This is a genomic window from Mucilaginibacter sp. Mucisp73 (assembly GCF_059491465.1).
The window spans coordinates 2,133,844-2,595,216 of sequence record NZ_CP168507.1 but is presented as its reverse complement, the minus strand read 5'-3'; the positions used below and the strand labels follow the sequence as shown (position 1 = coordinate 2,595,216).

The following is a 461,373-nucleotide window of genomic DNA, read 5'->3' as shown; positions in this document are numbered from 1 at the left end:
TGCGGAGTGTTTATGGTTAACATTGGGAACCGGAAAAAAGTAAGCGGGCAACCCTATATTTAATTTATCACAGGCTCGTTGATCGCTGCGATTCTATACGTTTTCCCGGCATCGTAAAGAATTGCAGGTTCATACTGAATTTTAAAGCATTCCTTCGCTCAACTGCGGTTTTGCCAAACAAAAAGAGAGCCTATCCCCGACAGCCTCTTTTTTTATCATTCCTCATCGTTCCGGGGCCTGCTGTTGCGGCAATTTTACATCATAAAACAAACAGATGAATAAGCATGCAATCATAGTAGTTGGAGCAACAGGCTCACAAGGCAAGGGTATTGTAAATGCCTTGTAAATGAGGGCACACTTAATGTGAAAGCAATAACCGTGACCCGGAAGGATATACAGGCAAGGCAATTGAAGCAGTTTATGCAGACCTAAGAGATCTGCAATCTTTAAAAGATGATTTTACAAATGCTTATCGGCGATAGACGGGCGTTGTTGTCGTAAGTAAAATAAGTTGAATCATCTATAATCCCTGTCCAATATCTTCCCAGGCGAGCCAGTAATCATTCAGTGGAACGGCACCATTTTTCTTATAAAAATTTAAAGCAACCAGGTTGTCCGAACTGCAATTGACACAAATGCGTTTTGCACCTTGTTCTATAAACCAGTTTTTCAAAAGCTGAAATAAACTTGTGGCAATGCCCATTCCCCGGTAGTCAGATATAGTGTCAATCCATTGCAGTTCTCCATCGCAGTCATAACGGCGGGTTAAATGCCCGGCTACAAATCCAATAACCCTGAAATCGTCAGTAGCAATGATAATAACACGCGGGGTTAACGCCTGTTGTGGACTGTGTGTACCGTGGTAATAACCGGAAATCCGGTTAAACCAATGGCTTTCAGAATGATCATCCGTCCCGCGAATAGCAGCCAGCGCCTTTAAATCGTTTGGTTCAGCGAAACGAAATTCCATGCCCCAAGATACGGAATTACAGCAAAATGAGCGCATACAGCACGTATAGGCATCATAGTAAATTAATGGTTTGTTATTAATATTATGATCTCGATGCCCGCGTGGCAACACGCTCTCCTGGCCGCGAACGGCGATTTAAAGGATGAATCTTCCGCTTCGAATATGATATCGAAAAAAAGCTTAACCATTATTAAAATTAATATGATACGATGACCATTTTTTTACTTAAATACCCCCGGCGGGTCATAAGTTTCGCCCAGTATAACTGCCGATCCTCGGCTGCATCAGCGCTGAACAGACCTTCGTGTTACAGATAGTGAACGGCGAATGCCGGCACCGACGTGCCGTTGGGGACGGTTACTAAAAAGCTGTCGCAACGCGCTGGGACAGTTCAGTTATTTACGCCTGACGGGCACAGACGCCCAGCACGATGAATTTGAAGATTTCTGGGGAAATTATATAAAGACAGCGACGGACTAATACGCAGCAATGAAAAAGAGACGGTTGTTGCACGTTCCGTTTCGCTGAAGCAATTCATCAACGACAGCTTAGCCGGAAAGACATTAATCTACTACACAGGACTTTGCGAATCGAACAACATACCGGAGCTTGTACCTGCTGCCGTTAAATTGAAGAATGCCTTTTTAACCCCAAAAAGTACTACCGATCCCTGAGAACCTTTTTACAATAAAATTGTCATAGCCAGATGCAATGAAAGAATATAAGCTAAATCAGTAAACCATCTGCCGAAATACCGGAATACTGATCCGAAGGAGGGTCTCCGCGCAGTACCCCGAACGACACAAACTATAGAGACCAACCTCGATCAAGCCTGATCCGGGTTGCAACAAATCAATCAGGTAAAAAGAGACATTACTCCGAAAGCATTTGCCTGATAATATCCATGCATGCGTCGTTGTTCGTTCTAACGAATCTGATATCCCGGCACTGGTTGAACAGGACAAAAGCTTTCAATGCCCCCACAAATTTCCCGATGATCTCGTCGTTCAGACTCACGTCTTCAAAATGCAGGTTATGAACGATCAGTATTTTTTGTTTCCGGTCGGCTTTGGCATCCATCCGGGCAATAAAAGTGTCACCGGCCAGTACCGGTAAGGAGAAATAACCATATTTGCGTTTAGGTGCAGGAACGAAACATTCAATCTGGTAATCAAAATCAAAAAAGTCCTTTAAACGATGACGAAAGACATTCAGAATATCGAAGGGAGAAAGAATGAAAACATCGCCTGCTATTTCTATGTCAGTAGGCTGGTCGCTCAACATATAGAGGGGAGCGGTCTTCAATCCATCTACGATGACGTTTCTTAACTCGCCGTTCACCACCATTTCCTCCAATACCTTTTTAACCACGTTGCCCTTTACGCGACGCGCCCGCCAGGCGATCTCTTTCGCGTAAGCCACTCCAAGTCCTCCCAGTGTACGGCGGATGATATACCGGGCAAATTCTTCAGCAGAGGGTACCGTCTGATCCGTTTCTGCGGGAACCAGGTTTAGCGGCAGGTCATACGTTTTTTTAAAGTTCTTGCCGCGCACAACCATAAGCTTACCTTCAAAATAAAGTCTTTCGAGCGCTACCTTAGCCGGGCGCCAGTCCCACCAGCCGGTACTCGCTTCAACACGGTCGTCATCAAAATCGCCCACGGTCAGCGAACCCTCTCTTTCCACCCGGTCCAGTACGCTCCTCATCAAACGGGACTCCGCCGGGGTTAGGGGCTTTCCGTTATTTGCAAAACTTTCCTTGACCGGCAAAGAATATCTAAAATCATGCATGGGGAGATAGCCTGCATCGGAGGTGAAATACTCGAAGACCAGTCCTTCTTCAACGAGTTCTGCCAGCCATTGCGTTTCATAATCAGGAATACGCGCGAACATGACCTGGTGATGAGCCCGCTCCACGACGAAATTCGTATCCAGTTGAACAAAACCCAAATGATCGATCACGCTATAAACAGCGTCGATCCCCGTACCAAACTGCGCTTTTCGCGCAACCCCCGCAGCATGTAGTACGATCTTTCGTACCTGTGCTTTAGTCAATATTATTACTTTGTTATTCATCAGAGATCCAAAAGACCAATATCGAATTTATTAAAAATTTGGAGGAGTTAAAAGCCGACATCTATATGGCTACTTTAACTATTGACTGTTTGCAGTTCTTTTAAAATCAATACGCTGTAGTGCGTAATGATAAGCTTACATAGGCTACACCCCTGATCTCTTGAACTGCCTGCATTTGCACTTTAGTGCGAAAGGAGCCTATTGGACAAAAGTACATCCACCGAAACGCCTCATTAACGCGCTTTATGATGTCGCTTATGTGCAAACCCCATGAGCTTTTTAAGTTTAGCCGTTGCCAAAGGTTTATCGATTAATTTCGTTTCTACAAGTTGATCGAATAGCCATATGATACCAAAAGCTTTAAGATCCCGGGATTCGCAATATTTCCGAGTTTATTATCCCCGGACAAAACAATCGCCTCAAGTTTGCTGGCATAGTAAAAAACAGTGTGGTCGGCCGGTTCCGGTCCCCTTGGCATATCAAGCGCCTGTAATTCGATGATTTCTTCGAAAGTGAAATTATACATTACCGGTTGCCCGTTCTTTTCAAAGCCAGCCATCTGCAATTTTTACTATATGCTTAACTGGTCAAATACCTCTCTGTGATATGTATCTATAACTTGAGTTTGAAACGTTGAGTGATCAGGTCGAAAATGATCAGGTCGAACTTAAAACCTGCTGACTAATATTTCATCCGCTGATATTTCAGCCTCACCCGGTAAAATGAAATTCCTTTATAAATATTAAATTAGCTTTACGTGATGGATCAAACCGAAAAACGTATTTGCTGGTACAGCGCTACCCTGATCGTCCTGCTAACGAATTCGCCGAAGCTGCTTGCTTTACGGGGAAACGGTATCCTTGCCCAGTACTGGCACTTTGATCTTGCCGAGTGGGCTTTCCAGGTATTGTATAACCTCCTATTCTGCCTTACTTTGTTTTATCTCAACCTGAAAAACCGGACTTTTTTTTCTGTAGCCCGGGAGCAAAAACAATATGGTATTTATTTATTATATAATCTTATAACTATATTAACCGGTATTGTATCAGGTACGTTTATTCAGCGTCTGTCCTTTGGTGTAAAGCTTTTGCCGGGAGGTATCCTGGGTGGTTACCTGGCGCGGTTTACACTCAGCACCATCCTTTCCGGCATCATGATCAAAATCATACTGCTGTTGCGTGCAGCCAAAACCAAAGAGACCGAGCATCAACAATTAAAAAATGCCTATACCTCGGCTGAACTGGAGCTGCTTAAGGAACAGATGAACCCGCATTTCCTGTTTAATGCGCTCAGCAGTCTTTCGGGTGTGATCGGAGAAAACCCGGCCCTGGCGCAGCGCTATGTCAAAGAGCTATCCAACGTTTTTCGCTACTCGCTCGTTAAAGCCAAAACAAACCTGGTGAGCCTGCAAGAGGAATTGGACATGATCCGCTCGTTCGCGCAACTGATCACCATGCGACTGGAGGATGCCTTTAAGCTGGAGATCGACATTGACCAGGCTTTACTTGTGCGTCAGCTCCCGCATTTGTCATTGCAACCCCTGCTTGAAAACGCTGTCAAACATAATGCCGCTACTATTCGTAGCCCGCTAACAGTTCGCATTTATGCGGAAAGTGCTCTGCTGGTTGTCAGTAATAATTTGCAGGAGGTCTCTTCGGCCGATAACTGTACCGGCATTGGGCTGGCTAATCTGAATGAACGTTTCAGGATCATGGCGGGGCAGGAAATTGAAATCATTAAAACCGCAAACCAGTTTATTATTAAATTACCGTTAAAAGCATGACTTCGCCACGTGTAGTAATTATTGAAGATGAGGCCGCAACGGCCCGTAACCTTGCCCGTTTACTGAGTGCGATTGACGCTGACATCGATATAGTTGTAATATTACCATCTGTCAGCGAAAGTGTAAGGTGGTTTAGCGAAAACCACGACTGCTATGATCTTGTATTTATGGATATCCGCCTGGCCGATGGCGTATCATTTGATATCTTCAAGCAGGCCCTCATCACTAAACCGGTGATTTTTGCAACTGCCTATAATGATTACGCCCTTCCTGCCTTTAAAAACAACGGTATTGATTATATCCTGAAACCCTTTGATGAACAGGAAATAACCCGTGCGCTGCAAAAGTACCACAGTTTCTTTTCATCGAAAACAGCAAATATCCCATCGTTAGCTATAGCAACCTTGCTTGAACAGATTGGCCGCCTTACACGTCCCTATAAAAAATCGTTCCTTATCCATTTTCGCGAAAAACTTATCCCGGTTGAAACGACCAAAATAGCCTGGTTTTATACCGCTGACGAGATCGTTTACACCCAAACCACCGATGCCCGCCAGTACATCATTGAATTTACGCTGGAACAACTGGAACAACAGCTTGACCCGCAACAGTTTTTTCGCGCTAACCGCCAGTTCATCATTAACCGCGATGCTATAGCCGAGGTCAATTTTTACTTTAACGGCCGCCTTTCTATCAAAATTACCCCCGAACCTACCGAACGGGTGCTTATCAGTAAAGCGCGTGTTCCCGAATTTAAAAGCTGGATGAACAGTTAAACACTTCGCCCGCTGCTTTGACAGCTTCACCGGAATTTCCCGGGCCTCTCCGCATTTTCTTAGCCAATTTTATAGTGTCATTAAAACACAGGTGAGCATTACCTGAAGCACACTATAAAAACTAACAAAATGAGACATCCGATTGGCCCTTACCGAATTTACATACTGCTGTTCCTGCTGGTACTGATTACTGTCGAAATTATTTGGAGCTGGAAAAAAGACAAAGGCGTTTACCATGTTAAGGAGACGGTTTCCAACCTGGCAGTTTTTGCAGGCTTCCAGTTTTCCAAATACCTGTTTGCCGGTTACCAATTAACCGTGCTTGGCTTTTTTGCCAGCCTTTCTCCATTCAGGTTGCCCCTCACAGGATGGGTGTTCCTGCTCACCTTTATCACGGCTGATTTTATTTATTACTGGTTCCACCGGGCATCGCACCTTTGGAAACCTTTATGGGCTTTTCATATGGTCCATCACTCTGCCATGCAGATGAACCTGACAGCTGCTTACCGGCTTAACTGGTTCTCTGCGATCATCAGTCCCCTGTTTTTTATCCCTGCTGCCCTGCTGGGCATGCCGCCTGATTTTATCGTGATCTCCTATACGCTTAACCTGGCCTACCAATTCCTGCTCCATACCGAAGCTATCGGCCGGCTTGGCCCCATTGAAAAAGTAATGGATACGCCCTCGTCACACCGCGTACACCATGGTAGTAACCCCATTTATATTGACAAGAATTTCGGGGGAGTGTTCATTATCTGGGACAGGCTGTTCGGCAGCTACCAGCCGGAAACCGAAAAAGTAATCTATGGCCTGACTACAGGTTTTCTGAGCTACGATCCATTCAGGCTCGTCTTGCAGGGTTTTATCGATTTGTTCAGGCAGGTAATTCCGGCAAAGCCCGCGGACAGTTCAACCCCGGATTGAGACAATTCACCGGAAAAGTAGCAACCAGACGCTAAAAGCAGGGTCTTAGTTATAAATATCATAAAAACAAAACAGTATGAAAAAAACCTTTTTAATCATTTTGCTCGCTGCCATTGGTATTGGCAATGCACACGCTCAAACCCGCGTAATCGTGAGAAGACCTATCCGTCACGTAATAGCACCTGCGGCCCGAGCCGTTATTGTAAGCCGTCCGGTAAGAAGGATACGGCCTGCCGTTATTGTGCGTCCCGTAGTCACCGTGGTACGTCCGGCAGCACGCAGAGGCGTCGTGGTCGTCCGGCGTTAACCATACAAACGATCATCCCGAACCTGTCAGTGACAATAATATTCAGTATCTAAACATCCCAAAAAAACAAATTCAACAAATATGAAAAGTAATAACACTCCAAAGGGCATAGCCGTGGCATTGACCCTGTTATTTATGCTGCTGGGCCAGCTGGCTATGGCACAGAGTGCTTCGGCAATGCAGGATAAAACCCCGCAGGAAAGGGCAAAATTCCAGACGGAAATGATGAAAAGTAAGCTGGGGCTTGATTCCATGCAGGCTAGCCAGGTTGAAGCCCTTAACCTGAAATATGCACTAAAGAATGAGCCGATACTGAAAAGCGATAACAGCAAACTGTCGAAGTTCAAACAGCTCAGGTCGTTACAAAAAGAAAAGGAATCGGAGCTTAAAAAAGTTTTCACCTCTGAGCAGTACAAGCAATATCAGGATTTTAAGGAGGAGATGAAGGCACAACTAAAAGAAAAGAGGAAAAACCGGTAATTCTGAACAACTCCCTATTAAATCATCTATAAAAGAAGAAAAAAAAATGAAAACGATGTTATTTAAGTTGAGCCTGACGGCCATTGTGCTTTCAGCCTGTTCAAAGAGCGAAGGCACCTCACCGGCAGGCCCTGCCGGTGATGACCTGGCAGGGCCGATTTCACGTCCTGCTTCCGGTTACGGGGCTGATGGCACGTATCCCGTATCGGAGATCGATTTCCCCAATACCGAATATGCAGGCACCATGGTGACCATATTCTATCCATCGGGTATCACCTCACCCAGGCCGACCATCTTCTATTCGCACCCCTATGGCGGGGAGAGCAAGGAATACAACAGGGGCCTGTTCGAGTTTATCGCCAAAAAAGGTTATGTGGTCGTATTCGTACCTTATGCGACCAATGACACCAGTATAGACCACCGTTACCTGACCTTATGGACCGGTTTTACCAAAGCGGCGGCTGACTATCCGGGCATCATTGATACCAGGAAAGTAGGTTTCATGGGACATTCCTTTGGAGGCGGGGCCTCGATCGGCCTGGCCTATAAAGCCTTTAAGGAAAATAACTGGGGGCAGGATGGCCGTTTCCTGTTCACCATGGCGCCCTGGTACAGCTACCAGATCACTGACTGTATATTATGGAGATAGTGACCACCCTATTTCGGGCCAAATTGACCCAGGGGTTAGCTGACTTTTGGGTTGCAGCAAATGCTATAAAAGCACGTACAAAAATAGTTATTTAAAAGGTAATTTCATTAGTGGCTGTTTTCCGGTTCTACGTTACGTTTTCTTCTCATAGATTCTCCCTTTAGCTCGATACGGTGTGCATCATGAACGATCCGGTCCAGGATAGCATCAGCAATCGTTTTTTCACCGATCACCTCAAACCATTTACTGACCGGCAGCTGCGAAGTAATGATCAGCGAGGTCTTTCCGTGCCTGTCTTCAATGATCTCCATTAGTGCCGCCCTATTTTGTGCATCAAATGGCTGGATACCAAAGTCGTCGAGTATGAGCAGTTGCTGGCGTTCGATCTTAGCCAGCTCTTTCATATAGGAGCCGTCGGCCTTGGCCATCTTGAGCTTGGCAAATAGTTTGGGCGTACTGGTGTACAATACCCGGTAGCCCAATACACAGGCCTGGTAGCCCACAGCAGAAGCAATATAGCTTTTACCGATACCTGTACTCCCGGTGATCAGCAGGTTCTCGAAGCGGTCAACAAACGTACAATCCGCCAGGCGCATGATCTGGTTGCGGTCAATACTTCGGTCAGCATGATAGTGAACATCTTCAATTGAAGCTTTATAGCGGAACCGGGCATATAGGATGGTGCGTTCAATACGCCTGTTCTGCCGGTCGTCCCATTCTGCATCTACCAGGTGGGCCAGCAGTTCATCTGCCGTGTAATCGTTTGTTTTACCGGTTTCCATGCTGCTTTTAAAGGCATGGAACATGCCGAAGAACTTCATCTTCCGCAGTTTGTCTAAGGTGCTTGTGTTCATGTTATTGTTGTTTTAAATGGTTATTTGTAATAGTCTTTTCCCCGGATATTACCATGATCAGGCATGGGCAGCTCATCGGCAAATATGCTTTCCTCATAGTTGTCCATCTTGTTTTCCAATATGGTTTGTATCGTTTTATAGCTATAAAGGCCATAACTGAGCCCTCGCTGACAGGCCATTATTAACCGGTCGTTCCCTGCTTTTTTTGCAAAGCCAAGTACTCCCAGGCAGGACTTGTAAGCCTGTTCGGGGTGTTGTTTACGCTCCAGTATCTGAAGGATATATAACCTGACATCCTCGTGGATGGAGGCCGCCCAATTGAGGAACATATCTGGCGTCCAGTCGCTTTTGAAGCGGTGGGCACTGGCCATGTGTTCTTTGTCGGTCGTATAACCATAGGGGTTCTTTTCGCGCGGGTGCAAAGCGATACGCTCATAATTGGAGTAGATCTCTACAATGGTACGGGAATATAACAGCTTAACCCGCTTGCCAATAAAGCGGTAAGGCACACTGTAATAGTGCTTATCAGGGCCGAGATTGACATGGCCGTTTTTGATCACCCTGGCATAGAAGTGCTTTTTGAACTGGTAACGCAATACCGGCAGCGGTGCCAGGGTCTGGCGCTCGATCTCTTCAAACTGTAGTTTCCTGCTGTAATTGCGCCCCTTGAGCAACTGGCTGTTATGAACTTCCAGAGCTTGCCGGATCGCCGTATTGAGTTCTGATAAAGAATGATAGATATGCTTGTTTAAAGGGGCGTATACCTTGGTATAAATGATCTTAACGGCGCCTTCTACTAATGCCTTGTCACGCGGGCGGTACGCCCGCGCTGGTAATATGGTAGTCCCATAATGGTCGGCGAAGTCCTCAAACGTTTCGTTAAGGGTTGGTTCATAGCGGCTGCTTTTGGTTACAGCCGCTTTCAGGTTATCCGGTACAATGGCGGCAGGAACGCCGCCGATAAAGTGCAAAGTATTCTCGCAGGCCGCGATAAAGTCTTCCTTTTGCTGGCTCATAACAGCCTCTACGTAGGTGAGCTGGCTGGCACCAAGGATTGCTACAAAGACTTCTACTTCAATGACTTCACCGGTTTCCTTGTCCGTATAGTTCATCTTTTCACCCGCAAAATCGACGTATAGCTTGTCCCCGGCCTTGTGATCCATGTGCATGGTCGGGTTGACCCTGGTCTTCCATTGGTTGTAATACGTGCAAAACTGGGTATACTTATAGCCGTCGGGAAACTCTTTGATATAAGCTTCCCACAGGAGCTGCCGGTTCATGCCAGTCTTTTTGAGCTCTTTATCGACGTGTGGAAAGCAGCGCAGCATGGATTGCATACGGCTGCTTGGCTGGTTGTTTTCCCTGGTCTTGCCGAAAAGGTCTTCCAGTTCCTTATCATTCAGGTTATTAACTTCTTCAAAGGTAAAGCCGCTCTTCTTAAGGACCGCCAGGTACTTTCTTACGGTATTCCGGGATGATTCAATCTGGGCAGCTATAAATCGCGTGCTGCGACCCTGGCTGTTCATCCTTAAAATCTTTCTAATCTTACTCATGCTGATTGTCAAATTGGCCATCTTAGAACGGGTCTTTTGCCCTCAAAAGATGGTTGCTTCTACAGCATTTGCTATGCGTTTTGGTGGGTCAGTTTGCCCCGAAATACCATGGTCAGTTTGCCCCGAAACAGTGGGTCAGCTTGCGCCGAAATGGTGTGGTCTCATTCATCATAATCTCCAGTTAAACAACACACCAATTATTTTACCTTTCGGATTGAGTATTGAGTACATTTTTTTTGCATACTCCTCTCGTCTGGTTGGTGGAATGGCACTAAAAAATGTTTGTTCAATGATCAGATCATAATTTCCTACATGCTCAAAAAAGTCTTCGCATAAAATTTTTACCTGAGGTATGTCGGAAAACTTTTCTTTTAAGGTTTCAACGGCTTTTGGTGCGATATCTATTAATGTGATATTTGTAAAACCAGTTGCAACTAAGAATTCGGCTTCATGGGCATTTCCGCAACCAGGAATAAGAATGGCCTTGTTTTTATTCGTATACTGGCCCATGTATTGAGTAATGGCGGGTGAAGCTTGGCCGATATCCCAACCTGTTTCATTTTTTTGCCACAATTGTTCCCAAAAGTTCTGGCCAACAGAATCTTCGATTTTATTTGTTGTCATTTTAAAAAATCTTCTTCTACCAGGGCGTTATTTAAAAATACTCCTGTATTACTCCCTGTCGATACAGCATATGGTACAGAACGAAGAGGATTGGTACTGTCTCCACAAGCGAATATGTTATCCACCGTTGTTTTCTGAAATGTATCTACTTTGATAAGGCCCTGTTCTGTCAACTCACAGCCCAATAATTCGGGAATTTTACAATGTTGTTCAAAAGGAGGTCTTGAATAAATGACATCTAATTTAAAAGTTGAACTGTCTGAAAAAATTATTTCTTCAACTACTCCGCCTGTATGTTTCAACGAGGCAATCTCCTTCTCAACTATGGAGATATTGTGTCTTTTGATTTCATCGGTTTGCTCTTGTGTCAGTTCCGATTTCCCATTGGTAAATATCGTTAAATCCTTTGTCCAGTTATTAATAAGTCGGGACAAGTGAAATGCACCATATCCATTTGCGAAAATTCCTGTTTTTTCATTCTTTACTTCATATCCATGACAATAGGGACAATGGAGTACCGTAATTCCCCAACATTCAGAAAATCCCTTAATGCTTAGCATTTTATCTTTTAATCCTGTTGCAAAAACAAGTTTTCTAGCCGAAAATATTTTTCCTGATTGCGTTGAAACCTCAAAGCCATTATCGGTTTTTGTTGCATTAACGGCAAGGTCAGTTATGAATTTTATAGTGTCGTATTCCAACACCTGTGCTTTAGCTTTTTCCCCAATAACGCCTGGTTTTTCTCCGTCTTGTGTAAGAAAGTTATGTGAATGGGGTGTTTGCCGGTTGCAGGGCAAACCGCTGTCGATAATTAAAACATTTCTTAATGATCGTCCCAGGGCCATTGCTGCCGAAAGTCCTGCATAGCTTCCCCCAACTATGATTACGTCAAAATTTTTGTTATCTTTCATATCGTTAAAATTTAAAAATGATGTTAATGGAATAGGTAAAGTTAAAACTGATAAAACAAGTCCCCCTTGTTTTATCAGTTCCCGTCTTGATATTTTTTTCATTTCAGATTGTACTTTTATTGTTCCCCGTCGCTTTCCAAATGTGGCGGAATCAATTTATACATCACCGGCGTTACGATCCTAGACAGTATGGTAGAACTGATCAGTCCTCCAATTAATACAATAGCCAATGGTGCTATCAAAGGATTAGGATTCAACGCAATCGGAAGTAAGCCGAAAATGGCGGTGATCGAAGTCAACACCACCGGAAGAAAACGGGTTTCGCCGGCCAAATTGATGGCCTCATCAATGCTGTGTCCTTCTAGACGTAGTTGATTGGTAAAATCAACCAGCAAAAGTGAGTTTTTGACCTGTATGCCTGAAAGACCTATAAAACCGATGATGGATACCATTGACATTGGGTTGCCTGTCATCAGTAACATTACCACACCACCAAGTATGCCTAATGGTATGATCGACAGTACGATAATGATCCCTTTAAATGTTTTGAATTGTAACAGCAGCACGCCGATGAAAAGAAATGTGCTCAGGATGATCACAGACAGAAAGTTGCCGCCCAAAGCATCGCCTTCAGATTCTGCTTCGCCGGATAGTTTGTAATAATAGCCTGGCGGCATTTTCAATTTATTCAGTTCGGGAACAACCTCTTTCAGGATGTCATTGGCCAAAACATGCTCTTTGGTCAGGGAAGTCACCTTTGCAAATCGCGATTTGTTAAAATGATTGATGGCCGTAGGGGATGTTTCAAACGAAATGGTAGCGATCTGGTCAACCAGTACCGGGGTGCCCTGTATGTTGTTTACATACAAGTTTTTCAAAGCATCCAGGTTTGAGAACTTGTTTCTTGGAAGTGTGATGACAACGTTGCGCGAATCGCCCCGGTCATCAATATAGTCGCCAACGGTTAATCCGGCCACGGCCATCCTTACCACTTTATCCACATCGCTGGTAAGCACACCTAAGGTGCGGGCCTTCTCTTTGTCAATTTTTATTTTAACGTCTGTTTTATAAGTGTTCAACTCGTTATTGACATAAAACGTGCCCGGATTTTTTCTCAGGACCTCCTCCACTTTAAAGGAAAGCGCCCGTAAAGTGTCCTGATTCTCGCCAAATACTCTGACTACAATATTAGCTTCAATGGGTGTTCCCTGATCAAGATCTTTTACTTCGATCCGCGCATAAGGAAAGTCTATAAATTTCTGTCTGAGTTGTTTGATCAGATCTGTTTTCGATTTTGGACTTGCCTCATCGTCCAGTTGTACGAATACCTGGGCAAAATCAGGCTTTACGTCCTGCTGGTGTACATTGTAATAGATCTGTGGATTGCCTTTGCCCACGTTAGAGGTATAGTAAACGATCTCCTTGTGTTTCTTCAGTTCACCTTCTACCAGCCTGGTCACCCGGTCGCTTTCGGGAATATCGGCCTGCAGGGGCAGTTTGATATTGATCAGGAACATTGGCTTTTCAGAGGTCGGAAAAAGCTTGAACCCGGTTAGTGTGAACAGGAAAAAAGCAAATCCGCTTAAGGCCAATGAGATCCCGATGGTGGCTTTAGGCCATTTTAAGGCAAGCGGCATCACACGGGCATAAGACCTGGTCAGGAAACGTTGCAGGTGCTTTAAAAAGAAGTTTCCCCCGCCATGTGTGTGGGTTTTGAGCATCCTGCTCCCCAGAAAAGGAACAAGTGTTAAGGCAACAATCATAGATGCCAATACACTGGTCATCACGGCCATCGGCAGGCTGCGCATAAACTCACCGGGCATATCCGGCAAAAAGGCAAGCGGCAGGAAGGCAATAACCAATGTAGCCGTACAGCCTACAACCGCTATCCCGATCTGTTGCGTACCTTTCAGGATAGCATCCATACGGGAATGCCCCTCGCGGAGCCACCGCTCAATGTTCTCTACCACAACGATACTGTCATCCACCAGCAGGCCCAGGGCCACAACAAGCCCTACGATACTGAGCTGATTTAAGGAAAACCCGAATAAATTCAGGGCGATGAGACCCAGCGCCAAAGAAAGCGGTATAGAGATCATCACGATAAGAGATGCTCTGAAGCCTAATGGCAATAGCGTAATCACCACTAACAGTATCGCCAATCCAAAGTCGAATCCCAGATGCCCCAAACGCTCAGATACCATATTGGCCTGATCGAAGTTTTTAACAAGCCTGATATTCTCGGGCAGTGTTTTGCCGAATTCATCCAGTACCGGTAAAAACTCCTGCTGCACGCTGGCGATATTCACGTTGTCTTTCATCCCGGCCGTAACCAATACACAACGGTGCCCGTTCAGGCGGGTAATGTGATCAACAATACCGTCCTTGTAGCTCACATCGGCTACATCTTTCAGGTATATGATCTTTCCGTTAGCATTATAAATAACAGTATTGGCAACATCATCTACATTTTTGAACTTGCCGCTGGTTTTTACGTTGAATATCTTGCTGTCCAGGTTGATGCCGCCCCCGGGGATATCTGCTGCCTCGCTTTGCAAACTGCCTGTCACTACATTGAGCGGTATTTTTAACTGGGCCAGTTTATCCAGCTGCATGTCGATACGGATCTCCTGCTCCGGCATGCCGAAATATTTGACATCCTTCAGGTTGGTGATCTTTTCCAAACGTGTTTTAAGCATGTCAGCTTTGTCTCGTAGTAATTTACCGGAAGCATTGTCTGATACCAGGGCAACCTGCAATATCTTTACATCCGAAGAAGAAACTTTTTCCGTTTTGATCAGGTAAATATCTTTAGGAAGCTCGCTGTTTTTCAAAGCATTGATCTCCGTGGAGATTTCCTGGTACTTATTATCTACATCTACGCCATATTTAAATTTCGGCTGTATAACCGCCACACCGTCTTCAACTGTCGTCAATATCTTTTCAATATTTTCCAGTCCATAGATCTTATTTTCGATGGGTTTTACCACCTGCTCTTCCATATCCTTCGGACTGGTACCGGGATAAATGACCGTAATGACGTATTGGGGCGGATGCGTGGTCGGATCTTCCGACCGCGGCATGGTAAACAGCGTTAAGACGCCGACTACAGCGATAAGCAAAAATATGATCAGCGTGAACTGGTAGTTCTTTACTGCGAAATTTGTGATTTTCATAACTGTAGCTTACTTGATGATTTTAATAATGGACTGTTCGTTGAGGTAGGCGCTGTTGGAAACCACGATCTGGTCTATGCCATCCAGTTTATCCTTCAGGTACACATTGTCGTTATCGAACTTCAGGATGGTAACCGGCACTCTTTTTACACGGGTCGCGCTAACGGTAGTGAACACAAAACCTTTATTACCGTCGGCTTCCACCAGTGAGCCGTAAGGGATCACCATCACACTTTCATCCTGATGGGTGGCTATTTCTGCTTTGCCAAACATGCCAACTGCAGGTTTTATGCCATTTAAATTCAGCTTCAGCTCTACCTGGAATGAGCCAAGCTCACGATCCGCGGCCTGCGATTTGCGAAATACCACAGCATCAAACTGTTGCCCAACGTATCCATCGAGCGTCACTTTGGCTGTCTGTCCCGGCTTAATGATGGCCCACTCGCGGTCCGTAACCCCAACCTTTAGTGAATAACTGTTGTGTTGCTCGGTAGAGTTGATGAGCAGCACCGGCATCCCTTCGGCAATCACTTCGCCTTCATTCGCGATCTTCTTGCTCACAAAGCCATCGGACGCAGCATATATTTTGGAATAGCGATCATTAAAGGCCACCGCTTCCCGGGCTTTTTGCGCAACGTCAAGTGCAGTTTTGGTGTTTTGTAATTGCTCCAGGGTATATACACTGTCTTTGTAAAGATTAACGGCACGGCTATAATCGCGCTGTGCCTTCTCCACACCAAGGCTTGACTGTGCCAGCCCTGCTGAAATCTCGGTTGAATTGAGCGTAGCCAGCAACTGGCCTTTTTTGAAGAACTGGCCTTCCTGCACGAAGATGCGGTTGATCACACCGCCTATCTTGAAGGCATATTTGGCTTCGTCTTCAGTGCTCACCAGCCCGGTTGCACTGATGTGGTCGGGGACTCCTAATACGGAAACCGAAGCTGTTTTAACCGGGATAATGTCCGGCTCACCCAATGCATTTCCTTCCTGGTGTTTTGGTTTGCAGGAAGTTAGCAGGAATATGGTTGCTATTACGATGCTGAGTAATTGTATGTTTTTCATTGTTGTACGTTTTTTTAAGGTATTGGGGAACCCTTCGTGATTTTTCATGATGTTTTAGTTTATTGAATAGTGAAACTGGCGTTAGCCCGTTCGATGGCCGTATAGGCTATCCAGGTGTCGTAAAGGGCGATGTTCGCATTAAGTTGTGCATCTATCCACTGGTTTTGGGCATCCAGCAGTTCGATATAGATAGCCATTCCCTGCTTGTATAGCTTCACCATATCATTATAGTAGGTTTGGCTGGTCTTCAACTGGGATTGCGCGGCCTCATATTGCGCGATAGCGCTTTGCATGGCGGCCTGGCGAACTTTGAGCTCGGTAAGCAGTTGCTGCTGTACATAATCGGTTTGTGATGCTAAAGCCTCGCGGTCTGCAATCGTTTGTTTTACCCGGTAACTATTTTTCCCGGAGGAAAACAGGTTCCATTCCAGGGAAACGCCTAACAAGTAATAGCGACTTTGGCTATTGAACTTCCAGTCGAACGCCTGCGATCCCAGGTCGATAAAGGTGCCCAGCTTGGGGATGATATAAGATTTGGCCAGCCCGTTCAGGTTGCCGTTAATGTCTTTAGCGATCCTGAGCTTGGATAATTCTTCCCTGCCGCTAACGCTATTCCCCAACAATTGTTCCCTTGCGGGCAGCGTGGTAATATCATCCAAAAGGATGCTATCCGTTAGCGGGCGATTGATCAGGAAGTTAAAATAGTAGCGGGCCGATTCCGCGGTTTTCTTCGCCCCGGTGAGGGCTGCATTGATCCTGGACACTTCGTTCTGGCTTCTCAGCACAACAGTCCGGTTTACCTTGCTGTTGTCATACAGCTTGGTATTGATCCTTTGCCCCTCTTCCACTAGCCGGAGCGAGGATTCATAGATCCCGGTAGCATAAACGGCTTTCGAGTAATTATAATAAGCCGTTTTGATCTCTTTAACCAGTTCGCGTTTATAAAGCAATACTTCTGTTTTCTGCAGGTCTACCTGTTGTGCTTTGATCCGCTTATTATAAATCAGCTCTGCGTTTAGAATAGGGAGGCTGGTGCGAAACTTTGCATCATAAAAATTATCCGGGTTGAGGAGAATGTGTTGGTTTTGCAGTTGCGGAAAGGCGTTGCTGCCGGTCAGTTTGTTCAGCGTGGAATAAACTCCGTTAAACAAGTCGCCGGTCGGAAAGTCTATCGTACGCCCGCCATCGGCTTTTGTGTAGGTGGTTGAAAAGGTTACGTCCGGGCCGAACATGCTTTTGGCTTCTTTAAGCGCATAGACATTTTTCTCGAGCACAAAGTTTTGTTGTTTGATGCTCTGGTTGGATGCAAGTCCGTCCCGAATATAGTCATCCAGCTTGCTTTGGGCTTTTACTGATGGGGAGGCCAACAAAGCCGCTGCCAACAGGAAAAAACCATATTTTTTTTTACTTCTAATTTTCATTATTAATCATCGTTTTAAATTTAAACATTGTTCAATCCATGGTCAAAAAAAAGGGTTATCCTTTTTCAAGCAGTGCAACGAAACACTCGTAACCGCTCTCCATTAATTCTTCATTCGTTTTGCCTACAAAACTTGCTGTGCGGTCTTTGCAAAAAAGAGCGCAAATACCATGCATGGCAGAAAGGATCATAAAGGTGAGATCTTCTGTATCCAGATCCTTGAATCTTCCCTTTTGCTGGCAGTCTTTGATCACAGCCGCCAGACGGTCAATCGCCTCCTGCGCTATCTGAAAGGCACTCTCATCTTCCGACATTTTTGCCGGTTCGTCCACCAGGAACATCAGGTTATAATAATCCTTGTTTTCCTGTGCAAATTGGATGACGATGCGGCCCATCGCTTTCAGGCGCTCAAAAGGGTCACCCACCTTGTCTAAAACTTTGAACTGGCTGAGCAGTAATTGAAATCCTTCCTTATGCAGTTCCTGAAAAATCTCACTCTTATCTTTAAAGTAAAAATAAAGCGAGCCGGGGCTGTAGTTGATCTCATTGGCAATATTGCGCATGCTGGTTTGTTCATAGCCTTTTTCAAGGAATATCTTACGCGCACCATTTAAGATGCGTTTATGCATTTCCTGCTTCTCTTCTAGTTTTCGTTCTGCTATGCTCATTTTTATTAATAATAAGATACAAATATAATAGTGTCGGCCGGGTGGCGAAATCGCACCAGGGTCCAACGTTTAGTTTTTCATCCCGGGACTGATCTGTCCCATGATATTTACAGATGCTTTCCGGTTCAATAACTTGAATCCAAACAACATGAACCTGTTTTTCCAACCCTGTACAACTCTTGGCTTCCGCCTCTTTTCCAAAGCTTTAACCAGTTCTTCGGCGACATCCTCAACAGAAGACATCACAAATTTGGGAAAATCGCTGACATGTCCACCGGCGTTTGAATGAAAGTCGGAGTTTGCGGCACCTGGGTTAAAACCCATTACGAAAATCCCTTTTTTCTTAAACTCGTACCACAAGGACTCCGAAAAATTGGCCACAAAACTTTTGGTAGCTGCATAAACCGAGCCGCCCGGCAGGGAAGAATGTGCAAGCATGGAACCAACATTTACCAAAGCATCCCCTGGTCTGGCATTTTGTAAAAACGCATAAGACAGGGCTACTATGGCATTCATATTAAGCTGCATAATTGCCAGCTGCTCATCCAATGGAATCTCAATAAATTTCCCGTAAATACCGGCACCCGCATTGTTGATCAGCACATCGTATTTCTCAGTTGCCAAATGGCTTACCAGTTTTTGCAGGTCTTCACTATTAGTCAGGTCGGCAACCAAAACGGAGTGACCTGCGCCAGCTAAACTTTTTACTGCCTTATTTAATTTTTCATCGCTCCGGGCAACCAGTGTTACCTGATAGTTTTGGGAAGCCAGTCGCCTGGCTGTTTCCAGCCCTATGCCGCCGCTTGCACCTGTGATCAATGCTTTTTTCATGATTGTCTGATTAATATTCTGAACGCATCAAAATTATTGAACAGTGTTTATAATTGCCAGGTTAATTTTTTAATCTGACATCAGCATGATAATAGAGAGGCCTGGCATTTAGCTTCAAGGCGGGAACGGGCGTTCTTTCACGACGAGACAAGTATTTGAGCATTCATGGAAATGTACTATTGCTTTTGCAACATAATACTTCATGCTACCTGATAAGGACACAAACCGGCTACTAAAGACAAAATAATAACCTAGGCTTCTTTGCATAAAATGAAAGGTCAAGCATTCAATAATACTTTCCACGCATTTCGAAACCGAAATTAGTGAGCATCGATTCAATATAAAGGATATCTGCTACAGGCACTTTTTCATAACGTTGGTTATGCTTGATATAGATCAAATCAGATTGATGATCAATAGCTTTTCAACACCGCTCACCTTAGCCAGCGCTTTTTCTGCAGCTTTCACAAAACGATCAAAGGGAACAGGCTTCATTAAATAATCGGTTACCTCGAGTTCAAAGCCTTCAAGTTTTGCCACGGAATAGGGTGTAACATATCTCCGAAACACCCACTATTATTCTTTTCTAAAAATCAAATAATTAACAATCAATATGTTATAAGTAATTCTATTTAAGCCACTAAGAATGAACCGGTGTTCGACAATCGAACTTTTTATATCGCAAATTTGCAAAGCAAAAATTATTAAAACCGAATTTATTTGTCAATTATAGCCTTGAAACGATTTACAATGCTTTAATAACCAATTCAACTATTTGATTTTCAATTCGCTAATTAATAGCAGCAATGGTATAAGGGGTTCGATTGACATCCCCTCGCCTCCACTATCGAACACCATAATTTACTGATAATCAACCACTTAAATCAGTAAATTTTGGTGTTTTTACAACTGCGGAAAAATAGCAAACTTCTGAATATCAACAGATTACATATCTTATCCCTCCAACTATCCCTATTCTTGCAAAAACAAACACAAACCACTGACAATCAATGCAATACACCATACAACACTAATGGTGTTCGACAGGCTAATTCGGCACAAACAAACCCACAACAAACTAACTATCAATTAATTAAACGATATTTTAAGACCATTTCCACATCACACCAAATATAAAACCGCCCAATTTAGACTGGTTTATTCCTTCTCTTCCCCATACAATTCTCTCAAGGTTGCATTGACAATAATTTGAGCAATCAGCTCTAATAATTCAGCTTCTTTTATTCTATCCTGCTCAGTTATAGCTTTAGCAATTCTGTTATCTACAGCCTCGGGCGGTAACTTTCTACGCTTGGCCTTCCTCTTTTTCACGTCAATCAATTCACTATCAATATATTACATACCACCCCCCCTCTAATATCGGAAAGGTTATTGTAGTACACATTGTGAATCTCACCTTTCAATAACCCATCTAAAAGATGAAAAGCATCATTATAAAACCATCATTGTACAAGATCCTACGCCTCCGTTAAAGAGCAGATGCCGGGATTATAAATCAGGATTGATTAACTGAATGATCTAAATCATTGTAATGACTAAAAAAAGCGCTGTCGCAAATACAGGTCAAATTCTTGAGCGATCTTTCGATATATTGCATAAAGAAGGCTGGGAGGGATTTAGCATGCGTAAACTGGCGGGAACCATGAACTGCTCTGCCGCCATTATTTATATCTATTTTCCAAGTAAGGAAAAGTTGCTGGCCTCAGTCGTTAGAATCGGAGTTTTTAAGCTTGTTGCCTGCCTGAAAGCGGTGAAAGGACGACATGCACACGCGAACGGGATAATTGAAACGATGTGGCTGGCTTATTATGATTTTGCTGTGAGCTACCAGACTTTTTATCAGCTGATGTTGGCATAAATATACCTTTTAAGCTTCCCCTGGAAGAACTTGAGGTGCTGGTAAGTCTCTTGATGGAGGCAAACAACATTGCGAACGGTAACCCAGATCAATTGACATCACGAATAAAGTTTTATACCTGTTGGTCTCTGGTACATGGATATCTATCACTTGCGTTCATCAACAAACAGGTGTTATCGGCCTCTAATAGACAGCAAATTCTAAATAGTATTCGCCTTATTTATTTTCCTTTGGACGTAACAACCTGATAATTTTGCAGGATCGAAGACACACCACGGCTTTATCCTGAGTAACGTTTATCGTTCAGAGAATCAGATCGCTATATCGAGAAGATCAAAGTTTAAGCATTTTTTAATTGAACCAGAAAGTAAAGAAGCAGTGATCAAAAAGCCACTAACGATAACTTGGAAAACCATATTTGGAAGATGGATTGATAACGTCTACAACGAATATCAAGTGTCACGCTCGTTTGTGTAATTTTTCAGGTAATATTGGAAAAATTGCCATTATAAGGAATCTTAGATTGCCGAGTATCATTTTGAAATAAACAACTGAACAATCGCACGAATAGGCTATTGTTCAGTTGTTTATTCCGCAATTCGTCACCGTATTGATGGCTGCTTATAAATACCAAAAGTATGAATTGCTAAGCAAGCTTTACCGGAGATAATTTTCAATCTGACTTTTGAAGCTGTTACCGGCTTAAATTTAACAAGCCATTTATAACCTATGGTTTGTTTTCCGGTTGCTTCCGGAATAGGCGTCCAGTTCTTTCCATCAGATGAGTAATCTACAGACCAACCTGTTGTACGGTGTCCCAATTCGATAACCTCCTGTAACATTAGTACGTCAAAAGTCTTTTTTTTGCCAAGGCTAAAAGTTATGGTATCTGAAGTAGCATTATCACTTGTAGCATAATAAGTGCTTTCATTATTATCAACCATATTAACCGGTTTATATTTGCCTCCGCGCGGATGAAGCGATTTGATAGTTGCACCTGCCGCCAAATTGTTTTTAAATGTACCGTCAATTAAACGGCGTAAGCTATCGGCCCTTAATGAATCAATGGCAGGAATCAATCCCCTCTTATCAGGCGGAAAATTTAATAACAGCACGCTATTGTGACCAACGGAATTAAAATAAAGGTCCCATAAAGCGGCAACGCTTTTAACATGTGCATCTTCTTCTTCATGATAAAACCAGCTTGGGCGAATGGAAACATCTACCTCGGCCGGTACATAGGCCGTGCCATCGAGTTCTCCATGGTTTAATTGCGTAATATGCGCTGCTTCTTCCAGAATAGAAACCGGGTTGATGGTTGACCAACATGGGTCTCCTGATAATCCCGATTCATTGCCCATCCAGCGGCAGTCGGCATAGCGATATGAATTTTTGGTTCCAAAAACAACACAGTTGGGTTGTAGTTTTCGCACCGTATCGGCCCAACGATCATAAAAAGCTGACTTAATTTGATCGGCACCTGCCCCATCCCACCATATTTCCCAAATGGGGCCATAGTTTCGTAGTAATTCCGATAGTTGATTTGCATAATAGTCGCTGTAATCAGGTGTCCCATATCTTGAATCGTGCCTGTCATGCGGCCCCAAATAGATTGCTGCTTTTATTCCGGCTGCTTTACATGCATCGGTAAATTCCCTTACAACATCGCCCTTACCATCTTTCCAGGGGCTGTTTTTTACCGAATAATTAGTATGGGCCGTTGGCCAGTTACAAAAACCATCGGCATGCTTGGCAACAAAAATAGCTGTTTTAATTCCGGCGCCCTTAAGTACACCTGTCCACTGGTTACAGTTTAATGCTGTAGGGTTAAATAATTGAGGGCTTGCGCTGCCGTCGCCTTCGTTAACGTTCGCAAACGTATTCATCCCGAAATGAAAGAAAGCAATTATTTCGCGGTGATACCATTCAATTTGTCTTGAATTGGGCACAGGGCCAACCGGAATCGGCGCAGTTTGCGCATGAGCTACAGCAGGCATTAAAATGCAGGCTATTGCAATCAATCCAATTTGCTTTTTTATTTGAGTAATTACTTGTTTTAAATTCATATGATTGGTAGTTAAGAAATTGAAATAATGTATTGTTATAATTTTATCATGCCTCTGGCATATTCATCAGCATTTCCTTCAATTGGTGTATAAGGTCTGATACTAAAAGAAATGCCTGCAGGTACGGTCGGAATATAATATTCAGGTAGCGGTATGGGACCACAACTGGCATTGCCTATACCCAATTGCTTATAATCCAGGCTTAGCACAGTTTCTCTGCGTGGTTTTAATTTATATAAATGATCTGCCGTTTGCAGGTCCTGGTCGGTATAGTGAAGTACAGTGAAATTTAGTTTCCCATCAGCAACTATCATTATACCTGCATTTTCCTCATCTGTAACTTTTAGCCAGTGCACATCTTCACGGTTCCCCATTCCCTGAGGCCGTTCATAGGGTTCAAGCATTTCGGCTACTGTTTTTTGATACTGTCCCAAACCTGCCGATTCTTTGCGGTCCGAATAGTTTTCATGCGGACCGCGGCCATACCATTCCACATGTTCCAAACCTTGATTTAAGAACAACCTCAAGCCAAGCCGGGGTATATCCAGATCATTTTTTCCAGGATTAAACTTTGCATCTACATTGATAAATCCATTACCAAAAACAGTATAAGTTATGGTTGTGGACACCTTAAACCCCGACCGCGTTATGGCATCTGTAACCGTAGTTATTTGCACATGCTTATTATCAATTTTGTTAACCGCAAAACTTTTAAGGGAGTATTGCAAGCTGTCATAACCTGCTTTCATCCATTCAATATAAGGGCCTCGTTCCCGTGTACGGTCGTTATCCATCCGTGCGCGGTAAAGGTTAAACATAGGGCCGTTTTGCGCATTGCTAATAATAGTTTTATCTGTATAAACCAGGGATGATATAGTACCTGCTTGTTTATCAAATTCCAAGGCAAATGCCTTACCTTTAATACTAAGGCTGTGACCGCTCTCCGTTATTGCTAAGTCCGGCAACGAAGGTGTACTGATTACAGTACCTTCTTCCGTTTTTTCATAAGGCACAGCCATTTGCTGCCATGCCACAACATGCCCTTTTTTAGCCCATAAATTATCCTCATGAAGCTTAAAAGATACAGTTAGCCAATATTGCGCACCTGCAAGCAACGTTGGCTTTTGGTAAGGGATATCAATGACTGCTGTTTGCCCTCCGGGGAGATTCAAAGCGGGTAATATACCCGATTGGATCACTTTGCCATCTGCGGCTAAAGTCCAGGTAAGGTCAAATCGGTTTAAGTTAATAAAAGCATTTTTATTTATAATGCTCACACTGCCCTTTAACAGATCCCCGGCCTTGATACTTATATATTGATAGATCTTTTTTACTTCTTCTATTTCGGGCTTTATTTGCCTGTCGGATGTAACCAGGCCTTTGATGCTAAAAGTGCTGTCATTGGGTTTATCACCAAAATCGCCGCCATAGGCAAAAAAGGTTTTTCCAGAAGTATCGCCCGGGATGGTTTTATTCACGCCCTGGTCAACCCATTCCCAGATACAGCCGCCTATTAAGCGCTTGTGCGATTCTATGGTTTCCCAGTACTCTTTAAGGTCGCCTATAGCGTTACCCATGGCATGGGCATATTCGCACATAAAAAATGGTTTGGGTGATTCTTTTTCCCCTTCCTTAGTTAAATCACCGATGGAAGGATACATACTTGACTCGATATCGGCCACATCGTTTTGTCCCTCATAATGAATAGGACGCGATTGGTCAAGTGCCAGTATGGCTGCCCGACCGTCCACAAAATTCTCTCCTCTCCACGATTCATTCCCCATTGACCAGATGATTACCGAGGGATGATTTTTGTCCCGTTCTACCAGTCGCGTTTCACGATCAACATAGGCTGGTTTCCAGCTGGGATTTTTAGTAAGCTCATCTCCCATACCATGTGTTTCGAGATTGGCTTCGTCAATAACGTACAAACCATATTCATCACAGAGTTTATACCAGGCCGGATCGTTCGGATAGTGACAAGTGCGTACCGTATTGATGTTATACTGCTTCATCAATTCAATATCGCGGATCATAGTAGCCATGGGTATTGTTTTACCGTATTTGGGATGTACTTCGTGGCGGTTTACACCTTTAAGTAATATCGGGTTACCATTCACAAACAGACGGCTGTCCTTTATTTCCACTTTACGAAAACCAAATTCGGATGCCATGACCTCAAGTATTTCCCCCTTTTTATTTTTAAGTGTAAATACTACTTTATACAGGTTCGGTTCTTCTGCCGACCAAAGCAGGGGCTTATCTACCAATCCCTGCAATTGATACCTTTTTTCGCCCCCGGTAGTAAGGGCGGTAATATCCTGCTTAATAAAAGTTGAGGAATTTAATAATGTGCCGTCAGGCTGATAGATAGCAACCTCCAGGTTGCCTGCTGCCGTTTTTGTTCCATAATTATGTAAAGCCGCTTTTACTGAAAATTTTGCGGAAGTAAAATCTGCTGACAGGTCCGACTGTATAAAGTAATCGCGCAGGTGCAGTTTCGCTGCAGCATAAACGAATACACTCCTGAAGATCCCACTGAAACGGAACATGTCCTGATCTTCGAGGTAGCTTCCATCGCTGTATTTATACACCTCAACAGCCACCAGATTTTTGCCCGGCTTTACGTACTTGGTAATGTTAAATTCGGCAGGGCTCATACTGTTTTCGCTGTAGCCCACTTTTTGTCCGTTTACCCAAATATAAAAGGCGCTTTGTACTCCGTTAAAATGTATAAAGACCTCCCTTCCATCCCAATTGGCTGGCATATCAAAATTGCGCCGGTATGATCCTATAGGATTAGGCTCCTTGCTTACCGTCCAATCAGCCGGCGCGGGGTTCATTACTTTTGGCGGATTTGTTTTAAACGGGTAGGTAATATTGGTATAAATAGGAGTTCCGTACCCCTGCATTTCCATATTACCAGGTACTGTGATGGATTTCCAGGTAGCATCATCAAAGCCTGATTGATAAAAATTGACCGGCCTTTCTGATGGCTGCTTAACCCAGTTAAATTTCCACTGCCCGTCAAGACTAAAATACCAGGGGGATGTATTGGCAACGTCCCTCAAGGCCTGTCCGGTACTGGCATACGGAACGTAAGTTACATGTGTAGCCTCTTTATTAATACCAAAAACCTGCTCATTCTCCCAATCGGGCGTCTGACCGTAGGTTATTTTAAAACTGGCTAAAACGACACATAACGTCAGTAACTTTTTAAAGTTCATTTTGAATAATGATATAATAATTGAATGGGCACCCTGCTTATATGTATCAGGGCACCGATGTAGCAAATAATAAAGGCCCTTGGTCCTAAATATTGATTTTGACGCTGCCGAGGGCATAGCAACACACCGAGGTTAATGAAACACCCTGCTTAGAATTTCAATTAGCTTGTTTCATACCCACAACCTTACCCGTTTTGGGTATAGGTTGTGGGTAAACAGGCTTTATTTTGCCGGTAACCGGAATGCCGGCATTACCATCCCGGATTTTGTTTCAAATTAGGATTCAAGGTTAACTCCTGTATTGGTAATGGGTTCAGATATAATTTATCGTTCCATGTACGGGTAACACTTGGGTAAACTTTGATGTAATAATTTCCATCAACAACAATGTTGCTAACCTGGTCTGCCGGGTACTGCGTCCTGAGGGCAGGTGTGAGTTTCATACCCAGCACCGTTTCTGGATTATTGATCACTGTACCTGCGTGCCAGCGGTGAAGGTCATCAAAACGGAAGCCTTCCGCCCCCAGTTCAATCCTTCTTTCCCGTCTGATCTCGTCTATCAGCACCGGCAGGGCCGGAAAATCTGATTTAGGATCTTTAACCAGACTGGTAATGATCATGTGCGGCATCCCTACTCTGTCGCGCAACTTGTTGATCGTATTATCCAATACGGTTTGTGTACACAGGCCTAATTCAGCCTTGGCTTCAGCTTCTATCAACAGGGTTTCGGCGTACCTGAAAATAAATACATCAAATGTTGATTGCCCTGCATTCCATGCAGCCAAACTTGACGAACGGCCTTTTATAGGCTGATACCCCGTTGAGGTAACTGAAGTGCCTATTCGGGGCAGGGTAATAAGATCTCCGTTTAAGAAATCAAAGCCCCTGGTGGCAATCTGTTGTTTATACCGGGGATCCCGGTTTGTTGCTTCATTATCAGGCGTATCATCACCTTTATAAAGCGAACTAAGCGAAGTGGGTTTACCATCGGTACATAAAAATGAGCGAACAAAATCCTTGGTATAACCGTCGCCAGCCTCACCTAACTGTCTGTCGAAATTATTGGTCAATACCGTTGTGATGTAACGCATTGGCATAATTGCTTCCGGATTGCCCTGCAATTCGTCCTGTATAAAAAGGTTATAATAATCACTTTGAGGATTTCCCGCACTGTAAATATTAAACTTCTTCGAATTCATGAGTTGCTCTGCAGCATCGGTTGCCTGCTGCAGGTAAACCGTTTCGTCGCCTACGCCGAAATACTTACGGTATGTTCCTTCCCATAAACACACTCTCGCCTTTAACGCCAGCGCCATATATTTATTTAAGCGACCATCCGATGCTTCTTCAGGAAGATGAGCAACTGCAAAATTCAGGTCTTTTAAAACAGAATCCATTACCTGTTTGTGAGGCATACGAGTTCCATATAAAACACTTTTGGAGGTGTCAACGATATATTTATTGATATAAGGCACATCGCCAAATGTTTTTACTTTACCCCAAAAATCATTCGCCCTGAAAAACAGTGTTTCACCTACGTAAATATTCTTGACATCATCACCAATGGCCGCTTTTGAATAATTAGCCAGGAAAAAATTACAGGTACGGATAAAACTAAAATCCCAGCCTCCGCCGGTTGTAGGTACCGTTGATGTCCCGGCAAGAAACGTGTTGATTGAAGCGTTTGCTTTATCATCAGAATTATCGTCGGCATTCACAAAGTTTTGAACAGGCAATGTAGCATAATACTGATTGCAATAAATCTGTAAATCTGTTTCATTTTTGAAGAAGTTTTCCGGGCTGATGTCGCTTAACGGATAACGGTTCAGGAAACTATCCTTTTTGCATGATGCCAATGCAATCACCGCAAAAAATACCATGAATATAATATGCTTATTTTTCATCTTATTTAATGATTGAGGGTTTATAAAGTGGCCTGCAAGCCAAACGATACCGATTTATTAATAGGATAGGTGCCAAAATTGCCGCCATTGCTCACAATCTCGGGGTCATATCCTTTAAACATAGATGTTATGGTAAACAGGTTAGCCCCGGTAACATATACACGCACCTTATGTAAGCTTATTTTGCTGATAAGCGGCAACGGAAGAGAATAACCCAGTGTTAGCTGCTTTATACGGCAATATGCAGCATTTTGCAGGTACATGGTTTGTGTTTGCTGGTTTCCCGAACCATTAAACCTCGGGCGCGCGAAATAAGCATTGGGGTTTTGAGGTGTCCAGTAATCAGTAGCATATGCATATGGAATGTTCCATTCGTTGCCTTTAAATCCATAAAAAACATAGTCATTAGGAACAAAATCTGCTTTTAAAACACCTTGGAAAAAAGCGGCAAAATCAAAGTTTTTGAAAGCAAGGTTTAAATTAAGCCCAAACCTGTAACGTGGCGTGGTATTGCCTATGATTTTTTGATCGCCCGGATTAGTTACGGTATTATTGCCATAACTAATTTTCCCGTCATGATTTAGGTCTGCATATTTTATATCGCCGGCAAGCCAGGTATAGCCCGCAAGTGCACTATTATCAACCTTTGCCGCATCAGCATCGGTTTTATAAAAACCATCACTTACAAAGCCCCATATGTTTCCAAGTTTTTGGCCGGGGTAATAGTCTCCTATGCTTAATGTTGGGTTAAGGTCATACCTGGTTATGGTGCTCCTGGAATCGGAAAGGCCCAGGGTCGCGCTGTAAAACAACTGATTATTGAACACCCTGTCTTTCCAGCTTATACTCAATTCCCATCCTTTTGTCCTTAGGTCGGCGGCGTTTCTTAATGGCGCTCCCGTACCTAAAACCCCTGGTAATTGCTGCCCGGCAACCAGCATATTTTTGGTGTCGGTAATAAAGTAATCAAAGCTTCCGCTCAGTCTGCTGTTTAACAAAGCGTAATCTAACCCAATGTTTTTTGTTTGCACTTTTTCCCAGGTAAGATTAGTGCTTATCAATCCTGGTGCGTTTACAGTTACACCAGGTTGGTTATTGAATAAGTAACCTACTGTACCGGTATTTTGCGTAGCTATGTAAGGATACTGTGCTGACGAAGATACCCCGCTTGATCCCTGTTGGTTGGGCAGCTGACCATAAGAGGCCCTTAATTTTAATTCATTGATAGTAGTTTTAAGCCCATCCATAAAACCCTCTTCGGCTACGTTCCAGCCTGCTGAAACCGATGGAGAGAAAGCATAACGATGGTCCGCCGGAAAACGGGATGTACCGTCATATCTGCCGTTTACCTCCAGCAGGTATTTTTTATCATAGATATAGTTTAACCTAAAAAACGAACCTATCAAAGCTGATTGTGTTTCCGCGCCGCCTACAGTTGGTTTAGGGTCGTTATTTGTGCCTATGGCCGGTAGTGTTGGATCTATCAGGTTCCTGGCCGTCGCGTTACTTAACACATAGTGAAAATACTCCTGATTATATCCGGCAAGTGCTTTGAAGTAATTTTTTGTGCCGAAAGTATTTTCATAAGTAGCGTAAGCGTTAAAGGCATTGTAATTATCGTTATGCCTGTATTCTGATACCCTTGAAGGATTGGTATGTGGGAAGATATTTAAAAATGCACCGTTAACACCATATTCGTTAAAAGGTATTACCTGTTCCCTATCAAAAGCCGTATAGCTATTCCAGGTATAATCTGATGTTACAGTGAGGTGCTTTACCGGTGTTAGTATAATTCGACCGGTAGTCCAAAAATCATTTTCGGAGTTAATATCCCTGCCATTTTGTTTTATTACTGCTACGGGATTGGTGTAATTTCCCTGACCCGAATAATTTCCGTCGGGATTGTAAACAGGCATCAAAGGCCTTAAGTCATTGGGAATCCAGGCACCGCCCTGGTTGCTTTGATTGGTATACGCGCTTTGGTTATTATCCGTATGCGTCATTGACATATTAAAGTTAAACGTTAACCATTTTGCAACCTCAGATACGATTTTTAAGCTTGGGGTATAACGTTTATATACCTGGTTGGCCACTTTTTCCAGGCCATCCTGGGTAAAGTAACCCATATTAGCCGAATATGTGGTTTTTCCTTCGCCGCCTGATACTGATAAATAATGCTGCTGCTGAGGTGCCCAGCCCGGATACAAAACCTTGATCCAATTGGTGTTGCCCACGTAACGGTAGCGCTGAGGATTGCCCGGGTCAACATATGCCGAAGGATTATGTGCCGGATCATTAAAATACGCCATGATCATGGTAGAGTCCTGCGCTGTAAAAGGATCATTTGATGTATAACCGCCACTTTGCGCACCCGACCGCTGGGCGGCGTTAAACATATTCAGATAATCTTTCGAATTAATGTAATCGGGAATTTTTGTTGGCCTTGATGTTGTGTACGAGCCGGAATAAGAGATTTGCATAGCCCCCTTTTTGGCATTTTTTGTAGTTATCAAAACCACACCAAAAGCGGCCCTGCCTCCATAAATTGCTGCCGAAGCCGCATCCTTCAATACAGTTACACTTGCTACGTCATTGGGGTCAATCAGGTTTGGATCGCGCTGTACTCCATCAACTAATATTAACGGATTAGGGCTCCCGCTAATTGATGTATATCCCCGTACGTTGTAACTGGCACCAGTGCCTGGCTGCCCGTTGTTCAGATTGACGTTTAAATTGGGGATCAATCCGTTTAGACCATCACCAAGATTTGTAATCGGCCTGCTTTCCAGCTTATCGGCACCAACACTGGCTACAGCTCCGGTTAAATTCACCTTTTTTTGAGTACCATAACCTACTACAACTACTTCTGACAAATCCTTTGATAAGGGCTCCAACGAAATATCTATCACCGACTCATTGTTGATAATTCGTTTTACCGTTTTATACCCAACAAAAGAAAACACCAGGGTTTGCTTACTATCGGCCTTAATAGTGTATTTACCGTTGCTATCTGTTGATACGGCGTTAGAAGATCCCTCTGCAACTACAGTAACACCCGGCAAAGGTTCGCCTTTTTCATCTTTAACAGTACCTGTAACGGTTATCGGAATGAAGGATAAGATATTATCCGAAACAGCGCTCTCTTTTTCTTTGATTACTATGGTGTTATTACTTATCGTATATGACAGTGGCTGATCATGAAACACCTTATCAAGGATATCAACAATGGCGGCGTTACTAACATGTATATCAACCGATTTGGCACCTTTCATCATACTTTCGGTATAAATGAAATTGTAGCCGCTTTGCTTCCTGATTTCTTTAAACAGCTTTTTTAATGACACATTAGTTTCAGAAAGATTTATCCTTTGCGCATAGGACGAAGCGCTGACTTGCATTATAGCAACTAAAAGAACAAGTGTAGTTATTTTCACAACCAATAATAACTTTTTGGGTATGCACAGTTGAGGCATACCTATGTTAAAAGCAGATATTTTCATACTTTTGAATAGTTTGGGTTAAAACAAGATTTATTGACCAATAATTTTTTCTATGCGCCAGACAGGCGGACAGATTAATGGGTTAACTCAAATTTTTGACGTGAAAGTGGTGGTACACTTTCACGTTTTTTTTGGAACCCATTTTTGCGGCTACGTTCGTAATCTTCTCTTCATATTTCTTCTCGGTTTTTAGGTAATTATTCTGGTTATTAATAGCTTATTTAAGTTTATTCTGATACGGTTATTTTTTTATCTTCTATTTTGAACCTAACTTTCCGGGTTAGTTGAAGCGTATTTAATACTTGAGAAACATTACTGAACCTGGATACAGATCCGGTAAATTTATCAGTGGGCAGATTTCCTTTATATATTACATCCACATCATACCATCTCGAAACCATGCGCATGATTTGCTGTATATCATTACTTTCAAATATAAAAATCCCGTTTTTCCAGGCTGTTGCTTCCTCCACATCAACATCATTTACATTAAAAGAAAGAGGATTGAGCGCAGCCTGCTGACCCGGTTTTAAAATTCTGACCTGGTTTTTAACCACGGATGTTACTTTTACTTTCCCTTCAAGCAGGGTCGTTCTAACATCAGGTTCATCATCATAAGTATTGATATTAAAGTGCGTACCCAGCACCTCAACTACCTGCGATTTGCTGTAAACCTTAAAAGGTTTGGCGGCGTTATGTGCCACCTCAAAATAAGCCTCACCAATAAGCTCAACCTTACGTTCATTACCGCTAAAAGTTGTTGGATAGGTTAACGAAGAAGCGGCATTTAATAAGACTTTACTGCCATCGGGCAAAACAACCCAATATTGCCCGCCACGTGGAGTAATCATTGTGTTATAAGCAAGTTTTGCGGTGCCCTCAGAGGCAGTTTGCTTTGATGAATTGTAAACAATCCTTCCGTCTGCTGTTTTATTAACTGCTACACCTCCCTGTACAGCGAGGGTACCGTTCCGGGCACCGGTTAGCGTAATTTGCTTTCCGTTAGCAAGCATAAGAATGGCTTTGTTGCCACCCGGTAAAATATCATTTTTGATATAAGACTGTTGAGCCAGTTGCTTAACAGGTTGATGCAGCCTTATAAAAAACCAGGTACCAAACGAAACAAAAATAACAGCGGCTGCCGCAGCTGCAGTTGAGTACCATTTTTTAAAACGTATGATTTTGGGTGCTTCAGGAATTTCTTTAGTAATCCTGTCCCAGATCAGTTTCTCATCCTTTAACGGGTTGGCTGGTTCATCTGCTACCTGTTGTTTAGCTGCTTCGCTTAAATACCAATGATCAAGAAGTTGCTGTTCTTCTGGTGTGCACTTGCCGAGTTGATGCTTGTTTAATAATTCCTGTGCTTGTTCCCTGGTCATGGTTTATTTGGGCTGTTATTAATGAAACGGCCAGCATAGGATGAAGTAGTAGAAAGAATGAAAAAAAATTAAGTTTTTTTTTACAAGCCAGATAAGATCAAAACAATTGATGAAAGATGGTGGAGTTTGGGCCGGATTATCTTAATCGCATTACTGATCTGTTTTTTGACAGTTTTGTCTGATAGGTTTAGCTCATTAGCTATTTCTTTGTAAGTGCAGTGCCGATGAATACGCATTTCAAATATCTGCCTCATTTTAGGGGGCAATAAGGCTATTTCTCTATTAAGTGCCTCCATTATTTCCTTTTCCTCAATGCGTTCCAACGTTTGATTCTTGTTGGTATTGACAAACTCGGCCAGCGAATCGATATAATCAGACTTCACCCGTTTTCGGGCTATTAGATCAAGTACTTTATTTTTTGTTGAAATAAAAAGAAAACCAGCCAGATTAGCATCCGGAGTTATCGATTGTCGCTTAATCCATAATGAAGTGAACACTTCCTGAATAATATCCCTCGCGTCATCTTCATCCCTCACCATCTTTAACGCATGCATGTACATCACGGTCCAATAACGTTTATAAATTGCGGCAAAAGCGCCCCGGTCATCGTTTTTAAGCAACGTGATCAACTCCTGGTCAATAAGGATCTGATTAGGGGACATAACTGGTTTAAATAACGAATGTACTGTAATTTCAGTAAAAATTTCAAAATATATTAACTCGCTTTCACTTGATCACCAATAAAGATAAGCTATTCACAATTTCCGTATCAGAAATACTCGTCAATTATTGAGCTCTTCATATGCTTACTATTAGATACATGATATATTCACTCCGGCTGCGTTCGAATCAACAAAATAATTACAAACAGATTTTGAATACTATGAACAAAAGGCTCGAAAAGTCATGCACGAACTAACTTAAATCACCCCCCTTACTCGGCGTAATTCGGATCAACTTTTAGTTCAAATGTACGTTTTGAACGAGTTAGAGCGCTTTCAATATTCCCTAACGGGCTCGAATCAATAGCCGATTTGAGCTGCTATTCAATAAGAGACTAGCTTCTACCTTTATTTACCATAGATTTATCCTTGGCTACTCAATCCGCAAATTCTTAAGTTTTAAGAATGAAAGTTCCCACAGTTAGCAGAACCACAAAAACCATAAACAATTGATTTACAAATCACTTAAAGTGTTCGATTATCGAACACTTCAGCCAAATAAAAAGCCTTAATAAATTGATATTTTAGGTAATTTGGAACAAATAACAACAGCTTTTGACGTTTCCTTTCAGTACAGCATGAATATATAATTACCTAATTTTCAACTCACTAAAAAGCAAAAGCAGCGAAATTAACTGTTCGACGGGGCTCCCTCCGGCTCCACTACCACACCCCTTATTTTTCTGAATATCAATCACCTACATCAGAAGAATAGGGGGATTTTCAAATCACCATTAACTTTCATCTATTTCATAATCAGCAAATTAAGGATTCGAATCCCTTTGCCTTTCTTCTCGCCGACCTTCATTAATCAATATAAAACACTGATAATCAAAAAATATAAACATATATTCTATTTAATTATCGCCATAATATTCCGTTAACGTTGCCTGGACGACAATCCTTATAATCAGATCGGGAAAAGCTTGCTCTTTCGTTTTCTGATGTTCGTCTGAAATTTTTGATACTTCAAGTTGAGTCTTTTTCGCTTTTCTCTTTCATATTTCTTTAACATGAAGCAAGCAGTCATAGTTCAATTTACACTGTTTAAAAAGCCACTAACACACTTAAAATTAACTATATAACACTCATTCGCATTAATAATAGCTTCGTTATTTCTTCAACCATCTTTTACAAATCAATGTATTTAATCGTCCAATCGTAACGCTCTATTTCGTCAATCCAACCCGTTTATTGTCGAAATAAGGTCTATAACTTTACTATGAACACACGCTTAGTCTGAAAATCAATATTTTAAAAACTGGCATCGGTCTTGTCTCGCTCTCCCTATAATGATAGCTTAAACAGATCTGGTTTAACTACAATTCCAACAAACAAAATAATTAACCCTTAAAAAATTAAAAAGATGAACAGTGAACAATTAATTGAATTAACCCGGGAACTGATTTATCACGCAACGCATTTTGACGTGGAATACGTTAATAAAGCTTATGCTGATAAATTACTTATTGTAAAAGTTGACGAAGATGGTGTCGTTGACACTATGAATAAAGAACAACTCATGGCTTTCATAAAGCAAAACAAAGATTTAAACACCGAACCATTATCTACTAAAACCGAATATCACTACGCTGTATGTGATGGGGATATGGGTATGGTTGTAATTACGCGTGAATTGGTTTTTGATGGAAAATTGAACAGAAAATATTTTACAGTGATTTGGGAATATCTATCAGGCAGATGGCAGGTTGTTAAAGAATCGGCAATGGTTCGTAATTAATAAATCACAACCACATTCTACCTCATATTATCTTCCGTTTTCCGACCCAATGGCCTGTACAGGTCTCCATTATCAAACAACCAACAGCGTACTGTCTTGCTGTTGGTTGTTTGAGTTTTAAAACATATTTCCGAAGCCTATCACTTTCCTGGCCGTGAAAAGCCCACCGTTTTAATTCGTATCATGGGTGCAAATAGCTTTCGATTCCGGCTTGCTTCTCTCATGGCCCTATCCTCTCCTTCAATACGCTGTATTTGGTGTAACATCAACATGTTCGGCGAAATAAGGTGCAATTAAAACTCAGTAAAATCAACAAATAACTAAAAACCAATTAATTACCATATGGCACAAGGCTTGCAAAAAGTAAAAAGCCGTCTCGCTAATGATTCAGAACATCAATACAGACTGAGCAAGGCGATAAATAAGACTGGCAACAACTTAAACATAAAAAAACATCAACATGGGAAACTGGCTATTCGGATCGCACAGCGATCCTCACAAAAAGAACGATCAATCAGAAGAAATGGCATCGGAAGGTTACGATCCAAATGAAGAAAGCCTTGAGGAAGGAGGCGAATATATGGACGACTCATTAAGGATGGTTGAACAGCCGCTTCAGGATGAATAAAGCGAGCTGAATATATATCCACATAAAATCTAATTAAAACATTGAAGGAATGAACGAAGATCATAGGGGAACCATTTTTATTGTAGATATCAGCTGCTATTCAAAATTTGTTACCGAGACGGAGAATGAAGCAGGAAGCCTGATTGTTTGCAGTCTGCTTGAGTCAATTATTGATGCCAACCGGCTTTCATTCAACATTTCAGAAATTGAAGGTGATGCTATACTTTTTTACAGGCATGGCCCGGCTTTCCCTGTTAAAGAAATCCTTTCACAATTTGAACTTATGCTCGAGGTATTTAAAAACAGGCTCAAAACCTTTAAAGAAAGTTTTCCGCAAACCAGCTTTCTTTCAATTAAACTGGAGGTGCATTACGGGGTGATCGGGAGATTTGCTGTTGGGAGTTATTCCAAACTATTCGGTCAGGCTGTTGTAAAAGCGCATAGGCTTTTAAAAAACGGCATTGATACGCATACCTACGCGCTGATCACTAAAGAATATTTCAACGAACAGCGACAAAATGATTTTATGCCATCAGACGAAGCCACCGAGGTTTGTGAACTATATGATGTTGGCCGGCTTTGCTACACCTATTTCCCTTTCAATACAGGTCAGCTCCCATTATACCCGCAGGATTTTAACCTCGGGCAAACAGGCACCTAAAACCATAAAACTTTATTCAAAACAATCATCTATCAATATGCACGCCGGAAAATCATATAAACTACCAGAATTCCTGGTTTGGACCAGACGAAAAATATACAAGCTTTTTGCGCTTGGCCTTATACCTGTCATCCTTTATGAGGTGCTGGGGTTTAAATGGCTTGATATTCCCTGGGCTATTATAGGATTGGTGGGTACAAGCGCCGCGTTTATAGTTGGTTTTACTAACACGCAAACTTACCGGCGTACCGACGAAGGGCAACAAATGTGGACCAGCATATTCAGTCAAAGCCGGGCATGGGGACTTATCAGTCGCGATTTTTTTAATAATCCAGAGAAAAGCAAACTACTTATTTATCGCCACATTGCCTGGCTCACGGTTCTGCGTTATCAGCTAAGGGAAGAGCGCATTTGGGAAAGCGTTGGTAAAAAGCACAATGCCGAGTACCAACAATACTATACCGTACCCGAATGGAAAACGCCACTTGAGAGTGAACTCATAAATTATCTTCAGGACGATGATTTGAGGCACATCATCAATACCAATAATAAAGCCACCCAGATTATGGCCTTACAAAGCGGAACCATTAAACAATTGTATGAACAAGGCGAAATTGCCGTGCTACAGTTTGTAGAAATGGAACGCTCCATCCGCGATTTTTATACGCAGCAGGCTAAGGTTGAGCAGATAAAAAACTCACCGTATCCCCGTCAATATGCCATTATCAATACCTTTTTTGTATGGCTGTTTTGCATCATCCTCCCTTTTGGCATGCTTAAGGATTTTGATCAGCTCAATAACGAAGTGCAAGGTATAATGAAAGGATACATGGTTTGGTTAGTGGCACCGTTCAGCACGCTGATATCATGGATCTATACATCCCTTGAACAGGTTGGCGAAAGCACCGAAAACCCGTTTGAAGGCAGTGCTAATGACGTACCCATTTCGCAAATGAGCCGGAGCATTGAAATTGAATTAAGAGAGTTTTTGGGCGAAGAAGACCTTCCAATCGAATTAACGGCTCAAAATAACATTGTGATGTAAGCAATACCTGATTTAAAACTCTGAAACATAATTAATGAACCTAAAATAAATTGAAGATGGAAACATTAAACATGGAAATTAAAAACACGGCACCTGTTTTAACCAATCTTTTACAGATTGTAGAAAGCGGTTTGCTTTCAGAAAACATTTACCTAACACTTACAGACGAAGGTTCAGAACAATCTTTATCCGGGTTAAGGATAAACAAACTGGGTGTTACCGAGGCACCACTCCCAGAAATCCTAAAGCTTTTAGGTATCCGCAGTATCACCTTAAATGCAAGTCATGATTTTACCGGGCTTTCAAAACTAACGGTAACACTACCACCTGCGGAGGTTGAACAATACTTATGGACATTTTTCAAGGATGAAACTGTTATTGCCGAACTACGCTCACTGTTTAGTAATTGCCGCACCATTGCTTTTGATGATTGGGCAGCCATTACAGATGCCTCTAACCTTTGGAACGGTTTATTGGCCGAGGTTATAAGGCCACTGGGTAAGAAAGATCTTGAATTTGTCTTTTACCTGGGCGACCCCGGAAATAAACTTTCCTTCCAGGTAGATGAGGCAATCGATCTTATCAGCGAGTTTTCGCACCATGGCCAGGTAACCTTTGCCCTTGAGGCAAGCGAGGCGATGAAGCTATGGATGGTGTTGAACGGTGTAAACCCCGATACTCCATTAGAAGGGCAAACCCCGTCCGATCTTAACAAAAAATACTTCTCCATTTATAGAACGATGGACGTTAGCCGCCTGTTGATATACTCAGCCGACAATGCAATATTATTCTCAAGCGATCAGCAATTTGTACTTAGTCGAAAAAAAGTTGAGCATCATATTGAAATAAGCGCAAACGCAAGGCAAGATTTTATTGCCGGCTTCAGCATTGGCTTGTTAAAGCACCTTGACATTGCTCATTGTATAGCACTCGGTCTTATTGTATTTGGCTGCTACGGCGAATTTAACTCAAAACCCGGTCAGCAAGATCTGTCGCTATATATCCAAAACTGGATCAAAGATCTCGAAAAACCCGATAGCATACACCTTTACGAATAAATAACAATCTTAATTTAATTATCAATGGAACAAAGAATCGATCTATTTGCCAAAGGGGCAAACACACTTAAATCGCTCTTTCAGGCTGGAGCTTACCTAAAACATTCTAAAATAGAAGCACCGCTTCAGGAACTGATTTTTTTCAGGGTATCCCAAATGAATGGCTGTGCTTATTGCCTGGATATGCACTCAAAAGATGCCCGCGCGCACGGTGAAACCGAGCAGCGTTTGTATGGCGTAAGCGCATGGCGCGAAACACCATATTTCACAGATCGTGAGCGTGCAGCTTTAGGCTGGGCTGAGGCCGTAACTAAATGCGACGTGTCCGACAGTGTTTACGAACGTGTAAAACCTCATTTCACCGATGAAGAGCTTATCGATCTTACACTTGCCGTTACAACCATTAACACATGGAACAGATTTAACCTTTCCTTTCCACAGGTTGCAGGAACTTACCAGGTAGGTCAGTTTGGTTGATCAACCTTTTGCATGGGCCGGGCTTTACCAGCCCATGCAAATTTTAGCAAACAGCCAACACAACCATGACACCCCCCCAGAATCTTGATATGGATAAGCACCCCGCTTTTAACGATGAAAAACAACCAGGGCAATTAACGTTAGATGAACTGCTGGCAAACGCTCCCTTAGCAACGTTACCGCTGGATTTTAAACCTATGAAACCGACTCTGGTTGATACTCCTTTTGACGATCCCGACTGGCTATTTGAAAACAAATGGGATGGTTACCGGGCAATTGCCGTTATTAATAAACATAACACCAAACTGCTTTCACGTAACGAAGTTTCATTTGCCAAATACTATCCCATTATTGATGTACTAAATACATGGCCATGCAATGCAGTTATTGATGGCGAGATAGTAGTAATGGGTAACGACGGAAAAACCGATTTTGGAGCTTTGCAAAATTGGGAAAGTGAAAAAGGGAGTACACTGGTATACCAGGTTTTTGACATCCTATGGTATGAAGGCCGCAATCTGATAGGGTTACCGTTGAAACGACGGCAGGCAATTTTAAAGTATATTATACCACCGGGCAACCATATTATCCGCCGAAGCATACCTGTACCTGCTAATGGAACAGATTTGTTTGCAAATGCCGAAAAGCATGGCTACGAAGGTATAGTTGCCAAACGTGCCGATAGCGTTTACACACCAGATAAACGCTCAAAAGCCTGGTTAAAAATAAAAGTACAGCGCAGGCAGGAAGTAGTTATAGGTGGATTTACCAAAAACAAAAGCGCCATCAAACCATTCAGCGCTTTACTATTGGGCGTTTACGAAAACAACAAATTGCGGTTTGTTGGAAAAGTTGGAACGGGCTTTTCGATAGACCTGCAAACCAAAATGCTGCAAAACTTTAAACCATATATTATCGATACCAATCCTTTTGATACTGAAGGCACAAGCCAGGTATCACCGTTAAATAAAAGGGTGCCGGGCGAAACATTTACCTGGCTTAAACCCAAGCTGATATGTGAAGTTAATTTTGCCGAGATCACTAAAGACGGGCTTTTAAGGCAGGCATCATTTAAAGGGATGCGCATTGATAAACAGGCTATTGATGTAATTTTAGAAACACCTAAAGATACCATTGAAACCATAGCCGGTGAAGAAAGTAAAGGGAGTACTTCTCTATCATCTGATCAGCCCCCAGCAACCACTTTTATTCCGCGGGGCAATGATTCGGCAACAATTAATTTTAACGGATCGGAATTGCAGTTTACTCATCTTAATAAGATTTACTGGCAACAGGAAATGGTGACTAAACGGGATATGCTTAACTATTATATAGCTGTTGCCGAGCATATGCTCCCCCATCTCTACGGCAGGCCGATGTCATTAAATCGCTTTCCTGATGGTGTTAGCGGCCCGCATTTTTATCAGAAAGATGTTACAGGCAAGGCCCCAGCCTGGGCTACCACTTATGTACACGATACAGCCAAAGGTGAACATCATAATTATATAATAGGTAGCGATATTTCGAGCCTGTTGTGGATGGCCGGACAGGGCTGTATTGAGATAAACCCATGGCTAAGCCGTGTTGACTCACCTGAAAACCCTGATCATTGTGTGATTGATCTTGATCCTGACGAACATAATATTTTCGATCAGGTAATTGAGGCGGCGCTTATGGTAAAAAGAATAGCTGATATGCTTGGCATTCCTTCATTCCCAAAAACATCCGGATCAACCGGCATCCATATCTACATTCCACTGGGCGGGGGATATACTTATGAACAATCGCAGGTGCTTGCTAAACTTATCGTATCTGCCGTTAACAAGGAGTTACCTCATTTCACTACGCTTGAAAGAATGACAACTTCCAGGCACGGCAAAATGTACCTTGATTTTCTACAAAACCGGCCTGAGGCTACTATCGCCGGTGTGTATTCGCTCAGGCCTAAACCAGGTGCAACCGTTTCGATGCCGCTACATTGGGATGAAGTTAAACATGCACTAAAAATGAGTGATTTCACCATTTTCATTGCTATAGACCGGCTTAAAGAAACCGGTGACCTTTTTAAAGGGGTGTTAAACAACGGCATTGACTTGCTCAATACAATTCAAAAAGCAGAGAGCCTGTTTGGTAACCATTGATTTATAACGACGTGCTAAATAAAATATATTAAAGGACAGCTTGCCACCCGCCGTAACGAAGATGACGGGTGCCAGCTTATCGAGGATGTTGTAATGGGCATGCACTTTCCACCCGTTCGTGCATGAAATAAACCTACGCCGGCATAGCATAGCTATGCAAACCGGTCAGCAACGCGATAAGTCGGCGGGCGGTAACACCTTTAACTATTTTTGATTTATCAATCACTAATCCTTTTCATCAGCTCTGCAAATACCGCCACCGGCTGGGCACCGGTTATTGAATACTTTTCATTGAACAAAAAAAAGGGAATTTTGCCAATGCCTATACGTTGGGCCCGGTGTTCATCGGCCCTTACTTCGGCCGAATAGTTATCACTTTCCAAAAGTGGTTTCGCATCAATACCAATTTCAGAGGCCAGCGTGATCAATTGTTTTTTACTGCCGATATGTTTTCCCTCCTCAAAATACGCCCTAAAAATCCTATTATTCATTTCCACTTGTTTACCCTCATCTACAGCAAAATGAATTAGCCGGTGTGCATCAAAAGTATTTGTGCGGATCACTTTATCAAAATCGATGATTAATCCTACTGAGTGGCCAGCGGCTGCTATAGTATCTATTGTTTGCTTTGCTCTTAGTGGAGATAATTTATATTGACGCGTTAAGGTGATATACTGTGTATCATTATTATCAACAGCTATTTCCGGATCAAGCTCAAAGCTACGGAGCACAACATTTGGCTGCTCACCGGAATGTAGCTTGATAGAGTTTTCTAAATGCTTTAAACCGATATAGCAATAAGGACATGCCACATCAAACCAAATTTCAATTTTCAATACTTTATGTTTAATCTAACTAACAACCAATATGACCGGATTGGACAAGATTTATAATATTTATTTCAATACTTATAAATCCCATCTCCAATAATTGTCCATATTTAACTGTACTGTCCTCATTTAAAACACCATATTTCGTGACTTCTACTGCCCGTCGTCGAAATGAAGTATAAAACCAATCCACAAAACGAGATAAAACACTAACTAACAAGGTATTAATACATGGCACCTACATTGCCAAGTTCATGCTCAAATACAGCATTCTAAAGTATCGTAAAATGTTGTTTTATAAAAAGAACCGATTACACCATGGAAAAAGATTTAAAAGGCAATATCTTTATTATTGATATCAGCTATTATATAAACTATATTGAAGATATCGATAACGAGATACGCCCATGCATTATTGATAAACTATTAAGATCTATAATCAGGGCTAATCATTTATCCCTTCTGATATCAGAGATAGAAGACGATACCATACTCTTTTTTCGCTATGGGCCAGCCTTTCCGGTTCGGATAATTTTGGGACAACTGGAGGCAATTCTTGCCTCGTTTAGCTGCGAATTGGATTTGCTGAAATATTATGTGCCTGCAGCCCATCAGCCATCTGTTAATATCGTTATACACTATGGTAACCCTGGTAACTTTTCAAAAAAAGAGCGCTCGGAGTTGCGGGGAACTATTATAGCCGGTACTTATAGTTTGTTAAAAAATAAAACGGTACTGCATACGCATGCTTTAATTACAAATCAATACCTCGAAGCGCAAGTACAGGAAGCAATACCTACCGAAGGCCGGGTTTGTGAATTATACCATGCAAGTACTCCTCGCAATTTGTCGCTGCAAATTGGCAGCTTTTCAAAAACAGCATAAGCCAACCGCAATTATTAATGCTAAATATTAAAATGATGCAAGCGTTTGAGATGGAAATTGTGAATTCGGCCCCGGTATTATCAGCACTTGTTGAAACGATAAAACAGGCGGGCAAATCAAAAAACACATACCTGCTGTGTGAAAAGCAAAGAAAAATGACGGACTCTAAACTTCACAAAACATCACCAAATTCATTAGGAATAAAGGAATTAACTTTACCAGTTTTTTTTAAAAAATTAGGTATCAAAAGCTTGATGATGTGCAATGGCTATGACCTGTCATCATTAACCAAATATGAGTTTATTGTTTTAAACGAAAATAAATGCGAAAACTCCTGGCATGACATAAGAAATGACCAGCTAATTGCCGACCTGCATCTCCTGTTCAAAAAATGCAGGGCAATAACTTTTAACGATTGGACAGATCTGGTAGGCGCGTCGGGCTTGTTGACAGGGCTATTTGACGATGTGATAAAACCGCTTAATAAATCAAACCTCGACTTTATTTTTTATTTAGACGATCCAGGCAAAACGCTTTTTTATCAGATTGATAACATCCTTCAAATAGTCAGCAAATTTGGTATTAAAGGCAAAGTTACTTTTGTACTTGATGAGTTTGAGGCGGTTAATCTTTGGATGGTACTCAACGGTGAAATGCCCAATACAACATTCAATATCAATACGCCTTATGATTTAAAAAAGAAGTGCTTTTCCATATTACGCACTATGAACATCAACCGCCTGCTCATCTATTCGGTAAATAGCGTGATCCTGTTTTCAGAAGACCAGCAATTTATATTTGCACGAAGAGATTTTGATCAGATAGCCGAAATTGCCGCTGATGCAAGGGATAAATTTATTACCGGCTTTAGTTTCGGATTACTCAGCAAGCTTGATATTCAGCATTCTATAGCCCTTGGCCTTATTATGCTTGGAGTGCAAACCGAAATGAATATCTCCGCCGACACTGCGCAACTTCTTTTGTACATAGAAAAATGGCTTGCCGATCAGGATCAAAATAATGATAAATATTTGTACCAGTAAATACCGACTTTTGTTTAACGATCAAATCATAGATAAAAGATTATGAAAGAATTTCTATTTCTGTTTAGAAGAGATTACAAAACAGCCGAAAACCAACCCACTCCCGAAGAATTAAAAACGCATTTAGAACATTGGCAAACCTGGTTTGACGAGCTTGCAAAAAAAAATATACTTGCCAGGCCAACTCAGCGCTGGGATGGCGTAGGAAAAGTTATTGAGCGGGGTAAAAGTACTACCAATGGCCCATTTGCCGAAATTAAAGAATCAATAGGCGGAATGATCATCATCAGGGCGCTTGATTATGATGAAGCTGAAAAAATTGCACAAGGCTGTCCTATTTTTGAACTTAACGGTTCGGTAGAGATCAGGATGGGACTATAAACTAATGAGGCTGACGAAGATGATTGTATACAGGGCGATGATTTTATGAATAAACCGGATTTAATTCCAAACCTTTTCCGCACCGAATATCAAAAAATAGTATCGGTGCTCATTTATCTATTTGGCATCGAATATATTGAAATAGCTGAGGATATTGTAAGCGACACCTTTCTTTCAGCAACCGAACTTTGGGCTACAAAAGGGATCCCCGAAAATCCAACAGGTTGGCTCTATACCGTAGCAAAAAACAAAACCCGCAATTATATTAAACGCCACAAGGTTTTTGAAGAGAAACTGGTTGCGGCGTTGAAAACAGAAGAAACAGTAGGTAAAGAAATCGAGGTCGATCTATCTGTTAAAAATATAACCGATAGTCAGTTGGCCATGATCTTTACTGTTTGCAATCCGGTTATATCAAGCGATTCGCAGGTGGCGCTCGCTTTAAACCTGCTTTGCGGCTTTGGCATTCAGGAAATTTCGGATGCTTTTTTTACCAACAAAGAAGTAGTATACAAACGGATAAACCGCGCCAAAGAAAAGCTTAAAGAAGCCAAAATAGCGATTGAACAGCCATCGCTTAGCCAGATCACCGCCCGGCTTGATAGCGTTTTAAAAACCCTTTATCTTTTATATTCTGAAGGATACTACTCTACCTCACAAAATATTCCGTTGCGCAAAGATCTTTGTGAAGAAGCCATGCGCCTCACTTTATTGCTTGCCGGCAACAACACAACAAACACGCCTGAAGTTAACGCGCTACTTGCCCTGATGAGTTTCCACTCTTCCCGCTTTGATGCCCGGTTAAGCGATGCCGGCGACGCTATCCTATACCAGGATCAGGACGAAAATTTATGGAACCAGGAATTGATTGAAACGGGCTTATATTTTTTAGACCGCTCATCGCGCGGCGACCATTTAAGTAAATATCACTGCGAAGCCGGAATTGCCTATTGGCACACCCGCAAAGCCGATTCGCCCGAAAAGTGGGAGAATATCCTACGGCTGTATGACCAGCTATTGCTCATAGGATACTCCCCTACCGCTGCGCTTAACCGCGTTTTCGCACTATCAAAAGTAAAAGGAAAACAAAAGGCCATTGCAGAGGCAGAAAAACTAAACCTTACAGATAACGTTTTTTACTATTCGTTACTGGGAAACCTGTATACCAACGTTAATGATAGTAAAGCATTGAGCAATTACAAAACTGCTTTGAACCTTTCAGCCTCAAATACCGATAAAGCTACGATTCAAAAAAATATCGAACTTTTAAAAATAAAGATGGCTAATTAAGTCTACCGCCATTTTCGAAATATCTTTTAGTTATTAAAGAAATTGGCAAACCAACCAGTACCATGTGCCAGATAACGCTGATGACAACAGCACTTAACTCGACCGGAGCCGGTTGAATTTTGCTAAACGGGATAATTACCAGGTTCATGAACAGCCAAATGGCAATCCCCAGTAAAAGCCCCGAAATAACAGGCCATTTTTTTAACGGGCTTATTACAGGGTACAGGTAAAAATAAACTGCGGCGATAACGAATGCTATCATAAAATGCAATAATGTACCGATAATAACCGTGGTGATGCCTCCCGAAAAAGCTCCAGCGCCATAAATCGCGCTCGCGATGTATTGCATAACCTGTGCCGGGCTCAGGCCCAGCTTAAAATAAAACACTACCGATGCTGCCATGCTATCCAGGATGCCGGCAATGATTCCCGCTGTTAATATTGTGCGGGCAGCACCTGTTTTTTGTTCGGTGTCTGCCAGGATGTTTTGTCTCATATCTGTTTTAGTTGAATTGAAAACCCAACAACAACCGACATTTTATTTTTGGACAAAAGCATTGCTTTTTTTACGACGAATTTCTGCCCGGGCTACTTATTTCAGATACAGCGGAAGGAATATAGCTAAAAGGAGTTAGGCGTTATTTGGTGGCAGAAGTCACAGCCGGGCGGTATTTCGTTCGTGTGCTATACCCCTTATCCCATCAATACACTTACCATTAAGCGTTTATCATAACTGGCATAGTTTTATATAAATCCAAAATGGCTTTTAACCTTTCGGTAAAGCCATTTTAAATTATATGAAAGATACAAGTACCGAATATTTCACAGACGACATGATCACAGTAGCAGAAGACATGGAGGCTGCTGAACCTGTAACCGAACAAGAATGGGAAACCACACTCCTCCTTGATTTTGGTAACGCGATAGCTGCCGTAAGGAGTAAGGAAGATCTTTTTGATACCGTAAAGCTGTTTTTGCGAAGATTAAATATACTTCGGGGATATGCCATCAGAATGATTAACGATGATGGCAAAACCATGAGTACCTATGTACATGACCGTACCGTTACCACTCCCGATGATCCCCTGATAGTTGAGGTGGCCAAAGCGCGCTATCCTATTAGAGATGGCATACAGGATAGGGTGTTAAATAGCGATACCCCCGTTTTTTTAATAGTTGATGAAGAGATTGCGCGAGGCCACGATGCAGGGTATCTGCATTTTTGGAAAAGTGTGGGCTTTGTAAAAGTAGCCGGAATGCCTTTGCAAACAGCCTCCCGAAAACGGGGTATTTTATGGCTGGCCATGGAAGAAATCAACATTCAGCTTGTTGAAAGTCTTTGTTCGCTGATATCAATTGCCATATCAAACATCAAAACCAACGAGCAAATCCTCATTCTTAAAGAAAAACTGGAACAAGAAAACCAATACCTTAACGAGCAGCTTAGCAATAGCTATAGTGCCGAAATTGTGGGGCAACATCCTGCAATGCACAATGTATACAAACTCATATCGCGGGTTGCGGGTGCAACCTCTTCGGTATTGATACTGGGCGAAACCGGCACAGGAAAAGAACTTATTGCAAGGGCCATACATCAGGCATCTCCCCGAAACAACAAATTAATGATCAAGATCAATTGTGCGGCAATGCCGGCAAACCTCATAGAGAGCGAACTCTTCGGTCACGAAAAAGGATCGTTCACCGGCGCGTTTGAACGCCGTATAGGCAAATTTGAGCAGGCACACAACAGTACGCTGTTTTTAGATGAAATAGGTGAGCTCCCGTTAGAGTTACAGGTAAAACTATTAAGGGTTATCCAGGAACGCGAGTTTGAACGGATAGGCGGAAAAAATACCATTAAAATTGATGTACGGATAATAGCAGCCACCAATAGGAATCTTGAAGAAGAGGTAGAGGCTGGCAGGTTCCGTGCCGATCTTTATTACCGTTTAAATGTTTTCCCTATTCAGCTACCGGCGTTAAGGGAACGCAAAGAAGATCTTATTCCCTTAGCCAACTTTTTTATCAGCCGCTACAGCAGGCAAACCGGCATAACGGTAAAAGGCATGACTGCCGAAGTAGCCCACACGTTGCAAGACTATGACTGGCCGGGTAATGTACGCGAACTTGAACACTTGATTGAACGCAGCATCCTGCTCACAAACGATAACAAGCTAAGAGACGTTCATCTTCCAGAAATTAAAAACGACCAATCTGTTCAGGACGACGCTCCGCCATTAACCATGGAAAGCAGAGAGCGCTATCACATAATTGGCACGTTAAAACGCTGCAGCGGAAAAATAGGCGGCGAAGGCGGAGCTGCCGAGATATTAGATATTCCGTCAACCACCCTCCATTCAAAAATGAGAAGGCTCAAAATCACAAAAAAAGAATACAAGTAATATTCCCTTTTGACGACGAACAGGGTAAAAAGGGATCTTACATAAATAAAAAACAAGAAAAAGGAGGCTAAATGCTATTGGAAAGTGAAGACGAACGGGACGAGATAATGCTTTTGTTAAAACGCGAACTGGCAAAAGTTAAAACGCAGGCGCAATTAATGGTAGCGATTGACAAAACCTTAAAAAAACTGGTAAACTTTAGCCAGGCCACATTACTATCATGCCAGGAAGATGAAAGTACTTACCGGATCTTTTTTATGGATAAGGCCTCTGGTGCCTCTACCGGATATTCAAGCTATAATGAGATCATATCCCGTTCGTATTCGTTTTGCGACGATTTATCCGGGTTGATTTCAAAAGCTGATAAAGCACAAATTTTAGATATCCGCACATTTAACTTAGCCGTAGCACCTCAATGGCTTAAGTTAAACTACGCGTCGGGAGCCCGTGAACTCATTGTAAAAAACCTGCCCGGTGCCGGGGATACTAAACATACTCTTATCCTCTTTGCAGATAAGTTAAACTCGCTTACAGATACACATATACAGTATGTAGAAACAATAGCAGGGCAAATCGGCAAAGCCCTTAACAGCATCGCTGCCCACGAAGCTGTATTATACAAAGAACACAACAAAGCATGCCTGCTTAAATTTGCTACTGACCTTGCTGCTGTCAAAAAAAAGGGGGATCTGGAAGCCGCTATTTTTAATATTCTGGATCAACTTATGGGCATAAAGCTATCTATGATCAGGCTAATAGAAGATGATGGAATTACTTTAGTTCCTTATCTATATGATAAAAACGCCGTTTTTAAAGATGACGAGCTGTTTAAACAACTATTGGCAAAAAATATAACTATCGACGAGCCTATTTCGGCCAGAGTACTGGATAGTGATGAGCCCGTTATATTTAATATCGAAGCCGAGCAAAAGAGTGGCAACAGCAGCCCGTATATAACCCTTTGGAAAAAGGCGGGTAAAAAACACATGTACGGCGCCCGTCTACGTATTGGGAATGAAAATATAGGAACACTTTGGCTGTTGATAAACGAACTGAATACCCATCTGTTAAAAGGCCTTTGCTCACAAATATCGGTAGCCATATTCAACATCAAAGCCAACGAACGGTTATTTGCCTATCAAAAGCAACTGGAAACGGAAAATGATCATTTGAAAGAACAGATCAAAACCATCCACAATTTTTCGGAGATAATTGGTAGCAGCCTGCGAATGCAAAAGGTTTACCAGTTGATGTCGCGGGTGGCCGATTCAAATTCTACAGTGCTTATTTTAGGAGAGACCGGTACCGGGAAGGAACTGATTGCTCGTGGGATTCATGACGCCTCGCCCCGGAAAAACAAATTGATGATAAAAGTAAACTGCGCTGCTCTTCCGCCCAATCTCATCGAGAGCGAGCTTTTTGGTCATGAAAAAGGATCGTTTACCGGTGCTTTTGAACAGCGGATAGGCAAGTTTGAGCTGGCCAATAACAGCACTTTATTTTTGGATGAAATTGGTGAGCTACCGCTGGAGCTACAGGTTAAATTACTCCGTGTTATCCAGGAGCGGGAGTTTGAACGCGTAGGCGGAAAAAGCACAATAAAAGTTAATGTGAGAATAATAGCAGCAACTAACCGCAACCTGGAAAAAGAGGTAGTAGCAGGTAAATTCCGATCTGATCTGTATTACAGGCTTAATGTATTTCCAATCAATTTACCATCATTACGTGAACGGGCCGAAGATATACCCGCATTGGCAAACTTCTTCCTCAATAAATATAGCAGGCTTACAGGATGCAAAGTTGGCTCAATAGCACCCAAAGTTTTGCAGCAATTGAAATCGTATTTATGGCCGGGAAACGTACGGGAGCTGGAGCACATTATTGAAAGAAGCGTTTTAATGACAACCGGCAACGTATTGCGGGAGGTACATTTGCCAAACACAAAACAAAGCGATAACCAGGCCATCCTCCATTTTAATCAAACTATCGAGGAGATGGAACGAAACCATATTATTAATATCCTGAAACAATGCGAGGGCAAAATTTCAGGAGCGGGCGGTGCGGCCGGGGTATTGGCTATTCAACCAACCACCCTGCATTCTAAAATGCGAAAATTAAATATCGCTAAAAGGGAATACATGAACCATGCACAGTAAGCTAATAGAAAAAAGGGATTCACTATTTGAATAAATGAATCCCTTTAGCGCGTGCATATTGAAGGTTCAAAGGTAAAAGCCCAGCCCGCCTCCCTAAATCAACGCTAATATTTTGGTACCGGTCAATTATAGCCTTTTAATTATCGTAAAACTGTTCCGTTAAATTTCGCCACCATTTATTAGTCGGTACATTTAGCTAACGGATATGCCACCATCAACAGGTAACACCACCCCGGTAACCCAATTGGATCCTGAATCGATCAATAGCGCTGTATTAGATACAATATCTTCAACATCTCCTCTTTTTTGTAAGGGGATAGTTTTTGCTTCACTTTGCTGGATAGCGAGTATAATATCTGCCGAAAGGCCGGCATTTTCTAAAACGGGAGTATCTGTAGGGCCGGGTGCAACGCAATTTACACGAATGCCGAGCGGTGCCAGTTCCAAAGCCCATATCTTTGTAAGCATGTTAAGGCCGCTTTTTGCCGAGCCGTAAGCGCTAAGCTGTGCGTAAGCTTTTATACCATGGCTACTGCTTACGTTAATGATTTGCCCTTTAGTAGCAGATAAAAATGGCACACAACCCGCAGCGAGTAAGCTTGGAGCTATCAGGTGAACCTGGTACATCTCCTCTAACTGGTCCCTGCTTATTTCGGGCAAGGGTGTAAGGGCCACATGGCCTGCATTGTTTACCAGCACATCAAGTTTGCCGTTCCATTCATCTTTTATGAAATCGATGATCTTGTTTTCCTGTCCGTTTTTCAGACTATCATATACGATGGTATAAATGCCGGGTAACTCTGCCGCCAGTTTTGATAACTTAGCGTTGTTTCGGCCGGTTATCAATACCTGCCAGCCTTTGTTATAAAAATGTTTGGCAAGCCCCTCTCCTATACCCGAAGATCCGCCTGTTATTACAATGTTCTTTTGCATTTTTTGTGTATCTAAAATTGTGTTCTAATTATTTATTTGAGTTCCTTACAATCATGCAACCGCGTTAAAAGAACCCTGGAAATGAAGCCTGAATGTTTGCGGAGCAGTTTTAACCTGTTTACTAAAAAAACGGATAAAATAAGAGGGATCATCATAACCAAGTTTGTAGCCAATTTCCTTTACCGAGAGATGCGTGTAAACCAAAAGCCGTTTAGCTTCCAGTATTATCCGTCTCTTGATTATTTCATTGGGTGTGTAGCAGCTGTGTTTACAAATCCGTTTATTCAATGCTTTTGCACTGATATTTAAAATATTAGCATACGATGCCACATCGTGGTGTTTAAAAAAATTACGCTCAACTAACTGGATAAAGAACCTGCAAAAAACCGAATCCTGCTGAGCAGATAGAATATCCGACCCCTGAATATGCTGGCAAATACGTGCAGCCTTAATGATGATCTGTTTTAATAAAACCCGGACCATTTCTTCCACGTTAATATCATTTTGGGTTATCTCCTGCCTTACCTCGTCAAAAATAGATAAGATGATCTCTGCATCTACAGTGCTAAGTGCTATACCCGATACCTTTTGAACTTTATCAAAAAGCAGTTCATCGCAGGCTATTTCCCGGCTATGCAGGCTTACTCCATAAAGATCCTGATCATAGTATATGATGCTGCCCCTGAAGTCTTCAGAGAGCTTGAGCATTTGCGCTGCAGTTACAAAAACTATCCCGTCCTGTTGTACCCAAACATCTGTAAAATCAATACTCAACCTGCTTCCATGCCTTACATACACTATCTTAATAAAATCCCTGAGCTGATCGATGAACTGGTCGGACTGGTTTCGCCCCTGAAAATCCAGGATCCCAAATCTGTTAAAGGCTTTTTGTTTAAAGTGTTCCATCTTAATAATCCATACCGGCAGCAATGCCGCTCTGCCTGATGGATTACAATCAACATGCCATTAATTAAATAATTGACTATCAGAACAATAAATAAAACCCACCTTCCACAGCACACCTAATACAGCGGATAAAAAGTACTTTAACGATATTGCGAGCAATCGCTGTCAGGAGGCTTGCGACAAATAATCTGTTTTGGAGATCTTCAGCTTTTTCATTTTAGCATGTAAGGTGGTTGAAGGCGTACCCAACACATCCGCTGCCCCGCCTGATCCGGCTATTTTCCCCCCGCATATTTTGAGTGTTTGGATGATGTGGGCACGCTCAATTTCTTCGAGCGTTTGATTAACTGACAGGTCTTTTCCAAAACGGGTTTTAGGCAGGTAGATCTCCCTCAACGTGCTGCCGTTGGTTAACAAAACGCTTCGCTCCAGCAGGTGCTCAAGCTCCCTGACATTACCTGGCCATTGGTAACTTTTCAGCTCCTGCATTACTTTGGCTGATATAGATGTCACTTTTATGCCGGTATTTTTACAGTGGCGGGCAAGGAAGTAATTGGCCAGCGGAGCTATATCCTCAATCCGTTTGCGCAAAGGCGGCAGACTGATGGGGAAAACATTAAGCCGGTAATAAAGGTCGGCCCGGAACCGGCCTGCATTTACTTCTTCTTCCAGGTTGCGGTTGGTGGCCGCTATGATCCTTACATCAACCTTAATGGTAGTTTTACCGCCTATCCGCTCAAATTCGCGCTCCTGAATAACCCGTAGTAGTTTTACCTGCAATTCTAAAGGCAACTCGCCTATCTCATCTAAAAACAAAGTGCTGTTATGCGCCTGTTCAAATTTACCGATCCGCCTTTCAAGCGCGCCGGTAAACGCGCCTCTTTCATGGCCGAAAAGTTCGCTTTCAATCAGGTTGGCAGGAAGAGCGGCACAGTTAACTTTTACCATTAACTTATCCTTTCGCGGCGAGCTTTTGTGAACTCCCCGTGCTACTAATTCCTTGCCTGTCCCGGTTTCGCCCATCAGCAATACCGTTGAATTTGTTTTGGCTACAATCGACATCAACTGATAAACCTGTTGCATTTCAGGGCCGCTACCAACAATTTCGGCAGAATTATAAATGGTGTTTATCTGTTCTTTCAGGTGATCGTTTTCAACCTCCAGCATACTTTTATAGGTAATAAGCTGCTCGTTAACCAATACATTCGAAATAGCGGTAGAGATCTGCGCGCAAATTCCTTTCAATATGGCAAGGTTAACAACATCCGTTTCCATAAAAAGAATGCCGAGGTCTTTACTTCCTGTTCGTAATGCTACACCAATCATTTTCCGCAGCCCCATATCGCTCCAGGTACGAACGTATTGTGGAACTACCGGGCGCCTCATTTCCTGATCGGTAATAAAAAGAACTGGTTCGGCGCTGCACAATACCTTGTCCTGAATCCCATCCTTAATATCAAACCGGGTCGCGATCATTTGCTTAAACCCCGCGTCATTTTTAAAAGTGATGGTGCTGTCATAAACATATGAACTGGTTGTAACCCCATCGTTATCTATAAGCCTGATGATATAACCCTTTACAGAGCTTAGCTTTTTCACCGCCTTCTCTACAGCTACCGAAAAATCGTGTTTGCTGCGCACGGCGGCGATATCATGACTAAAATCAAGCAGGAAGGATTTTTCCCTTTCCTTGTTCATGATCTCCTCGTTGGCTGCAATGTTACTTGCCGCCGTAAATAACTGGCTGGAAATACGTTCAACTATATTCAATGCGGCGGCGTCAAATGTTCCCTTTTTATCGGCAAATAATATGAGGCTTAATTCGCGCTCTGCTTTACCGGGCAGCAGGTTGATCACCATTTCGCGTGCGCCGGCAGCATAATTTAGTTTAAACCAGAGCGGGGCTTTATTCAGGTCAAATGCGGTCATATCAAGCACCACCGGTCCGTTATTGCCCGATGCCGCGCTATAAATACCATCGTTAACCGGGTTTGACCGTTTAAGTGCTTCCGGGTATTTCGGAAATTTTTGCGCGGGCGAATCCGGATCAGTTACGTACACACTGTAGTTTTCTCCCGCCTCGTCCAGGATGGTGATCACATTATTTGTAAACTTTACAAGCTTTTTAAGGCCGGTGTTAACAACGGTAAGCAAATCTTTTCTGTGCCGTACTGTTGCCAGGTTATTGCTGATGTCCAGCAAAACCTCATTTACCCATTCTTTAAATTCAATTTCCTCATTTATTTTGATATTAGATACCGCGCTGGAAAGCTGGGAGCTGATCATCGATATAAAAGCCTTAAAATCATCAGAAAAAGCGCCAACACGGTCTGAATACATTAAAACATGCCCGATAGTTTCCATTTTGATTTTTAGCGGAACTATCATGGCTTCCTTTATCCCGCATTCGTAATTCACTTTTAAAAAGCCCGGGATGCCGGGTTTTTGTATAATATCATCCAACAAAAAAGATACCGGCATGTCAGAACCATGCGCCTGGCTGATAAACGGATCGTCAAGAAAAAAGCGTGAGGCGAGCAATGACGGCAACTCGTCACGATGCTTGATCTGTAGCGCCTCCCTGTCAATTAAAAAAGGATAATAGGTTTGCTGTTGCTTATCAATCAGTGATACAACCGCGTGTGTAAAGTAAAACAGGCTTTTAAGCCTTGATGAAAAAACCGTAATTAAATCTATCTTGGTTCGTACCTGGGTGATATCATTACTTAACTCCAGCAATACCTCCTTCTCATTTTCATAACACCGCACGTGCTTTTTAAGTACTTTGAGAAAATTCTTTTTGTCTGTCAACTGATTTTCGAAATCATCAATCACTGTTAAAAATCCTGGCTTTTCCATTTTGCAACAATTGGGGTAAAAAGGCACCAACGCAGATCTTACCGCGCCCATGGTACAGGCCGGCAAAACCAACAATCATAAAAAATGCAGTGGCGGGTTCAATTTTAAGCGATTTGCGCTACAACAATACCTTCCCGTCTCTTAACCGGCGTTAGCTTGACCTCTAACGTTACGATATTCCCTAAAACTTGCCGTTATCCTATTGCATAGTATTGCTATCAAATCCCTCCGTACCGAACACTCCCACCACTCGCATTTACAGGTGATTGACAATCGACCTTCCGGGATTGGACATAACCGATAACATTTTCCGAAACAGGCTAAAAAAGTAACGCCTCCGGTTATTCCGGAGGCGCTACTTTTGATAAGATTATAGTTGACTATTTAAGTGCCTTTTTAATTTCAGATGCTACCTGCAACATCGCAGCCCGTGTGCCGGGAACATTGGCAATTGGGTTAAGCAAACCAAAATCGTGGATCATACCATTGTAACGTACCGATGTTACTGTCACACCCGCTTCATCAAGTTTGCGGGCATAAGCCTCGCCCTCATCACGCAATACATCGTTTTCAGCTACTAAAATGAATGCCGGCGGCAGGCCTTTTAACTGGCTAGTAGTAGCTTGCAACGGCGACGCGTAGATCTGTTTGCGTTCATTAGGGTCGGTTGTGTAATTATCCCAAAACCATTGCATCATCTTTTTGGTGAGAAAACGTTGGGTGGCAAATTGGTTGTATGAACCGGTTTCGAAATTGGCATCGGTAACCGGCCACATCATTACCTGTAACTTGATCTCGGGGCCTTTTTTATCTTTAGCCATCAGCGCGACAGCCGCGGTCATATTACCGCCAACGCTGTTACCTACCACGGCCAGGCGCTTTCCATCTACACCTATTTCCAGTCCGTTAGCGGCAACCCACTGCAGGGCAGTGTATTCCTGGTTAATGGCCGTAGGATAGTGTGCCTCTGGCGATGGTGTGTAGTTAACAAAAACAGCAGCGGCTCCTGAGTTAACTACCAGGTCGCGCACCAAACGCTTGTGTGTAGGGAAATCGCCCAACACCCAGCCGCCTCCGTGAATGAATAGAAATACAGGTAATATCCCTTTGGCGTTAACCGGCTTAACTATATTTAAAACAAGCAATCCTCCTTCGGCAGTAATGGTTTTCTGGCTTACTTTGATATCCGAATAATCGAATTTTACCGATTCCTGGGCGCCTGTGAGCACGGCCCTTGCTTCAACCGGGGTAAGTTCTTCAATTGGTTTGCCTGTACCCGAGTTTAGTACATTTAAAAAAGCTTTGATATTACTTTCAATGTGTGGATCCTGCGCAGGATCAATAGTTTGAGCGGCAACCTTACCGCAAATAACAACCGCGAAAAGAGCGGCTAAAATTGTGACTTTTGTTTTCATTTTTTGAGTTGGCATGTGAGTTTAACATCACAAAATTACCTTGCCTCCTTATGCCACTCAATGCACATACGGCTAAAAGCAATGGACTTTTTTCCCTATGGAAGGCGAATCAACTCAACAAAAAAGCCCCGTCGCTTTACGCTACGGGGCAATAACAAATGTCTATTAAATTAAAACAACTATTTTTTCTCCGAGGCGGCGATGATCACCTTGGCTACAGCATCCGGGTGCGATATAAAAATTACATGGCTTCCTTTGATCTCGGTGACGCGTGTATTTGAACGTTTGTACATTTTACGTTCAATTTCAGGGTTGATGCTTTTATCTTCGGTTGCTACGATGCCATAAGTTGGTTTAGTTTTCCAGGCAGCATCCGCCACGGCGGTTTCAAAGCTTCCGCCAAAAATAGGTTCCTGCGAGGCAAACATAAAATCGGTTTCGGCCTGGCTTAAATCGCCTGCAAAACCGCCATGAAATTTGGCTTTATCATAGTAAACAAAACCTTTTTCATCCGGAGGTAAAATACCGTATTCAGGCAAAGTTGGGGCGGTTGCAGCCCATTGTAAAGTATTTTCACCTTTATCAGGCTGATATGCTGCAACGTAAACAAGACCGGCAACTTTTGGATGCATACCTGCTTCGGTAATCACTACACCGCCCCATGAGTGGCCCACTAAAATAACCGGACCATCCTGCTTATCGAGAATGCGGGTGGTAGCATCCACATCATCTTTGAGCGAAGTAAGTGGAATTTGCACCGCCGTAACATGGTAACCTTTTTTAGTAAGAATCCCGAAAACACCTTTCCAACCCGAGCCGTCGGCAAAAGCGCCGTGTACAAGTACTACGTTTTTGATCTTGTCCTGCGCATTTGATAAAACTGGCGACAGTAGCAAAAAGCTTAACACAAATGCCGTAATAAACCTCCGGCCCATACTTAATTTTGATTTGTTTGATTGTTCCATTTTCATAGTTAATTTTTTTAACAAAGGTATTTTGGCTTCAAAAGCTCATCAATGGACAAAGAGGCGCTACTAATGGACATTTTTCCCTTTCGATTCTACTACTCCGAAAAAATTGATTTGATCAGATGATTTCAGAAAACAACAGGCAAAAAAATAGCGGGATGTTCTCCCGTTATAAAACAATAAATCGTTGTAAATCTACTTTGTTAGATGAGCCCTTAGCATCCAGGCCATTTCTTCATGTGTTTCTAAAAGCGCGGTAAGGTAATCGCTCGAGCCCATGTCCTGGTATTTTTCGGCAAAGGGGGTAATGTTACCGCGCAGAAACATGATGATGCTTTCATGATCGGCTAACAGCTCCTTGATATATCCCTGACTGTTGTTGCTATTTTCGAGCTTTTCGGTTAAATGGGTAAGCTGTAAAAACTGGGTTAATGTGGCCGGGGCATAGTGACCAATTTTACGCATCCGCTCGGCAACACCATCAACCACCTCTTCAAGCTGCTGATATTGCGATTCAAAAAATACGTGAACCGTGTGAAAGTCGGCACCCTCAATGTTCCAGTGTGCGTTTCTGGTTTTGGTATACAGGATAAATTCGTCGGCCAATAGTTTTGCCAGTTCGTCAGACACAGCCTTTCTGCCTGCATCATTAATTCCAATGTTTGTTTTCATGTTGATATAATTGTTATTTTTTGTTGGTTGGTTCATAGTTATCCCGCCAGGCAATGGCTTTATTTATTGCTATTGATCTTTAGTTTTTATCATCAGTAAAATTGTTATACCAGTGCGTGCCATCACAAAACGGTTTGTTTTTTGAGCCTCCGCAGCGGCACAGGGTATAATGTTCTTTCGATGCTCCTTCCAAAAAATCGGCATCCAGTTTTATGCTTCCCTTTACACGGTACGGCCCATTTTTTGAAACCGTAATAGTAGGTTCGTTAATTACCGGTAAGTTCAGCTTAGGGTTGGCAAAACTGAAACTTAATGCTCCCGATGGGCACCTTTTAGTTTGCTGACTGATCCTTTCACCACTGGCCGCCGTTTGATCAACAAAAGGTTCTTTTCCCAGCCTGAATACTTCGGGCAATTCATCAGTACAAAAACCCGAGTGCTGGCAGATACCACGGTTATCGCATACGGTAAAATCGGTTGCAGGATATTTATCCAACCGGTCAGGCGTTCGGCCGGGTAATTTGCTGCTATCAAAACCTATGCGGGCATGGGTGCCATCACAAAACGGTTTATTCGCCGAACCGCCGCAACGGCATAATGCCATTTGAGGCTCTGCAGGTAGCCGTTCGCCTTTTGAATTAAGCAGATTACTTACACCTTTTACCAGGTACGGCCCGTTGGTAGATGGATTAATCTCAGGCTCAAGTTTTGCAGGATCAACGAACTCAACCTTCGGGATAATTTTTTGCGCCTGCGCGGTTTTTTTTATAAAAAGCTCAGAGAGTGCCTGTAGGGCCGCAGATGCTTCTTTCACCTCCGGTGGGGATGTTTTTTGCTCGGCTAAAGCGGTGGCTTCTTTGGCAAGGTTAAAAAGCCGCTCACAGAAAAACACCCATGCTGATTCTTTATGCGGCAGCAACGTAATATCCCTATTGTAACCAAACCCAGGGCCGGCCATTAACGCGGCATTTTCCGGATCGCCGAGGGGCATTTTGGCAAGCGCCTCGCCCATTGGGCGAATTACGGTAGTCATTATCCGCAGTGTAGCACGTGATAGCATTTCCAACTCTTCCTCAGTTTCATCGCTGTGGGCAAAAAAGCGGAGTAACATCTGCAACATCGTGTCATAACTCATGTTAAAGATATCGGCCGCGCAATGCGTATCCTCATCAAGGATTAACGTGCCTCCGGTAGCATCGTCATAAAACCGGGTCATGGGGTTTGAGGCCATTTTCCTCACGGGATCGAATACTGTATTCGTATTCGCTGCTTTTTCCATTTCGCTGATGTATTGCTTCCTGATGGTATCAAAGATCTCAAAATGGCAATCGGGGTGCTGTTGTGTTGGTGCTTCTCCCTGCTCCACAATCATTTCAATAGCCTGCAAGGCAGATTCCCTGTTTACTACAGAGATCAGCTTTCCGCTCAAGTCGACATAACGGGCATTGGCCTGCGCTTCCTTCGGGCCGATAAACAATACATCTTCAGGGATACATTTAAAGCCCGATGCTACCTTGTGATAAAACTCTCCTACCGTTGTAAAATCAATTTCATAAGGCTCCTGGAATTTAAAGGCTTCGGAGCCGAAGCGGGCTATCAATTCAGGTTCGGCTTTAAAATGCCGGGGTTTTAATTCGGCATATTCCAATTCCTGTTCTCTTACAACTTTATTACGCAGTTCACCATATTGAGCATGTACAACGGGTTCAAGTACGCCTTCTTCCGGTAGTTCAAATATCACCAGCCGCTCAATTGTAGCAAGCGAAAATGGCTCAAGAGTTAACTTAATGCCGAATGGAAAAGCGGATACAGGTAAAGGAAAATTGGCCCTTTTAAAATTAGGTGCACCACCTATTGCAGTGAGCATGTTGTTAACCTGGGCAAGGTGCAGCATTTCTTCTACCGCTACCATGGCTAATTTTCGCTTCCAGGTTTTTACCATGGTAAGTTGCTCTTCAGTCATTCCCCCTTCATCAAGGTTCGATTTTAGCGAATATGCTGCATAGAGATATACACAGGCCAGGCCATGTTCCAGTTCGGATGCCCGCGAGAGCAAATAAATAAGTTCCTCTCTGCTTTCTACGTCTTTAACTACCGATTCACGGTGAGTTGGATTATTCATATTTTAGATGTTTTAATGAGCAAAATTATTGAGGGCTGACCTGCCTGAAGGGGACCAGATGGGCACCCTCCTGGTAATCCAGGCTTTGTACTATTAGCAACGATGGGTCTTCATTCATCGTCATAATTCAAGAACAGGAAGTTAACTTCACCAGGATATCCAAGGCTTTTGAAATCTCCTCTTCAGAGAGTGATGCAAACCCAAACCGAATCCCATTATCATTCGGGTTGCCGGCAAGCCGGAACGACATGCCAATCATACAAAGCCCGGCATGGGCGGCATCATTAATTATTTTATTTACCGGATATTGCCGCTTAAACCTAAGCCATATAGCCATGCCGCCAAGCGGCCGGGTAAACTCAACTGCGTGCGATAGTTTTTTGGTAAGCAGATCACAAATAAAGTCACAGCGCCGGGCATATAATTTGTTCGACCGGTTGATGTGCCGTACCAGGTCGCCATTGATGATCATCTGCGCCAGCATAAATTCAATAAAGGTATCCCCCCTTAAATCAATCATACGCTTCAGATCTGTTACTTTTTTTACAATATCGGGCGCAGCAATCATATAGCCCACCCTTATTGAAGGGGCAAGCAGTTTTGTAAATGAACCTATGTAAATTATTTTACCGCCATGACGGCCGCTGGCTAACGGGAGGATAGGATTATTGGCGTAGTGAAAATCGTAACCATAATCATCTTCAATTACATAAAACCCGTACTGTTCAATTAATTGAAGCAATTGCTGCCGCCTCCTGGCCGACATTGTTATGGTAGTAGGATGATGCAGATGAGGAGCAATGTAAAGCATTTTTACCGGCGACTTTTTCAGGATCTGTTCCAGTTGATCCAAAGCCGGCCCTTCTGCATCTATTCCTATTTTTGAAATGTGAGCGCCGGTGTTTTCAATGATCTCGTCGGCATAGCGGTAATTGGGTTCCGTGACCACTACATGATCACCTTTGGCTAATAATACCGTAGCTGCTATATAAATGGCCATCTGCGCTCCGCGGGTAATCACCAGATCATCCTTCCTGATATTTAAGCCCCTGGTTTCGTTTAAAAACAAAGCAGTTGCCTCTTTAAGCAACGGCAGGCCACCCTGATCCCTCAAACACATTAATTGCTTAATTCTGGCACTGGTGGCCTTATCCCGGTATACTTTACTGATCTCGTTAAAAGGCGCAAGTTCCGGATCTGGATAGCCATCATTAACTACAATATCCCAACTTTTGGTTGTCCGGTGCTCTGGCTGTGATCCCCCTTGTAAGGCCAGATTTCTTGCAGTCATGTTATCGCAGGAAGAAAAAGAATTTGGTGGCTGAAACGACCGTGGTTTGATTATTGGAAGCTCGGGCGTTACCCTGTAGCCCTTCCTATCTACTGACTCTATCCAATCTTCCGTCATCAGCTCTTCGTAGGCATTTATAATCGTTTTACGGTTAACGGTGATAAATTCGGCCATTTGCCGGGTGCCCGGGAAGAATGTACCAGGCGGAATTAAGCCTTCCCTTATCAGGCTTATCAGGCGATTGGTAATTTGCCTGTAAACAGGGAGCTGGTTTTGCTTATCGATAACAATCAGGTTGTGGTAAGGAAGCATCTTATTTTGTAATTAAATTTGTTTGCTGCCCTACTGAAAAACCAGATTCAAAAGCTTGCCAAGGCAGGGCATTGCACTTTCACAACCCACATACCAGATATCAATTATTTAAAAATCAACAACTTATCAAAATAAACAACTCAAACCACTCCATATTTGGTGCCAAGGCACTCTCTTACACTATATAAAGCGGATATTTGTCAAAACAAAAACGCCCGCCACTTTGATGATGACGAGCGCTCAAACCATAAAACAAAAAAGATAAACTATGCCTTTTTAGGCTGGTTCATGTACCAATTTTCGAAGTTGATATTAAAGATCTTAGCATCTTTACCCGGCACCAGCATACCGTCATTTAATTCTACGCCATAATAACTTGCATGTACATCAGCAACAACTTTACGAGGATCGCCATTTTTAGTCAAATACATCTGAACAAGATCTGATAGGTTGAACTTATCCGGCCCGGCTATTTCAACAATTTTATTAAGAGGCTCCATCAATGCTACTTTAGCAACCGCGGTGGCTACATCGGCAGATGCAATTGGCTGAATATTTGCCGGCGACAGGCGGACAGTATCTCCTTCGGTTGCAGCATTGGCAATCCCGCTTAAAAATTCAAAAAACTGAGTTGAGTGGATAATTGAATATGGAACACCTGAGGCTTTAATCAAATCCTCCTGTGCCTGTTTAGCACGGAAATATCCGCTATCCTGTAAGTGATCTGTCCCAACAACTGATAACGCCAGGTGATGCTTAACGCCCGCGGCAATTTCGGCTGTAAGCAGGTTTTTGCCTGATGTTTTGAAAAACTCCATAACCGCAGCATCTTCAAACGAGGGCGAGTTTGCCACATCAATTACAACATCTGTTCCGTTTAAAACTTCGGCAACACCTTCGCCGGTTATGGTATTTACGCCGGTTGCCGGTGAAGCCGCTATAACTTCATGACCTTGTTCTGTAAGTTTATTTACAACCTGCGAACCTATCAGTCCGCTGCCGCCTATTACTACTATTTTCATAATTTGTATTTTTAATGGCCGGTAAAGGCCGTTTTATAATTCTGTTATTTATTAATTGTGCAGAAAATGATCCTGGTAAATATCTTCATCAAAGCCAAACAAAAGAAAATCTCCATCTTCAATAACCGGGCGTTTGATAATACGCGGCTCTTCGACCAGTAATGCGAGCGCGTTTTCAGCCGTTTTTATTGAAGCTCTAACTTCAACTGGCAATTTTTTCCAGGTGAGGCTTTTGGTATTGACAAATGTGGAATAACCAGCTTTTGCATCCCAGACTTTGAGTTTATCCGACGAAATGCCTTGTGTTTTAAAATTCTGAAATTCAAAACCTACATTGTGTGCTTTTAGCCAGGCTAAAGCCTGGAGAGTGCGTATGCAGGTGGTTAAACCGTAAACTTTCATGAAGTTTGCTTGTTATTGATGAGGTTAATTGCTTAATTATTTTGCAGCGGTTATGAACGGCAATTCTTTTGGGCCGATGAAATAAACCAATAGCTTGGCCTCTTCGGTTTTGCTCATATTTTTGCTTTCGGCATGTAAACCGTTAGGGTCTTCCCAAAATGCTTCGCCCTGTTTGTAAATATGGGTTTTGCCATTAAAAGTTGAAGATATATTTCCTTGTAATACATAGGCGATAGTAGGGATCGGGTGTCTGTGAGCTCCGGATACTTCGCCGGGTGCAAACTTCACAATCACCATTTTAACCTCCTGGCTTTTAATTTGAGGTGTAGTAATGATCCTTTTAAAAATAACTTCAGGTTCGTACTGTGTAACATTTACATTTGCACATTTGGGGTCCTTTTTTGCCTGGGCATTAACGCCTAAAGCTGCACAGAATGCCAGTAAGGTTAAACTTATTTTTTTCATAATAGAATAATTATACCCAAACCCGTTATTGAGTTTGTAAGGCAAAATTATACCGTATGTAAAGGCTTAAACTGGTCCAGAGATCAGCCTTGAGAGGGACCAGGCAGCATTGCCCGGAAGTGGAGATAAGGAAATTAACTAAATATGTAAAAGAAACGGTAATTGAAACGAAACGCCATTTTACAATAGCGAAACCTCGCTGCCGGGTAATACAGCAGATGACTTTTCAACTTTGAACTGTATGGTCACAACAACTCCCCGGTTGCTTTTAATATCAAAACTGCCACCCAACTGCTTACCGAGGGCCTTCATCATTTCCATACCCAATGAGGAGGTTTCGGCGAGTTCAAAATCAGGAGGCAGCCCCTTTCCGTTGTCTGTAACGCTAAGCGTAATTGTATCTGGTGGTGATAACAGCGCTTTAATAAAAATCTCTCCCCCATCTTGATCAAATGCATATTTAATACTATTGGTAATGGCCTCGTTTAATATCAGGCCCATAGGTACAGCCTGTGATATATCCAGGCTTACAGCATCCAGTTCTTCTCTGAATTTAATTCTTCGCCTGTTGCAATCGTAGCTGGTGTTCAGATATCGGGCCAAATCGTTAATATAATCGGCCATTACAATAGTAGCCACATTACTTTTATTATATAGCTTTTGATGGATAATAGAAATAGCCTGTACCCGGTTCCGGCTATCCTGTATCGCCTCGATGGCATCAGTATTTTGCAGATATGCCGATTGCGTGTACAATAAGCTCATCACTATCTGCAAATTGTTCTTAACCCGATGATGTACCTCCCGAAGCAACCATTCTTTTTCCGTAAGCAGGTCTTCCTGCTGTTTCAATAAATCATCCTTATCCTGAAGCAGTTTTTCTTTTTCTGAAAGTAGGGCTGACAGTATATGGTTTTGCCTGTCAATCTCTTGCTGTTTAATTTGCAGGCGTACATTGCTCCGTTGTTTGCCGCGATAGGCAATATATATCACAACCGCAAACACTACCGAAATAAGTACCCCGGCAAACGTGATATTTCTTTGCCGGTTAACTTTTTCCAGCTTGCCTTTTTGTATCTGCGCATTATTATTAAGGCTCTGAATGGTTTTATCTTTTTTAATAGAATTATAGTTGGCTTCTAATTCGTTAATTTGTTTAACCGTGGCGGCATTAGTGAGCGAATCTTTCATGCGCCTCATATATTGAAACCCCCTCAACGCGACATCAAAATTCCCCTCGGCCGAATCAATTTTATATTTATACCCGGAGATAATTATCCGTGAAGGGGTCGATAATCTTTTTAAGGGCAGGGTTTGAAGATATTTCAACTCATCCGATAGTTTTGTCCACTGTTTTGTTTGAATGAAATGCTGAGGAAGTGCGTCGTAATTTTCAACAAATCTGTCTACTGCATAAAACAGCGGATCATCATTAAGCGTACCATATAGCTTACCAAATACTTTTCTAAATGCTGGCACCTGTTTTTCTGCTTCCTCATTCCGGTTAAGAAAATTGTACAGTTGCATTTTTCTTGCAACATACTTACTTTGTTCTCCGAGGGTTTGGCTTGGAAATTTTTTTGGTGTTTCGCTTAAATAAGTAAGGGCAGTACGATATTTTTTTATCGTTATACAACAACCAATAGCCCCGTCAATAGCACTGTAATAATAATTTTGGTTTCTTATTTTAAGCGCTAATTCGGCCCCTTTTATAAAATATGGTAATGCTACACTGTCCTTATTGTTCTTCCTGTATGACAATGCTACAGCAATATTAAAAAAAGAGGCATCATAGTCGCTCCTACGCACGTCGGCATCGCAACTGTTTATACATTCAATACGGGTAAGCAATTCTTTTTGAAGCTGATCTTTACGTGAGTACACTTCGGCCAAAAGGTAGTAACCATAATAGATCCTTGGAAATTTCATGGCCTTATACTCCTGTATTACAATAAGCATCTCTTTTTCAGCTTTATCAAACCTGCCTTCATTAAGATCGGCATCTGCAATTTTGCCGAGGGCGTCGGCTATTTTAAGGCGGTCTGTTCCCTTTTTATAAAGCTCATACGCCTTATTATAACATTTTGCGCGTGTAGCAAGCAGGCGTTTATCATTAAAAGATAAATTGTTTCCATACAAGGTCCAGTATTCAGCTTCTTTTGAATAGTTGCTTGTTTTATGGTAATAACTGGTTATTTGGTTAAATAATGAGTCGGCTGCTTTAAAATTTTCCTGGTCAATAAAAGTAAGTGCTTTTTCAAACACCGCAAGGTGCACGAGATCGGTCGCACCAATTGCATGACTTAATGTTACTGCCAAATTAAAATAGGTACGGGCAGTATCAAGGTTTTTGGGGGCCCCAACAGGTTTCTCTTTAAAATATCTCCCCAACTTTATAAGCATCACGACCCTGTTGGTATCCTGTTTGGTTTTGTTGAGCTCCGTTGTTAAAGTTTTAAAATCCTGCGCATAGGCTGATAACGACAAGCTGCAAAGTAAAAACAGAATAAAATAATGTCGTATTAGTGAACGCTTCATGAAAATCTACTGTAATAACCGAGATGTAGTAAGACCTAAACAGATGTTTAGCACTAAAAGTAGCTATTTTTCATGATCCGAAGCAGGCGATACCTAAACTTATGTTTATGCTTTTTGCGGAAAATAATCCTGCTTAACAATATTGAGCTTTTTCATTTTTGCATGCAGCGTAGTTGACGGTATATCCAGCCATTCGGCTGCGCCACCTTCGCCGGCAATTTTACCGCTGCATTTTTTCAATACCGCAATAATATGGCACCTCTCAACATCAATAAGTGTTTTGTTTTTGAAAATGTCCTGATCACTAATATTTTTATTTGTGTCATTCGGCAAGCAAACCTCTCGTAATACATTATCGTCAGATAGCAGGATACTTCTTTCAATCAGGTGTTCCAGTTGCCTCACATTTCCGGGCCATGAATAGCTTTTGAGTTGCTGCAGTACTTTATTAGATATGAAACTGATTTTTTTACCGGTTAATTTGCAATAACGGAGCCGGAAAAAGTTTGCCAGTTCGGCAATGTCATCCTGTCTCTCTCTTAAAGGCGGCAAGCATATCGGAAAAACATTAAGGCGATAGTACAGATCGGCCCTGAAACGATGGGAGTCAACCTCCATCTCCAGATCGCGATTGGTGGCAGCAATGATCCGTACATCAACCTTTATGGTTGTTTTTCCTCCAACCCGTTCAAACTCTCGCTCCTGAATGGCACGCAGTAACTTTACTTGTAACTCAAGCGGAAGCTCGCCAATCTCGTCGAGGAAAATAGTACCCTGGTGTGCCAGCTCAAACTTACCAATTCTACGGTCCATGGCTCCTGTAAAAGATCCTCTCTCGTGCCCAAAAAGTTCACTCTCTACCAGATTTGCCGGTAGCGCCGCGCAGTTTACGGTTACCATTGGCTTATTTTTTCGGGATGACGCTTGGTGAATACCCCTTGCAATAACTTCCTTTCCCGTACCGGTTTCGCCGAGCAGCAAAACTGTTGAATTGCTTGGCGAAACCATATTCATCAGCCGATACACTTTTTGCATCTCGGTACAGTCACCAATAATGCCGGGATATTGACTGCTAAAAACGGAGCTCCGCGCCAGGCGATTTGTACCCGTATTTGCGGCCGAACCAATCAGTATTCCTTGAGGCAAGTCAAAATGTAAATTCAGGTTCTGCATTTCGACTTCCGGGTTGGATGTTATTCTTTCAGTGATCATTTCAATTTTGTTTAAGGAAATTTCATTACAACCGCTTCGAATTTTATGCCACTGCTGTAACAATAAAAAAAAGAACATTTTAGCCACTTAGCCGACGATATTTCGACGCTTTTGTTTTTTAAGAATTTTATTTCGTCGGTTTATATCGTGAGTATTGGGAGCTTACTAATAGCAACTGCTTATAAAATTCGCCATAGATTCTGAATTACCTTAGTTTTCAGAATACATTTGGCAGATTATTAAAATAGGTGGAAATTGTGTAAGGTTATTTTGCGTGCGGCACACATATTGGATCGGATATTTCATTACCAAAACACTATTTAACTAAATTTTCCTGGTTGAACGAGTTTCGTTAAGGAGAATGGCGTTCTGAAATAGCTTTATTTTTGCATAATATATTGATGAAGAAAATACTGATAGTAGAAGACGAATCTCTTGTAGGACATCATTTAAAACTGATCTTGACATCGGCCGGATATAAAGTTACAGGCATATCAGAGTCAGTTAATGAGGCATTATCTTCTATCGACGAACAAAAGCCCGATCTGGTATTGCTTGACATTCACCTTAAAGGTGCATTGAATGGCATTGATCTCGCCAGGAAACTTACTGAACGGAATATGGCTTTTGTATACCTCACAGCAAACTTTCAAGGCACCTTATTGGAAGAAGCCAAATCAACAATGCCATTCGGTTTTATAGTTAAGCCATTCCGCGAGGACGATTTGCTCACTACGCTTGATGTTGCTTTTTACCGGCATCAAAACAGTATTGAATCAAGCAGGCAGCAAGAGATGGAACTGAACCAAAAGCTGAAAGATATCCGTAACTATGACGGCGATAAGGTGCAAAAACTATTGCGGCTTGCCGATAAGCTGCAGGCATATGTGCCGTTTGATTACCTTAATTTCATACTCAAAAACGTAAATACCCCAAGCATCACCAGCGTTGGTTTTTTAAGGATAGGCTTTGATGAATACCAGATGCTTGGAGAACAAGAGTTGGTGAATGTAACCGGCACAGATCATGCCACGCTGAATAACATCTATACCTCGTTACCTGCGGTAAACAGGGCAAAATACTTTAACGATGAGGAAGTTGATCACCTTTGCAATCAAAATCCCTTGAGCAAACTAATCGCCGATACCTATGACTTCGAATCAGCGTTGTTTTTTCCAATTTTGCAAGACAACTCAACCTTAATAAGATACGAGTTTTACTGCCGAAGAAGCAATACCTATGGCCAACAGCATATTGCATTATTAAGCCGTTTGATTAACGTTTTGGGTAGCGTGCTTGAAAATGACAGGCAAAAGATCACTGCAGATCAACAGCCTTCAGTTCCCTCCGCCGAACCAGTATCGTTTAAAGAGCGTACCCGCGATTTTGACGGCATTGTAGGGCAAAGCCGCCCTATGCTAACTGTACTTGATCATATCAATACTATTTCGCCACTTGATACGTCAGTACTTATTCTTGGTGAAAGCGGCACCGGTAAGGAAAGAGTAGCTAAAAGCATCCATTCGCTATCGGGCAGATCGGGTAAGCCACTGGTAGTTGTTAATTGCGCCTCCCTTCCGGCTAACCTTATCGAAAGCGAGCTTTTTGGGCATGAAAAGGGTGCCTTTACCGGTGCTCTTGAAAAACGGACCGGTAAATTTGAAATGGCCAACGGCGGCACAATTTTCCTGGATGAGATAGGCGAACTACCGATAGACCTACAAGTAAAGCTGCTTCGTGTATTGCAGGAACAGGAAATTGAACGTCTTGGCGGCAAGGGGCCTATAAAAATTGATGTCAGGATCATAGCTGCTACTAACCGCGATCTGGAAAAAGAAATGGAAGAAGGACGCTTTAGGCTCGACCTATATTATCGCCTCTTTGTATTCCCTATCATTATCCCTTCTTTAAGGGAAAGAGTTGACGATATACCTGCGCTCACTGATCATTTCATCTCGCACTTTTCAAAAAAATATAAAAGACAAATTAACGGGATCTCTCCCGAAGTGATGGCCCAAATGCTTGATTACGCATGGCCTGGGAATGTGAGGGAACTGGAGCATTTTATTGAAAGAACTATACTATTGTCAAAAACCTCAATTATAGAACAGGTTTTATTGCCCAAGCAGCCAAGTAATAAAACAAGCCTTGAACCCCAGGCAAACACAAGAATGAAAACTATCGATGAAAATGAAAGGGACTATATCATAACCGTGCTAAAAAATTGCAACGGCCGAATAAGGGGTGCTGGCGGTGCCGCAGCTGTAATGGGGCTACCTCCTACTACTCTTCATTCAAAAATGAAACGACTGGGTATTAAGTAGCCCAACTCCTTTTTCATTATATCACCGGAGTTATTACAATCTACAATAATCCGGATATCTATACCGACTACATATCGGACGGTGCTCTAAGTCCCGTCCGATATATCGCCTGCTTTGCATCCCAAACAAAATACAAACAATTGATTTTCAAAACCTTAGACAGATGGCACAATCTTTCGTTTCCTGTATTTCATCTTAAGAGATGAGATGCCAGAAACTGAAACTATAATTAACTGATCCGCACCGGTATTAACACCCTTTTGAATAGCTATAACTCAAAAAAACTTTAGTTAAACCACATATCACGACGATGAAAAGGCTTGCCATTTGCATTTTTTTGATAAGCTACGCCTTCGTCGCCGGTGCCCAAAATGTAGTAAAACTGCTCGAAAAGCTTAATAAAACGAGGAAGGACACCAACCGTATCAACATGCAGCTTCAATTAGCCCGGCATTATTTGTACAAACCAGGCAGACCGCATACAGACATGGACAGCGCCGTATATTATATAACCCAGGCCGAAATGCTTAGTAAAACTATCCATGCCACAGCGCACCTGGATAGCGTGGTTTTTATTAAAGGAGAACTCGCTATAGAACAGAACAATTTGAGCCTGGCAAATCAAATTTTTACAGAAGCTGCTAACCATTATCAAGCACATCGTCAACCATTAAAAGAAGCTAATGTATGGCGTTATTATGCAAACCACATGCCTGCGTCAGATAAGGCTAAAACTGATAATAAACTAAAAATCCATAATAAGGCTTACGAAATCTATTTGAAGAACGGTTTCAAGCTTCAAGCTGCTAATGAACAGTTTGATATTGCGTTGACTTATCAAAACGCTAATCAATTTGATAAGGCCGAGCAAAACTATATTTTGGTAATTCGGCAATTTGAACTACTTAAAAGTAGCCGAATTGCCGAAGCATATTACAACCTTGCCGATACCTATTACAGAAAAGGCGAAATGCCGAAGGAATTGCTTGCCCGCATAAACTGCGTAAACGCCTATGATGCCAACCCTAAACACGATACCTACTGGGGCCAATATTATTATTTTACATTAGGAGTGGCCTACTATAATAAACGTCAGTTTGAACAGGCCCTCGTTTATCATCAAAAATGTGTAGACATCGCCGGTAAATTAAATGATTATGAGATGTATAATCTTGGTGTTCATGAAATACTTACCTGTTATATCAATTTAAAAAAATACCCAACGGCCATTGCCTATCTCAAAAAAACATATCAAAAATTCCCAAAAAAAACAGTGATTGAAGAAAGCATGTTTCTTTCGGCCGAGATGAAGCTGTACAATCACATGAAGAATAACGCAAGGGCCGAAAAAATGATCCCACGATTTAAAAAAACCTTTTTATTGGTTCGTGACGGGATACCCGATGAGAGCAAGAAAAACTATAATGCCATGGATAATTTTATTGCTACTTATGATCCGCTACCAAAACATTACCTGTTAACCAAACAATGGACAAAGCTTGCAGATGAACTGAAGATACTGGAAGCGCTGCCTACCGATAAAATGTCGGTACTTTCAAAAATGACGATTTATCAGCACCGGTTCAAGGTCGATTCGGCTAAAGGCGAATTTCTTGCAGCGCTAAAGGGCTTTCAGCGGATCAAAATTATAAAAGACTCCCTTACCAATATTGCAACGAGCAAGCAAATCAGTGAGCTTGAAACGAAATATTTATCAGTACAAAAGGATAAAAAGATCCAGGAACTCAACAACCAGTCAGCAATTCAAAAAAACAACCTTGAAAAAATTCACCAACAGCGAAATATCACTTTAGCGGGTGTATTGGTAGGCTTTTTATTGGCCGGAATATTATACTTCGCTTACCGAAGCAAGCAGCGAAGCAACTTTAAGCTAAAAAACAAACAAGAAGAGATCAATATCCAAAACACTTCGCTCTCTTTCCTTCTGAACGAAAAAGAAAAACTGCTTCAGGATAAAGACAATTTATTAGAGCGTCAACAGGATTTGCTTACTGAAAAAGAATGGTTGCTCCGCGAGGTTCATCATCGGGTTAAAAACAACCTTCAAATAGTAATGAGTTTGTTATACACCCAATCTGCATATCTGCAGAATACCGATGCCCGGGATGCCATAAGGGATAGCCAAAACCGGGTGCAGGCTATTTCTATCATCCATCAAAAGCTTTATAGTAAAAGTAATGTGGCAACTATTGTAATGGCCGATTATATTACCGATTTGGTAAGATATCTCTACACCTGCTATGATTGTGGAAATCGCAAAATCAGGTTTCAGGAAAACCTTGATCAGGTGAACCTTGATATATCGCAGGCCGTACCTATGGGCCTGATATTGAACGAAGCTATCACCAACTGCATTAAATATGCATTTGATAAAACCGGAGGCGAAATACTTATTAATGCGAAACTGTCAGCACCGGAAACCATTACCTTGCTTATTAGCGACAACGGTAAAGGGCTTCCTACAAATTTTGACTTGACAGAAACATCGTCCTTGGGAATGGAGATGATGAAAGCACTTAGCAAACAACTGGGCGGAACCTTTGAGATTAAAAATGGGCCAGGGGTAAACGTGCTTGTAATTTTTAAAGTTGAAAGACAAATAAGGAGACTGTCTTCCTAATTAGTCGATCAAATTTCTAAAGCAAATTCATTTCATCTAAAAGCGTTAATAGTGGGATAAGGGGTTCGATTGAGATCCCTCCGGCTCCACTTGAAGAAACCGAACCTAAAGTTCGGTTTTTTTATGCAATTATAAATATTTAAAATGTTGATAATTAAGGATTTACAATTAAAGTGCGGGACTCGAGGGTTCGAATCCATCTTTTCTAAAAGTTGTACTTATCTTCATCTGTAGAAGGGATAAACCTTTGATAATACGCGGTTTTTAATAGTTTGGGGTTACAGACATTCATAAATCTTTCAAAAGCGCTCAAATTATTTACCACTTTAATAACTTATTAATCGGTCATGGATTTAAAGGTTATTTTTTCAATATTATCAGGTTTACCTTTTAGGGCGGGAGAGATAGAACCAATTAATTTCCCATTCTTTTTAATGGCAGTAATCTTGCGGAATGAATAGTTGCCTTTTTCGTAATCAAATGTTTCACCGTCATCATCATATAATGAATAAACACCGGGCTTGTTGCCATAATACCTGATCTCGAAATCTACCTTCTGTCCTGCTTTTGGCGCATGCAGCATTGCAGGCATCATAGGTATAATTCCACCATCCTTAACATACACGGGAATTTTATCCAGGCCCGGCTCAACGCTAATCACTTCACCTCCGCCCGCATATTTCCCGGTATAAAAGTCATACCATTTGCCTTTGGGTAGTATTACCTTTCGGCTGGTTTCACCCGCAAATACGGGCGCTACCAATAAATATTCGCCGGCCATATACTGATCTTTAACTTCTTTGGTTATGGCTTCTTCATATGGGTTCTCTTCCAGGTTTAACTGTTCCTTTTCAGTTTTGACCTCTGAAACTCCAAAGCCGTCTGCCATATACATAGCTCTGAAAGGCGGGATCCCTTCAAAATGATATTTAGCAAATTCGCTGTACCAGTATGGCATCATTTGCATCCGCAGGTTAGCCATTGTTTTTACCTGTTCGGCAACTTCAGGAAACGACCACGGTTTAGTACCACTTGCCCATGCATTGATCATGGCCATCGGCGAAAACACGTTTGATTGGAACCTGCGCAGCCACTCCTCTCCTGTTTTGGATGATCGTACTTCTGGCGTCCATAATACACCGGCAAAACCGCTGTTTACCAGCGCTGTGATAAAATCGCGGTGATCATAGTAATCATTATAGATTACGTAAGGAAATGACGCTCCTCCACCGTTTGATGCACGCACCAGGCCAAAAGTACGCTGGTTGCGCTGATGATAGATTTCGTTGGTATAACGCTGCATCATTAGTCCATAGGTCTGGCGCATTTGCTCGGCAGCATGACCGGATGGAAAAACAGCTACATCAGGCCATAAGTAATTGTCGCCCCCATCAACCTCGTCCATTTTGTACCCGCTGATACCAATATCTATCTTTCCTTTTTCCAACTCGCCGAAAAAGATTTTACGCGCTTCGGGCATACTGATGTCTGGTACAATGCCATTCCAAACGGTATGTGAACCACTATAGGGTAAAATACTTTTGTAAAGGGGTGCCTGCGGAGATACGTAAGGATTAGTCCATAAATTTAGCTTGATATTCTTTTTCAGCATATTTTGCACCAAAGCTTTTGGATCAGGAAACCGGCTTTGATCCCATTCAAAAGTGCAGGGGTACGATTTACTTTGCCAGCCGGGTTCAAGACCGATAAAATCAAGCGGATAGCCTTTTTCTTCAAACGCCTTTGCTTCATCCTCAACACCCTGTGCATCGGTTAAGCGTTGCATACGCTGGGTAAAACCAAGCCCCCAGCGAGGCGGCAAGCAGCCACCGCCATTTAATAAATTATATCGCCTTACAGCATCCAGCATGGTAGGCCCTGCAAATACATAAATTTCGGTACCGGCGGCTGGCACTAACATTTCTACCGCATCCGAATATGGATGCGAGTTCCATGTTTTATCAAGATTTCGATCTTTTACATCTGGCGGAACTTTACTGTCCCGGCTTACCGCCGTACCGGCATATACGTTGATATATCTTGCCGAATTAATAAACACGCCATATCCCTTTGATGATACATAAAATGGTGTCGGCGCATGCGTGCGGCCATTATCTTTACCAGCGTAATTATCAACATGAAGGTTAAGCACCTTTCCCCTCTGAAATACGGTTTGAAAATTTAAGCCGAACCCAAACAACTGTTCCTTTTTTTCGAGAGGAAAGCGGAGATAGGTTTTACCATCCTGTACCTTGCCGGTAATTTCCTCCTGTGCCAGGGGAAAACCGGCAGCAGGCATTTTCTGCAAACCGGCATGATAAGCTTGTGCACCTGAGGCCTTCAACAGGTCAAACTCCTCGGGCTTGCCGATGACACCTTTCCAGATGCCTGGTTCTATCTCCGTCCAGCTTATTGATTGCGCATGGAGTGATGCAGCAAAACTTAAAAACAAAACAAACAGCAAATGGTATTTTAAATTTTTCATGGTATTACCGGGGAATAACAGTGTAGGTTTTGCCTTTTTCAGTGGCAAAATCAATTAAGTAGCCTTTATTAAATGTAATGTCAGGAAGTTGAGTATCATCCACTTTTTGATAAACCGGCATCGTTGGCGGAGTATTTAGTATATTACTATTTATACCAACAGCAGTCTTACTGCCTGTCTCCACAATTTTCACGGGAATAGGTGTACGCAGCCTGCAAATGCCTCCCATGTTTGATTTAATGGTTGCTTTGCTCAGTTTCCCCTTTTTCCAGTCGATAGTCACCTCAAAATTTCCGCGAGCTTTGATGCCTTTGACGCTGCCATCGGCCCAGGCATCGGGCAGGGCTGGTAACAATTCAATTTCACCATCCTGGCTTTGCAGAAGCATTTCGGTCATGCCGGCTGTTCCTCCAAAATTTCCATCAATCTGGAAAGGCGGATGCGCATCAAACAAATTCGGATAGGTGCCGCCCCCGCTCATTTGCTCTTTTTTCTGCAATGGGTCCATATAATTAAATGCGGCAGTTAATATTTTATAGGCATGGTTGCCATCATGCATCCGGGCCCACCAGTTCATCTTCCAGGCCATTGACCAGCCGGTACTTACATCGCCCCGGTAAATCATGGATTGCTTTGCCGCCGCCGCTAACTCTGGTGTATTAAATACAGAGATCTGTCGTCCCGGAAACAAGCTGAACAAGTGTGAAATATGCCGGTGGGTATCAGCTGTATCATCCCAGTCTTTAAACCATTCCTGCAATTGCCCATGCCGACCAACGTGAAACGGATAAAGTTTACTGGACGCCCCCTTTACCTCGGAGGCAAACGCTTTGTCAATACCCAGAATGTCTGCACTGCTGATACAATCCTGAAACAATTCGCGGATGATTGACATATCCATGGTAGAGGCCATGCTTACCAGATATTCTTTACCATTGATCTTAACTGTGTTTTCGGGTGATGTTGAAGGGTTTGTTACCAGATAGCCAGTGTTGGTATCAGTAATTAGCCAGTGCAGCATAAATTGTGCAGCACCTTTCATAACAGGGTAAGCAGTTTTGCTTAAAAAAGCCTTATCACCGGTAAAAAGGTAATGATCATACAAATGAAGGCTCATCCAGGCACCGCCCATTGGCCAGGCCGACCACCTTACAGAACTTTTAGGATCCTGATCATAATTACCAACAGTTGAGGTTTTAGCCCAAATATCGGTATTATGATGCTCAACCCAGCCCTCATTGATATTATAATTTACTTTAGCAGTGACTTTACCATTTACCGCAAGCTCTTTCAAAAAATCGAACAATGGCTGATGGCACTCAGAGAGATTGGTATTCTCGGCCAGCCAGTAATTCATTTCGGTATTAATATTGGTGGTATAATTACTGCCCCAGGGTGGTATTACCTGGTCATTCCAGATTCCCTGTAAATTGGCGGGAGCACTTCCCGGTCGTGAACTGGCAATAAGCAGGTAACGCCCAAACTGATAATACAGGGTTTGCAGCTGTTTATCGGGCTTCGCCACATTAAAGTTTTTAAGCCGTTCATCTGTAGGCTGTTTTATCATTTCGGCATCAGCGCCCAAATTAAAATCTACGCGTTTAAACAAATGCTGATAGTCGGCAATATGCCTTTGCTTAAGCAAGTCATATGTTTTTTGCTCTGCAGCCAGGAGGTTTCTGTCGGCCTCAATAGCAGGGTTTGCACCCTGTAACCCAGGCGACTTGTTAAAACCATTAAAACTGGTAGCTTCGGTCAGGTATAGGATAACCTCATTTGCGCCGCTAACCTGCAGCGCATTATTAACAGCGCTTACTTTACCACCGTAGTTCTTTATCTTCAGGTTGATGCGAAAATTCATGCCTTCGCCTTTGGGCTCGTCATAAATTACCTGCCGGGGTTCATAATCGCGGTTTGCAACATAAGTTGGCGCTTTCCCATTCAAAATCAATTTATTAGTACCAGAAGCCGTAACAGTAAAGTGTAATTTACTTTGCAGATTGGCGGTGAAATTTACAGCGCCTTTTTTATCGGCAATAATGCGCACCACTATCACCTTGTCGGGGTAACTTATGAAGGTTTCTCGCGAAAAATTAACTCCATTAACCTTATACCTCACCGTAGATACGGCATTATTTAAATCCAGCTCACGGCGATAATTAGTACAGATGCTGTCAGTCAGGTTAAAATCAAGCAGCAAATCGCCTAAAGGAAGATAGCGGGCAGTGTAAGGTCCCTGCAGATATTTTTTCCATATTGCTGCTGCTTTGTCAAAATCCCCGTCAAAAACAGCGGCGCGCACTTCGGGCAGGTGGGCAGGTCCCTGCGGATTGTTTCCCGGTTCAGGATAACCGGACCAAAGATTATGATCATTCAACTGAAAACGTTCATGATTAACACCGCCAAACACCATAGCTCCGGTAGTAGCATTACCCAGGGGCAGCGCCTCTTCCCAGGCAACCGCGGGTTTTGTATACCAAAGCTTTAAAGCCGCATTATTACTTTTGGTTTGCGCAACAGCAAGTTTGGCACTTATCAAACCCACAAAAACTAAATACTTTTTAAGCTGATGCATATTAAAGATTTATAAATACAGTTTGTAATCCCGGCGATTGCACGCCTACTACACTTTTACCGTTTTGGGTTTGTACTTTTATAGTAGCGCGACCATTATAAGCCTGCACTTTTCTCGATCCGCCTGAGGTGCCTAAATCATCCAGCAGGATGCCATCTCCGCTGAGCGAAAAGCTGATCCAGTTTATAGCATCCAGGCATTGAATGCCATTTTTATCTAAAACCTTAACCTGTACTGTGGCAAAACCATTTTCATCGGCTATTTTCTCAACTATCAATTTGGCCGGTTTGTCCCATTTATCGGTTTGATAAACCTGGTTAATCTCATCGGTTACGGTAGTTTTGCCTTTATGAGCCACTACGCGGATATTGTTACTGCCTTTGTTAAATGTCACCACCCAGCGCAGACCGGCCGCCGGAAAATCCTGGCTGTTTCGTTTTTTCACACCGTAACTTTTGCCATTCAGAAAAAGCTCTGCGGTTTCACAGTTGGAATAAACTTTAATTATCTTCTGCTCTCCGTCAGTTCCCCATCGCACAGGCCAGGTATGCCCGTAGATATGCGCCATAGGTTTGGTTGTCCAATACGATTGAAAAACGTAGTATGATTCCTTTTTGGTCATGTCTCGTTCCAGAACGCCCTTTTGGTTCATATAGGGGATTGGATTGTCCGGTCGTAAGGGTGTCGAAAAATCTTTAAATACCCAAAAGGCCGATCCCGTTAGCCAGGGCATAGTTTCCTGCTCTTTTAAATGCCAGTCGAAAAGATTGCAGATATAGCTTTCGCTCCAGTCGCCATCCTTTGAAACCCTTGCATCTCCGCCGGAGAGCGACGCGTCACCCGCACGTTCATCAGCACCGCCGCCCGTTTTAATATTCACAAAGGCTTTATCAGGATCTTCGGAATGACGCAAGGCATGGCTATCCCCACCCCACTCTGCATGAAAAAAATGTTTTACTTTATTAAACTCATCAAGAGTGGTTTGCTTGTACTCGTTATAAGTGCCACGGTACCAGCCTGCCCATATAGATGGCGAATACACATCGACAATATCTTTGCAAAAATCACAGCGGCGAATGGTGGTTTTGCGGAATGGATCGAGCCGGTGGGCAAGGTCATTTTGCTCGCTCATAAAAGCCCTGATCTTCGCCTTATCAAATTCCGGGAAGTCTCCTTCCCAATCGTTCTCGTTCCCAAGTCCCCATAAAATTATCGCCGGGTGATTGTAATGCTGCTCAATCATATTGGTAAGCATTTGCCTGGCCTGATTTTTATAAATCTCGCCACCCAAACCGCCTCGGCACCAGGGCTCCTCTTCCCAGGCCAAAATACCCAGGCTATCGCACAGATTGAGTGCAATCCGCGATTGCTGGTAATGGCCCAGGCGAATAAAGTTTATGCCCATATCTTTCATGAGCTGCATTTCCTGCCTGATCATACCTTCGGTCATGGCAGCTGCAACACCTGCCTCGTCTTCATGACGATGGGTACCCCTTAACAATAGGCGTTTACCGTTAAGCATGAAAGGCCCATGATCCACAAATTCAAAATTCCGGAACCCTATCTTTTCCCTTTGGGTAAAAGTACTGCCATTGGCACGTACGCTAACCTCAACAGTATATAACACCGGATGATCTGGCGACCATAATTGCGGCTTTTTAACCGTAAATGAACCAACCGGTATTTCTCCCGCAGTAGAAGATAAATTATATTTTGATTGCTGGATAATTTTACCCTGCGGATCAATGATCTTAATATCACCCTCAACTGCATTTATTTTTTCAGGATCATAGACACGAAGACCAATATTTAACTTCCCTTGCTTACCATCTTTATCAACCTCTGCCTTGGCAAAAACCTTATCCAACGAAACAACAGGTACGTATACTAAAATGAGATACCGGTAAAGTCCGCCATACACTGTAAAGTCCGATAAACGTGACGGAATACTTTCAAGGTCGCGCGAGTTATCACACCTTATTTCGACAGGGATATTTCCTCTAAATTGAGTTTGACAGATCTCTGTTTTCTTAAAGTCATCAACAGCCTTTGTGATATCTACCGTCCACTCATCGTAACCGCCCAGATGCGAACCTACTTTGGTATTGTATACATAAACATCGGTTTTTTGTCCGGCACCTTCAAAATGCAATAATACACGGCCTCTTTTATACGGGTTATTAATGCTTAACTGCGTTCGATACCACCCCGGCCCCTGGTAGTAGTTCATATCAGGATCCACAGCGTCACGGGCATTAAAGCAATGTGGAAGCGTTACCTGCTGCCAGTGCGGAACATCATGCGGGATGCTTTTATCTTCCGGACGAATGGCTTCCCAAATCCCACCTAAATCTTGTCTTATAAACTGCCAGCCCGTATCTAAACGGGTACTTTGCTGCGCGAATAAAGACTTAGTACTCAAAACAAATATCAATATTAAATACAGTCCCAGATTTTTCAACTGCATATTAATGAGTAGTTAATTTATAAGCTACTACCTTTTTTCCAAAAAACGTTGGCACATACAAAATGTGATTAATGGTGTCGTAACCTAAATCGGCCGTATTCATCTTTTGTGCCTCCGAATCAAGCAGGGTTTCTATTTTACCATCGGCTGTTACGTAAAATATGTGCCCCGACCAGCAGGTAATCAAAAAGTCTCCACTACCTACCGGCTCTAAACCATCACCTCCACAGCTTAGCGTGGTAATTTGTGTTAAATTACCCTTGATATCCGCCTTCATAAACTTCGGCCCGCCAAGGATATAAAGATCATTACCAATTGCTTTAAGCCCGTTTACACCATTTACGTTGGTTAAAAAAGTTGTTACCTGGCCCTTTTCAATCCGGTGGATCTTTTTGGTTTTACTGTCTGAAACGTAAACTATCCCTTTGCTATCTACGGTAATGTCATTTAGCATTTTTGCGCTGTCAACCGGGATCTTATTGATCACTTTGCCTGTTTTAATATCAATGACTACCACTTCCGACAAATCGGCTGCATACAATTGATCCTCAACCCGCCCCAGGCCTTTAGGTGAATTTAATCCGGTTGTAAAGTTCAGGTCGATAATCTTTCCATCCAGTCCGATCTTTGCAACCCCACCTTTACCATCAACTGCGCTGGGATTTCCTTCAATTTCTGATACATATAAGATTTTCTTTTTAAAATCCGGTAAAACCGATTCGGGGATCCGTACTACTGTATCAGTTTCCCAAAGCTTTTCCAATTGGTGTGTTTGTGCAAAAGCGCCCTGTACTATAAATGCCATTAAAGCAGGCAATGTTGATTTTAATATCTTTTTCATAGCGGTTTGTTTTATATATCAAGATACAGTTTATAACACAACAGCCTGTGTACCACCGTCAGTTATTCTGTATTTAATTACTTTACTACCCTCAGTAATGGAGATAAGCAGTTTCCCTTTGTTTAGCCGTGAAACCTGAAGGTTAAAAACATGGCCGAATGCATGAATATTATTCAGGGCCATCTCATTCCATCCGTTTGGTAAACGGGGAGTACAATCAAAATTGCTGAAACCTGTTGGCCTGATGTCGAATAAGCCTTCGGTAAAAATCCGGCAGTAAAGCCCGCTTTCGGCCGACAAATGTCTTTGGTTACCTTCGGGATAAGCTTCCACCGGATAAGGCACGTGCTCCCCTAACAGCCTCCTTCGCGAATAATAGCGCAGATAATCCATTGCTTTTTCAGTTTTACCCGCCTGCAATACGCCGCGAAGCGCATACAGGGTTGAACGGTCCCAAAATGTTTCTTTGCCCGCCTGTGTTGCTAATCCATCAGCAGTCCATAAGCTTGGCGAAAACAGGGCATTGATTGTTCCTTCGCTCCTGTCTAAAATACCCATGGTAAGCGGCAGGCAAATCCAGGCACGCAATACATCATTAGTTTCATAGTATTTATAGGTTTCAAAACCCTCAAGAGTTGCCCCAAAGTATTTTTCGATATTGATTTTAAGCGCCGCGGCCTGCTTTAAATATTCGTCTGTTTGTGTTTTGGGCTGATGCAATTGTTTGCCAAGATATGCGGCGGAGATCAGGGCATCATAATAAAGACTGTTGGTTGAAAGGTTGGCTTTGCCTGATGGAAAGCGCCCCTCCAGTTCATCATGATCTGAGGTAACTACCCCCTGATCATTCAGTTTCCGGTGACTATATTCAAGACACCAGGTAATGAGCGGCCACAGTTTTTTGGCCGAATCGGGTTTACCATACGCTAATGCATACCTCGACGCACCATAGGCAATCATAGCCTGGTCTCCCCTGTCGCCGGCCCCTTTCCACACTGCATCACCCTCGGCCACTATCGAACTTGGAATTGGTTTGTATTCCGGGTTCATATACTTTGCAAACAACCGGTAACAGTTCATGGCCGACAGGTTACCGATGCTATCCCCCGAAAAAGCGAAAAATGGGCTGATATATTCGGCCTGATCGTTAGCCCAGATAGCAGCATAATATGCAAGTCCGCCGGGGCCGTGTAGGTAGCCAACTTTGGTTTTATAAATACTCTCGGTCCCCCTAATTTTTGCAAAGGCAAACGCGGTATTCAATAAGGTATCGGGCGTTTTTAATTGCAGGGGCGATAAAATTGCATTTATACGGTTTTCACGAGCCTTTTCTTCAACGTCGGCATCAATTTTAATGGGCTGGGCTGGAAAATCTGTAGCCAGATAATAAACCGAAAAGGTGGTTTTTGCTCCGGGTTGAACTACCCTGCTCCCGGGATCGACAGTACCCATGATCACCGAATGGGGCCTTACCTTACTTTTGGCACTATCTGTCCTAACCTCACGTCGCAGGTATTCCATAGCCACAGTAACCGGTTTATCGGTAATATTGGTAAACACAAACTTTTCAATTACCAGTGGCTTATCTACCGATGGAAAAATAGTCCGGTCGATTTTTACCAGCGCCGGATTACCTGCCGTAGCAGCTATTCTCATGATCCCTTTATGGCTGATACTGGTGATATTGTAGGAAAGATCGCCTGACTTTTTACCGTTGGCCAGGTCTGTCTTTAGCTTATGGTTGTTGACAAAAAAACGCGGCAATTCGCCGTCAACAAATGAATAATCGATGTGGGTCCGCGTGCCATCGGGCAACATCCTGAAAGTAGGAAAAACAACGGTTCTTGAAATAGACGAGTTACCAGCGCTATCTAAGCCATACTGTACCCATACAGATACTTTCTCGCCCGACATTTCGATATGATCGGTGTGGGGCAACCGGCCATTAATAGTCCATTTAATGCTTCCGTCAGGCTGAATCGCCCATCTATCTGTTTGCACGGGCGACACAACCTGCTGGGCATAAACCATATGCGAAAAAATAAAAGTAAGGACAACTAAAAATATTTTCTGTGGATGGATCTTCATATGCTGTATTTGATGGCTCATTAATGCTAATTTAAAATGGCAATGCCTGCTTTCAGACCGGCAGATAGTTCAACCTTTTTTGAGATTCCGGGAATGTTGTTTTTCAGGAACTTGATATTACCGCTTGCGTCACCTTCAACACGTACAAATGCATCCGCAGAACCAGCAACCGTGGTATTCTTTATCAAAGCTCCGGCAACGTTTTCCAACCTGATCACTGCGTGGGATCTCATGGTTTCAGGAATCATGCAGGAATTAAGTTCAATGTTTTTGCCATCCTCGCAAATGAAAGCCGGCCTGAGATCATTATTACCCAATGTAAATTTCACACTGTCGAGTTTTAACCCATCCACATGCCGGGCCCATATACCATAGGCTGGTACAAGCGGACCGAATGTTTTTACTTCGGGATATTTATCAATGGCCTCCGGAACAACCTGCCGGGCATTTTCTTCGCTTCCACCACCGGCCAGGTTTATCTCAATGTTTTTTAAGGTGAGCCCTTTAATATTATGTCCTGGAATCCCTGTTATCAGAATACCCGACGGCGGCATCAGCTGCGCGTTATCAGCAGCTTTTGCCTTCACGTTTTTAATGGTTACATTTTCAAGCGTTCCTACAGGTTGCTGAATATCCTGATCTTTACGGAATACGCTTAGGCGGGCACCTAAACGGATCAGGATAGGCGTTTTTACTTCAACCATAGTAATATCATCAATTTCGATATTCCTGATATTCGCTCCATCTACAGAAAGCAGCTTGATACCTCCGTTAGTCGTGTCATAAATATAACACTCTGAAATCCTGATATTTTCAAATGGCGCCATCGATTCTGTACCGATCTTTATGGCTCCCTGCCCGCTTTTTAGGCGCAGGCCCGAAATCACAATATTTTTGCAGGCCATTTTACTTGATGTTGTTTTGAAACACAGGGCATCATCGCCGCTTACCACATCGCAATTTTTGATAGTAACATCCTGGCAGCCGTCTATATCTATACCGTCATTATGAGCAACGCCCCTGCTCTCAATTTTTACATTTTGAATATTTACCTGCTTACATTGAAAATAATGCGAGGTCCAGGCTGCTGAGTAGTTTAACGTAACACCGCTTACAGAAACATCTTGGCAACGTACAACCCGCAATAAAAAAGGACGCCTGCCCCAGCGCTGTGATTCGGCACGGGTATCGGTTAAGATCTGCTGTGCTTTTAGTTTTGATCCCTGACCGTCAATAATTCCTTCGCCTTCAATGCTGATGTTCTTTTTGTCAACGGCTACAACCAATGCCCAACCTACGCTAATCCCAAGTCCTTCAACAAAGGGATCAAGGTTCTTGTAATCATTAACATCGGTACTACCTAATAAAACGGCTCCTTTATTCAGATGCAGCGTAATATTGTCATTCAATGCAATTGTACCAGTTAAAAACACACCTGATGGAACAACTACCTTACCGCCGCCTATTTTATAGCACGCGTCAATGGCATTTTGAATTGCCATTGTATTTAATGTTGTACCATTGCCGGTAGCGCCATAAGCGGTGATATCCACATCGGCAGCGAATAACCTACAATCAGATGCCAGCACCATAAATGCGATACAAAATAACAACCTTATCAGCCTGTGCATACTTATTTTTTCTTTTCGGCTTTAATCATTTCAGCTCCGGCCAGTAATAATGCGCCTAAACCATGTGTATCGTTCAGTTCGGTTGGGCGGGTATAATAAAATTTGATGTCGGTGTCCATATTAGTGCCGATACAAACATCCTGCAGTTGACCGTCGGCAGTTACTTTTGAGGCTAAGCCTTTCCATCCTTCACGGGCAATGGCTATATATTTTTCATTTATCCAGCTCTGGTTTACCGCCCTGGCCACCGCATAAGTATACATAGTTGTAACCGATGTTTCGAGATATGAATCTGGTTTATCCAATAGCTGATGCCATAACCCGGTTTGATCCTGGTAACGGGCGTAACCTACTATTTGCCTCAACAGCAATTTGATCAGTTCAGCACGTTTTGGATGGTTTGCAGGCAAATTGTTTAACAACTCAACCTGAGCCATGGCTATCCAGCCGTTGCTGCGGCCCCAGTGGCCTACACCATTGGTTTGGTCATCGCTATAATAATTATGAAAGAACAGACCTGTAGCCGGATCATAAAGGTATTTGTTGAAATTCTCGACCTGCTTAATAGCATCATCAAAGTATTTATTATCGCCGGTAAGCTTACCCATACGTGCTAAAAACGGAATGCTCATAAACATATCATCGGCCCAAAGCGTACCAAAACGGGGCTGCGGGCGGGCAAGTGTACCATCAGGCAAACGCATTTGTTTAGTTAAGATATAGGCCGCAGATCTTTCTAAATAAGCCTTATAATCCTTCCTTTGGGCAAGGGCATCCACATCAAATAATCCGGCCGACATTGCCCCGCAGGCATCGAGATTGGTTATATTGAATACAGAACCATATTCAACCTTACCTGCTTTTGCTTTGTAAAGTGTTTCGAAATAACTGAGGTTATCAAAAATAAACGCGAAATTATGCTGGGAATAGTCTGAATATTTTTTGTCACCAAGCACATCGGCGGTTTGCATCATGCCTATAGTTAAAACACCATTTACATATGCCCACTTATTGTATTTACTGTCTGCCTTAAGATCTATGGATGGAGCCAAACCCTTTGTAGAATTATATTTTTCGTTTGTTTTAGCATTGACAAACTGGAATGATGTTGTTTTAAGAACATTATCGGCTACGCGACGCACAACATCTTCGGTATTAACATCCTGCCCAAATGCTGCCGAAGCATAGGCTATTAGCATCAAGTATAAAAATGATTTCATTTTAGCTGTTTTTAATTTGATTGTTATATGTTTTTTGCCGGCGCTTTCTTTTTGTTTTTCTCACGGACTGCTTTCACCTGTGCTGCCGTAATTGCACCGCCTTTATTACCAAAACTTTTCCTTACGTAAGTCAACACATCGGCAATTTCCCGGTCCTTCAAAAAATCATGGGCAGGCATTACGTTTGAATATGATTCACCATCAATATCAACGTTTTCCGAAAAACCGTTGAGCACCACTTTAATTAGCTGAGCGTGATCGCCCGTTACGTAAGAGGTTTTAATCAATGGCGGATTCATGTTTGGAACACCTCCGCCATCAGCCTGGTGGCAGGTTAAACAATGATTTACATAGATAGCTTTGCCATTTGCCAGGGATGCCGCAAGGCCGGCAGTCTGCTTCACTTTTGTATTAGCCCTGGTTTTAACCTGCGCCATAAGCTGAAAGCAGCTAAAAGCAAAAAAAAGCGTAAATAAATATTTAGTCATTTGTCTATTACTTTTTGAGGTAGATAATGCGGTATATGGTACCTTTCGAATCATCTGTAACATATAATGAACCATCCGCACCCTGAGCAAGACCACAGGGACGATGGTCTGCGCGCCCGGCCGCAGTTTTCTCTGGTGAGCCTGAAAAACCGTCAGCAAATACTTCCCAAGCGCCATCAGGTTTACCATTTTTAAATGGCTGAAAAACCACGAAGTACCCAGCCTGCGGTTCAGGTGCCCTGTTCCACGAACCATGAAAAGCGATAAAAGCACCGTTTTTATATTTCTCAGGGAATTGGTTTCCGGTATAAAACAACAAGCCATTGGGTGCCATATGGCCGGGATAGGCGACGGTAGGATCAAGAAACTTAGCATCAGCCTCTTTTTTTCCGTCGCCGCCGTACTCAGGAGCCTGGATCTTTTTATGCTGGATCTGATCGTAATACATATATGGCCAGCCTGCATTATCGCCTTTTTTAAGGGCATACATGCACTCGGCAGGTAACTCGGCTGATTGTTTGGTAGTGTACAACTCGGGCCATGAACTGTTCAGGTTATCCCTGCCATGTTGCATTACAAAAAGCTGGTTGTCCTGCTGGTTCCAGTCCATACCTACCATATTTCTTAAGCCGGTTGCGTACCGTACACCATTGCCATAGGTTTGATTTAATTTATCAGTTTTAAACTGCCATACCCCACCCATCGAATCCAGTATCGGGCATCCCGGTATCCCCGGCGAATGCAGGCCACGGTCTTTTTCCTGGCACGAGTTAAACCACGCACCTATATTTACATAGATATTGCCATCGTTATCCAAAGCAAATGATTTGGTTTCGTGCTGGCGACCGGCCTTTAGCCCGGTAATGATTTTTTCGGGCTGATCAGGATTGATCACTTCGTTATTATCATTCACTTTATACCTGAACACTTCGGTATTTGACGAGGCGTACAGATACCCGTTCTTCAAATAAACTTCAGTGCCGCCATAAGTGCCAAAGCCCGATTTAAGTTCAGCCTTGCCATTGGGCGCCTCATGCAACACCAAAATACCCTTCCCTTCTTTATTAGGTTTGGCCAGCTTTACATAAATATCGCCCTGCGGCGTAACTACTAAATGCCGGGCCTTTGCTCCGGTTTCGGCAACTTTTAGGGCACCGAAACCGGCAGGTAATTTTAAACCTGCGTTATCGGCATCAGGCACCACTTCTGACACCGGTTTAAGGGCATAAAGCATTAGGCTTACCGGCAGGATCGTAAGAATTGTTGCCCACTTAAATAGTATATTTTTCATGCTGTTTATTTGATTACAATTCTTTTTTAGTTGTATTAGCCAGTTTGGTATCATTCACCGGACGGCTGTTATAAATATTAAAATCCTTTACCTCGTTTAAAACAAACGTTGGCGAACCAGCTGCTTTCTGTGCTTTAACATGTTGAAAATCTGCACCGGTTACATGGTCAAGAATAAATGGCGGACGAAAATCATCCGAGATATAACTAACCTCTACGTCGTTCACTTTTAAATCTTTAACATTGCGGATAAAAAAGCCGTATGAAGGCATAGTACCGAAGCGATAGGGTTCAGGATATTCCTTTTCTAAACCAGGTACTTCACGTTCCGATTGCTCTTTTGTGCCCCCACCTTTATAGTAGATTCTGATATTACTCAACCTCAGGTCTTCTATATCATGGCCCGGGATCCCGCTTATAATTGCCCCATGCTTATTATCTGCATTATAACATACCACATTACTGATAATCACACGCCTGAGCGCTCCTACAGGTGCACTTTCAGGCCCGCGCATGCGTGCACCAAGCCTCACAAAAATTGGGGCGTTCACAATATCACGCATGGTTATATTGGTGATGGTAACATCCTCTAAAAGGGCACCGTCGACAGTTTCAAGTGCCAGGCCACGGCAGTAATCAAACACGCAGTTGGAGATGGTAACATTCTTAAAACCACCGTTTGATTCGGTACCCATTTTTATGCGGCCCGTAGGGTTGCCGTCAGAATATTTTTTTTCGTTGCGGGTAAAAGTGCCGGCCAAAAATGAGCCTTCGTCATAGCCACTCACCTGGCAATTGGTAATGGTAACATTTTCGGTAGCCCTGGCAAAGCCAAGTCCGTAGGTGCTTTTTAGGCAAATACCATCGTCGTAAGGCGAATTAACGCTGCAATTTGAGATGCGTACGTTACGGCAGCAGTCAATATCCATACCGTCGCGGTTGGTATCCATTTTTACATTATCAACAGTGAAATTGTCTATCCCGGTGGCCAGGATTCCAAACCAACCACCGTGTAAAATGGAAATGTCCCTGATAATTACATTACGGCATAAATAAAGACTGATCGTTTTGTTGGGGCGCTTATCATCTTCACCCTTATTGCTCCGCACCAGGTCTTTACCCCAAATTGTACCCGGACCTAATATGGATATATCATGCAGGTTTTCGCCCCAAATCAGGCTGTTATGCCAGTGCCTGTGTCCGAAGTCCTGATAGTTATTGTCTATTTTTGCTTCAGGTTCATCATAACCTGAAGCGGTTTCAATAGGTGCCGCAATTATAGTTGCACCCTGATCGATATACAGACTTATCCCACTTTTTAGATGAATAGAGCCGCTTAAATAATTCCCTGCCGGAAAATAAACAGTTCCGCCGCCGGCCGCTGCTGCAGCCTCAATTGCTTTATTGATATTTTGGGTATCAATTGATTTACCATCGCCTTTTGCCCCATATAACTTTACGTTATATGGGGATGTTTCGGGCGAAGTACTATCATTTGCCTGAGCTTGAATGAAGCAGAATGGCAAAAGAAAAATCAAAAGAATACGAAATATGGTATTGTTGTTTTTCATAGTATTTTTTATCGCTTTACGTTATGTACGTCTTACCTACTTCCGGCTTACCAACCCGGGTTTTGCGGATATGGAGTACCTGTAATTGTTGCATCTATTTGTGTTTGCGGGATTGGGCGAAGCACATGAAACGGTTTAATATTAGCTTTGCCATCTGTATTATGCAGTTTTACCCTTTCCAACAGTTTACCTGTCCTTGCAAGGTCAAGCCAACGTACAAGTTCACCGCACAATTCTCTCGAACGCTCATCCAGGATGAAATCCAGCGAAAGCTTATCAACAGTGATATCCATTGCTGCTGCATTGCCTGAAGGATAAGCAGCCCTTTCACGAATGGCATTAATATATGGCACTGCGTCACCGGCACGGCCATCCATAAATAATGCTTCGGCAGCAATTAAATACGTTTCGGCCAGGCGATATATGATTATAGGCCTGCTTGAGGGTGAGTTTTGATCAGGGCGCTTAGTATCAAAATACTTGATCATAGCAGGCGACAAAGCAATGCTGTATTTAGACGGAGGAATAACCTGGTAACGGTAACCTGCAATCTGTGCCGAAGTCATAGCTTTACCAGGCATCCAGATAGCGGTGTCACCTACTGTAAATTTAGGTGCGCCGGGCTGAGCACCAACAGGCGCACCGGCTGGCAACGGATTAGACCACGTAGGTATTGAAGCTGCATTGTTGCATAACCAGGCTGTTTGAAATGTTTTATTATAACGCTGGTCATTAACCCTTTCACTAAATACAGTATCGGTAAGCCAATGCGTAGGTACTACACGGATATACGGACGCCCGTAAAGGGTACTGCGCTGCATGCCGGGCTGCACTTCATACTTAGGTACAAATAAGTGGCACAGCAAGTTATCAGGGCCACTGTTGTTTTGGGTAGCGGAACCGTTGTAGGCCAGTGTAGTAGTGTGTTGTACAGTCCAAAGTATTTCACTGTTAGTTTCATTGCCTTCAGCAAATACTTTCCCGAAATCCTGCTGCAATTTAATACCTCCGGCGGGTGCAACGTTTGTTATAAGATCGATTGCTGTTGCATAGGCATTTTTATAGTCATCTGCCTGTTTAGCCGATGAACCCGCCCTTGTTAAATATACTTTTGCAAGCATGTGCATTGCGGCAGCTTTTGTAGCCCTGCCAGGTTGTACACCATTGGTTAAAGGACTTGCAGGAAGAACTGCTATAGCATCTTTCAAATCCTGTACGATGAAATTATACACATCGGCCATTTTGTCCCTGTTAGCCGAAGTAGTAGGTACCGACTGAAATGTTTTATTTAAAGTAACGTCGCCCCAAAACTGAACTAATATAAAGTAATAATTTGCCCGTAAAAACTTGGCCTCACCAACCATACTCGCTGCCGTTGTAGCGTCAATACCGGCAGGAACATTACCAATTAAGCCATTACATGTGTTAATATAGGTGTAGCAGTTTTTCCAGATGGTAGCAACCGTACCATCCGCAGTATTAAAGTTGCTGTTATATTTTACCAGGCCGTTGTTTCCATCGTTACCGGCAATAAATTCGTCGGTGCCGGGTACGGTTAATTCAAAATAGGTATCCGGCCCCCAAATGGTTCTGAAACCTGCATAGGCTGCAGTGAGGCCTGCCTGAAAGCCTTGGCTTGTTGTAAAAAAAGCAGGGGTAAGTGTTGATTTCGGGTCTTCTATCAGTGTTTTTTTACATGCTGTAGTTAGCAGACCTAAAAACAAACAGGTGTATAAATATATAGATATCCTTTTCATCTTATTTAAATTTAAAGTGTCATGTTAATACCGAATGTAAATGACTTTGTAGGAGGCGTATCAACGTTTAAGCTTCCGGCTGTTTCCGGGTCCAAACCATGATAAGTATTACGATACGGAGAAAAAAGAATAAATGGATTTTGCGCCGTAGCATATATTCTTAGTGACCGTGCACTGATACGTCTGGTTATCGATTCGGGCATATTATAGCCTAAGGTCAGGCTCCTGATTTTTAAAAAGGTACCGTCAAAATAACTTAAAGTGGATGAATAAGGCGTATTGGTTGAAGCAGAATTGGGTTTAGGATAGTAATTCTGATGATTGGTTGGTGTCCAGTAATCCTCATTCAGGTTATTATAATTACCCTGGAAGGTGTTAATAAAACTTCCGCTCTGGAACATTTTGGAGGTGATTAATCCCCCCACCCTGTAAGCGGCTACTACCGTAAAATCAAATCCTTTATAACCAATGCGGTTGGTAAAACCGCCGGTATAAGTTGGCTGATCTGACCCAAGTACAATCCTGTCGGCAGCGCTGATCTTTCCATCTTTATTTACATCCTCTACCCTGATAGTGCCAATCACAGAACCGGTACCGGTGGTTGTAAGACCTAAGCTTTTAGCCTGGGCAGTATCGGCAGCTGTATTTTGCCAGATGCCAATCTTTTTATAATCAAATATGGCATTGATAGGCTGCCCCACAAACAAACCGTTTGTGATATCCTGGGTAACTCCGCTTGCTAATTTGGTTACTTTGCCCCTGTTAAAGGCAATATTGAAATTGGTAGTCCAGCTAACGCTGTTCCTGCCGTTACCGGGTAAATTGATGGTGCTTATGCTTACTTCAATCCCTTTATTTTGCGTTTGGCCCACATTAGTTAAAATACTGTTTGGTATGCCCGAGGTTGGCGGCAATGATAATGGTAACAGTAACGACCTGGTATACTGATGGTAAGCTTCAACCGTACCCGTAACCCGTCCCTGGAAAAGCCCGAAATCAACGCCCGCATTTAATGTAGAAGTATACTCCCATGTTAGATTTGGATTAGGAACATTGGTTGGATAAGCACCTGTAAGGTTGGTAGAACCAAAGTTATAGTTAACAGATGATAAAGCGCCCAAAGTTTGGTAAGGGTTGATAGCTGTATTACCAACTGTACCATAGCTCGCTCTTAATTTAAGGTTTGACAGTACGTTTGAGTTCATCAAAAACGGCTCCTTGGTAACATTCCATGCAAGTGCTGCCGATGGGAATACATGATATTTATTACCCGGCGCCAGGCGCGACGACCCGTCTGAACGCATGGTTAAGGTAAGCAGGTATTTATTGGCATAGCCATAGTTTACCCTCGCCATGTACGAAATGATGTCCCACTTAGAATATGATCCGGAGCCGCTTAAATTTGCGCCGTACTGTGGGTTAAAATACTGGATACCATCCGACAGGATATTGTTGTAGCTAAATGAATTTGACTGCGACTGGCTCTCCTGTAAACTGTAAAGGCCTGTAAAATTAACATGGTGCTTTTGCGCAAATACTTTATCGTAAGTCAATATATTTTCAAGCGTATAATTATAGCTGTAAGTACTTTGGTTATTTGCTGTTGATGCGCCACCCAGGTTATTGGTAGTAGCGCTGGCGTAGTAGTTGCCATAAATATCAGGCCTTATTTCGGCACCGCCGTTAAACCTGTATTTTAATCCGGGTGCAAGGTTGGCTTCAAGGTAAGCTGTTGTAAAAGTTCCGAACCTTTTTCGTGTTTCAACAGCAGCGCCCGGAACAAAATTTGCGAGCGGGTTCCATACCTGGTTAGCGCTTCCGGCTGTAAAGCCTACTAATTTGCCGGTGGCATCATCATATGGAGTTGAAAGCGGGCTGGCCCTTAAAGCCTGACCAAGCGGGTTAGCATTTTCACCATTGGTGTAGCTTAGGGTATTCAGGCTGCTTAAACCAACTCTTACATATTTACCCAATTGCTGATCAACACTCAGTTTAACAGAATAACGCACAAATGACTGACCAAAATAGATCCCTGTTTCGTTGTAATATCCACCTGATATGGCATACTGGGTAAGCTCATTACCGCCTGCAACACCCAACTGATGGTCTGTTACAAAACCATTTTTATAGATCAGTTTTTGCCAGTCAGTACTGCGGCCACTTTTTATCGAAGCCACCTCTTGCGGGGCAAAAGAGCCATCGGTTAAAAATGCAGGATCATCAATCCCGGTATATTTACCAGGATTACCATTGTATAGTCCCCATTTTTTGAGGTCTTCAAACTGAGGCCCGTTCATGATATTATACTGGCCCATCGGTTTATTGAAACCGGCATAAGCACTATAACTAACAGCAGCCGGGCCCCCCTTTTTCCCCCTGCGTGTAGAAACCAGCAAAACACCGTTTGCACCTCTTGAGCCATAAATAGCAGTAGATGAAGCATCTTTTAATACCTCTAATGAGGTTATGTCATCAGGATTGATGTCATTCAAACTTCCGTTAAAGGGGATCCCGTCAACTACAATAAGCGGTGAGTTTGAGGCATTTATAGATCTGTTTCCACGGATTAAAATAGAGGGGGACGCACCAGGGTGGCTATTACCACCGCTTTTCTGGATATCCACACCAGCGGCCTGCCCTTGTAAAGCCTGGCCAAGGTTAGCGGCCGGAACATCACGCAATGATTGCTCACTAACTGAAACGATTGAACCTGTTACGTCGGACTTTTTCTGAACACCATAACCAACCACAATAACATCACTTAACGACTTCAGATCGCCCGTCATGGTTACGTTGATGCTTGTTTGATTGTTTACAGCAACCCTCTGTGTTTTGTATCCAACGGAAGAAAATATAAGTGTAGCATTAGCAGGCACCTTAATGGTATATTCACCTTTGGGGTCGGTGATCACCCCTCTTCCCCCTCCTTCTATACTTACAGAAACACCCGGCAGGGCGCCATTTGAATCGGTTACTTTACCTGTTACTGTAATATCGGCAGCTTCAATATTTTGCTCATTGGTTTTGTTGGTTAGTACACTTGGTTTGGCGGAAGCTGATTTATCGTAAATTACAATTCCGGTATTTATCTCTTTAAATGACAAAGGGGTTTTAGCGAATAAATAATTAAGGATTTTGCCCAACGGTTCATCTTTGAATTTACGCGGGTTTACTTTATAGCCGTTTAATTCAACCGGGTTGTAAGAAAATCTAATGTTAGTTTGTTTCTCAAGTTTATCAATTGAGCTTTGCAACGTTTCATTACCAAATACGATTTTCACAGGAGAATCTGAGATCTGGCTCGTTGCATGTTTGGCAAGCAACACCTGGCAAAATACCAGAGAGCTAACCATAACAATCGATGATACCTTCATGAAAAAATTAAAAAATTTAGTTGATTTTTTTTCCATCTTTACGAGGTTTTTATTCTAAAAAACTATATGAATTATTGGATTAGCTTGGAACCTGCCAATAATTTATATCTGCACTCTCTGCCAACGCCCCTGCAGCCCGGCTTCGGGGGTACTGGCTTTTTGGATTTAACTGTTTTCGTTTTTTGCCAGATAAACCTCCTTTCCTTTCAAAACATAATCTAAATGGTGGATGGTTTTAATGATGTCAAGAACATAGGATAGTGTATTATTATTTGAAAAATGAATAGTTGTTATCAAATGATCATTCTCTTTATGACTATAGTTAATGTGAACACCATAAGTGTTTTCCAGCCGCATTACCAGTTCATTAAATGAAACACCGTACAAATTGACCTCGCTTGATTTCCAGGCTGCTACCTTTTCGGCATCAATTGTCCTGATTTGGTGGGTGGCCTTTTCCTGGTCGTAAACCATTTCTTTATCTGGTGTAAGCAAGCCAAAGGTTTCAGTTTTGTTACCGACAGCAACACGCCCCCTGGTAACTGTTAGCCTTACGTCACTGATGTTTTTGTAAAACTTTACATTGAATGCGGTGCCTAATACCTGTGCGTGTAAGCGGCCATAATGAACAATAAAAGGTGAAGTGCTATCGTGCTTTACATCAAAGTAAGCTTCGCCGTTAATAAGCTGTACCTCTCTCGTTTTTCCAAAGCGTTCGGGAAATTTTATGGTTGAACCCGAGTTTAACCATACGGTTGATCCATCGGGAAGGGTTATTGTTTTGAGATTGCCTTTTTTTGCGGTTACAGCCATCATAGCTGCTTTATCTTTAACCGATAATTTGAAGTAAAAAAGCACAGAACTACACATCAAAACCAATGAGGCGGCAATGGCATATTTAGCAGCCGATGTTCTTATAAAATGCCATTTTCCATAAATTTCTTTATGGATGTTATAAAGCATTTCCTTCTCTATAGCCCGCATAGCTTTTTCGTCCTGAAGATGATCATCTCCGGGCCCAAAACCTGGACCGGGCTTGCGCCATTTTATCATTATGAATGTTTTTTAAGTTTATCTCAACCGCTTATAGCAGTCTTTTTGGCTTTGTACTATATATACAAGGTCAGCTGGTTTTGGTACCAGATGTATTTTGCATTTTTTATTAAATGCTGCTATTCATGATCAATAGAAAACAACCATGTTATTAAAGGACATTTCAAAAGATCCCCAGCTTTGTCCGTAATATTTTTAATGCGTTGGAGAGTTGATTCTTGACCGTACGAGGGGTAATATTAAGGGTTTCCGAAATTTCATTGACGGATAAGTTTTGCTGCCGCGATAAAATAAAAACCTCCTGCATTTTTTTGGGCAATTCCCTGATCCCTCCTTCAATCGTGGCCGAAAGTTCTTTTGCTATTAAGCTATCCTCGTGGTTATATTGATCTGTATCTTCCAGGTACAGCAAGCTATCCATGCCTCTTTTTCTGACCGAATCCTTTTTATGAAAATTAATGATGCTGTTTCTTAAACTTCTGAAAAGATAAGAGGCATTATACTTTTCTGGCTGCAGGCTATACCTGCAATTCCATAAACTAATAAAAACAGTTTGCACAAGGTCTTTTGCATCGTCCGATGAACCCGTTGAACGATAAGCACTATGATACAAAGCCCTCCAATTACGTTTATAAAACTCATCAAAGGCATTTATATCTCCGGCCTTAATTAACATGATTAATTCAATTTCTGAAAGCATTACTTAAAACTCAAAGTGACTTAAATTATTGATGTGTATAATCGGTTTAGGATTATAAAACCGGAATTCAATCCGGATAAACTGGTTTCTTTTATTTCTTTGCCGGTATTTGATTTATCAGCCATTTGCTCAGATCATCGGCCGCTTTATCGTTATCAAAATCCATGGCTGCGGGTAGCCGTCCGTTGGTATATTCGTTATACAGCCAGGGATCGCCGACAGCAATTACTGTACCTGCCCCGTATTTGGCCATACCTATAATTACACGGGAGCTATCAGTTAATAATGGCGCCGCCGGGGGCGATAATTTTAGTGTGGAAATATCTTTGAGATAAATTTTTTTTGCCGTTTTAAATGAGGGATCATTTGCCGGAATTGTGATAGCGCCCATTTCAAACTGAGTACCAATAACGTGCTTGTACAAATCATCATTAAAGTGAATTCCAAATTTTTCGGCCAGCTTGTTGAAGTGTGGCAATTCGGCGTTTGCACTGTCATTTGCCATTAATACCAGTATCCCACCACGTTTAACCCAGTCGGTAATAGCTTTAATATGCCTGGCTTCAATATAATTAGGGTTAGCCGTTTCCTTTTTGGTATCAGGGTCAACTATTATATAAATATCTGTCCCAGTCAAATTTTGGGCGTCCGGTTCACTTTCAAGGCTCTTAAGAAGGGCCCCATTCTTTTTAAAAACATCTCCCCAAATAGAGTAACCGCTGCTCCTCTGATCCTCCCAGGTATAATGATACCGTTCTAAAGTACCTGCGGAATTCTTACGGTATTCATTATTAAAAAAATAGTCTAAAGTAACGGTCTTAGTCTGCGCCATTATAGTAGGCCTTCCCAGTAAATTAAATACCAGTAGTATAATGTATCCTTTAATCCTTCTCATATAATTTTGTATCGGCTTTTATTGAATGCTATTATTTGTTAAACCTCGCCACATATCCGCCGCCCACACCTAAACTTAATGACAGTACATCGGTTGGCTTTGCAACGGAGCGCTCTATTTTCAATGTTGCAGAACTCTCCGGATTATCATGAATATCGGTGCATGTAGCAGGCGAGCTGAGGAAACTGAGCGGTATTTTTATGTTTCTGGGCTGAGTTCCGTTCATGACGGCCAAAAACCAGGTATTGCCTTTTCGCCGGGCAAAAACTGCCAGCTCACCAATGGCCGATGACGGCAACACAATCGTTTCGTCCCATGTTGAAGGAATACTTTTGATAATGTCGGCGCCGGGATTTGCCAGCAGATTTTTAGGATTGGCAGCATAGGTTAATAGAGGTGCACTTAAAATAACCGCGCTGGCTATCTGATTAGTCCAGGTAGTGTTTTTACGGCGGTCGCCAAAATGTACCGGTGTATATTCTGCCGGGCCTGCTAAAAAACGGGTAAATGGCAGCGTTGTGCTGTGTGTTGCCCTGTCTTCCAGCTTGCTTGATTCCATACCTTTAACAGCTTCCCGGGTAAGCTCATTGGGCCAGGTACGCGATTGCCCGGTAGGCTTATTTGATCCGTGAAAGTCGACCAGTAAATGCAGCTGTGCAGTCTCTGTTAAAATTGCCTGATATAAATCAACTGTCTCTTTTGCTTCATTGTCAAAAAAGTCAATCTTTAAACCTGCTATTCCCAGATCATGACAACGCTTAAAACGCGCGTGCCTGACGCTTGAATCGCGCAAATCCTTAGAGTGCATCCAAACCCAAATACTCACCCCCTTTTGCTGCGAATAACTAACGAGGTCCCTGATCTCGTCGTCACTCCATTTTTCCCAAAACCCTTCCAGTATATTGTGCTCAAAACCTAACCCGGCTGCCAGACTCGAATACTCTTTCATACCGGCCACCGATTTGTCAGCAGCGCCATCCAAATATTGCCATACTGCCCGTCCCGGCTTTACCCACGAAGTATTGACTCCTTCAGGAAAATATTTTTTATCGGGCGGAGGGCATAAATCGTGTACGGCATCACAATTAACCATTGCATTTAGATCAGCACCGATCATGACCACACGCCAGGGTGTGGTGATGGTTCCGCTAATTGCCGCAGGCTTTAAAACCCTATCAATATCTTCTTTACTATATCTTAGCTCATAAGGATGAGATATGGGATGATGATGAGCTAATTGCAATATCAATTGACTTTGCCCATTAGCCAGCAAGGCCATCCCGGAGTAGTTTTTAAGGTCGGCCTCAGTAATAGAAGCATATCCTGCGTTATCGGGTAACTTAATTGTGGCAGGCGGAGCTATCCATTGACCATTTTTTACAGAGTCAATTAGTTTATGGGTATGCACGCCCTCATAATGCCCGTTAAGGTCATGATACCAAATGGTGCTGCCGGCGGGAATATTAAACGCGGTGGCTTCATCTGGTACGTGGATAACACCTTTATCTCCTGGTATTGTAAAGCTAAAAGCAGCCGCGTCGTTAAATACCCTTACATCAAGTACAAAAGCGGTTTCGCCATGTAATAGTTTAATTTTTGCACCGTTAAAATGATTAACAGCTTTTGAATGTACGCCATACCATGGATAGGTTTCATTTATGCTGTAAGTTGTGCTTCCTGTAATAGTGGCCCGGTTGGTTAATACCGTTTGATCAATACTGACCGACATGGCTGATGTATTGACAACCGGCTGGCTCTTATAAGTGACTGTATAAAATATGGTTCCCTGTTTGTTGAATACTTCCATTCGGACCAGCTTATCCGGGCTGTAAATAACTACATTAACGGCAGCAAACAAGCCTGATGAACAAGCCATCAAATAGAGCGCTATACTTATAGCCACTCTCTTTTTTTTAATAATTTTCATCGTTTACAGCTTGATTAATAGCCCGGTGTTTGTTTAAATGCGGTGTTGCCCACTGCTTTGGCAATATCAATTTCTGTTTGCGGAACCGGCCAGATAGTATCTCTCAGCGGAAACGTTCGCTGTGTTGCGTTCGGGTCTTTAATGGTTGGTATAATTACCCTATCCAAAGCCCATCTTTTTAAATCAAAATATCGTTGTCCTTCAAGTGCAAGCTCAATCCGCCTTTCATGGCGGATCCTTGTACGCATATCATCCTGCAAAAGTCCGGTGGGTATTGGCGGCATATTTACTCCGGGGCGGGTACGAACTGCGTTAATTGCAGCATACACACTGGCATCGGGGCCGGAAACCTCGTTCTGTGCCTCGGCATACATCAGCAAAACATCTGCATAGCGTAAATAAACCCAGTCCTGATCGCTTTGTGTGCCTATAACTGTTGCACGGGTGGAATCAACTCCCTTTTTGTTAAGGAAACCGGCAGAAGCGCCAATAGCCGCCGGAACAAAAGGGATCCCTCCTTTATACAACACGCCGGGCGTTAATATTGTAGCCAATAACCTTGGATCGCGGTTAGCATATGGTGTTGCGGAATTATATAAAGGCGATGTACTGATGGGTTGCCCGTCGGTACATTCATAATCATTAACCAGGTAACTTAAAGGCTGGAAACTTGAGCTGTAGGTATATAAATAATCTGCCGGGCTAAAAGCCGTGGGAACCTGGTAACGCCCCGAGAACATGATCTCGGGGTTGCCGTTTTGTCCCGGTTTTAAAAACAAGTTCCTGTACCCGCCGGTATAAATACGAAACTTGCCGTCGGTTATAATGGTATTAGCGGTAGCAGCAGCCTGCTGGTACTGATGCCTGGCCAGGTATACTTTTACCATATAGCCCATAGCAGTGCCCTTAACGGCATGGCCGGAATAAGCAGTATTGGGTAAATTATTTGCGGCAAAGGTAAGGTCGTTTAAAATGGTATCAATCACCACAGATTTTGGTGTCCTTCCCATCTGGGTATTCGCCGGATCTATGGTGATCTGATGAAGCGATAAAACAACATCGCCATACAATTGGGTAAGCGTAAAATACCAGTATGCCCTTACAAATCTTACCTCGGCCAAATATTGGTTTAAAGTTGCAGATGGCAGGTTGATTTTACGCACGTTATCTAAAAAAGTATTACATGCCTGGATAGCCCTGTAGGCAGTTGAATATGCGTCTGTTTGCAGGCCGCCAACGGTCGGCGTTATGGCTCCCTGCGCTATATTTGAATAGGCACTGCTGTACGCGTTATCACTAAGGCTATCCCAATATGGCGTACCAGCGCCAAAGCCCTGCCCGGTATTTCCGGACGCGGTATAGTTAAAACCCTGGATAAAAAAGCTATAGATCCCCGCTAAAGCAAGGTCGGCATCATTTTGTGTTTTCCAGTAAACAGAGCTGGCAATATCTGCCGGAGGGTTCTGATTTAAAAGATCCTTTTTACAGCTACTCACCATTAAAACGGCTGTCAAAAAAAGCATCAAATATTTTATCGTTGTTTTCATGATCGTTTCAAATAATAAATGTTAAAATGTAGCCCTTACCCCAAAGGAGTAAACTTGGTTTTGGGGGTGTGTAACATACCTTGTGTTGGAAACTATCCTTTCGGGATCAAGACCGGGAAACTTGGTGAACGTAACCAGGTTATCTCCGGCAAAATAGATCCGCAGGCCCGACATAAATAGATGCTTAACCCAATCTTTAGGTAAATTATAGCCAAGCTGCACGTTTTTCAACCTTAAAAAAGAAGCATCTCTTAAATAATATGTGGAAGCTGTGTTGGCATTACTGCTGATGTTTCCCTGGCCCAAAACATAAACCATAGGCATGGTCGTGCTTGGGTTAGATGCTGTCCAGGCGTTTAACCACTCTTTGGGCGGAGGAGATCCCTGGTTAAATGGTTGTATCCCCCAACCGTTAACATATAATTTTTGCCCGTACGAGCCGTAAAAGAACACCGTAAGATCAAAATTATTCCAGTTAACACTTGTGTTAAAAGCGTAATTAAATTTAGGATAGGCACCTGGCACTATTACCCTGTCACTATCATCCACCTTTCCGTCGCCATTGGTATCCGCATACTTCATATAACCCGGCTGCGGATTATATTGCTGCGTTGGCGAGGCTGCTATTTCTGCTGCCGATTGAAAAATCCCCATATACTTAAGCATATAAAAGCTGCCATAAGGTTGTCCCTCCTGGTTAATGGTATTTGTTCCGGTACTTATGGCAGGGGCCCCATAGGAAACTAAAGTGTTTTTATTGGCCTGAATGTTTCCGCCGAATGAAAATCCAACATTACCAAAGCGGTCGTTATATTCAAAAGACGCTTCAATACCGGTATTTTTCATTTTACCATAGTTTATAACGGGTGCATTGAGGCCAAAGTAAAGCGGCGTAAGCGTAGTGGCTGTTTCAAGGATGCCCGATGTTAATTTATCATACCAATCGAACGAGAAGCTGAGTTTGTTGTTCAACACCGTAATATCAGTACCGATATCAAATACCCTTGTAGTTTCCCATTTGATATTAGGGTTGGTTAATGAATTATTAATAACGCCGCTTGTTACCGTAGTGCCTGCAAATGGGTAAGCATAGCTTGTTTTAGTATTGTAGTAGCTTTTGAAATTGTAGGTTTCCTGGTACGGGTAATTACCGATATTTTGATTTCCCAAATTACCCAGAGATGCCCTTAACTTTAAATTATTTAACCAGTTTACATTTTGCAGGAATTTTTCTTTCGTGGCCGCCCAACCTAACGATACCGATGGGAAAAATGCCCACCTGTTGTTTGCCGGAAAACGGGAAGATGCATCATACCGGGCATTGGCTTCCAACAGGTATTTCTCCTGGTAATCATAATTTAAACGCCCGTAATATGAATGCAGCGAGTAAATATTGCTTGTGCCATTGGTTAATTGCGAAGCCACCGGCCCGGCATCAATTTCCTGTAAAGTGTTGGATGCAAATGGTAAGTTACGGAGCCCTTCCAGGTTTTGCGACTTGTTATATTCAACCTGCGTGCCGGCCAGTAATTTAAAGTTATGATCGTTATTAATTGATCGTGAATAGGTAAACTGTGTATAAGCAACCGGGTAAAATGAATTATTATCGGTTACATCAATGCCTTGTCCATTTACATCCAGGGTACGTTCAGGTGCATCGCCGGGCTTTGCAAACCAGTTGTATTGATTAATTACCGGCTTAAAATCGATAGTTTTATTGTAATCGAAGTTAAAGCCGCCGTTAGTTCGCCATTCCAGGCCTTTTAACAAATGAATGTTTAAATAAAAACTGCTTTGTAAATAATAATCGTTTTGTTTGTTGATGGCGTTTTTGGCAATTGCAATTGGGTTTTTGTTGGGTGTTTGAACACTGGGGAATACTGAATTAGTATACCTGCCGCTGCCATCGGGTAATATGGGGCCATACATAGGCTGTTGTGACAGAGCAGATAAAAACTGATCCTGGCTCCCCCTTGATGTATAGCCTCTTTCGCTACTGTTTAAAGTTATTGCCGAACCAAATGTTGCCCACTTGTTCAATTTTGAAGTGAGGTTGAGTTGAATATTGTATTTTTTATAGTAATACCCCAGCATAACATCAGGCTGATCAACATAGCCTAAACCAACATTATAAGTAGTTCCGTTGCTGCCTCCGGTTATACCGAGGTGATGTGTTTGCACCTTAACTGTATTAAAAATGGCATCTAACCAATTGTAGTCGGGGTATAATTTATGATCGGTAGCATTGGTATATAGGGCGATTTGAGCATCGCTATATTTATTGGGATAGTTTGAATTGGTTGCAGCCTGGTTCCAGAGTGTCATGTACTGGGCCGAATTATAGATGAGATTTTTGGGCAATGATGTTGCCCTGGTAATGCCAAGGTTATAATCATAAGAGAGCTGCATTTTACCCTCCTTACCCTGTTTTGTAGTGATTAATATAACACCGTTTGCAGCGCGGGTACCATATATAGAAGCCGAAGCAGCGTCCTTTAAAACCGTTACTGATTCAATATTTTGCGGATCGAGGGCTGTAATACTCCCCGGCAAACCATCAACAATGATGAACGGCGAATTGCCTGCGCTGCTGAAAGTACCCGTACCCCTTATGCGTAAAGAAGTTCCTTCGTTACCGGCTTCGCCCGAACCTTGTACAACGGATAAGCCGGGTAGTTTTCCCTGTAGTAATTGAGTGGGATCTGTAGCCACTCGTTTATTTAGTTCCGATCCCGTTACAGTAACAACGGCACCTGTCAAATCAACTTTCTTTTGGGTTCCATAACCTACAACTATCACTTCACTAAGCCTGTTCGAAGCTTCTTTCATCGTGATATTGATCGCCTTTTTATCGCCTACTACTACTTCCTGGGTTTCGAAACTCACATAGGAGAATATTAATACAGTTTGCTCATCAGGCACCTTTATCGTATACTCACCCTGAGATCCTGTAATACTTCCTATAGTAGCCCCTTTTACCTTTACATTAACACCAGGCAGCGGCTGTCCTTTTTCGTCAATTACCCTACCATGAATGTCAATGCTTTCCTTTACTTCCGCTGCTAACTCTTCCTCCTTTTTTTTTATAATAATAGTTCCCTGAATAATGGTGTAAGTAATAGGTTTATTGCGAAAACACTCATTTAGTGCCTCTTCAACCGTTGCATGTTCAAGATTGATATTTATTGTCCCGGCAAGGGTTGTTTCGGGGTTCACATTTATCAGTATTACATGATAGCCGCTTTGCTTTTCAATATATTTGAGGATTTTTTTGACAGATACATTTTTTTCATGAAGCGTAACTGTTTGACTAAAGCTTTTGGCACTTACGCTGCTAAAAACAGTAATCATTATAATGGCAATCAGTTTCATAACCAATAAAACTTTAGTTATAGCAGGCCACATGCCCGCTACAGACTTAGAAATGAATTTCATACTTTTGTATGGTTTGGGTTAGACGTTAAATTTCAATTATGCTTTCCAGGGATAATTGGTTTACCCAGATACTACCGGGCAGTGTTACGAGCACTTCCCGGTTACTATCTTCGTTTTTCGTAAAATCGTATTTATAAACATCTGTGGCTATAAATACGGGCGGAGTGAATTCCCTTTAGGGAGAGATAAGTATTTGTTTTCTCATCATTTTTAATTTAGGTGAACAATTGGTTGTTGTGGTTATATATTAAGCGCTAATCTTCTCACACATTAGCCCTGTCGTTACTTTGCTACAATTACCGTTTTACCCTTAATAGTGAAGTTTAACCCGGCGTATTTTAATATATTGGTAAAGCCTGAAAAATCAACCTTGCGCGATAGCTGACCGGAGAACTGCAGGTCTGGCACCTTCCCTTCGTACACCACTTCAATATCATACCATCGGGATACCTGTTGCATAACGTCTTTGATATCGGCCTTAGTAAACATGAATAGTCCGTTTTTCCAGGCTACCTCTTCTTCAACATTAATGTCGCTCGTGATTTTTTGCTGGCCATGACCATTAATTATTGCCTGCTGCCCCGGTTTAATCTCATTTATCATAGCAGATGACTGTACGCTAACTGCTCCTTCTAAAAGCGTGGTTTTGTAAAGCTCTTCATCGTTATAAGCTTTTACATTAAAGTGAGTTCCAAGTACCTTTACTTCTGCTTTGTCAGTTTTCACTATGAAAGGCATTCTGGCATTTTTAGCTACTTCAAAATACGCCTCCCCACTTAAATAAACTTTACGTTCGCTGCCCGAAAATGAAGTTGGGTAACGTAATGAAGAAGAAGAGTTCATCCAGATCTTTGAACCATCGGCTAATACTAGTTGGTACTCACCTCCGCGTGGAACGACAATGGTGTTATATATTACCAGCTGTCCGGCATTTGCTTTTCCTGCATGTTTGTAAGCTAATATTTCGTTTTTGTTAGATACTGCAGTTCCATCATCCTCGTTGATAGATACCTGTGTATGATTTTTAAGCGCTACCTTTTGGCCATTGCCTAAAATTAAGATAGCGTTGTTACTGCCGGGTTTGATCATGGTGGCTTGAGCAATCTGTGATTTATCATTCCCTTTTACCCTGTTTTCATTCCGGAGATATAATAAAATTGAGATACTTAAGGTCAAGATGACTATGGCTGCATACTTCAAAAACGATGTATAATTAAAACGGCGAACTGACTCTGATTCCGGTTCAGGTAATTTCCGCAGCAGCTCATTCCATGCTTTATCGTTATCAATGTTATCCCAGAAAGCCAGCTTTTTTTCAAGGAAGCCGGCATCTGTCAGCTTTTCAAATTGCACTTTGTTTTCGGCACTTTCATTAACCCATTCTTTTAACCATAGGTGTTCTTCCTGCGAAATATCACCGTTTAAAAGTTTGCCGATTAGTTCAGCTACGTAAAAGTCCCGCTCGTTTTTTTCCATTTAATAACATACAAACAACTAAAGGAAACAAACGGGTGACAATGGTATGATCTTTTTTATTTTTTTATGGGGGCAGAAAATGCCCGGGAATGGAGTTATAGAGAAGAAGGGACTTAAACTTTATGTATAAGTAATAACAAAGCGGTTGGAGAATGCTTTAAAATTTCGCGGAGAATACGCAGGCTCCTTACTTTTTGTGTTTTTACCGTATTGATAGAAATATTTAAATAATCGGCAGTCTCCTGGTTACTTAAGCCTTCAAAATAGCTAAGGTATATTACTTTACGATAGCTTTGTGGTAATTGCTGCACAGCCTGCTGAACTTCCTCTAATACTTCGGCTTCAATAAGGCGGTAAATTATGTTTGGTTCGTCAAGGCTTTCAGTTTGATGACTTTCAAATTTTCCAACAACCTTTTGGTGCTTATAACTGTTGATGCAGCTGTTTTTGGTAGTTAAGTATAAAAAGGCCTTTATTGAATTTAAACTATCAAAACTTAAACGACGTTCCCATAGTTTTACAAAGGCATCCTGCACAAGATCTTCAGCAGCATCTTCATTAACAATTCCTGCAGCAAAAAAACACACCCGCTTATAAAACATATTAAAAATATGATTGAAAGCTTCCTTATCCCCATTTTGAAATGCCACCATTGAAATTGCTTCAGGCATAAACATCAAACTTTAAGTTTACTAAAATTAAACACAGTAAATAACACTGCAACTACCTTTGTGTATCGAATACACTTTATAACAGACCGATTTATTGTTTTTAGACGTCTAACCTATCGAAAAAAAAACGAAGCCCAAACGTTATTTATCTTATTAATACCCTTATCAATGTCAAACTGTAACAACCATATTGTAAAAGTCACGATTATGCACTGTCGGGCTATAATTGGTAAAACTAAAGTAGAGATAAAATTTAATAGTAAAATGATAATTTACTACAAAGTACGCAAACGTTTGCGTACTGTTATTACGGGTGTTGCATTAACTTGTACGTACCCTGTTTAACCAACAGGCAACAGCTTAGTGTTACGAAATGTTTCTAATTTGAGGCGTTTATTTCGATTATCATACTGCTTAAGGGTATTAATTTCCCGGGAGTTAAACTAAGCCCTACCTTCATCAGGTAGTCCCCGCTAAATGTACCGCCGTTTTCGGCAAGGTTTGATTTGACGCCAGGCATCAGGTTTATCTCTTCTACCCGGTATAATTTGTGGCTGTCCAACCCTTGCAAACGCACCCGGTTAAACACTTCTTTATAACGTGTGTTAAGGTTATAATTAAACACTACAGATTTTGACTTTTCATCATTTACATACATTGCCACCATACGGTTCTCCTCGTACGGCGAAATAAGGCGGTACAGATCGCCAAACCAAATGATATTGCTCAAGCGATTATAGTTTTTAACTGCCTGTTTGCTAAACTCCAGTTCGTCATCTGTCATTTTACTAACCTTAATGTCATAGCCCAACTTATCCATCATGGCAACATCTGTTTTAAATTTTATGGATTGTTTGCCCCATGAAGTAACATGGCTTGATATGGTTAAAGAAGGGAAAAAGTTACTATATCCCCATTGTATATAAACTCGTTCTAATGGGTCCGTATCGTCGCTGGGCCAAAACTCCGTGAAGTATTTTAAAGCCCCATAATCTGTGCGACCGCCGCCGCCGGCACACAACATAATTGGAAAATGCGGGTATTTTTGGCGCAAGCGGTCAAGGATTTTATACAAGCTTAAAGTATAATCAACATATAACGCAGATTGCTTGTCTTTTAAATATGGAGACCATGCATTGGTCATGTTGCGGTTGCAATCCCATTTAATATAAGCCAGACCTGGATTTTTGGTTAGCATATCATCCACAACATGGTAAACATAATCTGCCACTTTAGGATTGGTAAGATCGAGCACTAATTGATTCCGCTGATAATTTTCTTCGCGGTTTGGTAATTTCAAGATCCAGTCGGGATGCTGCTCATATAATTCGCTTTTGGGATTCACCATTTCGGGTTCAAGCCAGATCCCGAACTTTAGGCCTTTGGCTTCGGCTTGTTTTACAAGATAAGCTATGCCGTTGGGTAATTTTGATCTATTTTCCTGCCAGTCGCCCAGGCCGGCTTTATCATTATTGCGTGGATATTTATTTCCGAACCACCCGTCATCTAATAAAAATAGATCGGTGCCCAGTTTTTTGGCATCATCAAATAAACTAACCAATTCCTTTTCATCAAAGTTAACATGTGTAGCCTCCCAATTATTGAGCAAAGTAAGGCGTGGTTTATTACCGTCGAGCACACCATAATTGCGGGCCCATTTATGTAGATTACGGCTGGCCTGCCCCTTTCCGTTAGCCGAATAAGTAAAAATAAAGGCCGGGGTGGTAAAAGTTTCACCGTTCTTTAGCGCATATGCCGATGCATAAGAGTTAATACCTGGTATAATCCTTAAGGCGTTGCGCTCATCAATTTCAAAATGAAACTTAAAATTGCCTGTCCATGCCAGTGTTCCGGCTATCAATTCGCCTGTTGTTTCATCTGCCGGTTTATTCATCGCAAGAAAAAACACGGGAGTTTGATACATATCGGCCCTTGTACCTAATTTACTGTCAATCTCCTTTACGCCACTGGTCAGTTTGCTTTCCTGCATTCTCATTTCAGATGCCCAATCGCCATGGAATTGAGTAAGCCAATAATCCTTAGCTTCCAGATGAAGCATACACGAGGCATAATCTTCAAGGGTTATTGTTCCTTTTTCATTGTTTTTGATTTCTGTCCATGCTTTTATAATATCTTCCCTGTTAAAGGCCTGGTAATGCAAAACTACATGTACAGGATATTTAGGGTCCTTTAACTGAATAGATGTTTCGCTGACGTTGTTGTCAATGCTTTTTGTAGTATGGCTAACGTACCTCAACTCAAGCGAAGGATTACGATCATTATGGATTAAACGGATGGCAGGCTGCAGCAAATCTTCCATTCCCCCTGTAATATAGGCTTCATGTTTCCCGGCAGGAATCAGGGCGGTTTCTTCGTTATTTAAAAGCCGTTTACCAAGGTATGACTGATAGATCCTGTTATTTGCGCCTATTGTAAGCACCATGCTTACATTATTTGTACTTATCAATATTGCCTTACCAGTTTGCGCGTTTACAATTGCCGAACGGCAAAAAAGAACTAAAAAAAAAATCCGTATAAAATTATTCATATTATAAGTTTGACTTTAATCCTGGTATCAACTCTTTGATAATTTAAAAAGCCATACATGCATAAGCTAAAAGTGTTCTAAAAACTATGTGTTAAAAAACTGTCAGTTTTGTTCCCCGATAGAAATATCGGCAAACATTACATCTTCGTCCCTAATGTAAGCAGGGCTTTTCAAACTCCGGTATACGCCCCATTTCGGCCTGCAAAATGAAGTATCTTTTCGCCACAGGTCAATATTGGCATTGACATAGCTAAGCAGTACCTTATTATCTGCAATCCGTTTGATCTCAACATTGTATGTTCCAATGCTATCATAATGAATCGTCTCTGTCACTTCAACCCAGTTGCCTTTAAAATCGACCAGGTTAACGCTGGCTAAAACCCCTTGCGAAGTTCTTTTTGCCGAACCTGTATGAATGATTTCAAACTTATCAGGCTCACCAAACCGGGGTGTAAAAGTTATAATGGGAGCTCCGGCATCTCCATCACCCGCTTTTATCTGGTGGATATGGGTAAACGTTGGCTGTGCTTTAAAGCCACTGTCTATTTTAAACTTCCATTTGTAAATAACCCTTTCACCCCGCTCTCCCTTTAATTTAGCTGCGGATGGGCCATATGTTTTGATTTCTACCCGCATCCTGTCGTAATTCCGGCAGCGATCATTATCTTCTTTAGCATGGCTGTGAAAAACAAAAACATATTCACCTAACTGCTTATCAAACGCTTCTGTAATATGTTTAACATGATGGGCACAATCAGGAACTTCACAGGCATCGCCACCCAATACACGAGATATTTGCTGATATGCATCGTCACTTCCGTCTGCTTTTAAAACAACCTGTGCTTTAAGCAGGCTGCTCATAAATAGCAATCCGATAATCAAAGATTTTTTTAAAAACATAGTTGATCCTTGTTTCAATTGTTAATCAAGCGCACCTGTTTTCATTGTACCGGTTGGGTTAGTACCCTGTCTGCTTATCTCCCCTTTTACCTCTACCTTTATTACGGTAGCAATGCTATCCATGGCTTTATCAGGGACATTTATAATCAGGCCTTCACTTGATAGCGCAGCTTTTAATGCTGTATTTCCGGCAAGCATTTTAGCGCTTAAAACTTCATTTTTGAGACCGGGAATAACCAACTTTCCGTCCGAAGGCCAGTTAAACACAGAGAAATACAAGGTGGTATTTTTGGCGTTTGGTTTAAGGGTACATCTGCCCCAGCTTAAGGGCTGAAGTGGACTTGCCTGGGTAGCGTATATTGCTTCGCTGTTTACCTTCATCCATTCACCCATCTTTCTCAAAGTGGTTATACTTTCCTGCGGAAATTCGCCTTCGGCATTGGGGCCAATATTTAACAGGTAATTACCCCCTTTTGATGCAATATCAATGAGGTTGTGAATTAACGTTTCAGGAGTTTTCCATTTATGATCATAGCTTTTATACCCCCAGGTACCATTCATAGTCATGCAGGTTTCCCAATCTTTTCCATCAAGCTCGCTCAGGTTGGGTATTTTTTGCTCTGGTGTTTTGTAGTCGCCCGCGAAGTTTGGACGCTTAAGCCGGTCGTTAGTGATAATGTTGGGCTGTAATTTTAACAGGTCATGCAATTTTTGAGCAAACTCATCAGTCATGTTTGTAGGTGTATCCCACCAAAATACGGCGATATCACCATAATTGGTTAACAGCTCTTTTACCTGCGGAACAGCAACCCGATCAATATAATCAGCCATTGTTGCCGAAGTTTGAGCAGGATCCCAATGGCCATTATGTTCAAGGGTATAAGCATCAATCTTGGCTGAGTCGGGGTTCGGCCAACCTTCGCTGCTTACTTTGCGCGCTGCCGCACCACCCGGGTTGTTCCAGTCCTGGGCCTGCGAGTAATAAAATCCGAGCTTGATACCGTATTTTTTGCATGCTGCGGCCAACGGCTTCAAAGCATCTTTACCATAAGGTGTGGCATCCGCAATGTTCCACTTACTTGCATTTGATTTGAACATGGCAAAGCCGTCATGATGTTTGGCGGTTATCACAATATATTTCATACCAGCCTCTTTAGCCAGTTTTACCCAAGCATCAGGATCATACTTTACAGGGTTAAATTTTTTGGCAAACTCCTGGTATTCGGCTACCGGAATCTTGCCCCTGTTCATGATCCATTCACCACCGTGCCCTATCTCGTATCCTTTATACATACCGGCCAGCCCGGCATAATCGCCCCAATGTATAAACATGCCGAAACGAGCTTCCCGCCACCATTTCATACGTTCATTGCGGGACAGCTCTTTTTGTGCAAAAACATTATGCGCAACAAAAATGAACAGCCAACAAGCTATAAAAAGTTTTTTCATAAGGATTTAATTTAGCGGTTATAATCGCAATGGTTTATAATAATGTTCGTATTAAAGCAATATGTATGCATAAGTAACTATATTGCTTTACAATTTAATACAAGTATCATGAGGTTTGGTACCAGAACGCTACGTAATAAATTCAGGTTGATCTTATAATAGCATTTGTATCATGACCACTCACCGTTCAAAGCCGCCGCTTACAATTATATTGAACCGTAAGCCGGATTGGCCTAGCTTACGGTTTTTCAGTTTTTCTACAGAATTTATTAGTTAATTTACGCTCATGCTCAAAAGAATCGCAGCTTTTTGGATGATCGGGTATTTGCTCTTTGGCAGCATTGTTTTGCCATTGGGTGATTTCTCGTTGCTTAACGAATTGCCGCGTATGTACCAGGCTTATGAAAAGGTGGTCACACCGGACGAAAAAGGTGTGCTGGATTTCATCGGAGATTATCTGCTAAACGGTAAAGATCTGTTAAACCATAACCAGCATGATCAGCCATCAAAACCCGGTGCGCTGCAATTCCAGGGCACGCCATCCTTTGCGGCCATTATTCAACCGGTTAGCCCGTTTTTGGCTGAACCTGTATCATTAGGCTCCGTTACCACAGCTTCGTTACATCATAGCTCCGGTGCTTTGAGCTATTACCACCCTTCTTTATTTCGTCCGCCTTTAGCGTAAAGGGCCCTCATTTTCTTAATCATCAATTCTTACGTTTTAAGCTATTTCATGCGCTATTTACTTTTATGCGCCGTGCTGCTGACTTCAGTGACCACACGTGCACAGCATACTTTATCTATTCTGGTCAAAGATGACCAAACCAAACAGTCCATAGCCGGTGTTACGGCTTATATCAACGAATTAAAAAGAGGCGCTGCTGCGGACAGCAGCGGGCACATTCAGTTCAACCTGCCCACCGGAAAATACGAGATCAAATTCAGTATGGTGGGTTATCTGCCGCAGGAAAAAACCTTCGTGTTGCCACTCAAAAATATTGAGCCCGTTATTGAGGTTTACCTGGAGCCGATGGCAGGTGAATTAGCGGAGGTGGTGGTGCAAACCAACCGCACCAATCAGAACCGCAGTGATGTGCCCACCCGTATCGAAGCATTGCCTGCTGAGGAACTGGACGAAAAAAGCACCATGCGCCCCGGCGATATCAAAATGCTGTTGGGGGAGATCACGGGTGTACACGTACAAGCGACTTCGGCGGTAAGCGGCACAGCGAGTTTCCGCATCCAGGGGCTGGATAGCCGTTATACGCAGCTATTGCAGGATGGATTGCCAATGTACGATAGCTTTTCGGGTGGGTTAAGCCTGGTGCAGGTTTCGCCGCTTAACCTGAAGCAGGCCGAGATTATTAAAGGTTCGGCATCGACACTTTATGGTGGTGGGGCTATTGCCGGTTTAGTTAACCTGATCACCAAAACGCCTGGGGCTAACCCCGAATTGACCTTTCTGCTTAACCAGAATTCAGCCAAAGGCACCGATGCCAGTGGTTTTTACAGCCAGCAATGGACACACGCAGGAACAACAATTTTTAGTTCTTATAACTATAATGGTGCTTACGATCCGGCTAATACCGGGCTTTCCGCGGTGCCTAAAACCAATCGCTTCACGCTTGCGCCAAAAGTATTCTTAAAGCCAGGCAACCGCGATCAACTTTGGTTTGGTGTTAACCTCATGCACGAAGATCGTTTAGGTGGCGATATGCAGGTCATCAACGGCCATGCCGATAATCAGCACCAATATTTCGAGCGTAACCTAAGCGACCGTCTTTCCACGCAGTTTTCCTACACGCATAAGCTTGACTCGAACAACCAACTGAACTTTAAAAATACGATTGGCTACTTTTATAGGACAATCGGTGAGCCGCAGTTTCTATTTAAGGGCGATCAATTATCATCTTATACCGAAGCTAACTATGTCCGTAATGGCAAAATTGCAAGCTGGGTAGCCGGTGCGGATGTTTGGACAGATCATTTGTCGCAACCAAACGGAAGTGTAGATTTAAGCTATAGCCGCAACACTTACGGAATTTTTGCTCAAAATACCTTCAAACCCACAAAATGGTTAGCTGTAGAAAGTGGCATTCGGCTTGACGAAAACTCGCCGTCATCTGCAAGCTCAAACGGGTTATTTCTGTTGCCACGCGTTAACACGCTATTTACGCTCGATGAACATTGGAGTAGCCGCGTAGGCGGCGGCCTGGGCTATAAGATGCCGGATATTTTTAATGACGATGCCGAAGAACAGGGCTACCGGTATTTGCAGCCATTAAATATCGGCGCAACCAAAGCCGAACGTTCGGCCGGTGCCAACGCAGATGTAAATTATAAAGGCGCAGTAGGCGATGCTTTTTTGCAGGTTAATCACCTATTCTTCCTCACCAAAGTGAATGACCCATTGATATTACAAAACAATGCCTTTATAAACGCTCCGGGTTACCTGATCAGCAAAGGGGCCGAAACCAATATTAAGCTGCTGATGGATGAGTTAGGGATTTACCTTGGTTATACCTATACAGATGTACAACGCCATTTTAACGGGTTAAGCAGTGCTCAGACATTAACACCCAAACACCAGTTAAACGCAGACCTGACCTACGAAGTGGAAAACAGTTTCAGGGCAGGCGTTGAGGGATTTTATACAGGTTCACAAATATTGGACAGTGGTACATCAGGTCGTGATTATTGGACTTTTGGACTGCTTGTGCAAAAGATGTGGAAGCATTTTGTTATTTTCATTAACGCCGAGAATCTTACTGATCAACGACAAAGTAAATGGGGAACGATTTATACTGGATCCGTTTCTAATCCCGTGTTCAAAAATATTTACGCGCCGTTGGACGGCAGAGTTATTAATGCCGGAGTTATAATAAAGCTGCTTAACAATAAATAAAAACCGCCTTACTTTCTAATGCGACTTTATACCCCGTAATAGGGCTGCCCCCTTTGGTAAGGCTACCCTAATAAACTTAACTAACCGCATGAAAATTTGCAGTGAGAATAGGAATACCTTTGTATTTTTCCATTAGACGGGCTGCCCGTTAAAGTTCGGACATATTTCGGGTAACTAAAACGACACGTAACCGCAATTACTTAACCGAAACGATGTGGAATTCAGATCCCCTTCCACTCATAGCTTTTACTTTCCAGCCCTATTAAATCAATAACCCGGTTTACTACTGTCATAGCCAGCTCTTCTATAGTTTGGGGCTTGCTGTAATATGATGGAATCGCCGGACATATGATCCCACCAGCTTCCGTAACAGTCGTCATGTTACGGATATGGATCAGGTTGAGTGGCGTGTCACGGGCTACCAATACCAGTTTACGGCGTTCTTTAAGGATCACGTCGGCCGCGCGGGTGATCAGGTCGTCAGAGATCCCTCCTGCTATCCTTCCAAGCGTCCCCATAGAGCATGGCACAATGACCATGGTATCAAACTTTGCCGAACCCGAAGCAAAGGGTGCCATGAAATCATTTTTAGTGTAAAATTTAAAAGGGAACCGGTTGTATTCTTCGTTGTCGAGTTCAAACTTCCAAACATCTTTGGCATTATCTGACATAACAACGCCCACTTCGGCAATTTGATCCTGTAATTGGGTTAGTTTTTTTAGTAGCAGACTGGCATATATTGAACCACTGGCGCCCGTAATAGCAACAACTATCTTTTTCTTCATAATTACTCCTTCAACAACCCACACACACAAAAAGTTAGGGGCACAAAAAAGGGTCGAATAACTTGTACCCGACCCTACATCTACCTATGAAAAACATGCCCTTGAGAGGGCACTACAAATATAATAACACTTTTTAAATTATTAAACAATTTGTTAAAATAATTTTAACCTGTTTATTGAATATTTTTTTCTATTAAAGTTTGGATAATTCCATCAACCATACCTACCCTGGGTACATATATGTTTTTGATGTTGGCATTTTTCATTACCGTAAGGTAAATTTCACAGGCAGGAATAATTACATCGGCCCTATCCTGGTTTAGGCCAAGTACGTTGATCCTGTCTTTTAATGAAAAAGAGCTCAGGTAGGTATATAGTGATCTTAGTTTAGCAAAAGTTAGCGGCATATCTTCTTTTTCTTCGGATAGCCTGAACAGTTTATTAATGTTGCCGCCGGTACCTATGCCCGATAATTGCTTAAAATTACGGGTATTGTCGCGCACAAAATCCTTCATTTCGTTCCAGGTTTCTTCAGTGTCCTGGTTATCCAGAATGCGGATGGTGCCAATGTTAAACGAACGCGAAACGATCAGCTCCCCTGCCGAAAACAGCGAAAGCTCTGTACTGCCGCCGCCTACATCAATATAAAGGTAGTTTTTGCTTTTATCAATATTTTGCTCGGCATGACTGGCATAAATGATACTGGCTTCTTTAGATCCATGTACAATTTCAATATCGATATTAGCCTCATCCTTAATCAGCTTCACAACATCTTCCCCGTTTTTAGCTTCGCGCATGGCCGATGTTGCACAGGCTAAATAATCGGTAACCTTATAAACATCCATCAGGTTACGAAAAGCAACCATTGATTTAACCAGCTCTGTGGTTTTTTTCTCAGATATATGCTGCTGTATAAAAGCATCGTCTCCCAAACGCAACGGAACACGGATCAGGGTATTTTTTTTGAACGACACCGATCCGGTGTTTTGAATTATGTCGGCAATTAACAGTCTCACGGCGTTTGAACCTATATCAATGGCGGCGTATCTCAATGTTATTTTGTTTTACTTTTTAAATAATTATATATCTCTATCTGCGCCCTATGACTTTCGGGCGAGTTTGTTTTGTGGTATTTGTTGGTGTTCTGGCTATTGATTTCACGTGCTTTGGTATTATCTTCAAGCTGGATATCAATAATATCCCTTATCTCCTGCTGTAGTTTTTCATCATATATCGGGAAGCCAACCTCAACGCGATTGTCGATATTTCGGGTCATGAAATCGGCCGATGTAAGGTAGATGAGCTCCTTGCCGCCATTGCAATAAATGTGCACCCGGGCGTGCTCAAGATATTTATCTACAATACTAATCACCTCTATATTTTCGCTATAGCCTTTCACCCCGGCAATTAAGCAGCACATCCCCCTGATGATCATCTTAATTTTCACGCCTGCATTACTGGCCTGGTAAAGCTTGCTGATCATTTCCTCATCGGCCAGGCTGTTCATCTTCAGGATCATATATGCCTGTTTGCCGCCTTTGGCGTTTTTGATCTCGTTATCTATCAGCCTGTAAATTGCAGGCCTTGAGTCAATTGGCGACACGATGAGGCTTTTGAGCCCCTTAGGCAATAATCCCTTATTAATTGCTTTAAAAACATTCACCAGGTCATCGGTTATTCTTTTATTAGCTGTAAAAAGGGTATGATCGGCATAGATCTGCGCTGTTTTTTCATTAAAATTACCGGTTGAAAGGCAGGCATAACAAGCCAGCTTACCTTTTTCGGTACGGCTAACCAAACATATTTTTGAGTGCACCTTGTAACCGGGGACACCGTACAATACAGTTACCCCCTCCTCTTCAAGCCTGTTACTCCAGTGAATATTGTTTTGCTCATCAAAGCGGGCCCTTAACTCTACAAGGCAGTTTACCTTTTTGCCGTTTTTAGCGGCATTGATCAAAGCATGGATCACTCTTGAGTTTTCGGCCAAACGATATACTGCAATGCTGATCTCTTTTACCTTAGGGTCGATAGCGGCCTCGCGCAAAAAATGGATCACGTAATCATACGATTGATAAGGTGTGCTTACCAGGTAATCCTTTTTGGCGATGAGCCCTATAAGGCTTTTACCGAATGAAAGGTCGGCCACAGGCAGTGCTATATATTTGCTATACTCAAGCTCCGGGCCGCCAACGTTGGGGAACGCAATAAAATTTTTGAAATTGTGGTACCTGTTACCCGGGATAAGACTTTCGCCGTGCAGGCCCATTTTGCCTACCAGGTATTTCAGCATATCCATAGGCATCTCTGAGTCATACAGCAAACGCATCGGTTTACCTTTTTTGCGCTTTTGAAGGCTCTTGGCCAGTGAATCGACAAATTTTTCACTCACCTCTTTATCCAGGTCAAGCTCCGCGTCGCGGGTAAGCTGGATGGAGTAAGCCTCTATGCTATCATGTTCAAAAATGAAAAAGATATCCTCCAAACTGTACCTGATAATATCATCGAGTAAAATAATGAACTTCAGATTATTGGTATCGGGCAGTTTAACAAAACGCGAAAGATTATCCGGGAACTCAATAAGGGCAAACCTCGTTTTTTTATTGGTGGTAAGCTTTACAAAAAAGTAAACGGCCCTATCCCTAAGCTCAGGCAGCGGTAAGGTATCATTGAGCATGATAGGCACCAATGTAGCCAGCAGCTTTTCCCTGAAATAATTTTTAACGAAGGTACCACGGGTTACGTTAAGCTGTTTATCATTCAGGATAAAGATCTTTTCTTCGGCCAGTTGTTTAACAATGATGTTTTCGTACAGGTTATTGAATTTACGTTCCTGCCTTACTACAATATTCTTGATCTGGTTAAGGATCTTTTTAGGGTTATAACCAAGTATCTCTTTCGATTTTTCATTAAGTGCAGCTAAACGGCTTAGTGTGGCAACCCTCACCCTGTAAAACTCGTCGAGGTTAGATGAAAATATAGCTAAGAACCTAATCCGGTCTATCAGGGGAACGGTTGGGTCGGCCGCTTCCTGCAAAACCCTATCGTTAAAATATAGCCAGCTTATTTCTCTGTTAATTAAGGGAACCTGTTTATCCATAAAATTTCTCGCTTTACAGCCAGATGTTACAAATCTGCTTATTTATTTGTTAACTTAATATTAACTCATGAGGAATTAACCTGTTTTCATTCATCATTATTTATTGCAGAAATTAAACAATTTGTTGCAATATTGCGCTGTATGTTAACAATACATTAGTTTTGCAAAACATTTATAACCAACACACTACTTATGCCAACATTTGATATAGTTAGTAAAATAGACGGGCAAACGCTTGATAACGCGATAAATACCGCCAAAAAAGAGATCCTGAACCGTTACGACTTTAACGATTCAAAAAGTACTATTGACCTTGATAAAAAAACAAACCAGGTTACCATAGTTACTGAAAACGATATGCGCCTTAAAGCTATACAAGACAGCATTATAAGCCGGATGGTTAAACAACATCTTGACCCCAAAGCACTGGATTTTGGCAAAGAGCAATATGCATCGGGCAACATGATCCGCAAGGAAATCAAGATCAGGGAAGGTATAGATAAGGAAGCTGCTAAAAAGATAATAAAGAAAATTAAAGATAGCGGCCTTAAAGTGCAAGCCTCCATCATGGACGACCAGGTGCGGGTGCAAGGAAAGAAGATTGACGACCTGCAATCTGTTATCAGCCTTTGCCGTGCCGAGGATTTTGGCCAGCCATTGCAATACATTAATATGAGAGACTAATAGAAATCTCTGATATTAATGTAAAAGATCCTATTAAAACAAAAGGAGCCGTGCATTTTGCTATGGCTCCTTTTGTTTTATCTGAAAGCGCTATTATTAACCTGCAACTTCAACTTCTTCTTTATTAACTTCACTAGGGCGGCCATTTTTGAAAGCTTTACGCGGCGATAATCCAAGCAATTCAAACATAGCCATATCAGTATCAAATGATGGGTTTGGCGTGGTAAGCAGCTTTTCGCCGGCAAAAATTGAATTAGCTCCTGCCATAAAACAGAAAGCCTGTTCAACCGTACTCATCTCCGTACGACCGGCGGATAAACGCACTACGGTTTTAGGCATAATGATCCTTGTTGTGGCCACCATCCTAACCATGTCCCAAACAGAAACACGGGGCTGATCGGCTAACGGAGTTCCTGCTACCGGAACTAAAGCATTAATAGGCACTGATTCCGGGTGTTTCGGCAGGTTCGACAATGTTTTGAGCATGGACACCCTGTCCTCCACCGTTTCACCCAAGCCAATAATGCCGCCGCTGCATACGGTGATCTTAGCTTTGCGCACATGTTCAAGCGTTTTAAGACGCTCATCATAGGTACGGGTGGTGATGATCCGTTTGTAATCTTCTTCGGATGTATCAAGGTTATGATTGTAGGCATATAAACCGGCATCGGCCAAACGTTGCGCCTGGCTTTCGGTAAGCATGCCAAGGGTACAACACACTTCCATATCAAGGCTGTTCACCGCTTTAACCATATCAATTACCTTATCAAAATCGCGGTTATCACGAACCTCGCGCCAGGCCGCCCCCATACACAAACGTGATGCACCACCGGCTTTTGCCTTTTCGGCAGCAGCGATTACTTCATCTTTCGGCATTATGGCATGTACATTTACACCAGTATTATAACGGGCAGCTTGCGGGCAGTAAGCACAATCTTCAGAACATCCGCCTGTTTTTATCGAGATCAAAGAACTGATTTGCACTTCTGCATAATCTTTATTCTCGCGGTGGATTGTAGCGGCCTTGTATACAAGATCAAGCAATGGTGTATGGTATATTTCGGCTATTTCTTCTTTAGTCCAGTTATGTCTAACTTCTGTCATCAGTTTCAGATTAAATTCGTCCCAACAATGTTATTAAGTTATTGTAAACACGCAAATATTCAAAGATTATTTATAAATATAACATTTTGACAGCCCTCAAAAAGAAACTGGCTATAAAACAAGGTTTTAAATATTTGGCAGCTTAGTACTTCCGGCGGTTCGTAACTACGCTATCTCCTTATGAGTTGCTGTGGGGACAGGCGTAACCGGCGGGATATATTACTTCAACAAAAGCTTGGTAGCTAACCAAAGCGGTAGTAAAAACCCTATACAATCGGTAAAAGTGGTGATGATGATGGATGATGCTACTGCGGGGTCAATCCCTACCCTTTTCAATATCAACGGGATGGAAGCGCCTGTTAAGCCTGCTATGATCAGGTTACCTGTCATGGCTAAGAACAATACCAGGCCAAGCAGCGGATTGGCATCGTAAAAGAACGCTACTATAAACACGATGAGCCCATTGGCAGCGCCGTTGATCAGGCCTACTAAAAACTCTTTTAATACGGTGTTATAAGCTTGTTTGTCGGAAAGGTCGCTTAATGAAATACGCCTAACAGTTACCGCCAACGCCTGCGTGGCAGCATTACCGCCCATACCTGCTATAATGGTCATATAAGCCGAGATAATGGAAAGCTTGGCAACTGTCGAATCAAATGTCCGGATAATGGATGCAGCAAGGAATGCTGTGCCCAGGTTGATCACCAGCCATGGCAAACGGCTTTTTACAGCCTCCAGCCAGTTACCGCTCAGTTCTTCATCTTCAGATACACCGGAGATCTTCAGGATGTCCTCGGTGTTTTCCTCTTCCATTACGTCGATAATATCATCTACTGTAACGCGCCCGAGCAGTTTCATGTGATCATCAACAACCGGGATACTGGTAAGGTTATATTGCTTGATGAGGCGGGCAACCTCTTCCTGGTCAAGCTCGGCTTTTACGTAAACAAAATCGGTAGTTACCAAATCGCTGATGCGGGCATCGGCGCGGGCCTTGATAACTGTTTTAATGGAGAGGATCCCTTTCAGTATGTCGTCATTATCAACTACGCAGATGGTATAAAACTCTTCCATCTCTTCCGATTGTCGGATGATCTCATCAAGCGCATCCTTTTTATCCAAGTTGATGTTTACCTTGATAATCTCGGAGTTCATCAAACCACCGGCAGTATCCTCGGCATAGTTCATCAATGCCCGGATGCTGCTGGCATCTTCATGATCGAGGTCTTCTAAGATCTCTTCCTGATGTTCTTCGTCAAGCTGGGAAATGATGTCGGTAGCATCATCATAGTCAAGCTCTTCAACTATCTCGGTACGTTTTTCGGGATCGAGGTTTACAAGCAGTTCGGCAGGGCCATGCTCTTCGTCCATTTCCGATAAAACTTCCGAAGCAACGTCAGCCGGGAGGATATTGATGATCCTTTCTTTTTCTTCCTGCTGAAGTTTTTCAAATAGTATAGCAATCTCCGAGGCGTGATATTCCTTCAGAACATTCTCTAACTCAGCATCATCGGCTTCGAGCGCTGTTTTAATGCGGAGCAGGTCGGTTTTATCTAATTCAAAAGATTGCATACCCGACTAAATTAAAACAATTAGACCACAATTAAGGAATTAAATGGACACAAAAAGAGTGCCTAAAGTGGCTATCGTAATGGAATCGTTAGATGCTGTGGTTGTATTTAACCTGCGAGCCGCTCACCTTGCTTAATTTAAAAAGCGCCGGCTCAACCTGCGTTTTTCGGATAGAAAGCTGGATACTGCAATCATTGTCAAATTGTTGATTAAGTACGCCAAGCCCCTCTTCCTTGATGATCCGCATCACATCATTCATTTGCAAATAATCAAATGAGATAGTGTATACGTCATTTACTGTTTTTGAAATGATAACCGATTGGTTTAAGGCATCTTCGGTAGCCGCTTTATAAGCATTAATCAAACCCGGAACCCCTAATAAGGTGCCGCCGAAATATCGAACTACTACAACCAGGAGATTGGTGAGGTCTTTTGACAGCAGTGTATTTAAGATTGGCCTGCCGGCGGTACCCGAAGGTTCCCCATCATCATTAACCCTGAACACCGAGCGGTCGATGGTTAAACGCATAGCCCAGCAATGGTGATTGGCTTTGGGATGTTCTGATTTTAGTCGGGCAACTATTGCCTTGATGTCATTTTCAGAACTGATGGGATAAGCATAGGCCAGGAACTTGCTGCCGCGGTCGCGAAAAACACCTTCGGCAGGGTTTTCTATGGTTTTATAAGTATCGTCAAAAAGCATTCAAAAATATTACAGGTGCAGGAAGCCCAATGTTTGCGGAAAATAAATAATGATAATAGCCAGCACCGCTATAGCTATGCCGATTTTATTAAGCAGGCTCAGCTTCTCTTTAAATACAAAGATGCCAACCAGCGTACCAACCACAATAACGCCAATATTTACCGACGAAAACACTGCCGAAGGGCTGTTCGCCAGGGCCTGGTGCGCCTTTAAGTAAAACAGGATATTGCCAAAGTTGGCTATCCCTAATACCCAGCCTATGAGGATATGCGGCAATGAAAATCTCATTTTTTTTGTGGATACCTGGTAAATCAAACCAGCAAGGGTTAATATAAACGCAATAATAAAGATGACAAAAATGGCTGTGGTAAAAGGCACATTATTTACCTTGGTAAGCTGTTTTAGCAATACATCAATTACGCCAAAACCGAGGAAAACAATTAACAGGTAAATCCATGATCCCTTTTCAACTTTATTACCGGCAGATTTTTGCCAGGGTATAGAGCAAATGATAGCAATGAAGGCCAGTATAATGCCAATTGCTTTAATTGTGCCGGTGGCTTCGCCAAATAAAACAAATGCTGCCAGTATGGGGATAAACAGGGATAAGCGTTGCGCTACGTCTGTACGAACAATACCGGCCTTGCGCACCGACGTTGCCATGATTACAAATATAGCGGGAAACAGGATGCCCAGGGCCACGTAATTATAAACAGGCCCGTTTTGGATAATGCTCAGCTGTGGTTTAAAAAAGAACCAGGTGAGCAGAATAGCCATAGAGTAATTCCAGGTAATGGCCTGGTAAACGTCCACATGGTAGCGTTTTGCCAGTTTCAGCAAAATGGAAACGATAACACTACAGCAAATACTTAAAAAAACGAACAGCATTTATATAATCGGCTTATTGTATAACAATTGAAGGCGATCGGCGCCTACAGGATATTCATCGGCAAGTATACCTGTTATTTGCGGTGCTTTTATGCCCTTGTTCAAAATTTTATCACCGGTAAATATCCGTGCCTCATCCCAAAGGCCAGCCTCAATAAAAGCATCAAGTGTACGCGCGCCGCCTTCAATAATAACCGATTGGATATCCTGCAGGTATAACTGGTATAAAATATATTGAGGCACAAAGCGCTCAAAATCTTCCAGTGCTATATACCTGTTTTTGCCGTCAACATCAAACTTAAGCTCGTTAAATATTAACGTTTCGGCCGACTGATCAAATACATTCAACCCTTTATTTAGTTCCAGCCTTCGATCTATCACCACACGTTTGGGTGATGGGCCATCCCAGTAACGGGTATTTAATTGCGGGTTATCACTTAGTACCGTGTTTTTGCCTGCCAGTATAGCATCTTCTTCACTACGCCACTTGTGCACCAGCTTGCGTGATTCGGGGCCGGTGATCCAGAACTGGCTGCCATCTGCCGGAGCAAAAAAGCCATCCTGTGTTTGTGCCCACTTTAATATAATATATGGCCTGTGCTTTTGTACCTTGGTAAAAAAGCGACGATTAAGCCATTGACATTCCTGTTCTAATACGCCGGTTATTACTTGAATGCCGGCAGCCTGCAATTTTTCAATACCTTTTCCGTCGACCTGGGCAAATGGGTCGCGGCAACCAACAATCACTTCAGGGATTTGATGTTTGATGATCAGATCGGCGCAGGGCGGCGTTTTACCATAATGCGCACAAGGCTCTAATGAAACATATATAATCGAGTTTTTCAGCAGTTGGGCATAGTTATCAAACCTTTGCGTAACCTGTTCAATAGCGTTAACTTCGGCATGGGCCTGGCCGTATTTCTGATGATAGCCCTCTCCTATTATTTTGCCATCGTGAACTACTACCGCGCCAACCATAGGGTTCGGGCTAACGTATCCTGCACCCAATTGAGCAAGCTCCAAACAACGGCGCATGTATTTTTCATGTTCAAGCATGCTGCAAAAGTAGCTTTTATGTTACTTTGTTGCATGATTACGATTAAGGATGTTTTTGAAGATTACAGGCAGCAGATAAATGGCATTTATGATGCTGTTGAAACCGAAGCTATTACGCTGTTTGTTATTGCCGAAGTTACCGGTTTATCAAGGGCATCTGTTAAGGCATTCCCCGAAAGAGCGTTAACTGCTGAACAGTCGGAACGGGCGAAAAATATCCTTGCCGAACTAAAAACAGGCAGACCCATTCAATACATTTTTGGTATCACCGAGTTTTTTGGCTTGCCATTTAAAGTAAACCCATATGTGCTGATCCCGCGCCCGGAAACTGAGGAACTGGTGGAATGGATTTTAGAAGGCGAAAGGTTAAAGGCAAAAGGTGAAAGGTTTTCTGTGCTGGACATAGGTACCGGTAGTGGGTGTATCGCCATCAGCCTGAAAAAGAATTTGGCAAATGCGGATGTTTATGCGATAGATATATCCGAAGGAGCTTTGGAAACCGCTAAGGAAAATGCTTTATTAAATGAAGTTGAGGTTAATTTTATTCTGGCTGATATTTTGAATATTGAGCATGATAAAGAAGAGGCTCAATATAATATCATTGTAAGCAACCCTCCTTACGTTACGCTTGATGATAAAAAGCAGATGCATAGTAATGTTACAGATTTTGAGCCACATACTGCTTTGTTTGTACCCCAACATGATCCGCTGATATTTTACCGGGCCATAGCCGATTTTTCACTTAGTAATTTGATTGCCGGCGGCTTGCTTTTCTTCGAGATCAATGAAAATTTAGGCAATGAAACTGTTGAGCTATTAACTGGTAAAGGATTTAAAAACATTGAGTTAAGAAAAGATATGAGCGGCAGGAACAGGATGGTGAAAGCGCAGCTTTAAAAGGTTACAACTTATCGCTTACCACGCCCTCAAACTTGTAATAATTACTGTAAAACAGCCAGTAAGCAATACCAAAGTTTAAAGGAACCAACACCCAAAGCAGCTTGAACATAATGATCCAGAACAATACAATAAATAACCCCAGGATCCATTGCAGGTACTTATCCATATTAAGGCCAAACCAGTAAAGCAAGCAATGAAACAGCATTGCAGTACTTAATGCTACAAACAACAACTCTGCAGCCATTAAAGGGTTAAACCTGCTGAAGAGCCAGATACCTTCTGGAATTAGCAAAAAGAAATACACACTAATAAAGTTCAGGAAGAGTTTCGGCCTGCTGTATGGCAAATTGCGGGAGAACCCAAGATCGTTCTCTTCAAACTTCCTCTCTTCAAATATTAAAACAATATGTGTGGTGATCACCGCGAGGATGGCGATACCTGCAACCCGAAAATCAGTTTTAACATCAGCAAATATGTAAAATACCGCGGTGATGATAAGCCAGGAAAGTGCCTTGGTAATCAGGTAAGAAACCTTACGCTTATCAAACAGGTGGTAAATGTAAAGGCTGAAATAAGGTTTGCGCCATTTGCTGCTTAACCTCAATAATATGGATCGGCTACTGTCATCAATACGTCTATTAACTTGTCTTGTATAAATAACGGCGCTTAAATAAATTAAGGCAATTAGATACAGTAAAATGCAAACAGGCAATAAATAATAATGATAGGCAAAGCCCACACCAACGGCAATAAACGCGTATAAAATTATCGGTAATAGCATAGCGGCCTGTGCCCAAAACCAGCTTTTTAATTGTTTCCCTTTGCTCAGGGCATTGCTGCTATAAAATAAAAAATGCTGTCCTGAAGCGAAGATTTGTCCGGATACATAATGCCAGCTTTTAACGGCATAAATAAACCAGCCTGTAAACACCAGGATCGTCACAACCCAACTACTGTCCATGGCTAACATCAGCGATTTGTGATAACCTATTAAGTATTGAGGTGGTACAATGCCAACCATCGCTAAAAACACAAACAACAGGACTCCCGCATGTACCCGGAAAAAACCGCCGGCAAATATTTTTAACAATACGTTAGTTAGCGGCTTCATCAGCTGATAAACTTTAAGGTTTGATCTTCTACTAAAAGCTCGCCCGATACAGGTAGTGAGCCATTCTCCAATATTTGGTGCGACGATAATAAAAAACTGGTTCCCTGTTGCTCCTGCCGCTCCCTTATCCAGGTATTTAATATTGCCAACGAGGCCGTATCAATAGTGATCAAAGGTTCGTCGAGCAGGATCAATTTGGGATTACCTAAAAAAGCGAGCAACAGCGAAAGCTTTTTCATCATGCCACTGCTGTAAGTACCAACCGGGCGGTCAACAAAACTTTGCATGCCCATGCTTTTAATATAACCTTCCTCCTGTCCGGCCGGTGCGTCTTTAGCATCAGCAAACAGCCTTATCATTTCAAACCCTGTTAAAAAATCCGGAAACACAGGCTCGGCTTCGGCAAAATTTACGAGCTTGCGGTAAGCTACCGGTTGTTTTTTTATACTGATGTTTTCATCAAGCAAGATGTCACCATCAAATGCCAATATACCGGCAATGGATCTTAGCAAGGTACTTTTACCCGACCCGTTTACTCCTTTTATCCAGTAAATTCCGCTTTCAAGCTTGAGGCTGTCAATTTTTAAAGCGGGGTAACTACCGTATAATTTTTTGAAGTTTTGAAATTGCAGCATCGTTAATTTGATAACAAAATGAATCTGTTGTTACATAAAAAGAGACGCCTGTAAAGCGTCTCTAAAAGTAATTATCTAAATAAATCCGAAACTGAAAATCCCAATTCCGAAATCCTATAAAGAAGCTCCTTCAATCAGCGCACTGTAAAACTCGCCAACGTCCATACCGGCTGCCCTTACCTGCTGCGGAATCAAACTGGCGGCCGATTGACCCGGTGTAGTGTTGATCTCTATAAAATAAAAATCGTTACTGCCTTCCAATAAAATAAAGTCGATCCTTGCCATGCCGCGGCAGTTAAGGCGGGTATAAACTTCGGTAACTATCCCGGCAATTTCCTGAACCTTTTCGGCAGGCAGGTCTGCCGGGGTTATTTCCTGCGTTATACCTGAGGTATATTTGGCCTCATAATCAAAAAAATCTTTCGAGGTAATGATCTCGGTTGCCGGCAGTACTTTTATTTTGCCGTGCAGGCGGGCTATGCCAATGCTAAACTCCCGGCCTTTGATAAACTCTTCAACCAGCACTTGTGCATCTTCCTGAAAGGCTCTGTTTAAAGCATCAGGTAAACCAGCAATATTTTGCACTTTGCTCATGCCTACACTGCTGCCGCCATTATTGGGTTTAACAAATAGCGGGAATTTTAAATTGGCCGCTATAGTAGCCACATCATGCACATCGCGCTCAAATAAACGCATAGAATGTGCGGTATGCAAACCATGAATGCCGTTTACAATAGCTTTAGTGTAAGCCTTGTTCATGGTAATGGCCGATGTTGTGGCGTCGCAGGTATTATAAGGGATACCCAGCATATCAAAATAGCCCTGTAACTTGCCATCCTCGCCGGGAGTACCGTGAATGGTGATAAAAGCAAAATCAAACTTTATTTTTTCCTGGTTTAGGGTGATGGTGAAATCATTTTTATCTACATCAACCGTGGCGTCATCGGCTTCAAAAAACCACCTGTCGCGGGTAATCAATATGGTATAAACCTTATAATTGCTGTTTGATGCAAGGTTGGCAGCAATGTTTTTTGCGCTGTTCAGGGATACTTCATATTCGCCGGTAAAACCTCCGGCCAAAAGGGCAATGTTTTTAAGACTCATTTTATTTCGGATGTTCGATTTCGAATTTATTTCCAGGAGCAACGAAAGCGACCTGATTTCGAAGTCGAAATTAGAATAAATATCATTGCAAATAATACTAAAGTTTAAATTTTGAGTTTAAAACTCCCAAAATTCTGCAATAATTAATTCCGAAATCGAACATCCGAAATCCGACATCCTAACACCCATATCCAAAATAATTCCTATGTTTGATACTTAATTAAAAGGTTTACCCTTACGTATACTGATGAGCAAATTTGGGGCTTACTTAAAATCAAAATCATTCCGGAATAACTTATTAATGGCTATTGTGACCGTGATAGCCGTTGTTTTAATAGCTTTTTTTAGCCTTGGTTATTATACCCGTCATGGTTCGGGCATACCCGTACCAAAGCTTAAAGGCCTTTCCATTGATAAAGCTATGGATATTTTAAAAGAGCAGGGATTCGGCTATAAAATAGATTCTGTGTATGTACAGGACGTGGCCCCCGGTACTATCGTTGAACAAGACCCAGATCCCGGGACCAACGTTAAAGAAAGCCGGGTAATTTACCTTACCATGGTAACCCTGCAGGCGCCAAACGTAGCCTTGCCCGATCTCGAACAAAGCAATTATCGCGAAGCTATAGCTACCATATCAAATTATGGCTTAAAACTAGGCGATACAACGTACCGTTCGGATATTGCCCGCGACCGGATCCTGGAGGTACGTTTTGGCGGACAAGTGATAAAACCGGGTACCAAGATCCCCAAAGGCTCAAGGATAGATTTGGTTTTGGGCGATGGTGAGGGTGCAAGCGAAGTGGAAATACCCGAACTCGTAAATCTTGACCTTGATGCCGCCCGATTTGCTATAAAAGGCGCCGGCTTAACCGTTGGGATCATTACTTACCAGGGGACTATTACCGATTCGACTAATGTGGTTGTTGTTTCGCAATACCCGATGAAGACCGATTCGTTAAGCAAAACAAGTATTGGCACGCGTATAAACCTTACTGTTTCACAAGGTACCAAAACCGATGCAGCTCCACCGGCAAATTAAAGCTTCCGAACTGATTGAGCGTTTAAGCAAAGGTGAAAGCCTCAACCTGCTCGACGTGCGCGAGGTTATTGAATTCCATACTTATAATATAGGCGGTGATAATATCCCCCTTTCAAATTTGGAGAATACGCTTAACAGTTTACCCTACAACAAAACAGATGAGATAATCGTTATGTGCAAAGTTGGTTTAAGAAGCGAAACTGCACAAAACATATTGGAGCGGCATGGCTATAACAACGTGCGTAATTTAAGTGGCGGATTAGTTGCCATTCAAAAATTAAAATAAATACAACAAACACCATCTATTCAATATCATGACCGCGGAAAAACAAGGATCAGGCATGCTGAAAAAAATTATTATAGCGCTGGTAATCATTATCGTTGTGCTTTTAGGCTTTACAGGTTTCAATTATTACCTCAAATACTTTGGCCCCAACGTTACGGATAAACAGGAGTACTTATACATTCACACCGGCGCAACTTTTGGCGATGTTTTTAAAGCCATACAAGATGAGGGCATAGTGAAAGATACTGCTTCATTTGGCTGGGCTGCCCGTAATATGAATTATATTACCCGTGTAAAACCAGGTAAATATCGCCTGCATGAAGGCATGGGGAACCGCAAGCTCATTAATATGCTGGCCTCAGGCACACAAGAACCTGTTAAAGTTGAATTTCACGGATTGAGACTTAAAGAACAGTTTGCGGGATTTATCTCGAAGAAGATTGAACCGGATTCAATGGTGATTATCCGTCTGCTTGATTCGGCGAATTTTGTAGGTAAATATGGTTTTACTACTGATAATGTATATACCGTGATCATGCCCGACTCATACCAAATGTACTGGAATACTACCCCGGAAAAGTTCTTTAAACGAATGTATGACCACTATCAGGCTTTTTGGACACCTGAACGTAAAAAACTGGCTGCCGCGATAAACTTAACCCCACAGGAGGTGTCTGTCCTGGCATCAATAGTTGATGCTGAAGCGCTGCATGATGATGAAATGCCCGCCGTAGCAGGTTTATACCTTAATCGTCTTAAAAAAGGAATGAAACTGGAGGCCGACCCTACCGTGATCTTTGCACTTAACGACTTTACTATAAAACGCGTGCTTACCCGCTACCTTTCATATAACTCGCCATATAATACTTACCTGCATACAGGTTTGCCCCCGGGGCCTATCATGATGCCATCGGTTAATGCGGTGAAAGCAGTGTTAAATTATCAAAAGAGCGATTACATTTACATGTGTGCTAAAGCCGATTTTTCAGGCTATCATGCATTTGCAACTAACGTGGCCGACCACCTGGTGAACGCGCATAAATTTCAGCGAGCCCTTAACGAGCGTAACATCCGAAGGTAATGTTTGAGCACACTACTAAAATACGGGTGCGCTATGGCGAAACCGACCAGATGGGCTATATGTATTACGGTAACTATGCCGAATTTTATGAAGTAGGCCGTGTGGAGATGCTTCGCAGTCTTGGCCTTACTTATAAAGGCATGGAAGAATCGGGCATTATGATGCCTGTGCTCGAGCTTCATTGCAAATACCTGAAGCCTGCTTTATATGACGAGGAGATCAGCATCAGGGTGATCATGGATAAACTGCCAGGTATCCGCATCCATTTCAGGTACGAACTTACAAATCCAAAAGGCGAACTTATTAATACCGGCGAAACGCTGCTCGTATTCATTAACATGAAAACCAATCGCCCATGCCTGCCACCACAGGATTTTAGCGACAGATTAATGCCCTTTTTTAAGTAGCTTTGGTGTAAATGAAATGGCTGCACCGCTTTTTACTTCGGTTTAGGTTCTACAGGTACATCATCGAGTGGACGAAGTCTGTCATCATTCCGGGTTTCAGGCCGTTGCCGCTATACACCGTTATTGATTTTTTTGTAAAGGAAATCACCAATAACTCGCTTATTAACCGGGCCTATGCTTTAGCCTATAGCTTTATGCTCGCCGTTTTTCCGGCTACTATTTTTTTGTTCACGCTTATCCCCTACGTGCCCATAAAACATTTTAAAGGCAACCTGATGATGGTGCTGGCCTCTGTAATGCCTACAAATGCCTATATGGCGTTCAGAGAAACCCTTTTCGATATCGTAAGTAATCAAAACGGCAAGCTCCTTTCCTTCGGTTTCCTGACAACCTTGTATTTTGCTACGAATGGCGTTATCAATCTCATGAAAGCCTTTAATAAATCCTCATTAATTGAGGATAAACGGAGCTGGCTTAAAAGGCGCCTGGTAGCCACAGGAATTACCGTAGCTATAAGTTTCGCGTTATTACTGGCCATTTCCATACTCATCCTGGGTCAATCCATTATCAGGTTCATTCAATCGCATGTGGCGTCTGAAAATCATTTTTGGGTTTACCCTGTGATGCTGTTCAGATGGGTGATTATTGTGGTGATCATTTTTGTAACCATAGGCTGTTTATACCGTTACGCTCCTGCACATAAAAAGAAATGGAATTTTATTAACCCTGGCTCCATACTGGCTACGGCACTGGCAGTTTTAACCTCACTGGGTTTTTCCTATTATATCAACAATTTCTCGTCGTACAATAAAGTTTACGGCTCGATAGGTACGCTCATCGTTGTGATGATCTGGATGTATATAAACTCATTAATTTTGATCATCGGGTTCGAATTAAACGCGTCCGTAGAGCTTTCCAAGCGTACAATCCGTATTGTAAAACCTAGATTTAACACTTTTCGGGCAAAAAAACCCGACCAGGCAAAAAATTAACTTATTATTAATCAATAGTTTATATAGATTATTTAATTAAATAAAAAAAAGTGAAATTCAAATTTGGCAATTCGCCCCGGATTTGTACTTTTGTCCCCGGAGAGTTGGCAGAGTGGTCGATTGCGGCAGTCTTGAAAACTGTTGAACTGTGAAAGGTTCCTGGGGTTCGAATCCCTAACTCTCCGCTGATTTTGATATCAAATTATTTAAAAGCCTGCAAATCAAATGATTGCAGGCTTTTGTTTTTATGTCAAATGCTCAAAATCGCCATCGATTCGCGTCAAAAAGGAGAGCGATAAGGTGAGTAATTTTGAGATTTTAACGACTCACCGAATTGAACATATTGTTTTGATTATCAACATGTTCAACGCTTAAACATCTTGATTTCTATTAGCTGCAAGCTTAGTTTTGTTTCACCTTTTTAATGTTATTTAACATGAAAACTAATTTCAGCTTGCTCTTCTATTTAAAGAAGCCAAAGAACTACAATGAAGGCCCCGTACCGGTGTATTTACGGATCACAGTAAACGGAAAACGGGCGGAAACTACCACATCAAGAACCTGTGAACCCGCGCAATGGAACAGTAAAGCAGGCCGCTTAAAAGGCACAAAGGAATTTGTCCGGGCATTCAACGCATACCTCGACACATTGCAGGCGATGGTTTATGCGGGTCACGAAAGCCTGACAGCCCAAAAAGTAGCGATCACTGCTGACCGCTTAAAAAACCTATTAAATGGTAAGCCGGAAAAGCTCTATACCATTATTGACGTTTTTAAAGAGCATAACAATCAAGTCGCTGCACTCGTGGGGTCTGATTTCGCTAAAGGAACTTTAGATCGTTATAAAACATCCCTAAAACACACTCAGGATTTCATCAAATGGAAATACGATGTAAATGACATTGATGTTAAGGAAATTGATCATGACTTCATAGTGAGCTATGATTTCTACCTGCGATCAGTAAGGAAATGCGCTAATAACTCGGCCGTAAAATATTTAAAGAATTTCAAGAAGATCGTTCGCATTTGTATCGCAAGTGGCTGGATGGTTAATGATCCGTTCGTAAACTACAAAGCGAAAGTTAAAGTTGTTGACAGGTTATTCCTTAATAATGAGGAATTACAGCGAATGGCTGTGAAAGATTTTGGTACAGAACGCCTGGGACAGATCAGGGATATTTTTCTATTCAGCTGTTTTACTGGAGATTCTGATGAACGTGACCACTCCAATCCGGCGCAAGCTGACCACCCATTCCGGGCGAAACTGACCACCTGATTCCGGGGCAAATTGACCACCGCAAACACGTAGCAAATGCTGTAAAAGAGACCATCTTTTGAGGGCAAAGACACCTTCCTAAGCATGGCCAACTTAACAATCAGCATGAGTAAGATCAGAAAGATACTAAGGATGTACAGCCAGCAGCGGCCATTAATGACCATCGCTGCCCAGGCCGATGCATCGAGAAACACGGTAAAAAAGTATGTAGCAGCCTTTAAAGCAACCGGCTTTACCTTTGATGAGGTTAACGCGTTGAATGACCAGGAACTGGAAGATTTGTTCGGAAAGTCCAAAGAACACCCGCCTAACGCGCGTATGCAGTCCATGCTACGCTGCTTTCCTCACGTGGATAAAGAGCTGAAAAAGACCGGCATGAACCGGCAAATACTATGGGAGGCTTATTACAAAGAGTTTCCTGATGGCTATCTGTACAGCCAGTTTTGCTTTTATTATAACCAGTGGAAGGCCAGGGTTAACCCGACTATGCACATGGATCATAAGGCTGGGGATAAGCTATACGTCGATTTTGCGGGTGAAAAGATGAGTATCACCGATAAGGATACCGGGGAGATCACACCTGTAGAGGTTTTTGTAGCTATTTTGGGCGCAAGCCAGTTAACCTATGTTGAGGCTGTAATGAGCCAGCAGAAGGAAGACTTTATTGCGGCCTGCGAGAACACCCTGCACTTTATCGGCGGCGTCCCTGCCGCCATTGTACCAGATAACCTGAAGGCCGCCGTAACCAAAAGCAGCCGCTACGAACCCACCCTGAACGAAACATTTGAGGACTTTGCAGATCATTACGGAACGACTGTATTACCAGCTCGGGCATACCGCCCTCGTGATAAAGCATTGGTAGAAGGTGCGGTAAAGATTATTTATACCAAGATATACGCACCATTAAACAAACAGGTGTATCATTCTTTAACGGAGCTTAATGCAGCAATCTGGCAGACCCTTGAAGTTCATAACACCCAGATGCTCAAAGGCCGTAACTACAGCCGCAGGTTACAGTTTGAGGAGATCGAACGCAGTGCGCTTGCTCCATTACCCGCCCTGCGTTACCAGTTCAAGAAGCAATTGCAGTAGGGTGATCAAGAACGGCCATGTTAACCTCGGCCCTGACAAGCATTATTACAGTGTGCCTTACCGCTTTATTGGCAAGCGGGTCAAGTTATTATACTCCCGCACGACGGTAGAAGTGTACTATAACTATGAGCGCATCGCCCTGCATAAGCGCAATAAAAACCCCTATGGCTATACTACGGATAAGGAGCACATGGCCAGTACTCACCGCTTTAAAAGCGACTGGACGCCGGATATGTTCCTGGATTGGGCAGCCTCCATCCACGAGGATGTAAGGCTGTATATCCTTCAAATACTGGAGCGCAAGCAGCACCCGGAACAGGCTTATAAGTCTTGCTTATGGGGTGCTTGGCTTTGCAAAAAGCCGGGAACGAAAGGCTGACCATTGCCTGCCAGCGAGCATTGAGCTACGGTGTGTATAACTATAAAACGATACAAACCATACTGGAAAACAAGATGGACAACTACGAGGAAAGCTTATTTGCCGATGAGCTGCCGATGCCAGATCATGGCAATATCCGGGGAGAAGACTATTACAAATAACTATTTAAAACAACAATAACATGAACACAAGCACCTTAGACAAACTGCGGAAGATGAAGTTCTTCGGCATGTTCCATGCCTTTAAAAGCAGCATGGAAACCGGTAAAACAAATGATTACACAGCAGACGAACTGCTGGCACACCTGGTAGAAGCCGAGTGGGACGACCGTCAGAACAGGCGTATTGATCGTACCATCCAGTATGCCAAGTTCCGCTATAAAGCTGCTATAGAGGATGTTCATTACCATGCAGATCGGACAATCGACCGTAATCAGATCATGCGTTTGGCAGACTGTACGTTTATTGATCGCTTTGAGAACCTACTGATAACCGGCAGTACCGGTATCGGTAAAAGCTATGTGGCTTCTGCTATCGGCCACCAGGCCTGCATATTGGGCTACCGGGTACTATATACCAGCACGCCCAAGCTATTCGCTAAACTGAAGATGGCAAAGGCGGACGGTTCCTATATCAAGGAGCTGGCTAAGCTGGAAAGAACACAAGTGCTTATACTGGATGACTTTGGGATACAGCCTTTTGATGCACAGAGCAGAGCCGCATTAATGGAGATCATAGAGGACCGGCATGGCAAGACTTCTCTGATCATTACCTCACAGTTGCCGGTCAGTAAATGGTTCGAGGTGATCGGTGAAAAAACGATTGCTGATGCTATACTTGACCGGATCGTTCATGATGCACACCGCATCGAGTTAAAAGGGGAATCTATGAGAAAAAAACGCAGTATCGAACCGGTAAACAGCCTCTAATGAAATTGCCTTTTAAATAACTATTTTTGTACACGCTTTTACAGCGTTTGCTGCAACTCAAAAGTCAGCTAACCCAGTGGTCAATTTGGCCCGGAACAGGGTGGTCAACATCTCCATAACTTACATTCAACCCATCTTTATTTTATGAAAAAAGCGATGCCAACAGCAAATAAAAACACTAAAAAAAAATATAAACCAACATTCAGTTGGGCTTGGGTATATGTGATCATTTTGCTGTATTTGATTCTTTCCCCATTCTTGTCTGGAGATAATGTCAAAGAGATCACGTGGCAGCAATTTTCAAAAGATATGCTAAGCCGAAAAGCTGTTGAAAAGTTAGAGGTGATCAATAAAGAGCATGTTAACGTATACATCAAAAGTTCATTTGCAGGCGATACCGCTTTCAAAGCCGCATTTAAACCAGTTGTTGGCAAGGGCCTGAACTACGGGCCACATTACACTTTTACAATAGGATCAGTTGAATCTTTTGAACTTAATCTCGATAAAGCGGAGCAAGGTTTTCCCTTAAGTGAAAGGGTTTCGGTAAAGTACATTAACAAAAGCAACTGGTTCGTTAATATCCTCGGTTGGACTGTACCTTTCATTCTGATGTTTCTTATTTGGAATTTCATCATGAGGCGTATGGCGGGTACCGGGGCGCCCGGGGGATCTTCGATTTTTAGCTTCGGAAAATCAAGGGCTACATTGATTGAAAAACAAAACAGCACTGTCACCTTCGCCGACGTTGCCGGGCTGGAAGAAGCCAAGGTAGAAGTCAGTGAAATTGTCGACTTTCTAAAAACGCCTGACGTATTCACCAAACTCGGGGCAAAGATACCTAAAGGTGTAATTTTAGTAGGCCCACCTGGAACAGGTAAAACAATGCTTGCAAAAGCCGTGGCCGGCGAAGCGCAGGTGCCGTTCTTTTCAATCTCCGGAGCTGCCTTTGTTGAAATGTTTGTTGGTGTTGGTGCTTCCCGGGTGCGCGATATGTTTCAACAAGCCAAAGAAAAGGCACCCTGTATCATTTTTATTGATGAAATTGACGCAATCGGGCGTTCAAGAGGCAAAGGTGCTTATTTAGGCGGTGTCAATGACGAACGTGAAAGTACATTAAACCAGCTATTGACCGAGATGGATGGTTTTGCTACCAATGCTGGGGTTATCGTGTTGGCGGCAACCAACCGGGCTGATATGCTGGACCCTGCCTTAATTAGGGCAGGAAGATTTGATCGGCATATTTACCTTGAATTACCCAATTTAACGGAACGAGTAGCTATCTTTAAAGTGCACACCAAGCGGTTAACCATGGCCGATACCATTGACATTCCTGTGCTGGCGGCCCAAACGCCGGGCTTTTCAGGCGCAGATATTGCAAATATCTGTAATGAGGCAGCGTTAATTGCTGCTCGGAGAAAAGCCGACAGTATACAAAATGCCGATTTTTCAGAAGCCATTTACCGTATAATTGCAGGGCTTGAAAAGAAAAGCAAAATCATTACGCCGGCCGAAAAGAAAGTAATCGCTTATCATGAGGCCGGCCATGCAGTTGCGAGTTGGTTGTTGGAAAATGTGGAACCATTGGTTAAGGTATCGATCATTCCCCGCGGGAAATCTTTAGGCGCGGCATTATACTTGCCAGAAGAGAGGCAACTGCGTAACAAAACTGCTTTCGTGGAACATCTATGTGCTACCCTGGCAGGCAGGGCGGCAGAAGAACTTACTTTTGGCGAAATATCGTCCGGGGCGTTGGATGATTTGGAAAAAGCGACCAAAGAAGCAAGATCAATGGTCATGTATTACGGTTTTGCCGAAAAGCTTGGAAACGTCAGTTATTACGATTCAACCGGTCAAACCGATCTGGCAATACAAAAACCCTTCAGCGAATCTACCAGCAAAATTATTGACGATGAAATAATAGGATTGCTGGCACAGGCCTATCAGAACGCGAAAGGAATTCTTGCCAAAAAGAAGCCTTTATTGGACCAGTTAGCAACCCTATTGTTAACTAAGGAAGAAATAGATAAAGGTGACCTCGAAAAGATTTTAGGCACACGGTCCGATTTTTTTCATTTACCCATACTTTAATAAGTGATTATAAGGAGCTTGGGATTGATTGTCGGTAAATCAATTATTTTCACCAGAATTATATTGGGGATTATAGGTATTTAAAACTCAATTTACTTCGGGTATCTCAAATTCTTGTTCATAATAATAATTCATGCCATCATGCTCCCACTCAAGCATTGCCTTCCATTTACCGCTGCAGAGACCTGTTACCGAAATTTCAATTAAGCCACCGTGCTGGTCATCAATTGGTACTACGCGTATTTCTGCCGGATAAAGTTTATTCAAAAGCCTGAGGAGGCCTTTTACAGGATGACAAAAATTAAATGTGAGCTTTTCCATAATCCGCACTTAATAAGTTCGCGTAACATTGCAATTTAACAACCCTGCTTTAAATGGCTTAGAAAGTAACCAGTATTCAAATATTGATAAATACTGGCTAAAGAAAAATGACGCTTATCATTAAATTAACCAATACAGTCAATTTACAGCACCAGGCACCGATTAACAGTATTGTTGCATTCAAAGTCAAGATATTACGCAGTACCACGGATCACATTACAACTGTTGATTTAAAGTGAATAAAAGTTCCTTATGGTAAGGCTTCATAATCTTTACTGTTAGTTTCAACTCATCCTGGATCTTAACCCGAAGAGTGTCTTGTGCGCATGGTTCGCCATGTACCAGGTAAACCTCGGATACCGAATTGTGAAACTGCTTTAACCAGGTAATCAATTCGGACTGATCGGCGTGAGCGGACAAACCTTCTATCTCCTGTACCTTCGCCACCACCGGGTAATATTGACCATGAATTTTCAATTCGTGGATATGGTTAAGCAACGCCCTTCCCCGTGTGCCCTCGGCCTGGAAACCAATCAGGAGTATAGTGTTACGCTCATCGCCCAAATAACGCTTCAAATATTCCAGCACACGACCTCCGGTTAGCATTCCACTTGCCGCAAGAACGATCTTAGGCCCTGCCCTTTTAATGATCTTTTCGGTATTCTTATAATCCTTGTTGATAGTTACGCTGTTAAACATGTCGGCACATTCTTTTTCATCAATAGTAAACCATTCGGGAAAGTGTACCAGGGTCTTTCCGGCAACTGCGGCCATCGGGCTATCAAGGTATACCGGAATGGATGACGGAATCAGATTATGTTGTTTTAAGCGATAGATCAGGTGCATCACTTCCTGGGCCCTGCCAACTGCAAAACATGGGATCAGTACATTCCCCTTATTAAAAATAGTATCATTAATAGCACCCGCTAAATCCTGTGAAGTGTCATTTTTAGAGTGTAGGCGATCGCCGTAAGTAGACTCCATGACTACAAAATCGGCTTGCCCTAATAGCTCGGGGCCAGGTAATAGCTCTGACTGGTCACGCCCGATATCCCCGGAAAATACAATTGTCTTCTCAAAGCAACTTATTTTGACCGAACAAGCACCCGCGATGTGCCCACATGGGTACAAACTAAAACTTAGTTGTTTAGCCAGGCTGATTGTTTTATGTATTTCACAAACTTCAAAATGGGGCAACGCAGCCTCAACATCTTTCACGGTGTACAGGGCCTTTGCCGGATGATGCCTGGAGTAACCGTATTTATTAGCCTTTTGGGCATCTTCTTCCTGTAGTTTGGCGCAGTCACGCAAAATAAGCTCTACAAGGTCCCTGGTCGGCTGGCTCATGTAAATCTTGTTACGATACCCGTTCCGTACCAGTAAAGGGATATAGCCGCAGTGATCGAGGTGTGCGTGGGTCAGTATCAGTGCACTAATATCAGCCAGGTTAACAGGCAGGCTTTCCCAGTTTTTTTCCCGCAAAGCCTTTATCCCTTGAAACAGGCCGCAATCGATCATAACGTTCCCCTCGGGGGTAAGCAGCAGATGCTTGGATCCGGTTACAGTACCTGCTGCACCTAATGATTGCAGGTAAACATTTTGTATTGCAGGCCCGGTTTCTATTGCCGACTCAATGCCATTAAAAGATTCATTCATAGCTTATTACTTGTTACCATAAAGGTATTGCGATATAGAAACCACCAAACTGACATGAATCACACCAAAGCGTGACAGTGGTCATTATACTTAGTGTCTCCCATGGCGAAATTTGGATAACCAATCATTCAACAAACAAATTTATGACAGCCTTAATAAAATCACATCGCGTTCCATCATGGAAATCAATGATGGAGAATTTTTGGAGTCCAGACCGTTTTTTTGATAAAACTTCCAGCGGCGGAGAATTTCTCCCGGCTGTAAATATCCGTGAAACCAAAAATCATTATAAGCTTGACGTCGCTGTTCCGGGCTTTAAAAAAAACGATTTCAAAATCATTACCGAAGACGGCTTACTGATCATCAGTGCGGAAACCAATAAAGAAGAAAAGGAAGCGATTGATAGCTATACACGTAAAGAATTTTCCTTTGCTTCCTTCCGTCGCACATTTAAGCTGCCAGACAATGTTGAGGAAGACGGGGTGAATGCCAATTATCACAATGGCCTTTTGGAAATCGAACTTAAAAAAAGCGGCAGAAACCAGGCGGCAAAGAAAGAAATTAAAGTAGACTAAAAATTTTCTGCCGGCAACACCGGCGATTTTGACAACCGGACGCTCTTCGGCCGGCTTAATAACAGTAACATGGAACATTTTATCAGAAAGTTTAGTGAAATCACAATAGGTGATATTGGCGATGTTGGTGGAAAAACAGCTTCATTGGGGGAAATTTACAATCAACTAACCAACAATGGAATAAATACGCCAAACGGCTTCGCTGTAACTGTAGCAGCTTTTCGTTATTTCATCGGGTTCAACCGGCTCGAAAAAAAGCTTATTGATTTGATGACCGGTTTAGACCGGCAGAACTTCTCTAACTTAACGATAAGCGGCGCCAGAGCCCGAAAACTGATCATGGACGCCGTTATGCCGAATGACCTGCAAATGGCAATCATAGACGCCTACGATTATATTTTTGAAAATGCAGAACCGACTGTGGCCGTGCGGAGCAGTGCCACAGCAGAAGATTTGCCAGGGGCGAGTTTTGCAGGACAGCACGAATCCTTCCTGAATATTAAAGGCCATAGTGCTTTATTAACTGCAATAAAGCAATGCTTTGCATCACTTTATACAGACCGGGCTATTAAATATCGGGAAGATAAAAATTTTGATCATGGGAAAGTTTATCTTTCAGTTGCAGTCCAGAAAATGGTGCGATCTGATATGGGGTGTTCCGGTATCGGATTTACTTTGGAACCAGAAAGTGGGTTCAAGGATATTATACATATTTCGGGTGTGTGGGGATTAGGGGAAAATATCGTACAAGGTACTGTTACGCCTGATGAATTCCTGGTGTTTAAACCAACTCTTAAAAAAAATTTAAGGTCCATTATTCAAAAAAACCTTGGCAGCAAAAACAAAACCATGGTTTGCGCAACTACCGACGATGCAACCAATCCAACAATAAATCAGGATACGCCCTGGGAACTCCGGCAAAAATTTGTGCTCAGCGATCAGGAAGTTGAAAAGCTTGCCAACTGGGCGTTGATCATCGAAGACCATTACCGTCAGCCTATGGATTTTGAATGGGCTAAGGACGGGTTCGATCACCAACTCTATATTATCCAGGCTCGTCCCGAAACTGTACATAATCAAGAAAAAAAGATACAGGTAAAAAGTTTCAAAATTGCCGAAAAAGGAGAAGTTATAACCATGGGGGCTGCCATAGGCAATGGCATTACAGCCGGCAGGGCACGCGTGCTCAAAACTCCTGACCAGGCTAATCTGCTTAAAGAAGGCGAAATTCTGGTTACCGAAACAACCAGCCCGGATTGGGACCCCGTATTGAAAAAGGTAGCGGGAATTGTTACTAATAATGGCGGCCGCACCAGCCATGCCGCTATTATAGCCCGGGAACTCGGCGCGGTGGCTGTAGTTGGAACGACAAACGGAACCTATAACATTGAGGATGATGAGATGATAACCATTTGCTGCGCCGAGGGGAAGACAGGGATGGTTTACAGGGGCAAACTGGAATGGACTGAAACGGTCAGTGACGTAAGCAAAACCCAACTGCCGGCACACCCGAAAGCCCAACTAATCATAGCCGATCCGGGGCAGGCCTTTAAATTATCGATGTTTCCCAACCAAGGTGTTGGATTGATGCGAATTGAATTTATTATCGCGAACCAAATTGGGATACATCCGATGGCACTCGCACACTTTAACCGGGTGTTGGACGAGCAGGAACGGGTAAAAATCGCACACCTAACAGCTGGCTATGCAGATAAGAAAGCTTATTTTGTAGATAAACTTGCACAGGGGGTTGCCACGATAGCAGCGGCATTTTACCCGAAAGATGTGATCGTGAGGATGAGCGATTTTAAAACCAATGAATATGCCGGCCTCATTGGCGGAAGGTACTTTGAGCCAAAGGAAGAGAACCCGATGATTGGCTTCAGGGGAGCCTCCAGGTATTATGATGATCATTACCGGGACGGCTTCCTGCTTGAATGCGAGGCCATGAAAGTGGTTCGTGATGAAATGGGCTTCAATAATATTAAATTGATGATCCCTTTTTGCCGGACAGTTAAAGAGGGGCAAAAAGTCATCGATCTGATGTCGTCCTGCGGGCTTAAACGGGGCCTGAATGACCTTGAGATCTTCGTTATGGCAGAAATTCCCAGCAATGTATTACTTGCCGAGGAATTCGCGGAAGTATTTGACGGTTTCTCAATTGGTTCAAATGACCTTACACAATTAACATTAGGCATTGACCGGGATTCAGCACTCATAGCAGGCTTATTTGACGAACAGGACGCCGCGAGCAAACAACTGATCGTCATGATGATACAAAAGGCAAATAAACTGAAAAAAAAAGTAGGCCTATGCGGCCAGGCGGCAAGTGATTCAGAAACGTTCACCAGGCTACTGGTTGAAACCGGCATCGACAGCATAGCTTTTAACGCGGACGCATTGATTAAAGGTATCGAAAATATTAATGATGCCTTGAAATCCTGCAAGAGCAAGTCTCAACCAAGTGCGGTATAAGAAAGGGAACCATGAGCTATCTCTTGGATAAACACAAACCGGTTTCTGCCTATGACACACCTGTTAAAACCATCTTTTATATCCTGGTTAACCAGTTGTTCCGTCGGGCTTAAAAATGATTTGCGTCACTTATCAGTGGTATAGATATCAAAAAAAATGCTGTCTGATATCACAAATTTTTCTTCGGGCCTATATTAATTTTACCGTAGATCATTTTTTCAAATCAAGTTAAACAGATATAACGATGGCTTTCACTAAAAATATCAAAGCCTTTTTGAATGACACTGGGGATATCGCAGGATTTGCCGGCCAGTTTTTCTCTACCGGAATTAAACCGCGCTTTGAGGTCCGCGAATTATTAAACCAATGCTATATAATTGGATATAAATCGTTGCCGCTTATCGGCCTCACAGGTTTTATTATGGGCCTTGTTCTTACCATGCAGCTGCGGCCATCCCTAGTTGCCTATGGTGTTGAATCTCAACTTCCGGTGATGGTAGGCATTGCCATAGTTAGGGAGATAGGTCCGGTTATAACAGCGCTGATATTTGCAGGTAAAATAGCCAGCAGTATAGGAGCCGAACTTGGTTCCATGAAGGTCACAGAGCAAATTGACGCGATGGAGGTAAGCGGAACCAATCCATTCAAGTACCTTGTCGCTACGCGTACCGTGGCAACTACATTAATGCTACCCGTGCTCACTGTTCTGGGCGACGCTATCGCCTTGTTCGGAGCATACATAGGCGTTAATATCAGGTCGGCCACCAGCTTTTATCTTTTTTTTATTCAGGTGTTTAGAACTCTCAGTTTCGGCGACGTACTTCCTGCATTTTTTAAAACATTTTTCTTTGGTTTTGCTGTTGGAATCGTTGGTTGTTATAAAGGTTACACATCAAGCAAAGGTACCAGGGGTGTTGGAAGTTCGGCTAACTCAGCGGTTGTATTATCATCTGTAGTAATCTTTTTCATCGACTTGCTGGCTGTGCAACTCACGGATCTGCTTGGATTAAATTAAAGCATGAAAACACAAACAGCCACCGAAAACAACGTGATTGTGATAGAGAAACTTTGTAAGCATTTCGGCGATCATACCGTGCTGCAAGACTTTGCATTATCAGTCAAAAAAGAAGAGAATGTGGTAGTGCTTGGCAAATCCGGATCCGGCAAGTCAGTACTGATCAAATGCATTATCGGTTTGTTGAAACCTGATAGCGGAAACATCAAAGTTTTTGGTCAAAATGTCCCTGATATGTCTCATGAAGTACTCGATCAGGTCCGCGCCCGCATTGGCTTTCTTTTCCAGGGCAACGCATTGTACGATTCCATGACCGTTCGTGAGAACCTGGAATTTCCTTTACGCCGTCACTGGATTGCTGCTTCGCAGAACGAGGTGGAAGCCCTGGTTATGGAGGCTTTGGAAAACGTAGGGCTGGCGCATACTGTTGATCTGATGCCGGAAGAATTATCCGGAGGCATGCTAAAACGTGTTGCTCTCGCCAGGACCATGATCCTTAAACCGGAAGTGATATTATATGATGAACCAACAACAGGGCTCGATCCGGTTACAGCCCGGGAAATCGATAAATTAATTTTGAAACTGCAGGATAAATACCATACATCATCCATTATCATAACACACGACATGAACTGTGTAAAAAACACCGCCGACCGGGTGGCTCTGCTGCTGGACGGTCGTTGTTATGCACAAGGTGCATACACCGATTTCGAACATTCGACAGATCCAAATATTCATCAATTTTTCGAATAAATTATGGCAAACCAAACAGCAGGCAATATAAAACTTGGCGCATTCGTACTATCAGGCCTATTTGTGTTAATACTTGCCTTCTATCTTATCGGCAAAAATCATAACCTGTTTGGTAGCGATTTCAACATACGGGTGAGGTTTTCTAACCTCAATGGCCTCACCGTTGGCAATAACGTACAGTTCTCCGGAATTCAATCTGGTACGGTAAAAAAGATCAACATGATCAATGATACTACAATTGAGGTAACATTATCAATCGACAACAAGTTCACATCCTATATTCATAAAAATGCGGTTGCTTCAATTGGCACAGAAGGGCTGATGGGCAATAAAATAGTAAACATAGCTCCTTCAAACTTACCAAGCCCACAAATTACTGAAGATGATCTTCTTATAGCGCAAAAAAAAATCAGTACCGATGAAATGTTGCAGACCTTGTCCAAAACCAATAATAACGTTGCAGTTATCTCAGAAGCGTTAAAGGGTACTGTCCTGAAGGTTAACGGCAGCACATTCATGGCCCTGCTGAACGATAAAAATGTCTCCGGCAACTTACTTGCCTCTTTGCAAAATTTAAACAAAGCGAGCGCAAATGCCATCAAAATTACCAATGGCATAGATGATCTGATTGTAGGGATAAAAAATGGAAAAGGAGCGGCGGGGGTCTTGCTCAGGGACACCATAGCTGCCGGCAACCTACAGGCGGCTATTTCGAGTATCAGGAAAGCAAGCGATAACGCCGATTCGTTAACCTGGCAGCTGAATAACCTGGCGCGTACCGTAAACGGCCATTTGAACAACGGGAATGGCTCGCTGCCAATGATTTTAAAAGATTCAGCATTTGCCAAAGACTTGAGGGCAACTATATATAACCTGCGCCAGGGCACAGATGGATTCAATAAAAACATGGAAGCGCTCAAACACAATTTCCTTTTTAGGGGCTATTTCAAAAGCCAGGAAAAAGCGCAAAGAAAACAACAGGCTGTACAATCTCAATAAGCATTTGGGCAATATATTTAATATGCAAATTCATAAATAGCACATAGTGGCAAATGACTATTAACATGTTTAAATTTTGTCTTTCGCCTCTAATCACATTTTTTAATGACCGGAATCATTCTCTACATGTTGTTTACGAGTGATTTTTGTATATGTAAGTTAAACCAATTATGAAACAACTATCACAAAAAGTGGCCCTTGTAACCGGGGCCGGATCAGGGATTGGAAAAGCCATTGCAAAGCTTTTCGCCGAACAGGGCGCAAAAGTTATGCTTACCGATATCCATCAATCAAATATTGAAGCCGTCGCGGCTGAAATTCGCGCAAATGGCGGTATGGTAGCCTGTATCGCTGCAGATATCTCCGTAAAAGGCGATGTGCAATTGGTGATGAAGTATGTTCACAACACTTTCGGCACACTTGATATTTTGGTAAATAATGCCGGCGTTATGGACAATTTTACCCCGGTGACCGATGTAACAGACGAATTATGGGAGAAAGTAATAGGAACAAACCTGAACGGTTGTTTTTTTGCCTGCCGTGAAGCTATACCTCTTTTCCTGGAAAGTGGCTCTGGTACAGTTATTAATATTGCATCCATCAGCGGCTTCCAGGGAGGCCGGGCCGGTACCGCTTATACAGCATCTAAGCATGCAATAATCGGTTTAACTAAAAACATAGGATATCAATATGCGGATAAAAATATCCGCTGCAATGCTATAGCACCGGGGGGAGTGAATACCAATATCGTTTTTGGCATGGAACCCAATCCATTTGGTTTTGAAAGGATGAACGCCGGAACAGGCAATGCACCAGGTGCTGCAGCTCCCGAAGCAATTGCTGAAGTTGCCCTTTTTCTGGCTTCGGTAAAATCAAGCTTTATTAATGGCTCTGTGCTAACTGCGGATGGAGGCTGGACAGCATATTAAGCTTCGTTCAAGAAGCAATTCGGACTTGTTTTTCTGGTTTAATTGCTGCCACCGGTTTACAGTGGCAGCAACAGGAAACATACCCCAGGAGTCACTATCCCTTAAATAAATCACAAACACTCCGCGGAAAACCGGTTAAACTCGTGGCGCAAATCGTTGAATATTTTTTCTTCGTTAAGATAGCGCTCATGAACTCTTGAATGTTCGGCAGCTATACTTTCAGAAACCATAGTACCGGAAAGCAAAAGATCTGCTTTTATGTCAAGGTCATTACGGTGAACGTCTTGTTTTAGCTCCGTGAGGCATTTTTCATGAATTATGAACTGATTCTGAAAATGTTCTATTTGTTCCTGTACTTCGCGGGCCGTATTGTCGCCGGCAACCTCCTGTAACCTTTCCTGTAAAATAGCCAACTCCTGTGTGTAGAACGCGATGCCCCTTAACACATCGTTGTTAAGGTTCTTAATGTGTTTGATGTTGATTTGATTTTTCATAACACAAGGTTACAATGCGCGTTATTCCGGATGAATGACATCCGGCAACCAGGATAATGATATTGGTCATGTTATTACTGATTGTCGCTGATTTTAAGGCAAGTGACTAATATCATTTTCAAAGGCTGATAATATCATCTTTTTTTACTTGCCGAAAATCTATTTTTATAGTCGTTGGCGCGCCGGCAATGTAACACATAGCTATGCCTCGCCGGAGGAAATGTTTTTCTCTAACCACCTACTGGCAACAGAGCCGGAGATCTGCGATATATCGGTTACTCTCAAATGGTATGTTAATGAACAGGTAACTTTCTGAAACAGGATAGTAAGATTATTGTAAAGTAATAAAAGATTAATATGAAACACACTGGTAACATGCAGGCAATGGTGCTTGAAAAAGCCGGCGGGCCACTGGTATATCGCCAGGTTCCCATTCCTCAGCCTTCTGACTATCAGGTGCTGATCAAAATAATTGCCTGTGGTATCTGTCGTACCGACCTGCATATATTAGATGGCGAACTGGATAAACCAAAGCTTCCGCTGATACCCGGCCACGAAATTATAGGAACCATCGTTAAAACGGGCAGTACAGTAACTGAACTTTCTTCTGGTCAGTTAGTGGGTGTTCCATGGCTCGGTCATACCTGTGGGCGTTGTACATTTTGCCTGTTGGGCATGGAGAATCTTTGTGATGCCCCTTTATTTACGGGATACACCATTGATGGCGGTTATTCCGAATATACGGTGGCCGACGCACGTTTTTGTTTTATATTAGACAAACGATATAATCAGCCGGCTTCAGCGCCCCTGCTCTGTGCAGGTTTGATCGGGTTTCGTTCCTATAGCATGATCGCTCCATCGGCCAAAAAAGTTGGTTTCTATGGATTTGGCGCTGCTGCTCATATCTTGATCCAGGTAGCTATAGCGCAGGGTAAACAAGTATTCGCGTTCACCAGAGATGGGGACGAGCGTGCGCAACGATTTGCAAAGACCATGGGTGCACACTGGGTTGGCGGAAGTTCCGACGTACCACCCGAAGTGTTGGATGCGGCTATAATTTTCGCTGCCGCAGGGGAACTTATTCCCAAAGCTTTAAAAAATGTAGACAAAGGAGGCCAGGTAATCTGTGGTGGTATCCATATGAGCAATGTACCCGAATTTCCATATAGCTTGCTCTGGGGCGAACGGTCCGTTAAGTCGGTGGCTAATTTAACCCGTCAGGATGGTTTGAATTTCTTTTCTATTCTAAAAAACATCGAAGTATTAACACAAACGAAAGTATTCCGCTTATTTGAAGCCAATGAGGCGATAAATCAATTCAGATCAGGCCAAATTAGCGGAGCGGCTGTATTGGTTATGAACGATATGTAATTAGCATTTCGCTAACTGGGCATACGTGTACGTATTGGGATAAGCAGCTACTTTTATCGATAAATACCTCCTTTTACAAACATTGCTTTACGCATACAAACCTATAAAAGTCAGTCATCAGCCATACGGTGAATATTTTCGATGAGAGGTTTGAGGTTGCTCCGCTCAAGATGATCAAACCCATTACGCATCACCGATTTCTTTTCAGGATCTTTTTCAATCCAGGCGCCCAATTTTAGCATAAGCCGGTCTTTCCACGACAGTCCGGAAACGACACACCTGCCGGGCAGGAAAAATATTTCGGCAACATCTTTGATCTTGGTACCAAGATTATTTTTTATTATCTCCAGTTGTTGCGTCATGTCATTAACTGCGAAGCTGCAAACAATGAAAATGAAAAGCTTTTTGTCTTTTAGCCTGATGTCATTTTCCTTTAGCCAATCGCGTAGTACCAGCCGGCCGATATAAACTGAACTGCCTATAACAATGGTATCATAAAGGGCTAAAACTGCAGGTGTTACATTCTCCACTTTTGATACCGGCATCTGCAATGTTTCTCCAAGCCAATGCGCATACTGCCTGGTTGCACCATATTTGCCCTGATAAATAATAATTCCATTCATACCGGTAATTTGATTTGGTTATACAAGTTACTGAACCGGAGCTTATGCAAAAATGACAATGGTCATCCCTAAACCATCAATTACACCAAAGCCGATTATAGCGTCAGTCGATTCTTAACCCGAAACGAGATACAACAAGCTTTTATGAGTACCACTCCCCTCTTATACATGACGAGAATCAATGATCTTGCTGACAGAAATCACAGCATGCACCGCTGATATATAGTTTATTTACATATTAATTACTCATTAACAGGGAGCATGAGAACAGATCAAGAAAGTCACTTAGAAAAAGCATTCAATTATTTGAAGCTACCTGTGCAAGGTCTGGTGCCGGTTCCATCTTATCAATTACATACACTAACTCATTAGCTATGGTTACGAATCACAAAAACACGGCAATAACCTTTTGGATTGCTATCAGTTTGATAGCAATAATAGTACTGATGATGATTTTGTCTGGTATTAAAGTGTATGGTTATCCGTGGTAATTTTTAATTGGTAAAAACAGATAAATTCAGCGCGGCAATTATGTGCATAACGCCCCTATTGAGTGCCTGTCTTTTTCGGAAAATTCAGTTTTTCATTTTAACCAATCGCTGCAGATCAAGCACTGTTATCACACTTCCATTCTTTTCAATCAAGCCCTCGTTACGAAAATCCGACAGGGTACGGCTCACTGTTTCAGTGGCCATACCTGCAAGTGCAGCCAGGTCTTCACGCGAGATCCGGACGCCTTCATTTGGGGAATCGCTTTGGCGATAAAGTTTCAGAATCGCGTCCGCCATCTTTTTTCTGACAGAATAATACGCAAGTTGCAGTAACCGCTCTTCGCTTTCCCTTATCTGGCCTGCCATCAATTTAATAAAACTATCCGTTACTTCCGGGTATAGGTTCAACATTTCCTGTAACTGCTCTTTTGGTATGAGGCACAATTGGCTATCCTCAAGGGCACTTGCGGTTTCTGAATATGCCTCGCCGGCAAGCAATGCCTGAATACCAAGGTACTGATCCGCTATATGTAAACCAGTAATCAATTCGCGCCCATCGTCTGCCAGTTTACTGGTCTTTATCTTTCCACTAAGAACAACGTATAGTCCATTTCCTCTGTCGCCTTCATAATAAATCACCTGGTTCTTTTTAAAAAAACGAATCTTGCGCTCCCGGATTACACGCTTTAGTTCGTTCAACCCATCAGTCCTCGCAACTATATTACTGAGTTCGTCCAACCCCTTACTGTAAAATTCCTTTTGTTGCTTTTTCTTTTTCAACCTGCTTTCAATTGCATTAAGTAATTCTACGTCATCAAAAGGTTTGGTCAGGTAATCGTCGGCACCCATTTCCATGGCTTTACGTAAATCGATCCGTTCGGCTTTGGCTGTAAGAAAAATGAAAGGGATATTAGCCGTGTCGGCCGATTTTCCGAGCATAAACAGCACACCATACCCATCCATTTCCGGCATCATGACATCGCAAAGTATTAAATCAGGTAACTGGACTTTAGCCAATTCCAATCCCATTTTACCATTACTTGCTGAAAATACGGTATAGCCGGCCAGCCCCAGTATTTCCACTACACCCTCGCGAATATCCGCGGAATCTTCAATGATCAGGATTTTAAAACTCATATCGGTGACCAGTTTATTGTGTAATTTAAATCATTAAATTGAAGTGTCCAAATCCCATGCTAATACAATGTATAACACAAAGCTATTGCAGCTGCCCCCATGGCAGCAAAACTGCTCCAAAGCATCAATTTGGAAATAAACTTGCTATTGTACTCTCCCATGATTTTGGGGTTAGAGGACATCCTGGCAATCAGGAACAATAGTGGTACCGCTGCTATCCCATTCAATACAGCCGCATAAACTAATGCCTTAACAGGATCGATGCCAATATAATTGATTAGTAATCCAATTAAAGTGGCAACGCATATGACGGCATAAAAAGAGCGCGCCTTTTTCAATTTTAAATTAAGCCCGGCCTTCCAGTTAAAGGCCTCACAAGCGGCATATCCTACCGAGCCGGAAAGTACCGGGATAGCCAATAAACCAAGGCCTATAATGCCGGTAGAAAAAATTAATTTGGCTAAAAATCCGGCGTTAGGAAAGGTATGCACCAGCGGCTCTATTGCCCTTGCCGCATCAGACGCACTTTTTATGTCAGTTACACCGCTATTGTGCAAAACTGTTGCAGCTACCACGATAATACTCCAGGTAGTGAATTCTGAGAATATCATGCCAACGGTATTGTCAATCCGCATTCTTTTTATTTGCATCCAACCGGGCCTGGGTTTATGCCGCGAAAGCCTTTCCTTTTCTTTCTGTTCTTCTACTTCCTGTGAGGCTTCCCCAAAAAACATATATGGAGAAATTGTGGTTCCCAAAACCCCCGTTATGATAAATAGAAAACTAAAATTTAACTCAAAATGAGGTATAACAGTTGCTTTCAGAACGGTAAGCCACGGCTGGTATATAATAATCACCTGATTTATTGAACTTTTACACTATTAAATACAATAATTAGAGTTATTAAGGCTATTAGGTGAGCGTCTAGTAATAAACCATTACCAAAGCGGATATCGTTAATAAATTGAGCAGGTGAATGCCGATAGAAAGGCCTATTACATAAGCTATAAAAACCAGCCACTTGTCGGCCCGTGGTTTATCGGAATCCTCAGCGTTCATTTAATCCTGTTAATTTGATATTCAGAATTGATTTTTGTAAATTTAAGCACAGCATTTGCAACTAATTTAAAGAAAATAAAAGTGGTGAGTAAATCGGTGAGTTCGAAAATGAAAACCCTTAAAATATCAATTTAAAGCGGGAAATAGGTACATATACCAATCCCTAACTCTCCGCCAAGTATCTAAGCCCTGAAATAGCTGATTTCGGGGCTTTTTCTTATACTGGAATAGCCACTCTTACCTGAACAAAATGGTTGATGTGACCCAAGGTAAGTGCATCCGTTTGGGTTTGAAAAGACAGCCAATGCATTTGGAAAGCTTCCTGTTTACCGCACCGCTATAATAACACGTTGATAGCTGGTAAGAGACGGTGTGCCGTTATCCGTTGCCTGAAAAACAATGTGAATTGTTTGGCCGGAAACAGCGTCTTTAGGTACCCTGATTTGTGTTTGCCTAGCTTCGGGGTTTAATATCGACACTTTTCCCGGGATAAGTTCCTTGTTGAAATTGCACCAGCTAACAGAAACCAGATTTCCGTCAGGATCAGAAACGGCTCCGTACAGCCTGATCGTTTCGCCGGCTGTTGCCCTGACATTTAATGGACCTTCTATTTTGGCAACTGGCTCGTGATTTGCCAGTGCATATATTGGCGTTACCGACCATTTAATCTGGGCAGCAAAATCCCGCTGAGCGGCAGGAAAAAAGTCAGGGTACGTATTATTTCGATCTTTCGGCACAGCGAGTGAAGCTGCCATAGCCTGGGATGACGTATCACTATTCTGGAAGAAGGCGTTTTTACCTTTAGGATCAATAAATCCGGTGCCGCCCCAGCCTCCATAAGTACCTTTTTCTTATGCACGTAATCCATTGTCAAGCATGTTCATAAACGTTGGGTCGTCGCCCTCCCCTAACCATGAACCTTTTTCCTGAACAGGCATCCATACAATATAACCCATTTTCTTCAACTCGTCGTTAGTATGTCCGCTGAGACCAAAATAGTCCATGATGTCGCCTTTTACCATTTGTTTTCCATCGCCCCATACTCTGTACAGGTCTCCCAATGGCCCCCTGTCTGATATATTTTCCTTCATCCAGGATGCTGTCATATAAACGGAATACTGTGAAGCCGCATTTAGCTGAGCGCCATATCCATAGTTCGGTCCGCCTTTAAACTCACGGTATTCAAAAACCCCTCGCTGTAACAACGCCATTTTGAACGGTGATCTTGGTTTCGGAGCCATAACCAAAAACTGAACCGTTATTAGCGGTATAAGTATATGAATTTTTACTTTCAGTCTTAAAGTTTTGCTATGCTTTATAGCTTTTGTCATAAGCGGTATCATTGGCATCTTTTTTACAGGCAGATAGCCCAATAATAACAAACAGGAAGATAAGGCACGTTTTCATGCGGTTTGGTTTTTAAACCTATTCGGCAAAAAATATAAAAACGCTACAGCTAATAACAAATATTCTTGTTTATTTTGGGCGATATCATAATACAATACCATGAAAACTGAAACTATAGCGATACATGCCGGCAACCATGTTGATGAAGCAACAAGGGCCGTTATACAACCCATTATTATGTCAACCACCTTTGAGCGCGGTGAGGACGGTGGTTTTCCGGCAGGTTATATTTACAGTCGCTCATCAAACCCCAATCGTCACGCACTGGAGCATGTGCTGGCAAAGTTAGAGGGAGGTGTTGAAGCAGCTTCCTTTTCATCAGGTAATGCGGCCGGGATGTCGGTATTTCAATCATTGGAGCCGGGCACGCACATTATCGCTCCCGATGATATGTATCACGGCTTACGTAATCAGCTTAAAACCCTTTTTGCCGGCATCCTTACCTTCGATTTTATTGATGTAAACGATACCGGGGTTTTGCAACAGCATATTAAGCCCGAAACAGGTTTGATCTGGATTGAAACACCTTCAAACCCCCTGCTTAAAATAACCGATATTAAAAAGGTGGTTGCTATTGCCAAAGCAAAGGGCATTAAAGTTTTGTGCGATAATACATTTGCCACCCCTATGTGCCAGCGACCACTTGAGCTGGGCGCGGATATGGTTATGCACTCAGCCACCAAATATTTTGGCGGACATAGCGACCTGATGGGCGGAGTGTTGATCACGACCGAAAAGAATGATTGGTGGACAAAAATCCGCCAGGTGCAGGAAATGGGTGGCGCAATCCCCTCACCTATGGATTGTTATTATTTAGTGCGTAGTATCAAAACCCTGCCTTACCGGGTGAAAGGTCACGTACAAAACGCACAGTTATTAGCCGAATACCTTGAACAGCATCCCAATGTTGAACAGGTAATGTACCCCGGTTTGCCCTCGCACCCGCAGCATGAGATAGCTAAAGATCAGATGCTGGCTTTTGGTGGCATGTTATCTTTTACTATTAAGGGCGATGAGAACGACACGCATAACATCATCAATAAGCTGAAACTATTTATCAAAGCTACCAGCCTTGGTGGTGTTGAAAGCCTAATAGAACACCGCGCTACTGTTGAAGGCCCTGATACTAAAACGCCACGTAACCTGCTAAGGGTTTCGGTTGGGTTGGAACATATTGATGATTTAATTGCCGATATGAAGCAGGCTTTGGCTTAGGCCTTTTAAGGTAAATAAGGTAAAAGGATAAAGGTTAAAGGCGAAAGGTAGCTGCATTTGTCTAAGCTTAAAATTGTTCTCGAATGAACCTTTGGCCTTTTACCTCTAACCTTAAAAAGAAATAAAATTTGGTATATTACCTCACAATCCCTTATATTCGCAACATTATTTGGTAGTGATACCAACGTCGATCAATCCTCCGCACATAGTTCGGGTTTTGATTTATAAAGAAGCGGCGAGAGATCAGGCTCAATGACCCGCTGGCAACCCTTCAATGTTGAAGAAGGTGCCAATTCCTGTCCCGGCAAATAACACCGGGGAATATAAATTTATAACCATGAAAAGTTTAATTAAATTTACGCAACGCAACACTTTTTACACCTTAAACGGTAACGTACAACATATTGGCTCCCCTATTGGCTGTATTTGTATGTGTTGCTGCTGTTGATGCTTAGCACGCTCTTTTTCATCTCTCTGAAAAACGCGTGTGTTGTTAAACCGGTTATTTCAAACCGGCTTGCCAAAATCCATCTTAATATTAAAAATCTAAATTAAACACATTTAAAAATTACAACTATGTCTGCCTTAAAATTCGAAACCTTACAATTACATGCCGGTCAGGAAGTTGATCCAACAACAGGTTCACGCGCTGTGCCCATTTATCAAACTACTTCATACGTATTCAACAGTGCCGAACATGGTGCAAACCTGTTTGCGCTGAAAGAGTTTGGTAATATCTATACCCGCATCATGAACCCTACTACCGATGTGTTTGAAAAACGCATCGCAGCGTTAGAGGGCGGTGTGGCGGCACTGGCGACAGCGTCGGGCCAGGCATCACAATTTATAGCATTAAATAACCTCCTGCAGGCTGGTGATAACTTCGTTACTTCACCTTTCCTATACGGCGGCACTTATAACCAGTTTAAAGTAGCATTTAAACGCCTGGGCATTGATGTGCGTTTTGCCAAAGATGATACTGCGGCCAATATTGAGGCGCTTATTGATGATAAAACAAAGGCCATTTTCCTGGAAACCATTGGTAACCCGGGCTTTACCATTGCCGATTTTGAAAAGGTGAGCGAGGTTGCCAAAAGACATGACCTGCCATTAATTGTTGATAATACTTTTGGTGCCGGTGGTTACCTCTTCCGTCCTATTGAACATGGCGCTAATGTGGTTGTGGAGTCAACAACCAAATGGATTGGCGGGCATGGTACCAGTATTGGCGGTGTTATTATCGATGCAGGCAATTACAACTGGGGTAACGGCAAATTCCCGCAATTTACTGAACCATCTGAAGGTTACCACGGACTGATATTTAACGATGTATTCGGCATTGGGGGCCCGTTTGGCAATATCCAGTTTATTATTCGTGCCCGTGTGGAAGGCTTGAGAGATTTCGGCCCGTCGCAGGCTCCATTTAATTCATGGCTGAACATTCAGGGACTGGAAACACTTTCGTTACGTGTGCAACGTCATGTTGATAATGCCCTGCAACTGGCCAAATGGTTGGAGCAGCACCCACAGGTGGCAAGCGTAAATTACCCGGGACTGGAATCATCGCCATATCATGACTTAGCGAAAAAGTATTTAAAAAACGGTTTTGGGGGCGTACTATCGTTCGAAATTAAGGGGAGCAAAGAACAGGCCAGCCGCTTGATCAATAACCTTAAACTGGTAAGCCATTTAGCCAATGTAGGTGATGCAAAAACACTCATCATACAGCCATCGGCAACAACGCATCAGCAGTTATCTGATGAAGAGCAATTGTCGGCCGGTGTAACACCTGCTTCATTGCGCGTAGCTGTTGGTATTGAGCATATTGATGATATTAAAGCCGATTTTGAACAGGCTTTTGCAAAAATTAAGCACGGTAGGGTGAGTTAGTATAACAATGTATAGTTTTTTTTAAGTGATATAGTAAACGTCACTTGTAGTTAAGTCTTAAGTTCTAAGTATTTAGTCTTAAGCCGGAAAATTGAAGCTTCGACTTAAGACTTGGTACTAAAGACTTTCGACTTAACACAATGTGACAAATAACAGAATGAACGCAGAAATATTTAAATACACTGATACTTTTGAATTTGAGTCGGGTCGCACGCTCGAGGGCTTAGAGATAGGCTTTCATACGTATGGCCGTTTAAATAAAGAAAAAAATAACGTGGTCTGGGTATGCCATGCGCTTACCGCTAATAGCGACGTATTTGACTGGTGGAAAGGACTTATTGGCGAGGGTTACTTTTTTAACCCCGAAGAGCATTTTATAGTTTGTGCCAATATTTTGGGTTCTCCTTATGGTACTACAAGTCCGTTGAGCATTAACCCGGTTACCGGCCAGCCATATTATCTTTCCTATCCGCAGTTTACCACAAGGGATATGGTTAAAGCACACCAGTTGCTTGCCCAACATTTAAACATCAATAATATCAGCGTATTAATTGGTGGTTCATTAGGCGGCCAGCAGGCTATGGAATGGGCTATCATTGAGCCGGAGTGGATTAAAAATCTTATCCTGATAGCAACCAATGCTAAACACTCTCCATGGGGTATCGCTTTTAACGAGTCACAACGTTTGGCTATTACAGCAGATCGTACTTTTTACGCTAACACACCTGACGGCGGCCAAAAGGGTTTAAAAGCAGCCCGCAGTATTGCCTTGCTGAGTTATCGTACTTATAAAACCTACGGTATTACCCAACAGGAAGAAGCCGACGATGTGCAGGACAATTTCCGTTCTTCATCGTACCAAAACTACCAGGGGCAAAAGCTGGTGAACCGCTTTAACGCTTATAGTTATTGGTACCTGACCAAAGTGATGGACTCACACAATGTGGGCCGGGGCCGTCACGGTGTAGATAAAGCGTTGAGCCTCATCAAGGCAAAAACATTAGTTATCGGCATCTCATCGGATGTTTTGTTCCCTATTGAAGAGCAGCAATACCTATTCAGGCATATCCCTAAAGCAGCCTTTGCCGAACTGGATTCGTTTTATGGGCACGACGGATTTTTAATTGAAACAGAAGCATTAACAAACATATTTACATCGTTTTTTAAAACCGATGTGAAAGGAAAAATTATAGAACTGCAACGTACAGCGTAATGAGTAAAAAGTTAAATATCGGCCTCTTCGGATTTGGAGTTGTTGGCCAGGGATTATATGATATCATCAAAACAAAGCATTTAAATATCGAGATAGTAAAATTTGCTATTAAGGATCCTAATAAAAAACGTTCTTTACCGGCACATTTATTTACTACCGATAAAGAAGAGCTGCTTAACAATCCCGAGATCAATACCATTGTTGAATTGATCAATGATACTGAAGCTGCTTTTGAAATTGTTTCAAGAGCATTAAAATCTGGCAAAAACGTAGTATCTGCCAGTAAAAAAATGATCGCCCTGCATTTGGACGAACTGATCGAGATCCAGCACCAGTATGGAACTTCATTATTATATGAAGGTGCGGTTTGCGGTAGTATCCCTATTATCCGCAATTTGGAAGAGTATTATGATAACGAATTACTGCATTCGATAAGCGGTATTTTCAATGGTTCATCAAACTATATCCTTTCAAAAGGATTTATTGAAGGGCTCGATTATGATAGCGCATTGAAACAAGCCCAGGACCTGGGTTTTGCCGAAACCGACCCAACAAGTGATGTTGGTGGTTTTGATGCAAAATACAAACTGGTTATTGCTGCTGCACACGCATATGGCGTAGTTGTACAGCCCGATGAAGTATTTAACCTCGGCATTCAGAACCTTGCAGCCGCAGATTTGCAATATGCCCGCGAAAAGAACCTCAAAATTAAACTGGTACCTGTAGCTAAAGAGCTTGACGACCGTAACGTTGCCCTGTTTGTACTGCCTAAATTTGTAAACGACAAAGAGTTTTTATACAACGTTGAGTACGAATATAATGGCGTAACCGTACAGGCCGCCTTTGCCGATCAGCAATTCTTTTTTGGCAAAGGTGCAGGTGGGCATTCTACCGGCTCGGCTGTACTTTCGGATATAGCGGCATTACGTTATAACTACCAATACGAATACAAAAAAGCTAAAGAGAAAACAGACCTTAATTTTACCAATAACATTGAATTAACCATTTACCTGCGTTATGACGATGAGGAACTGGTTGAAGCGCTGAATTTTGAGCACATCAATGAGCGTTACTATTCAGGCAACTATAAATTTGTGATAGGAAAAATCAATTTGCAAAATCTGATCGCTAATCAACATCGTATATCTGAGAGTAAGGCTTTCGTAGCCTTTGCCGATCAGCTTACGGGGGTCAGCTTAGCATCGGTAACTAAACAAGCGGCCGAAGTGTTTTAATAGACCCGCCGGTTGTTATTAATAGAAAAAGGCTTCTCAATTGGGAAGCCTTTTTCTATTATACCAATACTTAGCTTTAAGCCTTATGCGTTTTGCTTTTAGCTTTCATAAGTCTTACAGCTCATTTAGCCGGTTCCGTAGCTTCTTTGGCTGAGTTCAGGAACACGAACTGGTTATCAAACATATCTATTTTAATAACGCTGTCTTTATCAACTGTACCCGCCAGGATCTGTTTACTCAACTCGTTCAGGATCTTTTTCTGGATAACGCGTTTTAACGGGCGTGCACCAAATTGAGGATCATAACCTAACTGGGCCAACCAATCTAAGGCTTCATCGGATGCTTCGATAGTTACACCCATTTCGGCAAGGGTTTGCTGTACCTGTTTAAACTGCAGCTTAACGATATCATGAATTTCATCGCGGTTAAGCGGGGTAAACATGATGATTTCATCTATCCTGTTCAAAAACTCCGGACGGATAGTTGCCCTTAACAAATTGAACAGCTCGTTTTTGGTTTTTGCCACCAGTTCATCGCGGTTTTCGTCCTCCAGGTTTTGGAAGTTTTCCTGGATGATGTTTGAACCAATGTTGGAGGTCATGATGATGATAGTATTCTTAAAATTCACCACACGGCCTTTATTATCAGTTAAGCGGCCATCATCCAGCACCTGCAGCAGGATGTTAAATACATCAGGATGGGCTTTTTCAATTTCATCCAGCAGTACCACGCTGTAAGGCTTGCGACGAACAGCCTCGGTTAACTGTCCGCCTTCATCATACCCAACATAGCCCGGAGGCGCTCCTATCAGCCTTGAAACAGCATGGCGTTCCTGGTATTCACTCATATCTATCCTCACAAGTGCGCCTTCATCATTAAACAGGTATTCGGCCAGGGCCTTAGCCAGCTCGGTTTTACCAACACCGGTTGTACCTAAAAATATGAACGACCCTATTGGCCTGCGTTTATCCTGCAAACCTGCGCGGCTGCGGCGGATGGCGTCACTTATTGCTTCAATAGCTTCTTCTTGTCCTGCCACACGTTTGTGCAATTCATCTTCAAGGTTGAGCAATTTCTCGCGCTCGCTCTGAATCATCTTGCTTACCGGGATGCCTGTCCAGCGGCTTACTACACCGGCAATATCATCGGCGGTAACCTCTTCCTTCAGCATGCGGCTGTCGCTTTGGTTTTCAAGGAGGGCGGCTTTCAACTTTTCAACTTCGGCCTGGGCTTCAACTATAGTTCCGTAGCGAAGTTCCGCTACCTTGCCATAATCACCTGCACGTTCGGCCTGTTCAGCTTCCAGTTTATAATTTTCAATCAGCTCAACCTTAGTATTGATGCCATCAACAAGGTCTTTTTCGCCTTTCCATTTGGCACGTAATGAATCACGCTGTTGCGACAGATTGGCTATTTCCTCACTGAGTTCGGCAACCTTACGGTCGTCTTTTTCACGTTTGATAGCTTCGCGCTCAATTTCAAGCTGCATGATGCGGCGTTCCAGTTCGTCAACCACCTCCGGTACCGAATCCATCTCCAATCGAAGTTTTGATGCAGCTTCATCCATCAAGTCGATAGCTTTATCCGGTAAAAACCTGTCGGAAATATAGCGTTGTGACATTTCGACAGAGGCGATGATCGCTTCGTCTTTGATCCTCACTTTGTGGTGGGTTTCATAACGTTCTTTCAGTCCACGTAAAATAGATATGGCGTCGGCAGCATCAGGTTCTTCAACCATTACTTTCTGGAAACGGCGTTCCAAAGCTTTATCTTTTTCAAGGTACTTCTGGTATTCATTAAGGGTAGTAGCACCAATTGAACGAAGCTCACCACGAGCCAGGGCCGGTTTCAGGATATTGGCCGCATCCATAGCGCCTTCTCCCCCGCCTGCACCTACCAGCGTATGGATCTCATCTATAAAAAGGATGATCTCCCCGTCGCTTTGGGTAACCTCTTTTACAACTGCTTTCAGCCGTTCTTCAAACTCTCCCTTATATTTGGCGCCTGCAATGAGTGCGCCCATATCCAACGAGTATACCACTTTGGTTTTAAGGCTCTCAGGTACATCACCCTTGATGATCCTGAAAGCTATTCCTTCGGCAATGGCAGTTTTACCAACTCCGGGCTCGCCAACCAAAATCGGGTTGTTTTTGGTACGGCGTGACAGAATCTGGATAACCCGGCGAATTTCATCGTCGCGGCCGATAACCGGATCCAGCTTGCCCGAACCGGCATATTCGTTCAGGTTACGGGCGTATTTGTTGAGGGCATTATAAGTGGCTTCGGCGTTTTGATCGGTTACTTTGCTATCGCCGCGGAGTTCAACAATGGCTTTTTTTAGGTCTTTTTCATTAACACCCGAATCTTTCAGGATGCTGCTTACCGCACCACCGGCGGCTAAAATGCCTAACAGCACATGCTCAACAGATACAAATTCGTCTTTAAATTCTTTTAAATATCCCGACGCTTTTTGCAAAGCAGAATTTGCTTCGGACGAAAGGTATACGTTGCTGCCGCTTACCTTGGGGAACGATGCAATTTGCGCATCTAACGTATCATTTAACCTGTTCAGGTTAACATTTAATTTCTTTAATAAGTAGGTAATTACATTTTCATCAACCAGCAATAAGCCTTTAAGCAGATGCGCGGTCTCAATTGCTTGCTGTTGGTTACCAACAGCAATTTCAGATGCCTTTTGTACGGCTTCCTGAGCTTTTATGGTAAAGTTGTTAAAATTCATAGTACTCATTGTTGATCAATTTATCGGCCATAGTATCCATAGTGAAAAATTGTCATTTAAAATTAAACCACAATGACACTTTGCCATAATTATTAGCAATTTAGACATTACTATTAACAATAGCACGAGGCAATTTGTCGTTTAATACGTTAAACAATGATAAAAGTATGCGTCAAGTGGAGATGTTTAAGGACGCTAAATAGATCAGATGAACTTAACAACACCGCACTAACAGACAGGCGTGAGCTTGCCTGTTAGTAAAATACTGTGTAACGGATAAAACAATTGCGAGTGTGCAATTCTTGTTGTCTATAAATGGAGGGCTATAATGTGATGAGGTTTAGTCAGCCAGCCGCGGGTTTAATTATCCAATTTATCAACTTTAACTAAATTGCAGGTCCAGGCAAGCCCTTTTCCGCCATTTCTTCCGTCAACTACGCCACTTGTCTTCATCGTTTTTCTATCGCTGCTTAACGTATAATAATTGGCATACTGCCTTCCTTTGAGATCATATGTAGCGTTGGGCCTCGCATCTGTAATCGTCAATACATAAATACTGTCGGATAAGACTTTAAAAGTACCACTGTGCGTAACGATCTGCACATTATTTTCTTTTGCAATGTTATAAAAGCTGCCGTCTGACCTGAATACGACTTGAGATCCCGGATTGGTTGTATCCTTCCAGAAGCCTACAAACGGTTTAATTTCTTTCTGATTAGCTCTTTCTACAGTTCTGCAGGAAAAAGTTGTTAATACAGTAATGAGAATTGCGATAAATTTAAGAGATTTCATTAACATGTGATTTTGGTTTTATGATGTGTAAATTATACTTATCCCTTTTTTAGAAACAATCAAGGTTCATCAAAATAGGCTTATACCTTCATTGACCGAATATTTAGTAAAAGGGTTAATCACACAATGTCACATTTCTGTTACATTATTTGAAAATATTTTTATAATTTTGTTTAACCCATAAAATTTAATTGAACACCCATTTCTTTTTTAACAGTCTCCCGGTAAAATACCGGTCGCAATACCGTTTGCATTATACTTACCAAAACCTGGTGGCCATAAGGGGTGCCAGTATAGTATTTTTATTGCTTAATGTAATTATCCGGATCCTTTATCTTGTATTCCCCATTAGCTTAACCAAAGCTCAAAACTTTCCCGAGTTTAATTTCAGCAACTGGGTTTTCATTATTATAACTCCTGTTTTCCTGATAGCCAGTAACCTTTTTATCGTTAGTTTCAAAAGCCATAAAAAAGCTACAACAGGCATGTCATTGCTTGTGTTTTTGTTTGCGCTTTATATTATTGTTTGCGGCATGTATTCCAGCTTTATAGCCACCTCCAATCCGAGTAATGCCCTAACCTTATATCTTGTCGCTTTAAGCTTAATCAGCGTGATAATTGTTTTTGAATACTATGAAACCGTATTGCTGCTTATTGCTATTGAGCTTTTTTTTACTTCCCTGCTATTTTACAGTGAAACGCCGGCTACGGATATGTTGTATAACCAGTTGATCTCAGCTATCTTACTTTCCGGCTTTTATTTTATCTCAAGGTACTTTTTTTCCTACAAGGCCAACTATTATTTTCAGGTGATCGAGATCCGCGAAAAAAATTCGGAAATTGAAAAAGCAAGCGAGTTTAAAAACCAGGTGTTGGGTATGGTTGCCCATGACTTGCGTAACCCGATAGCTGCTGTGGAATCAATTGCCATGATGATGGAACTTGATGAGGTAGATGAGGAGACACAAGACAACATCAATATGATGAAGGCATCCTGCGTAAAAGCGCGGAGTATTATTGATGACTTACTGGAGGCAGCCCGAAACGAGAACATAGCGGTTATTGAAACTCAAGATATCGAGCTTAACCAATGGCTTAACAACATAGTGGGCGAATGGAAATTACAGCTGGGCAATAAAGTTAATGTGCTGTTCAGCAGTTCGGTAAGTGTTGCCCATGCGCTCATAAATAACGAAAAATTTCACCGGGTTATTGATAACCTGATTAGCAATGCGGTGAAATTTTCTAAAAACCGGGATAATGTGGATGTGCGCCTGCTTAAACTAAACGATACGGTAGTTATTGAAGTTCAGGATTACGGCATGGGCATCCCTGCCAATATGCTGCCGGAGATCTTTAACCAATTTTCAAAAGCCGGCCGAGCCGGTTTACGCGGCGAAAAGTCGACCGGGCTTGGGTTGAGCATTGTACGCCAGATCATTGAAAAGCATAAAGGCACTATCAGCGTTACCAGCACCGAGGGACAGGGTTCAACGTTCAGGATCACCTTGCCGGCAGTTAATTCGTTTTAGGATATTAAACAAGTCTTTGTTTATCCAGGTAATCTTCTCACATGACCGCTTAAAATGGGTGCCATACTGAGCCCGTCGAAGTATGGCGGACAGGGCCTCTGCTCACGAGTCTTCGACGGGCTCTGACTGACAGTCCCTCTTTGTCATCTAACCTTCATAGTCCATGGATTTTAATCACTCAGCATGACGGCGTAGACGCGTCATTTCACCTTCAAGCATTTATAATTTGCTACATTAAACAACCTCAATGGTCACGGTACCTCCTGCCTTAAGGGCCTCAAAAATCTTTGTATTGAGTTTAGCTGTAGCCATTGTACTATGCAGAACAGCATCAACGCCTTTATCTTCACCAGGGAGAAGGCAGCCGTCGGTGTCCTTGGCAAAATTGCCAACATGGATCTCAATTCCGGCGAAACCGGGTACATTCTCTAATAATGGCAGGTTTTCGTTGTGTTTGGGGCTGAAAAATTTGACTACATTATAAGTTCCTGTAGGTATGGCTGTTTGCGTTTTAATTTTTATTGATGCAATTTGAGCAAGGCTCATACCGCTATTTAGCCCTCTGTCTACGTCTTCCAGTATAAAACATTCGAAGGCGCCATTTATTGATAATTCGCCAATGGTTGATTGTTTGGTTTTAATTTTTCTTTCGAGTTTTAAGTTTAGGTTCATGATACTGGTTTTTAATTGCTAATATTAGTAATTAAAAATCTAATTATCAATAGATTATATCGATAAAAGTAAATTTATCTTTGAAGATTATTCTTCCTTTGATTTATAGAACCTGTTATCGAAATTAACCAAAAACAGTTCGGTAGTGGCTCGGGTAAGAGCTGTATAAAACCACCGCAGAAAATCCATATTGATCATTTCATCGGTTACATACCCCTGATCAACAAAAACTGCATCCCATTGGCCGCCCTGTGCTTTATGGCAGGTAATGGCATAGGCAAATTTTATTTGCAAGGCATTGTAATATGGATTGAGCTTCAGTTCATTGTGCATCGCCCTTTTGTTGGGCAAATGTTCATAGTCCTTCATTACTTCCTGGTAAAACCGTTTCTGATCATTCTGGCTTAACGCGGGCGAATCGGCATAAAGCGTATCAAGCAAAACCTTACAATCGAGGGTTGGATCTTCGGCATAGTCAATAAATTCGAGCTGCACATCGGCAAAACGAAAACCATACATCTCTTCGGTGCGGCGTACTTTTACTATACGGGCAATATCGCCGTTGGCAATAAACGCGGTACTATTTTCATCTTTATCCTGCAGCCAAAAGTAATTATTCTTTACTATCATGATCTGATCGCCGCCGGTAAGCTCCTCCTCCCGGTATAAAATGCGGTTTCGAATTTGCCCGTTGTACAAATTGGCATTTTTGTTTGAGCGGCAAATGATAAGTGTACGATCATAGCCGTATTTACGGTAAGCGTACTCCAGGCCTTCGGGCAATCGCTCGCCGGTCATCCTGAAAACATCTTTAAACCCCTTGGTTACAATTTTAGGTATCTCGATGATCTCTTCGCGTATCAGATCGCGGATATTGGTTGCGTTATATAAAATGCCCGAATTCTTTTGCTGGCGCAAAACCTCGGTAAGTTCATAACTGAATATCGACAGGCCAAATTTATCGCCCATAAGCTGCACGTCGAGCGCGGGGCTGTCGTCGGCCCCTACAGGCGGTAACTGTGCGGTATCCCCTACCAGTATCAGCTTGCAGTTTTTATCATTATAAACATATCTTAGTAAATCAAATAATAACGACACGTGATTGCTGCCCATGGCCTCATCCGAGATCATGGAGGCCTCATCAACAATAAAAAGCGTATCGCTGGCCAGGTTATCGGCAAGGGCAAAACCATCATCGATCGTCAAGGCCGATTTTTTACGGTAAATGCGCTTATGAATTGTAAAAGCTTTTCGCCCGGAGTAATTGGTAATGACCTTGGCGGCACGTCCGGTTGGGGCAAGCAGCACGGCTTTATAGTTATAATGCTTCAGTGCCTTTACCAGCGCGCCCACGATAGTTGTTTTCCCGGTGCCGGCATAGCCTTTCAGAATAAAGCATTCGTCGCCTTCGGTACTTTTTAAAAAGGCATGCAGCTTGCTAAAAAGTTCCGTTTGCTGGCCTGTTGGCTCATGCGGAAATGACTGACGGATATGATCGGGACTTAACACCCTGCAAAAATGATGATAAGTAATTTAATTCAGTAAGATTAGTTTTACATTTGAGCCATGGAATTTGACGAAAACAAAGAGGAAGAAAAATACAGCGAAGACGATTATGTAGATATTTACTCCAAAAGGGCGATATTTTGGTTTTCGTTTTTTAACCTGATATTTGGCGGGGTGCTGCTGGTTATCAATTTATACAATGCAGGTTACAGAAAGGCAGTTCCGGCGGTGCTGGCTTTTGTATTATTTTTTTCCTATCTCTCCTACTTTGTTATCATGCATTCGGGCGTTAACCTGCAACAGGTTGTTGATGCTATGAATGTAACGGCTAAAGGCGGCCAGCCAACACCGGCGCAGGTTACAGCAATGCTTTCGGTAGCAGGCCTTAACATAGGTTTTGGGCTGATTGGTGCTTTAATTCTAAGCCAGTTTTTTTTCAGGAGATATTTTCCGGATAATGATTATTATCCTAAGCCTGTAGGGTTGCCGATTTTGATATTTATCATCCTGATGATATTAACCCGTATTTTATAACAGCATACCAATTTGTACCTCGGTAATTACTGTATCTGCCAAAAAATATTACTTTTGTTAAAACCGGTATGAACGAACACAATTATACTTACCACGATGATAACTTTAGTTTAGATAAAACTGAGGACTATACTTTATTAATACAGGTTGAAGACAAATCGTTTTCGTACGCCATAAGTAATAACGGCAAGCTAATAGCCTGGGCCGAAAATTACCCATTTGATGAGCTAAGCGATCCGCAGGAATTGCTTGACCTGCTGTCGGCCAAATACGGGCAAATGATTATCGGTTTACCTGCTCATAGCTTTACACTGGTGCCTGCAGAATTGTTTAGCAGCGAGCGCCTGCCAAACCTGGCCCGTTTCCTGGATGTGAAAGCCGACAGCAAAGTTATAGCCCAGGTATTAGATAAGGAAAACATCATTGTATACAATACCAGCGAAGCCATTGTGAGTACCGCGGAAGAATTTGGCATCCGTAATACCGTTTTTACATCAAAAGGGTGGTTAACCGCCATTGCCCAAAACAATCCCGGCAACGACTGCCTTTACCTCAATATTGAAAAAGAAAAGGTGGAGATAGCTCATTTTGCATCCGGCAAACTGCGTTTCTATAACTCTTTTGATTTTAATGGCGATGATGAACTGGTTTACTTTACTGTGCTGGTTGCTAATGAACTTAACCTCGAAGCTAAATATACCAGCTTATATGTAAGCGGTAACATTGATGCCGACAGTAAAGGACTAAGTCGCCTGGCCGAATTTTTTAAAGCGGCCGAAGTCAATAATTTACAGGTATTACAATTACCCGCGGAGGTTGTAGCTCACAGGGTGTTATCAATAGCGGCTCTTTCATTATGCGCATTATCGGAGGCAGTTTAAAAGGCTTAAGGCTTAATCCGCCAAAAAATCTTCCTGTTCGTCCTACAACCGATTTGGCAAAAGAAGCTTTATTTAATATCCTGCTTAACCAAATAGAATTTGAAGGCATTAAAGTGCTTGACCTGTTTAGCGGCACTGGCAACATCTCGCTTGAATTTGCTTCACGCGGAGCTTCAGAAGTTATATCTGTCGACAGGAGTATTCATTGCGTTAATTATCTTAAAGATACCTCGCGGCAGCATAAGCTTACGCAAATAAAAACTTACCGTGAAGATGTATTCAAATACCTGAATATTGAAACGGAACAGTACGACCTGATATTTGCCGACCCGCCCTATGACCTGAACAGGATCCCCGATTTGCCAAAAGTTATTTTTGAAAAGAACCTGCTTAAACCTGATGGCCTGTTGATTGTTGAACACCAGTCTCTGCAAAATTTGAGTAATCATCCCGCTTTTGTTGAACAAAGAAAATACGGGCATTCGTCATTTTCGTTTTTCAGACCGGTTTAGATATCTGCCTTTAAAATAACTATCCCGCTTTCTTTAAAGCCCTTTAACCGCTCAGGATCTGCATCGGTAATGATCGCGTTGATGATATCTAATCCTGCAAAATTAAGATAGGTTTCCTTGCTTATTTTGCTGGCATCACACAGAATGTAGGTAAATGCGCTGTTTGCCGCGAAAGCTGTTGTAATGGATGCTTCATGTTCACTATTGGCAAACAATCCAGCTTCCGAAATACCGTCAACACCCAAAAAAGCTTTGGTTGCCCTGTACTTTTGAATATGCTCAATAGCTGTAGTTCCATGTACAGCCTGTCGCTCTTTATCCAACTCCCCTCCTATTATATTAACACTTACAGTGCAATCCTGCAGCTCATATACTACAGGTAATGAATTTGTTATCACCTTTATCTTCTTATTTTTAATGAACTGGCATAACCTAAAAACAGTACTCCCGCAATCCATAAAAATAATATCCCCGTCGGTGATTTGTGATGCGGCCCTGCGGCAAATGGCATCTTTAACAGCTGCGTTTTGAGCGCTTTTATTTGCAAAGCTATGTGGCTTTTCGTGGGGATTAACTTTTGTTGCTCCTCCATGAGTACGGTAAAGCAATCCATCGGCTGCTAACTGGTTCAGGTCGCGGCGTGCTGTAATTTCTGAAATATTCAGTACGACAGCCAATTGCTTTATATCAACCTCTCCGCTTTGACTGAGCTGCTCAATTATTTTTTGTTTTCTTTTTGGAAAGTTCATGTTATCAATCCTATTTTCGTTCAAAAATAATCATTATTAATCATAATCGATCAAGTAAAAATGAATCAAATCAAAATTCTTAATACCGATATTTTATCAGATAACTGGTACATCCTTAAAAAAGTAACTTACGAGGTTACGGAAAAAGACGGTAATACCGCTGTGCAAAGCCGTGAAGCTTACGACCGCGGCAACGGCGCAACCATTTTGCTTTATAATAAAGCACAGTCATCTGTAATATTAACCAGGCAATTCAGGCTGCCAACCTATATCAACGGCAACCCAGACGGCATGCTGATTGAATGTTGTGCCGGTTTGCTTGATAAGGATAATCCGGAAGATTGCATCCGTAAGGAAACTGAGGAAGAAACCGGTTATAAAATAACGGATGTTAAAAAGGTTTTCGAAGCTTATATGTCGCCGGGCTCTGTTACCGAAATCCTTTACTTTTTTGTTGCCGAATATGCCAAAGAAATGAAAGTTAGCGACGGCGGCGGGCTTGCCCACGAAAATGAAAATATTGAAGTTTTAGAGCTGCCATTCAGCGAAGCCCTGCAAATGGTAAAAACCGGGGAAATAAAAGATGGCAAAACAATTATGCTTTTACAGTATGCTCAATTAGCTTCGCTGGTTTAGGTTGTTTTAGTGATCAAATGAATGGTTCAACTTGTCAGATACAAAGCCGCTCATTAAATAATGCCGATAAAAGGCAAAAAACAACCGTTCATTTAAACAACCCAATCAACTATTCATTAATTTTACTCCATGAAGATAGCCCTTTTTCCAGGTTCATTTGATCCGCTTACTAAAGCTCATGTTGATATTGTGAAACGATCTGTTGAGCTTTTTGATAAGCTTTACATAGGTATCGGCGTAAACAGCAGCAAAAAGGGGTTGCTGAGTGTTGAACAGCGCGAACAAATGATCAGGGCCGTTTTCGCGCACGATGAACGGATCCACGTGATAGCCTATGAAGGCCTTACTGTCGATTTTTGCAAGAGCATAGGCGCCGCTTACATGATCAGGGGAATCCGTACAGTATCAGACTTTGAGTATGAAAAAGCGATTGCCCAGATGAACCATTCGCTGGCACCCGACATCGAAAGCATATTTATTGTAAGCAAGCCCGGTTATTCATCCATCAGTTCAACCATTGTACGCGAAATCATCCGCTATAATGGCGATGTAAGCCAGTTTATTCCGAAAGAGGCATTACCTTATTTGTAACCAGCTTTTCTTTGTGCAACACATCCATTATGGATGGAAATGTATTTTCAATTATCGGTTCAATATGATGGTGTTCAAACCAGCGCACATCGGTAATACCCTCTTCTTTTTGAGGTTTTAGCTTTTCTTTACCCTTACTTGTCATGGCAAACCAATGCGTTTTCTTAAGCACTACCTCGCCGCGGTTAACATATACATGGTATGTTTTACAAATTTTTTCTCCCAGTTCGCTTACTTTTATGCCGCACTCCTCCTCTACTTCGCGCACCGCCGCTTCTTTTACCTTTTCGTCTTTTTCTATTTTGCCTTTGGGCAGGTCCCATTTATCATTACGATAAATGAATAAATATTGCCCCTTAGTGTTCATAACCAGGCCCCCTGCCGCTTCAATAAGTGTAATATTCTTTTTAACTGCTTTAAGATACACCTTAGCGTTGGCTGTTTTTATGTAGAACAGTTTGTTAGGATTAGCGAGGATCCAGGTATATATAATTTTAAGGTCAAAGGTCTCTGCATCAAGCCTTTCAAAATTATCTGCATGCTTTGGTTCAGATTCTGTGAGCAGGATAACCTTTTCGTTAATATAAATTCTGTATTTTTGAGCCATGTTTACTAATAATGAGATCGAACAACAAGTAGCCGAATTCCTGCTGCAAATTAAAGCAATTAAATTACAACCCAATAATCCTTTTACATGGGCATCGGGCTGGAAATCTCCAATTTACTGCGATAACCGCGTTACACTTTCTCATCCAACTATCCGCACTTACATCAGGCAGCAATTAGTGGCAGCCATACAGGATAAATTCGGGTCGGTTGGCTGCATTGCAGGTGTGGCAACCGCAGGTATACCGCAAGGTGCATTAGTAGCCCAGGAATTAGGCCTTCCATTTATCTATGTACGTTCAAAACCTAAAGAGCATGGCACAGGCAGCATGATTGAGGGCGATGCCGCTACTACTTCAGGCAAGCGGGTTGTAGTTATTGAAGATCTGCTTTCAACCGGTAAAAGCAGCTTGCAGGCCGTTGAAGCGTTGCGTGCCGCAGGTTATGACGTTGCGGGCCTGGCGGCGATATTTACTTATGGCTTTGACATTGCCGACGAAAACTTTAAACAGGCCAACTGCCCATACGTAACCCTGTCAAACTATAATGCACTTATTAAATACGCGGAAGAACATCAGTTCATTAACGAAAAGGATGTAAATCTGCTCAAGCAGTGGCGCGAAAATCCATCAACCTGGGGCGAAATGGCTGCAAGTTAAGACCGTTGATTTTTTTGATTTCGATGATTGCGCTGATTTTTGATTGTTCGTCAGCGGAATTTATTTCAAATCTCAAATCTAATATCAAATCTATCCATGAATACATTCACCAGTACGATAAGTATTAACAAGCCTTTAATGGAGGTTTACGATTTTCTGGCCGATTTCAATAATCACCGTCAACTGATGCCTGATAATATCCAGGAATGGACATCCACCCGGGATGAAGCCCGTTTCAGTATCCAGAATATGGCCAAGCTTGCTTTGAAAATTGAGGAGCGTGTGCCCGGTCAACTGATAAGGATCATACCTGCCGAGAAACCTCCATTTAACCTGGAACTAAAATGGTCGTTATCTTTCAATAACGACCATACTGATATTTTATTCACCATTGCCGCAGAGCTTAGCATGATGATGAAAATGCTGGCATCAGGTCCGCTTCAAAAATTGGCCGACCATGAAACACAAAGCTTATTTAATATTTTAAACTAAGCATAGGGCGTTGCCCTAAAGCTTATAATTAATATATTTTTAATATACTTTGCGCTTTTGTGTATTGTTAATGGCTATTACCACATTGATGACAATTAAACCTATAATTAATGCTCCCATGACCATTGTTAAATAATTTAAATAAATTTTTATACTGTATGTTAGTCAAAGGCTGTACCATTATATTATAACCGGTTAGATATAGCGATTAAACGTATTAAATATACTTTTAGTTTACACTCCATTATCATTTCTGTGTAATTGTGTACCCATGGATTTAATTTTATGGGGAAAAATTGCTGCTCAAAAAATCCCCATCCATAATATCAGCACCATATATCGTTAAAATGAAGATTTTACCGTACTTTTGCGCCAAATTAGAGGTGCAGCATGATCACGGTATCCAATCTTTCTTTACGTTATGGTAAGCGTACTTTGTTTGAAGACGTAAACCTGAAATTTACACAGGGCAACTGTTATGGTATTATTGGCGCCAATGGCGCGGGTAAGTCAACATTCCTGAAAATTCTTTCGGGCGATATTGACCCAACCAGCGGCTCGGTGAGCTTTACTCCCGGCGAACGCATGGCTGTTTTGAGCCAAAACCATTACGCTTTTGACGAATTCACAGTTATCGAAACGGTGATGATGGGCCATAAGGAAATGTACGCCATAATGAAGGAGAAAGACGCTATTTATCTTAAAGAAGATTTTAGCGATGCCGATGGCGAACGCGCGGGTGAACTGGAAAACCTTTTTGCCGAAATGGACGGCTGGAATGCCGAAAGCAACGCCGCTACCCTGCTCAGCAACCTTGGCATTAAAGAAGAATTTCACTATCAACTGGTTAAAGACCTTGATAACACTCAAAAAGTACGTGTTTTATTAGCCCAGGCACTTTTTGGCAAACCGGATATCCTGCTGCTGGATGAGCCTACCAACGATTTGGACATCCACACCATTAGCTGGCTGGAAGATTTCCTTGCATCATATGAAGCTATTGTACTGGTAGTATCGCACGACAGGCACTTCCTGGATACTGTGTGTACCCACGTAGTAGATATCGATTTTGGTAAAATGACCATTTATACCGGCAACTATACCTTCTGGTACGAATCGAGCCAATTGGCCCTTAAACAACGTGCCGAACAAAATAAGAAAGCCGAAGATAAAGTTAAAGAGCTCCAGGAGTTTATCCGCAGGTTTAGTGCCAACGCGTCCAAATCAAAACAGGCAACCAGCCGTAAAAAAGCATTGGATAAGATCAACCTGGATGAAATTCAGCCATCAAACCGTAAATACCCAGGTATTATTTTCAACAACCTGGGCCGTGAAGCCGGCGATCAGATCCTGACCGTTGAAAACCTGGGCAAAACCCTTAATGGCGAGGTGCTGTTCAATAATATCACCTTCACTGTAAACAAAGGCGATAAAATTTCTATCCTGTCGCAAAACAGTTTGGCAACTACTGCTTTCTATAATATTTTAACAGGCCGCGATAAAGATTTTACAGGCACCTTTAAATGGGGTGTAACCATTAACGCGGCTGATATCCCTAACGACAGCAGCGAATACTTCGACGGCAAAAACGACAACCTAATTGACTGGCTGCGCGAATATTCACCCGGCGAAAAAGACGATCAGTTTATCCGCGGATTTTTAGGCCGGATGCTGTTTTCGGGCGAAGAAGTTATGAAAAAATGCAGTGTGCTATCTGGTGGCGAAAAAATGCGCTGTATGTTTAGCCGTATGATGCTGCAGCAAGCCAACCTGCTGATGTTTGATGAACCAACCAACCACCTCGACCTGGAATCGATCACAGCGCTTAACAATGGTATGAAAGACTTCCGCGGCACTATCCTGTTCACCTCACGGGATCATGAACTGGTTGAAACGGTAGCCAATCGGATTATTGAGTTAACACCAGGTGGTTATATTGATAAACTCATGACCTATGATGAATACATTAACAGCCCCGTAGTGCAAAAACAACAGGAGGATTTATACGCCGCTGTATAATAACCGGTAAGGAATATATGAGGCCTGGTAGTATAATACTACCGGGCCTTTATATTTTATAACCTATAATAAGTTAAACCCGGAGGCCTGCGTTTCGAGCTGATTAATAGTAGATTCGTCGCTAAACAGGTAAAAATGATCTTTAGTGTACGAATATTGAACATTTAAGCCGTTTTGGGCAATAAAATCTTTAACAACACTTTCATACAGCAGTTTGTTAATTTTGAGTAATTTTCTTTTTTTCATGAGAGATAGATATTAAGTTTTACAATTTAAGCACCTTTTGTTAAAATTCCAACAAAAAAATTAACATTTTGTTATGAAGTTGCTATAATTAACTTTTTTTGGCCGAGCCGGGAATAAAATGAACACCAGGAAGATGAAAGCGTGTTATTACTCCAACCTTTAATTTTACAATAAGCAGATTAAAATAATTAATAACTATGAGTAATTCCGCCTGCTGAAAAAGAAAATAATTTGCATATTTGCAACCCGGCAAAAGCTGGCACACTTGACTCCGTAGCTCAGCTGGTAGAGCAAATGACTCTTAATCATTGGGTCGAGAGTTCGAATCTCTCCGGGGTCACTTTTTTAGGCAAGTTGTCAATTTTATTGGCAACTTTTTTTTATGACTTCACAACCGATAAACAGGCCGTGTTTGGCATCGACAAATGTTTCTAATTAAAATGAGCCCTGGCTTTAATCAACAACCCGTTGAATTTGTATCAATATTTTCTTAGGTTTGAGAAAACTACAAACTACCTAAACTCAATTGATGCCTTTTATATTCCATTTTACATTTTATGACATTGCGTTTTTAGGTGCCGTATTTATCAGCTTAACGCTATCATTATTTTTATGGATAGCTCCAAAGGAGAACCAGTTTGCAAACCGCTGGCTGGCAATATTAATGGTCGTTGTTGCTTTATGGATCATCCGGGTTTTGGTAGCGGATATTGACCTGGCAAAGAATAATCCATTACTGAACCTAATGCCATTGCAGTTTTCAATGGCATTAGGCCCTTTAATTTATTTTTACATACGGCAAATAACCCGGCCCGAGTATATCTTCCGTCGCAAAGACTTTCTGCACTTCGTCCCTTTGCTGTATGAATTAAGTATTCAGGAATTTGCTGCAATACAGAACATGAAGGCTGGCCAAACTATCTACCATACATTTAGTTTCGTAGTGCCGTTATTCGCATTCCTGTCATTTATGATTTATTTGTACCTGTGCCGGCTGCAGATTAATCACTATTACCGGAAAAAAGAGTTTAACGGGGGCGACCGATACCGGAATGAGTTACTTTGGTTAGATCGCTCTGTTAACAAACTGGCTGTGTTATGGTTATTATGGATACCATTTACAGCTGTTGACTATTTTCATTATCATTATGAATTAAGCGTACAGCATTACTATCCCCTGTATCTTCTTTTGATATCCATGATCATATGGATCGCAGCCAGAATCCATTTAAAAACAGAAACTGTTATGACGGTTAATGTTGCCGTAAAACAATTATTACCGGCAGGTTTGAAGCAGAAAGCTTCCTGGTTAAAAATGGAAGTTAAAGAGAAAGGTTATTACCGGGACGCAGAATTAACTCTGAACTCGCTTGCCGAAAAGCTCGGCTTGCATACTCATGAATTATCCCGGATTATTAATACAGTTTTCAAAAAAAGCTTCAACGATTTTATTAATGAATACCGTGTACGTGAGGTTGCACTCAAAATGCAGAATCCGTCGCATGATCATATCACCTTGCTCGGTCTTGCCTATGAGTCAGGCTTTAATTCACAAAGTAGCTTTCACCGTATTTTTAAGCAATTTACCGGTAAAACCCCTCTTGAATATAAAAATCACCTTCAAAAAGTTCTCCCAACTTATAACTTGAGAGGTTTTGCCCAACCTATGCCGCTAATATTGAACCATGTAAACCCTTCGGGGTGGACACGTGAAACATTAACCGGCAGTCATATGATAAAAAACTATTTTAAAATTGCGTTCCGCGGATTTTGGAGGCATAAGCTATTTACACTGATAAATGTTATTGGTTTATCCATCGGCATAAGCGCTTTCCTGGCCATTTACTTTATTGTACACTACGATTTTACGTTTGATAAATTTCACAAAGACAGCGACCGGATTTACCGCGTTGTGATGAATATGTCGTTTCAGGGGCATAAAAATTATTCAAGTGGCCTATTTGGCCCGCTGGCTGGGGCAATTAAAAACGAGGCCACAGGAATAGAAGAAATTACGCCGGTGTATTCACTATGGCCTCGTTTTGTTTATATCGACAAAGATAAAAATGCACAAAAGCGCTTTAAAGATCTGGACAGGATAACACTTGCCGACCAGCAATATTTTAAAATTTTTAATTATGTATGGCTTGCCGGCTCATCGCAACACGCGCTTGATGCGCCCGGCCAGGTGGTATTAACATCCCAACAAGCCAGGCTTTACTTCCCCTCGTTATCCTATCATGACATGATTGGTAAAGTAATCACCTACGATACCCTTAAAACAACCGTTAGCGGGATAGTTGAAACGTTTACTAAAAATAGCGACTTCACCTTTCATGACTTTATTTCCTTTAGTACCGCAACAACTAATAAACAATTAGCTGATGACCTGCACATAAACAATTGGAACAGAATCTCTGGGGCGGCGGAGATTTTTATAAAGCTGGCACCTGGCGTTTCTGCTACCGGGGTTGTAAAACAGATCAATACCATTTTCAAAAAAAATAATCTGCCGCCTACCAATCCAAAAATGCCTGCGCCAACTATAAACATGGCCTTGCAACCATTAGATGATATTCACTTCAATCCCGACTACAATATTTTTTATTTCTCATCGCCGGCCAGCAAAACCACACTTTACGGATTATTGGTATCCGCTATCTTTTTGCTGTTGCTGGCATGTATTAATTATGTGAATTTAACTACCGCTCAGGCCACCCAAAGAGCAAAAGAAATTGGGATCCGCAAAACTTTGGGTAGCAGCCGGATACAATTAATAGTTCAGTTTTTAGGCGAAACATTTTTTATAACATTCTTTGCGGTTTGTATATCGGTGTTGCTTGCGCCAATTATTTTAAAAATGTTTGCCGACGTTATATCCCTGGATATTCATGCTAATATTCTGCAGCCGGATGTAATACTCTTCCTGCTTATTTTAACTATTGTCATAAGTATTTTGTCAGGCTTTTATCCTGCAATTGTGTTATCGGGCTACAAGCCGGTATCGGTATTAAAAAACCAGGTGCAGGGCAATAGCAATAACACACGAAACGCGTGGTTCCGTAAATCGCTTACGGTTTCGCAGTTTGTTGTAGCCCAGTTTTTTATGATGGCTACCATTTTGGTAAGCAGGCAAATTTATTACGCCTTACATAAAAACCTCGGGTTTAAAAAGGATGCTATTCTGCTTATTACCACACCCTGGGAAACAAGTAAGGCCAGCACCAACCAGGTACTGCTAAATGAATTCAGGTTGATGCCGCAGGTTGCCCTTGTAGGTTTGGGCAATGACGCACCTTCGGCTGATGCATTTAACAGAACACGGATGACTTACAACGATGGAAAAAAACAAATTACAACAGAAGAAATAATAGTTAAGTCTGGAGATGAGGATTACATCAAAATATACCAGATAAAGTTGCTTGCCGGGAGAAACATAACCGAAGCCGACACCGGGAAAGCTATCCTCATTAACAATACTTACGCTAAATTATTAGGGTTTACTGACCCCAATAAAGCTATCGGGAAGCAGTTGAATTGGTTTAGTGGCCGAATTATTAATATTATTGGCGTAGTTGCCGATTTTAATCAGCGGTCGCTCCATTCCGCGATTTATCCATCAATCATAACATCGGGCAGTCCAATACCCGAGCCAATGAGAACCTTACACGTTAGCTTGAAACCTGAAACCGCAGGCGGTAAGGAATGGAAAACCGCGATTACAAATATGGGTAGGGCCTTGAAGAAAGCTTATCCCGACGATGATTTTGATTGCCATTTTTACGACGAAACGATAGCACGTTTTTACGACGCAGAGCAACATACCTCAACCCTGCTTAGCTGGGCAACAGGTTTCTCCATATTGATCAGTTGCCTCGGGCTGTTAGGCCTTGCCGTATATACCACCAACCAACGCACAAAGGAAATTGGTATCCGCAAAGTATTTGGCGCCAGTGTTGCGCAAATAGTGATCCTGCTATCAACCGAACTGATATCGCTTATTTTACTGGCTTTTGTTATAGTAACACCAATTGCATGGTACGCCGTAAATAAATGGATGGAAAGTTTTGCCGACCATGTGGCTATTAGCTGGTGGGTATTTGTTATCAGCGGTGCTGGAATGCTGCTAATAGGATTATTTACCTTAAGTTTCCGAACCATTAGGGCTGGCATGGCGCCCCCGGTGAAGAGTTTGCGAAATGAATAACAGCATATCACTGCTTTCATTTAACAAGTTGCAAAAAAACCATACATACTATCTGGCGAAGGTGCCCGAATATTATAAGTTCATATAGCTACTTTTGGCATAGGTTATAAGTCTAAATCCGCAAATAAAGCAAATCAAATAGGAAATAGTTCGAGAGCTACACAACATAGCCACTTAATAGTCAAGTAGTTAGCCTCACTAAATTTAGTGAGGCTTTTTTATCTCACACATTTGTCACTCAATTTGATGATTATAGCATAATGTGGAAAAGTTTTTGGCATTACGATAGTAGTGATATATCTTCAAATAGATCACTTATGCTGTTTTTAAGATTCGTTGTTCCATTACTACAAACTCTTGATATTTTTCCGTTTCAGTCAATTACTTTTTAGATGTGTGTCGCTTTCCAAATGTGGCGGGATCAATTTATACATTACAGGGGTAACTATACGCGACAGTATAGTTGAACTGATCAGCCCGCCGATCAGTACAATAGCTAACGGTGCGATCAATGGATTGGGGTTCAAGGCAATTGGAAGCAAACCGCAGATTGCCGTAATGGAAGTAAGCACAACGGGTAGAAATCGGGTTTCGCCTGCCATCGCTATTGCTTCATCAATGCTATGGCCTTCCTCACGCAGGTGGTTGGTAAAATCAACCAGTAGCAGCGAGTTTTTAACCTGTATGCCTGACAGACCTATAAAACCGATGATAGAAACCAGTGACATCGGGTTACCCGTGAAAAGCAGGAATACCACACCGCCCAATATACCCAGGGGTATGATCGATAGTACGATAATGATCCCTTTAAATGTCTTGAACTGCAACAGCAGCACACCAACGAAAAGAAACGTGCTCAGGATGATCACCGACAGAAAGTTACCGCCTAATGCATCGCCTTCCGATTCCGCTTCTCCGGATAACTTGTAATAATAGCCCGGCGGCATTTTTAATTTATTCAGTTCAGGAACAACCTCTTTCAGGATATCATTGGCCAAGACGTGCTCTTTGGTTAAGGAAGTAACTTTTACAAAGCGCGATTTATTGAAATGGTTGATCGCCGTTGGCGACGTTTCAAACGAGATAGTAGCAATCTGGTTAACCAGTACCGGGGTGCCCTGTATATTATTTACGTACAGGTTTTTCAGGGCATCCAGGTTAGAGAACTTATTCCTGGGCAGGGTGATCACCACATTTCGCGAATCGCCCCTGTCATCAATATAATCACCAACGGTTAAACCCGCCACGGCCATCCTTACCACTTTATCCACATCGCTGGTTAACACGCCTAAGGTACGGGCCTTCTCTTTGTCAATTTTTATTTTAACGTCTGACTTATAGGTATTCAATTCGTTGTTGATATAAAAAGTACCCGGATTTTTTTTCAGGACCTCCTCCACTTTAAAGGAAAGCTTCCGTAAGGTGTCCTGATCCTCACCAAAAACCCTCACCACGATATTGGCTTCAATCGGAGTACCCTGCTCAAAATCTTTAACTTCTATCCTTGCATAAGGAAAATCGTTGAATTTTTTTCGCAGTTGTTTGATGAGATCTGTTTTCGATTTTGGACTTGCCTCTTCGTCCAGTTGAACGAATACCTGGGCAAAATCAGGCTTTACATCCTGCTGGTGTACATTGTAATAGATCTGTGGATTGCCTTTGCCCATGTTAGCCGTATAATAAACGATCTCCTTGTGTTTCTTCAGTTCACCTTCTACCAGCCTGGTCACCCGGTCGCTTTCGGGAATATCGGCCTGCAGGGGCAGTTTGATATTGATCAGGAACATCGGCTTTTCAGAGGTTGGAAAAAGCTTAAACCCGGTTTGTGTAAATAAGAAAAAAGCAAGTCCGCTTAATGCCAATGAGATCCCGATGGTGGTTTTAGGCCATTTTAAGGCAATCGGCATCACGCGGGCATAAGACCTGGTCAGGAAACGTTGCAGGTGCTTTAAAAAGAAGTTACCCTCGCCATGTGTATGTGTCTTTAACAACCTGCTACCCAGAAAAGGAACAAGCGTTAAGGCCACGATCATAGAAGCCAATACACTGGTCATCACGGCCATCGGCAGGCTGCGCATAAATTCACCGGGCATATCCGGCAAAAAGGCAAGCGGCAGGAAGGCAATAACCAATGTAGCCGTACAGCCTACAACCGCTATCCCGATCTGTTGCGTACCTTTCAGGATAGCATCCATACGGGAATGCCCCTCGCGGAGCCACCGCTCAATGTTCTCCACAACAACAATACTGTCATCCACCAGCAGACCCAGGGCCACCACAAGCCCTACGATACTGAGCTGATTTAAGGAAAACCCGAATAAATTCATGGCGATGAGACCCAGCGCCAAAGAAAGCGGTATAGAGATCATCACGATTAGCGATGCTCTGAAGCCTAATGGCAATAGCGTAATCACCACTAACAGTATCGCCAATCCAAAGTCGAATCCCAGATGGCCCAAGCGCTCGGAAACCATGTTAGCCTGGTCAAAGTTTTTAACAAGCCGGACATTCCCGGGCAGGCTTTTGCCGAATTCATCCAGTACCGGTAAAAACTCTTGCTGTACGCTGGCGATATTCACATTGTCTTTCATCCCCGCTGTAACCAGCACACAACGGTGCCCGTTCAGCCGGGTGATATGATCGGCAATGCCATCCTTGTAGCTCACATCGGCCACATCTTTCAGATATATGATCTTGCCATTGGCATTATAAATAACGGTATTGGCCACATCATCAACGGTCTTGAACTTACCGCTGGTTTTCACATTGAATATCTTGCTGTCCAGGTTGATGCTGCCGCCAGGGATATCTGCTGCCTCGCGTTGCAAACTTCCTAGCACCACATTGAGCGGTATTTTTAATTGAGCCAGTTTATCCAGTTGCATGTCAATACGGATCTCCTGCTCGGGCATTCCAAAATATTTGACATCCTTCAGGTTGGTGATCTTCTCCAGGCGCGTTTTCAGAATATCCGCTTTATCCCTCAATAATTTCCCGGAAGCATTGTCAGAAACCAATGCCACTTGCAGTACCTTTACATCAGAGGATGAGATCTTTTCTGTTTTGATCATGTAAATATCCTTTGGAAGTTCACTGTTTTTCAAGGCATTGATCTCCGTAGATATTTCCTGGTACTTATTATCTACATCTACGCCATATTTAAATTTCGGCTGGATAACCGCAACACCGTCTTCCACAGTGGTAAGGATCTTTTCGATGTTCTCCAGTCCGTAAATTTTGTTCTCAATGGGTTTTACTACCTGCTCTTCCATATCTTTCGGACTGGTGCCCGGATAGATCACCGTGATCAGGTATTGCGGCGGATGGGTGGTTGGATCTTCCGACCGCGGCATGGTAAACAACGTTAACACGCCTACTACTGCGACAAGCAAAAATATGATCAGTGTGAACTGGTAGTTCTTTACTGCGAAATTTGTGATTTTCATAACCGTAGCTTACTTGATGATTTTAATGATGGACTGCTCGTTAAGGTAGGCGCTGTTGGAAACTACGATCTGGTCTATACCTTCCAGTTTATCCTTGAGATAGACATTTTCGTTATCGAACTTCAGGATGGTAACCGGCACTCTTTTTACACGGGTCGCGCTAACAGTGGTAAACACAAAACCTTTATTGCCGTCAGCCTCCACCAGCGATCCATAGGGAATCACCATCACACTTTCATCCTGGTGAGTGGCTATCTCCGCCTTGCCAAACATGCCAACCGCAGGTTTGAGGCCATTTAAGTTCAGCTTAAGCTCTACCTGGAACGATCCAAGAGCCTGATCTGCAGCCTGCGACTTGCGAAATACCACCGCCTCAAATTGCCTGCCTACGTATCCATCGAGCGCGACTTTGGCTGTCTGCCCCGGCTTAATGATGGCCCACTCGCGGTCGGTTACCCCAACTTTTAGCGAGTAACTGTTGTGCTGTTCAGTGGAATTGATGAGCAGCACCGGCATGCCTTCGGCGATAACCTCACCTTCATTAGCTATTTTCTTGCTTACGAAGCCATCGGATGCAGCGTATATTTTGGAATAGCGATCATTAAAGGCTACAGCTTCCCGGGCTTTTTGCGCAACGTCCAGTGCGGTTTTGGTGTTTTGCAATTGCTCCAGGGTATATACGCTGTCTTTGTAAAGATTGACGGCACGACTATAATCGCGCTGTGCCTTTTCCACACCCAGGCTGGATTGAGTCAGACCGGCTGAAATCTCAGTTGAATTGAGCGTAGCCAGTAATTGGCCTTTTTTAAAGAACTGGCCTTCCTGCACCAGGATGCGGTTGATTACGCCGCCTATCTTGAAGGCATATTTAGCTTCATCTTCAGTGCTCACCAGGCCGGTTGCACTAATGTGGTCGGGAACTCCTAATATGGAAACTGATGCTGTTTTAACGGGGATGATATCCGGTTCACCCATTGCGTTTTGTTCCTGATGTTTTTGTTTGCAGGAAGTCAGCAGGAATATGGCTGCCATTATTATGCTGAGTAATTGAAGTTTTTTCATTGTTGTATGTTTTTATTGTTGAATTGTAAAACTGGCATTAGCTCGTTCGATGGCCGTATGGGCTATCCAGGTGTCGTAAAGGGCAATGTTGGCATTGAGCTGCGCATCTATCCACTGATTTTGGGCATCCAGCAGTTCGATGTAAATGGCCATTCCTTGCTTATATAGCTTGACCATATCGTTGTAGTAGGTCTGGCTGGTCTTCAACTGGGATTGTGCCGCCTCGTATTGTGCAATGGCGCTTTGCATGGCGGCCTGGCGTACTTTAAGCTCGGTAAGGAATTGCTGCTGTACATAGTCAGTCTGTGATGCCAGGGCCTCGCGGTCTGCAATTGTTTGTTTTACCCGGTAACTATTTTTCCCGGAGGAAAACAGGTTCCATTCCAGGGAAACGCCTAACAAGTAATAGCGACTTTGGCTATTGAACTTCCAGTCGAACGCCTGCGATCCCAGGTCGATAAAGGTGCCCAGCTTGGGGATGATATAAGATTTGGCCAGCCCATTCAGGTTGCCGTTAATGTCTTTTGCTATCCGGAGTTTGGCTAATTCCTCCCGGCCATTGATGTTGTTAGCCAAACTTTGGTCAAGGGCCGGAAGCGTGGTAATATCATCTAAAAGGATACTATCCGTTAGCGGGCGATTGATCAGGAAATTAAAATAATAACGGGCCGATTCCGCGGTTTTCTTTGCCCCGGTGAGTGAAGCGTTGATCCGGGAAACTTCATTTTGGCTTCTGAGTACAACCGTCTGGTTTACTTTGCTGTTATCATATAGCCTTGTATTGATCCTTTGGCCTTCTTGCACCAGCCTGAGCGAGGACTCATAGATCCCGGTAGCATAAACGGCTTTGAGATAATTATAGTAAGCCGTTTTGATCTCTTTAACCAGTTCGCGTTTGTAAAGAAGTACTTCGGCTTTTTGCAGATCAACCTGCTGCGCTTTGATCCGTTTATTATAAATCAACTCTGCATTCAGGATGGGAAGTGTAGTGCGGAACTTGGCATCGTAAAAATTATCCGGGTTGAGTAATATATGCTGGTTTTGTAACTGCGGAAAGGCGTTGCTGTTTGTCAGTTTGTTCAGCGTGGAATAAACCCCATTAAACAGGTCGCCGGTTGGGAAATCTATCGTACGCCCGCCGTCGGCTTTAGTATAAGTGGTTGAAAAGGTAACCTCGGGCCCGAACATGCTTTTTGCTTCCTTCAATGCATATACATTTTTTTCGAGTACGAAGTCCTGTTGCTTAATGCTCTGATTAGAGCTGAGCCCCTCGCGGATGTATTCATCCAGCCGGCTTTGAGCTTTTGCCGGGGTAGCGGCTATCAAGGCTGCCGCTACTAGGACAAAAGCATATCGGATAGGTGTTTCAGATTTCATTTTTAATCACTGTTATAATTTTAAACATTGTTCAATAAAATATTAAAAAAAAGCGTTAGCTTTTTTCAAGGAGCGCGACAAAACACTCATAGCCGCTCTGCATCAGTTCCTCGTTCGTTCTGCCTATGAAACTTGTAGTACGGTCTTTGCAGAAGAGGGCACAAATGCCGTGCATTGCGGAAAGGATCATAAAGGTTAGATCTTCTGTATCCAAATCTTTGAATCTTCCTGTTTTTTGGCAATCTTTGATTACAGAAGCCAGGCTATCTATCGCCTCCTGCGCAATCTTAAAGCCGCCTTCATCTTCACCTATTTTCGCCGGTTCATCTACCAGGAACATCAGGTTATAATAATCCTTGTTTTCCTGTGCAAACTGGATAACAATGCGGCCCATCGCCTTTAAACGCTCAAAGGGTTCGGCCACTTTCTCCAGTACTTTGAATTGAGTAAGCAACAAACGGAAACCTTCCTCATGTAGTTCGCGGAAAATTTCGCTTTTATCTTTAAAATAAAAATAGAGCGAACCCGGGCTATAGTTAATTTCGTTCGCAATGTTGCGCATGCTGGTTTGTTCATAGCCTTTTTCAAGGAATACTTTACGTGCTCCGTTTAAAATGCGTTTATGCATTTCCTGTTTCTCTTCCAATTTTCGTTCTGCTATGCCCATTTTTATTAATAATAAGATACAAATATAATAGTGCCGGCCGGGTGGCGAAATTTCGCACCACGATTCGGCGTTTAGTTTTTCATGCCGGGGCTAATTTGTCCCATAATATTTACAGCGGATTTTCGGCTCAATAATTTGAATCCGAATAGCATGAACCTATTCTTCCAACCTTGTACCACTCTCGGCTTCCGCCTGTTTTCCAGGGCCCTTACCAGTTCTTCGGCGACATCCTCAACAGATGACATTACAAATTTTGGAAAATCACTGGTATGTCCACCTGCATGTGAATGAAAGTCTGAGGCTGCAGCACCGGGATTAAAACCCATCACAAAAATTCCTTTTTTCTTGAACTCATACCACAGTGATTCCGAGAAATTGGCGACAAAACCTTTGGTAGCTGCATAAACTGAACCGCCCGGAAGGGAAGAATGCGCAAGCAGGGAACCAATATTTACCAAAGCATCACCCTGCCTGGCATTTTGCAAAAACGCATAAGATAAGGTTACCAGGGCATTCATATTGAGCTGCATGGTTGCCAGTTGCTCATCCAATGGGATCTCAATAAACTTTCCGTAAATACCAGCACCTGCATTGTTGATCAGAACATCGTATTCCCCGGCTTTCAAATGATCCGCTACTTTTTGCAAGTCGTCTTTATCCGTCAGGTCTGCAACCAAAATGGTATGGCCGGTGCCATCCAGATCTTTTATTGCCTTGTTTAATTTTTCCTCATTACGGGCTACCAGCGTCAAGTGGTAACCTTTAGCGGCAAGTTGTCTGGCTGTTTCCATCCCTATGCCGCCGCTTGCGCCTGTGATTAATATTTTTTTCATGATTGTTTTGATTACTATTTTAAACACATCAAAATTATTGAACAGTGTTCAAAATATAAATATTAATTTTATCATTTTACACGAAAATGATAAACACATTTAAAACGTTCAAGGCCTTAAATACGGCTGGCCTTGTAATTATCTGACAGGCGCGTCGGCAACCACTAACAGAAAACCAGTTATTTTCCGGCGATGCAATCTCCTTTTCACATTTTACGCAAGTAGTCAATTCTATTGACAACTTTTTTATGAAATTTTCATACGTCATATTGTCGTGATCAAGGCCTATTATATGGAACGATGTGCATACAGAATGATTGGATTAGATACGCACTTTTACTTACCGGAAAGAGCTGATCAGGAAAAGAATGGATGCCGGTGATTATAGTCTGAAGCAGATCGCAGCTAAATTTGACCTGACCGGATGAAAGCCACGTCAGTAAAATCCTAAGATGATTTTTTATAGACGTTAGAAAAGAAATAACTATTTTTCGATCAATAACAGTTTTTTTAGATCAAAAGATTGATCTAAAAAATTTTATTTCAACCTAACCGCTTCGTGATGCGGCTTATCTAAGCAAAATTTGAGAGTACTTTTTGAAACCTCTCTCCCCTACCTCCTTCCAAAACCGTACGCCCATCCGTCCGCTTCCATTACACATCAAACACAAAACCAAATCATAACGATCTTAATAAAAGCAAGTTGTAAATTTGGCTCGCCAATTGAGCCAAGTTAACTAATTGAAAACCTACATATTCCATATCAACCTTTACCACCTAACATTCCTGGGAACGGTTTTCCTTGGCCTGGCCGCGGCTTTGCTTTTATGGTTCGGCAAAAAACTAAATCAAACGGCAAACCGGTTTTTGGCAGTGGCGTTGATGGTTATTGTTTTATACATAGCGCGCTTGCTTGCTGTAGATGTAGGGTTGGCGAGCTACATCCCCAATTGGGGCCGCTTGCCACTGCGGTTTTCGCTGGCCTTTGGACCGTTGGTTTATTTCTATGTACTTCAGACAACCCGGGCGGAATATAAATTCCGACTGAAGCATACGCTGCATTTTGTTCCTGTATTGTTTGAGCTTAGTATTCAGTTGTTAGAAACCAGCCAGAGTATTCAAACAGGAGTGGCAGCTTATCAAACTTCGGCTTTTCAACAATTTAACCTTGTATTGGAATTGCTGGCGTTCATCTCAGCCCTGAGCTACCTATATGCATCCCACCAACAAATAGAAAACTATTACCGTCTCCTTGAATTCAACAACGGCGACAGGTTCTGCTACCAAATGCGCTGGTTGCACAGCTTGCTGGCCGGTTTCTTCATTTTGTGTTGCTGCTGGTTGACGGTTGCGGGTATTGATTATACTTATTTCCACCAGGGTTTAGGCAACCAGGCTTATTATCCCTTGTATTTGGCTTTGGCTATCCTGACCATCCGGTTCGCAGTTGTCGCTTTTTTACGGCCCGAAGCTGCTTTGGCCCCCGCGAGGATGCCTGTATTTAAACCCGCGCTGCCGGCCGAATCGAAACAAAAAGGCACCTGGCTAAAGCAGGTGCTGAAAGCCAACCGCTATTACCAGGACCCGGAACTGAATTTACGCTCGCTGGCTGAAAAGCTCGACCTGCATCCTAATGATTTATCGCGCATCGTCAATACTGTACTCAAAAAAAGCTTTAACGATTTTATTAATGAGTACCGTGTTACCGAGGTTACCCGCAAAATGCAGGACCCAGCCTTTGATCACCTCACCCTGCTGGGCATCGCCTTCGAATCGGGCTTTAATTCAAAAACCACCTTCAACCGCACTTTTAAACAACTAACCGGCAAAAGTCCGGTCGAATATAAACTTGAATTGAAAAAAGAGCGACCAAATTATAATATGGAGCGCCAGCCCCGCTATGGCACGGTAATTTTAAACCAGCAAACGGCCAAAAACTGGTCGGTAAAAAAAACAAGTCCCTACGCTATGTTTAAAAATTACTTCAAAATAGCCTGGCGCAACCTGATGCGCAATAAAAGCTATGCCACTATCAATGTTACCGGGCTGGCCATAGGCATCGCGGCCTGCCTGCTCATTTTTTTGGTTGTGCAGTACCAAACCGGTTTCGATAATTATCATACCAATAAAGACCGCATTTACCGCATCCTGAATGTAAGTAGCGGCCCCGACGGTGTGCATGCCGGTTCGGGCACGCCCCTGCCGATGGTTGAAGGCCTCAAGCTCGACTTTCCGCAAATAAAGCAGGCGGCCAACATCATGAAAAACGACGGCTCGCACTATACCATCGGCGATGTGCACAATACCGGTACCTTCAAAAAATTTAAGGAAGACCTGGCCTATTACGCCGACCCCGAATTTTTTAGGATCTTCGATTTTAAATGGCTTGCCGGCGATAAAAACACCGCGCTTGCCGAGCCTAAAACCGTGATCCTATCACGCGAAGAGGCCAACAAATTTTTCGGCGACTGGCACAATGCCATGGGCAAAACAATCCGCTATGAAAACCGCCGCGACCTGAAAGTGACCGCCATTATTGAAGATACCCCGGTAAATACCGATTTTCCGATGAAGCTGGCCATCTCCTGGATCACCCTCATTGAGAAAGGCGGCGACCTGAACGGCAATGTCCAGGATTGGGTAAGCACCTTCGGCGACCGGAATAGTTTTATCATTTTGCCCTCCGATATAAGCAAAAAACAGTTTAATACACAGCTTGCGGCTTTCGCAAAAAAGCATATTCCGCCACCTTACAATAAAAACCAGAGCTATCAATTACAGGCCCTCAAGGATATGCATTTCAATACCGAGGTAGGTGTGTACAGCGGTCACCCGTTTAGTAAGCAGCTCATCAGCGTGATTAGTTTGATTGGTTTGTTCCTGCTCATCATTGCCTGCGTTAACTTTATTAACCTGGCTACCGCGCAGGCCGTGAACCGATCAAAAGAAGTGGGCATCCGCAAAGTATTGGGCAGCAATCGATACCAGCTGGTACTGCAATTTATCAGCGAAACACTCATCATCACTTTATTTGCCGTTGTACTGGCCGCGGTAATTGCATTGATAACGCTTCCCATGCTCAATCGTCTGCTCGAGATCCAGTTGAGTGGTGGTTTTCTTGCTAATGGAATTGTGATCCTATTTTTAGTGGGCATGGTGATCGGGGTTACTCTCCTGGCCGGCTTCTATCCGGCGCTGGTATTATCGGGTTATAAGCCGATAGAGGCTTTGAGAAATAAGATCAACGCGGGCCGCGCCAGCGGCATCTCACTACGCCGGATATTGGTGGTAGCGCAGTTTTGCATAGCGCAGTTTTTAGTGATAGGAACGCTGGTATTGATTTACCAGATGAACTACTTCCGGAACAAAGAACTCGGGTTTAATAAGGATGCCGTGATTACGGTTCCATTCCCGGGCGATAGCATAAGCAAATCGAGAGTGGGAGCTTTGAAAGATGAGCTTTTGGGACAGCCGGGGATTAAGGATGTGAGCCTGAGTTTGTATGGGCCCTCGGATAACAGCGGCTGGTTCAGTGATTTTAAATTCAATAACGCAGCCAAACAAGTGGATTTTGCCGCCTGCCTCAAATGGGCCGATGCTGATTATTTCAGGCTTTATGATATCCGGTTTGTTGCCGGAGGTCCGTATAAAAAAACGGATACGATAGCGGGCTACGTGGTTAACGAAACCCTGATCCATAAACTCGGCATTACCGATCCGAAACAAGCCATAGGCAAATTCATTATGCTTTGGAATGATAAGAAACTGAACGCCCGCATTACCGGCGTGGTGAAGGATTATAATACAGGCTCGCTCCGCAGCGCTATCCCGCCGGTACTGATGGGAGCCTGGAAATCGCAATATGGCAAGCTCAATATCAAGATTCAGCCGCAAAATGTTAAACAAACCCTCGCCGGTATCGATAACCTTTGGAATAAAACCTTCCCGGAGGGCGTGTACGAATACCAGTTTCTCGATAAAACGATCGAAAACTTTTACCGTAATGAGGACGAGTTATCCACCCTTTATAAGTTATTCGCAGGCATAGCCATCTTTATTTCTTGTTTGGGATTGTATGGAATGGTATCCTTCATGGCCTTGCAACGCACCAAAGAGGTTGGTATCCGCAAAACTTTAGGGGCATCGGTAGGTAATATCGTTTACCTGTTTTCGAGGGAGTTTACGGTGCTTATTGTTATCGCCTTTGCCATATCGGCCCCCGTAGGTTATTACTTTATGCACAAATGGCTGCAGGACTATACTTACCGAATTACTATCGGCGCGGATATATTTATTTTGGCAATCCTGACTTCGGTGGCTATCGCCTGGATAAGCGTGGGGTATAAGGCCATAGTGGCCGCGCTGGCCAACCCGGTGAAGAGTTTGAGGAGTGAGTAGAAAGACCTAAGGCGCTTTTATTGGTACGACAACAAACACATATGATTGACTCAATCGGTCCTTTAACAACACTTAGGAACTATTGCTCCATTAAAGCCTATCGGGCAAACAAGCGTTATCCTACTTAACCCTAAACTGGAAAATACTACACATATTAAGCAACCAAAAAATGAATGCTTACTTAAAGCAGATTGCAGATATGTGTAATGTAAATAAAGATCTAACTTTTCATATTGACAGGCATACTTTCGCAACCACAGTTACCTTATCGAATGGTGTACCAATTTAACACCATGCCTCGTTGAAGATATCGCATACGATCGCTTCATCAGCCGGATCAGACATCACTTCAAGCCGGTAATCTTTGTCCACTATAAACTCGTCCGGATGCACCTTCAATGCATTCTGATGACATTCAAGGCAGTTTGCTATTAAATTAAATCTATGGTATAACCTTCCGACTGAAGTTTTTGGATGACTTCAAAAGCCGTGGCCATGATATTGTTGTTTTTTTATAAATCTCGGTATAGTTAATGCTTAGTCCCAGTTACCTGACAGCGTAACATCCATGTCTTTATTTTTGACATCCATCTCTAACGGAAAGATGATTTTATAACTATCCATATTCATTTTTTGCGAACTAATCAAACCTGTAGAGTCGGCCCACAACTGCACTATACATGTTTGTTTATATAGCGCTTGTTTGAGGCTCGAAGTTATACCCAGCGTAACGGGCAATGGCAGGTTTGACGGATACGAATCAGATTTACCGATAACTCGCTGCTGATCCGCGGCGTCAACAATCCTGACGTAAACATGCTGTAATTCGGAGCTTTTGTTTGTGTAGGCATTTATGGTAACCGTTTTTAATTTAAAGTTTTGGTTATCTTTTTGGCATGCAGTTATACTGACGATGATAATAGCCAACAGGGTTATATATTTCATTTGTTGTTTAATATTAAGTAATTAGATTATGCAGGTACAAGCCGGCGCGAACGCAGATAAACCGCTGTACGATTTAGATAAGGGAATAAAGCAATAAGCAGCAAGGTTGCGACCAACATCATTGACATCATCTCGTAATAATCCATAGCGAACCTGATTTGGATTTGCTGATTAACGGCGCCTACCAATTGCTTGTTTGCGCCTTTACCGGCTTGCTTTAACGAGAGACCCTTTGACAACAGTTCGGTTCCACGCGTGGCCAGCGCGTGCAATGCAAACCGGTCAACTTTTGTTAGATGGTCCTGAAATGCATTGTAATGCCGGCTTTTTTCGTAGAGCTCGCAAAAATTGATGATTGCAGAACTAACACAGAAGCCAACATACCCCATAGTAGAACATATCGAAGTTGCTGACGGGCCAATTGCAACAGGCACTGCAGAGATGGCATACACAATGGTGGGTACCATGATCATCCCCACGCCTATCCCCTGCATAAAAAGCGGAGCGTAAAAGTTGTTTTCATTTGCCTCTGTAGCAAACAAAAAGAACATAATGACGTGAAAAGCCAGCAATAATATAAAGCCAGGAAACCAGATAAACCTGATATTTTTTTTCTGCAGGATCATAGCACCGGAAATTATAATACCAACTATGAGGCCGCCCAGGTTGCAACTGTTTATATAGCCTACGTGAATAGGATCAAGCTTAAGCACACCTGTAAAAAATGAATTGGTGATATTAACCGCAAACCGACAAATATAAAGTATGAAGATGAGAAAGGCCGCGAACTTAAAATTGCGAAAGCGAAATATACCCAGATGCAGATATGGTCTTTTTAAACCTCTTTGGCGTACAATGTAAATCAATGTGCTAACTATCATAGCGGCAACGCTATAGTAAATGCGGGCATCATCCAACCAATAATATTCCTGCCCATAAATACTAATATACCCCAGCAAAGTGAGCATGATGCTCCAAAACACAAAACTCTGCCAGTCGAGTTTGTATAAGTGAAACCGGGCGTTTAACCTTACGTTATTCATACACAGCATGATAAGGCACAGGCATGGCAGGTAAGAGAACAATGCGCCCTTGTAAACCAGGTTAAAATTATAAGAGTCTATCAAATCGGCGGTAACCAAATTGGTAAAGGGCAGAATACATATCAGCATTCCGAAAAAAACCGAGAAGCTTATTTCGCGAGCCCTTTCGCTGTGCAGGCGGGTAAACATGAGGGATAAAGACAGATTTACTGTACTGGAGAGCAACATCCCCTGGAAAAAACGGATCGGGAATAATATATAAAGATCATTGGTTAAATAACATACCAGTGTTGTCAGCAACTCCAACATGGTAAAAATGATAAAATATTCTTTTGCTGCCAGGAAGTTAAAGAATCGCCGTTCAAGGCTGTAAAAGGCTATATACCCGGCATAAAACAAAGCTACCGCAAATTGTATATCTGCCGGTTCGCTGCCATAATAGCCTGCTGCCGCATTGATGTTTGCAAATGGCAGAAAAAAAAGCACCAGCGTGGGCAGGATAAGTGAAAACAGGATGATTTTAATAGCCCAGCCCGGAACCCAGCTTTTAAAAATTGGAATCCCCTTATCCATGGCGCTGCTGTTTTTTTGGAACGTAAACATTAACATTCATCCCCACTCTAAGCATGGCCAGCTGCTTTTTTTCAGCATCGACCCTGATACGTACCGGCACACGCTGAACAATTTTCACATAGTTACCGGTAGAGTTATCCGGAGGCAGCAACGAGAAGCTGGAACCGGTCGCGGGCGACAATGAAATGATAGTGCCCTTAAACTCCTGGTCCGGAAATGCGTCGGCAACAAATTTTACGGTATCACCTATATGCATGCCGGCAATCTGGGTTTCTTTATAATTGGCTATTACCCATTTGTCAGTTTCGTTATCAACTATATAGGCCAGCACTTCGCCAGCATTAATCATTTGACCAACCTCCACCGTACGACGGCCCATTCTTCCATCATATGAAGCCCTGATAACGGTATATTCAACGTCAAGCATGTTGCGGTCAAGCAAAGCTTCTAAACGTGCAATTTCTGCCCTTAATACCGTCTTTTCTGCTATAATATCTTCTATTTTTGATTCTGCGGCTCCGTAGTTTTCCTCTGCCGACTGGAAATCGCTATTGTTTACATCCAGGGCAGCCTGAACATTTTCAAGCTGTTGTTTAGTTGCAGACTCCTCTTTATAAAGCCGCAAATAACGTTCAAAGTCAAGCCGCTGTTTCCAAACTTTTGCAGCGCTTGCTTTAATTTGAGCTTTAGCAGAACCTGCAGTTTTTTGCGTGGTGTGTATGTTACTTTTTAATACCTCTAACTGTGCCTCGGCTTTTTGTATAGCTGCCCGGGTCTGCGCAACTTGTAAAGTGTATTCCCGGTTGTCTATAATTAATAAGGTATCTCCCTTTTTTACCGGCTGGTTCTCTTCAAACTTTACAGCCACAATAAAACCTCCCGCACGCGATATAACAGGGTTTACGTACTCCTGTACCTGTGCGTCATTAGTTTGCTCATACTCATGATACTCCCAAAGTGTAAATACGGCCCAAATTGCCAGGGCTATAATGGTAAGGCCGGCTATCCAACCGGTTATCCTGGTAATAATTCGATCTGTTACTATATGCTTTTTTTTCATGTTAAAGTACGCCGGTGATGTTTTGAAGTAGATAATATTTATTTTGGGCCACAATACGTGCGGTTGCCAGCTCAAAGCGTGTTTGCAGCACCTGCACATCGGCATCAAGCAAGTCGGTAATTAATGAAGTTTGATTGAAATAGGTATTTTTAATAATGCGGGCATTTTCCTGTGCATGGGCCACATCAACCTCGGCCACACCAATTTGCACCAGCGATTCCTTATATCGTAAGTAAGCCTCTTTAACCTGTTGCCGTACTTTGTCCTCAATGTCTTTATGAGTGGTTTCTTCCTTATCAAGCTCCAGTTTAGCCGAGTTCACTTTATGCCTGTTTTGATAAAGTTGCGATAGCGGCATAGTAACCCTGATACCGGCAACACCAAGCGAGTACCAGGCAGGATTGTAAGGGAATAGGAATATTTGCGGGTTAGCGTATGAAAAATCACTGTAAAGCCCAACCTTTGGCTGATAGTTGGCTTTTACCTGGCTAAGATGCAGTTTACTAACCTGCGTTTGCTTTTCAGAAATATGGTACGCAAAGGAATGTTCCATTGCGTCGGCGAAGTATTTTTCATAAGGCGATTCTGGCACGTCAACTGAATCGAACTCTGTGGGGATGATCACACTTTCATCCGGTTCGCCCATAATGATGTTTAGTTTCTGCGTAGCGATAAGGATATCGTTCTCTATGGTTACCAAAGCCATCTTACGCCTGGAGAGATCCAGTTCAACACGCAGCACATCGCTTTTTAAGACCACCCCATTTTTTTGAAGGGCTTTTATCTCCAACAATTGTTTTTCCTGATCGGCAATATCCTTAATGATCAGTTTCCTGAAGACCAAGGCCTTTTGAAGATCAAGATACAGCGCGGCCGTTTTGTACCTGATGACAGAGATCGTTTCGTTATTATGGATAACCGCAATCTGGTACAATAGCTTATTCTCTTCAATTTTAAGGTTAAGCTTATTGCCATTATAAAGGTTCAGATAAAAATCGGCCCCCGCTTTGTATAAAGTGTGTATAATTTCGTGTTCCTGCGTGTGCGAAGAAAAAAGGCCATTTTCATAAATGGGCATATTGGTTGCCTTTTCAATACTGCCAAGCAAACTTACTTCGGGCAACCGTTCCATTATTGCGTCCTTAATCTCCTCGTCAGCAATCAAATTGGCTTTTCTGGTAATCTCAACCTGCCTGCTGTTTTGTTCGGCTTTGCGCCAGGCGTCCGGCAATGTAAGAATGGCAGTGTTTTTAGACTGGCTATATGCGCTATTGGCGGTTAACAAACCAGCAAATGCGATCAATATTTTACTGTAGTACATATTTGTGGCAAAAATATGCCTCTCACAACCGTTCGCTTTCGCCTAAGTTGCCAATATTTTCATCATTCCGGCCAATTTTTATTAACTTTGAATTGCGATGATATTCTAATGACGAAGATTGGATTAATAGCTTCCCTCCCCGAAATTGATAATAAGCCGGATTCGGTTTTTGTGATGCATGAAAGATCAGAGAAATTAATCCCTTTTCATACCCATACCAAGGGCCAGTTAAGCTACGTTGAGGGCGGCTTGGCTTACATCACTACACAAAACAAAACCTATGTAGTGCCTGCAAGGCACTATTTCTGGATTCCGCAGGGCCTGATACATGAACTTCGGGTGGGTGTTTTCGCAACAGCTTTACGATCACTTTATTTTTATTCCACCAACGACGACGCGAACGAATTTTATGGCAAACTGGGTATTTATCCGGCTAGCGAGTTGCTGATCCAAATGATCAATTATACCGAGCGTTGGGACGAACTCCATATCGGCATTGGCGATCGTAATTTCGATTTCCTGGTAGCGCTGAAGAATATGCTGCCCGACTTAAACAAAAGGTCGTTGCCTATTATGTTGCCCAAAACTGAACATGAGCTAATGCAAAAGATCATGAATTATTTAGAAAGCCATATAAGCGAAAAATTAGTTATAGCCGATGTAAGCGGACATTTTGCCATGAGCGAGCGGTCGTTATCGCGCCTGTTTCAGTCGCAATTACGTATTTCTTTTTTACAATATGTTAAGAGTCTGCGTATGATAACGGCGATAGAGATGATTGTTAAAACACAAAAACCTATCGCGGATATTGCTTTTGAGGTGGGGTATGCCAGTGTTGCGTCATTTAGTGATACATTTTATGCTTTCACCTCATCACGTCCGTCTGATTTGCGGAGACGTTGATCTGAAAAGTCAGCCGAAGGCTCAAGTTCCCACTACCGCTTACCCACACACGTACGCTTGCACCTCTATAGTAGAATATCCAATCTCTGCCCTGTCTGTGGCTCTTGCCAGCTTTTAAGTCCGCCTGTGAAAAAATAGATGTCATTAAACCCTTGTCTTCATTTATTCCCATATAAAGGTCTTGGGCGCTGACCCCATCCGCTAACAGAAAGTAAGTTTAATCAATTCAATGAAGATTTGAATTGAGCAGGCGACAGCTGCGTTTTGGTTTTAAAAAGGCGGCTAAACGATTGCGGATGGCCGAATCCCAATCGATAAGCGACTTGGCTAATGCTCAATGTGGATGTGGCAAGTAATTCTTTAGATCTCTCGATCAGTTGCTCCTGTATGTGCTGTTGTGCGCTAAGCCCGGTGAGCGAGCGCAACATATCACTCAGGTAATTTGGTGTATAGTTTAATCGATCCGCCAGGTGCTGAACGGTGGGCAGCCCTTTTTTTGTTGGCATTTCTTTTTGGAAATAACTGTTTAATGCCGCTTCGAACTGCTGAAGCAGGTCGCTGGTGGCGGCCTGTCTCGTCAGGAACTGACGTTTGTAAAAGCGTTTGGCGTACGTCAAAAGCAATTCTATCTGCGCAATGACCACTTCCTGGCTGAAATCGTCGATGCGGCTGTTCAACTCTTCTTCAATGATCTTAAAAATGGATGAAAATGGTCTTTCTTTCCTGTTCAGAAAGGTGAAGCGCTTCGTTTGATGAATATGAAAAAAAACCATACTGCCTGATCTTGGCAGCTAAGGGAAAACCTTGCAAAAAATCCTGATGAAAGATCAACGAATAACCTTCATTTCCTTTATATACGGATGTGCTGCCAACCACCTGGTTAGGTGCGGTGAATACCATACTGCCTTCGTCAAAATCATAATAGCCCTGCCCGTATCTAAACTTGCCGCCCAGCTTTTCAATAAAGGATATCTTGTACAACGAGGTCACGTAACTGACCGGTAAACGGCTTAAATTGATCCGTTCGTCGCGTGTATCAAACAAGGTGATCAACGGATGCTTAGGCCCTGGGAGATCCAGCATACGGTGAACCTCTTTAATCGATTCTACTTTAGCGATTTTAGGCTTTTCTGTTTTCATAGCTAAAATTACTTAATATGACCGGCAACTGCCTCAGCCGCCGGTCATTTAAGTGCCAGGTAATTGCGATTAATCGAATTACCAGGGCAGTTTTCCTTCCGGGCCGGTAAATCCACCTGTCGGGCCATCTGTTTCGAGTGCGACGCGTACAGGCTCACGCGAACCCACCTCCAGGCTATCTGTTCCCTGGAAATTATTGAGCGCAGTAGCTGTATAACCCGGGCTGGTCGCGTTTACCTTGATCCCTTCTTTCTCCAGCTCTAAGGCAAAAGCCAGGGTTACCGCATTTAAAGCAGTTTTAGATGCAGCATAGACGATGCCGAAATGCTCACGTGCCCAGCATTCCGGATCGGAAATCCATGTAAGGGAGCCAAGGCCGCTGGATACGTTAACGATGCGCGCTGCTGCCGATTTTCGCAGTAAGGGTAACGCCTTCTGGGTTACAGCGATCACACCGAAAACGTTGGTTTCCCAAACGGTGCGTACTTCATCCAGCGATACGTTAACGGCGCGACCGGTGGCCATTAACTCTTCCGGGGTTTTGGGAGCCGTTCCTGCGTGAGAGACACCCGCGTTATTCACCAGTAGGTCCAGGCGTCCATATTCACCGGTTATTTTAGCTACCGCCGCGTTGATACTTTCCTGCTGTGTGACATCCAGCTGTACTGCTTTTGCATTATCGCCAATCTCGGCAGCTGCCTTTTTTCCGTTCTCCAGGTTACGGGAACCCAAATAAACAATATAGCCGTTAGCGGCAAGCGCTTTAGCAATTTCATTCCCTACACCCTGATTAGCACCGGTTACCAGCGCGATCGGTTGATTATGATCTTGACTTTCCATTTGCTTAATTTTTTTAGTAGAACAAAGGTCTGTATCACAAGTTGCACCGTTTTAACCAAATCAAGGATATTCCTAACCAAATTATTCTATTATTAAAAAGGGCTACCCAGCCTACGATATTGCCTGGCCGCAATTAGTTGGCAGCCGGGCTCGTCAGTACAGTAGCATTCAAATATTTGGTCGATTCGGCAGGACGATGTTCTGCCAGCTTTGAGCGACGGTGATTTGTTTGAGAAGCGGTAAACAAAACAAGGTCGTGATTTTTTTTCATGGCCTATTATAGTTAGACGTTTGTGAGGCTCTAAATATTATTAGAAATTTTTAGAGCTGATCTATAAGGCCATGTTTGCTCACGGTAGGCCAGTTGTCATTAACATTCAGAATTAACGTTAATACTGTCCATCCCATGTGGATCAATCATTGCGAACTAAACAGAGCCCCGGTTAAAACAAACAGATTAAGTGATTATCCCACGAGGCAGGGTCGGCTATCCGCAATTAATAAAAGCAAAAAAAAAGTTGTCAATGAATTGACAACTTGCCTAAAATAGTACTCAAACCCGTCTGCTATACAAACGTTTTTTTCAGATGACCTAACACGGTTTGCCGCTTTATTTTAATAAATAAGACAAATTTGAAATATCTAAACCGTCATTAATCGAACCGCAGCTATATGTCAATATTCGTTAACTATTGAACCTACGGGAGTAATTTTATGAGATCCTTCCTCTCCTGCTCACCAACCTGCTTAAGCAACCTAATTTCTTCTGGGATAAGTTTATAATAGCGCTCAAAATTCTCTAAATAGTTTGCGAAATTCATTGGATGATAACTCAGTAAGCGATTAGTTTCCTCCGCAAAACCAAGATTTTTCGGAATATAAATACCATCATTACCATTGTCGCCATTTTTTAATACAGATGTTATCATCGACAAGCGTTTGAACTTCTCTACAAGCCCTGCAGTTGTCAAGGTTCCTGGTGCCTCGTTATAGGTTATGCGTAATTGCCTTGCAACCTTGCAGCTTTGGTCAGGAAGCAAAATATTTAAACATAGATTGTCGCCATCATAATTCCAGCAGCCATCCCGGCTATCAGGATTAAATTGCAGAGGTTTGCCGTTCACCGATACCTTTAACGGCGGCTGGGTACCAAATACCTTTATTTTAATTTTTTTCCGTTCGGCCATGTCTTGATAATTGCCCACAGTGGGCGCTATATTCACAATCAGTTCTTTGTCGTCGAGCTGTGATGCTATGTTAGTTTTGGCAAATTGGTTTTTATAATTTTTATTGTTTCCGTTATCCTCGTAAACCTGGAAATTACCGCTACCTCCCGGAAATATTCCCAGCGTTAGGTTATTCGGATTTTTGTCCAGATTTTGAATTTGATTATTGTACATGGGGATTACCGAGCCGGCTTTTACATATACCGGGTATTCGTTAATCGAAAATGAACGTTCAAGTATTTGCCCTCCCTTTAGCAAAGTTCCTGTAGACCACTCATACCAATCATTTCCTTTCGGCAACCAAACTTTAACTGTGGCGAAGCCATCCTTAGATGGTGTTGTAATTGGCCTGATAAGCATATTATCGCCAAACATGTACTCTTCTTTATAGCTGTAAGCTTCCGGCTGTTTCGCATAATCATAATACATTGGCCGGCAAAGCCCGATGCCGGTTTCAAACGTTTTCCTTGACATTGTATAGATGTAGGGCACAAGCGCGTAACGCAGCCTGATGGCATCATGTTGTGCTGTAGCATACTCCGGAGCAAAATTCCATATCTCTTTTTTGATAGCTGCGTTTTTAGTAGAATGTGTTCGCATAATGGGGCTAAAGCAACCATATTGCAACCAACGTGTATAAAGTTCAGGCTCTACCCCTTTTTCGTTTCCCTTGAGGATGTGCCCGCCAATATCATGGCTCCAATAGCAATATAAAACGTTCGATGCAGTGCTTGTAAAATAGGGTTCATAAGCCAGTGATTCCCACGACATGAAAGTATCTCCCGAAAATCCAATCTGGTAACGGTGGTTGCCCAATCCTCCCCATCGATGGTACAACAGCGACCTGTTTTGGCTATGCATTGCCTTATCGGTAAAGAATGTATAATTAAGCCACCATGTATTACTTAGTTGGGGGATCTTATTATCGTTTGGCCATTGTTGCCAGTCCAGCCACCAGAAATTAACGCCGGCTTTTTCTATTGGTCTTAATACGATATCAAATAAGCCACGCATAAACACTTTATTTGATGCTTCAAACGGGATAGCTTTCTTTTGGGCGGAATCGGTCTTTATATAGGCAGCAAAATCATTATAACGTTGTTCTGTTGGCTGGATGCCATCTGCCGGATGGAGATTCAATGTGGTTTTTAAATGGTTGTCCTTTGCCCATTTCAAAAAGTTGCCTGGATCGGGGAAAAGGTTTTTGTTCCAGGTGTAACCTGTCCAGCCCCTGGTATGCCAATCCATATCTATCACCAAAACATCAGTAGGTACATCAAATCGTTTCAGGTTTTGCACCAGTTCCCGAAGCTCGTTATCCGAGTAACTCCAATACCTCGACCACCAGTAACCAAATACATAGCGTGGTAACATAGGCACGTGACCTGCAATTTTGCTAAAATCCAACAACGCGGATTTATAGTCATCACCATAGCCCAGAAAGTACCAATCCAATTTTGAGGCACCAGGAGCGGTTATCCAGGGCCAGTCAGAGTCATCTAATCTTAAGGATTGAGAATCGTCAAGAAAAAACCAGCCATCCCGCGAAAGGATACCATCTTCCAATTGGAGTTTTTGATTACTGTACAAGTTCATTTCACCGTCTTGTCCATCTAAGGTGCGGGAAGTTCCTTTTAAATTGAATTTTTGTTTTTGCCCCGGCTTCCACGATACCGTATCAGCATTCAAAAAACGGATCTTTAGGTTGGTGCTGTCAAATACTCCTGAATTGATTTTGTAAGCAAGTTCAATCTTCTTGGTTTTTAGGTAAAACCATTCGTTTTCCGTCCGCGTGCTGAATGCAGGAACAGGCAGTTTGCGGTTAACCACAACCAGTGAGGCCCTGTTATCATAACTTGCGGGCTGTCCCCATTGTAATCTTATCAGTTGATCTGTAAGAACGGTAAACCGCACGTTCCCGGATTGCACAACAGCTTTTGGGTCGGGCGTTAATTGATTATCATTTTGACCATATGAGTTATTTGCAAAAAAGATTAGGTAGCAAGCTAATAGTTTAAAAAATGTTATTGTTTTATGTTTGTAGGACATGAGCATATAAGTGAACTTTAAAACTGTGATCAGGAATAATCATAAGAGCTGAACCGGGGCGTATCCGGCCAGATAATGTATTTATTTAGCTGACGAGCAGTTGTGAACGGGCATACAATAGCTTTCCGGTTTAAAGAATCCGGTTTTGTTTGATATTAAAAAACAAGGGGTGACTTAAAATTGATAACAGGTATCCTGCCGTTTACTTTTCGCTTATCAACGGCCAGGCTAAAGCGATTGTCTTATTCAAAACAACCGCTTTAGTTAGCCGTCCTGGCTTTATCTTTACACAGCGTTATTTGAAAACCGAAGGTAAGAGCAAGTCAGCCGATATAAGGGTTTAGGTTACCATCCATAATTTTGCACCAGTGCCGGGTCGATGTTAATCTCGGTCTGAGGTATTGGCATCAGGTAATGCCTGTCGGCAAAAACACGGGTTTGATCTACCACCGTTTTATAAAACACCGCAACACCTGCAGCTTCACTATTAGGATCTAAGCCGGTAGAGTTCAGCTCGCCAGGTGTAGGTCTCGCGTTCATGCCGTGCATATTGCCATTGTCTACAGTTTTGGCTATCAACCAGCGGCGAACATCCCAAAAACGCTGATTTTCAAAGGCAAACTCCACACGTCTTTCATTTTGGATCCTTTTCCGCATACCTTCTTTTGTATTATCAGAAGCGATGATGGGTAAGCCGGGCATAGATACCCGGCTGCGTACGGCGTTTACAGCGTTATATACATCGCTATTTGGCGCACCTAAATATTCATTCATAGCCTCAGCATAAATCAAATATATCTCGGCCAAACGGATAATCGGAAAGTTACGGTTTGCATCGCCGCCACCTTTTAAATTAACATTAGGATCGGCCCACTTACGCCAGTTGTAACCTGTTTCGCAGTTGGTACCAGGTTTAGGCCAGCCGTCGCAACCACCGCCGTTATTGCCAAACCAGGCAAATTTTAAAGGCCTCGCATTGTTGGTGTAATTCCAAACGTCGTACTGAAAAAATATAGTAGCGTAAAAACGGGGATCCCTGTTTTTATACATATTTGATATATTGGATACAGGCGTATTCCTTACACCGTCCCATAACTGGCCATTCCAAAAGCCCGTAGCTTGATAACCCGATTGAGGGTCTGTTATTGGCCTGCCATTATTCATTTCGTACGAATCAACTAATTCCTGGAATACACTCATTTTTCCGTTTCCGTTAACGGCATTAGCATCGCGGCCGTTAGGTAAATAATTACCTTCGAAATTTCTGTTGTTCCCCATAATATATGGCAATATGATCTCATCATAATTTCTGGTAAAAAATAACTGCGCATAGTTATCAACAGGGTTTGTTGGGTTGGGATTGGATAGTGAATAAGTATTCAGGTTTAGCACGGCTTTGGCTGCGTTGGCAGCCAGCAGCCATTTATTGTTGTCATAGGTCTGAGGAAATAACTGCGTTCCATCGGCATTTTTAATACCGGCGTACATAGTGTTTCCGTTAAATAACGGGCTGGCTGCATACAGTAAAGTACGGGCCTTTAATGCTAACGCGGCGCCCTTGGTTATCCGCCCATAATCTGCTGAGCCACTGGCATAATTTACCGGTAAAATTTCCGCAATGGCATCACATTCTGAGGTGATAAATTTAACCACATCATCAACGGTGTTTCTTGTTGTGGTGGTGGCAGCCGGATCTGTTGTGGCTAAAACGGTATTTATTAAAGGGACGGCGCCGTACCTTCTGAATAATTCAAAATATTGATTAGCACGCAGAAACCTCGCTTCCGCCTTGTAAAGCGGAATGCGCGGCGTGTAGTAATCACTCCTCGAAGCAGGAACGGGCGTTTTATCAATATTTGCCAGGAAAATATTTGCAGAACGGATATACTGATAAGCCCTGCCCCAGATATCGAGCGAATTATTGGTAGCGTTCCATGCGCCTGAATTAAACGGCAATTCGGGCACATTTTCCCAATGGTTTTTACATTCATCAGTACAGGCCCCTAAAGCTGTTCCCCCTCCGTAAATGAACTGTATATCATTATTGTTTAGCGATGCGTATAAATGGTTCCAGGCACCTTCGGCATTTTGGATATTATTAAAAACAGCATCCTGCGTAACCAGCTCTGTTGGTACGACATTAAGATATTTTTTGCAGGAAACCACAGAAATGCAGGCAATTAAAAACAGGTATATGAGTTTGTTGCTTTTCATGTTTAATATTTTAAAATGTAAATCTTAAACCCGCGTTGATCACTTTTTGCTGCGGATAAGTTCCAGTACCATTGTTACCAATTTCCGGATCGAAATTGAAATCCTTTAGCTTGCTCCATGTTAACAGGTTAATGCCGTTAACAAAAACGCGGGCGTTCTCTATTCCTATCCTTTTCATCCATGTTGTGGGTAAGGTATAGCCCAGTTCAACGGTTTTTAAGCGCAGGTAGTTTGATGAATAGATCCAAAAGGTGGAAGCTTGCTGATTGTTCACGTTATCGGCCGATGAAATACGCGGAAACATATAATTGGCATCGGGATTTGAGGCCACCCAGTGATTATCAACCACCTGTACCAGCGAACTGGCAAAGCGCGAAAAGGCATAAACCCCTGATCCCGACAGTAAAGTAGAGCCGCCTAAACCACCTTGAAACAGGACACTTATATCAAAATTGGCATAATGATAGCCCAGCGCGACACCAAACTGCGATTTGGGATTGGCTACCTTTCCGGGAAGAAAACCGGCATCTAAACTGTTGATCACATTGTCGCCATTTAGGTCTTTATACTTAATATCACCCGGTTTGGTAACACCAAGGCTGGCCTGCGAAGGGCTGTTATCAATATCCTGCTGGCTCTTAAACAATCCGAGGGCGGTGTAACCGTAAATTTGGTTGATACTCGTACCTTTTAAAGCCTGCCATTCGCGACCGGGATAATCGGGTTGGGCATAAAACAGGATCTTGTTGGTGGCATAGGCATAATTAACTGTAATACTATATCCCTGTTTTTTGCCAAACTCGTGCCTGTGGCTTAGCGAAATCTCGTACCCCCGGTTATCTGTTATGCCCGCATTAACCGCCGGTATTTGCGGCAGGCCTATAAAAGAAGGGATCAACTGCGAGGTAGCCAGGATATTATTGCGCCGTTCTTTAAAAACATCTGCCGAAAGTGAGAACATCCCTTTCCATAAACTCAGGTCAAGGCCCAGGTTTATTTTCTTTGACCGTTCCCAGGTTAATAAGGTATTGCCGGCCTGACCTTCCAGGTAGCCGGTGTAGCTATTTCCATTGCTGTTAAACCCAAATCTATATGAGTCGCCGGTTACCCATGAACTTAAGTAGAGGAACCGGCTTGACCCTATTTTATCGTTACCAACAATACCGTATGATCCGCGCAATTTAATTTGATCGATAAAGCTAAGCGAGGGGTTATCTTTAATAAAATACTCGTTTGACGCTATCCAACCTGCAGAAACAGCAGGAAAAAAACCAAACCTGTGCCCTTCGGCAAAGTTTTCAGATCCGTTATAGCCAAAATTAAATTCAAGCAGGTAACGGTCATCATAAGCGTAGGCGGCGCGGCCTAAAACACCCTGGTATTTGTAGGGTAACCCTGCCCTCGCGTTTCCTACACCACCACCCACAGCATCAAAAAAGCTCGACTGGTTGTAAATAGCCATCGCTTTTACCGAATGCTTGCCAAAGTCGCGGTCGTAGTTCATATAAGCTTCCAATACAGTGCGTCGTGATCCGTTGGCGTTCACCTGGTAATCAAGCGTACCGGTACCATTATTTACAATCACATAATGGCCATTAGCTGCCAGGTCGGTCTCAGTATCGGCAACTCCCTGGTTCAATAAATATTGGTAAGTGATATTGGATAACGGTCTGTTTACATTTCGGAAGTTATCGTTATCAAATGATAACCGGACACGTGTACTCAAACCTTTTGTCAGCCAGCCTAAATCCCATTTAAAACCAGCGGTAGATTGCAGGGCGGTTTCAAAGTTTCGTTGATAACCTGACTGTGTCAGATCAACATACGGTGATTGATTAGTATTGGGCGCGGCACCCGGCGAACCATCCGGATTGGTTATTGGATAATACCATGCGGGTGTTTGTTTGATATCATTAAATATCTGTGAGGCATTTGCCCCGGGATAATTTCTATCATAAACAATAGCACCAAGGTTCAGTTCCATCGACAGGTTTTTGGTAAGGTTCAGGTCAATATTCGACCGGAAGTTGTATTTATGGGTTATGGCCTGGATATCGTACTGGCTTACCGCGTCTTCGTAGTTATACAAACCGTTTTGCTGCAAATACGATAACGAGATAAAATATCTTGTTTTTTCGGTACCACCCGTAACGTTCAAATTGCCTTGCGAGAGGTATGAAAACGGCTTTAGCATTGTTTTTGTCCAGTTAACATTAGGGTACAGATATTGGTAGGCCGGATAGGTACGATCACGATACTTATTCAGTAAAGCATCGGTGTAAGCGTTGGTATCGGCAAACAGGCCATCGTTTATCAGACCTTCTTTATAAAGCTTGCGGCCGGTGTATGAATCAACATACTGAGGTAAGGAAGTTGGTGACTGCCAGCCGTTTTGAGCGGTCGCCGAAATACGGGATATTCCTATTTTTCCACGTTTAGTAGTAACGAGCACCACCCCGTTGGCACCTTGGATACCATAAATAGCGGTTGAAGCCGCATCTTTGAGGATGCTTACATTTTCTACCTCATTGGCATCTATGCCACTAAAGTCCCTTTGGATACCATCAACCAAAACCAGTGGGGCAGAATTGTTAGTCGTACCGAAGCCCCTGATGTTCAGAGCCGAGCCATCGGCACCCGGCTCACCGCTGTTCTGAACGGTTAACAAGCCAGGTAAACGACCGGCAAGCGCGTTGCTTAAATTGGCGACAGGGCTTTGTTGCAACTCCTTAGTACCGACAGATACGATCGAACCGGTAACGCGTTCCTTACGCTGAGTTCCGTAACCTACCACAACAATTTCCTGCAGGCCTGTACCAGGAACAAGCGCAATAATCCCCAGGTCTTTCGCTGCTTTAACTTCTTTTGTGGTGTAACCGATGAAAGAGATGACCAGCGTACTGTTGTCAGGAATATTTTTAAAGGTAAATTCGCCTTTCTCATTGGTGGTCATCCCCTGCCCTGTCCCCTTAATTTTTACCGAAGCACCGGGTAAAGGTCTGCCGGCCTCATCTACCACGGTTCCTTTAACCTCAATATTAGCTATGACCGCTTTATTTTCATTGAGATCTGGTTCAATGGTTTCACCATTGCCCTTAATGACAATGGTTTTTTCGGCAAAACTGTATGAAAGCGCCTGACCTTTTAATAAAATATCAAGTACCTCTTTAATATCGGCATCTTTAACATTGATAGATACTGATGGAGAATTTTGCAGCAACTTATTTTTATAAAAGAAAGTATAGCCGCTTTGCTTATTGATATCTTTTAATACTTTTTCGAGCGATACCCCGTTTTCGGACAGGGTGATTTTTTGGGCGAACACATCCGCTTTAACCTGTAAAGCAAAAGCGATAGTTAACAAAATAATTAGCTTCATCACTAAAAATGTTCTTCGACTTAAAAACAGAAATTCGCAGTTTTTCAAACTACGTAGATTAATTTTCATAGTTTCGTTAGGTTTTTGGTTTGATTAAAATTGAACTGTGCTGGTTTTCTATTAATCTCTGATCCAGAAACTACCGCGCAAGCGGAACCTGCCGGCAGTGTTGGAAGCACTTCCGGCTTTTTTTTGGATGAGAATTTTTAAAGGGAGCTTTTAAGTATCTGTTTTCTTCATCTTAAATTGGGTTTTGAGGTTAATAATTGGTATTGGTTTTTATAGGATGATGCAGGGGTTATTGAGAAACGATAAGCTTTCGCCCGTTTTGTTTTACATTAATATCATCAAGTTTCAGGATTTTCAGCACCTCAGAAAAAGCCGCGTTCCGGGGGATCTCACCGTTGTAGGTATCGTTACCCAACTGGCCCTGATATTCCACCTCAACATTATACCACCTGGAAATTTTGCGCATTACATCATGAATGTCTGCATTTTTAAATAAGATCACACCCTTTTTCCAGGCCACAAACTCTTCTGCATCAACAGTTATTTTTGAAAACCAGTCATTTTTGAAAACAGCTTGTTCATTGGGTTTTATAATGATTTCAGGAACGCCCGGAGTTTGATTTTTTCCATAAACTTTAACGCTCCCTTGCAGCAGGGTGGTTTTAACTGCATTTTCGTCCTGGTAAGCGTTGATATTAAAATGAGTACCCAACACCTGCACCACCTGGCCGGCACCCGACACCTTAAATGGCCTGTTTCTATCATGGGCCACCTCAAAATACGCTTCGCCAGATAACTCAACCACTCTTTCCCTGCTCGTGAAATTTATCGGAAACTTAATGGTACTACCGGCATTTAGCCAGACCTTCGTACCATCGGCCAGTGTAAGCTGGTATTTTCCACCTAAGGGCGTTGATAATATATTGTACGACTGTGACGAACGGGAGATTCGGGCAGTGGTTTTCTGATAGGTCAGGCTGCTATCGATATCGTTATTAACGGCAACATCATTAAGTGTAAACAAGTATCCTTTGCGCAAACCATCAAGGATAATTTGCTTTCCGTCTGCAAGCGTTAATATGGCCTTATTACTGCCCGGTTTAACAATATTTCCATCGGATGCAATTTCGTGAGGTTTAGTAGTTCTGTCGAAATGCTTATTGACAACAAATAATCCACCAAGAGCAAAAACAACAGCCGCTGCTGCCCACCATCGGATCCTGATAAGAGGTTTTATCTGGTTTTTAGATAGCCTGTTTTGCAGATCTGTTTTCAGGCGTTTCTCAATTTCAGCTCTGTCACCAAAATCCGGGATCCAGGGCATATCCGATAAATCGAAACGATCGCGATATTCTTCAAATAATTTTTGCTCTTCGGGCGTACAGTTACCTGACGTGCAACGCTCGTATAATTCTTTAAATTCCTGGTACAACATGGCTATAACGGTTATTAGTACAGACAACTCCCGCGGCAATAACTCACACACCTTTTTTATTTTTTTTAGATTTTTTGCAAACCATCCAAAATGACACCCAGCTATCCCTCAACAATAAAACTTTGTTATTACCTTGCATAGTTCAAGCTTAGCCCGGATTCTTTTAAATGAACTACGCTCAACAATCAGATGAAGATTTATTTGCCGCGGTGAAACGTAATGATAAAAAGGCGTTTACCCTGCTTTATGATCGTTACTGGGAGTTGGTTTATAAAAAAGCTTTTTCTTATTTGCATGATACCGACACCTGCATGGGCATTGTAAACGACATATTTGTTAATATTTGGGAAAAGCGGGGTGCGCTCAAAATCATTACATTTAAAAACTATCTGACCTCATCCGCACGATACCGTGTATACAACGCTATAAAAGCAAGCAATACCTCGCCGGTAAAATATGTCGCAGATTACGAAAAGCTGGATGACTTAAGTGTTGTATACAATCGCGCCGAAACCAGTTTTGAAGTTAACGAACTAAGCACCGACCTGGATAAATTGCTCGATAAACTACCTCCGCGATGTAAAGAAATATTCCTTTTAAGCAGGGTAAATCAATTAAGTAACACCGAGATTGCCGAACGACTATCTATTTCAAAAAGAGCGGTTGAAAATCAGATCTCGCTGGCTGTTAAACACCTTAAGCCTCATTTTAAACACTATCCAACGGTTATACTTGTTGCAAAATTGATTCTTTTACATAACCAACTTGGGTTATAGGTAATACTTACAAATCTTGCGGGAAACATTTGGCAGAATTAATACCTAACTAACAACTTGAGTTAATTAATAAAAAGTCAGTTAAAATATCTTACAGCTACAGCTTGGTTATTTTGCAAAAAAAAACCGCCCCATAACAGGGCGGCCTTCAAACCAAACTAACTACTTTATGAAAACAGTCTTTAATTATTTTACAGCTATTTCTCTTGTTTGAAATTTAGCTTCTTCTCTTTTTGCTACAGTAAGTTTCAAAATACCATCGGTATAATCTGCTTCAATTTTTGATTGATCAGCACTTTCAGGTAATGTGAATGACCTTACAAATGAATTGTAGCTGTATTCACGTTTGCTAAATTTTTTACCTTCTTCAACATTTTCGGCTTTCTTTTCTGCAGCTACACTTAATACATTTTTGTCGAGATTGATTTTAAAATCTTCTTTCTTTAAGCCAGGTACAGCCAGTTCAACATGAAACTCATTTTCGGTTTCTGCGATGTTAACTGCAGGCACACGGGCAATCAGTTTATCACTTAAAAATGAATCATTGATCAGTGAATCAAATACATCGCTAAAAAATGGGTTAGCTGAAGTATTTTTAAGGCCGTTGTTAAATTTTACTAATGTCATTTTTATATCCTCCTAAAGTTTTGTTTTTTGTTAACTTCGTAACCTATTGATCAACTGCTGTACCAACAGCAAAACCGCCCATATCGAACGACAAAAAGTCACTATTAAATATTTTATGCGGACAAAATGACCGAAAATGGCTGAAAAACTTACAGATTATAAATATAAAACCCTTATCCCTATCCGCTTTTCGGATATCGATTCATTTGGACACGTAAACAACGCTGTATATCTTACTTATTTTGAAATAGCCCGGATTGGTTATTGGAAGGAAATTATCAACTGGGACTGGAGCAATACCGGCATTATCCTGGGCCGGTCGGAGATCAACTATCTTAAGCCTATTACTGTTCAGGATAATATTGCCTGCTATGTACGTACCATCCGCATAGGCAACAGCAGTTTTGATATGATGCATGTATTGGTAAAAATAACCCCCAATGGCGAAGAAATTGTAACAACAGGCAAAACGGTTTGTATCAGCTACGATTATTCGGCCAATAAATCTGTTTCTATCCCATCACCTGAAAGGCACAGGATGATCAATTATGACGAACCAAGGTTAATTCTGAATACGAATTGATGTATTGATGTGCAAATTTCAAACGTGCAGATGAAACGTGTATTGTACAAGATTTCAAATGTGCAAATATGCATATGTAGCTTATCTACGCTTACATATCTAATTCAAGCATTTGCACATTTGAAATCTGCATATTTGCACATCCATAATCTGCACACCTGAAATCTAAAATATCTTCCCCGGGTTCAAAATTCCTTTAGGATCAAACACGTGCTTTATTCCTTTCCACAACGCAAAATGCATTTCCGAATATTTTATCGGCATAAACTCTTTTTGCACCAGGCCAATTCCGTGCTCACCCGACAAGGTGCCGCCAAGCGATACGGTTAATTCAAATATTTCCTGGATACCGGATTTGAGCTTATTATTCCAGTCTTCATCGCTCATGTTGGCTTTAATGATATTTACATGCAGGTTCCCATCGCCTGCATGGCCATAACAAACTGATTCAAAGCCGTATTTAGCACCCGTTTCTTTTATTCCTTTAATTAATTGTGGCAGTGCGGCACGCGGTACAACGGTATCTTCCTCTTTGTAAACCGAGTTTGATTTTACCGATACCGCCATAGTACGCCTTAAACGCCAAAGCTCCTCTTTCTGGGCGGTCGAATCGGCAAACAACACATCGCGGCAGTCAAACTCTTCAAGCACTGCATTTATTTTTTCGCAATCGGTAAAAATCACGTCCTGGTTGGTACCATCTACTTCAATCAATAAAAACGCTTCAATACCATCCTGCAAATCAAAAGCAATATCATCATGCTCCTTAACCCACTCCACTCCTCTTCGCTCCATAAATTCCAGTGCAGACGGGATGATCCCTGCCCTGAATATGGCCGAAACAGCTGCGCAAGCCAATTCATTGGTTGGGAATGATGCCAGCATCAAAGCATCTAAAGTTGGAGCAGGAATAAGCTTTACCACAATTTTGGTAACAATGCCAAGAGTGCCCTCCGAACCAATCATCAATTGGGTTAAATTATAACCCGATGCATATTTAAGGGTATTTGCACCCGTCCATATGATCTCGCCCGATGTTAAAACAACCTGTAAGTTCAGTACATACTCCCTGATGGTACCGTATTTAACAACCCGCGGCCCGCCTGAACCATGGGATACGTTGCCTCCAATAAAGCAACTGCCTTTGCTGGCCGGGTCAACAGGGTATAACAAGCCTTTTGCAGCCACTGCGTTCATGAACTCCTCGGTTATAACGCCGGGCTCGACAGTGGCCTGCAGGTTTTGTTCATCAATTTCAAGGATTTTATTAAAACGTTCCATGACTATCAGCAAACCGCCATTAACCGGCAGGGCGCCACCGCTTAAACCAGTACCTGCTCCACGCGGTGTTACCGGAACCCGGTTTTCGTTACAGATTTTCAACAATGCAGCAACATCTTCGGGGCTTTGCGGGCGGGCTACTGCTTCCGGATAATAAACCAGATCCTCGGTTTCGTCATGACTGTACTTTTCGAGGCTTTCATGGCCGGTTAAAACGTTACCGGTGCCGACTATTGCAGTTATAGCCTCTAATAGTTGAGCCGATATTTTATTGAATTCCATGATCAGGATTTCTTGTAATTTATAATAACAGCCGAATGCGCTACCTTACCGCTTAAGGGCGGAGTAAGTTTTTTAATGGTAACCTCAATACTTTCAACAAACGGGTATTTCTTTTTTATACGATCGATAATTGCCTGGCCAACGGTTTCAATCAATTTACGTGGCTGTTTCATCTCTTCGCATGTTATAATATACACACGTTCATAATCAACAGTTTTACTTAGATTATCTTCCAGCAAATCGCCGGGAGGCACAAAACCAACATTCACATCAACTAAAAAACGGCAACCTATTTTTTGTTCTTCGGGATAAAATCCATGGTACGCGAAAAACTCCGCGCCCTGCAAGGCTATATTGATCATGGCCAAAAATAAAAAAAAGCCCTCTCTAAATCTCATTCTCTATAGAAAGACTTTTCAAAATATTTTTATTTCAGCTGATTTCCAGCACCTCAAAAAATATTTTGCAATCAAAAACATGCTTTAAACCGTTTAAACCTGCTTTTTACCATAAAGTGGCTTCACACATCAAAAAACGGCCTTTTTGACTTGCTTTTACCGGCGATAAATGCTTTATATTTGCCCACCAACTATAATATTATGGCCAAAACAGATCTGTACGAAGCCCCCGATTATTATTTATTAGATGAGTTACTAACCGATGAGCATAAGCTGATCCGCTCATCAGTTCGTGATTGGGTGAAGAAGGAATTGAGCCCCATTATTGAAGAGTACGCTCAAAAAGCTGAATTCCCTTCCCAACTGTTAAAAGGGCTTGCCGAAATAGGCGCTTTTGGGCCTACCATACCGGTAGAATATGGCGGAGCGGGCTTAGATTATACTGCTTACGGCATTATCATGCAGGAATTAGAGCGGGGCGATTCGGGCATCCGTTCAACAGCATCGGTTCAGGGTTCGCTGGTGATGTATCCTATTTATGCCTACGGCAGTGAAGAACAGCGCAAAAAATATCTGCCTAAGCTGGCAAGCGGCGAATTAATGGGTTGCTTTGGCCTTACAGAACCCGATCATGGCTCAAACCCTGGCGGTATGACCACCAACATTAAAGATGCCGGCGACCATTATATCCTTAACGGCGCTAAAATGTGGATCTCCAATTCGCCTTTTGCTGATATTGCAGTTGTTTGGGCTAAGGATGAAGCTGGTAAAATTCGCGGGCTGATAGTTGAGCGCGGCATGGAAGGTTTCACCACACCTACAACTCATAATAAATGGTCGTTAAGGGCATCGGCAACAGGTGAGCTTGTTTTTGATCATGTTAAAGTCCCAAAAGAGAACCTGCTGCCCAACGTAGCTGGTATAAAAGGCCCCTTGGGTTGTTTAAACCAGGCACGTTATGGCATTGCCTGGGGTGCGTTAGGCGCCGCGATGGATTGTTACGACACAGCCCTCCGTTACACCAAAGAACGTGAGCAGTTTGGCCGGCCGATAGCCGGGTTTCAGCTTCAGCAAAAAAAACTGGCCGAAATGATAACTGAAATTACCAAAGGGCAGCTATTAGTTTGGCGCCTTGGGGTACTTAAAAACGAAAACAGGGCTACTCCTGCCCAAATATCAATGGCTAAGCGAAACAGCGTTGAAACGGCCATTACTATAGCCCGTGAAGCCCGGCAAATGCTCGGCGGTATGGGCATTACCGGCGAGTATCCTATTATGCGGCACATGATGAACCTTGAATCGGTAATAACTTATGAAGGTACGCATGATATCCACCTCCTTATTACCGGTATGGATGTTACCGGACTCGATGCTTTTAAGTAATGGATAATCAATATACCTTGACTTTTAGCAGCGCCGGTGTTATTCATGCGCATAAATATTGCTCATTATAATTATGAGCGTTATATTTGTTGTGTAACCACTTAATGTTGTCAACCCTTGATAGCCCAGTTAGTTTAAACAAACTGCTGGTCAACCATTTAATTTGGCTGGCCCTGGCTTTTTTATTGGTATTTAATTCCTGCCAAAATAGCATCAATGATACGGGTGGTTACTCCAGGCAGTTTAAAACACTATTTGATACGGTAAACCTGTATAATGGCGAAAGGTCTCAACCACACAAGGGCATTCAATACCTTGACTCAGCTTACCGTACCATAAAAAACCCGTTTGTAAGCGACAGGTTCCGTTTTTATGCTTTCCATTTTCTTTACAATTTAAAAGGGCTGCATGACCCTAAAAAAGCCATGCTTTATGCTGACACGATGCGGGCTGTGGCTACCGAAAGTGTTACCCCGGATCAGCATATTAAATTAACTGCCGAAGCTGATTTCGCTACCGGGGACACCTATTCAGCCCTGGTAAGGTATGATCAGGCTTACAGGTATTTTTACAAGGGTTACTCTATCGGCAAAAACGCCATTGACGATGCCATCCTGGCCGAATACACCTACCGGATGGGGATGATCATGTTTAAACAAGGGCATTTTAGAGAAGCGGCCAATTATTTCAAGATCAGCCACAGGCAAAGCTATGCCTATACCGATGATTTTCGCGCCTTTTACCAGCGACAAGAACTTTTGGATAATATTGGCGAGAGCTATAAAAACAGTGGCGATATTGACAGCTCAAGCTTTTATTTAAATAAAGCGCTTGTTTATATCAATGAAAATAGTTCCAGGTTTGCCGAAAGAGCAAACCTGCTTGAAGTTGCAAGAGGTGTGGTATACGGCAACCAGGGCGATCTGGCTTTATTAACCCATAATTATAACCAGGCACACGAATTACTGAAAAAAAGTATCGCCATTAATTTAAAACAAGGTTATGACAACCGCGATGCCGAATTAACCGAAATAAAACTTGCCCGGCTATATTTAATAACCAATAAACCAAACGACCTTTTTGAACTGCTGAAAAGGCTCCGCGCCCAGCTCGATACTATCAAAAATGATGACGCTGAAACCAACTGGAATGGATTAATGAGTACTTATTACCTGCAAAAAAAAGATTACCAGAATAGCTTGTTGTATTTAAAAAACTATTCATTATTAAAAGATTCGGCAACAAAAAGGACCTCATCGTTAAAACGGACGGATATTAATCAACAACAGGCCAATTTTGATAAAGAAAATCAGATAGAAGACCTTAAAAGCCACAATAAACTGCAATTGATATACATTTACCTTGCTGTGCTTTTTTCAGTGATGGCAGTGATCATTATCTTCCTTGTTTTTCGTAACCTTAAAAGGTCAAAAAGAGATATCGTAGCTATAAAAACACTAAATGACCAAATTAAGCTGCAAAAAACGGAATTAGAAAACACACTTGAAGAAGTAAACCGGGGTAGCCGGGAAAAAGACCGAATTCTACGGGCTGTAGCACATGACCTCCGCAATCCGCTCGGAGGAATAGCATCGTTATCGGCCTCAATGGTTGATGATGCACGTGATGAAGAACAAACAGACCTGATCAACCTCATAAAAGAAACTTCCTATAATTCCCTCGAACTCATTAATGAAATTTTAGAGGCGGCAAATACTGCCAATATGACTTTTAATAAAGAATGGGTTGAAATTAACAGCCTCATTAATAAAAGTGTTGATCTGCTGCGGTTTAAGGCGGCCGAAAAAGACCAGGATATCATGCTTAGCTTATTGGATACACCTACTGAAATATTGATAAACAGGGAAAAAATATGGCGGGTTATCAGCAACCTTATCAGTAATGCCATAAAGTTTAGTTCCAAAGGTGCCGTTATTTATGTAATTGTAAACCAAAAACATCAAGGCGTTGAAATATGTGTTAAAGATTACGGTATAGGTATTCCTGATAAATTACAGCAACAGGTGTTTAATATGTTTACCGAAGCTAAACGGCCTGGCACCGACGGCGAAAAATCATTTGGCCTCGGGCTTTCCATCTGCCGTCAAATAGTTGAAAAACATAGCGGCAGGATCTGGCTAAAAAGTGAATCAAATAATGGTTCAAGTTTTTATGTCTATCTTCCGGCCCAGGCATCTTAATATATCAGTTATTCCAAACCAAACTTTGAACGGATGATAAATAGATAAAAAAATTGGTAAAACAGCCTGGTCATTTTTATTTTTTTTATAGATTACCCTTGTTTTACAATCAACTCTAAACCTCGCATAATTTAATATTGATGTTTATATACAAAAGCTTCAGGCAAATATGGCTAACCGGTAATATACAGGGTTGTTTGCTTTTTGTTTGCTTTTTGCTGATAACCACTTCATGCGGGCAACAGTCAAAGGGCTTTCTTTCGTCTTCAGCATATAATAAAGCCGTTGACACTGCAACTATAATGTATGATAATGGGCATCATAAAGCAGCAGTAAATTATCTTGATTCAGCTTTCCGTCATTCAAGCAACCTTAGCTTCAAACAAGTTTATAATTACTATTATTTTATCTACAATTATGCTTCGCATATAAAGGCCGATCGAAAAATGGCTTTGCTGTACGCCGACAGCATGCTCAATGTTTTCGACACGCCGGAGAAGAAGCTAAAATTTACCAGTGAATATGGACAGGCTCATCTTGCCAAAGGAGACGTGTTATTTGACGAACATCGTTACAACGAAGCTTACAGTTATTTTTACGAAGGGAAAGTAATTGCCAATAATAACCTTGATGAATGTACCATGGGTGATTATAGCTATCGTATGGGCATGATCCTGTATAAGCAGGAACATTACAGCCGGGCCGCAGAATATTTTAAGGAAAGCTTTGATGAAACCAGGTCATGCGAAGGGAACTTCAATTATTTTTATCGCAGGCAGGAATTATTGAATAATATAGGTTTAAGCTACAGTAAAATGTTGATGAATGATAGTGCCATGTATTTTTACAACAAGGCCCTTGATTACATTAATGATAACACAGCAAGGTTTAAAGACAGGCCCCAAATGGGGGAAGTATCCAAGGGCGTTGTATATGGCAATATGGCTGATATAAGTATCAGGCAAAAAGATTATAACAAGGCTAAAAGCCTGCTTAGAAAAAGTATAGCTATCAATCTGCGCAAAGGAAACGATAATAATGACGCTCAACACTCCGAATTAAAACTTGCATCTATATACGATCGGCAAAACTTAAATGACTCTTTATTAAACCTCCTCAATATTATCAGCCTCCAGTTTGATAGTGTTCAAAGTCGGGAAACCAAACAAAACTGGCACTTATTGATGTCAAAATATTTCGAGAAGCAGAATGATCATCAGCAGGCTATGACGCACTATAAGCAATACGATGAGCTTAAGGACATCATAGTAAATGAAAACAAAAAACTAAAAGAAGCCGACGTTGCAGAACAGGTTAAAAGCCTTGAAAAAGATAACGAGTTTAATAACCTTAAAAAAAACAATGAATTGCAGCATATTTATCTGAGGGTAACTGTTGTTTTTGCCCTGATGCTCATTATTATCATTTCCCTGGTATTTTTAAACTGGCAAAAATCAAAAAAGAACATTAAAACACTTGGAAGCCTTAACAGCCAGATAAACCATCAAAACCACCACCTTGAAAGCGCCCTCCGTGATTTAAAACTCAATAACCAGGAAAAGGACCGGATTTTACGTACTGTTGCACATGATCTGCGCAACCCTATAGGCGGAATAGCCTCGCTTACCAGTGTAATGACAGAGGAAAATTACAGCGACGAACAAAAAGAGCTGCTAAATATTATCCGGGAAACTTCATTTAACTCCATTGAACTAATCAATGAAATTCTGGAAGCCACTGAATCCGCTTCGGCTATATTACATAAAGAAGCGGTTGAAGTTAATTCCTTATTGAGCAATAGTGTTGAGTTGATGCGTTTTAAGGCCGCTGAAAAGCAGCAGATTATCAATACTTTCCTGTTAAATTCACCACTCGAAATTTACATTAGCCGTGAAAAAATATGGCGGGTGATCAGCAATCTGATCAGTAATGCTATTAAATTCAGTCCGGAAGGATCGGCTATTTTAGTTATGGCCATTGATTTGGAAAACGAAATCCAGATTTCAGTAAAAGATCACGGTATAGGGATTCCCGAAAAGCTAAAAAACCAGGTGTTTAACATGTTTACAGATGCCAAACGCCCCGGAACTGCGGGCGAAAAATCATTTGGCCTTGGTCTTTCCATCTGTAAGCAAATTATTGAAGATCATAACGGCCGGATCTGGTTTGAGAGCGATACTGAAAATGGCACTTCCTTTAATTTCACACTCCCTAAAAACTAACAGCTTATTTCAGAAATTCAGCATACCACCTGCCAGATGCTTTAACCGTGCGCTGCTGGGTTGCATGATCAACATGGATCAGCCCAAAACGCGGATGATAACCTTCGGCCCATTCAAAATTGTCGGTGAGAGTCCACACAAAATAGCCATTAACCTTACAGCCTTCATTTTTTGACTTTAACACCTGTGCTATGTAATCCTTTAAATATTTTAATCTTTTGGGGTCATTTACTTCACCATCAGTAACCTCGTCGGGAAAAGCTGATCCATTTTCCGTAACGATAATCTTTTTAACATTAGGATATGCATCATATTTTTTGATCATATGGTAAATAGAAGGCGGGTAAACCTCCCAGCGCATAGCTGTAAGATCAACGCCCCTCTTTTCGGCTTTGACCATACTTGCTTTGATATAGGGCGTAAAAAACGAATATTTTACAATTTCGCGGGTGTAATTCTGTATGCCGATAAAATCAAAATCAAATCTCAGCTTATCCTCGTCGCCGGGGTAAAAATACTTTTTCAGGTCTTTAAGCGCAGGCAGGTCTTTTATTGGGTAACCCATGCCCAACAAAGGTTCAATATATAGACGATTGATCAGCGCGTCGGCACGAACGGCGGCAGCTATATCCCTGGGCTTATCGGTATAAGGCTCTATTTGCGAACACGAAAATGTGGTACCTATTTGCGTTGTTGAAGGCAGCAATTTTCGCAGGATCCTGCCACCTTCAGCAATACTCATGGTAACGTGATGTATGGCGGGTACAAAGTTTTTCATACCACTGCGTCCCGGCGCATGGATGCCGAAAAAATAGCCGGCTCCCGTAAAAACTACGGGCTCGTTCATTACCATCCAATGTTTTACCCTATCGCCAAAGTTTTGAGCACAAATAGTGATAAACTCACTAAACCAGGTTATTGCTTCACGATTTGTCCAGCCGCCTTTAACTTCAAGCACATGCGGAAGGTCCCAGTGATAAACAGTTAACCAGGGTTCAACGCCTTGCTTAAGGCAGTAGTTAATTACCCGGTTATAATAATCAATGCCGGCCTGGTTAATTTTCCCGGTGCCTTCGGGCAAAATACGGGTCCAGGATATAGAAAAACGAAAATTGGGGATATTAAGTTCTTTTATGAGGTCGATATCACGCTCATACAAATTATAAAAATCGCAAGCGGTTTGTGCATGGTCGCCATTCAGGATCTTTCCTTTTTTTGTGGTAAAAACATCCCACACAGATAGTCCTTTTCCATCGGCATCATGAGATCCTTCTACCTGAAAAGCAGCAGTTGAAACGCCCCATTCAAAGTCGGCACCAAAAAGATCTTTGCTTAAATGTATTTCCCGGTCAGTAAGTTCCATTAATTTGAGCTACAAGCCCAAAAGTGCAATTATATTTATAAATGAAGAATTATAAGTGATAACTTAATGTATGAACGACGAACGCATACTTTTAAGCATCATCCACTGACGGAAATTGATCAGCAGTTTCGAAATATCGATAATGAATTTCATGCCCTTATGTTATTTAACTATAATAATAAAGGTAACAAGCAGATGTTTGCTGAATGTGACAACTATGTTATTTAATTGTTAACCAGCATTTTCATAAATATACAAAATTGCTTTAATACATTAGCCATTAATTTACAAACACTATGAAAACACACTTTATAAAAATGTTTGGTTATAACCTGTTTGCCAATCAGCAGTTGATACAGACAATGGAAGCAAACGGTTCGCCGGAGGTAACGCTTAAACTGATGGGACATCTGCTGGCCGCCGAACAGGTATGGCTCGAAAGATGCAAACTTATCCATTCTTCTCTGCCTAACACATGGCCCGAAAATGTTACAATTGAGCAATGCAAAAAACAGGTACCGGAGCGTTATGAAGCATGGGTCACATTTTTAAACGAAATCAATGAGGAAGATCTGAATAAGATAATTCCGTATCATAGCTTTACCGGCGACTATTTTGAAAACCAAATTAGCGATATTATTACGCAGGTACTTAACCATGGTACACATACCAGGGCTCAAATTGGGCAGCAGCTAAAGTTTGCAGGTACAAAAACTTTACCTGTTACAGACTATAGTTATTATTTAAGGGTGTTAAACAGCTAAACATTTAGCATATTTGCCAAGTTTTATCACGCATCAAAAACCATGAAAAAACATCTATTCGCAGCCGCGGGCGTTGCCCTGCTATTGGGTTGTACCGACACTAAAAAACAGGAAAAAGATCTTTTGAACCAGGTAATTGCCGTACATGATAAAGTAATGGCCAATGACGAGCAATTGATGAAAAATAAGATGCTGCTGGATAGCCTTGTAAAAAACAATGCCCCAAATATCAATAAAGACACGGCAAAAGTGTATTTAAAACTGGTGGATGATGCCGATAATGCGATGAGCGACTGGATGCATAAATTTGATGCGGAAAATAAAGGCAAATCACACCAGGAAATTATGGACTATCTTGAAGCTCAAAAGAAGCTCATCAGCAAAATAGATACGCAAATAAATGTAGCTGTTACCGGCTCAACTAAATATATAACCCAAATACCGGCAAAAAAATGAGGAAATTGTGGATAGGCATTATGATATTAATGCTTTTCAATGCCTGCAAATCAAATACTAAAACCGCCCTTCCCATATTGGGTTATAAAACTCCGGTAACTAAAACGGTTAATGGCAAAACAGTAACAGATACTGAGTACGCCACTATCCCACCCTTCAAGTTTGTAAACCAGTATGCTGATACCATCACTCAGAAAAACCTGGATGGAAAAATTTATGTAGCCGACTTTTTTTTCACCACCTGCCCTTCTATTTGCCCGGTGATGCACCGAAATATGCTTAATGTATACAAGGAGTTTAAGAATGATAATAACTTCAGGATCATTTCGCATACCATCGATCCCAAATATGATACCGTGCCTGTATTAAAACGCTATGCGGATAAATTAGGGATTGTGGGCAATACCTGGTGGTTACTGCATGGTGAAAAAGGCGATACTTATAAAATTGCCAAAAGCTACCTGCAAAGTGTATCCGAAAAAAATCCCAAAGGCGAATACATTCATGATGGCTTCTTTATTTTAATAGATAAACAGAAACGCCTTCGCGGTACTTACGAAGGAACAGACCCGGCAGAAGTAACCAAACTGATTGCCGATATCAAAACCCTGAAAGCCGAACCCGACCAAATTGCTGCCAAATGAAGATAAAGGCAATAGGCGCTATAGCTATTTTGTTGATCATAATTGGCGCATCATGCCAAAGCGATGATCAAATTGAATTTAAACGCTATTACTCGGGCGGGAGCCTTGTTTACCAGCAGCATTGTCAAAATTGCCATGGCGATAAAGGACAAGGTTTATCGGCACTTATTCCTCCATTAACAGATTCAATTTATTTAAAAAATAATAAGAGAAAACTTGCCTGCTTTATCAAAAATGGCCTTAAGGGAAAAATAACCGTAGCAGGCCGCTCTTTTGACGACCAAATGCAGCCTGATGATATAGCCCCTCTTGAAATTGCTAAAGTGCTTACTTACGTTACCAATTCCTTTGGTAATAAAATGGGAACTGTTACATTGCAACAGGTTCAGGATGATTTGAAAAATTGTCAATAGCTTTTGTTCATAGATGATGATCATGGTTCATAGTTTATGATAAATACCCTAAGCTATGAACCATGAACTACAAGCTTTTGCTATGATCTATGAACCATCAACCATGAACTAAACTAATTTCCCTATCTTTACAACCGCAAAACGTTCTATCGCTGCCAGCTTGTTTGGCGGAGGAAAGTCCGGGCAACACAGAGCATCCTGCTTCCTAACGGGAAGGCGCCGGCAGCCGGCGACAGCAAAGTGCCACAGAGAAAATACCGCCCGCTTAGGTGGGTAAGGGTGAAAACGTGAGGTAAGAGCTCACGGCGTAACCGGGCGACCGGATATGACGGTAAACCTCAGGAGTTGAAAAACCAAATAGGTCCTGAAAGCGGAGTTGCTCGCTCCCGTATTAGCCCAACGGCTAATCGTTAGGATGGGTAGGTTGTTTAAACCTGTTAGTGATAACAGGGCCAGATAAATGATAGAAGTTGCCCTTTAACAAGGCAAAACAGAACCCGGCTTATAGGTTTGCTGCTGTATAACCCCTTGCTGTAAAGCGAGGGGTTTCTTTATTTACACCAATTTATTTTTAATAAATTTTTACAACCCTGCAAACATTTATCCGCCTTAAACCTTTATAGCACATTAAAAGTGTTTGTTTTTCTATACAAACCCATATATTAGCAAACAACAATTACATATCGGTACATAATTACAAAACATGGCTAAAATTTTAATAATTGATGATGAACGGTCTATTCGTAACACGCTTCGCGAGATTTTAGAGTATGAAGATTACGAGGTTGAAGATGTAGATAACGGCGTTGACGGCCTTCAGTTAATTGAAAAAAAAGACTATGACCTGGTACTGTGCGACATTAAAATGAACCGCATGGATGGTATGGAGGTACTTACCGAAGGCCTCGCCATTAAGCCCGATCTACCTTTTATTATGATATCAGGCCACGGAACGGTTGAAACCGCTGTTGAGGCCAGCAAAAAAGGCGCGTTTGACTTTATTTCAAAACCACCTGACCTTAACCGCCTGCTTATTACCGTTCGTAACGCGCTTGATAGGGGAAGCCTTGTTGTTGAAGCTAAGGTACTTAAACGTAAAGTATCAAAAGTACGCCCCATTTTAGGCGAATCGCAGGCTATCCTCAAAATAAAAGAAACTATTGACCGGGTGGCCCCAACCGATGCCCGTGTATTGGTTACAGGCGCCAATGGAAGTGGCAAGGAATTGGTTGCACGCTGGCTCCACGAAAAATCAAATCGCTCGGCTGCACCCATTATCGAGGTAAACTGTGCTGCAATCCCTTCAGAATTAATTGAGAGTGAGTTGTTTGGCCACGAGAAAGGCTCATTTACATCCGCCATCAAACAACGTATTGGCAAGTTTGAATCGGCAAATGGAGGAACGCTATTTTTAGATGAGATAGGTGACATGAGCCAGTCGGCCCAGGCTAAAGTTTTGCGTGCCTTACAGGAAAATAAGATTACGCGCGTAGGCGGCGAAAAGGAAATTGACGTTGATGTACGTGTAGTAGCGGCAACCAACAAGGACCTGCTAAAAGAAATTGAAGCCGGTAATTTCCGTATGGACTTGTATCACCGCCTAAGTGTAATACTAATCCACGTACCGCCGCTTATTGAACGCAAAGACGACATCCCGCTGTTAACTCAAAGCTTTTTGGATGAGATTTGCAATGAATATGGCATGCCGGTTAAAAAGATCTCTGATGCTGCACTTGAGGCCCTTAAAGCCCTGCCATGGACCGGTAATATCCGTGAACTCCGCAACATGGTTGAGCGCTTAATCATCCTGAGTGATAAAGTTATTACAGATAACGATGTTAGAGCGTTTGCAAACCCATCTGCACCGGCAGCAGTTGGCACTGGCAGCACAGCTGCCCCTGCCCCGCAAACAGATTTTGATCAGTTCAATAACTTCCAGGAATATAAGGACTTTGCCGAGCGTGAATACATCAAATTCAAGCTGGAGAAAAACAACTGGAATGTGTCAAAAACTGCTGATGATATCGATATTCAACGCAGTCACTTGTACAGTAAAATTGAAAAATTTGGCCTTAAACGCGGCGAATAACATAAACTTTTGAAATTATTTTAAAAAGCATCGGCAAATATGATAGCCGGTGCTTTTTTTATGTTATTATTGTATCTCAATAACCTTTATTAACACCATGAAAACCTATTACTTAGCATCTTTTTTACTGTTCGCCCTATGCTCATGCGGTAACCAGCCAAAGGCAACTACAGAAACAACCGAACCGGCCGGTAAGCTTGACGGGACCTGGCACCTGATATCGAGCAAAAGTATTATGAAGGGCGATACTACAGTAACCACCCCTCCTAAAGATCAGGAAATGTTTAAGATGTTTAACGCTACTAACTTCGCCTTCTTTACGCATGACCTGGTACACGGCAAAACAGCCAAACCGGTTTATTCATCGGGCGCGGGCACTTATACCCTATCCGGCGATGATTATACCGAGCACCTGGCTTATTGCGATGCCCGCGATTGGGAAAACAGGGATTTCAAATTTAAGCTCACTATGAAAAATGACACCCTAACTCAAAAAGGAATTGAGAAGATAGACAGCCTTAAGGTTGATCATGAGATCATTGAAACTTATGTAAGAGTGAAATAAACCTTAAAACTTATATTTTAAAGCCCGGCGTGTTCCGGGCTTTTTATTTGCACTGTTTATTTGAACGAGCCGGACAACCTTTCCCCTTTACAATAACAATAAATCGTAACCTGCGCGGTAACCCATTCGTTAAAAACTAAATTATCCCAGTTTATAATAAGTTAAATTTTATTGGAAAGCCTTCACAAAAAGTTAGCCGATTGTTGTTTGTAAACGATGGAATTTATTGAAGAAGTCTTTTTATCGGCCCGGATTAATTGTACTTTACCCGCTAAAGACCACTCAAAGAATGAAGCTGTTAATTAACCATAAGATACTGTTAATGTTATCGTTATTTACTTCTTCATTTAATCGCTGCCGGCTGCAAAAAAGCTCAGAAAGCATTACAACTACCAGATCTATTCACACAATTTCAGCTACGAGTTCAAATATTCCGCTTAAAAACATGTTTGGCATAAACGCGTATGAATGGAATTTTTTGCAGGATCCCGCCAATCCGGAGCAAAAAGGAGCCATTTACGAAACCAACATGAACCTTATCAAGTCATTCAGTGCAGTAAGGCATTATTTAGGCTGGGCCCGGATGGAAAGCACTAAAGGCAGCTATACCTTCAACCCCACTCATAAAGACAACTGGAACTATGATCTCATTTATAGCCGTTGCAAGCAGGAAGGTATATTGGTTTTAGCAGATATAAAAAATTGTCCGCCCTGGTTGGTTAATACTTATCCTAACAATATGCGGGATCTTGAAAATGCGCCGCTTATTTATGGCTTAAGTAAGGCTGATCCGGCAAGCTATATTGACCAGGCGCACATGGCCTTTCAATTTGCCGCCAGGTATGGTTATAATACTAATATTAACAGGGCATTGATAAAAGTTGACACCAGCATGCGATGGGCAGATGACTCGCCTAACCAGGTAAAAGTGGGCATGGGCCTTATAACTTACGTAGAGTGTGATAATGAGCGCGATAAATGGTGGAAAGGATCAGCAACACAACAAACCGCTGAAGAGTATGCAGCTAACATGTCGGCCTTTTATGATGGCAACAAGGGGAAGTTAGGAAAAAATGCCGGTGTAAAAAATGCTGATCCTAATATGAAAGTGGTAATGGGTGGATTAGCTACAGCCGACATAAATTTTGTAAAGAAAATGGTAGAGTGGTGCCGCATCAACCGTGGTTACAGAGCCAACGGCAGTATCAATCTGTGTTTTGATATTATTAACTACCACTATTACAACAATAACGGTAATATTTTAACACATCAGCCTGCCACGTTTGGCCTGCCGCCGGAATTGTCGATGGCGGGGCAAATTGCTGATTCGTTTGTTCAGTATGCAAATTCTTTTGTTAAACCAATCCCTGTTTGGGTAACCGAGTCTGGCTACGATATAAACAAGGGAAGCTATCAGAGAGCTTTAGATGTAGGGCAAAAGACATCGAAAAACACCCAGGCAGATTGGATTTTAAGAACTTCGCTTCTTTACATCAGGCATGGTATACAACGTGTATTTTATTACCAGCTTTTTGACGATGCTCCTAATGTTGCTGTTCAATATGCTACATCTGGTTTAGCCGAAAATGGCAAACGCAGACCTGCTGCCGATTTTATATTGCAAACATCAAAATTAATGGGTAACTACACCTACACAAGTACCATTAATGCCGATCCACTGGTTGATAAATATCTATCGGGATCACAAAGCATGTACATATTAACCATCCCTGATTATCAGGCACGTACAGGTACATATACACTTAATCTTGGTACAGCTAAAGCAAATGTTTATACACTAAAAACAGGTGCCGGTAATGTTGTTAAAACAACCCTAAAAACAGTTAATGGGAAACTTATTGTTAAAGTAACCGAAACACCAGTCTTTGTACAGGGCACAAACTAAATAAATGTCGAAAGATTATCCCTTACCTCGTTGGCGTACATACCGCCAAACAGGTTTACGTGAACCAACAGCGGATAAAGGTTCCAAAGTTTAAGACGCTGTTGCCAGCCAGGCAGTAACGGAAATTCCTGGTTATAAGCCTCATAAAAAGCGCGGTCAAAACCACCGAAAAGCGTGGTCATCGCAATATCAAACTCACGATTGCCATAACTAACCGCCGGATCGATCAGGTAAGATTTGCCACTGGTATCAATCAAGTAATTACCTCCCCAAAGGTCTCCGTGCAGCAATGCGGGTGGTTCTTCTGTAAATAAACCTGGGAGCTTTTTATAAAGCTGATCAAACTGGTGAATATCGGTCCGGGAGAGTTCCTTTTTGTCTACCGCCATTTCAACCATCGGCTGCAACCGCTGTTCAATAAAAAAATCGCTCCACGTAGCATACCAATTATTAGTTTGAATTAGCGAACCCATATAATTGTCAACATAAAAACCAAATCTGGTATTGGTTTTTTTATGCATTTGAGCAAGCTGCATTCCCAACTTAGAAGAAGCAGGCGCATTAGCAGAACCAACATTTATCCACTCTAAAACAAGGTAACTATCATTGCCTAACTCTCCCTGCAAAACAAACTCAGGAACTGCAATTGCATTAGTTTGGCGAATTGCCTTCAACCCCTGCTGCTCTTTTACAAACATATTGGGGAATTTATACCTGTCATTTACTTTCAATAAATAACTGTGATCGTCGCATTGCAAATGGTAGACATCGTTTATATCACCACCGCTCACTGCATTAACATTAATGATTTTGATATTGAGTTTACTTTGAATATAACTTAATAAAATATCGGGGATGAAGTTTTTAAACATAGGCGATAATAAAATCATCAAATCTTACCAGGCTAAATTATTTGTTTTAGCAGACAATTAAATTGCAATAATTATATTCGTGTAATATTTTTAAGTCCTTATCACAAAATTAAATGGAGAATCAAATTCCTGCAGCTGTTCAATTAACAGAAAACTGCGCACACTGCAACACGCAAGCAAAGCCCGAAGACACCTTTTGCACCCAATGTGGCTATCCGCTAAAGGGGACTGAAGCCGAACAAAACATATTTATTTCAGAACGGCAGGTTGAAGAAATAGACATGTTTACCTATAATAAAACGCTTAAACAGGCGGGTACAACATTATATTACCTGGCAGGAGTTTTTATTTTGAGCGGCCTGGTTTATTTTTTCATGCATAAAGATGAAGAAGATGTAGTAGCTGTAGTCATAACCGATTTAATAATGGCGGCTATGTTCTTGGTTTTGGGCGCTTACAGCAAAAAGAAACCCTTAGCCTGTCTCATATCAGGCTTGTCGCTGTATGTGATTGTCCAGTTGTTAAACGCCATAGTTGATCCTATATCTATTGCCAGGGGTATCATCATAAAAATAGTGATTATTGGCTATATGATCAAAGGCATTAAATCGGCAATGGAAATAGAAAAAATCAGGAAAGAAAAACATATAGCTTAGTCTTTTGCTGTCCGAACAACACCAAGCAACAGAAGCAGTACATTGCATACAATGTGGTGCATCAAACGCCGTCAACGTAAAGTTTTGCAGCAACTGCGGCTACCGGCAAGAGGATACGGCAACCGATGAGACCGCCCATAACTGGCAATTGCTTAAGCAAGCTGCTTTGTTTTATGGGATTTACATCGTGGTATGTGCATTGTCGTCGTTTGTTGACTACTTTAAAACAGTTGGCTGGTTCCTGGTAGTTGAAATTATCGGTGCCGGAACCGCGGTATTGTTTTTTACCTATAACTGGAATGATTATAAAAAACAGCTCCGCTGGCCTTCATTTTCATGGCAAAAGTTAGCTGCTTATGGATCGATTGCAATGGCCAGCAACCTGCTGATCCATTACATTTCAAGTTGGATCAATATTATCATCTTCTCGCGAGACTATTACTATTACTCCATTTTTGCCGGCATGCCTGGCGCTGCCTATTTGATTATATTTTTCACTGCGATAACTCCGGCTTTGTTTGAAGAACTTGGCTTTCGGGGATATCTGCTGCAATCGTTGTTAAATATTGCCGATACCGGGCAGGCTGTTTTCATTTCAGCTTTCTTGTTTGGTATTATTCACCTCAACTTCGTTTCCTTGTTCTGGTTAATCCCATTCGCTTTATTTCTCGGCTATGTTAAGGTAAAGGAAAACACTATCTGGTATGGCGTATTCTTTCATTTTTGCTTTAATTTAACCGCTTGTTTATTTGAGTTACTATAGTGTTAAAGAAATAAAAAGCCAATTAAAAACTCAATACCAAATTATCATCCTAAAAAGCTATTTTTGCGGTTCAATGGAGCACATTCGTAATTTTTGTATCATAGCACACATCGACCACGGCAAAAGCACACTTGCTGATAGGTTATTAGAGTATACTAACACCATAACGCAGCGCGAATCCCAGGCACAATTGCTTGACGATATGGATCTGGAACGCGAGCGCGGCATCACCATAAAAAGCCATGCCATACAAATGGATTATGTGCTTGACGGACAAAAATACGTGCTCAACCTGATTGACACACCCGGACACGTGGATTTTTCTTATGAAGTATCCCGTTCCATAGCAGCGTGTGAAGGCGCTTTATTAATAGTTGACGCTGCACAGGGTATCCAGGCGCAAACCATTTCAAACCTGTACCTCGCTTTAGAGAACGACCTGGAAATTATCCCCATCTTGAATAAAATGGACCTTCCCGGCGCTATGCCCGAGGAGGTAAAAGACCAGATAGTTGACCTGATTGGTTGCAAACGTGAGGAGATTCTCGCCGCATCGGGCAAAACAGGTATGGGCGTACATGATATTCTTCGCGCTATTGTTGAACGTGTGCCTGCCCCGGTAGGTGATCCTAAAGCTCCGCTGCAAGCCCTGATCTTTGATTCGGTTTTTAACTCGTTCCGCGGTATTATAGCTTATTTTAAAGTTGTAAACGGCGAGATCCGCAAAGGCGATAAAGTAAAATTCGTAGCTACCGAGAAGCAATATCTTGCCGATGAGGTTGGTACACTTAAATTACGCCCGTTAGCTAAAGACGTAATCAAAACCGGCGACGTAGGTTATATCATTTCTGGTATAAAAGAAGCAAAAGAGGTTAAGGTTGGTGACACCATTACCCATGTTGACCGCCCTTGCGAAGAAGGTATACAAGGTTTTGAAGAGGTAAAACCAATGGTATTCGCAGGTATTTATCCTGTTGATACCGAAGATTATGAAGAACTTCGTGAGTCAATGGCTAAATTACAGCTCAATGATGCATCGTTGGTTTTTGAACCGGAATCATCAGCGGCTTTAGGCTTTGGTTTCCGTTGCGGTTTCCTAGGCATGCTGCATATGGAAATCATCCAGGAGCGCTTGGAGCGTGAGTTTAACATGACAGTGATCACTACCGTGCCCAACGTGTCATACCTGGCCCATACTACAAAAGGCGACTCGTTCACTGTAAATAACCCTTCAGATCTGCCGGATCCATCAAAAATTGATTTTGTGGAAGAGCCTTACATCAAGGCTACTATCATCACCAAATCGGAATTTGTTGGCCCGGTAATGTCGCTTTGTATTCAGAAACGCGGCACCATCACTAATCAATCATATCTTACATCGGAGCGTGTTGAGCTGATCTTCGAGATGCCAATGGGCGAAATTGTATTTGACTTTTACGACAAGTTAAAAACCATTTCAAAAGGATATGCTTCATTTGATTATCACCAGATAGGTTATCGCCAGTCAGATTTAGTTAAACTCGACATTCGCCTAAACAGCGAGCCGGTTGACGCCCTTTCATCGTTGATTTTCCGTGGCAACTCATACGACTTCGGCAAAAAGATCTGCGAGAAATTAAAAGAGCTTTTACCACGTCAACAGTTCGAGATCATTATCCAGGCGTCTATCGGCGCCAAGATCATTGCCCGCGAAACGGTGAAAGCCTTACGTAAAGACGTAACCGCCAAATGTTATGGTGGTGATATCTCTCGTAAACGTAAACTGTTGGAGAAACAGAAGCAAGGTAAAAAACGCATGCGCCAGGTTGGTAACGTAGAGATACCGCAGTCGGCGTTCATGGCAGTTTTGAAGTTGGATTAATCTCTTAATTCCTTTGAAGGGGAGCGAGAGTGAATAAATTAATATATTCTGTACAGGTTAGTTACATATCTTACAGCAACCGGATTTGTTAAACATATTCATTTAGGAGACTTTGTTTATGGCAAATGGATTGTGTACGATGCCGGCGTACCGAAATATTACATTGATGCTTTCAATAAAGACGCAGATTCAAATAAAATTATATTTGAAATGCTCCTGAACAATAAAACAGAAACTATTGAAAGTATCATTAACAAGATAAATCAAAATCACACATTAAAACTATCCCTGGATAACAGGCCTTTTATAAAAGTACGAGTAAAATCAGAGCCGGTAAATTTAAGTTTGTCTCCGTTGCCTGATCACTTGGTTAAACACATTTAATAATGCAGCTTTTAGACGGAAAATACGTTTCAGAAAAACTTAAGGTTGAAATAGCTGAAGAAGCAGCTAAAATATTAGCAAAAACCGGCAGGAAGCCTCACCTGGTGGCAGTATTGGTTGGTCACGATGGTGGCAGTGAAACTTATGTAGCCAGCAAAATGAAGAACTGCGAAAAAGTTGGCTTCAAATCATCGCTGGTGCGTTATGAAGACAATGTTACTGAAGAAGAGTTGCTAAAAAAAGTTGAAGAGCTTAATGCTGATTCTGATATCGACGGCATTATCGTACAACTTCCGCTACCAAAACATATCGATCCTGAAAAAGTAACCGAGCGTATAGATCATCGTAAAGATGTTGATGGCTTTCACCCGGTTAATCTGGGCCGTATGCAGCGTAATTTATCATCGTTTATACCGGCAACTCCTTATGGCATTACCTTAATGCTTAAAGAATACGGCATTGAAACTGCCGGTAAACATTGCGTGGTTGTTGGCCGCAGTAATATCGTGGGTTCGCCAATGAGCATCCTGATGGCACGTAACACCACGCCGGGTAACTGCACAGTTACTATTTGCCACAGTCGCACACCCGATATCAAAAAATTCACCCTTGATGCAGATATATTGATCGTAGCTATCGGTAAAAAGAATTTCATTACGGCCGATATGGTTAAAGATGGTGTAGTAGTTGTTGATGTGGGCATGAACCGCGAAACTTCAACCACAACAAAATCGGGCTTTAAACTTTACGGCGATGTTGATTTTGAAAACGTAGCACCAAAATCATCATGGATTACCCCTGTACCGGGCGGCGTAGGCTTGATGACCATCGTCGGTTTGCTTAAAAACACATTAGCTTCGGCTAATAAAGAGGTTTATAAATAGTAAGTAGTTTATTGGGTTGATTAGGTGAATAGTTTTAGTTTATAGAATTAATTATTCACTTAATCAACCATTTACTTAAACCCAGACTTCAGCTTGTCCCAAAGCGTGTTTATACCTACGTACACACCATCGTCCCTTACTTCCACAGGATAAGTTTCAATAAAATCATTTTGCCCTTCGCCACCTTTTCCTGTTTCAAGATTATAAGTATGGCGATGATATGGACAAACTATCAGCTTCCTCACGCACAGGCCTTCGCTTAAATCAGCTCCGGCATGAGGACATTTAGCCGATACTGCATAAAGCTTACTTTCAAAATTTACGAGGCAAATATTCTTGCTGCCTGCCTTAGCCTTTTTTATAAATGGGTTGCTGATATCCGAACTTAGTTCAATTTTATGCCACTTCATTTGACCAGCTTATGAAATATATTCGAGCGAAGCTTGGAGATACTCGCTTCCTTGTAATAAACCAAAAACCTCATATGCGATACGCGATAATAATATTTTCACTGCCGTAGCATCCTTAAAATCATTCATATCAAAAAAATAAACGATCCACTCTGACTCGCCCACTTTTTCAAATCCCATCTTTTTTAAGATAAAAAGCTCCCGTTCGTTGTCTTCGTCATCATAATTCTCTTTATCATATCCATACATTTCCATTATCTCTTGCGAACTCATGAAAATATTTAGCATGTTTCCAGCACTCAATTCAAAATACATATATAGATCGCTTGGCTTATTTAGACAGAGCTTGAATTTCTTAAACTTCCCTTCGTATAAATTAAATAAAGCATCGTCAAGTACTTGAGTATCATTAAAATAATACCTTTTCGACTCACTTATTTTTATCTCACCTTCCTTTTCAGTTATTCTACGTCCGAAGCTGAACCTTACACGGTCATCCTCAGGAAATTTGTTAAACATGTCCCTCAATCTTTCAAGTTCTTGCTTTTTAAAATATAATGGATCCTTTAAATAATGCAAATGAGATAATTGCCTGTCAATTCGCCACAACTCCTCCTGTTGATAGTGAGCATACAGATAATCTTTTTCTAAAAGATAATTATTTATTGAAGATGTAAGAGCAAGTTTTTCACCTTCAAAATATTCGATAACTTGGTCAAGGTCAGATTTCATGAGTACAAGTTATGCACTGCAAATTTCAAAATCTAACATTACGCTAACATTTCTGAATCTTATTGAGCCAACCGATTTTAAAAATCAATTTTCAGATTCATCACATTTGGATTTTTAATTACCTCGTCCATGCTGGTAACAAGCGTAACTTCCCTCCTGTCGGCCGAGAGCATTGCCTTTGAATTATTGATCTTCTTTACCGGGTGAGCAAATCTCAGGATCACCTTATAGGGCATGTCGATCAGCATCGCCTTTGCCATCATAAAAGTAGCCTGAGTTTTCTTTAAAAAAGCGTTAAACTTAGCTTTATCAATGATGCGGTAAAATTTATGAGGAGTTATATCATACGAGTAGTAGTCCTGCCCTCCTACCATTTGCCGCGCATCGAATGGCTTATTCGTTTTATCGGTGGTGGTGATAGCGCTTATCTGGGTATTAAGTGCAATTTTTGATACATTTTGCAAATAATATTGCAGGTCTGCTGCATTTTTGGCGGTATGATTAAGTGTTACTTTCATAACACTCTTTTTAAGGTTCATATTCACCGTTAGCTCACTGCTTTTGGCCATTTCAACTTCTTCAGTTTTTAGTTTCTGCTGCGCACTGTCGGGTATAGCACTATAAAAGTTAAGCGTAGTGTCCTTAACCAAACTAAATTGAGGCGTTTCCTTAACCGAATCAGACATCAAATTAACCAATACCGATACTGCCCTACTCATATCAAAGGCGTAGGCAACTTTACAGGTTCCGTCGCTTTTAAAATCGTAATGCTCTTCAATATCTACACATGAACTAAAACAAAGCACTGCCATTAAAAATAAAGGAAGGTAAAGCTTTTTCATCTCCGGATATAAATTAAGCGTTAACGATACAGTTATTGCATTTTACGAAAAGGGATTTAATTGGTTATCTTAAAATTAAAGTAATTATAACAATTATAAATGAAAATAAAAAAAGGCAAAAGGATAAAGGTGAAAGGCAAAAGGTATTTTAGCGTGTACTTTTATTTTTTTTATAATGTACTTTGATGATAAAGCCAAGACCTTTCACCTTTGGCCTTTTACCTTTCGCCTTATTAAGGTACTTCCATATTAGTGTAACCTTTTGGCTTTCACCTTTTAGCTTTCGCCTATATTTCAGTACCTTTGCACCCTCAAATAACTATGGCACACCAAATACCAGACGACGGCACGCTGCTTCCTTTAATGGAAGAGTTTTATACGATACAGGGGGAAGGGTACAATACGGGCAAAGCCGCATATTTTATTCGCCTTGGCGGCTGTGATGTAGGTTGCCATTGGTGTGATGTTAAAGAAAGTTGGGATGCCGAGTTGCATCCCCTTACCGCGGCTGATACAATTGTGAGCAACGCCGCCCTTCATCCTGCAAAAGCTGTTGTGGTTACCGGCGGCGAGCCGCTTATTTACAACCTTGATTATTTGACCCACAACCTGCACGAAAAGGGAATAAAAACATTTATTGAAACTTCAGGTGCGTATCCGCTTTCAGGCGATTGGGACTGGATTTGCCTTTCACCCAAAAAATTCAAAGCGCCTACGCCAAACGTGGCCGAATGTGCCCACGAGTTAAAAGTGATCGTTTTCAATAAATCCGATTTTGAATGGGCCGAATATCACGCCAAAATGGTATCGCCCGACTGTAAGCTTTACCTGCAGCCCGAATGGTCAAAATCCAAAGAAATGACCCCGCTGATTGTGGATTATGTAAAAGAAAACCCGCAGTGGGAAATTTCACTACAAACACATAAGTATCTGAATATTCCATAATCTTTGTAACTTACGGTATTAATTATCCTAAGTTACAAATGAAAATTGCAGTATTATTGGTGCTTGCATTGTGTTTACCTGCTTTGCTTGGCGCCCAGCAGCAAACCCGGTATTCGTCATCCAATAAAGAAGCTGTAAAATATTTTGCTACCGCTTATCAAAAGCTTGATGAACATCTTTATGATGAGGCGATTCAAAACTCGCTTAAAGCTATTAGCGAAGATTCAAAGTTTATAGAAGCGCGGTTATTACTCGCCGACCTGTACCGAATGAAGCGCATGTACAAGCCAGCTGTTGAGCAATACGCTAAAGTAATTTCACTTAGTCCGGAATTTAACCGGGGGGTGTACCTCAAAGCCGCTGAAATGGAAATCCACGATGCAAGCTACGCACAGGCTCAGCAACATCTCGAAAAATACCTTACTTACCCTGATATCAGCCCTCAAAACAATACCTACGCAAAAAAACTGCTTGCCGATGCCAAATTCAGCATCCAGGCGATGACACATCCTGTGCCATTTAAACCTATAAATATCGGCCCTGAAATAAACACTGCCAATGACGAGTACCTCCCGGTTGCTACAGCCGACGAAGGCACGTTGATATTTACCCGAAAGATCAATAACAACGAAGATTTTTATAAAAGCGAAATGATAAATGGCAAGTGGAATACTGCCACTTATTTAAGCAACCAAATTAATACTGAAAAATATAACGAAGGTGCGCAATCCATATCGCAGGATGGTAAATACCTGTTTTTCACGGGATGCAATCGCCCCGACGGTTTGGGCCGTTGTGATATTTATATCGCTCAAAAACGGGGAAATGACTGGGGGAAACCTGTTGACCTGAACCCACCGGTAAATACGTCGGGCTGGGAATCTCAACCCTCGATAAATGCCGATGGCCGCACGCTTTATTTTGTAAGCAACCGTAAAGGCGGTTATGGCGGATATGACATTTGGAAAAGTAGGCTGGGTGAAAAAGGCTGGGGCGAACCTGAAAACCTGGGCCCCAATATTAATACCCCCTACAATGAATTATCACCGTTTATTCACCCTGATGACAGTACACTTTATTTTAGCAGCGATGGCTGGCCGGGTTTAGGCAGCAAGGACCTGTTTGTTAGCCGCATGGATAAAGACGGTAAATGGCAAAAACCCGAAAACCTTGGATATCCTATCAATACCAGTGGTGATGAGGGCGGCTTATCATTAACTGCCGCCGGAGATTATGCTTTCTTTTCATCGGATAATTTAAAGGGTTTGGGCGGTTATGATATTTATAAGTTCGAGCTGCCTGTAAAGTTGCGGCCCCATTTAGTAACTTATGTTAAAGGTTTTGTTAAAGACGTAAAGACGAAAGCCCCCCTTGAAGCTGCTATTGAGATTATTGACCTGGAAAGTAATTTGCCGGTTTACCAGGATTACAGTGACGATGAACAGGGGGACTTTTTAGCCACACTAACGTCGGGCAAAAACTATGCGCTTAATATTTCAAAAAGCGGATATCTGTTTTATTCCGAAAACTTTTCGCTTAAAAATTATAAGATTAAAAGCCCGTTTAACATTGTGGCACTGTTATCACCCATTGAAATTGGCAATAAGGTAATCCTTAAAAATATTTTCTTCGATACTAATAAGTTTGACCTTGAAAAGGAATCAAAAGCCGAACTTGCCAAGCTCATTGAATTTTTAGGGGTAAACTCAACTACCCGTATTGAGATCTCAGGCCATACAGATAATACAGGTAATCACCAGGGTAACCAAACCTTATCTGAAAACAGGGCAAAGTCTGTTTATCAATATCTCGTGTCGAAAGGAATTGCCCCTACCCGCCTTGTTTACAAAGGATACGGTGAAACGCAACCGATAGCATCCAATACAACAGAGGAAGACAGGGCAAAGAACAGGCGTACGGAATTTATGATCATAACTAAATAAAATTAAAGCCAACAGCAGTAATCAGGGGAAAAGCAAAAAGCCTTTAGAATTGAATCTAAAGGCTTTCTTTATCAGAACCTTTCAGCAACTAATTCCCCAACTCCGACATGAATTTGATACGCATTAACTGCACCTCTTCACGGGTGTAATCATCACTGCCCAGTTCGGCTAAGGCTTCATCAATGGAGTCGGCTTCTGCAGTGCGGAAATAATCAAATACTTCTTCCTGCTTATCTTCGTCAATCACCTCATCAATATAGTAATTCAGATTGAGCTTGGTTCCTGAATTAACGATAGTTTCAACTTCTTTCAGGATCTCCTCATAAGTAAGACCTTTTGAAGCAGCAATATCATCAAGGTTTAAATGCCTGTCGATATTTTGGATAATGAACACTTTAAGCGCCGATTTATTGGCAGCACTCTTGATCACCATATCAATTGGCCGGTCAATATCGTTATCCTCTACATATTTCTGGATCAAATCCGTAAAAGGTTTACCAAATTTCAGCGCCTTGCCTGCACCAACACCCGAAATTTGTTTAAGCTCTTCGGTGTTGATCGGATAATGGGTGCACATCTCTTCTAACGAAGGATCCTGGAATATTACAAACGGTGGCAATCCTTTTTGTTTGGCCAGCTTTTTACGCAGCTCTTTAAGCATTTGCAGCAACTGGGTATCAAGTGCACCACCACTTTGTTTTGGTCCGTCGTCATCGTTGTCATCGTCAGCAGCCTCCATTACCTTATTCAAAACAAAACGGATACTGTGCGGATTCTCAATAAAGCCAATGCCACTTTTGGTGAGCCTTAAAAGCCCGTATTGATCAATGTCTTTTGAAATGTAATTGTTGAGTAACGCCTGCCTTAAAAGCGAGTTCCAAAGATTTTTACCTTGTTCTTTGCCCGAGCCGTAATAGTCAAGCTGATCATGCTCATAATTTTTGATCTGAGCATTTTCCTCACCCATTAATATGCTGAGGATATGGTGGTCGTCAAACTTTTCGCCAATATGCTTAATCAAACTTAATGCCCTGTGCAGGTGCTCCTCCCCATCAAAATGTTCTTTATGGGTACAGCAATTATCGCACATGTTATTACAGCCTGCTTCATTAAAGTTTTCGCCAAAATAATGCAATAATTGTTTACGGCGACAAACCGACGACTCGCAATAATCGATAACTTCCTTAAGTATCTGAGTACCTATTTCACGTTCTGAAACAGGCTTGTCTTTCATAAATTTCTGAAGTTTATCAATGTCCTTCTCCGAATAAAAAGCCACGCAAACACCTTCTCCTCCGTCACGCCCGGCCCTTCCTGTTTCCTGGTAGTAACCTTCCATACTTTTAGGCACATCATGGTGTATAACGTAGCGAACATCGGGTTTATCAATACCCATACCGAATGCAATCGTAGCAACAATAACATCAACATCTTCCATCAGGAATTTGTCCTGCGTTTCTGCACGCACTTTAGGATCAAGCCCTGCATGATAGGGCAATGCCCTTACCCCGTTAAGGTTCAACGCCTCGGCTACTTCCTCAACCTTTTTGCGGCTAAGGCAATACACAATTCCCGATTTGCCCTGATTTTGTTTTACAAATTTTACAATCTCTTTGATAACATTACGCTTGGCCCTAACTTCATAAAACAGGTTACCCCGGTTAAATGACGATTTAAATACGGTTGCGTTATTCATTTGCAGGTTTTTTTGAATATCCTGCTGAACTTTTGGGGTAGCTGTAGCTGTTAGAGCAATTATGGGGATATTTTCGCCTATGTTACTGATCACCTGGCGTATTTTACGGTATTCGGGCCTGAAATCATGCCCCCACTCCGAAATGCAATGCGCTTCATCTACCGCCACGAATGAAACGTGGTTAAGGCGTAAGAAATCAATATTTTCCTGCTTGGTTAACGATTCGGGGGCTACATATAATAACTTGGTTTTCCCCGCAAGTACATCTTCCTTAACCTTGCCTATCTCTGATTTTGTAAGTGATGAATTTAAAAAATGGGCTATACTATCTGATCCTCCAAACGCCCTGAGCTGATCTACCTGATTTTTCATCAGGGCTATCAATGGTGAAATTACGATTGCCGTGCCATCGCTCATCAAAGCTGGTAACTGATAACACATCGATTTGCCGCCACCGGTAGGCATAATAACGAATGTATCATTACCGGCCAGGATGTTGGTTATTATCGCTTCCTGTTCTCCCTTAAAATTATCAAACCCGAAAAAATTCTGGAGATTGTCAAATAGCGATTTCTTTGTTTCTATCATTATTTTAACAAATTCTTAAATTGTATTTAAAAGTTTAAAGTAACAAAATTTTCTAAATAAACGATGGATTTACTTTTAAATTTTGTGCAAAAATGATGATTAGATGAAAAACAATTTCATTGCTTGTTCATTTAAAGAACCAGACAAATTTGTGGTTATGCCCACCGTTAAATTATTTAGCTACACTTAATGGATAATTAACAAATTATTACACATTTTTACGGTTGATATACCAAATTAAAATTCTTTACTTGCTCATGAATAAAAACTATTATGCGATAATTATGGCTGGAGGGATTGGAAGCCGCTTTTGGCCGATAAGCCGTACATCGCACCCCAAACAGTTTATAGATATACTCGGTACCGGTAAAACCTTAATACAAAATACCTACGAACGTTTCCTGAAAGTTTGCCCCAAAGAAAATATTTACGTTGTTACTAACGACAACTACACCAAACTGGTAAAACAACAATTGCCAGATATGGAGGATCAGCAGATCCTTACCGAACCGGTAATGCGAAACACCGCACCTTGTGTTGCCTATGGCTGTTTTAAAATTGAAAGTCTTAACCCCGATGCCGCCATTGTTGTAGCCCCTTCCGATCAACAGATCCTGGATGAGGATGCTTTTGTTGCCGCTATCGAAAAATCATTGCAAACCTCCGCTTCAAATGACTACCTGATAACCCTGGGCATTAAACCATCAAGGCCAGATACCGGTTACGGATATATCCAATACACTGATAACGTTATCAATGATGAGTTTCATAAAGTAAAAACCTTTACCGAAAAACCAACCCTTGAAATAGCTAAAACCTTTATTCAAAGCGGCGACTTTTTATGGAACGCCGGCATCTTTGTTTGGTCGGCCAAAACTATTGTTAAGGCCTTTAATCAGTATCTGCCCGAAATGCATGAGATCTTTGCTGATGCGAAGCCGGTTTATAACTCAGACGATGAAAAGTCTTATATACACAAGGCTTACCAGCAATGCGTTAATATCTCGATAGATTATGGCATTATGGAAAAAGCAGATAATGTATATGTATTACCTTCGGATTTTGGGTGGAGCGATCTGGGTACCTGGGCATCAATATATGACCTTGCCGAAAAGGATTATGTAGGCAATGCCGTTATCCCTGCCGAAAAAGTGATCATGTATGACTCTTCAAACTGCATGGTAAACGTGCCGGGCGAAAAACTGGTAATATTGCAGGGGCTGCATGATTATATCGTGGTAGAATCGAACAATTCCCTGCTCATTTGCCCCCGCGACCAGGAACAAAACATCAAGCAGGTTGTGGCTGATGTAAAAAGTAAATTTGGAGCGAAGTATATTTAGCCCCCCCCGCCCCCTAAAGGGGGTATCTACTTACAATCACTCTTTAGCTGTAATGCTAAACAAGAAAAGCTTTGCTGTGGCAAAGCTTTTCTTGTTTAAATACTTTTAAGTTTAATACGACAGATAAAAACCAGCCGTAAGTAAGCACCCCCTTTAGGGGGCGGGGGGGGTTCTCTGCCTCACTGCCTCATACAAAATCACCCCGGTTGATACCGATACATTCAACGATTCAATTTCGCCGAACATAGGGATCTTGGCCAGGTGGTCGGAGATCCGGATGATCTCGTTACGGATTCCGTCTTCTTCCGATCCCATAACGATGGCCGTAGGTACGGTATAATCCGGAGTGTAAATATTGTCCTGTGTTTTTTCGGTGCAACAAACCAGTTGCAAGCCCGATTCCTGGAGGAAGCGTACAGTTTGCATAAAATTATCATGCCGGCAAACAGGGATTTTGTATAATGCGCCGGCCGATGTTTTAATGGCATCAGGATTTATCTGCGCCGAGCCTTTGGCTGGGATCACGATGGCATGCACACCGGCACATTCGGCAGTACGGGCAATGGCACCCATGTTCCTTACATCAGTAATGCTGTCTAAAACTAAAATTAATGGAGTTTCCCCCCTCTCAAATATTTCCGGAATGATGTTCTCTATCTTTTGATAAACAATAGGCGAAATCACAGCTATAACTCCCTGGTGATTTTTCTGGGTAATGCGGTTTAGTTTTTCAACCGGGACCTGCTGTGCAGTTATCTGATATTCGTTCATCAGTTCTTTAAGCTCCTGTATCAGACCGCCGCTTATGCCTCGCTGTATAAATAACGCCTCAATCTCTTTACCCGAACGGATTGCTTCTACTACCGCCCTGATACCAAAAACCATTTGATTGCTTTCGCGTTGAGGCCTTGAATTAAATGCCATTTTATAATTTAAATTTTGGCAAAAGTAGCTATATTAATTGATTAAGCCGTTATTGAACTGATAACCCTTTTGGGTTTACCGAGGTTTGAGTGCAGATGCTATCAACACTTCAAAACTTTATTAACATTGGCTCAATTAGCTGAAAATCAACCAGCCCAAATTTCGTTAAAAAGTTATCAACATTGAGGTGTTTATTAAAAACCTTAAAATTATCACCCTGTGTATGATTATTTTAAAATGCCGATACACTATGTTAGGTGTTTCCTTTGCCTGTCGAAGCATTTTTTGTATATTTTTGTACCCTTATGAGTTTTGAGAATAACAACCAGTATAACAAGCCGAATACTTTTGAACGCCGCAGCCGGATCCCAAATCCTACGCCATTCATTGCAGGCGGAAAATTGCAGCCGCAGGCTACTGATTTGGAGGAAGCCGTTTTAGGTGCCCTTATGCTGGAGAAAGACGCCCTTTCATCTGTTATAGATGTTTTAAAACCCGAAGTTTTTTATCAAACCAATCATCAAAAGATTTTTTCTGCAATAAAAATCTTGTTTGAAAAAACACAGCCTGTAGATATCCTTACCGTGACTGCCGAATTGCGCAGGCTGGGCGAGCTTGAAATGGTTGGCGGTGCTTACTATATCACTGAACTTACAAGCCGCGTTGCATCGGCCGCCAATATCGAATTCCATTCGCGCATCATCATTCAAAAATTTATCCAGCGCGAACTGATCCGCATTTCTACAGAGGTGATCAACAATGCATATGAGGATACCGCCGATGTATTCGACCTGCTGGATATGGCCGAAAAAAATCTGTTTGAAATAGCTCAGAGCAATTTACGCCGAGATGCCCGTAATATGGACGATCTTGTTCATGAGGCCCTACGCGATATTGAAGCCCTGAAGGATAAAAAGGATGGCTTAACAGGTGTTGCCTCTGGCTTTACCAACCTTGACCGGATGACGTCAGGTTGGCAAAAATCAGATCTGGTGATCATTGCGGCACGTCCGGCGATGGGTAAAACAGCTTTTGTATTAAGCTGTGCCCGTAATGCAGCCGTTGATTTTGACAAGCCAGTTGTGGTATTTTCGCTGGAGATGTCGTCTGTACAGTTAGTTAACCGTTTGATAGCCGGCGAAGCAGAAATTGAGCAGGAAAAAATCCGTAAAGGCACGCTTGAAGAATGGGAATGGCAGCAGGTACACTCTAAAATTGGCAGGCTTGAAAAAGCAACGTTCATCATTGATGATACACCTGCCTTAAACATCTTTGAGTTCAGGGCAAAATGTCGTCGTTTAAAATCGCAATATGATATCCAGCTTATCATTATCGACTACCTCCAGCTGATGCATGGCAAAGCTGAAGGCAAAGGTGGCGGGGGTAACCGTGAGCAAGAGATCAGCAGTATTTCACGTGCTTTAAAGTCGGTTGCCAAGGAGCTCAACGTACCGGTTATCGCACTTTCGCAGTTAAGCCGTGCGGTTGAAAGCCGGCCGGGCAACTCAAAAAGGCCAATGCTTTCAGACTTACGTGAATCGGGCGCTATTGAGCAGGACGCCGACATGGTATTGTTCCTTTATCGTCCCGAATATTACGGCCTGACCGAAGATGAGGACGGTAACCCTACCCAGGGCGTAGGCGAGGTAATCATAGCCAAGCACCGTAATGGTGAAACAGGTACTGTTCGACTTAAATTTGTGGGCAAATATGTTAAGTTCGCAAATCTTGAAGAAGGTATGGATGGCTTCCCTCCTCCGGCAGGTAACGCTTTCGCAGGCCTTGCCCCTTCACAGGATTTTGAAAAGCAGAGTAACTTCATTATACGTCCTTCAAGAATGGACGACATAGATGATGAGCCTCCGTTTTAGCCCCTGGCTCCCCTAAAAGGGGAGTGTCAAAAGATATACAAACAAAAAAAGCTTTGCAATTGCAAAGCTTTCTTGTTTGTAATAGTGAAAACAAACCCGCATATATATCATTTCAAAAGTTAGAGGTCGAGTTTATCCACTTAGGTTATAAAGTCACAAAACTGGCACAAGCTCCATCAAAGTTTGGAGGAGTAATCTACCCGGTATTCGCTGTCAAGTAACTACCATTCTGTTGGCACCTGTTCATCTTTCAATTACTCTTTTTGCGTTGTTAGCTGATTGTTATAAACCCTGGTGTCCTGACAGTCTTTTAAACTTATCAAACTTATCAACTGATCAATATTTTTAATACTGCCAGTTGTGGTTATTTTATTCCCTGTAACTTTAATTCCGGATGTACTTGAAGCCTCAAAAAACTGAGCGTCCTTTAAAGTTATTTTATTACAGATTACCTGGATTCCGGAGTGAACCCGAGCTGTTGATTTCACCCTGTTTTCCGGTGACAGGGCTATAACCGGCCCTCCACATTTATAAAACGTATTGTTTTTAATAGTAACATCTTTTACCGCTCCTGATTCATACCAGCTTGACGCATCGTCATTGATCATGATTGCGCTATTGTGGGTCCGGTTAATGATATTGTTTTCAATTATTACTTTCCTGGGAGTGGTAACCAGGATACCCCTTGTCGGGATCTTTTCAATGGTATTGTGATGGATCCATACCCGTGGCGTGGCGGTAATGTTCTCCACCACATCTCCTGTTTGCATATCATCGGGCATCGGGTTGCTAAAATTTAGCAAAAATTCCCTGTTATTCAGCTTCTCAACTTTCGATACCTTATTATTTTGATAAGTAAGCAGGGTCGCCGGGTGAACAAGACCAATACTGTCATTAGCAGCAAAAGCATCAAATCCGTAAGTTTGATCATGCATGAACCTTACTTTGACCTGAGTTAAGGAAAGTTTTTCTGTTATTTTAAGAAAAGTGCCATGCACATTAATTGCATCGTCATTTCCTGCCGACAGGTATGAGCCTGCAATTTCAATTTTGCCACTACAACCCGAAAAATGCAGAATATCTGCCCAGGCGGCACACGTGCGACCATCTTTAGCCTTTACTACAACATGATTGAAACTTAGATTCTTGCTAAACTGGCTTACTATTCCCATGCCATGCATAAAGTAAATACGGATGTTGTTTAAATTGATATTGCTGCTTTTTTGTATGAAAAAACCGGCACAATCACGGGTGACATCACGATTTTGATAGGTTAAGCCTTTTTTAAAGCCCGGATTGTTCTTGAAAAATATTCTCAGGCTATGCTCTCCTGTGGCTTCATAGCGGAGCCTCTCCTGAGGGATTTCCATTCTCGATAATTCATTGGTGGCATGGTCATACACCTGCCAGTATGACCCGGGCTGATAACTCCAGCCTTCTCCAAGCCATGTTAATGTACTGTCTTTAATACTGAATTTGTATTCGGTATTAACCGCAGCATCGGCATATTTTGATGTCGTTGTTACCACGCTGAACTCGGAAACAGTTGGACGCTGGTAATCAAAACTCAAATCGTTCAATTTAATATGATGACTGTTATTGATATACGTTTCGATCATTTTTCCGCGAAGGCTTACTGTTGCGCCGGCACCGTCAATATCCACAAACCTGCTACTATCAAGCATTAATGCAATTGCTTTTAATCCGTAAGGAACATCGTTGGTATTGGAAATCTGCAATTGGGCTTTGTAAGCGCCATCCGGAAAAAAGTCATACCACCCGGGGGCAAACCAGATCTTTACCGGCCTGTCTTTCGTTCCGTGGGCCATAATTGACAACGTTTCGGAAAACCCTCCCGGCGATAGTATTTCCACAACATCACCCGGCGATAAAATAAGCCGGTTGATACCTTTAAATGTTTTCCATGGCTTTAAACTGGTTAACCCGGTGTTGCCATCATTGCCCTTAACAGGATCGATATAATAGGTTCGATTGCCCGGAGAAACACTCCTTCCGGATGGAGCTAAATATTCAACAAGTTTATTTTGAGCTTTTAATACGTTGCATATCAGAAACAAACTTAAAAGTAACAGGCATTTTATTGTAAAATATCTCATGGTAAATATCAGGTTACTAATATATGGCGTATATGGTATAACATTTACGCTTAACATCTATAATTTTGGCTATCCACAACCAGCATTTAAAAATTACCTTGTCTTTACTTCATAACTTATGGTTAAAACAGCGGTCCCCCTTTTATATAATATCCTATACATTTAACATAAGCGAAAATCATTCATTAAAATATAGGTTAAATATTTACCCCTGCACCAAAAGGCACTGACAGTCAAACGTGATGTCCATCGGTGATTATATTATTTTTATCATTATCATTGTTCTTCAAAACCATTAGCAACGACGGTATCAATTTCAGATTGACACCAGCCGGAACACTGATGAAAATAACTATATGAACGTTTTATCAAGAAAGATACTGCTTGCTTTTTTAGCCTTTACCATAATTTTAGTTATCGCTGCCCTTTTTGTAAGAGACAAGATCACAGAAAGATTAGCCCATACGGCACAGATCTCGCACCTTATGGATCTTAATAATTCCAGGCCCCAGCAGGCGCTGCTTTTACTTCACCAGGCCGAGGATTTATTTCAATCCTCACTCGTAGATGCCGACGCTGCTAAGGCTCAAGCTTATCAGGCCAAACTTTCACTAGCTTTTGCTGAAATTGATACCCTGTTAAACATGCAGCATGACACTACCAAACTAAATGCAGAACAGCGTTCTCAACTTCATACATGGCACAACCAAAAGGTAAAACTATCTGCCGATCTTCTTTCTGCCCGGCACGACTTTGATTCCCTGCTCACAACCTATTCAGATTACAGCACGGCGACCGTTCAAAATAAACTTGCCGTTAAAAGTAGCCGTACGGTACAAAACAGCAGCGACACCTTAACCCAACCCGGCCAGGTAAAACGAAAAGGTTTTTTTGCAAGAATTAAAGAAGCCATAAAGAACAAAAACGCCTATGCAACCAATTCGGGAGGTGTTGTTATCAACCACCGGACCCGAATTTATGTCGACTCGGTTACGCAAAAACTCCGCGATAAAGATCAATCCAACTATCTCAATAAAATCAGGCAATTACAACAAAGCAACCACAAATTACAGGAAGCGCAAAGACAGCTCATCGCCCTTAATATGCGCATTACCCATAAAATGGAGCAGTTAATTAGTACCATTAAGGATATAAATTACAGCATGACCGATGCCTTTAAGGGTTTAGCCTTTAACAGTTACCTGGAAACAACACGTTTGCTAAACAGGCTTTACCTTGTTGCACTTTTGTTGCTTCTGGCTTTTGCAGTGTTGTTGATTGTGTTTGTTATTAAGCTGGGGCGATCTGAAGAGCTTTTGCTGAAAGAGAACGAACGAGCCGTAATGATAGCGCGTCAAAAAATGGACCTGCTGCTGCACATGAGCCATGAAATCCGTAATCCGCTCACATCTATAAATGGTTTTTTATACATTTTCAGCAGAACGGCGCTCACTCCAAAACAATCAGAAATGTTGGGAACAGTGCGGGCATCATCCGATTTGCTACTGCAAACGCTCAACGATACCCTTGATGCCGCAAAAATGGAAAGCAGCGAACTCAAGATCCATCATGATCCTTTTTGCCCGGATAAAACGTTAAAAGAAGTAATTGAAAGCATGGCATTTAGTGCTGATAAAAAACAATTGGAATTAAATTATCATTTTGAAGGCGATCCGGAAGCTGAAGTTTTGGGTGATAGTTTCAGGTTAAAGCAGATTATCGTAAACCTTGTTAGCAATGCTATCAAATATACCGATACAGGAAATGTAAAGATCAAAGCAGCGCTAAAATTATCCGACAGCAAAGGCGGACTAACAGTTGATATTAGCGATACAGGAGCCGGTATAAGCCAGGAACAACAGATTAACCTGTTTTCAAAATATTACCAAACCAATTCGGCAAAAGGAAATACCGGTACAGGTCTTGGTTTATACATTTGCAAACAATTGATTGAATTGCAAAAAGGTAATATCACCGTAAAAAGCGATGCGGGCAAAGGAAGTACTTTTAGTTTTGAAATCCCTTACGAAAAGTATAAAATAGATTAATTGCCGGCGTTTTATTTAAAATTTGATGTATATACCCAGAATCTTAAAAAACTCTTTATTCTCCAGCTAATTATAAGTTACACCAGTACGTCCATTTTAACGTTAACTGTCTGTTTTTTACTGTATACGGTGATGGCGTGGTATTATCGCCGTAAACAATAAACAGGTCGGACGCAGGCTTATAGCGCCATTGCAGGCGGGTATTAATGTTGATATTATCCACCTGCTCATTATATTGTATATAGGTGGTAAAATACAAGCTATTGGTGAAGGTAACATCAATTTTTGGCCCTACCAGCCAGAACGTATTATGGCCAAATGGCTGCGGCAACCTTAAATCATTGAAGGAGGTATTGATAGCAATATTTACATAAGGTTGAAAACGATAGCCTATTAAACTTGTAACGCTATTGCGTACGCCCTTATCATAATACCCACCGTGCGATGCTTCCAGCAAATAGGTAAACACATTTTGCGGCTTCGATACAAACTGCACATCAATAGTGTTCCAGTTATGCTCAGAGCCGGTAGGTAATAAACCTTTACCGATATTAGTTGGATCATAAGGCCTCAGAAGGCGCACATAATCATTTATACCGGACACCGACAGTGTTGCCCGGTTACGGAATGTGATCAAATATGACAGGATACTTTCATTATCAGTACGGTGAAACGACTCATCGAAGAAATAATTAGAGGTAAGCTGGATGCCATGGCTTAGAATATTACCCTGCTTAGGAAAAAAATTACGGAGTAACAGCGGGCTTAACTTCACATAACCAACACGGGGAACATAACCCACTTCGGCATTGTAATTTTTACCTACGTACTCCTCCTGCATATAAAGCGTCCAGTATTTGCTCAGGTATTGGAAATGATCGGATAACACGTAATCATGCCCGCTTACACCTGGTGTAAATGATTTAAGGGCGAGTACTTTGCCTGTCCAGATATTGCTGCGCGAGGCAAGATTAAACTCGGCACCTATATTGCGGTTATAAGCAGTTGATCCGGCATTGGTGCCGGGAATATTGGCAGTAGCGTCCTTATTTACAAATAGGAAAGCGATATTTGAGCGATCAAGGATCCGTCTTTGCAGGGTAATGATGCCATAGTTTTCAGGAGCCTGCTGGGCGCTGCCCGAGCCGCCTGTTTGAATATCCATAGCGCCAATACGCCAGTCCTTATCTAATTTACCGGTCAATCTTGCTCCAAAATCAATCGGTACGTTGAGGCCTATCCGCCTTGAAAAAAAAGGGCGAATATCAGAATAACCAAAGTTGGCAAACAGGTCACCATTTTCTAAAAAAAACTGTCGTTTTTCAGGGAAGAAAAGTTCGTATCTGTTGAGGTTGATGACCTGTTGATCAACATCAACCTGCGAAAAATCGGGATTGACTGTTAAATCCAGGTTAAGGGCTGGTGTAACGGAGATCTTGGCGTCCCCTCCTATTTCATGTTTATATTCGGTTTTGGTATTATGCTGATAATCTTTAGATAAACCCGTAAGCGCGTACGGGATTATAGATACGTTGCTGCTGGCTGTTGGGGGCGCTTCGTCCCAAACAAGTGTGCCGGTATAAGCCAATGAAGCTGTAGGGAATTGCCGTGGGATGGGTGTCCAGCTTGATTTTTCGGCAGTCTTTAGATCGTTACGGCTAAAGTTGATCCCCCATTCCTTTATACCTTTTTTATAACGGATACTTTTAAATGGGATAGATGCTTCCCAAACCCATTTATCAGGATAATTTTTTACTGCCGAATACCAGCGGTTATCCCAGCTCAGGTCAACCTTGCCGCCTTCATACATGCTGCCGTCCCACTGCCCTCCCGCCGCGTTGGCACCAAAACTAAAGCCATCGGTGCGGGCATCAAATGGATCCATGAAAATCAGGAAGTTATCATTTTTTACAAAACTGAAATCACGTTTTAACGATTCAACCATGTAAGGCCCCGGGACCGAATTATAATTGATAGCTATGATGTACAGGTTTTTATCATCGTAGGTCATCCGCACCTCGGTTTTAACAGTGGCCTTGCTGGTATCCATCGGCAGCACCATGAAAAAATCTCCCGCCGAATCAGCCTGCATCCAGGCTTGCTCATTCATCACTCCGTCTATATTAATAGCCGAAGCAGCCCTGCGGATATGGTACTTATACCCCGCATTCTTTTTTTGAGCCGATGCATAAAAGGAGGTTATACAGCATAAGATGATGAGCAAAAATGTTTTTGCCGAAAGCCAGCAATAGCGTTTTAAGGGCATTAAGACAAGGGTATATAAACTTATTGGTTCACGAATTTTAAAACTACATTTTTTTAGTAAAAATCAACGCCTTGTATCATATAATTTACGGCCCGGGCTCTAAACAAACAATTCTATATCTAACAATCAGCGCATTACATATAACCCCCTGTAAAGCAGGTTTAATCTTATAACCAAACAGCCCGCTTAACCAATCGGTTAAGCGGGCTGTTGGTTACCCGTTATCATATGTTTGAAATCCTGTGGGCTTTGAAAGGCAATAACAAATCCGGAGAATCCAGACTTACGAAGTTTGAAAAGTTCTCAAGTCTGGATTCTACAACATGTCATGAGTAACTTTTTATTTTTAAAATGTTAATTAATACTCTCCAGCATCTTAATATACAACTCAATGCCTTCCCTGATCTCATCTACATAAACAAACTCATCGGCAGTATGTGAACGTGCGGAATCGCCGGGGCCAACTTTTATGGAAGGGATATCCAGCAATGATTGATCGGATGTTGTTGGTGAGCCATAGGTGGTACGGCCAAGCGCTATGCCAGCCTGAACTATGGGATGTTCTTTAGGGATAGATGATGGTTTTAACCTGATAGAACGCGGTTTTACATCGCTGGCAACATGCTCACGGATAATCTCCAGCACTTCCTCATTACGGTAAGCATCAGTTACACGCACATCAACGGTATACACGCAGCTGGCAGGCACAACGTTGTGTTGTGAGCCAGCATTAATAATAGTCACCGACATTTTTATCGGCCCAAAAACTTCTGATTCTTTCGGAAACTTAAAAGTACGGAACCATTCAATATCTGTTAATGCTTTGTAGATAGCGTTCTCTCCTTCTTCGCGGGCGGCATGTCCGGCACGGCCATGAGCAGTACAATCTAACACCATTAAACCCCGTTCGGCAATTGCCAACTGCATCAGGGTTGGCTCACCTACTATGCCAAAAGATAGTTGCCCTAAATCGGGAATGATCAGTTCCAGACCGTTTACGCCTGAAATTTCTTCCTCAGCGGTAGTCGCCAGGCAGAAATTATATTTCAGGTTTTCCTTATCATGAAAATAAAGAAATACCGCTATAAGTGAAACCAGGCAGCCCCCGGCATCATTACTACCAAGGCCATATAATTTACCATCTTCAATTTTGGCATCGTAAGGATCGCGTGTATAGCCCGAATTGGGCTTTACGGTATCATGATGTGAGTTAAGGAGGATAGTTTCTTTAGCCGGGTCGAAATATTTATTCCAGGCCCAGATATTGTTGAGCTTACGATGAGTGGTTACCCCATGCGACTGCAGAAATTCGTTGATCAGATCGGCAGTGCGGTCTTCTTCTTTACTAAACGACGGGATGGATATTAGTTGTTGCAGTAATGTTACCGCCAGTTGAAATAAATTGCTTGTGTCAGTCATAAATTTAAGGGTTATCCCTTGTGATGAACGGGCAAAATTAATACTTTTTATTGATCAGAATTTTCAGAATTCAAGAATTCGCAGAATTGACATCAGAAATATTAACCTCATTGATCTATATTTAACTATTAAATAACAATTAATTAACGCACCCATTCAATTAATTCTGAAATTCTGATTCAAATCTGCTCATCTTCCATTTTTGAGTGTTTGCGGGTATCATTCATGGTGATATATAAAACCAATGATAGCACGATACAAACAGTTACATACCAATAAAACCATTGCGCATGATGTTCATTTTTGAACCACAGGGCAATATATTCGGCAGTGCCGCCAAACAGGGATACGGCTATTGCATAAGGGAAACCTACGCCCAGGGCGCGCACATTGGCCGGAAAAAGTTCGGCCTTAACAACAGCATTGATCGATGTATAGCCGCTTACAATGACCAGCGCGCAAAGGATCAGCGCGAATGCAACCCATACATCTTTAGTATGGCTTAACAATGTCATGATAGGAATTGTACAAAGCGTACCCAATATGCCAAAACCAATTAATAATGGTTTCCGGCCAACTTTATCCGACAGTAAGCCAAATAAAGGTTGTATCACCATAAATACAGCTAATGTTAAGGTTGAGATGAGCGTAGCGGCACTCTTACTAAAGCCGGATGTATTAACCAAAAACTTTTGCATATAAGTAGTAAAGGTGTAAAACGCCAGCGTACCGCCAATGGTTAATCCTATTACCGTAAAAACAGCTTTGGGATGTTGTGTTAAAGCTTCTATCGTGCCATTCAGACTATCGGCTTTTTTACTTTCTTTATCAAACGATGCCGATTCCTGTAAGCTTCGCCTTAAATACATAGTGGTGACAGCCAGTATTGCCCCGATTCCAAACGGAATGCGCCAACCCCAGTCATGCAATTGTTTTTCAGATAAAAACGCTCTTTGCAGCAAAACCAAAACACCCAATGCCAGTAATTGCCCCATAATGAGCGTTACATATTGAAAGCTTGAGTAAAAACCACGGTGCTTTTTTGTAGCCATTTCACTCAGGTAAGTGGCGCTGGTTCCATACTCCCCTCCTACACTCAGGCCCTGGATAATGCGGGCCAACACCAGCAGTATAGGCGCAGCAACACCGATGGTTTTGTAGCCAGGTGTTATAGCAATAATCAATGAACCAACGCTCATGAGCAGTACCGAAAATGTAAGCGCTGTTTTACGGCCGCGTTTATCCGCAAAGGTCCCCATTACCCAACCGCCTATAGGGCGCATTAAAAAGCCGATGGCAAAAATACCTGCTGTGTTTAAAAGCTGTACGGTTTGGTTGTCTGAAGGAAAAAAAGCATCTGAAAAATAAAGGGAAAAGGCAGTGTAAGCATACCAGTCATACCATTCAACCAAATTTCCCAGCGATCCGCCTATGATGGACTTGATGCGTCCGCCCGTGGTTTGGGGTATTGGTGATTTTATTTCATTCATAGGTTTGGCAGATATTGTTGGTTTCCGTAATATTAGGAATTTTAAAATAGAGGCGCAATACCAATATAATAACCGGCATATTTGCTTTAATAAAAACTTATCCAACCTAATCTAATACGCTCAACCATTCCCCCAAACCACAACCATGCTTTTCACCGAAGATTTTTTGCATTACATCTGGAAATTCAGGCTTTTTGAGCGCGAAAACCTTCAAACTGTAGATGGTGAGAAACTGGAAATCTTTTCGGCAGGGCTGCACAATTCAGATTCAGGTCCCGATTTTCATAATGCGAGGATCCGTATTGGCGAGACTGTTTGGGCAGGTAATGTAGAAGTGCATCTTTCCGCGTCCGACTGGCAAAAGCATGGCCATACTAATGATGGCGCTTATGATAATGTGATATTACATGTGGTTTATCGTAACGATATACAGTTGTTTTTACCAAACGGGCGCAAAGTTCCAACCCTTGAACTGCAAAACCGTATTAGTGAAGAGCTTTATAACAAATATCATAAGCTGGTTTTCGGTAACCAGAGTTTTATACCCTGCGAAAACGGCATCGCTACAGTGGATGCCCTCACCATGCAAAACTGGCTTACCCGCGTGCTGGTTGAGCGGATGGAAAAACGATCGGCAAATGTGGCAGCGGCTCTGGCACTTAATAAAGGCGATTGGGAAGAAACTTTTTACCAGTTTTTAGCGGCAAACTTTGGTTTTAAAGTAAACGCCCTACCGTTTGAGCTGATGGCTAAATCGCTGCCTCAGCTTATCCTCGCCAAGAACAAAAATAACCCAATGCAGATAGAGGCTTTGATATTTGGACAAGCCGGCTTTTTGGAAGGTGAGTTTAAAGATGAATACCCATTGAAACTCCAAAAAGAATACGAATATCTCCGCAAAAAATACAACCTAAAACCAATAGAGAACCATTTGTGGAAGTTTATGCGGTTAAGGCCTCAAAACTTTCCAACCATCAGGTTGGCACAGTTTGCGGCACTTATCGTACAGTCAAACCACCTGTTATCTAAAATATTAGAAATTAAAGAGGTGAAAACACTGCGTAGTTTATTTACAGAGATCAAAGTAAACGATTACTGGGAGGGCCATTACCGGTTTGATGTACAATCCAAGCCATCATCCAAAAATATAGGCGATGGTTCTGTTGATATCTTGCTGCTCAATACAGTGGCTTTGTTCCTGTTTAGTTACGGCAAGCAGCATCAGCAGCAATATTACATTAGCCGCAGTCTTAAATTATTAGAAAATTTACCGGCCGAAAAAAACAATATTATCGCTGATTTTGTTAACTTAGGAGTGAAAATTGAAACTGCGTTTGAATCACAGGCATTGCTTGAATTAAAAAATAATTACTGCAATTATAAGAAATGCCTGCAATGCGGCGTTGGTAATAAGATACTAAAACTGGCCTGACACCATGCTACAGCGGATACTTACTTTTTTTGAACGGTACTCTTTTGGTGTATGCACCTACCTTGGCGAACGCTTTAATATCTCGATCTCCAAGATCAGGCTTTTCTTTATCTACTCCTCATTCCTGGCGGTAGGCTTCCCGCTTATATTTTATTTTTTTGCAGGTATTGTGTTGGATATCCGCAACTTTATTAAACGCAAGCATACCGGGGTTACTGATCTTTAACCGCTGATCATTTTTGATTGCGTTGATTTCGCTGATTTTTATCGGGAGATTTCACCGATTTTGATTAGTGAAAGCACATCTTCTCATTAAACCAATTTGCCAGTTTTTACGGCATCTTGTAAGTTGCGCACCTTAAATTTGGGAGTGTAGCAGTATTGAGCCAGCTGTTTAACCCATGTGGTGTTGTAGCCAAACATCAGTTTAATAACTTTTACCCGGGTTGAGCCTTTGGGATAGCCATATTTATACCAACTGAACTTAGATGGATCTATATTGAACTGTTCGGTAAAATCGGCAAGAAAAAGGTCTATCTCAATGTCAAAAATATCCAGATCAAGATCGATACTGGTATCGAGGTTCAGGCTACGCGGATCAACCTTATGGATCTTATACCTGTTGCAATAATCAACTATAAATTCTTTTAAGGGTGGCAGTATCTCTTCCATTTAAACGAATGTTAATTTGACCATTTAAGTTATGAGACGTAGCTTTTTAAATAAGGTTGCATACAAATTTACTTTATTTTTAAATCGTTTAAATTGAACCTGATAGTTAATAAATGTTAAATATTTATTGCTGTACAATGGAGCTTTATGCTACTAAAATCAACCTGATGTATTATTATTGCACCAGGTAAACCAGATACTTCAAATGAACCTAAAAGTAATTGCCTTTGATGCCGACGACACCCTTTGGGTAAATGAACCTTACTTTCAAGCCACCGAAGAAAGGTTTTGCAGTCTGCTCGAAAATTTTTCGCCACAGCACACCATTTCCAAAGAGCTTTTTAAAGTTGAGGTTGATAACCTCCCACTTTATGGCTACGGGATAAAAGGCTATATCCTCAGCATGATAGAGGCAGCATTGAGCATTTCTGAAAAAAATATTAGCGTTGATGTAGTGGAAACCATATTACAATATGGTAAGGATATGCTTAATCAACCGATAGAGTTACTGAACGAGGTAGAACATGTTTTATCCTCATTAAAAGATCATTACAGGCTGGTGGTAGCCACCAAAGGCGATCTGCTTGACCAGGAGCGGAAGCTCAAAAAATCAGGGCTGGCACATTACTTTCACCATATCGAAATTATGAGTGATAAAAAGGAGGATGATTATATCAAGCTGATCAAACACCTTGACATCAATCCCGATGAGTTTATGATGATCGGCAATTCCTTAAAATCAGATGTAATGCCCGTGATCAACATTGGCGGGCATGCTGTTCACGTACCCTATCATACAACCTGGGCGCACGAACATGTAGAAACCGTTTTAACACACGAAAACTTCAAACATGTGCATAAGATCAGTGAAGTATTGGAATTTGTGTTGGAGTCCGGAAGGCCGAAAGTCAGCAAGTCCGGAAGTTAGCGTCAGAGAGATAATCATTAAAGTATTTTCCATCTTCGGACTTGCCGACTTCATGACATTCCGACTCTAAATATCTTTCTCCATTACAATTAGCTCAATATGCTGTTTGGCGTCACCAAAACGGCCATGCGCATGAAAAGGCTGGATTTCGCCGGTTGGTTTGTAGCCGCGGCGCTCATACCAGCTTATCAGTTCGGAGCGGATGCTGATTACTGTCATAGTTAAAATATTGCAGTTATGCTTACGCGCGTAAACTTCTGCTTCTTCTATCAGTGCGCGGCCCACACCTTTATTCTGCAATAGTGGCGATACACTAAACATGCCAACATACAACTTTGGAGTTCTGACTTCAAGATAAACAGTACCTGTAATATTGCCATCCTCATCAGTATGCTTTAAAATGATGATATTTTCATCATTCATATACCCCGTCAGAGTTTGTTCATCAATGCGGGCACCACCAATTAAGTCGGCCTCAGTTGTCCAACCCCGTTTGGAGCTTTCACCACGGTAAGCGCTGTTTACTAAAACATTAAGTTCGGGTACGTCGGTAAGTGTAGCTTGGGTTATTACAGGCATATGATTAATTTAAGGATGCCAAAGGTAATGGTTGTACGTTCTAAATAAAAGGCCTCAAATTACCATTTTGAAGTTTGTACCTTAATTAATTCTGCTTAATTCATAAATCAGCAACCTTTCGGCGCTTCACAAAGCCTATCCCGATAATCGTTAAAGGCAATAACAATAATACATCGGACACATGGGCTAACAATAAGATCCTTAAAATCCGGCTTACCGGGAAAGCTGCAGCTGCAAGGCCTACCAGCAAACCAAGCCAAACAGGTACTGCCTTTTTACGGACAAGGTTTATAGCTAACACCAATAGGCTTAACGGGAACAACGGGCCTGCCCAAAAAAGCAACAAACCCGAACTGACGGGATATTGCTGTAAAACACGGAGATAATTATGATGAGAAATTTTAAATATAGTTGATAAATATCCCAACATGCCAAACCCAATCCCCCCCATACAGCATCCATAAATAGCTATCAACAAACCTATTGCTGAATAAAACGGCATGTTGTGCTTTAACAAGCCAAATAACCCATACAAAGCCGGGATCCAAAATACTGTTGACAGGCAGATCAGCGTTACAGCAGTTACCCCGTATTGTCCATCTACCCAAAAAAATGTTGATATGCAAAACAGCAATGGTGCTGTAATAAGGCACAAGCCAGGCAATATTTGTTGTTGGAAATCGATTTCGGCTTTCATAATTTAAAAGATTTACCAGCTATGACCGTAACATGCTATCGTAGGTTACACTTATATCAAATGACATTAAAAAAGCCATAAGTTTTAAAACCAAGCTGTATATTTAGTAGTTAATAACACATCTGTTTATATTAAACCCAGCCATGGCTTTTATAGATTATTACAAAGTATTAGAGCTCGACAAAAATGCATCCGAAAAGGATATTAAAAATGCTTACCGTAAACTGGCCCGCAAATATCACCCCGATCTTAATCCTAATGACGAAGATGCTCACAAAAAATTCCAGCAGCTAAACGAAGCAAATGAAGTATTAAGTGACCCGGAAAAGCGAAAGAAGTACGACAAATATGGCGAGAACTGGCAGCATGGCGAAGCATATGAACAACAAGCGCGCCAACAAGCCGGTGCACAAGGAGGTTTTGGTGGCTATGGGGGCTTTAACGGAGCCGAAGGATTTGGTAGCGCCGAAGGGTTTGGAAGTGACGATTTTTCAGATTTCTTTCAATCGATGTTTGGCGGTGCAGGAGGCGCGCGTAGCGGCAGGCAGGCAAAATACCGCGGGCAGGACTATAACGCCTCGTTAAGTTTAAACCTTCGAGACGTTCTTGAAACACATAAGCAAACGTTGACTGTCAATGGCAAAAACATCCGGATAACTATACCCGCAGGTATTGAAAACGGGCAAACTATCAAAATAGCCGGGCATGGCGCCCCGGGTGTAAACGGCGGCCCCGCCGGAGATCTGTATATTCAGTTTAATGTTGCACCTGATGCAAATTTTAAGCGTGATGGTAATAATTTGTACGCCACGTTGAAACTTGACCTGTACACTGCAGTTTTAGGTGGAGAAATAACTGCCGATACATTAAACGGCAAAGTTAAAGTGAAAGTAAAACCTGAAACTCAAAACGGCACTAAAGTAAAACTCAAAGGCAAAGGTATGCCCGTTTATAAAAAAGAGAATGAATTTGGCGATCTGTACCTGACCTATGATATCCAAACCCCTACCAACCTTACCGAAAAGCAGAAACAATTATTTGAAGAACTGGCAAAATCCTCAGCCTAAATTAAAAACATTATGAAAACAGCAGAATTAATAGCGGCAAACGATTTTTGTGTATATCATAATGTTGAATACACGTTCATCACATCTTTACATGAAGCGGGCCTGGTTGAGGTAACCATCATTAATGAAATCGTCTTCATCCCGCAAACTGAACTTCAAAAGCTGGAAAAACTGGTGAGCCTGTACGAATTGGATATTAACGTAGCCGGCATTGAAGCTATCTCCCACCTGCTTAACCGGGTTGAAAAATTACAGGAAGATATGCGGTATTTAAAAAACAGGTTGAGCTTGTATGAATAAGAAAGCTTTCTTGTCAGGAATGCTTAAACCAAATATCTATTCATCATCCGCTCGCTTACAATATTGGCTTCATCGATAACACGTTCTGGATATCCCATGGATTTGAGTATGGCGATTCCGTTAGTGTTTTTAAGCAGGCCCTGCTTCAGGATATAGTCAAATACCAGCATGCGCCCGTCTTTTGATTCTGAAAAGGAATATACAACAAAATCCTCGTCGAGCAGTTCGGCCAGCTCAAGGTCGTGGGTTGATACAAAAACAAAATTTTGGTTAGCGGTAATGTACGAAAGCACGGACTTAGCCGCCGCTATACGTTCGATGGTATTGGTACCCCTGAAAATCTCATCGATGATCACAAGGCTTTTTATATCCTCTTTCTGAGAACTGTTATCAATGATATCTAAAATAGCTAAGGCCTGTGCCTGAAAATAACTCTTGTGTTCATCAATGTTATCGCTGGTTTTGATGCTGGTTTGTATTTTGAGAAAAGGAGCCTTATAGGCCTTTGCACAACTTGTAAATATAGTTTGCGATAGCAGCGTATTTAATGCCAGCGCTTTAATAAATGTAGTTTTGCCAGACATGTTTGACCCTGTGATCAATGCCCCCCTGTCTGCATCAGTTGTATAAAGGGAGTTGGTTACACAGTTAGCTACTAACGGGTGAAATAGTTCGGTAATCTCTATTTTGCCATCAACACCCGTAAACGCGGGTTTTGAATAAAAAGGCATTCCGTCACGTATTGATTGTATGGCTATCAGTGTATCGGCCCGGCCAATAAATTTATACACTTCTTTAATATCCTCGCGGTATTTACTGACTTGTTTTAATGATGATGTATAAATATTGGGCTCAATCACAAAAAGCAGTTTAAATAAATGGAAGGCTGCGTAAGCAATATCACTTTTACCATTCACGAAGCCACTTTCTATATTTACAAACTTAAGCGCTCCTTTTAAACCTCTTAGGCTGGTAAGGGAACGCTTTACCTCGGGTACCTGACCAAATTTCCCGCTTTTAACTAACGCCACTGCAACTTTATACATAACCAGCAATTGCGGTAACGATTTGGTATACCCTGAAATAGCCTTGCGGTTGCCGAAGTAAATAACAATGTTGTACGCAAACAACAATAGCAAAAAGATAAAGCTGAAAATGTTAGGAATAACAATCAGCGAAAATAACGCAGCCAGGATCAGAAAAGGTGAAACCTTTATATAAAAATTAATTACCGATGCAAATACCGGTTCATGTGTCCTGAGAAAAAGATCGGCTATAAAATAAGCATCGGGGTGGTTAAGTTTTGACAATTCCACTTCAAGCAATTCGCGGCCGGGTATATCCATGTTAAGATCCTCAATATCATTGTCGAGGTCATGCAAAACATCAAGCTCGGTTGTAGGGCAATGTAATAAATTAAACAAGTATTGTTTACCAGGCTTACTGTTTGTTCTGTCGATATAATTGAAAACACTTATCAGGTCAAGGTCGTCGGCTGTTTGAGCCGAAAGCTTGTTTTTACTATCTTCCGAATCCAGGTAAATCTTTATTAAGTCAAAGTTTCGGCGGGCGTTAACCGGTTTGCCCCACTTCTCCTGAATTTTTATCAGCTGCTTTTTTGCCCAGTGTAATTTATCATAATACGACTTAATATAAAGCACTCCAATTACGATAAAGACAACTATCGCAGAAAAAACAAAGTAATACATATCTAAAAATATAAAAATTTAATTAAACCAACTTATCTATCGCCAGTCATAATTATGTATTACAATTCAGGTATTAACTAAAATTTACGACCATGAAATTTATCCGATTTTCAATAATAGCTTTTGTGATGATGTTTTCATTTCAATTTGCAAAAGCTCAAAGCATAAGTATCAGCGCGCATTTTGGCCGTCCTTATCATAGGGTAGTTTACACAAGTGGATATTACGAAGCACCTGTTTACTATGGCAGGGACGTTTATTATGACCGTCCTGTTTATTATGGTCGTCCGCGCTATTACGCAGCAAGATATTATGATGCGCCGGTATACTATCAAAGACACTATCGTGTTCATCGTTATTGCAGGCACTGGTAAAAAGATAAAGCCTCCGGGTTGCCGGAGGCTTTCTTATAATAAGTAACTATGCCAGTATAAAACGATCATGTACATTAACCAATGCCATTTAGATGTACACAAAATTAGCCCCCGTTAAAAATGAGAGGTTTTAAGGGTTGTGTTAAAATACAGGCAGTTATTACTCAATATTACTTGGATCTATCCTTAAAAAAAGAATGTAATGCCCGTTGCGTAAATTCTGATAAAACCAGCTCACCACTTATAGCCGCACGTTGTTTAAGCAATTCATCCCAATCAGCAGTGCCTTCCCAAAGTACCTGTTTTAAGCCGGTAAGTGCTGCCGGGTTATATGAAGCTATTTTTTGAGTAAGCTCATATACAGCCGCATCAAGACTTGGAGTATCTGCATAAACCTCATTATACAAGCCGTTTTGCTTTGCCCATTGGGCAGTTTGAAAATCTGACGCCCTGATAGTGAGCTGTGAAAATGCTGATAACCCTATTTTACGGATCACAGCGGGGGCTATCACAAAGGGGCCAATACCTATAGTAAGCTCACTTAACTTTATTGATGCCGCCTCGCTGGCCAGGCAATAATCGGCAGCGGCGGCAAGGCCAACCCCACCTCCAACTGTTTTACCCTGTACCCTCGCAATTATCATTTTAGGGCATTTGCGGCAGGCATTAATCACGTTGGAAAACCCTTCAAAAAATAACGCGCCGGTTTCCCTATCCTTAATTTGCAACAGCTCGTCAAAGCTTGCACCCGCGCAAAAAGTACGATCTCCCGCGCTCTTTAAAACAATGACTTTTGTTTCCGGGTTATTACCTGCACCGAATATCGCATCGGCAAGTTGTTTTAATAGCGCCGAGGGCAGGGAGTTTTGTGCCGGATGATAAAAACAAATGGTAGTTACACCATCAGGCTCATTTACAATGGATACATTTCCGTTTTCGCCAGGCATATTTTATTTTTTATATCAGATGGTTTTCCAACCAATATCAGAAGTATTTATGTCAACTGCAATTTTGAGCCTAAATAAACAATGCTTACTTTTCAAGCAGAGGCAACTCAAAATAAAAAGTAGCGCCTGCACCAAGCTCACTTTCAACCCCTATATCGCCGTTATGATTATTAATGATCTCAGCCGAGATATAAAGCCCCATACCAAGGCCGCTCGTCATAAATTTTTTATCTTCGACACGATAAAACCGCTCAAAAATATGCTCGATTTGCGCGGCAGACAATCCGATGCCAAAGTCCGTTACTGATACACGCACCTTACCGTTTGTATTCCGGGTTTCAATAATGATATTTTTATTCCCGGTTGAATATTTTACAGAGTTGTTAATGAAATTTACCAGTACCTGCTCTAACCGGCCAGCATTTCCATCTATAAAAAAATCTTTTTCCGATTTATTGATAAAATTAAATTCAGGATAAAGGTGGATAGCATTTTCTAAAGTTGACGCTACCAGTTCACGAAGGTTTACTTTCGCCATGGCATATTCAAGGCCTCCCGCATGAATTTTGCTTACATCAAGCAAATCGTTAACCAAACGCTGAAGCTTATTTAAAGCAGTGCCGGCCTTTTCAATATATTGTTTTACTATTGATGGTACTTCCTCCTTTTTATAGGCCAAAATAAGCTGTAAATAGCCTTTCAGGCTGGTTAAAGGGGTTTTAAGTTCATGGCTGGCCACACCAATAAACTCGTCCTTCAAATCAAGCTGCTTTTTCTGTTCCTCAATGTCGGTCGCGGTACCTACCCAAAAAAGAATTTCGCCGTTATCATCTCTTAACGGCACTGCGCGGTTGAGGTGCCAACGATAAGTATTATCCCAGCGGAGGTACCTGTTTTCCAGTTCAAAAACACTCCCGGTTTGCAAAGATTCGAGGTAAGCACTCATTGTTTTTTGCAGATCATCTGGGTGTACTACCTGTTGCCAGCCCCAGCCTGCTGTTTCACCATATCGCCTGCCTGTATAATCAAACCAGCGCCGATTATAAAAATCAACCTCGCCACCGGGCAAATTTGTCCAGGTCATTTGAGTAATGTTATTAGCCAGCAACTTAAAGTGCTCCCGGCTTACAAGCAAATCATTGGTACGCTCCCTTACAGTATCTTCCAGATCATTATTCAGCTTCTCGGCAATATTCTGGGCTTCTTCCAGCTGATCATTCTTAATTTTAAGTTCCCATTCGGTTTCTTTTTGAGCAGTCAAATCGGTCAGGATCAAACTCAACGCCGTTCCTTCATCAAGGTCAAGCGTGGTACATGATAATAAACAGGGCGTTAGCTTACCATCGCGATTTGATAACAAAACCTCGCCCTTGCAATCAGTATTCCAGCCATCCCTGATTATTTGCTTATACTTCTCAACGGAAACTTCGGCAACAAAAATTTCAAAATTTAGACCGATCACTTTTTCCAAGGGTTCATTAACCATAGCCGCAAAGCTCGAATTGCTATACAATATTGTACCATCGCTATTCAACGTAACAGCTCCCTCGTTCATTTTTTCAATGAAAACGCGGTAGGTTTGATCGGCCGTTTTCAACGTATAAAGCTGGTGGCCTTCATCATCTTTAACTATAAAAGCATCAACCTGACCATTACGAATAGCAGAAATGACGTCGGTAGCTTCTTCTAATTGATATCGAAGCTTATTGTTTTCCGCAAGCAACTGCTCATATGTAAGTTTGTCCGGCTCCATAATTAGCTTTCTGTAAGTATTCCCAGCCCTTTTAAAACTTTGTCGGTGTTTGACATATCTCCGATAAGCTTACGTTCGACGCCGGGAGATTTTTTAATAAGTAAAGGCAATGCTATGATCTGTTCTTCCTTGGCAATGAGCGGTTGCTGATAGACATCAATTATCTCGAGCTCGTAATTAGGCTTAAGGTACTGCTCACAAATAATTTTCAAGTTGGCTATTGCCCTGACAGAATTGGGCGATGCTCCAATTACAAATAAACGCAATCGGAAAAATTGACTTTCTCCCTGATCTAAAGGCAACTGGTTTTGCTCGGTCATCTAACTATTTACTTACTGGTATTATATTCAATCCCACCAAAACTTTTTCCTCGTTGCTCAAGTCGCCTATTATTTTGCGAATCGGTTCAGGTACTTTTCTTACCAGCGTGGGGATTGCAAATATTTGATCCCCTTCGGCCAGTTGAGGCTGCTGCAGCAAGTCAATTACTTCAATAACATACTGACCTTTCAAATGTTCTTCACAATATTTTTTAAGGTTGGTGAGCGCGGTAACTGATTTAGCAGTTTTGCCCGCTATATACAGCCTTAACTCATATTTTATACCTTCATCCAGTTCCATTATTTTTTACTTTTTGATTTACTTTTAAGCGTATCCACATTTCCGCGGCGGATATCGGTTATCTCCTGGCGGTTTCTTTCTATAATATTCTGTTTTAATTCTTCTTCCAGGTATATTTTGTTCAATTCCTCCTCTGTCGATTCAAATTCGGCCTGCAAGCTTGCAATTTTTGATTCAAGCATCATACGCCGGCGCAATATTTCTTTATCTTTACGGGATATTGCGAATTCCCTCAATGCGACGCCTGTTTTTTCTCTTAATTTTTGTGCTTCCCTAGCCGATCCTGTAAGCACTCCATCAGGGCCAAGATAAACATCAACCAGGCTTAACCCCTCGTCGGTAATGGTAAATTCGCGTACCTGGTTTGAGTGGCTCATCCCACGCGATTTCATGATATATAACCCCCTATTGCGTTCACCGTTCGATTCAATATCCCTTACGAGCAGCCAGGTATCAACTAATGATGAGACGCCTTCGTCGGTTTGTTCACTTACCACCGTATTTAAACTGAGGGCAGTAAACATAACCGTGATCTGTTCGTCCTGTAAAAAATCTATCAGCCTAATCAGCATCGATTTTACTTCACTTACCGAACCCACCGTAATGAGGTTTGTAATCGGGTCGAGGATCACCGCTGCGGGTTTAAATCTTTTAATAATCTTATAAATAGCAACGAGGTGCATTTCAAGACCGTAAAGCGTAGGACGCGAGGCATGAAATTCAAGCAAGCCATTGTCAATGTGTTTTTGCAGGTCGAGATTGATTGATTTCATATTGCGAAGGATCTGCTTAGGCGATTCCTCGAACGCAAAATAAAGGCACTTCTTTTTGTTATTGCAAACCTCATTGGCAAAGCAGGCCGCAATACTTGTTTTGCCGGTGCCGGCCGTGCCCGAAACCAGGATACTGCTGCCCTGAAAAAAGCCCTTGCCTCCAAACATGCTGTCAAGAGAAGGTATCCCCGATGAAATTCTTTTTGATGATACTTCTTTTTCGAGACCTAAAGATGTTACCGGAAGCACGGAAATGCCATCTTCATCAATTAAAAATGGATATTCGTTGGTACCATGCTGTGTACCACGATATTTTACCACGCGCAAACGACGGGTCGAGATCTGATTTACAACCCTGTGATCAAGCAGGATCACACAATCTGAAACATATTCTTCAAGCCCCTGCCGTGTCAATGACGAGCCGTCACCTTTTTCGCCGGTTATAATAGCAGTTACACCTTTTTCCTTTAAAAAAGTAAAAAGCCTTCTAAGCTCAGCCCTCAATATAATTTGGTTTGATAAACCCGAAAAAAGATTTTCAAGAGTATCCAGTACTACTCTTTTTGCCCCGATGCTGTCAATAGCAAAGCCTAAGCGGATAAACAAACCTTCCAGATCATATTCGCCTGTCTCCTCAATCTCGCTTCGGTCTATATGCACATGATCAAGTCTTAATTTTTTATCATCCTGGAGTTTATTTAAATCAAACCCAAGCGATGCTACATTCGAAGCCAGTTCATCTGCCTTTTCTTCAAAAGCCATAAATACACCGGGCTCATTAAACTCGGTAGCTCCCCTCACGATAAACTCAAGCGACATAAGTGTTTTACCACAACCCGCTTCACCACATATCAGCGTTGGTCTTCCATTAGGTAAACCACCGCCCGTTATTTCATCTAAACCGGTAATACCGGTAGGAGTTTTGGGCAATTGCTCAAACGTTATAAGCTGCTGTTTTTTATGCAATTTGGTCATAATAAATCCAATCTGTTTAAACTACCCGCATACCACAACCATCAAGTATACAGGATTTTGTTTTATTGGTATGGTAATAGTAATATTTATAAAATTGTTTTGGTATAATTGATTTTGTGAAGGAAAAAAAATCAAAAAACGTGGTGAACTTACCGTGCTGATATACAAATAAATCTCCCGATTATACAAACGTTTGAAACCTCATATTATCAAATTCTCTAAAAACAGATTTAAACATTTATACAGGTATACTGTTTAAAAAATAAGGTATACGCTTCTATAACCCGTTTTTATCAGTAACTGCTATATAACGGCATACTCATTAATTGAAAATTATGATGTATGAATTGAGATTTTGATCTTAATTATTATAGCCTATATTTATAATATTATTTATATAATGAATAACGACGCCGGCCTTCATCAACAATTAAGCGAAGATATTTTCCGTATGCTGATCAGGGAGTCTCCTACCCCGGTAGCATTATATATTGGCGAAACAATGGAGATCAGGATTGCCAATAAAGCCATGATAGATATATGGGGGAAGGGCGATGATGTTATTGGGCATAAATACTTTGACCTACTGCCCGAATTCGAAGAGCCGGGCTTTCATGCAATATTATCAAATGTAGACGATAACGGTACGGCTTATGAATGGAAAGAGCAAAAAGTTGATCTTATGGTTGACGATAAACTTGAAGAATTTTACTTCAACTTTATTTTTAAACCATTACGGAACGATGATGGTGAAGTTTGGGGTGTGCTGAATACAGCTACAGATGTTACCGAACTGGTTAACACCCGCAAAAAGTTGGCTGAAACTGAACAGCGTGCTCAATTTGCCCTGCAAGCTGCTGAACTGGGTACCTGGGATTTAAACCCCAGATTACAAACCGCAACATGGGATGACCGCTGTAAAGAGCTTTGCGGTTTTCGAAAAGATGATGAGATAAAGTATGATGATCTGTTGAAATTTGTCCACCCGGAGGATGAGCAACGCTTGCGGACAGCAGTAATGCAGGCTTATGATCCTGTAGGCAATGGGAATTATGATATGATCGTGCGCACGGTTGATGACACAGGACACTTGAAATATTGGATCCATCTGAAAGGTAAAGCGTATTTTAACGATAATCATGAGCCCATCCGCTTTGCAGGTACCGTACAGGATATAACCCGCGAAATATTAGATAAACAGGAACAACAAAAACTGATTGCACTGATTGATAAAACAGCCGACGTGGTTGCAGTAGGCAGTATGGACGGTTCTGTAACTTATATCAATAAAACGGCATACACTATATTGGGCATCGGTAGCACAAAGGAGGCTTTGAAACCCGGTGTTGAATATTTTGCAGATCACGAAGCAGACAAAGTAAATAATGAGATAAACCCCGCTGTACAGCAGTACGGTAAGTGGGAAGGTGAAATGCACTACCGGCATTTTAAAACAGGAGAAAATATTCCGGTTTACGTTAACTGTTTCCGAATCGATGATCCGTTAAATGGCTTGCCTATTGGTATGGCATCTGTTGCGCGCGATCTGCGCGCCGAGAAAGCGGCGAGAAGTGAGCAGTATAAATTATTATCGCTTATTAACCACAGCTCAGATTTTGTGAGCTTATCCAACCTTGATGGTAATGTAACCTATGTAAATACTGCCGGGCGAAAAATGTTGGGCATCAAAGGCACCAATGAGCATAGGAGGCATAACAGCGAATATTTAATGCCTGATGAGCTTGATAAGCTGAGGGAAAAAGTAAACCCAATTTTAATGAAGCATGGTAAATGGAGCGGTGAAGTGCTTTACCGTCATTTCCAAACCGGCGAAGCAATACCTGTGTATGGCACCACTATGCTGGTTTATGACGCTGTAACCGGCTTGCCGCAGGGCCGGGCTTCAATTGCCAGGGATATGCGAAGGGAAATTGCCGATAAAAAAGCCCTTACTGATAGTGAACAATTGCTTAAAAGCATCACTAATGCATCGCCAACAGTACTTTGGATGGCCGATGCTGAAGGTAATATCACTTACGTAAATCAAACCTGGGTTGATTGGACCGGCATTAAATATGAGGATAATATGGGCGCAGGGTGGATCAATGCGCTTTTAGAAGAAGACAGAACCAGGGCCGCTGAAAAGTTCTTAGCCGATTTAAATGCCCGTCGGTTCTATGAAGTTGATTTTAGGATCACACGCCGGGATGGTGAAATAAGATGGTGTATAGCCACCGGCAATCCGCAATACAATGAGCAGGGGGAATTTACCGGGTACATAGGTGCCTGTACCGATGTTACCGATAAAACACTTGCCGAAAGCGAAGTGAAATTACGTAACAGGGAACTGAATAACCAGATCAGGCAATTTGAATTTGTTACTGATTTTATGCCGGTTCAACTTTGGACGGCCCGCACGGATGGTCAGGTCGACTATGTTAACCAACGTGCTGTAGATTATTTTGGCGCCCTGGCAAATGAAATAGCAGCATCCTGGCTCAATGCTATTCATCCCGATGATAGGGATGCTTGTATTGAGGCATGGAACTATGCGGTGAACACCGGCAATGTTTATCAATGCGAATTTAGGCTAAAGGATAAAGACCAAAATTACAAATGGCACCTGGCACGGGCCTTGCCCTTTATCATTGACGGTAAGATCATTAAATGGTTTGGCACTAATACAGATATTGATGAGCAGAAACAACTACAACGGCAAAAAGATGATTTTTTAGGTATTGCAAGTCATGAACTGAAAACCCCGGTTACCAGCATAAAAGCATATGCCCAGGTATTGGGTGCTATGCTTACCAAAGAAGGCGAGCAAAAAAAAGCCGAAATGGTACTTAGAATGGATGCCCAGATTAACCGTCTTACCAACCTCATAGGCGACCTCCTTGATGTTACCAAGATTAACTCGGGCAGGCTACAGTTCAATAAAACATGGTTCGATTTTAATGAAACACTACAGGAAACTGTTGAAGACCTGCAGCACACTACCCAAAAACATAAACTTATCCAAAACTTTACCCCAACAGGCCGTATCTATTCAGACAAAGATCGTGTAAGCCAGGTTATTACCAACCTTATTACAAATGCTATCAAATATTCGCCGCATACCGATACCATCATCATCAGCACCCGCCGCGAAAACAATGAGGTGATTGTTTGTGTGCAGGATTTTGGCATCGGCATACCCGAAGACAAAAAGGACCGGGTGTTTGAGCAATTTTACCGGGTAAGCGGGAATAAGCAGCATACTTTCCCCGGTTTGGGGTTGGGATTATACATCTCATCAGAAATTATTAAGCGCGAAGGCGGCAGAATGTGGGTAAACAGCATTGAAGGCAAAGGGTCTACTTTTTGCTTTGCATTACCTGTAGATGATATCAACAGTTAATGATCTGTTGGATAGTTCACAATCAGGTAAATTTATCACAGCTAATTTCAGAGGGTTTAACCAAGCCCTTACGCCTAAAATGGATACAAAGAACAAGAAAATCATGATTGCGGATGATGACCCCGGCATTGTAGATGCTGTGGAAATGCTGCTTGAATTTGAAGGCTATGAGGTAACTTCAACCGTAGATGGTACAACAGTACTTGATATGAAAGACGAACTCCCCGACTTGCTACTGTTAGATATCTGGATGAGCGGCGAAGACGGTCGCGATATCTGCAGGAAGCTAAAACAAGACGAGCTAACCAAAGATATACCTGTTATCATGATATCAGCAAGCCGCGATATACGTGATTCTGCAATGATGGCCGGTGCCGACGACTTTTTAGCCAAGCCTTTTGACATGGATGATTTACTAAAAAAAGTGGCCTATTTTGTTCAAAAAACTTAATAATAGACAACAAGCATCAATCAACTAAATAAACATTACCCCTCTTCGGAAAGAACCTTATGGCGGCCGTCTCGCCCGGCCGCCGGTTCTTCCCGTTGCTTAAGTATCCCTTTAAAATTAATATAAAACTGACATGCTAAAATGCTATTACGCCCCCCCGGGATAAGTTCTCGCGATGGCCGTTTTATCCGATCGCCGATTCATCCAGTTGTATTTTATGGCATGTAGTTAAACTGGTCATTTTACTGACCAACACCTAACTAAAACATAAAAACATTAACCCATATGATATGTTATTTATTAAAACAAAACAATAACGCCATGGGAGTTTTACAGCACGTACAACATCAGATCTCGGCACTGAACGATCTGATCAAGATAAATAACGACCGGATAGCCGGATATCACAAGGCTACCGAAGCAACAGATGAAACCGGATTGAATTTACTTTTTAATGAATATATTGATCAAAGCAAAAATTACGTTAGTGAAATACGCGATTACATTCATGTATTAGGAGGAGATCCTGCAGACGGTACTACCTTCGCGGGGAAATTTTATCACGCCTGGATGGATGTAAAATCGGTTTTTGTCAGTAAAGACAGCCGCTCGATACTTTCGGATTGCGAATATGGCGAAGATATAGCAAAAAAAGCTTATCGCGCCGCGCTTGACGATAAAGAGTTGATATGGGAAGATGAGCAGGTTGTAACCCTGCTTAATAACCATTTAGAAGGTTTAAAAAAAACGCATGATACCATTAAATCTCTTAGGGATACGGTTAATGCCTGATCAAATTTTAATAAACAGATGAGCAATTCAAATCAAACATTTTTTTCAGCATGTCATGTGCCAAATCAATATAATAAGGTTACATGCACGCAGGATAAGGTAATTTACACGCTGTCTCAATTAAAACATGCAACAGTAGCTGATATTGCATTCAAGCTAAAAGAATATGAACCTGCGGTAAATACTTTTACACACGAGAAAAACACGATTGAAGTGCTTGACTATTTGTTTGCCCGCGGTTTGGTAAAGATCAGCAAACAAAACGGCCAGTTAAACTACAACCTGGTTAATGCTTAACCGGCTTGTAGTTTAATATTTTTCATTTACATGCCAGGTGCAAGCGGTTTTGCAGAAACTACGCTATCAACCACAAAAACGCTTACTCCCCGCCATGGCAGCGCATGCAGGTATTCTTTATAATGAAGTTCTAAAAATGAACCAGCGTTACTGCTCAGTTGCTTTGCCACTTTTTCATCGGTTACGGAAAATATAAATTCATTTGAGCCAATTGTGCCCCCTGTTACCTGCGTACGGATTCCGCTTTGAATTAACCTGCCTTCATAAGTTTTAAATACGTAACCTTTCTTTACAAAATAGTTCATAGTACCGGCTTTGGTTCCCTCGCCAAAAACAAAATAATATCGATAGTAAAAAAAGCCTACTATAATCAGCAGTAATATGAGGGTGATAATAACCTTGGTTTTTGTTTTCATCGGAGATTTTATTTGCTAACTAAGCTACAAAAACTTAGCAGGTAAGCAAACATTTATATCATGACCATGGCCTGTTTAGTTTGCCGGCTTCTGTCCTTCTTTGATTTTCGTGAGGGTTACTTTTTTAAAAGACTCCACTAAGAAGGTAACCAAACCGCTTAGGCTAAAAGGTGGATCATTGGTAGTTAGCGTAAGTTTGTCCTTATTGTTTTCAAAATCGATATCCAGGTAATAATTAGGCGCATCTGTAACCTGGCTTCCCTGTTTCCAATCGTACATCTTTTTTAGTTCGCTGTGCTTCAGCCAATAGTTGAGGCTATCAAGTTGCTGGTTAGTGAGCTTCCCCGCATAATCTCCTTTATAAGGATCTGCAAACTCGCCCCCTTTTAAACGATACGTACCATCAGCCCATATATTGATCAACAATTGCGGACAATTGCCATAACAGGTTGAAGATAAAAAACGGAGCTTTGAAAATTTGATCCCGTTATCGAAACTGGATTTATAGTTTTTAAACTGCAAGGGAGGGCGACCGGCTAATTTTATAGCATTATCATTAACAGCTTTAATGGTTAATTTCTTGCCATCGAAATAATTGATGATAAACTTAGAAACGTCAATATGCTGTTGTTTAAAATTATCTGCACTGGTAGTATAGGTATCAATTATTTTAAGCGTATCATGCTCTATTTTGTATTTGTTTTCGTGTTTCTTATATCCATCCAAATTAAAATAAACCTTGCCGCTATTAAAATAAAGGTAACCGAGATCTTCGGTTATCCACTGTTCTGATTCAACAGTTGCATGCTGGCCCGATACTGTGCCACATAGGATAGTTAGCAATAAAACAAGCAGGGATACGCTTTTCATTTAAATTTAACTTACAAACTCAAATAATATTGGGTAAGGGATTCAAAATCGTCAAACTTATGATCATAGTCATCCGTATTACCAAAGCCGTAACTAACAAACACAAATGGGATACCGGCAAGGCGCGTTTGTTCAGCATCGCCATTAGTATCGCCTATGTAAACCGAGTTCTGCAAATTGTGTTTATTCATGAGCAGATGCATATTGTGGTTTTTAGGCATCTGGTTGGTGCCATAAGCCATGCTATCTGTAATAACTTCATTAATGCCAGCCCATGTTAAAAACAACGGAATAATACCAACAGCACAGTTACTTAATACAAATAATTTGTATTTGCCTGCCAATTGTTTTAAACCCTCTGTAACCCCACCGTACATAATACCACCGCTGGTTGGTAATATTTCGCGCCTTACCTGGTTCACAGCATTGTAGATCTCCATCCCCTTTTCCTCATCAAATTCGGGCAACATTACCCGTGTAAGCTTTTTACCATCCATACCTATCACGTGCAGCAGTTCATCTCGTTTAATAGTCCTTTGAATGTCAAGCTTTTGAAATATCAGGTTCCATGATTCGGCGTAGGTGTCAACGGCATCCCAAAGGGTTCCATCCATATCAAAAATGAGGCTATCGGGTTTCTGCATTAGCTAAAAGTATGTTTTTCGCTAAGATGAAAAATTAACAGCAATTAATGTTCATGTTTTCTTCATTATTAATCCTCACCTTAGCATTGTGATAAGGTTAACGCGGGTCGGCTTAGCAGGAGGCTGAGCCCGCAAAGAACCCCCGCCTCTCGGCGGGGGTTTCTTTTTATACAGGTGGCTTTAAAAGTCGTAAGTCCTAAGTTCAAAGTCTTAAGTCGTCACGATAATGGTTTATAATCCTCCAAGTTAAGACTTGGGCCTCAAGACTTCTGACTAAATACTTATCCCGTCCCCTACTTTATAAATTTCATGAAACTTGATTCCTTGCTTGTCAAAATGTTTTTTGTACGCGGCGTAACGCTGAAGTATGAAAAAATCTTTAGCAAACCCGTCGTGCACAGGCAAAATTTGCTTAGGATGCAGCTCATCGGCAAAGGCCGAAATTGTTGGTTCATTGGCAAATGGAGCCATCGAAACCATGATCAGCAACTCGATACCTTTAAAATTCAAAAGCTTCTCTTCCATCGAATCAACGGGGTGCAATATTTTGTTATTGATTAGGAAGCCCGTCATTTGCGGTAGCGGATTATCCATGATAAGTTCGTGCCTCACCGGGAAAGCCTGGAGTTTAAATGGCCCGGCTTTATGAGTTCCCTCTTCAAGCAATGTATATTTAAAATTGATTTTCTCCAGCTCCTTTCCTACCTGCGAATTAGTGACAACCGCTGCGCCGCTTAACTCTACAATACTTTTTAATATATCTATATCGAAATGATCGGGGTGGATATGGGTGATCACAATAGTTTTTACATCAACAAACAATTGTGGTGTAACCAAACCTTCGGCAAATGAAAACTTTCCGGGGTCAAACAAGAGCTGATAGCTGTCTAATTCAAAAAGCAGGCATGAATGAAGGTATTTTGATATTTTCATAAGCAGATAGGAGTTTATCTCCTAAAGATACACAGGAAAGGCTTATGAAGTTTTAAAAAGTTGATTGCCAGAAGTATTAATGCTGTAAGACTTACGAAGTTTTAAAAACTTCGTAAGTCTGGGTTCAAAGTTGATGTTTACAACAACTCGGTAGCTAAATTGGCCAGTTCGCTCCTCTCCCCTTTTTGCAGGGTGATGTGTGCATAAAGCGGATGTCCTTTAGCTTTGTCTATCAGATATGACAGTCCATTGCTTTCTGCATCGAGATATGGGGTATCTATCTGATAAATATCACCCGTAAATACAAATTTGCTGTTTTCACCGGCCCTGGATATGATAGTTTTCACTTCGTGCGGGGTCAGATTCTGCGCTTCGTCAACAATAAAGAAAATTTTACTAAGTGTACGCCCGCGGATAAATGCCAGTGGTGCAATCGAGATTTTATCATTATTGACCAACTCATCAATTTTGGCCTGCATTTTTTCGTCGTCACCGAACTGGTCCTTTATAAATTTCAGGTTATCCCATATGGGGGCCATATAGGGATCAATCTTCGATTTTATATCGCCGGGTAAAAAGCCTATATCTTTATTGCTTAAAGGAACTATAGGACGGGTAACAAAGATTTGACGATAATATTTGCGTTGCTCAAGTGCGCTGGCCAAAGCTAATAGCGTTTTACCCGTACCGGCGTTTCCTTGTATAGTTACCAATTTAATATCCGGGTGCAATAACGCATGAATAGCAAAAGACTGCTCGATATTACGAGGGTGAATATTTAAAACAGGCTGCTCGGTAACTTTTTCAAGCTGCTTAGTTTGTGAATTGTAAAAACCTACAGTATCGCCTTTTTTCCCTTTTAAAACATAAAAGTGATTATTGGTGTACGAACCTATCTTTAAATTTTCGGCCGGTAAATTTTCATTTTTATTCAGGGTGGCGATCAGTTTTTCCGTCACCTTATCCACATCGGTTTTACCTGTATAAAGTTCCTCCAGGTTTTTGATCTTGCCCGTTTCATAATCTTCGGCATGCAGGTTAAGGGCTTTGGCTTTGAGGCGAAGGCAAATATCTTTTGATACCAACACCACCTTTTTGCCAGGATTTTCTTCCTGTAAGCCAAGGGCCGCGTTGAGGATACGGTGATCCGTTTTATCTGAACCAAAAATCTGCTCGGCATCCTGGCCGGTAGTTTTAGTATCCATGGCAACTTTAAAGCTGCCTTTAGTTTTACCGTTAAGCGGGATCCATTCGTTGATTAGTCCATTGTGCGACAGGTCATCCATCAACCGGATAAAGCTTCGGGCCTCAAAGTTGCGGGTATCATTACCGTTCTTTTTATTATCGAGCTCTTCCAATACCTGGATGGGTATTGCAACATCGTGCTCCTGAAAGTTTTGAAATGCGTTGTGATCATACAGGATCACAGAAGTATCTAAAACAAATATTTTCTTCTGGTTACGCTGACCGTCCTTCATATCCGCCTAAAATAACGATTTTAAGGTTTGAAGAAAAATTTCTCCTCAAACAAAAAAACCTGTAAAAGCGAAAACGGGAGTCATCTCTTGCGATTTGAACTCCCGTTTCCAAACTGTTGTTTAACCGTGGTTGCCCAACAGCATCAAGTTTTGTGTATCTCTTACCGACATGATCTTCGTCCGTTGCTCTCACGAGCGGTCGACTATTTTCAATGTCACCGGTTTCTGTTGTTTCCCTCCGTAGAGTTCTTCTTCTTAATTCCGGTACCTCCTTTAATTGCTTTCTTTTTTCAAAAGACTTTCGCCTTCTTCATTTTTTCTTGCAACTCAGGGACTTCCCTTGATCTTTAGTTCCCCCGAAGGTTCACCCGATTCAATTTCTGTTTTCCTGAAAGGCTGTCAAAGTACGTCGTTCTTGATGATTTTAATATCGGGACATTACCGTGAATTGGCAAATATTTTTTACTGTTTTTATTAACAGGTTATTAACAATAACCCAACACTTATCAACATTGAATTTCAATCCTTCTCAAGTATAAATCAAGGTAATTAACTGAAATACAGGCTACATTATTAACATTACCCTTTATTAACAAAATGCATGAAAAACCATTTGTATCGAAACAGAAAAAACGCGTAAAATCATAAAAACGTTAAATTTTCTCTGTTAAATGCCGCCAATATCGCCTGGGAATATGACGCACATGAAGCCTGGTATTTTTGCGTGAAGCGATGTTTATACTATTAAAATAATTCTTCCAAAGGTTTTGATAGACACCTTCGTCCTCGCTATAAGCCGCAATTACATTAACCGGTTTACTTAACTCATCAAAATTCATTTCGATGAATTGCGTGTCATGAAGATCGTAGTACAGCCCATAATTTCTTTTAATATCATAGATCATCCATTTTTGATCGGTATAGCGGCTTTTGAAATGCTTAATCAACAATGGCAATACATTAAAATCAGGTTCGATGGCAGCATAAAAAGTACCATCATTTAGTTTTTGAAACCTAACAAAAGCTTCCATCCTGTGTTTTTCGCGCCGCACCATCTTTAAAATCTCCGACAGTCGCATCACATATCTATTCCCGTAATCTTCTTCAATATTTTGGTCGCTGTCAAAAACATGGCGGATAAAACCCAGCACGTTGCAGTCTTCGCCGGCAATTTCGGCCATGTGACTAATGTAAAGGCGCTGCACCCCGGCAGCTGAAAGTTTTTTCCGCAATCCCTTTAATACCCGGCCGGCGCGCGCCTCGTCAGTAACAATAGGAATTACCTCTTCAAACAACGCACCGCTGCGCCACTCCCCTTTCAATAACTTTACAGGATAGAGTTTACGTTCGTAAATCTCGAACACGGCTGTAAGCAAGCCTTCAAACGATCCGTCATAAACCAGCGTGTTCATATTAAAACAGGTTAAGTTGGGTTTGTGTATTTTTAATGTACTTGCTTTGCGATTGGGCCATAATAAACTGTTTGATATTTTGGCCTGTTAAATCGCGCCGTTCAAATTCATTGCTTTTGCAGGTAATAAAGTACCGCGCGCGGTTAATGGCCACTCCTATTTTTTTTAGCTGTTCCCAGCCCAGCCCGGCAAATTTACGTGCAGCCACAATTTTTTGTGCCGATAACAAACCGATACCTGGCACCCGGAGGATCAGCTGCAAATCGGCCTTATTGATATCAATAGGAAAAGCCTGCATATTGCGGATTGCCCAGCTGAGTTTGGGATCAATATCCAGATCAAGTAACGGGTTTTGATTATTGACGATCTCGTTTACATGGAAACCATAAAAACGCATGAGCCAGTCGGCCTGATAAAGACGATTTTCGCGCACCAGTGGCACCCCAGTATTCAAAGCAGGCAGGCGTTGGTCGGCCAATACAGGTACATAACCCGAATAATACACCCGTTTTAAGTTAAAATTTTTATAGAAATAATTAGCCGATTGCAGCACCTGCTGATCGCTCTCAGGCGTGGCGCCAACAATTACCTGGGTACTTTGCCCTGCAGGTGCAAACATGGGGGCGTTTTTGAAAAGCTTTTTCTCTTCTGTGTTCCGGATTATCTCCTGCTTCAAAAAATGCATCGGGTCAATCATGTCCTGCCGGTTTTTATCAGGTGCAAGCAGTTTTAATCCAGCTTCTGTAGGCATTTCTAAATTCACACTGAGCCTGTCGGCATATAACCCGGCCTCCTGCATCAGCTCCGCACTTGCACCGGGAATGGATTTTAAATGGATGTATCCGTTAAAGTTATGCTCAGTTCGGAGTTTTTTAGCTACGTGCACTAATCGCTCCATGGTATAATCAGCATTTTTAAAAATACCAGAGCTTAAAAACAAGCCTTCAATGTAATTGCGGCGATAAAAGTTAATGGTAAGGTCAACTACTTCCTGTACCGTGAACGCGGCCCGTTTGATATCATTATTCTTCCGCGACACGCAATAAGCGCAATCAAAAATACAATGATTAGTAAGCAGGATCTTCAATAACGAAACACAACGCCCATCTTCCGTATAACTATGGCAAATTCCGCTACTGGCATTTCCCAAACCCTTGTCCTTATTTTTCCTGTTACTACCGCTCGACGCACATGATACATCATATTTAGCCGCGTCGGCCAAAATATTAAGCTTTTCCGTTATCCTGCCTACATTCATATCAACCAAAAATACTAATATTTTTAGCAATAAATTAAAATGCGGGATAAATAAATGGGAAAGCTATTCTTTTTTTACTGTATGTCTCAACAACTTTTTCCTTCACGGCATTGATACCGCTTTTAGCACTATTGTTCATATTTACTTCCAACACCGCGTGAGCATCTATAGCGAAAACTGGAACAGCCTGTTCGTTGTTGCGCAATTCAATATTTTTTTAAAAAAAACGCCGTAGCGACACAGATAAGCCAGATCAAGCGTTTTGGAGGCAATCAACGCAACAAACTTCAATGTATTTGCAACAAGCGCGAAGCACTTTCAATGAACTCACAGTGTGCGATGTTCGAACCAATTAGTACATTGACCGAATTCACTAAAAATTATTTTCAATTCAAATCAACAAAATAAACACTATAGAAATTCATGACCGATCTTTATACAGAGAGAGTCAATAAGACCTATCTTTAATACAAAAAAAGCGCTCCGTATCTCACCCCGGAGCGCTATTCAATGTTCCTACAAACACTGTTCAACTAAACTCAGATCTCTACAATCTAAGATTCGTGCGACTCAATAACGCAGGCTATAGGAGCAAGCGCATTGAAAAATCGGGGCAATAGTTGCCCATATATCATAATATTTAATATTCAATTGAAAAATAAATTTGAAATTTAAACAAAAACAGACTCTGTCTTATTTTTTCTTACAAATGCGATCGCTTTTTCATATAAATTACGACAATATCAATCAACGCAATGATATTTAATATAACATCATAAGCATAGTTTCGATATAAACTCATCGAGGAACAAGCAATTGCAGGCAACTAAAAAAACAGGAGAGGTTATTAGCAATTAGCCTTGGGCGGCTGTTTGGGTGTTTTTATGGAGCGAGTGGTTTCAAACTCAAAACTGTGCATATTGGGCGATGTAAGCTTTGTTTCAAAAACCCTGAAATCAATGGATTGAAATGACTGGGCAATCAATACATCTGCAAAGGAGATGCCCACATAAGGTACATGTTCTTTTTGAGGTACGGGTATACCTTTTACCGGCGCTGCATGCAATACATTGTCCGCATTAAAACGCGTTTCCGCATAAGTAGGGATACATTTTAAGTACAATTTCTTACTTGTAACCCGCATCTGTATGTAATTATATGCCTGCTCTCCAAACTGGATCTGCCCCCTTATATTCTCATAATGCTTCCAGTCATGAATGCCCGGAAGGTTTACAGGGATAGCTATTTCTTTCAGATCGTGAATATCATACAAGCCTTTTGATGCCTGCTCATTATAAAAATTCTCCACCCGCCATGACAGATATTGATGCATAATCAGCGATCCGCCCGAACCATAGGTGTGCACGATCAACAATAATATGGCAACAAGTTTCTTCAAAGGTAGTATAATCTTATATCGGTAAATATAGAAAACCCGCAACATTTATGCAACAATTCACGAAACTATTTTATTCAATTATTGCACTTATTTAAACAAAATACACACTTTTGTCTATTATTAAAATTTATATCTTCAGCTTTCCCGTATTGGTTAGCAAAATAAATGGCGCAACCGGATTCCATCCCGGCTTAACCCCCTGCTGATTAATAAAACCCGTAGAATAATTACCGAGCAGGATATCCGGTTTGCCATCTTTATTAAAATCGCCCACATCCATGCAGATCCATCGCCCTTCATGCTCAATTGGTAAATTATGCGGCATAAAATGCAGCGGACTGTCTTGCTCAAAATACGTAAAGCCTTCTGCAGGGTTATTTTTCAAATCTGAAAAAAAGGCGATCACCGCAATATCCTGCAAGCCATCTCCATTGAAATCAGTCGCTACTACTTTTGTAGCACCATTAACTGGGAAGAAATAAGCCTTTTTGTATTTAAAATCACCCAGATTCAGGAAAATGTAAACACCATGAAACGGTTTCAACACACGGGAATAATCGCTGTTATCACCACTTGTATACAGGATATCCAGCTTTCCGTCTCTATCGAAATCAACCAGCTGAAAACTGCTCGACCCGTAAAATGGCGGGAACCGCAACAAATTGCGTGTTGTAAAACCACCTTTGTGATCATTCAGAAACAACCAGATCCCTTCGTCGGCCTGGGCAAACAAGCAGGCTACATCCGGCCATCCGTCATGATCAAAATCGCCTGTTACTGCCTGCTCAGCTCCTGGTATTGAGCTAACAACATGCTTTTCAAATTTTTTATCGGGCAGCTGCGTGTATAAATACAAGCCTCCTGTGTTATGGCCAAACCCGCATACTACAAAATCATTCAATCCATCTTTGTCAAAATCGGCGGTTAATGATTGAACAGGTCGAGGCAAACCGTTCGCTATTTCTTCATCCTGCCAGGTCCCATTGTCATTGAATGTAATATCAGTCAAAAAGCCGTTGAACACATCAACTGCATCCATCGATCCGATAAAAGTAAACAAGCCATGTTCTTTGCCCGTTGCATCTTTTGCAAAACGGGCATCAACAGCAGGCGAGCTATACCGGTGCGCCGAAAGCTGAACCAGTTTATCAGACCATTGATAGATACTGCTGCTGTTACGGTCGCTGGTATAAACCTTGCGCCCAATAGTATCAAAGGCAATCATTGTGGTTGTGGCATCGAGGGGTTTGTAGCCGCTGGGCTTTTCCAAACTAAAAACACCCCAATCTTTAACCGGCTTAACAGGTTGCTGTGCCGGCTTAAGTGCCTTCGATGCCGATTTGCTATAATAATCTACTATTTTCAGCCACTCATCATATGACAAAGCCGATTTTGCTGATGGGTTGTTCACATACTGATCATCATCATAAACCTGTATCCCAAGCCGGGGCGCCATTGCAGGCAATACATGTTTAACCCATGTTTCTTTATCAAGAAATTGCGCTTCCGGGTATTCATGACAACTTTTGCAGTATTTTAATGATAGCGACTTACCATCGTTTTTTGCCAGGTCGCCCTCGGCTGCCGGCTCTCCGCAGTTAAACTGCATAAAGCATACTACAGCACCAATCAAAAATACACAAAACGATAACCGGCGTTTCCTCAGATCCATTTAAGCTTGCTTATACCTTACCATAATATTAAAATACAAGAAAGAGGCAGCAACAAGCACCACCTCTTTCTCACTAAAAACAGAATGATTGAAATTAATATTTAGGATTTTGCTTTAAAATAGAAGTTCCACCTATTTTTTCAAGATCTATCTGAGCTTGCGGTATCGGATAAACCTCGTTTTTTCCAGTTGTAAAATGAGCACCTGTAACATCGGTAATCACTTTACCATCAAAAGCAAAGTATACTCCCAAAGCTGCTTGTGCTATCCCCCAGCGCGAAAGGTCAAAGAAACGATGTCCTTCCATGGCCAGTTCCAGCTTACGCTCAAAATAGATTGCTTTTAAAGCGACATCCTTACCTGTAAAAAAGCCCGCAGGATATTGACTTACTACATAGTTAGCCGCCGGAGTGGTTGTATAACCGCCCATAGGATTCGCCGCATCTTTATAAGTGTATACAAAACTGGCTGGGTTAGCCGCACGTGCACGCACCTTGTTTACATAACTTAAACCCAAATCACCTGTTCCTAATTGCGCTTTTGCTTCGGCAGCCATCAGCAGCACATCTGCAAAACGGATTACGTTTACCTGGTTTGCATTACCCGGTGCCCATGAATGGTTATCGGCATATGTGCCCTTGGTAGCCTGGTAATAAACGTTCTTTTTAGGCGAATACGGACCTGCCGAACTTTGTTCACGGATCCAGTTCATACCCGGATGGTTACCCCAATCAAGATAAGGGATACCACGACGACCAACAGTCCAATCCAAACGCGGATCAAGGTTACCGGCATCCAGTGTAAATGATTTATCTGATGCAATGTTCATATCATTTGCAACCGGATGTGAATTATAATCGTCAAGATATGGCAAACCGGCGGCGTTAGTCCTGAACGAGTTAGCAAGATCTAAAGTAGGCTGAAAAAATCCGCAGCAACCGAACGGGCTGTTGTACGGATAATTCAACATATCACCATTGTTGGCCTCACCAATGGTATTGGTACCATCATTTGCCGCTTGCTGGATAGCAAACACCGTTTCCTTGTTGTTTTTGGTAGCAGCGTTGAAGTTATCAAAATAATTATCAGTTAATCCGTACGCTACGCCCTGCGAGTTAGTCCCCCCGTTGATCACCTCGGTAAATATCTTATCGGCATTGGTATAATCCTTTTGATACAGATACGTTTTCGCCAGGTACGCACCTGCTGCCCATTTATTTACACGTCCCTTTTGTGCTTGCGTGCCGGGTAAATTAGCATAAGCATATTTAAAATCATCAACTATTTTAGGCCAGATATCTTTGTCGTTAGGTTGTACATAGTTGGTTGTCGTTTCGTCAATATAGGGCACATTGGCAAACATCTTTTTCAAATCAAAATAGTAATGCGCGCGCAAAAAACGAGCCTGGGCTATAATATTGGTTTTATCGGCATCAGCAATCCCGCTTGCTCCCGCAGCTGCCTTTAACACGTTGTTGGCGCGGCTTATACCCTCGTAATCAGCCTTCCATTTACTGTTTAAAAATCCATTACTGGCATCAACAGTGAAAGTAGCAATGGAGTTAATAGCCGGCTGATCGATACCAGAACTGCCTTTATGCGCATCGCCTCCGGCAACGCTGCCGTAAATCCAGTTATCCGGCGATACCTCCCAGGCACTACCACCACCTAAACCGGCATTATTTCCGTTACCTCCCTGCCCGTCAAGTGCAGAATAAGCTCCTATCAGCAACCCGTCAACGCCGGCTTTTGTAGTAATTTGCGCTGAGCTAAGCGCACCTATAGCCGGCTGATCGAGATATGCCTTTTTACATGAACCCTGTAAAATACCAGCAGCAATTAATGCTAATACTGATACACGTTGTATATTTTTCATAATGATTTCTCTATTTAAAATTTAGCCTGAACACCTAATAAATATGTACGATTTGGAGAATAGTTACCACGGTCAACACCAAAGTTTGTGCTGCTGTTGGTGTTGCTGGTGGTACCTCCGCCAACAATCTCCGGATCAACTCCCGAGTATTTAGTTATGGTAATTAGATTTGCGCCTGATAAGTATACACGCAAGCTGCTCAAACCAATTGATTTGATGATTTTAGGAGCAAACTTGTAGCCTATTTGCATGTTTTTCAGTCGCAGGTATGAGCCGTTCTCAACATAAAAAGAGTTAGGAACCGTGTTGGTACTAAATGAGCCATCAATTTCCTGGATAGGAGCCTTGGCATTGGTGTTTGACGGTGTCCAAGAATCATATAAAGCATTTTTGCTTTTTGCGCCGGCAAAGTTGGCATAAAAATCTGTCCACCACCTCACGTCATTCCAGATCTTGTTGCCGTATGATCCGTACCAGAACATATTAAGGTCAAAGTTTTTATAGCTAAAATCAAGGTTTAAGCCACCTGTGAATTTAGGGTTAGGATTACCGAGCAAGGTACGATCGTCGGCAGTAATTTTTCCGTCACCGTTTATATCTGCGTATTTGAAACGACCAACTGCGGCATCGTTCTGATAAGTTCCGCCAGCAGCCGTATTTGCGGCGTCAATTTCAGCTTTCGAATCCCAGAAACCGTCAGTTTTATAACCAAAGAAACCGCCAACCGGGCCACCTACGCTGTTTCTAATAATTGAGCTGCCATTAAATCGGCCAGAGTTTTGCTCAAAGTAGGTTTGTCCGAGAGTTACTTGCTTAATAACGTTGTGATAAGTTGTAAACGTTAAGGCGGCATTCATTTTCAGATCGTGGGTTATATTGGTGTGGGTACCAATTGTAATATCCAAACCGGTATTATTCATTGCACCTACGTTGCTGTACGGTGCAGTTGCCGAACCGGCAGTACCAGGAAGTGCAGGATTAAATAACAGATCGGTGATGATCTTTTTATAATAATCGGCAGAGATGTCCAACTTTTGACCAAAGAATGAACCATCAAAACCAACGTTGAAGTTTTTATCTTTTTCCCATTTAGCATCAGGGTTACCTATACGGTTTTGAGCGAAACCGGCAACCGTACTTGTAGAGGTGCCGTTAATATCGTAGTAGGAGTTTGTTTTGTTACTACCAAATGTAGTAAAAGCGTTTGCAGGGTCAACGTTGATCTGGTTACCCATAATACCATAACCACCCCTTATCTTCAAATCGTTAATCCACGATACACCTTTCAGAAAATCCTCCTGCGATATACGCCAGCCCGCGCTAACGGCCGGGAACCATCCGTATTGGAAAGACTTGAACCTTGAAGAACCGTCACGACGGATGGTAGCATTCAACAGATATTTGTCGGCAAAAGTGTAATCCAAACGGGCAAGCAGTGAAAATATCTTATCGCGTGTTAATGTGCTGTAAGCAGTTGGTGTACCGGTACCTGTAGATATGGTGGTATAATCCTTATCAAATGTAAAGTAACCGGTATTGGTTGCGCCTAAGGTTTCGTACCTGTTTTTATAAGCTTCGGTACCTGCCAATACTTTGATATCATGTTTCCCAATTGTTTGGTGATAAGTCAAAGTATTTGTCCAGGTATAGTTATATCCGTTAAATGAGTTTTCCGAATATGAATTGGTCGAGTTGTTTTCAGAGTTCTCATATTCCGGGAAAGTAAAGCTATGATTATAGTCTGAATAATACTCACCACCAAACTGCGTGCGTAAAGTGAAGTACCTCAGGAAATCCACCTCGGCAAATGCATTACCAAACAACCTGTTAAATGCACCGTAGTTATTTTTAGTACGATCCATAATGGCTACCGGGTTACGTGCATTACCTAAGTTGGCAGTATTTGAACCCGCGTAGTTGCCTTTGATGTCATAAACCGGAATAATAGGCTGCTCGCGGAATGACATGCCGATAGCCGACCCCTCATCATTTTCGTTGATCAGCGGGTTTTCGGTTAATGAATATGACAAGTTCTCACCTATCCTGATATGTTTGGTTACATTGTAGCTTGTATTAGCCCTTACGGTGTAACGCTTATCGTAAGTATTTTTCAAGGTCCCCCTTTGGTTAAAGTAATTCAATGAAAACAAATAGGTAGCGGCCTCGGTACCTCCGCTCATGGCCAGGTTATGGCTTTGAATCGGTGCCGATTTAAATATCTGGTGGTACCAATCTGTACCTGCTTTGTTTGCTCTTGTTATACGATAAAAACCCGACGCATCGCCTGATGTATAAAATGGGTTTACATTGTATTTAGCTGGATCAACAGCCGGGTCACCATCATGAACTCCAGCCGGGCCTACGCCACCTGCACTGATATAATCAGGCAAAACATCACCATTAGCGCCGTAAAGGTTGCTGCTCAGGTCAACAGGAATATTTTTAAGTGCCGCGGTATTTTTTATAGCGAGGGCCCTTAATTGCATCATCTCAGTTGGATTGAGCAAATGGAACACATTACCGCCTTTCGGCACCTGTGTACCATAGTAGGCATCGTACGAAACGTTGGTTTTTCCGTTACCTTTTTTGGTGGTGATTACGATTACACCGTTTGACGCCCTTGCACCGTAAATAGATGCCGAGCTTGCATCCTTAAGTACCTGCATGCTTGCCACGTCATTGGGGTTAATATCGCTTACGTTAGTTGTTGGCACACCGTCAACCACGTAAAGCGGCTGGTTATTGCCAAACGTGTTAGCACCACGGATTTTTACAGAGGGATTTTCACCCGGTTGCCCTGAAGCGATAACGGTAACACCGGCCGCCTGACCTTGCAGCTGGCTTTCAACCGATGAAACCGGCTGACGGGTCAGTGCAGCAACGTCAACAACGGCTACAGCACCCACCAGGTCTTTTTTACGTTGTGAGCCATAACCTGTAACCACCACTTCATTAAGTGCATTGCTGCCCGCTGTGAGCGTTATCCTTAAATTAGGATCGGTCCCTACGGTAACTTCTGTTGTTTGATATCCAATATAAGATATCACTAATACATTGCCTGGTTTTAAGCTGAGTGTAAACTCGCCGTTAACATCGGTCACCGCACCTGTCGTTGATCCTTTGAGCCTGATAGAAGCACCAACAACCGGCTGCTTGTCATCGCTGCCGATAACCTTTCCTTTGTACTTTGTTTGGGCCATAACTACCACCGAGGATATCAGACAGCACAACAGTACAGCCAGAAACCTCCCTCTGAGAAGTAAATTTTTAAGCATGATTTTAATTTAATTTAGTTAATATATTTGATTAAGAACATAGCCCAAAAAGCTGAAATACAGCAACTTGGTGTCGGCAGTGGTAGAGGCAGCGCCTGGGATTTTTTTAGTTTTTGGCTTAAAGCAATGGTAGAGACATTGCTGCGAAATAAATACTTACTCCGGCAAATACAACGTTACAGGCTATCGTGTAGGACAAAGCCATATAACAACCAAAAAACAAATGCGATACTGATTATTGTGTAGGCAATAACAGTTTTAAATTTTAATCAAATGGAAATCATTGCTCCGCGACTGAATGTGAGATAAGCCTTGCGGCAGTAGCCACGAAAAATGAAATTCATTCATCTAACACGTAAGGAAAAAATGCCTTCTATCATGTTGGTTGCCTCCGGATTGAATGTGAGATAAGCCTTGCGGCCGTAATCCAAAAACTAACAATGATCAAAACATTTACTATCCTTTCAAAGTACTAAAAACTTAATTTTTACTGGTGATAAAATAGTATTAAATAAGGTTATTTATAGTGTTGGTTTATTTCTGTTTGTTTGAATCTAAAATAGGCATAGTGTACAATTTGCACAAATCACTTTTTAGTTTTACGAATTAAATATTAAACAAGGCATAAAATTATCAATAATTAAAGCAAAATATTGTTTTAAAAAAACATTTTGGCAAAACTGCCACTTTTATTAAAAATCGATTTTTACCTGTATTTTTTACATTAATCATATATGGGGATAATATGCGATAAAAAAAAGAGTTTTTTTATAAACCCAGCTGCTTGTTAAAAATGAAAACATAACATCAGCTGAATTTAATGTTAAAATAGCATTACATAGACCTGCAGATAAATTTCAAATTTTTCTGTTAGATATAAGATATGGCACTTTGCGCCCGGTCAGGGATAAAAAAATAAAATGATATAAAAGAGTCTCCTATTTTGCTAAAAGATGACATGGCATTGTTTGTATTATTTACTTAAATCGGTAAAAACGTAGGAGGACACGATCCCTTCAATGGACGATGCCACTTTCAAACCGGGCCATGACCGCTCAAACTGGCCATTTGGTTTCCTCGTGGAAGAATGATATTAAATTTGATATAACAACTGCACAGTTTATTTGACAGGCCCTACAATTTCAAAATTCTGTCTTTTATCGTCTAAATCAATTTAATTACCCTCTTTGCTGTCGTAAATGGCAGTTACTATAAATTGATTTACTGCTACGGCCGGTATCGTAATTGTGCTTGTTCTGCTCAATCTTGCTATATTAATGCCCAAAAACTTTCCGGTGATATCAAATACGGCCCCTCCGCACTCCCACGGTTTTATTCTTGCATCATGAACAAATACGTTCCCAAACCCATCTTTTCGAATGCTTTTCCCCCCTATGAAGTGGTCGGCCGGATGATTGGTAATTTTTTGGGGTGGATATTTTAGGGCGACTTTTTTTATTAACTTTTCTCCCTTATGATTGATTGTCATTAAAGTAGTATCGCCGGCGCGGAATTTTTGAAGTGCTTTAAACATATCCAGTTCGTCATTTACAGTTTTGTCATCAATTGCTAAAAGCTCATCGCCGGTTGTTAGTCCGGCAGCCTCAGCCGCGCTGTTGGGCTGAATAAAAGTAAATAATAACGCCTGTCCCTTTTGCCGGGCAACAGCTCCCAAATAGCCGTAGCTGGTCTTTTTTGGCAAGCTTACGCCAACGCTTCCCAAAACACTACTACAATACGTAGAATCAGCGCGAAGAGAAATCAAAAAACTACCCAAATCGTTATTACTAAGTGTATCTGCCAGCAACATTCGAAGTTTGATACCTTCCTTCCCTAACTTTGAAACGGGCAATAATATCGCAAGGTCATTAATTCTGTCTCGTCTGATAATATTTGCCTTAACAGTCTTGCCGCCCGATAGTGTGATAAAAGGATCCTTGCCAATCATTGAACTTTTAGTCAAAACGATATCTGAATTTTTGAAGGCAGCTTTTACATTGATATTATCTAAAGAAAAAATAGTCCCTGCTATAGTCTGTTCCTTACCATCAATAACACTCTTAATATTTACACAAGTTGTTTTAAAACGCTTGTTCACACTTTTAAAATACTTATCTGGACTTTCAGCTACCGGAAAATTATTGGCCGGCCGATTTTTTGAAATCACGTTTGTATCCAAAGGAAGGGAAGTATAATTCTCTAAACGGGTTAGTGCTGTATAATATTTACGATAGGTATCTACGGGGATTTCATAATTAATATCCTCCGACTGTTCGATGCCGCTATGGATTCCGATCAAACGGCCAGACAGATCAAACAGGGGGCCGCCTGAATCTCCCGGCTCCATCACGCAAGTTGATTCCATAAAACCATACCTGTTATTTAAATTGGTGATATGTCCAAACCTTACATCAGGTTTGCGTTGTTCCATGCTTTCCGGGTAAGCTATGCTAATACATGGCTGGTTGATTTTGACATCTGAATACCAGCCCATTTCGGCAAGCGGCCAATCCCCTTTTTGGATTATTTTGAGCATAGCAGCATCCGGCAGCATAAATGTTGGTGCAATGGTAATACGGCCCAAACCACGGGCCAGGCACATTTTCCCATCGGGAAATATTACCTGATAGGTTTTGCCGGGCATTACCACATGTGCTGCGCTTAAGATCTCTCCTCCTTTCGAGACTACAACACCACTAAACTGCGCACTCATCCGGCTATACTGTAAAGTATCATATTCCCACATCAATACACTGGCAGCATAACCTTTTTTTATCGCAGTTTTTATATTATCCTGTAGTTGCGTAGCTCCGGGCTTTTGTATCCGCTTATTAACATTTTGCGCGTTAGTAACCTGCAGGTTCCATAAGCACTGCAGGAAAAAAAATAATAAAAACCGTTTTGTCATTATACATTATAATTGAACCGTAGCGTTGTCCAAACGCTGCTGTTTAGGGTACCTGCCGATGTAAAAAGAGCCGGTATTAAAACCGGCTCTCCGGAAATTAAACTAAAACTGATGGAAAACGTCCTACCGGGACTGTCTTTACGATAGCCAGTGCTATCATTTTATAATTTCTTAACTGTTAAAGATCTTTTTGAGCTGTATATCGAAATCAGAGGAAGTGGGATTTATTAAAATCACATTCCCCTCAGCATCAAGCACAATTGCAAAGGGTACCGACTGGATACCCAAAACATTCATCATCACTGATGCATCTTTGCCATCCTCATATTTATCTATTCCCTGTTGCCAGGGCATTGCTTCTTTAAGCATGGCGTTTTTCCAGGCTTTATTGTTTTGATCAATTGAAATACTAACTATCTCGAATCCTTTAGCGTGGTATTGTTTATATAACTCCTTAAGGTGCGGAATAGCCGCCCTGCACGGCATACACCACGAGGCCCAAAAATCAAGCAGCACCACTTTACCCTTAACCGACGGTGATTTGATGAAGTTGCCATCGGCAGTTTGTAACTCAAAAGCCGGCAATCGTTTTCCAACTATTAAATTTTGATTTGCTGTAACAGTATCCTGTTTTTTTAATGATGAAGCTTTTCCCTCCGCCTTCCATCCGGTGCTTAGGGCAAGTGCTACGGGTGTCACCAATAGCAACCTTTTAAAGTTTATTTTCATTGGGCTGGATTATAAAACCTGTATTTCAATTATTTTTCTTTTTGGTGGGAAACACTTGTTATTATCACAAACCTGGTAATAAAGCCCGCATTTGATTACCATGCCGCGTTTTAATGAAGCCGCGCTTATTTCCGTTTTAAATGTTGCTTTGTCCTCCCAAACAAACATGCCTTCGCCACCGACAAATGGAACACCGGCCGATGCTTGCCACTCGCCGCTTGTTACACCTTCGGGCAACTCAATAATGGGTTGTGTAGTAATAAAAGGGCTGTCTTTAGGTACATAAGCGTAAATATGCCAGCCTTGCAAGATTTCCGCTTTAACAACTACCTGTTTTTTACCATTTGCTTCATCAACCAACGTGGCGCTCACTACCACCGGATCGGCACGGGTCGGTGTTGTTACCCCGTTTGCAGTTTTAATGTCGCCAGTTGATACGGGTGCTATTGCCGCCGTTTCTGTTTTGTAAGTATTCACCATAAACTTAAAACCTCCGGCTTCGGTATAATAAAGGTTGGGCTTGTTTTTGGTTAACCAAATGCGCCATTCTTTGGCAGATGTGAATTTTTCGGTGGTATATCTTTCCAATACCCTTTGGGCCAGGGCAGGCTCCTCTCCTTTCTCAAGCATATTGATACATTTTTCAAGCAGCTCAATTTTGCGGTTGGAGATCCCCAGCTTTTTTGCATCCTCATCAACCTGTAAAGAGTAAGCATCAACCGGATAAAAATACTCGAGGTTATCCCGATAGTATTTATGATAGGCCTCTACGTTAGTACCAAAAGCATCATACATGCCGTTGCCAGTCCAGCTTTTAAGATATTCATCAAAACTTTGTACATCATCGGATACCGGCATCTTTAAAAACGCCTCGTTACCTTTACCAATATCCTCGCCTTTGGCTTTACGATCTTTAAGTTCCTGCTGCATTTTTAGCAGGCGGGCGTTACCTTTTTTCCGGGCTATCAGCGTTTTTTGATATAACGCTTTATCGCTACGGTAAATCATTTCATTTACCCACTCACGGTTTTCAATTTGTACTTTTTTCATAATGGGCGCCTGGTGATCAAACTTTTTGATGTAGCAAACTGTGTTCACAAATACATCTTTAGCTTCATCCGTCATATGATTTGGCGAAGCAGAAAAGCCCCACATAAAATAATTACCCTGACGGCCTAACGCTACTGCTTCAGCATTTTTTAAGCAAACACCGCCACTTATAGCTTCGGCATCCGGCGAATCGTTAAATCCCTCGCCATGTGCCACCATGCCGATAATGTATTTATCCTTAGCTGCAGGATCTTCTTTGATCACCTTCCACATAGGCAGTTCTTTCGGGGTAGTTGCTCCCTGAAAGCCGTTAAAAAAAGAACCCGGCGTAGGCCTGTTAACTAAAGTTAACTTCACTTTTACAGGTGTATTAAATATGGCATGACTGGTTTTGATGTTCAGCGCATCGTCTTCCAAACACTGACAATACCAATCAAACTTAAGTCCTATCGGCATGCCCACATCGGGAGCCAGCTGATGCATCAAAATAATAGGCCTGTCAAAATTGGCAGGTAATTTTATCGGACCCGCATCGGCAATTGTTACGTCGACATTGGCAGACATCGAAGCATCGTAATCCCTCACATCCACAACTTCAACTTTGTCAAAGCGCGTTTCTAAAAAAGCCTTAAAATCGGCCATACGGGTTTTCCAGGCCTCATCTACCGCGCCCGCGGCTGTGCTATAGTAAGTAATATGTTCGGGCTTAGGTTTTGCCGGATCATATCCTACATATAAAACATGAAGTGCTATTTTGCCCGCTCCGTGTTTTATGACGTTACCCAAAGAGGCCACGCTAAACAAAACACAAAGTAGAAAAACCGAAATGATCTTTTTCATACCTGCTTAATTAAAAAGTTCGGCAAGTTTATGATTGAGGTCTTCCCCGCGCAGATTTGTGCTAATAAGTTTGCCGTCGCGGTCTACCAGGAATGTAGCAGGTATAGCCGAAACGCCATAAAGACGGGCAACGCTGTTATTGTTGCCATTCAAGTCGCTAACCTGCGGCCATGTCATACCCTCCTGTTGCAGTGCTTTCAGCCATTTGTCGCGGCTGTTGTCAAGCGATACCGAAAGGATTTCGAACCCTTTATCCTTGTACATTTTATACTGACTTAACAGATTTGGGATTTCCTGACGACAAGGTGAACACCAACTTGCCCAAAAATCGACCAAAACGATTTTACCTTTATAATCGGCTAACGATAAGCGTTTGCCGGCAGGGTTGACCTGAGTAAAAACCGGCGCCGGGCCACCTATTTTTAAACGGTAATGTGCATCAATAAATTCTTTGATAGTTTTACCATTATCAGTTGCCTGGATTGCCGGACTGAAAGTTTTGAACACCTGTTCGGCTGCTGTAACCGTTTTTTCATTAGATGCAGTGCCGAACAGCGCTACCGGTGCAAAGAACGAATCGGGGTGCGTTTTGGCAAAATCGAGATTTTTGCGCTGAAAATCGGCAATCATTTTATAGTGATGGCGGGCAACCGAATTGGTAAATGCGGTATCATTCACCAACTCGGGCGCTGCCGCAATTTCAGCATTAGAAATATGATCGATGTCCCATGGCATCGGTCCTACAGCTTTCACATAAGCCGAATATTCATCATATGTTTTGGATCCGCTCATCTGGGCGTTTGCCAGGGAATCTTTAGAAACTATATTAAGCGTTTCATTAGAAAAATTAAAGTAGAGAATATCTCCACCATGGGTGGCAATTTCCCGGCCGGCGCCTTTATGATCAAGTGCAAGGCGTACAGAACTGTATGGGTTCATCTTACCTGTGAAATGAAAAGCGCCGTTAACTAATGTGGTCGAATCTTCATGCCCCTTGCCGTCTGTCATAAAGCTTAAATAAACTTTCTGACCGTTGAGATTGCCAATCTGCCCATTAATAGCGAACTGGTTAGTTTGACCGGCGGCGTTCAACGCAGCCATGCTCAAAATTAAGTTTAGTAGTTTTTTCATTTCTTTATATGTTATACATCGAGTCGACAGGTTACGTTATACTTTTCAAGGATGAAACGCTCTTGTTAATGTCATGACTGCGGCCAACAACACAAAAATCATCCATGCTGTTGGTTAATCTTTTATATGGTTTTGATTACTTAGTTTTTTATCTGCTCACAATGTCAACCGGTTCGCCCGGTATACCGGTTATTGTTTTGGTGATATTACCGGTTTTAGAAACACTTACGTCAAGTGTATAAACTGCCCCATCTGCGCCAACAGTAAGGGTGTTGTCATCCAAACTGATCTTCATCATGGATACCTTTTTACCGCCAAAGTCTGCGTCGAGCTGTCTTATATCTTCATTAATTGGGTTATAGCGGTAAATTTTCCCTTTTGATGAAAAATAAAACACATTTAAGCTATTCACCACCCATTTGGTATTATCATCAATTAAGGCGCTGCCTTTGAATGTGCGTTTGCCCAGCCCTTTAAATGTCCGGTCATCCCCCATAGGGTAGCTAAAACTTAGTTCGGTTATGGTACCTGTCGCTGTTTTAAAGAAAGCATATGAAGGGCCACCTTCTGTAGGTTTCATGAACAACAAATTATCGTATCCTACATTTTTAGGGTCAAAGCCAGTGCTTGCGGTATCAATCTGGTAATTGGTGCCAGAGTAAGTACCATCGGCCCCGAAGGTGATAAAGGCTTTTCCTTTAAGATTGTAACCGATAAAAAACGAGCTTCCATGTGTAAAATATTTAGACATGGTGTAATCACCGCCCTGTTCGTTGGCAAATTTGCCGTAATCGTCAGCAAATGGCGCTGTTGAGGATACACCTACATATAGCTTACCATTGATAACCCCCGTTGGCACTGTTCCCATTTGTACGGGGCCTAAAAATGGCTCCAGATAACCTGTATTGATAACAGCCGGCGGCGAGAAGAACTGCGCTGCAAAATCCGTCCGTTTTAATAGGGTACTGGCATCAAGCACCACCCCGCTTTTATTAGGATCGTTGCTTAGCACCCAATATTCCTCTTTGGTATTGGGTTGATAAGGCAGTGGTTTTGAATAGTACAACTGAACCGGATTGATAGGCAAATCGCCTTTATTAAGTGATTTATAAATATCGCCCAACACTGTTTTATCCGGTTTTACGAATGATAATTTGGTAACCCCATTATCGTTACTCAACACCAAAATACCTGCCGAAAACTGCGTCGTACCTGCAATTTTGAAAGGAAACGTATAAAATAACCCATTCCGTTTGTCGGTAATGGTGAGTTTACACGCGCGGTCGCCGGGGCCCAAGTTATAGACCATTTTCAAAGGGTAGCCTTTGAAAACTGCGTCCCGCAGTTCTTCTTGTACGGTGATGTGCCATTCAAAATCAAGATCCTTTAAGGGATCCGCACCGGCCAAAGTAACCTTGGGGTTTATGGTGAGCGTATCGCCCAGCAGGGCTGCAAATGTAGCGTTATTAATGCCGGTAACTACCGGCTCTGAAGGTGGCGAGTATACATAATTGCCGAGGTCTTTTTTACATGAAGTATAAAATACCGTTATGAGCGCCAATAGAGCTATCGATTTAAATTTCATGACCTAAATGTTTAATTGATAATAACCTGCTGACCATTTTCATCAACAAAAAAGTACTTGCCTGCCTGCGCATAATACTTGAGGTAAAACTTCTTACCGGGCGAAGAAGAACTATAAAAATCATAATCGTTGCTTCCATCGGCCCTTTTGGTAAGTATGTAGCCTTTTTCCGGATATCGCGCTACCCAGGCAAAAGGGTCATTAATAAAGGTCCTCACGTTATCTATATAATATAGCGTACGTGGGATCTGGAGATAAGCATTAGGTTTGGACATATCAACCAGATCGGTAGTGCCCGAAGAGATCAGGAACAATTGGTGTTTTATCCTGCTGTAAGGACCCAGATTACCCATCCAGTAAATCCACCAGGCCGGTTGCTCCAGACGCGATGAATAAAGGATAGATCGCATCCTCAATGCCACAGGCAATGACGAATTAAAATCCTGACCACCCGAAACAAGAATGGTAAGCACAACCGATTTATTTGCAAGTTCTGGGTCGGTATTTTTGATGATGACAGGTACCTTTACTGTGCCCGAATCAGCAGGCATAGTGTACGAGGGCTTAAGCGCTTCATAGTGCAAACCGGCTTTGGCTGTGGTAGCGGTGTCAACTACGGATATCGCAAACCTTCTTTCGGTTTTTGACCTTTGCCCCGAAATGATCACCGGTACCCAAATGGTATCCTGCGCCAGGGTAGGATTATAGGCAAAGGAATAGGTTAATACCGACGTATCCTGGTTGCCGTCTTTATCCTTATAATTCAAATAAATATTATCCCTGGAGCCGTATATAAGTAATTGGTCTTTTTTGCAACCGAAAAGAGCTGCAAAGACCACTAAAACAAAAAATATATTTCTTTTCATTGTTATAAATGGTATGAGATCAATTATTGTAAGCTGTTTCGTCGTCGGGGATCGGGAACACGTATATGCTGTTTGATGCCGGATAGATCTGGCCGCTGGCCGCCACTATATCAAGGTTTAAGCGTTTATACATGTAAAATATCTGGCTCTCGCCGTAAAACTCTTTACGGGCTTCTTTAACCAGCTCATTCATAAAAGCTGATTTGCCCAAAGTATTCGGCAATAAATCGATAATGCCCCTATGGGTACGTACTGTATTTAAATACTCAATGGCTTTTGTTGGGTTACTATCATAGCTTGCTTCAGCTGCTATATAGTAGGCCTCAGCCAAGCGAAAAGACGGTGCCATTAACGGGTGCAGGTTTACCTGCGGCGAACTGTTAACCAAATATTTAACCAGGTAACTACGGTTTGGCGTTACATCTGTAGCTGTAAAAAACCATTCTCTGTAGCGCCAGTCCTCGGCACCAACAGTGCTTTTTTCATAGATATTATCTAACTGCAACGGTGTTGGCTGATATTGAGCAGTATTTGTGGCACTGAATAACGTAACAAGCGCGTTGTTATCATTGGCATGTGGTGCATACCAGCCAAATACCAGCTCGTTGTAAAAAATCCTGTCTTTTTGTTCAACGTTGTTGTTAAAGGCATCATCTTTTTGAGTCCAGGGGAATTTATTAGCAGTTATTACATCATTGGCGTTGGAGAGTGCATTCTGGTAGTCATTTTTATACAGGTAAATCCTTGCAAGTTCGCCGCATACGGCATAATAATTAAGCCTATGCCTGCGGTTTTGCAAAAACAGGGTATTACTTGTGGTTTCTGTTTGCTTGCGACCTGTATAACCGCCGGGATAGGTTTTGTTAGGATATCCAACTATGTAGCCTGGCGAAAGAATAGGATCAGTTGTACTTAGCAGCGCACGTGCATTACGCAGATCAGCTATGGCGTTATTAATTACCTCACCTATTGATGAAAAGGGTGTACTTTTAATACTAACATTAGTTACATATGGGATGCCTTTGGCGTTCGGGTTGGATTTATACGAAGCCGCGAACATGCGCAAAAGATCAAAATGCAGGTATGCGCGAAGGGCGAGCGCTTCGCCTTTAATGATAGCATAGTTGTTACCCGAAAACACAGCCTTTTGTTTATCTATCACCTGTAATATTTCATTACAATTACCGATGGCGTTATAAACCGCCGACCAGATCTGGCTGTTTTTATCCTTTAAAATGCTTTGGCTGTACTGAAAAGAAGCGATCTTTTGAAAATCAGTATTCGAAAACGAATAGTTCTGCGCCATGATATCCAGGTTGCTAAACGTGAGGTTGCCACCGTACATATCTGCTTTGGTACACCTGGTGTAAACACCATTTAACGCCTCCTCAAAACCATCTTCAGTGGTAAACAGTTGCTCTTTGGTTACATCAGATTCCGGCTGTACATCCAAAAACTTTTTGCATGAGGTAAATACCAGCAACGGGATTATAAAAATTAAATATCTCTTCATGGTTATGTGTTAAAATGAACCCAATAATGAAAATGTTAAGCTGCGGGCAAAGGGATAATAGATCCCACGCTCTGCCTGGATAGTTGAAGTCCTGAAAACATCGTTTGCTGTGGCTGCCAGCCTCAAATTTTGAAGCCCCAAACGACGAATAGCGTTTGGCTTAAAATCATATGACAAGTAAAGCGACTGCAGCTCTATCAGGTTATCTTTTTGTACAAATCGCGATGACACATAAGTATCGGTTAGGTCAGTAATATTTTTGAAAAACGTGTGATCGCCGGGTTGTTTCCACCTCTGCTCCAGCACGCGGCTATCAACATTAAAACGGGGATCAGCATTTTCAACCCTGTCGATAAGCGTTTGGTTAAAGGCTTGCCCGCCAAAACGGTAATGGAAGCTAAAGCTCAGCATAAACCTTTTGTATGATACCGTACTACCAAAAAAACCCTCGGCCTTTGGCGTTGTATTGCCCACGTCCTGTACATCCTTAACATCCCACACATAGGTTAGGGTACCATCTTTTTTCACCAGGATCTCTTTGCCGTTTTCAGGATCAATACCCAATGACTTCACAGCGTAAATGGTATTCAGTGATTTACCTTCAACATACCGCGTTAGCGGGGTTGAAAAAGCGTTGTTATCCTTATTGGTCTGGAAGTTATCTATGTTATTATTGAAGGCTTTAAGCGCATCAGATATGCTCACTATTTTGTTAACGTTATGAGCAAGGTTACCGGTCAGGTTAATGTTCCAGTTGGATGTATGGAAAACCTGGGCTACGAGGTAAAGCTCATAGCCTTTGTTTGACATGTCACCAAGGTTATCTTTATAAGTTGTAAAACCTGTTGACGGCGCAAGATTGATATCAGTAATTAACCCTTTGGTAAGTTTGTAATAGTATCTTGGCGATATAACTATCCTATCTTTAAACAACCCAATGTCCATACCCACATCAGAGGTACGGGTTTTTTGCCATTCCAGGTTGCTATTGCCGTAGCCCAGGATGGTAGCGCCGATACCGGTTGAATACCAGTTTTGCGTATCATATGAATAAATTGAGCGCGACTGGTATGCCGGGAAGCTGATAGAACCAAGCGTTGCGATACTGCCTTTAAGGCGCAGCTGGCTTATTACTTTTGAGCCCTGAAAAAAGCTTTCCTTATGAATATTCCAGCCAATTCCAAGGGATCCGAAAGGAGCATAACGCCTGTCGGCCCCGAAAGCCGATGAACCATCAACCCTTACCGATGCATCTAACAGATATTTGTTTTGGAACGCATAGTTGCCCGAAAAGAAAGCACCCGCCGTTCTTGACTTGGTAACATCTCCGTAAGGGCCTGAATTTTCTTTGTAAATACGTGCAAAGCCAATATTGGTAAACCTGTCGTTTGAAAAACCCTGGGCCGAAAATGATTTAACATCGGCTTTTGAAGCCAAAATATTAGCACCTAACACAAGATTGAAATAATGATCGCCCAACTGCTTGTTATAACTGATAGTTACGTTTCCGTCAAGGTTAAGACTGGCATTTGTTCCGTAATCATAAGTCCCCCTGTTGTTCAGCCGATCAGACGCGTAGTTGTAAAAAACACTACTTAAAGGCGATACATAATTATCAGATGTTGAATTGGTTTTGTTTACGCTCATTAACGCCCTTAACCTCAGGCTTTTTGTCATCTTATAATCAGCAGAGAACGACTCCAGTATTTCTGTATATGCCGCTTTATTAAAACTGCTCAGGCTGGCTTCATATAAAGGGTTAAACACATTTTCGGTAACATATTGATCAGTTCCTGAACGGCCGGTGTTTACACGCCAGTTGGCCAGTTCCTGTACCAATCTGCCTGTACTGTCCCTTATCGGGAAATATGGGTTGGCGTTTACATAAGTCGAGAAATCGCCGTAAGGAGAATTGGCCTGGTTAACCTGTGTAATGGTCAGATCATTCCTGATGATAAGCTTTGAGCTTGGATTATAGGTAAAATCAACCCCGCCGCTATAACGCGTATTGTCAGAACCCTTCATAACCCCCGGTTGTGTCTGGTATCGCAAGTCGATACCATACCTGAACGATTGATCGCCTCCCTGCGCGTAAACCGAATGCTTCTGCTGATAGGCGTTTCTTAAAGGCTGCGACAACCAATAAGTATTAACACCGCTCGCCACATTTTTTAAGCGCGTGAACAACTGGGCGTCAAGCTCGTCCTGTTTAGTATCACCGCTGGTAGATGTCTGTGTGTCATATAAACCCACAAGCTGCTCATAGGCCACTTTTTGTTTAGCATTAAGCACGTGATAGTCGGACAGATCCGGGCCGTTGAAGGTAAGCTCGTAATTGTATGATAACTGCAGTTTCCCGGCAACAGGCGCTTTGGTAGTGATCACCATTACACCGTTGGCTGCCCTTGAACCGTAAACCGCAGTAGCCGCACCATCTTTCAATAAGGTAACCGATTCTATCCGGTTAATATCCAGATCGACTACTTTTTGAAGCGATACTTCAAAGCCATCAAGGATAAAGGCCGGCAGGTTATAATTACTTGAAAGGTTGTTGCGGTCCAGTATATTGTCGCTGATGGAAGGGATAGCTGTGGCGCCCCTTACGTTTATCTTTGGCAGCTTGTTTGGATCCGAACCGATAAAGTTATTATCAAGTACTTTAAACGACGGATCAAACGAAGCTATACTTTTGATCACGTTTTGCGGGTTATTACGCTTCAAATCTGCACCGCTTACCGTGATAGCATTACCGGTATAATTATCCTTTTTGATAACCTGGTAACCGGTTACCACTATGTCTTTAATGTTATTAATATCAGGCAAAAGCCTCACTACAATCGATTGCCCTGCTACCACCTTAACTTCTGCGGATTTGTAGCCCATAAACGAGAATATTAATGTTTGCCCTGCATCCGCCTGTACATTAAACTCCCCTTTATCATTGGTTTGGCCTATTACTCCCCTGCCGCCTTTAATGGCAATGTTTACACCGGGCAAAGTGGTTTTACTCACCGAATCTAACACACGGCCACTCACCGGAATTTTGCTCATCGGCGCAGCCGGTTCCGGCCGCGGTTCGGGTATTTTATTTTGGATTACGATGGTTTTAGACACAATGGTAAAACTCAGATCAAAATCTTTAAGACACGTGTTAAGCACATCAACAAGCGGCGCGTCATGAAAATTGGCATCAACTGTTTTGCCTTTTATATTTACTTTTTCGCTGTAAAAAAACAAATAGCCTGTTTGTTGTTTTATATCCTTAAAAACCGATTCGAGGCTCTTGTTTTTACCGGATATGGTTACCGTTTGAGAATAACTTGCAGCCGATAAGTGCAACACGCCAACAAGCAACAGTATAGTGGTGAGTTTCAATACTAATAAGAATTTGTACTTTACCCCCCGTATTGCGCATACGGCGTTGTAAAGAAAAGTTAATTTCATATTTTTGAATAAGATTGGGTTAATAAAATGCAGCCCAGGGCTTCGACATCTTGTGCTGCCTGACCTATTTTAAACCGGAAGCGGTGAGAGGCTTCCGGTTAATTTTTGGTCTGTTAATATGAGATTGGTCTGAGATTTATCGTACTTGTTTATCCATTAAGTTTTGTTTTAGTGATTAGCATTTAGTTTTGTTAGTTGTTAGTATAAAGTTTAAGTTAAATATCATTTACCGTAGGACACCTTCACTGTTTTGCCCTCCACCGAAAATTTCATGTTGTTAAGCTCCAGGATCCTGAAAACGTCGATCAGTTTACTGCTCCTTGAAATTTCACCAAAAAATTTCTCCGTTGGCATATCGCCTTCATAAACCACATCAATATCATACCAGCGGCTTACCTGGCGCATAACCTCGCGGATATCCTCATCTGCAAATGAGAATACGCCGTTTTTCCAGGCTACTTCTTTGTCAAGGTTCACTTGTTGTTTACTGATGGTACCGTTACCTGTACGGCTTATTACCGCCTGCTCACCGGGAACAATAAGTATTGAGTTTGTTGCCGATGTTACCTTTACCGAACCTTCCAACAGGGTGGTTTTAAGCAAAGCTTCATCGCCGTAAGCATTGACATTAAAATGCGTACCGAGCACCTCAATAGTTTGCAATGCCGATTTAACCCTGAATGGCATTGCTTTATTTTTTGTTACTTCAAAGTAGCCTTCGCCATTGAGCGTTACCTCACGTTCCGCTCCCTTAAACACGGTTGGATAAGTTATTGACGATGCCGCGTTAAGCCACACGTTAGTGCCGTCGGGCAGGATGACCTTGTACTGCCCGCCGTTAGGTGTGGTAACCGTGTTTTGAACAGCTTGATTCTGCCCGGTCGCTTCGGCCTGGTAAACGATCTGCCCATCGGCTGTTTTAGTGATTTTTACCCCGGCCTGTTTAGCTATTTGTCCGTTGGCAGCATCATCAAGCGATATGGTTGTGCCGTTGGCCAAAGTAAGCGTAGCCTTGTTGGTACCAGGTACTATGCCTTTGTAAGAGTTTGCGGCCAAATTATCGGCCTTATACCGGTTACGAACAAAAAAGTAAGCACCAACCGAAATAAACAACAGAATTGAGGCGGCCACGGCATATCTGGTCCAACCCGATCTTAAAGGCATGGTAACCGGCTTTTTTTCGTATTGCGCTATCCTTTCATCAACCTTTGCTTTAATGGCATCTTTCAGATACAGGTAGTCGGCCTCGTTTTCGTCAGTGATAAGGTCATCGTTTAACTCAAATAAGTTATAGTACGATTCCAGGAATTTAATTTCTTCCTGAGTAGCCTCACTACGCCTGTATTTTGTTAGTATCTGTATAAAATATTGCTTGTTCGCCTCGTCCATTTACATCCTTTATATATACATGAGTCGGCAAAATGAAAATAGCCCATGTTAATTGAAAATATTTTTAATGTTTTATTTAAAAATAATGCAGGTTTAAATCAAAATGATAAAATATCATCAACCAATCATCATAATTGATAAAAATAAGGCATCTTCATTAAAGAAAAAACGTTTTATCAACCTTGTTGATAAAAATAAAGCAATACATGAAGTAAGAAAAGTGATTTACGAAGCGTTGCAAGGGTCTTCCCCATTTGGTTACGAACGGTTTTGGGGGAGATTTCCAGTTGATCGGCAATTTGCTGGCTTGAGAGGCCTTCGTAAAAGCGCAAATTGAATATGATACGCTGTTGAGTTGGCAAGGTATCAATAAGCTCATTAAAAGCTTTCAAAAATTCATCATGAAGCACATTAGCATCGGCGCGGCCAAGATGGCTTTCAATTTCATGGACTGTATCGGGTAAGGCCGCATAGCGCGATTCCTTTTCCATATATTTAAAAACGCCATTGCGAGCGGCAACCAATAAATAAGCCGGCAGGTTTTCAATCGGCGACTTTGACGCACGCACCCATAACTGCACAAATACGTCCTGAGCAATATCCTGAGCGCGTTCTATATCGTTAACCCGTTTGTATGCTGCGTTATAAACCTGTTTCCAATATTTGGTATATAATACATCGAAGGCAGGTTTGCTACCTTCACTAATGAGTTTCAGAAGTTTGGCATCGTCGGCTGACAAGTCAAGAGGGGCCATGCGTTATTTTAATTTCCTATATTGATCAGGTTAATTACACAAACATCATGGTGTTTTAATGCTCATTGTATATGTGTCAAATCCAAATATAGAAATTATCTGGCAAAATAAAATCTTATAAACGGGTTTAACCCCGATGGCAGAGAATTATCAGCTTAGCATGGCAAGAAAACTCCGATTTCCCTTAGTATGATGGCCTCTTCCCTATTATTGTAATTTTCCATGAGCCAAACCATTACAATCAGGAAAGGGCAAACCAGCATCCTACTGCCCCTGCTATTGTTTTCCTCATTTTTTACAGTTGCAAAACGGCAAAATGGACGGTATTGCTTACACCATTATACATTTGTGCATGACTGCCCCTACAGAACAAGTTTAAGGCTTAATGGCGTAACAGAACCCCGGTACAATAAATCCTATAACATTTACTACATTTATACTTAAGACATCAAAATCTATGGATCTTATTATCAAAGTACTCATCGGCCTGGTAGCCTTTATCCATTGTTATATATTATGGTTGGAAATGTTTGCCTGGACAACCCGCGGCCCCAAGGCATTCAACAAATCATTGCAGGAACTGGAAAACAGCAAAGTTTTAGCGGCTAACCAGGGCTTATACAACGGATTTTTAGCAGCAGGTCTGATCTGGACATTCTTTATCAGCGACGCACAATGGCATAACTACGTGGCCCTGTTTTTCCTGAGTTGTGTTGCCGTAGCTGGTATTTACGGGGCACTTACAGTAACCAAAAAGATCTTCTATATACAGGCCGTACCTGCAATACTGGTCATTGTATTGATCCTGATGAGGTAGGCGCATTTATCAACCCACACGATCTTTTATGTGGGTCGAAATGGAAAAAACTATCAAGGGATTGGTCATGCTATAGCCGGTTACGACAAACAATTCACGGTTTCGATTGCTGCCTGGATAAACACCAACAACGTGTCGACCTGACGACCAAACGTTGCATGACCCCGGAGGTTTGTGATCCTATTGCTCAAAAGGTTGTGGGAAGCAGCGAATGGGCCCACATTAACAAATATTAGTACCGTTAGTATAAAGCTGTTTATAATACTCTTTTGCCATCCGGTTACTGTCAAAGTGAGGGAATATATCCTGCATGCTGTGCCTAATTATTTCAATCCATTTATCCGGATGATCGTAATACAGGGGGATGACTGTTTTTTGCAGCAAATTGTACAAGTTATGCGCATCGGTTTCATCCTGTTGAAATTTATGTTCACTAATTTCAGTATTGGGTATAACAAAACCGTTCACGCCATCCACAGCAAATTCCGGAAACCAGCCATCAGGAATCGAAACATTAATACATCCGTTCATTGCAGCCGACATCCCGCTCGTACCTGAAGCTTCGTGGGTCAGCCGCGGCGTGTTGAGCCAGACATCTGCCCCTTGTTTAAGCAGTCGTGATAAACGCAATTCATACCCGACTAAAATCGCGCAGTTAGGGTAATACTTACATAAGTTTACGATCTTATCAAAACTGGCTATCGCATCATAATCCATTGGATAAGGCTTTCCTGCCCATATCATTTGGATCGGCATTTTATTATTAGTTAGAAGTTGGTGAAAAAAGTCCATATCATGCAATAGCAATTCCGGCCTTTTGTACCCGGCAAACCTTTTCGCAAAAACAATGGTGAGCACTTCAGGATCAAGTAGAACGCCGCATTGGTCCGCCACCTCATCAAAAAGTGCACGCTTACCTGCCTTTTTCTTTTCCACCAGCTTTTGCATCTGATTAGTTTCCAATGCCGCATACATTTCCTTGTCTGCCCAATAAGAATAGCTCTGGGCATTTGTTATAGAAGTAAGTTCACAAATGCCGTTATTTCCATTCCATATTCCCTGTAGTGTGTTTAAATGCATTTTTGACACAGCATTGGCTTTGCCGGAGAACTTAAACGCAGTTAAGGTATGATCCATAACGTCGCCCTGACAACCCGCTATTTCCTTTATCTCATCTATTGGAATATTCCCCCAAAAACCCATTTTATTAAGCAGAAACAAATCAGACCGTTGGTTGCCGCCAGGTTCGGGTGTATGGTTAGTGAAAACCAGTCTTCTTTTTACTTCCTCAACGGACTTATATTTTTTATATAAATAAAATGCGATGGGTAAGGCATGTGATTCGTTCAGGTGATAAATATCTGGTTGGAAATTGATTGCTTCTAATAAGTGTGCCCCGCCTTCGCCCAGCAATATCGCAGCAGCAGTCCCCGTTTCAGGATTACTGTCATAAAGCTTATGTGAAATGGTTTTAGCCAAATAGTCATTCTCCGGCAGATCTGTTGTCAGGAAAAACAGAGGAGCCGTTTTAAAAATTTCAGGCTTCAGGTAAAACGCGGTAACCCAAACATCATGGCCGGATACCTTAATAGTAAATTTAATGCCGGTATCAATGAGGAAGTGATATATTTTTTCCTGGAAGAGTACCTCCATGGTTTCATCACCCTTTCTTCCCTGGTTATAATAACCATATTTCCACAAGATTCCGATACCTATAACGTTCTGCCTGAGTTCATAGGCGCTCCTCATAAAAGAGCCTGCAAGATAGCCGAGGCCACCTGAGTAGGTTTTAAGGGGCTGATGGACGGCATATTCCATGCAAAGATAAGCGACCGGCATTTTGTATTCCGGGTTTATTGGGTAAGGATGCTGAAAGGAGAAGCTCATATGATTTAAAAAAAAGACCCGTAGCTATTTTAAAGCTAAGGAGCATATTAGTATTATAAACTATTATTTAATTTCTGTTTTTCAGAAGTTCTGATGAATGTTTTTTCAAATGTTGGTGTTTATCTGCTAACCGGGAATGACACGGATCAGGGTATTATATGACAGTACGCACAAAACACTCAAATTCAAACGATGGATTAATAGCCAATTTAAAACCGGCCCGCAATTGACGTTAATAAGTGACCTCACTCCTACATCCTTTAAAACAGAAAACCGCTTTTAATATTTCCGTTTACAAAATTCTTTCACAATGATACCCTTTCCGTGTAAGTACTTTCGTCATTCCCGTGTTTTCCAGTCTGAATATGAAAAAAGGACGAAATGCGGCTGCGAAGACCTTCGGAACCTCATTTTGAGCCTATCACGCATATTAATAAATGATTAAAACTTAATAATCATATGATCTGCGTCAAAAACGATTGTTTATTAATTGTTACTTTTGTATAGTTTTGAAAAAGTTCACGGCCATATTGCTTTTAACAACCTTCCTGTTTTCAACAACTGAACTCCACCAGTTGCTGAAATTGCCTGTGGTTTTTGAACACTTTGCCCAACACCGGAAGGAAAACAAGAGCATTTCATTCCTGCAATTTCTGGACATGCATTACATGCATGGCAGCCCGAGGGATAAAGACTACAGGGAGGATATGAAGCTGCCCTTCAAAACAGCAGATAATTGCACAGCGACGATATCACCCGTGCTGGTTCCTCAATTATTCCAGCCACTCGTCCCTCCCCTGGTATTCTCAACGAAAACGAAGTTACATGCCTTCGATCAGTCGTTTAACCACTCAACTTATTTATCCAGCATTTGGCAGCCGCCAAAATCCTAATTAGCAGTCATTTCTATGTTGTTTACAGCGCTTAGCCTGGCTATTCCTGCTATGCGCTGCTTTTTGAATTGCTAATTTTCAAGATCTTATTTTATGTTAAATCATATTATCGCTTTTTCCGTACGGAATAAGCTGATCATAGGGCTTTTTATTATCGCCCTTATTGGCTATGGCAGCTATCAGTTTACCAGGCTGCCCATTGATGCCGTACCCGATATTACCAACAACCAGGTACAGGTTATTACCATCGCCCCATCATTCGGAGCTACAGATATCGAACGCTTGGTCACCTACCCTATAGAGCAGGCGAACAGCAATATCTCGGGCTTAAAAGAGATCCGAAGTTTTTCCAGGTTTGGCCTGTCGCTGGTTACCATTGTTTTTGACGACGCTACAGATGTTTACTGGGCGAGGCAGCAGGTTGCCGAACGTTTGCAAAAAGTGCAAAGCCAGATACCGGCCGGCATCGGCACACCCGAGCTTGGCCCGGTAAGCACCGGGCTGGGCGAAATTTACCAATACGTAGTGCGCCCCAAAAAGGGCTATGCCGGTAGGTATAACGAAACCGAACTCCGTACTATACAGGACTGGATAGTTCGCCGCCAGTTACTCGGTGTCAAAGGCGTAGCCGAAGTGAGCAGCTTTGGCGGGAAGCTTAAACAGTATTCTATTGAAGTTGATCCTAATAAACTGCTTTCCCATAATATTACCATAACCGATGTTTTTAAGGCCCTGGAAAGTAACAACCAGAACACCGGCGGCGCTTATATTGAAAAAGGCCCAACGGTGGTGTATATCCGTAGCCAGGGACTGATTGGCAATATGGAAGATATCAATAATACGGTAATTAAAAATACTGCCGATGGTTCGCCGCTTTTTATTAAAGACGTGGCTGACGTTAAAATAGGCTACGCTACCCGTTATGGTGCGATGTGCTATAACGACGAAGGTGAAGTTGCGGGAGCGGTTGTCATGATGCTGAAAGGTGCAAACAGCAGCGAGGTGATTAAAAACGTAAAGGAACGTATTGCACAAATCCAGAAAACTATGCCAGAAGGCGTTGAGATTGAACCTTTCCTGGACCGTACCAAAATGGTGAACAACGCTATCGGTACTGTGGAGCGCAACTTGCTGGAGGGGGCACTCATTGTGGTATTTGTACTGGTATTATTTCTTGGCAATTTCAGGGCAGGTTTACTCGTTGCCTCTGTGATTCCGTTGTCGATGCTGTTTGCCATTATTATGATGAACCTTTTTGGTGTAAGCGGTAACCTGATGAGCCTTGGTGCGCTTGATTTCGGTTTGATCGTAGATGGGGCCGTAATTATTGTAGAAGCCGTAATGCATACCCTTAGCCATAGCAAACATTTTACATTAACTGACAAGATTGGGCAGAAAGAAATGGATCAGGAAGTGAACAGTTCTGCCAGCAAAATGATGAACAGCGCTGTTTTTGGCCAGATAATTATATTGGTGGTATATCTGCCGATCTTCACTTTGCAGGGAATCGAGGGTAAAATGTTTAAGCCTATGGCGCAAACCGTAGCGTTTGCGCTGTTGGGCGCTTTTATTTTATCACTCACTTACATCCCTATGATGAGCGCCGTCTTCCTGAGTAAGAAGATCAAGCACAAGCCCAATTTTTCGGATAGGTTAATGGCGAAGGTTGAAAGAACCTATCAAAAAACATTAAGCGGGGTAATTGCATTTCCCAAAGCTGCATTATTAACTATTATCGGTTTGTTTATATTTTCAGCCTATATTTTAACCACACTGGGCGGTGAGTTTATACCTGCACTGGAAGAAGGTGATTTTGCGGTTGATACGCGGGTGCTAACCGGCAGTAGCCTGAATACTACTATTACCAATACTCAAAAGGCCGCCCACATCTTAAAAAGCCAATTCCCCGAAGTTGAAAAGGTGGTGACCAAAATAGGCAGCGGCGAAGTGCCGACCGATCCTATGCCGATGGATGCAAGCGATATGATGGTGATCCTAAAACCCAAGAACGAGTGGACATCTGCTAAAACCTTTAATGAATTAGCTGAAAAAATGGGTAAGGCCTTACAAGCGGTTCCAGGTGTTACCGCAGGCTTTCAGTACCCGGTTCAGATGCGTTTTAACGAACTGATGACCGGCGCGCGTCAGGACGTGGTTTGTAAAATATTCGGCGAAGACCTGGATACCCTCGCAGCTTATGCGAATAAACTGGGTAAGATCATCAATACGGTTGACGGCGCTAAAAACCTGTTTGTGGAAGCAGTTGCCGGCATGCCGCAAATCATCATTAATTATAACCGCAATGCCATAGCACAATACAACCTCAATATCGCCGATATTAACAAGGTGGTTAACACAGCACTCGCCGGACAAAGCACCGGAACCCTGTTTGAAGGTGAAAAGCGCTTTGAAATAGTGGTCAGGATAAGCAGCGAGCAAAAAAAAGACTTGAAGGATATTCAAAACTTGCTCATCCCGACACCGAGGGGTACACAGATCCCTTTATATCAATTGGCCGATGTACAAATCAAGGACGGCCCCAACCAAATACAGCGCGAGGATGCCAAACGCCGTATCGTAGTTGGCTTTAATGTGCGCGGCCGGGACGTGCAAACAATCGTAAACGAGCTGCAGGCCAAGGTAGATAAACAACTTAAATTCCCGGCGGGGTATTATGTAACCTATGGTGGTGCCTTTGAAAACCTGAATGCTGCCAAACAGCGCCTGATGATAGCCGTGCCGGTTTCGTTGCTGCTTATTTTCTTACTACTCTATTTTGCTTTCAACTCCATTAAGCAGGGATTATTGATTTACTCCGCCATTCCGTTGTCAGCTATCGGGGGCATCCTGTTCCTTGCTTTGCGCGGCATGCCTTTCAGCATCAGCGCCGGGGTGGGTTTTATCGCTCTGTTTGGCGTGGCCGTGCTCAATGGCATTGTATTGATATCGGAATTTAACCAGTTAAAAAAAGAAGGTATGACCAATTTGAAACATATTGTGTTATCAGGCACCAAGGTAAGGTTAAGACCGGTACTCATGACCGCATTTGTGGCTTCCCTGGGTTTCTTTCCCATGGCCATCAGTAACGGTGCCGGTGCCGAAGTACAAAGGCCGTTAGCTACGGTAGTAATAGGTGGCTTGCTGATCGCCACTTTCCTCACCTTATTTGTATTGCCCGTTTTATATATCATGTTTGAAAAAGGCTTTAAAACAGTGCTATCGAAGAAAACGGCCACTGTGCTTTCCATCATTTTGCTGACTGTAATAAGCCAAACCTCGGGGGCGCAAACGCCCATCACCCTTAAAGCCGCTATAGATACTGCTTTAAAAAACAACTTACAAGTTAAACATGAACAGTTAAAGTCGAAGTATCAGCAGATATTGATCGGCACATCAGCCAATATTTCGCAGGCTACGCTGTTTGGGGAGGTTGGGCAAATCAACAGCAGCTACAACGATACCAAATTCGGTATTTCCCAGTCTTTCAACTTTCCAACTGTCTATAGCAGGCAGAAAGAACTTTTGCAAGAAGACTGGAAAAACAGCATACTGAATATCGCGGTAAATGAGGTGCTGTTAAAAAAGCAGGTTAGCCAGGTTTTTAACACCCTGGTATATTTGGAAAACAAGCGAATGTTACTACAGCATGCCGATAACTTGTATTTGAGCTTTTATAAAAAAGCCGAGTTGCGGCTGGCCAAAGGCGAAGCCAATATACTGGAGAAAACGAGTGCTGAAACATTATTGGGACAGGTGCAGATGCAGCTAAGCCAGTTAAAGGAAGATGTGGCCATCATACAACTGCAATTCCAGTTGTTGCTTAATTCTACAGAGTCCTTAACACCAGATAAATCCGACTATAAATTAGCCGTTATATTGGCCTCAGACACCTTGACCTTGAAAAACCACCCGGTAATAAAACTAATAGCTCAGCAGCAGCAAATTGCAGACGCTGCTATCCGCATGGAAAAGAGCAAGCTTTTGCCTGATCTGGCCATAGGATATAACAATACCAGCATCAAGGGTATTGGTGCCGATAATAAGCTTTATAATGGCTCAAATCGGTTTAACTCAGTGCAATTGGGTATCGGCATACCTATTTTTGCCGGGGCGCAAAAGGCGCGGATCAACAGCGCGAGAGTAAACAAACAGATAGCCGAAAGTAGTTATGCTATGGAACTTCAAAGCATGACAACGGCTTATCAATCCGCCGTTTTTCAATACCACAAGTACCTGCAAACGGTTCAGTATTTTGAAAACAAGCCGTTAAAAAATGCCGCTTTAATAACCGTTACCGCCAACCAGCAAATTACCGCCGGAAACATCAACTACCTGGAATGGACACAACTGATTAACCAGGCCACTACCATTAAAAATGATTACCTGGATGCTGTTCGCAACCTTAACGAGGCCATCATTCAACTCAACTATTTTTCAAACAACTAAAAATATGATCATGAAATTCATTATATATTTATCAGTCATCATTATCCTGCTATCTGCCTGCGGCGAAAAAAAAACGGCAACAGATAATACAGATAAAGCAGAGAATACTAACATCGTAACCCTGACGGATGCGCAGCTAAAAAATGCATCGATACTTACAGGCAAGATTGAGCAAAGGGAAATATCATCTGTATTAAAGCTCAATGGAAAAATCGATGTTCCGCCGCAAAATATGGTTTCCATTAGTGTCCCTCTTGGTGGGTATTTAAAATCAACCAAGCTGTTGCCGGGTATGCATGTGAATAAAGGTGAAGCCATAGCGATGATAGAGGACCAGCAATATATCCAGTTACAACAGGATTATCTTACAGCGAAGGCCCGGATAGGGTACCTGGAAAATGAATATAACCGCCAAAAAGACCTTAACCAGAGCAAAGCGAGCAGTGACAAGGTTTTTCAGCAGGCCGAGGCCGAATACCGCAGCCAGCAAGTGTTAATTAGCTCATTAGCTGAGAAATTACAACTTATTGGTATCAACGTACGAACTATCAGCGCCTCAAAAATATCCAGGAGCGTCAATATATACTCTCCTATAACCGGCTTTGTATCTAAAGTAAATGTCAATATCGGCAAATATGTGTCCCCGACGGAGGTGCTGTTCGAGTTGGTCAACCCAACAGATATCCACCTGGCGCTGAAAGTATATGAGAAGGATCTGGATAAATTATATATCGGTCAAAAACTGGTGGCCTATACCAACAACCAACCCGCAAAAAAACACGAAGCCGAGATATTACTGATTGGCCGGGATCTTTCTGCCGACAGGAACGCAGATGTGCATTGCCATTTTGAAACCTACGATAAAACACTGGTTCCGGGTACTTATATGAATGCAGAAGTACAAGTAAAAAATACTAAGGCATATGCCATAGCTAACGAAGCCATTGTTCAGTTTGAAGGTAAACAGTATATCTATAAAGTTATCGGGAACCGACAGTTTGAGATGACCGAGGTTAATATAGGCGAAAGTGAAAACGGCTTTACAGAAATACCGTTGCCAACAAAGGCTATGACCGCGAACGCTGTTTTTGTAACCAAAGGCGCGTATTCATTATTAATGATGATGAAGAATAAGGCGAAATAAAATTAAATAGAGTTTAAACTAAGGCCTGTCAAATACGAAAACTAATATCACGATGAAATTAGTCATCTCAGTAGTTACCATCACTATATTATCATCATGCGAAAAAGCTATTGTATATAATGGGAATGTTAATGTTATGGTACAATACAACCAACAACCTGTGCCAGATATTCCTGTTTATTACTATGCCGGGGTACCTATAAAAGACAACTCAGGCAACATTACATATCAAGGAATGCAGCTTTCCGCTATTGATGGCAGTGCAACTTTTAGCCAATTACCCCCCGGGCAATATCACTTTACCGCATCTGTTTTTTTGAAGCTTGCCCATAAAACGGTAGCAGCAGATACCGATGTTACAGTAAGAAAGCGTTACCGGGACGAAAGTAATTATCAGATACTACTCCCCCTTCGTTAAATTAAAGTCCGGAAACAGAAAATGCCTGTTGGCATTTTCTGTTTCACCCGGCCCCGTTGTCGTAATAGGATAAATTGCTAAGTACTGCAGGTCGGTTTTTGCAGTGTGGCTTTTTGGGTACAGGGAATTATATTATGTCCCGATCTGCATATTTATTGAATCAGGATCCGCAATAATTACCTGATTATCATAATGATTAGATTAAGCATATGTGCAACTTCTGGCTTTCGAAAATTTCACCTGTCAAGCTTTCCACCGCCAATTTCTGATTTCGGGCATATCCTCACCATTAACATTGATGTATTGTTTGTGCTCAACCAATTTGTCCATTAGGCTTTGTTTGAGATATAAGCCTTTACTGCCCAAATGCGGCAATCGATCGATTACGTCCATTACGAGATGAAACCTATCCATTTCGTTAAGTACGGTCATGTCAAAGGATGTCGTTATTGTGCCTTCTTCTTTGTAACCTCTTACATGAATATTGTTATTATTGGTCCGATTATAAGTAAGCCTGTGAATAAGCCATGGATAGCCATGAAAAGCGAAGATCACGGGTTTATCGACAGTAAAAAGCGCATCAAAATCATGGTCGTTCAAGCCATGTGGATGGCTGGATTGCCTTTCCAGCTTTAACAGGTCCACAACGTTTACAACCCTTATCTTTAAATCAGGAAAATGTTCACGCAATATGGATACAGCAGCCAGCGTTTCTAATGTAGGCACATCACCGCAGCAGGCCATCACAATATCCGGCTCACAGTCCTGATCATTACTTGCCCAGTCCCATACCCCAATGCCTCTTGAACAATGAACCACAGCCTCATCCATACTTAACCATTGAGGAGAAGGGTGCTTCCCTGCTACCATAACATTTACATAATGTTTACTACCCAGGCAATGAGCCATAACCGACAAAAGGCAGTTAGAATCTGGTGGCAAGTAAACCCTCACAATTTCTGATTTTTTATTAATGACGTGATCAATGAATCCCGGGTCCTGATGGGTAAAACCGTTATGGTCCTGGCGCCAAACGGTTGAAGTAAGCAGGATATTCAGGGATGCTATCTTTCTCCGCCATGGTATCTCCCGCGTCATTTTCAACCATTTGGCGTGTTGGTTAAACATCGAATCGACGATATGTATAAATGCCTCATAACAATTGAATAGCCCGTGCCTGCCGGTTAGCAAATACCCTTCGAGCCAACCTTCGCACTGATGTTCGCTGAGCATCTCCATTACCCTCCCCTTTGGGGCAAGGTATTCATCGTTCACATTAATATCAGCGTTCCACTGACGGCTGGTAGTTTCAAAAATTGCTTCTAACTTATTTGAGACAGTCTCATCGGGACCGAAAACTCTGAAATTTTGAGGATTAAGAGATATTACATCCCGTAAGAAACGACCGGTGACGTGCACATCACCTTCGCCTGTGATACCCGGATGATCAACATTAACTGCATATTTCTGAAAATCAGGAAGCACCAACTCTCTAAGCAAAAGCCCCCCATTTGTGTGCGCATTTGCTCCCATCCTTCGATTGCCTTTTGGTGCTATTTCCGCAATTTCCTTCTTTAAGCAACCGTTAGTATCGAATAACTCTCCGGGCCGGTAACTCTTCATCCAGCTTTCGAGCATTTGCAAATGACTCTCCGGGCTTGACCCGGAAACGGTAAGCGGTATTTGATGAGAGTGAAATGTGCCCTCTATCTGCTTTCCATCAACAACCTTTGGCCCGGTCCATCCTTTTGGTGAATTTAATATGATCATTGGCCATTTTGGTCGCTCCTGCCCTGGATGCTCTATGGCATTGTATTTTATTTGCTTTAGAAAGTGTACCGCTTGCTCTAAGGCCGCAGCCATAGCCTGGTGCATAATTGCGGGGTCCGAACCTTCGACAAATAAAGGAAAGTAGCCATAACCATGAAATAATTGTTCGAGCTCGATGTGGGGAATGCGGGCCAAAACCGTTGGATTTGAAATCTTATAGCCGTTCAAATGCAAAATTGGTAATACAGCGCCATCGGTAATCGGGTTCAGGAACTTATTAGAATGCCAGGCAGTTGCCAGCGGTCCGGTTTCGGCTTCTCCATCGCCTACAACACAAGCAGCAATGAGGTCCGGATTATCCAGCACAGCGCCAAATGCATGGCTTAACGAATATCCAAGTTCGCCCCCTTCATGCATTGACCCCGGTGTTTGGGGCGAGGCATGACTGGATACACCACCTGGAAATGAGAACCGTTTAAACAAATTTTTCATCCCCGCGCGGTCCTGGCTAACTTCCGGATAAACTTCACTGTAGGTCCCTTCCAGGTATGTACCTGCTGCTACGGCAGGTCCGCCGTGCCCGGGTCCTGAAATATAAAGCATATTTAAATCATATCTGTTAATGATCCGGTTAAGGTGAGTATAAATAAAATTCTGCCCGGGGGTGGTACCCCAGTGGCCTAACTGCATTTTCTTGAGATGTTCTATTTTTAAAGGCTCTTCCAAAAGCGGATTATCGCAAAGATAAAGCTGGCCAACAGACAAATAATTAGCTGCGCGCCAATAAGCATCTAATTTTTCCAAACACTCACCGGTTAACGGCGCGTTATCGATTGATGTGATATCAGTTATCATTGTCATTTTAATTGCTTTAAATAGTTTCAAATGTGGATTATTTCATTCACGATCTGCGCCATCATCAGTTCCTCATCAGTTGGTATTATATAGACGTTAACCCCTGAATCATTTGCAGATATATTCTTATTTTGATCAGAATTCATTATTCACTGATTTAACATTATCAACAAATATCGAATGGCTGGGATCCTCAAAACATGACCGCCATCACTAATTCCGATGAGTAACAGCATTTAGTTAACTTTGGGATTTACCCGAAGAAAGACTGATGATATGCCTAACCTTAAAAGAAATAACCACTCTGAAAATACCTGCTCCCAAAAACGCCATTCCTGTCCATACGATCAGGTTAGCGATACCAAAAGCAGGATAAGCAAGAATGCCAGCTGAAAAGAAAATGATAACCAAGCTATTAAACATGATCCAGCCCCAACTCGTGATACCATAAGCACGCATATCAAGCGCGCTTCCTATACCCATTATGCCTCTTACAAGCAGCCAAAATCCAACAATAATCGGAAGCAGCATCATAGTTATTGTTGGGTAGGTAAACAAATAACTACCTATAGCTAAATCAATCAGTCCACTTGCCAGCAGCCATCCCCAGCGTTCAATATGCCGGATACTTATCATTGCAAAAACAGTTTCAAAAAGGCCGGTCATCATCATTCCTGCGGCAAACGTAATACTAAGTGAAAGATACGACTGCAGCGGCGATAGAATCACCCAAAACCCAAGAACACAAAGCAGGATACCAGATAACAGCATTAATATCCAATATCTGGACGGGACAATTACCCTGTTATAAACTACAGCTTCCATAGTTTGATATTTTTTTCGGCGTTTGATCAAAGAAGAAGTTGCACCTGTACAATCAAAGTACAGGCGCAACGCGGTTGATCAGTCAATGTTAATTTTCTTTTTCTCTGCAACAGCAGGGGTTGTTTTACGAATATCAATAGTCAGCAACCCGTTCTTGTAATTTGCTTTAATGTGGTCATCATCCACATCTTCGGGTAAGTTGAAGCTTCGGGTAAAGGAACTGCTTGAAAATTCTTTGCGGGTGTAATTCTCTTTTTCCTCATTATGTTCCTCGCTGGTTTCGGCGCTGATAGTCAGCAAACCATTTTCAATACCGATATTGAAATCATCTTTCTTGAAACCCGGGGCGGCAACTTCAAGTTCATAATTCTCTTTCTTATCACGGATGTTTACCGCCGGCAATAGCTCCCGATTGAAGAAAGGATGATTAAAGAAATTGTCGTTGTTCCAAAAATCCTCCATCATTGAACGCAATGAGGGGATGTTGTTTGATTTTACTAATGTTGACATAGCGTTGTATATTTAAGTTTATGGTTCAAAATTCGGAATGGATTATTCAAACTCACATGACCGTGCTCACAATGAGTTATGATTGTGAGCATTAAATGCAAGCTATATTTAACCATTCATGTTTAAAGTCAAGTTCAGTCATGACCATGGTCATTTATAATGAGGACTGAGATGTGAATATTTGTGTAATCAAATCAGTTACTTAAAAATTCAATCCATTATCATGAAAACTATCCTCGCACTCACCGATTTTTCCGATAATTCATCAAACGCTGCAAATTCTGCTGTACTACTGGCAGGTAAATTGCATGCCAACGTACTTTTGTATCATAACTATGAAACCATACCGGTAGCGTCCACTTTTTCAGGAGGTCCCTACGTAGAAGAAGAGTTTTTTTTAGCCACTACCGAAATAAAGAAAAAACTTGATCATCAATTAAATACACTGCAATACATTGCAGATGGGATTGATAAAACCGAACGAAAGCCAACACTTAAAGGCTTAAGCGGTGACGGTAACCTGAAAGATAATCTCAAACAAATACTTGATGAAAACCAAATTGTGTTTATAACGATGGGGGCCCCGTCAGGTACCTCTATCGAACATTTGTTTTTCGGCAGCGAAACCAATAAAATAATTCAACATACACAACGCCCGGTGTTGGTTGTACCAGCCAGTACCAGTATTACCGATATTAAAAAGGTAGTGTTCGCGACAACCTTCGATGAAGCGGATATTGCGCCACTCCATTTCTTAATTGGCCTGGGAAAGATCTTTAAGTTCAGTATTGAAGTAGTACATGTAAACCAGCCGGTAAAAGATAAGAAACAGCAAATTGAAAAGGAAGAAGCTTTCCAAAAACATATTGCCAAATTCGGGTACGACCGTATTTCGTTTAAGGACCTCGGAGGCCGCGAGGTTGCGGACCGGCTACACCGTCATTGCGCTGAAGAAAAACCTGATCTCCTCGCGGTAGTTCATCACCAGCATTCTTTTTTCAGGCGCTATTTTGAACATAGCACTACCAAAGAAGCTCTTAGCGACCTAAAATTGCCGCTGTTCATTTTCCCGACTATTATTTAAACCCGGTTCAATTTATTGAAAGCGGTCCATTCAAAAATGGGCTCAACCCATACTTTGAATGGACCATTAGTATCAGTTACATGAATGAAGCGCCTTATTGAACCGGAAATTTCATTTCGAACACGGTGCCATTTCTCAGGCTTGTATTAAAGTTTATTCTTCCGTTCATCAGCTCAACATATCGCTTCACAATGTTAAGCCCCAGACCAGTCCCTTCTATGTCAGTTGTATTACCGGCCCTGAAAAATGGCTGAAATATACTATCACAATCTTCGGTTGGAATTCCCATACCATTATCCCGTATACTAATGGTGCAGGCGCCTTCTACAAGCTGGGCATTTATATTGATTATACCGTCTTCCCCGGAATATTTAATAGCATTGGAAATGAGATTAATAAGACAATGCCTGATCAATTGATTGTCAAGTTTTACATTGATGGCGTCGATATCGTCATTAACAATAATTTGCTGATTGGCCTTTTTCAGCAATGACATCTCTGCAGCTATTTCTCTTATCAGAGCTCCTAGGTTAAAGATTACACGATGAATATTTACACTGCCGGATTCAATGCGTTCGATCGACAAGAAATCATTCAAGATACCGGTAAGATCTGTCACAGCTCCTTTAATTTTAGCAAGATGCTCGAATATTTTGCCCTTGTCCAGCCTTTCAAAATACCTTTCTATCAGCGATGCAGATAACTGAATGCGGCTAAGAGGAGTCCTGAATTCATGTGAAGCTATCGATACAAAACGGGTTTTCATCTTATTAACCTCTTTCTCTTTATTCAAAGAGGCGTTTACTTCTTCTTTTGCCTGCTCAAGCGTCTGGACGATATTCTTCAGGAAGGTTGTACGCTTTTCGACAATTGTCTCGAGCTCTGAAGTATATTGCCTTTGCTGTTCTTCAATTTCTTTTTCGAGGCTAAGGTCATGAATTACACCGGCGTAAACCGCTTGCTGCTTAAATAAAACCTCACTTACTGAAAGTCTTGCAGGGAAGGAACTTCCGTCTTTTCGTAATGCAACAATCTCCCGGCCCTTATTAATTATCTTCGCATAACCTGTTTCTTTATAAACATCTATACTGCGGTTGTGTGATATGCGTGCCTGTACGGGCATTAAATAGTCAACATTCAAACTGCACAGTTCACCCGACTGATATCCAAACAATTCGTCAGCAGCAGGATTGGCATAAATGATCTGTCCGGTTTTATCAATTATAATAATACCATCTATCACATGCTGTATAACGGCTTTTAAGAAATTCAGATCATTCATATTGATAGCGATATTGATAATAAAACTATTAAATGTGTTCCAAAAGCCACTTTATAGGAGTGATTGGCTTTGCCGGCTTCAGCCCAAACGTTTTGATGCACTTTTCGGAAATTAAACTAACGGCTTCTGCTATGTCATCAGTTATCAAATACAACTTCATATCACCAGGCCCTATTGTTCCATTAGCCTTCATGAGATCGATATGTTCAACAAGTTTGCAATAATATTCTTTACCGAAAATAATCACCGGGAAATCTTTTATCTTGTGTGTCTGGATCAGGGTAAGCGCTTCAAAATATTCGTCCAGTGTACCGTATCCTCCAGGCATAACAACAAAGGCAAAAGAGTATTTGACCAATAACACCTTCCTTACAAAAAAATGTTTCATGTATACCCATTTATCGAGGTATTGGTTAGGCTTCTGCTCTACAGGAAGCTGGATATTACAGGCAACAGACCGGCCACCAACATCCTTAGCTCCCCTATTAGCCGCTTCCATAAGTCCGGGCCCTCCTCCTGTCATAATTGTAAAACCGAGTTTCGCAAATTCGGCAGCAGCTTTCCGGGTCAGTTCATAATAAGGATGGTCCTCCTTAAATCTGGCCGAACCAAATACAGTAATGCAGGGGCCAATAAAATGTAATGCACGGAATCCTTTTATAAATTCCCACATTGTTTCGACCGTAAAACGTAGCTCTTTAAATCGCGAATGGGGCCCCTCCAGGAATGCGATCTCAGATTTATTGCTCTCTTTAGACATCACTAATTATAATTAAAACAAAGCTTTATCTTTATTCCATTTAACCCGCCGCAACATTGAATATATGCCAACGCCCTCTCTCTAATAGCAATTGGCCTTAAACTTTTCAATTTCACCATTAGTGACGTTACATGGCAAATTAATTAGGTCATCAGGTTTATTAACGATTCCATAGGTTTCGGTAGGCCTACAACTTGACAGAACAAACAGTGGGCTTACCATACATTACCGGCCATTATCAATATGACTTCATATTGCTTTTTTGAAGCTGCAAAGCACCTGTTAAGATGTGCTTGAGATTTTATAATATAACCCTGCTGCGTAAAAGTTTTCGATCCTAATTAACGGTCTGAAAACGCTAAAAATGTACGGCAGATAATCCCTCAGGCAGCACCAGCAACGGAATCTCTATATGATGTGAAAGTTTTTGGGTATAACTGATGCCAAAAAGCTTTTCAAGCGAATTTACTTTACGGTGCACCATAACAAGCATATCAACTGTGCCATGTTCGCTTAGCCAGTCGAGGCCATGCATTACATCTACACTTTTTATATGTCTGTAATAAACTTTACCGTAATTGGCTTTGCAGGTCACCTCCTTCAAAAAATCATCTACTTTACGCTTATCATCCCCCTCTTCAAATTTATCATCGGTAATATGTGCTATTAATAATTCGGCATTAAAATAATAGGCAAGGCTTGCCACCGAATGAATTAGTTCAATGTCGTTATCGTTCAAATCTGTAGCGAAAGCGATTTTAAATATGGGATGAAAATGAGCATTTGCCGGGATCAGCAAAACCGGGAAGGAAGCTTTATTGATCACGTCCTGTGTATTGCTACCCAAGAAAAACCTGCTTATGGCCCCGGCTCCCGACATGCCCATAACCACCATAACGCATTTTTGCTCTTCTACCACATTTCTGATTACATCCACCACATCACCTGTAGCACTACGCGTGTTTATAAACTCCCGATCGCCGACCGCTTCATCTGAGTGGATGTCATGCAATAATGCAGCCGACAAGCTTTGCAGTTCCTGCGTTGTCTCTTCTTTGAGGGAATTATAATCTTCGAGCGGCCAGGCCACCTGATTTGCCATCGGTGATTCGTCAGGTACTTTTATAGCATGGCATAATATTACGCCTGCTCTGATCATTTGCGCAATATTTACAGCATAACTTGCCGCATTTTTTGCCTGCGCCGAAAAATCTGTTGGAACTAAAATCGTTTTCATAATTTTTCAAAATCATAATTAAAACCGCTCACTTTGTTTTATTGACGGGTTTAAGGCCATAAAGCTGATTTTCGACCTTGCTGTCAAGGTTATATATATCTTCATATTTTACAATCTGGCCATCCACAATAGCAGTAGTGATATAAGTGATCCTGATTGGGACAGGCTTTTTAAGTTGAAAAACTTTAATTTCCCGATCCATCAGGGCCCGGTGCATGGATTTTATGTCTGTTTTATTTCCGGCTGCAGTTAATAACAATTTGGCAAGTTCTTCTCCCCGCTCAATTCTTATCGCCCCGTTACTCGTCGCTCTTTTTTGCTTCCTGAATAAATTCTTATCAGATAAACCCAACAACTCTATACCTGCCTTATTGCCGGGCATGAAATAGATGTAAGTACCATTTTTTTGATTGCCTGTTTTTTGTTTAAAAAACAGATTATACGGAATCATTTTGTCTCTCTGATTAGTTTTGGGATTTACAGCGCCTGTTCCGGTAGCAAAATCTGTAAGCGTACTTACCATTAAGGGTGTTGGTGTAGCAGGAGCCCCTACAACTATTTTGAAATCAAACGTTGTATCCGGCAGGACTAATTTTAATGTATAAGTTGGAATATTAATCTGGATATAAGTACTATCGTTTATTTCGGCCCACCGTAACCGCTCCATATTCACAGCAATTTTTCTCACATCGGCTTCCGGCGTTTCATAGCAGTCTCCCTCATAAAGCCCTTTAATCAAATGTAACTGATGTTGAAATATTGCGTACTCTTTGTTTAAAGGTTGCACTTTTACTACTGCATCCATAAAGGCTGGTAGTTTGAGCGCATTAGTTAATATTTCTTCGCTGTTAAAGCCGTTAATGGTTGCCCTATCAATTTTTGCTGACGGATAATATGGGTTCAGTTTGCCGAAATGCAGGTTATTCATAAAAGCGAGCATAGCGTCGGTGAGTAATATCTCAAACCGGGCCTTTTGCTTGTTGCTTACTTTACCGGGTTGTTCGAGTATGGTGTGCAACGTGGTATACTGCAGTTCTTTAGGATGATAATCTTCGTGCCTTAAACCAAATTGCAACACACAATCAATCAGGAGCATGGCAGCCCATGTTTTATTTTGATCTTTTTGTTCCACTGTCCATACCGGAGCAAAAGCCCGTTTTTCGTAAAACCGCTTAGCTGAAACAGGAAAATACAAGCCATTATTCAATGCCTTATCATTTAATTGCCCCGCGATCTGTGCTGAGATCGAAGTATCAGTTGTATTACGAATAATGGTTTTTCCTTGTGCATAGCTTTTTGACATGGCTCCTGCCGGCATAAAAAAAATGCACAAAACAAACAGCCAAATAAGGGTTTGTTTACTGGCGGCAAAGCTTATTTCAACTATTTTCATAATATCGTTTTTATGACGTAAAATTGCAATGCCTGGTAGGTTAAATTAGTGACGACGGTCATTTATCCAATTGATCCTGAACACTCAAAACAGTTTCAACTTTGTAAACTCAATATGGAAAGACAAGCACCGGGATGCCCACTTGCAAAGGAACGGAAATATCGCTCCCCTCGGTTCTCAACTGCTCACAATGAAATCGGTGATGTACAACCGCCAGCAGATCGGCATGCATATTATGTATCATAACATCAACAGCCCGTGACATATCACGTTCTTTTGTATTACTAAAAAACAGTCTCTCATAGCCGATTTTTTTACTTATCTCATCGCTAAAGAGTGTTAGCGCGTAGTTTTGTTCTATATGGGGCAAACCTTTTGCCGAAATATGAGCGAGTAACAGATCTGCCTGAAAGGCCTGGGCCAAAGAAGCAAGATGTTTCAAAACATTTAACCGGCAATATCGTAAATCAGCCGTGTAAACCAAGCGCTCAAAACCACCATCAAACTTCACGGGAACAAGCATCACCGGGCAAGATATCCGGTTTAAAACCGCCTGCACCTTAACGTCCCGATTAAATGGCGCCGATTCCGGTAACCCTTTTATAACCATCCAAACGCTATTCTTATTAATGTAAGCAATCAATTGCGCTTCCGTATCACTTGACACTTCAAACTCCTCAATCAGCGGTATATGTTCACCTTCTTTTAAGGACAAATTGACCGGTTGGCCCCGTGACGGACCGGGTATGTAGCCATCAGCGGCAACGTGCCCCGCCAATTGCAGTGCTTTAGAAAACGATGGTTGTTTTACCGGATATATCCGGGCCAAAACTAAATTAGCTCCAATGTGCTTTGCTATGTTGAAGGCAAGATGCGTGGCATTTGTAGCAGACGCAGAACCATCGTCAATTACCAGGATCGTTTTCATAGGCTGTGTTTTCAGGTTAATAATTGAAGTACAATAGCAAAATTAGGCATAGGCACATTTTATCCACTTGATGTAAATCAACGATTTACATGATTTTCCTCATACATTTTGCAGGCTTTATCCCCCACATTTATATTAAAAATGGTTATGAAAACAATAATTTCCCTTACTGATTTCTCTCCCAACGCAACACATGCAGCGCATTATGCCTTAAAACTGTCACTTGGTTTAAAAGCTGATTTGGTATTATGTAATGCTTGCCTGTTGCCAATTGATATACCGAGCCCTTATACCATCACATGGCCGATTGAAGAATATGACATGTTAAGCAAGGAAAGTACCGATATGCTGGAATTGCTAAAAAGCCAGCTTGCAACCTGGTCAGAAACTTTGAACGTCGATAATAGGTTCAATCCACGCATATCCATTAAGAGTTCTTTTGGAGACTTAAGTAACATGATAGAGGCTATATCCTCTACAAATGATATTGTCATGGTGGTTGCCGGCACTCATGACAAAGACGGCTTAAATACGCTTTTACAAGGGAACACGGTAAAAAACATGATGAACAGCTTTGATTTCCCGTTATTACTTGTTCCACCAACTGCAGGATTTAATGACATAAAACGGATCGCGTTTGCCACCGATTTAACTTGTACCAAGGATGATATATTTGCTCTTCAATCTTTAAACAAATTGATAGAACCACTCACTACGGAACTAATCCTAACATCAGTAAACAATCACCCGGACTATACTGACTTAAACGAACACTTTATAGAGCAACTACTTGATGCTATTGCCAATCAGGAGAAATGCTCTTTTTTGAGTAAAAGAATTATAAGAGCCGACAAAGTCGAGACTGGGCTTTCAATGCTTTGCGCAGACGAACGTATAGATATACTGGCAATGGTGCATCACCACTTTAACTTTATAAAACGACTTTTTCACGGTAGCCATACCCTTGAAATGGCTCAAAACATTAATATTCCGTTACTGATATTAAATGCGAAATAGAATTTAACTGCACATTACCGCATACGGGTATAATATCATCTTAAGCTATGATAGCGGTTTGCAGACAGCTATTACTATGTACGTCGGACAAAGAGGTTATTTAATTTTTTTATAAAACCATCTCTTGGCAAGTTCAGCCGATAGAATATATGCAGTAACAGTTGCAAGCATCAACATATAGTATTTCCAGGACAGTGGTACGAAACCAAATATTGACGCCAATGGCGAATATGGAATCATTAACACCAATAGCAATATTGCGATGGTAGTTATCGATAGATATCTGCCGGGAAGGCTTTTAAAGAATGACAGTCGGGTACGTACAACTAAAACAATTAAAACTGCAGAAACCACCGACTCGGTGAACCACCCTGTTTGAAAAACTCTTTGATTAGCATGCAAAATAAAAATGAGCACGGCAAATGTCAAATAATCAAAAACGGAACTCAATAAGCCGAAAACGATCATAAATCGTTTAATAAAACCGAGGTTCCACCGTTGCGGCGTTTTAAGATTAATATCATCAACCCTGTCTGAAGATATGGTCATTTCAGGAAAATCGGTCAACAGATTGGTAAGCAATATTTGCTTTGGCAACAAAGGCAAAAAGGGCAAAAATAACGATGCACCGGCCATACTAAACATATTACCAAAATTTGCACTGGTAGCCATAAAAATATACTTCATAGTATTTGTAAATGTTTTACGGCCTTCTACAATCCCGTCACATAATACATTTAGGTCCTGATCTAATAAAACGATATCAGCTGCCTCTTTTGCAACATCAACCGCCGAATTTACTGATATACCCACGTCGGCCGTGTGCAGTGCCGGCGCGTCATTAATACCATCTCCCATAAAGCCAACAACGTTCCCTGCTTTTTTCAATATGCTTATAATACGCTCTTTCTGGCTGGGTTCAACCTCCGCAAAAATATGGGTCAGGGGCGCCTTATGGCGCAATGCCGCACTACTCATATTACGTATTTCCTGACCGGTAAGGACCTGTGCGGATGAAAGCCCAAGCTGTTTAGCCAGGTTTCTGGCTACCGGTGCGTTATCCCCTGTAATAATCTTAAGTCTGACACCGAGATGCTGCAGCTTTTGAATAGTATCAAACATACCGGCACGCGGAGGGTCAAATAATGTTATAAACCCAAGGAAAACCATATCATGCTCATTTTCCCTGGTGAAAATTTGATCCGGACCAACTTCCTTATATGACACTCCAAGCGTGCGCATTCCCGAATCACTTAGAAGCTGATACTGAGCTAAAATCGCTTCTTTATGGTCGCCTATATCCGCAAGAATACCTGCCGATGTTTCAACCCGATTACAAATATCAAGAACCTGACGCACAGCACCTTTCGTGATGGCTATATTGGTTGCCGGGATTTTCACCTGTACTGTAAGCCGTTTACGCACAAAATCATATGGCACTTCTGTAATCGCCGAAAAATCCTTCGCTTCATTTCCCTCATAATGGGCAGAACAGATGGCTTTATCGATCGGGTTGACAAATCCTTGCTGGCAGCTGGCATTAAGCCAGGCATATTTAAAAACTTTATCGCTGGGTGCGCCTTTAAAATCAAGTGTCTCTTTTAAAGTTACTTTACCTTCTGTAATTGTCCCTGTCTTATCAGAACACAAGATATTCATGCTGCCAAAGTTTTCAATAGCGCTCAGCCGTTTTACAATCACCTTTTGGCTGGCCATCCTGCGGGCACCAACCGAAAGATTAACGCTAATGATGGCGGGCAACAATTGAGGTGTAAGCCCTACGGCCAACGCGAGTGAAAACAAAAACGAATCAAGCGCCGGCTTATGCAGCAACACATTAACGGCAAAGATCACCAACACTAACGAAAGCGTGATCTCCATTAACATATATCCAAATTTTCTTATCCCTTTTTCGAAATCAGTTTCAGGAATTCTTAATGACAGCTTATCTGATATTTTCCCAAATTCGGTTTGCTGGCCTGTTGTCACGATGAGTGCCTTTCCAATACCGCTTACCACGCTCGAACCCATAAAAAGGCAATTGTTGCGCCTGGCTAAGGGGGCGTCAACACTTTCAACTCCTGGATTTTTTTCTACCGGGTAAGATTCGCCGGTAAATGCCGCTTCATCAACAAACAAGGCCTCAGATTCTAAAACAAGGCCATCGGCAGGGATAATATCTCCCGCAGAAAGGCAAATCACATCTCCGGGTACAACAGCAGTTACCTCAAGCTCTGTCTTCCTGTTATCCCGTAACACGGTGCAGTGTAGCTGAACCATCTTTAACAGTTCACTTACCGCACTTGCTGCACCTTTTTCCTGCCAGAAACCAAGAAGGCTGCTGATCAGGACAATGATCATAATGATTAATGTGTCGGCGGTATCTCCCAGGGCTGCGGAAAGCAAAGCAGCAGCTATAAGCAACAATGTTACCGGGCTTTTAAACTGAGAAAATAATATGATCAGGTTATTAAATTTATTAGCTTTTTTTAATGTATTGGCGCCATATTGCTTAAGCCTTTTATTAGCTTCGGCAGTGCCAATACCTGTTGCCTGAGTTTCAAGGAGTTTAAATGCATCATTAATAGAAAGTTGCCAAAAATTACTCAGTTGATCATTAGTTTTGCTTTCCATCAGTTTGGGCTAAAAGAGGTTTAGAAAATTCTAAACAAATTGAGCCATTGCAAATTAAAAACCGAATGCTTCTGATCAGTCCGAAAAATGATTCAGGTCACTATTAATTATCAGAACATTTTAATAAACCTAAAATCTTCTGCCAATAATTATTTTAACAATGGCACGGTCCGAATTCGATGTAAATCCATAGCCAATTCCTCCGTTAAACTCCCATTTAGGGTCTACGTTGAGGTCCGTGGCTACAAACAACTGGTGATCTTGTTGTTTAATTGGGTCGTAGTGAAAAAATGGCCCGGTACTACCATAATATTCCAGGCCAAGGGCAACGGCTTTTGTTACATCGTAACTCCCTTTAACATTTGGTGAAAAAGTAAATCCACGGTTTTGATCGGGCCCCTTGAAACTCTTCTCGAGGGTAGGATTTAAGGATATATATAACTTGTTCCATTTTTTATCTACGATTGGCCTGATTTCCAGCGTGGAGGTATTTGCCGAGAACGCAGCCTTCTGAAAGCCAAACTCTGTAGATATGCTTACCCCCACGGGCCAGTTCCAGCTTGAAGGAGCGGCAACCCTGGGCCTGATGTGAGAGCCGACGTAAGCCGTCCGGCCCGCATCCCCAATAGAGTTAAAGATATAAAAACCTGTTTCAAACCAGGTTGTCCAACCATGAGTGATCTCTATCGTTTCATGTACAACATGGTTGGTAGGAAGTTCTCCGCTGGTTACAGTTTTACTGCCGTTTAAAGTATAATTGCTATGCAATTCAAACATTGTTTTACCCTTTTCAACGGTTTCAGAACCGTAAACCTGAATCTCATAATTATCTTGCGCCTTAAGTTCCAGGGCGTAAAACACTAAGATCAGTAAACATAAATATTTCATCAATAGTCGGTTTTAACTTGTATACAAATAGTATAGCGCTAAAACTATCGGGACAATCTGAAGTAAAATTGGAGTTAAAGCTTATGTATAAGAAACGTGACAAACGAAATTAAAAGGTTATGACAAACGTATGCTTTCCCGCGTCATACTGGTATTGGATGCCATACCCGTAGTGCTGGCAAATATTTTTAACCAGTGTTAATCCCAGTCCGGCACCTTGTGAATCTTTGCTTTTGTGAAAACGTTCAAAAATTTGTTGGCCGTTTAACGCGTTTGCAACACCGGTATTTTTTATCGAAAGTTTGTCTGGGTCAAGACCAATAAAAATTTCACCACCCGGCACATTATGGCGGATTGCATTACCAAACAAATTATTTAGTAAAATATCAATCAGGTATTTACTGGCCGATATCTGCTTCGGGTGCAGCTTATACCGGATAGTAAGGTTCTTATTTTGCATAAGTTCCTGAAATTGGAGCATTTTCCTTTCAAGTATTACATCGAGTTCAATCGATTCCTCTTCAACGATCAGCTTATTTTCCAGTTTAGCCAGCAGTAATAATGAGTGATTAAGTCGACTGGACTTGTTTACTGAGCTGTAAATATCTGCGATCTGCGCCAATTGCACTGCAGTCAATGTTTCGTCCTGTATTAGTGTATCCAATTTGGTGGTTACAACAGCCAGGGGTGTCATCATTTCATGTGATGCATTCTCTGTAAATTGTTTCAGGCTAAGATAATCCTGAGTTACCCTTAAAGACATTTCCCGTATGGCTTCATTAAGTTCTATAAACTCGTCCACCTTACTTGGCTTACCTTTAAACTGATCAACGTCGGCGATATTGAACTGTTTGATCTCTTTTAGGGTGAGCTGAAAAGGCTTCCAAAGGCCATTTAGCAAATATTTATTGGTTATAAAGAGTACCGTCAATAAACCGGCAAGTAATGCAAGCGTGATAATAGAAATGAGTTCGATCAGGTTTTTTTGCCCAACCCTCGAAATAGTAATTGTAACCTTATAGTTGCTGTTCTTTAACTTTACGAGGTCTTCTACGGCCCTACCTGCTTCCCGTCGCTGCTCTGCCGGGTTTAAATAAATAGTGTCAAAAAAACGCTTCTGTAACAGTTGCCTGTAAGTTTTAACAAATACAGCGTGATCGCGGTCAAGGTCATATTGCTGCGGATTGCCATTGTTGCTCCTGATATACTCTTCAGCCTCTGTTAACTGTTGTTGAAGCGCCCGATCAAGTTGCTGTGTGCCAATGTAATTTATAGCGAAGTAGTAAATCACGGCTCCTATCACTAATACAGCCAGGGTAATATAAAAACTCGTCCTGGTATAATGCTCTGACAGCCTCATCAATCAGTGAATTTATAGCCGAGTCCGTATATAGATGTCAAATAATCTCTTCCTCCCGCATCCAGAATTTTCCGCCGGAGGTTTTTAATATGGGTATAAATAAAATCGAAGCTGTCATACATGTCCATCTCGTCGCCCCAAAGATGTTCTGCAATTGCATTTTTTGAAATTACTTTACCTTTATTGGCAATAAAGTACAGTAACATTTCATATTCTTTTCTGGTTAATATTATCGTATTTTTATTAACCTCGACAGTGCGCCCCTGTATATCAATTGAAATTTCATTAAAAACCAGCTTGCTGCTGGTATTTAGCGCTTTCCTGCGATAAACAGCCATCAGCCTGGCTTTAAGCTCGGCTAAATGGAAAGGCTTGGTCAGATAATCGTCTGCGCCTATGTTGAGCCCCTTCAATTTATCATCGAGCGAGTTGCGGGCAGAAATGATCAGAACAGCTTCGCTTTTTTGTTGTGTGCTTAAGTATTCAAGTACGCCAAACCCTTCGCCATCGGGTAAGCCAATGTCAAGCAAAACACAGTCATAATCATAATCAGATAGCTTTTGCAGTGCGGGAGTCAATGCATTGCAACTTTCACAAATGTTACCGTCTACATTCAAATAACTCGTGATGTTTTCGCGTAAACCTTGCTCGTCTTCTATTACCAGTATTTTCAAAGCTTTTTAATCAAATTTAAAAATTGAAACTGAAGAGAACCTGAAGTATTACCCACACTACAGACTTACTTCAAAATCATCAGGTAATTTACAAACATTTTAAATGAGGATACAAATAACCCGATTCCAGTTAAAACAACCATGGCAATAATCCAACCTGATCATCAGCCCCTCACCCGCCGGGTATACTCAGCTCCCTTGCGTTTTTGGCATTGGGCAAACACAATAGTTATCAGTGGTTCATTAATTACTGTTTTGATCAATTCTACTATTACCGACAGAAGAACTATAACAAACATAATTAAAACGCAACTGCAAACCCAGGGCACTACCATAACCGATGATCAATCGGGCTCCGTTGCTCATGCGCTGGGGGATAGTGTTTGGAGCATACATACCTGGTTTGGTTATGTATTAGCAGGGCTATTGCTGTTCAGGCTCATCCTTGAACTTTTTCAAGTAACCGATCAAAAATTCATCCGCCGGATAAAGGACCTCTATAGTCAGTTTCATTCCACAAGAAAAGAGCGTGAACTTGCCAAACATGAGCTCATTGTGAAAGCCGTTTATGCAGCATTCTATATCTTACTTATTATAATGGCAGTAACGGGTTTATTCCTGGCATTTGAAGATCTGTTAGCGCCATTTAAGGCTATCAGGCATAGTGTTAAAGAAGTTCACGGCTTTTGTATGTACCTGATTATCGCGTTTATACTTGTTCATTTGACCGGCGTATTTTTGGCTGAGCGGAAAGATGACAAAGGCATTGTCTCAGACATGATAAACGGTGGTAATAATAACTAAATATCATTTTCCGGTAATCAGCTTTGCCATAATAAACGCTGCCCCCGCAGCAAGAGCTCCAATAATTACTACTTTTAACGCGCCGCTTAACGCAGGCTGGCCGGTCATCTTGCTTTTGAAATAGCCAAAAATGAACAAGCAAATTATTGTTACCCCGCATGAGTAATAAAGTGCCTCTTGCGCCTCATGAATAATAATATAGGGTGAAAGCGGGATGATGCCACCTACGATATAGGAAATACCAATAGTGATAGCACTTTGGGTAGCGCGGTTTGCATTAGGTTCCTCCAGGCCAAGTTCATAACGCATCATAAATTCAACCCATTGTCTCTTATCTTTTGCCAGCTCATCCGCTATCTCGTCCTGTAGATGATTTGAAAGTCCGAAATCTGCAAATACCTTCTTTACTTCTGCCTTCTCCTGTTCAGGTACACGTTCAACCTCATCATATTCCCGCTTCAACTCAGATTGATAATGGTCAACTTCCGTTCGGCCGGCAAGATATCCGCCCAACCCCATGGCAATAGATCCGGCTACTATTTCGGCGATACCCGCGGTAACCACCAGGGTCGACGAACTTACCGCCCCACTTAGCCCTGCTGCAAGCGCAAAAGGCACGGTTAAACCATCAGACATACCGATAACGATATCCCTGATGGTTTCTGAACTTGTTACATGATGTTCACGATGCATATGACTTTATTTAAACTTCATTGCTAAAGTTACAATATTTGAATTTAAACCCGTCGAGCGCATGTAATGTCCCGCCCTGATCTCCAGCGAATTGAAATGCTGCCATCCAAATACGCCGGTTGGCGGAGATAACCTGATGTTGGCACCAACAAAACTACTATGGAGTGTTGACAGGTCGTAATCGCTGGTATAATACACAGCGGTTGGGTCATGTTGCCCATAAGGTGCAAAGTATCTTGTACCCTCCTGATTATTATACCGGTAATAGGGACTTACCGATACAAAAGAGGTAAGCTTTATGGGTACCTCCAATTCGGCTGTGTGCGCCCGGATCCCCCAATTGTCCATGTAGTACCTGTAAAACGTTCTGATCACAAAATGATCATCCAGAAAATAATTGAACCTTACCGCAATTGGCAATTTATAACGGCTACCTGGCAGGTTTTCAACCCTTTCAGATCCATCGGTAAAATAATCACGTTGATATTTTGTTGCCAGTAACCCATGCTGATAGGACGGTTCGATAATGAACAAAGCCTGTAAACGCGTGGTAAGCACCTGCGAAATTGAAAACGACGTACTAAATGAATTGCGGGGGCTATGGTCTACCTTACCCCGCCCGTCCCTCTCTGATCCAGACCCATATCCTGGTGGCCTTAATTCAACCGGCAATATAACCTTCCATGTATCAAGAAACACCTGTCCCTTAAAATCAAACTGCGTGTTTTTATCTTTTGATACCCGGGTCAAGTTGATACCCCCACCGAAAGACTGGTAATCAAACTCATGTGAATAAGACCCGGTTAAGCCAAATGCATTTCCCGTTTTATCATTAGATACTGTCCAATTTAGCGAGGGGTATACACGGGTGTCCTGCCTGGATGCGGAAGAAATACTATAAGGATCGATCTTATCTGAAGAAGCGGACGTATAATGGTCAACACCTAATTCAAAAGTAAAAGTGTGTTTATTTCCTCCTATTCCATATTTGGATAATTGCAGATCGAAGGTATTAGCAAAATCAGTTAGTTTTTCTGTGCCGATGCCACCTGTAACTGCCGAGTTGTTACCATTCTGGTGGTAATAGGCAGATATGATGTTAATTTCATCAATTTTAAGCTTACGTGCCTGGTAATTGCTGCTATCTTTAACGGGCAAGGCTTTAGTTTGCGCATGCGAAGCAACTATTCCTAAATACAGAGCGGCAACGCATAAATATATTTTCCTCATTTCCGGCCGCCGTTTTAATTACATCCGCAGCCACCGCCGCTCTTTCCGCCATTTGCTCCTGAACCACCTTCACGGTACAATTGGAAACTTTGCTCAAACTTTTGCGATTTACGGGCTGATAGCTCCATCTCTGCATCATTAAGGCGATTTTTCTGATATGCTTTTACCGACATGCAAGATGTAAGGCCGAGCGCCGGTAAGCTACTTACCAGCATTAATTTAATCAGGGGTATTTTGTTCATGTACTAATTTTAATATTAATATTATTGGAGGTATAAAGGCGGTTATTGTCGTCGATGATCACACAGGCAAGTTGCTGTAGCTGGTTTACCAGGTCCAACCCCACGCTGATCCCCATTACTGTTACGGGTGTGGCCATAGCGTCGGCAAACTCCGCGCTCGGACAAATAATGCTTACGCTTTTAATTCCGCTTACCGGCAAACCCGTTTTAGGGTCGATGGTATGAGAATATTTTTTACCATTTATCACAGCGTACTTTTCATAGTTACCGGATGTGGCAATAGCCATATCGCTTATATTGAGCGTTGAAAACGGCGTCATCTGCTTATTCGGATCTGCTATTGCTATAGTCCATGGCTTACCATTAGGTTGCGTTCCCCAGGTAATCAGGTCGCCGGCTGCATTTACTATCCCGCTGTTTACTCCATTTTGCTGTAAAATGGCTTTCGCCCGATCAGCTGCATACCCCTTCCCTATTCCTCCAAAACCTATACGCATACCTTTTTCTTTAAGCATCACAGTCATGTGATCAGAATCCATGATCACATTTTTATAATTGATCAGTCGTACAGCATTTCGCGCGGTTTCGGCATTAGGCAGACTTTTCATATTTACATCAAAATTCCACAGGCTTTTATCAATTGATCCGTAAGTAATATCAAATGCTCCCTGCGTAAGCTCTGATATTCTTAGCGAACGCTGAATAAGTTGAAAAACCTCATGATCTATTTTTACCGGCTTTATTCCGGCGGCGGCATTGATCTGGTTGGTTTGGCTATCGTCACTAAACGTAGTTAGTAATTTTTCTATGCGGCTTATCTCCGCTACAGCCAGATCAATACACTTTGCGGCCCACTGCCCGTCATTACCTACAACGCTTATCTCAAAACGGTTACCCATCAGTTTCAGCACACGTTGATGTACGGTTGCCCCGCTGTCAATGGCTGTCATTGGACAAACGCTTTGATCTGGTCAATAAACTGTTCAGCGGATTCATTTGGATAACCGTCCCACTCTTTTAGTACCTTACCATGTTCGTCAACAAGCAGCGTAAATGGGAACTTACCGTCAGGATTGTATTTATCTGCAAGCGCTTCATTTAACTGTACCTGCTCCTTGCTGAGTTGATTTTTCTTTTGGCGGGGAAAATCAGCCCTTACCAAAACAAGTTTATCTGCAGCGAAATCATTAAATTTTTCGGATTCCAAAATATCTTTCCGCAGCCGGATGCAAGGGCCGCACCAATCAGAGCCGGAAAAATTTATTACTATGAGCTTATGCGACGTTGCCGCTTCCGTCTGCGCTTTCTTAAAATCACCAAGCCATGTAACCGGCTTGCCTGTAAACAACAATAATGAGATGATCAGTAATTTCATTTTATCAACGGGTTAAGAGAATATCCGCAACGAGGTGCCGGTTAAAGTTGTTTGATATACGGTAAGGTTGCGGTTTGCAGGCGAATTTTTAACAACTCCGGCTTCGGAGAAAGCGGAACCATGATTATTGCAAAAAAACTGCCGTTCGCTGCTCTGATAAATAAGAGGATAGCTTTCATGGGTGCAGGATTGCTGAACAGCAATATAGCTGCCGGTTGTTGTTTTAGCCACTATTACACCTTTTGAGGCAAGATAGCCACCGTTCACGAGTAAAGCCGAGTTTGCCGAAAGGCTAAGATCAAGTGTAAAATCTACGCCGGTTGGCCCGGTGATACCTGCCGACGCATTGTCGGATTTTTTACTGCAGCCCATACAGTTAATCAGCGCGAATGACGCCGCCGTAATTCCGGCAATTGATAGAAATTCTTTTCTGTCCATAAATTTAAGATCGGGGTATATCAATAAATCTCAACCAACTTAAACAAGCCTCCTGAAGGTAAATCTCTGCGTAAAGCAATTCAGCTTCAGGTGCGTTTATTTAATTATTGCAATAGTATCTTTACATTCTGTAGTTTACATGAAATCACGGGTATTTAACAGATTTTAACAGATCGCGAATTTTAAAACAAACCTCCCACATATCAGGACCTCCTTAAATATCCGCCATTTTCAAATAGTGATATATATCATTTATTTACCTGACGACCAGCATCATAAAAAAATAAAACAACAGCAATTTTGTGCTTAACATAAGTAGGTTAAAGCAGAAAATATGAAAGCATTAGTTTATCACGGCCCGGGTCAGAAAGCCTGGGAAGAAAAGCCCAAACCGGTACTGCTGTCAACAAGCGATGCCATTGTAAAAATCCTGAAAACAACGATTTGCGGCACAGATCTGCACATTATGAAAGGAGATGTTCCTGAAGTTGCCGATGGCAGGATCATCGGGCACGAAGGCGTGGGTGTGATCGAAGAAGTGGGAACCACTGTCAGTAATTTTAAGCCGGGCGACCACGTGATTATATCCTGTATCACATCTTGCGGTAAATGTACCTACTGTAAAAAGGGCATGTATTCTCACTGTACAGATGGCGGTTGGCTATTAGGGCACCTGATTGATGGCACTCAGGCAGAATATGTTCGTATCCCCCACGCCGATAACAGCCTTTTTCTGGTACCCAGCGGCTCTGACGAAGAAGCATTGGTGATGTTAAGTGATATACTGCCTACGGGCTTTGAATGCGGCGTATTAAACGGCAAAGTACAACCTGGAGATACTATAGCCATAATAGGTGCCGGCCCGATCGGGATTGCCACTTTACTTACCGCACAATTTTATACACCTGCGGAAATTATCATGATCGATCAGGATGATAACCGGCTGAATGTGGCCAGGAAATTCGGTGCAACACAGATTATTAATAGCCGCAATGAAAATACAATTGAAGCGGTAATGAAACTCACCAACCAAACCGGCGTTGATGTGGCGATAGAAGCTGTCGGCATTCCCGAGACATTCGAGCTGTGTGAGGCGATTATAGCCCCCGGCGGCCGTATCGCCAACATTGGCGTTCATGGAAAAAGTGTCCGCTTACACCTGGAAGACCTGTGGTCGAAAAACATTACTATCACGACCAGGCTCGTGGACACAGTGACTTCACCAATGTTGTTAAAAACAATACAATCAAAAAAAATAGCGCCCGCCAAACTAATCACACATCGTTTCAGATTAGATCAGGTGGCAGAAGCATACGATACATTTGGCAATGCAGCCGAAGCGAAAGCGCTGAAAGTTATTTTAAGCTCTTAAACAACATGCATATACGTGCCGAATAAAACAACATCACAACCGTTAAACCTCGAATAATTATGGAAAAGATATTAGTTACAACAGATCAATCCGCTAATTCCAAAGCAGCTATCCGTTTTGCGATTAAACTGGCCAGCCGGCGTAAGGCGGAATTAATCATCCTTCACGTATACCATCTTTTAAAGCCCTTCAAATGGACAGACCACGCTTTTGCGGCGTATACCAATGAATTCAGGAAAAAAACGACAGAAGAATTGTCATCATTTATTGCAGGCATCTATCGTGATATCGATGAACACGAAATTAACTACCAATTAGTTTTGGTATCCAATATTGATGTAGTTGATGGCATCACGGACTATGCCAGCAGGAACCGTTGTTCTTATATCTGCATCAGTACCCGTGGGGCGGGCACTATTGCAAAAATATTCGGCACGCATACCGCAAAATTGATCAGCTGTTCGACTGTGCCTGTTATATGCATACCAAGCGCATACCATTTAAAAGAATTGAAACACATCCTGTATGCTTCGGATATGACCGACTATGAAAACGAATTAAAAGAAGTTGTCGACTTTGCCAGGCCAATTGGTGCCAGTGTCGAGATGGTACATATCGCCTATCCTAATGAATTTGCTTTTGACAAAGAGTTGGCTGAAGCCACTTTACAGAAAAAAAATAGTTATAAAATTAGCCTTTTAAACCTGCAAAGAGATGTCAACAATAATTTACTGGAAGATATAGATCACGCTGTTAAGATCAGCAAACCGTCCCTTTTGGTCTTATTCACTCATCAGTCCAGATCTATGCTTGAAAAACTATTTTTCCCTTCTAATGCCACAGAATATTCCTTTTATGGAAGGGTTCCTTTACTCACCTTTAAAAAAAAGGAGGGCAAATAATTTTGCCAAGGTCCGCTCCTGAGTAGCGGTAAATAAAACCATTTTCAGCATGTCCATGAAATACCCGATAAATCAGCCGTTTTCGTTAACAGTTGAAGAAGTTGCTAAATTGGTTCAAGCCAACACCGTTGAGGGGATTACTTATTATGAAGCAAAAAAGCGCACCCGTGTTTATGGCTTAAATAGCTATAAAACTCAAAAACAAAAAAGCCTCTGGTTAATTCTGCTATATCAATTCAAAAACCCCATCGTCTATCTTCTTATAGCCGGATCTCTCGCTTCACTTTACTTTAAAGATATTTTGGAAACGGCAGCCATCCTGGCGGTTATCTTAATTAACGCGCTGATCGGCTTTTTTATGGAGTTTCAGGCACGCAACTCTATGAATGCGCTAAAAAAAATGGATATAGTAACGGCAAAGGTTATCCGTGGTGGTAAATCCAGATCGATCCCCTCCGAACAATTAGTACCAGGCGACCTGATTCCACTCGAAGCTGGAGATATTATCCCCGCCGACGGCCGTTTAGTTGCTGTAAACCGTTTACAATGCGACGAATCATCGCTCACCGGCGAGTCCCTCCCTGCTGATAAAACTATTGAAACATTAAAAAAAGACACCGTTGTTGGCGACCAGCATAACATGGTTTTTAAGGGTACCTCAGTTACTAACGGTAACGGTAAAATGGTAGTAACTGGTATAGCGGCAAATACACAGTTGGGCACAATAACTTCGCTTGTAGAAACTTCGGTAGATATAATCACCCCGCTGGATAAAAAGCTGAATAGGTTAAGTCGGAAATTGATCTGGGTTACACTGGTCATGACCACAATATTTTCGATAACCGGATTTATCCAACGCAAAGCCATATTAACCATTATAGAAACATCAATTGCGCTGGCAGTGGCAGCTATACCGGAAGGCTTACCTATCGTTGCTACCGTCGCGTTATCCTATGGCATGCTATTGATGGCCAGGCGTAACGCAATTGTCAAGAAACTATCTGCCGTAGAGACGCTGGGAAGCACCGGGGTTATTCTGACTGATAAAACCGGGACCCTAACCGAAAACAAGATATTCATAGATACTTTGGCGTTTCCGGAAGAAACCGTAAAAGCACAAGTAGAAAACAACCTGTTGAAATTTCCTAACGGAGTAGTTAAAAGCGCCGAAAATCTGGACAAACTATTTTTAACCGGTATTTTATGCAATAATGCTGCTATTGAAGAAAAATATCCTGAGCCGGATCAACTTTCCGGCGACCCTGTAGAAGTTGCGTTAATAAAAACGGCCATTGCAGCGGGTTTAGACAACCATTTGTTAAACAAACAATTTGTACGTATTGCAGAAGTACCCTTTAGTTCGGAGATCATGATGATGGCAACTTTGCATAAAACATCGTCAGGATACTTCACTGCTGCCAAAGGCTCGGTTGAAAGATTACTGGATAAATGCAATTATTTACAGTCGGGTGCACACATCAAAATACTTGATAGCGCATCCCGTAAATCCATCCTGCTACAATCGGAGAAGATGGCGGCTGAAGGACTGCGGGTGCTGGCATTTGCCTACAGGTCGGGTAACAACTTTGATACGCACAATTATTTAAATGACCTTGTTTACGTTGGAATGACCGGCTTTCTTGACCCACCGAGGGTAGATATTAAAGGTGCTATGCTTAGTTGCAGAAAAGCAGGCATCAGGGTAGTGATGATCACTGGCGACCACCCGAAAACTGCTTTAAACATTGCCCGGAAGGTAAGCTTAATTGATGAGGACGACAAAGAGGTAATTACCGGCACTGAGTTACCACGGGCCGAGCTATTGACAAATGATTGGCGGCAGCGTATTTTGGCTACTGCTGTTTTTGCAAGGGTTTCACCCAAACAGAAACTGGAAATCGCTCATGTATTTCAACAAGCCGGATCAATAGTTGCAATGACAGGAGATGGTGTAAACGATGCCCCGGCATTAAAGAATGCAGATGTGGGTATTGCAATGGGTATCAGAGGCACCCAGGTAGCGAAAGAGACGGCGAGCATTGTTTTGAAAGATGACTCTTTTACTTCAATCGTTCAGGCAGTGGCGCACGGGAGGGAGATTTTTCAAAATATTCAAAAGTTTGTGGTCTACCTGGTATCTTGCAACTTAAGCGAGATATTCATTGTCACAGTTTTAGGCGTAATCATACCTGGCGCCACGCTATTGCCATTACAAATTCTGTTCCTGAATATGGTGACAGACATATTTCCTGCATTGGCGCTGGGCTTAGGTACTGGGGATAAGACTGTGATGTCCAGACCGCCAAGAGCACCAGGAAAGGATATCATCACCAACAAAAAGTGGCTTGCAATTGCATTGTATTCGGCTTCAATCACCTCAACTGTGGTCATTGCGGTTGTTTTTTGCAAAGTAGTGCTGCATAGTGATGATCAAACCTGCAATAATATCGCGTTTATCACTCTTACCCTTGCTCAACTATTTCACGTATTCAACATGTCTTCGGAGGGCTCAGGATTTATAAATAATGAAATTACCCGGAACAAATGGATATGGATTGCCATTTTGATTTGCAGCGGTCTTCTTTTACTGGTTTTTGCACTGCCCGGCCTGCGTTTAGTATTAGGGTTATCGCAGCTATCATTTAAGTTGTGGCTGTCCGCTACAACAGCCAGCCTGTTACCATTAGTTGTTTTTCAGGGCTACAAGGCTTTCCAGAAAATATATAGCCGAAAGAGTTAAACGTGCATCTGGCTCTTTACAGGCCGCTCATCGCCTAATAATACACCCCATTGCCTATAATTTTCGCTGCGGTCAAACACGATCTTTAAAATGGATAGTACCGGCATCGCCAGGAACATGCCCGAAAGCCCCGCCATGCTTCCGCCAATAATAATACCAACGATGGAAACAAGCGGATTAATTTTTACCTGCGACCCTACGATACGCGGCATTAAAATATTGTTATCCAGAAATTGTACTACTGTAATAGCTCCCAATACAATCAGCACATCTGCAATACTATCTGACGAAGCAAGCGTTAACAGCACACCCAGAATATTGCCGATCAGGGCGCCCAGGTACGGGATCAGGTTCAGAAAAGCGAAGATAATACCAATGAGCAGTGCATTTTGAATATCGAAAAACCATAATAGGCCACCTAAAAGAACAATGATATAGGTAATCTGTATCAGCAGCCCCACAAGATAACTTTTAACCATTTTTTCAGTTTGCCTTACAGCTTCCTCCACATTCAGATAATCCTCTTTTTTAAACCACATCAGCAGAAATTTCAAAAAAAGGTTCCTGTATAGAATGATCAGGTAGATATAGATCGGCAATAATCCAATAAATATAACCATGCCAGACAAAGATCCAGCCGCGCCGCTTAAAACTCCGCCTAAAGAACTGAATAACTTTTTGCTTTGCACATTAATGAATTTCACTTGCTCTGCCGGGGAATATCCAAATGACTTGCTAATCCAGATACTTAGGTCATCCAGGTGTTTGGCCACGGTACGTTGAATCTGCGGAAAATCATCTACCAAAGCACCTATCTGACTGGAGAACAGCCAGATGATCAGCGCCACGATGACCGTTAATAACAATATTGGCAAAAAAACCGCAATAACCTCCGGCACTTTTAGCTTCCTGAAAAAACGAAAGACGGGTAAAAGCACCAGGCTGAAGAAGAACGCCATCAACAAAGGCATAATGATCGTATTTCCAGCGATGATGATGGTTCCTAAAACAAACAGGCCAATTAGTTCTATGGCCCGTTTCACGGTTATCGGCATTTCTTTTACCATGGGAGCAGTTTTACACTTTTAGGAGCGCGCTTTTTTTTATTACCCAATATAAGCCTTTTATATCGGTTTCCCATTTCGGAATAATAAGTACGTGCGATTCCTCTAACAAATCAAGGATGGTTAAGCTGACAATAATAATGTCAAAAGTAAGGGAGCCGTCGATAACCTATAAAAGGTAATGGCATTTACTATATAATAACTCCGTTATGCGTGAGGTTGACGAGTATAACGCTATTCAATCATTATCATTTCTCTGTTTTAATGGAGATATCGTATCAGTTCTGATTTCCGAATGCCTGATTTGTCCGCCTAAATAGCCAGTCCTTGCAATCAGTCCAAAGCTTATCAAGGATACAGCGAGCACTATTAACGCTATACGTCTAACCTGTGATGTATTTTTTAATGTCGCAAAAAGCCCGATCAGCGAAACCCCACCTGTAAGTATTAAAGCGATCAAAGATACCAGGGCGGCCTCCTCATGATCTTCAATGAGATATTTAGATATCCCTTTTAAATGTTCAATGGTTTCTTCAGCACCCTCGCCGGTTGCATAGGCTATACCGGCCCCAATTGCTGAGACAATCAAAACATTATAGGCAGCGATTAGTGTACCTTTGTTCCTTTTCCATATCCCATGGATCAGGACAAATGCCCCCAAAGCCGTACCAACGATAGGCAGGTGGGTGATCAGCAGGTGGATGTGTGTTTGGTTCATGACTTTTTTGTCAAAAGTGATCAACTATTAGCACTGTTTAAATAATAGTAATCAAGCCAATAAATGATTAAGATCATTTATTGGCGGGTGTTGAAGGGATAGCTTTACAATCTAAAGAATTACACCATGAAGACGATTCTAATGCTCACTGACTTTTCGATAAATGCAGACCACGCCGCAAAAACCGCCGCAAAAGCTTTGAGGAATTTAAATGCAGATATACTGCTTTACAACACTTATTATGACCACCCTATACTTCCTACATATGCCGGTGGCCCCTGGGTGGTAGAAGAATTCGTTTTTCGTAAAGACGAAAGCGCGGCACGACTGGGCCAATTGGCTATTCAACTAAGGCATATTATTGCAGATCTGAGTACAGAAGGCGTTGAACCTAAAATTGATTATCAATTTGGTGAAGGTTCACTTGGCAGAAATACAGCGGCGGTTATTCAGGAGAACAATGTTGACCTTGTTGTAATCGGCAGTAGTACAGACAGCTCTTTAGACCACTTGATCTTCGGCAGAGATACGATGCAGGTGATAGATCATTCGTCCTGTCCCGTATTGATCATCCCGCCAACAGCAGATTTAGCCCGGCTAAAAAAAGTAACGTTAGCCACGGCTTTCGAACTGGCCGATATCAATGCAATCAATTACTTAACCGGCTTACAAAAACAGTTACACTTTCAACTGGAAATTGTCCATGTATCCGCCATAGAAGAGGAGGGCGATCCTGTAAAAGAAAAGGCTTTACTTAACCATATTGATGCAATCAATATGGATAATATAACCTTTCAGGAAATAAGGGGAAAAGACGTGATTAAACGATTAAATAGGTTATGCAAAGATAACGGATCGGATATACTTGCACTTGTTCATTATCAAAACTCTTTTTTGTCGGGGCTGTTTGACAAGTCTACAACGGTGGCCGCTTTGGACAACCAGCATTTACCTCTGATGGTAATTCCGGCTGAAATGGTCTGATCGACTCGTGACTAACTATTAGCTGATCAAATAAATGGCAATAAATAATTTCGATATACAGGGCCTGAGCGAACAGGAAGTACTTGCGGCGAGATCTAAATACGGAGCTAACAGCCTTTCGTTTAAGCAAGAAAACGGGTTTGTTAATGCGTTGATAGGATTGACAAAAGAACCGATGGTAATCTTATTGTTGGTTACCTCATGTATTTATTTTATTAGCGGAAAGGCCGGAGACGGTATTTTTTTAGCTTCAGCAATTGTACTCGTATCAGGCATATCTTTATATCAGGACTCCAGAAGCCGGAACGCGCTCGAAAAATTGAAGGATTTTTCGCAACCTAAATGCAAAGTGATCAGGCACGGAGAAGTTTTAGAGGTAAAAAAAGAAGAACTTGTTATTGGCGACAGCCTGATGGTAGAGGAAGGCACTTTTATTACTGCTGATGGTGTTATTGAACATTCCAATGATTTCTCAATCAACGAAAGCATTCTCACAGGCGAATCCCTGGCTGTTTTTAAAGACAAATCCTCTGCAGACAATCTGATTTTCAGTGGCACAACAGTAGCAAGCGGACTGGCCATTGCAACCGTAACGGCAATAGGTAATCAAACACGATTAGGTAAAATTGGCGGGAGCCTGGAATCTATAGCGGAAGAAAAAACACCCCTGGAAATACAGATCAGCAATTTTGTAAAGAAAATGGTGATCGTGGGGGTTATTGTGTTTCTGACGGTGTGGGGAATAAACTATTTTCATTCGGCAAATATCTTAGACAGTCTCCTTAAGGCGCTTACACTGGCTATGAGTATCCTGCCCGAAGAAATTCCCGTTGCGTTTACCACCTTTATGGCGCTGGGGGCCTGGCGGCTTATGAAAATTGGCGTCGTTGTTAAGCAAATGAAAACGGTGGAGACTTTGGGCAGCGCATCGGTGATATGCACTGATAAAACCGGTACGCTAACCGAGAATAAGATGAGCCTGGCGAAAGCGTATGTCCTGAAGGAAGATTGCATTTATAATCTTAATGAAAAGCTATCTACCGGCGCAGTAACAGAGCTAATCGCGCTTGCCATGTGGGCCAGCGAACCGATCCCTTTTGATCCTATGGAAGTTGCCCTGCACAATGCTTACACTCAGACCGATCTGGCAGATGAGCGTCCGGATTATAAAATGGTCCACGAATATCCGCTGGGCGGCAAGCCGCCGATGATGACCCACCTTTTTGAAAATGGAAAAGGGAATCGCATTATCGCAGCCAAAGGTGCACCTGAAGCATTGATCGGCGTCAGCAACTTAAATCAACCCCAGAAAGAACATGTGACTGCTGCAATAGCGGCTTTGGCTATCGAAGGTTACCGGGTATTGGCCGTAGGGGAAGCAAGTTTTGTGGGAAGTGATTTCCCTGCTACACAGCAGGAGTTTCATTTTGTATTCAAAGGGCTGGTTGCATTTTATGATCCGCCCAAGAAAAACATCACTACTGTACTACAGGGCTTTTACAAAGCTGGTATCAAGGTTAAAATCATCACAGGCGATAATGCAGAAACTACCGGTGCTATCGCGAAGCAAATTGACTTCCGTGGAGCAGACCAATGTATCAGCGGAGACATGCTGATGCAATTGTCAGAACAGGAACTTAGGGAGAATGTGAAGAAAGCCAACATTTTTACCCGTATGTTCCCGGATGCCAAGCTAAAGATCATTAATGCTTTAAAAGCCCAAAATGAGATAGTAGCTATGACCGGAGACGGAGTTAACGACGGCCCCGCGCTGAAAGCGGCGCATATAGGCATTGCGATGGGAAAAAAGGGCACAGAGATAGCGAAGCAGGCTGCCTCATTAATTTTATTGGAGGATGACCTTTCAAAAATGGTTGATGCTGTAGCCATGGGCCGGCGTATCTACACCAACCTAAAAAAAGCCATACAGTATATTATTTCCATTCACATCCCTATCGTATTAACGGTATTTATACCACTGGCCTTAGGTTGGATTTATCCGAATATTTTTTCACCGGTGCATATTATTTTCCTGGAACTGATTATGGGGCCGACTTGTTCGATCATTTATGAAAACGAGCCCATAGAAAAGAATGCCATGTTGCAAAAGCCACGTCCGTTCAGCACTACTTTTTTTAATTGGAAAGAGTTGGCGACCAGCATAGTACAGGGGGCAGCCATCACAATCGGAACACTCACGGTCTACCAATATGCCGTAAGCAAAGCAGCAGATGAACAACTGACCCGTACCATGGTATTTACCAGCCTGATATCGGCTAATGTTTTGCTCACCTTAGTCAATCGTTCGTTTTACTACTCGCTGTTAACAACTATCAAATATAAAAACAACCTCGTACTCCTGGTTATCGGGCTTACAATCTTTATATCATCTTCACTGATATACATCCGCCCTTTGGCAGTTTTCTTTGGTTTCAACTCGCTAAATATGAGTGACCTGGTGATCAGTATTATTATAGGGTTTACCTCCGTCATTTGGTTCGAGCTTTATAAAGCATGGTTACGTAAGGGCTCAGATGTAAAAACCTCGTGATAGAAAGTACGCCGATCGTACATTAAGATTTTGAAACAGGCACTTTAGATGGAGAATTAATCCTGATGCCCCTTATCAATTGATTAAGATATGATCTTCTTCTGTTTCATCTTACCTGTTATAGTAGCATCGTGTTAAATATTTTTCGGAGGTTCTACAGCTTTATTGTGCCGCTTGTCACCTCCTCTGTTTTTCCTTGCTTAATAATCTGTCTATTCCCTGTAATACTTGCTCCTAAGGAATTTGGCATACTTCATAAAGAAACATTTGTTAATTCATTTTTTTGTCTAAATTTGAATTAATAAAACTTAGACAAAATGAATTATTCCATTTCTGATCTTGAGCAATTGTCAGGTGTTTCCGTCCATAATATCCGCATTTGGGAAAGGAGGTACCAGGCATTTACGCCTTCAAGAACGGCAGGGAATACGCGCTTTTATGATGATGACCAACTAAAGAAATTATTGAGCATAGCTGGACTTTACCACGCTGGCTACAAAATTTCTAAAGCCTGCGCGTTAAGCCGGGAGGAAATGAACAAACTACTCAAGAATGAAATAGATAAAACGCGGCCCGCGCAACATCAGCATGAGTATTTCATTTCTCAGATCATCAGCAATACATTAATTTTTCATGAATATGCGGTAAATGAACTTATAACCAAATCATTCGAGCAGAATGGAGTTTTAGGAACATATAAATTCGTGATATACCCCATGTTAGTACGTGCCGGTTTAATGTGGCTAAACAATTCGCTTTGTCCATCACAGGAGCATTTTCTTTCGTCCATTATCAGGCAAAAGCTATTTTCAGCAATCAATGATTGTTTAGAGCAACAGCAAAATAGCAAACCGTTATGGCTGCTATTTTTACCGGAAGACGAAGATCATGATATTGGCCTCCTCCTTGCAAGCTATATGTTGCGGACTGCCGGCCATCGGGTGATTTATTTAGGGCCGCAGGTGCCCATGTCGGCTTTAAACCATGCGCTTGAAAGTACGCAACCTCACAACCTTCTTTTTTTTATGACGCGTGTAAGGCCAATTGCTAATGCACAGGCATATATTGACCAGCTCGCGTCTACTTTCAAATCTGTTAAAATATACTTATCTGGCAACAAGCAAGTTATAAATAGCGTTCACTTCCCAAAAAATGTGTATTGGTTGGAAACGCTTCCGGATTTTGAACAAATAATCGCGCCGGTTATATGAGCAAAAAGGAACGAAAAAGGTACGCGATACCAGGCACTGACATTGCGGGATTAAGCGCCGCGGCGTACCTCTTTTTTGCAGGTGTTCCGCCAGCCAACGTTTCCGGTAATGTTTCAATACATCAATTATTAAACTCTGTGAAAAACCTAATCGATGAAAGAAAAATTTGACCGCCTTTCTGCGGAATGTAGTAAACTGGCAACGCGCAGGTACAGTACCAGCTTTTTTCTGGGCATCAATTTTCTTGATAAAGAATTGCATCAGCCTATTTATGCTATCTATGGCTTTGTCAGGCTTACTGACGAAATCGTAGACAGCTTTCATAATTATGACAAGCGTGAATTACTAAATAAACTTAGAAAGGATTGCTTTGAAGCGATAGAACTGGGTATCAGCCTGAATCCCATCCTTAACGCTTTCCAGGAAACAGTCAATAAATACCATATAGATCACCAATTGATTAACCAATTTCTGCATAGTATGGAAATGGACCTGGACGATCAGCATTATGACCAACAAAAATTTGAAGAATATATCCTTGGATCTGCAGAAGTGGTTGGCCTGATGTGCTTGTATGTGTTCACAAACGGCAATAAGGAACGTTACGAAGCTCTTAAGCCGGGAGCCATGCGCTTAGGTGCGGCCTTTCAAAAGGTTAATTTCCTGAGAGATATAGGTGCGGACTACCTTCAGCTCAACAGAAGCTACTTTCCGGGGATTGACCTTAAGCATTTTTCCGAAACCGATAAAAAAAAGATAGAACAAGAAATTGAAAAAGACTTCAATGAAGCGTTGAAAGACATCCGAAGACTGCCAAAATCTTCCCGCCGGGGCGTCTATCTGGCTTACCAATATTATCGCGAGTTGTTTAAAAAAATTAAGCTTGCGAGCGCCTGCGTGGTTTTTTCGAAAAGATTCAGAATTTCTAATGGCAGCAAACTTATATTGATATTCGATACTTTGCTTAAACACCAACTCAATTACCTTTAAAAACCGTTTTTCAGATATCCAATTTTTCAAAAATGTGCCTTATAACGTTATCAAGATTGCCTGCCGGAGCAATCAATAGCTCACCGAACTCTCAAATTCCGTTTGACGGTCATCAGCGTCCTTTATTAGTCCGATAATGCCCATGATATTGGAAAGATGACGGCGAACTTCATGCGAATGAATGAACGCGAGTTCTTCGCTTCTTGCTTTAAACACCAGTTGATCATAATAACGCTTCTTTCTTATCGCGCCATCAATAGTCATCAGCCATACGGTGAATATTTTCGATGAGCGGTTTGAGGTTGCTCCGCTCAAGATGATCAAACCCATTACGCATCACTGATTTCTTTTCAGGATCTTTTTCAATCCAGGCGCCCAATTTTAGCATAAGCCTGTCTTTCCACGACAGTCCGGAAACGACACACCTGCCGGGCAGGAAAAATATTTCGGCAACATCTTTGATCTTAGTACCAAGATTATTTTTTATTATCTCCAGCTGTTGCGTCATGTCATTAACTGCGAAGCTGCAAACAATAAAAATGAAAAGCTTTTTGTCCTTTAGCCTGATGTCATTTTCCTTTAACCAATCGCGTAGTACCAGCCGGCCGATATAAACTGAACTGCCTATAATAATGGTATCATAAAGGGCTAAAACTGCAGGTGTTACATTCTCTACTTTTGATACCGGCATCTGCAATGTTTCTCCAAGCCAATGCGCATACTGCCTGGTTGCACCATATTTGCCCTGATAAATAATAATTCCGTTCATAGCGGTAATTTGATTTGGTTATACAAGTTACCGAACCGGAGCTAATGCAAAAATGACAATGGTCACCCCTGAACCGTCAATTACATCAAAGCCGACAATAGCGTCAGTCGATTCTTAACCCGAAACGAGATACAACAAGCTTTTATGAGTACCGCTCCCCTCTTATACATGACGAGAATCAATGATCTTGCTGACAGAAATCACAGCATAGTATATTGCGTAATTTAAATCATTAAATTGAAGTGTCCAAATCCCGTGCTAATACAATGTATAACACAAAGCTATTGCAGCTGCCCCCATGGCAGCAAAACTGCTCCAAAGCATCAATTTGGAAATAAACTTGCTATTATACTCCCCCATGATTTTGGGGTTAGAGGAGATCCTGGCAATCAGGAACAATAGTGGTACCGCTGCTATCCCATTTAATACCGCCGCATAAACTAATGCCTTAACTGGATCGATGCCAATATAATTGATTAGTAATCCAATTAAAGTGGCAACGCATATGACGGCATAAAAAGAGCGCGCCTTTTTCAATTTTAAATTAAGCCCTGCCTTCCAGTTAAAGGCCTCACAAGCGGCATATCCTACCGAGCCTGAAAGTACCGGGATAGCCAATAAACCAAGGCCTATAATGCCGGTAGAAAAAATTAATTTGGCTAAAAATCCGGCGTTAGGAAAGGTATGCACCAGCGGCTCTATCGCCCTTGCCGCATCAGACGCACTTTTTATGTCAGTTACACCGCTATTGTGCAAAACGGTTGCAGCAACTATAATAATACTCCAGGCAGTGAATTCTGAAAATATCATGCCGATAGTATTATCAATACGCATTTTTTTTATTTGCATCCAACCGGGCCTGGGTTTATGCCGCGAAGTCCTCTCCTTTTCTTTCTGCTCCTCCACTTCCTGTGAGGCCTCCCAAAAAAACATATATGGAGAAATTGTGGTTCCCAAAACCCCCGTTATGATAAATAGAAAACTAAAATTTAACTCAAAATGAGGTATAACAGTTGCTTTCAGAACGGTAAGCCACGGCTGGTGTACAATAAACAAAGTTATTGGATATGCCAATAAAGTTACTGCAAGCCATTTTAGTATCCTGGCGTAAGAATGATAAGAAGTAAAAACCTCCAGAACAAGGGTCAACAATGTAAAAAACAAGGTTAATGCAACAAACGGGGCTGGGATAAGTAATTGGGCCGCAGCTGCCATAGCTCCTATATCGGCCCCGATATTGATTGTATTGGCCACTAATACGAGCCCGACAACTGCATATAAAACAGTTTTGCTGTAATGTTCCTTAATTACAGCTGATAGGCCTTTACCTGCTACCATGCCGATACGTGCGCAAGCTTCCTGAACGGCAATCATAAAAGGTAACATATATAACGCTGTCCACAGCTGATTGTAGCCAAACTGTGTGCCTGTTTGCGAATAAGTAGCTATACCAGAGGGGTCATCATCAGCGGCACCTGTGGTAAGGCCCGGGCCTAAAATTGAAAAAAATCTCAAAAAGCGGTTCTTTTGTTTCTTAACCTGTTGATTACCTTTCATGGTTTTGAATATCAGAAAATTATATTATTCCCGTACACTAAATGATGAATTTTCTGATCACCTACTATGTGTTGACGCAGGTAGTAGTGGCCGCTTATAAGTTAAAGGTTCAAAATTTGATTTAACAATTTTTGCGCAAAACGAAGCTTATCTTATGCTCGTATTGCGTTGAAGCTTGCCGTAAATAGCCAATTCAAGGCTTGTGTCCATATTATAGATATCCTCAAACCTGATTAATTCACCTTTTTTTATGTCACATGTCAGGTAAGTGATTTTTATAGGAACAGGTTTATTGAGCACGAAATTGTGTGTCTTTGATTTTTTAAGAATTTTAAACAATTTGTCGCTTTGCTCTGAAGCGTCATATTTGAGCAATAACGCGGCGAGCCCGGCAGCATTATCTAACCAGATACAACCATTGCTTAAATCACGTTTATCTTTTTCAAACAGCTTTTGATCAGCAATTTGATTTAAGTATATGTTGTACACATTTTGAAAATGAAAAACCAGCGATCCCAGGGTGTTATCGCAGCCGGGCGCCTGTTTAGCATAATAGCCCTGTGGCGAAGTCAATATGCTCTTAAGTTGGGCGTTAGTGATATCTTTTAATTGACCAGCCTTATTATAAATACTGATCTGAAGCCGGTCAAGGAATAAACTATCAGCTATTGCTTTCGGGAGGATGTCGCGGATAAATATCCGGTCAGGAACAAGCCAGTCTGGAAAAGAAGTAAAATAGGTGATTTGGCTCTGCAAAGTCGGACTGGGGGTTTGTGGCGTTCCGACAATAGCTTTAAATACCACCAGCGTATCCGGCAAATGAAATGTCAGCTCGTAGGTAGGGATATTAATTTGTATATATTTTTCCCGATCATCAACGTTTGCCCACCTGATTCTTTCCATGTTGACGGCGATTTTCATTACATCATCTCCTGGGGTTCCATAGCAATCGTCCGGAGCTTGTCCCCTGATTATGTGCAGCATTTCCTGAAAAGCAGTATAGAGTTTTGCATTAGGTTGTACTCCCAAAACAGCTTTCGTAAACTCCTGCGAATGTATAATGTCCCGCAGTTTAGCTTCTGCATGAAATGGTACATCCATGCCATGGTCTACCCTGTCGGATCCGTAGTCAGGATTGAGCTTTCCATAATGCAAATAGTTCAGCATGGTAATGACAGCATCTGTAAGCAAAACATCAAACTGTGCCTTTAAGGAGTCACTAACCGAACCTGGATTTTCCAAAATATCGCGGAGCATATCAAACTGAAGCTCTTTAGGATGAAAATCATCATGCGATAATCCGTATTGTAACACACAATCTAAAAGCACCATTGCATTCCCGGTGTTTTGACGCGATTGCGGGTTAGTCCATACCGGAAGGTAATTGTTTTGGCGATAAAACCGGGTAACGCTTTGTGGGTAATGTAATTGTTGCGACGTAGCAGCGCTTTTGAGCTGTTCGTTAATTGCGTTATTGGTAATCCCCTTCTTTTCCTGGGCAAATACATTAACCAGAAAAAACGAACTGAAAGTGAATAACAAAAGAACCAACTTTTTCATTGCAATATTTTGTGAGTATCCAAATCTTCTTCAGTGCGGCCCATGGCTACATTGATATTGTGTAAAGTTTTGAATAACACCCAGCAAAAAGAATGACACACATCAAATAACTTGTTGATGCAGATCATAAAATTGCCTGCCACCAAATTGGCGTGAGCACCGTCACTATTCATCCTGATATTTATCAAACTTAAAGTACTTAAGACTGATGACATTAGCAATATGAAAATTGTTAGGAGCTTTAGTATTACTGATAATATAACAAACCATCAGATAAATATTGTAAAAGCGATAATTACTGCATCCACGTTTCTGTTCAGCTTTTCCTGTCAATTAAAAAGCGATAAAATAAGGCCGGTAGTTGCTTCCATATCAGAGTCTGTATATGCCTCCGGCATAATTAAAAGCAGGGATCAATATCAAGCTTTTGCTTCAGTTAGCGGCATCATTCAAGAACAATTTGTAACTGAAGGCCAATATGTTACTGCTGGCACTCCTTTAATATCTATTAAAAAAGAAAATCAAAAGCTAAATGTTGAAAACGCGATGATATCGGCTTCATTTGCCGACTTCAAACTAAATAAAGATAAACTGGCCGCAGCGGCAATCGCGGTTGATCAGGCCCGGTACAGGATGCTGAACGACTCGGTAATGTTGGTCAGGCAAAAAGAACTGTGGGGTCAGCAGATCGGTACGAAAGTACAGCTTGAGGAAAGGGAATTAGCTGTAGTCAATTCAAAAACAGCCTTACAAACAGCCATAATTAATTTCACAGAATTGAAAAGGCAATTGCATTATAACGCCGCGCAAAGCATAAATAACCTCAGTATTAACAAACAACAGGAAAGTGACTTTACCGTTAAAAGCAACATAGACGGAGTAGTATATAACCTTTACAAAAATCCGGGCGAAACTGTTAGTCCGCAAACACCGCTGGCCCTCATCGGCAAAGCCAACCGTTTCTTGCTTGAATTACAAGTGGACGAATATGATATCGTTAAGGTAAATCCGGGGCTTACCGTTTTTGTTACGATGGATAGTTACAGAGGCAAGGTATTTGAAGCCAGAGTGACCAAAATATATCCGGAAATGAACGAACACACCAAAACATTTCGCGTTGAAGCTATTTTTACTACCCCGCCGCTAAAATTATATCCTAACACTACTTTGGAAGCAAATATAATTATCCAAACCCGGAAAAAGGCTTTGCTTATCCCCAGAAGCTACTTGCTCAACGATTCCGTTGTGATAAGAAGCGACGGCGAAAAACTTAAAATAAAAACAGGTCTTAGTGATTACCTGCAAGTTGAAGTAATTTCTGGTCTCCAGTTAAATGATGAACTAATAAAACCGATACCATGAATTTTAAGCTGACCTGGAACATTGCGGTAGCTTTATTATTAGCTCACTTAAGACAGACGATTGTTGCCGCAACCGGTGTAACTTTTAGCATAACAATGTTTATTGCCCTATTGAGTTTTATGGGTGGCTTAAACAAGCTTTTAGATGGGCTGGTAATAAACCGCACTCCTCATATCAGATTGTATAATGAGATTGCAGCTGCACGGCATCAACCAGTGGACCTTACCAACGCATATCGTCACAGTTACAACTTTGTAAGCTCCGTCAAGCCGCAGAACAAGCGCCTGGGCATTTACAATAGCAAGGCTATAATGAAGGCTATCGCAGTCGATCCACGCGTGCAGGGACTATCACCGCTAATTACCGCGCAAATATTCTACAATACGGGACAGGTTAATATCACCGGCCTTATTAACGGCATTGATCCGAATATGGAAAATGAACTTTTTTTATTTGGGGACTATATTATAGCGGGCAAATTCATTGACCTGAAAAATACACCCAACAGTATTATTTTAGGAAAAGGCATTGCAAAAAAAATGATAGTCCATCTCGGGGATATCATTCACGTAACCCCGGCTAATGGAAACCAGGTGCCTTTAAAAGTAGTAGGAATTTATCAATCCGGTCTTGAAGAGATTGACAACAAGCAAAGTTATACCTCTATCGCAACAACTCAAAAATTACTTGACGAATCAAACAATTATATCACAGACATCCAGGTCAAATTAAAAAACATCAGCGAAGCACCGAAAATTGCAGCTTATTACAGGCAGGTATTTAATATAGATGCGATGGATATTCAAACGGCCAATTCACAATTTGATACCGGTAGCTTTATCCGCTCGCTGATATCTTACACAGTTGGGGTAACTTTACTGATTGTAGCAGGTTTTGGGATATATAACATTCTGAATATGATGATTTATGAAAAGCTCGATTCAATCGCAATATTAAAAGCCACAGGATTTTCAGGCAAAGATGTCAGTCGCATATTTAGTACAATTGCATTAGGCATAGGTATTTTTGGCGGCCTGGCAGGGCTGATTCTGGGTTTCATCTTATCTGTTATCATAAACCACATCCCATTTAATACAACCGCGCTTCCAACAATTAAAACCTATCCCATTGATTTCAATATAGGTTTTTATTTTATCGCTGGTCTGTTCTCTTTTCTAACCACCTATTTTGCGGGATATTTTCCCTCTAAAAAAGCAAGTAAAATAGATCCTGTGATCATTATAAGAGGGAAATAACATGGACTCAATAATATTAGAAGCTTTAAACATCTCAAAAACCTTTTATGAACCCAAAGCGGTAAAAGTATTGAGGGATGTTAATTTTTCGCTTCATAAAGGCGAATTCGCCTCAATTATGGGAAAATCAGGCTGCGGCAAATCAACACTATTATATATCCTTTCAACCATGGACACTGATTATGAAGGAGACCTGAGGATTGATCATATCAGTATGAAACAAAAGAACGAACCGGAGCTGGCCTCGGTAAGAAACGAGAAAATAGGCTTCGTATTTCAGTTCCATTACCTGTTAAATGAATTCTCTGTACTCCGAAATGTGATGCTCCCAGGCCTGAGGCTTGGGAAATACAGCGCAGAGGAAACTGAACACCGGGCTTTTGAAAAATTAAAAGTATTAGGCATTGAAACGGAAGCAAAAAAAAAGCCGAATCAATTATCTGGCGGGCAAAAGCAAAGGGTAGCCATTGCACGGGCATTGATCAATGATCCGCTAATCATCATGGCTGATGAGCCAACCGGTAATTTGGATAAAAAAAATACTGAAATCGTTTTTAACATTTTTAACGAATTGATTACCAATTATCAACAGACGATACTTGTAGTTACACATGATAGTGAATTCGCGCGTAAGACCCAAAGAATTATTGAAATGGAAGACGGAACCATCATAAACTAATTGAAAAAACAGCAACCGCATCGGCATGTAAGAATGCTTCTCAGCGGAGTCTCATCATCCAAGGTTTTCTTGCTTTTATCCGGGCTTTTCCTGGTTTTGTCGAACGATCTGCCAGGTCATTTTGTCAATCAACGAATTGGGCCACCCTGAAATTATTTCACAGTTACAGCTATTATAATCATAGTGATCTATTGGCAAAAACAGGTTTACATTAAGAGGCCGTATCAAAATAAATTGATACGGCCTCGCTGTTTAACAATTATTATTTAATAACCGGGATTTTGCACCAGTTCGGGCGAATTCCTGTCAATTTCGGGTTGCGGAATCGGCCAAAAGTCATAGTTATCGGCATACTTGGTTTTCACAGTGGGGAATAAAGGATTTTGCACAAAGCCGTTCAGCTTCTGCGTAGCAATTCCCCATCTCCTCAAATCAAAATAACGGATCCCCTCCAGGGCAAATTCAACCCTTCTTTCATGACGCACTTTCTCTCTAAACTGGGCCTGTGATAGGCCGGCAGCCAGGTCGGGCATATTAACCCTTTTCCTAACCAGGTTAATTGCGTTGTAAGCGCTTGCATCCGGGCCTACTGCCTCGTTTTGTGCTTCAGCATACATCAGTAATACATCTGCATAACGCAATAAAACAAAGTCATTATCACCCTTTACTCCATAGTCAGGGTCTACAAGTGTTGGATCAAGCCATTTTTTTACAGCATAGTAACCTACTATCCATGAATCCTTTCCGGGCTGGGCCACGGCATATGATCCTGTAAATGGCCACCCCTGCGCTTTGGTATCACCTGGAAAAAACAGGGTCATCCGCATGCGTGGATCGCGATTATCAAACGGTTTTCCTTTTACATAAACGGCAGATGAGCTTGTGTCCTTACCGTCGGCAGCTTCATATTCGTTAACCAAATCCTGGGTCGCTAATTCTCCTTTCCAGCGCTGTAAGGGCACACTTATACCATTATCCTGGTGCGAGAGATTTGGCAGTTGGTATTTAACCGAAAACATGATTTCAGGGCTGCTGTTTTGCGCAGGTTTATAAAAATTTGAAGGATAAGAGGGGTTTAAAGAAAATTTTCCACCTGTAATAATGGTGTTGGCCAAAGCGGCGGCCTCAGCGTATTTTTTCTCAAATAACAATGCCCTTACCTTGTAACCCTGGGCTGTAGCTTTAACAGCATGTCCGTTACCATAGGCAACATCCGGTAAGCCGGCTATCGCCAGGTCAAGGTCAGCCTCTACTTGTTTCAAAACATCGGCCCTGGTAGATTTGGCCATGTGTTTTTTATAATCCAGCGTAAAAGGATCGGCCGTGGTAATGATCACATTTCCGTATAATATAGCAAGCCAGTAATAATTAAAGGCACGCAAAAAATAGGCTTCTGCTTTATATTGTTTAAGCTTATCGCCGGTAAGTACTTTATCTACGTTTGCCAAAAAATAGTTAATGGAGGCTATAGCAGTATAATTATTAACGTAATAGGAAGACTGATAAAGATTATAAGTATCAAAAACGCCGGGAGATAAACCAGATGACAGTGCACTGGTACCGCCACCATAGTTATATTGCCCGTAAGAATTGTCACTAAAATTATCCCATGCAACCACCTCATATTGCGATGTGGAATAGCTCCCTCCCTGTGCATATAAGAAATTGTAACAACCTGTTAATGCCAGGTCGGCATCACTTTCTGACTTCCAAAAATTTTGAGTAGAAAGTTTATCCGGTGGATTGAGGTCAAGGGAACTTTTCTTACAGGATACCAGTATGACTACCACCGTCATCAGTATGTATATATACTTATTATAAAGTTTCATAATCGTTTTCTTTAATAATTTTAAAGTTTAATGGAAGCTCCAAAGGTTATCGTTCTGTTTTGCGGATAAGTAACGTAGGTTCCGTCCCCTACCCGTTCAGGATCAAGGCCCGGATACTTACTTATAGTAAATACGTTGTCAGCCGCTACAAAAACCCTCAGCGATTTTATCGACACCTTTTTTAGCACAGGTAAGGCGAAATTATAGCCCAGCTGTAAGCTTTTAAGACGAACGAACGAGGCATCCTTTAAGAAATAAGTAGAAGGATAATTTTGAACGGCAGCATAACCATCTGCCACATAAATCTTGGGCATTGTATTGGTATGGTTGGTTGGAGTCCAACGATTTAGCCAATCTGTTGTTGGCACAGAACCTTGCCTGAAAGGCTCAATTCCCCAGCCATTAACATAAGCCTTTTGGCCCTGGGAGCCATATAGCTGAGCGCTGAAATCAAACCCCTTATAAGCAGCGCCTATATTGGCCGAATATTGATATGAAGGGAATCTGCCGCTCACATAAGTTCTGTCATTGGCATCTATTTTACCGTCGCCGTTAACATCTTTTATCTTGAGGTCGCCGGGAGTAGGTGTAACCGGCTGTTTAGGCGAATTGTCAATCTCCTGCTGACTTTGGAATATCCCGTCCCACACATACATGTAGTAAGCATCCAGTTCATGTCCCTCTTGCCTGATGGTGTGGTCGCTGATATCTTTCGATCCATACCTTTCAAGCTTGTTTTTGTAGGTTTGAAGATTTACCCCTATCGAATAGGAAAAATCCCTGCCAATCCTGTCGTTGTATTGAAGAGCAAATTCGAAACCTTTATTACGAAGCGCCCCGTCATTGATTGTAGGCGCGTTCAAACCAATATAGAATGGCACCTGCGAGCTTCTCAAAATATCAAAAGTATATTTATTGAAATAATCGGCCGACAAAACAAGTTTGTTATTTAAAATGGTCATATCAAGGCCGATATCTCCAACCCGCGTGGTTTCCCAGGTCAGGCTCGGATCAACCAGCGTATTGGCGACGAAACCTGAAGAAACAGAGCCTCCAAAGCCATAATTGGCACCCGACAGAGTTGATTGATAAGGATAAGTTCCGATATTCTGATTACCCAACTGCCCCCATGAACCCCGGATTTTAAGATCGTTTAACCACAAAACATCCTTCAGGAAATTCTCTTTGGAAATTCGCCAGCCACCGGAGAATGAATAGAAAGTACCATACCTTGAGTTTGAAGGCAAACGGGAGGTTCCATCGTATCTGATGTTAGCGCCCAGTAAATATTTATCTGCATAATCATAATTGGCACTGCCATAAAATGAGCTGATCGCCCATGCGGATGATGTGCCGTTATTGGTTTGCCCGTCAGAAGGCCCGGCATTCAGTTCCCGCAGGTAGTTTGTTACATACTGGGTGCGGGACGCGTTGATGTTACTGGCATTATTTTTTTCCCGCTGATAACCGGCAAATGCCGAAAAATTGTGAAGCCCAAGGCTCTTTTTATACGTCAGCTGGCTATAATATACCGTATAAATATTGTCTGAATTGCCCACATTTAAACCCGGCGACCCATCATCAAGGTTGCCCGCAGGAGACATATCACTATAATAATATGTAGGAATTACCGGCCTGAAATCATTGAATTTATAATAGCCATAATTAAACCCTCCTTTGTTTTCCCAACGCAAACCTTTAAAAAGATCGATATCCAGGGATAGGTTGCCCTGTAAATAATAATCATTACCCCGTGTTCTGATATCCTCGCCTACAATAGCTGCGGGATTTTTATTACCCTGCTCGTTGGAGTATGCTTTTTTTATCCATCTGCCATCTGAACTTTGGGCAGGATATAATGGTGATTGGGCCAATGCCGAAAGAAACTGATCACTTGCACCATTTTCAGGGGTCAGTTTTCTGCCGTACCGCATCTGGATATCCGAACCAAAAGTGATCCGTTTATTTAGCTTTGAGTTTAAACCCAGCGAAAACGTATATTTCGAATAGTCAAATCCCCGCATCACGCCAGGCTGGTTTGTAATACCGACGCCAACACTATACGTTGTACTATCTTTACCCCCGCTCATGTTCAGATAATGGTTTTGGGTATAAGCTGTTCGAAAAATAACATTCAACCAGTTATGATTTGGGTATTTTACCCTATCGGTAGCGTTTTGGTACAGATCTATCTGGGCCTGCGTATACAGGGGTGCGAGCGAGGAGTTTGTTCGTGCCTCATTTGACAATTGCATGTACGTTGCCGAATTGGTGATTATATCAGGGAGTTTGGTAGCCTTGGAGATCCCCAGATTATACGTATACTGGATAGCCAGGCTACCGGCCTTGCCTCTTTTGGTTTTTACCACAATAACACCGTTAGCACCGCGGGAACCATAAATGGCGGCCGAAGAAGCATCTTTTAATACAGATATTGATTCAATGTCGTTAGCATTCAACACATCAAGACTTCCCGGAAGCCCATCAACAATAATTAATGGATTGGATCCTGCGCCGCTGAAGGTACCAACGCCTCTTATGGTTAATTGAACATTTTCATTTCCTGGCTCTCCGGAACCCTGAACAACCTGTAACCCGGGCAGCTTACCCTGCAGTAAGGTTGTGGGTGACGTAGCGACCCTTTTATTAAGCTCATCTCCAGAAACGGTAACTACTGCACTGGTCAATTTATGCCTGCTCTGCGTACTGTAACCAACAACAACAACCTCGTTAAGGGCCTTGTTATCTTCCTGCAATTGAATATTGACAACTTTTTGGCCATTTATCGCTACTTCACGGGTTACGTAGCCTAAATAACTGACAATTAACGTCGCGTTATAATCGGGTGCATTTATCGTATAATTACCCTGGCTATCGGTTGCTACTGCCGCAGTTGTTCCCTTTACCTTAATGGTAACCCCAGGTAACCCTGCCCCCAGGGCATCAGTAACCTTTCCGGTAATCTTCACGTCCGCTACATCCGGTTCGTCGGTTTTATTTTCACTATTTTCGGAACCGGTGTCGGCAGAGGTTCGCAGTTTTTTGAGGATAATTTGATTATTAACTATTTCAAATCCAATACCATTAGCAAGAAAAACCTGCTCCAATATCGTTTTTAAATCTTTCTGCCCTCCGGCAGTGGTCACTTTTCTTTGATTATTTAAGGTTTCTTTGAAGTATACAAACTTAACGCCCGCTTTTTTTGAAAGCATATTAAGAAAAGACTTCATATCCATATCAACAGCGGCGATATCAACTTTGCGGTCCAGGACTCCCTGTGCGCGCGTGGTGCCGGCTACCGATACACCTGCAAATATGATGGCCAACAAAATCTGGCAACAGGATAACTTCATAATTTTATACCAGTTGATCGATATTAGTAAATTAATATTCATACATTAGTGTGTTTTATTTGGTAAAAAAATGAGACAAAAACGCCCCCGCACCTCTACGAAAGGTGTGTAATGCTACACGGCAGGGGCCCGAAGAAAGCGTGGTCACGACACGCTTTCTTCATTTACATAAGTGGTGTTTGCTGAGGTTAATCTTTCTTCATAATTTAACTTTAGGGTTAATAATAATTGGTTAATTGGTTGTTATGGCTCTCTGTAACACAAACTTCTTCCCATCGGTTACATAGCTAACGTTGAGGAGTTTTTCAAGTACTTCCATTATTTCGGGCAGGCTTTGATTGCTAAAGTCAGCCTGTAATTTGGCTTCTGCAAGATCGTGATCCCCGTCGGGCAACATAATTATCACATCAAATTGCTGTTGAAGTACACGAACTGCTTCTCTAAGGGACACATCATTAAATGAAAGGCTGGTTTTTCCCCAAATTTTCAATACCGAGTGCTTCTCTACAAGGCTAACTTCAAGTTTATCAGTCTTTTTTGCTGTTACCTGCCAAACTGCCTTTTGCTGAGGATGGAGCATAACATCTGCAACGTCTTTCTTTCGATTAGCTATCGCGACAGATACTTTTCCGGTAACTACTGCTACTTCGGCGCGAAGCGCATGTTCATTATCCTTTACACTAAAACTGGTTCCCCAAACTTTAGTTGACATGTGTGCTGTGCGAACAATAAACGGATGTGCGTGATCTTTTTTCACGTCAAAAAACGACTCGCCGGTAAGCGAAACAGTCCGGAACTGACGATTAAATGAGTGATCGTACGTAACTACTGTCCCCGGGTTGAGCCAGGCCGTACTACCATCGGGCAACGTTACTTTTTTTATCTTTTGTCCTGTATTTACAATCCTGATATTATCATTATTAACCGTTGATTTATTTGCCACCGGTTGTTTGTACCATAAAAGGCCAATTGTAATAAAAATCAAAATGCTGGCTGCTATTGCACCGGCCCAATAATAATTAAACTTCTTTACGGGAGGTTCGGACAAGCGTATTTTCTCGCGTATTCCCAATATCAACCGGTCCTGTAAGGCCTGTTTAGCCTCCGGCGAAAGCTGATCATATGCATCCGGTTCATTTTCCGGCGCATTAAACCACGTGAGTACTGTGGCCTCTTCGTCAGTATTACATTTCCCTGCAAGGTATTTCTCAATAAGTTCCGGTGTAATAGGTTGCATGGTTTTAAAATTGTCCTTTTAATAACCAAGACAGTTAAAACCTATGTAGCACCCAAAAGAATTTTATTTTTATTTAAAAAAAGTTTTAAGATAGAGCAAGGAGTATATAATAGCAATTGTAAACAACTGGTGGAGGGATAATCGCAAAAATCTGAGTGCCCGGTTCATATGATTTTCTACCGTTTTTTCGGTAATACCCAGCTCGGCGGCAATCTGCTTATTAGATTTGTATTGTTTCCGGCTGAGTTCGTAAACAGTTCTGCATTTTTCGGGGAGTAAATGAAGATTCCGGTCAACCTCCTGCCCAATTTCTTTAACTATCAGAATTTCCTCAGGGGCGGTTTGCGGAACAGGCGCCGCTAAACGCAAAATTTCAGTGGCCCTATCACGAAGCATTTGCTTTTGAATATGATTCAACACTAAATTTCGTAACGCAACATACAGGTATCCACTCAGGGTTGCCGTTATATACAATTGCCCGCGTTTAATCCATAAATTCACAAACAGGTCCTGCACCAGTTCTTCTGCTATTTCTGCTTCGCGGCACCGTTTTAGTGCAAATGAATATAAAGCCCCGTGATAACGGTGAAAAATTTCTGTAAATGCTGCATGGTCAGAAAAATTTAACCGCTCAACCAACTCCTCATCGGTTAATGTTTTCCAATTGTTCATGCTTAAACTAAATTTAAAATTGGTTCTCGGTGCTAAGAACGCACTGGCAGTCAAATCTAAAATAGTATTTTAATTTTTCATTAACATAATCCGACTTTCTTATGTACGAATCAGGCATTTTATTAAGCCCTTTATGCAATTTTACTTTTATTAAATTGTTGATTGACTTGTAAAAAAGATTTTGGTTGCCCCTCTTCACCAATTTTGTTTGCATTCCTACTATTCGACTATGATAGCAAAATGCAGCCTGTATACCGGCAGATCTTTTATTGATCTGCCAGTAATAATACAACTCGCTGGTGTTGTGGCCTGATACGGTATAAACTGCCATTGGCGCCTTTTTCCAGGGTGCCCTGCTGCATAGCAAGCCGGTAGGTATGGCCATCAAATTCATACAGGGCGCTATTGCCTGTCAATTGTTTAAACGGGGTTTTAGCGCCTTCCGCGATGCACAAGTCCAGGAACCAGTCGCCGGCAGGACGGTTCTTCGCAGTGATGGTTAGGGATTTCTCGCTCATATTGATTTCGAAAGAACCTTTACCAACAGGCCATGAAGCATGGGCCGTCGTCTTATTCAGATTTGTGAACACAGGATCTCCTCCCTGAACCGGCACTTCCCCGCCCCCATCATTCATCATCAGGCGAAAACCCTCGGGTTTGCCGCGCTTTCCCCATTGAAAACCATCTGCCACCGGGAGCGTGTAAAAGAAACTTTGATTAACGGTAGTAACGTTATTCAGGTATTTATCCGGCACGGTTTCGTTAAACAGGTGGATATCGGTTATCCGCAACGTTCCATTTTCCCAAAGCAGGTTGGTCCTGTAGAACCTGCTGTTATACCAAACGGTTTTTTTATCGCTGTTTGCCAGGTCCCTGCTTACCGTAAAGGTTGTCGCCGGGGTTACCTTGTAGGTACGTTTAAACCATTCGCCCGACTGTGCCATGGTTTCTACGCGAACCTTGCCCTGTTTGCGGAGACGGGCAATAACCGGCATCTGCCATTCCAGCCCTTTTTTCATGGCATCCCAGGTGAATGAGTTTTCCTGCCCAGCCTGCGTATAATTGTAACCGAGCGAGGAATCATTGGCAAAAGTTTGCAAAAACCAGTTGATCCACTGTTCATTTCCGCCCGCATGAGGGTAAACAGGCTCAAGTGTGGTTACCGAGCTGCCATCGGCATATTGCCGTATAGGGTCGCTGCCCAGCATCCTGAATACGGGCACGGGTAACTGCTTATCCGCATGCTGGGCAGGCATATAAGCGTTTAAACGGCTGGGGTAATATGCCTGGTTCCAGTAACCGCCCCAAAGGGTGAAACCATCGGTACCTACCTGGTCTTTACAGTTGGCAGAGGCAACAATCTTATATTTATCATACATGTAATTCAGCGAATGCGCATCGATGACCCATGAAGCGATGGATTTAGGATAATACCCGAATATGCTTTTAAAATCAGCAAAATAAACGTCGATGATCTTTTCGCGTTCGGCAGGCGTGTAACCCACAGAAAAACCGATATCTGAATGCCAGTCCCAGGCATATTTTCCCCGCCATTTGATCCCGGCTTTTTCAATCAGCGGTTGCGGCAGTTCCCACCATCCTCCAATCTCAAACTCGCCTTTCGGAAGTGTTTTCAGCAATTCCTGGTAACGCTTATCGATCAGGGCATCGTACTGTAACAAAAAAGTTCCGCCCAGGTGATATTGCTTCATCAGCGCAATCTGGTTCACCACGGTCTGGTACAGGACATCTTTGGTGATGTTCGCATCACGTGGTTCGATATCACGGATAAAATTGACAATATTAACGATTTTAGGCGCATTGCCTGGCTTTGTTTTTTGAGCGAATAAAGGCGTGGCAACGACCGCTGCCATTACCGCTAAAGTGAAGATCAAAAGAGTTTTAAATCTCATAGACGATAGTGCTTCTATTTTATTTTCCGGGAACAGGTATCGATAGCTTTGCGCGCGGATGATCAAGTATTCCGTTTGGCTGGTTTATGACGATTGTAACCGCTAAGTTATCATAATTCGATTTTTTCAAACAGCCTGCTAAGATATATAATGCGTATCCGTAACCGTCCCCAACTGTCTGCCGAAGCAAACCCCAGAAGTGTTCGGAAGATTTTTAATTCCCTCCACTGGGAGGGGGGCGGCTGGATTTCGTGGTGGCAGGGAGGGGTATATACGTCATTTCAGGCGAATAAGTCTGTGAATGAAACCCCTCCCTACACCCTCCCAGGGGAGGGAATCGCACAATCCTCGCTTTTTTTATTTCTTCCGAACACTTTTGGAGCAAACCCGGTCGATCAACCGCTGTCTTGCCTCGCGTATCTCACGAAATAAAACGACAACTATCAAAAACTCCGCAGATTTTGCCCCTCACTTGAACCGCGCAAAATAATACACTGTCCGGGTCAATTGCTTTCGGTTTGTAGTATAGATATAAGGCAAGGTAATTATCGATTCAGGCTTAAGCTTGATTTGATCGCTGTCAGTTCCCCTAAAAGGCGCGTTTCTTTTACCATATCTTCCAGGCCCAGCTCTTTGGCTATCCGTGCGATCTCCAGGTTGAGGGTGGCAATTTCCGTAGGGCGGTGTTCATTGATGTCCTGCAGGGTAGATATCAATTGTCCATCGGATGAGCGGCTGATGGCAAGCAAGGTCTCGGTTACCTCTTCCTCCGGAAGGGAGACGCCACAAACGTTAGCTACCTGGATACACTCTTTAATTATTCGTCTTCCGATTGCCAGCGCTTCATTATTACGGTGAAAAATACTGTTATCAATGTTCAGCAAAGGGCACACAGAGTTGAACACGCAGTTGACGATCACTTTTTTCCAGATCACTGCCTGGATGTTTAATTCTGGTTTAAAGGAAAATGCAGGGCTGTTTATTTCTGATACGACTGCTGCAAGACTTTCCTCATTGCTATTGATCGCCCCTACCGGGCAGGTTGCTACCGGTTTGAACCGTACCACGTTTTCGGAGGTAAACTGGCCCGTCACAAACAACACGCAACGATATAACTGCGTAAAACCAAGCATGATAAATGACTGCTCCACATTCAAACCATTCTGCAAAAGGACGACAGGATAATGGCCTCCCTTCAAAGCTAACTTCGCTGCTAACTCGCTATTGGCAAATGATTTGGCGGTGATGACAACGATACCATCAATCGTTTTTATTTGACTGAAAGTTTTTACATCAATGTTTTCACTTACTTCTGATCCGTCGGGCAAGTTAATCCTGATCCTTTCGGACGAGCCCGGCAAGCCATCAACAGTTCCACGGATCAACAGCACATTCTTACCGGCATGCTTTAATATAACCGCGAGTGTGCGGCCAATGACGCCCGCTCCGGCAATATATATCGTTTTCATATCTGTTGTGTTTCCAGGTTATCGCTTGCAATAAACCACGAGGGAGGCTTTAGCCAGGGCCGCTTTGTTAAGCAGATATCCTGATAACGCAGCCGGCGTGCCAGTTGCAATAACCAGTTTATCTGTATTCAACGCGTAAACCGTGATGATGTAGCGATGCGGTGCTTCTCCTTCACCAGGGCAGGGCCCCTGGTATCCGGCGGCGCCCGTGTCGTTAATGCTTTGCAAACTACCGGCCGGCGCCGCGCTGGCTTTTGGGTCACCTGCTCCACGTTTCAGTTCTGTAACAATCGGGGGGATATTGACAATCACCCAATGCCAAAACCCGCTCCCGGTGGGTGCATCAGCGTCATACATGGTAATCGCGAAGCTTTTTGTACCTGCAGGTGCATTTGACCAGCCGAGCTGCGGCGAATGATTTTGTCCGTTGCAGCCAAAATTGCCGGCTACAAATTCATTGGTAAACTGACCGCCAAGGTCTGCGCTTTTAAGGGTGAACGTCTGTGCAGATGAGCAGTAGTAACTGATTGCAAAGGCGCAAAAGAGGATGAATTTTTTCATGCCTCAAATATGCCTGCGTATTGCATAAGGTAATTGTTGCGGAAAGTTCAGAATATATTGAGATAAGCTCAAATTATGGCGTTTTGCGGTAATTCGCCGGAGTTACGCCATATTTCCTTTTGAAAGCCGTGTTGAAATTAGACACGTGCTGATAACCGTAGTCTAAGTAGAGCTCGCTGGCCGACTTGCCTTTTAGCAGTTCGGTACAGGCCATTTCCAGTTTCCGCTCCCGGATGTATTTTTGAGGAGCTACCCCGTAATCTCTTTCGAAGTCACGCTTAAATGACGAGACACTCCGGTTACTCAGAAAGGCAAGTTCATCGAGTGTAAGACTGCCCAACAGGTTATTTTCAACAACAGTTTTAAGGGATATATCTGCAGGGGTGCCGAACATGCCGCTCAAAAGTTCCGGCGCCAACTCGTGCAAAGCGGTTAGCAATTCAGTAAGTTTGAGTAAGGCCATTTCGTAAGAAAGGCTTTGCCTGCCGGCGATCAGGGATTTGATGTTGCGCACATACTCATTGATATAAGTGTTGGTCTTGAAATAAATATACGGCGCATCACCGGCGCTGGCTCCCCCCTTGCCGGGGCGGCTTACCGTGAATTCCTGCCCGATGCTGCGAGGAAAAAAGACAATTACACTACCATAGGGCTCGGCGTTATTGCTGTGCTCGGCAATAATTGAATTGCCCTCAGGTATCAACATGCCGTAACCCGGAGTAAGAACAGTGTTTTCAGCGGCACGATAGATCTGCTTTTGACCATTTTGTACAAAGCTGACCGCGCACCGGCTAAAAAAAACGCGGGTACGGAAAGCGCTGCCCTTATCATGATAATCCACGAAAGTGATCTCACCAGCCGAAATGTGGGAATGGTGACGTGTAACTTCCGGTACCTGTATGATTTCCATGCTGTTTTTTGGAACAAATAAACCGCAAAATACGCTCAATCCAAAATGGGCGCGGATAAAAACCCGCGGTTCATAGACTAAAACCTTGACTTTTCGCTGATACCGAACCAGCGATTCATTCCTTAGATTTGTTGTTAATATGAAGAAAATTGGCTTTTTATCATTCGGACACTGGTCCGACCACCCTGCATATAAGACGCGTACCGCGGCTGATACCTTGCTGCAATCTATTGACCTGGCGGTTGCTGCCGAAGAAATCGGCCTTGACGGCGCTTATTTCCGTGTCCATCATTTCGCATCTCAACTGGCATCTCCCTTTCCTTTGCTATCGGCTATCGGTGCAAAAACAAGTCGGATTGAGATCGGTACAGGTGTTATAGATATGCGGTATGAGAACCCGCTTTATATGGTTGAAGACGCCGGTGCCGCCGATTTGATCTCGGGCGGGCGGTTACAACTGGGCATCAGCCGCGGTTCTCCGGAACAGGTGATCGCGGGCTGGCGTTATTTTGGATATGAGCCTGCTGAGGGCGAAAACGATGCGGATATGGGGCGTAAAAAAGCGCTGGTATTTTTGGATAAGTTAAAAGGTATTGGTTTCGCCGAGCCAAACCCATACCCTATGTTTCCAAATCCGCCGGGATTGTTGCGTTTAGAGCCCCACTCAGAAGGACTGCGGCAACGCATTTGGTGGGGCGCTGCTTCTAACGCCACGGCCGTTTGGGCAGCCGAACAGGGGATGCATCTGCAAAGTTCCACATTAAAGTTCGATGAAAGCGGCAAGCCTTTCCATGTACAGCAGGCCGAGCAAATCAGGGCGTATAAAGAGGCGTGGAAGAAGGCCGGTCATGATCGTGAACCAAGGGTGTCAGTAAGCCGTTCTATTTTTGCATTGGTAAACGACCAGGACAGGCTTTATTTTGGCCAGCAAGGGAAAGGAGCAGACAGCTTCGGTTATATCGAGGCGGACAAGCGGGCGGTCTTCGGCAGAAGTTACGCCGCCGAACCGGACCGGCTGATCGCCGAACTATCTAAAGATGAAGCCATCCAGGAAGCGGATACGGTGCTTTTGACGATCCCCAACACCTTAGGTGTTGATTACAATGTGCATGTGCTGTCTTCGATCCTGGAGCATGTAGCTCCCGGGCTGGGCTGGCGTTAAAACAACTGGTAAGCGCATGCGGAATGCAGTCATGCTGACGGCAGGCCCTATGGTTCGCGCTTCGAATTGTATGGCCCCGTTGCCGATGGCAGACTATATAGTTTAACTGAACAAGATGCCTTCGCCCACAATGTCGCTAAGGCGCTTGTTTCCGGTCGGATCATTCCTGTCTTACCATATAACCTGCTGGCTCTATAAGCATTGCAGGAAAAAATAGTAAAAACCGTTTCGTCATGATAGATTATAATTGAATCATAAGATTATCCAATCCCTGTTATCTAAAAACTGATAAATATCATCTTTACCATTGATTTCTTGCAGGTAAAGCGGCCTGTAATGGCGGATATATTTGCATGTGCCAACACAATATCCATTTTCAGCATTTCCCGACCGGTCCGAAGAACAGCAGCGCGCGACGACACTTTTTAAAAAAAAAAATCCCAATGATTGTTTTTTTCGCAATGATGCGGAATTTGACTGGCTCTACCCGGAGCATTTGCAGTCGTTATCACAAAAACAATGGACGCCTATTGCCATCGCCAAAAAGGCCGCCGAATATTTAGCAGTAAAAGGCGCCAAAGTACTGGATGTTGGTAGTGGCATAGGAAAATTCTGCTTAACCGCCGCGCATTTTTATCCTGATTCTTTTTATTTCGGGGTTGAACAGCGGCATGAACTGGTGCATTACGCCCAAACCACACAAAAATACCTGGATCTTAATAATGTCAGTTTCATACATGCCAATATCACCCAGGTTAACTTTCATCAATTTGACCATTTCTATTTCTATAATTCTTTCTTTGAAAATTTAGACCAGGAGAACGCTATTGATGATCATATAGAGACTTCCTACGGCCTCTACGCTTATTATTCACGGTATTTAAAATCGATGCTGAATGATAAACCGTCAGGTACCAGGGTAGTGACCTATCAGAGTTTCGGAGAAGTTATTCCGATAGATTACAGCATGAAAGATCTCGCTTATGATTCCTTACTTCAGTTGTGGGTCAAAGATTAATTAGGATTTAACTTAAACACATGAACAACAAACAGTTTCCTTTTTATGTATAGTGATACCATAAGCATTTCTTATTTCCGCAAAGACGCGGCTTTCGATACTTTGTATCCGATACATATCCGGGAACTATCACAAATGCACTGGACTGGCCTGGACATTTCGCTCGAAGCCAGCAATTTCCTTGCAGCCCCGGGGGCCAGAATCCTGGATATTGGCAGCGGTGTTGGTAAATTTTGTATCGCGGCGGGCGTTTATCATCCTGAGGCTACCTTTCACGGCATTGAGCAGCGGGAAGCGTTGTTCAATTATGCAGAATCAGCCAAAGCGCAGATAGGTGTACCCAATGTGCAGTTTATGCATGGTAACCTCACTAACCTGGACTACGACCTGTTTGATCATTTTTATTTTTTCAATCCTTTTTATGAAAACATAGAACCAAGCATCCGGATCGATTATAGCGTCAATACCTCGTTTGATCTGTATAATTACTATACCTTGTTCATTTATGAAATGCTGAACAAAAGACCGGCCGGCACCCGGTTGGTTACCTTCCATGCCCCGGAAAAACAGATTCCGGTTAGTTATCAATTAGTGAACAATTCCTATAGCCGGGTGCTGAAAATGTGGATCAAGCAGTAAAGGCGGTGGTTAGCCTTGCCATAGAAAACATCAAAATCAAGCTGATGAACGCAGCAATATTTGTTAAATAATAATTGAACGATAAAAAATAAAAATCATGAATTACCCCGAACATTTATTTTATACCAAAGACCATGAATGGATCAGCTTCGAGCAGGACCATGCATTGATCGGTATTACCGATTTTGCACAAAAGGAATTAGGTGATATCGTTTATGTTGATATCCCATGCCTGAATAAGATCATTGCTAAAGAGGCCATATTTGGCACAGTTGAAGCGGTAAAAACAGTGTCAGATCTTTTTATGCCGGTAAATGGTAAAGTAATAGCGGTTAACCCTTTGCTTGAAACTAACCCCGAGCTAGTGAACCAGGACCCTTATGGATGCTGGATGATCAAAGTGCTGGTAAGCTTAGCAGACGACCGCGAGTCGCTGTTGACAGCAGAGCAATACCTGGCACAGATCGGAGGTAACTAATCCTATGCGTTGATACCATTTTGACGGTATTAAGCCAAATATTTAACCTTACTGGCTAAAAAATAAAATCAAACACATCATTCATTTAACACAAAACACAATGGAAAAATTTAAAGCGGCAAAAGATTTGATAGATGCCATAGAGAAAGACATGTTCAGCTTTTACGAAAAAGGCAACAAAGCTGCAGGAACCAGGGTTAGAAATGCTATGCAGCAATTAAAAGTTATGGCAACAGATATCCGTAAAGAAATAACAGAAAAGAAAAACAATAAATAATAGTTTAAGAACTGTTTTGGGAAAATAAACCTGGTCAACTCTGGCCTGGTTTATTTTATCAAGAACGGACTGATAAATCATTCTTTTTAATATATGATCGGATTTCCGCTACGTGTTACTTATCAGCAGCAAGATTTTATTTATTATATCATCGCTGCCCCGAGTAAAAAGAACCATACCCTTGAAATTCTTTTAGATGCTAAAAGTTACACCTTTATTCTGAGTTTAAATAAACTATGGATCGAAAAAGACCCGGATAAAGATCGTCCTCTTGATCAGGGGTTGGTGCTGGCTATAAGCAGAGCGGTGACCTTGCGTTACCCTATTTAATAACAGGATTATAACAGATCAAAGCCTTTATTAACCTGCATAGGATTGTTTTGAGGGATCGGTGTCCAATAAAACTTCATCTGCCCGTTTTAATGCTTTTTCAAATGTGTCCCGGACATTGCCTTTACCGATTTGAAATAATAAACGCGTCTTTTTTAATGCTCCTGTTACCTGTTCGCTGTTTGCTTCCGACAGGATAAGTTTAGTTCCTTTCTTTTTTATTTCCTGATGAACATCCCTTAATACCCTAATACCGGTTGCATCAATGACGGGTACATTCCTCATCCTGATAATCAATACCCGGGCGGGTTTTTCCAGCACTTTCATCGTGTCTTTAAATTTATAGGCCGCACCAAAGAACAAAGGCCCATTGATCTCAAAAACGTCGACCCCTTTGGGGATAACTGATTGATTAAATTCATCATCAGATAATTGATCCGGAGCCAAAATCGTTTGCTGTACCGAACTGGACTGCATCATTTTGCGCATAAAAAGGAAAGCGGCAACAATTATCCCAATTTCAATAGCTACGGTCAGGTCTACCAATATGGTGAGGCCGAAGGTGATCAACAAAACGGAAGCGTCACTTTTTGAGCCTTTAAATACATCTATAAAATTCCCCAGTTCGCTCATATTCCAGGCTACCACCACCAATATACCTGCAAGTGTTGCCATGGGGATCAACGCTGCCCATTGGCCTATAAAAAGCATAATAAGAAGTAAGGTAATGGCATGTATGATCCCAGCTACGGGTGTACTTCCGCCATTTTTAATATTGGTAGCCGTTCTTGCTATTGCCCCTGTGGCCGGAATGCCCCCTAACACAGATGAACAGATATTGGCCACTCCCTGTGCAATGAGCTCTGTATTAGACCGGTGATTTCCGCCGGTCATGCCATCTGCCACAACCGCTGATAGTAAAGACTCAATACTGCACAGCAAAGCGATGGTAAAAGCAGGCCTGATCAACTGCCTGATGGTTTCCAGGCTTACATCTGGCATGACCGGATGTGGTAAAGCAGCAGTGATCACTCCAAAACGGCTGCCAATAGTCTCTACCGGAAGATGGAAGTACCGGACAACCAGTGTGCTTATAACAATTGCGATCAGCGAACCGGGAACTTTCCGGGTTACCCTGGGCCACAGCAAAACAACCAGTAAGGTAAAAACCCCGATAAACAAGGCATAAAGGTTCAGTGAAGACAGGTGCCGGCTATAGCCGATCCATTTACTGATAAAATCAGCAGGGACATTTCCCATTTTCAACCCCAAAAAGTCTTTAACTTCTGAAGAAAAAATGATGACCGCGATCCCGGTGGTAAAACCAATGACCAGCGGATAGGGAATGTATTTGATAGTATTACCCAATTTAGCTACCCCCATAATAATCAAAATGATCCCGGCAATAAATGTGGCAATAACCAATCCGCTGACACCGAACTGCTGAACGATCCCGTAAACAACAACGATAAACGCGCCTGTGGGCCCTCCTATCTGTACCTTGCTGCCTCCCAAAGCGGATATAATTGCCCCCGCAATGATAGCCGTAAAAATTCCTTTTTCGGGGGATACTCCCGAAGCAATGGCAAAAGCTATGGCCAGGGGCAAAGCAACAACACCTACAATTACTCCGGCAACAACATCTTTATAAAATTGCGCGGGGGTGTAACCTTTAAGGGTGTCAATGAGCTTGGGCCTGAACAAATTCACCATCTTGTTCATTATTGAAACCATTTAAATTTATTCCCGTCCACCGGCATTTCAATATCAAGTTCGGGATGATAATGTACCTTGGGAGATAGCCAGTAAAGCAATATTACACGGGAATACCTGAAATTCAAAGGTGCAAGCAAGAACAAACCACCGAGAATGGTACTGAGATATAACCATGGCGAATCGTTATTTTGGGTTATAAGGAAAGTGGCGGCCCACAAGATGCCTCCCTCTGCTACATTCATAGCGTAGCTGATATACATCGCCGCATAAAAATAGCCGGGCTCTATCTCGAAGATCATCTGACAATGCGGGCAATTCAGGTTGATCTTGTTGGAACCCAAACGGTATGTTGCTCCTTCGAACATATTACCCCTGCGGCAGCGGGGGCATTTTGCATGGAGCATTGCCCATGATTTTGATGTTCTTACCATTAATACAAAGCTATACTTACTAATACAGGCTTGATATGGTATGACATCAGCAAACAAACTGATATTTATCAGTTTTAGACGGCAAGCCCGCGCCTGTACATGCTGTACGGGTTTTATCCGTCATACCGGGCATACCAGCCAATAACATCGGCTGCATTAAATTTATATATTTGTAATATGAGTTTATCCGGAATTTTTCCAATTGATAAGTGGGAATTCACAACACAATCTGTTCTTAATACACTTTCCGAAGAAGATTATAACTTTTTAATCTCCCGGCAAGGCGCGCAGAAATATCAAAAAGGAGAAATCATCTTCAAAGAAGGCATTGTACCTTCCGGTATCTATTTTATTCACCAGGGAAAAATAAAAAAATATAAGGTTGACCGGAATGGCCGGGAGCAGATCATATATGTAGCTAATAAAGGCGAATTAATAGGGTATCACGCGATTTTGGCGGAAGAGCGTTGCCCTGATTCTGCGGCTGCATTGGAAGACTGCCTGATCAGTTTTATCCCTAAAGAGGACTTTTTAACCATTCTGGACAGATCGCCACTTTTCATGCGGCGCTTATTAAAATCATTGAGCCATGAATTTAGTGTATTGGCCAATAGTATTTCCGTGATCTCTCAGAGAACAGCATCTGAACGCCTCGCTATTTCGCTGATCATTTTGAGAGAAAAATTTAAAGGGGAAGGATCAGGTGAAAAAGATGTTATTCTCAATATCTCAAGAATGGACCTGGCCGGCATGGCAGGGATAGCGCAGGAAAATGTGATCCGCTTGTTAAAAGAATTTAAAGAGGAAGGCGTACTGGAAACCGACGGCCGGAAGATATGGATCAAAGACATTAAACGCTTGGTTAAAAAATCGAACTACGGATTTGGGAACCCGTAGTTACACAGGCGCAATTGCATCAGCGGGGAATTAATGACAATATCTTGTCAGTGTTCAATTTTTAAAAAACGGGTGTTCAATCAATTAAAATACAATTTCACAACTAATTGACTATCAATAACAATCTGTTCAATTTAAGATTTATTAGATTTTAATCCAACCTTAAGTCATTGATTATCAATGGAAATTGATTTTGAAAAAATATCAACTGTTCACACTTTTAAAAGTTGAACACTCGTGAGTAAACAGTTACTTCAGCAACCCGCAACGTTTTGTGGCCCGTTTAATGATACCCCGGCGCCAAATGCCACCGGGGTAGTGAAGTGTAGTTAGTCAGGGATAATTTATTTATTCCAAAACACAGGCGTATCCAGGTCATCCGCACCCATGCTGGCCACCGCCGCTCTATAGTTATCGGCATTAATAGCCGCTTCTGTTTGCGGGTAGGTGTACCTGCGTACAAAGTTGCCTTTGATTTGCCTCCCCGGATAGGTATTTGGCGCTAATGCAGGGTACCCACTCCTCCTGAAATTAGCCCATGTTTCTGCACCGTTTCCAAACGAAGTTATCCAGTATTGTGTATTGATCAGTTTCAGGGCATTGGCATCAGAATATGCAATTGCCGGGTTATTTAAATAGGCGTTTTGTGCATCGCTGCTGATGACAGCAGTAGCGTCGTAGGTGGTAAATTGATCCATGGCCGCCTTTACACCGTTATTATAATAAGTACTTGCCGTACCTGCTATATATCCCCTAAAAACGGCCTCAGCCAGTAATAGCTGCGTTTGAGCATACGTTACAAAGAATTGCGGCGCGGTTATTTTACCAAATACGCTATAATTAACCTGCGAATATTTGAACCCTGATCCGCTCACGCCGCGAAAGCCTGGTGCTGTTGGCAATGTACCGCTATCATAGCCTATCGGCAAACCAAACTGGTTGGCTGATGCAGTATCAGGCGCGAGGGACAATGCTTTTCCGGGGTCGGCGTACATAGCCGAGATGTACTTCAGCCTTGGATCACCCGTGGATTTTAATTGCGTTATAAAAGGCTCGGCCAAATAATAAGTATTGGTTAGCTGTTGAATTTGTTGGGTAACCAGGTTGGGGTATGTGTTATTGTACTTAAGATAACAGTTATCGGCATTAGATTGCATTACCCCCCCGGTAACAGCTGCCTGAACAATAGTTTTTGCCTTGCCTGCATCTATTTTGGAATAGCGCATGCCTATGCGCAGCAGCAATGAATAGCCAAGCCGCTTCCATTGAGGAATATCTCCGCCAAAAAACACATCTCCCTTAACAAGATCCTTCGCAGGGTCTAACGCCGCGGTGGCTGTTGTCAGTTCGTTTACCAAGTCGGCATAAATATCCTGTTGTTTATCGTATTTAGGCAAAAAAGCAGAATTGAGGTAAGCCTGGCCGGCCTGGCTATATGGCACATCGCCGTAAGTGTCAACCAGCATCATGTAATTATAAGCCCGCCATATCCTGGTTTCGTTATACAAGTTAGACCTGGAAGCGTTGCCTTTTAAATCCGGCAAAATGTGCTCAAGCAATTTTATAGTATTTGGATAAGCGTTATTCCACCGCATCACGGTATAGGTTTGATTTAATACATTGAAGTTAAACGCAGAGGTAACCCCGCCAAAAGGATCAATAAACTGCTGAACAACTGTTGGTTCAGTTTCCATTAATGCCGCGTACGTTAAAACTTCGGCGTTGGAAAACAAAAACACCGGGTCGAGACTGGTAGTGTTATTTGGATTAACATTTAACTCTCTAAATCCTTTATCGCAACCTGTTGCAGCAAACAGGCAGGTGGCCGACAATATGATCTTTATATATTTTTTCATGATCGTACTCTTTTAAAATTTGACGTTTAGGTTAAAACCATAAGTCCGCGTGGTAGGCAGCGAACTTTGCTCGTAACCGGTTAAAATATCACCGCTTGATGAGATAGCCTCCGGATCGATATTAGGTGTATACTTTTTAATGATAAGCACGTTGTGGCATACTGCAGAAAGCACAAGCCCTTTGATAAATTTAGCTTTCATCATCTTCGAAAAGTCATAGCTAACAGAAAGGTTTCTCAACTTGATAAAGTCTGATTTATAAACAAAAGGGTCCAGAATACCCTGCGAACGATAATTGGCATAAAAGTCCTCGGCATTTACTGCTGTTGTGTTAGGTGTACCATCAGCATTCACCGCGTCAAACTTTACGCCTCCTTCCCTACCCACCAGCGACTCTTTTGATAAACCTTCTCTCAGGAAATTCAGGTTAGAACTTGACAATATTTTACCACCTTTTTTATAATCGATATGCGCCATCAGGGTAAGCCTCTTGTAAGTAAATGTATTTACCCAACCGCCTGTAGCTTTAGGCAATGCACTGCCAAAAAGTGCAGGAGATGTACTTGCCACTGGTTTACCGCCTGATACGATGATCTTGCCATTGGCATCCCTGCGGTAGGTTGAGCCCTGGATCTGGTTTAATGGCAGACCTACCTGGTCAACAATAGAGCCGAAAAATTCGCCCGCGCCTAATGTCAGTTGTTTTTGACCATTTGCCAGCGCCAAAACTTTAGAGGTATTTATAGCCGTATTAAATGCCGAACGCCAGCTAAAGTTTGGTTTTCTGACGGGCACTAACTCCAGCAAAAACTCCATACCACGGTTTTGCAGCTCGCCAAGGTTTACAATGGTGCCAGTATAGCCCGACGCGTTGGAGATGGCAACGCTTAAGATTTGGTTAGTGGTATGCTTATCGTATGCGGCAATATCCAGGTTTACACGACTGCTGAACATACGCAGCTCAAGCCCAATTTCTTTTTCTTTTACGCTGTATGGCTTAATTGCCTGGTTTGGCGTAGTAACATTGCTGATACTCCCAAGCGGAACGCCGTTGAACGCGTTTTGTGAAAGCGTAAAGGTGAGCGAATTGCTATAAGGGCTAATACCGTTGGCGCTGCCCACGTTAGCGTAGGTCGCCCTGATTTTTCCGAAAGTTAACCATGAGGGCGGGTTTTTTAAAAACTCCGAAAAAACAAAACTGCCGCTTACTGATGGATAAAAATAATGGTTATGTTCGGGGCTTAGCACCGAGAACCAGTCGTTACGGCCGGTTACATTTAAAAACAAATAAGATTTATATCCAAACTCGGCTGTGCCATAAAGCGAGTTTACTGTTGATTTGGAAACCGCGAAAGCAGAGGTATTGGTTACGCCATTTCCAAGGGTATAAAAATCCCTCACGTAGAAATTTGTAGCGGTAACAGTATATCCTTGTGATGAGGAGGGGAATGTATTTCCTCCTACCGTGGCATCAAAAGAAAAAGGTCCCCATTTGTGGCCGCCGCCTAATAAAAAGTCGGCGTTAAGCGCACGATAGGTATTATCATTTGAGTTATAACTACCATTATAAAGGCCAACAGGTGCAGCCGCGTTTGCTAAAGTACCTGTTGGCGAATTTTGTTCGTAGTAAGATGGACTATATTCCATATTTACACGGCCCTGCAAATAAAGCCAGTCAAAAAATTGGTATCGCAGGGTCGCAGTACCTAAAAGATGATCTTTAGTTTGCTTGGTAAATTGCTTTTGCATAATCCAATACGGATTGGTAAGCGTGGTGAAACGAGATGTAGGCGTTTCGTTGCCGTTGGCATCAATGGCGGCGGCTTTTAATACATCCAAACTAACCGAGTTACTATAACGGTACATGTAATTAGTAACCGATGAGCCCTGAATACCAATTACCGGAGGGTTATTATTATTCTCGTGGTCGTAATTCACATAAATTTGGGCAGACAACTTGGGGGTAAAATTGTAGTTTAACCCAAGATTGAATATCTTTTTGTGATAATCATTATTCGGTATTATGCCTTGTGCATCCTGATTTGAATAAGAAAACCTGAAGCTCCCTTTATCATTACCGCCCGAAAACGCAATAGTATTAGTCCATGCATTGGCCAGTCTGAAAAATTTGCTGATCCGGTTTCTTTCAGGCGCATACGGGCGTTGTACGCCATCAAACTGGAAGGTTGGAGCATTATCAAATTTTTCCCCAAAACTCCATGCGCCTGAACTTTGCGCCTGCCCCTGTGTTTTTGGACGCACGTTATTTTCGCCTTGTCCGTATTCGTACTGAAAGTCAGTAAAATCCAGTGCCTTGTTTTGGGTAAAGTTGGAGGTAAACTCAATACCTATCCCGCCGTTTTTATTACCGCTTTTGGTGGTAATGATCAACGCGCCGTTACTTGCCCTTGAACCGTAAAGCGCCGCGGCTGTAGCTCCTTTTAATACAGTCATCGACTCAATATCATCCGGGTTTATCTGCTGCATATTATCGCCCAAATCCACCGACTGAGTATAACCGTTGGTGCTTGACGGACTTTGCGATAACGGAAGGCCGTTTAATACAATCAGCGGCGCATTATCTCCCTGGAATGCAGATTGCCCGCGCAGCCTGATCTTAGTGCTACCTCCCGGGCCACTTGCCGGCGGAGAGATATCTAAGCCGGCAACTTTTCCCTCAAGGGAGTTAACAAAGTTTGTTGAACGGTTAGTTGTTATTTCGCCAACGCGTACGTTTTCTGCCGCATAGCCTAATTTTTTAGATTCACGCTTTATGCCTAAAGCTGTTACTACAATCTCGCTGATAGCAGTTGATTTTGGCTCAAGCGTTACATTCAGCGTAGTGCGCCCGTTAAGGGGCTCGGTTTTTGGGTTGTAGCCTACATAGCTGAATAACAATACCGCGTTATCGGCAGATACCTGGAGTTTGTAATTACCGTTTGCGTCGGTCACAACGCCGTTTTTTGTTCCTTTTTCGCTTACGCTAACGCCGATAAGCGGGCCGCCTTTTTCGTCGGTCACTTTACCGGTAACTATTTGTACCCCCACTTCGGGGCTGGTTCGGGCTGCGACGACGCTTTCCGCCTGCACATTCCCTGCAATCATAAGTGTAAAAAGAACACTTATTGCAATAGACAGCATCATTCCTGATACTTTGATTTCTTTTTCCATAATTTTAGGGTTAATTCAAATTGGCAAATCTTACTTTAACTTCTTTCTCAAAATTGGTAATTGCGAAAGAGCTGCTCGAGGCGGTAACTTTAAAAACCGCTTTTAGTTTTAGTATCACTTTTTCTTCATGTTATGCAGGGTTTTGGTTTAAAATTGGTTTATAGTACGTGTACTGGTATAATCTATTTATAGTAAACAGTCTAACAACAAGACGCCGGCAAGCCCTATTACAGCTACCATGCTTTCCATTACCGTCCATGAGCGAAGTGTTTCCTTTACTGATAACCCGAAATATTCTTTGCATAGCCAAAAAGCTGTATCGTTTACATGCGAGCCAAACAAGCTGCCCGCTCCGATAGCCAACACCAGTAAATTGGTATTTACGCCCGCATGATGAGCTATCGGGAACAACACGCCCGCGGCGGTTACACCAGCCACTGTAGCCGAGCCGAGGCAAATTCGTAAACAAGCCGTCGCCAGCCACGCCAACAACAAGGGATGCATGGCGCTGCTGACCAATATACCGGCCAGGGTATTGCTTAAGTGGCTATCTGTAAAGACCTGCTTCAGTGCACCCGCGCTGCCAATGATGAGCAATACCATGGCTATATCTTTTACAGCACACACATAACCGTCCATTATTTTTGCTAATGACCTGCCTCTACGCAAACCAAGCGTATACGTACTTACAGTTACGGTGACCAGTATGGCAATAATTGGTTCGGCGAGCCATTCAGACAAACTCTTTATCAAAGGATTATCCCTAAAAAGCACGGGCAGCAAATGGGCCAGGCAAATCAATACTACAGGTAAAAGAGATGACAGTATGCTGTTAACAATACCCGGTAGTTCTTGAACAGGCAAGGCGGCCGAACTATGGGTAAATTGCAAGCCATTAGGTCCTATCTTTTTGAGGGTAGCCGAGAACATCGGTCCCGCAATTATTATAGCAGGAATAGCAATGATCAGCCCATAGCCAAATGTTTTTACAACATCGGCACGAAAAACGCTAATGAGTGTCATTGGCGAAGGATGAGGCGGTAAAAAGCCGTGCATTACCGATAGCGCCGTGAGCATAGGCATTCCCACATACAACAGCGGCAAACGATAACTGGAAGCAACCGAAAAAATGATAGGCACCAGCAGTATGAACCCAACATTATAATACAAAGGGATGCCAACAATAAAGCCTGTAAGGGCCATGGCATAGCTTACATATCTGGCACCAAACAAATCATGCATGAAATGGGCTATCCGCTGTGCGGCACCGCTTTCGGCAACCAATTTACCCAGCATAGCACCTAATACAATAATGATCGCTACCGAACCTAAGGTATCGCCCAGTCCTTTATTTATGGATACGATAACCGCTGTAAATGGCATGCCGAAAAAGCAGCCCGCCAACAGTGCTACGATAATAAAGGCAAGAAAAGCATTCACTTTTGCCCATGTTATCAGCGCTATAAGCAGTAAAATACAAAGGATCAGTATTAATATCGTCATTTACAATCAGGTTAATTTAATGCGAATCGCGGGTTACAACAGATCCTGAATTCCCAATCAGGAAATCCAGATCGGCTCCTTTATCAGCTTGCTGCACATGGCGCTGGTACATAGACACGTACCCCCTATCGGTATGATAAGCAGGTTTTTGCCATAACAATCGCCGCCTTTGCAGTTCAACTTCATCTACAAGCAGCTCTATTTTTTTGGCCGGTACGTCAAGGCATATCAGGTCCCCGTTTTCAACAAGTGCCAAGTTGCCGCCGATGGCTGACTCCGGTGAAACATGGAGCACAACTGTACCGTATGCGGTGCCACTCATCCTTCCGTCAGAGATCCTTACCATATCTGTAATACCTTTATCCAGCAGTTTTTTTGGCAGTACCATATTGCCAACTTCGGGCATGCCGGGATAACCTACCGGCCCAACATTTTTAAGCACCATCACACAGGTTTCGTCGATATCAAGTTGCGGATCGTCAACCCTTGCGTGATAGTCTTCAATAGTTTCGAAAACCACTGCCCGACCAGTATGCTGCATCAGCGATGGCGTTGCCGCCGAAGGTTTAATAACCGCACCATTAACGGCGAGGTTCCCTTTTAAAACAGCTATACCGGCCTCAGGGATAATCGGGGTATTATATGCTGCGATAACTTCATTATTATAACATATACCCTCGTCTTTGATGTTTTCCGCGTGCGATTTACCCGTTACGGTTATTGCGCCCATATCCAACTCATTGCTCAGTTCTTTCAAGATCACCGGTAACCCGCCTGCGTAGTAAAAATCCTCCATCAGGTATTTTCCGGAAGGCATGAGGTTGAGTAACAAAGGTATTTTGCTGCCCAGCCTGTCAAAATCGTCGAGGCATAAGTCTACGCCAATACGTCCGGCAATTGCAGTAAGATGGATAATGAAATTGGTAGAGCCGCCTATTGCCGCATTTACTTTAATAGCGTTTTCGAAAGCGGCACGGGTAAGTATTTTGGATATCGTCAAACCTTCTTTTACCATTTCAACAATACGCCTGCCTGATAACTGCGCCAGCACTTTTTTCCTTGAATCAACCGCCGGGGTAGCCGCGGCCTGCGAAAGACACATGCCCAGCGACTCGACCATACAAGCCATTGTTGAGGCGGTACCCATTGTCATACAATGGCCCGCACTTCTCGACATGCAGCTTTCGGCAGCAAGGTATTCGTCGTTAGTTATTTTACCGGTTTTGAGGTCATCGGTTAATTTCCATACCGCCGTGCCCGATCCGATATCGGTGCCACGATATTTACCGTTCAGCATCGGACCGCCTGGAACCACGATAGTGGGTAAACCTACGCTGGCCGCGCCCATCAGGGTAGACGGCGTTGTTTTGTCGCAGCCTGTCAACAGTACAACCCCGTCTATCGGGTTGCCGCGAATTGATTCTTCCGCATCCATACTGGCCAGGTTGCGGAAAAGCATAGCTGTAGGTTTAAGTAAAGTTTCACCTAAACTCATGATAGGAAATTCCACCGGGAAACCGCCGGCCTCATACACCCCGCGTTTAACCGCTTCGGCAAGGTCCCGTAAATGTGCATTGCAAGGGGTTAGCTCCGACCAGGTGTTGCAGATCCCGATGACCGGTCTTCCGTCGAAAAGGTCGGTAGGCATACCCTGGTTTTTCATCCAGCTCCTGTATAAGAACCCCATTTTACCTGTTTTTCCAAACCAATCGGCACTTCTGAACTGTGACATTTTATTTTCTTTTATAATTTTATTTAATTGATATCGTTGCCCTGGTACAATTATTTGCCCACCAGGTTTGTAAGTGTTCCTATATTGCTTATTGTAATACTAATCACATCGCCGTAGTTAAGTGTGAAAGAATCCGGCGGCACTATACCGGTACCTGTCATCAGGTATGCACCTGCGGGAAATGACATCTCCATAAACAGGTAACCGGCAAGCTCCTGGTGCGTACGCTTCATCCTGCTGATCAATATGGTGTCGGCAAATACCTGAACATTATCTCTCACTATTTCAATTTGAATTTCGGTGTCAGGCGGGATAGCTGTTCCCGGCACATAAAGACACGGGCCAACCGCGGCGGCTCCGTCGTATGATTTAGCCTGAGGAAGATATAAGGGATTTTCTCCTTCGATATCTCTTGAGGACATGTCATTGCCAATCATATAACCCTCAATAGTCCCCGCGCTGCAAATGAATAATACCAACTCAGGCTCCGGAACGTTCCATTCCGAATCTTTCCGGATGCGAACCGTTCCACCGGGGCCAACCGCACGGGATGCAGATGATTTAAAAAATATCTCAGGACGTTCGGCGCTGTAAACCCTTGCATAGAAATCACCTCCACCGGCATCTTTAGATTCTTCCATCCGGGCATCTTTGCTGCGCAGATAAGTGACACCCGACGCCCAAATCTCCTGGTTGGCAATGGGAGCGCTTATGTTTTCCAGATGATGAGCCAACGAAGAGTTGGATGCAATACTTTGGAGGTCTTTTAAAACCTCGCCGTGCAATGCCTGTCGGTTTATAAAATTGTCCCAGTTCCAATCCGGCGAACTGTATAACAGACCGGCGTATTTTACAATAACTTTATCGTTGGTTTTAAATATATGCATAGCTATTTATTGCTGTCCGGCGTTTATGCGGCAGTTATTTCGTTATCAAAAAAATGTAACAAATCGGTTACTTGGTTATGTACAAAGAATGCTAAAGCAAATCGCTTAAGCTTCCAAAAAAATACAGCGTTGATTTTTGCACAAAAAACTTAGCGTAAAACCCAGTGCCCTTTCATTTCTCAGCAGGATTTTGCAAAGCAGCCTTGTGCGCCGGACCGGGCTTTTTTTTGTGCCAGTAAGACGCCAGTAAAGAACCTGTAATATTCATGAAAGTTGAAAAGATGACCGGGGCAAGGCCGAGCGTAGCGATTTTTCCCATCCCTTTGGCAAGCCCGGCGGCCATACCCCCGTTTTGCATCCCTACTTCTATAGCGATGGTACGACAGTCACGTTCTTCCATTCCAAATGCCTTTGCCGACCAAAAGCCAAGCAAATAGCCCCCAATATTATGCAGCAGTACCAATACCGCCAGCAATAGGCCAACTTTAAGCAGGCTTTCTCTCCCCGCGGCTGTTATAATAATAATGATACAGATAATCCCTCCCATGGATATCATGGGCATTATCCTTTTTAGCCATATACTGCGTGTTTTGGCTATTGAAGAAAACAGCACACCCAAAGCAATAGGTATCATGACCATCTTAAAAATATCCGCCACCATTAACCAGGGGGCTATTTTAATAAGCGGACCGGCAAGTAAATTCATTAAAAATGGTGTCAATACCGGCGATAGCATGGTGGAAATGCTGGTTATAGTAACCGAGAGCGCCAGGTTTGCCCTCGCCAGATAGGATACCACATTGGATGCCATGCCGTTAGGGCAACAACCGATCAGTATAATGCCGGCCGCTATCTCGGCAGGCATTCCGGTTAATTTTACGCTGAGGGTTGCAATACTGAAGCCAAGTAAGGGCATTATAATAAAATGGCTCACCACCCCTATGATGATTCCCCCGGGCGATTTTAATACGCCGAGAAAATCCTGGTAATGCATGGAAGTGCCCATACCAAACATGATGAGCTGTATTAGCGGAATAATAAGCGTAGCATATTTAAAATTGCCATAACTGATAAAAAAACCAGGATAATAAAGCGCCATAGCGGCAGCTCCGAAAATCAGTACCGTATATGCAAAACTTTTGGTTTTTGGGGAGGAACAAAGGCTTATGGCAAGCAGTACAAAAAATGTAAGTACATAAGGCCCGGTGTGCTCCAAACCTTTAGAAAGCATGATTAATACCGCAACCAATGCAGCGATGGTTAACGCGATGGTAACTTTGTAAAAAAATTTCATACCCGGCATTGATCAAGCAAAGAAAGGGACTCCGGGCATCGCGTATTTCTTCAACCCTTCCTCGTTGATCTCAACACCCACTCCGGGCTTATCAGATAGCACCAGGAAGCCTTTCTCAATAAAGGGTTTATCATAGTGCACTATTTCCTTCCATTTTGGCTCGGTATCGCTCAACGTTTGCCATTCCAGGATATGGAAATTGGGTACTGAGGCGCAAACATGCGCGGTTGCCATGGCGCCGAGAAAGGAGCCTACCATATGCGGCGAAAACGGCACATAATATAAATTGGCGAGGTTAGCTACCCGCTGCCCTTCACCAAGCCCTCCACATTTTTGAAGATCGGGCATCACAATATCAATGCCGGCTTCCGAAAGCAGCCTGGTATAACCGTAAGCGAGGTAAAAATTCTCGCCGGCACAAATAGGCGTAGTTGTTTCCTGCGTTATTGTTTTGTATACATCAATATTATCTGCCGGAATAGGTTCTTCCAGCCACATTAAATTAAGAGGTTCCATCATTTTTGCAACCCTGCGGCCGGTTGTAGCATCGTAACGGCCGTGCATATCCACACAGATATCAATATTGGGCCCCACTTCTTTCCTCACGGCGGCTATGGCATTATACATCCTGTCGAGCTCAGCATTACTGGCAGTCCAGTTATAACGGTCGAATTTATTCGGGTCGCGGGCATCGTCAATATCAAATTTCACAGCTGTGTATCCGCGGTTAACCGCGCCGCGGGCTGCCTTAGCGTAATCATCAGGCACAGGGTTTGTGGCTGTGTATAATTCTGTATCGCAATAAACACGGCATTTATCGCGATATTTGCCGCCTAATAACTGGTAAACCGGTACACCCAAAGCTTTGCCTGTAAGGTCCCAAAGAGCCGCCTCTACCGCGGTGAGCACGGCCACAAACATACCTGACTGCGCCCCGGCAAAAAAATGAGCTTTCCTGATCTCCTCCGCTATCCTGTTTGGATTTAAGGGGCTCCGGCCTTTCAGCATCCATTCCAGCCGTTTAACCAGGTAATAAGTTCCCGCTATGGCGTCAACTCCTTCGCCCGAGCCCCAGATGCCCTGATTGGTGTATATTTTTACGAACAGCCCGCCACCCGCATAAGCACACTTAACTTCCGTAATTTTAAGATCAGAAGGGGATGATGCCTGCGGGGTGCGTTCTTTGGCATCTATCAGCCCTTGCCCAAATGTTTTGTTTAATGGCGATGCCAGCACGGCGGCGCCGGCTAATACAGTTTTCGAAAGAAAGCTGCGCCTGTTTTGATAGTTTGACATAGTTTATATTTTGTGATAGAATGTTTACCAGGTCCGGTTTTTCAGGATGTTTTGAATCTGCTCTTTAGGTACCGGCAATTCATTTATGTGCTGGTTAAGCCATGCAGAAAAATCTTTTTCAATGTCAGCGCTCCAGCGGGCATCTATTTGCCCGGCTGTGTATTTACCTTCTTTTAACCGCAGGTGGCCAAACATATCCCTTAACCTCACCACTTCTGAGGTGGTTACCACTTTCTCGGCCAGGTGCGGCGGGATAAATATCACTACGCCATTCTCGCCCAAAACCACATCTCCGGGCATCACAGTGGCTTGTTTGATCCGGGTGGGCTGATTGATGCCAACAATCATGGTGTTCAGGTCGCCGGGCGGGTTATGGTACGATGGATCATAACTTTCTACAAAGGAGGTAAAGCCGCCAATCTCTTTTAACCCCCGCCAATCCCTTACCGCGCCGTTATAAACTATACCGTTACCGGTTTTCGCGTAGATGGCATTGCCCACATTGTCGCCAATAGTAGGTCCGTTTTTGTGGGCGCCAAACTGATCGGCAACATATACATCTCCTTTTACCAACAAGTCTACAGGCCAGGTGTTTTGCCCTTTTTTTCCCTGGGTTTTGCCCCTGTTATCAATTGCTTTCCATACATCGGGGCGTGCAGGCATGAAGGTCGCGGTTACGGCACGTCCCACCAAAACGCTGTCGGGATTTATCACCAGCCAGTTTTCGGTTAACTGGTATCCGTAGCCGGCATTTTTAAGAACAGCCCAGGCTTCTTCAATACTCACCTGCTTCATCCGAGCCAAAATTGCATCCGGCACCCTGGGGCGGCCATCGGCAAAGCGCTCACCTTTCCACTCCGGAGTAAGGAATATCAACTCATCCCTGGAAATTTGCTGCGCGAAGGCGTTATGAAAAAACAAACAGCATTGCAGCAATGCAATACCCGCTACACGGCAAAGAAGAAAACATTTTCTCATCGTAATAGATTTAAAACGCACACTATTAAGGGGAGTAGCGGCTTTGGTTTTGGTTGTAACTGGTTATAATACTTACAAAGTATCATAATATTTAACCCGGAAAATACCATTAAAAAACAGCGTTGGTTTTTATACAAATTTTAGTTTTGTAATGTGTAAACTTGCTTTCAATGGGCGCCCTCTGTTGGATGCCCGATAACCGTTGCAGTACAGAGGTGGCAGCAACGTATACCAATTATTATACTGAATGAATCAATTGATACTTCAGCAGGGCATATCTAAAGAACTTATGCATTTTCCGCATATTCTGGAGTTTACCCACAAAAAGAACAATACTATCCAACTCAACTCCTTTAACAGTAACGTTACGGACTGCATTTGCCTGTATTATATTTTAGAGGGAAAATTCAGCTGGGTGATTGATTTACAACAACATACGTTATACCCGGGCGATTTTGCCTTAGTATTGCCCGGGCAACGCATTGGCGGCGAAACGGGAATATTAAATATCGGCGCTCTGTTTGGGTTAAAGATCTCTGCCGAAGATTGCGGGAAGATATTGCTGGGTAAATGGAGCGGGCTTACTAAAAAGGAAAAACTATCCATCAACCAGATTTTGCTTGTAAATAAGCAACAGCTTGTTTTGAAACTGAAAGAAGCGCAGGTTTTAATGCATAATTTACAACTTGAATTACAAAATGAGGAAGTAGGCTTTTACACACGTGTGAACCAGCTGCTCGACGAGCTTTTTGTGTTGGTGAGCAGGCAGTTGATCAGGCAAAACAATTCCAGGAGAGACTTCCCTCAAACATTCCTGAAGCTGGAGCAAACGTTGCGGCAAAACCTTGCCCATCAATGGACGGTGGAAGAAATGGCTGCGCTAATCGGCATGGGGACTACAGCATTTACCGAAAAAGTAAAAAACTACTCCGGCTTTTCACCTCTGAATTATTTAATCAACATCAGGATAACCGAAGCCACCAAACTGCTTAAAAAAAACGAGGTAAATGTTACCGACATAGCACTGAGCACAGGATTTTATTCGTCTCAGCATTTTTCTACAACCTTTAAAAAACTTACCGGGTACACCCCAAGCGAGTTCAGAAAAAAATAAAACACCAGATCATCAGTTATACGTCATGAATTGTATTATCATCATAGAAATGGGCACAGACGCAGTAAAGGTCTTCGCCTTTGATCTTTCCGGTAACTTAATCAGTTCGTCAAAGGGGCATTATCCCACCTTTCATGAACAACCCGACCATAGCGAACAAGACCCTGAGCAGATGTTTATTACAATGCTTTATATTTTGAAAAATCTTCTTAATGAAAAGATCTACCCTAAAAAATATACTGTAACCTGTATTTGCTTTGGCTCGTCAATGCATAGTTTGCTGGCAGTGGATAAGGATGGCATACCATTGGGCAATGCTATCACCTGGGCGGATAACCGGGGCAAAAAAGAGGCGGCTGAGCTTAAGCAAAGTGACTTGGGTAAGGAGATTTACAGAGCCACCGGAACGCCCATTCACCCGATGTCGTCATTAATAAAAATTGCCTGGATGAAAAATCACGACCCTGAAAAATTCAGGCTGGCAAAGAAATTTATGCCTATAAAAACCTATATCATTCAGCAACTGACCGGCGCATGTGTGATAGACTACAGCATAGCCTCAGCAACCGGGCTGATGAATATCCACAATTTAACCTGGGACGAAGCCGCACTAAAATTTGCGGGGATCACACCAGAGGAGCTTCCGGACCTGCATCCGGTTTTTTACTCGGGCGTAACATTAAAAAAAGAATACCAAAGGGTTTTGAAACTGTCACCAACGGTTAAAATCCTGATCGGATCAAGCGACGGATGCCTGGCCACCTTGGGTGCCGGCGTGTGGGAAAACAGTATGGCAACGATTACCATTGAAGATAGCGGCGCGTTCCGGATCATTGGCGATAAAATAATAGAGGACCCTAAACAACAGATTTTCAATTACCTGCTTACCGAAAAACATATCATCACCGGCGGCCCTACAAGTAATGGCGGTGTGATATTCAATTGGTTTGCTAAACAATTCGGTGATTTTACCGAAGCTTTTGATATCGATCAATCAATGGAAATGTTGATAGAGGAAGCCGCCGGTGTTGAAGTGGGGTCGGGCGGGTTGATCTTCCTTCCCTTCCTGCATGGAGAACGGGCCCCGATCTGGAACCCAAATTCCAGGGGGTGCTATTTTGGCGTTAATATCAGGCACGAGCGTAAACATTTTATACGGGCTACCATAGAGGGCATTTTATATGAGATGTACAGTATTGGCCGTACCCTTGAACCGCATCGGCATATTGAAACTCTGTCTATCAACGGCAGCTTTGCATCTATACCGTTTTGCGCTCAAATCATCGCAGATCTGTTCAACAAGCCGGTCAGCACAATTAGCCATGCAGACAGCATAGGCATGGGTGCTTTCCTGCTAAGCGCTACGGAAATGGGCATTTATCCCTCTTTAGAAGAAGCCTCCCAAACGGTAACCATGCACCAAACCTATCTGCCAAACGCCGAAAATCATCAGGTCTACGCACAATATTTTAAAGTATTCGAAAGCCTGATAACAAAAGTCGCTGATGAATTTGACGCTATTTCTGATTTGCAACAACGGTATAGTCAATAAATTAACAAGGTGGCCGGGGCCGCGCTGGGATTGACACAGTTTATTTTACAGCCCCGGTTTTAACTCAACTTTAGGATATTTGAAACTGTTAGTTACCTTTTGTTTTTAACTCCAAAGTGGTTACCACTGAATCGAGTTTTATTGTGGCTAAGTCAAGACTGATACCCGTTGAATCCTGATGAAATTTAACTTTTTTACCATGCAGTACCCTGCAACGTGTAATAATTTGTTTAACAGGCGGTAATTTTATGATAGTATCTCCCGCCGGCATTTTCAGCACGTGGATATATATTTTATCCCCCCTGCTTGCGGCCCCGTAAAAATCATCAACAGGTTGAAAAGGTCCCGGACGCGTTTGATATATGCTCTCGCCATTTTTTGCTAACCACTGCCCCACCTCTCTCAGGCGATCCACATGAGCAGGGGGAATAACACCGTCCGGATCCGGCCCAACATTTAATAACATATTTCCACCGCGGTCAACGGTATTAACAAGCATGTTTATAATCTTTTTCAGCGGCATCAATCGCTGAGCCTTATTGTATCCCCAACTGGTTTCATTAAGGTTCAAGCATTTTTCCCATGGAAAGGGAATAATAGGTCCTTTAACATCCGCGCCACCTTCGTCGGTCTGAAAATCTCCCACCATTCCTGATCTTGGATTAATGACCACATCCGGGTTGTAGCTACGTACCATAGCATTAAGTTTTAACGGTTCCCAAAACCAGGCTGCGTCGGCATCGGTACCTTTATGCGCCAGCCAGCCGCCATCGTACCACAAAATATCTATTTTGCCGTAATTTTTCATTAGCTCTTCTACCTGCCCATATGTTTGTTTCTTGAGCAAGGCAGCATTGTCGGGAAGCCCCTTAGGGTCGAAATAACCAGGAAAACGCCAATCCAGAGGAGAATAATAAATGCCTACATAGAGGCCAGCTTTACGGCACGCATCAGTATACTCCTTTACAAAATCACGGTGAGCGGCAGTTTCCCAACTATCAAAATGTCGGTAACTTGAGGGGCTGTTCCAAAGGGCAAAGCCATCATGATGGCGGCTAACCATTACCATATATTTCATACCTGCCTCCTTGGCTACCTTCGCCCATTCTGTAGCGCTAAAATGCCTTGGATTAAACTGATCAGCTAACCTCGCATATTCCTCAGCCGGTATCTTTTGATTAAACATGGTCCATTCACCCGTGGCCGGAATCGCATATAGGCCCCAATGTATAAACATCCCAAATTTCTGATCCTCCCACCATTGCATCTTTTCGGGCAGAAGGTTAGAACCAGGACCCGATACACCCTGCCCTGCACCCTTTAATGCAGGGTACACCTTACCTTTTTCCATTGATTTTCTTTCTGCGTCGCTCATTTGCTGGCTCTTTACCATAAAAGAATGGCTCAAAAGTGTTAGCAGCAAACAAGCTGCCTTGATCGTGGTTTTTCGGTTAAGCATAATTAGGGTTTTCATACAGTAACAATTCAGGCAAATAGCGATGGTTTAAACCTTTTGCATTATAATAAACCCGACGTTTTTCAGGACGGTTTAATAATTCAAGGTATACGCCACGCTAAATTAATTAAAGCCAGCGACGCAGAATTACCTAAACCAGACTTTATTTTATACAAAAACGACCTCCGGCCGGTGTCCTTTCCGGCTCTGCAAAAACTGATCATTTCCGATATCTAAGCGTTTTTGCCTGGTTACAATGCAAAACCATTGCCCATCTCCAATAGAAAATGAAGTTGTCAAGTGTAAGAAAATTTATATTGATATATGAGCCTTAGATTACATTACATTTATTAATTTGCCTGGCTCCGATCTGTTCAATATGATTGCTATTATAAATATCATTTTCTGTCTCTCTTTCCTGGTCTTCGCTTACCTTAACCTGAACGATGTCGATCCGTGGCTTTGGGTACCAATATACCTTAGCGCGGCTGTATGTTGCGGCCTGGTAGTTTTTCACCTGGTTTATCCGAGGTTGTATCTATGCCTGATCGCGATATACCTTGTTCACGCAGGCACCATTTATTTTTCTAAAGATGGTGTACGCGACTGGATAACGAAATATAACAGGCCAAGTTTGGTAGAAACAATGCAGGCAGACAAGCCTTATATAGAAAAAACCAGAGAGTTCTTTGGCCTGCTGATCATTGCCGGCGCATTGCTGATCAATTATATCGCGGCCTGAGCAACATGGATCGGCCAACCCTGATGATTTGAAGATATGTTCACTTATGATATAGAAAAATTTAAGCCTCTGCTTACAGATCTCATTGCAAGACATGTAAGCCAGGATGCCAAAGACTGGCTGCTGGCCCAGGGGAATCACGCTGCGTCTGCAGCAGCATTTAACGCTGCCTTCGCTGCTTTGCCGCGTAAGACGGGAAAAGCGCCGGTCAATGCCGGTCCTGAAAATGAAGCCGATTTATCGGCTATCCGTAAAGATTTTTCGATCGCAGGATGGTCGGTTGACAGGCTTGCCAGGGTATGGCTGTTATTAACGCTTGACACCACCGATAAAGACCGTTATCAGCGGAGTATCGAGAACTTATTCTTAGCTGCTGAAATGAACGAGTTAGTGGCTTTATATTCGGCTTTGCCTCTGCTTGCTTACGCCCCGATATGGGTGCAACGCTGTACGGAAGGTAACCGCAGTAATCTGGGCGTTGTGCTCGAAGCAATCATGTATCACAACCCCTACCCAGCGGAAAACCTGCCCGAGCCGGCCTGGAACCAAATGGTGCTAAAGGCACTTTTCACCGAAAAAAAACTGGAACTGATCACGGGATTGGACCAGCGTGCTAATGCCGGCCTTGCACATACATTGATCGATTACGCGCGAGAGCGCTGGTCAGCCGGCCGAAGTACTGATCCTATGCTATGGCGATTAGTAAGTCGCTTTATGGATGACACGATACTGCAGGACATCCGGGAAGGATTACCGGGTTTAAGCGAACTTGAAAGGGAAGCAGTGGCATTAGCTATTGCCGAAAGCAGCTTTCAGCCCGCAAAAGAGTTGTTGAAAGTTGGTTCTTTAAAAGTGGTGACCGGCGGAAAAACGAGTTGGAACGAATTTATTAACGATACAAAAAATTAATTTGGGGATATGTGTTGCAGCAATTTTGAAAACAGAGAGCAAATACCTGGCGAAAAACCAGAGTCATTTGACATAACCGCCGTAAAAGGTATGCGGTTTTTTGACCCGCATGTACATATGACATCCCGTACAACAGATGACTACCAGGCTATGGCTGATGCGGGCGTGGTGGGGCTGATAGAACCGGCTTTTTGGCTGGGACAGCCGCGGACGGGCATTGACAGCTTTCGCGATTATTACAGCAGCCTGGTTGGCTGGGAAAGATTTCGCTCATCGCAGTTTGGCATTAAACATTATTGCACCATAGGGCTTAACTCCCGCGAGGCAAACAATGAAAGCCTTGCAGAACAGGTGATGGAAATACTTCCGCTGTTTGCTTATAAAGAGGGAGTTGTGGGTATCGGTGAAATAGGTTTCGATGACCAAACCGCGGCTGAAGAAAAATATTACCGCTTGCAACTGGAGCTGGCCAGAGAAGCCGGCCTGCCGGTACAGGTCCACACCCCGCACCGCGACAAGAAAAACGGCACACGCCGTAGTATGGACATCGCGATAGAACATGGCATCGATCCTTATAAGGTCATTATTGATCATAACAACGAGGAGACCGTCAAGGAGGTCCTTGACCGGGGGTTTTGGGCCGCATTCACAATTTACCCCTTCACCAAAATGGGTAATGAGCGCATGGTGGAAATCGCCAGGCAATATGGCCCGGAGCGGATCATGGTCAATTCGGCTGCAGATTGGGGCATCAGTGATCCCCTGGCTGTGCCCAAAACTGCTGCACTAATGAAAATACGCGGTATCAGTGACAAAGATATCCAATTGATCACCTACGGTAACGCAATTATCGCTTTTGCCCAAAGCGGACAGCTCGATGAAACTGATTTCGCCGCGGTGAGGAACGTTGATCAAAGCGTAAAATTTGAAGGTAACAGTATATTGCGCGGCGGCCAGCAACCGAGAATCGATAAATCATCCATCATCATTAGCTAATCGTGATCTTGAGGAAACTGTACATTTATCTTCAGCTCATGCGGCCCGCAAATATTGTTACTTCGATCGCAGATATTCTGGCGGGGATCGCTATTGCCAGTGCCCCAGGTAGTTTAGTGGAAAGAATCTGGCCGGCCGCCCTCCTGCTTTGCCTTTCCACAGCTTGTCTCTACGGCGGCGGTATTGTTTTTAATGATATTTTCGATGTGGAGACTGATAAGATTGAACGGCCTGAAAGGGCCATCCCCTCAGGCAGGGTTAGTTTACCGGAAGCTTCAATGCTCGGGACGTTGTTGTTAAGTGCAGGTATCCTATTGGCGTTTCTCGTTTCGGCGGCATCGGGTATGCTCGCGGCAGCTATCGCGCTCTGTGCACTGCTCTACGACAAGTTTGGCAAACATCGTCCCTTTTTCGGGCCGCTTAATATGGGGATGTGCAGGGGATTAAACCTGTTGCTCGGAGTCAGCATAATACCGGATGCGCTCAACCATTGGTCAATGTTAGCATTAGTGCCTGTGGTTTACATATTCTCGATCACCCTGACCAGTCGTGGCGAAGTTCATGGGGGCAAAAGGAACAACTTGTATATAGCGGCATTTTTGTACGCCGCGGTCATCGCCTTTATCAGCTACTTTTCGTACGTTAATAACCGGCTGCTATGGTCACTGCTTTTCATCTTACCCTTTACCTGGATGATATTCAAACCGTTGCTCATAGCTATAAGAGAGCCAATCGGCAAAAATATTGGTAATGCCGTAAAGGCCGGGGTGATCTCCCTGATATTGATGGACGCTTCCTGGTCTGCCACATTCAGCTCACTTACATTCGCCCTGATGATCGCCTGCCTTTTACCGCTCTCGTTGTGGCTGTCGAAAACCTTTGCAGTCACCTAATTAATTTCAATAACAATAGATCTTCCCCCGATGGAACATTTGCAACAGAACTTCAGCGTAAAATATAATTATAACGTCTTTTTTACTTCGGCTTTATTCGCAAAGGATAATCCCCTTCTGAACGGTTTTCTGACAAACGCTACTACTTCAGGCGCGTTAAGGAAGATCCTGTTTGTGGTCGATCAGGGGGTTGCCGACGCCCACGAGCATTTATGCTCTGATATCAGTTCTTATTTTCAGGCGCATACTGCTGTTCATCTGGTGCCCGAGATCTTGCTGATACCCGGCGGCGAGTACGTAAAAAATGATGAACGCTATTTTGATATGATCCTCGAAGCGGTAAATAATTACGGTATAGACCGGCATTCATACATCGCCGTAATTGGTGGCGGGGCCGTATTGGATATGGCAGGTTATGCTGCTGCAGTAGCCCACCGGGGAGTAAAGCTTATCCGCATACCAACAACTGTGCTGTCTCAGAACGATTCAGGAATCGGAGTGAAGAACAGCATCAATTATTTTGGGAAAAAGAATTTCCTGGGCACATTCGCACCACCTGCCGCTGTTTTTAATGATGACCAGTTTTTGACCACCCTGACCGACCGAGACTGGCGTTCCGGAATATCCGAAGCTATCAAAGTTGCCCTGATCAAAGACCCTGTTTTTTTCAACTGGATAGAACAGAACGCACCCGCCCTCGTGAGCCGCGACGCGGCGGCAATGAATTACCTGATTTGGCGCTGCGCGCAGCTGCACATGCAGCACATTGCCGGCGCCGACCCCTTTGAAAGCGGCTCATCACGCCCTTTGGATTTCGGGCATTGGAGCGCGCACAAACTGGAATATCTCAGCAGTTTCGACGTTCGACATGGTGAAGCGGTAGCCATGGGGATAGCCCTGGATACGGTTTATTCCTGCCTTTGCGGCCGTTTAACCGCGGCGGACAGTGAGCGCGTGGTAAGCCTGATCCAAAACTTAGGTTTTGAAATCAGCCATGGGCTCTTAAAGATCAGCGGAGATGACAGCCCATTATTGCAGGGCCTGGAGGAGTTTCGCGAGCATTTGGGCGGAGAGCTCACTATTACGTTACTCAATGCTATTGGCGAAGGTGCCGAGGTGCATGAAATTGATACCGAGCTTTTGAAACAAGCGAGTATTGAACTATACAACCGGCAACTCGAACTTCAGCAAACGCAAATTTAAACAATACAAACATCTGCCCTCATGAAAATAAATGCAGCGCACCTGACCTATTGTACCAATATCCATCCCGCGGAGAACTGGCCGGAAACTTTCGGGGCTCTGAAAAACCATTTCCCGGCAATCAGGGCTGCCCTTGCGGGGAAGGAACAAATGGGTATTGGCCTGCGCCTTTCTAATATGGCCAGCCTCGGTTTGCTGGCAGAGGAAGATAACTTAGCGGAGTTCAAACAATGGCTGTTTGATCATGATGCTTATGTTTTCACGATGAATGGTTTCCCCTATGGCGGTTTCCATAACACCGTAGTTAAGGACGAAGTGCATACGCCGGATTGGACAACAGTTGACCGCGTGGATTATACCTTGCGCCTGTTTCATATATTGGGCGAATTACTTCCTGAAGGTTTGCAGGGAGGGATTTCAACCTCGCCCTTAAGCTATAAACCATGGCATGCGGCCGGTGAGGCCAGGAACAAGGCAAGGGCGATCGCCACTGAGAATATTTTAACGGTGGCGGCTGCACTTTTTAAAATACACCGCTCGGCCGGGGTCCTGATGCACCTGGATATCGAACCCGAGCCGGATGGCTTCCTGGAATCAGGCCGGGAGTTTATAGATTGGTTTGAAAACGACCTGTTGCCGCGTGGTATTTTATTGCTGGGAGAACAGTTTGGCCTGTCTCCGGCTGATGCAGAAGAAGCTGTCAAACAGCACATTAACCTATGTTATGACGTTTGCCATTTTGCCATCGGCTATGAGGAACATGAGTGCGTCATTGATGAACTGGCCGCGAAAGGTATCCAGGTAGGCAAGATACAAATCAGTGCTGCCTTAAAGGCCCATCTTCCGACGGATCTGGCAATGAGGGACGAGGTGACCGACGAGCTTGACAGATTCAACGAGCCAACCTATCTGCACCAGGTGATCGCGAAAACCGCAAATGGAGAATTGATCCGCTATCCCGATTTACCGCAAGCCCTGGCAGATAACCAGAACCCAGCAGTCAATGAATGGCGTGCGCACTTTCATGTGCCTGTTTTTGTTGAGGATATGGGTGTGGTGCAATCAACACAAAACGATATTATCAGGGTGCTCAACAAATTCAGGAACGCTGCTTTTACACAACACCTGGAAGTGGAAACATATACCTGGAGTGTATTACCGGATGAGCTGAAGGCCCCCTTAACGCAATCGATCATCCGGGAATTGGATTGGGTTAAAGCGCAAATATCATAAGAAAGAAGCCAATTATGAATAAAACGGTAGTTATCGATGTAGTGGGTTTATCCACGTCTCTGATCGGCGAGCATACGCCATTTCTTAAATCTTACATCAAAGGCAGACATCTGACGCATATAACGCCTGTATTGCCTGCTGTTACCACCGCCATGCAGTCCGCCTACGTCACCGGCAAATTTCCTGTTGACAATGGCATTGTAGGTAATGGGTGGTATGACCGCGCGGATTGTGAAGTAAAATTCTGGAAGCAATCAAATAAACTTGTGGAGGGACAGAAAATATGGGAAAAGGCCAAGAGCGAAGATCCATCTTTCACGAGCTCGATAATGTTTTGGTGGTACAATATGTACTCCTCTGCGGATTACTCCGTGACGCCGAGGCCAAACTACCTTGCGGACGGGCGAAAAATACCGGATTGTTACTCGGAGCCTGCCGGCCTGCGTGACCACCTTCAGGCGAAGTTGGGGCAGTTTCCGCTTTTTCAGTTTTGGGGGCCCGGCGCCAATATCAAATCAAGCCGTTGGATAGCTGACGCTGCAATGGAAACAGATACGCTGCATGACCCGACGCTAACACTGATATACCTGCCGCATCTGGACTATTGCCTGCAAAAATTCGGTCCGGATTTACCGGTTATTGCCAAGGACCTGAATGATATTGATAAAATTATCGAAGATCTGGTTTCGTTTTACAGAAAAAAAAATGCCGAGATCATCATCCTTTCCGAATATGGCATCTCCCCGGTGGATCACCCGGTTCATTTAAACCGGGTATTGAGGCAAAACGGCTTGTTAGGCATCAGGATTGAACGTGGACTGGAGATACTTGACCCGGGCGCTTCAAAAGCCTTTGCGGTAGCTGATCACCAACTCGCTCATGTCTACATCAACGATGCGAGCGTAACGGCAAAAGTCAAAGCGCTGCTTGAAGCCGTGCCTGGTGTTGAACGGGTGCTTACCCGGAAAGAGCAGGCCGCATATCACATCAACCATCCCCGGGCCGGAGACCTCGTCCTGATCGCTGATGAGAGAAGCTGGTTCACTTATTATTTTTGGCTGGATGATGCGCTTGCCCCGGATTACGCGCGCGTAGTTGACATCCATAAAAAACCGGGTTATGATCCTGTTGAGATGTTTATGAGCTCAAAGCTCCGCGCCGGCTACAAGTTGCTGCGCAAAAAGGCTGGTTTCAGATATGTGATGGATGTCATTCCCCTGGACGCCACCCTGATTAAAGGCTCTCATGGCCGGGTGGATGTACCGTCAGAATATCAGCCTGTGATCATTACCGATAACCCATTGGAAAAACAGAACCTGATAGCGACCGACATTCATGATATCATCTGGAGGCACCTGAAAAATTGATTAGGTAAGCTGGCCCTGTATACTGATTGCCGGTTGTTCAAATGATCATCCTGCCATCCGATATGGTCCTTTTTATTAACTGTTCAATATTACAAAAGCAGTTATTCAAAATTCCACCACGCAGCCTGTTTGAGGGGGCTGCCTAAAGTGTAAGGCTCCCCAATACGCGGAACATTTAGTTCGACACCCAACTCCTTTGCTGCAGGCACAAGCCTTTTTATCGGTTCGTTCCAGGGCTGGTTAGCTTCAATAAACTTGGCCCAGTGAATAGGCTGTAACAAACGGGCTTGCAGGTCAGCCGCAGCCTGTGCGGGTTGCCCTAACCACAGGTGCGTCCATGGCCAATTGGGGCTATACTGCCCGCATTCCAAAAACGCCAGATCAAACGGCCCGAATTGCTGGCCTATTTGTTTAAAATGCGGCCCGTACCCGCTATCGCCACTGTAAAACAGCCTATAACTGCCAATCTGAAAAACGTAAGAGGCCCATAATGTTTTATTCTCATTCTTATACGTACGATTGCTGCGATGTTGGGCTGGGGTGGCGGTAATCCGAATACCACCGGACAACGTAATCGATTGGTTCCAATTAAGTTCGATGATCTTTTTAGGGTCAAACCCCCAGTATACCAGATCAGCGCCTACCCCCATCGGCACAACAGCCATTTTAATACGGTTCTTTAATTTTTTCAAAGTCCGATAATCCAGGTGATCGTAGTGATCATGAGAAATGATCAGCGCATCTATTTGAGGCATATCATCGGCGTGATAATGCTTTGTACCCGGGAATGCGGTAATCAATCCGGGCACCGGTCCCGCATGATTGCTAAAAACCGGATCAATGAGCATATTAAACTGCCCGCTTTTTATTAGTAAAGATGAATGTCCAAACCAAACGATCGTAGGTGCAGGAGCAGCTAATGAATTCAGATCAGTTTTAATCCATGGAAGTGCACGAGAAGGCCTGATGGTTTCAGGACGTTTGCTGAGGAAAAGAAATTTACGTTTGACCGTGGAATCAGAAAGTTCAGCCAGATTTATAAAAGCTCCATTTTTATAATTTGGTAAAGAATCCAACCGGGTAAGTTCTTCGCCATCCGGATTTCTACCCAAAGATTTAACTACACCGCAACCGCCGACCGTCGATAATAACAGTGCAGCCAACACAATTCCCAAACACGCTCTTTTCATGCACTAAATGATGAATGTAACGTTAAAAAACAACATTTATTTTATAAATGCGTAATCTGTCTTCCCGGCTGCCATATTCCCGCAATTTGAGCCGGCCGTTCTGAATTTATTTCAAAACATAACAAAAGACGAATTTTAAAGCAGGTGAGTTTCCGACGCAAGCCGGCCAGTGTCCGAGAACGATGTTGTTGGCTATCGACGGCGAGGCGAAATTATCGTGGGAACAAGGGCAAACTCAGAAACAACCCTGATAACGCTTTACTCCACTTCAATCCAAACTAACCGGATCCCCAGGAACTTCTAATCTTCCCGATTTTTAATTACAAGGTTATCTACGCTGAGATTACCGACATGGAGGTTTCTGATTACAGCTTTTTTAACCATGATTCGGCTAATCACCAATGCGCCTATAGCAATCGCGCCTATAGCCATAGATCCCAATGCTAACACAGCAATTGCTGATGCCCCGGTTGCAGAAGCTCCGCTTACCCCGACACAGTTTGTTTTGCCCGTTTCTTTTTCAAAAAGTTTCATATGATTTTAATAAAGTCTATCAACTACGTAACACCACTTGCCTATAATCATTTGTAATTTCCAATTCACCGGGCGGTTATTATTTAGTTGCGGAATAGCCAGACTATGCCATCCGCTACCGGATCATGTGAAAATATTTCTCCCTGTTTTCAAATAGCACCCAAATGAGCACCGCCCAAAGCACAAGTACCATCGGTATTCCCGAAGATAAAGAAATAACAGTTAACAATATGCCAACCATAACTGGAAAAATGATCACCGCGCCTAAAGCTCTGAAACGGGGAATAATCACCAGGATCCCTCCAATAATTTCGGCGATGCCGATAAGCGGCATCAGCCATTTGATCTGCATAATGGCGCCAAACATGGCCATGGCATTTGGCGGCATGTCTTTAGGTACAGGCATGTAATTTAAAAACTTGTTCAGGCCTGCATTGATAAACATCAGCCCGAATAACAGGCATGCAATAAATAAGATTTTCTTTTTCATTTTTTATATGGTTTAATTGTTTTTTAGTAATTCAATATGAATGGCCTTACACCTTCACCTTTTTCCAGTTCCCTTTTTTGAAGTAATACCAGGAAACCAGGGCTAAAAGCGCCTCGGCCGCGGGCACCGCTGCGATGGCGCCTGCCGAATGCAACCCTAAGCCTTTGGCGAGTAAGTAAGCTAAAGGGACCTGAAAAAGCCAAAAGCACCCAAAATTGATCCATGTAGGCGTTTTGGTATCGCCGGCCCCGTTTAAGGCCTGGCTCATGACCATGGCTATAGCGTAAAAAATAAATCCAGAACCGATGATCCGGAGCGCCGTACTGCCAAAGTTCAAAATAACGGGTTCGGTTGTAAATATGCTGATGATGGGACGGGCAAAGAACAGGAACAGCAGCATGACGAAACTCATCAATACAGCATTATATCGCGCCGTAAGCAGCACACTTTGAGCTGCCCTTTCAACATGGCCTGCACCTAAGTTTTGCCCCACTAAGGTTGCCGCAGCATTACTTAACCCCCAGCATGGTAAAATAAAGAAAACAAAATTCCGGAAAGCGATCTGGTAGCCGGCTGAAGCTGCTGTACCGCCGGTTTCAGCAACCAACCGCGTCAAAATGATCCAACTGCCGCTTGCAATGATAAATTGAAAGGTTGCCGGCCAGGCCACAGCGATGATGGTCTTTACCACAGGAGGATCCCAATTAAAGTGAGCACCGCGAAACTTCAGAATGCCGCTGCCTTTAAACAGGTGATATACCTGGAAGGTCACCCCGCAGCTCCTTCCAATTACGGTGGCCATGGCAGCGCCCTTCAACCCAAAAAAGTGGATGAAAACCGGGCAGAGAATTATGTTGATAATGCTTGCAATCCAAAGGCTTTTCATCGCCATAGCGGCGTCACCGGCGCCGCGAAAAATTCCGTTGATCAGAAACAACAGGATAATAATAAGGCTGCTGCCCAGCATGATCCGGGTAAAAATAGCTCCGTCCCTCACCACTTCTTCGCTTGCACCCATTAACTTTAAGATCTCAGGTGCATATAAAACACCAGCCATGCTTACTATTATAGTTGTAATCAGGCAGATTACCAACGCCTGGGCTCCTGCATGTGCCGCGGCTTCCGGTTTCTTTTCACCAATCCTTCGCGCTACGATTGCCGTGGCCGCGGTGCTTAAGCCAATAGCGATGGAATAGACAATGGTGATCACCGACTCCGTTAAACCTACCGTGGCTATAGCGTTTTGCCCAAGTTTACCTACAAAGAACATATCTACCACCGCAAAAACGCTTTCCAGGCTTAATTCCAGGATCATTGGGATAGCCAATAAAAAGATGGCTTTCGGGATACTGCCTTGGGTATAATCCTGCTGCTCGCCATTAAGAGAAAGCTTAATGGCGTTCCAAAGCTTAGAGCTTGTGATATGTAATGTACTCATTGTTACTTATTTAAAAATTTTGCGCGGTTTCCGGTTTACTTTGTTGTTTTCCGAAACACGATCCTGATTGATCATAAACTTAATTAACGATACAAAGATGAGATACACGCCCGTGTTTCGCAGTGTGCAAAAGCGACAATCCCGGGGGTAATTCGCGACAAGATCATTTTCCGTTACACGTCCGCTTCGCTCATAATCTCCACATACCCTGCCGTTCCATGCACACGGATGCGTTGGCCATCTTTAATTAGTTGGGTTGCGTTTTCCACGCCAACAACCGCAGGCAAACCGTATTCACGGGCTATTACAGCGCCATGTGTCATTAGTCCGCCAACTTCCGTAACCAGGCCTTTGATGGCTAAGAATAAAGGTGTCCAGCTTGGGTCGGTAAAGGTTGTAACCAGGATATCGCCATCTTCCAGATCTGCACCTTCTACGTTTAGCACCATGCGTGCGCGCCCTTCAACTATGCCGGAAGAAACGGCAAGACCGGCCAGGCCCCCTACCGGGATATTTTCACGGCAGTAATGACCGGTTATCACCTCACCTTCAGAAGTAATAACTCGTGGCGGTGTCAGCTTTTCATAAAATTGATAGTCTACTTTGCGCTGGTCGATAAGCTGGTAATCCACTTTTCCGGTACGCACCACCTCCTGCAGCTCTTCAAAATAAAGATAATAGCTATCTTTTTCATCACGAAGCACACCGGCTTTTACAAGGCGTTCGGCCTCCTGAAGCAAAGCCTGTTTATAAATAAAGTACCTGCTCACAATATCGTATTTCGGGTATTCGCGGTAGCCTATAAAATTCCGCAACAGGTCAATCATCTGCTTCGTTTCCCGGGCTTTTTCTTCACCGTAGGGCAATTGTTTCAGGCGCAACATTAAGTCTTGTTCTTTTTCTAAGGCTGCCTGCTTCCCCTGCTCAAATCTTCGGGTGCTCTCCCCCTGTTCGAGGTTTTTGATATTACTCAGGATCATCGGAACCAACGCAGTTGGATTTTCTCTCCATCGTGTACGGGTAATATCGATCTCGCCGGCGCAACGCATACCATACTTGTTAAGATAAGCGATGATGGCGTCGCGTACCTGCCATCCGCCCTCCAACTGGCATAACCCATTCAATAAATTATTCTGTTTTGCCCCTTGCAGATAGGCGATGACCTCCGGATAGGGACGGATCACATCCGCCAGGTCCAAAAGTTCAAGGCCCATTTCTGAGGTAATGTTGTTTGGAACAGAAAGCGACAGAACATCTGCTGCGTTGATTTCACCAAGCCACTCTTTCATCTTGTCATTGATCCAGGCCGAAGCATGGATGGCCGCCATGATCACGTTCAGATTTTTCTTTTCTAAAGACAACTGCCTCCGCTGCTCCATATCATTGAGGATGTAATCAAATACATCCGGTCCTGTTTTTATCCGGATGTTATCTTTCAATGCTGATACCGACTTTTGACTGCTATTGATGAGATCGGCCACAATTCCCACATCGTTTCCTACTTCCGAGAGTATATCCGCCGCAGACATCCCGTGATGGCCTTTAACCTGTCCGGGAATATTGGCGTCTGGATTCTCTTTTACAAAGTTTCGATCGATTACAGTCATCAGGGCATCTTTTATGAGCGGATCTGAATGCCCCAATACATTTAAAAGATTCTCCCTGCCTGCCGGCGAAGCCAGACCCTTCGAGATATCAACAAATAACCTTCCGCCAGCCATTTTGAACATCGCGCGGTTTCCGGTTAACATCCAAACGGATATGCCGAGTGGTTTAAATGCGTCAGTCATCATTTGTTGATGTCCTACAGATACATAAACCCGGTTCTCCAAGTCGTCTGCCGCTGGCACAGGATATAATGTGGTGATTGGCCGGCTTTGTACAACATAGAATTTATTGTCACTTAAACACCATTCAATATCCTGGGGATGGCCGAAATGTGCCTCGATCATCCTGCCGGTTTGTTCGATTTGTAAAATTTGCTCGTCAGTTAGTGCTTGCTTATGTTGTTGCTCCGGCCCTATCTCTTTTTGCTCAGTACCGCCATTTTTAATAATCTCAATAGCAATCCTTTTCTCCGAAATCTTCTTTTCAATAATTCTTGAAGCACGGACCTGGTAATTATCGGCGTTAACTAAACCAGAAACCAGTGCTTCCCCCAAACCAAAGCTCGCATCTATCGAGCTCACTTTCCTGTTACCAGTAATCGGATGGGCTGTAAACAGCACGCCGGCTACCTTTGCAGCTACCATTTGCAGTACAATAACAGCCAGGTAAACCTTGCGGTGATCAAAGCCATTCTGAAGCCGGTAGATTATGGCACGTTCCGTAAAAAGAGATGCCCAACATTTGCTGATGTGTTTTAAAATAGCGGCTTCGCCGATAACGTTTAGGTAGGTATCCTGTTGTCCGGCGAAAGATGCGGTAGCTAAGTCCTCCGCTGTCGCACTTGAACGAACGGCGTAAGCATAATCACCACCATATTGGTCCATACGCGCAACGATCTGGCTTTTCAATTCCTGAGAAAGAGCTATCGATTCTATCAGCGTTCTGATCTTTTTGCTTATTTCATTGATCTCGTTCCTTTGGTTTTCGGTTAGCAATGCTAATTGCTCCAGCAATGAATTATACTGCTGATCGTTCCCAACAGTGTTTTTAAAAGCTTCAGTGGTTATACAAAAACCGTCAGGCACATTAAGCGCCTTAATCTTGTATAATTCTGCCAGATTTGCCCCCTTGCCCCCGATTAACTTAATAAACGTTTTATCGGCCTTTTTTAAATCAACAATGTATAAACTTCTGTTTTTCATATACCTCACTTGTCTTTAAACTGATTGGCTGTTTCATTCATAATTGCAATCGATCCTTCCAAAAATTTTTCGATAATTTTCAAATCTTCTTCAGCGAAAGAACCGATCAATTGCTCCGAATGGCTGCGATAATCCTTGTAAAGCGGAGCCATGAGCTGCATTATCTTTTCAGTATCCGGCACTACCAATACTTTTCGCCTGTCCGTTTTCGCAAATTCTCTTTTGACCAGGTCTTTTTTCTCAAACCGGTCAATCAAACCTGTAACAGCGCCGCTGGTAAGCCCTGTTACTTCCATAAGCTCACCGGCTGTCATGGCCCCTTTCACCAGGAAAAAGCCCAGGTATTTCTGATCGGTACCTGATAGCCCGGCTTTTCGCGCAATATTTTCATGCATTTGAATGGATGTATAAGCATACAATTGGCTTAGTTTTCTTATCCGGGTAATAGCTTCGCTTTTCACAATATCTTTATAACTTTGATTATCTTAGTTACAAAGATAATTTTATTTTATTAATTGAAAGAAGTAATTTAGAAATCGGTGAATATAATTACGTTGTTTCCGCCTCCCGACCTTGACGAATATGTCACTGGTATACTGATCATTGAAAGCAAAACCTTCAGTGCCGACTTTATTTTGCCGCTTTATGCCAATGGTTGCCCTACACTGGTGTTTCAAACGGCATTAGGAAAGCGTTCTGGATCGGATACCGGATATCTTAACCTCTACGGACAAACAATCCAACCGGAAACGCTCATGATCAGGCAGCCTTTTACGTTGATTGCCTTTTTTATGCGCCCACATATCGTCCAGAGCCTATTTGGTGTAAGTGCCCTTGAATTAACCGATAGCTACCTCGACTTAAGCGATATAAAACCAATAAAGGATACCGGCCTCATCGACCGGCTTTTAGCACAGCCCCTGATCAATGAACGCCTTGAAATCCTTAACGGCTTTATCAGATGGCTGGCTAAGCAGGCGGATGATTTTAACCCCAAGGTTTTATTTGCCCTGCAATACCTTAAGACTAACATACACACCGGCGCTTTATCGACTTTACAAACAGAATTAAACATATCCGAACGGTCGCTTCAACGCTTATTTGAAAACAATGTCGGAATCTCGCCGAAAATGTATAAACGCATTTCGCAGTTTGACAGGGCGTTTAAACAACTTACTGATGGTAAGTTCAATTCGTTAACAGAGCTTGCCTACAGTAATGGATTTGCGGATCAAAGTCATTACATCAGGGTTTTTAAGGAGTTTACAGGCATTACCCCTAAGGAATATATCAACATTAGCAAGCCTTTTAACCCTAAATTTTAGGGGCTGTCGGGTCTGTTCTATTTTACCTTGCTTATCGCCGGTAGATTTGTGTCAAATAAAAAAAACCAACACGATGAGAAAATTAATTGTATCAGAATGGACGTCATTAGATGGCGTCTTTGATTCGGCGCATATGGAGCAATGGTTTAATCCCTACCACAGCGATAGCCGTGCCGGATACATACAGGAAGTTATTAACAACTGCGAAATTATGCTTTATGGCCGCCATACTTATGAAATGCTGTATCCTTATTGGTCACAGTTTCAGAACAATGAAATGGGCGTAGCCGACAAAATGAACCGGGCGAAAAAATATGTGGTTTCAACTACCATGAAAAATGGCGACTGGCAAAACACTACCATCATTAGCGATAATATTATCGGGCAGCTAAACGCTTTAAAACAGCAAGATGGCGGCGCAATACTTGTTCAGGGCAGCGGACAGCTGGTAGCAACGTTACTGCAGGCATGCCTGGTAGACGAACTGAAACTGCTTGTGCAACCGCATATGATGGGTACCGGCACCCGTTTATTGAAAGAAGGAGCTAATATCCCGTTGAAACTTAGATCAATTTCGGAACTGGAAAATGGTGTGTTAGCACTAACGTATGGACCAGGCAAACAATAATTGGATGGATTTTCCGCCAGGTTTGGCCGCTACGGTCATATGACCGTAGCGTGGTTTGTATTCCGGATTATATTAACGAACTACAGCGGTCATGAGCAGGACCGTATGAGCGGAAAATAGTCCATAAGCGAAGTCGTCTTTGGGATTTGTCGGCGGGTTATTCGTTACGCAAACTATCCACCGGATTAGCAAAAGCAGCTTTAACAGATTGGAAACTTACCGTTATCAGCGCAATTGCTATTGCTACCCCCGCCGCTATAACCGGCAAATACCACCCGATTGTGGTGCGATAAGCGAAATCCTGGAGCCATTTCTGCATAGCCCACCAGGCAAGCGGGGTAGCTATCAAAATGGCAATCAATACCAGCTTAACAAAATCCGCAGATAGCATGCCTGTAATGCTGGAAACACTCGCCCCAAGCGCCTTTCGGATACCTATTTCTTTCGTACGTTGTTCGGCAGCATAAGCAGCCAGTCCAAAAAGGCCGAGGCAGGCTATTAATATGGCCAGGGTACTAAAACACAGAAAAATGGTTCCCGCGTGCTGCTCTGTTCGATAACTTGCATCAAAATCGGCATCCATAAATGAATAATTAAACTGCTGGTTTGGCGAAAATTGTTTCCATTTCTTTTCAATCTGCCTGAGCGCCCTGGAAATGTCCGCGGTATGCAGCCGTACGTTAATAGCGCCGTTGTCAGGTGCGTAATACAAGGCCAACGGCATCACTTCCTCATGCAGTGTAGCAAAATGAAAATCCTTAACCACGCCAATAATGTGGTAAGGCTGAATGCCATATGAATTACGGTATAGCGTTTTATTCAATGGATCTTTTGCGCCAAACTTTCGGGCAAACGCTTCATTCACGATCATACCCGCGCTGTCTGTAGGCATTTCTCTTGAAAAATTCCGGCCTGTTGAAAGCGTCAATCCCATGGTGCGCAGATAGTCCTCATCCACGGGCCAGAATTCGGTTAGCAATACACTCCTTACGTCAATTGGTAAGGAAGGGAAAAGCCCTGTCTTTAAGCGCAGATCGCCTGTAGGCTGGAAAGCAGTCATACTCGCATCTACTACCCCGGTCATTTGCTTCAATTCGTTTTTAAGCAATGCAGCATTGGTGCCTAATACATCGGTATTTTTAATAACCAATACCTGGTTACGATCAAAACCCAGGCCTTTGTTTCGAATAAAAGTCAGCTGTTTAAAGATCACCATGGTGCTTATGATGAGGAAAATCGAAATTGAAAACTGAAATACCACTAAAAAACTTCGCAGAAAGCTGTTCTTAAAACCTTTGGCGATCTTTCCTTTCAATACATCTATGGGTTGAAAACCGGAAAGGAAAAAGGCGGGATAGGCTCCTGCCAAAAGACCAACTACTATGGTGATCGCGAACAACGCAGGCAGAAGCCAGGCTGCCTGGTCCCAACTAAGTATCAACTGTTTTCCCGCCAGCTGGTTGAACAATGGCAACACCCCCCAGGCCATTAAAGCAGCGATGATTGCAGAGGCCATTGTCACCAACATTGACTCGGCCAGAAATTGAGCTATGAGGAATTTACGCGCCGAACCCAATACTTTTCTAACCCCAACTTCTTTAGCCCTGTTAGCTGAACGGGCTGTACTGAGGTTCATGAAATTAACGCAGGCAATGAGCAGGATGAATGCGGCAATCATTGAAAATATGTAAATGTATTGAATGTCGCTACCCGCTTCCAACTGGTATGTTGCCCGATCGCGAAGATGGATATCAGTTACGGGCATTAAAACTGTTTTCAGGTAATTGTCGCCGCTGGTCCAGGCTTCTGCATTATAAGAGTTTTTGATTTCGATAGCGGCTATCTTTTTTTCCAGCCGATGTACATCAGCGCCGGGTTTTAGCAACAAATAATTATGCATGCCACCGTACCCCCACCCGTGTTGGGCGCTTTCCGCACGCGAACTGTACGACAGGAAAAAATCGTAATGAAAATGTGATTGCTGAGGAACATCTTTAATAACACCGGTGATTTTGTATGTGCTGGTGTCATTGATGGTCAGCATCTGGCCAACAACATCAATACGGTTAAAGTACTTCTTCGCTGTGCTTTCTGTGATTACGGCACTATGGGGCGCATCCAGTGCCCTGGCAGGGCTACCATCGATCATCGGCAGGGTAAAAACCTTAAAAATTGATGATTCGGTGAACACCACCCTTTTTTCCTGTATATTTTCATTGCCTTTACGGATATAGAACTTCAAAGGCGAAAGAAACAGCCCCTGAACATCTATCATGCGGGTCATTTGCTCGATTTCCGGAAAAACATCTTTAATAGCAGCGGGCAAAGGCTCTTCAGAAGTAGCATACTGATTAGCATTACCATTCAATTTTACATCAAGGCCTATTCTGTATATTCGGTCGGCACGCTCATTGTATTTGTCATATCCAAGCTCATTAGTAACATAAAAAACAATAAGCAGACATGTCGCCAGGCCCACCGAGAGGCCAAACACATTCAGTAAGGTAAATGCCCTGTTTTTAAGCAGGCTTCGGAAAGCCATTTTTAAATAATTTTTGATCATGATGCAGCGTTTAGAAATTTCAGTGGCCCAATCCAACGGGCTTTTCTTGCGCAAGATTACAGGCTTAACCGGGGTCCGAAGTACCAACTTATCATTTGGTACTTCTTTTTTTGACCTTTCTCTAAATGAGGCCGGGCTTTGGCCTGTTATTTCTTTAAAAACACGATTGAAGCTGGTTTTGGAGTTAAACCCCGAATCGTAAGCTATTCCCAGCAGGTTGTAACGATCGTAATCGGGATCATGCATTTTCCGGATAACGTCCCGCACCCGCAGCTCATTGATAAAATCATTAAAATTTTTTTTGAGTGCCAGGTTGATGATACGCGACACCTCGTGAGGATGAAGAGCTAATTTTTGCGCCAGCGAAGCTAAAGTAAGGTCGGCATCCTCGTAAAACCGTTCTGTAACAACAACTCTTTTCAACCACCTGCCTTTTTCGCGTAACCCATCGGATTTAGGAATTACCGGTACCGGCAAAATGCACCTTTCTGATTTTAGAATGGCGCTGACCGCCATAGTAATCAGCACTACTGATAAGCAAACACCAAACAATTCATTTATCGATCTAAGAGCGGTAAACAATATGATTAACTTAAGCACATTGTCCAACCTGCCAAAAGCAAATCGCGGCCTGTCCATCAAAAACGGCTGTTGCTCCCTGTTATAACGTTGTATTGCACGATGTGATAGCATTAAATAAGCAGTCGTTACGCTCAACGTCAGCCAGTTTGGTGCAATTGGAATAAAAATTAAAGAAAAAAAATGCAGCAAATCCTTCCAAGTAAATCGCCTGCTTGGCTCGATTAACTGAAGGACATAAAAATAAATGAAGGGGCCTAAAGCCAATAGTATAGAAAGTGTGACGCCGCCCAGCTGCAATATCGTAACGCTCAGGGCTAAACTTAAATATCGATTTGCAGCGCCGTGCGCTTTTTTTGCAAACCATAAAATTGAAGCTACGGTACAACCGGTGAACACTGCTCCAATAAAAAGCAGGTTAGTAAGGCTAATATCTAAAATAGTTGAGCTCAAGTTAACACACCACATCAATCCACATTCCAATGTAGTAAGATCTTAAATATAAGAGACTTATAATAAACCAAGAAGGCAGTTGTACTATAAACGAACACAGACCGTACGGATATGACCAATCTACAACTGAACACGTTGCCAACTTTTTCAGAACATGGTAATCATCGCTCAGAAATAAACAATTGGCCAAAAGCAATCTCTTCGTTAAAATGATTAATTAAATTGACAGCACTGCCCGGGGTTATTATCAATCAACCATCTCGGGCGAATAGCTCACATTTTCATCGCCAACCCCGCCATTCCATTGAAATTAAGCTTTTTTAACTGAACCGAAACAGCCTTTCCATTTCCTTCGATAATGTGGTAGAACTGGTTTACCTGCAAATTACGAAACCGTTGAACGGCATGGCTGCCAGCCCATGTTATTTCAAGCTCTCCGATAAGCCCGGCATGCCCTACCCCTATTTCCGCCTGTATGGGCGATGAACCAAAACTACCGCCCGAGTTTAGGTCGTGGTAAACATTTCTTTTAACACCATTGTCAACAAATGTTATTTTTAACCGACTGCCAATGGCAAGCTTATTACATTTCACCCCTTCTGCCTTTATACTTATCCAGTTATTATCATTTTGACCAGGGCTTACATACAATGCACTGGTATAGGCATCGCCGGCGTAAGCCCCGCCCATTTCAATGAAGATATCCTGTAAACCACGGTTCCTGAAATCTGCAAATGCGACACCGTGGCCTTTTTGTAGGTTTCCCGTTCCAGACGCGCTTGTAACGTCCTCAAACTGCTGCCCGCCTAAGTTCCTGAACATTTTATTGGGTATAAGGGAGCCAAAATCGGGGTTGCCTGTGCCAAAATACAGGTCGGGAAAGCCGTCATTATCAATATCACCAAAGTTTGCGCCCATGCTGAACACTACTTTATCAAGACCCGTTTGTTTGGTAACATCAGTGAAAGTGCCGTTATGGTTATTTTTATACAGGTAAATGTTTCCTGCATTGGATATGGGCTTTCCGAGCGCTTCTGCAGCCGAATAATATCCCAGCGGGGCCTCGAATTTGTAATCTGCAATCAGGATATCCTGCCAGCCATCATTATTATAATCAAAAAACCAGGTAGTAAAAGTACTGTTGCTGTTTGCCAGGATCCCCGATTGTTTGGTAACGTCTTCAAAGTCGGGGGTATTTCCGCTGTTACCTTTATTTTTTAACAGATATTTGCGCCCATCCATTGTCGAAATAAAAACATCTGGCCATCCGTCATGGTTAAAATCTGCCGATGTAACCCCTTTTACATATGACATTACATCGCAATGCGCTTTATGGCCAACCTCAGTAAAGGTACCGTTCCGGTTATTTATATAAAGCATGCTCCGATGGATATTGACGCTGTCGCCGTTGTTAAAACCCTCCGCTCCTACAAATACATCGAGCCATCCATCATTATTAAAATCAGCCCAGACTGCCGCCTGTGTAGGGTGATAAAAAAGTAGCCCGGCGGGTATCGTCACATCCGTGAATGTGCCATCGCCATTGTTACGCAGCAGTGAGGCAGGCTGGTTGCCAAAACCGTTCTTTTTCCAGGCACCCCGCAGTACAAAAATGTCCATCTTCCCATCGTTGTTGTAATCAGTTTGCTGAATATTCAACCCGCCGGTAAACTTCCGCAACCCGCTTGTTTCAGACTTGTCAATAAATGTTCCGTCCTGGTTATTTTGAAAATAATGCATGTGATCATTAAGTTCCGTTCCTGAGGTTACTATGTCAAGGTAACCGTCGTTATTGAAATCATCCGCTATAACGCCACCCGCTCTGCTGTTCAGTTTAATACCAACATCGGCAGCCATATCGGTAAACGGCTTTATTTCTGTCGCGGATGTTTTATTGAGATCTGGAATTAAAAACAGCTTGGGCACACTATCGGGGTAATGCCCCAGTGTCATGTAAGCGATATTGAGCATCCATCGGGATTCCAGGTCGGCCGGATGCTTCTTCAAAATGCTTTCATAAACTGCAATAGCATGTCGCGAACCGGTTTGATTTACATGAATCGCGTTATCCCTTATTGGGTAGGTACATGACACCCGGTTGTGGTTCAGCATACAATTAGTTCGCTCGCCTAACCTCATGTAGGCCAGTGCCATATCCGGTTCAAATAAATCACGTTTTGAGCTATCGGTCCCCCTCACCATCTTTTCGTAGATGGCAACAGCCTGTGTTTCGTCACCGGTTTCCAATAAAAGCTTAGCCTTGGTATTTAAAAGATAAAAATCATTTTCCCTGCCCGGCAGTTTAAGTAAGCTATCGCACTGCGCCACTTTCGCTTCGGGACAAAACGGATTGCGGCTGTTGTAATCCTTTTGGTTCAGACCGGCAATGATCCGGATCATTTTACCCTCGGATGATTCGCGGCATGACGTAATAAATGACATGGCAAGTATCAAAAGCAAAAATTTTGCATAAATATTTAACGACGTTTTTCCGCGGGCCAAACTCAAAGCAAAATTGACAATTACATTCTTCGGCATTTCGTTCTGTAAAATTAGCTACACATTATTTTTTCTTAAGACTCTGATCAATATTGAAGGTGTTATATTTTGAATACCACAAGCGGATTATTAAAGCTTAATTTCCCTACACCGGCCATCGTTAGATACAATCTTAACTTTCTGCACGTCCGGGCTTATTTTCAGAAACCTTGCCGATTGTGATAAAAAAGACGAGCCATAATAAAACTCCTGCCGGGTAACCGAACCATCTTTTGCAGATACTTCCGCATAGGCATCCTGCGACCCGATCTTTATAGTTTTTCCCGGTGCGTTGAGCTTTAACAACTTCAAATTGCCGTTATGCTCGCTGGCCGCGAGGTAGTAACGGCTATCTTTCCCCTTAAGTTTTACAAGGGCTTTCCCATCGCCGGGAAAGCAGATCCCGCTTTGCAAAATCGTTAATGGCTTAAATTTCCCTTTGCCATCGCCTTTTAAAAGCAATCCGTTTAAGGCATCGTACCGGCCTACCGAAACATTTGTGCCGTAATCATTCCCGTTAATAGCTACGTCTAAATTGCCATCACCGTCAAAATCATCCACTACCATTCCGTTAATGGCAGAAACCTGCGCATAGTTTGGCAGAGGGTACATTTTGAATTTTCCGTTTCCTAAATTTTCAAGATAGCATGAAGTAAGCGTATTGGCTTTTAATCGCAAAGCATTTTTCAGTTGTTCGGGCGATAACAAATCCTGCAACGTTGCGTGGCCAAAGGATCTGTAATTAACAAACTTTTTCCGGAGACTGACCATTTGCTTAATAGCATCGTCGCGAACAAAAGATGGAAATTCACGTTTCACCCCGTCAGTGTCGGGGAGGAATAGGGATGGAAAGGCATCAGTGGTTTTACGTTTATCAAAATCGCCTGCCGTGATATATACGGGCTCTTTATCGCTGGCTTTGAAAAAACTATTCTTTCCCAGGTTGCCAACAATATAGTCTATCTTACCGCAATGCCTGAAATCGCCGGCCGCGATGGAATTCCACCAGCCGATCTTATCAGCAATACCAGACGCTGCTGTGGAGTTAACGAATTTGCCCCCAACATTTTTGATAAATGTAATGGGCATCCATTCACCAGCTACAACAAGATCCGGCCAACCATCATTATCATAATCTGTAACCAGGGCATCACAGGTTAACCCGAGGTTTTTCAAACAAGGGGCAACTGATGCCGTTACATCTGTAAATTGCAGCTTCCCAGGTTTACTGTCGTTACGTAAGATAAAACAGGATACCGGGTTGGGATAATGCCAGGGATCAACCCGGCCAGTTACCAGCAAATCGAGCTTGCCATCCTTATTATAATCGAACGCTCTGACACATAGCTTACTTGTAAAATTACCGGGTAAGGCACCTTTTTGTTCGCTGAACCGCCCGCGGCCATCGTTGAGGTAGATGCGATCTGCATAATTTTTTGAACCCGGCGCGCTTTCATATCCCCCGCTGGCCATATACAGATCTGGCTTCCCATCGCCATCGGCATCAAAGAACAATAAACTTTCATCTTTATAATTTGCGCTATCCGGTTTTCCATCAATTAAATTTCGCTGATTAAATTTACCGTTAGCCTGCTGCAGGAAAACCTGGGCGGGAAATTTCCTGTTACCGCCAATAGCGATATCATCAAGCCCGTTGCCATCAATATCTTCGGCTGCAAGCGCCGGAGCGTACGCCGAAAATTTGTGAGGCAATAATTTCTGAATGGTAAAATCCGGAAAATCATCCTCCTTGTGCCTGTAACTAATACCTGCCGTGCCTGTAACTTCAGTAAACATTGCCCCCTTGTTTTTTTGGGGTATAACCCAACTATAAGCCTGACGCGCATCATTGATATTTACTTTCAGCGTTTGGTTAGCGCTTACATTTTTTAATACCTGCTTATAATTATTCGACCATCTCACTACTACAGAATCGAGCTTTTTGACATTGCCGAGGCCAAAGTGCGCGACGTTTTGGATAGAAGATAAATATCCACGATAAGGATTGTTCTCGTATACCTGGTGTTGCTTGCCTGCATAATAGATATCTACCCAGGCACCAATGCCATCCCTGTTAAAGTTGTTGCCATTCAATTTTACCTGCAGATAATTTGATGGTTTGGAAGTAAGCACCCGGCTATTATTCTTATAGATAAGCGCTTCGTCATTGATGTTATTGATCACCATATCCATTGCCCCGTCATTGTTCAGATCAGCATAAGCGGCGCCGTTTGAAAAGGTCGGTAAATCCAATCCCCATTGGCTGGAAACATCACCAAAGTTTAGGTCGCCATTATTTTGAAAAGCATAATTATGGATCTTGACTGTAGGAATCTGGTCAATAACAGTTTTTTTTGAGGCTGTGGAATAAGGATTGTTTCGGTAAACGATAAAGTCATGATCAGTAACATCCTTCGGAAATCCATTGGTTACAATGATATCGCGATAACCATCATTGTTGAAATCTGTTATCAAAGGAGTCCAGCTCCAGTCGGTCTCTGTAACTCCGCTCAAGAACCCGGTTTCACTGAATACGGGGTTCTTGATAGAATCATTCTGCCCCAATCCCGGCCCCCGGTTTATCTGCAAGGTGTTACGTGCATATTGATATTGGTATGCATAATGATTAAATAACTCATACGACTGGTAGCTTTCCGGCATCGACATCATTTTTTTCCGGTAATTATCCGGTGGTGACATGTCCAGTTCAAATACATCGGCCAAACCATCGTTATTTAAATCTTCGATGTCCTGCCCCATCGAGTTCATCGAGGTGTGCTTAAAGTATTCTTTAGATCTGTTGGTGAATGTACCATCACCATTATTGATGTAGAGGATATTGGGCGATATAAAATCGTTGGTAACATAAATGTCCCTCCACCCGTCTTTGTTTATATCCACAATTGTTGCCGCGTGCCCATAGCCTTCAATGGATATACCGGCTTTTTTGGATACATCGCTAAACACCGGGTGTTTAAGTTGGGCATCCCATTTGCTTTCATATAACCTCCCTGTACTCTTACCGCTGCCGTCCGCAATTATCGGGCGAAACTGGTTTGCGTAATAGCCGTCCCCTGGCCTGTTAACGGTAAGATACATGTCCAGCTTGCCATCATTATTGTAGTCAAAAAAGGTTGCCATGGTAGAATATGCGTGTATATTTAGGCCATATTCTTTGCCTTCTTCCTTAAAGTGCGGTACCCCCTCTTTATCTGCCCCTTTGTTTATGTAAAGCAAATTTTGCCTTTTAACGCTATCCTGTAGCAGCGAATTGCATACATAAATATCCTGCAAGCCGTCATTATTAATATCAATAACGGCAACGCCTCTGCCCCATTTTCCTAAACCATTAACGCCGGCTTTATCGGTGATATCATCGAACTTGAAGTCGCCACGGTTGAGGTACAGCTTGTTTGATACCATATTACCCGAAAAGTAAATATCCTGCAAGCCGTCGTTATTAAAATCACCTATACCAACTCCGCCACCATTGTAAACGTTGGCATTGTCAATCGGGTTGATAGAGTCGTTTTCGGTAATTAAATTATTGAAAGTAACGCCCGAATGCGAAGACGGTATCAATTCGAACAGTGTTGCTTTCTTTTTAGCGCATGAAAAAAGAACAACACTAACGAGTAATAAAGCCGGGTAAAATTTCTTCATTTATAAATTGGTTTATATGGAAAAGATAGGCTGCTATGCACAGCCTATCTCTTTTAACAAGTCCGAAACTCTATACTTTTTAACTGCTATATATAAGCAAGTTAAGTATTAATAGCCAGGGTTTTGATGTCCGTTTACCTTAGGGTTATTATCCAGCTCAGCCTGAGGAATTGGCAATAGTTCATCTCTTCCTTTTCTGAAATATGGGAATGGGTCAGTGGTGAAGTATTGCTTTTTCCTCCAGCGAAGGATGTCGATATTTCGTATTTCTTCGCAACCCATTTCTACCATTTTTTCGTGCATGATGGCTTTTACCACATCAGCTTTTGACGCTACAGGAAATTGCGCTGTTGGATAAAGAGGCATAGCAACATCCGCACGTGCACGAACCATATTGAGGTAGTTAATTGCTGCAGGAATATTACCCAGCTCATTTTCACATTCGGCCAGCATCAATAAAACCTCGGCATAACGGATAATGCGTTGATTATTGCCGCCCGGGTGGAAACCCGCTGCCGGCAAACCTTCCTTGTAAATGATCATGAACTTACGGAAACTAATCTTTTTGGTAACACCGTTCATCACCGAAGAATTACCGTTCTGGTCGCCGTCTGTTAGCACCGACGCACCTTTATTATAAGTGTCGCCCGATTGGTAACAGGTGTAGTGAAAACGGGGATCAGATTTGGCCGCGCCGGTAGCAGTGTTCTCAAATTCGTTAATCAATTTGTTTGACGGAATAAGATTTCTCCATGCTATCGGGTTATATTCCTGGTTACGTACAGTAGACTGCGCTTCAGTAGGACTGTCACCGCCCCAGTTAAATCCGCCGTCGCCTTTGTCAACAAAAACGATCTCGAAGATGGATTCGCTATTGAATTCGGTCTCCTCCTCAAAGTTGTCGAGATACCTGGCAGTAAGGGTATAGCCGTTTGCTCCGGTTGTCGGGATCTTTAAAAGCGCAGCTTTAGCACCGGCATAATCACCGGTTTGCATTAATACGCGGCCCAGCATAGCATTTGCCGCAGAAGCGGTTGCCCGGCCTTTATCGGTACCGGTTTTTTCAGGAAGAACGGCTGCTGCATCCTGAAGATCTTTAACAATTAAGGCATAAACCTCTGCTTCGGATGAGCGTGGCTGAAAATCGCCAACTGCCTTAGCAGGCGTTGTATAAACCGGCACCCCTCCCCATTGTGAAACCAGGTCGAAATAAGCCCAGGCGCGCAAAAACTTAGCCTCGCCAACCAACCGGTCACGCAGGGCCGTGTTATCAGTTACATTAGGCCCATTCGCAATAACTACATTCGCCCTGAAAATAGTTGTGTACCAGGTATTCCAAACAGAGTTCATCACCGAGTTGGCAGGATCAACATTACCGTTAAGCATCTGTCCCCTTGGGGCTTCAAGCTGCCCGCCGCCGCTTGCAACCTCGTCACTTCTGAGGTCGTGAATAAAAAACCACTCTCTTGATACCAGCCCCAGGCTATGTATGGCAACATAAATAGCGTTTACCCCCTTGGTTAACTGATCGCTGGTTTTGTAGTATTGGTTCGTTGTTACATTATTAGGGTCGCTGGTGTCAAGGGACCCTTTTTTGCAGGAGTTAACCGTTGCCGTTACCATAATAGCTGTAAGGGCCGACCATATGTATATTTTCTTCGTTTTCATTGCTGTATCTTTTTAAATTAATCGTTAAAAGGTCGCCTGTAAACCCAGCTGAACTGTTCTTGGCTGCGGATACTGGCCGTAATCAATACCATTGGTAAGGGTACCATTACGAGAGCCGATTTCGGGATCAAGACCTTTATATTTAGTAAATGTTAAAAGATTGGTTGATGCCACGTAAATCCTGAGCCTGTTCAACGCGTTGTCTGTTTTTGACTTTAACCATGAGGTTGGGAAATTATAGCCTATCTGCATGTTTTTAACCCGCAGGTATGAGCCACTTTCAATCCACCTGGTTGAAGGCCTTTTGTTGCCGTTCGGATCGCCTGAAATGGCGCGCGGAATATTTGTGTTGGTATTTGTAGGTGTCCATGCCTTTAACACATTGGTACCGGCATTAAAAAGCCTTGGCATGCCTTCGAGGATAATCCTTTCGCCATTAAATATCTTGTTGCCATAAACGCCCTGGAAAAAGACTATCGCATCGAAATTTTTATAGGAAGCGCTGTAGTTTAACGAGTAGGTGAATTTTGGCAGATAGCTACCAATAAAAGTGCGGTCAGCATCAGTGATAACACCATCGTGGTTTATATCCCTGAACTTGATATCGCCGGGAGCGGCATTCGTTTGCTTTGCTGAATTAGCAACTTCACCGGCGTTTTGGAATATCCCATCTGCAATATAGCCAAAGAATGATTGAACCGGCTGCCCAACTGCTGTTTTGGTTATAGGATCACCACCGCCATAATCCGCGTCGCCGCCGGCGGTAATGGAAGCATTGGCGGTACTAAGCGTTAAAACCTTGTTTCTGTTGAGGGAAAAATTTCCGGTAATATCATATTTAAATTCGCCGTGTGTTTTATGATAACCTAAACTAACTTCAAAACCGCGGTTACGCATTGAACCCACGTTAGCTAAGGTCCCGGTACCGTTAAAACCGAGGCTGGGCGAGGTAGGTACTGTTAATAGAAGATTATCGGTTTTCCTGGTATAAACCTCGGCAGATAATGTAAAGACATCCTGGAACAAGCCCAGATCTAAACCAATGTTGGTTTGTTTAGTTGTTTCCCATGACAAATTGAGGTTACTTAAACCACTGTAAAACGAAGCATTTCCAAGATCGGCCAGTGAACCGTTGAACGGATAGGTAGCTATGTTAGATGATATCGGTTGCAAATAAGGATAATTACCCAATACAGTGCCATTGATACCTGTTACACCATAACCGGCCCTCAGCTTTAATGACGAAACCGACTTGAGCGACTTCATGAAATCTTCCTGGTCTACCTTCCAGCCTAATGACGCGGCAGGGAAACTTTCATGTTTATGCCCCGGCGCAAATACAGATAAACCGTCGCGACGTATAGAGCCTGATATCAGATATTTGCCTTCAAAATCATAACCCAAACGGGCTACTTCTGAAACGAGGAGATTGGTGCCGTAGGTATAATTAGTGAAAAGATTAGTCGCGCCATTCAGTGTCCTTACCGTATTGGTATTTTGGTTACCCGAAGAAACCTGGTTGTCGCCGCGTGAGCTTTGGGCCTCGTAAACTAAAACGGCATTAACATGGTGCTTGTTGCCGAACGTTTTATCGAAAGTAAGCTGCTGCGAGTACAGTTGCGTGGTGCTGGTGCCCCTGGTGTAATTAATAACCGCGGTTGGCGATTGAGAGGTACCACCGTCATTATAAATAGGCGTGTAAGTATTATTCATGTTGCTGCCATAGTCAATACCATAAATTGATTTAAAGTTAAGCCATGAAGTAAACTTCAGCGTAGCGTAAGCATTACCGTGGATAGTATAACCGTGATTGGTATTATCAATCAGTTTGGCTGCCTCAATCGGATTGGTCGGGTCCGAGCCATCGAAACTATTTTGTGGCCCCATAAACCCGCCGGCGTTATTTGGATTGTAGATTGGCAGATATGGCTGCATCCTCACCACATTTGTTATGGCAGACCGGTTACCCGCATCTACGCCGTAACGCTGATGATTGATGATGGCATTGAATGTTTCGCCAAACGACAGGATTTTACTGATCGTATGATCGGCGTTAACCCGAATTGCCTTGTGGTAGGCACTCAAGCCCTGGGCGATACCCTGCTGATCGAAGTAATTTGCCGAAGTATAAAAGCGGGTCACCGCGTTGCCACCGCTCAATGCCACATTGTGCTGCTGGATAGGAGCATTACTCCTGAAATACGCATCCTGCCAGTTGGTATTTGTTTGAGCAAAGGTTTGGGAACTACCCGCATAAATTGGTTTGTTAAAGTTTTCTGGCAGCAGGCGCGGCGGTATGGCTATAACAGGAGTGGCAGAACCGTTAAGCGCACGCTCATATTGCAGGTATTGCTGGGTATTAAGCAGGTCATACTTTTTAATAACGTTTTGTATGCCATAGTATGAGTCGATTGTAACCTCTGTGCGGCTATTGTTGCTCCCTTTTTTAGTGGTTATAATAATAACACCATTTGTACCCCTGGAACCATAGATCGCCGCAGCACTCGCATCCTTCAACACGTCGATACTTTGAATATCTTTAATATCAACGCCTGTGAGGCTACCCGGGTACCCATCAACGATGTATAAAGGATCAGATCCGAAATTCACGGAGCTAATACCACGCAATGAAATAATAGCCCCGGTTCCCGGACCGCCATTATTGGTAACAGTAAGACCGGCTATACGGCCTTGCAAAGCTTCAATGCCACCCACAGGCAAAGAGGCAAGAGTTTTGCCGCTAACCGATGAAACCGCTCCCGTTACCTTAGCACGTTTTTGCGATCCGTAACCAACCACAACAACCTCTTCCAGGTTCTTGGTATCTTTTTTCATTTGCACCTTTAGCTCGGCAGCGCTGGTAACCGTTATCTCTTGCTGTGCAAAGCCAATTAACTTGAACACCAGCACCGCTGAATTTCCGGGCACTGCTATTTTGAAGTTACCGCCGGCATCAGTAGTTACGCCTTGTGTTGTGCCTTTTATGGAAACCGCTACGCCGGGCAGGGGTTGGTTATCGTCATCAGTAACTTTGCCCGAAACGTTGAATGCAGGCTTCATCTTCAAAGCGCCATTTTTGTTAATGGTAATGCCATTTAATGAACCTGCCGAACCACGATTATGTGCAATTGACACCGATGGCATTGCGAGCGCGCATCCGGTTAAGATGAGCGTAGCGTAACGCCATTTGTTATTATAAATTTTTTGTAAAGAATACTTCATGTTATTAAGGTTTAAAATTTTCGATTCGATTAAGGAAACGTTGACCTAATTTGCTCTCGGGGCAACATTTACCGATATCGTTTAAGCTGTAAATGCCTAAAATTATCCTGGTGTCACCTAATGGTAACTACCGGATTTAAATGAACGACGAAACCTATCCGTTAGCTGTTCCGTACTTATCCAGGACCTGAAAATCTCTTTTTTGTCTTTCCATAATTTTTTTCGTTAGTTAATTGATTGATAATTGATATGTAGGTTTTATTAGTTTTCAATTTCAAATGGTATCCCACGCCGAACCGGGCAGCAAATGACAAATGCCACGAATGCTCCATTATTGGTCAACATGTTTATAATTGGTAATCTGTACGTTGTAATGCAACGGTACTTATTGTTACAGCCGGCTAAAAGCAGATTGTAATAACAGGGGTAAAATTATCTTTCGCGGTTTAGCAGGTAGCGCAGTATTTATCTTAATCTTACAACATTTGTTTAAGCAAGTTCCCTACAACAAGGTTTTCTTTCCATGTTAAAACAGTTTTCCCGCATGATATATGACGTGCCTCAATGTAGATTTTTGAGACCGATAAAAATTACAAATAATTGATTTTAAGGTATTTAAATACAAAACAAAAATCAAAACGAGTTGAACACTGGTGATTTTATTTACCAGAAACTGGCACCGGCTTGTTAATTTGAAGGCAAAAATACCGCCAACAACAATCGATTGCGAAACTTGCCCGAAACACGGTATTTAGGTATTGTTAAAACAATAAATCTTATTGATTTATAGCTATAGAAATAATAAATATTTTTAGCATACCTGCTTACAGGAAACAAATAAGGACAGCCTCGCGCTGTCCTTACAACCAATTTTAAAAAAAGAAAAGTAATAAAGGTGAGGTATTATATCTTGTAAGTATGCTGATAAAGTATTTGCGCGTTAAGGCAAATGCTACAAATAATTATCGATTATACCGGTAAACTTTGTTAAGGTTATGTAGTCCAGGATTAGTACACCTCAAGCAATCAAATGTATTAAGGATGGTAAACTTTAAATGACACACATGTTGAAAAGGTTAACACATTGGTTTACTAAACGCACAGTCGCTCCCCCATTTCTAACTTATTGCTGTTCTTTGTAGACTATTGCAAAATGCCCTAAACAATTGTTATAGCACTTTCAACAATTGTTGTAATAGTATGATTATAGGTTGGCCTATTTTTATCAGCAAGCCGGCCGGCAATTTTGACTGCCGCGAAACCTAAAAGAACATCAAATGAATCTAAGGATCTTTTCTCTTACCCTGTTGGCAGTCGTCTTGTTATTTGTTGGTAATGCATCAGCCCAAAACAAAAAGTTTTATATTTTTTTGTGCTTCGGCCAATCAAATATGGAAGGTAACGCACGCATACAGCCACAGGATACCGTAGTTGATCCGCGTTTACAAGTACTGGAAACTGTGGACTGCTCTAACCTTAAACGGGCAAAGGGCAACTGGTACACCGCCGTACCACCATTAGCACGCTGCAATACCGGCCTCACCCCTGCCGACTACTTTGGCCGTACTCTAATAGCCACCCTGCCTCCTGATGTAACAGTTGGTATTGTGAACGTATCGGTAGCTGGTTGTAAAATTGAATTGTTCCAAAAAGACAGTTATAAGGACTATGCAGCCACCGCCCCCTCCTGGATGGTGAACATGATTAACGAATATGGAGGCAATCCTTACGGCCATTTAGTGGAGATGGCCAAACTGGCACAAAAATCCGGTGTAATTAAAGGCATCTTGCTGCACCAGGGCGAATCTAACCCAAATGATACGCTTTGGACACTGAAAGTGAAAGGCATTTATGATATGCTATTAAAAGATCTTCACCTGAAGTCCAAAAAAGTTCCCTTGCTGGCTGGCCAACTTGTTAATAAAGACCAGGGTGGCAAGTGCGCTGCTATGAACCACATAATTGATAAGCTTCCTGAAGTTATCTCCAACGCATATGTGATCAATTCAAGCGGCTGCCCGGCCGCATCAGATAAGCTGCACTTCACCGCTGAGGGTTATCGAGTTTTAGGCACCCGATATGGATTACAAATGCTCAATCTGCTGGGTTACAAAGCACCAGCCACCATCTATCCTATACAAGTTCAAACAACAGGGAATGCCGGCAGGTAACATCGATATTTTTCTATCCGATAAAATGAAAACTTTCTTAAGCCACACTTTTGACATCTATTTTCTTCACCCGGTACTCGGATGGCAGAACATTATATTTTGCCTTGAATGATTTGGTAAAATAATGAGGCGTCGAAAAACCGATGGAGTATGCTATCTCTGCAATGGTCAAATCGGTTTTTTCGAGCAGTATGGCTGCTTTGTCCAGTTTTATGGAGCGGATAAACTCCACAGGTGGCTCGCCGGTTAGTTCGGTGATCTTGCTATAGAATGATCCCCTGCTCATACTAAAATGATGGCTGATCTCCTCGACGGAAAATTTAGGGTTGTTGATGTTTTTCTCAATATACATCACCACATCTTTAATGAACCGTTCTGACGAGGATTCGATATCCATGTCTGCCGGGATAACTTTTATTTTTTTCTGATAGGTTTCTTTAAGCGACTTATTTAGATGAAGCAGGTTTTTAATTTTGATATTCAGGATATCGAAGTTGAAAGGTTTGGTCAGGTAATCGTTCACGCCCAATTCCAGCCCTGCAAGTTGCTCTTTTTGGCTGGCCATTGCCGTTAATAATATAATGGGAATATGGCTGGTCCTTTTATCGGCCCTAAGTTTACAACTTAGCTGAATCCCATCCATATATGGCATACTGATATCACTAACTATCAGGTCGGGATGTACGGCAAGTGCTTTATGCCACCCTTCACGGCCATTAGCCGCCTCCGAAACTTTGTAAGTTGCAGCCAGGCTTTCTGACAAGTATTGCCTCATTTCATCATTATCTTCAATGACCAGAACATGGAGCCGGTTAACACCTGTGGCAATCGCCGTCTTCGGTTTATTGTCCCTGTCATCGTCGATAACAACTGGGGCAGCCTCAGGCGTATTTTGCTCAAGCATTGCTGTCTCCGATAGATTAATTACAGGCAATAATATCGATAAGGAGAAAATTGAGCCTTTGCCTAATTCACTTTTCACACCAATCTCGCCGCCATGCAACTGCACAAGCTCGCGTGTTATCGATAAGCCTATCCCGCTTCCCTGGTTAAGTATGGCAGGCTGGGCATCTGCCTGATAAAACCTGTCAAAAACATGCTTAACCTGCTCGGCTGCTATACCGGTACCTGTATCCGCAACCGAAATACCCAAGCGGTATGAATTGCCGTCTTCTGATATAACAGGGGCGGTAACTTCAACAGTAATTTGCCCGCCAGGCATCGTAAATTTAAATGCGTTGGATAGCAAGTTAAATAATATTCGCTCCACTTTATCATGATCAAATTTTACAAATAACCTTTCCCCGGCAGTTTTAAATACCGTAACAATTTTTTTTCTATTGGCCAGGTCATAAAACGAATCTGCTACTTCGCGAACAAAAGAAATAAACTCTCCCTCAACCAAATTCAACTTAAGCTCATTCTCTTCAAGTTTCCTAAAATCGAGCAGTTGGTTAACCAGGTTAAGCAACCTGCGCGAGTTTCTTTTAATAACACCTAATTGTTCGGTAACAGGCCCGCTGTTAGGCTGCTCCAAAAGCTTATCAACAGGCGCCATTATCAAAGATATCGGTGTCCGGAATTCATGGCTCAGGTTGGTTAAAAACTTAATTTTCATCTCGTCCAGTTCATGACGGGCTTCGGCTGCTTTACGTTCCTGCTCATCGTGCAATTTCTTTTTAAGCTTTTTAACACCCTGCCTGCGGATGAGCAACAACACGCCAAAGGCCAGCAAAACATAAAGCACATAAGCGTATATAGTCATCCAAAAAGGCGGCTTCACTATAATTTTCAACGATGTACCGGTATCATTCCATTTACCATCATTATTGGATGCCCGTACCCGGAACGTGTATTCTCCCGGATCAAGGTTGGTATAACTGGCCGTTGTTGATGTTCCTGCATTTTTCCAGGTATTGCTAAATCCCTCTAAAATGTACGAATATCGATTTTGCTGTGGAAGGGTATAATTAAGCGCCACAAAGTTTATGGAGATGTCTTGTTTATACTTTATGGTGATCTCTTTTGCCTCACTGATATTAACAGGCAAGGGGTTATCACGGTTGGGCGAAATACGTTTATTATCTATACTAAGCGTAGTTAATACAACCGGGGGCAGATTTTTATTAAGCCTTACATCTGATCCTTTAAAATAATTGAAGCCGTCGACGCCGCCAAAGTAAAGCGTGCCATCTGCGGCAATAATACCCGACCCGTTTAAAAAAACATTGTTTTGAAGCCCGTTATCGTTACAATAAACATAAAGTTTCTGATCAGCAGGATCAATTCTCCCGATACCCTGGTTTGTACTGAACCAAATATTATTGGTTTTATCCTGCAAAATTTTACAAATTACACCGTTCGGCAACTGGCTATTGTATTTAAACGGGGTTATTTTTTTAAGCCGATGATCATAAAAGAAAAGGCCATCGCCGTTGGTACCTATCCACATATTGCCGTTAGTATCGCGTTTTAAAGACAACACCTCTGCTATAGGCAAACCTGTATTGATTGGATTAAGTGTATCGAACACTTTGGTAGCCGGGTTATAAATAGCGATGCCCGTACCGTACGACCCGATCCACATATTACCGTCATTATCCTCTTCAAAAGCCCTGATATAACCATTTGATGGCATTTTATAGCCTTTTACGGAGACTAAGGCAGGTTTAAACCGGCGGAAGCTATCAGCCTTCGCGTCAAAAATATCGATACCCGCGCCGTTAGTACCTATCCATACATTACCAAACCGGTCTTCCTTGAAGCAGAAAATGTTATTTTGACTAATATTTAACTTTCCGGTACCGCTGGTGAATTGTGTATAGCCATTGTTTGCGGTATTGAGTTTAAAAAGTCCGTGGCCAAATGTTCCTATCCAAAGTTGTTTTTTATGATCCAATAACATAGCCAGAACAGGCAGGCCTGCCGAATTTATTTTTTCCTTCGGCTGAATAGCGATATGAGTGAAACGGTTGGTTTTGTTGTTGAAAATGCTAAGGCCGCCGCCGTCTGTCCCCACGTATAGCTCATTGTCATTTTTTTGCGCGAAAGATGATACGATTGGCGCGCGTAAACCGTAAGGGTCTAACTCAGTGGGTTGCACATAATTAAACAATGTGAGGTTTTTGTCGTATTTATTGATGCCGCCCATATAGGTACCCACCCAATAAATGCCTTTAGGATCGATATAAATGCTGCGGATGGATTTACTGTTAAGGCTGTACGGATCGCGCGGGTCATGGCGGTAACGGATGGATTTCCCGGTGTGGATATCCATAACATTCAAACCGCCTTCGGTACCAACCCAGATGTGGTCTTTATCATCAGCGGCAATGCTGTAAACAATGTCACCACATAGCGACGTCTCATCCTTATCATTATAACAGTAATTAACAAAGTGTTCACCATCCTTATCCAGGCGGCTTAAGCCATTAGCTGTACCTACCCACAAATTGCCCGCTTTATCCTCCGAAACTGTCATTACAACATCCGAGGGTAAACTACGGGTATCGTTTTTTTGATGACGGAAGGCTTTAAAACCTTTATGCGTATCATCATATAAATACAAACCTAAATTGGTACAAATCCATATCCTGCTGTAACTATCCTCAAAAATACAGCCCATGCTTTTAACAGGTATCTGCCCTGGTTTGCCTGTCCCGGTTTCAAAATGGCTGATATATTTACGATCGGGGCTGATCACATCAAGGCCGTTTACCGTTCCCACCCAGATCTCATTTTTATCGTTTGCACAAACGGCGGTAATAACACCCTGGCTTAAACGCTGCCCTTTTAAGGGCGAACTAAAGCTTTTAAAGTCATCTGCTGTCTTATCGTAATAATACAAACCAAAACCGATAGTGCCTACCCATAGCGTACCGGCACGGTCCATGCTGATACTGCTTATTTCATAGGAACCTGGCTCTACCTGCCTTTTGGCGCCCAATGTATAAACTTTAAACTTCCTTCCGTCATACCTGTTCAGGCTTTCGGAGGTGCCAACCCACATCATCCCGTTATTATCTTTTACGATGGCATTTACGGCGTTACCCATTAACCCTTGCCTGGTGGTTAATGCGGTAAATTTCAGGTTAGGCTTTTGAGCATTTGCCAGGAAACTGAGGTTGGCCAAAACGACTAAGGTGAGTATAACGCGCACAGTGCCTGCCAGCACTGTATTGATCTTTTTGCGAATACACAAATCGGGTACAGAATGCATCATAACAAACAGGTTACTTTTTTCCGGAGCGGATAACCCGCAGGAAAAAATTGTTGATGAACTATGGTTTTAAAATTGGTGTGATTGATGTCTTCGAACTAACATCATTATCCAAATCTACATTTTATGATGATGAAACAGGCAAACATTTGTTCAAAGAAATAACACACTTGTTCAATTGAACCGGTAATTATTGTACAAAAGTACATATCGACGAATTTGCGGCAATGATATCGCTCCACATGGTATCGACAAATGTTGTAAAATTATGCTAAAAACTGCGTGCCTTGTTTTTAATATAAAAATACTTTTATAATAAGAAAAAGCCGCTCAAAACAACAGGATAGCCATTATAAATTATTTTTAAATATTTCATCCCGGATCAACTTTTCATAAATAATGAAAACTGGCTCCGGTTAAAGTCAAAACAAAACAACTACTTAATATGTGTAACAATAACAATTAATCACAATTTAATCATTTATCGTATTCCGTGTATTTTACCGGATCAAAACAGCCTGGCACTTTACTATTAGCCACAATTTATAAACCTCAATATTCTATTATGAAACCAAAATGTTTACTTGCCTTGTTGGCCGTTACATGTGCCTCCAGTCTCTGCATGGCACAAACAACTTCAATTGCCGAAGATTTCAAACCATCAACTTTTAACCAGCCGGGACAAGAGTACCCTCAGGTAAACTCGCAGGGCTACGCGCGCTTTCGTATTAAGGCTCCACAGTCCGACAGTATAAAAGTTAGCCTTGGTCTTGGCGGGCGCGGGGGCACTAAGCTCACAAAAGGAGCTGACGGCTTCTGGACCGGCACTACAGAAGGACCGATGGATGAAGGATTTCATTACTACCACTTAACCATCGATGGTGGGGTATTTAACGATCCGGGCACATTAAATTTTTATGGATCCACACGTTGGGAAAGCGGCATTGAGATCCCCGCGCATGACCAGGATTTTTATGCGCTTAAAGATGTTCCGCATGGCAATGTACAGCAGATCCTTTTTCCTTCAAAAAGCACCAATACCCAGCGCAGGGCTTTTGTTTACACGCCACCAGGGTATGAAAAGGATAAATCAAAAAAATATCCGGTACTATATCTGCAGCATGGCTGGGGCGAAGATGAAACCGCGTGGAGCAACCAGGGCCATGCCAACCTGATTATGGATAACTTAATTGCGACCGGTAAAATACAGCCATTCATTATTGTAATGACTTACGGCATGACCAACGACGTGAGGCCCGGCCCTGGCGCATTTAAAAGTTTTAAGATTGACTACTTTCAAACAGTTTTAACTGATGAGCTTATCCCCTACGTTGATGCAAGCTTCCGCACACGTGCAGACAGGGCTCACCGTGCAATGGGGGGATTGTCAATGGGCGGTATGGAAACGCATATGATAACACTAAACAAACCCGAGCTTTTTGCCTATTATGCCCTGCTTAGCGGCGGAACTTATTCGCCGGATGAGCTAAAAGACAAAACCAAACCTAAACTGATATTCATAAGCTGCGGCAGCAAGGAACGGCCCGATGGCGTTAAAAATGCCGTGGTTGCTTTAAAAGGTGCGGGATATGACGCGGTATTTTACATTTCTGAAAACACCGCACATGAGTTCCTGACCTGGCGCCGTAGTCTTTACGAACTTACGCCTTTGCTATTTAAAGAGTAAATACCAAATTACATTCACATGGTTATATACCAAGAAGCCCTGCCGGTAAAATGCCGGCAGGGCTTCTTGGTATAAACGGGCTAACCTAAATCCACCTCCCCGATCCCTTCTATTCGAAATCGGGGAGTGATTGTTTAATTTGAAATAATGCTCCTTTAACCTGTTAATTATGTTGACCTAACTGATTAGCAGCTCCTGACAAAACAATGTACTGCGCACAGCCGGCTATTGTAACTTCATTCTCCCCCCAGAAAAACGGCCAGTCTTCCTTATTCTCCGGAAAATCGGGTTTAAGCAGCAGGATACCGGGCACAACACCGCCGGCAATAAACCTGAAGTCGGCCCGGTTATTACCATAGGTTACTTTTTTTGAACGTACACCTACCGCCGATACAAACGAAAGGTTGGAATAAGGATGGCACCCGAAGATATAATTCAAGCCTTTGTAAACATATTCCGGACCGATTATATTAGGGAAATACTTATTGGCGTAATAGTTGGTAATGGCATAGTTAATAACCTGCCCGCTACCGCCCCAGCCTCCCGGAGTAACCGGCACACCGTAGGGATTTTGTTTATCATACTCATCGCATGAAGCCTTGTATTTTTGCATATAGGCTGCTATTTTATCCTGGTAATCTTTATCCATATAAGGGTAAGCGTGCAGCGCGCTTATCATAACAAAGCCGGGAAAGCGATCAAGCATCGGCATAATCAGCTTTTTGAAATGATCTGCATACAGCTGATCTTTGGTTGTGATATACAATTGGAGCGCAGCAAGCATTTCGTTACCGGCAAGGAACCTGTTACGTGCCCGGGCAGCCGAGTCCATGTGCATTTTCAGGCTGTCGTCTTCGTGCCAGAGTTTCAAGGCACTTTGCAAACTTTTAGCAGAGAGCGTATCATTGTACCCTTTTAACGCCCTACTGGCAGCGGCAAGGGCGGCGGTAGCCTGGTAATCCAATGCTATATTCCTCGTAGTGAACGCCCACCGGTCATCCATGGTACCACTTGATTTACCGTCGGTTTGGTAGGGCTTGAGCGAGGCGTTATAAGGCAGGTTATCTGTTTCGTTAACGGCGTCTCCGAGGTGATGATACTGGTGCAAATTAGGCACTATGATTCCGCGCGCCGGGTGGCCAATATTCACGACCTGTGCCACCAGGTTAAGCGTACCGTGTTCAATTTGCTGTAAAAGATCAGGCTTACCGTCAGGGCGGTGTATATCGACGTACCGGGTTGGGTAATCTACATAGGTTTCGTCGCGATCGATCTTAAAATTCTCCCAGGCTTCAACAAAATTCAGCACAACGCTACAGTGCGATGGCGTTTCAACATCAAAGTCGCCGGCATCAAACCAGCCGCCAACATTAAGCCCGGGGATGCGCTCAAGCGGTTTATATTTTGTGTCAGTAGTTGGCCCCATCTGGTACGTATCAAAATGCTGGTGGTTTGGAGGTGCCTGCAAGGCATCATCAAGGAAAGGCGCGCCGTGCCATACTCGGTAGGCCTCGTTAACCATCATGTGATCCATCTGAACCGGGAACCAAACGTCCATTGTGGGATGCCCTATATTTTCATAAACATTTGCATTGATGGGGAATGCATTGGTTTTTTGGTCGCCGTAGGCTATCACATATAACCCGGCCTTTTTAACACTGCTGAAATCGAACTTCAAATAATTGTAACGGGTAAATTGGCCCCAGTGCTGTACAGCTGCTTTAAGCCGCTCAACGTATTTCCCATCGGGTGTTACCTCAAAAAGTGTGGCGGTTTGTAATGGCGAATCATTTTTATCCAGTTCTATTACTGCGGTCTTTTGCTGCTCCGGGCGGTAACCTACCTGCGAAAACTCAATTACGGGCGCACGTTTCCAACCAGGTACGGCATTTGGCTCAATATACCAGGTTAATACTTTGCCCGTTTTTCCTGCCGGTAATAAACTGCGCACAATAAACCATCCGTTTTGCGCAAGGCTTCGGCCGTCAAACAACTTAAGGTCGGCATCAAACGATTGAATTTTAATGGTGCGCTCAGGATCTTCGGGCGCCATCACCAATGTTTTACCGGTAGCCAATGGTGCGGGCTCGATAAATTCATTGCGGCCACGATCGTCAAATGTGCTGTGGCCGGCAAACTGCGGGATTTTTTGACTTGAAGGAAGCATTTTTGTTAAACCTGCCGGGTACAGCGGAAACTCGCCCGGTTTTCCATCAATCAAAAATGTTTTCTCAAAGTAAGCAGATGGTATAATCTCCAGGTTAAAACCTGCCCTGCCTACTAACTTCTCCGGTACCGGTTTATCTAGGAACAAGTTCAATTCAACGCCATTGCCTTTCGGCGTAACGGTGATCCTGGAATCAAAATCATAATCGGCATAACGCATAGTTACATCAATTTGATGGTTGACGCTATCAACCTTACGGTTAACCAGCGTGGGCACCAGGTCCCATTGCTCGGGTGTGTTCTGCAGCCGTACCGCGCCACCTGTAATTGTACGCACGCCGTGATGTATCAGCTCGACACCAGCTGTTTTCTCGTCTTGAAAGATCCCATTATACTGGTTACTGAATACGAGGACGTTTACGCCGGGCGTTTCGAAATAACCCAACTTGTTTAGTTTTAGTTTTTGAGCCGTGCCCCGGAGGGATGACAGGCAAAAAATTAATGCCATCACCATCATGACCGGCTTCGGTAAGTAAATTTTCAATTGCATGGTTTATAAGATTTATTAAAGAAGTTTATGATCGGAATACCGATTACGGACCGTACGAAAGTATCCGTACAGAAAATGGTTTGCTACCACAATCCAATATTTTGATACCACGAATGTATCTGCATGGCTTCGGTCCAAAAAATGCTATATGATTGTTACAATCGGACGTAACCAAATGCCGCCGCAAGCATTTCGGATATCCAAAACAAACTGGCTATCAATACAATTAACGATTCAGAAAAAGAATAGCGACCATGTTTTCAGGCTTCCTGTTCATTTACGCAAACCGGTTTGATGATTCATTTTTTAGGCCTTAAACATTCGTGCTATCATTATCATGATTTGTGTTAACCGCGGCAAAGTGCTTGCCCTACTTTCGGGTATTCCTCAAACGAGCAAAAACTAACACAATTTAACCCGCTTTAGTGTCTTTAATCCGAAAGGCAATCAGTTTAGCGGATTAACTGACAACAAAATTATGAAGAAGATAGCCTACCTCACCGTCATCGGCATTTTGCCTGCCTTGCTGACCCTTTCACAGCCGGCTCTTAAACATTCACCGGCCGATTTCGACACTTACCGCGCTGGTATAGCACACGGAAAATTAGACACCGTTACCTACAACTCAAAAACAGTTGATTCCAAACGGCGCGCGGTAGTTTACCTGCCGCCTGGCTATACCGCTAAAAAAACATATCCTGTTTTGTACCTGCTGCATGGTATTGGCGGCGATGAATTTGAATGGCTTAACCAGGGCACGCCCCAGGTGATATTGGATAACTTGTATGCCGATAAAAAACTGGAACCAATGATCGTTGTGTTGCCCAACGGCCGCGCCATGAAAGACGACCGTGCCACCGGCAATATAATGGCCCCGGATAAAGTTGCCGCGTTTGCAACTTTTGAGCATGACTTGCTGGATGACCTGATCCCATTTATTCAAAAAAAATATCCAGTTTATACCGACCGCGAGCATCGGGCACTGGCCGGATTATCAATGGGTGGTGGTCAGTCACTTAATTTTGGGCTGGGCAACCTGGATAAATTTGCCTGGGTTGGAGGCTTTTCGTCGGCACCCAACACTAAAAAACCGGAAGAGCTGTTACCTGATCCCGATGCAGCCAAAAGCAAACTTAAGCTGCTTTGGATCTCCTGCGGCGATCACGACGGGTTAATGTCGTTCAGTAAACGTACCCACGATTACCTCGAGCAAAAAAATGTGCCGCATATCTTCAATGTCGAGCCGGGAATCCACGACTTTAAAGTTTGGAAAAATGATCTTTACCTGTTTTCGCAATTTCTGTTCAAACCTGTTGATATCGATAAATATAACATGATGATCTCGGGCGGCCCTGCATCTACCAATATCAGAGGCTCAAAATATCCTTTTATCCAGCCCGACCACCGGGTGCTTTTCCGTGTCAAGGCGCCGGATGCTCAAAAAGTTCAGGTTGATCTGGGCAAGAAATATGACATGGTAAAAGACACGGCCGGTTATTGGACAGCTACAACAGATTCAATTGGTGAAGGCTTCCATTATTATTCGTTGATTATAGATGGCGTTGCTACAACCGATCCTTCCAGTCAAACCTTTTATGGCATGGGGCGCATGGCCAGCGGCATAGAAATACCATTTGACGGCGGCGATTATTATGCGCTAAAAAACGTTCCGCATGGCGATATCCGCATCAAAACTTATTTTTCAACTGTCACCAAATCATGGCGAAGGCTGTTTATTTATACTCCGCCTGGTTATGATGCAAGCCAGGTTAAATACCCCGCGCTGTATATATTACATGGCGGCGGCGAGGACGAAACCGGTTGGGCAACCCAGGGCAAAACCAATATGATCATGGATAACCTGATTGCGGCCGGACAAGCGAAACCCATGTTAGTGGTAATGCCCGATGCCAATTTCGGCGGAGGTTTTGGTGAAGCCGGCCTCAAAACCTTTGCAAATGAAATAAAACAATGCATTATTCCCTTTATAGAAAAGAATTACCGGGTTAACCGTACCCCGCAAGGCCGTGCGCTGGCCGGGCTTTCTATGGGCGGTCTCAACACGCTATATACAGGTATCTACAATACTGATACATTCAGTTACCTCGGTGTATTCAGCTCGGGGTGGATTTTACCTGTACAAAACAGCATCGCTGACACGCAGTATGACTTTATGAAGAAAAATGCTGCCAAAATCAACAGCAGCCTAAAAGCATTCTGGATTGCGATGGGCGGCAAGGAGGATATCGCGTATAAAAACTGCCAGGTTATGCTGGGCAAGCTGGATGAGATGAAGATAAAACATACTTATTACGAGTATCCGGGAGGTCATACCTGGCCTGTTTGGCGAAATGATCTTTACAAATTTGCCCCCATTCTGTTTAAATAATTAATGATCAAAAAAATCAGATCAAAGACATTCCGTTCATGAAAAATATTAAGTTCTGGCTATTGCTATTCGGATCAGTACTGGGCTTCGCCGGGCAATCCATAGCGCAAAATCCATTAATCAGGGACCAGTTTACGGCCGATCCCTCAGCCCGCGTTTTTGGCGACAGGGTGTACGTTTATCCATCGCATGATATTAAGGCAACGCCTGGCCATGGTCGCCCTGGTTGGTTTTGCATGGAAGATTACCACGTTTTTTCATCAGCAAACCTCACCGACTGGACTGATCACGGCATGATCATCAGTCAAACAACAGTGCCCTGGGCCGACCCTGCTTCGTACAGCATGTGGGCTCCCGACTGCATTTTCCGCAACGGCAAATATTATATGTACTTCCCTACTACCATGAAAGGCAGCGAAAACGGTCGCGGCTTTACAATTGGTGTTGCCGTGGCCGATAAACCTTATGGACCGTTTACCCCTCAGCCAGAACCTATAAAAGGGGTGCATGGCATAGATCCTAATGTATTTATTGATAAAGACGGACAAGCCTACTTGTATTGGGCACAGGGGAACCTGTATGCTGCAAAACTTAAAGAAAACATGCTGGAACTTGCTTCAGAACCAATAATTTTAGCCCAACTGCCTGATAAAGGGCTGAAAGAAGGCCCTTACCTGTTTGAACGCAATGGCATTTATTACCTCACCTATCCGCATGTGGCCAATAAGATTGAGCGATTGGAGTATGCTACCGGCAACAACCCGATGGGGCCTTTTAAATTTGCAGGCGTGATCATGGATGAGTCGGCTTCCGGCTGCTGGACCAATCACCAGTCAATCATCCAGTTTAAAAATCAATGGTACTTGTTTTACCACAACGACGACCTATCGCCGAATTTCGACAAAAACAGGTCGATAAGGTGCGACAGCCTGTTTTTTAACGCCGACGGAACGATCAAAAAAGTTATTCCGACCCTGCGTGGCGTGGGGATCACCAAAGCCTCAGAAAAAATACAGATAGACAGGTACAGCGATAAGGACAGTACCGTTAAAATCTCCTTTCTTGATACCGCAAAAAGATTTGACGGCTGGAAAACTACGTTCAACAATGCAGGTAGTTGGATCCGTTACAATCTTGTTGACTTCGAAGGCAAAAAGTTTAAAGAATTGCAGATCCTGGCAAATGCAGCAAGTAAAGCAACTATAGAAGTGCGGCTTGGCGATCCCAACGGACGTATATTGGCTTCGGCAAACATTGCCGAAGGGAACGATTGGCAAGTTATACAAACCCGCCTCGCTTCTCTCCCATCTAAAACCGCCAACCTGGTAATAGTATTAAAAAGCGGCACCGGCGTTAATATCGACTGGATAAGTTTCAAATAAATTAAAATTACACCTGCAACTGATCCAACATGAAATTTAAAACGATTACAACATTAAAATTCCCGCTGTTACTAACTGGATTTGCCGCTCTGGTATCCTTTACGAACCGACAGGCACTACATCATAACGCAGATTATGGCCGGGCTACAACCTCATCACATAAGGCTGATAAGGGATTGAAAGATTATTACCGAAGTTACTTCCCTATTGGCGTAGCTGTTAACATGGCCGCAATAAACGGACCTGAAGCAGAACTGATTGCAAAGGAGTTTAACAGTGTTACGCCGGAAAACGATATGAAAATGGGCCCCATTCATCCGCGCGAAAATGAATATAACTGGAAAAACGCCGACGCTATCGTAGCATTCGCGCAAGAGCACCACATGAAAATCAGGGGCCATAATTTGCTTTGGCATGCGCAGGCACCTGCGTGGATGTTTAAAGACAGCACGGGCAAACAGGTAAGTAAAGATGTGTTGCTGAAGCGGCTTAAGGATCATATTACCACGGTAGTCAATCATTTTAAGGGTAAAATATACGCGTGGGACGTAGTTAACGAAGCCATTGATGATAAACCCGACAACTATCTGCGTAACTCATTATGGTACCAGATCTGCGGCGAGGATTTTATTGCCAAAGCGTTTGAATACGCCCATGAAGCCGACCCGGAGGCCCAGCTTTTTTACAACGATTACAACAGTGAGGTTCCATCCAAACGGGATAAGATTTGTAAATTGCTCAGGAACCTTAAAGATGCCGGTGTACCGGTAACCGGAGTAGGCTTGCAGGGCCACTGGAAATTAAATGACCCCAGTTTGCAACAAATAACTGAAGCTATGGATAAGTATGCAGCACTTGGATTAAAGCTACAGATCACGGAGCTGGATGTTACGGTACGTACAGGCCCACCGCGTAAAGCAGGCGATCAAGCGCTAACGGATTCCGCTTATACGGAAACTATGGCCGCTCAGCAAACCGAAAGGTATAAGACTATTTTTGAAATATTCAGGAAATACAAAAAGGTAATAACCGGAGTTACTTTTTGGAATGTATCAGACCGGTACAGCTGGCTTGATTTCCGTGGTGGCGGTATTGCCGGAGGCGCAGCTGCGACCGAGGGCACAACTCGCAAAGTTATCAAAGCCTACCCGCTATTGTTTGATGAAAAACTTCAGCGAAAAAAGGCATATGGAGCAGTGGTTAACTTTTAACGTAAAATGAATGAAAACAAAAAATATCGCATTTCTTAAACTGACAGTTACCTGCCTTTTATGGCGACTGGCAATTATGCCTTTAAACGCGCAAACAGCACAAAATCCTATCATATATGCAGACGTTCCGGATGTATCGATGATCAGGGTTGGCGATACTTATTATGCAAGCAGCACCACAATGCATCTCAGTCCCGGGCTGCCAATCATGAAATCAAAAGATTTGGTAAACTGGCGTATTGTAAGTTACGCGTATAATACGCTTGATGGTGGGGATGCCCTTAACCTGGCAAACGGAGCAAACGCATATGGCAGGGGCTCATGGGCAAGCAGCTTGCGTTATCATAACGGTACTTTTTACGTTTCTACATTTTCGGGCACTACCAATAAAACCTATATCTACAGCACAAAAAACATTGAAAAAGGCGCATGGAAAGAAATGTCCTTTAAACCGGCATTACATGACCACTCACTTTTTTTTGATGATGACGGCAAAGCTTATATGATCTATGGGAGCGGCAAGATCATGCTGGCCGAACTGAATGATGACCTGTCTGGCGTCAATCCTGATAAAAAACCGCAAATCCTGATCGAGAATGCAAGCGCTGCTGCCGGTCCCAATATTGGTTTGCCTGCCGAAGGCTCACAACTATTCAAAATTAAGGGGAAATATTACCTTTTCAATATCAGCTGGCCTAAAGGGGGAATGCGTACCGTTTTAATCCACCGGGCCGACAAGTTGACCGGTCCTTATGAAGGGCAGGTAGGGCTTCAGGATAAAGGCGTGGCCCAGGGCGGGCTTATCAATACCCCTAAAGGCGATTGGTATGCCTATTTATTCCGTGATTTTGGTGCCGTTGGCAGGGTGCCATACCTGGTACCGGTTACCTGGACAGATGGATGGCCTGTATTGGGTGTTGATCACAAGGCACCAGATACGCTGGATTTACCCACGAATAAAAGCCTGATACCGGGCCTTGTATCCCCGGATGAATTTAGCCGTAAAAACGGCGAGCCAGTGCTGCCTTTGGTATGGCAATGGAACCACAATCCGGACGATCAGTTATGGTCGTTAAAAAAGCGGCCCGGCTACCTGAGATTAACCACCGGGCGAATGGACAGCACGGTACTATCGGCACGTAACACCTTAACGCAGCGCACTATTGGCCCCCAATGTTCAGGAATAACTTTAATTGATGTTTCCAACATCAAGGATGGAGATTTTGCAGGGCTGGTTTTACTGCAAAAAAAGTACGGCTTCGTTGGTGTAAAATCAGATCATGGCTCTAAACAAATAGTTATGATCAGCGCGCAATCCGGATCGGCTATTGAAGCGGCCAGTATACCTCTAAAGCAAACAACCATTTACCTTAAAGCAAGCTGCGATTTTACTAACAGGGCAGACAAAGCCTACTTTTTTTATAGTCTCGACGGGCGCAAATGGGAACCTATTGGCACACCGCTGCAAATGGTTTATACGCTCCCCCATTTTATGGGATATCGCTTTGGCCTGTTTAACTATGCAACCAGGCAGTCGGGCGGTTATGTTGATTTTGATTTTTTCCATATCAGTAATACACAATAAAATAGTGATGCATCAGCCTGGTCACCATTTCAGAATAATTAAGGAATACCAACAATGACAAAAAAGCTATTATTCTTATCTGCTTTATGCTTAAGTGCATTCGGTGGTTTACAGGCGCAAACCCGCCTCAACCTGGATCTTACCAAAGGTGTGAACGTAAGTCCGAAGCTTTACGGACTTATGACCGAGGAGATCAATCATTCCTATGACGGAGGTTTGTATGCCGAGCTGATCCGTAACCGGGTTTTTAAGGATAACCCAACTCAGCCCGATGGCTGGAGCGTTGTTCAGGATGGCGATAGCAAGGCATCGATACAACTGATTGGTGCCGATCCGGCCAATGTGCCTTTTGACCAGGGGCGCAATGCTATTAACGCGGCACTTACAACCTGCCTTAAGCTTACGGTTAGCCAGGCAAACGGTAACCGTGCGGGCATTGCCAACAATGGCTTTTGGGGTATTCCGGTTGCACCGTCAACTACTTATCGCTGCTCATTTTATATCAAAACCGGCACTGTCAATTTTCCGCGGGGTAACCGGCCCGACGCTGCTCCGCCAGCAACAGTGGTTACTGAAGATGGCCCCGGTATTATCAACATTAGTTTGGAAAGCACCGATGGCAAAACAACTTACGCAAGGGGCACAATCAACCTCGAAAAAAGCATTTACTGGAAAAAGCATGAGTTAACCATCACAACCGCTGCAAATATTAAACCTACTGCCGACGCGCGTTTTGTGATTTCATCTACCCGGACAGGCACTTACTATTTTAACCTCGTTTCCTTATTTCCCCCAACGTATAAAAACAGGCCAAATGGCAATCGCATTGATTTAATGCAGATGATGGCCGATATGAGGCCTACTTTTCTTCGCTTTCCGGGAGGCAACTTTTTAGAGGGGCCGTACCTGGGTGATGCCTTCCCATGGAAAACAACCTTAGGCCCGCTGGAACAGCGCCCCGGCCATACAGGCAGCTGGGGGTACCGGGCAAGCGACGGTATGGGCCTGCTGGAATTTTTAGAGTGGTGTGAAGATTTAAAAATGGAACCGCTTTTAGCAGTTTTCGCCGGTTACTCATTACGTGGTGACCACATAGATGCGGGGCCTTTATTGGAGCCATATGTTAAAGACGCGCTGGATGAAATTGAGTATTGTATTGGCGATACCAAAACTTACTGGGGTGCAAAACGGGCGGCCGACGGCCATCCCGCCCCTTTTAAACTGACAGATATAGAGATAGGCAATGAGGACTGGTTCGACAGGTCGCATAGTTACGATGGGCGCTTTAAACAATTTCAGGCTGCTATAAAAGCTAAATACCCCCAGTTACGCTGTATCTCAACCATAGAAAGTTATAAGCCCGATAAGGTGACCAGTGTTAAACCCGAAATGGTTGATGAGCATTATTACCAATCGGCCTGGCAGATGGAAGAAGACGCGGCGAAGTACGATAGTTATAACCGTGCAACCAGCCCTAAAATATTTGTGGGCGAATGGGCCACCCGCGAAGGCGCGCCTACCACTAACCTGAATGCGGCCCTCGGGGATGCCGCCTGGATGACCGGGATGGAACGCAACAGCGACCTGGTGGAGCGGTCATGCTATGCACCCTTATTTGTGAACGTAAACCAGGCAGGCAATGGCCAGCCTAAAGCCTGGCAATGGGATTCTGATCTGATTGGTTATACTGCCCTTAAAAGTTATGGATCCCCATCCTATTATGTGCAAAAAATGTTCGGCAGCTACCTTGGTACCAAGGTGGTGCCAATAACAGCAGAAAATGCCCCCTTACGCAAACCGGCGGTTAAAGACACCGCCGGCATAAGCCATTGGCCGGCAAACGCGCGGCGCCCTAAAGCCGAGCGTCCGGCGTTATTTTTTGTTTGTACCCAGGATGCTAAAAACATATATCTGAAGGTGGTGAATACCGACGATATGGCCCAGGAAATAACCATCAGCCTGAAAGGCGGAGATGTGGCTGCAAATGGCACCCTGGTAATACTAAAGGGCGATAAACCGGAAGATACCAATACAATTGACGAGCCTAATAAAATCGTGCCGGTTACGTCGACCATAACGGGACTCGGCCGGTCATTCAAACACACCTTTCAGCCTTACTCTGTCAACGTCATCAGGCTGTCGAAGCGTAAATAGGTCATTGAGCTGAAGTTCAATTCAAATATATCATTAAATGCGAAAAGTCGGGAGTTGCCCGGCTTTTCGCATTTAATTTAAGTTTTCGGGCGAATGGGCTTGCCCTCTTCAGCTGGCCTGAACCAATAGTTAATTTGCCCGCGATGCCATAAGGGTTTACCTTGTATATCCATAGCACCAGAGGGGGGTTAACAGGGTTAACACAATTTCAAAAATCGGCTTACAAACAACTGATAATCAATTAAATAAAATTAACCGGGGTTACACTATTTTTCAATCAGGAAGTGACCTTACAGCTAATACACTGATAATCAAAGTCATATACAAAACCACCGGGTTAACACTGTATTTTTACTAAAACTATTAGCATTTTTCTAATAAATTTCCGATCTTTATTTAAAAGATTGCCAAACCTGATGGAACCTGAAAATACCTTATCAAATTTAACGCCTTCAAGAGAGAAGCTTGACCGTGTATTGGGCCTGCAGAAGATCACCTTAGCAGATATTGAAGATTTGAACGATGCTGAACGCAATTACATTGCCGAATTTAGTACCGAAATGCTGCACCGCTTAACGGATGAAGAACGGGACAAGTTTATAGATAAAATAGCGGAGATCATGCTGCCATGCACCAATGAGCAGATCTGGGAACAAAACCACTTATTGATTGGCCGGGCCATCGAAAAGCTGATTGCCCAAAATGGCTCCATGCCCCCTAAATTTGTAATAGCGCGGGAGTGCGGACTGAGCCGGCAAACTGTTGCCAAACACCTTACAGGCTATAAAACACATCCGCAATACCTTGCCGAAATGGAACAGTTTAAATATATGGTCCCTAAAATACTGGCCAACGTTTGTAAACTTGCCTGCAACGGCGATGTAAAAGCCGCCCGGCTTTATTTTGAAACGGTTGGCGCTATAAATAAACGCCAGCCCAACACGGTTATCAACGAGCAAAACAACTACCTGCAAATAAACAAGACCATATTAAGCCAGGAAAACCTGAAACAGTTGAGTAAAGAACAGTTGAACCAGATTGAGCGGATTATTAGCGGGATTGGGGGGAAGTAAAATTATTCGCAATAGCGTATTATTTGCTATTGGGAAATGGCCTCGCTACTGGCCTATAACCGGCGCAAGTATGCAGCGCTTATAGCATTCAACACTGCATACTCGCACCGGTTAGGGGCTGTTAAAAAGGATTGCTATAAAATATTATACAAGAAGTCCCGACTTAGCAGTCTGGCCCTCTTCATCTTTTAATATTACGATCTTCTAATCTGTAATGGTATATCAATTACTGGTTGTAACTGTTCCAGTTGTGTTGCGTACCTACGGACAACCTGATCGTATAGATCAGCAACTTTGGGGGCTTCGACAGTGATAACTAAAGCATATTGCAATACCTGATTCCTTGTATCGTTGTGTCCCTCTGCTCTTGCATTATAATGAATGTCAAATACTGGTTCATTAAGCCCAGTACCCCTAAAACGATTCACTGCATGCATGCAATTCTCCCATTTCCAGGCATCTCTGCGCAACTCATCTTCTGTTTGAGCCGCTTTGGAGGTATTCCCAAAAAAAGCCTTGCTAATTGCGTGCATTGGCTCATTCTCCCCCTCCTGAACTTTTCTCCGGTTATCTTTATTAGGCCGAAAAGTTACTTCTAAACCACTTCGGGTGTAATTACCAGGGTGATGCGGATCGACATCCGTGGCATAACAAAGCGTTGCTTTTATGGTAACCATCCCCGATAAAGCACCTGGCGGCAGCGGTATTGGTACTCTTACATATTTAGAGGCACTAATACTACCCTGAAATACAACCCGCATTACATGATTCTCACAAACAACAATATCATCCAATTGACGGGCAATACGTCCCCAACCCACCTCATACATGTGCAGATCGGAGCGTTCCGCAGAATGGATCAACAATGTTTTAATCGCCAGGGCGTTCAACGAATTTCCGAAATGCGCCCTTACACCGGTACCTAAACGCAAGGTGGCAGGTGAAGAAAAGCTTGTGCCGCCGGTTGGTACTAATTTCAGGCCATCTACATGGTCTAAAGTCAGAAAAGGGCGCTGTATGGAACCACCAAAGTCAACGAGGTCTGGTTTGATCAGGCCCGGACTTCTGCCAGGGCCGACAGAGCTATAAGATGCCCGTTGCCAGTTAGCATCTGGAACATCGCAAGCGCCGACCGCTATCGCATTTACACAATCGGACGGCACCTGAACCCGATTTGCTTTGATCAATGGGTCTCCTTCGCCATCATTACCGACGGCTATAGTCGCCAACGTTTCCCCATCAGCAAGATAACCATCGAGTACTGCGGTCCAGGCATGTACCTCATCATCATCTATAGGTACGCATGGACCTAAACTCAAATTGATAAATTCATATCGGTTAGTGGTAAGAATATTATCAATACGATTAAGCACCTCATATAATTCATAAGGATTTTGGCCGGGAGTATCATCGAGCACACGATAATGATCGACGTAAGAATAAGGCTGTGGCAGTGGTTTTTTCGGGTCAATATGGCCAAAAAGAAACGCTGAGGTTACACCTACGCCATGTGCCAATAGTTCATCAGATGCTGGCAACATACCCGGATATTCATAAGGGGTCGCCCATTCACAGAGTTCATGGTCGTTAGGGATACCACCGTCAAAAATAGCAACTTTAATGTTGGTGTCTAAAGGCGCGACCTTCGGCATGCTCACTGATACACGGTTTTCTGTACTTGAAGCCCTGATAGTAGGACGAAGTAAACGCAGTTCGGGCATCTTTCTCATTACACGGATCAGGCTATATTCAGCTACTCTTTCCGCCAAGGGAGCTGGAGCCTCGATCTCCAGAAAACATAAACCACCGGCGTAAAATCTCCTTTCAAAGCTGGGATTAATATTTAGGTTATTCAGGTATTTTCTAAAATTACCCAATTGAAAACTTTCCGATATTGCTTCGTTCATGTGTAATACTACCTCAAAAACGATCTTTGTTCCGCCGTCTTCAAAATCTTTAATCTTATTTGCTGGTTCAGGAAAAGAAATTTCTTCGATCTCAATGATTTGGGAAGCGCCATCTTGGTATTCACTCCAACCTGAAAACTCCGTTGCCCATTTGCGAAAGGCCTGACGCTTGCCATACACAAAAAGCTCGGTAGTCAGGGACTTCTCCGGTTCTCTACCTTTGCTACGCTTTGCAGGCACTACCTGTCTTGGTTTGCTTCCCACAGCCACAAGACCAACAGCGCGGAGAAGTTCTGCTGGATGATAGGATTTTGCAATGTATTCAGGGTTAAGTGTTATCGTCGCTACCGCATAATCATTGGGGCAGGCATCGTCTGGCAGATCAGCTATCTTTCCGGCAACGTCCTGAAGCATGGGTTGGAGCCGGGTTTTTGCTTCCAAAAAAGTGTACGGCGCGGCTTTAGGGCCACCTCCGCTGATTACTTTAACATCTTCGGTTAAACGTTCGCCTTTACCTAAAAGAAAATTGATCTTTGCCATATTATGCTCTATTAATTTTTAATTTTTTTTATATTTTTTCTAATTGTCTCCCTCGCAACGCCGGTAAGCTGTTGAGCTCTACGCTGTGACACAATACCACTGTCATATAAAGCACGGGCAAGTTCAATCTTCTGATCCTTGGTCATATCACTACCTAATGTGACGAGTTGTTCCAATTTGGTATCTAAGGAAGCTCCCTCAACAGCAGCACTCCTTCTTAATTGGTTTATCTGCCTCTCAATTTCACTAAAGGATGAACCGAAAAATACGTGTGATAAAATTTTGCTCCATTCATCTGTTTGTTTTAAATAATCGCGTAAGAGGACGTTCACTTGTTGTTCAATTTGTTCTGTACTTGGATTATCAAAATTGAGAACCATTTCAAACCGTCTCCATACAGCGGGGTCTAAGAGATCGGGATGGTTCGTCGCGGCAATCAGCAAACCAGTAGAAGGCCAATCATCAATTTCCTGCAATAACACCGTTACAAGGCGCTTCAACTCACCGATTTCAGTACTATCATCCCTGCGTTTTGCTATTGCATCCAATTCGTCAAGCAGCAATATACAATCGGTATTTTTGGCATAATCTAAAACGAAACGTATATTATTACCAGTCCTGCCTAAAAAGCTACTCATCACCGCAGCAAGATCCAGTATAAGTAATGGTTTATTTAATTTGGCTGCGATCCATTTCGCAGCCATGGTTTTCCCCACGCCCGGAGGCCCGTTAAAAAGAATGGATTTAGTTGGATTTAAGCCGTGCTTTAAAAGCGCTTTAGTATTTCTCCTTTCCGAAAGTACTTGATTCAAGCCAGATTGTATACGGTCAGCCAATATAGGTTCATGATCTGGAATGTTACTTTCTAATCTTAGCAACTGTAAACGGGAGTCTAAATCAACGGGAAGTGGCGTTTCTGCATGTTTCCTAAGCGGCGTTGTTCTTGTTGGAGATTCGTGCAGCAAGGCAATTAACGATTCCGTTAGTTCCGGATTGAATTCCTTAAACTTCTTTGAGGCTCGATGTATGATGAGTTGAACGTCCTGCTGCCTACCTGTCAACGCCGTCCTGGCTAATTGAATAAAATCAATTGAAAGGTCTTTTAATATTTGATCCATAGTTAGTTTACTATTGGAAGATTTTTAGTTAATATTTAATACAATCTTCCATTTTAAAACAAAAGTAGTAATTTATATTAAAAACAAAATAAAAAAATGGAAGAATACTTAACAAGTAACAAATAAAATCTTCCACAAACAAAATCTATAAACCAATTGTATAAGAACACCTGTAGGTAATTTACGCCCGCTAAGACCACCGTTGCAATGCAACTAACGCGAATATGTAGCGCCGACAACTGCATGGCATACTCATGACTTTAATTAAACCAACCCAGAGTTAATTAGCTCTTGTAAGTCTTAACAATAACTACCCCGGCTGCCGCAAGTATCCTCCCCCGCTGCCGCAAGCGTCCTCGCTTGTGGCCCGCGTTCAGGTAAATAAAGTTTTATTTAAACCAATTTTCTGGGTTGCGGAGATCACAACGCCAGATGCAAAGCAAAACGATCAGCATGCAGGTATACATCCTATTTTATGAAAAAGGAGCAACAACGGTTTCTCAAGAAAATCGAAGATACTCCAAAAACATCCTTTAAACAGCGCTCCAGGCCCTTTTTCGCAGCGACAAATTAAATAAATGTTAAATAATTTTACGAATAGTAAAATACACCAATAATTATAGTTATATTGCACACTTATTAATAACAATATAATGCAACAAGGAACAGTGAAATTTTTTAATGAAGCCAAAGGTTTCGGATTTATCACACCTAATAATGGTGGCAGCGAAATCTTCGTTCATTCAACAGGTCTGATTGACAATGTTCGTGAGAACAGCGCCGTTAGTTATGACGTTGAAGAGGGCCGTAAAGGTCCGAATGCAGTAAATGTAAAAATAGCTTAATCACTATATCATCATTTTAAAAGCATCCTCCCATCCGGGGGGATGCTTTTTTGTTACACTTAATCAAAAACATGGGTAGATCCACCGAAACATTTAACAAGAAAGAGCGCGAAAAGAAAAAGCTCAAAAAACAACAGGACAAAAAAGAAAAGGCCGAAGATCGCAAAGCCAACGCTGTTAAAGGACAGGGTTTTGAAGATATGCTGGCCTATGTTGACGCAAACGGCAACATTACCTCCGTGCCCCAGGACCCCGGTAACCGAAAAAAGGTATTGGCGCAGGACATCCTCATTGGTACACCCAAACAGGAGGAAGTTGAAGTAGAAATTGTAAGAAAAGGCACAGTAACATTCTTTAATGAATCTAAAGGGTTCGGTTTCATCAAAGATCTGCAAACCCAGGAAAGCATTTTTGTTCATGTCAACGCGGCTTCTTTTGCCATCAAAGAAAATGACAAAGTTACCTTTGAAATAGAACAGGGGCAAAAGGGGCCTACCGCTGTCAAAGTCGCTAAAGCGAGCTAAGGCTTAATTAACCATTGCAACAATAAACAAGATAAATCCTCATAAAATAAATATCAGAATGACCGATAAACAAACAGCACACTACAAAGCCAGCGAATATATTTATGACCTGGGTAATACTGCTTTAGAGAATGGTTTTAAACCCGACGAGCATTGGGAGGTACAAATGGCTACCGCCGCTGAGAAAAAAGCTTTTGAGAAACAGTACTATCCCACAGTAGCGACAAGCGTACTGCCCGAACTGTTAAAAGCGACTTTTGCCCTGGTAAAAACGCAATTGAACCAGGTGATGAAGGCACAAACAGTGATATCGTCAGATCGTTTTGCACCCAAACCGGTGTACGAATACCTGGTTGCTTTTAATGTAAACCGCGTAAGGCGTTAACCCCAATAGTTCCAAAACCGGCGCGGTTATGCAGCGCCGGGAAAAAGCGTGGCGTGTTTATGGCTTTCAAATACGCCGTATTGAAACAGCGGGATAAAAAAGTGATTTTCACCCATATTTTCGCACCTTAAATTGCAAACATCTACCTCAGCCTGATTATCTTACGGGATTATTTGAATTGACTGAATGACCCGTAAACTTTTACTCTTTCTACTGGCCCTGTTACCCCTGGGCGGCTTTGCGCAGCAGTTTACGCTGATAGTTGTTAAAGAAAATGCCCAGCCCGCCGATGGTGCCACCGTTAAACTGATGCAGGCTAATAAGCAGGCCAGTATGATGGTAACTAACGCCCGCGGCCAGGCCAGGTTTCAGAACATTACGCAGGGAGCATTCAGCTTCTCGGTAACTTATACGGGATATCAGCCCCAAACCACCCGCAGCTATACCATTGCGGAGAATATAAAGCAGGATACCATCCGCATACAAGCCCTGAGCACTGTACTGAAAGAGGTGAACATCACCGCCAAAACGCCGCCGGTAGAAGTGAAGCAGGGAAAGGTAATCGTAAACGTTGATGCCTCGGTAACCAATGTGGGCGCCACGGTACTGGAGGTATTGGAGAAATCGCCGGGAGTAATGGTCGACCGTAATGGCGGCATTTCTTTACAGGGCAAGCCCGGGGTGCTGGTGATGATAGACGGCAAGCCAACCTACCTCTCCGGCGCCGACCTTAACAACCTGCTCAGCAGCATGAGCTCCACCCAGGTGGCGCAGATTGAGCTGATTGCCAACCCTACGGCCAGGTATGATGCCAGCGGCAATGCGGGGATCATCAACATTAAAACCAAAAAGAACCGGCAAAAGGGTTTCAACGGGTCGGTTACGGCCACGGCGGCGCAGGGTGTTTACTTCAAAACCAATAACACGCTCACGCTCAATTACCGCGCCGGGCGCGTCAGCACTTTCTTTAATTACAATATCAGCCGGCAGAAGTATCTTACCAACCTGTACGCGCTGCGTAAATACACCGGCGCCGACGGGGCCACCACCGCAACGCTGGACCAGCCATCGCACTTCACCGGCACGCTGCTGAACAATACGGCCAAAGCGGGGCTGGACTATGAAGTTTCGCCTAAAACAACGGTTGGCATCGTACTTGGCGGAACCATGATCCACCGCGAGGGCAACAATACGGCTTCGGCGCGCTGGCTTAACCCAAGTGGCGCGGCAGATTCGGTCATTGCTACTGATAACGCCAACAACAGCCGGTTTAAAAACGGCCAGGTGAGCCTGAGCCTCCGCCATGCCATCAGCAAAACCCAGGACATCAGCGCTGATGCCGACTGGCTGCACTACAACGTTACCAGCGATCAGAACTTTAACAACCGCCTGCAAACCTCCGGCGGTTATAACGAATCAACGCGCGCCAACATCCCCACCGGCATCAACATATTCACTGGCAAAGCCGACTATACGCTTAAAACCGACAGCGATGGCCAATTTCAGGCGGGCTGGAAATCGGCACACAGCAGTACCGATAATTCCGCCGGTTATCAAAACCTCAATGCGGGCCAATGGACCGACGACCTGACCCGCAGTAACCATTTCCTTTACAGTGAGAACATCCACGCCATATATACGCAATGGGAGCGCAAGCATAAGGCTATTTCCTACCAGTTAGGTTTACGTTATGAGCATACCGATTATCACGCCCATCAACTGGGTAACGTGCTGCAAAAAGATTCGGCCTTTTCGCGCAACTATGGCAGCTTTTTTCCCAGCGGCTATTTCAGTTACCAGGCCGATACTGCAAATAGCTTTACTTTAACGGTAAGCCGCCGTATTGATCGCCCGGTTTACCAAACGCTTAACCCATTTTATTTTATCATTAACAAGTACACTTATCAAACGGGCAACCCTTATATTTTACCCCAATACAGCTGGAACCTGGAGCTGAGCCATCAATACAAAAACCTGCTCACCACCACGGTATCTTACAGCAATATCAACAACTACTTTTCGCAGATCTTTTTGAGCGACCCTACCCTTGCGGGCATTTTGCTGTATACACAGGGCAACGTGGGGCGCACGTATATCATCGGCGTATCCGAAGCTGTCACGGCCTCCCCCACCAACTGGTGGACGCTAACAGCACAGGCACTGTACAATTACAAAAAGCTGAGCGGCTTTAACGGCAATCATTACACATCAGATATTAACCAGCTTAACCTCAACGCCAGCAACCAGTTCACTATGGGCAAGCGTTTTACGGGCGAGGTATCGGGTTTTTATACCACCCGCGCCCGCAACGATGTGCAGGAACGGCTATACCCTACCGGGCAACTTTCGGCTGGGCTGGGCATGTCGGTACTTAAAAAGAAGGCCACCCTGAAGTTGAGCATGCGCGATATATTCTATACCAATGCCATGGAAGGCTTAACGCAGTTCCCCAACGCCACCGAGTATTTTAAGATTAAGCGCGATAGCCGCGTAGTGGTGCTCGCCTTCACCTATCGTTTCGGCAAAACATTCAAAACGGCCAAGCGCGACACTGGTGCAGCCGATGAAATGCAGCGTGTAGGAAATGGGTAAAAACCCCACCCAAACCTCTCCGAAAGGGAGGGCTTAAAAAAATGCGATCAAAAAAGTCTCCCCTTCCGGGGGAGATTTAGCGGGGGCTTATTGCTTTAATCTTGCGGTCGTTTGCAACAAGCGCTGATATGGCTTTAATGTAGAGACGCATCACATGCGTCTCCCTTAGGCCAGGCTGCTTTACAGTTCATGAACATCAGGCATCTGTATGCGGAAGACGCATATGATGCGTCTCTACATTAAACAATTGAATTTGAATAGGCTTCAAAGAAATGTAACCTGCTGGCCTGATTGGGCCCATGCATCAATCCCTCCTACTAAAGGCCGGATGCGCTTCAGGCCAACTTTACGCAATTTCTCTGCATATCTTGCAGCGGTTATTTCATTCGGGCACGAACAATAAATAACAATCTCCTTATGCCCGGCATATCGGTCGGCAATATCATTAAAACTGTTTTCGTCTATGGGGACTGAGCCCGGTATAAATCCATTTCTTGTGCGCTGATCTATCGGACGTGCATCAAGTATCACAGGGTTCGATTCTCCGTCAATCAGTTCTATCAAATCATTCACAGTTAACCTATCCGTTTCAAACTGCCTGATAAGGCGATAACGACGCAGCCATTTGAACAAAAGGTATAAGCCAAATAAAACGACGACAAACAGACCGCCCATCTTACCATAATCACTTAATGCAGAGATCAAACCGCCAACCTGATGCCGAAAAACTGCGCCCAGCGTCACTGCCGCGCCGAGATAGATAAGTGCTGCGATGGATGAAAAAAACACAAATAATGTTACCCGCATTGCATAAACCCCGGCAACAACAGGTGCCAGTGTTGACAACCCCGGAATAAATTTAACAATGGTTAAAGCCGGGGCGCCGTAGCGTTCAAAAATATCGCCGGTGCTGCGAACACAGGTATCCGGTGACATGGAAATTTTACATAATTTCCCAAGGATCCCCGTTCCGTATCTCTTCCCGGCAAAATATAATATGAGGTCGCCTGCTAAGGTACCCAGTGATCCGGTTAAAATGAGTATGATGATATTAGCTTCGGTTGCAGGTGTTACAGCGGTAGTAACAATCAATACTGCAAATGCAGGCAGCGGCAATCCAACACTCTGTAAAAGAGTGATCAAAAATACCAGCCAGAGCCCATAGGTTTGTACTAATTCAACTAATGCATTCATACTTCAGTTGCAGCTAAGATAAGATACTTATTTTTATTGACAGGCCCGATTTTGCCGATTAACAATTATTTGACATCAGGTTGAAAGTAGTTTATTATTTTATGGATTTTGAGTTAAGCTGACGATAATTTGCCTGATGCTTTCAAATTATTTTCGCCAGTATTAATACCATTCAATCGTTTGACATTCAACACACTTACACGTTAAAACAAATTACCATCAGTAGTAAGCAGACAGTCTTAACATAAAATTGATTTGGATTAATCAATTTTATTCCTTTAGCTTTACTGCAACTTTAGGGGTGTCCTGACGGACTGAGATAATACCCTTTGAACCTGATCCGGGTAATGCTGGCGAAGGGAAAAGTGACGACGACACTATTGGTGTTGTTTTTTCTTTCCTAATACGGGGACATTCCTACAGTTGAAATTTTAATGCAACGTAATGGAAGTAACCGTTAATCAACAAAATTTTATTGTGCCTGATAACTGCAATGTGCGGGCTTTGCTCGCTGATGTCTTGCAGCACCCTGACCGGGGGCTGGCCATTGCCATCAACGAAGCTATTGTTCCCAAAACCCAATGGGAAAACCACAAGCTCAATCGGGGCGATAAAATCATCATTATTAAAGCCACCCAGGGAGGATAAACACCCAATAGCCTTTTATGAAAACAGAAAAAACACCTACAGCACAAGCCATCACGCAAACACCGTTTCCGGCGTCGCGTAAGATTTACGTTAAAGGACAATTGCACGACATTGACGTGGCCATGCGCGAAATAAGCCTGAACGACACCAAACTACATGGCCGTTTTGGCGAAACCGAGCCCAACGCCCCGGTAACTGTTTACGATACCAGCGGCCCTTATACCGATCCAAACATAGCCATAGACGTAAAAAAAGGATTACCCCGCCTGCGCGAAAACTGGATCACTTCGCGTGGTGATGTTGAGCTGCTGGATAGCATATCATCGGCATATGGCCGCGAACGCTTAAACAGTAAAGAGCTTGATCATTTAAGGTTTGGCTATCACAGTAAACCTTTCCGCGCCAAAGCAGGCATGAATGTATCGCAACTGCATTACGCTAAAAAGGGCATCATTACACCCGAAATGGAGTATATCGCCATACGCGAAAACCAACGCATCGATCTGCTGAAAGAACAATTGAACGGGCAATATGATGTAATGAGCCAACAGCACCAGGGCCATAGCTTTGGCGCCAATACGCCCAAAGGTTACATTACGCCCGAATTTGTAAGACAAGAGGTAGCCGCCGGTCGGGCTGTTATCCCATCAAATATCAATCACCCCGAAAGTGAACCGATGATCATTGGCCGTAATTTTTTGGTTAAGATCAACGCCAATATTGGCAACTCGGCAGTTACCTCGAGTATTGAAGAAGAAGTAGAAAAAGCCGTTTGGGCATGCCGCTGGGGCGCCGATACCATTATGGACCTCTCGACAGGTAAAAACATTCACGAAACCCGCGAATGGATCATCCGCAACACACCTGTACCCATAGGTACCGTGCCTATTTACCAGGCGCTCGAAAAAGTGAACGGCAAAGCCGAAGACCTTACCTGGGAACTGTTCAGGGATACGTTGATAGAACAGGCAGAGCAGGGTGTTGATTATTTCACCATTCATGCTGGCGTTTTACTGCGCTATGTGCCTTTAACGGCCAAACGTATTACGGGCATCGTATCGCGCGGTGGTTCTATCATGGCCAAATGGTGCCTGGCCCATCATAAAGAGAATTTCTTATATACGCATTTTGAAGAGATCTGCGAGATCATGAAAGCGTATGATGTCGCCTTCTCGTTAGGCGATGGCTTGCGCCCCGGCTGTATTGCCGATGCCAACGACGCCGCGCAGTTTGGCGAGCTGGAAACACTGGGCGAACTGACCAAAATAGCCTGGAAGCACGATGTGCAAACCATTATTGAAGGCCCCGGCCACGTACCCATGCACCTCATCAAAGAGAACATGGAGAAACAATTAAAGCATTGTTCTGAAGCGCCTTTTTACACTTTAGGGCCATTAACTACCGATATCGCTCCGGGTTATGATCATATTACTTCGGCTATCGGCGCTGCCATGATCGGTTGGTTCGGTACCGCTATGTTGTGCTATGTGACCCCTAAAGAACACCTGGGTTTGCCCAACAAAAAGGATGTTAAAGATGGCGTGATCACGTACAAAATTGCTGCCCACGCTGCCGACTTAGCCAAAGGTCATCCCGGTGCGCAATATCGCGACAATGCATTGAGCAAAGCACGGTTCGAGTTCAGGTGGGAAGATCAGTTTAACCTGTCGTTAGATCCGGATACGGCTAAAGAATTTCATGATGAAACCTTGCCTGCCGAGGGGGCCAAGATCGCGCACTTTTGCTCGATGTGCGGACCGAACTTCTGCTCGATGAAAATAACCCAGGATGTACGCGACTTTGCCAAAGAGAACGGTGTTAACGAAGTCGACGCGCTAACCAGGGGCATGGAACAAAAATCGAAGGAGTTTGCCGAAAAAGGCAGCGAAATATACCTGTAATGGAATTGATCGTGATATCGGCCCCGGATACTGTGACGGATGAAGCACAAATAATCAACCGCTTGTTCGGGGCCGGTTTACAGCGTTTCCACCTGCGCAAACCAGGTTGGGATATCGATCAATGTACCAATCTGATTACGAAGGTTGACCCTGCTTATCATCATGCTATAGTTTGTCATCAGCATCATAGGCTGGCCAAAGTTTTTGAGATGCACTATTTACATTATCCCGAAAAGAATCGTATCAAAAGCGACCAACTGAAGTTAAACATTCAGCTTAAAGAGGGCTACCGGTTGAGTACTTCGATACATGATGTTAGCGACACATCTTCACTAAAACATTTTGAGTACACGTTTTTAAGCCCGGTGTTCAATAGCATATCCAAACCGGGTTATCAAAGCATGCTGCCTGCCGGTTTTTGTTTAGACAGTAATAAGTCCGGACCAAAAATAATAGCGCTTGGCGGCGTGGATGTATCTAATTTAACCCTACTAAAAAAGATGAATTTTGACGGAGCGGCGGTTTTAGGTGCTATCTGGCAAGATCCCAAGCAGGCTGTTTCCAATTTTATAAGCATTAAAAAACAAACCGAACAATTAAATCCATGATTGATAAACTGCATTATATCTCTCAACAGCCGCAAAACGGCACACATGCCGGCGCTATCAAAGCCGCTTTGGATGCCGGTTGTAAATGGGTACAGCTAAGGGTTAAAGATCAACCGGAAGATATCATTCTGCAATATGCCATCGAGGCCGTTAAACTTTGTGACGGGTACGGTGCCAGATTAATAGTGAACGACCATCCTGAAATCGCAAAAAAGGCGGGTGCCCATGGGCTGCACCTGGGTTTACAGGATATGCCCATACAACAGGCACGTCAGATTGTTGGCCATGATATGATCATCGGTGGTACGGCCAATACATTTGCGCATGTAAAACAGCGCGTTGCCGAGGGCGCCGACTATATCGGCCTTGGCCCTTACCGTTTTACAACTACCAAACAAAAGCTGAGCCCTATTCTGGGGCTGGACGGTTATCGGGATATTATGGATCAGATGCGTTTTGCAAATATGAGTATCCCGGTAATTGGCATCGGCGGCATTGTGCCGGCCGATATACCGCTGATCATACAAAGCGGCGTATACGGTGTTGCGCTGTCCGGCGCCATCACCCACGCCACCAACGCCAGGCAAGTGGTTTCGGAAATATACCATCATTTAAATCAACCTTCGTTTAACGAAGCTTAAAATCAACACTATGTTAACCATCGCTGATAAAACTTTTCAGTCGCGCTTATTTACAGGCACCGGCAAATTTAACTCGCCTGTCATGATGGAGGAGGCTTTGCTGGCCTCAGGCTCTGAACTGGTAACCGTAGCCCTGAAACGTGTTGATGTAAAAAACAACGACAACGACGATTTATTGCTGCGTTTAAAATATCCGCATATTAACCTGCTGCCTAATACCTCAGGCGTACGGAATGCTAAAGAGGCTGTGTTTGCGGCCCAACTCGCCCGCGAAGCGCTGGAAACCAACTGGATAAAGTTGGAGATCCATCCCGATCCCAAATACCTGATGCCCGACCCTATAGAAACCCTAAAAGCCACCGAAGAACTGGCGAAACTGGGTTTCATAGTATTGCCCTATATCCATGCCGACCCCGTATTATGTAAAAGGCTTGAAGAAGCCGGTACTGCGGCTGTAATGCCTTTAGGCTCACCTATAGGTAGTAATAAGGGCCTTAAAACCATCGATTTTTTAGAGATCATCATCAGCCAAAGCAGTGTGCCGGTTATTGTTGATGCAGGTATAGGCGCTCCGTCGGATGCTGCCAAAGCGCTTGAAATAGGCGCCGACGCCGTACTGGTAAATACAGCCATAGCGGTATCAAGCAATCCTGTACAAATGGCCGAAGCATTTAAACTGGCCGTTGAAGCCGGCCGGATGGCCTTTGAAGCAAAACTGGCACAACCTGTATCACATGCTATGGCAAGTAGCCCACTAACTTCATTTTTAGATGAGTAGTTTTAACGACATTTTTGAAACCTATAACTGGGATGATACCAAAGCCAGTATCTACGCTAAAACCAGCGCGGATGTTGAACGCGCCCTGGCCGCAGATAAACGAACATTGGAGGATTTTAAAGCCCTGGTATCACCTGCTGCAGCCCCCTACCTGGAGCGAATGGCGCAGATTAGTCAGCGCCTGACCCTGAAACGTTTTGGCAAGGTGCTGCAGATGTACGTGCCGCTTTATCTATCCAACGAATGCAGCAACATCTGTACCTATTGCGGCTTTAGTTACGATAACAAGGTAAAACGCAAAACGCTTTCGCCAATGGAAATTATGCAGGAAGTGGCCGTTATTAAAGAGATGGGCTACGAGCATGTTTTACTGGTAACCGGCGAGGACAACGTGAATGTGCATGTTGATTATTTTAAAAAAGTGCTCGAACTGATCAGGCCGCATTTTGCCCATATCTCGATGGAGGTGCAACCGATGGATCTGGAAGACTATCAACAGCTAACGCCTTATGGCCTCAATACCGTGCTGGTATACCAGGAAACTTATCATAAAGAGGATTACAAAAAACACCACCCCAAAGGCAAAAAATCAAACTTTAAATACCGGGTGGAAACGCCCGACAGGTTGGGCCTGGCCGGGATCCATAAAATGGGACTGGGCGTGTTAATAGGTTTGGAAGACTGGCGCACCGATTGTTTTTTTACCGCAATGCACCTTAATTACCTCGAAAAAAAATACTGGCAAACTAAATACAGCCTTTCATTCCCGCGGCTAAGGCCTTTTAGCGGCGGCCTCGAGCCAAAGGTGGAAATGAATGACCGCGAACTGGTACAACTGATCTGCGCTTATCGTTTGTTTAACGAAGAGGTTGAACTTTCGATATCTACGCGCGAATCTGCCAACTTTCGCAATAATATCATCAAGCTGGGTATCACCTCTATAAGCGCCGGTTCAAAAACCAACCCGGGCGGATATGCTGTTGAACCTGAGTCGCTGGAGCAGTTCGAAATTTCCGACGAGCGCAGTCCTGCGGAAATTGCAGAGATCATTGCCCAACAGGGTTACGAGGCGGTTTGGAAAGATTGGGACAACTGTTTAACCTAAGGATATGCTGGAACGTGAAGAACTGAAAAGATACAACCGGCAAATGATATTGCCCGAGCTGGGCCTGCGCGGACAAGAAAAACTAAAAGCCGCCCGGGTGTTGATGATAGGTGCCGGCGGCTTAGGTTGCCCGGTTTTGCAATACCTGGTTGCAGCCGGTGTGGGCACCATTGGTATTGTGGATGATGACGTGGTTGATATCAGCAACCTGCACCGGCAAATATTATATGCTCCCGCTGATATTGACCAGCCAAAGGCTTTGATAGCCAAACAAAAACTAAACCAGCTTAACCCCTTTGTGGAGCTGATAGCTTATACCGAAAGGATTATTGCTGCCAATGCGCAACAACTGATAAGCAATTTTGATGTGGTGATAGATGGCTCTGATAACTTTGCCACCCGCTACCTGGTAAACGATACCTGCGCCGCCCTTGGTAAACCGCTGGTATTTGGCTCAATATTTAAATTTGAGGGACAGGTATCTGTGTTTAACCATCAGGGAGGCCCCGGCTATCGTGACCTATTTCCTGAAGCGCCACCCGAAAATGAAGTGCCCAACTGTGCCGAAATTGGTGTTATTGGCGTGTTACCCGGTATAATAGGTACTTATATGGCCAACGAAACCATTAAGTTGATTTGCGGTATTGGGGAGCTATTATCTGGCAAACTATTAACCCTGAATGCGCTTGACAACAGCATCAGTGTTTTCAAAATTTCTGCCGCAACGCCTTCACTCCCGGTTACCACCTCTCAGCCAGTTGAAAGTGATAGGGTTGTAAATGAAATCGACGCCGACACCTTTAAAAAATGGCAAGCGGAAACACCCGACGAAATTTACCTGGTTGATGTGCGTGAAACTTATGAATTTGACGATGAAAATATAGGAGGAATAAATATCCCGCTTTATGAGCTGGAAGAACACGCTAATATTTTTCCAGGCGGTAAAAAGCTGGTATTTATTTGCCAAACCGGCCAACGCAGTAAAATTGCGGCTCAGCAAACCAGGTCTTTTTCGGGGATAGCAGCCTTCAGTTTAAAAGGGGGCATTAACGCCTTTAATTTTTAAAACGAAATGATGCAGTATTATCAATATTGTTCGGTATTAACCATCGCCGGCTCCGATAGCGGCGGCGGTGCGGGCATTCAGGCCGACTTGAAGACCTTTGCCGCCCTGGGTTGTTACGGCACCTCAGCCATTACCGCCATTACCGCGCAAAATACCCTGGGGGTAACTGATATTCACGTTGTACCACCGGCAATGGTGCAAAATCAGATCAGCGCAGTAATGAGCGATATCCGGCCTTTGGCGGTGAAAATCGGGATGCTGCCAAATGCGGAAACTGTGCAGGCGGTAACCGATGCTTTAAAAAAACACGAGCCGCCACCCATCATCCTCGACCCAGTTATCAGCTCAAGCAGCGGAAAACAACTGGCAAATAACGAAGCATTGCTTGCCATGAAGGAGCTACTTTTTCCAATGGTAACCCTGCTCACGCCAAACCTGAATGAAACAACTCAACTAACGGGCAAACATGCCGGCAATGTTGATGATATGATAAACGCCGCAGAAGCATTGTTAGATTTAGGTAGCCAGGCCGTTCTTGTAAAAGGCGGCCACTTAGATGGGCTTGACCTCTACAACGTATATGCTGATCGGCAAGGTGTAAGAAAAACTTTCGCTTACCCTTTTATAAACTCCTTAAACACACACGGAACAGGTTGTACACTGGCTTCAGCTATCGCAGCTTATATAGCACGAGGGCAATCCATAACCGAAGCCATTGCTTCGGCCGGGGTTTACGTTAACATAGCCATCAAAGAAGGGCAGAATGTAAAGACCGGCGAGGGTTATGGGCCTCTTAATCATTTTTTTAAGCCTCGTAAGTTGGCGAAGCTCAATTTCTGAAGGCATATATATCAGGTTGTTAAACAATCGGCAGTGGTCCGTAATTAAAAAATAAAAACTGCGCTTTCCCTCCACGGTATTTCTAATTTTCATCAGCACGGACTATTTATATCCCATTAGCTCAACCGATTTAACAACCACATAAAAAGCATTGCTCTGTTTATGTGGTTGTTTCTGTTTCAGGATATACCTTTTCAATTCAGAAAGCTTTTATGAAGCATTAAAAATGAATTAGGTTTAATCTCCACATCCTGTATTGAAAAAATGCCTTGTGCCTCCTATTTGTTTCTGCCAAGGCTACGCTGCACTCACCGCCTGTACCATGGATGTGCTGATCAGCCTGTCTTTAATATCTTACTGATATACCAAAGTTAAACGCCGCGCCCCGACCTTTTGAATAGAATCCCGGTTGCATGAACCATTGCGCACGTGCAGGAAAATAGTCTTCATTAAACAGGTTTTCAATGCCCAGGCTTAACCGGGTATTCTTATTCACTTTATACCCGGCAGCCAGGTTAAACAGGTTATAGGCTTTTACAGCTCCTTCATTGCCATTGTAGATACCGGCAGCATTTTTTGCGAAACGGTTGCGGTTGCCAATTCCTGTATAATTCAAGGTTATGTCCACCACCCGGATTGGTGAATAGGTAACATTACCGGTAATCTTAGGAGCAGAAATGCGCCTGCCATTCAGATAGGCATCTTGCGGGTCATCGTATTTCCCGTTTTGGTTAACATCCCTTTTTCCTTCTGTATAACTGTAACTACCGCCTACAGTTAACCGGCGGCTAAATATGTAGCTGGCAGCTAATTCAAAACCGTAAATTTTTTCAGGGCTGCGCGCGGTATTAAATAAGCCGGTGGCCGGATCATATAATACCTCAATTCCCAACTTAGAGGTGCTTTGATAGGCTGAGGCTGAAAATACCAGATTTTGATAACGGCTTTCAAAGCCCGCCTCATAATTATTCACTTTAATAGCATCGGTATTGATCTTATTAATACTATTCACCCTGGCATCGCGTAAAGCCAAACCGATGTCCATTACAGAAAAACCCTGGGAGAAACTTACATAAGGGCTGAACAGCCCAAAACGATTATACTTTAAACCGGCATTAAACAAAGCGGTATTATATTTCAACGCGCCGCCTGTTACATCAAATGATGGAGTTACCGTAGAACCGCTTGCATTGGTGATGCGTAAGGTACGATAATTGTCAACATCAATATTTACACGCTCATACCTGAACCCTGTTTTGAACACCAGATCCCGAATGATCATTAGGTCAGCTTGCGCAAATGGCGCCAGGTTGGTCATGTCCATGGTCGGTACCCAAACACGGCCGTCTACCAGCGGTTGTGAGGTTTTGTCTTTCAGCAAATCTATACCATAAGACAGGTTAGCGTTCAGCAACGGACGGCTGACCAGTGGAGTTTGGAGGAATAATCGTATGCCTTTTTTATCATTATGTGCTAATGACTGACCGTCTCCGCCATCAAAGCGGCCTAACGACACATAAAAAACATCCTGGCGTTTTTCATAATAAGCGTCCGCGTTTAGGCTCGTATGAGCGAAAAGATTGTCAACCTTGTAAGATAAATGCAGGTTATGATTGTAAGCCGCCCCGGTAGGAATGCCCGCCGGTTTACCAAGTACACCGGTAGCTTTCTGACCTGTAGCCAGGTTGCCGTTCACCAGCGTAAAGTTGCTGTTTTGTAAGCTGCTATAATAGTTATATACCAATTGCAAGCGCTGGTTACGCGTTGGCTGATAACCCAGTTTAGCAAAGGCATTATAGGTGTTTGTTTCACCGAGGCTGTAGTTAGGTCCAACCACATCGCCCCTGGCATCTTTGTATTCTCCGGTTTCTTCTGCCATGCCGCTTGCTACATAATCAAATTTCCCTGTTTTGCCATAAAACATCTGACTGATGCGACCGCCTACCGAATTACGTACTTTCACCAGTGAGCCGTTTAAATAAATGTCGGTCTTACCGGCAAACTTTGCCGAAGTATCAGGCACCAATGTTACATAGTTAACCAGGCCGCCGGCGGCACCATTACCGTAAATGGCCGTTGCCCCTTTTACGACTTCAATTTGCTGCAATACAGACGGGTCAATAGATCGCAGGTCCACCTCAGCATTTCTGAGTGGTGACGACTGGCTCACACCATCAATCATAACCAGCATGGGACGCCCCCTTAAGTTTTGACCAACATTACTGCCCGATTGCGCTGTCGGGGCAAAGCCGGGTACCTCGTTTGCCAGGATGCTGGTCAGGTCCGGGTTAACAGCAATCTCATTATCGAGTTTCTTTTTTGAAACGATGCTCACTGTTGATACAATATTCCAGGGGCTTTCCGGTCTTCTGGTTGCGGAAATTACAACCTCACCAAGCGCCCGGCTGGCTTGCTGTAAACGCCAGTTAATGGCCGTGTCACGCGTTAAAGCAGGAAGTGATACCAATATGGGCTGATAGCCGACGGCAGAAATTTCTATTGTCAGTTGCTGTCCTGCCGGTACAAAAGCCGTGAAGCGCCCTTTGGCATCACCGCTTATCTGCGCGGTTTTCAACTTGATTGTGGGATAGACCACTCCAGACACGGAGTCGCGGACGCTACCTTGTATTTTCACGTTTTGAGCTGATGCAAAACAGGATAATAATAAAAAACAGGTAGTAATAAAGTGTAATGGTACATGTGATTTCATCAGATTAAATTTTGCACGAAAGTATTTATTTAATCTAATTCTAAATAATAAATCTTAAGAAACCCTATTAAGTCATATAGTTAAGTCAATATTAAAACTGGCAAATAGCATCTCACATATCAGGGTTTCGGCGAAATTACTCCGATAGGTTATAGTATGACAGGTCCGTCTCCCGCTTCCTTACTTCAATTGTTTGCCTCGACAAAAATGCATGCAACATTGTCGAATGCAAATCTTTTTAAATTTTATCTTTGCCGATGAAAATCAATACTACAAAAGATGAGTGAACTTGCCCCCTGCCCAATATGTAAATCTCCCTATGCTTATGAAATGGATAACCTGCTTATATGTCCGGAATGCGGACACGAATGGAACCCGCAAGATAATCCTGTAAGTTCAGATCTGTTTGTGGTGAAGGATAGCAATGGAAATATTCTCCAGAACGGGGATACTGTTGTTACCATAAAGAACCTGCCGGTACGTGGTTCTTCTCAAAGTATAAAAGCCGGGACCAAGGTTAAAAACATCCGTTTGGTTGACAGCGATCATAACATTGATTGTAAGATAGATGGGTTTGGCGCTATGGCATTAAAATCAGAGTTTGTTAAGAAAGCATAATTTTTAAAAAATACAGCCCAAAGCGGGTAAACGCACTTATTTAATGGAAGGAGATCGGCTTTTACGGTATTCTTTGGGGCCGTATCCCATAGTTCTGTTAAACAATCTTGAAAAATAAAGAGGGTCGTCGATGCCAATGCGAAAAGCTATTTCACGGATCCTCAATTCAGTAAACTGCAAGTACTGACAGGCTTTTTGTATTTTAAGATGATTAAAATAATCTATAGGAGAAAATCCTGTGGTTTTCTTAAATAATGCAGAATAATGACTCACCGATAGGTTTACCGAGGCCGCGAGCTCAGCTAAACTTAGGGTCTTATCCAGATTCTTCTGCATGAATAAAATAGATCTGTCCTGCGGCTGGGAGTGTGTGTTTAAATTCGTTTTATAATATTTGTCCCTAAACAAAAAAGAACTTAAATATTGCAGCAACAGTAAATTGACGTAAGTAAGATTTTCTGTACTGTAACCCTGTTCTAAAAATACGTAAAGCTTGTCAAAAAGGGCGATCCGATCACCGTCAAATTCGATGCTGTACCGGAAACTCTGATCCCTTACATAAATTTGCTCTGTTATAGCATCCGCTTGCGGGCCTTTAAAGTGGCACCAGTAAATTGTCCAGGGGCTGGTTTCATTTGTTTCATAAAAGTGCTTAACACCATGAGGAATAACAAAAAAGTCGCCGGGCTTGATCTCATAAGTATGAGTGCCTATCTTAACCATCCCTTTTCCGTCAACGCAGTAAATCAGGATATTTTGCCCCGCACCTGTATATCGCTCCCTGCGATGAAATTTTGCCTTGGGATAGTATCCAATATCCGTTATAAATGCTCCTTGTATAGCCGCATTTCCCTCACAAAACCGCTGTAATATAGTTTTGGGTATCACGATCGCTCGCTGACCTTCAAATCCATCTTTTTTGTAACTTGCTGAATATGTGTTCATTTGATTTATTTAAATCCTATCGCGGGTTACACATGTTTGCGAATGCAGACATGCTGTGTTAAAAGGCGAATAGATACTGTTTTGCCACAGCCGTTATCAATGCCGGATACTGACATTAAAAGTAAAATTTCTGAACGGCTGAATTTCATAAATCCATTAAATTATTATCTTTTAAAATACTGCCCTACCCCATTTTTAGGATATGGACAGGATTTGATATTCATTGATTTCAATCTGTAATTGTTAGTCGGTCAACATTGGTATTCACAAAAATATTTAATAACAGGGCATTCTATATAGATGAAAAAATTAAAAACATGGACTATATCACTATCGCCGGAACGCTAAAACACTTTACGTTCATTGCGAAAATAAGGTCAGGCTTTTATAAGAAACAAGCCTGATGAGTACCCCTGATTCGGCTATTTATGGCAAACTTTTGTGCTTTTTATCAAACAGGACGAACTGAAATCATTTAACATTTGTTTCATTCCCTTCAATTTTCTCCTTCCTATAATTTAATGCGCCACTACGCATTCATTTTAATCAGCAATGCCACATTCGAAAGGCCCTGGCATACTCTATAATTAAATAGTAAAATTATCCATATAGAATAACCAAACTTATGAATGCCCGCCTTTCGTTTTTTTAACTAAAAGAATAAAATAACTCTATATAGCTCCAAATAGCGAAAAAAAGACATAGGTTTTTATTAACCAATAGGCAGCAAAACAGCCAAATACAACAACAATCAGAATATTGTCCATGTATTACATCATATCGTCTATACTCAACGATCCGATTGCCATTAGATTTGTCATCCTTAATAACCCAAAATAACCCAATTATGAGAACAAAATTTACACTAACATTAGTGTTATTGTTACCACTTTGCAGCCTGGTTTTCGCCCAAACCAAAGCCGTAAAAGGACGTGTAACAGATAACACGCATCAAACGCTTATTGGCGTAAGTATTTTGCTTAAGGGCACAAAAACCGGTTCTGTAACCGACGCAGCCGGTCAGTTCCAGATCAGAGCAAGCAAAGGTGACATACTGGTATTCTCTTACCTTGGTTTCCAGGCCAAAGAGGTTCCGGTGGATGACAGAGAAACTTATGAGGTAACACTTAGCCCTGCCGACAATCAGCTTAATGAGGCTGTGGTAATTGGATACCAAACCATTACCCGCAAAAGCGTAACTACAGCGGTGTCTTCTGTCGGGACTAAAGACATTGCCCCTACCACCACCAGTAATGTTGCAGATGCTATTCAAGGTAAAGTACCAGGCCTGCAGGTATTTCAGGGGGGTGGCAATCCCGGCGCGCAACCGAAGCTGCTGATCAGGGGCTTCTCCACAATCACAGGGTCCAGTGATCCGCTCATTGTTGTTGACGGCGTGATCACCTCATTCGGCGGCCTTAATGACATTAACCCGTCAGATATTGACAAGATCGACGTGCTGAAAGATGCGGCAGCTACTGCTATTTATGGTTCCCGTGGCGGAGCCGGTGTTTTGCTGGTTACCACGAAAAGAGGGAAAGAGAAAACGCAGATCAATTTTAACGGAACTTCGGGCATGAACTATTGGGTGAACCCGAAACTTGCACAGACAGACGAGTTTGTAAGCCATTACCGCCAGATCTATGCCAATAACAACCAGACCCTTCCGGCCAATGGAGCGGTGACAGGTGTTAATACTGATTGGTGGAATGAGGCAACCAAAAAAGCTTACACACATAACTATAATGTCAGTGCATCCGGATCAAAAAACGGGCTCACCTTTTACGGAAGCGCCGGGTATTTTGATCAAACCAGCAACTTTGCCGCACAGCGTGGTACTGCTGACTATCAAAAAATCACCACCAGGTTTAACATCGATTACGAAATTTCA

Annotated in this window: 355 protein-coding genes, 2 tRNA genes, 1 other RNA gene, 2 pseudogenes and 2 riboswitches (1 of these 362 only partly in view); of the genes and pseudogenes, 152 read left to right on the top strand and 208 right to left on the bottom strand. The window is 42.7% G+C overall.

The genetic code is table 11. The features are described from left to right. Positions 1-520: 520 nt before the first annotated feature. The 3 genes from ACEN82_RS10905 to ACEN82_RS10895 all read right to left on the bottom strand — a co-directional run bounded on the left by ACEN82_RS10905 (position 521) and on the right by ACEN82_RS10895 (position 3,605). On the bottom strand, positions 521-970 hold the full coding sequence (locus tag ACEN82_RS10905) for a GNAT family N-acetyltransferase (RefSeq protein ID WP_413322667.1): 450 nt from the start codon (positions 968-970) through the stop codon (positions 521-523). An 873-nt stretch (positions 971-1,843) separates the two neighbouring features. Further along, entirely contained in the window at positions 1,844-3,025 is a 1,182-nt protein-coding gene (locus ACEN82_RS10900) for a winged helix-turn-helix domain-containing protein (protein ID WP_413322668.1), read from the bottom strand. A 343-nt stretch (positions 3,026-3,368) separates the two neighbouring features. Then, a complete protein-coding gene (locus ACEN82_RS10895; protein WP_413322669.1) occupies positions 3,369-3,605 on the bottom strand; it encodes a hypothetical protein in 237 nt (78 codons plus the stop codon). Between the two features lie 201 nt (positions 3,606-3,806). On the opposite strand from ACEN82_RS10895, the gene ACEN82_RS10890 reads away from it, so the two are divergent. From ACEN82_RS10890 to ACEN82_RS10870, 5 genes are all read left to right on the top strand, one after another. Next, positions 3,807-4,829 (top strand): sensor histidine kinase, encoded by a 1,023-nt coding sequence (locus tag ACEN82_RS10890; protein WP_413322670.1) that lies wholly within the window; start codon positions 3,807-3,809, stop codon positions 4,827-4,829. Then, positions 4,826-5,605, top strand: a complete 780-nt coding sequence (locus ACEN82_RS10885; RefSeq protein WP_413322671.1) for a LytR/AlgR family response regulator transcription factor — start codon at positions 4,826-4,828, stop codon at positions 5,603-5,605. The genes ACEN82_RS10890 and ACEN82_RS10885 overlap by 4 nt, the downstream gene beginning before the upstream one ends. Positions 5,606-5,734: 129 nt before the next feature. After that, positions 5,735-6,529: a sterol desaturase family protein gene (locus ACEN82_RS10880; RefSeq protein ID WP_413322672.1), complete on the top strand. Its 795-nt coding sequence runs from the start codon at positions 5,735-5,737 to the stop codon at positions 6,527-6,529. A gap of 388 nt (positions 6,530-6,917) precedes the next feature. Further along, entirely contained in the window at positions 6,918-7,316 is a 399-nt protein-coding gene (locus ACEN82_RS10875) for a DUF4890 domain-containing protein (RefSeq protein ID WP_413322673.1), read from the top strand. 46 nt (positions 7,317-7,362) lie between these two features. Then, on the top strand, positions 7,363-7,965 hold the full coding sequence (locus tag ACEN82_RS10870; protein ID WP_413322674.1) for an alpha/beta hydrolase: 603 nt from the start codon (positions 7,363-7,365) through the stop codon (positions 7,963-7,965). 107 nt (positions 7,966-8,072) lie between these two features. On the opposite strand, the gene istB (ACEN82_RS10865) is transcribed toward ACEN82_RS10870, so the two are convergent. The 11 genes from istB (ACEN82_RS10865) to ACEN82_RS10815 all read right to left on the bottom strand — a co-directional run bounded on the left by istB (ACEN82_RS10865) (position 8,073) and on the right by ACEN82_RS10815 (position 20,396). After that, positions 8,073-8,819 carry an IS21-like element helper ATPase IstB gene (istB, locus tag ACEN82_RS10865; protein ID WP_413323158.1) on the bottom strand — a complete coding sequence of 249 codons (747 nt, stop codon included), beginning with the start codon at positions 8,817-8,819 and terminating at the stop codon, positions 8,073-8,075. Between the two features lie 20 nt (positions 8,820-8,839). After that, a complete protein-coding gene (gene istA / locus ACEN82_RS10860; protein ID WP_243770679.1) occupies positions 8,840-10,372 on the bottom strand; it encodes an IS21 family transposase in 1,533 nt (510 codons plus the stop codon). 168 nt (positions 10,373-10,540) lie between these two features. Next, positions 10,541-10,996, bottom strand: coding sequence for a methyltransferase domain-containing protein (locus tag ACEN82_RS10855; RefSeq protein WP_413323157.1), 456 nt, complete (start codon positions 10,994-10,996; stop codon positions 10,541-10,543). Then, a complete protein-coding gene (locus tag ACEN82_RS10850; RefSeq protein ID WP_413323156.1) occupies positions 10,993-12,009 on the bottom strand; it encodes an NAD(P)/FAD-dependent oxidoreductase in 1,017 nt (338 codons plus the stop codon). The genes ACEN82_RS10855 and ACEN82_RS10850 overlap by 4 nt, the downstream gene beginning before the upstream one ends. Before the next feature lie 14 nt (positions 12,010-12,023). Beyond that, on the bottom strand, positions 12,024-15,083 hold the full coding sequence (locus tag ACEN82_RS10845) for an efflux RND transporter permease subunit (RefSeq protein ID WP_495644118.1): 3,060 nt from the start codon (positions 15,081-15,083) through the stop codon (positions 12,024-12,026). A gap of 9 nt (positions 15,084-15,092) precedes the next feature. Further along, positions 15,093-16,193, bottom strand: coding sequence for an efflux RND transporter periplasmic adaptor subunit (locus ACEN82_RS10840; protein ID WP_413319916.1), 1,101 nt, complete (start codon positions 16,191-16,193; stop codon positions 15,093-15,095). An 11-nt stretch (positions 16,194-16,204) separates the two neighbouring features. Beyond that, positions 16,205-17,566 carry a TolC family protein gene (locus tag ACEN82_RS10835; RefSeq protein WP_413319914.1) on the bottom strand — a complete coding sequence of 454 codons (1,362 nt, stop codon included), beginning with the start codon at positions 17,564-17,566 and terminating at the stop codon, positions 16,205-16,207. A gap of 55 nt (positions 17,567-17,621) precedes the next feature. Continuing rightward, complete coding sequence (locus ACEN82_RS10830; RefSeq protein WP_413319912.1) at positions 17,622-18,233, bottom strand: TetR/AcrR family transcriptional regulator; 612 nt, start codon at positions 18,231-18,233, stop codon at positions 17,622-17,624. 69 nt (positions 18,234-18,302) lie between these two features. Continuing rightward, positions 18,303-19,064 (bottom strand): SDR family NAD(P)-dependent oxidoreductase, encoded by a 762-nt coding sequence (locus tag ACEN82_RS10825; RefSeq protein WP_413319910.1) that lies wholly within the window; start codon positions 19,062-19,064, stop codon positions 18,303-18,305. 396 nt (positions 19,065-19,460) lie between these two features. After that, positions 19,461-19,604 (bottom strand): hypothetical protein, encoded by a 144-nt coding sequence (locus tag ACEN82_RS10820; protein WP_413319908.1) that lies wholly within the window; start codon positions 19,602-19,604, stop codon positions 19,461-19,463. Between the two features lie 618 nt (positions 19,605-20,222). Continuing rightward, positions 20,223-20,396, bottom strand: a complete 174-nt coding sequence (locus ACEN82_RS10815) for a hypothetical protein (protein WP_413319906.1) — start codon at positions 20,394-20,396, stop codon at positions 20,223-20,225. Positions 20,397-20,616: 220 nt separating this feature from the next. Here ACEN82_RS10815 and ACEN82_RS10810 point away from each other — a divergent pair, with 220 nt between their 5' ends. Continuing rightward, positions 20,617-20,943 (top strand): TetR/AcrR family transcriptional regulator, encoded by a 327-nt coding sequence (locus ACEN82_RS10810; RefSeq protein ID WP_413319904.1) that lies wholly within the window; start codon positions 20,617-20,619, stop codon positions 20,941-20,943. A gap of 602 nt (positions 20,944-21,545) precedes the next feature. Here the strand turns inward: ACEN82_RS10810 and ACEN82_RS10805 are convergent. From ACEN82_RS10805 to ACEN82_RS10780, 6 genes are all read right to left on the bottom strand, one after another. Then, positions 21,546-23,009: an alpha-L-fucosidase gene (locus tag ACEN82_RS10805; protein ID WP_413319902.1), complete on the bottom strand. Its 1,464-nt coding sequence runs from the start codon at positions 23,007-23,009 to the stop codon at positions 21,546-21,548. Positions 23,010-23,044: 35 nt separating this feature from the next. Next, positions 23,045-26,236: a beta-galactosidase, LacZ type gene (lacZ, locus tag ACEN82_RS10800; RefSeq protein WP_413319900.1), complete on the bottom strand. Its 3,192-nt coding sequence runs from the start codon at positions 26,234-26,236 to the stop codon at positions 23,045-23,047. A gap of 251 nt (positions 26,237-26,487) precedes the next feature. Continuing rightward, a complete protein-coding gene (locus tag ACEN82_RS10795; RefSeq protein ID WP_413319898.1) occupies positions 26,488-28,140 on the bottom strand; it encodes a RagB/SusD family nutrient uptake outer membrane protein in 1,653 nt (550 codons plus the stop codon). A 20-nt stretch (positions 28,141-28,160) separates the two neighbouring features. Next, positions 28,161-31,640, bottom strand: coding sequence for a TonB-dependent receptor (locus ACEN82_RS10790; RefSeq protein WP_413319896.1), 3,480 nt, complete (start codon positions 31,638-31,640; stop codon positions 28,161-28,163). A gap of 227 nt (positions 31,641-31,867) precedes the next feature. Continuing rightward, entirely contained in the window at positions 31,868-33,019 is a 1,152-nt protein-coding gene (locus ACEN82_RS10785) for a FecR family protein (protein ID WP_413319894.1), read from the bottom strand. Positions 33,020-33,099: 80 nt separating this feature from the next. Continuing rightward, positions 33,100-33,681 (bottom strand): RNA polymerase sigma factor, encoded by a 582-nt coding sequence (locus ACEN82_RS10780; RefSeq protein WP_413319892.1) that lies wholly within the window; start codon positions 33,679-33,681, stop codon positions 33,100-33,102. 1,426 nt (positions 33,682-35,107) lie between these two features. Here ACEN82_RS10780 and ACEN82_RS10775 point away from each other — a divergent pair. The 7 genes from ACEN82_RS10775 (at position 35,108) to ligD (ending at position 41,492) form a co-directional block, all read left to right on the top strand. Next, positions 35,108-35,482 (top strand): hypothetical protein, encoded by a 375-nt coding sequence (locus ACEN82_RS10775; RefSeq protein ID WP_413319890.1) that lies wholly within the window; start codon positions 35,108-35,110, stop codon positions 35,480-35,482. Positions 35,483-35,942: 460 nt separating this feature from the next. Continuing rightward, positions 35,943-36,110: a hypothetical protein gene (locus ACEN82_RS10770; RefSeq protein WP_175489945.1), complete on the top strand. Its 168-nt coding sequence runs from the start codon at positions 35,943-35,945 to the stop codon at positions 36,108-36,110. 49 nt (positions 36,111-36,159) lie between these two features. After that, on the top strand, positions 36,160-36,771 hold the full coding sequence (locus ACEN82_RS10765) for a DUF2652 domain-containing protein (RefSeq protein ID WP_413319888.1): 612 nt from the start codon (positions 36,160-36,162) through the stop codon (positions 36,769-36,771). 37 nt (positions 36,772-36,808) lie between these two features. Then, the gene (locus ACEN82_RS10760; protein ID WP_413319886.1) at positions 36,809-37,816 is read left to right on the top strand and encodes a bestrophin family protein; all 1,008 of its coding nucleotides are present in this window, start codon (positions 36,809-36,811) and stop codon (positions 37,814-37,816) included. A 56-nt stretch (positions 37,817-37,872) separates the two neighbouring features. After that, entirely contained in the window at positions 37,873-38,874 is a 1,002-nt protein-coding gene (locus ACEN82_RS10755) for a hypothetical protein (protein ID WP_413319884.1), read from the top strand. Between the two features lie 24 nt (positions 38,875-38,898). Next, positions 38,899-39,351: a carboxymuconolactone decarboxylase family protein gene (locus tag ACEN82_RS10750; RefSeq protein ID WP_176629001.1), complete on the top strand. Its 453-nt coding sequence runs from the start codon at positions 38,899-38,901 to the stop codon at positions 39,349-39,351. A gap of 65 nt (positions 39,352-39,416) precedes the next feature. Then, the gene (gene ligD, locus ACEN82_RS10745; RefSeq protein WP_413319882.1) at positions 39,417-41,492 is read left to right on the top strand and encodes a DNA ligase D; all 2,076 of its coding nucleotides are present in this window, start codon (positions 39,417-39,419) and stop codon (positions 41,490-41,492) included. Between the two features lie 218 nt (positions 41,493-41,710). On the opposite strand, the gene ACEN82_RS10740 is transcribed toward ligD, so the two are convergent. Next, positions 41,711-42,328 (bottom strand): DsbA family oxidoreductase, encoded by a 618-nt coding sequence (locus ACEN82_RS10740; protein WP_413319880.1) that lies wholly within the window; start codon positions 42,326-42,328, stop codon positions 41,711-41,713. Positions 42,329-42,640: 312 nt separating this feature from the next. On the opposite strand from ACEN82_RS10740, the gene ACEN82_RS10735 reads away from it, so the two are divergent. From ACEN82_RS10735 to ACEN82_RS10720, 4 genes are read left to right on the top strand one after another with little or no spacing between them, the layout of a single operon-like run. Continuing rightward, complete coding sequence (locus tag ACEN82_RS10735; protein ID WP_413319878.1) at positions 42,641-43,207, top strand: DUF2652 domain-containing protein; 567 nt, start codon at positions 42,641-42,643, stop codon at positions 43,205-43,207. Between the two features lie 32 nt (positions 43,208-43,239). Continuing rightward, the gene (locus ACEN82_RS10730; protein ID WP_413319876.1) at positions 43,240-44,250 is read left to right on the top strand and encodes a hypothetical protein; all 1,011 of its coding nucleotides are present in this window, start codon (positions 43,240-43,242) and stop codon (positions 44,248-44,250) included. Positions 44,251-44,292: 42 nt separating this feature from the next. Then, on the top strand, positions 44,293-44,631 hold the full coding sequence (locus ACEN82_RS10725) for a YciI family protein (RefSeq protein ID WP_090525871.1): 339 nt from the start codon (positions 44,293-44,295) through the stop codon (positions 44,629-44,631). Positions 44,632-44,676: 45 nt separating this feature from the next. Next, complete coding sequence (locus ACEN82_RS10720) at positions 44,677-45,921, top strand: RNA polymerase sigma factor (RefSeq protein WP_413319874.1); 1,245 nt, start codon at positions 44,677-44,679, stop codon at positions 45,919-45,921. Here the strand turns inward: ACEN82_RS10720 and ACEN82_RS10715 are convergent. Further along, positions 45,914-46,417, bottom strand: coding sequence for a hypothetical protein (locus ACEN82_RS10715; protein WP_413319872.1), 504 nt, complete (start codon positions 46,415-46,417; stop codon positions 45,914-45,916). The two genes, ACEN82_RS10720 and ACEN82_RS10715, sit on opposite strands and share 8 nt — an antisense overlap. A 301-nt stretch (positions 46,418-46,718) precedes the next feature. On the opposite strand from ACEN82_RS10715, the gene ACEN82_RS10710 reads away from it, so the two are divergent. Together ACEN82_RS10710 and ACEN82_RS10705 are read left to right on the top strand one after the other, a co-directional pair. After that, a complete protein-coding gene (locus ACEN82_RS10710) occupies positions 46,719-48,323 on the top strand; it encodes a sigma-54-dependent Fis family transcriptional regulator (protein WP_413319870.1) in 1,605 nt (534 codons plus the stop codon). A 71-nt stretch (positions 48,324-48,394) separates the two neighbouring features. Next, positions 48,395-50,479 carry a sigma 54-interacting transcriptional regulator gene (locus tag ACEN82_RS10705; protein ID WP_413319868.1) on the top strand — a complete coding sequence of 695 codons (2,085 nt, stop codon included), beginning with the start codon at positions 48,395-48,397 and terminating at the stop codon, positions 50,477-50,479. A gap of 192 nt (positions 50,480-50,671) precedes the next feature. On the opposite strand, the gene ACEN82_RS10700 is transcribed toward ACEN82_RS10705, so the two are convergent. The 13 genes from ACEN82_RS10700 to ACEN82_RS10640 all read right to left on the bottom strand — a co-directional run bounded on the left by ACEN82_RS10700 (position 50,672) and on the right by ACEN82_RS10640 (position 67,596). Beyond that, on the bottom strand, positions 50,672-51,412 hold the full coding sequence (locus ACEN82_RS10700; protein ID WP_413319866.1) for an SDR family NAD(P)-dependent oxidoreductase: 741 nt from the start codon (positions 51,410-51,412) through the stop codon (positions 50,672-50,674). Between the two features lie 51 nt (positions 51,413-51,463). Continuing rightward, positions 51,464-52,318, bottom strand: coding sequence for a helix-turn-helix domain-containing protein (locus ACEN82_RS10695; RefSeq protein WP_413319864.1), 855 nt, complete (start codon positions 52,316-52,318; stop codon positions 51,464-51,466). Between the two features lie 165 nt (positions 52,319-52,483). Then, entirely contained in the window at positions 52,484-55,177 is a 2,694-nt protein-coding gene (locus ACEN82_RS10690; protein WP_413319862.1) for a sigma-54-dependent Fis family transcriptional regulator, read from the bottom strand. A 380-nt stretch (positions 55,178-55,557) separates the two neighbouring features. Then, a complete protein-coding gene (locus ACEN82_RS10685) occupies positions 55,558-56,592 on the bottom strand; it encodes an alpha/beta hydrolase (protein WP_413319860.1) in 1,035 nt (344 codons plus the stop codon). Between the two features lie 179 nt (positions 56,593-56,771). Beyond that, positions 56,772-57,563: an alpha/beta fold hydrolase gene (locus tag ACEN82_RS10680; RefSeq protein WP_413319858.1), complete on the bottom strand. Its 792-nt coding sequence runs from the start codon at positions 57,561-57,563 to the stop codon at positions 56,772-56,774. Between the two features lie 192 nt (positions 57,564-57,755). Continuing rightward, positions 57,756-58,232: a Dps family protein gene (locus ACEN82_RS10675; RefSeq protein ID WP_413319856.1), complete on the bottom strand. Its 477-nt coding sequence runs from the start codon at positions 58,230-58,232 to the stop codon at positions 57,756-57,758. 79 nt (positions 58,233-58,311) lie between these two features. Further along, on the bottom strand, positions 58,312-60,354 hold the full coding sequence (locus ACEN82_RS10670) for a ferritin-like domain-containing protein (RefSeq protein WP_413319854.1): 2,043 nt from the start codon (positions 60,352-60,354) through the stop codon (positions 58,312-58,314). A gap of 127 nt (positions 60,355-60,481) precedes the next feature. Next, on the bottom strand, positions 60,482-61,957 hold the full coding sequence (pdxR, locus tag ACEN82_RS10665) for a MocR-like pyridoxine biosynthesis transcription factor PdxR (protein ID WP_413319852.1): 1,476 nt from the start codon (positions 61,955-61,957) through the stop codon (positions 60,482-60,484). 266 nt (positions 61,958-62,223) lie between these two features. Next, positions 62,224-62,979 carry an SDR family oxidoreductase gene (locus ACEN82_RS10660; protein WP_413319850.1) on the bottom strand — a complete coding sequence of 252 codons (756 nt, stop codon included), beginning with the start codon at positions 62,977-62,979 and terminating at the stop codon, positions 62,224-62,226. A 51-nt stretch (positions 62,980-63,030) separates the two neighbouring features. Beyond that, the gene (locus tag ACEN82_RS10655; protein ID WP_413319848.1) at positions 63,031-63,381 is read right to left on the bottom strand and encodes a Spx/MgsR family RNA polymerase-binding regulatory protein; all 351 of its coding nucleotides are present in this window, start codon (positions 63,379-63,381) and stop codon (positions 63,031-63,033) included. Between the two features lie 36 nt (positions 63,382-63,417). Further along, a complete protein-coding gene (locus ACEN82_RS10650; protein WP_090525882.1) occupies positions 63,418-63,846 on the bottom strand; it encodes a cupin domain-containing protein in 429 nt (142 codons plus the stop codon). A gap of 180 nt (positions 63,847-64,026) precedes the next feature. Continuing rightward, complete coding sequence (locus ACEN82_RS10645) at positions 64,027-66,384, bottom strand: histidine kinase dimerization/phosphoacceptor domain -containing protein (RefSeq protein WP_413319846.1); 2,358 nt, start codon at positions 66,382-66,384, stop codon at positions 64,027-64,029. Positions 66,385-66,489: 105 nt separating this feature from the next. Then, positions 66,490-67,596, bottom strand: a complete 1,107-nt coding sequence (locus ACEN82_RS10640) for a sigma-54 interaction domain-containing protein (RefSeq protein WP_413319844.1) — start codon at positions 67,594-67,596, stop codon at positions 66,490-66,492. A gap of 401 nt (positions 67,597-67,997) precedes the next feature. Here ACEN82_RS10640 and ACEN82_RS10635 point away from each other — a divergent pair, with 401 nt between their 5' ends. Further along, positions 67,998-69,920 carry a sigma 54-interacting transcriptional regulator gene (locus ACEN82_RS10635; protein ID WP_413319842.1) on the top strand — a complete coding sequence of 641 codons (1,923 nt, stop codon included), beginning with the start codon at positions 67,998-68,000 and terminating at the stop codon, positions 69,918-69,920. A gap of 310 nt (positions 69,921-70,230) precedes the next feature. Continuing rightward, on the top strand, positions 70,231-72,561 hold the full coding sequence (locus ACEN82_RS10630) for a tetratricopeptide repeat-containing sensor histidine kinase (RefSeq protein ID WP_413319840.1): 2,331 nt from the start codon (positions 70,231-70,233) through the stop codon (positions 72,559-72,561). Positions 72,562-72,898: 337 nt separating this feature from the next. Here the strand turns inward: ACEN82_RS10630 and ACEN82_RS10625 are convergent, their stop codons facing one another. The 23 genes from ACEN82_RS10625 to ACEN82_RS10515 all read right to left on the bottom strand — a co-directional run bounded on the left by ACEN82_RS10625 (position 72,899) and on the right by ACEN82_RS10515 (position 110,949). After that, the gene (locus tag ACEN82_RS10625; protein ID WP_413319838.1) at positions 72,899-75,046 is read right to left on the bottom strand and encodes a glycoside hydrolase family 31 protein; all 2,148 of its coding nucleotides are present in this window, start codon (positions 75,044-75,046) and stop codon (positions 72,899-72,901) included. A 4-nt stretch (positions 75,047-75,050) separates the two neighbouring features. Further along, the gene (locus ACEN82_RS10620; protein WP_413319836.1) at positions 75,051-77,621 is read right to left on the bottom strand and encodes a glycoside hydrolase family 95 protein; all 2,571 of its coding nucleotides are present in this window, start codon (positions 77,619-77,621) and stop codon (positions 75,051-75,053) included. 1 nt (position 77,622) lies between these two features. Continuing rightward, a complete protein-coding gene (locus ACEN82_RS10615) occupies positions 77,623-80,088 on the bottom strand; it encodes a glycoside hydrolase family 2 protein (RefSeq protein WP_413319834.1) in 2,466 nt (821 codons plus the stop codon). A 1-nt stretch (position 80,089) separates the two neighbouring features. Beyond that, positions 80,090-80,929, bottom strand: a complete 840-nt coding sequence (locus ACEN82_RS10610) for an SMP-30/gluconolactonase/LRE family protein (protein ID WP_413319832.1) — start codon at positions 80,927-80,929, stop codon at positions 80,090-80,092. Positions 80,930-80,959: 30 nt separating this feature from the next. Then, on the bottom strand, positions 80,960-83,038 hold the full coding sequence (locus tag ACEN82_RS10605) for a glucosidase family protein (protein WP_413319830.1): 2,079 nt from the start codon (positions 83,036-83,038) through the stop codon (positions 80,960-80,962). Positions 83,039-83,043: 5 nt separating this feature from the next. Then, entirely contained in the window at positions 83,044-84,648 is a 1,605-nt protein-coding gene (locus ACEN82_RS10600; RefSeq protein ID WP_413319828.1) for a glycoside hydrolase family 28 protein, read from the bottom strand. Positions 84,649-84,650: 2 nt separating this feature from the next. Continuing rightward, complete coding sequence (locus ACEN82_RS10595) at positions 84,651-85,868, bottom strand: glycoside hydrolase family 88/105 protein (RefSeq protein ID WP_413319826.1); 1,218 nt, start codon at positions 85,866-85,868, stop codon at positions 84,651-84,653. A 23-nt stretch (positions 85,869-85,891) separates the two neighbouring features. Then, positions 85,892-86,356 carry a c-type cytochrome gene (locus tag ACEN82_RS10590; RefSeq protein ID WP_413319824.1) on the bottom strand — a complete coding sequence of 155 codons (465 nt, stop codon included), beginning with the start codon at positions 86,354-86,356 and terminating at the stop codon, positions 85,892-85,894. A 7-nt stretch (positions 86,357-86,363) separates the two neighbouring features. Continuing rightward, complete coding sequence (locus ACEN82_RS10585) at positions 86,364-87,647, bottom strand: PQQ-dependent sugar dehydrogenase (RefSeq protein ID WP_413319822.1); 1,284 nt, start codon at positions 87,645-87,647, stop codon at positions 86,364-86,366. A 13-nt stretch (positions 87,648-87,660) separates the two neighbouring features. Further along, positions 87,661-89,217: a rhamnogalacturonidase gene (locus ACEN82_RS10580; RefSeq protein ID WP_413319820.1), complete on the bottom strand. Its 1,557-nt coding sequence runs from the start codon at positions 89,215-89,217 to the stop codon at positions 87,661-87,663. Positions 89,218-89,264: 47 nt separating this feature from the next. Beyond that, positions 89,265-90,974 (bottom strand): RagB/SusD family nutrient uptake outer membrane protein, encoded by a 1,710-nt coding sequence (locus ACEN82_RS10575; protein ID WP_413319818.1) that lies wholly within the window; start codon positions 90,972-90,974, stop codon positions 89,265-89,267. 11 nt (positions 90,975-90,985) lie between these two features. Next, entirely contained in the window at positions 90,986-94,384 is a 3,399-nt protein-coding gene (locus tag ACEN82_RS10570) for a SusC/RagA family TonB-linked outer membrane protein (protein ID WP_495644117.1), read from the bottom strand. Positions 94,385-94,513: 129 nt separating this feature from the next. Beyond that, entirely contained in the window at positions 94,514-95,401 is an 888-nt protein-coding gene (locus ACEN82_RS10565) for a FecR family protein (protein ID WP_413319814.1), read from the bottom strand. 163 nt (positions 95,402-95,564) lie between these two features. Next, positions 95,565-96,077, bottom strand: coding sequence for an RNA polymerase sigma factor (locus tag ACEN82_RS10560; protein WP_413319812.1), 513 nt, complete (start codon positions 96,075-96,077; stop codon positions 95,565-95,567). Between the two features lie 115 nt (positions 96,078-96,192). Beyond that, positions 96,193-96,996, bottom strand: a complete 804-nt coding sequence (locus ACEN82_RS10555) for a DUF4350 domain-containing protein (RefSeq protein WP_413319810.1) — start codon at positions 96,994-96,996, stop codon at positions 96,193-96,195. Between the two features lie 31 nt (positions 96,997-97,027). Continuing rightward, positions 97,028-98,923, bottom strand: coding sequence for a glycoside hydrolase family 97 protein (locus ACEN82_RS10550; protein WP_413319808.1), 1,896 nt, complete (start codon positions 98,921-98,923; stop codon positions 97,028-97,030). A gap of 14 nt (positions 98,924-98,937) precedes the next feature. Continuing rightward, entirely contained in the window at positions 98,938-100,470 is a 1,533-nt protein-coding gene (locus tag ACEN82_RS10545; RefSeq protein WP_413319806.1) for a RagB/SusD family nutrient uptake outer membrane protein, read from the bottom strand. A 21-nt stretch (positions 100,471-100,491) separates the two neighbouring features. After that, on the bottom strand, positions 100,492-103,905 hold the full coding sequence (locus ACEN82_RS10540) for a SusC/RagA family TonB-linked outer membrane protein (RefSeq protein ID WP_413319804.1): 3,414 nt from the start codon (positions 103,903-103,905) through the stop codon (positions 100,492-100,494). A gap of 282 nt (positions 103,906-104,187) precedes the next feature. Then, positions 104,188-105,381, bottom strand: a complete 1,194-nt coding sequence (locus ACEN82_RS10535) for a FecR family protein (RefSeq protein WP_413319802.1) — start codon at positions 105,379-105,381, stop codon at positions 104,188-104,190. Between the two features lie 113 nt (positions 105,382-105,494). Then, entirely contained in the window at positions 105,495-106,052 is a 558-nt protein-coding gene (locus ACEN82_RS10530) for an RNA polymerase sigma-70 factor (RefSeq protein WP_413319800.1), read from the bottom strand. A 379-nt stretch (positions 106,053-106,431) separates the two neighbouring features. Further along, positions 106,432-108,495: an alpha-galactosidase gene (locus tag ACEN82_RS10525; protein ID WP_495644116.1), complete on the bottom strand. Its 2,064-nt coding sequence runs from the start codon at positions 108,493-108,495 to the stop codon at positions 106,432-106,434. 207 nt (positions 108,496-108,702) lie between these two features. Beyond that, on the bottom strand, positions 108,703-109,461 hold the full coding sequence (locus ACEN82_RS10520) for a hypothetical protein (protein ID WP_413319796.1): 759 nt from the start codon (positions 109,459-109,461) through the stop codon (positions 108,703-108,705). A gap of 60 nt (positions 109,462-109,521) precedes the next feature. Beyond that, entirely contained in the window at positions 109,522-110,949 is a 1,428-nt protein-coding gene (locus ACEN82_RS10515) for an alpha-L-fucosidase (RefSeq protein ID WP_413319794.1), read from the bottom strand. A 286-nt stretch (positions 110,950-111,235) separates the two neighbouring features. On the opposite strand from ACEN82_RS10515, the gene ACEN82_RS10510 reads away from it, so the two are divergent. Beyond that, on the top strand, positions 111,236-111,634 hold the full coding sequence (locus ACEN82_RS10510) for a hypothetical protein (RefSeq protein WP_413319792.1): 399 nt from the start codon (positions 111,236-111,238) through the stop codon (positions 111,632-111,634). A 48-nt stretch (positions 111,635-111,682) separates the two neighbouring features. Then, on the top strand, positions 111,683-113,854 hold the full coding sequence (locus ACEN82_RS10505; RefSeq protein WP_413319790.1) for a TonB-dependent receptor: 2,172 nt from the start codon (positions 111,683-111,685) through the stop codon (positions 113,852-113,854). Positions 113,855-114,075: 221 nt separating this feature from the next. On the opposite strand, the gene ACEN82_RS10500 is transcribed toward ACEN82_RS10505, so the two are convergent. The 3 genes from ACEN82_RS10500 to ppk1 all read right to left on the bottom strand — a co-directional run bounded on the left by ACEN82_RS10500 (position 114,076) and on the right by ppk1 (position 117,739). Next, positions 114,076-114,639: a UbiX family flavin prenyltransferase gene (locus ACEN82_RS10500; RefSeq protein WP_413319788.1), complete on the bottom strand. Its 564-nt coding sequence runs from the start codon at positions 114,637-114,639 to the stop codon at positions 114,076-114,078. Positions 114,640-114,812: 173 nt separating this feature from the next. Next, on the bottom strand, positions 114,813-115,691 hold the full coding sequence (locus ACEN82_RS10495; RefSeq protein ID WP_090525907.1) for a Ppx/GppA phosphatase family protein: 879 nt from the start codon (positions 115,689-115,691) through the stop codon (positions 114,813-114,815). Positions 115,692-115,693: 2 nt separating this feature from the next. Then, positions 115,694-117,739, bottom strand: coding sequence for a polyphosphate kinase 1 (gene ppk1 / locus ACEN82_RS10490; protein WP_413319785.1), 2,046 nt, complete (start codon positions 117,737-117,739; stop codon positions 115,694-115,696). Between the two features lie 192 nt (positions 117,740-117,931). Between ppk1 and ACEN82_RS10485 the strand changes: the two genes are divergently transcribed. Continuing rightward, positions 117,932-118,423 carry a YajQ family cyclic di-GMP-binding protein gene (locus ACEN82_RS10485; RefSeq protein WP_413319783.1) on the top strand — a complete coding sequence of 164 codons (492 nt, stop codon included), beginning with the start codon at positions 117,932-117,934 and terminating at the stop codon, positions 118,421-118,423. Between the two features lie 96 nt (positions 118,424-118,519). On the opposite strand, the gene bioB is transcribed toward ACEN82_RS10485, so the two are convergent. The 5 genes from bioB to ribD form a co-directional block, all read right to left on the bottom strand. Next, positions 118,520-119,527, bottom strand: a complete 1,008-nt coding sequence (gene bioB / locus ACEN82_RS10480; protein ID WP_413319781.1) for a biotin synthase BioB — start codon at positions 119,525-119,527, stop codon at positions 118,520-118,522. 219 nt (positions 119,528-119,746) lie between these two features. Beyond that, on the bottom strand, positions 119,747-121,099 hold the full coding sequence (mgtE, locus tag ACEN82_RS10475) for a magnesium transporter (protein WP_413319779.1): 1,353 nt from the start codon (positions 121,097-121,099) through the stop codon (positions 119,747-119,749). Between the two features lie 88 nt (positions 121,100-121,187). Further along, positions 121,188-121,802, bottom strand: coding sequence for an IMPACT family protein (locus tag ACEN82_RS10470; RefSeq protein ID WP_373613652.1), 615 nt, complete (start codon positions 121,800-121,802; stop codon positions 121,188-121,190). Positions 121,803-121,811: 9 nt separating this feature from the next. Further along, entirely contained in the window at positions 121,812-122,690 is an 879-nt protein-coding gene (locus tag ACEN82_RS10465; RefSeq protein WP_413319777.1) for an EamA family transporter, read from the bottom strand. Next, positions 122,691-123,746, bottom strand: a complete 1,056-nt coding sequence (gene ribD, locus ACEN82_RS10460; protein ID WP_413319775.1) for a bifunctional diaminohydroxyphosphoribosylaminopyrimidine deaminase/5-amino-6-(5-phosphoribosylamino)uracil reductase RibD — start codon at positions 123,744-123,746, stop codon at positions 122,691-122,693. Positions 123,747-123,779: 33 nt separating this feature from the next. Between ribD and prmC the strand changes: the two genes are divergently transcribed. Further along, positions 123,780-124,643, top strand: a complete 864-nt coding sequence (prmC, locus tag ACEN82_RS10455; protein WP_413319773.1) for a peptide chain release factor N(5)-glutamine methyltransferase — start codon at positions 123,780-123,782, stop codon at positions 124,641-124,643. Positions 124,644-124,647: 4 nt separating this feature from the next. Here the strand turns inward: prmC and ACEN82_RS10450 are convergent, their stop codons facing one another. The 3 genes from ACEN82_RS10450 to ACEN82_RS10440 form a co-directional block, all read right to left on the bottom strand. Beyond that, positions 124,648-125,757, bottom strand: coding sequence for a hypothetical protein (locus ACEN82_RS10450; protein WP_413319771.1), 1,110 nt, complete (start codon positions 125,755-125,757; stop codon positions 124,648-124,650). Next, positions 125,757-126,392 carry an ABC transporter ATP-binding protein gene (locus tag ACEN82_RS10445; RefSeq protein WP_413319769.1) on the bottom strand — a complete coding sequence of 212 codons (636 nt, stop codon included), beginning with the start codon at positions 126,390-126,392 and terminating at the stop codon, positions 125,757-125,759. Before ACEN82_RS10445 ends, ACEN82_RS10450 begins: the two co-directional genes overlap by 1 nt. 114 nt (positions 126,393-126,506) lie before the next feature. Continuing rightward, the gene (locus ACEN82_RS10440) at positions 126,507-127,496 is read right to left on the bottom strand and encodes a D-alanine--D-alanine ligase (protein ID WP_413319767.1); all 990 of its coding nucleotides are present in this window, start codon (positions 127,494-127,496) and stop codon (positions 126,507-126,509) included. Positions 127,497-127,743: 247 nt separating this feature from the next. Between ACEN82_RS10440 and ACEN82_RS10435 the strand changes: the two genes are divergently transcribed. The 12 genes from ACEN82_RS10435 (at position 127,744) to ftsH (ending at position 137,067) form a co-directional block, all read left to right on the top strand. After that, on the top strand, positions 127,744-128,538 hold the full coding sequence (locus ACEN82_RS10435; protein WP_090525919.1) for a PASTA domain-containing protein: 795 nt from the start codon (positions 127,744-127,746) through the stop codon (positions 128,536-128,538). Continuing rightward, complete coding sequence (locus ACEN82_RS10430; protein WP_413319766.1) at positions 128,516-128,824, top strand: rhodanese-like domain-containing protein; 309 nt, start codon at positions 128,516-128,518, stop codon at positions 128,822-128,824. The genes ACEN82_RS10435 and ACEN82_RS10430 overlap by 23 nt, the downstream gene beginning before the upstream one ends. Before the next feature lie 28 nt (positions 128,825-128,852). After that, the gene (gene mltG / locus ACEN82_RS10425) at positions 128,853-129,905 is read left to right on the top strand and encodes an endolytic transglycosylase MltG (RefSeq protein ID WP_413319764.1); all 1,053 of its coding nucleotides are present in this window, start codon (positions 128,853-128,855) and stop codon (positions 129,903-129,905) included. Beyond that, on the top strand, positions 129,905-130,312 hold the full coding sequence (locus tag ACEN82_RS10420) for an acyl-CoA thioesterase (RefSeq protein WP_413319762.1): 408 nt from the start codon (positions 129,905-129,907) through the stop codon (positions 130,310-130,312). Before mltG ends, ACEN82_RS10420 begins: the two co-directional genes overlap by 1 nt. A gap of 11 nt (positions 130,313-130,323) precedes the next feature. Then, positions 130,324-131,304 (top strand): YihY/virulence factor BrkB family protein, encoded by a 981-nt coding sequence (locus ACEN82_RS10415; protein WP_413319760.1) that lies wholly within the window; start codon positions 130,324-130,326, stop codon positions 131,302-131,304. Between the two features lie 98 nt (positions 131,305-131,402). After that, a tRNA-Ser gene (locus tag ACEN82_RS10410) sits at positions 131,403-131,489 on the top strand. Between the two features lie 251 nt (positions 131,490-131,740). Further along, entirely contained in the window at positions 131,741-132,580 is an 840-nt protein-coding gene (locus ACEN82_RS10405) for a phage integrase SAM-like domain and Arm DNA-binding domain-containing protein (protein ID WP_413319758.1), read from the top strand. Between the two features lie 105 nt (positions 132,581-132,685). Further along, on the top strand, positions 132,686-133,672 hold the full coding sequence (gene istA / locus ACEN82_RS10400; RefSeq protein ID WP_495644115.1) for an IS21 family transposase: 987 nt from the start codon (positions 132,686-132,688) through the stop codon (positions 133,670-133,672). Position 133,673: 1 nt separating this feature from the next. Continuing rightward, positions 133,674-134,051 carry a Mu transposase domain-containing protein gene (locus ACEN82_RS10395; RefSeq protein WP_495644114.1) on the top strand — a complete coding sequence of 126 codons (378 nt, stop codon included), beginning with the start codon at positions 133,674-133,676 and terminating at the stop codon, positions 134,049-134,051. Further along, complete coding sequence (locus ACEN82_RS10390) at positions 134,018-134,212, top strand: hypothetical protein (protein ID WP_495644152.1); 195 nt, start codon at positions 134,018-134,020, stop codon at positions 134,210-134,212. Before ACEN82_RS10395 ends, ACEN82_RS10390 begins: the two co-directional genes overlap by 34 nt. A 20-nt stretch (positions 134,213-134,232) precedes the next feature. Next, positions 134,233-134,979, top strand: coding sequence for an IS21-like element helper ATPase IstB (gene istB, locus ACEN82_RS10385; protein WP_495644019.1), 747 nt, complete (start codon positions 134,233-134,235; stop codon positions 134,977-134,979). 144 nt (positions 134,980-135,123) lie between these two features. Beyond that, positions 135,124-137,067, top strand: coding sequence for an ATP-dependent zinc metalloprotease FtsH (ftsH, locus tag ACEN82_RS10380; protein WP_413322971.1), 1,944 nt, complete (start codon positions 135,124-135,126; stop codon positions 137,065-137,067). Between the two features lie 87 nt (positions 137,068-137,154). Here ftsH and ACEN82_RS10375 read toward each other — a convergent pair whose 3' ends face one another. Continuing rightward, the gene (locus ACEN82_RS10375; protein WP_091164184.1) at positions 137,155-137,388 is read right to left on the bottom strand and encodes a hypothetical protein; all 234 of its coding nucleotides are present in this window, start codon (positions 137,386-137,388) and stop codon (positions 137,155-137,157) included. A gap of 216 nt (positions 137,389-137,604) precedes the next feature. Further along, positions 137,605-139,044, bottom strand: coding sequence for an MBL fold metallo-hydrolase RNA specificity domain-containing protein (locus ACEN82_RS10370; protein ID WP_413322970.1), 1,440 nt, complete (start codon positions 139,042-139,044; stop codon positions 137,605-137,607). Between the two features lie 143 nt (positions 139,045-139,187). On the opposite strand from ACEN82_RS10370, the gene ACEN82_RS10365 reads away from it, so the two are divergent. The 6 genes from ACEN82_RS10365 to ACEN82_RS10340 all read left to right on the top strand — a co-directional run bounded on the left by ACEN82_RS10365 (position 139,188) and on the right by ACEN82_RS10340 (position 145,790). After that, the gene (locus tag ACEN82_RS10365; RefSeq protein WP_413322969.1) at positions 139,188-139,619 is read left to right on the top strand and encodes an Hsp20/alpha crystallin family protein; all 432 of its coding nucleotides are present in this window, start codon (positions 139,188-139,190) and stop codon (positions 139,617-139,619) included. A gap of 69 nt (positions 139,620-139,688) precedes the next feature. Continuing rightward, positions 139,689-142,094 (top strand): phosphoenolpyruvate synthase, encoded by a 2,406-nt coding sequence (gene ppsA, locus ACEN82_RS10360; RefSeq protein WP_495644113.1) that lies wholly within the window; start codon positions 139,689-139,691, stop codon positions 142,092-142,094. Positions 142,095-142,338: 244 nt separating this feature from the next. Beyond that, positions 142,339-143,109: an MlaE family ABC transporter permease gene (locus ACEN82_RS10355; RefSeq protein WP_413322967.1), complete on the top strand. Its 771-nt coding sequence runs from the start codon at positions 142,339-142,341 to the stop codon at positions 143,107-143,109. 3 nt (positions 143,110-143,112) lie between these two features. Beyond that, complete coding sequence (locus tag ACEN82_RS10350; protein WP_413322966.1) at positions 143,113-143,862, top strand: ABC transporter ATP-binding protein; 750 nt, start codon at positions 143,113-143,115, stop codon at positions 143,860-143,862. Positions 143,863-143,865: 3 nt separating this feature from the next. Further along, positions 143,866-144,861, top strand: coding sequence for an MlaD family protein (locus tag ACEN82_RS10345; protein ID WP_413322965.1), 996 nt, complete (start codon positions 143,866-143,868; stop codon positions 144,859-144,861). A gap of 170 nt (positions 144,862-145,031) precedes the next feature. Continuing rightward, positions 145,032-145,790, top strand: coding sequence for an SDR family oxidoreductase (locus ACEN82_RS10340; RefSeq protein WP_413322964.1), 759 nt, complete (start codon positions 145,032-145,034; stop codon positions 145,788-145,790). A 110-nt stretch (positions 145,791-145,900) separates the two neighbouring features. On the opposite strand, the gene ACEN82_RS10335 is transcribed toward ACEN82_RS10340, so the two are convergent. Continuing rightward, positions 145,901-146,284 (bottom strand): hypothetical protein, encoded by a 384-nt coding sequence (locus tag ACEN82_RS10335; protein WP_413322963.1) that lies wholly within the window; start codon positions 146,282-146,284, stop codon positions 145,901-145,903. A gap of 357 nt (positions 146,285-146,641) precedes the next feature. Here ACEN82_RS10335 and ACEN82_RS10330 point away from each other — a divergent pair, with 357 nt between their 5' ends. Then, positions 146,642-147,655, top strand: a complete 1,014-nt coding sequence (locus ACEN82_RS10330; protein ID WP_413322962.1) for a zinc-dependent alcohol dehydrogenase family protein — start codon at positions 146,642-146,644, stop codon at positions 147,653-147,655. Between the two features lie 110 nt (positions 147,656-147,765). Here ACEN82_RS10330 and ACEN82_RS10325 read toward each other — a convergent pair whose 3' ends face one another. The 6 genes and pseudogenes from ACEN82_RS10325 to ACEN82_RS10300 all read right to left on the bottom strand — a co-directional run bounded on the left by ACEN82_RS10325 (position 147,766) and on the right by ACEN82_RS10300 (position 152,206). Continuing rightward, complete coding sequence (locus ACEN82_RS10325) at positions 147,766-148,278, bottom strand: flavodoxin domain-containing protein (protein WP_413322961.1); 513 nt, start codon at positions 148,276-148,278, stop codon at positions 147,766-147,768. 575 nt (positions 148,279-148,853) lie between these two features. Beyond that, the gene (locus tag ACEN82_RS10320) at positions 148,854-149,906 is read right to left on the bottom strand and encodes a response regulator (RefSeq protein WP_413322960.1); all 1,053 of its coding nucleotides are present in this window, start codon (positions 149,904-149,906) and stop codon (positions 148,854-148,856) included. A 59-nt stretch (positions 149,907-149,965) separates the two neighbouring features. Beyond that, the gene (locus tag ACEN82_RS10315; protein ID WP_495644112.1) at positions 149,966-150,763 is read right to left on the bottom strand and encodes an NRAMP family divalent metal transporter; all 798 of its coding nucleotides are present in this window, start codon (positions 150,761-150,763) and stop codon (positions 149,966-149,968) included. Between the two features lie 70 nt (positions 150,764-150,833). Further along, positions 150,834-150,950 (bottom strand): annotated as a pseudogene (locus ACEN82_RS10310) (protein O-mannosyl-transferase family); the annotation flags it as partial. 341 nt (positions 150,951-151,291) lie between these two features. Continuing rightward, entirely contained in the window at positions 151,292-151,720 is a 429-nt protein-coding gene (locus ACEN82_RS10305; RefSeq protein ID WP_413322958.1) for a hypothetical protein, read from the bottom strand. A gap of 96 nt (positions 151,721-151,816) precedes the next feature. Further along, positions 151,817-152,206, bottom strand: a complete 390-nt coding sequence (locus ACEN82_RS10300) for a nucleoside hydrolase-like domain-containing protein (protein ID WP_495644111.1) — start codon at positions 152,204-152,206, stop codon at positions 151,817-151,819. A gap of 265 nt (positions 152,207-152,471) precedes the next feature. Between ACEN82_RS10300 and ACEN82_RS10295 the strand changes: the two genes are divergently transcribed. The 4 genes from ACEN82_RS10295 (at position 152,472) to ACEN82_RS10280 (ending at position 157,925) form a co-directional block, all read left to right on the top strand. Continuing rightward, positions 152,472-153,587, top strand: a complete 1,116-nt coding sequence (locus tag ACEN82_RS10295) for a trans-sulfuration enzyme family protein (RefSeq protein WP_495644110.1) — start codon at positions 152,472-152,474, stop codon at positions 153,585-153,587. A gap of 219 nt (positions 153,588-153,806) precedes the next feature. After that, a riboswitch (SAM riboswitch) is annotated at positions 153,807-153,917 on the top strand. 246 nt (positions 153,918-154,163) lie between these two features. Then, positions 154,164-155,477 carry an O-acetylhomoserine aminocarboxypropyltransferase/cysteine synthase family protein gene (locus ACEN82_RS10290; RefSeq protein ID WP_413322744.1) on the top strand — a complete coding sequence of 438 codons (1,314 nt, stop codon included), beginning with the start codon at positions 154,164-154,166 and terminating at the stop codon, positions 155,475-155,477. A gap of 157 nt (positions 155,478-155,634) precedes the next feature. Continuing rightward, positions 155,635-156,690 (top strand): homoserine O-acetyltransferase family protein, encoded by a 1,056-nt coding sequence (locus ACEN82_RS10285; RefSeq protein WP_413322743.1) that lies wholly within the window; start codon positions 155,635-155,637, stop codon positions 156,688-156,690. Further along, complete coding sequence (locus ACEN82_RS10280) at positions 156,690-157,925, top strand: homoserine dehydrogenase (protein WP_413322742.1); 1,236 nt, start codon at positions 156,690-156,692, stop codon at positions 157,923-157,925. The genes ACEN82_RS10285 and ACEN82_RS10280 overlap by 1 nt, the downstream gene beginning before the upstream one ends. 121 nt (positions 157,926-158,046) lie before the next feature. Here the strand turns inward: ACEN82_RS10280 and clpB are convergent, their stop codons facing one another. Beyond that, positions 158,047-160,665 (bottom strand): ATP-dependent chaperone ClpB, encoded by a 2,619-nt coding sequence (gene clpB, locus ACEN82_RS10275; protein WP_090525930.1) that lies wholly within the window; start codon positions 160,663-160,665, stop codon positions 158,047-158,049. Positions 160,666-161,025: 360 nt separating this feature from the next. Beyond that, positions 161,026-161,457, bottom strand: coding sequence for a DUF4488 domain-containing protein (locus ACEN82_RS10270; protein WP_413322741.1), 432 nt, complete (start codon positions 161,455-161,457; stop codon positions 161,026-161,028). A 191-nt stretch (positions 161,458-161,648) separates the two neighbouring features. Here ACEN82_RS10270 and ACEN82_RS10265 point away from each other — a divergent pair, with 191 nt between their 5' ends. Further along, positions 161,649-162,989 (top strand): sensor histidine kinase, encoded by a 1,341-nt coding sequence (locus ACEN82_RS10265; RefSeq protein WP_413322740.1) that lies wholly within the window; start codon positions 161,649-161,651, stop codon positions 162,987-162,989. Between the two features lie 234 nt (positions 162,990-163,223). Here the strand turns inward: ACEN82_RS10265 and ACEN82_RS10260 are convergent, their stop codons facing one another. Further along, the gene (locus ACEN82_RS10260) at positions 163,224-163,661 is read right to left on the bottom strand and encodes a DUF5675 family protein (RefSeq protein ID WP_373613639.1); all 438 of its coding nucleotides are present in this window, start codon (positions 163,659-163,661) and stop codon (positions 163,224-163,226) included. A gap of 87 nt (positions 163,662-163,748) precedes the next feature. After that, entirely contained in the window at positions 163,749-165,170 is a 1,422-nt protein-coding gene (locus ACEN82_RS10255; protein WP_413322739.1) for an ATP-dependent DNA helicase, read from the bottom strand. Positions 165,171-165,227: 57 nt separating this feature from the next. Between ACEN82_RS10255 and ACEN82_RS10250 the strand changes: the two genes are divergently transcribed. From ACEN82_RS10250 to rsmD, 3 genes are all read left to right on the top strand, one after another. Then, a complete protein-coding gene (locus tag ACEN82_RS10250; RefSeq protein ID WP_090525935.1) occupies positions 165,228-165,701 on the top strand; it encodes a hypothetical protein in 474 nt (157 codons plus the stop codon). Between the two features lie 68 nt (positions 165,702-165,769). Next, positions 165,770-166,582, top strand: a complete 813-nt coding sequence (locus ACEN82_RS10245) for a DUF3822 family protein (RefSeq protein WP_413322738.1) — start codon at positions 165,770-165,772, stop codon at positions 166,580-166,582. Further along, on the top strand, positions 166,558-167,094 hold the full coding sequence (gene rsmD / locus ACEN82_RS10240) for a 16S rRNA (guanine(966)-N(2))-methyltransferase RsmD (RefSeq protein ID WP_090525937.1): 537 nt from the start codon (positions 166,558-166,560) through the stop codon (positions 167,092-167,094). Before ACEN82_RS10245 ends, rsmD begins: the two co-directional genes overlap by 25 nt. Here the strand turns inward: rsmD and ACEN82_RS10235 are convergent. Then, the gene (locus ACEN82_RS10235; RefSeq protein ID WP_413322737.1) at positions 167,091-167,843 is read right to left on the bottom strand and encodes a DeoR/GlpR family DNA-binding transcription regulator; all 753 of its coding nucleotides are present in this window, start codon (positions 167,841-167,843) and stop codon (positions 167,091-167,093) included. The two genes, rsmD and ACEN82_RS10235, sit on opposite strands and share 4 nt — an antisense overlap. A 60-nt stretch (positions 167,844-167,903) precedes the next feature. On the opposite strand from ACEN82_RS10235, the gene nudK reads away from it, so the two are divergent. Together nudK and coaD are read left to right on the top strand one after the other, a co-directional pair. Then, entirely contained in the window at positions 167,904-168,479 is a 576-nt protein-coding gene (gene nudK, locus ACEN82_RS10230) for a GDP-mannose pyrophosphatase NudK (protein WP_090525939.1), read from the top strand. Positions 168,480-168,608: 129 nt separating this feature from the next. After that, entirely contained in the window at positions 168,609-169,070 is a 462-nt protein-coding gene (gene coaD, locus ACEN82_RS10225; RefSeq protein ID WP_176626870.1) for a pantetheine-phosphate adenylyltransferase, read from the top strand. On the opposite strand, the gene ACEN82_RS10220 is transcribed toward coaD, so the two are convergent. Then, positions 169,039-169,677 carry an NUDIX hydrolase gene (locus tag ACEN82_RS10220; RefSeq protein ID WP_090525941.1) on the bottom strand — a complete coding sequence of 213 codons (639 nt, stop codon included), beginning with the start codon at positions 169,675-169,677 and terminating at the stop codon, positions 169,039-169,041. The genes coaD and ACEN82_RS10220 overlap by 32 nt on opposite strands. On the opposite strand from ACEN82_RS10220, the gene pyrE reads away from it, so the two are divergent. The 3 genes from pyrE (at position 169,676) to ACEN82_RS10205 (ending at position 172,846) form a co-directional block, all read left to right on the top strand. Next, positions 169,676-170,335: an orotate phosphoribosyltransferase gene (gene pyrE, locus ACEN82_RS10215; RefSeq protein WP_129570221.1), complete on the top strand. Its 660-nt coding sequence runs from the start codon at positions 169,676-169,678 to the stop codon at positions 170,333-170,335. The two genes, ACEN82_RS10220 and pyrE, sit on opposite strands and share 2 nt — an antisense overlap. Before the next feature lie 96 nt (positions 170,336-170,431). Next, positions 170,432-170,827, top strand: coding sequence for an SRPBCC family protein (locus ACEN82_RS10210; RefSeq protein WP_413322736.1), 396 nt, complete (start codon positions 170,432-170,434; stop codon positions 170,825-170,827). A gap of 390 nt (positions 170,828-171,217) precedes the next feature. Beyond that, entirely contained in the window at positions 171,218-172,846 is a 1,629-nt protein-coding gene (locus tag ACEN82_RS10205) for an ABC-F family ATP-binding cassette domain-containing protein (RefSeq protein ID WP_413322735.1), read from the top strand. Between the two features lie 63 nt (positions 172,847-172,909). On the opposite strand, the gene ACEN82_RS10200 is transcribed toward ACEN82_RS10205, so the two are convergent. Continuing rightward, positions 172,910-173,092, bottom strand: a complete 183-nt coding sequence (locus ACEN82_RS10200; protein WP_091164514.1) for a hypothetical protein — start codon at positions 173,090-173,092, stop codon at positions 172,910-172,912. A 267-nt stretch (positions 173,093-173,359) separates the two neighbouring features. On the opposite strand from ACEN82_RS10200, the gene ACEN82_RS10195 reads away from it, so the two are divergent. Together ACEN82_RS10195 and ACEN82_RS10190 are read left to right on the top strand one after the other, a co-directional pair. After that, a tRNA-Lys gene (locus tag ACEN82_RS10195) sits at positions 173,360-173,432 on the top strand. 189 nt (positions 173,433-173,621) lie between these two features. Continuing rightward, the gene (locus tag ACEN82_RS10190; RefSeq protein ID WP_413322734.1) at positions 173,622-177,299 is read left to right on the top strand and encodes an ABC transporter permease; all 3,678 of its coding nucleotides are present in this window, start codon (positions 173,622-173,624) and stop codon (positions 177,297-177,299) included. 377 nt (positions 177,300-177,676) lie between these two features. Here the strand turns inward: ACEN82_RS10190 and ACEN82_RS10185 are convergent, their stop codons facing one another. The 5 genes from ACEN82_RS10185 to ACEN82_RS10165 all read right to left on the bottom strand — a co-directional run bounded on the left by ACEN82_RS10185 (position 177,677) and on the right by ACEN82_RS10165 (position 184,684). After that, positions 177,677-180,745: an efflux RND transporter permease subunit gene (locus tag ACEN82_RS10185; RefSeq protein WP_495644109.1), complete on the bottom strand. Its 3,069-nt coding sequence runs from the start codon at positions 180,743-180,745 to the stop codon at positions 177,677-177,679. A 9-nt stretch (positions 180,746-180,754) separates the two neighbouring features. Beyond that, positions 180,755-181,807, bottom strand: a complete 1,053-nt coding sequence (locus tag ACEN82_RS10180; protein ID WP_413321980.1) for an efflux RND transporter periplasmic adaptor subunit — start codon at positions 181,805-181,807, stop codon at positions 180,755-180,757. Between the two features lie 12 nt (positions 181,808-181,819). Beyond that, complete coding sequence (locus tag ACEN82_RS10175; protein ID WP_413321979.1) at positions 181,820-183,184, bottom strand: TolC family protein; 1,365 nt, start codon at positions 183,182-183,184, stop codon at positions 181,820-181,822. A 55-nt stretch (positions 183,185-183,239) separates the two neighbouring features. Next, positions 183,240-183,851 (bottom strand): TetR/AcrR family transcriptional regulator, encoded by a 612-nt coding sequence (locus ACEN82_RS10170; protein ID WP_413321978.1) that lies wholly within the window; start codon positions 183,849-183,851, stop codon positions 183,240-183,242. Between the two features lie 71 nt (positions 183,852-183,922). Next, positions 183,923-184,684 (bottom strand): SDR family NAD(P)-dependent oxidoreductase, encoded by a 762-nt coding sequence (locus tag ACEN82_RS10165; RefSeq protein ID WP_413321977.1) that lies wholly within the window; start codon positions 184,682-184,684, stop codon positions 183,923-183,925. A gap of 741 nt (positions 184,685-185,425) precedes the next feature. On the opposite strand from ACEN82_RS10165, the gene ACEN82_RS10160 reads away from it, so the two are divergent. After that, the gene (locus ACEN82_RS10160) at positions 185,426-189,082 is read left to right on the top strand and encodes an ABC transporter permease (protein WP_413321976.1); all 3,657 of its coding nucleotides are present in this window, start codon (positions 185,426-185,428) and stop codon (positions 189,080-189,082) included. Between the two features lie 151 nt (positions 189,083-189,233). Further along, positions 189,234-189,368: pseudogene (locus ACEN82_RS10155) on the top strand (site-specific integrase); the annotation flags it as partial. A 251-nt stretch (positions 189,369-189,619) separates the two neighbouring features. Here ACEN82_RS10155 and ACEN82_RS10150 read toward each other — a convergent pair. Genes ACEN82_RS10150 through ACEN82_RS10135 form a run of 4 tightly spaced genes read right to left on the bottom strand, consistent with a single transcriptional unit; the run spans position 189,620 to position 194,024 of the window. Continuing rightward, positions 189,620-190,027 carry a hypothetical protein gene (locus tag ACEN82_RS10150; RefSeq protein WP_413321975.1) on the bottom strand — a complete coding sequence of 136 codons (408 nt, stop codon included), beginning with the start codon at positions 190,025-190,027 and terminating at the stop codon, positions 189,620-189,622. A 26-nt stretch (positions 190,028-190,053) separates the two neighbouring features. Continuing rightward, on the bottom strand, positions 190,054-191,643 hold the full coding sequence (locus tag ACEN82_RS10145; RefSeq protein WP_413321974.1) for an MFS transporter: 1,590 nt from the start codon (positions 191,641-191,643) through the stop codon (positions 190,054-190,056). Beyond that, complete coding sequence (locus ACEN82_RS10140; protein ID WP_413321973.1) at positions 191,636-192,703, bottom strand: HlyD family secretion protein; 1,068 nt, start codon at positions 192,701-192,703, stop codon at positions 191,636-191,638. Before ACEN82_RS10140 ends, ACEN82_RS10145 begins: the two co-directional genes overlap by 8 nt. Position 192,704: 1 nt before the next feature. Then, a complete protein-coding gene (locus ACEN82_RS10135; RefSeq protein ID WP_413321972.1) occupies positions 192,705-194,024 on the bottom strand; it encodes a TolC family protein in 1,320 nt (439 codons plus the stop codon). Positions 194,025-194,132: 108 nt separating this feature from the next. Between ACEN82_RS10135 and ACEN82_RS10130 the strand changes: the two genes are divergently transcribed. Then, complete coding sequence (locus ACEN82_RS10130) at positions 194,133-194,927, top strand: AraC family transcriptional regulator (RefSeq protein ID WP_208057843.1); 795 nt, start codon at positions 194,133-194,135, stop codon at positions 194,925-194,927. Between the two features lie 221 nt (positions 194,928-195,148). On the opposite strand, the gene ACEN82_RS10125 is transcribed toward ACEN82_RS10130, so the two are convergent. The 8 genes from ACEN82_RS10125 to ACEN82_RS10090 form a co-directional block, all read right to left on the bottom strand. After that, entirely contained in the window at positions 195,149-195,604 is a 456-nt protein-coding gene (locus tag ACEN82_RS10125; protein ID WP_413321971.1) for a helix-turn-helix domain-containing protein, read from the bottom strand. Between the two features lie 16 nt (positions 195,605-195,620). Continuing rightward, complete coding sequence (locus ACEN82_RS10120; RefSeq protein ID WP_413321970.1) at positions 195,621-196,067, bottom strand: hypothetical protein; 447 nt, start codon at positions 196,065-196,067, stop codon at positions 195,621-195,623. Between the two features lie 78 nt (positions 196,068-196,145). Continuing rightward, positions 196,146-196,907: an SDR family NAD(P)-dependent oxidoreductase gene (locus ACEN82_RS10115; RefSeq protein ID WP_413321969.1), complete on the bottom strand. Its 762-nt coding sequence runs from the start codon at positions 196,905-196,907 to the stop codon at positions 196,146-196,148. Between the two features lie 133 nt (positions 196,908-197,040). Beyond that, positions 197,041-197,178, bottom strand: coding sequence for a hypothetical protein (locus ACEN82_RS10110; RefSeq protein WP_413321968.1), 138 nt, complete (start codon positions 197,176-197,178; stop codon positions 197,041-197,043). 427 nt (positions 197,179-197,605) lie between these two features. Beyond that, a complete protein-coding gene (locus tag ACEN82_RS10105; RefSeq protein WP_413321967.1) occupies positions 197,606-200,182 on the bottom strand; it encodes a glycoside hydrolase family 31 protein in 2,577 nt (858 codons plus the stop codon). Positions 200,183-200,527: 345 nt separating this feature from the next. Continuing rightward, positions 200,528-202,396, bottom strand: coding sequence for a RagB/SusD family nutrient uptake outer membrane protein (locus tag ACEN82_RS10100; RefSeq protein WP_413321966.1), 1,869 nt, complete (start codon positions 202,394-202,396; stop codon positions 200,528-200,530). 10 nt (positions 202,397-202,406) lie between these two features. Further along, entirely contained in the window at positions 202,407-205,775 is a 3,369-nt protein-coding gene (locus ACEN82_RS10095) for a TonB-dependent receptor (protein ID WP_413321965.1), read from the bottom strand. A 298-nt stretch (positions 205,776-206,073) separates the two neighbouring features. Continuing rightward, positions 206,074-207,219, bottom strand: a complete 1,146-nt coding sequence (locus ACEN82_RS10090; protein WP_413321964.1) for a FecR family protein — start codon at positions 207,217-207,219, stop codon at positions 206,074-206,076. A gap of 167 nt (positions 207,220-207,386) precedes the next feature. Between ACEN82_RS10090 and ACEN82_RS10085 the strand changes: the two genes are divergently transcribed. Beyond that, complete coding sequence (locus tag ACEN82_RS10085; protein ID WP_413321963.1) at positions 207,387-207,995, top strand: RNA polymerase sigma factor; 609 nt, start codon at positions 207,387-207,389, stop codon at positions 207,993-207,995. A 186-nt stretch (positions 207,996-208,181) separates the two neighbouring features. On the opposite strand, the gene ACEN82_RS10080 is transcribed toward ACEN82_RS10085, so the two are convergent. Continuing rightward, on the bottom strand, positions 208,182-208,622 hold the full coding sequence (locus ACEN82_RS10080; RefSeq protein ID WP_090525968.1) for an Hsp20/alpha crystallin family protein: 441 nt from the start codon (positions 208,620-208,622) through the stop codon (positions 208,182-208,184). A gap of 136 nt (positions 208,623-208,758) precedes the next feature. Here ACEN82_RS10080 and ACEN82_RS10075 point away from each other — a divergent pair, with 136 nt between their 5' ends. Continuing rightward, the gene (locus tag ACEN82_RS10075; protein ID WP_090525969.1) at positions 208,759-209,205 is read left to right on the top strand and encodes an acyl-CoA thioesterase; all 447 of its coding nucleotides are present in this window, start codon (positions 208,759-208,761) and stop codon (positions 209,203-209,205) included. A gap of 165 nt (positions 209,206-209,370) precedes the next feature. On the opposite strand, the gene ACEN82_RS10070 is transcribed toward ACEN82_RS10075, so the two are convergent. Together ACEN82_RS10070 and folB are read right to left on the bottom strand one after the other, a co-directional pair. Next, complete coding sequence (locus ACEN82_RS10070; protein WP_413321962.1) at positions 209,371-210,768, bottom strand: FAD-binding oxidoreductase; 1,398 nt, start codon at positions 210,766-210,768, stop codon at positions 209,371-209,373. 2 nt (positions 210,769-210,770) lie between these two features. Then, positions 210,771-211,166, bottom strand: coding sequence for a dihydroneopterin aldolase (gene folB / locus ACEN82_RS10065; protein ID WP_254780075.1), 396 nt, complete (start codon positions 211,164-211,166; stop codon positions 210,771-210,773). A 201-nt stretch (positions 211,167-211,367) separates the two neighbouring features. Here folB and ACEN82_RS10060 point away from each other — a divergent pair, with 201 nt between their 5' ends. From ACEN82_RS10060 to ACEN82_RS10050, 3 genes are all read left to right on the top strand, one after another. Continuing rightward, positions 211,368-212,549, top strand: coding sequence for an acyl-CoA dehydrogenase family protein (locus ACEN82_RS10060; protein WP_090525972.1), 1,182 nt, complete (start codon positions 211,368-211,370; stop codon positions 212,547-212,549). A gap of 104 nt (positions 212,550-212,653) precedes the next feature. Then, complete coding sequence (locus ACEN82_RS10055) at positions 212,654-214,750, top strand: ATP-binding protein (RefSeq protein WP_413321961.1); 2,097 nt, start codon at positions 212,654-212,656, stop codon at positions 214,748-214,750. Between the two features lie 140 nt (positions 214,751-214,890). Then, a complete protein-coding gene (locus ACEN82_RS10050) occupies positions 214,891-216,972 on the top strand; it encodes a tetratricopeptide repeat-containing sensor histidine kinase (protein ID WP_413321960.1) in 2,082 nt (693 codons plus the stop codon). Between the two features lie 4 nt (positions 216,973-216,976). Here the strand turns inward: ACEN82_RS10050 and ACEN82_RS10045 are convergent, their stop codons facing one another. Continuing rightward, a complete protein-coding gene (locus ACEN82_RS10045) occupies positions 216,977-218,335 on the bottom strand; it encodes a GH1 family beta-glucosidase (RefSeq protein ID WP_413321958.1) in 1,359 nt (452 codons plus the stop codon). Positions 218,336-218,631: 296 nt separating this feature from the next. On the opposite strand from ACEN82_RS10045, the gene ACEN82_RS10040 reads away from it, so the two are divergent. From ACEN82_RS10040 to ACEN82_RS10005, 8 genes are all read left to right on the top strand, one after another. Beyond that, entirely contained in the window at positions 218,632-219,099 is a 468-nt protein-coding gene (locus ACEN82_RS10040; RefSeq protein WP_413321957.1) for a DinB family protein, read from the top strand. Between the two features lie 42 nt (positions 219,100-219,141). After that, positions 219,142-219,555 carry a hypothetical protein gene (locus tag ACEN82_RS10035; RefSeq protein ID WP_090525977.1) on the top strand — a complete coding sequence of 138 codons (414 nt, stop codon included), beginning with the start codon at positions 219,142-219,144 and terminating at the stop codon, positions 219,553-219,555. After that, complete coding sequence (locus ACEN82_RS10030; protein ID WP_413321956.1) at positions 219,552-220,199, top strand: SCO family protein; 648 nt, start codon at positions 219,552-219,554, stop codon at positions 220,197-220,199. The genes ACEN82_RS10035 and ACEN82_RS10030 overlap by 4 nt, the downstream gene beginning before the upstream one ends. Continuing rightward, a complete protein-coding gene (locus ACEN82_RS10025; RefSeq protein WP_413321955.1) occupies positions 220,196-220,612 on the top strand; it encodes a c-type cytochrome in 417 nt (138 codons plus the stop codon). Before ACEN82_RS10030 ends, ACEN82_RS10025 begins: the two co-directional genes overlap by 4 nt. 133 nt (positions 220,613-220,745) lie before the next feature. Further along, positions 220,746-221,133: RNase P RNA component class A (gene rnpB / locus ACEN82_RS10020), an RNA gene on the top strand. Between the two features lie 182 nt (positions 221,134-221,315). After that, a complete protein-coding gene (locus ACEN82_RS10015) occupies positions 221,316-222,701 on the top strand; it encodes a sigma-54-dependent transcriptional regulator (RefSeq protein ID WP_090525980.1) in 1,386 nt (461 codons plus the stop codon). Between the two features lie 97 nt (positions 222,702-222,798). After that, a complete protein-coding gene (locus ACEN82_RS10010) occupies positions 222,799-223,266 on the top strand; it encodes a DUF4488 domain-containing protein (protein WP_090525981.1) in 468 nt (155 codons plus the stop codon). A 445-nt stretch (positions 223,267-223,711) separates the two neighbouring features. Beyond that, a complete protein-coding gene (locus ACEN82_RS10005; RefSeq protein ID WP_188832333.1) occupies positions 223,712-225,172 on the top strand; it encodes a hypothetical protein in 1,461 nt (486 codons plus the stop codon). Here ACEN82_RS10005 and ACEN82_RS10000 read toward each other — a convergent pair. Continuing rightward, entirely contained in the window at positions 225,169-226,044 is an 876-nt protein-coding gene (locus ACEN82_RS10000; protein WP_373613610.1) for a fructosamine kinase family protein, read from the bottom strand. The genes ACEN82_RS10005 and ACEN82_RS10000 overlap by 4 nt on opposite strands. A gap of 113 nt (positions 226,045-226,157) precedes the next feature. Here ACEN82_RS10000 and ACEN82_RS09995 point away from each other — a divergent pair, with 113 nt between their 5' ends. The 4 genes from ACEN82_RS09995 (at position 226,158) to ACEN82_RS09980 (ending at position 230,592) form a co-directional block, all read left to right on the top strand. Continuing rightward, positions 226,158-226,700, top strand: a complete 543-nt coding sequence (locus ACEN82_RS09995) for a zinc ribbon domain-containing protein (protein ID WP_090525984.1) — start codon at positions 226,158-226,160, stop codon at positions 226,698-226,700. 4 nt (positions 226,701-226,704) lie between these two features. Then, the gene (locus ACEN82_RS09990) at positions 226,705-227,463 is read left to right on the top strand and encodes a CPBP family intramembrane glutamic endopeptidase (protein ID WP_413321954.1); all 759 of its coding nucleotides are present in this window, start codon (positions 226,705-226,707) and stop codon (positions 227,461-227,463) included. A 73-nt stretch (positions 227,464-227,536) separates the two neighbouring features. Beyond that, a complete protein-coding gene (lepA, locus tag ACEN82_RS09985; RefSeq protein ID WP_176627767.1) occupies positions 227,537-229,324 on the top strand; it encodes a translation elongation factor 4 in 1,788 nt (595 codons plus the stop codon). Positions 229,325-229,710: 386 nt separating this feature from the next. Further along, complete coding sequence (locus tag ACEN82_RS09980) at positions 229,711-230,592, top strand: bifunctional 5,10-methylenetetrahydrofolate dehydrogenase/5,10-methenyltetrahydrofolate cyclohydrolase (RefSeq protein WP_413321953.1); 882 nt, start codon at positions 229,711-229,713, stop codon at positions 230,590-230,592. 71 nt (positions 230,593-230,663) lie between these two features. Here ACEN82_RS09980 and ACEN82_RS09975 read toward each other — a convergent pair whose 3' ends face one another. From ACEN82_RS09975 to ACEN82_RS09965, 3 genes are all read right to left on the bottom strand, one after another. Further along, a complete protein-coding gene (locus ACEN82_RS09975; RefSeq protein ID WP_413321952.1) occupies positions 230,664-231,002 on the bottom strand; it encodes a Rieske (2Fe-2S) protein in 339 nt (112 codons plus the stop codon). Positions 231,003-231,011: 9 nt separating this feature from the next. After that, positions 231,012-231,734, bottom strand: a complete 723-nt coding sequence (locus ACEN82_RS09970) for a hypothetical protein (RefSeq protein WP_176627036.1) — start codon at positions 231,732-231,734, stop codon at positions 231,012-231,014. Between the two features lie 77 nt (positions 231,735-231,811). Then, positions 231,812-232,576, bottom strand: coding sequence for a hypothetical protein (locus ACEN82_RS09965; RefSeq protein ID WP_090525990.1), 765 nt, complete (start codon positions 232,574-232,576; stop codon positions 231,812-231,814). A 321-nt stretch (positions 232,577-232,897) separates the two neighbouring features. On the opposite strand from ACEN82_RS09965, the gene ACEN82_RS09960 reads away from it, so the two are divergent. Together ACEN82_RS09960 and ACEN82_RS09955 are read left to right on the top strand one after the other, a co-directional pair. Continuing rightward, on the top strand, positions 232,898-233,521 hold the full coding sequence (locus ACEN82_RS09960) for a 7-carboxy-7-deazaguanine synthase QueE (protein WP_090525991.1): 624 nt from the start codon (positions 232,898-232,900) through the stop codon (positions 233,519-233,521). A gap of 38 nt (positions 233,522-233,559) precedes the next feature. Continuing rightward, positions 233,560-235,464 (top strand): OmpA family protein, encoded by a 1,905-nt coding sequence (locus ACEN82_RS09955; RefSeq protein ID WP_413321951.1) that lies wholly within the window; start codon positions 233,560-233,562, stop codon positions 235,462-235,464. Positions 235,465-235,552: 88 nt separating this feature from the next. Here the strand turns inward: ACEN82_RS09955 and recQ are convergent, their stop codons facing one another. Further along, on the bottom strand, positions 235,553-237,745 hold the full coding sequence (gene recQ / locus ACEN82_RS09950) for a DNA helicase RecQ (RefSeq protein WP_112659158.1): 2,193 nt from the start codon (positions 237,743-237,745) through the stop codon (positions 235,553-235,555). Between the two features lie 260 nt (positions 237,746-238,005). Here recQ and ACEN82_RS09945 point away from each other — a divergent pair, with 260 nt between their 5' ends. Next, positions 238,006-239,091, top strand: a complete 1,086-nt coding sequence (locus ACEN82_RS09945) for a mannose-1-phosphate guanylyltransferase (RefSeq protein WP_495644108.1) — start codon at positions 238,006-238,008, stop codon at positions 239,089-239,091. A 153-nt stretch (positions 239,092-239,244) separates the two neighbouring features. On the opposite strand, the gene rlmB is transcribed toward ACEN82_RS09945, so the two are convergent. Further along, positions 239,245-240,015, bottom strand: coding sequence for a 23S rRNA (guanosine(2251)-2'-O)-methyltransferase RlmB (rlmB, locus tag ACEN82_RS09940; protein ID WP_188832342.1), 771 nt, complete (start codon positions 240,013-240,015; stop codon positions 239,245-239,247). Positions 240,016-240,320: 305 nt separating this feature from the next. Here rlmB and dnaB point away from each other — a divergent pair, with 305 nt between their 5' ends. After that, positions 240,321-241,886, top strand: a complete 1,566-nt coding sequence (dnaB, locus tag ACEN82_RS09935; protein ID WP_090525995.1) for a replicative DNA helicase — start codon at positions 240,321-240,323, stop codon at positions 241,884-241,886. 254 nt (positions 241,887-242,140) lie between these two features. Here dnaB and ACEN82_RS09930 read toward each other — a convergent pair whose 3' ends face one another. Then, the gene (locus ACEN82_RS09930; RefSeq protein WP_413320804.1) at positions 242,141-244,003 is read right to left on the bottom strand and encodes a right-handed parallel beta-helix repeat-containing protein; all 1,863 of its coding nucleotides are present in this window, start codon (positions 244,001-244,003) and stop codon (positions 242,141-242,143) included. A 356-nt stretch (positions 244,004-244,359) separates the two neighbouring features. Here ACEN82_RS09930 and ACEN82_RS09925 point away from each other — a divergent pair, with 356 nt between their 5' ends. Beyond that, a complete protein-coding gene (locus tag ACEN82_RS09925; RefSeq protein ID WP_413320806.1) occupies positions 244,360-246,051 on the top strand; it encodes a sensor histidine kinase in 1,692 nt (563 codons plus the stop codon). Between the two features lie 70 nt (positions 246,052-246,121). On the opposite strand, the gene ACEN82_RS09920 is transcribed toward ACEN82_RS09925, so the two are convergent. The 3 genes from ACEN82_RS09920 to ACEN82_RS09910 all read right to left on the bottom strand — a co-directional run bounded on the left by ACEN82_RS09920 (position 246,122) and on the right by ACEN82_RS09910 (position 251,226). Further along, positions 246,122-248,317 (bottom strand): carbohydrate binding family 9 domain-containing protein, encoded by a 2,196-nt coding sequence (locus ACEN82_RS09920; RefSeq protein ID WP_413320808.1) that lies wholly within the window; start codon positions 248,315-248,317, stop codon positions 246,122-246,124. Positions 248,318-248,671: 354 nt separating this feature from the next. Beyond that, a complete protein-coding gene (locus ACEN82_RS09915) occupies positions 248,672-249,736 on the bottom strand; it encodes a M20 family metallo-hydrolase (RefSeq protein ID WP_413320810.1) in 1,065 nt (354 codons plus the stop codon). Positions 249,737-249,915: 179 nt separating this feature from the next. Beyond that, entirely contained in the window at positions 249,916-251,226 is a 1,311-nt protein-coding gene (locus ACEN82_RS09910; protein WP_413320812.1) for an MFS transporter, read from the bottom strand. A 145-nt stretch (positions 251,227-251,371) separates the two neighbouring features. Between ACEN82_RS09910 and ACEN82_RS09905 the strand changes: the two genes are divergently transcribed. Both ACEN82_RS09905 and ACEN82_RS09900 read left to right on the top strand, forming a co-directional pair. Beyond that, the gene (locus tag ACEN82_RS09905) at positions 251,372-252,658 is read left to right on the top strand and encodes a DUF2851 family protein (protein ID WP_413320814.1); all 1,287 of its coding nucleotides are present in this window, start codon (positions 251,372-251,374) and stop codon (positions 252,656-252,658) included. A 4-nt stretch (positions 252,659-252,662) separates the two neighbouring features. After that, positions 252,663-252,884 (top strand): PspC domain-containing protein, encoded by a 222-nt coding sequence (locus ACEN82_RS09900; protein ID WP_022830549.1) that lies wholly within the window; start codon positions 252,663-252,665, stop codon positions 252,882-252,884. An 86-nt stretch (positions 252,885-252,970) separates the two neighbouring features. On the opposite strand, the gene ACEN82_RS09895 is transcribed toward ACEN82_RS09900, so the two are convergent. Then, positions 252,971-253,330 carry a DUF1493 family protein gene (locus ACEN82_RS09895; RefSeq protein ID WP_176627052.1) on the bottom strand — a complete coding sequence of 120 codons (360 nt, stop codon included), beginning with the start codon at positions 253,328-253,330 and terminating at the stop codon, positions 252,971-252,973. A 205-nt stretch (positions 253,331-253,535) separates the two neighbouring features. On the opposite strand from ACEN82_RS09895, the gene ACEN82_RS09890 reads away from it, so the two are divergent. Next, entirely contained in the window at positions 253,536-254,258 is a 723-nt protein-coding gene (locus ACEN82_RS09890) for an HAD family hydrolase (protein WP_413320816.1), read from the top strand. Positions 254,259-254,324: 66 nt separating this feature from the next. Here ACEN82_RS09890 and ACEN82_RS09885 read toward each other — a convergent pair whose 3' ends face one another. Next, entirely contained in the window at positions 254,325-254,837 is a 513-nt protein-coding gene (locus ACEN82_RS09885; protein ID WP_413320818.1) for a GNAT family N-acetyltransferase, read from the bottom strand. Positions 254,838-254,937: 100 nt separating this feature from the next. Beyond that, positions 254,938-255,534 carry a hypothetical protein gene (locus ACEN82_RS09880; protein WP_413320820.1) on the bottom strand — a complete coding sequence of 199 codons (597 nt, stop codon included), beginning with the start codon at positions 255,532-255,534 and terminating at the stop codon, positions 254,938-254,940. A gap of 143 nt (positions 255,535-255,677) precedes the next feature. On the opposite strand from ACEN82_RS09880, the gene ACEN82_RS09875 reads away from it, so the two are divergent. Both ACEN82_RS09875 and ACEN82_RS09870 read left to right on the top strand, forming a co-directional pair. Next, positions 255,678-256,601, top strand: coding sequence for a DnaJ C-terminal domain-containing protein (locus ACEN82_RS09875; protein WP_413320822.1), 924 nt, complete (start codon positions 255,678-255,680; stop codon positions 256,599-256,601). A gap of 12 nt (positions 256,602-256,613) precedes the next feature. Continuing rightward, on the top strand, positions 256,614-256,901 hold the full coding sequence (locus tag ACEN82_RS09870) for a chaperone modulator CbpM (protein WP_413320824.1): 288 nt from the start codon (positions 256,614-256,616) through the stop codon (positions 256,899-256,901). Positions 256,902-256,924: 23 nt separating this feature from the next. Here the strand turns inward: ACEN82_RS09870 and ACEN82_RS09865 are convergent, their stop codons facing one another. Continuing rightward, positions 256,925-258,610 (bottom strand): MutS-related protein, encoded by a 1,686-nt coding sequence (locus tag ACEN82_RS09865; RefSeq protein ID WP_413320826.1) that lies wholly within the window; start codon positions 258,608-258,610, stop codon positions 256,925-256,927. A 92-nt stretch (positions 258,611-258,702) separates the two neighbouring features. Between ACEN82_RS09865 and ACEN82_RS09860 the strand changes: the two genes are divergently transcribed. Then, positions 258,703-258,984 (top strand): hypothetical protein, encoded by a 282-nt coding sequence (locus ACEN82_RS09860; RefSeq protein ID WP_139159947.1) that lies wholly within the window; start codon positions 258,703-258,705, stop codon positions 258,982-258,984. A 170-nt stretch (positions 258,985-259,154) separates the two neighbouring features. Here the strand turns inward: ACEN82_RS09860 and ACEN82_RS09855 are convergent, their stop codons facing one another. From ACEN82_RS09855 to kaiC, 5 genes are all read right to left on the bottom strand, one after another. Further along, positions 259,155-259,931, bottom strand: a complete 777-nt coding sequence (locus tag ACEN82_RS09855; protein ID WP_413320828.1) for an enoyl-CoA hydratase/isomerase family protein — start codon at positions 259,929-259,931, stop codon at positions 259,155-259,157. 85 nt (positions 259,932-260,016) lie between these two features. Beyond that, entirely contained in the window at positions 260,017-261,684 is a 1,668-nt protein-coding gene (locus ACEN82_RS09850) for a PAS domain-containing sensor histidine kinase (RefSeq protein WP_413320830.1), read from the bottom strand. 2 nt (positions 261,685-261,686) lie between these two features. Further along, positions 261,687-262,004, bottom strand: coding sequence for a circadian clock KaiB family protein (locus tag ACEN82_RS09845; protein ID WP_090526013.1), 318 nt, complete (start codon positions 262,002-262,004; stop codon positions 261,687-261,689). 4 nt (positions 262,005-262,008) lie between these two features. Continuing rightward, positions 262,009-262,305 (bottom strand): circadian clock KaiB family protein, encoded by a 297-nt coding sequence (locus ACEN82_RS09840; RefSeq protein ID WP_274988859.1) that lies wholly within the window; start codon positions 262,303-262,305, stop codon positions 262,009-262,011. Beyond that, positions 262,305-264,053, bottom strand: coding sequence for a circadian clock protein KaiC (gene kaiC / locus ACEN82_RS09835; protein WP_413320833.1), 1,749 nt, complete (start codon positions 264,051-264,053; stop codon positions 262,305-262,307). The genes ACEN82_RS09840 and kaiC overlap by 1 nt, the downstream gene beginning before the upstream one ends. Positions 264,054-264,453: 400 nt before the next feature. Between kaiC and ACEN82_RS09830 the strand changes: the two genes are divergently transcribed. The 4 genes from ACEN82_RS09830 (at position 264,454) to ACEN82_RS09815 (ending at position 268,993) form a co-directional block, all read left to right on the top strand. Continuing rightward, positions 264,454-267,453 carry a PAS domain S-box protein gene (locus ACEN82_RS09830; protein WP_413320835.1) on the top strand — a complete coding sequence of 1,000 codons (3,000 nt, stop codon included), beginning with the start codon at positions 264,454-264,456 and terminating at the stop codon, positions 267,451-267,453. Next, positions 267,437-267,904: a response regulator gene (locus ACEN82_RS09825; protein WP_413320837.1), complete on the top strand. Its 468-nt coding sequence runs from the start codon at positions 267,437-267,439 to the stop codon at positions 267,902-267,904. Before ACEN82_RS09830 ends, ACEN82_RS09825 begins: the two co-directional genes overlap by 17 nt. Before the next feature lie 321 nt (positions 267,905-268,225). Then, a complete protein-coding gene (locus ACEN82_RS09820) occupies positions 268,226-268,696 on the top strand; it encodes a ferritin-like domain-containing protein (protein ID WP_413320839.1) in 471 nt (156 codons plus the stop codon). 18 nt (positions 268,697-268,714) lie between these two features. Beyond that, positions 268,715-268,993 (top strand): hypothetical protein, encoded by a 279-nt coding sequence (locus tag ACEN82_RS09815; protein WP_413320841.1) that lies wholly within the window; start codon positions 268,715-268,717, stop codon positions 268,991-268,993. A gap of 26 nt (positions 268,994-269,019) precedes the next feature. Here the strand turns inward: ACEN82_RS09815 and ACEN82_RS09810 are convergent, their stop codons facing one another. From ACEN82_RS09810 to ACEN82_RS09705, 22 genes are all read right to left on the bottom strand, one after another. Further along, positions 269,020-269,409, bottom strand: a complete 390-nt coding sequence (locus ACEN82_RS09810; protein WP_413320843.1) for a hypothetical protein — start codon at positions 269,407-269,409, stop codon at positions 269,020-269,022. A gap of 75 nt (positions 269,410-269,484) precedes the next feature. Beyond that, a complete protein-coding gene (locus ACEN82_RS09805; RefSeq protein WP_413320845.1) occupies positions 269,485-270,279 on the bottom strand; it encodes a DUF6438 domain-containing protein in 795 nt (264 codons plus the stop codon). Between the two features lie 11 nt (positions 270,280-270,290). Further along, positions 270,291-270,923 carry an HAD family hydrolase gene (locus ACEN82_RS09800; RefSeq protein WP_413320847.1) on the bottom strand — a complete coding sequence of 211 codons (633 nt, stop codon included), beginning with the start codon at positions 270,921-270,923 and terminating at the stop codon, positions 270,291-270,293. Positions 270,924-271,196: 273 nt separating this feature from the next. Next, the gene (locus ACEN82_RS09795; RefSeq protein WP_413320849.1) at positions 271,197-271,856 is read right to left on the bottom strand and encodes an MBL fold metallo-hydrolase; all 660 of its coding nucleotides are present in this window, start codon (positions 271,854-271,856) and stop codon (positions 271,197-271,199) included. A gap of 137 nt (positions 271,857-271,993) precedes the next feature. After that, entirely contained in the window at positions 271,994-273,334 is a 1,341-nt protein-coding gene (locus ACEN82_RS09790; protein WP_413320851.1) for a PhoH family protein, read from the bottom strand. A 653-nt stretch (positions 273,335-273,987) separates the two neighbouring features. After that, positions 273,988-274,746, bottom strand: coding sequence for a TIGR03915 family putative DNA repair protein (locus ACEN82_RS09785; RefSeq protein WP_413320853.1), 759 nt, complete (start codon positions 274,744-274,746; stop codon positions 273,988-273,990). Position 274,747: 1 nt separating this feature from the next. Then, the gene (locus tag ACEN82_RS09780) at positions 274,748-276,004 is read right to left on the bottom strand and encodes a putative DNA modification/repair radical SAM protein (RefSeq protein ID WP_413320927.1); all 1,257 of its coding nucleotides are present in this window, start codon (positions 276,002-276,004) and stop codon (positions 274,748-274,750) included. A gap of 34 nt (positions 276,005-276,038) precedes the next feature. After that, entirely contained in the window at positions 276,039-276,209 is a 171-nt protein-coding gene (locus ACEN82_RS09775; RefSeq protein ID WP_413320855.1) for a hypothetical protein, read from the bottom strand. Positions 276,210-276,851: 642 nt separating this feature from the next. Then, entirely contained in the window at positions 276,852-277,403 is a 552-nt protein-coding gene (locus ACEN82_RS09770) for a hypothetical protein (protein WP_413320856.1), read from the bottom strand. A 127-nt stretch (positions 277,404-277,530) separates the two neighbouring features. Continuing rightward, positions 277,531-279,075, bottom strand: a complete 1,545-nt coding sequence (locus ACEN82_RS09765; protein ID WP_413320858.1) for an FG-GAP repeat domain-containing protein — start codon at positions 279,073-279,075, stop codon at positions 277,531-277,533. 94 nt (positions 279,076-279,169) lie between these two features. After that, the gene (locus tag ACEN82_RS09760) at positions 279,170-280,951 is read right to left on the bottom strand and encodes a RagB/SusD family nutrient uptake outer membrane protein (protein ID WP_413320860.1); all 1,782 of its coding nucleotides are present in this window, start codon (positions 280,949-280,951) and stop codon (positions 279,170-279,172) included. A gap of 14 nt (positions 280,952-280,965) precedes the next feature. Beyond that, the gene (locus ACEN82_RS09755; RefSeq protein WP_413320862.1) at positions 280,966-284,226 is read right to left on the bottom strand and encodes a SusC/RagA family TonB-linked outer membrane protein; all 3,261 of its coding nucleotides are present in this window, start codon (positions 284,224-284,226) and stop codon (positions 280,966-280,968) included. A 1,174-nt stretch (positions 284,227-285,400) separates the two neighbouring features. After that, entirely contained in the window at positions 285,401-287,134 is a 1,734-nt protein-coding gene (locus ACEN82_RS09750; protein WP_413320864.1) for a trypsin-like peptidase domain-containing protein, read from the bottom strand. A 171-nt stretch (positions 287,135-287,305) separates the two neighbouring features. After that, positions 287,306-287,863, bottom strand: coding sequence for a TlpA family protein disulfide reductase (locus tag ACEN82_RS09745; protein ID WP_413320866.1), 558 nt, complete (start codon positions 287,861-287,863; stop codon positions 287,306-287,308). 9 nt (positions 287,864-287,872) lie between these two features. Continuing rightward, entirely contained in the window at positions 287,873-289,753 is a 1,881-nt protein-coding gene (locus ACEN82_RS09740) for a protein-disulfide reductase DsbD domain-containing protein (protein WP_413320868.1), read from the bottom strand. Positions 289,754-289,759: 6 nt separating this feature from the next. Continuing rightward, positions 289,760-290,884: a redoxin domain-containing protein gene (locus ACEN82_RS09735; protein WP_413320870.1), complete on the bottom strand. Its 1,125-nt coding sequence runs from the start codon at positions 290,882-290,884 to the stop codon at positions 289,760-289,762. Positions 290,885-291,032: 148 nt separating this feature from the next. Then, entirely contained in the window at positions 291,033-292,469 is a 1,437-nt protein-coding gene (locus ACEN82_RS09730) for a PKD-like family lipoprotein (RefSeq protein ID WP_413320872.1), read from the bottom strand. 11 nt (positions 292,470-292,480) lie between these two features. After that, positions 292,481-293,335, bottom strand: coding sequence for a DUF4843 domain-containing protein (locus ACEN82_RS09725; RefSeq protein ID WP_413320874.1), 855 nt, complete (start codon positions 293,333-293,335; stop codon positions 292,481-292,483). A gap of 19 nt (positions 293,336-293,354) precedes the next feature. Then, the gene (locus tag ACEN82_RS09720; RefSeq protein ID WP_413320876.1) at positions 293,355-294,848 is read right to left on the bottom strand and encodes a RagB/SusD family nutrient uptake outer membrane protein; all 1,494 of its coding nucleotides are present in this window, start codon (positions 294,846-294,848) and stop codon (positions 293,355-293,357) included. 9 nt (positions 294,849-294,857) lie between these two features. Beyond that, positions 294,858-298,292 carry a SusC/RagA family TonB-linked outer membrane protein gene (locus ACEN82_RS09715; RefSeq protein ID WP_413320878.1) on the bottom strand — a complete coding sequence of 1,145 codons (3,435 nt, stop codon included), beginning with the start codon at positions 298,290-298,292 and terminating at the stop codon, positions 294,858-294,860. Between the two features lie 222 nt (positions 298,293-298,514). Continuing rightward, entirely contained in the window at positions 298,515-299,681 is a 1,167-nt protein-coding gene (locus ACEN82_RS09710) for a FecR family protein (RefSeq protein WP_413320880.1), read from the bottom strand. 176 nt (positions 299,682-299,857) lie between these two features. After that, positions 299,858-300,436 (bottom strand): RNA polymerase sigma factor, encoded by a 579-nt coding sequence (locus tag ACEN82_RS09705; RefSeq protein WP_413320882.1) that lies wholly within the window; start codon positions 300,434-300,436, stop codon positions 299,858-299,860. 457 nt (positions 300,437-300,893) lie between these two features. On the opposite strand from ACEN82_RS09705, the gene ACEN82_RS09700 reads away from it, so the two are divergent. Further along, complete coding sequence (locus ACEN82_RS09700; protein WP_413320884.1) at positions 300,894-301,253, top strand: DUF1304 domain-containing protein; 360 nt, start codon at positions 300,894-300,896, stop codon at positions 301,251-301,253. A 222-nt stretch (positions 301,254-301,475) separates the two neighbouring features. On the opposite strand, the gene glgP is transcribed toward ACEN82_RS09700, so the two are convergent. Next, the gene (gene glgP, locus ACEN82_RS09695; protein ID WP_495644145.1) at positions 301,476-303,002 is read right to left on the bottom strand and encodes an alpha-glucan family phosphorylase; all 1,527 of its coding nucleotides are present in this window, start codon (positions 303,000-303,002) and stop codon (positions 301,476-301,478) included. A gap of 647 nt (positions 303,003-303,649) precedes the next feature. Between glgP and ACEN82_RS09690 the strand changes: the two genes are divergently transcribed. The 4 genes from ACEN82_RS09690 (at position 303,650) to ACEN82_RS09675 (ending at position 310,041) form a co-directional block, all read left to right on the top strand. Next, positions 303,650-304,033: a hypothetical protein gene (locus ACEN82_RS09690; RefSeq protein ID WP_413320888.1), complete on the top strand. Its 384-nt coding sequence runs from the start codon at positions 303,650-303,652 to the stop codon at positions 304,031-304,033. Positions 304,034-304,126: 93 nt separating this feature from the next. After that, a complete protein-coding gene (locus tag ACEN82_RS09685) occupies positions 304,127-308,479 on the top strand; it encodes a CusA/CzcA family heavy metal efflux RND transporter (RefSeq protein ID WP_413320890.1) in 4,353 nt (1,450 codons plus the stop codon). 10 nt (positions 308,480-308,489) lie between these two features. Next, a complete protein-coding gene (locus tag ACEN82_RS09680) occupies positions 308,490-309,623 on the top strand; it encodes an efflux RND transporter periplasmic adaptor subunit (RefSeq protein WP_413320892.1) in 1,134 nt (377 codons plus the stop codon). Between the two features lie 52 nt (positions 309,624-309,675). Beyond that, positions 309,676-310,041, top strand: a complete 366-nt coding sequence (locus tag ACEN82_RS09675; RefSeq protein WP_413320894.1) for a hypothetical protein — start codon at positions 309,676-309,678, stop codon at positions 310,039-310,041. Between the two features lie 243 nt (positions 310,042-310,284). On the opposite strand, the gene ACEN82_RS09670 is transcribed toward ACEN82_RS09675, so the two are convergent. The 3 genes from ACEN82_RS09670 to ACEN82_RS09660 all read right to left on the bottom strand — a co-directional run bounded on the left by ACEN82_RS09670 (position 310,285) and on the right by ACEN82_RS09660 (position 314,001). Next, positions 310,285-312,672 carry a phosphoketolase family protein gene (locus ACEN82_RS09670; protein WP_413320895.1) on the bottom strand — a complete coding sequence of 796 codons (2,388 nt, stop codon included), beginning with the start codon at positions 312,670-312,672 and terminating at the stop codon, positions 310,285-310,287. A gap of 234 nt (positions 312,673-312,906) precedes the next feature. Beyond that, a complete protein-coding gene (locus ACEN82_RS09665) occupies positions 312,907-313,491 on the bottom strand; it encodes an HdeD family acid-resistance protein (RefSeq protein WP_413320897.1) in 585 nt (194 codons plus the stop codon). Positions 313,492-313,569: 78 nt separating this feature from the next. After that, the gene (locus ACEN82_RS09660; protein WP_413320899.1) at positions 313,570-314,001 is read right to left on the bottom strand and encodes an Hsp20/alpha crystallin family protein; all 432 of its coding nucleotides are present in this window, start codon (positions 313,999-314,001) and stop codon (positions 313,570-313,572) included. Between the two features lie 223 nt (positions 314,002-314,224). Between ACEN82_RS09660 and ACEN82_RS09655 the strand changes: the two genes are divergently transcribed. Next, positions 314,225-315,085, top strand: coding sequence for a universal stress protein (locus ACEN82_RS09655; RefSeq protein WP_413320901.1), 861 nt, complete (start codon positions 314,225-314,227; stop codon positions 315,083-315,085). A gap of 94 nt (positions 315,086-315,179) precedes the next feature. On the opposite strand, the gene ACEN82_RS09650 is transcribed toward ACEN82_RS09655, so the two are convergent. From ACEN82_RS09650 to ACEN82_RS09630, 5 genes are all read right to left on the bottom strand, one after another. After that, positions 315,180-316,367: a PAS domain-containing sensor histidine kinase gene (locus ACEN82_RS09650; RefSeq protein WP_413320903.1), complete on the bottom strand. Its 1,188-nt coding sequence runs from the start codon at positions 316,365-316,367 to the stop codon at positions 315,180-315,182. 28 nt (positions 316,368-316,395) lie between these two features. Continuing rightward, entirely contained in the window at positions 316,396-317,040 is a 645-nt protein-coding gene (locus ACEN82_RS09645; protein ID WP_413320905.1) for an LOG family protein, read from the bottom strand. Positions 317,041-317,485: 445 nt separating this feature from the next. Further along, positions 317,486-318,364: a universal stress protein gene (locus ACEN82_RS09640; RefSeq protein ID WP_413320906.1), complete on the bottom strand. Its 879-nt coding sequence runs from the start codon at positions 318,362-318,364 to the stop codon at positions 317,486-317,488. A 28-nt stretch (positions 318,365-318,392) separates the two neighbouring features. Beyond that, positions 318,393-319,757: a L,D-transpeptidase scaffold domain-containing protein gene (locus ACEN82_RS09635; protein ID WP_413320907.1), complete on the bottom strand. Its 1,365-nt coding sequence runs from the start codon at positions 319,755-319,757 to the stop codon at positions 318,393-318,395. 109 nt (positions 319,758-319,866) lie between these two features. Continuing rightward, positions 319,867-320,685: a universal stress protein gene (locus ACEN82_RS09630; protein WP_413320908.1), complete on the bottom strand. Its 819-nt coding sequence runs from the start codon at positions 320,683-320,685 to the stop codon at positions 319,867-319,869. Between the two features lie 147 nt (positions 320,686-320,832). On the opposite strand from ACEN82_RS09630, the gene ACEN82_RS09625 reads away from it, so the two are divergent. Next, positions 320,833-321,702, top strand: a complete 870-nt coding sequence (locus tag ACEN82_RS09625) for a universal stress protein (RefSeq protein ID WP_413320909.1) — start codon at positions 320,833-320,835, stop codon at positions 321,700-321,702. Between the two features lie 96 nt (positions 321,703-321,798). Here the strand turns inward: ACEN82_RS09625 and mgtA are convergent, their stop codons facing one another. From mgtA to ACEN82_RS09605, 4 genes are all read right to left on the bottom strand, one after another. Continuing rightward, the gene (gene mgtA, locus ACEN82_RS09620) at positions 321,799-324,336 is read right to left on the bottom strand and encodes a magnesium-translocating P-type ATPase (RefSeq protein ID WP_413320910.1); all 2,538 of its coding nucleotides are present in this window, start codon (positions 324,334-324,336) and stop codon (positions 321,799-321,801) included. Between the two features lie 129 nt (positions 324,337-324,465). Continuing rightward, a complete protein-coding gene (locus tag ACEN82_RS09615) occupies positions 324,466-325,224 on the bottom strand; it encodes a hypothetical protein (RefSeq protein WP_413320911.1) in 759 nt (252 codons plus the stop codon). Between the two features lie 109 nt (positions 325,225-325,333). Then, positions 325,334-326,584, bottom strand: coding sequence for a sensor histidine kinase (locus ACEN82_RS09610; RefSeq protein ID WP_413320912.1), 1,251 nt, complete (start codon positions 326,582-326,584; stop codon positions 325,334-325,336). After that, complete coding sequence (locus ACEN82_RS09605; RefSeq protein ID WP_091164237.1) at positions 326,584-327,258, bottom strand: response regulator transcription factor; 675 nt, start codon at positions 327,256-327,258, stop codon at positions 326,584-326,586. Before ACEN82_RS09605 ends, ACEN82_RS09610 begins: the two co-directional genes overlap by 1 nt. A gap of 141 nt (positions 327,259-327,399) precedes the next feature. On the opposite strand from ACEN82_RS09605, the gene ACEN82_RS09600 reads away from it, so the two are divergent. Further along, the gene (locus tag ACEN82_RS09600) at positions 327,400-328,062 is read left to right on the top strand and encodes a cytochrome b/b6 domain-containing protein (protein ID WP_413320913.1); all 663 of its coding nucleotides are present in this window, start codon (positions 327,400-327,402) and stop codon (positions 328,060-328,062) included. 3 nt (positions 328,063-328,065) lie between these two features. On the opposite strand, the gene ACEN82_RS09595 is transcribed toward ACEN82_RS09600, so the two are convergent. The 6 genes from ACEN82_RS09595 to ACEN82_RS09570 are packed head-to-tail and all read right to left on the bottom strand — an operon-like array spanning position 328,066 to position 332,040. Continuing rightward, positions 328,066-328,755 carry a VIT1/CCC1 transporter family protein gene (locus tag ACEN82_RS09595; RefSeq protein ID WP_413320914.1) on the bottom strand — a complete coding sequence of 230 codons (690 nt, stop codon included), beginning with the start codon at positions 328,753-328,755 and terminating at the stop codon, positions 328,066-328,068. 6 nt (positions 328,756-328,761) lie between these two features. Further along, on the bottom strand, positions 328,762-329,985 hold the full coding sequence (locus ACEN82_RS09590; protein WP_413320915.1) for a DUF3570 domain-containing protein: 1,224 nt from the start codon (positions 329,983-329,985) through the stop codon (positions 328,762-328,764). Between the two features lie 14 nt (positions 329,986-329,999). After that, positions 330,000-330,227 (bottom strand): DUF4266 domain-containing protein, encoded by a 228-nt coding sequence (locus ACEN82_RS09585; RefSeq protein WP_413320916.1) that lies wholly within the window; start codon positions 330,225-330,227, stop codon positions 330,000-330,002. Then, positions 330,224-331,177 carry an FAD:protein FMN transferase gene (locus ACEN82_RS09580; RefSeq protein ID WP_413320917.1) on the bottom strand — a complete coding sequence of 318 codons (954 nt, stop codon included), beginning with the start codon at positions 331,175-331,177 and terminating at the stop codon, positions 330,224-330,226. The genes ACEN82_RS09585 and ACEN82_RS09580 overlap by 4 nt, the downstream gene beginning before the upstream one ends. Continuing rightward, positions 331,174-331,602: a thioredoxin family protein gene (locus ACEN82_RS09575; RefSeq protein ID WP_188832382.1), complete on the bottom strand. Its 429-nt coding sequence runs from the start codon at positions 331,600-331,602 to the stop codon at positions 331,174-331,176. Before ACEN82_RS09575 ends, ACEN82_RS09580 begins: the two co-directional genes overlap by 4 nt. A gap of 12 nt (positions 331,603-331,614) precedes the next feature. Beyond that, positions 331,615-332,040 carry a QcrA and Rieske domain-containing protein gene (locus tag ACEN82_RS09570; RefSeq protein ID WP_413320918.1) on the bottom strand — a complete coding sequence of 142 codons (426 nt, stop codon included), beginning with the start codon at positions 332,038-332,040 and terminating at the stop codon, positions 331,615-331,617. Positions 332,041-332,374: 334 nt separating this feature from the next. Between ACEN82_RS09570 and ACEN82_RS09565 the strand changes: the two genes are divergently transcribed. Genes ACEN82_RS09565 through ACEN82_RS09555 form a run of 3 tightly spaced genes read left to right on the top strand, consistent with a single transcriptional unit; the run spans position 332,375 to position 337,054 of the window. Beyond that, complete coding sequence (locus tag ACEN82_RS09565) at positions 332,375-333,412, top strand: zinc-dependent alcohol dehydrogenase family protein (protein ID WP_188832384.1); 1,038 nt, start codon at positions 332,375-332,377, stop codon at positions 333,410-333,412. Positions 333,413-333,471: 59 nt separating this feature from the next. Continuing rightward, positions 333,472-334,314 carry a universal stress protein gene (locus ACEN82_RS09560; protein ID WP_413320919.1) on the top strand — a complete coding sequence of 281 codons (843 nt, stop codon included), beginning with the start codon at positions 333,472-333,474 and terminating at the stop codon, positions 334,312-334,314. Positions 334,315-334,369: 55 nt separating this feature from the next. Beyond that, entirely contained in the window at positions 334,370-337,054 is a 2,685-nt protein-coding gene (locus tag ACEN82_RS09555) for a cation-translocating P-type ATPase (protein WP_413320920.1), read from the top strand. On the opposite strand, the gene ACEN82_RS09550 is transcribed toward ACEN82_RS09555, so the two are convergent. Then, a complete protein-coding gene (locus tag ACEN82_RS09550) occupies positions 337,051-338,121 on the bottom strand; it encodes an AI-2E family transporter (protein ID WP_413320921.1) in 1,071 nt (356 codons plus the stop codon). The two genes, ACEN82_RS09555 and ACEN82_RS09550, sit on opposite strands and share 4 nt — an antisense overlap. Before the next feature lie 235 nt (positions 338,122-338,356). Further along, complete coding sequence (locus ACEN82_RS09545) at positions 338,357-338,836, bottom strand: DUF2231 domain-containing protein (RefSeq protein ID WP_413320922.1); 480 nt, start codon at positions 338,834-338,836, stop codon at positions 338,357-338,359. Positions 338,837-338,962: 126 nt separating this feature from the next. Between ACEN82_RS09545 and ACEN82_RS09540 the strand changes: the two genes are divergently transcribed. From ACEN82_RS09540 to ACEN82_RS09525, 4 genes are all read left to right on the top strand, one after another. Beyond that, on the top strand, positions 338,963-339,820 hold the full coding sequence (locus ACEN82_RS09540) for a universal stress protein (protein WP_413320923.1): 858 nt from the start codon (positions 338,963-338,965) through the stop codon (positions 339,818-339,820). A gap of 34 nt (positions 339,821-339,854) precedes the next feature. Further along, positions 339,855-342,371 carry a cation-translocating P-type ATPase gene (locus ACEN82_RS09535; RefSeq protein WP_413320924.1) on the top strand — a complete coding sequence of 839 codons (2,517 nt, stop codon included), beginning with the start codon at positions 339,855-339,857 and terminating at the stop codon, positions 342,369-342,371. A 317-nt stretch (positions 342,372-342,688) separates the two neighbouring features. After that, complete coding sequence (locus tag ACEN82_RS09530; RefSeq protein WP_413320925.1) at positions 342,689-343,582, top strand: MerR family transcriptional regulator; 894 nt, start codon at positions 342,689-342,691, stop codon at positions 343,580-343,582. A gap of 153 nt (positions 343,583-343,735) precedes the next feature. Continuing rightward, positions 343,736-344,572, top strand: coding sequence for a phytoene/squalene synthase family protein (locus ACEN82_RS09525; RefSeq protein WP_413320926.1), 837 nt, complete (start codon positions 343,736-343,738; stop codon positions 344,570-344,572). A gap of 253 nt (positions 344,573-344,825) precedes the next feature. Here the strand turns inward: ACEN82_RS09525 and ACEN82_RS09520 are convergent, their stop codons facing one another. The 3 genes from ACEN82_RS09520 to ACEN82_RS09510 form a co-directional block, all read right to left on the bottom strand. Then, positions 344,826-345,341 (bottom strand): flavodoxin domain-containing protein, encoded by a 516-nt coding sequence (locus ACEN82_RS09520; protein ID WP_495644107.1) that lies wholly within the window; start codon positions 345,339-345,341, stop codon positions 344,826-344,828. A 258-nt stretch (positions 345,342-345,599) separates the two neighbouring features. Then, on the bottom strand, positions 345,600-346,898 hold the full coding sequence (locus ACEN82_RS09515) for an Nramp family divalent metal transporter (protein ID WP_495644106.1): 1,299 nt from the start codon (positions 346,896-346,898) through the stop codon (positions 345,600-345,602). Positions 346,899-347,045: 147 nt separating this feature from the next. After that, complete coding sequence (locus ACEN82_RS09510; RefSeq protein ID WP_413323091.1) at positions 347,046-348,458, bottom strand: L,D-transpeptidase scaffold domain-containing protein; 1,413 nt, start codon at positions 348,456-348,458, stop codon at positions 347,046-347,048. A gap of 222 nt (positions 348,459-348,680) precedes the next feature. Between ACEN82_RS09510 and ACEN82_RS09505 the strand changes: the two genes are divergently transcribed. The 3 genes from ACEN82_RS09505 to ACEN82_RS09495 are packed head-to-tail and all read left to right on the top strand — an operon-like array spanning position 348,681 to position 351,755. After that, on the top strand, positions 348,681-349,820 hold the full coding sequence (locus tag ACEN82_RS09505) for an efflux RND transporter periplasmic adaptor subunit (RefSeq protein WP_413323092.1): 1,140 nt from the start codon (positions 348,681-348,683) through the stop codon (positions 349,818-349,820). Further along, positions 349,817-351,076 (top strand): ABC transporter permease, encoded by a 1,260-nt coding sequence (locus tag ACEN82_RS09500; protein ID WP_413323093.1) that lies wholly within the window; start codon positions 349,817-349,819, stop codon positions 351,074-351,076. Before ACEN82_RS09505 ends, ACEN82_RS09500 begins: the two co-directional genes overlap by 4 nt. A gap of 1 nt (position 351,077) precedes the next feature. Then, positions 351,078-351,755 carry an ABC transporter ATP-binding protein gene (locus ACEN82_RS09495; RefSeq protein WP_413323094.1) on the top strand — a complete coding sequence of 226 codons (678 nt, stop codon included), beginning with the start codon at positions 351,078-351,080 and terminating at the stop codon, positions 351,753-351,755. A gap of 266 nt (positions 351,756-352,021) precedes the next feature. On the opposite strand, the gene ACEN82_RS09490 is transcribed toward ACEN82_RS09495, so the two are convergent. The 8 genes from ACEN82_RS09490 to ACEN82_RS09455 all read right to left on the bottom strand — a co-directional run bounded on the left by ACEN82_RS09490 (position 352,022) and on the right by ACEN82_RS09455 (position 363,699). After that, positions 352,022-353,584 (bottom strand): RagB/SusD family nutrient uptake outer membrane protein, encoded by a 1,563-nt coding sequence (locus ACEN82_RS09490; protein ID WP_413323095.1) that lies wholly within the window; start codon positions 353,582-353,584, stop codon positions 352,022-352,024. Positions 353,585-353,604: 20 nt separating this feature from the next. Continuing rightward, entirely contained in the window at positions 353,605-356,937 is a 3,333-nt protein-coding gene (locus tag ACEN82_RS09485) for a TonB-dependent receptor (RefSeq protein WP_495644105.1), read from the bottom strand. A 232-nt stretch (positions 356,938-357,169) separates the two neighbouring features. Further along, on the bottom strand, positions 357,170-358,174 hold the full coding sequence (locus tag ACEN82_RS09480) for a FecR family protein (protein ID WP_495644104.1): 1,005 nt from the start codon (positions 358,172-358,174) through the stop codon (positions 357,170-357,172). 69 nt (positions 358,175-358,243) lie between these two features. After that, positions 358,244-358,846 (bottom strand): RNA polymerase sigma-70 factor, encoded by a 603-nt coding sequence (locus ACEN82_RS09475; protein ID WP_413323147.1) that lies wholly within the window; start codon positions 358,844-358,846, stop codon positions 358,244-358,246. A 266-nt stretch (positions 358,847-359,112) separates the two neighbouring features. Continuing rightward, a complete protein-coding gene (locus ACEN82_RS09470) occupies positions 359,113-360,759 on the bottom strand; it encodes a hypothetical protein (RefSeq protein ID WP_413323148.1) in 1,647 nt (548 codons plus the stop codon). Between the two features lie 545 nt (positions 360,760-361,304). Then, positions 361,305-362,228, bottom strand: coding sequence for a ketopantoate reductase family protein (locus tag ACEN82_RS09465; protein ID WP_413318581.1), 924 nt, complete (start codon positions 362,226-362,228; stop codon positions 361,305-361,307). Positions 362,229-362,246: 18 nt separating this feature from the next. Next, on the bottom strand, positions 362,247-362,789 hold the full coding sequence (locus tag ACEN82_RS09460; protein ID WP_413318583.1) for a YbhB/YbcL family Raf kinase inhibitor-like protein: 543 nt from the start codon (positions 362,787-362,789) through the stop codon (positions 362,247-362,249). A gap of 73 nt (positions 362,790-362,862) precedes the next feature. Further along, positions 362,863-363,699 carry a helix-turn-helix domain-containing protein gene (locus ACEN82_RS09455; protein WP_413318585.1) on the bottom strand — a complete coding sequence of 279 codons (837 nt, stop codon included), beginning with the start codon at positions 363,697-363,699 and terminating at the stop codon, positions 362,863-362,865. Positions 363,700-363,838: 139 nt separating this feature from the next. On the opposite strand from ACEN82_RS09455, the gene ACEN82_RS09450 reads away from it, so the two are divergent. From ACEN82_RS09450 to ACEN82_RS09425, 6 genes are all read left to right on the top strand, one after another. Then, positions 363,839-364,861, top strand: coding sequence for an LLM class flavin-dependent oxidoreductase (locus ACEN82_RS09450; protein WP_413318587.1), 1,023 nt, complete (start codon positions 363,839-363,841; stop codon positions 364,859-364,861). A 355-nt stretch (positions 364,862-365,216) separates the two neighbouring features. Next, positions 365,217-365,879 carry a methyltransferase domain-containing protein gene (locus ACEN82_RS09445; protein WP_413318589.1) on the top strand — a complete coding sequence of 221 codons (663 nt, stop codon included), beginning with the start codon at positions 365,217-365,219 and terminating at the stop codon, positions 365,877-365,879. 45 nt (positions 365,880-365,924) lie between these two features. After that, on the top strand, positions 365,925-366,518 hold the full coding sequence (locus tag ACEN82_RS09440; protein WP_413318591.1) for a class I SAM-dependent methyltransferase: 594 nt from the start codon (positions 365,925-365,927) through the stop codon (positions 366,516-366,518). 97 nt (positions 366,519-366,615) lie between these two features. Beyond that, positions 366,616-366,996: a glycine cleavage system protein GcvH gene (gcvH, locus tag ACEN82_RS09435; RefSeq protein WP_129570020.1), complete on the top strand. Its 381-nt coding sequence runs from the start codon at positions 366,616-366,618 to the stop codon at positions 366,994-366,996. Between the two features lie 100 nt (positions 366,997-367,096). Next, positions 367,097-367,273: a BF3379 family histone-like protein gene (locus ACEN82_RS09430; protein WP_274988311.1), complete on the top strand. Its 177-nt coding sequence runs from the start codon at positions 367,097-367,099 to the stop codon at positions 367,271-367,273. A gap of 93 nt (positions 367,274-367,366) precedes the next feature. Next, on the top strand, positions 367,367-367,603 hold the full coding sequence (locus tag ACEN82_RS09425) for a hypothetical protein (protein WP_091164133.1): 237 nt from the start codon (positions 367,367-367,369) through the stop codon (positions 367,601-367,603). Positions 367,604-367,633: 30 nt separating this feature from the next. Here the strand turns inward: ACEN82_RS09425 and ACEN82_RS09420 are convergent, their stop codons facing one another. Then, a complete protein-coding gene (locus tag ACEN82_RS09420) occupies positions 367,634-369,325 on the bottom strand; it encodes a SulP family inorganic anion transporter (protein ID WP_413318594.1) in 1,692 nt (563 codons plus the stop codon). After that, positions 369,325-369,750, bottom strand: a complete 426-nt coding sequence (locus ACEN82_RS09415; protein WP_090526097.1) for a DUF983 domain-containing protein — start codon at positions 369,748-369,750, stop codon at positions 369,325-369,327. Before ACEN82_RS09415 ends, ACEN82_RS09420 begins: the two co-directional genes overlap by 1 nt. A 177-nt stretch (positions 369,751-369,927) precedes the next feature. Here ACEN82_RS09415 and ACEN82_RS09410 point away from each other — a divergent pair, with 177 nt between their 5' ends. Then, a complete protein-coding gene (locus ACEN82_RS09410) occupies positions 369,928-370,647 on the top strand; it encodes a Crp/Fnr family transcriptional regulator (protein ID WP_176627185.1) in 720 nt (239 codons plus the stop codon). 344 nt (positions 370,648-370,991) lie between these two features. Here ACEN82_RS09410 and ACEN82_RS09405 read toward each other — a convergent pair whose 3' ends face one another. The 8 genes from ACEN82_RS09405 to ACEN82_RS09370 all read right to left on the bottom strand — a co-directional run bounded on the left by ACEN82_RS09405 (position 370,992) and on the right by ACEN82_RS09370 (position 383,364). Beyond that, positions 370,992-372,503: a SusD/RagB family nutrient-binding outer membrane lipoprotein gene (locus tag ACEN82_RS09405; RefSeq protein ID WP_413318597.1), complete on the bottom strand. Its 1,512-nt coding sequence runs from the start codon at positions 372,501-372,503 to the stop codon at positions 370,992-370,994. A 12-nt stretch (positions 372,504-372,515) separates the two neighbouring features. Next, entirely contained in the window at positions 372,516-375,674 is a 3,159-nt protein-coding gene (locus ACEN82_RS09400) for a SusC/RagA family TonB-linked outer membrane protein (protein ID WP_413318599.1), read from the bottom strand. A gap of 186 nt (positions 375,675-375,860) precedes the next feature. After that, on the bottom strand, positions 375,861-377,177 hold the full coding sequence (locus ACEN82_RS09395; protein ID WP_413318601.1) for a gluconate:H+ symporter: 1,317 nt from the start codon (positions 377,175-377,177) through the stop codon (positions 375,861-375,863). Between the two features lie 16 nt (positions 377,178-377,193). After that, complete coding sequence (locus ACEN82_RS09390; RefSeq protein WP_413318603.1) at positions 377,194-378,909, bottom strand: IlvD/Edd family dehydratase; 1,716 nt, start codon at positions 378,907-378,909, stop codon at positions 377,194-377,196. 50 nt (positions 378,910-378,959) lie between these two features. Then, on the bottom strand, positions 378,960-379,796 hold the full coding sequence (locus ACEN82_RS09385; protein ID WP_413318605.1) for a fumarylacetoacetate hydrolase family protein: 837 nt from the start codon (positions 379,794-379,796) through the stop codon (positions 378,960-378,962). A gap of 172 nt (positions 379,797-379,968) precedes the next feature. Further along, on the bottom strand, positions 379,969-381,090 hold the full coding sequence (locus ACEN82_RS09380; protein ID WP_413318607.1) for a bile acid:sodium symporter family protein: 1,122 nt from the start codon (positions 381,088-381,090) through the stop codon (positions 379,969-379,971). Between the two features lie 12 nt (positions 381,091-381,102). After that, on the bottom strand, positions 381,103-382,386 hold the full coding sequence (locus ACEN82_RS09375; protein ID WP_413318609.1) for a mandelate racemase/muconate lactonizing enzyme family protein: 1,284 nt from the start codon (positions 382,384-382,386) through the stop codon (positions 381,103-381,105). A gap of 24 nt (positions 382,387-382,410) precedes the next feature. Continuing rightward, positions 382,411-383,364 (bottom strand): RraA family protein, encoded by a 954-nt coding sequence (locus ACEN82_RS09370; protein WP_413318611.1) that lies wholly within the window; start codon positions 383,362-383,364, stop codon positions 382,411-382,413. A 247-nt stretch (positions 383,365-383,611) separates the two neighbouring features. Here ACEN82_RS09370 and ACEN82_RS09365 point away from each other — a divergent pair, with 247 nt between their 5' ends. Together ACEN82_RS09365 and ACEN82_RS09360 are read left to right on the top strand one after the other, a co-directional pair. Then, complete coding sequence (locus ACEN82_RS09365; protein ID WP_413318613.1) at positions 383,612-384,478, top strand: AraC family transcriptional regulator; 867 nt, start codon at positions 383,612-383,614, stop codon at positions 384,476-384,478. Positions 384,479-384,503: 25 nt separating this feature from the next. After that, positions 384,504-386,030 carry a gluconokinase gene (locus ACEN82_RS09360; protein ID WP_413318615.1) on the top strand — a complete coding sequence of 509 codons (1,527 nt, stop codon included), beginning with the start codon at positions 384,504-384,506 and terminating at the stop codon, positions 386,028-386,030. An 88-nt stretch (positions 386,031-386,118) separates the two neighbouring features. Here the strand turns inward: ACEN82_RS09360 and ACEN82_RS09355 are convergent, their stop codons facing one another. After that, positions 386,119-387,504, bottom strand: coding sequence for an alpha-L-fucosidase (locus ACEN82_RS09355; protein ID WP_413318617.1), 1,386 nt, complete (start codon positions 387,502-387,504; stop codon positions 386,119-386,121). Positions 387,505-387,865: 361 nt separating this feature from the next. On the opposite strand from ACEN82_RS09355, the gene ACEN82_RS09350 reads away from it, so the two are divergent. From ACEN82_RS09350 to ACEN82_RS09320, 7 genes are read left to right on the top strand one after another with little or no spacing between them, the layout of a single operon-like run. Beyond that, complete coding sequence (locus ACEN82_RS09350; protein ID WP_112653740.1) at positions 387,866-388,228, top strand: transmembrane 220 family protein; 363 nt, start codon at positions 387,866-387,868, stop codon at positions 388,226-388,228. 36 nt (positions 388,229-388,264) lie between these two features. Next, positions 388,265-389,137: an EboA domain-containing protein gene (locus ACEN82_RS09345; RefSeq protein WP_413318619.1), complete on the top strand. Its 873-nt coding sequence runs from the start codon at positions 388,265-388,267 to the stop codon at positions 389,135-389,137. A gap of 9 nt (positions 389,138-389,146) precedes the next feature. Beyond that, positions 389,147-390,133: a TatD family hydrolase gene (locus ACEN82_RS09340; RefSeq protein ID WP_413318621.1), complete on the top strand. Its 987-nt coding sequence runs from the start codon at positions 389,147-389,149 to the stop codon at positions 390,131-390,133. An 8-nt stretch (positions 390,134-390,141) separates the two neighbouring features. Next, positions 390,142-391,026, top strand: a complete 885-nt coding sequence (eboC, locus tag ACEN82_RS09335; protein ID WP_495644103.1) for a UbiA-like protein EboC — start codon at positions 390,142-390,144, stop codon at positions 391,024-391,026. A 30-nt stretch (positions 391,027-391,056) separates the two neighbouring features. Beyond that, positions 391,057-392,229, top strand: coding sequence for a 3-dehydroquinate synthase (locus tag ACEN82_RS09330; RefSeq protein ID WP_413318625.1), 1,173 nt, complete (start codon positions 391,057-391,059; stop codon positions 392,227-392,229). Positions 392,230-392,250: 21 nt separating this feature from the next. Beyond that, on the top strand, positions 392,251-393,462 hold the full coding sequence (eboE, locus tag ACEN82_RS09325) for a metabolite traffic protein EboE (protein WP_413318627.1): 1,212 nt from the start codon (positions 392,251-392,253) through the stop codon (positions 393,460-393,462). Between the two features lie 14 nt (positions 393,463-393,476). Beyond that, complete coding sequence (locus tag ACEN82_RS09320) at positions 393,477-394,829, top strand: alkaline phosphatase family protein (RefSeq protein ID WP_413318629.1); 1,353 nt, start codon at positions 393,477-393,479, stop codon at positions 394,827-394,829. A gap of 101 nt (positions 394,830-394,930) precedes the next feature. Here ACEN82_RS09320 and ACEN82_RS09315 read toward each other — a convergent pair whose 3' ends face one another. The 6 genes from ACEN82_RS09315 to ACEN82_RS09290 all read right to left on the bottom strand — a co-directional run bounded on the left by ACEN82_RS09315 (position 394,931) and on the right by ACEN82_RS09290 (position 401,752). Then, complete coding sequence (locus ACEN82_RS09315; RefSeq protein ID WP_413318631.1) at positions 394,931-396,019, bottom strand: MBL fold metallo-hydrolase; 1,089 nt, start codon at positions 396,017-396,019, stop codon at positions 394,931-394,933. A 300-nt stretch (positions 396,020-396,319) separates the two neighbouring features. Then, entirely contained in the window at positions 396,320-396,553 is a 234-nt protein-coding gene (locus ACEN82_RS09310) for a hypothetical protein (RefSeq protein WP_413318633.1), read from the bottom strand. Between the two features lie 115 nt (positions 396,554-396,668). Beyond that, entirely contained in the window at positions 396,669-397,043 is a 375-nt protein-coding gene (locus tag ACEN82_RS09305) for a DoxX family membrane protein (RefSeq protein WP_112653748.1), read from the bottom strand. A gap of 46 nt (positions 397,044-397,089) precedes the next feature. Further along, a complete protein-coding gene (locus ACEN82_RS09300; protein WP_413318635.1) occupies positions 397,090-398,481 on the bottom strand; it encodes an MATE family efflux transporter in 1,392 nt (463 codons plus the stop codon). A gap of 173 nt (positions 398,482-398,654) precedes the next feature. Further along, positions 398,655-401,291 carry a phosphoenolpyruvate synthase gene (gene ppsA, locus ACEN82_RS09295; RefSeq protein WP_413318637.1) on the bottom strand — a complete coding sequence of 879 codons (2,637 nt, stop codon included), beginning with the start codon at positions 401,289-401,291 and terminating at the stop codon, positions 398,655-398,657. A gap of 5 nt (positions 401,292-401,296) precedes the next feature. Continuing rightward, positions 401,297-401,752, bottom strand: a complete 456-nt coding sequence (locus tag ACEN82_RS09290) for a MarR family winged helix-turn-helix transcriptional regulator (RefSeq protein ID WP_090526120.1) — start codon at positions 401,750-401,752, stop codon at positions 401,297-401,299. Between the two features lie 78 nt (positions 401,753-401,830). Here ACEN82_RS09290 and ACEN82_RS09285 point away from each other — a divergent pair, with 78 nt between their 5' ends. Both ACEN82_RS09285 and ACEN82_RS09280 read left to right on the top strand, forming a co-directional pair. Beyond that, positions 401,831-402,616 carry an AraC family transcriptional regulator gene (locus ACEN82_RS09285; RefSeq protein WP_413318639.1) on the top strand — a complete coding sequence of 262 codons (786 nt, stop codon included), beginning with the start codon at positions 401,831-401,833 and terminating at the stop codon, positions 402,614-402,616. 73 nt (positions 402,617-402,689) lie between these two features. Next, positions 402,690-403,244 (top strand): dihydrofolate reductase family protein, encoded by a 555-nt coding sequence (locus ACEN82_RS09280; RefSeq protein WP_129570860.1) that lies wholly within the window; start codon positions 402,690-402,692, stop codon positions 403,242-403,244. A gap of 157 nt (positions 403,245-403,401) precedes the next feature. Here the strand turns inward: ACEN82_RS09280 and ACEN82_RS09275 are convergent, their stop codons facing one another. The 5 genes from ACEN82_RS09275 to ACEN82_RS09255 form a co-directional block, all read right to left on the bottom strand. Beyond that, positions 403,402-406,500, bottom strand: coding sequence for an ABC transporter permease (locus ACEN82_RS09275; protein WP_413318641.1), 3,099 nt, complete (start codon positions 406,498-406,500; stop codon positions 403,402-403,404). Positions 406,501-407,112: 612 nt separating this feature from the next. Next, a complete protein-coding gene (locus ACEN82_RS09270; protein ID WP_413318643.1) occupies positions 407,113-409,377 on the bottom strand; it encodes an FG-GAP-like repeat-containing protein in 2,265 nt (754 codons plus the stop codon). Positions 409,378-409,467: 90 nt separating this feature from the next. Beyond that, positions 409,468-413,040 (bottom strand): VCBS repeat-containing protein, encoded by a 3,573-nt coding sequence (locus ACEN82_RS09265; RefSeq protein WP_413318645.1) that lies wholly within the window; start codon positions 413,038-413,040, stop codon positions 409,468-409,470. A 108-nt stretch (positions 413,041-413,148) separates the two neighbouring features. Continuing rightward, positions 413,149-414,708, bottom strand: coding sequence for a RagB/SusD family nutrient uptake outer membrane protein (locus ACEN82_RS09260; RefSeq protein WP_090526123.1), 1,560 nt, complete (start codon positions 414,706-414,708; stop codon positions 413,149-413,151). A gap of 24 nt (positions 414,709-414,732) precedes the next feature. Then, positions 414,733-417,930: a SusC/RagA family TonB-linked outer membrane protein gene (locus ACEN82_RS09255; RefSeq protein ID WP_255485361.1), complete on the bottom strand. Its 3,198-nt coding sequence runs from the start codon at positions 417,928-417,930 to the stop codon at positions 414,733-414,735. 1,277 nt (positions 417,931-419,207) lie between these two features. On the opposite strand from ACEN82_RS09255, the gene ACEN82_RS09250 reads away from it, so the two are divergent. Then, positions 419,208-420,101 (top strand): sialate O-acetylesterase, encoded by an 894-nt coding sequence (locus ACEN82_RS09250; RefSeq protein WP_413318648.1) that lies wholly within the window; start codon positions 419,208-419,210, stop codon positions 420,099-420,101. Positions 420,102-420,138: 37 nt separating this feature from the next. Here ACEN82_RS09250 and ACEN82_RS09245 read toward each other — a convergent pair whose 3' ends face one another. Beyond that, positions 420,139-424,323 (bottom strand): hybrid sensor histidine kinase/response regulator transcription factor, encoded by a 4,185-nt coding sequence (locus tag ACEN82_RS09245; protein ID WP_413318650.1) that lies wholly within the window; start codon positions 424,321-424,323, stop codon positions 420,139-420,141. Positions 424,324-424,885: 562 nt separating this feature from the next. Here ACEN82_RS09245 and ACEN82_RS09240 point away from each other — a divergent pair. After that, positions 424,886-426,007 (top strand): alpha/beta hydrolase-fold protein, encoded by a 1,122-nt coding sequence (locus ACEN82_RS09240; protein ID WP_413318652.1) that lies wholly within the window; start codon positions 424,886-424,888, stop codon positions 426,005-426,007. 163 nt (positions 426,008-426,170) lie between these two features. On the opposite strand, the gene ACEN82_RS09235 is transcribed toward ACEN82_RS09240, so the two are convergent. Then, positions 426,171-428,723, bottom strand: coding sequence for a glycoside hydrolase family 9 protein (locus tag ACEN82_RS09235; protein WP_495644102.1), 2,553 nt, complete (start codon positions 428,721-428,723; stop codon positions 426,171-426,173). A 478-nt stretch (positions 428,724-429,201) separates the two neighbouring features. Between ACEN82_RS09235 and ACEN82_RS09230 the strand changes: the two genes are divergently transcribed. The 6 genes from ACEN82_RS09230 to ACEN82_RS09205 all read left to right on the top strand — a co-directional run bounded on the left by ACEN82_RS09230 (position 429,202) and on the right by ACEN82_RS09205 (position 438,517). Then, complete coding sequence (locus ACEN82_RS09230; protein WP_413318658.1) at positions 429,202-431,112, top strand: alpha/beta hydrolase-fold protein; 1,911 nt, start codon at positions 429,202-429,204, stop codon at positions 431,110-431,112. 38 nt (positions 431,113-431,150) lie between these two features. Further along, entirely contained in the window at positions 431,151-432,494 is a 1,344-nt protein-coding gene (locus ACEN82_RS09225; RefSeq protein WP_413318660.1) for a family 43 glycosylhydrolase, read from the top strand. A 29-nt stretch (positions 432,495-432,523) separates the two neighbouring features. After that, positions 432,524-433,705, top strand: coding sequence for an endo-1,4-beta-xylanase (locus ACEN82_RS09220; RefSeq protein ID WP_413318662.1), 1,182 nt, complete (start codon positions 432,524-432,526; stop codon positions 433,703-433,705). A gap of 10 nt (positions 433,706-433,715) precedes the next feature. Beyond that, complete coding sequence (locus tag ACEN82_RS09215; protein ID WP_413318664.1) at positions 433,716-435,290, top strand: glycoside hydrolase family 43 protein; 1,575 nt, start codon at positions 433,716-433,718, stop codon at positions 435,288-435,290. A 54-nt stretch (positions 435,291-435,344) separates the two neighbouring features. Beyond that, the gene (locus tag ACEN82_RS09210; protein WP_413318666.1) at positions 435,345-437,444 is read left to right on the top strand and encodes an alpha-L-arabinofuranosidase family protein; all 2,100 of its coding nucleotides are present in this window, start codon (positions 435,345-435,347) and stop codon (positions 437,442-437,444) included. A 416-nt stretch (positions 437,445-437,860) separates the two neighbouring features. After that, the gene (locus ACEN82_RS09205) at positions 437,861-438,517 is read left to right on the top strand and encodes a hypothetical protein (RefSeq protein WP_413318668.1); all 657 of its coding nucleotides are present in this window, start codon (positions 437,861-437,863) and stop codon (positions 438,515-438,517) included. A 194-nt stretch (positions 438,518-438,711) separates the two neighbouring features. Here the strand turns inward: ACEN82_RS09205 and ACEN82_RS09200 are convergent, their stop codons facing one another. Together ACEN82_RS09200 and ACEN82_RS09195 are read right to left on the bottom strand one after the other, a co-directional pair. Further along, a complete protein-coding gene (locus tag ACEN82_RS09200; RefSeq protein WP_413318670.1) occupies positions 438,712-440,964 on the bottom strand; it encodes a S8 family peptidase in 2,253 nt (750 codons plus the stop codon). Positions 440,965-440,975: 11 nt separating this feature from the next. After that, on the bottom strand, positions 440,976-442,082 hold the full coding sequence (locus ACEN82_RS09195) for an AAA family ATPase (protein ID WP_413318672.1): 1,107 nt from the start codon (positions 442,080-442,082) through the stop codon (positions 440,976-440,978). A gap of 653 nt (positions 442,083-442,735) precedes the next feature. Here ACEN82_RS09195 and ACEN82_RS09190 point away from each other — a divergent pair. The 4 genes from ACEN82_RS09190 (at position 442,736) to ACEN82_RS09175 (ending at position 446,428) form a co-directional block, all read left to right on the top strand. After that, entirely contained in the window at positions 442,736-442,927 is a 192-nt protein-coding gene (locus tag ACEN82_RS09190; protein WP_090527544.1) for a cold-shock protein, read from the top strand. Positions 442,928-442,998: 71 nt separating this feature from the next. Then, complete coding sequence (locus ACEN82_RS09185) at positions 442,999-443,451, top strand: cold-shock protein (RefSeq protein ID WP_090527541.1); 453 nt, start codon at positions 442,999-443,001, stop codon at positions 443,449-443,451. Positions 443,452-443,509: 58 nt separating this feature from the next. Beyond that, positions 443,510-443,836, top strand: a complete 327-nt coding sequence (locus ACEN82_RS09180; protein WP_413318675.1) for a hypothetical protein — start codon at positions 443,510-443,512, stop codon at positions 443,834-443,836. Between the two features lie 186 nt (positions 443,837-444,022). After that, positions 444,023-446,428 (top strand): outer membrane beta-barrel protein, encoded by a 2,406-nt coding sequence (locus tag ACEN82_RS09175; RefSeq protein WP_413318677.1) that lies wholly within the window; start codon positions 444,023-444,025, stop codon positions 446,426-446,428. A gap of 264 nt (positions 446,429-446,692) precedes the next feature. Here ACEN82_RS09175 and ACEN82_RS09170 read toward each other — a convergent pair whose 3' ends face one another. Beyond that, on the bottom strand, positions 446,693-447,622 hold the full coding sequence (locus ACEN82_RS09170; RefSeq protein WP_413318679.1) for a rhodanese-like domain-containing protein: 930 nt from the start codon (positions 447,620-447,622) through the stop codon (positions 446,693-446,695). A gap of 287 nt (positions 447,623-447,909) precedes the next feature. Continuing rightward, a riboswitch (TPP riboswitch) is annotated at positions 447,910-448,001 on the top strand. Between the two features lie 65 nt (positions 448,002-448,066). Between ACEN82_RS09170 and thiS the strand changes: the two genes are divergently transcribed. From thiS to thiD, 8 genes are read left to right on the top strand one after another with little or no spacing between them, the layout of a single operon-like run. Further along, a complete protein-coding gene (gene thiS, locus ACEN82_RS09165; protein ID WP_090527528.1) occupies positions 448,067-448,270 on the top strand; it encodes a sulfur carrier protein ThiS in 204 nt (67 codons plus the stop codon). Between the two features lie 17 nt (positions 448,271-448,287). Further along, positions 448,288-450,171 carry a phosphomethylpyrimidine synthase ThiC gene (gene thiC / locus ACEN82_RS09160; RefSeq protein ID WP_413318681.1) on the top strand — a complete coding sequence of 628 codons (1,884 nt, stop codon included), beginning with the start codon at positions 448,288-448,290 and terminating at the stop codon, positions 450,169-450,171. Continuing rightward, complete coding sequence (locus ACEN82_RS09155; protein ID WP_413318683.1) at positions 450,171-450,779, top strand: thiamine phosphate synthase; 609 nt, start codon at positions 450,171-450,173, stop codon at positions 450,777-450,779. The genes thiC and ACEN82_RS09155 overlap by 1 nt, the downstream gene beginning before the upstream one ends. Beyond that, positions 450,776-451,420, top strand: a complete 645-nt coding sequence (locus ACEN82_RS09150; RefSeq protein ID WP_413318685.1) for a thiamine phosphate synthase — start codon at positions 450,776-450,778, stop codon at positions 451,418-451,420. Before ACEN82_RS09155 ends, ACEN82_RS09150 begins: the two co-directional genes overlap by 4 nt. A 10-nt stretch (positions 451,421-451,430) precedes the next feature. Continuing rightward, positions 451,431-452,198, top strand: a complete 768-nt coding sequence (locus tag ACEN82_RS09145) for a thiazole synthase (protein ID WP_413318687.1) — start codon at positions 451,431-451,433, stop codon at positions 452,196-452,198. Beyond that, positions 452,191-453,303: a 2-iminoacetate synthase ThiH gene (gene thiH, locus ACEN82_RS09140; protein ID WP_413318689.1), complete on the top strand. Its 1,113-nt coding sequence runs from the start codon at positions 452,191-452,193 to the stop codon at positions 453,301-453,303. The genes ACEN82_RS09145 and thiH overlap by 8 nt, the downstream gene beginning before the upstream one ends. 4 nt (positions 453,304-453,307) lie before the next feature. After that, the gene (gene moeB, locus ACEN82_RS09135) at positions 453,308-454,369 is read left to right on the top strand and encodes a molybdopterin-synthase adenylyltransferase MoeB (protein WP_413318691.1); all 1,062 of its coding nucleotides are present in this window, start codon (positions 453,308-453,310) and stop codon (positions 454,367-454,369) included. Positions 454,370-454,375: 6 nt separating this feature from the next. Next, positions 454,376-455,209 (top strand): bifunctional hydroxymethylpyrimidine kinase/phosphomethylpyrimidine kinase, encoded by an 834-nt coding sequence (gene thiD, locus ACEN82_RS09130; RefSeq protein WP_413318693.1) that lies wholly within the window; start codon positions 454,376-454,378, stop codon positions 455,207-455,209. A 346-nt stretch (positions 455,210-455,555) separates the two neighbouring features. Here thiD and ACEN82_RS09125 read toward each other — a convergent pair whose 3' ends face one another. Then, positions 455,556-457,784 carry a TonB-dependent receptor gene (locus tag ACEN82_RS09125; protein ID WP_413318695.1) on the bottom strand — a complete coding sequence of 743 codons (2,229 nt, stop codon included), beginning with the start codon at positions 457,782-457,784 and terminating at the stop codon, positions 455,556-455,558. 414 nt (positions 457,785-458,198) lie between these two features. Here ACEN82_RS09125 and ACEN82_RS09120 point away from each other — a divergent pair, with 414 nt between their 5' ends. Further along, complete coding sequence (locus ACEN82_RS09120; protein ID WP_090527498.1) at positions 458,199-458,537, top strand: zinc ribbon domain-containing protein YjdM; 339 nt, start codon at positions 458,199-458,201, stop codon at positions 458,535-458,537. A gap of 36 nt (positions 458,538-458,573) precedes the next feature. Here ACEN82_RS09120 and ACEN82_RS09115 read toward each other — a convergent pair whose 3' ends face one another. After that, positions 458,574-459,482, bottom strand: coding sequence for an AraC family transcriptional regulator (locus tag ACEN82_RS09115; protein ID WP_090527495.1), 909 nt, complete (start codon positions 459,480-459,482; stop codon positions 458,574-458,576). A gap of 847 nt (positions 459,483-460,329) precedes the next feature. Here ACEN82_RS09115 and ACEN82_RS09110 point away from each other — a divergent pair. Then, on the top strand, positions 460,330-461,373 hold the 5' portion of the coding sequence (locus ACEN82_RS09110) for a SusC/RagA family TonB-linked outer membrane protein (protein ID WP_413318697.1). The gene runs 2,073 nt beyond the window's last position; 1,044 of the gene's 3,117 nt are visible here — the first part of the coding sequence; it begins with the start codon at positions 460,330-460,332; its stop codon lies beyond the right edge, outside the window.

What these genes read in the sequence shown, in the direction of transcription:
- ACEN82_RS10905 (WP_413322667.1), bottom strand. Translation starts at nt 970, where the DNA reads ATGGAATTTCGTTTCGCTGAACCAAACGATTTAAAGGCGCTGGCTGCT.
- ACEN82_RS10895 (WP_413322669.1), bottom strand. Translation starts at nt 3,605, where the DNA reads ATGGCTGGCTTTGAAAAGAACGGGCAACCGGTAATGTATAATTTCACT.
- ACEN82_RS10890 (WP_413322670.1), top strand. Translation starts at nt 3,807, where the DNA reads ATGGATCAAACCGAAAAACGTATTTGCTGGTACAGCGCTACCCTGATC.
- ACEN82_RS10885 (WP_413322671.1), top strand. Translation starts at nt 4,826, where the DNA reads ATGACTTCGCCACGTGTAGTAATTATTGAAGATGAGGCCGCAACGGCC.
- ACEN82_RS10880 (WP_413322672.1), top strand. Translation starts at nt 5,735, where the DNA reads ATGAGACATCCGATTGGCCCTTACCGAATTTACATACTGCTGTTCCTG.
- ACEN82_RS10875 (WP_413322673.1), top strand. Translation starts at nt 6,918, where the DNA reads ATGAAAAGTAATAACACTCCAAAGGGCATAGCCGTGGCATTGACCCTG.
- ACEN82_RS10870 (WP_413322674.1), top strand. Translation starts at nt 7,363, where the DNA reads ATGAAAACGATGTTATTTAAGTTGAGCCTGACGGCCATTGTGCTTTCA.
- istB (WP_413323158.1), bottom strand. Translation starts at nt 8,819, where the DNA reads ATGAACACAAGCACCTTAGACAAACTGCGGAAGATGAAGTTCTTCGGC.
- istA (WP_243770679.1), bottom strand. Translation starts at nt 10,372, where the DNA reads ATGAGTAAGATTAGAAAGATTTTAAGGATGAACAGCCAGGGTCGCAGC.
- ACEN82_RS10855 (WP_413323157.1), bottom strand. Translation starts at nt 10,996, where the DNA reads ATGACAACAAATAAAATCGAAGATTCTGTTGGCCAGAACTTTTGGGAA.
- ACEN82_RS10850 (WP_413323156.1), bottom strand. Translation starts at nt 12,009, where the DNA reads ATGAAAAAAATATCAAGACGGGAACTGATAAAACAAGGGGGACTTGTT.
- ACEN82_RS10845 (WP_495644118.1), bottom strand. Translation starts at nt 15,083, where the DNA reads ATGAAAATCACAAATTTCGCAGTAAAGAACTACCAGTTCACGCTGATC.
- ACEN82_RS10840 (WP_413319916.1), bottom strand. Translation starts at nt 16,193, where the DNA reads ATGAAAAATCACGAAGGGTTCCCCAATACCTTAAAAAAACGTACAACA.
- ACEN82_RS10835 (WP_413319914.1), bottom strand. Translation starts at nt 17,566, where the DNA reads ATGAAAATTAGAAGTAAAAAAAAATATGGTTTTTTCCTGTTGGCAGCG.
- ACEN82_RS10830 (WP_413319912.1), bottom strand. Translation starts at nt 18,233, where the DNA reads ATGAGCATAGCAGAACGAAAACTAGAAGAGAAGCAGGAAATGCATAAA.
- ACEN82_RS10825 (WP_413319910.1), bottom strand. Translation starts at nt 19,064, where the DNA reads ATGAAAAAAGCATTGATCACAGGTGCAAGCGGCGGCATAGGGCTGGAA.
- ACEN82_RS10810 (WP_413319904.1), top strand. Translation starts at nt 20,617, where the DNA reads ATGACTAAAAAAAGCGCTGTCGCAAATACAGGTCAAATTCTTGAGCGA.
- ACEN82_RS10805 (WP_413319902.1), bottom strand. Translation starts at nt 23,009, where the DNA reads ATGAATTTAAAACAAGTAATTACTCAAATAAAAAAGCAAATTGGATTG.
- lacZ (WP_413319900.1), bottom strand. Translation starts at nt 26,236, where the DNA reads ATGAACTTTAAAAAGTTACTGACGTTATGTGTCGTTTTAGCCAGTTTT.
- ACEN82_RS10795 (WP_413319898.1), bottom strand. Translation starts at nt 28,140, where the DNA reads ATGAAAAATAAGCATATTATATTCATGGTATTTTTTGCGGTGATTGCA.
- ACEN82_RS10790 (WP_413319896.1), bottom strand. Translation starts at nt 31,640, where the DNA reads ATGAAAATATCTGCTTTTAACATAGGTATGCCTCAACTGTGCATACCC.
- ACEN82_RS10785 (WP_413319894.1), bottom strand. Translation starts at nt 33,019, where the DNA reads ATGACCAGGGAACAAGCACAGGAATTATTAAACAAGCATCAACTCGGC.
- ACEN82_RS10780 (WP_413319892.1), bottom strand. Translation starts at nt 33,681, where the DNA reads ATGTCCCCTAATCAGATCCTTATTGACCAGGAGTTGATCACGTTGCTT.
- ACEN82_RS10775 (WP_413319890.1), top strand. Translation starts at nt 35,108, where the DNA reads ATGAACAGTGAACAATTAATTGAATTAACCCGGGAACTGATTTATCAC.
- ACEN82_RS10770 (WP_175489945.1), top strand. Translation starts at nt 35,943, where the DNA reads ATGGGAAACTGGCTATTCGGATCGCACAGCGATCCTCACAAAAAGAAC.
- ACEN82_RS10765 (WP_413319888.1), top strand. Translation starts at nt 36,160, where the DNA reads ATGAACGAAGATCATAGGGGAACCATTTTTATTGTAGATATCAGCTGC.
- ACEN82_RS10760 (WP_413319886.1), top strand. Translation starts at nt 36,809, where the DNA reads ATGCACGCCGGAAAATCATATAAACTACCAGAATTCCTGGTTTGGACC.
- ACEN82_RS10755 (WP_413319884.1), top strand. Translation starts at nt 37,873, where the DNA reads ATGGAAACATTAAACATGGAAATTAAAAACACGGCACCTGTTTTAACC.
- ACEN82_RS10750 (WP_176629001.1), top strand. Translation starts at nt 38,899, where the DNA reads ATGGAACAAAGAATCGATCTATTTGCCAAAGGGGCAAACACACTTAAA.
- ligD (WP_413319882.1), top strand. Translation starts at nt 39,417, where the DNA reads ATGACACCCCCCCAGAATCTTGATATGGATAAGCACCCCGCTTTTAAC.
- ACEN82_RS10735 (WP_413319878.1), top strand. Translation starts at nt 42,641, where the DNA reads ATGGAAAAAGATTTAAAAGGCAATATCTTTATTATTGATATCAGCTAT.
- ACEN82_RS10730 (WP_413319876.1), top strand. Translation starts at nt 43,240, where the DNA reads ATGATGCAAGCGTTTGAGATGGAAATTGTGAATTCGGCCCCGGTATTA.
- ACEN82_RS10725 (WP_090525871.1), top strand. Translation starts at nt 44,293, where the DNA reads ATGAAAGAATTTCTATTTCTGTTTAGAAGAGATTACAAAACAGCCGAA.
- ACEN82_RS10720 (WP_413319874.1), top strand. Translation starts at nt 44,677, where the DNA reads ATGAATAAACCGGATTTAATTCCAAACCTTTTCCGCACCGAATATCAA.
- ACEN82_RS10715 (WP_413319872.1), bottom strand. Translation starts at nt 46,417, where the DNA reads ATGAGACAAAACATCCTGGCAGACACCGAACAAAAAACAGGTGCTGCC.
- ACEN82_RS10710 (WP_413319870.1), top strand. Translation starts at nt 46,719, where the DNA reads ATGAAAGATACAAGTACCGAATATTTCACAGACGACATGATCACAGTA.
- ACEN82_RS10705 (WP_413319868.1), top strand. Translation starts at nt 48,395, where the DNA reads ATGCTATTGGAAAGTGAAGACGAACGGGACGAGATAATGCTTTTGTTA.
- ACEN82_RS10700 (WP_413319866.1), bottom strand. Translation starts at nt 51,412, where the DNA reads ATGCAAAAGAACATTGTAATAACAGGCGGATCTTCGGGTATAGGAGAG.
- ACEN82_RS10695 (WP_413319864.1), bottom strand. Translation starts at nt 52,318, where the DNA reads ATGGAACACTTTAAACAAAAAGCCTTTAACAGATTTGGGATCCTGGAT.
- ACEN82_RS10690 (WP_413319862.1), bottom strand. Translation starts at nt 55,177, where the DNA reads ATGGAAAAGCCAGGATTTTTAACAGTGATTGATGATTTCGAAAATCAG.
- ACEN82_RS10685 (WP_413319860.1), bottom strand. Translation starts at nt 56,592, where the DNA reads ATGAAAACAAAAGTCACAATTTTAGCCGCTCTTTTCGCGGTTGTTATT.
- ACEN82_RS10680 (WP_413319858.1), bottom strand. Translation starts at nt 57,563, where the DNA reads ATGAAAATGGAACAATCAAACAAATCAAAATTAAGTATGGGCCGGAGG.
- ACEN82_RS10675 (WP_413319856.1), bottom strand. Translation starts at nt 58,232, where the DNA reads ATGAAAACAAACATTGGAATTAATGATGCAGGCAGAAAGGCTGTGTCT.
- ACEN82_RS10670 (WP_413319854.1), bottom strand. Translation starts at nt 60,354, where the DNA reads ATGAATAATCCAACTCACCGTGAATCGGTAGTTAAAGACGTAGAAAGC.
- pdxR (WP_413319852.1), bottom strand. Translation starts at nt 61,957, where the DNA reads ATGCTTCCTTACCACAACCTGATTGTTATCGATAAGCAAAACCAGCTC.
- ACEN82_RS10660 (WP_413319850.1), bottom strand. Translation starts at nt 62,979, where the DNA reads ATGAAAATAGTAGTAATAGGCGGCAGCGGACTGATAGGTTCGCAGGTT.
- ACEN82_RS10655 (WP_413319848.1), bottom strand. Translation starts at nt 63,381, where the DNA reads ATGAAAGTTTACGGTTTAACCACCTGCATACGCACTCTCCAGGCTTTA.
- ACEN82_RS10650 (WP_090525882.1), bottom strand. Translation starts at nt 63,846, where the DNA reads ATGAAAAAAATAAGTTTAACCTTACTGGCATTCTGTGCAGCTTTAGGC.
- ACEN82_RS10645 (WP_413319846.1), bottom strand. Translation starts at nt 66,384, where the DNA reads ATGAAGCGTTCACTAATACGACATTATTTTATTCTGTTTTTACTTTGC.
- ACEN82_RS10640 (WP_413319844.1), bottom strand. Translation starts at nt 67,596, where the DNA reads ATGATCACTGAAAGAATAACATCCAACCCGGAAGTCGAAATGCAGAAC.
- ACEN82_RS10635 (WP_413319842.1), top strand. Translation starts at nt 67,998, where the DNA reads ATGAAGAAAATACTGATAGTAGAAGACGAATCTCTTGTAGGACATCAT.
- ACEN82_RS10630 (WP_413319840.1), top strand. Translation starts at nt 70,231, where the DNA reads ATGAAAAGGCTTGCCATTTGCATTTTTTTGATAAGCTACGCCTTCGTC.
- ACEN82_RS10625 (WP_413319838.1), bottom strand. Translation starts at nt 75,046, where the DNA reads ATGAAAAATTTAAAATACCATTTGCTGTTTGTTTTGTTTTTAAGTTTT.
- ACEN82_RS10620 (WP_413319836.1), bottom strand. Translation starts at nt 77,621, where the DNA reads ATGCATCAGCTTAAAAAGTATTTAGTTTTTGTGGGTTTGATAAGTGCC.
- ACEN82_RS10615 (WP_413319834.1), bottom strand. Translation starts at nt 80,088, where the DNA reads ATGCAGTTGAAAAATCTGGGACTGTATTTAATATTGATATTTGTTTTG.
- ACEN82_RS10610 (WP_413319832.1), bottom strand. Translation starts at nt 80,929, where the DNA reads ATGAAAAAGATATTAAAATCAACATTGCCTGCTTTAATGGCATTTATA.
- ACEN82_RS10605 (WP_413319830.1), bottom strand. Translation starts at nt 83,038, where the DNA reads ATGAGCCATCAAATACAGCATATGAAGATCCATCCACAGAAAATATTT.
- ACEN82_RS10600 (WP_413319828.1), bottom strand. Translation starts at nt 84,648, where the DNA reads ATGCACAGGCTGATAAGGTTGTTATTTTGTATCGCATTTATGGTGCTG.
- ACEN82_RS10595 (WP_413319826.1), bottom strand. Translation starts at nt 85,868, where the DNA reads ATGAAATCATTTTTATACTTGATGCTAATAGCCTATGCTTCGGCAGCA.
- ACEN82_RS10590 (WP_413319824.1), bottom strand. Translation starts at nt 86,356, where the DNA reads ATGACTAAATATTTATTTACGCTTTTTTTTGCTTTTAGCTGCTTTCAG.
- ACEN82_RS10585 (WP_413319822.1), bottom strand. Translation starts at nt 87,647, where the DNA reads ATGAAAAATATACTATTTAAGTGGGCAACAATTCTTACGATCCTGCCG.
- ACEN82_RS10580 (WP_413319820.1), bottom strand. Translation starts at nt 89,217, where the DNA reads ATGAAAAACAACAATACCATATTTCGTATTCTTTTGATTTTTCTTTTG.
- ACEN82_RS10575 (WP_413319818.1), bottom strand. Translation starts at nt 90,974, where the DNA reads ATGAAAAGGATATCTATATATTTATACACCTGTTTGTTTTTAGGTCTG.
- ACEN82_RS10570 (WP_495644117.1), bottom strand. Translation starts at nt 94,384, where the DNA reads ATGGAAAAAAAATCAACTAAATTTTTTAATTTTTTCATGAAGGTATCA.
- ACEN82_RS10565 (WP_413319814.1), bottom strand. Translation starts at nt 95,401, where the DNA reads ATGATAAAATGGCGCAAGCCCGGTCCAGGTTTTGGGCCCGGAGATGAT.
- ACEN82_RS10560 (WP_413319812.1), bottom strand. Translation starts at nt 96,077, where the DNA reads ATGTTAATTAAGGCCGGAGATATAAATGCCTTTGATGAGTTTTATAAA.
- ACEN82_RS10555 (WP_413319810.1), bottom strand. Translation starts at nt 96,996, where the DNA reads ATGAGAAGGATTAAAGGATACATTATACTACTGGTATTTAATTTACTG.
- ACEN82_RS10550 (WP_413319808.1), bottom strand. Translation starts at nt 98,923, where the DNA reads ATGAAAATTATTAAAAAAAAGAGAGTGGCTATAAGTATAGCGCTCTAT.
- ACEN82_RS10545 (WP_413319806.1), bottom strand. Translation starts at nt 100,470, where the DNA reads ATGAAAACAACGATAAAATATTTGATGCTTTTTTTGACAGCCGTTTTA.
- ACEN82_RS10540 (WP_413319804.1), bottom strand. Translation starts at nt 103,905, where the DNA reads ATGAAATTCATTTCTAAGTCTGTAGCGGGCATGTGGCCTGCTATAACT.
- ACEN82_RS10535 (WP_413319802.1), bottom strand. Translation starts at nt 105,381, where the DNA reads ATGGAAAAAAACGAGCGGGACTTTTACGTAGCTGAACTAATCGGCAAA.
- ACEN82_RS10530 (WP_413319800.1), bottom strand. Translation starts at nt 106,052, where the DNA reads ATGCCTGAAGCAATTTCAATGGTGGCATTTCAAAATGGGGATAAGGAA.
- ACEN82_RS10525 (WP_495644116.1), bottom strand. Translation starts at nt 108,495, where the DNA reads ATGGTGCTTACAATAGGCGCAAATAACAGGATCTATCAGTCATACCTT.
- ACEN82_RS10520 (WP_413319796.1), bottom strand. Translation starts at nt 109,461, where the DNA reads ATGAGCAGCCTGCTTAAAGCACAGGTTGTTTTAAAAGCAGACGGAAGT.
- ACEN82_RS10515 (WP_413319794.1), bottom strand. Translation starts at nt 110,949, where the DNA reads ATGAAAAAACTTTTTATAGCTTGTTGGCTGTTCATTTTTGTTGCGCAT.
- ACEN82_RS10510 (WP_413319792.1), top strand. Translation starts at nt 111,236, where the DNA reads ATGCTCAAAAGAATCGCAGCTTTTTGGATGATCGGGTATTTGCTCTTT.
- ACEN82_RS10505 (WP_413319790.1), top strand. Translation starts at nt 111,683, where the DNA reads ATGCGCTATTTACTTTTATGCGCCGTGCTGCTGACTTCAGTGACCACA.
- ACEN82_RS10500 (WP_413319788.1), bottom strand. Translation starts at nt 114,639, where the DNA reads ATGAAGAAAAAGATAGTTGTTGCTATTACGGGCGCCAGTGGTTCAATA.
- ppk1 (WP_413319785.1), bottom strand. Translation starts at nt 117,739, where the DNA reads ATGGATAAACAGGTTCCCTTAATTAACAGAGAAATAAGCTGGCTATAT.
- ACEN82_RS10485 (WP_413319783.1), top strand. Translation starts at nt 117,932, where the DNA reads ATGCCAACATTTGATATAGTTAGTAAAATAGACGGGCAAACGCTTGAT.
- bioB (WP_413319781.1), bottom strand. Translation starts at nt 119,527, where the DNA reads ATGACAGAAGTTAGACATAACTGGACTAAAGAAGAAATAGCCGAAATA.
- mgtE (WP_413319779.1), bottom strand. Translation starts at nt 121,099, where the DNA reads ATGCAATCTTTTGAATTAGATAAAACCGACCTGCTCCGCATTAAAACA.
- ACEN82_RS10470 (WP_373613652.1), bottom strand. Translation starts at nt 121,802, where the DNA reads ATGCTTTTTGACGATACTTATAAAACCATAGAAAACCCTGCCGAAGGT.
- ACEN82_RS10465 (WP_413319777.1), bottom strand. Translation starts at nt 122,690, where the DNA reads ATGCTGTTCGTTTTTTTAAGTATTTGCTGTAGTGTTATCGTTTCCATT.
- ribD (WP_413319775.1), bottom strand. Translation starts at nt 123,746, where the DNA reads ATGCTTGAACATGAAAAATACATGCGCCGTTGTTTGGAGCTTGCTCAA.
- prmC (WP_413319773.1), top strand. Translation starts at nt 123,780, where the DNA reads ATGATTACGATTAAGGATGTTTTTGAAGATTACAGGCAGCAGATAAAT.
- ACEN82_RS10450 (WP_413319771.1), bottom strand. Translation starts at nt 125,757, where the DNA reads ATGAAGCCGCTAACTAACGTATTGTTAAAAATATTTGCCGGCGGTTTT.
- ACEN82_RS10445 (WP_413319769.1), bottom strand. Translation starts at nt 126,392, where the DNA reads ATGCTGCAATTTCAAAACTTCAAAAAATTATACGGTAGTTACCCCGCT.
- ACEN82_RS10440 (WP_413319767.1), bottom strand. Translation starts at nt 127,496, where the DNA reads ATGAGTCTTAAAAACATTGCCCTTTTGGCCGGAGGTTTTACCGGCGAA.
- ACEN82_RS10435 (WP_090525919.1), top strand. Translation starts at nt 127,744, where the DNA reads ATGAGCAAATTTGGGGCTTACTTAAAATCAAAATCATTCCGGAATAAC.
- ACEN82_RS10430 (WP_413319766.1), top strand. Translation starts at nt 128,516, where the DNA reads ATGCAGCTCCACCGGCAAATTAAAGCTTCCGAACTGATTGAGCGTTTA.
- mltG (WP_413319764.1), top strand. Translation starts at nt 128,853, where the DNA reads ATGACCGCGGAAAAACAAGGATCAGGCATGCTGAAAAAAATTATTATA.
- ACEN82_RS10420 (WP_413319762.1), top strand. Translation starts at nt 129,905, where the DNA reads ATGTTTGAGCACACTACTAAAATACGGGTGCGCTATGGCGAAACCGAC.
- ACEN82_RS10415 (WP_413319760.1), top strand. Translation starts at nt 130,324, where the DNA reads ATGAAATGGCTGCACCGCTTTTTACTTCGGTTTAGGTTCTACAGGTAC.
- ACEN82_RS10405 (WP_413319758.1), top strand. Translation starts at nt 131,741, where the DNA reads ATGAAAACTAATTTCAGCTTGCTCTTCTATTTAAAGAAGCCAAAGAAC.
- istA (WP_495644115.1), top strand. Translation starts at nt 132,686, where the DNA reads ATGAGTAAGATCAGAAAGATACTAAGGATGTACAGCCAGCAGCGGCCA.
- istB (WP_495644019.1), top strand. Translation starts at nt 134,233, where the DNA reads ATGAACACAAGCACCTTAGACAAACTGCGGAAGATGAAGTTCTTCGGC.
- ftsH (WP_413322971.1), top strand. Translation starts at nt 135,124, where the DNA reads ATGAAAAAAGCGATGCCAACAGCAAATAAAAACACTAAAAAAAAATAT.
- ACEN82_RS10375 (WP_091164184.1), bottom strand. Translation starts at nt 137,388, where the DNA reads ATGGAAAAGCTCACATTTAATTTTTGTCATCCTGTAAAAGGCCTCCTC.
- ACEN82_RS10370 (WP_413322970.1), bottom strand. Translation starts at nt 139,044, where the DNA reads ATGAATGAATCTTTTAATGGCATTGAGTCGGCAATAGAAACCGGGCCT.
- ACEN82_RS10365 (WP_413322969.1), top strand. Translation starts at nt 139,188, where the DNA reads ATGACAGCCTTAATAAAATCACATCGCGTTCCATCATGGAAATCAATG.
- ppsA (WP_495644113.1), top strand. Translation starts at nt 139,689, where the DNA reads ATGGAACATTTTATCAGAAAGTTTAGTGAAATCACAATAGGTGATATT.
- ACEN82_RS10355 (WP_413322967.1), top strand. Translation starts at nt 142,339, where the DNA reads ATGGCTTTCACTAAAAATATCAAAGCCTTTTTGAATGACACTGGGGAT.
- ACEN82_RS10350 (WP_413322966.1), top strand. Translation starts at nt 143,113, where the DNA reads ATGAAAACACAAACAGCCACCGAAAACAACGTGATTGTGATAGAGAAA.
- ACEN82_RS10345 (WP_413322965.1), top strand. Translation starts at nt 143,866, where the DNA reads ATGGCAAACCAAACAGCAGGCAATATAAAACTTGGCGCATTCGTACTA.
- ACEN82_RS10340 (WP_413322964.1), top strand. Translation starts at nt 145,032, where the DNA reads ATGAAACAACTATCACAAAAAGTGGCCCTTGTAACCGGGGCCGGATCA.
- ACEN82_RS10335 (WP_413322963.1), bottom strand. Translation starts at nt 146,284, where the DNA reads ATGAAAAATCAAATCAACATCAAACACATTAAGAACCTTAACAACGAT.
- ACEN82_RS10330 (WP_413322962.1), top strand. Translation starts at nt 146,642, where the DNA reads ATGAAACACACTGGTAACATGCAGGCAATGGTGCTTGAAAAAGCCGGC.
- ACEN82_RS10325 (WP_413322961.1), bottom strand. Translation starts at nt 148,278, where the DNA reads ATGAATGGAATTATTATTTATCAGGGCAAATATGGTGCAACCAGGCAG.
- ACEN82_RS10320 (WP_413322960.1), bottom strand. Translation starts at nt 149,906, where the DNA reads ATGAGTTTTAAAATCCTGATCATTGAAGATTCCGCGGATATTCGCGAG.
- ACEN82_RS10305 (WP_413322958.1), bottom strand. Translation starts at nt 151,720, where the DNA reads ATGGCAGCTTCACTCGCTGTGCCGAAAGATCGAAATAATACGTACCCT.
- ACEN82_RS10300 (WP_495644111.1), bottom strand. Translation starts at nt 152,206, where the DNA reads ATGGCTCCGAAACCAAGATCACCGTTCAAAATGGCGTTGTTACAGCGA.
- ACEN82_RS10295 (WP_495644110.1), top strand. Translation starts at nt 152,472, where the DNA reads ATGAAAACTGAAACTATAGCGATACATGCCGGCAACCATGTTGATGAA.
- ACEN82_RS10290 (WP_413322744.1), top strand. Translation starts at nt 154,164, where the DNA reads ATGTCTGCCTTAAAATTCGAAACCTTACAATTACATGCCGGTCAGGAA.
- ACEN82_RS10285 (WP_413322743.1), top strand. Translation starts at nt 155,635, where the DNA reads ATGAACGCAGAAATATTTAAATACACTGATACTTTTGAATTTGAGTCG.
- ACEN82_RS10280 (WP_413322742.1), top strand. Translation starts at nt 156,690, where the DNA reads ATGAGTAAAAAGTTAAATATCGGCCTCTTCGGATTTGGAGTTGTTGGC.
- clpB (WP_090525930.1), bottom strand. Translation starts at nt 160,665, where the DNA reads ATGAATTTTAACAACTTTACCATAAAAGCTCAGGAAGCCGTACAAAAG.
- ACEN82_RS10270 (WP_413322741.1), bottom strand. Translation starts at nt 161,457, where the DNA reads ATGAAATCTCTTAAATTTATCGCAATTCTCATTACTGTATTAACAACT.
- ACEN82_RS10260 (WP_373613639.1), bottom strand. Translation starts at nt 163,661, where the DNA reads ATGAACCTAAACTTAAAACTCGAAAGAAAAATTAAAACCAAACAATCA.
- ACEN82_RS10250 (WP_090525935.1), top strand. Translation starts at nt 165,228, where the DNA reads ATGGAATTTGACGAAAACAAAGAGGAAGAAAAATACAGCGAAGACGAT.
- ACEN82_RS10245 (WP_413322738.1), top strand. Translation starts at nt 165,770, where the DNA reads ATGAACGAACACAATTATACTTACCACGATGATAACTTTAGTTTAGAT.
- rsmD (WP_090525937.1), top strand. Translation starts at nt 166,558, where the DNA reads ATGCGCATTATCGGAGGCAGTTTAAAAGGCTTAAGGCTTAATCCGCCA.
- ACEN82_RS10235 (WP_413322737.1), bottom strand. Translation starts at nt 167,843, where the DNA reads ATGAACTTTCCAAAAAGAAAACAAAAAATAATTGAGCAGCTCAGTCAA.
- nudK (WP_090525939.1), top strand. Translation starts at nt 167,904, where the DNA reads ATGAATCAAATCAAAATTCTTAATACCGATATTTTATCAGATAACTGG.
- coaD (WP_176626870.1), top strand. Translation starts at nt 168,609, where the DNA reads ATGAAGATAGCCCTTTTTCCAGGTTCATTTGATCCGCTTACTAAAGCT.
- pyrE (WP_129570221.1), top strand. Translation starts at nt 169,676, where the DNA reads ATGTTTACTAATAATGAGATCGAACAACAAGTAGCCGAATTCCTGCTG.
- ACEN82_RS10220 (WP_090525941.1), bottom strand. Translation starts at nt 169,677, where the DNA reads ATGGCTCAAAAATACAGAATTTATATTAACGAAAAGGTTATCCTGCTC.
- ACEN82_RS10210 (WP_413322736.1), top strand. Translation starts at nt 170,432, where the DNA reads ATGAATACATTCACCAGTACGATAAGTATTAACAAGCCTTTAATGGAG.
- ACEN82_RS10205 (WP_413322735.1), top strand. Translation starts at nt 171,218, where the DNA reads ATGATCACGGTATCCAATCTTTCTTTACGTTATGGTAAGCGTACTTTG.
- ACEN82_RS10200 (WP_091164514.1), bottom strand. Translation starts at nt 173,092, where the DNA reads ATGAAAAAAAGAAAATTACTCAAAATTAACAAACTGCTGTATGAAAGT.
- ACEN82_RS10190 (WP_413322734.1), top strand. Translation starts at nt 173,622, where the DNA reads ATGCCTTTTATATTCCATTTTACATTTTATGACATTGCGTTTTTAGGT.
- ACEN82_RS10185 (WP_495644109.1), bottom strand. Translation starts at nt 180,745, where the DNA reads ATGAAAATCACAAATTTCGCAGTAAAGAACTACCAGTTCACACTGATC.
- ACEN82_RS10180 (WP_413321980.1), bottom strand. Translation starts at nt 181,807, where the DNA reads ATGAAAAAACTTCAATTACTCAGCATAATAATGGCAGCCATATTCCTG.
- ACEN82_RS10175 (WP_413321979.1), bottom strand. Translation starts at nt 183,184, where the DNA reads ATGAAATCTGAAACACCTATCCGATATGCTTTTGTCCTAGTAGCGGCA.
- ACEN82_RS10170 (WP_413321978.1), bottom strand. Translation starts at nt 183,851, where the DNA reads ATGGGCATAGCAGAACGAAAATTGGAAGAGAAACAGGAAATGCATAAA.
- ACEN82_RS10165 (WP_413321977.1), bottom strand. Translation starts at nt 184,684, where the DNA reads ATGAAAAAAATATTAATCACAGGCGCAAGCGGCGGCATAGGGATGGAA.
- ACEN82_RS10150 (WP_413321975.1), bottom strand. Translation starts at nt 190,027, where the DNA reads ATGAAATATATAACCCTGTTGGCTATTATCATCGTCAGTATAACTGCA.
- ACEN82_RS10145 (WP_413321974.1), bottom strand. Translation starts at nt 191,643, where the DNA reads ATGGATAAGGGGATTCCAATTTTTAAAAGCTGGGTTCCGGGCTGGGCT.
- ACEN82_RS10140 (WP_413321973.1), bottom strand. Translation starts at nt 192,703, where the DNA reads ATGAAAAAAAAGCATATAGTAACAGATCGAATTATTACCAGGATAACC.
- ACEN82_RS10135 (WP_413321972.1), bottom strand. Translation starts at nt 194,024, where the DNA reads ATGTACTACAGTAAAATATTGATCGCATTTGCTGGTTTGTTAACCGCC.
- ACEN82_RS10130 (WP_208057843.1), top strand. Translation starts at nt 194,133, where the DNA reads ATGACGAAGATTGGATTAATAGCTTCCCTCCCCGAAATTGATAATAAG.
- ACEN82_RS10120 (WP_413321970.1), bottom strand. Translation starts at nt 196,067, where the DNA reads ATGAAAACAGAAAAGCCTAAAATCGCTAAAGTAGAATCGATTAAAGAG.
- ACEN82_RS10115 (WP_413321969.1), bottom strand. Translation starts at nt 196,907, where the DNA reads ATGGAAAGTCAAGATCATAATCAACCGATCGCGCTGGTAACCGGTGCT.
- ACEN82_RS10110 (WP_413321968.1), bottom strand. Translation starts at nt 197,178, where the DNA reads ATGAAAAAAAATCACGACCTTGTTTTGTTTACCGCTTCTCAAACAAAT.
- ACEN82_RS10105 (WP_413321967.1), bottom strand. Translation starts at nt 200,182, where the DNA reads ATGTCCTACAAACATAAAACAATAACATTTTTTAAACTATTAGCTTGC.
- ACEN82_RS10100 (WP_413321966.1), bottom strand. Translation starts at nt 202,396, where the DNA reads ATGAAAAGCAACAAACTCATATACCTGTTTTTAATTGCCTGCATTTCT.
- ACEN82_RS10095 (WP_413321965.1), bottom strand. Translation starts at nt 205,775, where the DNA reads ATGAAGCTAATTATTTTGTTAACTATCGCTTTTGCTTTACAGGTTAAA.
- ACEN82_RS10090 (WP_413321964.1), bottom strand. Translation starts at nt 207,219, where the DNA reads ATGTTGTACCAGGAATTTAAAGAATTATACGAGCGTTGCACGTCAGGT.
- ACEN82_RS10085 (WP_413321963.1), top strand. Translation starts at nt 207,387, where the DNA reads ATGAACTACGCTCAACAATCAGATGAAGATTTATTTGCCGCGGTGAAA.
- ACEN82_RS10080 (WP_090525968.1), bottom strand. Translation starts at nt 208,622, where the DNA reads ATGACATTAGTAAAATTTAACAACGGCCTTAAAAATACTTCAGCTAAC.
- ACEN82_RS10075 (WP_090525969.1), top strand. Translation starts at nt 208,759, where the DNA reads ATGGCTGAAAAACTTACAGATTATAAATATAAAACCCTTATCCCTATC.
- ACEN82_RS10070 (WP_413321962.1), bottom strand. Translation starts at nt 210,768, where the DNA reads ATGGAATTCAATAAAATATCGGCTCAACTATTAGAGGCTATAACTGCA.
- folB (WP_254780075.1), bottom strand. Translation starts at nt 211,166, where the DNA reads ATGAGATTTAGAGAGGGCTTTTTTTTATTTTTGGCCATGATCAATATA.
- ACEN82_RS10060 (WP_090525972.1), top strand. Translation starts at nt 211,368, where the DNA reads ATGGCCAAAACAGATCTGTACGAAGCCCCCGATTATTATTTATTAGAT.
- ACEN82_RS10055 (WP_413321961.1), top strand. Translation starts at nt 212,654, where the DNA reads ATGTTGTCAACCCTTGATAGCCCAGTTAGTTTAAACAAACTGCTGGTC.
- ACEN82_RS10050 (WP_413321960.1), top strand. Translation starts at nt 214,891, where the DNA reads ATGTTTATATACAAAAGCTTCAGGCAAATATGGCTAACCGGTAATATA.
- ACEN82_RS10045 (WP_413321958.1), bottom strand. Translation starts at nt 218,335, where the DNA reads ATGGAACTTACTGACCGGGAAATACATTTAAGCAAAGATCTTTTTGGT.
- ACEN82_RS10040 (WP_413321957.1), top strand. Translation starts at nt 218,632, where the DNA reads ATGAAAACACACTTTATAAAAATGTTTGGTTATAACCTGTTTGCCAAT.
- ACEN82_RS10035 (WP_090525977.1), top strand. Translation starts at nt 219,142, where the DNA reads ATGAAAAAACATCTATTCGCAGCCGCGGGCGTTGCCCTGCTATTGGGT.
- ACEN82_RS10030 (WP_413321956.1), top strand. Translation starts at nt 219,552, where the DNA reads ATGAGGAAATTGTGGATAGGCATTATGATATTAATGCTTTTCAATGCC.
- ACEN82_RS10025 (WP_413321955.1), top strand. Translation starts at nt 220,196, where the DNA reads ATGAAGATAAAGGCAATAGGCGCTATAGCTATTTTGTTGATCATAATT.
- ACEN82_RS10015 (WP_090525980.1), top strand. Translation starts at nt 221,316, where the DNA reads ATGGCTAAAATTTTAATAATTGATGATGAACGGTCTATTCGTAACACG.
- ACEN82_RS10010 (WP_090525981.1), top strand. Translation starts at nt 222,799, where the DNA reads ATGAAAACCTATTACTTAGCATCTTTTTTACTGTTCGCCCTATGCTCA.
- ACEN82_RS10005 (WP_188832333.1), top strand. Translation starts at nt 223,712, where the DNA reads ATGTTTGGCATAAACGCGTATGAATGGAATTTTTTGCAGGATCCCGCC.
- ACEN82_RS10000 (WP_373613610.1), bottom strand. Translation starts at nt 226,044, where the DNA reads ATGTTTAAAAACTTCATCCCCGATATTTTATTAAGTTATATTCAAAGT.
- ACEN82_RS09995 (WP_090525984.1), top strand. Translation starts at nt 226,158, where the DNA reads ATGGAGAATCAAATTCCTGCAGCTGTTCAATTAACAGAAAACTGCGCA.
- lepA (WP_176627767.1), top strand. Translation starts at nt 227,537, where the DNA reads ATGGAGCACATTCGTAATTTTTGTATCATAGCACACATCGACCACGGC.
- ACEN82_RS09980 (WP_413321953.1), top strand. Translation starts at nt 229,711, where the DNA reads ATGCAGCTTTTAGACGGAAAATACGTTTCAGAAAAACTTAAGGTTGAA.
- ACEN82_RS09975 (WP_413321952.1), bottom strand. Translation starts at nt 231,002, where the DNA reads ATGAAGTGGCATAAAATTGAACTAAGTTCGGATATCAGCAACCCATTT.
- ACEN82_RS09970 (WP_176627036.1), bottom strand. Translation starts at nt 231,734, where the DNA reads ATGAAATCTGACCTTGACCAAGTTATCGAATATTTTGAAGGTGAAAAA.
- ACEN82_RS09965 (WP_090525990.1), bottom strand. Translation starts at nt 232,576, where the DNA reads ATGAAAAAGCTTTACCTTCCTTTATTTTTAATGGCAGTGCTTTGTTTT.
- ACEN82_RS09960 (WP_090525991.1), top strand. Translation starts at nt 232,898, where the DNA reads ATGGCACACCAAATACCAGACGACGGCACGCTGCTTCCTTTAATGGAA.
- ACEN82_RS09955 (WP_413321951.1), top strand. Translation starts at nt 233,560, where the DNA reads ATGAAAATTGCAGTATTATTGGTGCTTGCATTGTGTTTACCTGCTTTG.
- ACEN82_RS09945 (WP_495644108.1), top strand. Translation starts at nt 238,006, where the DNA reads ATGAATAAAAACTATTATGCGATAATTATGGCTGGAGGGATTGGAAGC.
- rlmB (WP_188832342.1), bottom strand. Translation starts at nt 240,015, where the DNA reads ATGGCATTTAATTCAAGGCCTCAACGCGAAAGCAATCAAATGGTTTTT.
- dnaB (WP_090525995.1), top strand. Translation starts at nt 240,321, where the DNA reads ATGAGTTTTGAGAATAACAACCAGTATAACAAGCCGAATACTTTTGAA.
- ACEN82_RS09930 (WP_413320804.1), bottom strand. Translation starts at nt 244,003, where the DNA reads ATGAGATATTTTACAATAAAATGCCTGTTACTTTTAAGTTTGTTTCTG.
- ACEN82_RS09925 (WP_413320806.1), top strand. Translation starts at nt 244,360, where the DNA reads ATGAACGTTTTATCAAGAAAGATACTGCTTGCTTTTTTAGCCTTTACC.
- ACEN82_RS09920 (WP_413320808.1), bottom strand. Translation starts at nt 248,317, where the DNA reads ATGCCCTTAAAACGCTATTGCTGGCTTTCGGCAAAAACATTTTTGCTC.
- ACEN82_RS09915 (WP_413320810.1), bottom strand. Translation starts at nt 249,736, where the DNA reads ATGACTGACACAAGCAATTTATTTCAACTGGCGGTAACATTACTGCAA.
- ACEN82_RS09910 (WP_413320812.1), bottom strand. Translation starts at nt 251,226, where the DNA reads ATGAATGAAATAAAATCACCAATACCCCAAACCACGGGCGGACGCATC.
- ACEN82_RS09905 (WP_413320814.1), top strand. Translation starts at nt 251,372, where the DNA reads ATGCTTTTCACCGAAGATTTTTTGCATTACATCTGGAAATTCAGGCTT.
- ACEN82_RS09900 (WP_022830549.1), top strand. Translation starts at nt 252,663, where the DNA reads ATGCTACAGCGGATACTTACTTTTTTTGAACGGTACTCTTTTGGTGTA.
- ACEN82_RS09895 (WP_176627052.1), bottom strand. Translation starts at nt 253,330, where the DNA reads ATGGAAGAGATACTGCCACCCTTAAAAGAATTTATAGTTGATTATTGC.
- ACEN82_RS09890 (WP_413320816.1), top strand. Translation starts at nt 253,536, where the DNA reads ATGAACCTAAAAGTAATTGCCTTTGATGCCGACGACACCCTTTGGGTA.
- ACEN82_RS09885 (WP_413320818.1), bottom strand. Translation starts at nt 254,837, where the DNA reads ATGCCTGTAATAACCCAAGCTACACTTACCGACGTACCCGAACTTAAT.
- ACEN82_RS09880 (WP_413320820.1), bottom strand. Translation starts at nt 255,534, where the DNA reads ATGAAAGCCGAAATCGATTTCCAACAACAAATATTGCCTGGCTTGTGC.
- ACEN82_RS09875 (WP_413320822.1), top strand. Translation starts at nt 255,678, where the DNA reads ATGGCTTTTATAGATTATTACAAAGTATTAGAGCTCGACAAAAATGCA.
- ACEN82_RS09870 (WP_413320824.1), top strand. Translation starts at nt 256,614, where the DNA reads ATGAAAACAGCAGAATTAATAGCGGCAAACGATTTTTGTGTATATCAT.
- ACEN82_RS09865 (WP_413320826.1), bottom strand. Translation starts at nt 258,610, where the DNA reads ATGTATTACTTTGTTTTTTCTGCGATAGTTGTCTTTATCGTAATTGGA.
- ACEN82_RS09860 (WP_139159947.1), top strand. Translation starts at nt 258,703, where the DNA reads ATGAAATTTATCCGATTTTCAATAATAGCTTTTGTGATGATGTTTTCA.
- ACEN82_RS09855 (WP_413320828.1), bottom strand. Translation starts at nt 259,931, where the DNA reads ATGCCTGGCGAAAACGGAAATGTATCCATTGTAAATGAGCCTGATGGT.
- ACEN82_RS09850 (WP_413320830.1), bottom strand. Translation starts at nt 261,684, where the DNA reads ATGGAGCCGGACAAACTTACATATGAGCAGTTGCTTGCGGAAAACAAT.
- ACEN82_RS09845 (WP_090526013.1), bottom strand. Translation starts at nt 262,004, where the DNA reads ATGACCGAGCAAAACCAGTTGCCTTTAGATCAGGGAGAAAGTCAATTT.
- ACEN82_RS09840 (WP_274988859.1), bottom strand. Translation starts at nt 262,305, where the DNA reads ATGGAACTGGATGAAGGTATAAAATATGAGTTAAGGCTGTATATAGCG.
- kaiC (WP_413320833.1), bottom strand. Translation starts at nt 264,053, where the DNA reads ATGACCAAATTGCATAAAAAACAGCAGCTTATAACGTTTGAGCAATTG.
- ACEN82_RS09830 (WP_413320835.1), top strand. Translation starts at nt 264,454, where the DNA reads ATGAATAACGACGCCGGCCTTCATCAACAATTAAGCGAAGATATTTTC.
- ACEN82_RS09825 (WP_413320837.1), top strand. Translation starts at nt 267,437, where the DNA reads ATGATATCAACAGTTAATGATCTGTTGGATAGTTCACAATCAGGTAAA.
- ACEN82_RS09820 (WP_413320839.1), top strand. Translation starts at nt 268,226, where the DNA reads ATGGGAGTTTTACAGCACGTACAACATCAGATCTCGGCACTGAACGAT.
- ACEN82_RS09815 (WP_413320841.1), top strand. Translation starts at nt 268,715, where the DNA reads ATGAGCAATTCAAATCAAACATTTTTTTCAGCATGTCATGTGCCAAAT.
- ACEN82_RS09810 (WP_413320843.1), bottom strand. Translation starts at nt 269,409, where the DNA reads ATGAAAACAAAAACCAAGGTTATTATCACCCTCATATTACTGCTGATT.
- ACEN82_RS09805 (WP_413320845.1), bottom strand. Translation starts at nt 270,279, where the DNA reads ATGAAAAGCGTATCCCTGCTTGTTTTATTGCTAACTATCCTATGTGGC.
- ACEN82_RS09800 (WP_413320847.1), bottom strand. Translation starts at nt 270,923, where the DNA reads ATGCAGAAACCCGATAGCCTCATTTTTGATATGGATGGAACCCTTTGG.
- ACEN82_RS09795 (WP_413320849.1), bottom strand. Translation starts at nt 271,856, where the DNA reads ATGAAAATATCAAAATACCTTCATTCATGCCTGCTTTTTGAATTAGAC.
- ACEN82_RS09790 (WP_413320851.1), bottom strand. Translation starts at nt 273,334, where the DNA reads ATGAAGGACGGTCAGCGTAACCAGAAGAAAATATTTGTTTTAGATACT.
- ACEN82_RS09785 (WP_413320853.1), bottom strand. Translation starts at nt 274,746, where the DNA reads ATGAACACGCTGGTTTATGACGGATCGTTTGAAGGCTTGCTTACAGCC.
- ACEN82_RS09780 (WP_413320927.1), bottom strand. Translation starts at nt 276,004, where the DNA reads ATGAATGTAGGCAGGATAACGGAAAAGCTTAATATTTTGGCCGACGCG.
- ACEN82_RS09765 (WP_413320858.1), bottom strand. Translation starts at nt 279,075, where the DNA reads ATGGATCTGAGGAAACGCCGGTTATCGTTTTGTGTATTTTTGATTGGT.
- ACEN82_RS09760 (WP_413320860.1), bottom strand. Translation starts at nt 280,951, where the DNA reads ATGAAAAATATACAACGTGTATCAGTATTAGCATTAATTGCTGCTGGT.
- ACEN82_RS09755 (WP_413320862.1), bottom strand. Translation starts at nt 284,226, where the DNA reads ATGCTTAAAAATTTACTTCTCAGAGGGAGGTTTCTGGCTGTACTGTTG.
- ACEN82_RS09750 (WP_413320864.1), bottom strand. Translation starts at nt 287,134, where the DNA reads ATGACAAAACGGTTTTTATTATTTTTTTTCCTGCAGTGCTTATGGAAC.
- ACEN82_RS09745 (WP_413320866.1), bottom strand. Translation starts at nt 287,863, where the DNA reads ATGAAAATAAACTTTAAAAGGTTGCTATTGGTGACACCCGTAGCACTT.
- ACEN82_RS09740 (WP_413320868.1), bottom strand. Translation starts at nt 289,753, where the DNA reads ATGAAAAAGATCATTTCGGTTTTTCTACTTTGTGTTTTGTTTAGCGTG.
- ACEN82_RS09735 (WP_413320870.1), bottom strand. Translation starts at nt 290,884, where the DNA reads ATGAAAAAACTACTAAACTTAATTTTGAGCATGGCTGCGTTGAACGCC.
- ACEN82_RS09730 (WP_413320872.1), bottom strand. Translation starts at nt 292,469, where the DNA reads ATGAAATTTAAATCGATAGCTCTATTGGCGCTCATAACGGTATTTTAT.
- ACEN82_RS09725 (WP_413320874.1), bottom strand. Translation starts at nt 293,335, where the DNA reads ATGAAAAGAAATATATTTTTTGTTTTAGTGGTCTTTGCAGCTCTTTTC.
- ACEN82_RS09720 (WP_413320876.1), bottom strand. Translation starts at nt 294,848, where the DNA reads ATGAAGAGATATTTAATTTTTATAATCCCGTTGCTGGTATTTACCTCA.
- ACEN82_RS09715 (WP_413320878.1), bottom strand. Translation starts at nt 298,292, where the DNA reads ATGAAATTAACTTTTCTTTACAACGCCGTATGCGCAATACGGGGGGTA.
- ACEN82_RS09710 (WP_413320880.1), bottom strand. Translation starts at nt 299,681, where the DNA reads ATGGACGAGGCGAACAAGCAATATTTTATACAGATACTAACAAAATAC.
- ACEN82_RS09705 (WP_413320882.1), bottom strand. Translation starts at nt 300,436, where the DNA reads ATGGCCCCTCTTGACTTGTCAGCCGACGATGCCAAACTTCTGAAACTC.
- ACEN82_RS09700 (WP_413320884.1), top strand. Translation starts at nt 300,894, where the DNA reads ATGGATCTTATTATCAAAGTACTCATCGGCCTGGTAGCCTTTATCCAT.
- glgP (WP_495644145.1), bottom strand. Translation starts at nt 303,002, where the DNA reads ATGAGGAGCGCCTATGAACTCAGGCAGAACGTTATAGGTATCGGAATC.
- ACEN82_RS09685 (WP_413320890.1), top strand. Translation starts at nt 304,127, where the DNA reads ATGTTAAATCATATTATCGCTTTTTCCGTACGGAATAAGCTGATCATA.
- ACEN82_RS09680 (WP_413320892.1), top strand. Translation starts at nt 308,490, where the DNA reads ATGAAATTCATTATATATTTATCAGTCATCATTATCCTGCTATCTGCC.
- ACEN82_RS09675 (WP_413320894.1), top strand. Translation starts at nt 309,676, where the DNA reads ATGAAATTAGTCATCTCAGTAGTTACCATCACTATATTATCATCATGC.
- ACEN82_RS09670 (WP_413320895.1), bottom strand. Translation starts at nt 312,672, where the DNA reads ATGACAATGATAACTGATATCACATCAATCGATAACGCGCCGTTAACC.
- ACEN82_RS09665 (WP_413320897.1), bottom strand. Translation starts at nt 313,491, where the DNA reads ATGGAAGCTGTAGTTTATAACAGGGTAATTGTCCCGTCCAGATATTGG.
- ACEN82_RS09660 (WP_413320899.1), bottom strand. Translation starts at nt 314,001, where the DNA reads ATGTCAACATTAGTAAAATCAAACAACATCCCCTCATTGCGTTCAATG.
- ACEN82_RS09655 (WP_413320901.1), top strand. Translation starts at nt 314,225, where the DNA reads ATGAAAACTATCCTCGCACTCACCGATTTTTCCGATAATTCATCAAAC.
- ACEN82_RS09650 (WP_413320903.1), bottom strand. Translation starts at nt 316,367, where the DNA reads ATGAATGATCTGAATTTCTTAAAAGCCGTTATACAGCATGTGATAGAT.
- ACEN82_RS09645 (WP_413320905.1), bottom strand. Translation starts at nt 317,040, where the DNA reads ATGTGGGAATTTATAAAAGGATTCCGTGCATTACATTTTATTGGCCCC.
- ACEN82_RS09640 (WP_413320906.1), bottom strand. Translation starts at nt 318,364, where the DNA reads ATGAAAACGATTTTAGTTCCAACAGATTTTTCGGCGCAGGCAAAAAAT.
- ACEN82_RS09635 (WP_413320907.1), bottom strand. Translation starts at nt 319,757, where the DNA reads ATGAAAATAGTTGAAATAAGCTTTGCCGCCAGTAAACAAACCCTTATT.
- ACEN82_RS09630 (WP_413320908.1), bottom strand. Translation starts at nt 320,685, where the DNA reads ATGAAAACGATCCTGGTAATTGACGATGGTTCTGCGTCTGCTACAAAT.
- ACEN82_RS09625 (WP_413320909.1), top strand. Translation starts at nt 320,833, where the DNA reads ATGAAAACAATAATTTCCCTTACTGATTTCTCTCCCAACGCAACACAT.
- mgtA (WP_413320910.1), bottom strand. Translation starts at nt 324,336, where the DNA reads ATGGAAAGCAAAACTAATGATCAACTGAGTAATTTTTGGCAACTTTCT.
- ACEN82_RS09615 (WP_413320911.1), bottom strand. Translation starts at nt 325,224, where the DNA reads ATGAAATATTTATGTTTACTGATCTTAGTGTTTTACGCCCTGGAACTT.
- ACEN82_RS09610 (WP_413320912.1), bottom strand. Translation starts at nt 326,584, where the DNA reads ATGAGGCTGTCAGAGCATTATACCAGGACGAGTTTTTATATTACCCTG.
- ACEN82_RS09600 (WP_413320913.1), top strand. Translation starts at nt 327,400, where the DNA reads ATGGCAATAATCCAACCTGATCATCAGCCCCTCACCCGCCGGGTATAC.
- ACEN82_RS09595 (WP_413320914.1), bottom strand. Translation starts at nt 328,755, where the DNA reads ATGCATCGTGAACATCATGTAACAAGTTCAGAAACCATCAGGGATATC.
- ACEN82_RS09590 (WP_413320915.1), bottom strand. Translation starts at nt 329,985, where the DNA reads ATGAGGAAAATATATTTATGCGTTGCCGCTCTGTATTTAGGAATAGTT.
- ACEN82_RS09585 (WP_413320916.1), bottom strand. Translation starts at nt 330,227, where the DNA reads ATGAACAAAATACCCCTGATTAAATTAATGCTGGTAAGTAGCTTACCG.
- ACEN82_RS09580 (WP_413320917.1), bottom strand. Translation starts at nt 331,177, where the DNA reads ATGACAGCCATTGACAGCGGGGCAACCGTACATCAACGTGTGCTGAAA.
- ACEN82_RS09575 (WP_188832382.1), bottom strand. Translation starts at nt 331,602, where the DNA reads ATGAAATTACTGATCATCTCATTATTGTTGTTTACAGGCAAGCCGGTT.
- ACEN82_RS09570 (WP_413320918.1), bottom strand. Translation starts at nt 332,040, where the DNA reads ATGGACAGAAAAGAATTTCTATCAATTGCCGGAATTACGGCGGCGTCA.
- ACEN82_RS09565 (WP_188832384.1), top strand. Translation starts at nt 332,375, where the DNA reads ATGAAAGCATTAGTTTATCACGGCCCGGGTCAGAAAGCCTGGGAAGAA.
- ACEN82_RS09560 (WP_413320919.1), top strand. Translation starts at nt 333,472, where the DNA reads ATGGAAAAGATATTAGTTACAACAGATCAATCCGCTAATTCCAAAGCA.
- ACEN82_RS09555 (WP_413320920.1), top strand. Translation starts at nt 334,370, where the DNA reads ATGAAATACCCGATAAATCAGCCGTTTTCGTTAACAGTTGAAGAAGTT.
- ACEN82_RS09550 (WP_413320921.1), bottom strand. Translation starts at nt 338,121, where the DNA reads ATGGTAAAAGAAATGCCGATAACCGTGAAACGGGCCATAGAACTAATT.
- ACEN82_RS09545 (WP_413320922.1), bottom strand. Translation starts at nt 338,836, where the DNA reads ATGAACCAAACACACATCCACCTGCTGATCACCCACCTGCCTATCGTT.
- ACEN82_RS09540 (WP_413320923.1), top strand. Translation starts at nt 338,963, where the DNA reads ATGAAGACGATTCTAATGCTCACTGACTTTTCGATAAATGCAGACCAC.
- ACEN82_RS09535 (WP_413320924.1), top strand. Translation starts at nt 339,855, where the DNA reads ATGGCAATAAATAATTTCGATATACAGGGCCTGAGCGAACAGGAAGTA.
- ACEN82_RS09530 (WP_413320925.1), top strand. Translation starts at nt 342,689, where the DNA reads ATGAATTATTCCATTTCTGATCTTGAGCAATTGTCAGGTGTTTCCGTC.
- ACEN82_RS09525 (WP_413320926.1), top strand. Translation starts at nt 343,736, where the DNA reads ATGAAAGAAAAATTTGACCGCCTTTCTGCGGAATGTAGTAAACTGGCA.
- ACEN82_RS09520 (WP_495644107.1), bottom strand. Translation starts at nt 345,341, where the DNA reads ATGAACGGAATTATTATTTATCAGGGCAAATATGGTGCAACCAGGCAG.
- ACEN82_RS09515 (WP_495644106.1), bottom strand. Translation starts at nt 346,898, where the DNA reads ATGAAAGGTAATCAACAGGTTAAGAAACAAAAGAACCGCTTTTTGAGA.
- ACEN82_RS09510 (WP_413323091.1), bottom strand. Translation starts at nt 348,458, where the DNA reads ATGAAAAAGTTGGTTCTTTTGTTATTCACTTTCAGTTCGTTTTTTCTG.
- ACEN82_RS09505 (WP_413323092.1), top strand. Translation starts at nt 348,681, where the DNA reads ATGAAAATTGTTAGGAGCTTTAGTATTACTGATAATATAACAAACCAT.
- ACEN82_RS09500 (WP_413323093.1), top strand. Translation starts at nt 349,817, where the DNA reads ATGAATTTTAAGCTGACCTGGAACATTGCGGTAGCTTTATTATTAGCT.
- ACEN82_RS09495 (WP_413323094.1), top strand. Translation starts at nt 351,078, where the DNA reads ATGGACTCAATAATATTAGAAGCTTTAAACATCTCAAAAACCTTTTAT.
- ACEN82_RS09490 (WP_413323095.1), bottom strand. Translation starts at nt 353,584, where the DNA reads ATGAAACTTTATAATAAGTATATATACATACTGATGACGGTGGTAGTC.
- ACEN82_RS09485 (WP_495644105.1), bottom strand. Translation starts at nt 356,937, where the DNA reads ATGAAGTTATCCTGTTGCCAGATTTTGTTGGCCATCATATTTGCAGGT.
- ACEN82_RS09480 (WP_495644104.1), bottom strand. Translation starts at nt 358,174, where the DNA reads ATGCAACCTATTACACCGGAACTTATTGAGAAATACCTTGCAGGGAAA.
- ACEN82_RS09475 (WP_413323147.1), bottom strand. Translation starts at nt 358,846, where the DNA reads ATGAACAATTGGAAAACATTAACCGATGAGGAGTTGGTTGAGCGGTTA.
- ACEN82_RS09470 (WP_413323148.1), bottom strand. Translation starts at nt 360,759, where the DNA reads ATGAGATTTAAAACTCTTTTGATCTTCACTTTAGCGGTAATGGCAGCG.
- ACEN82_RS09465 (WP_413318581.1), bottom strand. Translation starts at nt 362,228, where the DNA reads ATGAAAACGATATATATTGCCGGAGCGGGCGTCATTGGCCGCACACTC.
- ACEN82_RS09460 (WP_413318583.1), bottom strand. Translation starts at nt 362,789, where the DNA reads ATGAAAAAATTCATCCTCTTTTGCGCCTTTGCAATCAGTTACTACTGC.
- ACEN82_RS09455 (WP_413318585.1), bottom strand. Translation starts at nt 363,699, where the DNA reads ATGGAAATCATACAGGTACCGGAAGTTACACGTCACCATTCCCACATT.
- ACEN82_RS09450 (WP_413318587.1), top strand. Translation starts at nt 363,839, where the DNA reads ATGAAGAAAATTGGCTTTTTATCATTCGGACACTGGTCCGACCACCCT.
- ACEN82_RS09440 (WP_413318591.1), top strand. Translation starts at nt 365,925, where the DNA reads ATGTATAGTGATACCATAAGCATTTCTTATTTCCGCAAAGACGCGGCT.
- gcvH (WP_129570020.1), top strand. Translation starts at nt 366,616, where the DNA reads ATGAATTACCCCGAACATTTATTTTATACCAAAGACCATGAATGGATC.
- ACEN82_RS09430 (WP_274988311.1), top strand. Translation starts at nt 367,097, where the DNA reads ATGGAAAAATTTAAAGCGGCAAAAGATTTGATAGATGCCATAGAGAAA.
- ACEN82_RS09425 (WP_091164133.1), top strand. Translation starts at nt 367,367, where the DNA reads ATGATCGGATTTCCGCTACGTGTTACTTATCAGCAGCAAGATTTTATT.
- ACEN82_RS09420 (WP_413318594.1), bottom strand. Translation starts at nt 369,325, where the DNA reads ATGAACAAGATGGTGAATTTGTTCAGGCCCAAGCTCATTGACACCCTT.
- ACEN82_RS09415 (WP_090526097.1), bottom strand. Translation starts at nt 369,750, where the DNA reads ATGGTAAGAACATCAAAATCATGGGCAATGCTCCATGCAAAATGCCCC.
- ACEN82_RS09410 (WP_176627185.1), top strand. Translation starts at nt 369,928, where the DNA reads ATGAGTTTATCCGGAATTTTTCCAATTGATAAGTGGGAATTCACAACA.
- ACEN82_RS09405 (WP_413318597.1), bottom strand. Translation starts at nt 372,503, where the DNA reads ATGAAAAAATATATAAAGATCATATTGTCGGCCACCTGCCTGTTTGCT.
- ACEN82_RS09400 (WP_413318599.1), bottom strand. Translation starts at nt 375,674, where the DNA reads ATGGAAAAAGAAATCAAAGTATCAGGAATGATGCTGTCTATTGCAATA.
- ACEN82_RS09395 (WP_413318601.1), bottom strand. Translation starts at nt 377,177, where the DNA reads ATGACGATATTAATACTGATCCTTTGTATTTTACTGCTTATAGCGCTG.
- ACEN82_RS09390 (WP_413318603.1), bottom strand. Translation starts at nt 378,909, where the DNA reads ATGTCACAGTTCAGAAGTGCCGATTGGTTTGGAAAAACAGGTAAAATG.
- ACEN82_RS09385 (WP_413318605.1), bottom strand. Translation starts at nt 379,796, where the DNA reads ATGCATATATTTAAAACCAACGATAAAGTTATTGTAAAATACGCCGGT.
- ACEN82_RS09380 (WP_413318607.1), bottom strand. Translation starts at nt 381,090, where the DNA reads ATGAAATTTTTTTACAAAGTTACCATCGCGTTAACCATCGCTGCATTG.
- ACEN82_RS09375 (WP_413318609.1), bottom strand. Translation starts at nt 382,386, where the DNA reads ATGTCAAACTATCAAAACAGGCGCAGCTTTCTTTCGAAAACTGTATTA.
- ACEN82_RS09370 (WP_413318611.1), bottom strand. Translation starts at nt 383,364, where the DNA reads ATGAGAAAATGTTTTCTTCTTTGCCGTGTAGCGGGTATTGCATTGCTG.
- ACEN82_RS09365 (WP_413318613.1), top strand. Translation starts at nt 383,612, where the DNA reads ATGAATCAATTGATACTTCAGCAGGGCATATCTAAAGAACTTATGCAT.
- ACEN82_RS09360 (WP_413318615.1), top strand. Translation starts at nt 384,504, where the DNA reads ATGAATTGTATTATCATCATAGAAATGGGCACAGACGCAGTAAAGGTC.
- ACEN82_RS09355 (WP_413318617.1), bottom strand. Translation starts at nt 387,504, where the DNA reads ATGAAAACCCTAATTATGCTTAACCGAAAAACCACGATCAAGGCAGCT.
- ACEN82_RS09350 (WP_112653740.1), top strand. Translation starts at nt 387,866, where the DNA reads ATGATTGCTATTATAAATATCATTTTCTGTCTCTCTTTCCTGGTCTTC.
- ACEN82_RS09345 (WP_413318619.1), top strand. Translation starts at nt 388,265, where the DNA reads ATGTTCACTTATGATATAGAAAAATTTAAGCCTCTGCTTACAGATCTC.
- ACEN82_RS09340 (WP_413318621.1), top strand. Translation starts at nt 389,147, where the DNA reads ATGTGTTGCAGCAATTTTGAAAACAGAGAGCAAATACCTGGCGAAAAA.
- ACEN82_RS09330 (WP_413318625.1), top strand. Translation starts at nt 391,057, where the DNA reads ATGGAACATTTGCAACAGAACTTCAGCGTAAAATATAATTATAACGTC.
- eboE (WP_413318627.1), top strand. Translation starts at nt 392,251, where the DNA reads ATGAAAATAAATGCAGCGCACCTGACCTATTGTACCAATATCCATCCC.
- ACEN82_RS09320 (WP_413318629.1), top strand. Translation starts at nt 393,477, where the DNA reads ATGAATAAAACGGTAGTTATCGATGTAGTGGGTTTATCCACGTCTCTG.
- ACEN82_RS09315 (WP_413318631.1), bottom strand. Translation starts at nt 396,019, where the DNA reads ATGAAAAGAGCGTGTTTGGGAATTGTGTTGGCTGCACTGTTATTATCG.
- ACEN82_RS09310 (WP_413318633.1), bottom strand. Translation starts at nt 396,553, where the DNA reads ATGAAACTTTTTGAAAAAGAAACGGGCAAAACAAACTGTGTCGGGGTA.
- ACEN82_RS09305 (WP_112653748.1), bottom strand. Translation starts at nt 397,043, where the DNA reads ATGAAAAAGAAAATCTTATTTATTGCATGCCTGTTATTCGGGCTGATG.
- ACEN82_RS09300 (WP_413318635.1), bottom strand. Translation starts at nt 398,481, where the DNA reads ATGAGTACATTACATATCACAAGCTCTAAGCTTTGGAACGCCATTAAG.
- ppsA (WP_413318637.1), bottom strand. Translation starts at nt 401,291, where the DNA reads ATGAAAAACAGAAGTTTATACATTGTTGATTTAAAAAAGGCCGATAAA.
- ACEN82_RS09280 (WP_129570860.1), top strand. Translation starts at nt 402,690, where the DNA reads ATGAGAAAATTAATTGTATCAGAATGGACGTCATTAGATGGCGTCTTT.
- ACEN82_RS09275 (WP_413318641.1), bottom strand. Translation starts at nt 406,500, where the DNA reads ATGCTATCACATCGTGCAATACAACGTTATAACAGGGAGCAACAGCCG.
- ACEN82_RS09270 (WP_413318643.1), bottom strand. Translation starts at nt 409,377, where the DNA reads ATGCCGAAGAATGTAATTGTCAATTTTGCTTTGAGTTTGGCCCGCGGA.
- ACEN82_RS09265 (WP_413318645.1), bottom strand. Translation starts at nt 413,040, where the DNA reads ATGAAGAAATTTTACCCGGCTTTATTACTCGTTAGTGTTGTTCTTTTT.
- ACEN82_RS09260 (WP_090526123.1), bottom strand. Translation starts at nt 414,708, where the DNA reads ATGAAAACGAAGAAAATATACATATGGTCGGCCCTTACAGCTATTATG.
- ACEN82_RS09255 (WP_255485361.1), bottom strand. Translation starts at nt 417,930, where the DNA reads ATGAAGTATTCTTTACAAAAAATTTATAATAACAAATGGCGTTACGCT.
- ACEN82_RS09250 (WP_413318648.1), top strand. Translation starts at nt 419,208, where the DNA reads ATGAATCTAAGGATCTTTTCTCTTACCCTGTTGGCAGTCGTCTTGTTA.
- ACEN82_RS09245 (WP_413318650.1), bottom strand. Translation starts at nt 424,323, where the DNA reads ATGATGCATTCTGTACCCGATTTGTGTATTCGCAAAAAGATCAATACA.
- ACEN82_RS09240 (WP_413318652.1), top strand. Translation starts at nt 424,886, where the DNA reads ATGAAACCAAAATGTTTACTTGCCTTGTTGGCCGTTACATGTGCCTCC.
- ACEN82_RS09235 (WP_495644102.1), bottom strand. Translation starts at nt 428,723, where the DNA reads ATGCAATTGAAAATTTACTTACCGAAGCCGGTCATGATGGTGATGGCA.
- ACEN82_RS09230 (WP_413318658.1), top strand. Translation starts at nt 429,202, where the DNA reads ATGAAGAAGATAGCCTACCTCACCGTCATCGGCATTTTGCCTGCCTTG.
- ACEN82_RS09225 (WP_413318660.1), top strand. Translation starts at nt 431,151, where the DNA reads ATGAAAAATATTAAGTTCTGGCTATTGCTATTCGGATCAGTACTGGGC.
- ACEN82_RS09220 (WP_413318662.1), top strand. Translation starts at nt 432,524, where the DNA reads ATGAAATTTAAAACGATTACAACATTAAAATTCCCGCTGTTACTAACT.
- ACEN82_RS09215 (WP_413318664.1), top strand. Translation starts at nt 433,716, where the DNA reads ATGAAAACAAAAAATATCGCATTTCTTAAACTGACAGTTACCTGCCTT.
- ACEN82_RS09210 (WP_413318666.1), top strand. Translation starts at nt 435,345, where the DNA reads ATGACAAAAAAGCTATTATTCTTATCTGCTTTATGCTTAAGTGCATTC.
- ACEN82_RS09205 (WP_413318668.1), top strand. Translation starts at nt 437,861, where the DNA reads ATGGAACCTGAAAATACCTTATCAAATTTAACGCCTTCAAGAGAGAAG.
- ACEN82_RS09200 (WP_413318670.1), bottom strand. Translation starts at nt 440,964, where the DNA reads ATGGCAAAGATCAATTTTCTTTTAGGTAAAGGCGAACGTTTAACCGAA.
- ACEN82_RS09195 (WP_413318672.1), bottom strand. Translation starts at nt 442,082, where the DNA reads ATGGATCAAATATTAAAAGACCTTTCAATTGATTTTATTCAATTAGCC.
- ACEN82_RS09190 (WP_090527544.1), top strand. Translation starts at nt 442,736, where the DNA reads ATGCAACAAGGAACAGTGAAATTTTTTAATGAAGCCAAAGGTTTCGGA.
- ACEN82_RS09185 (WP_090527541.1), top strand. Translation starts at nt 442,999, where the DNA reads ATGGGTAGATCCACCGAAACATTTAACAAGAAAGAGCGCGAAAAGAAA.
- ACEN82_RS09180 (WP_413318675.1), top strand. Translation starts at nt 443,510, where the DNA reads ATGACCGATAAACAAACAGCACACTACAAAGCCAGCGAATATATTTAT.
- ACEN82_RS09175 (WP_413318677.1), top strand. Translation starts at nt 444,023, where the DNA reads ATGACCCGTAAACTTTTACTCTTTCTACTGGCCCTGTTACCCCTGGGC.
- ACEN82_RS09170 (WP_413318679.1), bottom strand. Translation starts at nt 447,622, where the DNA reads ATGAATGCATTAGTTGAATTAGTACAAACCTATGGGCTCTGGCTGGTA.
- thiS (WP_090527528.1), top strand. Translation starts at nt 448,067, where the DNA reads ATGGAAGTAACCGTTAATCAACAAAATTTTATTGTGCCTGATAACTGC.
- thiC (WP_413318681.1), top strand. Translation starts at nt 448,288, where the DNA reads ATGAAAACAGAAAAAACACCTACAGCACAAGCCATCACGCAAACACCG.
- ACEN82_RS09155 (WP_413318683.1), top strand. Translation starts at nt 450,171, where the DNA reads ATGGAATTGATCGTGATATCGGCCCCGGATACTGTGACGGATGAAGCA.
- ACEN82_RS09150 (WP_413318685.1), top strand. Translation starts at nt 450,776, where the DNA reads ATGATTGATAAACTGCATTATATCTCTCAACAGCCGCAAAACGGCACA.
- ACEN82_RS09145 (WP_413318687.1), top strand. Translation starts at nt 451,431, where the DNA reads ATGTTAACCATCGCTGATAAAACTTTTCAGTCGCGCTTATTTACAGGC.
- thiH (WP_413318689.1), top strand. Translation starts at nt 452,191, where the DNA reads ATGAGTAGTTTTAACGACATTTTTGAAACCTATAACTGGGATGATACC.
- moeB (WP_413318691.1), top strand. Translation starts at nt 453,308, where the DNA reads ATGCTGGAACGTGAAGAACTGAAAAGATACAACCGGCAAATGATATTG.
- thiD (WP_413318693.1), top strand. Translation starts at nt 454,376, where the DNA reads ATGATGCAGTATTATCAATATTGTTCGGTATTAACCATCGCCGGCTCC.
- ACEN82_RS09120 (WP_090527498.1), top strand. Translation starts at nt 458,199, where the DNA reads ATGAGTGAACTTGCCCCCTGCCCAATATGTAAATCTCCCTATGCTTAT.
- ACEN82_RS09115 (WP_090527495.1), bottom strand. Translation starts at nt 459,482, where the DNA reads ATGAACACATATTCAGCAAGTTACAAAAAAGATGGATTTGAAGGTCAG.